The organism is Flavobacterium sp. GL_143, from assembly GCF_057834355.1.
In genome coordinates this window covers 3,575,633-4,037,005 of sequence record NZ_CM174401.1, presented here as the reverse complement: position 1 = coordinate 4,037,005, position 461,373 = coordinate 3,575,633, and the positions used below count along the sequence as shown (strand labels likewise).

Genomic DNA, 461,373 nt, shown 5'->3' with positions numbered 1-461,373 from the left:
TAGCGGAACAATTATATTTTGAGCTATAGCGGTTGGAACTATTATATCTTCGACTATTATAGTTGCATTTTCTGTAGTGCTGCAATCTTTTTCATCTGTTACAGTTACAATATAAGTACCAGGTAACAATCCTGTGGCTGTGGCTGTAGTTTGCTCAGGAATGGTGTTCCAACTATATTTATAGACTCCAGTTCCACCTGTTACACCAACTGTTGCTTCTCCATTAGCATGTATACTACAATCTGCATTTATTTGAGTATCGATTGTAGCGACAAGTTCATCAGGTTCTGTTATTGTAAAATTTTGGGTTGCCGTTTCGTTATTACTATCGGTTACTGTTACGACATAATTCCCTGGGCTAAGATTTGTTGCGCTTGTACCATTTCCGCCTGACGGTGACCATGAATAAGTATAAGTAGGTGTACCGCCTAAAGTAGTAACCGAAGCTGAACGATCGTTTTTTCCGTTACATGAAACATTATCTTCTGATGCTTTAGCTAATTTAAGTATATCGGGTGTGGTAAATGGAGAATGGAATATTGTTGAATAAGAGGAACCTCCATCTTCTGTAACGAAATAAAAGTCATAAGATGTATTAAGCGTGAGTCCTGTAATTGGATATGATTTTTGTGTATTGGCTGTAAGAGCCGAACTACCACTTGCTGCAACATTTACACCTCCATAATTTGCCCCGCTTTTTATTTCAGCTATTGTTGGTCGTGGTGATCTAGTAGGAACAACTACATAATATCCTGTTACATCGGTTTGTGATAACGTTTTAAAAACTGCCGATGTATATTTTATATCTGTTATTGTTCCACTTGCATTAGCGATATCTTTAATTATTTCTTCTAATTCTACAACTTTACCCGCAGCATAATACCACTTAAATTCATCACTCTCTCCTACCGCAAGATCATTTAATCTAACAAAAAAACCATAAGAACCATCAGTGGCTCCACTACTAACAACACTTGTATTTGGGTTTTGATTAATTACATAGTTCCATTGGCAACATATCTGAATAATAGTATTGGCACGATCAGAATTTGAAAAAATTATGACTCCTTCTTCTCCCGAAAAAAGTTTAAGCGCTTTAGCACGATCACTACTTGTAGTTAAAGGAACAAAAGCATCACCAACTATATTTCCTCTTGTTTTTAGCGGGTTGTCATTAGTCCCGATAAAATCATCTTTTGTACCCGACCAATATCTTACATTACTTACTGGAGCTGTACCTATATTTTTAATTTTTATATTAATTATGATAAAACTTGAGTTTTGTTCTAATGTATATGTGTTTTCGACCTCTAATAAAGATCCATTAATTGTAATATTTCCTTTGGAAACAATAGTGCCATAACCTTTTGGCGACGTAGTAGTTATAAACTTCGAATAATCAATTGTTTGGCTTGTTAAGGTTCCATTAATCGACGAAAATCCATTTGTATTCCATTCACTAGAACCATCCCCATCAATATAATAGGCATTATCAAAAGGATAATCCTGATAAGTAAGCTTTGCCCATAATGATGATGTAGAATTAAAATAAAAAGGCTGCTGTAAATTTCCCGCAGGATTTACAGAGTTTTCTGCTCCTGTACCAAAACGAAGTATATCATTGTCTAATACCTTTTGTGCGGAAACTTTGTTTAGTAAAATAAATAACATGCATATGACTATATATGACTGTTTTGACATTACTTTATCAAAGTATTTTTTTTTCATAATTAATTTGATTTATTGCCTGAAACGGCTCTCTGAAGTGTGCGCAAAACTAATCTAGAAAGGATTCTTATTATAAAATATGGGGTGGACAAATGGGGGACAAATGCTGTATTCGTCTTTAAAAACCTTATAAATAGTCATTTATAGCATATCTATTTTATACTAAATATTACTTCTCATGGATTCATATTTTTGTATTTTAGCAAATCAATGATTCCTTACGCATGGCTTATATTATAAAAAGAACAGGAATTCTATTCACTGTTTTTATTTTTACTTTTTTATCTAAATCATATTCACAAACGCTAACAATTCCGTTACAAGATTCACGTGAAAATATTGAGCGCATCATTCTTCAGGAGAAAGATTTTCAAAAAGACTCTGTACAATTAAAAAAGTTTTTGGCTCCTTTACTCCAATCTTCGAGTAAGAAATATAATATCCTTTACTATGCCTTGCTGGCAAATGGCTATTCTAGTTTTTTTGATAAAACAAATTCTCTAAGCGATACTTATTACTTACTTTCTATCCAAAAAGCAAAAGACATAAATGATCCTTCGCTAGTAATCTGGACAGAAATGAATTATTCTAAATACCTGTATTATTACAGAGAAATAGACAAGCTTATCCCAACTTTATTAAAAACGATTGATGCTACAGAAAGCATAAATCCCAACAAAATGATTCTTCCAGGAGAAACTTTTAAAATTTTTGGTTGGATAATGACTACCATTGATGATGAAGACTTGGCTGTGAAATTTTTAAAGAAGTCCTTACATTATACTAAGACTAATTCTCCAGAATATGCAAGTGTTTTAAATGCCATAGGAGTATATTATTTTAAAGAAAAAAACTTTCCTGCAGCAATGTATTATTTTGATAAAACCATTGCTGTCTCTTTACCTATTAGTGATAATATACGCTATGCAAAAGCACTTGGTGACAAAGCGCTCATTTATGAAAAAAAGGGAGATTATAAAACTGCTCTTGAGCTTTTGCAAAAAGATATCGATTATTCAGAAAAATATAAAGACGAGAAAAACAGCATGTATGCATCTATTTTAATGGCTAAAATTCTTTTAAAAGAACAAGATACATCCAGAGCAAATGTATTATTACAAAAAGCCGAAAAAATTGCTTTGTCTAAACCTTATTACAATAATTCTTTAAAAGATATTATCGAATTAAAACTGAATATATTAAACGGGAAAGATCCTGAAAAAGAATTATCATTAAGACGTGAACTTAAAAAAATAGAAGAATCTTTACTTAAAACAGATGGCGAAACTGCTTTAACAAGGGCAAATTGGTTTGTTCAGAAAGCCAAATATGAAAATAGGGTCAAGAATACACAACTGCAATATGAACACGAAAGTAAGATGAAGAATATCTATATACTGCTTGTTATTTTGGCGATTTTATTATCAATTTTTATCTTCATCTCTTTTAAGAAAAGACTGAAAAATAACAGCTTAGAATATAATAAAAAAATAATAGATCATAAAATAGAAAAAAGAAACTACGAGAAAAAACTTAATGATGCAAACCTTGATCTTGATGCACACATTAAATTTTTGCACAATAAAAATATTCAGATTTCTAAATTAAAACTAGAACTCGAAAATATAAAACAATCTCCGTCTTATCATATAGAAAAAGGAAAACTACAGGAATTATTGGATTCTCATTTAATGACAGATGAAAACTGGAATACTTTTAAACGAGAATTTAAAAAAGAATACAATGGTTTTTATGAAGCTTTGATGAAGGATTTCCCAGAGTTAAAGGATTCTAATCTTAAAATTATAATGCTCCAAAAATTACGATTCAGTAATTCCGAAATTGCAAGTTTGCTCGGTATTACATTAGATGCCGTAAAAAAGAGCAAACAACGCTTGAAGAAAAAACTTGGAGATAAACACAATCTATTATTTGAGATAATCGATATGTCGTAATTGTAATATTATGTATGAGATAATATCGGAATCATCAGTTTTTGGGTATTGAATAAATCTTCTAATTCTGGTGAAACAAACAACGTTAGATCTTCCTCTTTATGAATTGTATAATTATAATCTGCATTTAAGGGACTGAATCCAAATAGTACTGTATCAATCTCCGGCGTTGCTAAAGCAAGAATTACATCTTCTATATTTTGTTCTTCCAGCTGAAAAAGCTGAAGTATAGTCATGGTGTTTTCCTCTTTTTGTACAATGGCAATTGTCTTTAAGGATTCGATATAATATATAGAGTCTTTAAAACCAAAATCGGGATAAGCATAGCAATAAAAAAAAGTCAACCCAAGATTTTTAGTATCGAATGATGAAGTAGATATTGAATTCTTTACACACGTCTCTAATAATTTTCGCTGATTAGAATCGTCCAGATTTAGCTTTTTAACTTGCTGACTACTTTCACTAAACACTATAGGCGCACTCGCTTGAAATTCTTGTACTGCTGAAAAATTAAACTTGGGATAGAAGTCCAAAACAGAATCATTGGCAAATAGAAACATTCCGCTTACTTTTTCCTTGTAATCTTGCAAAATTCTTTCCATCAAATAACGTGACAACCCTTGTTTTTGATAATCAGGACGAGTCATTACCGTTCCTAATTGAGCCAAAACAATAGACTCGTTTTTAACAATAGTTTCAAATGTACTTACTGTAGTGTGTGAAACTATCTGGTCATCAATAAACAAAGAATAAATGATACAGTTATCATCCCAATATCCGGATTTATAATAATTTTCAAAGTCAAATCCCCAAACTTCATTTGTAAGTTGATTAAACTTTTTACGCAGATTATCGTCAGATTCGTATTGAATATATAATGTAAATACTTGTTTGTTAAGGGTAATTTTTTCTGTCTGCATTTCTCTTTTTTTCAAAATTACAGAATTATTACATTTCTGGCTCATTAAAACTTTCTATTATCTAAAAAAATAGCAGAAATATAATGCACAATATATAGTAAATAAAACTCGCTGGGTGTAATTATTTCTTCTATTCTGCTCAGGCATAAAAGTTTTATTTAACACATAGAAACATAGATTTTATGTGTAAAAAGAGTACCAAAAGAAATACATTTCTTTCACATAGCTAGTCCCGAAGCTTCGGGATGTATTTTAAATAAGTGAAACGCCTTTTTTGAGCGTACTAAAATCTATGTTTCTATGTGTTAAAACTATAGCCAAATGATTAAATAAACACTTTATATAAAGACATTTAATAACCTATTTATCAAATAATACCTTAATAGTATCTCCTTCATTAATAACCTTATCTAACCATATTTTTTTCTTATCCGAGATTGTAATTTTTAATTTCTTTTTTTCTCTTTTCACAACAATATCAAAGTCTTGCCCAAATGCATGAATATTTCTCAATCCCATTTCTGGCCATGATATTGGAAGACGAGGTGTAAAATCAAAGCCTTTTAAACTCGTTGGGCGAATACCAAACAATCCTTCGGTAAAAACTCTACAATATAAACCACTTTCTGCCGAAAGATGACGCTGATTTCCTTCGGGATAAGCTTCTACAGGATAAGGAACATGGTCTCCTAGTAAACGACGCGTGGAATAATAATGCAAAAAATCTATTGCTTTTTCGGTTTCACCAGCAGCCAAAACGCCTCTTAAAGCATATAAAGTCGACCTGTCCCAGAAAGTTTTATCTCCCGAAAGGCTTGCTAACCCGTCTTGAGTCCATAGTTTAGGTGAAAATAATGCTGCAATAGTTCCTTCTTTTCGATTATAAATACCCATCGTTAATGGAGTACATATCCATGCACGCAAAACATCATTTTCTTTATAGTATTTATAGGTCTGATACCCATCGATAGTAGAACCAAAATATTTTTCGATTGCTGATTTTAAGTTTTTTGCCTGAGTTTTATAAGTTGTAAGTTGTGCTTCCTTTTTCCCTAAAGTAGCCCCTAAATATATTGCTGAATTTAGCGCGTCATAATATAATGATGATGTATTAAGATTTGCTTTTCCAGCAGGGAAACGCCCTTCTAATTCATCTGAATCTGAGGTAACAACACCTTCCGTATTTAGTTTTAAATTGCAATATTCAAGACACCATTCTATCAATGGCCATAATTGTTTGGCTTCGTCAATACTACCTTTTGCAAGAGCATAACGTGCAGCTCCATAAGCAATCATAGCAGCATCTCCCCGATCCCCTGCTCCATCCCAAATATCTGTCCCCTCGGCAACAATCGAACTTGGAATTGGTTTGTATTCTTTATTAATAAATCGGGCAAAATGAAGATAGGCGTTCAGAGATGCTTTATCGCCATAATCATATCCCAAAAAAGGAAAAAATGGTCCTATATACTCTGCTTCATCATTTGCCCAAATTGCAGCATAATACGCTTCTCCGCCCGGTCCATGCATTGGCCCGCCTTTGGTTTCAAATATACTTTCGGCTGCCCTCAATTTTGCAAAAGCAAATTCAGTATTCAATATAGTATCAGGTGTTTCTAAAACCAATTTATTCGATAATTCTTTAACCAATTCCAGACGCTTCATTTTCTCATTTTCAGCATTCAGTTCTGGTAACGGTTCATTAGATTTTCCAGCAAAATAAAGAACTGAAAAGCTAATTATATCATTTGGTTTTAGATTAAAATAACCATCATTTAAAACTTTAGATTGAATAGTATAACTTCCTTCAGTTCCATTTATTGGGTCTGTATTATAAATGGTATTCGATTTTGGAATTTCTACAGTATATCCTTTTCCAGAAATATTTTTGATAGTATATATTTCACAATAACTTGCCTCTGTCGTTGTTGGAAAATATTGTCGGGTTAACTCTAGTGTTTTACCAACTTTACTTTTTACTAATAATGTTCCGTTGAGGGTAATTGAAACTACTTTTTCGTTCTCGATAGCCTTATTGTTAACCGTTACTAGTTTTAGATGATCTTGTGCAAACCTGCGGGTAAGACTCGCGTGCGTATTGTTTGGGATTGTCCTTAACATAGGCCACACCAAACTTCGGGTTACATGAAAAGAACTATCCGCAGCAACTCCATATCTAATTACAGAGGAAATTTTCTTTCCGCTCATCTCAATATGGTCGTCATGAGGTATATTATTGATGTTCCATGAGATAGCTCCATCGGTGGTAATTTGCCAACGGTTATTTTGTTGTGCAAATGATTTCCCTGATATAAAGCAAAGTATAATGATTATGAGTTGTTTTTTTGTAAATGCAGTATTCATCAATTGAATTTAAGTTTTAGAATTGTCTTATTTGTTTTTTGATAGAAAATTATGCTTTGCTTAATCGATACATCAAAACACCGTGAGGTGCTATAGTTTCTTTTAATATTTTGGAAGTTGTTCCTGTATTTTTTTTACTCCAAACATCAAATAAGTTGTATACATTCTTATTATCCAAAGTATATTTATAAATAGCATCTACAATGTTTTCTTTACTCCAATCGAAACTTACAGACTTAGATTCGGTTTTACGATTTATAAAGCAAATAGCCCAATCTCCGTTTTTAAGAGGTTTGCACCAAACTTGCAATCCGTCTTTATCTAGATATCTAAATCCTTGTATTCCTAATTCATCCTGATCAATATTCAGTACCTCTTTGTTAGTAAGAATCTCCAGAGTTTGTTTAGACATCTTTCGGATATCGTTACCCGCAATTAATGGTGCAGCCATCATACTCCAAAGAGAAAAATGAGCTTTATCTTCATCATAAGTCATTCCATTACCTACTTCGAGCATATCGGGATCATTCCAATGTCCAGGACCTGAATATTTACGAAGATTAGACTGCAAATCTGCAATATGCATCACACTTAGAGAATTCCACGTTCCTTCATCATGCACCGAATCAAATATTTGATATATATCTTCGGTAGTACGCCATAACTGACCAACTCCTTCGCCCCATTCCCACGGTTTGTTTACTCCCCACTCACAGATACTAAATACAATAGGCCTTCCTGTTTTATTCAAGGCATTACTCATAGTAGTATAAGCTTCCTTGGCATTTATACCCGTAGCAAAACACCAATCGTATTTTAAAAAATCAATTTCCCACGCAGCATAATTTCTAGCATCCTGATATTCATAACCGCGTGTTCCAGGATATTTCTGGCAGGTTAGTGTTCCTGCGCAATTATACAATCCAAATTTCAATCCTTTAGAATGAACGTAATCGGCAACGACTTTTATACCATTAGGAAACTTTTTAGGATCAGGCACAAGATTACCTTGATTATCTCTTTCTATTGCCATCCATCCATCATCAAGAACTAAATAAATATAACCTGCATCCTTCATTCCTGAGGAAACCATAATATCCGCAGTTTCCATTACCATTTTTTCGTTAATATCAGTATGAAAAGTATTCCAGCTATTCCATCCCATTGGTGGTGTCAACACCAAATGATCTGTTTTTTGTGCATTTAATTGTGTACAAAAAATTATAATAGCCATTAAAAACAAATTCTTTACTTTTAGATATCTCCTCATTTTTTAAGTTTACTTTTTTAAGCAAACCTACATGCAATCTAAATTTAAGGCATATAGTATATTAGCTTTAAATTATACTATTTTATCTGATTTTTAATTTTTTGGAATGAAGTAGAAACTACTATGAGTTAAATAAATAATAATTCCATACTATAAATACTATTTGCAATAAAAAATCTATTTTAGCCAAGAAGAATTCAGATAATACTCAATCTAAAAACAGAATACAATTTATGATAAAATACTTGACTCTCTTATCTTTAATGTTGTCTGGATTTCTTTTTAGTCAAACTAAGATTGATGAAAATATTACAATTAACTTTCCAGATAAACCAGAAACTATTGAAGATATTGTTAAGAAAGACACTCTAAATTCATCCTTTAATACTACATCAAAAGCATATTATTTAAATTCTAAAGACGAATCTTATTTCGTAATTCGAGTTGCAGTTCTTATAGGTAATAATTTACAGGCAGAACTTCCGCAAACTACTACCGAATTAAAAAAAGACTATAAGCAGTTTATTGGTGATCACGTTAAATCAATGTCGAAAAAAGGTTTATTTTTCAAAGATTCCACACAAATAAAATTAAATAATTTTATAGCATACAAGATAAATTTCAAAGGAAAGACTTCAGAACAAGAAATTGGAGAAAGCATTATTTTATATTTAAATGGCATTACATATATATTTATTTATTCAAAAGTTGGTTCTTACAATCAAGTTAATAAAGAAACTTTTTTCAAATCATTAAAAATTAATAATCCTGAAAATCTAAAACAAATCACTGAGCCCTACAATTATTGGAATGCTTTAATTAAAATCTTATCGGGAGCAATTTTAATTTTTTTGATATTTAAATTAAAAAAAAAGTTTAAAAAATAGCTAACTATATTCTAAACACACATCACAAAACCAAATCAAGTATATATTTCGTCAAATTTATATTCTAGAAAAACAGTATCTTTATATAGTTATCAATCAATATCTTAAGATTAAAACACTTAAATCATATGATACGACAAAAGATAAAAACTATTGGTTTTAATCAAACCCTGATTGCTGTATTATTCTTAATACTATTTCATACAGCGGTTTTTGCAATACCCAAAGATACCCTTGCTTATAATGGTTTTGGTTACCTCACACTTTATAAACCTAGCAAAACAATCAATAATGTAGTTATTTGTATCTCTGGCGATGGGGGTTGGAATAGCGGAATTGAAGGTATTGCGCTTCATCTAAAAGATGAGAATACATTACTTATTGGTGTCGATATTCGTCAGGTCTTTAAGGCTATGAAAAAAAGCAAATCTGCATGCCTCTACCCTGCTGCCGACTTTGAGCGAATGAGCCAATTTGTCCAAAAAAAATTAAAATACCCAACCTATACAGTCCCAATCCTTTTAGGATATTCCTCTGGAGCAACATTAGTTTATGGACTTGTTGCTCAGGCGCCACAAAATACCTTTCGAGCAGGAATTGCCATGGGATTCTGCCCAGATATAAACATAGATAAACCATTATGTACTGGTTCTGGAAAATTTACTTCAACCAAACTAAAAAATACTAAAGGCTACGATTTAGGAACTGTCGAAAATCTTAAAACTCCCTTTATATCCTTACAGGGTCAAAACGATCAGATATGCAATTATGAAAAGACAGTTACTTTTCTTAAAAATGTATCCAATGCAACTGTAATATCTCTTCCTAAAGTCGGACATGGTTATGGTCAGGAAAAAAACTGGGTTCCGCAACTTATGCAAGCTTATAAAAGTACCCTAGATGTAAAGGAAGAAAATAGCCCCGAATTGGCCGCAAAGAACCTTAATCTACCATTACATATTACAAATACTGCCAAAGACAAAACAAGTCCTTATATGGTCGTATTTATATCAGGAGATGGTGGGTGGACAGATTTTGACCAACAAATGGCGAGTGCATTTGCTGTAAAAGGCGCACCAGTAGTTGGCCTTGATGCATTAAAATACTTTTGGCAGAAAAAAAGCCCTGAAGAAACTACATCTGATATCCTCAGAATAATCGAAGCTTATGGTGAAGAATGGAAAAAGGAGAAGATTATTCTAGTTGGTTATTCCTTTGGAGCAGATATTATTCCGTTTGTGTATAATAGAATTCCCGAAAAATTCAAAAAAAGTATAACAGGGTTAGGTTTATTATCTCCATCTAAAGAAACAGATTTTGAAGTTCATGTTACTGAACTATTAGACATCAATGCTTCATCTGGATTTTCTGTATCTAACGAAATAAATAAAATCAACGATATACGTCCAATCTGTTTTTTTGGAAAAGATGAAGAGGATCTTCCTGTCAAAGAATTTTCAAAAGATAAAGCCAAAATCATATATCTCGATGGAGGACATCATTATACCGATGCATTTATTACAATAGCAAAAGAGATGATGCCTTAAAACTTAATAATCTGAATTATAAAACTTTAAATAAATTGTTTTTTTAATGAAAATTCAAGTTTTATAAGTTCAAATTTATCTCTATCGAGTGGTTTGTTAAGAAAACGAATTACCGATGGAATGTTTTCTACACGCTTAAGATCATCAGGATGTGTAGAAGAAGTAATCATTATGATAAAACAATTTCTTCTTATTATTTCAGAGAATTTTATGTATTCCTCCAGAAATTCAAAACCATTCATTCCAGGCATATTGATATCAAGAAAGATGAGTTGAGGGAGTAAATCGGGCGTACTTTCTAATGAAAGAAGGTATTCGAGAGCATCTGGTGCTGAATCTAATAAAACAATTTCTTCGGCAAAACAATACTTCTCTGCCATACGATTGGCAATATAGCGATCTGTTGCGTTATCATCTACAACGAGAATTTTTTTAAACGGTGGTGTTGTTGTCTGTTCCATAGATTAAGTTAATTTACTTGTTTGGAATTTTAATAGCAAAGGTGGTTCCTTGGCCAATTTCAGATTGAACTTTTATATTTCCATTGAGTTTATTTATTGCTTCTTTTACAATGTAAAGTCCAAGACCTGAACCAACTGATTCTTGAGATACGCGATAAAACATATCGAATATTTTTGAGTGTAATTCTTTATTAATACCAATACCATTATCCTGCACAATGATATTAGTCTCGATATTAGAAGTTACTATTTTAATATTTATAAATGGGTTTGAAATTTGTGCGTTTTGATACCGAATTGAATTCGAAATAAGATTATTTAAAATTGTAACCAAACGATTTTTATCAGAGTATACAGGAGTATCACCAATTATATCTACTTTAAAACCAACCCTTCTATTGGTATCTCCCATGAATTTTAAATTTTGGGTTACATCATCAAGAAGTTCATTAAAGTTTATTTTTTCCTTATGAACTTCCATACGTGAATTACGAGAATAAACAAGGATATCGGAAATAAAGCTATCGAGTTTTTTAGCATTTTCTTTTAACATCTGGAGATGCCCCAGCATTAATTCTTCGGCGGTATCATCCTGTGCAATTTCAATAAGACCTAACATTGAATTTAAAGGAGCACGCAAATCATGCGAAGTGCTATATACAAAACGATCCAGTTCATAATTTGCGGTTTTTAATTCTTGATTTTCAATTTCACGCTTTCTAAATGTTTGATTGATATGTGCTTCACTATATTTTTTAAATTGGTAAGCCCATAATCCGCAAAGGCCAAAAATAGTTGTTGCCAGTATTATATGAATAATAAAGGTTTGCAGCGACATATAATCTAACTGAGTAAAAAAAACATTGCTAACCCCTTTATATTGCAAATAACCAAACAGTGCATGATGAAATATTACAACTAATGTAAGCGGTATTTGTAGTTTCCAGTTTTGATAAGTAATAAGTATTGCACTTGCTACAAATGCTGTAAAATGCATTTCGAACATACCATGCATTTGATAAATGTATTGACACATAAAAATACCTAATATCGTACTGAGTACGTACTGATAAAAGTCTGATTCTGGCAAAGCAAATTTTGAAGAATAATAAGCAACAAGTAGTAAACTGCCTACTCCTATTGCTATTTGCCATGTATCATAATAAAAGGCCAGTAATAAACCGACAATGAAAAAAATTAAAAGAAAATAATTAATCAAATTATCAGATTTTCTTTTAATTGCCAAAAGGAATTCTTGAATATGTATCGACTGCTCTATATCTTCTATTTTTTGCTTCATACTATTTTTGCGATTTGGTAATTCACATTTGAACGTTTTTAAGGCAAAGGTAAATAGGTTTAAAAAGTGTATGAAAAGGAGGTTAATCCTTTAAAATTAATATCCCTTTCTGGTATGACAACTTTATGTAGGTTAGAGAAAGTGATATGTTGTAATGTTGATAAAAAGATTCAACTTAAGAACGGAATAAAACAACTTTTTTACTTCAAGCTTTTGCAAGTGAGTTTGCTGAGAATGAGTTTATAAAGTAAAAAACCATATAAACTTTAGCTAATTTATGAAAAAAATAGCAAAGTAAGATTTTGTTTGTTATAATATACTTGAAAATTATGACGATTATATTCTTTAAAAATACTCTTTTCTCCTAAATAATTTAAAACTGGCATTAATCAACAGAAGACTTTCGTTTTTGTATTGATTTTTACTTTCAAAAATAGTAGGCAAAAAACTAAATTTATATCTTAAAAAAACTCCAAATTTCTCGGAAGTTTTTTTACTTAATAACCAGTAAGATAATTTTAGAACCATTTTATATGTAGCAGATAGTTAGTTTATAAAATACAACTGATAGTTTCTAAATAGCAACTACAAATAGCGTAAATACAACTATAAGTGTTTGAGTTTTTTATATTCTGGAAATGTATCTAAATACCTTTGCTGAATCAATAATAAATAAAAAAAGTACTATGTTAAATACTAAACTTATTGGCAATAAAATTGCCGAAGCAAGAAAGAAAATAAATATTTCTCAAGCCCAGCTTGCTCAGCAGCTATTTATTAGTTCTCAGGCAGTAGGAAAATGGGAACGCGGAGAATCAATGCCAGACATCACTACTTTTAATCGTCTAGCGGAAATTCTAAATGTTGATCTTAATTATTTTTCAGAAAACTTTCAATCTAAGGTTAATGAGATAACATTGGATGAACCGTTGAATAAACAATCTGAAAAAGAGGAGAAAAAACTAAGTTGGGATATGTCATACGGAAATTGGGTAGACGCTGACTTTTCTGGATTGAAAGATCTTCATGAAAAATTTAGTTCGTCAAATATGCTACGTTGTTTCTTTGTTGGTTCAGAAATGTCAGAACTACTTTTAAAAAACAATAATGTAGATAGCTGTGATTTTTCCAATTCCAACATAAGTAACAGTAACATTCAGAATTCTAACTTAGCCAATAATATATTTAAAAGCTGTTCTCTAAAAGAAACTAAATTTTTAAAAAACTATATTAAAGGTTGTGATTTTTCTGGGGCTAATCTTATCGGAGTGGATCTTATAAAAAGCAATCATATTGATAGCTGTAACTTTTCAAATACCGACATAAGTAACAGCCACATTCAGAAATCTAGCTTAGCCAACAATATATTTAAGAACAGTTCTCTAAAAAAAGCTGAATTTTTAGAAAGCCATATTAAAGGCTGCGATTTCTCCGATACAAATTTTACCCAAGCTAAGTTTAAATCAGGCGCATTCATTAATAATACGGTTATAAATGCAGTGTGGAATCATACTTCTTTTATTGGAATGCAAATCGACGATATCCTTTTTGATGGAACTCAGGAAGATTGCTATTTTGAAAACTGCTCTTTTAACAGAGTCATATTTCAAAATTCAACGCTTATTAACACGTTCTTTAAAAACAACAACTTAAAACGAATTCAATTCATAGATTGTCAAGCAGATAGAATGACTTACGAATTCCTAAAAAGCGGAAAAGCTGATTTAACTGGTATCAACTTACAATCTTAGACATCAGGTTAACCAGACAACAAAATATAATCATTACAAACGGCATCTTGCATATTTGCAATATTTAAGAAAATCCAAAAAATAATCTTTAATAATAAAACAATGATAGCACTTTTAGTAACCTTTTATTTAGCTGTTTTCAAATCAATTAATTTTTTATTTTTAAAATAATACTAACTATGGGTCGTCCTAAAATAGGTTGGCAGTTTTACAATAAATGCTTAATTAGCTTGGAGTAGAAATCATTCTAAGAACTGTTTTAAAAGTTTGGTTGTTTCTTTCTTTTCTTGAGTTCTACCAAAGACCTAAAAACCTATTTAAAAAGGTTTGTGGATTATCATGATCTTGAAATATCGCACACAAAACAAACCAATATAGTATAGCTATGACCACTACAAATAGAATAATTAGTAGCAAAGAAAGCAGCCATTTATTCTTTACTTTTCTAATTAAAAAATAAATTATCAAAAAAGAAAAAGTAGGAATAAATGCTCCAGCAAGCCCAATGTAAATTGCAATATCTATCAATACTCTCATAGACATAGAAGACATATGAGACAAAAGATGATCTGATACATACCAATAGGTTATCCCAATTGTTGAAATAATCAAGATTAAAATGCTATAGAGAATGAGTTTGTAAGTAGTTTTCATAATTATTTATTTTCTATGCAAAATTTTTACCCGAGCTAAATAAACTTCTTGATTTTTCTTCTACGTTATAACAAAATACAATCAAATTATGAATTTGATTCAATATCTAAAATACCTTTCAAAGGTTTTATTATTTCACCATATTCAACTAATAAATATATTGTCGTTGCAATTAAAAAAGCGGCTAATATAGATATTGATTTAATAGCCATTAACTTTTTTTTACTAGAGTTAAAATTCTTCTCTAAAAAATAATTTACAGTCAAAAACAATATAGCTGCGATTAAACCAATAGGTATAAATGCAACTATACCATACAAATAGTTGTCATTAAAGATTCCGAAAAATAAAATAGAAATAAGAGGAAATATACTGGGTACAAAAAATAGATATAATAAAAACTTCATTTTATCTCTAACAGATTTACCCTTTTTTAGGCTATAATCAATTCCTAAATACAGCATAACTAAGCCTAACGGAATAAGGATATCAAAACGACAATTAAATGGAAATGGAGAGTTAACTAATGAACAAATAAATACAAAACTTACTGGTAGTACAATAAAAACGTATAAAGTTGCAATACTATATAACGCAACTCTAGAAAACTCCTTCATAATTTACTTTTTTGAATAACCTATTTTTACACCTTAACTGAATGAGCTTTTCAATCCTATTTCAACCTCTCTCAATACTTAATATGGGAGAGATTATAACGATGACTTTACAAACGTATTTATCTCTAATGCAACTTTCGTGAAAACTAAACTTATATCCAATTTAGTCCGAATTCTAAAACATAATGAATTAATGTAATTATTCCGCTTAAAATAATAATGGCTAAAATCCTTGCAATATTTTGATTTAGTTTAGTTTCTATTTTTCTTTTAATATAGTATAAGTCGATTAATACAAATGGAATAAAGGAAACCAATCCAATAAACCCACCTATCCAAATTATTATGTATCCATATAGTGCATTAAACATGGAAAAAAAACTTGTCGCTTCAATAGGCTCTCCTAGTTCTATTCTCATCCATACCATTCCTGAGAATATACTTAAAAGAAAACATATTATATATTTAATAATTGTTATTGTAACTTTCATTCTCAATAATTATGGTTTAATATAACGAATCATTATTATTTTTTAAACAAACACATTGTTTTTAATATAAAAAAGTCCTTCTAGATATAATGAAGTCTTTGTACTTGGACAAAATAAACTTCTTAATTTTCTTTTACTTTAGTAACCTTATTAAAGGTATTCCAATCTTAATTTTATTTCGACAAAAGATTATTAATACTGAGAGAGCTTCCCTCCTCTTTTTTATCGAACTAATTGTATATATGCGCTATAGATATCGTCCTTAAGAGAAGTTCGCATATAATATACGTTTTCTTCTTTATCTTTTAAATTATATTGAATTAAACCCGCATCACAATAATAATAAAACAAGTTGTCATCATCAGGAAATTCTATATTAGAAACAGGTATACTTGTTAATTTTATTTCGAGTAATAATTTACCATCCGTTAAGTCTAGTTTAAAAAGTTTTCCTTTACGAGTATATCCCCAAAGTTCATTATTTTGCTCAGTTATGTATTCAATATTATCGCCTTTAAAATCAGTTTTCCATATCTGAGTTCCAGTTTTTGAATCAACAGCGTATACAGACGAAACTGTGGAACCTTGTGCGGCAAAATATACTTTTTTGTCTTGGCAAAATATACGTTCCTTTATATTATATTGATTTTCCTCTAATTTAAATTGCCATAAAACATCTAGTTTATTCGGAGTTAAGGCAAAAAGCACGTCTTTTTCATTTGCAATAAATACATTTTCGTCGTCTGTTACAGGTTTTCCGGTCATAGCTTCCTCAAAACTTTTTTGGTTAAGAACTTTTCCTGTATTTGAATCAAAACTATAGACATTCGATGCACTTTGAGTGAAAATTTTATTATCAAAAAAGAGTACTGGAATATCGTTATTTGGAGAATCTAACTTGTAGCTCCATGATAAACTACCATCTTTTATATTAAGAGCATATAGGTTACTGCTTTGATCTTGATTTTGACCAGTTATATACAGTTTTCCACCATTTATAATCGGAGTTTGATCTTTTAGAATAATTTTATCTGTAATGTTACCTAACCTTGATTTCCAAAAAGGATCACCAGTTTCGTTATCTATTGCAAAAATTTCACCGTTTATAAATGGAACGTATATGACTCCATCATGTATTGTTACTTTATTTGCACACATTTCAGTATTAGCATCTGTAGGTTTTACAGTCCAATTAACATCTTCGGAGTCAAAATCATATGAAAAAATAGTACCGTCGTAATCATAAAGTAAGATTGCTTCTTCATCTAATGTTACTTTTTGAAGCGGACTTATTACCTTATTAGTGACTGCTTCGTTAGGAGGCAACTTATCATTAGAATAATTCGTTTTATCAGGTTTTGAAGTAGTTGTAATTTGCCCAAACATATTTATGACAGTAAATACAAATAAAATAGTTATTAGTTTTTGTTTCATTTTTGTTTCAGATTGTAATGTTTTATTTGGTTTTTGCATTTTATTCTTAAATATATTTAGTGCAAACAAATATAAACGAAAAAAGCTTCAGATTTCTCTGAAGCTTTGTCTTTGTAACCCTAACGAAACAATTCTCTAACCTATTTGTGGATGATATAAAGATATTGAAATGGTTAAGTGATTAATTCAAAATTTTTGTTCCCAAAAAATGATGAGTTAATACTGTTTGCAAAATATTTTTATTGAATTATTAAGTTTTAGAAAAAGAAGTAACCAACAGATAATTGAAATACTCCATTTTTATTTTTGATGGAAGAACCTTCTACATTATTAATATCGGTTAATCCCAAATTATATCTTGCGCCAAAATTAAGTCCGTTGTCAAGTTTATAGCCTAAACCAAAATTAACACCAAAATCAAAAGTATTAAACGAATCTTTTACATCTGTTTTTTCATTTTTGGCACCAACTAAAAACCCTATTTGCGGTCCGGCTTCAACACTTAATCCTTTTGTTACATAATATTTTCCCATTAAAGGAATGTTCAGATAACTTAAGGCAACTGTGTTATCATTAAAACTATATCCCTGACCAGAATACATTAATTCAGGTTGAAAAGAGAATTTTTCGGAAATTGGAATTTCTGATACAACACCAAAATTAAATGATGTTACAAGATCGATATCTTTGGTATTATCTCCACTGATATTTGCAAAGTTTAAACCTCCTTTAACACCAAATTTGATTTTTTGAGCATTAACATTTGTAAATCCTAAAACTGTAACAACAGCTAGTAATAAAATTTTTTTCATAAAAATTGATTTGAATTATTTGACTGCAAAATTCAGTTAAGAAAAATCAGAAAAGGTATCAAAAGCTTAAAAATGGATAAATTGGCACTTATTTTGGGGGTATTTTAACATTATATGTTGTTGTGACCAGTTATTTTTTTTAAGCTTTATAAAAAGTCGTTTTGAAGTAAAGCCGGATTCTAATTTCTCCGATGGCACGAGTTTCCCCTTCGTGAATGCAAAGTTGTTTCACGGGTAATCCACAATAAAAAAAACTCCAGATTTCTCTGAAGTTTTGTTTTAGTAACAGGAAGTACTAAAATCGATATCCTGCACTTAGTCCAAATTTTGCAACAATAGTATGGTCTGTTTTATTTGCATTGAATAATAGGCCACCAAAACCAACATTCGCTTCAAAAAGAAATCCGGTTTTACTGACCCATTTCCAGCCTCCGCCGGCACCAAGAGCAAAATCAATAACATCGGGATTTTCGGTATATATTGAATGATCTTCTGAAGCGTATATTTTTTTGCCGTCTATTGAAGTCAGCATTCCAAATCCTTCAACAAACCAGCCTGATGCATATTTTTTACCAAAATATCTTCTGTAATACGGAGATATTGAATAGTTTAAATCTTCTTCATTCTTTGTATTGTCAAACACATAATAAAAAGAAAGTCCTAATGACGAATTATGATTTAAATGTCTTTCGTAACCAACCTGAAAAGATTGCCATAAAGGAGCAATTGCATTTAATTTAATTTCATTATTTTTCTGATATGAATCAGTTTCATTTTGAGCATTAGCAGAATAAAAGACAAACAAAATGATTAGTAGTAAAAAGTTCTTTTTCATAAAAAGTGATTTGAATTATTTAAATCCAAAATTCACATAAGAAAAGTTAGAAAAGGTTTCAAAAACTTAAAAATGAATAAATTGGTACTTATTTACTGGTATTTTTATATTCATTTGGTGTCTGACCAGTAACTTTTTTAAAGGCCTTATAAAAAGTCGTTTTTGAAGTAAACCCAGATTCTAATCCCATCGCTAGCAAATTGTAGTTTTCATATTCAGAATTTGAAATCATTTCCTTGACAGCTTCAACTCGATATTGATTAATGTAATTAGCAAAATTATCCTCTGTTATCGTGTTTATAATTTGTGAAACATATCCTGCGCTTATACCTAGCTTTTCAGCGACTTTTTCTCTGTTTAATGTACTGTCGGTATAAATGTGCTGCTCTTTACAAAGAAGTTCAAGTTTTTGAAAATAAAGATTCTCTGCCGTAATAGATTCTCTGCATTCTTCCGGGGTATTATTTTCTTCTGTTGGGCTTTTTTCTATAATTTGGATACTGGGAGACGAAACAGCTAAATTGGTATTTAAAAAATTATAGATGGCATCTTTGTTTTTGGCAAGCCTATATTTGTAAATGCCTATATAAGCTGTCCAGTGCATTATTAATGTTGCCAATATAGCCACCCCACTCATGGTAGAAGAAATATCTAATTGAAAAAACAGGCCAATCAAATAGGTAGTTAGCCAGATAAATAAGATCAAATACATGATAGTCAATAAGGTAATGACCCATTTTTTCTCTTGAGGATCTTTTAAATGCCTTATCATAAAATAAGAGTAAAGAGGTAGAAACAGGATGATGATAACGGCCAATAAAATCTGAATCAGCTGAAGTATAGTGATTAGGAACATGTAGGACTCAGGAATTTTATAAATTCCTGCTACATGATCAAGTTGAATTGTTATATTAAGAGTGCTGGCAAAGACAAATGGAATATAACACAAATAAATTTTTTGTTTATTATAAACCGCATCATCAATGCGGTTTATAATAAACAAAAATGTGAAAACAGGTAATAGAAATACCCAATCGATAGCATCTATAAAAAGCATTAAAGGATAGGATGTGAATACACCTTCAATTTCAAAAACATAATTTAATAAAACAATGGAAAGTGCAAATAGTAAGAAGGCCAGGTATTTATTTGAATTACTATTGAATATAGAAGACTTTAAAATAATTAAGCCTAAGACTACTCCCTGGAAAATCGCAATATTTAAAAGTGTTGTATAAATCAATTTTTTAATATAAAAGTTGTTTTTATGAGACGAATTTATATTAATACTGATGAATTTTCTTAGGGGATTAAGAAATGATTAACTAAAAGGCACTCTCCGAAGAGTTCTCATGCAAGCCTATGCAAATGTTTCCCGACTTCATGCCTGCAATCAGAATCAGACAATATTTTATAAATCTAAATAAACAAAAAAAGCTCCAGATTTCTCTGAAGCTTTGTTTAGTAACGGCAAGTATTGAAATATCTAACCAACTTATGAATTATTTTATAAGATTATTTATGAATAATTTATATTTCTTTCGTCAGCCTGTCTAATTCCCTTAATAAAGTGGGAAATCTAAATTCTCGAGCCATACTTTCAACTTTTGTAAATCCATCGTTTAAATCAATACCGATTGAAGTAATAAAAAGTTTTTTTTCATAAAAAGTAATTTGAATTATTTCAACCCAAAATTCACATAAGAAAAGGTTTCAAAAACTTAAAAATGGATAAAGTTGGTACTTATTTACTGGTATTTTTATATTCATTTGGTGTCTGACCTGTAACTTTTTTAAAGGCCTTATAAAAAGTCGTTTTTGAAGTAAACCCAGATTCTAATCCCATCGCTAGCAAATTGTAGTTTTCATATTCGGAATTTGAAATCATTTCCTTGACAGCTTCAACCCGATATTGATTAATGTAATTAGCAAAATTATCCTCTGTTATCGTGTTTACAATTTGTGAAACATATCCTGCGCTTATGCCCAGTTTTTCAGCGACTTTTTCTCTGTTTAATGTACTGTCGGTATAAATGTGCTGCTCTTTACAAAGAAGTTCTAGTCTTTGAAAGTAAAGGTTATCTGCCGTGATAGATTCCCTATATTCATCTGATATACTATTTTCTACAATTTGCATATTGCTATACGAAATAGCTAAATCTTCATTTAGAAAATTGTAAACCGCATCTTTGTTTTTGGCTAGTTTGTATTTATAGATACCTATATAAGCTGTCCAGTGAATTATGAATGTTGCAGATAAAGCCAGGATGCTCATAGTAGCAGAAATATCAAATTGAATAAATAAGCTGGTTAGATAGATAATAAGAAAAGCGAATAACAATGAAGTAACAATTGTTAATAAGATGATTATCCATTTTTTTTCCTCTGAATCTTTTAAATGCCTTATCATAAAATAAGAGTAAAGCGATAGAAATGGGATGAATGTAACGGCTAAAAAAAGATGAATCAGACCAAGTATATTGATTATATTGATGCCTGACTCAGGAATGGCATAAATTCCTGCAACATGATCGAGATCTTGTGCAATAGTAAGCACAGCGGAATAGGCAAATGGAATAAAACACAAATAAGCTTTTTGTTTACTTTTTACAGTATCATCAATCCGGTTTATAATAAACAGAAATATGAAAGAAGGGATTAGAAATACCCACTCGATGTGATCGATAAAGCGTAGAAAAGGATAGGGAGTAAATGCATCTTCAATCTCAAAAACATGATTCAATAAAATAATTGAGAGTGTAAATAGTAAGTATGCCAGATATTTATTTGAATTACTATTGAATATAGAAGACTTTAAAATAATTAAGCCTAAGACTATTCCCTGGAAAATCGCAATATTTAAAAGTGTTGTATAAATCAATTTTTTAATATAAAAGTTGTTTTTATGAGACGAATTTATATTAATACTGATGAATTTTCTTAAGGGATTAAGAAATGATTAACTAAAATGGCACTCCCTGAAGAATTCTCATGCAAGCCTGTGCTAATGATTCCTGACTTCATGCCTGTAATCTGAATCAGACAATATTTTGTAAATCTAAATAAATCAACAAAGCTCCAGATTTCTCTGAAGATTTGTCATAGTAACGGTAAGTATTGAAATATCTATTGATTTTTTTTGAGGATTATTATAGTATTTTAGCATGCGCATCCTATATGATTTATAATGAAAATTATATATTTGAAATAAAAAGGGTGCAATCATTATCACACATATAAATAAGTTGACAGTAATTTAAAACAGATATTATGACAAAACAGACATTTATAATCTTTCTTGGACTTTTGATGCTAAATTCCTGTAAACAAGACAATGTTGACTATGTTTTTGTGGAGGGTGGAACTTTTGAACAAGGTAAAAACCAATTCATCATTAGCCCAAAAGGAGATACAATAAATGGTTTTACAAGTCCACACCGAATGGTAGAGCTTGATGACTTTTACATAAGTAAATATGAAATAACTGTTAAACAGTTTAGAGAATTTTGTGAAAAAACTGGCAGAAAAATGCCTGAAGCACCTATTGAAAATGCACACGGAATAAAAGTATATTATAAATGGATAGATGAAAACCCAATGCTTGCAACTTGGGATGAAGCAAATGACTTTGCCAAATGGGCAGGAGGAAGATTACCAACTGAAGCAGAGTGGGAATATGCCGCTAAAGGTGGAAAGAAAACTAAAAACTACAAATATAGTGGTAGTAATAATCCAATCGAGATTGGATGGGTAAAAGAAAACTCAGACAGCATCTTTCATAAAGTTGGTCTACTTAAACCTAATGAACTAGGAATTTATGATATGACTGGAAATGTTGGTGAATGGGTTTTTGATTGGTATAATCCTGAAAAAGATAGTTTAGTAAGTACCAAAAATCCACAAGGACCGGCCGAAGGAGCTTATAAAATTTCGAAAGGAGTTAGTTGGTTTTACGAAACCCAAAGCACTGATGGAAAGCCATTAGAATATGGAATTCATATGCCGGAAGTTAGGTACCAATCTCCAAAAGGCACACGAAATGACGGATTTGGATTTAGAATTGCAAAAAATAAATAAAACTACCGCTAACAGTTACTACAACCGATTTGGACAATAGTCTTAATTGGGAAGCAGGTTTTATATTTGGGATGATTTCTTTGAAGAATAAAAAGAAGGCACTTTATTATGAAATATAAAACTATTGAAAAAATTAAATTCACTAATTACAAAATTATAGCTTAATTTTTTTCTTCTTTTGTTGATGTATCCACATTCATTTTATGTATCAAAAACATCAGGTAAAATAAAAATCCCTTTGATAATTTATAATGGAAAAATTATATATTTGAAAATAAATAGTATATAATACTTATCCTTTATATCTACCCAAATCCGGGTCGCTTTTTGTGGTTTTGTCACGCATATAAACAAGTTGGCTGCAATTTTCGGGAACCATAATAATACAAAATAAACCAAAAAAAATAAACCAAAAAAAAAAGATAATACAACATGAAAAAAAAAATACTCTTACTTCTTACATTATCCATTACAAATTTTAATTATGCTCAAAACATATTACTAGACAGTTTAGTTCGAAAGAATGGTTTCCCTTTCCAAATTGATAAAAATATTTCATTTCAGGGAAAAGGATGGGATGTTTTGCTAGATGAAATAAAACAATCTAATTCGGTTTTGTTGGGAGAAAGTCATTTTACAAACGAAATTCCTTATTTCACAAATGCTATTATCAATGAGGTTAAGTTTGATAACTATTTTCTTGAGGTTGATCCATATTCAGTAGATATAATCGAAACAAATATTAAATCTCTATCTGCCGAACAGCTTAATTCTTTTGTTAAAGAATATAGTACAAACTTTTCTTTTTTGGAGTTAGAACCCGAATTTAATTTGCTTAAGGATTTAGTTAAACGTAATACCAAAATACATGGTGTTGAACAAATTAGCATTTTTGCAGATCAAATGATAATTTCAAATTTAAAAGAAACTTCGAAAAATAAAAAAGTGATTGAGATATATGAGCAAATGCTTCATAATTCCAAACTACTTGCGTCTAAAGAAGGTCATGAAAAATTCTACCTATTATCCGAAGATTGCCTTCAAAAAATAGATTCGTTGTTGAAGTTAAAACTTTCTGACAATGAGCGAAAACAAATTGAAGCATTAAAGTTAAGTAGAGAGATTTATATTAATAGAAATCATCCCTTAAGGATTCAACTGATGAAAAGCATCTTGCTAAACCAAATGTCCGATTGGAAAAACAAAAAAAATCTTTTCAAGTTTGGTGCAGTTCATCTACCAAAAGGGGAAACCATATTAACAAAAACTGACATATATGATATAGGCAGCTTAATTTCTAATATTGAAGAAGCAAGTTGGAAAAAATCGTTACATATAATGCTTGTTGGAAAAGGAGAAGACGAAGAGGATAATACTAGTTTTAAATCTTTTCTAAATGTGTTAAAAGATGATCAATGGTACTGTTTTGATTTAAGACCTTTAAAGAAATCTATTTTACAAAACAAACTAAAAGTAGATGATATATACTTATCGAGAGTTATAAAGGGGTATGATTATCTTATTTATATTCCTAAAGTAACTAAAAGTAAAGAAATCTCGATAAAATAATAGGAAGATATTTTAATAAAAAAAATATGCAAGAAGAAATAACGAAACATTCAGAAAAAATTTATAAAACTGTGAAAAATTCAAAACATACATTGGGAGAGAAAGTGAAGGAAATCATTATAGAAATTTTTATAATCGTTTTTGCTGTAACACTTTCAATATCTTTACACAGTTGGAGCGAACACAGGCATCAACAAGAAGAAGTGACAGTGTTTCTTGAAAATTTAAAGAATGATTTGCAAAATGATGTAAAAAACATCGACATTGAAAAGGAAGCATACAAAAAGTCAAACATAAGCTATGAGAAAATTTTAGCACTAACACCTCACCAACTTGACAGTATTTATAAGTCTAAAAATAAAGTTGATTTTCCAATTTATTCGCATGGACCAAAAATGAATATTGGTAATTATGAAGGTTTTAAGTCTAGTGGTAAAATTGGCTATATTGAAGACGAAAAATTAAAACAGAAAATCTTAAATTATTATCAAATATATGTACCGGCAATTAACGAAGTCGATAAATATTATAATGATTTTCTGTTTAAGTGTTTTGATAAAATGATAGAAAATGCGGATAAATCAGAACAAGAGTTATATTCAGACCCAAAATTTAAAAAGACAATTGAATTTCTTGTAAAACTAGGTAAGAATAATATAAGGGTTTACGACAAAAATACAAAACCACTAACAATTGAACTTATTAAAGAAATTGAAAAAGAGTTGAATAAATAAAAAATGGCATACAACCGCCGTTTGACAATGTGACGGGTTTAGCCTTAATTTGAAGTTGGGGTTAATTGGAATGATTAGCAAATATAATGAATGAGTTTAATTTAATTTCAAGCCCGCTGTACTAGAGGGACGTTATAGGCAATCTTAAATAAACGAAAATTACTTGATATTTGTTACTTATTGGAATGGATGAGAAGTCGGGAGACTTCTCATCGCAATCGTGGCAATAGGAACACTTCGGAGAGCAAGTGGCATTACTGTAAAGTAAAAATAGAATTAAAGGTAAATCCTGTAAGATAAATTTAAGGACGAAACAATTTCAAATTATTTAAATTTAATAAATCTAAAACCTGAGGTGAAACTTTCAAATCGGATCGAAACTTTAAAACACCTTTTATGAAATGTCTTTGTAATTCTTTTGCATTGTGTATTGAAAATGGAGTATTGAATATAATGGCTTTATAAATTATTGTGTTTGTAGCATTATCGAAATAATATACACAAATATCAAGACTTACATCTTCACCCTCTGATAAAACTACATCATAATTTTTCGGATCGGGATTTGGAGATAAAGACTTAAAAGTTAGAGATTCAATAACTATTTCATTATCATAATGGTGCAAACCATTATAATCAACTATTACTTTGGTAATTTTATTTTTTCGGATAGTAATTGTATGCTTTACTATGGCATATATCAAAAAAGATAGCAGTAAAACAGATAGCACTACAGAATAAAATTTAAATATAACAGATAGTTTTTCAGATTCAATGATAACTACCTCTGAAATAATTATTCCTAAAATTGTACTCACAAAAATAAATGCTCCTAAAACCTTTACTATAAAAGTAATTTTATTTGATTTTAATGATTCAATTTCCGAAAATTCATTATTCTGAAAATCCATTTTTTGTTAGAAGTTAGAAATTAAACATTATAGCTTTTGGAGTAAATTTAAGAAAGATAAATTTATTATTCTATTCATACTTACTCAAATCTAGATTAAGAATATTGCCTACTCTGCTAAACTCTTCATTAATCTTTGCATTCAAGATTAGTTGTTCGTTTTTTATTGGATGATTAAAGATTAACTGATGTGCGTGAAGCATCATTCCTTTCAGCTCATAATTCTCCAACCATAATTTATTTTGCTTGTTACAACCATGTGGACGGCTTCCTAAAATGGGATGAAAAATATGTTTGAAATGTTTTCGTAATTGATGCATACGTCCGGTTTCAGGAATCGCTTCTACCAAACAATATCGTGAGGTTGGCTTATTATTAAACTCTAACTCAACTTCGGCATTTTGCAAACGGTGAAAGTATGTTATTGCATTTTGTTTAATGTCATCGTCATTTATTAAATCATAATCAATCGTTAGTTCTTCGGGTGACCAACCACGTAAAATTGCTAAATATTTTTTTTCAACTTCGCGTGTAGCAAAACGATCATTCATAATTTTCAAAACCTCCTTATCCAATGCAAATAACAAGACCCCAGATGTTTTTCGGTCTAACCGGTGAATAGGATAAACGTGTTGCCCTCCTATTTGATTTCTCAACTCCTGAATGGCATAAACTTTTGCATCGCGGGCATAAAATGATTTGTGAACCAGCAATCCACTTGGTTTATTAATTGCAATAATATATTCGTCTTGGTAAAGAATTTCTAACATTTGGCAAAAGTAAAAGAGATTTCGATTAAAATCACTTTTATGACTTATTTGTTTATATCCTTTTCTTTTTTATTCTAAATCGAAAAACATAATAAAAGATTCCATTTCAAGAAGTGCCTATTGAAATTGCGTCTCTAACTCTCCGAAGTGTGCATGTCTCCTGACTTCACACGTACAATCTTTATCAAGTAAATAAAAAAAGATAATAACAGCGGTTTAACAATATTAGAGTTTTGGCTTAATTTAAAGTTAATCGTGCCTTTTAAGATTTGTGTTTAACGAAAAAAAAAACTTAATTTAGTCCCAAGCCTGCTGCAGTCCTAGAATATTAGGTATTAACACAACATCGCTAGATCAAAACAAAACTCGACAAAAAACAGAAATGAATACAATCGAAAAAATGATTATCGACAATATGATGAAAGGTATTGTCGAAGTAACAAAAAATGACTTAAAAAATCATATCGGAGAAACCGCATATTCTGAATGTGAAATTCAGGAAGGCTATCACGATTATCTCAAAATTCAATTCAAAGGACAGAAGATAGGACTGTTTATATACGATTTCGATTGGGACAAAACTCCTTACTTTAAACTCGAAATTTCAGAACCCATCGATAATCTGTCGAAAGAGAATCTTATTGACAATGTAATTCCTATTCTGAAACAACAAATTTCTGATTTCTTTTTTGACAAAGCCAATCAGCCAATGTTTAGGTATTGTATTAAGGTAATTTTGGAATTTGAATATAAAAGCGGTTCATACAAGGAAACATTTTTCATTGAAGATGAAGAACGAAAATTAGAGCTTCAGAAACGGATGAACAATTATATCACAAAAGTTATTTACAATCTCGATAGAAAAGTTAAGGATGCAAGAGAAATAACTGTGTTTTCGGGCAACCTAGTAAATTTTAATTTGATGGGTTTTTCACCAATGAAGCTTATTGAAATAATAGAACACTGTTTAAATCACACTTTCAAAGACATTAAAAACAGAAAATCAAGCGAAGATTTCGAACGAAGTATTTTGCATATGCTCAACAACTGGGTAAAAGACGAATTTAAACCATTGCATTTCGATATTTCTGGAAATTTCTCTGAAAAAAATGCAATCAAAAATGATTTTAAGAAAGAAAATGTAAACGCCGAACAACTTTCACTTTGGGTTTACACTTCCTTTTTGAGGATTAAATTTAAAGATTATGCTCAAGACGCGCTGAAAAATTTAGAAATAGCAAGCAAGGATTTCGGTTCTGAAACTGCAAAAAAATATCTTAATTTCGGCACAGGACTATTTGCCCAAGAAGATATTCATTATATAGACAAAAATATAGAATGTAAAGCCAATGATGTTTTTTCTACAATTTCCGTTACTATCAAAAACGAAACTTCGGAATGCTACCAAAAGGCTTTAGATTTTATAATCAATCTACTTCAAAAAGGGTTTCCCAACAGTTACTCTATTAAATTTTCTTCAAAATCCGAAAAACAATTTTTACCAATTAAAGGAATTGCAAAATCTTCTACCAACAGATTTTTTACCAATTGTTTGCAATATCCCGAACTACACGATAAAATCGAGCAATATGCATTGGTTGCTATGAAAGAATTTGAATGGTATAATGACGTAGAAGAAGGCGAAAAAAGCTGTTTACCTGGAAGTTATGCCGTATTTGGGTTGGGATTGACTTCTGAAAAATATTTTCCATTAGTTCGTAAATATTTTAAAATATTGGACGATGAACATCAAATGGTTCATAAATACTTTATTAATAACCTAATTGACAAATATGAAGTTACTAAAAAATCAATCGTTCTGATTTGTGAAGGTATCCTCTCTGCACAGTTTGAAATGACTTATAAAAACCTTGCAACATTGATGAATAAAGAACCAAATTTAGAACTTTTAATTAACGAGTTGGAAAAACTCGAAAGTTATGAGGTTGAAGAGATTATTTATTCTATTTGGGGAAGAGATTATACAAAAACAATCCTAAAACTTGATTCACAATTAAAAGAATTGTTGCTTGAACAACTCAAGAAATAGCTACTACAGCAAACATCGGTTTGGTAATATGGTGTCTGAAGTACTTCTATGAAGTATTTGTACAAGGCTCAAAAGCAGGAATTCTATTAAACTTCAAGATACTTTACTGCATAAAAAAAGCTCCAGATTTCTCTGAAGCTTTGTCTTAGTAGCGGGAAGGATTCAAATATCTAACTAAATTCTAAAAGATTATTATAGTATTGTCAAATGCGTATCTTAATGATTTATAAAGAATAAATTATAATACTTATCATATATATACCCCAATTTGGTAGTTTTGTATTGTTTTGTCACACATATAAATAAGTTGTACTCTAATGTATAAAAATCTAAACCTAAGCGTAAATGACAGAAAAAGAACAACAAGCAATAGATAATATTAAAAAAAATAAATGGTGGATTTTAAATAGACAAGATCGTTTTGAATATAACGGGACAATTGTTGAAGATGGTCAAAATCCTAATGAAATAGTATTTCTAAGTCTATCCTCTAAAAAAGAAATTGATGATAATTGGTTGGAGAAAATTGGGCAAATTACGAGTTTAGAATCTTTGCACATTGATTCAACTTCAATTACAGACAACGGAATCTCTCATTTAAGCAGTTTGAAAAATTTGAAAAATTTAAACCTTCGAGGGACTAGAATAACGGATGATTCAATTATGGCTATATCTTCTTTAGAGAATATTAATTATTTATGGCTTAACGACACCTTAATAAAAGGTCAAACTTTAAATTATTTAAAGAATTTACCACTTTTGACTAATTTGTTTTTAGGAGGAACAGAAGTTAATGATGAAACTCTTATGAATATTAAAGATCTTAAAAACCTCGAATATTTACAACTCTTTGACACAAGTGTAACCGAAAAGTCATTTACATTATTTAAAAATTTACCAAATTTAAAATCATTAGATATAACCAGGACGAAAATTTCTGAAGAAAGCGCCGAAAATTTAAAAGTCCAATTACCGAATCTCTTTATCCACATTCAAGATTGGTAAAAAACAAAAGCATACAATAGCGTAATTGTCTTAATGAAATATTGGTTTTGTATTTAGGATGATTTGACAAATCCGAAGAGTGGACTTAATTTAGTCCTAAACTTCATGTAGTACCAGAACGTTGGCGATAAATTTAAAAGATACCAAACAATGAACATAGCAGTTTTACTATTTGACGACTTTGAAACCTTAGATGTTTATGGGCCTGTAGAAGTTTTTGGACGACTTGAAGACTTATATACTATTAAGTTTTATTCGTTAAATGGTGGGCAAATAAAAAATAAACATGGAGTTTCTGCCTTGACTGCGAAATTGGAAGATGTTAACGAGGACTTGGAAATTTTTATAGTTCCTGGTGGCTTGGGTACAAGAAAAGAAGTTGAAAATAAATTACTCATAGATAAAATAAAAGAAATATCAACATTCAGCAAATTCGTGTTGACGGTTTGTACAGGAAGTGCACTACTAGCAAGGACTGGACTTTTAGACAATAAAACAGCAACTTCAAATAAACGAGCATTTGCTTGGGTAATTACAAATGGGACAAATGTAAATTGGAACAAAAAAGCACGTTGGACAATTGACGACAAATATTATACATCATCGGGTGTAAGTGCTGGAATAGACATGGTTTTGGGTTTCATAAGTGACCAACACGGAATTGAATTTGCAAGACGAATTGCATTTGAAATAGAATATAATTGGACAGAAGATAAAGACAACGACACTTTTAAAGTAGAATAAAAACCATCCTGTTGGCGTGAGCGTCCCGCTCGTAAACGCGACGAGATATTGACAAAAAGGGTTAAAACAAAAAAGCTCCAGATTTCTCTGAAGATTTGTCTTAGTAACGGGAACAGGACTCGAACCTGTGTCCACCGTGGCGGATATGAGCCCAACGGAGTTAGAATTTAGAAATTAGATTTTTAATAAACTCCCTTCCAATTCCGGATTTTAGATATTTTTCTCTTTTCATAGCTTCGGATTTAGAACTAAAAAATTCAACATGAATTACTTCCCAAGGTCTGAATTTTAAAGTATATCCTTTTGTTTCAAGAAAATTGTGGGATTTAAATCTTTCAATTAAATTAGAATTATAACCAGTATAATTTTTATTAAACTTTTCTGAATATAAAATATAAACAACAAATTCATCCATGATAAAAAGCATAAAAAAAGCTCCAGATTTCTCTGAAGCTTTGTCTTAGTAGCGGGAACAGGACTCGAACCTGTGTCCGCCGCGGCGGATATGAGCCCAACGGAGTTATAATTTAGAAATTAGATTTTTAATAAACTCCCTTCCAATTCCGAATTTTAGATATTTTTCTCTTTTCATAGCTTCGGATTTAGAACTAAAAAATTCAACATGAATTACTTCCCAAGGTCTGAATTTTATAGTATATCCTTTTGTTTCAAGAAAATTGTGGGATTTAAATCTTTCAATTAAATTAGAAGTATAACCAGTATAATTTTTATTAAACTTTTCTGAATATAAAATATAAACAACAAATTCCTCCATGATAAAAAGCATAAAAAAAGCTTCAGATAAATCTGAAGCTTTGTCTTAGTAGCGGGAACAGGACTCGAACCTGTGTCCGCCGCGGCGGATATGAGCCCAACGGAGTTATAATTTAGAAATTAGATTTTTAATAAACTCCCTTCCAATTCCGGATTTTAGATATTTTTCTCTTTTCATAGCTTCGGATTTAGAACTAAAAAATTCAACATGAATTACTTCCCAAGGTCTGAATTTTATAGTATATCCTTTTGTTTCAATAAAATTGTGGGATTTAAATCTTTCAATTAAATTAGAAGTATAACCAGTATAATTTTTATTAAACTTTTCTGAATATAAAATATAAACAACAAATTCCTCCATGATAAAAAGCATAAAAAAAGCTTCAGATAAATCTGAAGCTTTGTCTTAGTAGCGGGAACAGGACTCGAACCTGTGACCTTCGGGTTATGAGCCCGACGAGCTGCCTACTGCTCTATCCCGCGTTGTTTCGGGTGCAAAGATACGTAGTCTTTACGGTTATACAATGAAAAAAATGAATTATACCCGATAACGCTGATTTGCAACCTTATGCACAAACGTTTATCTCATCCTAGAATAAGTTTACTTATTAAACTTCAAGATACTTTACTGCATAAAAAAAGTTTCAAATAAATCTGAAGCTTTTTTTAGTACGGGAAGCATTCAAATATCTAACCAGATTATCTTAGATTATTCCAGTATTTTAGCATGTACATCTTAATTATATTTTGCTTTTGTTTGCATAACCACACATATAAGTGCCAAAAAGTATCTATCAAATTAAAAGTCTGTTTGAAAATTTGTAGTGAATATATATTTGAAAATAAATAATGTGTGAAATTTATCACACATATCTACCTAAATTTGGATAGCTCTGTGTAGTTTTGTCACACACATAAGTAAGTTAGTACTAATTTTATAAAAATGAAAAGACATATTATTGTAATAATTTCTCTGATTTTGTTTTCTTGTAATGGTCAGCAATTGAAAAATCAAAACGCAATTGTAAACCAAGAAAATTTAAAAAACGAGAAAATGAAAAATTATGCTTATTTAAAAGATATGTATGCTGATTCATATTTCCCAAAATTTCTTGTTGACAAAGTGAAAACAATTCTTATTGAACTATGCATTGATATTGAAAAAACATCGCCGAAAAATCTTGACAAACTTTATAAGTTAACACATACAGCGACTATAAAAATAAATGATTTACAAAACGAATTCTTTGAGCAAAACAGCGAAATTGAAACTGGTGCTAGAGAATCGATTGGGGCAGACTTTGACTTTATAGCTAAAGCATATGGATTCAATGCTGATGTAGAAGAACTGATTGCTCCCAGAGAATGGTAAAAAACGCTAACAGCTACAACTACGGATTTAGGCAATTGGCTTACTGGAAAGTTGATTTTGTATTTTGGAATGATTTGGCAAAGCAAAAAATAGGGCTAAATTTACTCCCAAACCCTCTGTGTAGTAACAGAATGTTAGCTAAAATTTAAAAATAAGCTTTGTGGAACAATTTGATATTATATACGATTTTGGAATTTTGGAAGTAATAAAAAAATCATGGTTTGTGGTTATACCTGCATTTATTTATTGGATAGTAATTAATGCAATCCGAGATAATGGAAATGAAGAAGGAAGTTTTATTCAGAATCTATTCCTACAAAACGAAAGCTTCGATAACACAAAAGCGCTAATAATAAAATATGCTTCAATAATCATTTTTGCTTTTCTGCTCGTTATGCAAACAATTAAAATATACCAAACTTACAGCAATTTGAATTATGAATTAAAATCAGTCGAAGGTTATGTAAAAAACTTTCACGGAATGCCATCTTCAGGACACGATACAGAAAGATTTAATGTTAAAAACGTAGAATTTGAATTTTCAGATTATGACTTAAGTGACTTTGGCTATAATAATGCAAAATCAAGAGGTGGAAAGATAGATGAAAATATCTACATCAGAGTGCATTATTATCAATCAAAAGATCGAAATGTTATAATTAAGTTGGAAAAGAAAAAGTAAAATTTCAGCTAACTGGCGTTTGGCAAGATTTCGAATTATGTGGTAAATTCACGTTTATATTTCGCAAGAAATTTTATCTTTATCAGAAAATAACAAGAGTTGCTTTCTATGAATTTCTTCGCTATCGCTCGGGTGGTAAATCCGAGAATAGGACTTAATTTACTATCAAATCCTCAGTAGTACTGAGACATCATGTGTCATGCTTTCACGACCACTTGCCTGACAAAAATAATTATTAAAAAATGAATGAATACTTAACAAAATATAGTGACATATTCTCAAATTTCATAAAACAAAACCCAGAATATTTTTATCTGTCTATTTCTGCTATTTCACTTTTATTTTTTATAGGGAGTATTAGAAAATGGGATTGGATTATAAATAAAAATGGAAATTATTATGAAAGAGGAATGTTCTTTTGGATAAATATTTTTGGTGAAAAATTAGTGAGACTTTATATTACAATACTATCAGCAACTGTAACTATAATATGTTTGATTATATTTTTTTATTATAAATCATTTTGAATACCCGATAGCACGGATTTGCAATTCGTGCCTCAAACGTTTGTCTCGTCCTAAAATAAGTTTACATATTTATTTTACCCTACTCCCCGAAGAGTTCTCATGGAAAGCTGTGTGAATGTCTCCTGACTTCGTACCTACAATCTAAAGTAATTAAACAAGAGTTGCTTTCTACGCATTTCTTGCGTAATTATCTTTGCGTTCCTTCCACTTCGCTCAGGATGACAGACGAAAAAATTACTGCATAAAAAAAAGCTCCAGATTTCTCTGAAGCTTTTTGTCTTAGTAGCTGGAAGCATTCAATTATCTAACCATATTATCTTGGATTATTACAGTATTTTAGCATGCGTATCTTAATTTTTTTTAGCTTGTTGTTTGTTTTACCACTCATATAAATGCCAAAAAGCATCACTCAAATTAAAAAGCCTTTTGAAAATTGTAGTGAAAAAAAAATATATATTTGAAAATAAATATAGTGTGAAATTTATCACACATATCTACCAAATTTGGAGGCTTTGTGTGGTTTTGTCACACATATATATAAGTTGGTGGCAATTTTGCGAAACATCTCACCTACATTAATTAACAAGAAATAAAAAATGAAATTAACAATTACAATCGGACTTCTTTTAATTGCACATCTTACATTTGGACAAGACAGAATTCAAAAAATTGACAGTTTACTCAATTCTCTTTATTCAAAAGAGAAAATCAATGGAAATTTTCTAATTGTAGAAAAAGGAAAAGTTATTTATAGCCGTAGTTTTGGACTTGCAAACGAAACAACAAAAGATAAATTGAACGAAAATTCGATTTTTGAATTGGCATCTTGTTCAAAGCAGTTCACAGCTATGGGGATAATGATACTTAAAGAAAAAGGGAAGTTGAATTTGGACGATGACGTCAGGAAATACTTACCCGAACTTTCTTTTTATAAAGGTATAACTATAAGAAACTTATTAAATCATACTGGAGGTTTACCAGACTATATGCAGCTTATGGATAGTTTATTTGACAAATCTAAAATTGCCACTAACAAAGACATAATAAATATATTTAGTAAACATCAACCAAAAATATTATTTGAGCCAAATACTAAATGGGAATATAGCAACACGGGCTATGCACTATTGGCATCAATAATTGAGAAAGCATCGGGTTTGACATACGCTGACTATCTAAAAACAGCTATTTTCCAACCGTTGAAAATGAAAAACACCTTTGTTAACAATCGTAGATTATCGCCAAAGAAAATTGACAATTATGCTTTTGGTTATGTTTACTCAGATAGTTTGAAAAAATATGTTTTACCAGACGAATTGAAAGAAACTAAAATTGTTATTTGGCTTGATGGTGTTGTTGGAGATGGATCAGTTAATTCAACTGTAAAGGATTTATTGATTTGGGATAGAGCATTATATACCAATAAATTACTCACAAAAGATGGAATGAAAGCAGTTTTTGAATTAGCAACTTTGAAAGACGGAGCTAAAAGGAATTATGGTTTTGGTTGGGGAATTGAAGAAAATGCTGATTTTGGAAAAATTGCAAACCATGATGGGGGTTGGCCAGGTTATGTAACTTTTATCGATAGACATATTACAAATGATAAAACAATAATAATACTTCAAAATCACAACAACGTTTCAATTCCTTCTAAAGCAATTAGAAATATTCTATATAATAAACCATTGCCTGTGCAAAAAATCAGAAAAGAAATTAGTATTACTACTGAAGAACTTCAAAAGTTTGTTGGGACTTATGAAGTTGAAAAAGATTTTGAAATCAAAATTTCATTAGATAAAGACCAACTATTTTCACAATTGACAGGACAAAAGGTATTCCCGATATTTGTAGAAAGTGAAATGTTATTTTTCTACAAAGTAGTAGATGCACAAATTCAGTTTGAAAAGAGCGAAAAAGGAGAAATTTCAAATTTGTTTTTATTACAGAATGGAAAGAAGATAGAAGCAAAACGGACGAAATAAATACCAAACCCAATGTAGTACCAAGACGTTAGCGAAAAGATAATAAAAAACAGAAAACTAAATGAAATTTAACATTGAAACTATTTTTATTATTTTATTATTCTTTGGTTGTTATAAATTCATTTTGAAAGGTCATCTGAATTTTATAATAAGCGAAGGTATAAAGTTAAAAGATATAACAAATTTTAAAGGAAAATACGTTTGTACAGGAGGTTACAAAATGAAAAATGATACAGTTATTTCAAAGTTTGAAATAGAGTCAAAATATTCTTTAGTAGCAATTAAGTTCAAAAATGTTTCTAACGATTTTAAGTTGAATTATCATTCAAATTCTGGTTGTTCTACTTCTGGCTATTTTTCTGTTTTTAGCGCTTCAGAAGTGTATGAAATGTGTTTATCTCCATCAGTTTTCAAAAATGATTGTAGAATCAATGTTATTGATTTTATATCTGATTATGAAATTAATTGTCAAATTAACAATGATACAATCAAAAGTTTTAGTTTGAGTTTTAATGAATTTGTAATAAAAATTAATAATCAAGTTGATAAAATTCTAAAATCAGATAGAATTGCATATTATGGATTGAAAAAATTAAGTGCAAATTTTTTGTTTTATAAAATTGAAGATGAAATTTATCTATTCATAATGACTCCTCTTAAAGGTAAAGATATCCTTGAGAATGATAGCTTATATAATTATTTATTTCCTGTCTCGTAACGAAACCCTGCTCCCTGAAGAGTTCTTATGGAAAGCTGTGTGAATGTCTCCTGTCTTCTTAACCACAATCTAAAGCAATCAAACAAGAGTTGCTTTCTACGAATTTCTTGCGTAATTATCTTTGCGTTCCTTCGACTTCGCTCAAAATGACAGACGAAAAAATTACTGCATAAAAAAAAGCTCCAGATTTCTCTGAAGCTTTTTTGTCTTAATAGCGGGAAGCATTCAATTATCTAACCACATTATCTCGGATTATTATAATATTTTAAAATTCGCATCTTAATTTTTCTCTTCTTTTTGTTTTCATAGCTACTCGTATAAATACCAAAAAGCATCAATCAATTTAAAATGCCTTTGATAATTTACAGTGAATAAAAATATATATTTGAAAGTCGAAAATAGATAATGTGTGAATTTATCACGCATATAGAACAAAATTTGGATTGCTTTGTGTGGTTTTGTTACACATATAAATAAGTTGGCAGATATTTTGATAGAAAAAGGATTGAGATTAACATTAAATTTTAAGGAATGAAAAGTGAAGATGAGTTAAACGAGTATCAGCAAGGCTTTCTAGATACGTTAAAACAATTATCAGAAGAGGAAAATAGATTAAAATCAACATCAACGTATAAAATTTTAGACGAATTGTCAGATGTGTATGCTGAACTTGGTGTTGGAAAGGGTACTATTAAGAGTTTAGAAATTACTTCTAAAAGTAACTTAGCTACTGAGCAATTTAAAGATTTAGTTGATATATATTTTCACATACACAAAATGCTAATCAAAACTCGGAAAGATAAAGCATTTGTTGATGCAATTGAATTTATTGGTGCCAATTTTAATGAACAAGCTTTAGATTATATAGAAAGTTATGCTTTCAGGGATTGTGAAGAACAGATGTTTGCATTAAAATTTCTTTTATTTCAAGCGTTTATAGAGGACAGAAAACAATTAATTTTTCAAAAGATAAGAAATGCTTTCAATAATTTCGATGAAAACACTAAAGAGTTTGTAAAAGAATATTCAGCTTTGTTGTTTCCAAATGAGAGATTAGAATTTGGTAGAAATCAAACAATTTCACCTAAATATAATTTTACAGAAGAAGTTCTAATAAAAAAATGGTGGGAATTTTGGAAATAAAAAACGTCTGCCAACACTTGCTATAAGAGAACTGGGCATTTGACTTGATTTGAAAATGGTCTTGTACTTGGAATGTTTAGGCAAATCCGAAAATAAGGCTTCATTTAATCCCCTGCTGGCACGAGCGTCCCGTTCGTGAACAAAACATGGACAAACATATCAAAACGAAAAAAACTCCAGATTTCTCTGAAGCTTTTTGTCTTAGTAGCGGGAACAGGACTCGAACCTGTGACCTTCGGGTTATGAGCCCGACGAGCTGCCTACTGCTCTATCCCGCGTTGTTTCGGGTGCAAAGATACGTAGTCTTTACGGTTATACAATGGAAAAAATGAATTATTTTTAAATAAAATTAAGTACTAAACTAAGTACACTACTTAATTTACTGTAAGTCAATAAACTTAGGGGTTTAATCTCAAAAAAAAGAAGTTCAGTTTATAAAACTAAAGCCTGATTCTATGTAGAATCAGGCTTTTTAATTGTGAGGAATAGTCAAATGCTATTTTTTTATAAAACGTTTTACTGTTTTTGTACCATCTTTATCTAAAACAATCAGATATATTCCTGCTTTTAAACTTGAAACATCAAGACTGTTATTAATAATCTTTTGTCCAGAGATTGCAGCTCCAGTTTGAGAATCTACAATACTAACATTAATACCAGTAACATCTGTTGTAAAGAAAAGCGTATTCTCTACTGGACTAGGATATACTATTAAAGAATCTGTTTCTTCTATTTCCGAATTTAAAGAAGCTACTTTTGCAGTTGATCCAGATTTAGTGATTTTAACCCAATTGATATTTACCCCACTATTCTGAATGTAGATTCCAAAATTATAAGTTCCTGCATTCACATTTACCGTTTGAGATACAGTTTGCCAATTTTGCCAACCTCCCGTATTTGGAATGTTAACAGCACCTAACTGAATTGTACCTGCATTTAAATCCGAAGATATTCTGGCACCATTTACAGCACTTGCAATTCTATATTCAATTACATATGAACCTGATGTTGGAAAATTAATGTTAGAATATGCCATCCAATCTCCTGTATCGGCATAACCTACATTTAATCCTCCCCCTGTATCTGTTGTGGCTTCTGTTTGAACTCCACTCATTGAAGAGTAATTTTCTGCTTGAATTAAAACAGTACCTACTGGTGGTTGCCCGGCATTTACTACTTGATCAATAGCGGTTAACAATGATTTAGAACCAACTGCATCTTGAGATAATTCCCAAATCATAACTCCACCTGCATTTTGAATCGCAAATGTCGTTTTTTGCTTAATTGTTGGAATTCCATTATAGTAAATTGTGCTGGCAACTTGATCCGTATTTTCTGCACCAGGATACGTATTTACAATATTAGCGTATGAAATTCCCTGATTTGCAGAACTTCCAAAACCGTATCCGTAAAACGGAAGTCCTATTATAGCTTTGCTTGCTGGTAATCCTCTGCCTGTCCAATAATTAAACTGGTTTACAGCCATACTATATGGAGAATGTTGACCCGGACTTCCCGGAGCCCAAGGACCAGTAGCGTCATAAGCCATAATATTAATCCAGTCAAAAGCGGCAAATGTAGATGATGGTACATTTGCTCCTCCATATCCTTCAGAAAGTGCTGCAGTGATTAGCTTACCATTTGCATGTAATTTGGCTGCAAGAGCAATTACAAATCCTCCGTAATCACTATTAATCGCTGGGCCTTCCAAATCCATGTCGACACCATCAAAATTATGGGCAACTACATAATCATATATTTTTTGAATAAATGCAGTCCTGTTGGCACTCTTAATCAGATTAAAATAATTGTCGCGAATTGCACCACCTTCAGATACGGAACCTCCACCAAGGGATACAAAAACTTTCACATTTTGGGCATGTGCTGCTTGTATAATTGTATTACTTCCTGAATTAAAAGATAAATATCCATTGGCATCTGGATTCTCGAATGCAATGTTAATGTGGGTTAATTTACTGTATTGAACGCTACTTGAAAATGCATTAAGGTCAATCCAGTTAGGGATGTAAGCTATTACTTTTTTCTGGGCAATTGACAAATTGAAAACTCCCAACATCAAAATGATTATATATCTTGATCGCATTGTTTTGTAATTGTTTTTCATAGGGCTTGTTTTTAAAATTAGTAGGATTTGAAATAAATTATTGAGTTATATCATTAGATTATGAAATTTTAAGATTTTAAATAAAAAGTTAACCATTTAAGTAATGTAAGCTAATATAAGCGTGGTCAATCCGTATAAAACTTAAATGAACTTACATCACTTATATGATTAAAATAATGTCATTAAATTATAACCCGTTGGGTGCAATTACTGCGTCTATTCGCTTCGCTCGGGTCGTAAAAAAATTATTTAACACATAGAAACATAGATTTTATGTGTAAAAAAGAGTACAAAAAGAAATATATTTCTTTCACATAGCTAGCTATGTGCATTTAAAACAAGTGAAACGCCTTTTTTGTGCGTACAAGACCTATATTTCTATGTGTTAAAATTAATTGCACCCAACGGATTAAATTATATTCTAAAACTATTTTCTTATAAAACGTTTGACAATTTTTTTACCGTCTTTCTCAAAGATAATCAAATAAATTCCTGATTTTAAATGCGAAACATTTATACTATTATCTGTTGCTTTTTGTCCAGAAACCACAGTACCTGTTTGAGAATCAATAATACTAACATCTCCTCCTGTTAGATCTGTTGTATAAAAAAGTGTATTTTCTACTGGGCTTGGATAAATAATTAACGAACTTGTTTCTTCTATTTTTGTGTCTATTGAAGCTACTCTTGCTGTTGCTCCTGTTTTAGTTATTTTAATCCAATTAATGTTTACGCCTGAATTCTGAATGTAGATTCCAAAATTGTAAGTACCAGCATTTACATTTACTGTTTGAGATACGGTTTGCCAATTCTGCCAGCCTCCAGTATTTGGAATGTTAACACTTCCTAAGGGAATCGTTCCTGCATTTAAATCCGAAGATATTTTTGCACCATTTACAGCGCTTGCAACTCTGTATTCTATTAAATATGCTCCAGTCGTTGGAAAATTAATATTGTTATAAGCCATCCAATCTCCTGTATCAGTATATCCTACATTCGAACCTCCATCGGTATCTGTGGTTGTTTCTACTTGAATTCCGCTCATGGATGAATAATTTTCGGCTTGAATTAAAGTCGAAGATGGCGTTGTAGGTGTTGATCCTCCATATCCTCCAAAAACAGCAATTACTTTAGTAGGTTGTGTAGTATGAAGTGACGGAGATTGATCAGCAACATCATCATAAGCAAATCCGTAAGCCAGATTATCAACACTTATACCTGGCAAATGCCAAAATTTAGAATAATGATTGGTTGGGTTAACTTGGTAGAATTTTGATGCATCATACCAATTTTGTTGTCCAGGATTTGGAGTAGTCACATTTACTACATGTCTGTTAATTGCTGCTGTTAATTGTGCCTGAATTACAAGATCCAAATCACCATCTACCAGTCTTCTGTCTAAGACTCCTTTACCTTCAAGTGCTTCTTGAGTTGATGGTCGATATTGTACTCTTCCTGTACGTCCTACAAATCCTCCAGATTGCCCAACCATTTCTAGTTGTTCGCCTATTACTCTGCCTTTAAAAACACCTGCATCTCCTGCATAAAATATTAAATCTTCTGTTTTATATTTATTCCAGATGGCATCAATATAGGGTTTTAAATAATTGGCTTGAGCGCCAACGGTAGTTCCTCCTGTTCCATCTGCGAAGGCTGGAGTTTTAGATGGCGCTGTAATTTCACCCGTTGCATCATTAACACAACCCTGAAATTGTGATGGCACATTGGCTTTAAATGCTGCAACTATGTCGGCATGTTTTTTTAACTCCCCTACTCTTTTTTGATATCCATTGGCTCCAAACAATTCCAATCCCATTGGGTATTTATACGAATCTACTCTGGATGGATTACCAAAAAAACCATATTGATTATTAGTAAGTTCTATAATTTCATATAAAATACCTTGATTAGGATCTGTTACGTTTAACGGATTTGGCGATGTATATCCAGACGGTGCTCCATTGGCTCCAAAAAAGTAAAAATACAACTGCTGTCCTTTGGCTATAAAAACTCTACAACCTGCAATTTGTGGCAACGTAAATGTTTTATTCGGAATTTCGCTCAATTTGGTAAAACAATTGGCATATTTCGAGTTTTGTCCCGGTCCTGTATTTCCGCCAATAGTAGGTCCTTTAATGGTATTGTACGAAGAGCTCATTGGTAATACCTGACTTGTTTTTGCATTTACCCAAACGTGGTTGCCTGTTGTATAATCAATACCTACAATTGCGACATACAATTCATTGTCATTAAATGTAGATGTGTTGTTTATTGTAAACGGTATCGGTCCTTGTCCGTACATAAAATTCGATAGCAGCATAAATAATACTACTGCGATAAAAGGGATTTTTTTTAATTTAAAGTTCCTCATGTTTAAAGTTTTTTTGGGGTTAGTAATAGTATATATTCAAAAGTTAGTAGGCGTGAATGCAATATCATTAAGTTAAGAAAACAACTGTAATGTTTTGCCGAATAAATCTCTCGCAAAGACGTAAAGTCGCAAAGTTTAGGCTTGATTTTTTTTGCGACTTGACGTCTTTTCGAGAAAAATTATAGTTCAAAAGCTTAACTTAATGACATTGAATTAAATGTTGGTTGTAATTATTTAAGCTTATTACAACCAACAAGTTTTAATTATTCTTTAATGATTTTTTTGTTCCAAGATTTTTGATCTGATGTAAAGTTTAGAATATAAATCCCTTTAGAAAGTCTGCTTATATCAATAACGCTTTCATTTGCTTTAGCATCAACCTTATTCTGTAACACAGGATTACCAGATAAATCATAAACGGTAATCATTTTATTATCTAATTTTCCAGATGATGAAACTTGGATATAACTACTAGCAGGATTTGGATATATATTTAAACCTGTAGTTTCTTCTTCGGGAATTTCATTTGTTACTGTAGCCGACATTCTTGCTGTCGAAGCTGATCCATAAGCTTCTATCTCAAACAAAGAATATCCATATGGAGTCAACACTTTGGATGTACATAAAATTCGGATGTATCTTCCTGTTCCGCTTACTACCAAATCATCTGTACCACCATCACTAGCAGTTTGTGTGTTTACAGTTTCATTTTCGGTAAAAACATTATCCGCAGAAATTTGTACTTTATATTGTGTTGCGTAGGCAGCTTCCCATTTAAGAACAACACGATTAATATTGTAATTGCTTTGTAGGTCAACATAAACCCATTCGCTTGTATTTGCAAAACTACTTGACCATCTTGTACCCGCATCTCCATCTGTTGCTTTCGCAGAAGAAAAAGTTGTATTTTCTTCGCTTGAAGCTAAAGTTGGTTTAGCCAAAGCCAAATTAACATCGTTATCTGGAACGTCTGTTGTAACCAAATTTACACTTCGGATATTATCAAAATAATAGGTGTTTCCTGAACTCGTACCTGGCTCGAATAAAAACACAAAGCGATTTACCTCATTATCTAATGTAGAGGCGTCTGGCGCACTAGCATACGTAAATACCAATGTATGCCAAGTATTGGTTTGTTTTACAACCGCCTGATATACACTATGTCTTCCTACAGGAAAATTAGACGGAATTGATGCACTACTTTCTGCTTGCCAAGAAATAACAGATCCTACTGGTGCAGAAGTGTAAACATCTATTGCAAACTTTTTAGTTCCTTTTTTAAAATCTCCAATATTGTTTAAAGTTGTAGTAAACGAAAAGTTATCATATAATTCAGTTGCTTTTCTAATATATTTACCAACTGATGATGACGTATTTATTCCGCTTGCACTAGGATTTACCGTATTTGGAGTATAGGTTCCGATGGCATCTCTAAAAGTAATATTATGTATTGTTTGATAATCTTCGTAAACTACTCCGGGTGTAAAAGTATCTGGCAATTTAGTAGAACCAATTCTTATATTATCAAAATAATACGTGTTGCTTGTATAAGAACCTGAATTAACCAAGATTACCATTTGGTTTATAGCCAAGTTTGAAGTTCCTTCATCGGGGCTTGAATTATAATAAAAGGTAAGTGTTTCCCATTGATTTTGTTTAGTAGTCATTGCCACATAACTACTGTTTCTTCCTGTTGGAAAATTTGCAGGAAGCGATGTTAAACTATTTTCCAGATTCAAACTAACAACTGTTCCAGCTGGTGCTGATGTGTAAACATCAATCATTATTTTATTCGTCTGATTTTTTAACAAACCAGCATCTTCGATACTATTTTGTGTATTAAAAAACAACACATCATATTGTTCGGTTACATTACGAACATACTTTGCCACATTTGCAGAAGCATTAACCGAATTTGTACCAGGATTAGCAACTACCGAATATGTTCCTGTTGTAGTCCCTTTTATAATCTTATTGATACCGTCATAATTTTGTAAAATATCGGTCGCAATAATTGGCTTTTCGGGTGCTGCTTTTGTGAGTAAATTATCAAAATAATATGTCGCTCCAGAATTAGAGTTGGACTCAAATAAGAATACTACATTATTAATAGACAAAGCACTTGTATTGGCATCTATTACTTTTTCAAATTCAAATTCTATCGTTTCCCATTTATTTTGTACTGTTGTGGTAGCTTTATAACCGCTATGTCTTCCTGAAGGATAATTAATAGCTGTTGTTACCAAACTATTTTCTAATTGCATTGATATTTTTGTCCCCACTGGAGCTGAGGTATAAATATCAAATGAAAGTCTTTTTCTGCCATACACATAATCATTGGCATTGGTAATTGTTATGTTTTTTATATTTAATACATCATATATCTCTGAAGCATTACGGACATATTTTCCAACAAGTGCAGATGTGTTCACCCCTGTAGCCGACGGATTTGTAACTGCCTCGGTTAAAACTCCTGTTTTATTTAGATAAACTATATTTCTGTTAGCCTGAAAATCTTCATGTATCTTCTCAACAGGCAAAGGCGGTTCTGTAGTTACAGTTATTTTATATGTTTTATTATCGCATCCATTTACTGTTGCCAATACCGAAACATCTCCTCCTGTTGCTCCCCAATTTACATTAATTGCATTGGTTCCTTGTCCTGAAGTAATTGTTGCTCCAGATGGAACTGTCCAAGTATAATTTGCTCCCGCAATAGCATTTACAGAATATGTTTTATTGGTTGCATTGGCATATACTTTTGCAGCTCCAATTACGCCATTGGCAAAACTACCATCATAAACTCGTACATAATCTACTAATAGTTTTGCAGGAAAATCAGCTGGATTAGGTGCTACTCCTGCCCCATTTACACTTGTATAAGGTGTTCCTAAACTCCCGACTGCTAAATTTAAAATGATATAAAATTTATTGTCATTAAATGGCCATCCACCATTTACAGTAGTATTAGGACTTGCTGTATGAAATAAATTTCCATCTATAAACCATTTTATACTATTTGGTCCCCACTCTACAGCATAAACGTGAAAGTCAGTAGATAAATCCGTTGGAGATGTATAACTTCTACCTGTATAATGATATCCGCCTGCATCATAATGTAGTGTTCCATCTACAGATTTTGGACTTTTATGTTTGGCTTCCATAATGTCTATTTCGCCTGTAAAAGGCCATGTTCCAGTTGCTCCCTCTGGCAACATCCAGAAAGCTGGCCATGCACCCACTCCCGAAGATAGTTTCATACGCGCTTCAATTCTTCCATATTTTAAAGAATATTTCCCTTCTGTAGTGAGCTTTGCAGAAGTATATGGCTGATCAGGAAATTGTGAGTTTGGCTCATATTTAGCTTCGATATTTAAGTAACTATTTGTACCCTCTTTAACTATCGTTGCCTGGTTTGGATTATACCTTTGTGCTTCGGCATTACCAAAACCACAAAGTGATGGACAACCGTTACCTGTAATACTTTGCCATTTACTACCATCGATTGTAGTACCATTAAACTCATCTGCCCAAACGAGTGTATTACATTGAGAATGTAATTTAATAAAAGGTGACATTACTAAGAATGCCATCAGAATAAGCTTTTTTAAAAATTGTAGGTTGTTCTTCGGTCGTAGGCCGAAAAAAAAGTTTTTTTGTTTCATAGTTTTTTGTTTTTTGGGGTTGAAAATTGTTAAACTCAAAAAGAACTATCTGTAAAAAATAGATTCTTTTTTTATCAATAACTCACAATATTAACAAACAAACTACTATAAACTCACATTTGTAAGTACGGTTTGACTACGGTGCTAAAAAAACAAACACTACAAAAACTTATCAATGCAGTAAAATAAATGAGGTTTTCTTGGGGATTAAATCATTCATTGACCGTAATTAATTTTAATTCAACTTAACTCATTGCGAAAGGAACGCGGATTATGCGGATTCGCTAAAGCGAAAACACAGATTAAACGGATTTTATATCTATTATTTTTAAAAATCCGTTTTTAATCCGCGACTTTACTTTTGTAAATCCGTATCATCCGCGTCCCTTTACAGACAATTTAAGTCAGTAACTCTTTGCGAAAAGGAACACGGATAAAACAGATTCGCTTAAGCGAAAACACGGATTAAACGGATTTTCTATCTATTATTTTTAAAAATCCGTTTTTAATCCGCGACTTTACTTTTGTAAATCCGTATCATCCGCGTCCCTTTATAGACAATTTAAGTCAGTAACTCTTTGCGAAAAGGAACGCGGATAAAACAGATTCGCTTAAGCGAAACACGGATTAAACGAATTTTCTATCTATTATTTTTAAAAATCCGTTTTTAATCCGCGTCTTTACTTTTGTAAATCCGTATCATCCGCGTCCCTATCCGTGTTCATTTATAGACAATTTAAGATTGCGGTTAAGCTTTAAAAGTTGAGTATAAACTCCGTAATATTTGCTTCAGATGAAAGTTGGAGTTTCTTACGAATACGATATCTGGTATCTTCTACCCCTCTAACCGAGATGCCTAAAAGAGGTGCTATTTCTTTGGTATTGAAATTCATACGCAAATAAGCACATAATCGCATATCACGGGGTGTTAATTCGGGATAACTTGCTTTTAAGCGTTGGATAAAATTATCGTGGAGCTGATTAAAAATTTCTTCAAACTCGTTCCAATGTTTATCTCCTTGCAATTCATGATCAATTATTCGGTTGATTTTGGTTAAGAAACCCAAATTTATAGCGGAATCATTCTTTTTATCAATTTGATTAATAAGTTCCTTTATGGATAATAAAATTTCATTAAGATGTATCAAATTGACTGTATTTGAAGCTACTTTGGCATTCTTGAGATTAATTGTAGCTTCTAAGTTTTCACGAATCACATTCATGTTTTCTTGTTCTAATAACAGTTTTTGCTCATTAAATGCTGCTTGGTTTAGCAATAGTTCTTTTTCCTGATCTAGAATTAATTGTTGACGCTTACGTTCTGCTAATTTTTTTTGATATTTAATAATAACATAGATTAGAGTTCCAAAAAGGAATAAATACAAGATATAAGCCCAACTCGTTCTGTACCAAGGCGGCAGAACTTCAAATTTAAAAACAGCTTCTTCACTCACTACATCATATATATTCTTGGCTCTTACATGAAAAGTGTATTCGTTTTCGGGTAGATTCGTGTATTCTTTTTCTGTTTGTGGTCCCCAATCAGACCATTTTGGTTCAAAACCTTCTAGCCAATATTCATATTTTGTACCATCGGCATCGTCATACCAAAGTGCAGCAAACGAAAAATGAAGTGCATTTTTAGAGTAAGGCAAGACTGGATAAAATTTATCATTTGTAGTTATTTCCTTTGCCGAAAGAACATCGTATCTGCTTGAATATAATAGACTGTCTTTTGGAAAAATACTTTTCACTTCGGATATAACTGCTTTGTATTTTAAACCATAGCTTTTATTTTTAATACTATTATAATGAATCAATCCGTCTTGAGTACCAAAAAACACATCTCCTTCTTGAGTAGTTTGTATGTTTTCGAAACCAGGAATATATAAATACCTCAATTTTCTAAAAGGTAATTCATCTATAGAAAAACTTCCATCCTTTTTTTTATCGATTCTTCCTGTATTATCACCTGAAACATACCAAATAGCACTTTTATTGTCGGATTTGAGTAATCTGATGTGATTATTCATACCCAAATACTTTTTAAAAATAGCATCCGGAACCATTCGTTTTGTAGAGGGATCTTGCTTGTAAACCCCTTTTGTAGTACCAAAAAGGATTTGATTATTTAACTTGACGGTATTCAAAAATATACTCGACGGAAAACCGTCTTTCTTGTCATAAAAATGCATGCTTGCAATACTATCAAACGTATTATTCAATCTTATTTTAAAGATTCCCTTGTATCCATGTGCTATCCAAATATTATCTTCTTTATCAATTGTAATTACTCTGCTACTTTCTTTAAAGCCTTTAATTTTAAACTGATATACCCAAGATTGATTTACCTTTTTTAATAAATATAATCCCGAATATCCTCCAACTAGTAACAAATCGGGATGATTAGGGATAACTACACCTTGCCATGCTCCATCTGTTTTTGCAACTAATTTTGCTGCACTTCCGTTTATCTCGAATATTCCGTTTTTTTCGAAAGCCAAAAGTACATTATCAAAAACACCAATGTTCCATACCGTTTCAGACATTCCTGCCACACGCTGAAAATGTATATTTCCGTGTTGTCCAAGTCTGTATTTCTCCCAATCCAACCAAAACAATCCATTATCCGTTCCTATATATAACTTGTTTTGATAAATCTGACTGCAATATATTTTGGTTTCGAAGTTTGTGGTATCCAGAATTCTTGATAATGGCGAAGAAATTTGAATAAGCGCAATCCCATCTTTAAGTGTTACCCATAAATTACCTGCTGCATCTAGTTTAAGATTGGTAACATACTCATTTTGCAAACCCATTTGCTTATTGATATGCTGAATTAAGTGTCCGTTTTTATCAATAATAATGAGTCCATTTTCTCGTGTTCCTATAGCATAATATCCATATGGAAGGAGAACGCCTACAGAAACCTGATTTTGTTTTAAAAGATAATCTGCTTCGGTTTTTAAAGGTTTTAATTGATTGTTTTTATAAATAAAAAAGCCGTCTTTTTGAGTTAATACTGTTAGGTTATTTTCGGTTCCGAATAGCTTCAGGATTTTCATTCCTGCAAATTTCGAACCTCCATCAATAGAAATCAATTGATCATCTTTTACTTTAAGTAATCCTTTCTTATTATCTAATACATAAAGATTAGTATTAATTTTAAAAAACTCATCAAAACTCGTAATGGCTTTTATAACTTTAATTTTATTATTCTTATAAATAAAAAGAGCTTCATATGAGAAAAAAATCACTTCATCATTATGAACAATAGTATGCCATACATCACTAAAATTTCTGGATGAAACTGGAAGTAATTTAACTAAAGATGTATAATCATATTGACCATTTGGCTGTTTGGTTACAAACCCAAAATCGCCTTGAGCACCTATAAAAATTTTATCGTTTTTATCTATCGCGAGGGAGCGAACCATACTCTTGTTTTCTGGCTGCATAATTATCCCCCATCTTACTCCATCAAATTGTAATAAACCAAAATGATTGGCAAAATACATCATTCCTTGAGAGTCTTGTAAAACATCCCAATTCTCAGAAGCTGCTTTATAGGTTTTAGGGCTATAATTTGTTATAAAAGGAACACCTATTTTCTTAATTTGAGCGTTAAGTACGAAGGTTACAAATAAAATAGAGGTACATAAAAATCTAATTCTAAATTTGATCATTTTGTTTTTTTATACAGTAGGTTATTTTTGGTGCTTTTACAGCGACAATCCTAAAAAAACTTCTGGGGCAAGAAATTCTTTTAAACAAAAAAAACGTTTTTAGTATTATTCAAAAAGCACTAAAAATTAGTATTTCGAATTAATTAAAAACGAATATATAAAATCAAATATATAAAAAAATATTTTGTAGTAAGGATGTAATAGATTGCTAATTTGAATTTTAGCAGCTGCTTCCTGTAGTAATGGTAGCAGTAATACTTCAAGTAAAAAAAAGATTCCACAATACTCAAAATTAATCTGTTCATTGTAATTAGCTTTGACACATAGGTAGACTCAACATTAAAAAGGTGTAAGTATTCTTTCACGCAGATTCCAAAAGATTTAAGCTGATATATGCAGATTCATTTGCTAAAAAATCTGCTTTAATCTGTACTATCTGCGTGAAAAAAATCTTTTGCTAATTTTAAATTCTTAATCGAAACTTTATAGGTTTAAAATTAGTAATGATTTGCTTTTCTTGCATTATGAAACAAGAAAAACAAATCATTAATTAAGTACTATAAAAACATGCTTAATAAAAAACCTGAAGCGATAGTTACAGCAATGGTAACAAGTCCGGGAAGCATAAAACTGTGATTAACAACATATTTCCCTATACGAGTTGTGCCTGTACGATCAAAATCCATGGCTGCGACTAATGTAGGATAACCCGGTAATATAAAATCGGCATTTACAGCTGGAAACATCGCTATAAGATGTGGCTGACCAATTCCTAAAGACAATCCTATTGGCATCATAATTTTTGTTGTAGCAGCCTGGCTAAAAGTCAATGCTCCCATAATTATCAAGGCAAAGGTAAAAGTAAAAGGATACTCTGATGTTATATCTCTAAAAGTGCTTTCTATTAAAGCATTATTTGCTCCCATAAAAGTGGCACTCATCCATACTACACCTAAAACTGAAACAATTGCAGTAGCCATTGATGTAAACAAACTCATTTTTGCTACCAACACTGGAGGTGTTTTGGTAATTATCATTATCAATGCCGAAGCCGATAATGTTATCATGATTATTAATCCTGTAAGGTTAATTGCTCCATCTGCTCCTACTGCAAATCCTGCAGTTCCTTCTCCAACATTTGGAATAAATTGCGGAAATGCTCCAAAAAATATGATCAGTAATATCGCACTACCAAAAATAAATACTGCTGTTTTTGCACCCGGCTTTAACTCTCTATTTGTTTCGGATGTTTTGTTTATACTCTCAGCAAATTCAGGATCTTTCATTTTTTCGATAAACTCTGGATCATCGTTAAGTTCTTTGCCTTTTTTCCATACCGAAATAACACCCGCTATAATACCTATCATACAAGCAGGAATACATACTTTCATTATATCTACAACTGCTGTAGAATAAGCTAGTATTGCTGCCAATGAAGCCGTTGCTGCACTCATTGGGCTACCCGTAAGTGCCATGTGTGATGCGATAACAGATATACTTAACGGTCGTTCTGGTCGTATTCTTTTCTTGGCTGATACTTCGGCTATAATAGGAAGTAGTGAATATACTATATGTGCTGTTCCTGCAAATAAGCATAAAAAGTAAACTGTAAATGGCGCTATAAAAGTTATATACTTCGGATTACGTCTAATAATCATCTCGGCAATACTCACCAAATAATCCAAACCTCCAGCTGCCTGTAATGTAGCAGCTGTGGTTACAATGGCTAAAATGATAAGAAGTACCGCTATAGGCGGATCGGCTGGACGCATATGGAAAAACAGAACAAAAATAAGTAGTCCTATCATTCCCATAACTCCCAAGCCTATCCCTTTAAGCCGTGACCCGATAAGGATCATGGCCATAAGTATAGCGAACTGTACTAATATCATGAAGTGATGAATTTAGGATTAATAAGGTTTTCAATCGAGTAAATCTCCTCCCATTTGTCTTGGGTAATGAGCTTTCTTTCGTTTACTACAATGTCGTGTATCGATTTACCTGTTTTAAGTGCTTCTTTGGCAATACTTGAAGAAGCTTCATATCCTAAAATTGGGTTAAGTTGTGTAACAATACCAATACTATTCATCACTAAATCTTTTGCATGTTCTGCATTGGCAGTTATACCTACAATACATTTATCTTTTAAGGTATTACAGGCTTTAGTAAGATATTCTAATGATGTAAACAAGGCAAACCCAATTACTGGTTCCATTACATTTAATTGTAATTGTCCTGCTTCTGCTGCCATTGTAACCGTTAAATCGGCACCAATAACATAAAAACAAGTTTGGTTTACTACTTCGGGTATAACTGGATTTACTTTTCCTGGCATAATCGAAGATCCTGGCTGAAGCGCTGGCAAGTTAATCTCATTAAACCCACAACGAGGTCCGCTACTTAATAAGCGAAGGTCATTACAAACTTTACTCAATTTTATGGCGCTTCTTTTTAAAGTTCCACTTACTTCTACAAAAGCACTTGGGTCGTAAGTCGCTTCAAATAAATCACCTGCAAGAGTAACTGGAACTCCACTTACTTCGGCAAGGTATTTTACACAAAGTTCTGGATACCCTTCTGGAGCATTTACTTTACTACCAATGGCAGTTGCTCCCATATTTACCTCTGTAATCAATCTTTCTGATTGGCGTAAACGAATTACATCTTCGCCTATTGTTGTTGCAAAAGCATTAAACTCTTGTCCTAATGTCATTGGTACAGCATCTTGTAATTGCGTACGTCCCATTTTAATAACATTAGCAAACTCTTTTCCTTTCTGAAAAAAAGCTTCTTGCAGTTGCGCTAAAGCTTCTGTAAAATACTCTATTTTAAGATAAATTGCTATTCTAAAAGCCGATGGATAGGCATCATTTGTACTTTGCGAAAGGTTTACGTCATTATTAGGATGAAGGTATTGATACTCTCCTTTTTTATGTCCCATATATTCCAATCCCAAGTTGGCAATTACCTCATTAGCATTCATATTGGTAGATGTACCTGCTCCTCCTTGAATAAGATCACTTATAAACTGGTCTGCAAATTCTCCTGCAATTAATCTATCACAAGCATAAATAATAGCTTCAGCCTTTTTTGCATCTAATACACCAAGATCTCTATTGGCCATTGCTGCAGCTTTTTTTACATGACCAAAAGCCTTAATAAATAAAGGTTCTGATCCTATAGGAATTCCTGTTATATCAAAATTTTCTTTGGCACGTACTGTCTGTACTCCATAATAACAATTGTCTGGTATTTGTTTTTCTCCAAGAAAATCATGTTCTGTACGAAAGTTGCTCATAATGTAATGTGTTAAATTATTAAAAAAGGAAGTTAAAAACGGAAGAAATAATCTTGCAGTTCTTTTTTGTTTTTTGATTTTGTAAGTCCAAGCATCAATAATATCCTTGCTTTTTGCGGACTAAGATTATCTGATACTACTGTACCAAGTTCATTGTCATTTGTTTCTCCATCAAGCACTACTCTGCCTTCTAGACAACGGCTTGAGCGACAAACTGCTATATTTGCTTTAGTAGCTTTTTTTATAGCTTCGGTAAAAGCTTTAGAGAAATTTCCGTTTCCAACACCAGCTATTACAATACCTTTTACTTTTTGTTTTACTAAGTAATCTATATATTCTGGAGATGCATCGGCATACATATATACAATTTCTACTTTAGGTAATTTTGTGTTTTTATTTACTTCAAAAGGTCCTTCTTTTGCTGTTTCTCTTACCGATGATTTGTAATATTCTACACGGCCATCATATACTTCTCCAAGCGGACCAGAATCTGGTGATCTAAAAGCATTTACTTTTGTTGTACTAGTTTTAGTAACTTCTCTGGAATCGTAGATTGATTCATTAAAAGATACTAATACGCCACGCCCTTTACTTTTAGGATCTGCAGCGACAGTAATTGCATCAAAAAGATTTTTAGGTCCATCTGCACTTATAGCTGTTGCCGGACGCATAGATCCTGTAATTACAACAGGTAATTCATGCGGTAAAACTAAATCAAGAAAATAGGCTGTTTCTTCCTGAGTATCTGTACCATGCGTTATAACAACACCATCTGCCTCGTTTTTACTAAATATTTCATTAATACGTACAGCAAGTTTTTTCCATATTTCAATACTCATATCCTGACTACCTACAGATGATATTTGTTCTCCGCTAATATCTGCAATAGCGTTTATGCTCGGAATACTTCCTATAAGATCAGCTACAGGAATTTTACCCGCAGTATATCCTGCTCTATCCGAAGATTTTCCTTCGCCTGCTATAGTTCCACCCGTGGCAAGAATTATGATTCTGGGCTTTTGTTGTCCAAAGGCCAAAGATGTTGCAATACACAACAAAAATACAAGTACTAATTTTTTCATTTTTTAAAATATTTATTTGGTTAATCCTGATATTAGAAATTAAATAGCATCCCAAAATTGATGCGAACGGCGTTAGCTCCTTGTGTACTTCCATCGGCATATTGCAATTGTTTGTACCCTATTTGTGGTTCAAGTGCAATTGTTAGAAAATCAAAGAAGTCATACGATGCGTTAAGCGTAAACTGATAATTTGTCATTCGGTCCCAACCTGCTAGTGTGCCTGCTCCATCATAAAAATGATTGTAAGAAGCCATAACCATCGAGTGAAACTTTTTATTAAAGAAACGTTCGTACGAAATAAAACCAGCATGTACAGGTAATAGATCTAGTTTTCCTGAAAAATCTGATCTGGCAAAACCATCAAGACCTGATCCTCCTACAGCTAGAAAATAATCACTAATTCCCTTACCGATAGTCCATTGTGCTTGCAGATTATTTACTAAACCTGATTTTTTTCTAAAAAATATACTTGTCATGGCAGTGACACCACCACCACTTTGAGAATCAAATTCAAACTCTGTTTTTCCTGCTGCAATATCCTCAGAGTCATAAGCAATACTGCGATAAAGACCTGATAATTTCATGAAACCTCCATTATCAAAAGCGTATCGTATACCAGCCACAGCATCGGGAGCTCTAGAGGGAGCATAATCTACACCATGAGTTGGATTTAACGTATAATCATACAAACGGCGCGGCTCCATATACTCTGCCGAAAGCATAAAAGAAGTATGTCCGTTTTCTTTAAAAAGACCTGTGTAACGTACTTGAATCCTACGAGAAAGTACCATACCAGTAGGCCCATCCCAATCTAATAATGGCGAAGGCCATAAGGATGAATCTCCAAAATTTGACCACGTTTGTCCTACCGTCCAATGATCATACTGAACATAAGCATGACGCAGCCTAAACTGAGACGTATTATTAGCACCTTCAAAATCAGCTTCTAACATTGATTTTAATTCTTTACCATTATTTAATTGTATCGTGCTAACAAAACGCAATTGCGACTGTCTCATATCCATACTAAAAGAAGGTATATCTAAACCCGAAACATCATTATTATGAATAAGAAACGAACTATTACCGCTAAGACTTCCCTTAATATCATAAATACCATTTAATTTAAGCCTTCCTATAAGTCTGGCTGTAACTTTGGGTTTTCCGTTCAAAGTATCTTTAGACTCTACAGCCATTAATTGGGCATTTAATGAGTTGGATAACAATACACAGGAACAAAAAATAACCAATAGCAAAAGTTTGTTTTGTTTCATAAATTATATAAATAAGGGGGTATAATAACGAAGTTTAATTACTTTCTTTTTGGGAATAGTTTATATAATTACACCATTACAGATGTATTAACAACGGTATGGAATAAATTAGAATTTCTATCTAGATAAACTATTAGAAAATTGCATTGTGGTATTGTAGACGGGCCTAAAAAATTTAATCCATTCTAATCGGATTAGGCTTATTGCTATAACAAAGCTTGTATTAAAACACAAAAACATCAGTCGGTTAAAAGGTATCTTTTTCATACAATTCCTAAGATTAGATTTAGTATACAAAATCGTTGATACAAACAAATATAAAAATAAATACTGCAAAATCTTACAAAAAATAATTTGTTTGTTCTTAAATATTTGCCTATTACATAATAACAGGGGTACTTATTTTTTAATACCTCATTATTAATAGAATATTTGGGCTAAATATTAAAGAATAAACAATGTTTAATTTTTAGGCATTTTTTTTTCAGAAAAATAGGATATTGATTATTTACACCCATTCCATTTTACGTTTTTAATTAAAAGATTCAATCTAAAATTAAATGAATTATAGTAAATTAGGATTCCCTTAATATTAAGTCTTAAAAAATCTTGCAAATAATGAAATCTACTACTTTAAAAAACAAGATGATTATCGCAGCTACTGGCCTTTTCTTATGCTTTTTTCTTGTGATACATCTGCTTGGTAACTTACAACTTTTTTTACCCGAAGATCAGGCAAGAGAACAATTCAATTGGTACTCTAAATTATTGTCAGGCAATATGTTTATAAAAATTATTTCCTGGATTTTGTATTTATCCTTAATCGGACATGCAATTTATGCAATAATTGTTACTATAAAAAATAATACTGCAAGTAAACAAAACTACCATTATGACAAAAGAAATTTTGCCAGTGCATGGAATAGTCGGAACATGGGCATATTAGGTACCATCCTACTCCTATTTCTTATCATACACTTTAAGGATTTTTGGTATGTATATAAATTTACTAACCTGCCTGTAGATGCTGCAGGAAATAAGGATTTATATGAGATTGTTGTACAATCGTATTCGCAACTATGGTATGTAATAATTTATGAGGTATCATTTATAGCATTAGGTTTCCATCTATTACATGGTTTTTTTAGTGCCTCGAGAACAATGGGACTTTATCATCCTAAATATGTAAAAGTTATAAAAGTATTTGGATGGGGATATACCCTAATTATCACAGGAGGTTTCATGGCAATTCCTCTTTATATTTATTTAAAATAGTATGAAAATGAGAGATTCAAAAATACCAGATGGACCACTTGCTGATAAATGGAATAATTATAAAGCCAAAGCAAAACTTGTAAATCCTGCTAACAGAAAGAAACTTACTGTTATAGTGGTAGGAACAGGACTTGCAGGATCTTCTTGTGCGGCATCACTTGCTGAACAAGGGTATAACATTAAATCATTTTGTTTTCAGGATTCGCCCAGAAGAGCACATTCAGTCGCTGCACAAGGTGGTGTAAATGCTGTTAAGAATTATAAAAATGATGGTGACAGCGTGTATAGAATGTTTTACGATACTATAAAAGGTGGAGATTTTAGATCTCGGGAAGCCAATGTGTATAGATTAGCCGAATGTTCAGCTAGTTTAATCGACCAATCGGTTGCTCAAGGTGTGCCTTTTGCAAGAGAATATGGAGGTTACCTAAACAATAGATCCTTTGGAGGTGTACAAGTTTCCAGAACCTTTTATGCCCGAGGACAAACAGGTCAGCAACTTTTGCTTGGAGCGTATCAATCGCTTCTTCGCCAAGTAAACACTGGTAAAGTTACCATGCATACGCGTCACGAAATGCTCGAATTGGTTTTGATAGATGGCAAAGCCAAAGGAATTATAGCCCGTAATCTAGAAACTGGAGCCATAGAGCGTCATGCTGCCGATGCTGTAGTACTTGCAACAGGTGGTTACGGTAAGGTATATTATCTATCTACGCTTGCTATGGGTTGCAATAGTTCGGCAATATGGCGAGCACACAAAAAAGGGGCTTATATGGCTGGCGTAAGTTGGATTCAGTTCCACCCTACTTGTCTTCCTCAACATGGAGAAAATCAATCGAAGCTTACTCTAATGTCTGAATCATTGCGAAATGACGGTCGTATCTGGGTTCCTAAAAAAGCGGGAGACGATAGAATTCCTAATGCTATCCCCGAAGAAGAAAGAGATTATTATCTGGAACGTCGATATCCAGCCTTTGGTAATCTTGCTCCTAGAGATATTTCTTCTCGAGCTGCCAAAGAACGAATTGACTCTGGTCATGGTGCCGGACCAATGAAGAATGCTGTTTATTTGGATTTTTCGGATGCAATCGCTGTACAAGGCAAGAAAAACATCGAAGCCAAATACAGCAACCTTTTTGCTATGTATGAAAAAATTAACGGAATCGATGCTTATAAGGAACCAATGCTTATCTCGCCAGCTGCGCATTTTACGATGGGCGGCCTTTGGGTAGATTATGAACTTATGACTACAATTCCTGGATTGTTTGCCCTTGGTGAAGCTAATTTTGCAGATCATGGCGCAAATAGACTTGGTGCAAATTCTCTGCTTCAGGCTTGTGTCGATGGCTATTTTATAGCGCCCTACACTATTCCTAATTATTTGTCTGGCGAACTAAACGCTTCCCGAATTAGTACCGACCATCCCGCTTTTGCGGAAGCAGAAAAAACGGTTAGAGATCAATTAAACCAATTCTTACAAAGCAAAGGGAATTTATCAACAGATTATTTCCATAAAACCATAGGACGATTATTGTATGAAAAATGTGGGTTATCCAGAAGTAAACAGAATCTTGAAGAAGCAATTGTAGCCATAAAATCTTTGAAAGCTTCTTTTGAAAAAGACTTACTAATAACTGGTGATGATACATTAAATAGTGAATTAGAAAAAGCCGGACGTGTAGCCGATTATATTGAATTAGCTGAGCTTATGTGTTACGATGCATTGCAAAGAGAGGAATCTTGCGGAGCGCATTTTAGAGAAGAATACCAAAGTAACGAAGGAGAAGCAGTACGAAATGATGCCGATTTTTGTTATGTGTCGGCTTGGGAATGGAAAGGAGAATCAAATCCTCCTGAACTACACAAAGAGCCTTTGGTATTTGAATCAGTAGAACTTGCAGTACGTAGCTACAAATAATTAAAACTAAAAGAGATGAAATTATATCTAAAAATATGGCGCCAATTAAATGCCAATTCTAAAGGAGAAATGGTAGATTATGAAATAGATGGCGTAACCGAACATATGTCTTTCTTAGAAATGCTCGATCTTTTAAACGAATCACTTATCCAACTACGGGAACGCGTTATAGAATTTGACCATGATTGTAGAGAAGGTATTTGCGGACAATGCGGTGTTATGATTAATGGTAGAGCGCATGGCCCATTAAAACATACTACAACTTGCCAACTCCATATGCGAAGTTTTAAGGATGGCGACACTATATATATTGAACCATTTAGAGCAACGGCTTTTCCTGTAGTTCGGGATTTAAAAATTGACCGAACCGCATTTGATTCTATTATTACTGCTGGTGGTTATATTGGAGCTTCAACTGGTCAGGCGCCCGAGGCAAATAGTATTCCTATATCCTACGAAACCGTCGAAGCTTCCTTTGATGCGGCGGCTTGTATAGGTTGTGGTGCTTGTGTTGCGACTTGCAAGAATTCTAGCGCAGCATTATTTGTTGGTGCCAAAATAACACACTTAGCATTACTCCCACAAGGAAAAATAGAAGCATCAAAAAGGGTTTTAACAATGGTAAACCAAATGGATTCTGAAGGTTTTGGAGCTTGTTCTAATACCGAAGCATGCGAAGTAGAATGTCCGCAAGGTATATCGGTACTTTCTATTGCAAAGATGAACTACGAGTATAATAAAGCATTGGTTATGAAGAAATAATCTTTCATGTTGTTTGTTTTTTCTTCACTTCAAAAAATATAGTTGTCCAATACAACCTTTGTCAAAGTTTTAAAACTTTGACAAAGGTCTATACCAAGAATCTTAAATTCTATCCTATTTCAATCATAGCCCGCGGTTTCAACCGTGCGGTACAGATTGCGATTGTCCTTTGCGTTCCAACGGTTGAAACCGTTGGCTATGGTTATAAGATGTTGTTTGTGGATGCGATCCGTTATCCAGCTATTTTTACACAACTCACTTAAATGAACTTACATTACTTATATGGTTTAAAGATATAAGCATGATTCCTTTTGACCCAAACAAAACTTAAAGGAATTAATTTCACAAACCAATTTAATCATTAAGATTCGTGTTAATTAGTGCAATTCGTGTTTACATTTTTGCATTTATGTCAAAAAACTGGCAATAGTTTTTGACCCAAACAAAACTTAAAGTTTAGATTTTGTAAGCATATTTTTCTAAATTTGACGTCTTAAATACATGATTTATATTATGCGTCATAACAGAAAATTTATTTGTCTTTTATCCTTACTAACGATACTGCTCTTCTCACCGTTTGCTTACTCACAAGCCACAACAACCGCTACTCCAGATACTGCTAAAACACAAGGCAGTGGGAAATTATTTGAAGATTCGACCAAGACCGATAGTGACTATCTTATGGCTATCGAAAAAGCTGGTGAGGTTTTGCAATCTGCTTATAATGACGCCGTTTTTGAAGGAAGTACATTTCATTTGTTTGCTGAAATAGATAGAACCCAAAATAAACTAGATCTTATTCTGGCTAATTTAAAAGGGGCTAATCCAAATGTGCGAAATCAGCAAATGTATCGTATTGTATTAGAAGAAATTCGTCAGGAATTAGACGAACAAAATACTGCCATTAATTTACGCAACAAAAACCTTGATAAAATCAAAGGTCGATTTGCTGACTTACGCAAAGACAAAGCACTAATTACACTATTAAAAGATACCATCCTTCGCAAGCAATTTAAGAGCGAATTTTTAAATCTTAAAAAGACTTATTTAAGTACAGATAGCCTTATGAACCACAATCTAGAGGTTCTTAATACCAAAAACAGACTAACGGTACAAAGAAAAATAGCAGTTTCGAGTGCATTATTAACTGTAGAAAAAAAGCTTGAAAAATCTGGAATAAGTATTCTTGGCAGAGAATATCCTTTTATATGGAATACTAGCGATACAATTGCCAAAAAAGACATATCGCAAAATATTAAAGCAAAAGTAGCTATAGAGAATAGCGTGGTATCATACTATTTAAATTATAGTATCGGCGGATTAATCACTCTTACATTTTTTATGGGATTATTAGCTTGGTACATTTCTCGTAATCTTAAATACCTGAAAAACAATAATCATTTTGAGAACCTTACATTACTAAACTTTAAATACTTAAATAGTGGTATTATTATTCCTGTAATTGTAATTGGGCTTAATATTGCCATCGTAAGTAATTTATATGCTCCCGCCCTATTTATAGAATCATTACAGCTAATTCTGCTTGTGGTGCTTACTTTTCTTTTTAAAAATCATTGGTCTAAGGAGTCAATGCGAAACTTGTTTCTATTAGTAGGATTATTTTCTGCACTTTGTTTCCTGGATTTATTTATCGGGGTTGGCTTGTTCCAACGTTGCGCTTTTATCCTAATTAATGTCTTCGGAATACGTTATGGATTAGTTCAGCTTAAGAGTATTAAGGATCAATTATACATAAAGGGATTCTTTAAATGGGCAAGTATAATATTCATAAGTTTAAATGGTTTGGCTATTGTTTTTAATATTTACGGTAGAGTTTCTCTTTCAAATATGTTAAGCCTTACTGCCTTTATTGCAATTACTCAAATTATTGCACTTAGCGTACTATTAAAAATAATTCTTGAAATTATCCTTTTACAAATATATACGACAAGAATCAAACGCGGAATCGAAACCATTTTTGATCATGAGAGTTTATCAGATAATCTAAAAAGACCTTTTATAATAATAATCAGTTATATGTGGTTGGTGGTGATTGCATCAAATTTAAACATTTGGGAATCGCTACGTGCATCATTTACATCACTATTAACCCACCCAAATACTATTGGTAGTATCACATTTACCTTGGGTAATATTGTTTTGTTTTTTATTATAATCTGGATGGCTCACCTTCTGCAAAAATATGTTGCTTACTTTTTTGGTGAAGTCGATGATGAGAATGAAGAAAATGTAAACAAACGCCAACATTCTAAATTATTAATAACACGTCTTGTGGTATTAATTGGAGGTTATTTATTGGCTGTAGCCGCATCAGGAATGCCTCTGGACAAACTAAGCATTTTATTGGGTGCCTTAGGAGTTGGTGTTGGACTTGGTTTGCAAAACATTGTAAGCAACTTTGTGTCGGGTATTATTTTGATTTTTGACAAACCAATACAAATTGGCGATGTAATCGAAATTAGTTCTCAATCGGGTCGCGTAAAAGCAATGGGACTTCGTACAACTAAAATTAATGCTCCAAACGGTGCCGAAATAATAATTCCAAATGGTAACTTATTATCTCAAAATATTACCAACTGGACTTATACTGATAACTTTAAACTAGTCGAAATTTCCTTTGATGTTGAAGGCGACATTGTTCCAGATGATATTAATTTAATTGTACTTGAAGCACTTGAATCTCAAACATTGATAAACAATTCCAGAACTCCACAAATTTATTATACCGCCATATCTGATGGTAATTATAAATTACTAGTGAAATTCTGGTGCAGTATTTATCGCACCGAAGAAACTATTAGTAGTGCACGCCAAGTATTGTTTAGTAATTTTAAAGCAAAAGGTTTAAAATTTTCAACATAAAAAACACTTAAAAAATGGGTTTTAAAATCATAGCTATGCTTTTTCTTTCCATTTTAACATTTGAGATTTGCGGTATGCAAGGGGAGAAATTCCTTTTATTTCTTTAAATTTTCTATTGAAATTAGAAATATTATTAAACCCACATAATTCTGAAACTTCCAGTACAGATAACTCTTGTGATCTGGATAATAACTTCCCTGCCCGCTCAATCCGGATTTCTATCAGGAACTGAAAAAATGTCTTGTTGGTCCGGACTTTAAAGTATTTGCAAAAAGCATTTTTAGTCATATTTGATAATGCAGCGATTTCCTCCAGAGTAATATTCTTCTGAAAATTAGTCATAACGTACTCAAAAACCGTTTGCATTCGCTTTCCTTCATTATCTGTGATTTTCTTATCATATATATAACTAGAAAGTGGTGTTTTATTCTCTTGAGATAACTTCTTGGTTATTTCCAGAAAAAGAATAAAACGATCAAATTCATTTACCTTTTTTATTTTTTTAAATGCCTTAACAACTTTATTTGAAGGATTGTTAACCACAAAACCATTCTTACTGTTTTCCCAAAATGGCTGAATGTCTTTTAGAGCAGGAAGCATAAAAAAATCTTTTCCAAAAGAGTTAGTCGTAAAAAACAATGTTAGCATTACCGAAAGCTCGTTGGTATTATTTTCACTTCTAAATACATGTGGTAAATTACTACCAATAACCACAACATCTCCTTTTTGATATGGAGAAATTGTGTCGCCTACAAAAATGGTTCCTTCGCCATTCTCGATATAGCTTATTTGTATTTCTTCGTGTTGGTGCAATTTATCATAAAAAACAAATTCTACGTCTTCTTGATAAATGAGCGAATCTTCTTTAGTTTTTGGAATCTTAAATGGAAATACTTTCATAACGGATTAATTATATTCTATAAATATAAAAAAATGTATACATATTAAGTAATAATTTTAAAAATTAGTATAAAATCGGATAATATAGTATCTTTTTGTGATAACTTACCTAATTACATATTTGCAGGTTATAAATATTTTTGAAAAAATTAAAATCGTAATTATGAGTATTCAATGGAAAGGCGTTATGCCAGCAGTTACAACAAAGTTTACTGCCGATGACAAGTTAGACTTCGACATGTTTGGAGTAAATGTAAGAGCTCAGCTCGAGGCAGGTGTTTCTGGGATTATCCTGGGAGGTACACTTGGAGAAGCAAGCACTTTATTAGAGGATGAAAAAAAAGAATTAATCAAAGAGACTATTAATATAGTTAACGGACAAGTACCGGTGATTATGAATATAGCCGAGCAAACTACTCGGGCTGCGATTCAAGCTGCTAATAAAGCAGAAGAAAATGGTGCAAAAGGATTAATGTTATTACCTCCTATGCGTTACAATGCAGCAAGTCATGAAACAGTTACTTATTTCTCTGAAGTAGCAAAAAGTACTTCACTTCCTATCATGATTTACAACAATCCTATTGATTACAAAATTGATGTATCATTGGATATGTTTGAAGAAATTTTGAAATTTGATAATATTCAGGCAGTAAAAGAATCTACAAGAGATATATCTAATGTTACTCGAATTATAAACCGTTTTAAAGGTCGTTTAAAAGTATTATCTGGTGTTGATACATTAGCATTAGAAAGTATTTTTATGGGTTCTGACGGATGGGTTTCTGGTTTAGTAGATGCGTTTCCTGCTGAGACTGTCGCTATTTTTAAATTAGCAAAAGCTGGTAGAGCCGAAGAAGCATTGGCTATTTACAGATGGTTCTTGCCTTTGTTAGAACTAGACATTAACCCACTATTGGTACAAAATATAAAACTGGCAGAAGTTGCTACTGGTCTGGGAACAGAATTTGTTCGTGCACCAAGATTACCACTTCATGGAGCAGAAAGAGAAAGAGTTTTGGCAATCATTGCAGAAGCATTGCGTACAAGACCAACTCTTCCAGATTATAAATCCATAGTACTATAAAGCATACATTACCCGTTGAGGTAGATTATATTTTAACACGTAAAAACTTATTCAGTAAAATTGATTTGTAATTATATTATGTAAATGCAAATAAGTAAAACTTGTAGTACAATACGTCAAAATTAATTTTTACAAAATCCTCCCCAACGGAGTTAACAATAATATTCTTTTTTAAGTTTAGTTAGATTTGTTTTTAGTTTGGTTTGTTTTTGAGCTGGTTATTAGAGTAGATAGCCAGCTCATAAAACATAATATTTTTTAAGCAAGTCTGGATTTAATTATAATCTTAATACATAAAAAATGATTACAGGAAAAAATTATATAGGAAGCAAGCTTAAAGCTGATGGAACAAAAACCTATAAAACAATAAACCCACAGTTAAACATAGAAAATCCCTGGACATTTACAGAAGCTACTCCAGAGGAAATTGATGAAGCTGTAGCATTAGCAAATGATGCTTTTAAAGTTTATAGAAATTGTCCAGCTCAAAAAAAGGCAGATTTTCTTAATGCAATTGCTGAAGAAATCCTTGCCCTTGGCGATGAATTATTAGAGGTGTATTGTACAGAATCTGGTTTCCCAAAAGGCAGAGCCGAAGGAGAACGAGGTCGTACAATTTTTCAGTTACGCTCATTTGCAAATATGCTTGCTGAAGGAAGCTGGGTTGAAGCAACAATAGATACTGCAATTCCTGATAGACAGCCTTTACCAAAAGATGATTTACGTAAAATGTTAGTTCCATTAGGACCAGTGGTTGTTTTTGGATCTAGTAACTTTCCGTTTGCATTTTCTACAGCAGGTGGCGATACAGCATCGGCATTGGCAGCAGGTTGTCCAGTAATTGTAAAGAGCCACTCTATGCATATAGGAACTGGCGAAATGGTAGCCTCGGCAGTTATAAAAGCAGCCAAAAAACACAATATGCCCGAAGGTATTTTCTCAAACCTAATTGGTAGTGGTGTAACACTTGGAGCAACTTTAGTAAAACATCCACTTGTAAAAGCGGTAGGATTTACAGGAAGTATTAATGGCGGTAGAGCTTTATTTAATTTAGCATCGCAACGTCCGGAACCTATCCCTGTATTTGCAGAAATGGGAAGTATTAATCCTGTGGTTATTTTGCCAGAGGCTTTAGAAAAAAATAGTAATAAATGGGCAACTGCCTATGCAAATTCTATTACCTTAGGAACAGGTCAGTTTTGTACTAATCCAGGATTGTTATTAGGAATAAAAGGAGAGAAATTAAATCAATTTATGGAGCAATTAGCCGAAGAAATTGAAAAAATTGCACCTTCATGTATGTTGCATCCATCTATTAAAGACGACTTTAATAATGGTAGAGAAAAAATAAAATCTCAAAATGGAGTAAGTACTATTGCGGAATATAAAGGTGAAATATCTCCTAACTATGCACCACAAACTATACTTACAGTAAATGGTAAAACATTTCTGGAGAATGCTACATTAAGTCATGAAGTATTTGGTCCATTTTCTATTGTGGTACAATGCGAAAATGATGAGGAATTAGAAAGAATTATTAATAAATTAGACGGACAGTTAACAGGTACTATACTTGCAGAACCAAAAGAGATAGCTAATTCTAATACTATTATTGATGCCTTACAAAGCAGAGTTGGAAGATTAATTTTTAATGGCGTACCTACAGGAGTCGAAGTTTGTGCTTCGATGATTCATGGTGGTCCCTATCCTGCTTCATCGGATTCTAGATTTACAGCCGTAGGAATCCATGCCGTTAAACGTTGGGTGCGACCATTTAGTTATCAAAATTGGCCAGACGAATTACTACCGAGCGCATTACAGAACCTAAATCCCTTAAAAATTACAAGAACCGTAAATGATATAATAACCAAGAAATCTATTTAGTTTATGCCAAGAAAAACTTTTTTTTGTGTCGATGCACATACTTGCGGTAACCCAGTGAGAGTGGTTGCCGGAGGCGGTCCAAATTTGGTTGGGAATAATATGAGCGAGAAACGCCAACATTTCCTGAAGGAATATGATTGGATTCGCAAAGGGCTAATGTTTGAACCACGAGGTCATGATATGATGAGCGGTAGCATACTTTACCCGCCAAGTAATCCTGAGAACGATTTTGGTATTTTATTTATCGAAACATCAGGTTGTTTGCCTATGTGTGGCCACGGAACTATCGGTACAATAACAATTGCTATCGAAGAAGGTTTGATTACGCCTAAAATTCCAGGGAAAATAAAAATGGAGGCTCCGGCAGGTTTGGTTCAGATTGAATACCAACAAACGGGTAAAAAAGTAGATTGGGTACGATTAACTAATGTAAAATCATACCTCGCTGCCGAAGGACTTACTGTAGATTGTCCTGAACTTGGCGAAATAGTTTTTGATGTTGCTTATGGCGGAAACTATTATGCAATCGTAGATCCTCAAGCCAATTTTTCGGGAGTGCAAGATTTTACGGCAGGAAAAATTGTTCAATACAGTCAGGAAGTTCGCAAGCGCATCAACGAGAAATATCCTAACCTTTTTATTCACCCAGAAAATAGTACTATTCGCGATGTAAGTCATATGCTCTGGACAGGTGATCCTATCGATCCAACATCTTCAGGAAGAAATGCTGTTTTTTATGGAAATAAAGCCATTGATCGTTCTCCGTGCGGAACAGGAACTTCGGCTAGACTTGCTCAGCTTCATGGAAAAGGCAAATTAAAGAAAGGCGAAGATTTTATTCACGAAAGTTTTATTGGCAGCAAATTTATAGGAAGAGTTGAAGAAGAAACTACCATTGGAGATATTAAAGCCATCGTGCCAAGTATACAAGGATGGGCAAAAGTGTATGGATATAACAATATAATCATTGATGAAGATGATGATCCGTATGCATTTGGTTTTCAGGTAATTTAACAAAAATATAATCCAAAATAAATCGTTGGTTTAGAGAGCATAATTCTTACCGATGATTTTTTAAATTTATAAGTATAATGAAAAAAGTAAGTATTATTGGTGGGGGAATAATCGGACTATGTTCAGCGTATTATTTAGCAAAAGATGGATATCAAGTTGTTGTTTTCGATAAGTCGGATATGACAGATGGATGTTCCTACGGGAATGCGGGAATGATTGTTCCCTCGCATATTATTCCGCTGGCACAACCAGGAATGATTACACAAGGAATAAAATGGATGTTTGATAGTCAAAGTCCGTTTTATGTAAAGCCTAGATTAAGCATGGATTTAGCAAATTGGGGATTACAATTCTACAAACATGCCAATAAGCAACATGTAGAAAAAGCAATGCCAGCACTTTGTAATTTATCTCTTTTTAGTAAAGAATTATACCAGGATTTTATAAAAGAAAGCAATTCTTTCTTTTATGAAAAAAAGGGTCTTTTGATGCTTTATAAAACAGAGAAAACTGCTGAAGAAATTAATCACGAAGGAAAGCTAGCTGAATGTTTTGGTCTGGAAGTAGATTACCTTTCTAAAGACGGAGTAACAAAACTAGAAACAGGTACTAGTACTGATGTAATAGGTGGCGTACATTATAAAAGTGATGCGCATATCTATCCTCAAAAATTCATGCAATTTATAAAAGATGAATTAAGCCGACTGAATGTAAAAATCCATAACCGAACTACAGTAGAAGATTTTGTAATAAAAAACAATACTATAACCGAAATACTTACTGATATGGGACCTTTTATGACCGACGAAGTTGTTTTGGCGTGTGGATCATGGAGCCCAAAAATTGCAAAAAAGCTAAATCGTTCCATTTCAATATTACCAGGAAAAGGATATAGTTTTACTCTAAAAGATGTAAATATAAAACCTTCTATACCTGCCATTTTATGCGAAGGAAAAGTTGCTGTTACGCCTATGAACAATGATATTCGTTTTGGAGGTACAATGGAAATTACACATACAAACGATACCAAAATTAACAAAAACAGAGTTCAGGGAATTGTTAATAGCATTAATGAATTTTACCCTGATTTAAAAATTGAAATGCCAAAAGAAGAAGAAACATGGTACGGATTTAGACCTTGTACTCCATCAGGAATGCCGATAATTGCTAGAGATAAAAGAATAAAAAACTTAACTTTGGCAACTGGACATGCCATGATGGGATTAAGCTTGGCACCAGCAACAGGTAAAATTGTTTCGGAAATTATTTCTGGAAAAAATACCTCTGTTAATACACAAATGTTTCAATTATAAAATTATGAGATACGAATCGATACCTTCTTCTTTATTTATCGAAAACAGAAAACGTTTTTCGACAAAAATGAATCCAAATAGCATTGCTATTTTAGTTTCTAATGATGTAATGCCTAATAATGCCGATGATGTTATGGGGTTTGCACAAAATAATGATTTGTTTTACTTAACAGGAATCGATCAGGATGAAACTATTTTGGTTCTTTTTCCAGATGCTTATAAAGAAGAAAATCGAGCTATTTTATTTGTAAAAGAAGTAAGTGAGCATACTAAACTTTGGGATGGTGATTTCTTAACCAAAGAAGAAGCAACAGCTATATCGGGTATAAAAAACGTAAAGTGGATTCATGAATTTGAAAAATCTTTGCAGCTTTTTGCTTTTGAAGCTGATGCCTTTTATTTAGGGCACAACGAGCATATAAAAAGAGTAACATCAGAAATGACTACTCGCCAAGACCGAATGATACAATGGTGTAAAGAGAAATACCCGTTGCATCAATACGATAGAGTTGCTAAGATAACTCGTGAATTACGACCAATAAAATCAGACGAAGAAGTTGCGCTAATAAAGAAAGCTGTAGCTATTAGTGTAAAAGGTTTTAAAGGACTTCTTAGCGCTGTTAAACCAAACATAAATGAGTTTGAACTAGAAGCTGAACTTATTTATGAAGTGATAAAAAATGGAGCTACACGTCATGCTTTCAAACCTATTATTGCGTCTGGAAAAAATGCCTGTGCTTTACATTACAATTCTAATGATGCTATATGCAAAGAGAATGATATGATTCTGGTAGATTTTGGTGTTTGTTATGCCAATTATAATTCAGACACAACAAGATGTGTTCCTGCAAACGGAGTATTTTCACCTCGTCAGCGAGAAGTATATTCATCAGTTTTACATTGTTTAAAAGAAGGTTCTAAGTTATTAAAACCTGGTATTAAACATAGCGATTACGAGAAGCAAATGGCTGGTTTAATTGAAAAAGAATTAATTAAACTAGGATTAATTACCAACGAAGATATTGCCAATCAAAATCCAGATGCTCCTGCTTATAAAAAGTATTTTATGCACGGAACAGCACATCATTTAGGACTAGATGTTCATGATGTAGGATTGTATTCTCGTACTTTAGAAAAAGGAATGGTGCTTACCTGCGAGCCAGGAATTTATATATTAGAAGAAGGAATCGGTTGCCGATTAGAAAATGATTACCTACTTACAGCAGATGGAAACATCAATCTCTCGGAAGCATTACCAATAGAGATTGAAGATATAGAAACACTTATTAAAAATAAATAGTCTTATACCCTCCTTTAAGACTATTAGTTTAAACAGTTACAAGAGCAATTTTGTAGCTGTTTTTTTTTGTCCTGCACGGTTTTTTTTGGATCTTGTGTAAGGGTGTAAGGAACTTTAGTTTTACACAAAATACTCCCAAACTTGTCAGAAATGACAATTTTATGTAAAAACCTGCTTTAAATTTGAGCTTTTATCATAGCCCACGGTTTCAACCGTGGGATACAAATCACGATAATGCATTGCGTTCCAACGGTTGAAACCGTGGGCTATGTTTGTGTTTGAAATCATATCAAACCGTGTGATTTACCCGCTATTTATACCTCATCATTCTGGTAAATATTGTACAATAATTTTTCTGATAAAAAACACCAAAACCCCTTTAGGTAAATAAATACTTTCAAATCTATAAAAACCGCAATATCTCAGATAAAATATACTCAAAACTAGATAACATAATCTGATTTTATGATAATATATTGGCATAAAAAAAGCTATAAATGCAAAATATTTGCACTTATTAATAATAAAACCAGTATATGAAATTCAAAATTAACTTCAGGAAAATTGCAATACTCTTTTTTGTATTTGCAACACAACTAATTCTTGCGCAAGAAAGATTAGTTACAGGAATTGTTACAGATGATGCAGGAATACCCTTACCAGGTGTTAGTGTATTAATTAAAGGATCTAAAACAGGCACACAAACAGATTTTGATGGAGCATATTCTATCAGCGCCTCGCCTACTCAGGTTCTTTTATTTAGCTATATTGGGATGAAAACCCAAGAATTACCTGCAACTACAACCAAAGTAAACCTTAAAATGACAGGCGGTTCAACTGTTCTTAACGAAATTGTTGTTACTGCATTAGGTGTAAAAAGAGAGAAAAAATCTCTTGGTTATGCTACACAGGAAGTAAAAGGTGAAGATTTAAATAAAATAAATAACGGTAACGTAGCAAACTCTATTTCAGGTAAAGTTGCCGGTGTTGACATTAGAAGAAATAATAACATTGGTGGATCTACAAATGTTATTATTCGTGGATCTTCTTCTTTAACTAATGATAATCAAGCATTATGGGTTGTAGATGGAGTTCCTTTGAACAATGACAACACAAATACTGATCAACAACAAAGTGGAGGAAATAAAGGAGGTTATGATTACGGAAATGCTGCCTCAGACATTAACCCGGATGATATCGAATCTATTAACGTTTTAAAAGGAGCTGCTGCATCTGCACTTTATGGTTCAAGAGCTGCTAATGGAGTTATTCTTGTAACACTAAAAAAAGGAAGTAAATCTAAAGGAGGGTTAGGTATTTCTTTTAATTCTGGTGTAACTATTGGATCTGTAGATAAAAAGACATTGCCACAATACCAAAATCAATATGGTAGTGGTTATGGTGATTTTTATGGTACTGTAGATCTAGGAAGTGGTACACATCCTTATGCAGCGACAGACGATGCTTCTTGGGGACCTAAATTCGACCCTAGTTTATTGGTTTACAACTGGAACTCTTTCTACCCGGAATTACCTACTTATGGTATTGCAACTCCATGGGCTCCTGTAAAAAAGAATCCTAACGATTTTTACCAAAATAGTCTTACTTACACAAATAACATTGCTGTTGCAGCAGGTAATGATAGCGGTGATTTTAGATTTGGTTACACAAATTACAACCAAGTACAAGGTGTTTTACCAAACAGTAACAACAGAAAAGATAACTTCAATTTCTCAGGAAGTTATAAAATTAGTGATAAAACCAAAGTATCTGCTTCTGCAAATTACCTAAAATCATATGCTAAAGGAATGAATGAAACCGGATATGGTGATGGTGGAAATAACTACTTAAGCAGTGTAAGACAATGGTATAATATGAGTGCTGATTTTCAGGATTTAGAAGATGCTTATAACATAACTGGAAGAAACACAACTTGGAGTGTTGGTGGGCCAACAGACTTAAAAATTCAATTTCATGATAACCCATATTTTCAACGTTATAACAATTACAACTCTTTAAACAGAGATCGTTTCTTTGGTAATTTTGCTTTAAGTACTGATGTAACAAGCTGGTTAAATGTTGTTGGAAAAGGATCTGTAGATTTTTACCAACAATTACAAGAAGAGCGCATTGCAGTAGGTTCAAAAAGAACTCCAAATACATTAGGACAATACTCAAGATTTGACAAAACATTCCGTGAGATCAATTTAGATTTAATCTTAAATTTTAAAACGAATATCACAGAAAAAATCAAATTTTACGGATTAGTTGGAGCAAACTCAAGACGTTCTTCAAATGGTAATACTTATGTAGAAACTAATGGTGGTTTAATTGTACCTGGTAAATACATGTTGAGTAATACAGTAAATCCAATTAATTATCCAAATGAGTTCTTAGAAACTATAGGTACAAATAGTGTCTATGCTAATGCCACTTTCAACTTTGATGAAACATACTTCATAGAAGGTTCATACAGGGTAGATCAATCATCTACATTACCTAAAGAAAACAACACGTATACTTATCCTTCTCTTACAGGAACTTACATCTTTAGCAATCACCTTAAAACTGATTGGTTATCATTTGGTAAACTACGTTTAAATTACGCAGAAACTGGAAATGATGCTGAATTTGCAGTAATTCAATCTACATACCCTAAGAATAGTAATTTTGGACCAAATGGAATACGTTTTTCTACCGAAAACAACAAAGCTAATGCTGACCTAAAAAGTGAACTTACTAAAGGTACTGAAGCTGGTATTGAGCTTAAATTCTTAAAAAACAGAATAGGTTTAGATTTTTCTTATTACAGAACTAACACGACTAATCAGATTTTATCAATCGAGACACCAGTACAAACTGGTTATTCCAGAGCTTGGATAAATGGAGGTGATGTACAAAATAAAGGTTTTGAACTTTCATTGAATGTTATACCATTTAAAACCCAAAATTTCTCTTGGGAGGCAAGAATCAACTGGTCATCTAATAGAAATGAAGTAATTAGTCTTGATGGTGCCGATAGAATGTCTATTGGATCATTTCAAGGTGTAGGATATATTGCAGAAGTAGGAAAACCAATTGGACAACTTATCGGAACTGGATTTAAATATTTAGATGGACAAAGAGTTGTGAAACCAAACGGAAGATATGAAACTGTAGCTGGTGCAACAATTGGTGATGTAAATCCTGAATGGACTGGAGGATTTAATAACGTTATTACTTATAAAAACCTTTCATTCAACTTCTTGATAGATGTGAAAAAAGGTGGTGATGTATATTCTTTAGACCAACAATATGGTAATACAACAGGTATATACCAAAGTACAGTAGGAAATAACCATTTAGGAAATCCTGTAAGAAATTCTATTGCAGATGGTGGAGGAATTATTCTTGGTGGTGTAAAAGCTGATGGTTCACCTAATACTACAGTTATCTTAGCTGATTATGATACTTACAACACAATGCCACAGGAAGCATACGTTTATGATGCTTCTTATGTAAAATTACGTGAAGTTGGTTTAAGCTATAGATTTCCATCAAAATACCTAAAGAATACATTTATTAACAGTCTTGTTTTTGCTGTAAATGGTAGCAACCTATGGATCATAAGTAAAAATCTTCCTTATGCTGATCCAGAAGCTGGAATGTCATCTGGAAACTTACAAGGTTTTCAAACTGGTGTATTGCCAACATCAAAAGAGTATAACTTTAATATGAAAGTTCAATTCTAAAAAATATAAAAATGAAAAAATTAAATATAATATTCTTTGCAAGTGCACTATTGCTTTCGGCAATTTCTTGTGACGATATCGATAGCCTAAACGAGAATACTAAAGCATATACTACTGCATTACCTAGTACTTTAATGACTAGCTCTCAAGTAAATTATTCTTATTTCCTGACTAATGCATCTGTAAATGATAACAACTTTAGAGGTTATGCTCAACATTGGACTACATCTACCTATACTGATGAGGTAAATTACAATCAAACCAAAAGAAATTTAGGTAACTCTCATAATGTAGTACTTTATAGAGATGTTTTACAAGATTTTGTAATGGCCAAAAACAAAACAAACGATGAAGTAGCTTTAGGGCCAATAGAAGTTGCTGTTAAAAAGAATAAAATAGCTGTTTTAGAGATTCAAATTATAATGACTTACCAAACATTGGTAGATCTTTTTGGAGACATCGTTTACACACAAGCTTTAAATATAGAAAGTTATCCAAATCCTAGATATGATGATGCTAAAACTGTTTATTTAGATTTAGCTGCCAGACTAGATATCGCAATTGCTAATCTAGATGATGCTTACGGTAGTTTTGGAAACGCAGATCTTATTTATAAAGGAAATGTTGGTAAATGGAAAAAATTAGCCAATAGCGTTAAATTAAAAATGGGAATGCACCTTGCAGATGTTGATCCTGCTAAAGCTAAGACTATGGTCGAAAGTGCATTTACATCAGGCGTGATAATGGATAATGCTGAAAATGCTTTATTCCAATACTATTCAACTACAATAGATGAAAATCCATTGTATAATAGTTTGGTAAATGAAAGCCAAATTATGCCTACTGAATTTTTTGTAAATGAGTTAAATGGAAAATCCGATCCTAGAAGAGATATCTTTTTTGACCCAGCTTCAAAAATTGCAGGCGAATACAAAGGAGCGCCTTATGCACAACAAGTTTCTTATAAAAACTTCTCTAATGTAGGTTTAAAATTAAAAGAAAAAACAAATCCTGGTGTAATTTTCGACCATACAGAAACAAGTTTCTTACTTGCCGATGCAGCTAGCAGAGGATTTAATGTAGGTGGTACTGCTGCTGATTATTACGAAGAAGGAATTCGTTCTAGTATGAAATACTGGGGAGTTTCTACTGCAGATGCTGATACTTATTTAGCAAGAACCGATGTTGCTTTTGCAACAGCTTTCGGAACTGATAAACAAAAAATTGCTTACCAACTTTGGATTGCTTACTACAACCGTGGTTTTGAAGCATGGACAGAATACAGAAGATTAGACTTCCCTATTCTTATCGCTCCAATAACTGCTGTTAGCGATGCTGAAGGAAAAGTTCCTGTAAGAAACATATATTCCCTTTTTGATTCAACATTAAACAGAGATAACTATAATGCAGCTGCAACTGCGATTGGTGGCGACAAAATGACCACAAAATTATTCTGGGATAAATTTTAATTTTGAGTTAGTAACATATTAAGTAATTCCATGAATTGAAACAGGCACCTAACAGTGCCTGTTTTTTTTATGTCAAATTTTATGGGTTTATTATTAAGCTTAGATACAAACATTTCAAAACATAGAAACATAGATTTTACAAACTCTAAAAAAGACGTTTCACTAATTTAAAATCTACATAGGAGACAGCTATGTCAAAGAAATATTTATCATTTTATATTCTTTTTTAGGTATAAAATCTATGTTTCTATATGTTAGATACCATCGCATAGGATTACACTCAATGCTAAATATTATTCAAAACAAATAATCGCAATATGAGAAATATCCATCATTTTATAAGAATAAAAATACATAATGTAATTTCTAGGTTAATTTATAGATAATTTGATATCATAAACGAATAAAATAGTACAACTACATAATTCAATATAAAAATATCTTTGGTTTCATACTAACAAATTCCTAAGATTATGAAAACAAAATTATTTTTATTTATGGCGTTCATTTTCGTTTTAAAGATAAGTGCTCAAGGATTACCTTGTCGGACTAGCGAAGAAAACGAAAAAATCTACAAACAAAATCCCCATGCATTAAAAGAAAAACTAGACTTTGATGCATTCAGCAAAAAATTCAGTGCTGAAAGAAAATCTAAAACATCCAAAAAAGTAGAAACGTCCTATGTTATACCAGTAGTGTTTCATATTTACGGTGATGTTCAAAGCGGGAAAACCGTTACTTACCAAAAAATCGTAAACCACCTAAAAGAACTAAATGATGATTTTAATGGTCGTAATGCAGATTACGCAACTGTAGATCCTTTTTTTCAGGCAAGAAGAGGTACATTAAAAATTGAATTTAAACTTGCTAAAATCGACCCAAATGGAGGTTGCTCTTCTGGAGTTGTATTTCACCCTGCAAAAAATGGTTATGGTAATGGTGGCGGATACGATGACCAAATCGCTGCTGATGCATGGGATAATAAAAAGTATATGAATGTTTATATTCAGAACGATTTATATGCCGATGGAACACTTAACAACTCAGGAGTTGCCTGGTACCCAAGTACAGGTATGACTGCTAGTAATACAGCGAGAGTTGTATTTAACGGTGCTTATTTGTTTGACAACTCTTATAGTAAAGAATTTTCGGCTACATTAACACATGAGTTTGGTCATTTCCTAAATTTAATACACACTTTTGAAGGTGGTTGCACAGGTACTGATGAAGTAGACGACACTCCTCTTGAAGATGGTAAACATACGTTGTCATGTACACAAGGAACAAATTGTAATGGCGACAGAGTAAACAATGAAAACTACATGGGTTACAATGGCGCTCAAGGTTGTTACAAAATGTATACTCAAGGACAAATAGACAGAATGCTTGCTGCCTTAGAACATCCTGCAAGAAAAACACTTTGGCAAGAAAGTAACTTAATTGCTACGGGAGTAAATACAACAGGAGGATTATTAGCTTCAAGCACAAATTTCTTTAAAGAAGCAGTTGTTAATGATGGCTCGTTTGATACTGCTGCAACAATTACCCTTACAGGAACAGAGACATTTGCTCTAGCTTCTGGAACACTAACTTCTGGAACACATTTTACCCATACTTTTCCAGCAGGAATTACTCCAGTAATCACAGTTAATTCTAATTCTCAATTAACAGTTACTTTAACGGGAAAAGCAACAAGCCATTTAAAATCTAATAGTGCCAAAGGAACAATTACATTGTTACCAGCAGCTTTCTCAGGCGGAGCTTCGACTATGACTTGTACAGCTTTATACTATGATCTTAAATTTGCAGATCCATACGGAATTTACTTTGTAGATATGCCAGATGCAACTGCAAATGCGGCGCTTACATGGAAAGCATTTGATATCGAAAAAGGAGATGATCCATCTTTTGGAGCTTGGAGATATGCAGCCAATGCATTAAAAATTGAAACCTATGCTAAAAAACTAGTATGTGAAACAGGAACCAGAAACATTTCATTACTTCCTGCAAATACACAAATAAGTGCTGCTAGTAATTTTAAAGCTCCGGGAGCATATCCTGATCAATTAGATTTACGCACTACAACATACAAAAACTGGGATGGTAAAACAGGATATGTAGGTTTTGACTTTCTGCTTGAGGGCGCAACTTGTTACGGATGGTTCAAAGTTACTGTAGATGCAGACGGAAACGGATATACAATATCTGAATATGCATATAACACACAACCAGGTTCGCCTATAACTACAGGAGTAACTGCAAAAGTTGGGGTAACATTATCACCAAGCACATTATACGAATCTGATAATAATGATGGTGCAGTTCCTATAAATGCAGTAATTACATTATCTACTAATAATGGAACTTTTACCAAAAGTTCAGGAGCATTAACAGTAGGTACCGATTATACAATTACAGGCGTTCCTGCAGGATTAACTGCAACTTTAACATTAGAAAATAACTCTAAAGCTGTACTTGCTTTAACAGGAAAAGCAACTTCTCACTTACCTAACAATAATTCTTCAGTAGTAGTTACATTTAAGGATGCAGCAATAACTGGCGGAATTACAACACTAGATAATGCATCTAAAACAATAAAAGTAGAATTTGAAGCTCCTTTTGGAATCTATTATGTAGACAATCCTGACTATGTAGCTTCACCAGCAGCAAACTGGCAATGGTTTAGCTTAATTATCGGTGATAATACCGAATATGGGGCATGGCAATTTGCAGCAAATGCATTAAAAATCGAAACTTATGGTAAAAGATTAGTTTGCGAACCAGGAACAAGAAATATCACTAAAGTTCCTGCAGGTGGCACTATAGGAGCATCAAGTAATTTTACAGCTCCGGGAGCATATCCTAATCAATTAGATTTACGTACGGCAGCATACAAAGCTTGGGATAACGAAACTGGTTATGTAGGTTTTGAGTACACTAATAGAGGAAGAATATGTTACGGATGGATGAAAGTAAAAGTAACTGCAAGCGGAGATGGATATACCGTTACTAATTTTGCTTACAATACCAGACCAAACGAATCTATAACAACCCCAATTATCAATGCGCCTAGCAATTTGGCAGGAACAGTAAATGTAACAGCACTTTCGGTTGCATTAACATGGGTAGATAACTCAGATAATGAAACAGGATTCACATTAGAAAGAGCTGAAGGAACTGGTGCATATAGCGTTATTAAAACTTTTGCTCCAAACATAACTTCTTATACAGATACAGGATTAACAAAAGGAAACGCTTATTCTTATAGAATAAAAGCAAATATGAATGCTACAAATTCCGATTACTCGAATGTTGCAACAGTAACAATCGAAGATTCTAATCCAAACCCAACATTGGCTAAACCAATAATTAATGAAGGAGATACAGGAATTTATGCTACAGGTTTTTATGTAACATGGGGATTAATCAATGGTGCAATTAGTTATGACATTCAGGTATATAATGAAACTGACGGATGGGTTGACCAAGGAACATCAACTGCTCATTTCTTATATATTAATAAAAAAGGAACACAAACAAGTTATAGAGTAAGAATGAGAGCTGTAAATGCAACAGGTACAAGTGACTGGAGTACTCCTAGAGACTTTACACTTCCTGGAGCTTTAGTAGCGCCATCTAATCTGGTTGCAACAGCAAATGCAACTACTCTTGAAGTTGATTTAACATGGGATGATAATGCAGATATCGAAACTGGATACTCTATAGAAAGAGCTTTAGGAAACGGAGCATATAGCGTAATTGCAACTCTTAGTGCCGACGAAACTTCATATACAGATACAGGATTAACTGCAGGAAGTACTTACTCTTATAAAGTAAGAGCTAGCGAGAATACTACTTACTCAACTTATTCAAATATTGCAACAGTAACTATGGATGATGCAAACCCAGCGCTACCAATTCCTGTATTTTACGATCCATCTAATGGAACTTACCCTTACGGATTTTACGCTACATGGGCATTAATTAATGGTGCTACTAGTTATGAAATTCAATTATATAATGCAGTAACTGGATGGGCAGATTTTGCAACATCTACTACTTATAATCAATATATTGAGAAACAAGGAGAAGAGAGAAATTACAAAATAAGAATAAGAGCTGTATACGCAAATGGAGCAAGTGACTGGAGCGCTCCTATGGACGTTACCCTTCCTCCTACGCTTGGAATTAATGAATTTGAAAACGATAAATCATTTACAATTTCTCCTAATCCAGCTTCAGATGTTGTAAACTTCTCACTTAAGAATATAGAATCAACTAATCTGGTAATTACAATTTACAACAACAATGGAGCGCTTATAGATACAGTTCGTAATACAACTACTTATCATGTGAACCATTTACCAACAGGTATATATTATGTAGTAATTACAGATGGTACACTTAAGCAAAGTAAAAAACTGGTAATAAAATAAACGATTCCTAATTTTTATAATAATACTCATAAACCTAAACCGCCTAAAAGAATATCTTTTGGCGGTTTTTCTTTTTATAACTTTGCGTGATTAATTTGAGAAATGATTATGAGAAAACAATATAACTTACGCCCAAGCAAAGATGGTTTAAGAGCTTGGGATGTACATCGATTAATAGAACTATCTAAAAACTTCCCTGTTAAACGTGTTTTATTGAGCGAAATTAGTGAAGTAAATGAAACATACTGGTTTCAAGATCCAAGCCAATTACCTACTTGTACAGCTATTCTGGAGCATATAAAACTCATGGAAGAAGCTAGTTTAGACTACCCAATTATTTTATGTGCCAATGGACGCTTGATGGATGGAATGCATCGCGTAATGAAAGCACTACAACAAGGTCATACCGACATTAAAGTAGTACAGTTTGAAACCACACCCGAACCCGACTTTATAGGTATTCCGGCAGACGAATTGCCATATTAAAAATTTAAAACCTTTGTTCTTTTACTTATTTAATCATTAACAATAAAAGCTAAAAAAGGAGCTATTTCCTGCTATACACTCTATCTTTTATGGCTCCCGAAGCCTCGGGACCGCCACAAAAGGATGCCGTTCCTATCAGGGCTAAAAGAATAAAAAACATCAAAATAATTTATTGGTCTCAGATATAGTTTAAAACTATCCACTTTAGTGCATTTCGCTTTAGCTTCTAAAAAATATTTTAGCCACAAATTGCACAAATTTTCACAAATTAATTAGCGCTAATTTGTGTAATTTGCGGTTAATAAATAAGTATTGTAGCCTAGCAGACTTTCAAATCTATGAACTTTTAGTCCATAGTGGTTTAATTAAATAAAAAACAGACAACAACTCTTTTTTATAGATAATTTCGTAAACAAACTAAAAAAATATTCTAATATGAAATACATATTGACCTTATTAATCACGCTGCTTTCATATAATATGCATTCACAAAATATTATTGGCGAATATTGGCGTATTAGCGAAATTATTGGACAAGACACAAATTACACTCAAGAATATGTTTTACAAAAAATGGATAAAGATGATAAACCTTATTCAATGTATGGAAATAGAATATTCTTTGATAAGAACAACACATTTAAATGTAGTTATTCTGCTACGTGCGGAAATGATTGTTTTCCATCGTCAGTAGGTGCATACAAACTCATAGACAACAAACATATCGAGATAGATATAAATGAATTTTCGCAAACAGGAGATTGTGAGCAAAAAAAGATTGCACTAAATCTTAAACTAAGATATTATATATCGCAGAAGACAGATAAAATAATTAAACTCATTAAGAGCGATGGAAACATTTTTCAGGATAATCTAAACGAAAAATACTCTTTAATGGTTGATAATTATAGAGAAGAAGTGAAAAACGGAAGCTTCGATTTGCTTAATTTTAAAACAAACCAAAAAGACAATTTCCTACGAGTAAATGCATATATAAAGAATAAAACTAAAATTAAAAACTATAAAATTCTCTATACCCAAAAATTAGATGGCACTTTTCTAATAAATTTAGTTCAAAATGAAGACGCAGAGAATGATTATTTTTATATCATAAATGCTTTTGTAGACAATTTCGAATACAACGTTGGATATTATAAACTCAAAAAGAAGTAAAAACTACTTCTTTTTGAGTTTAAAATCCTAACAGGTTTCAAAAACCTGTTAGGTATTAAATTGTGCTAAACAATCTCTAAAAGATCAAGAAAAGACCTTACAGGATAACATATTTAACTTTTAAATCTGCATCATCTGCGAAACTTTAAACTTTAAACTTTAAACTTTAAACTTTAAACAAGTTTAATATCCAAAAGGATTATCTACACTATCCATTGGCTCAGTAAACCACTTAGGACCATTTGCAGTCATATAAAAATGATCTTCATGGCGAATACCAAATTTCCCAGGAATACAAATCATTGGCTCATTACTTACAACCATTCCTTCTTCAAGTTCTATTTCGCTTCCTCTTACCAAATAAGGATATTCGTGAATGTCCAAACCAGTCCCATGTCCTACTCGATGAGGTAATCCCGGTAAATTATAATCAGAACTTAATCCCGCTTCCGCTAAAATTTTTCTGGCAGCATCATCTACAGAACCGCAAGTAGCACCTATTTTGGCAGCTACAAAAGCAGCATGTTGAGTTGCCTTTTCCAGATTCCAAATAGTTTTATATTCCTCAGATGCTGTTCCATAAGCATAAGATCTTGTAATATCCGAAATGTATCCTTCTAATTTACAACCTGTATCGATAATAACTGCTCCATTATCTTTTAAATCCTGAGGAACAGATACGCCGTGAGGATATTGTGTATCATCAGCAAACAAAACAATACAAAAATACGATCCCGAAGGTATACCCGCTTTTATATGCGCTGCATTAATAAAACTAGTAACCTCATTAGCGCTAATTCCTGGGCGTAATATCTTGGCAGCTGCACGTTGCACAACCATTGTAATATCTTTGGCTCTTTGGATAATAGCAATTTCATTTGCCGATTTTTGCATTCTGCAACCCGAAGTAATTGGCAAAGCATTTATAATCGTATAAGATTGATTCGTTTTAGTAACACCATCAACCAAGAAATATGGAGCCGACTCATCTAAAGCAATAGTTTCGCCAACTATGTTTTTATTCTTTAATAATTCGCCCATTAAAGCATACGGAGATTCATGCTCTTCCCAACAGTTGATTTTTCCGTTTATTTCCATATACTTTTTAAAAGTACCTTCTTCAAACTTAGGAACAATATAATCTAGTGTTCCATCATCGTATAGTAAAGCACCAACCATTCTTTCAGATGGATTCCATTTTGTACCAGTAAAATAATAAAGGTTCGTTCCAGCGTTAACATAAGTCGCCTTTACCTTTACCTCTTTCATAATAGCAACTGCTTTTTTAATCCTGCCTAAATATTCCTCTGACTGAATTGGCTTTACATCCAAAGTCATATTTTCAATTTTTTCTAACTCAATAGCTGCGTTCGAGCCTCCTATTCCAATTGCCATTTATTATATTTTTAAGTTATTTTATTTATCTAAAACCGTTAAGGTATATTATTTATATGTATCGCAAAAATTAACCACAAGGTTGACACAAAGTTCGTAAAGTTTTTAAAATCTTTCTAATCATCAAGGAAATTTAACCGCAAAGTCTTAAATCCTTTTAATCTGTGGCAAAAAAAATTAACCGCAAAGCTCGCAAAGTTTATCCTCAATATTGTCTTTCTGAGGAACGAAGAATCTCCACAAAAAACTCCACAATCTTTGCGGAGCTACTCACGGAGACCCTTCCTGCGTCAGGGTGACAAGATTGTGGCAATTCGTAGCAGAAAAAAATAACCGCAAAGTTTTTAAAATCCTTTTAATCTCTTTAATCTGTGGCGAAAATTAGCCGCAATCTTTATCGAGCTACTCACGGAGACCCTTCCTGCGTCAGGGTGACAAGATTGCGCTTATTTGCACACATTCTCAGAACCTTAGTGTCTTAGCGCCTCAGAACCTTTACCCCTCTGAACCTTTGCCCCTCTGAACCTACCTCAAAATAAATCCATTTTTCATAGGATCTTTTGGATCTATAACAAAAGTATTAATACCAGTTACAAAAGCAGTTCCTTGTACTTGCGGAATCACTGCCTGAAACGGACCAAAATCTTTTTCCTCAACAAGCGAACCTTTAAAAGTGCTTCCTGTTATACTTTCTATCGTAATAGATTCATTCGGTTTTATGGCATTTCTAGCATTCTCGATAGCAATTCTGCCCGAAACACCCGATCCTGTTGGAGAACGATCTACTTCGCCATCGGCAAAAACACAAACATTCCTGCTATGATTAGCAATATCCTGTGGTTCATCTATAAAAATTGTTCCATAAAGAAAACTCAAATCATCTTCAAAAGGATGCAAAACTTCTTTATCCTGATTCATTACCGCATGTTTTATATCCATTCCGCTCTGAATAATGGTACGATAATCTTCTTCGGTTAAACCAAAATTCAAATGCGTATTTTTTCTCAAATCTACATAAGCATAAAATGCACCTCCATAAGCCAAATCATAAACAACATTTCCTATCCCGGCAACATCAACAATACGATCCAATCCCACAACAAAACTAGGCACACAATGAAAACGTACTCCAGTAACTTCTCCGTTTTTAATCGTAACATAAGAGCGTATTCTACCACAAGGAGCGTCTATTTTTAATTCATTTTCGCCTTCTATTACTGTAATCCAGTTCATTTTTGCGGCAAGCGTACTTATCGCAATAATAGCATGACCACACATACTACTGTATCCCTCGTTATGCATAAACAAAATTCCAAAATCGGCATCGTCATCATTTGGCGGAAGCAAAATACAACCATACATATCAGCATGACCACGAGGTTCAAACATTAATGAAGTTCTTAAATAATCGTAATTTTCTTTAATATCTCTACGATATTCCAATACACTATTTCCTTTAAGCTCAGGAAAACCCGAAACGATAACACGCAATGGTTCCCCGCCAGTATGCATATCAATCGTTTTTATTTGTAACGCATTCGATGCAATTTTATATTCTGTATTACTACAAATATTACTATATGTTTTAGACATTTATCTCTGATTTTAAATTAAACTCTTTATAAAAATAAGCTGCAGCAACAAGGTCTTCTAAAGCATGACCAACCGACTTAAAGAAAGTGATTTCAGTATCAGATATTCTACCTTGTTTTTTATTGCTACATAATTCAAATAAATCTGCTTTAATAGATTCTCTTGTAATAATTCCATTGGTTAACGGAATTAAAATATCGCCGCTTTCCTTTAACCCACCCTGATAAGTATCAAGAAACACACTCGATTTTAAGATTGCTTCATCATCGGCTTCGCGCATATCCTTTTTATATGCACCAACCAGATCCAGATGTTGCCCTGCTTTAAGCCATTTACCAAACACAAGCGGAATAGGCGATAATGTTGCCGAAGAAATTATATCAACTTGCGATATCACTTCTTCGATTGTAGAAACTGCTGTACAAGTAAACGGAAAACCTTTTAAAGCGTCACAAACCATTTGTGCTTTTTCTATTGTTCTTCCCCACACATATACTTGTGTTATAGGGCGAACACTGGCATGAGCCTGAATTAAATTAATTGCCAAAGCACCAGTTCCTATCATAAGCATAGACGAGGCATCCTTGCGAGAAAGATAACTACTTGCCAATGCCGATGTTGCTGCTGTTCTTTTACCTGTTAAAGATTTTGCATCCAGAATTGCTTTGATATTCCCTTTATGTCCATCTAGATAAATGTATGTTCCTTGTATAGAAGGCAAATCATACTTACCGTTATTAGGGCTTACGGTAACAATTTTTACTCCTAAATCTTTCCCTGGCTGAAATGCGGGCATTAATAATAATGTAGAATCTTTGTTTTCCTCAGGGTTAGAAAAATCATGATGGTGCCGAAGAGGTACTTCAATTTTTTCTGTCGAAAATCCATCACGAAGTCCTTCGATTAATTTTTTAAAATCACAATTTTCTTCAATAAAATTGTCTGAAATAAGTTGAATAGGTTCCATATTTAAAGTTGAAATTTCATTAAAAATAGCAGATTATTTTTTCCAAATCCAATTTTGCAAAGAACTAGTTAACATAAGGCAACTTAAGGTTAATATAGTATAAATTGATTAGTTTTGAAGACTATATTTTTATAAAAAAATCAATTTAAAAATAATGAAAAAGTTAAAACACATTTTATTACTTCTGGTTGTTTCCCTTACTTCATATTTGAGTTTTGCTCAAACAGAAACTGCCGTTAAAACCGATTTAGAGAATAAATTATCCCAATTATTTCCTGGTGTTGAAATTACCAAAATGAAAGATTTAGAAGGTTTTAAAGAATCGTATCAATTGGTACTTAATGAACCATTAGATCATAAGAATCCTAAAAAAGGAACCTTTAAACATTATATCTATTTATCGCATATAGATTTTAATAGTCCTATGGTAATCGAAACCGAAGGATATGCAGCTCGATACACAAAAACCGAATTAAGTTCTTTATTAAATGCCAATCAGGTTATTGTTGAATATCGTTTTTATGGCAAATCCAGACCAAACCCAATTCCTTGGGAATACCTGACAAATGATCAAGCCATTGCCGATTATCATAATATCGTTACTAAACTAAAACAATTGTACACAGGAAAATGGATTTCGACAGGAATTAGCAAAGGCGGAGAAACTACCTTAATTTATAAGTCTAAATACTCAAAAGATGTTGATGTTGCAGTTCCTTATGTAGCACCATTAATTAATACACAAGAAGACCCAAGAATACAACAACATCTTGCAACTGTAGGTACAGCAGAATGTCGCGAGAAAATAGTTGAATTTCAGCGTGCATTACTTCAAAACAGAACTGCACTTCTTAACGAAATAAAACTATATGCAGCAGAAAATAAAATGACTTTTACAGAAGTTTCTATGGATGAAGCATTAGAATATGCTGCTCTCGAATTTCCTTTTTCTTTCTGGCAATGGGGAGGAAAATGCGAAGACATTCCGAGTAAAACTGCATCTTCAAAAGAATTATTTGATTACATGAATAAAATCGTTGGAATTAGTTTTTACTGCGATAAAACCTTCGATGAGTTATTACCTTCTTATTACCAACACATGAGCGAATTGGGTTATTATGGTTTTGATTTTACTCCAGTAAAAGATTTACTGACTGCTGTAAAAAGCACTTCGAATTCTCGATTTGCACCTAAAGATGTCCAAATAACCTACAACCCAAAATACATCAAAAAAGTTAGAGAATACGTAGAAAATAAAGGTTCAAAAATACTTTATATCTATGGAGGTTACGATACATGGGGAGCTTGCTCGCCTACTCCAAACCCTAGCCTTGATGCGTTAAAAATGGTTAATCCGGGAGGAAGTCATGCAACAAGAATTAAAAATTTCCCAGAACAAGATCAGGAAAAAATAATGAAGACTTTAGAAAAGTGGTTAGCTAAATAGATCTATAAAAAAAGAGAAAAGCAAAATGATTTAACCGCAAAGAACACCAAGATTTACGCAAAGTTCGCAAAGCTTAATGATTAAGCTTTGCGAACTTTGCGATTTTTCCTTGCGCTCTTTGCGGTTAAATTTTATTCTTAATGTAATCTAGATTCATTTATGTACTACATTTTCTTCTGTAAATCCTTAATATCTAAAATACAAAACCAAGATTAAGACGAATATTTTGAGGTGTTCCAGTAAACAAAGATGTTGTTCCGTATGCGCCTGGAAAATATAGTTTATCGGTAATATTATTGGCAGTTACACCAACAATATAATTTTTGTATCTGTAATTTGCCGACATATCGATATAAGAAAAAGCAGGTAATAAAATAGAATCAGCGCGGTAACTACCTCCTAAAGTATTTCCTTGAAATCTAATTCCTGCACCTAATTTTAAATTCTTTAATATTGTTTCGGTAAAATTGTATTCCAACCAAACATTACCAACATATTTAGGAGCATTCAAAGGTCTGTCGCCTACATTTCCTATCGATGTTTTTCCTAGATATTTAACCTCATTATAAGAATAACTTCCCATCACTGACCAGTTTTGAGAAATAATACCTTGTACCGAAACTTCAATTCCTTTACTGTTTAAACCCGGAATTGCCATTCTTCTTTTCTTGTTTGGATCACTCGGATCAGCAACGAGTAAGTTTACATAATCTATATCATATAAAGCCAGCGTAGTACTTAGTCTATTCGAAAAAAAGTCACCTTTATAACCTATCTCATATTGTTTTCCTTTTTTTGGCGGAAATGGCCCACCAGCACCAACATTATTATTGGTTTGTGGTTCAAATGATTCTGTATAAGATGCATAAAGAGATATGTTCTTTTTAAGTTCATAAACCACACCTACTCGTGGAATCCATGCATTAGCATCCGAAGTAATTTCTACTCCCGTAGCATCAAGTTCATCTACAGGCTTTTGTTTATAACGATACTCATTATAGCGCATTGCCAAGTTTAATTTCCATTTTTCTCCTATCGAAATTTGATCCTGAATGAACCCTGCATAGTTATTCGTAACCTTAGTATTATTATCCATTCCCTCATCTCCTAGCGGTACATTTGGATCATTGATAACAATTGCATCTTGTGAATAATCTGGATTATCAATACTTAACGACGGATATACTTTGCTTATATATAGATTTTTTAAAACACGATCCTGAATAATATCTGCGCCAACTATCAGTTCATGCGATATAAATTTAGAAGTCTTAAAGCTATATTTCAAAAATGCCGTATTAGCAATCCATTGCGTATTAAATTTCCATGTAGTTCCTTCTCTCGGAATACTATCTTGTGTAGCATTTAATGGTCCAAATCCATAAACATCAAGCATATCCAAATTTCTTTTTACATATCGACTCATTAATGTAAAACTAAGCTTATCGCTAAATTTATGTTTAAAAGTTAGCGAAGCCGATGAGTTTTTATCTTTCCCAAACGAAGGATTTCCTTGCGTAGTAAAATTTGGATCAACATTATCAAAATCATAGCTTCCATCGTCTTTTTTCTTAATATATGTCCCTCTGTCATATTGAAAACGCGAATTCATAGTTAGGTACGTATAATCAAGATTTAAAGATGTTTTATCCGAGAAATCATATTGCAAAGTTGGCGTAATAAGCAAGTTTTTCATGTATTGAAAATTTCTATAACTATCGCTATTCTCTCCTCCTACAACCAATCTGTATTTTAGTTTTTTATCTTTAGTTAATGGTCCCGTAGCATCGGCAAATCCTGTAAATAAATTCCAACTTCCGGTAGTAAAATTAACCTCATATCTTGCTTTATCCAGAGGTTGTTTGGTCGTTAAACTAATAACTCCTCCTGGATTTCCTACAGAATACATTACAGAGGCAGGTCCACGTATTATTTCGACTTGATCGAGATTATATAATAACACTTTCTGGCTATAATGATATAGAGTACCTCGCATCCCATTGGTCAATAAATAAGAATCTCCATAATTATTAAAACCTCTCATAGAAAATGAGCTATAAGGCGTTGTATTAGCAACTCCTACCATATTTTTGGCAACCTCATTAAGATTTAAACTTCCTTGATCTTGCCAAATACCTTTGGAGATTACCTGTATAGATTGTGGTATATCTATAAGCTTTGTCGCAGTACGTGTTGCAATAGATGAGATTGTATCGTTGTACCGCTTTTCTTTTTTTCCGTAAATAGTAATATTATCTAGTTCTTCAGTTTTGGCGTTGTCTTTTGTAGTTTTGTGCTGTGCAAAAGCAACCTGCCCCAATATTAAAAGGGCAAAAAGTATATTTTTCATTTAGTTTTATACAAATTTTAAATAATAACAAGTATTCCATTGGCAAAAAGCCATGAAAATTCATTTCAATACCGATTGAAAATTGAAATTAGATTTTATATAAAATAAGCAGGAGGTCGAAATGTTACTATAGAAACCGAGATAGGTTTCTTTGCAAAATGAAAAAAAGAAGTTAAATGATTCTCTTTATATTTTTTATCAGAGATATCATCGCTACTAAAATTTTGAATGTAAACAAGTTCTTGCTTTTCTTTTAGATGGTTTTGCATCTCTTTTTCATTAGCATCAAGCTTTAATAAGTTTTTTTTAAGCTCACACTTTCCATTACAAGAATTGAATTCTACTTTTCTTTGTACACAAATAGTTTTGGCAATTTTATCTTGGTTAATTTTAAACATCGCATAAACCAATACATTCCCAAAAGATGGAAACATTAGTATAGATGAAAGTAATATGATAAAAAACTGCTTCAGACTTGTTTATTTTCAGCAAAAGTAACGTATCTATCCAAAAATAATCATGCTTTTTTAATAAAACTCGATTAAAAACCTTTAAATTTATGTTCTAAAATCTTATTTTATGAAAAACTACGTACTACTTTTCGTTACTGTTTTAACACTCTCTTTTAACTCATGTACAACGATGAAAGACACTACAAAAACTGCAGATCTTTACAATACCTCTTGGGAACTAGAATATATTTCTGGTCCTCGTATCGCTTTTGATGGTTTATATCCTGATAAAAAACCTTTTCTTAAATTTGATGAAACTACAAAACAAGCATCTGGAAATGCAGGATGTAATGGATTTAGTGCTCCATTTACATTAAAAGGAAAAACACTAACATTTGGGGAACAAGGTCCAACAACTATGATGTTTTGTGAAGGTGGTGGAGAACAAACATTCTTGCAAATGATTAAAAAAATCAATGCCTACTCTATTGATAAAGATGGTAAACTTAATTTATTACTAAATGACGTCCCAATGATGAGATTTAAAAAAGTAACTAAATAATCTTAGCATATAAAAACAAAATCCCTCAATATAGAGGGATTTTTTGTTTTTAAGATTCTAAGTTACTGAGGTTCTGAGCTACAAAGGTTCAAAGGAAAAAAATTTTGCGGTCAAATCTTTTGCCACTCCCGAAGCTTCGGGATAAGAGGATTAAATAGATTCCGAACTTTGCGAACATAGCGTAACCCTTTGCGAACTTTGCGGTTAAACCCCTACTACATTATATTGAGAGTATATACTATCCTGAAATTTCGGGACTGAAACTAAAAACTGAAACTGAATACTATTTTTCCATTATTCTCTGGCGATGTTTAATACCCCAATCTGCGATTACTTTGGTAACATCTTTAAGCGTTGCACCATATTCTGTAATTTCATATTCTACCATTATAGGCTGAGTGCTTAAAACTGTTCTGGTTATAAGAAGATTTGCTTCTAACTCTTTCAAATCTCTACTAAGCATCTTACCCGAAATACCTTTAATCTCTTTTAATAAGTCTGAATAACGCATTTTTTTATAGCATAAACAGGCAATAATCGATATTTTCCACTTACCGTTTAATATATCCACCACATCCTGAATGGCCATTACTGTACTATAGCACTGTTTTAATCGAATATCATTTTCTGTTTCCATACCATGTTACTTGGTTACTCATTTGTCACTATTACTTTTCGTTACAAAGTTACAAAAAGTAACAAGCTTTTATCTAGATTTGTATTTCCTAATTAAAATAATTAAAAGATGAATTTAATAGACACCTTAAAGTGGCGATATGCTACTAAAAAAATGAACGGTAATAAAGTACCGCAAGAAAAATTGGATTATATACTGGAAGCTACCAGACTTGCTCCATCTTCTTCGGGATTACAACCATATAAAATTTTTGTAATTAGCAATCCAGATTTATTAGAAAAAATAAAAGCTATTAGTTGGAACCAAAGTCAGATTACAGATTGTTCGCATTTATTAGTTTTCGCAGCTTGGGATGGTTATTCACTTGATAGAATTACTGCTGTATTTAACAAAACTCTTGCCGAGAGAGGTTTGCCAGCTGATACAATGGATGATTACAAGAAAACACTTTGGGGTCTTTACGAACCTCTTTCTACAGAGTGGCACGCAAATCACGCGGCTCGTCAGGCTTATATCTCTATGGGAGTTGCAATTGTAGCAGCTGCTGAGCAAAAAGTAGATGCTACACCAATGGAAGGCTTTATTCCTGCAGAAATGGATAAACTTTTAGGTTTAGAAGAGCTAGGTTTAAAAAGTGCGTTATTGTTGCCTCTTGGTTACAGAGATGAAGCTAATGACTGGCTAGTTAACATGAAAAAAGTTAGAACTCCAAAAGAAGATTTTATTACAGAGATTAAATAAGTTTTAAAAGAAGGTACAAAGGTTCAGAGTTACAAAGGTTCAGAGAGTTGTATTAGGTATTAAAGTGTGAAAAAGATTTAACTACAAAGTTTTGAATCTATTTAATCCTTTAAATCTGTGGCAAAATAAAAATTAAGAGCAAAGTTCTCAGTCTTTGAACCTTTAGTACTCAGAACCTTTGAACCTTTAAAAAAAAATCCTTATTTTTTTATCTCTTGAAATATAAACTCAGCATCGGTATAACTTATTGGAATGTCTGGAGCAAAGCAAGGCAGACCAAGATATGTGGTTACAACACCTTTTCCTAAAATTAATTTATTGTCTTTTTTTAATAACGAAATCGGAACTCTTTTTAGGTCACCTCCATAAGTTCTACAATAAAATTCCCCAAGATATACATCCTTTTTGATGTTACCTTTTATACTTCCAGAATCTTTCGTTGTTTCTCCGTACTTTATTTCGTATTGACCATAAAATCGGTCTTTATTTATCACAATTGATAAAACAGCAGTATCTTTATTTGTACTTATTGCCCGATAAACAACTTGCTTTTCTATAACTTTCTTTTCTTTTTGGTTACAACCAATTAACAATAAAACTATCCCAAATAAAGCAATTGATTGGGCTACTACGTACCTTTTTATCTTTTTCAAATACATATTTTGATTATTTCGTTCCCTCAAAAATAAGAAATAGTTAATTAGTTCAGTTATTTATTTTTAAAGTTATAAACATTCTGAAAATCAAAAATCTATACCAAACGCGAAGCTTTTTTAAACTCGAATCAAGGAATTTTTTATTGAGAGTAAAGACTATATCAAAGTCAAAAAAGATTCAGAATGATATGAAGTAAAAATCTTTGCAGATCCTAAACCTTTTCTAAATAAAGAACCCAACTACATTTTGTAATCGAGTAAACTTTAAAACCAAAAAATAAAAAACAACCAAATAAAAACATTAATAATGATTACCACCAATCATTATAACATATATTCTTTTGCAGGGACTAAATCGGCATTACGATTTAAAAAATTTGCTAATAGTTTAAAAGAGATTCCTTTTAAGTATTCCTCGAATGAAACATCAAATATTGATTTTTCTTTTAAAGAGAAAATCAATATTAAACTATTGCTATCTATATAATCCTTATGGGGTTTATTACTATTATTGAGTTTCTTATTAAGGAATTCTGCATGAGGCATTTCGTTAATAAATTTCTGCATCATAACGGCATCGATAAATAAACTAAAAGCAAATGTCTTTTGATTTACTGCGGGTTCATAAGCATTTTCGACTTGATTATTTAAGATGGTCAAATCTAAATTTATTGCATCGTTTATTTCATCATCTAAATCGCCAAATTCAGTTAGATTATAATCGAATATATAAAACTCTTCCTCTGATGTCAGTTTACTCATCCTTATAGGGCTAGTTAACGTATAATCACTAAAAAGTACCGAAATACCTGGCGCTACTTCTATAAAATAAGTATGTCCGGTTCCAATTGCTTCTGGAATAACAATGATTTTATCATCAATAAGTTCAGCATTAATTCCATCAGCAAACGACCGTTGCCATTGCGGTTTTAATGAGTAAAAATGTGTGGTATTTTTCATATTTTATATTTTAAGAAATATTCCTGAATATTTCAAAATGGAAATAAATAGTTTGAACATATCTGGATAAATTATTGGGATAAAATTAATATAAGTACATTTAAATATAACTCCTTTTAAATCAAAAAAACATCAAAAAAAGCCACAATTTCAACAAATAGCAACTAATTTTTTAATGATATTAAAAATTACTTATAATATCACAATTCACACAACATATAAAAAGAATAACTGAATTAAAGCAACGTGACCATAACTGTTATATTAAAATAAATCTACGTGAGATTACAATACACTCATAAAAATAAGATCTATTTTATTGTGCCTTAATTCATAAGCAATATCGTTAATTAATTTAAAATTTTCGACTTTATAGGCAATAGATTTACTAGTATTTATTTCGCATCAAAAAAAATAATAGGATTAATCTAAATATTTTTTTTATAAAATACAGTCATCGTTTAAAATCTCTTTATTATCTAATATACTCTGTAACAATAGAGTAAAAAACACAAGAAACCGAATGTTATTATTTGATTTAAATTGTGAATATCTATTTTACAAATTGTCGATTTTTTTTTCTTTAAAATCTATCTTTGACACCCTTAAAAAAAAAGAAATGAGCACAATTTGGTACGAATGCAAAGTAAAATATAGAAAGACTGATGATACTGGAACACAAAAGGTTACTACAGAACCTTACTTGGTAGATGCGTTATCATATACAGAAGCAGAAACTAGAATTAATGAAGAAATGTCAGCCTATATTAGTGAAGAATTTAAAATCACAAATATAAAAATGGCTAATTATGCCGAAATTCACCCTTTTGAAAATGCAGATCGTTGGTTTAAATCAAAAGTATCTTTAATGGCGTATGATGAAGAAAGCGGAAAAGAGCGAAGATCAAATATGTATATTTTGGTACAAGCAAATGATGTAAAAGAAGCTTACGATAACACAATTGGTATTATGAAAAATACCATGGGAGATTATACAATCCCTGCTATTGCAGAATCGCCTATTATGGATGTTTTCCCATACTTTAGTGGCGAAGAAGGAGAAATGGAACAACTAGAAAGATTTAATGCACTTAAAGCATCAAAACCTGAATTAGTTGCCGCTGGTGAAACTGGTGATGACTTTGTAGGAGCTGAAAGTGAATAATTCGTTTTAGCATTTATAGTATATAAAGAGGGCTTTTTTAGTCCTCTTTTTTGTTTATTAAAGAATAAAAAAGCCAATTCGATTTTAATTAGATAAATGCTATAATACCTATATAATTTCAAAACGATTATCAGTAATTATTTTGAATCTCACTTTTTTTATTATCTTTATTTCTAGCTTAATTTATTAATATATTCTTATACCCTGATAAAATTTACAATGAAATTATCTTTAAACCCAAATTACATTAAATCATCAAATTTTATTTTTATCTCTGTAGGTCTTGGGCTTATTAATTTTTTACTTTCACCACATATACTTTCTTCAAAATCGGCAATGATTGTAAGTATAATTACTCTTTCCTTACTCTTTATAGCAGGATTACTAGTTAGATTTCAAATCTCTTGGGTTAAATATCTTTTATTAGCTTTAATCCTGATTGGTTTTAATAGTCTCCCGTCTCTTATAAAAGAAGAATTAACTACTCATCCCATAAATGCTATCTTCACTATACTACAAGCCATAACTCTAATTTATGCCACCATTTTGTTGTTCTTTAAATGGTTTTTATATAAACGAAACAAGTAGGAACTGAGATCTATTTGAGTTCCTACTTGTTTCTACTTTGTTTACGGATTTAGATTGTGGGTGCGAAGTCAGGAGATTTACGTAAAGCGCACACTACTAATTTATTAGAATTCTTCGAAGTTGGATTAAATTTTATTTATTCTGTTTTTTTTCCAATTTATCCAAACGTTTATTTTGTTCTATGATAATTTTATTTTGTTCAATAACATAAATGGTTAGTTCTTCAATTTTTCGCAAGAGTTTAGCATTCATTTCTCCTAAATTCAAGCCGTTTTTCAGGACTTCTTCTTCACTTGGAATATCTTTTAAATGTCCTTTCTCAGCAATATGCTTTTCAACTTCTTTTAATGTAGGTAAATCATATTCTTTTTTAAAAACATAATCTGGCCAAGTTGTAGTTTCAACTTTAATTTCTCTAGCTCCTATTGAGCCATTTACGGCTAATTTATGAGTTCCTGTTGTTATAGTTCCGATTCCAACATTACCATTACCAAGAATTCTCATTTTCTCTGTTTGCCCAGTCAAATATGATTCTTGAGTAAAAAATTGCATTCCATATATATTTAATCCCGCACTTTGAATAATTGTTCCTATTGCTGTACCAGAAGTTGTGAGATTCCCTTCTTTAATCGATTGCCCAATCATTATAGATGAGCTATTATCCAAATTATATGTATTTCTAACTAATATACTACCTCCATTAACTTCTAATTTTGCTAAAGGATTTATTGTTCCAATCCCTACATTTCCATCGCTAAGTACTGTTAATTTTGCATTTTCATGATTTCCTTTACTAATTACCCAAGAATTAGTAAGTAAATTTCCAAAAAACCAATTATTTTCACCATTCAGTAATTTTGTCTGAATTCCAGATATAAATCCACCAGCGTCTGTACTTCTTTGTAGTATTAAATTTGGAGAATAGTTTCTTATCGTTACATCTCCACTAGAAGGATATTCATTAGACTGCCCATTAACTAAATTTATAAAAAAGAATAATGCAGTTAGTTTAATAAATAGCATTTTTCTTATTTTGTCTTTTCTCATTTTGTCTTTTCTTATTTTGTCTTTTCTAATTTCAACAATCTACTTTTAATTAATTCTAACTCTTTATCACTCTTTTTTAATCTAACTATTTCTTCTTTCTGAAGATTTAATTCTTTATTCTGTTCAATCATATAGAGTGTCATTTCTTCCATTTTCTTAAGTAAACTCATATTCATTTCAGCAAGCATAAGCCCGTTTTCTTCAATCTTTTTTGCAGAAGGTATTTCTGGTAAATGGCTATTTTGTTTTATGAATTCTTCAACTTCTTGTAATGTCTTTAGCTTGTAATCATTAGCAAAAACATAATCAGGTACAGGAAAGTCTAAATCAATTCTAACTTCCTTAGCATGGATTTTACCATTTACAGCAAGTTTTTCGTCTGGAGTTGTTGTACCAATCCCTACATTACCATCACTCCCTCTTAAATAAAGAATATTATCTCTATAACCAAATCCTGTATGTGCACCAAATTTAACGTAGCCTGTAGTGCTGTCAAATCCCATATTCATAGATGCGACGCCACCACTATTTATAATTGAGTTGTAAATACCATCATTAGTGATATCTAACTTTTTTACAAATATACTTTCTACAGCTATTCTACCTTGCACATCAAGTTTATAATTAGGGGCTGTCGTTCCAATCCCTACATTCCCACTCATATCAATTCTCATGCGTTCTTGACCTAAAGTTCCAAATGTAATATTTCTATTCAAATCTGGCTGAGTAGAATAACCTGAAAGATCAATGTAAGACTTCACGTTCGAATTTGTTCCGCCACCAGCTGATAATCTTAAGAATCCATCATCAGACAGATTTCCACTATCACTATATCCTCTAATTTCACCATTTAATAATGTTCCGGATGATATTAAAGGTCTAATCGAAGTATTTGTTAATCCTCCGTTAATGGTTAATGATCCTAAAACAGATAATTTACTTAATGGTGCATCTGTGCCAATACCCACATTACCATCGCTACCTCTCATATAAAGAATATTATCTCTTTGGCCATTTCCTGTATGCGCTCCAAATTTTATGTAGCCTGTAGTTCCATCATAGCCCATATTCATTCTGGAGACATTTCCACTATTAAAAAGAGTATTATGAACACGATCATTCGTAATCAAAAGTGATCCTGTTTTTAATGGCAAGGTATCGTTCTGAGCTGTACAAACTGCTCCTATTAGGATTACTCCTAAAAAAAAAATATTTTTCATGATTTGGTAGAGTTTAATTATTATTTTCTAGATGAATCTTTCTCTAGTTTATCTAAACGTCTATTTTGTTCGTCTATGAGTTTATTCTGTTCCTTTACGTGAAGCTTTAATTCTTCTGCATTTTTACCTTGCTCGATAAGATAAAGAGTAAGTTCTTCTATTTTTTGCAAAAGTTTAGCATTCATTTCTCCTAAATTTATACCATTTTTTAGGACTTCTTCTTCACTTGGAATATTTTGTAGATGGCCTTTTTCAGTAATATGTTTCTCCACTTCTTTCAATGTTGGCAAATCATATTCTTTTTTAAATACATAATCTGGCCAAGTTGTAGTTTCAACTTTAATTTCTCTAGCTCCTATTGAACCATTTACAGCGAGTTTATGAGCTCCAGTTGTTATGGTTCCGATTCCAACATTACCATGCATAAATGAGAACTGACTAGCGTCTAGTTGCATCTTAGAATAAGCATTTCCAGTTCTATCATAGGACTGCAATCCTACTATTTTAAGAGATTTTTCTAGATAAACTTCTAGCCCTTCTGCTCCATCATTAGAAACCACAAACTTTTGAGAGGGCTTAGCTGTACCAATACCAACATTACCATCACTACCTCTTAAATAAAGAATATTATCTCTATAACCATCTCCTGTATGTGCGCCAAATTTAGAATAGCCGGTAGCGCCATCAAAACCCATATCAATAGATGCAACCCCACTGCTATTTATAGTTGAGTTAAAGCCGCCATCATTAGTAATATCTAACTTTTTTACAAATATACTTCCAACTGCGATTCTGCCCTCCACATCTAGTTTATAATCAGGGTTGATTTTTCCGATACCAACATTACCATGCATAAATGAAAACTGACTAGCGTCTAGCTCCATCTTAGTATATGCATTAATCCTCCTATCATAAGATTGTAACCCCACAACTTTAAGTGGTTTATCTAAATAAACTTCAAATCCTTCTGCACCATCATTAGAGACTACAAACTTTTGAAAGGGAGTTATTGTGCCAATACCCACATTACCATCGCTACCTCTCATATAAAGAATATTATCTCTTTGACCATCCCCTGTATGCGCACCAAATTTAATGTAGCCTGTAGTACCATCAAACCCCATATTCATTTTGGCGACATTTCCACTGTCAAAAAGAGAATTATGAATCCCATCATTTGTAATTCTAAGTGATCCTGTTTTTAATGGCGAAGTATCGTTCTGAGCTGTACAAACTGCTCCTATTAGGATTACTCCTAAAAGAAAATTATTTTTCATGATTTGGTAGAGTTTAATTATTTATTTTTTTTTTATGAAATTAAAATTTATTTTCTATGTGTATCTTTCTCTAATTTCTCTAAACGCTTATTTTGTTCTATTCTAGCTTTATTTAGTTCTATTATAATTTTATTTTGTTCATCTATTAGCTTATTTTGACCAGTAACATATGTATTTAATTCTTCAGTCTTTTTCCCTTGCTGAATAGCGTAAAGAGTAAGTTCTTCTATTTTCTGCAAGAGTTTCACATTCATCTCCCCTAGATTGATACCGTTTTTTAAAACCTCTTCTTCATTGGGAATATTTTCTAAATGTCCTTTTTCAGTAATATGTTTTTCAACTTCTTCGAGAGTTGGTAAAGTATATTCTTTTTTAAAAAACATAATCTGGCCACGGCCATCCTGTCAAATCAACTTTTACTTCTTTTGAATGGATAGTTCCGTTTACGTCTAATTTATTTGCAGGATTAGATATTCCAATACCTATATTACCTTGATAAAAAACTAGTGATTTATAATCAACACCATTAAATCTTTGAATAAATTCTTGATTTATTCCACTATAATTCCAAATAGTTTGTAGTTTAAGATTATAATCAGCATTACTAGTTGACCATTTTTGAGTATCATAACTACCTACAAGAGGTAAAGGAGAATAAATATCCAATAAAGCTGATGGATCTGATAATCCAATTCCGATATTTCCTCCTGTCGCCCCATTAATTACCAACGCATTAGTGTTAATATGCCCCCCGTCACCACTGTAAATTTGAAAATGAAGACTTTTGTCATATACATTATTCCCATTATTAATTTGAAATGCATAAGCTCTGTTATCAAATATTTCTCCAGTTGCAGCTTCTCTATTAAAACCTATACATCCAAAATAAGAATTTGCGCCAGAGCCAGGATGAATACTAACGCCTGTTGTACCTGATCTAATGGTTAATTTTGAATTAGGAGTTGTTGTGCCAATCCCTACATTACCACCATCAGCAGGAAAAATACTTTGGGCAAAAGTAATCTGCGTCGCAAATATCGCAACTAATAAAATATTCTTTTTCATATTGTAAATTTTATATTCGGGTTTGGTTTAGGCTCCCTGATTTTTTTGCATGATAACTTCTACACTCAATTGATCTACATTGGTTTTGTAGTTTCTCTTTTTAGTAAAATTTAAGTGTTTTATATTGCCTAGTGAAGGATTATTTTCAATTTTGTTTAATAATGCCAAACATCCGTTAAAAGATCCCTCTAATGAGAAAATATAACTTGTTGTTACAAATCCTTTTTCGGTAATACTATGAGGCTCTTTAAAATCGATAATTTTAAGATGATAGTTAGTACTATAAGTATTTAATTGTTTCAGCAAATCATTCTGAAAAGATTCGGAAGGATTGATATTATATTGAGATAAAAACGAGTCTAACTGTTTTTCTTTTTGTACTAGCTGAGTAATTAATTTTGGCATTTCATTGGTATTAGCCAACTGCTTTTCTTTAGCGCTATACTCTTTATAATATCCAATTGTATTCGAAATTGCAAAAGAATAACATATACAAAGTGTTAAGAAAAAAGCACCCAAAAGCAATTTATTTCTTCTATTTAATCTCATCTTACTTAAGTGTTAGTTTAATAGAAAATTCAGTTTCGTTTAATTCATTCTTCCCAAAATGTGTAATAACAGCATTATCAATCCATTTTAGTTTTTCTATAGTTTCAACCCAATTTGTAAAAGCACTATTATCTAGTGTAGTACCCGAAATAGTAATTACTTTTTCCTCTGTTACAATAGACTCTTCTGGTTTTATTTTCTTTACTAAAGGGTCGTATATTAATTCGTTTAATAATATTGACTGTGGTATTCTCTTTGTAATTTCATTAATCACAAGTGAACTTTGTGAAGATCCTCTGTCAGTAATACTTTTTACTTTCAGTTCTTTCGCTTGGATTCTTTGTTTTATTGCACTTACGTTTCCAAGTGATGATTCGTTTATTAATAAAGTTTCTGAAGTATTTTGAGCTAATTTATAATAGTGTGAAAAACAAAAGAAATTGATAACCAAAATTCCCAATACAACGCCAACCATTATTTTTAAACTTTTAGAAAAAAATATTTTTTGATTATAATTATCATAAAGCACTTCACTATATACAATATTGCTACCTGTGTTTTGAGTATTATTTGTTATAAGTCGTAATAAACCTGAGAAAGGCAACAAATGAGTATTGTGTATGCTAAGTTCATTAATAGTATAAATTGCTTCTAAACCTTCAATATTAGGTGTAACAATCTGACTCCCTTCTTCGTTTGATACTATTTGATTGTTCGTAAAAAACTTTCTTTCATCAGTATAATTTAATATTTCGGCTATAGAACAAATACCAAGGCTTATTCCTGCAACTAATATTTTTTGCTCTTCATAATGGGAAAGCAAATCATCCAGATAACTTTTTCTCGTTATGGCAATCACAGATTTAGTCTTTAAACGCCAAATTTCAAAATAAAATTCATCCCAATTTGTGTTTGGAAAAGCCTTAAGTAATAATTTTTCATCAGATACTTCAATTCCTGTTACTTCTTTTTGAATAACCTGATTGGTATTTACAATTAAAAAAAAAGGAAGTTTTTTATCCCATTTATCAGCTATTTTACCTGTATAATTTACTTTGTCTTTTTTCTCTATTACTAATCCTTCTTTTTTCTTTTCGACCAATAGCAAAGCAATCTTTTCTTCATTATTTAAAGTGAAGTGCTCAATACCTATATATTGGTTCCCAAGTAAAAAAGTAGTTAATGATGGAATAGTCATTAGTAAATAACTGTAGGTTTAATTAATACCGATAATTTTTTCTTAGAATCTTCGCGTTTTCGAGAACTGAATAACCATTTAATAATTGGAATTCTTGACAATATAGGCACTCCTGTTCCTGAATCATTTTTAACAGACTCCTCTAAACCTCCCAAGACAATTATATCCTGATCTTTAACTCGAATGATAGAAGTAAACTCTCTTGAATTAATTCCTGGAGGAGCGTTTTTATCTACTTTTTGTCCATTAAAACTTGATTGGATTACTTTTATATCCATTGTAATTTGTCCATCGCCTGAAACTAATGGCATAATAGTAACAGATAATTCTGCATCGATAGGTTGGTAATTCTTAACTTCAGAAGTTTGGGGGATTTGTGATCCATAAAAATTCTGGTTAGTCACAACATAATAAGTTGTTTCTCCTATAGATAAATAAGCTTTATGTCCATTTAAAGTAGATAATCTAGGTGAAGAACGGATTTTTAGATTCCCATTAGTTTCCATAGCTTTAAGACTTAAATAAAAATTAGGAACTACTTTCCCAATATTTAATGAGCCAAATCCGTTAAAACCATCTATAATACTATTGATTGTTTGTGCACCTAAATTGATATCTGCACTAGGAAATAAAGTTCCTGTAGTTGTAACAGGTTTATTTCCTATCCCTGCATTTATTCCTGTCTCAACAGTAGCGCTTTTATTAACTTCCAAAAGCATTACTTCTATTAATATAACCGGAACTGCTTTATCAATATACTTTATGAAGGTCTCAAAACGTTCAATATTAGCTGCCGGGCCATTTACCAAAAAGCTATTCAATTCTTTATCAATTTTAATATCCAGCTCTCTTTTTATTTCATCTGGAATGATGCTTAAAATAGATTCGGATGGATTGCTTGAACTTCCAGACGATGAAGAACCGCCTGAAGAAGCATTACCTCCAGAATTATAATTATTATTCTGGTTTGAATAATTTGAATTTGATCTGTCAGACGAATTGTAGTTTGAATTACTACCTGAGTTATAATTTGAATAATTAGTATTGTTATTTAGTCTTCCAGCGCTTCTTCCCTCTTTTGCAGGATCACTTAATATATCTATTGATCGGTACATTAATGGAATAACTTTTATGTTTCTAACAACAAGCTGATCTTTTGTTCCAAAATAATAAATAGAGCCATTTTTCATGTAGCTATATTGTCCTGCTGAAACAGGAACATTCCCACCATTATTAGAGCTATTAAACTGTGATTGTGACGCAGCACCTACATTACTATCTGGCTTAATTTCAAAAAGTTTATTTAGTAATGCATCAAAAGATATATTTTTTGCTTTAACAGTCGCATTACCCGCACCTTCCAAAGGACTAGATATAAACATGTCGATATCTAATTCATGCCCTATATCATAAATTATACTCGATATTGGAGTATTCTCAAAATCAACATCTAATAATTTTTTATCGGCATCAATTATGGTAAAGAAAAAATTTGATTTTCGGGAACGTAATGGTTTGTTTTGACGCATAGCATTGGCATCACCACCAATTTCTTTAGAATAAGTCCCTTCTAATTGATCAAAAATATAAAAATTATCTCTCGATTTTGAAACAGTTAAATTATTGGCAAAAGCCAATTTATTTAATGCAGCATCAAAAGGCATACTCTTAATATATACTGTTAGTAATTGGTTTTCCAGGCCTGGAGCAAAAACCAAATTTTTCCCACTAACATCCATTATTTTTTTGAAAACACCATATAATTGATCTCCTTTTAAATTTAGAGAAAGTAAATTATCAGGAGCATCGTAAACTACATCAATAAGTTTCTCAGCTACTTTTTCGACCGGTTTTTCGTAGGATTTAATTGAAAGGATATTTCCTGTAAAATCAACTGTTAAATTATACTCTTTGCATAAAAAAAGAATAAGATCCCCAACAGTAACATTGTTAAAATTATTTACAATATTTATCTGGCTTAAATTAGGTGCAATGCTAATATTAATTTTATGAACCTCGGACACAGCCATCAAGAAACTAGAAAGTGATGATTCTTTAATATTAATATTAACTTTTTCTGTTAACCCTGGTGCATCAGCACTAATTGCTTCAATATTATTTTTAAGTTGCAGAATCCGATTTTCTTGAGAAAATGAAATTTGAAAAATTAATAGTAAAAGGAAAGTAGTTATTTTTTTCATGAATATAAGTCAGATATATGGCTTTTAAATTATTTACAAGAGTAGCGAAAAAACTTCATCAACAGAAGTTGTTCCGTCTTTAATTAGAGATAATGCATTTTTCTTTAATGTGAAAATTTCATTTTCTTCTAAATAGGTATTAATATCTAATTGGTTATTTTTAATTAAGGCTGAAAGTTCTCCTCCAATAGGCAGAATTTCATAAATCGCTTTCCTTCCTGAATACCCTGTATGGTAACAATTTTCACACCCTACAGCCATATAATGTTTCTCTAGAGTTTCTGGTATTGAAAACCCCGTAGGAAAAAGATCTGATGATACATTTTCTTCTACTTTACAATGCACACAAAGCTTTCTTACCAAACGCTGAGCCACACTTACATTAAGCGTACTCGCAATAAGGAATGAAGGTATTCCCATATCGATAAGTCGGGAAACAGTAGCCCAAGCCGAGTTGGTGTGAATTGTAGACAATACAAGATGTCCTGTTAAAGCTGCACGTATAGCCATGTTGGCTGTATTTACATCTCGAATCTCCCCAACCATGATAACATCTGGATCTTGTCGCAAAAATGTTCTTAGTGTAGTTGCAAAATCAAGTCCAATGTTTTCTTTTAACTGTACCTGATTAATTCCTTCCAGCGTATACTCAATAGGATCTTCAACAGTTAATATATTAGTATTTGGCAAATTTAGTTTTTTTAAAGTTGCATATAGAGTAGTTGTTTTTCCAGATCCTGTTGGACCTGAAATGAGAACAATTCCATTAGGTCTTTTGATATTTTCGAGATAAGTCACTAGTTCTTTCTCTGTAAAACCAAGTGCATTTATATCTATATGACTGGTATCTTTGCTTAAAATACGTAGTACTACTTTTTCACCGTGCAATGTAGGAAGAACAGATACACGAACATCAAAATCCTCGTAATCTGTAACCATTGTAATACGACCGTCTTGTGGTAATCTTTTTTCCGAAATATCTAGTTGTGCCCTGATTTTTATCTTATTTATGATAACAGGATATTCGTCAGTAGCAATATGAAATTGTTCTTTCAATTTACCATCTAAACGAAAACGAACTCGTGCATTTTTTTCATAAGGTTCAAAGTGTATATCACTGCTCCCTATTTCTTTAGCATTCAAAACTATTTTTTCTAAAAAATCTGTAGAATAATGAATATTAGAAACATTATCAGAAGATACTTTTCTATAATTAGTACTTAAGTAACGATTAATATTTTCGGTACTCTCCTCCTCTACTTTAATTGGAAAACTTAATAAAACAGATAACTCATTATGCAAACTTAATATATCATGACTATCTGTTTTTAACACAATTAAATTCTCAAATTTACCAACTGGAATAATCCTGTAATGATAGGCTTGTTCGGACTTGACAAGTTGTTGAAACTCTATGGGGATATCAAAATTAATCATTGGTTAATAGGCATATAAAAAATTGCTCTCATAAAAAAAAGTGGCACTGTAAACAACTCCAAAAAATAAAGACATATATCCCGCAAGTGGAACTGTTTTATTTTCATCATTTTTTGATAAAACAAAATGCAATACCAATGAAAACAATAATGAAAACAGAAAAAGAACAAAAAAGGAGATTATAGAAAAGGAAAAAGAAATAAAGAGGAAGAATAGTACATCGCCCAATCCAAATGAGTTTTTAAAATCAAGGTTTCTTAATTTGGCATAACTATAACAAACCAATAATAAAAAAGATACTAATACTAAATTAATTGCAATATTAAATAAGACAGACTCTAGAGGTAAAAAAGTAATCTGGATTACAAAAGCCAGAATACCAATTAATGGATATAAAAACCAATATACCAAGCGATCCTTATAATCCTGATATAAAATTATAAAAAACAAAACAACTAATAATAGTTTTAATAGCCACATTAGTCATTTATAATTTGTTTTGGAACGCCATTCTGATCAATTTCCCAAACATTAAAAACACCATTACCATTAAAATCAGTAATAGCGGTAGCTTTTACTTTAAACTCATTATTAGTCGATTGCACAATTTCATAAACATAATTTGCACTACCATTCTCCTTTGTAGTTTTGGGGGCTTCAAAGTCAATCTCAGCAAAATCAGGACTGTATTTAGAATACATAAAAAAGTATTGCTTCTCGGCATTATAAATCGCTTTTAGTTGCACTTGTGCCTCTACACTTTTAGCTTTTGTAATTAACGGCATCAAATTCGGTAATGCAATTAGAAGTAAAATACCAATTATTGCCAATACAATTAACATCTCTTGTAGGTTGAAAGATGAAACTTTCTTAAAGTAATATTTTTTCAAAATTCTGATTATTTTAATGTTGGCAAATATATGTTTTTTATTGAAGAAACGTTCCTCTTCACAATAAGAAATATTCTATTAATATTTCATTAAAATAATGAGAAATATTGTGCTATTATTGCCACAATTAAAACTTCAACTTTGAAAAAAATAACAAACTAAAAATCAATAAATTACAATAAAACCATAAAATCTTATTCTTAAAATTACAATTCAATACCTAATGATTACAAAAAAAATTAAATTTATTATAACAATTTCACTAATAACACTAAATTTATATAGTCAAAAATCTGCAGAATATGATTATGGAATTCCTCTACCTCCAGAATCATATCAATTCAAAAAAAGATTATTAAATAATGTTTCTCTTTATACTGGACAGCCTTCAATAGATATTCCTCTTTATACTATTAATTTAGATGGAATGGAAGTACCTATTTCTATTTCATATAATACTGGGGGTATAAAAGTAGAGGAAGAAGCTACATCTGTAGGTTTGGGATGGAATTTGAATATTGGTGGGCAAATTACAAGAAATAATCATGGTGCCCCTGATGAGAGATTTTTTGTAAGTCAGGATTACAATAATAAGGACACATTTGGAATTGGTAGATTAAAAACTTCTATAGACCCTACTGAAAGCACAGAATATGATTGTAGAAAAGGTGGTGAATATGGGAGCCGATCTGGATTTTATGGAAAAGCTTTTTTAGCAGGAAATGATATTAGAAACACTTATGGTAATGAAGATACACGCCCAGATGAATTTTATTATAGTTTCTTTGGTCATAGCGGTAAATTTATGTTTAGTCAAGAATTAAAAAAGTTTATTACTTTTCCATTAGATGATATCAATATTAATTATGAATTAGTATCACGAACCAACTCGAGTTACTTTGACAACTTTTCAATTAAATTACCTAATGGTTATAGTTTGGTTTTAGGCAAAGATGGAACATCATCTATAAGCCAGTATGGAAGCACAGATTTTGATCAGTCTTGGCAATTAAAAAAAATAACTTCTACTAAAAACAAAGAAATCACATATAATTACATTACTGCTAATTATATGTTGTATACAAACTTATCGAATGCTGTAAGCCAAACAATTACACGATCTTTACGAGAAAAAGTTGGTAGCAGTTATGAATCGACTATCACAGGTACAAAAGAAAAACTAGTTTCTGAGATTATTTTTCCAACAGGTAAGATAAATTTTATTTATGGTAACAGATTAGATTTACAAGCAGGAGCCAAAAAACTACAAGAAATTAAAATTTATGATAACTCTGGTAACCTGATAAAGAGAATTGAATTAGTGCAGACTTATTTTGAGGCAAATGAAAATATTTTTGGTAAAGATGCAGTTGACAAACGAGTAAGACTCGATGCCCTTAAATTTTATAATGCAAAAAATGCTGTTGTAGAAAAATATAATTTTGATTATTATTTATTTAATAAAATTCCATCTAAATCATCAAAAGCTCAAGATCATTGGGGGTATTTTAATGGTAAAACCTCAAACGTTTCTCTTTTTCCAGAAAATTTATTACCAGAATACCATGTAGAAAGCAGCAATGGTTTTAACAGAGATTTAGATACTTTATATACTAAAACATTTTCACTAAAGAGCATAAAATTTCCAGAAGGAGGAATTAAAAAGTACAACTATGAAAACCACGTAGCTTTAACTGGGGCGACAACCACAACTTATTTTGACGCTATTTCTGATGAGAGATATAAAATAATACAACCGTATTTTATGGTCTCAGGAAGTTTGGTTGATTTTTACCCTCCTTACAGTGACAAAACCATGTTTAGTAAAATATATTACGGAGAACCTTTTGAGACAAGCATATACAGTACTTCTCTAAAATCTAGCGAAACAAGTATATCTATAAAATCTGACTTTCCTTTTAAAGTCCCTAATTACTCAAGTATAGGCTCTCTATATAATAAGGTTGAATTTGACCTAGAAAAAAAACAAAAAGATGGTACTTTTAAATCGTTTCGATACCTTGGAACTATTTCTAAGGATGATAACCCAACAGGAATAATAAACAAGTATTTTGAAGTAGGCGGTAAAGATACTTATAGAATGAAAATTATAATTACTCAAAATTATTTTATAGAAAATCCTCCTTATGTATTTCATACTTCTACTTTTATTGTTAAATACAGGGATAAAGTAAAAGACGATGTGAATGTAGGCGGATTGCGAATAAAAAACATCAACACCTATGTGAATGATAATTTGAATGATGCAAAATATACTACCAATTTCAAATACCTAGATGATAATAATATTAGCTCAGGAAGAATGATGAATGTACCTTCATATGTTGAAAGTATTTCTCTAGGTAGGCCAGATCGAAATACAGATTATCCGGGATTAAATCTTGAACTTGGAATAAGATTATCTTCTTCTTCTGTTTTGTCACTATATAAAACAAGTGGCTCAAACGTTGGTTATACTAAAGTTAGTCAAATTGATTATGACAATACAACAAAAAAAGAGATTAAAGATGATAATTATTTTAGTTTTCAAGAACCTTTGTTTTCAGAAATACCATTGTTTGATGATTCAAGGGAAATGGAGCCTAAAGACTGGCATAGAGGTAAATTACTTAAAAAATTATCCTATAACGATAAAACTATCGTAAAAGAAGAGTTGTTCAACTATTATGGGGAGCAGATAGAAAAAAACATGGGGTATGTAGATGAAATTAATTACGAATTATTAGACCAAAATGAGATGTGTACCGGAAATTCTTACATTTCTAAACATATTTTTCCTTCAGGTGTAAGCTTTCCAAGTATTTTACATGATATTCCGCAATATCCTCTAGTCGCTTTTGCTTATGATGGGGTGTATGCTGCCAACAAATATTCCATTGAAAATTATAAAGGCCGTTTGAAAATACCTTATTTTAAAATCTATACAGGGTTTGATAAATTAAAGAATAAAACAACTATTAATTATTTTGAAGGCAATAGCGTATCGCAAACAGAAAATTATTTCTACAATACAAGTCCGACTAGTTTGCAACTAACTTCGCAAACCACAACTAACTCTAATAAAGAAGTATTAGAAACCAAATATTTTTATCCACAAGATCCTGAAATGGCTACTGAGCCTTTTGTAAATGAATTAATTGCTAAAAACAGAATCGGAAATCCTTTAGTGACACAAAGTCTTAAAAATGGTTTAAAATTATCGGAGCAAAAAAACGAATATACACAAGATGCTACTACGGCTAACTTACTGTTACCAAAGTTTATTTATTCAAACAAAGGAACAGTTGCTTTAAATTCTGCAACCGACAAAAAAGTTACTTTCGATAAATATGATGATAAAGGAAATGTACAGCAATATACTCCTGACGGAAACATACCTGTTTGTATTATTTGGGGGTATAACAAATCTCAGCCCATTGCCAAGATTGAGAACATTACTTACGCAAACATTCCTGCAGGTTTAATTACTACTGCTCAAGATGCTTCCAATACAGCTGCTAACGAAAATATTTTAATCAAGGCTCTAGACAATTTGCGTACTGCCTTACCAACTACAATGGTAACAACCTACACTTATATTCCGCTAGTTGGAGTTAGTACTATAACAGATCCTAAAGGATATAAAATCACATATACTTATGATAGTGCCAACAGATTACAATTTGTAAAAGATGCACAAGGTAATTTACTCTCAGAAAACCAATATCGTTATAAAAACCAATAATCATGATGAAAACTTTATCCCAATATACTGCCGTTTTATTGTTTTTTATAACAGCTACTCTACATGCCCAAATACCTGCAACAATAAATAAATCCAATTATACAGTAACAGCCGCAACAGGTCCTGTAACTCTTATCGCTACACAAAGTATTATTCTTAGCCCCAATACACACATACAGGCTGGGAGTACTTTTGTGGCCAAAGTAAGTTCTGATGCTTATATATCACTTACACCAAGTAAAGAAAATTACATCTTTACCCGTACTTTTCAGACGCCAATGACTGATCCAGCAGCAATTGTAAACAATAGCGATGTAATTGAGAACATCACTTATTTTGATGGATTAGGAAGGCCTATGCAAAGTATTGCCATAAAAGCATCACCTACCAAACAAGATCTTGTAGTTCCGATACTATACGATGGTTTTGGAAGACAAGACAAAGAATATCTGCCATATATGGAAAAGGATGGTCTTACTGCAGCTTTTAGAGATAATACTACTGCTGTTAGCAGAGCCAATACACATTATGGTACTTTTTATTCATCTGACTTTACTGGTGTTACTCCTAACCCATTCTCTCAAAAAGCCTTTGAAGACTCTCCGCTTAATCGGGTGTTGCAACAAGCGGCTCCTGGTAAGGATTGGGCTATCGGCTCTGGTCATGAGATAAAAATGGATTACCAGACTAATCTTGATACTGATACTGTTAAGTTTTATCCTGTAAGTACTGCACTTAATACTGATGGAGTTTATTTTCCTACTGTTACTGTCTCTGCTTATGCTGCTGGACAATTATACAAAACTGTAACTAAAGACGAAAACTGGATAGTTGGTAACAACAATACTACGGAGGAGTTTAAAGATAAAGAAGGTCGTGTGGTGCTAAAGAGAACCTATAATAATGGAACTCATGATACGTACTACATATATGATAATTACGGTAACCTTACCTTGGTGTTACCTCCTAAAGCTGAAGGAATAATTACAGAGCCTACTTTGAGTAATTTATGTTACCAATACCATTATGATGAGCGCAATCGCTTAATCGAGAAAAAACTTCCTGGTAAAGATTGGGAATATATTGTATATGATAAACTCGATAGACCCGTTCTTACTCAAGATGCTAATTTAAAGGTAAGCAACAAATGGATTTTCACCAAATACGATGCTTTTAGCAGACCTGTTTATACTGGAGAATATACAAATGCTACTGAAAATAATAGAGCTGCTGTTCAGCGTTTAACCAATGGTACTGTTTTGTTCGAGACCAAACAAACCACTCCTATAAATATTGCAGGAACTAGTGTAAACTATACCAATGTTGCTTTCCCAAATATAGGGATTGATTTATTGACGATTAATTATTATGACGATTACAATTTTGATCTTGATGGTAGTAGTGCTGCTATATCAACTAATACAAAAGGCCTTGCAACAGGAAGTAAAATACGTGTACTAGGAACAACCAATTGGACTACTGATGTAAATTACTATGATGACAAAGGAAGGCTTATTTATAACTACAATAAAAATAACTTTTTAGCAACGGTAAGCACCTCGGCTAGTCTGCTTGATTTTGGAGGCAAAGTTTTAGAAACTACTACAACTCATAAAAAAGGAGCTGTAGCAGAAATTAAGGTTGTAGATTCTTTTACCTATGATCATATGGGCAGGTTGCTTAACCAAAAACAAACCATTAACAACCAGACTCCTGAACTCATTGCAACCAATAGTTATGATAATTTAGGCCAATTAGACAAGAAAAGTGTAGGTGGAAAAACAACTCAATCTCAATTACAAACCATATCTTATGGTTATAATGTTCGTGGCTGGCTTAAAAACATCAATAATGTAAATGCGCTAGGAAGTAATTTATTTGCTTTTCAGATTAATTACAATGATAGTGCAACAGGAAAATTATACAACGGAAACATTAGCCAAACTTTATGGAAAACGGCTAATACTGATTCTAGTTTAAAAAGTTATGCTTATACCTACGATGCATTGAACAGGTTAACACTAGCTAATGACATTTCAACTTTAAATCCTGGTAGATACAACGAAGGCTTAGGCTATGATAAGAACGGAAATATCATGAGTTTAACAAGATTAGGACATACAGATGTAAATGCTACTAATTTTGCTAAAATGGATGACTTGGCTTATACTTATACAGGAAATAGACTCGATAAAGTAGAAGATTCTTCTGGTAGTACCGAAGGTTTTAAAAATGGAGCTAGCCTTCCTGTAGAATATGAATATGACCCGAACGGAAACATGAAAACCGATGCCAACAAGGGTATCTTAGCTATTGCATATAATCATTTAAACTTACCTACAAAGATTACTTTTGCAGCGGGTACTATTAATTATGACTATGATGCCACTGGGGTGAAACAACGCAAAATTGTAAATAAAGGTGCTCCTACTCCTCCTAGTATTACTGATTATGCTGGTGGTTTTATTTATGAGAACAATATCCTGCAGTTTTTCTCTCAACCTGAAGGCTATGTAAATAATAATTTGGGGACTTATGAATATATTTACCAATACAAAGATCATTTAGGCAATGTGCGATTGAGTTATGATAAAAACCTAAGCATTGTAGAAGAGAACAACTACTATCCTTTTGGGCTCAAACATAAAGGTTATAATGGGGCAACTGTTCTTTTAGGGAATGCCTCTGCTCAAAAGTATAAGTATAATGGAAAAGAGCTACAAGACGATGACATTGGAGGAATTAAATTAGATTTGTATGACTATGGTGCAAGAAATTATGACCCTTCATTAGGACGTTGGATGAACATTGACCCGTTAGCAGAGAAAATGAGAAGATATAGTCCATATAATTATGCTTTTAATAATCCAATCTTTTTTATTGATCCCGATGGAATGGCACCTGATGATTGGAGAAATAAAGCAGGTCAGTTGGTTTATGACCAAAAAGCTAATGAAGGCAAAGGTGCATATACAGAACATGCAACTACTGATGATAAAAATTTAGGGGAGGCTCTTCAGCAAACAGCTACAGGTAGAGAGCAATTTGATAAGCTTGTACAATCAGATATTCCAACATATGTATCAATAGATAAAGATAACGCCCCAGAAAATGAAAAAGGAGGCTTGATTTTAGGAGAAACAGCACCATCATCTAATGGTTATGTAAAAGTTACCGAAAGAGATTCGGCAGGAGATGTGTCTGGAGTTAAAGTAAAAGGCTTTGAAATGACCATATATGAAAAAAATGTAACCGCTACTGTTGAAAAACACAAAACTGAAAGTATGAATGGTTATGGGAAATCGTTACCTGATGGAATTAATTTTTCTCAATTAATTGGTGTTACTTTTGGTCATGAGATTGCCCATGCAAGTCTAGCTGATATTATTAACAGGATTAATAATCCAAATAATGAGGAAGGTCCTGCGACTAAAGTTTCAAATAAAATTATTGACGAATTACAAAAATAAAATTATATGATGTTTTCACGTATTGCTTTTGGAATTATGTTCATTACGATGCAATTATTAAATGCGCAGGTAGCTAATAAAGACAATGATTGTGCTGAAAAACTTTCAAGAAGTTATTTTTTTAAAATGGGAATTGCAGACAGTATTCAATCAGAAAAAATGCCTCTACTTTTTACAGAGATATTAAGTAGTAAGGAAATTGAAACCGAACTTACGGGAGTTTTTATCGTATCAAATTTGAATGCTCACAGAAGGAAGTTTATTCTCTTAAAAAATAGAGAGCAACTAAAATTATTGACTTTTAGCAATGTATATAAATCTTTACAAGAATTGATTTCATTTCTCAATGATATAAAAGCTAACGAAAGAGATTTATTTAAATATATAGATTTCATTCAAGAGTATATTGAATCTTCCAAAGAAAAAATAAAAGTTCTAAATAAATTAGATGATAGCAGTTGGATCAAATGTGAATAATGAAGGTGATGAGAAGTGTATCAGATATACTGGTGGTTAATTATTCTATCTAAACATTTACAGATAATCTGAGATTTGTGGTAATATTGCATGAAATTAAAAAAGACATCTATCCGAAGTCTTCCCTAGAAAATAAAATTTCGTGTATATGCTGTGCAAACGTATCCCGACTTTGCGCCCGCAATGATAAAACACAATCTAAATCAAAAAAAGCAACTCGTAACTGAGTTGCTTTTTTTATTAAACATACATGATATCAAACTATTTCCCCTCTAATTTCATTACTTTCTTAAGTAATATTTTATTATCATCAGAAAGCTTTTTATTACTAGTTTCTAGGTTGTTTACTTTATTATTTACATCTATCATATAAAGTGTTAACTCTTCTATCTTCTGTAATAATTTAGCGTTCATTTCACCAAGATTAATTCCGTTTTTAAGAGCTTCATCCTCGGTTGGAATATTTTTTAAATGTCCTTTTTCTGCAATATGTTTTTCTACTTCAGCTAGAGTTGGTAAACTATATTCTTTTTTAAATACATAATCTGGCCAAGTTGTAGTTTCAACTTTTATTTCCCTTGCTCCTATTGAGCCATCTACTGCTAATTTATGTGTTCCGGTTGTTGCTGTTCCTATACCAACATTTCCGTTATAGGCTAAATTAGTTCCGTTAAATTCCCAATTATTAATAGCCGAAGAAAACAAACCGGCATAAGGAGTTGTGGCTTCAGGATGAATAAAAAATAATTCAGAAATACCTAAATTTCCATTTACACCTTCAGCTGTATAAAATGTAAATTTTACTTTTGTGTAAGTTCCTGGAGTGACAATACGTGTTGAAAAACTGAATCCAACATAATCAGTTGAAGAATAATCTACAAAAGTCACCCAACCATTGGAATCAAAGCCTTCAATTTTAAATCGCGTTGCTGGCCAATAACGTGTTGTCCAGCCTATCCATGCTCCAGCCTGAGTATGAAATTCTGGTAATCCTTCGATAAGAATCACACTTGGATTTGCAACTGATATAGGTATAGAAGTGTAGTGAGGCATCATTCTGCCATCAAACAAAGTTGGAATATCAAAAGCAGGACCTTGTTGTGTTACTGTATAACGAGTTCCTGCATTAAACAAGATGTTATGCTCCCAACCAACTGGAGTAGTATTGGTTGAGAAAATTTGACTTGATGCCGTATTATAGATTAAGATTGTGAATATAAGTAGTATTCTATTCATGTTTTTTTTATTTATTTGGTTAAACTTATTGCAAAAGCGTTATTGATTTTTTTTTATTTTTTCAACTTCAAACTGTAATTCGATAAGTCTATTAGATATATCTTTAAAAAAAGTATTTTGTATTTCCAGTTCTATAATTTTATTACTTTGGGATTTTAATTCTTTTTCCTGTTGGATTGTATATAATGTCAACTCTTCTATCTTCTGTAATAATTTAGCGTTCATTTCACCAAGATTAATTCCGTTTTTAAGGGCTTCTTCCTCAGTTGGAATATCTTTTAAATGCCCTTTCTCATTAATATGTTTTTCTACTTCAGCTAAAGTAGGTAAAGTATATTCTTTTTTAAATACATAATCTGGCCAAGTTATAGTTTCAACTTTAATTTCCCTCGCTCCTATTGAGCCATCTACTGCTAATTTATGTGTGCCGGTTGTTAATGTTCCTATACCTAAATTTCCTGATGGCGATAAAGATAATGCTGTTATTGTATTAACTTTTGAACCATCCCAATAGGAAGTTTGAATTTTTAATCCCGACCCAACTTGATTAAAACTTCCTCCATTGTTGTCTATTATCGTTTTATAATAATTATCATTCCATACTTGGTTAAAAATCAAGCTTGCTCCATCTCCAGACCAAGTTGACCCTGTAATATTTACTATAGACTGCCCTCCATTATTTTCAGTGGTTCTCTGAATGTCTAATAATCCTCTTGGAGAATTAGTTCCGATACCAATATTTCCATTTCCTAAGATTCGCATACGCTCGATACCAAAAGTCGAAAAGCCTAAAAATCCACCAGTACCACTTAGACCTCTATAAAATGAAACAAAACCATTATCCTCGTTTGAATCATATTTAAGTCCCAGTCGAAAAACCTCAATGGAAGTCTGATTTGATGTTAATGTTTTAGCATATAAAGAGAATGGAGTTTCACTCGCATTTGCCAAAATAGTACCATAACTATTATCGCCATTATTCACATGAAGTTTAGCTAAAGGATTTGTCGTTCCTATTCCTACATTATTGCCAGAATCATGCAACTGAGAATACATCGAAAGAGAAATTAGTAATAAAGAAAGAGAGTAATAAATTCGCATTTTTAAATATTTAAGTTAGTAATTATTAACGCAAACAAATGTAATCTATAACATTAAAACAATTAGTAAAATCAGCGTTTTTTGGAATATGAAAAATTACATAAAATCTCACAAAATTGTACCCATATTTTGTTAGATTTGTTAAAAAATTGTTATCCGGATTTAATACGAAAAATCTCGAATACATTTCATCCAAATTTTAAATTATGATTAAGAAAATAGTTGTATTACTAATTGTAGTATGTACTGCATGCCAGACCACTAAAATAAAAAATGAGACTTATAAAATTGCAATATCTTCCCCTGAATTAGGTAGTATCGGTCAAGCAGAAATAAAAAACGGTGTAGAAAATAATTTCTCAATAAGAACATTACCTAAACTCGAAAATAAAATTCGCGTTTCAATTGGTATAGTTCCTTTTAATCGAAAATTAAATCAAGTATATGCCTCAAAAGCCAAATACAACCAGAATCAAACAAAAGTAGCCTATATTGATAGTTTACCTAAAAAGCCAGAATTGGTTACTATTAAAATCTTTGATATAAACGGTTTTGTTAATGAATTAAATGCCAATTATAATACTGACGTTTTTAGATTACTCAAAGATACCAAAGACTCGCAAGTTATTACAAGTTTAGCTGTAAGTTTATCTACAGATGAAATTACGAAAATAAGACAAGCTGATGCCTATTATTTAATTAATCCTCAAGATAAAAAATATCTCATAGTATTATATAAATCAGGTAAAAAAACCGAAACAATAGACATCAATCCAGAAACTATCGTAGGATATCAGGCAAGTAAATTTTGTTGGTCATCTAATGCTAAAGGTCAATGGTATATAGCCGATATAGTAATTAACGATACTAATTGCAAAGGAAATACCAAATCTATAATACCTGATGGGGAAAGAAAAAACAAAAGTCTTTTTGACATGTAGTTTTATACAATAATCCACTTTCCAATCTTTATAAATCTTAATTAAATCAGTTTTGGTTTTTAGCGTAAATTCTAATAAATCAAAATACATTACAATAAAAATGAATAAATCTCTTATATATAAATTTGCTCTTACTATTATTTTTTTGTCATTTTTTTCTTGTGAAGAAATATTATTTGTTGATGATATTTCAGATAAAGAAGTTAACCTGATTGCCCCGTCCAATGATGCCGTTTTGTTTTCGACTGGCGTGTCTTTTTCTTGGGATAAAGTTGAAAATGCTGAAAAATACCGTTTGCAAATTGCAAAACCAAACTTTACATCACCAATACAAATTGTTGTGGATACTTTAGTTAGTAAAAATTCATTTACCCGACAATTAAACATTGGTAAATATCAATGGCGTATTAAAGCAGTTAATAGTGGTTATGAAACACAATATCAAACCAAATCTTTTGAGATTTTAAATAATGATGATTTCGAAAATAATACTATTGTATTAATATCACCAATTAACAATTTAATTACCAAAACTGTTGCTCAAAAACTTTCCTGGCAAGCAATAATTGGAGCAACCGACTATCAAGTACAAATAACAGATAATAACAATCAAGTAGTTAAAGAAGGAAATACACCATCATTAAACTTTGATTTTACATTTACCGATGGCGACTACAACTGGAAAGTAAGGGCTAGTAATGGATCAAAACAAACCTTATACACATCTAGAGCTATTTTAGTTGATACCAAAGCACCAAATACTCCTGTACTAACAAGTCCTGCAAATGCAAGTACTACAACAAATACAGAAATAAACTTCCAGTTTAGCAGAACTCCGATTGCTGGAAGTATCGAAAAAGATAGTATTTATGTTTTTAAAGATAATGCCTTAAGTAATCTTCAGTTTAAAGACCTGGCAAAAAGTCCTTATACTAAAACCTTAACTGCTGGAACTTATTACTGGTATACAAAAGCATTTGATCAAGCAGGAAATACAAGTGCAAGAAGCACTGTTTTTAGCTTTATCTTAAATTAAAACATTAAATAAGCATCTTCAATAATATAAATATAAATCACTTCTAAGAATTTTAATAGCTCTTAAAACTGCTATTAACCTGAAATTATAAAACCTATGAAAAAACTATTATTAGTCGTAATTATATTAACCACAACATCTATTTTTTCTCAAACTGATTTAAATCAAAATGGATTAAAAACAAGTGTTATAAATTTACTATCGGCAGCAGATACACAGGCAAAAAGATACGAGATAGCAACAATCGGATATAATTCACATCATTGGCAAAATGGCGGGTTAGTTATGATAGAACTTTATCAACAATATTATGAAACAGGCTATGAAAAATACATTATTGAAGTTGGTTATGGACAAGGTACAGATAATATTAGCCTACCTGTAATTAAATTAGTAGAATCAAATGGTAATGGACATTCTGCCAAAATAGTGTTAGGAATTGCTAGCGATATCGCTACATCATGGGGAAACTTTCCAAATAAAGTCTTACCTGTTTTCTTGGATTTAAAATATTACTCTAAATACAAAATAAAAATTACCTATCTGCAGGATAAAGTTGATGAAGTAACAGAACTTAACCAAATTAAAATTAACCAAAATCCTATTGGTATCAATATTCCTGATTTTAATGCCAGCACAGTATTAAACAATAACATTATTACAAGCGGGGTGTTAAGAGTAAGTGGTGATGCAAATCATTATATCCAAAATGGAAATCTAGGGATAGGTACAATATCTCCAGATGAAAAACTTACCGTTAAAGGAAAAATTCATGCTCAAGAAGTAAAAGTTGATATGCTAGGAGCACTTGTACCCGATTATGTGTTTGCCAATGACTACAAACTAAAATCATTACACGAAGTCGAAGAATTTATAAAACAAAATAGTCACTTACCCGAGATTCCTTCTGCTAAGGAAATTGAAAAAAACGGACTCATGCTTGCAGAAATGAATATGAGTTTATTAAAAAAAATGGAGGAAATGACATTATATATGATTGAGATGAAAAAAGAAAATGAAATTCTTAAAAAAAATCAATCAAAATTAGAAAAAAGAATAGAAAACATTGAAAACAAGTAAAACTATGAAAAAACACCTTTTTATTATGCTATTATTAATTTTTGCTCACTCAAAAATTATAGCAAAATCATCTTCTACTATTAATAACAGTAATCTTGCATTTGTAAATGAATATGAAACAACCGTAACTTTTCCTGCAGGATATGCAATAGGTGATTATGTCGAATTTGTAGGAGTAAACCCTTTCTCAGCCAATGCATCTGGTTTTTATCAAATTTCTATAACTTACACAAGAGGTAATATCGCTGCTGCTGCTACTCATTTAGCTGCAATAACCCATTCCAATCCGTCACTATGGCGAGAAACTGGGCGTATTAATAACAACCCGTATACGGGTGTTGGTGTTAATTTCACCATCGATTGTAATACTGAATATGGTAATTCTCGTTTTAGAATTAGGGCAATCAATACTTTGGGAGTGCTAGATAGTAATCTTGTTGTAGATATAAAAGTAACCTCTATAAATTTTAATGGTTCATATCGTCCATTAAACGCTACTGGAAATGATTTAACTGTAACTAAATTTTTACCTATGACCTCTGATTGGGATTTGTATGTAGGTGATTCTTTTACACAAGATGGAGCTAATCTGGCAATTAAAGCCATGCAAAATGGCAACGTAGGTATTGGAACTAAATCTCCAGATGAAAAACTTACTGTAAACGGAAAAATTCACGCTAAAGAAGTTAGAATTGATTTAGGGATACCTGTTCCCGATTATGTGTTTGCTAATGACTACAAGCTAAAATCTTTACAAGAAGTTGAGGAATTCATAAAACAAAATAGTCATTTACCCGAAATCCCTTCCGCGAAAGAAATAGAAAAAAATGGGCTTATGCTTGCAGAAATGAATATGAGCCTGTTAAAAAAAATGGAGGAAATGACATTATATATGATTGAGCAGAATAAAGAACTTAATATACTAAAAGAAAAAATAAAGACAATAGAAACTAACTCTAAAAAATAATATGAAAAAAGCGCAGCTTCTATTAATCACTTTATTTTCTATATATTCATATTCCCAACAAATTGGCGATGGGTATGCTCCTATCATAACCGATTTTAATTCTCCTCTACAATCAGGTGTGTATAATGGTAATGATCCTATTGGTTCAATATCTAATACAGGTCTTGGATGGCAACATTTATTTGTAGTCAGACACCCTAATCCAACTAATAACTATCAATTGCAAATTGCATCTTCAATAGGTATAAATGATAATATATTTTTTAGAAAAATTTCTGAAGCAGGATTGCAACCTACAAACTCACCATGGATAGAACTTGCTACACGAGGTACAAATAATTTTATAGGTAATCAAAGTATTGAAGGAAATGTAGGTATTGGTACAGCAGCTCCTGCATCAAAATTGACAATTAGATCAGGAACAACTGGCGTTAGTATTCATCCAGGATTAAATCCTTATTTTGGAACTCTAGCATTTAACAGAGAATCTTTTACAGGAGATATATTTGACCCAAATGGTCAGGCTTTTCAAATAAATAATGGAGGTGGAGATAAAAATCTGCACTTTCAGATATACAATGGTGATGGAACATTAGTAACTAATGATGCTCTAGTTATTAATGGTACTGATGGCAATATAGGTATAGGTACTTCTAAAACAACATCTAAGCTTACTGTTGCAGGCGATATAAATTCTCGTGAAGTAAGAGTAACGGTTAATGCTGGAGCTGATTTTGTTTTTGAAGATAATTATAACTTAACTCCATTAGATTCTTTAGAAAATTATATTAAAGAGAATAAACACTTACCCGAAATAGCTTCTGCCAAAGAAATGCAAATAAACGGTATTAATTTATCTGAAATGAATATCAAATTATTACAGAAAATTGAAGAAATGACTTTGTATATGATTGAGCAAAATAAAAAATTAGAAGTTCAAAACATGCAAATTCAATTACAAAACCAAAGAATTCTATCACTAGAAAAAAAAAATAAGACAAAACGATCAAACTCAATTTAAGACTATGAAAAAACTATTATTAGCAATAATTATATTAACCACGACAACCATCTTTTCTCAAACTGATTTAAATCAAAATGGATTAAAAACAAGTGTTATAAATTTACTATCTGCTGCAGACACACAAGCTAAAAGATATGAGATAGCAACAGTCGGATATAATTCTTTTCATTGGCAAATGGGTGGGATTATTATGGTAGAACTTTATCAAACATCTTATGGGACTGGCTATGAAAAATATATTATTGAAAATGGTTTTGGTCAAGGTGTCAATTATGGTTCTCCTGCTCTAAAATTAATCGAGTCTCATGGAGTATATCATTCTGGAAAAATTGTTTTAGGTACGCCTACCGATTTAACAACAAGTCTTGGTGATTATATAAATAAACAATTGCCAATATTATTTGATGTTAGAGATTATACTACTTATAGAATTAAAATTACCTATTTGCAAGAAAAGGTAGAGCAGTTAAATAGCTTTAACCAAATTAAAATTAACCAAAACCCTATTGGAATCAATATTCCTGATTTCGAGGTAAGTAACGAATTAAACAATGAACTCTTTACAAATGGTACTTTAAGAGTTAGTGGTAATGGCAATCATTATATACAAAATGGCAACGTAGGTATTGGAACTAAATCTCCAGATGAAAAACTTACTGTAAACGGAAAAATTCACGCTAAAGAAGTTAGAATTGATTTAGGGATACCTGTTCCCGATTATGTTTTTGCCAATGACTACAAACTAAAATCTTTACAAGAAATCGAAGAATTCATAAAACAAAATAGTCATTTACCAGAAATTCCATCTGCTAAGGAAATAGAAAAAAATGGACTTATGCTCGCCGAAATGAATATGAGTCTATTGAAAAAGATTGAGGAAATGACATTATATATGATTGAGTTGAAAAAGGAAAACGAAGAAATAAAAAAAGATATTTTAGAGCTTAAATTAAAAAAATAATATTATGAAAAAACTATACCTTCAAATACTTATAATATTTATTTCTTTATTTAGTCATGCTCAAGTGTCAAGTAATTTTAAAGTTGGCGGAGACATTGATAAATTTTATCCCGTAACATTTTATGATGGAGGCTGGGCTTATAATGCACCAACAAATTTAATATTGGGAAGAAGTTTTTCTCATGCTGACTCTTCTTGGAGAGGTTCACTTATGGCAACTTTTAACTTTCATGTAACAGAATGGGGTAATAAATCCGAATTTATTGATGCCGATATTAAGCCTTCAACTTCAACCTTCGGTTCACATACTAACTTTATCGCTGGCTGGAAAGACGCATCAATTTCAAATAGCGAACGTAGAATTATCATTTGGCTTCGTGGTGGCGGAACTACATATTATTATCAATCTAACTATCCAGTAGACCCAACAGTTTATGATGGTGTTCAAAATACATTACCTTATAATGAAGTTAATGGTCCTGTACATAGTTTCAAAACAACAATTGATGAGGAAGCAATAACAACAGGAACATATCAAAATAAGAATGCATACTTCGCAGCTAATGTTGGAATTGGAACGGTGTCACCAGATGAAAAACTAACCGTAAAAGGGAAAATTCATGCACAAGAAGTAAAAGTTGATATGCTAGGAGCACTAGTTCCTGATTATGTTTTTGCTAATGATTACAAATTAAAACCATTACAAGAAATAGAAGAATTTATAAAAGAAAATAGTCATTTACCAGAAATTCCATCTGCCAAAGAAATAGAAAAAAATGGACTTATGCTTGCCGAAATGAATATGAGTTTGTTAAAGAAAATTGAGGAGTTGACACTCTACTCTATCACTCAAGAAAAGAAAATTAATTTGCAAGCTAAAGAAATTGAAAATTTAAAAAATTTAGTTTTACGTGTTTCTAAAATAGAAAATGAATTGGCTTCTCAAAAAACTAAGTGATGAAAAACAAAAAAAACATATATATACTTTTACCTGTAGTACTGCTAATATGGGGCGTTGTGATATTTCAGTTTTTTTCCTTTACTACAACCGATGATTTGGTAATAGATAAGCCTACTGAATTTATAATTAAACCTCTAAAAATTGTAAAGAAAGATACCTTTGGCATAAATGTTAACTACAGAGATCCCTTTTTGGGCAAGGCTTATGCTAACCAATCGGTTTCTAAAGTTAAAATTAATAATTCTGCTAAAAAACAACAAAAACCAGAAGAAGTAATAGTTTGGCCTACTATTAAATACAAAGGATTAATTTCTGACTCTAAAGAAAAAAAGAAGGTTTATATTTTAATTATTGGTGGTCAAAATTACTATATGAACATTGGTGATACTGCTAATGAGGTTTTTCTTAAAAGCGGTGATAAAGAATCTGTCTATGTAAAGTACAAAGGGAATTTAAACCTTATAATGATTGCTGAGTGAATCTAAAATTTAAACTCAAATCTGGTGCATTACAATTTACTGTTTTTATTGCAGTATTAATTGCTTTATTATTAAGCGCCTTACTATTGTATGCTTATACTTTTATTTACATGAAAGAGCAATCAAAAGGCGCTATCGAAAATATTCAGTTATCTAATACGGGTATTAATTATTTATTAGAACATCCTGAAATAAATAATGACACAATAGTAATTGATGTTATTAAAAAAGAAAAACAGATAATAAAAGTAAATTTATCTCAATGGGGTATATTCGAAAAAGCTACTGCTGTAACTCAATTCCGAAAAAAGAAGTTTACCAAAACCGCAATTATTGGTTCTACAATTAATGCAAAGGAATCCCCTACCCTAATTTTACAAGAAACACAAACACCACTTGCAGTAGTAGGAAACACTATGCTTCGAGGTAACATATATTTACCTAAACAAGGGGTGAAATCTGGCTATATTGCGGGAAACAGCTACTATGGTTCTCAACTTACTTACGGCACAGTAAAAAATAGTTCTTCACAATTACCATCAGTAAAAAAAAGCAGTATAGATGCTATTAGTTTTTACTTAAATGGATATAAACCAACAGCTATCGAAGATTATATCAATTTAGGGGTCAATCAAAATAATACAAATTCCTTTAAAATACATACAAAAAGTAACTACTCGAAAGGCCCTATTTTTCTAGATAATGTAAAACTAACAGGAAATATTATTATAAAATCGGATACGTTAATAAAAGTATCTAAAGCAACACTACTAAAAGATATAATTGTAATTGCTCCTATCATTGAAATTGAAGATGGAACAATAGGAAGCTTTCAAGCAATAGCATCTAAAAGAATATCTGTTGGCAAAAATTGCAATTTAAGCTACCCATCAGCATTAATTTTATATCAGGATACTAAAAAAAATCCTATAGAAGTATCAACTAATACGTTTGACAATAAAATTTTTATCAGTTCTGGAACAAATTTCAAAGGAAGTATATGTTATTATAAAACAGATGATTTAGCTAACTTTCTAACTCAAATAGTAGTAGAAGAAAATACAAAAATTAAAGGACAAGTATATTGTAATGGTAACTTTGAATTAAAAGGGAAGATTTCAGGATCAGTTTATACCAAACAATTTATTGCTAATCAATCAGGTTCTATTTTTGTAAACCACATCTATAACGGAACCATCGAAAATGAAAATATTCCTAATATAATTGGAGGAATATTATTAGAACAAGAACCAAAAACTGTTATGAAATGGTTGTATTAAAAAAAATAAAATCAGCTACTTTAATCGAAGCTCTTGTTGCTACAGTGCTTATTGTTATCATATTTATTATAGCAAGCTTGGTGTTGAACAATTTAGTCTTGAATACTTTTTCTAAAAATACACATCCTATAGATAATAGATTAAACGAATTAGAATATGAAATTCAAAATCATGCAATAAAACTTCCGTACCAAGAAAGTTATGGAGTTTGGGATATTGCAATTCATGTAGAAAATGTGCAATCAAGTAAACTTTTACTTTTTGTTGCCATAAATAGTACTAACAAGAAACAAGTTTCTAAACAAAGTATATATGATGACACAAAATAAGCTAAAATCATTTACGCTCGCAGAGCTATTGATTGTCATGATTATTACTGCAATAGTTGTAGGTATGGCTTTTACCGTACTTAGATTGGTTCAAAAACAAATTCATACCATCCAATCTAACTTTGAAAAATCTAGTAATCTTGCTTTATTTGAGCAGAAACTATGGCAAGATTTTAATGAATTAAATACAATTCAGTTTAATGAAAAAGACCTTTTTTTGCTTATGGAATCTGAAACTGATACCGTAATATATTCCTTTAAAGATAATTATACCTTACGAAATGGTGATACGATTAAACTAAAATTATTACCTAATAAAATCTTTTTGAATGGAAAAGAAACAAAAAACGGCCCTATAGATGCAATAAAGATTGTTGCGAATACAGAGTTAGTTGATTATGAGATTTTTGTTTCCAAAAAAAATGATGTAACCTTTTTTATAAACCAAGAAGATGGCCTTTAAGTTAGAAAATACTCCGAATAAAGTTATTCATCAAAATAAAAAACAAACCAGTTTAGAAGATTTACTAAAAAAAGAGATTTCTTTTTTTGGAGCTAGTTTTAACAACAAGAAAAAACAAGCCTTTTATCAAGAACTTGCTGTATTGCTTAAAGCTGGAATAACTTTTAAAGAAGGGCTTTCATTAATTGTAGAATCATTAAAGAAAAAAGCCGATAAAGATTTAATCCAAAATGTACTAAATGACGTTGTTAATGGTAAATCCTTTTCAGAAGCCTTATTAGATTCTAAATCTTTTTCGGAATATGAATATTATTCGATACAAATTGGAGAAGAAACAGGTACAACAGCACAAGTTTGCAAAGAATTAGGCGTGTTTTATGAGCGTAAAAATGAGCAAAAAAGAATTATAATTGCAGCACTTACCTACCCGTCAATAGTATTGTCTACAGCAGTACTTGTAGTTGTGTTTATGCTAAGTTATGTAGTACCAATGTTTCAGGATATCTTTAAACAAAACAACATGGAACTTCCTGTTCTTACTCAGATGATCGTGAAGCTGTCAGGGTTTACCAAAGCTTTTGGTGGCTATGCTTTTTTATTAATTATAGCGTTCATTTTTACAGGAAGAATATTTAAGGACAATCCAAAATACAAAAGAACACTTCATTTTGCTTTGGTAAAAATTCCGATAGTAGGGCCATTTATTACCAAAGTTTATTTGGCTCAATTTACTCAGGCAGTGGCATTGTTAACAACAGCCAAAGTTCCTTTGCTAAATAGCATACAAATGGTAAAAAAAATGATCCGTTTTGTGCCATTACAAGATGCATTAGAAAAAGTAGAAAACAACATATTAAAAGGAAATAGTTTAAGCTCAAGCTTAAAAGAAAACAAATTATTTGATAACAGAATAATCTCCCTTGTAAAAGTTGCAGAAGAAACCAACCAAACGGAGTATGTTTTTAAGCAATTAAGCGAGCAATACAATCAGGAAGTTGTGCAACAATCAAAAATTATGACAACTGTTTTAGAGCCTTTTATCATTCTTTTTGTTGGTGTTCTAGTAGCTGTATTACTGATTGCCATGTACTTACCAATGTTTCAATTGAGCAGTGCAATTGGGTAAAACATATAACAAGAAAAGAAGTAATAAAAAAACCATTACTATTAAAAAAAAGCTATATTGTATTGTCAAATTTTGCTGATTAAATTTTAAATAATAAAGTTATATTAATCATAGATATAACCTTAAATTACTTTTATGAAAAAAAAAATACCCTTTAAAATTATTCTTTGTTTTAGTTTCTGGATTTTAATTTCCAGTACTGTATCATCTCAAGTAACCAAAGACATCCCTAACTACTTTCCAGTAAGCCCCAATGCGGCATCTTTTGCTAAGCAAGGGTTATTTCCCGTTGATTACTCTACTGGAAAGATAAATATAGGTATTCCGCTTTATACAATTAAAACAAACGGGATAACAGTACCTATAGATGTAAGTTATAATAGTGCAGGAATACAACTAGATGAACTAGCCTCTTGGGTAGGGCTTGGGTGGAATTTAAACGCTGGTGGTGCCGTTATAAGAAACGTTAAGGGAATTCCTGATAATAGTAATCCTGTCCCAAATATTGCAAATTTAGCATTTACTGATGCTAATTATAGAATTTTGTATAATCAATTCGACCCTTATAATTTTGGTACTATAGACACTGCATATGATGAATTTATCGTGAATGCTCCTGGTTTGTCTGGTACTTTTTATTTTGTAGATAATAAAGCTGTTTTTAGAGATTTACAAAATACTGTAGTTAAAACTTCTCTTAATAATAATCAATTGTTAACTAATACGCCCACATTAGAAATAACCAAAGACGACGGAACCGTCTATCGTTTCGGGCAAGGTCTTGATGATTATAACGCAACTGAAATTACTAACAATACCGATACAACCTATAAACCTGATTATGTCTCTACTTGGTATCTTACTGAGATTATACCTGCAAATAGTAAGAGCCCTAAAGACATTATATCGTTCAAATATAAGCCTGTAACCTATACAAGTGATTACCAAATTATTATTGGAGAGACATTGGTCGATAATAATATTAGTAACAATAATCCTCCTAAATTAAAATCTATTTACCCTGGAAGAACAAGCTCTAACAGACAATTCCTAACAGCTATAAATTTTAATAATGGAACAATTGAATTCACTTCTTCTCAAAACAGACAAGATTTAGCCGATGATTATAAACTAGATAAAATAAGCGTCTACAATGTATTAGGTATCTCAAAGAAATTAATACAAGATTATAGTTTTGTCTATGATTATTATAATAGATCTGGTGGTTCTACTACATCTTCTACTGCTTCTAATCCAGGAAATCCTAATGATTATTATGCAAGTAGAAATGCTAACAGCAGAAACAAATCATTAAAACTGACACAGATAAAAAATGAAGTTCTCAATGTCAAACACACCTTTGAGTATGAAACTACTCAATTACCACAAAGAGGAACAACACAAAAAGATTATTGGGGATATATCAATACAAACACAGGTAATTTGTCACCTCAGACACTATTGAATAGAAAATCAGAAATGGCTCCCCAAAACGTTACTCTTTCAGTAGGAAACGGTAATAGGTCTTCTAATGAAAACAAGATGAAATCTGGTGTTTTGCAAAAAATAACATATCCTGAAGGAGGCTACTCCATTTTTGAATATGAAGCGAATAGATATACAGAAAGTGTAACTATACCAACAATTACCAACCAAAATGCATATGCTACTGCCTTTGGATATAATAGTCCTAATTGTACAGTTCATTATGCTACCTCTACTTTTACACCTGTAAATTATGTTTCTGGTAGTGGTAAAATAACTATTTCTTTTATGGAAGCTACAGATGAGAATGGAGGTACTACAAATGTAACTTATGATTCTGAAACTTTTCAAAGACCATTACCTTTTACGAAAGGAGGAACTTTTTTTTATACAAGAGATTTTGGAAATTCAACCCATACTTTATCTGCTCAAGAATTTAGAACTGGTAATTTTGGTCCTTATCGATGTCCGATAACAAGTATCACGGCTTCTTGGCAAGAAGTCTCTCAGACTACAACTGCTCCTACAGTAAAATTAATTGGGGGATTACGTATAATGTCTATTAAAAATTATGATGGTGTAAATAGTACCCCTATAAGTACCAGGCAATATAGTTATGAAAAGGAGAATGTATTAGTTAGAGAAGGAAACGGAAGTTATGTTAGAGGTGTTTTTGCCGAAGATAGAAAGTCTGATGTGCTTCCAATATTTTCTACAACAGCTGTCTTCGACAATAACACAGGTGGATCGCCTGCTATTACTTACGGAAAGATTACTGAAACTGATATTGCTAATGATGGTAAAAAAAATGGTAAAACCGAATACTTTTATGAAAACATTCCTTTAAGCAGAATTTTTGATATAAAAGCGGGGAACTTACCTACAGTTTTTAAAAGTCCTTCTTTTAACATCAATTTATCTTATAACATATATCAACCTATGGAGTATCTTACCAATTTTGCTTTTTTTAATAATGAACTTTGGAATCATGGCTCTTTACTTGAAAAAAAAACTTATAAAACTGGCGATTTACCAAACACTTTTAAAATTATAAATAGTGTCGTAAATACGTATTCTATTTTAAAACAATCTACGCTTCCATATAATATTATTTTTAATAACTATCCATATCAGGTCAATCCTGGAGATGATTTAAGCTCATTTTATTTGCCTTATAAGCAACAAGGAGATTTTCATACTGGTCAGTTTTATTATGCTGTGGGGCAAACTTCATTAGGAAAAAAAGTGATGACTACTACTACAGAAACAGATTATGACAATAATGAAAAAGAGACTAATAAAAAAACAACTACTTATGGTTACGAAAACCCTCTACATTATCAAGTAACCAAAACAGAAACTACTAACAGTAAAAATGACGCTTTAAGAACACAGTTAAGTTATCCTCAGGATTTATTGACTACTGGACAAACTGTAGAAATGCAAAAATTAGTCACTCAAAATAAAATTGACAAACCTATTAAAACAGAAACCTTTGTCAATAACATACAAACATCTGAATCTATTACGAAATTTGAAGAAAGTAGTGCAACTGGAAACTTGTTATTGCCCAAAGAAATTCATTCTACTAAAGGTACTGTAGACACATTTCCTTTTAACGATGCCAATCGTAAAATCAACTTTAACCTATATGATACTGATATTGTTAATGGGGTAACCGTTGGAAATGGCAACGTATTGCAATATGCTATAGAAAACGGTACGCCAGTTTGTATCATTTGGGGGTATAATAAATCTCAGCCTATTGCCAAGATTGAGAACATTACTTACGCAAACATACCTACTGGTTTAATTACTGCTGCTCAAGATGCTTCGAATACAGGTACAGAAAGTGCTTTATTGGATGCTCTAGATAATTTACGCATTGCATTACCTGCTACTATGGTAACAACCTATACGTATATTCCGCTAGTTGGTGTAAGCACCATAACTGATCCTAAAGGATATAAAATGATTTATACTTACGATACTGCAAACAGATTACAGTTTGTAAAAGATGCACAAGGTAATTTACTCTCAGAAAACCAATATCGTTATAAAAACCAATAATCATGATAAAAACTTTATCCCAATATACTGCCGTTTTATTGTTTTTTATAACGGCTACTCTACATGCCCAAATACCTGCAACAATAAATAAATCCAATTATATGGTTACAGCTGCAACGGGTCCTGTAACTCTTATCGCTACACAAAGTATTATTCTTAGCCCTAATACACACATACAGGCTGGTAGTACGTTTGTGGCTAAAGTAAGTTCTGATGCTTATATATCACTTACACCAAGCAAAGAAAATTACATCTTTACCCGTACTTTTCAGGTACCAATGACTGATCCAACAGCAATTGTAAACAATAGCGATGTAATAGAGAACATCACTTATTTTGATGGATTAGGAAGGCCTATGCAAAGTATTGCTATAAAAGCATCTCCTACTAAACAAGATCTTGTAGTTCCGATACTATACGATGGTTTTGGAAGACAAGACAAAGAATATCTGCCTTATATGGAAAAGGATGGTCTTACTGCAGCTTTTAGAGATAATACTACTGCTATTAGCAGAGCCAATACGCATTATGGTACTTTTTATTCATCTGACTTTACTGGTGTTACTCCTAACCCATTTTCTCAAAAAGCCTTTGAAGATTCTCCGCTTAATCGGGTATTGCAACAAGCGGCTCCTGGTAAGGATTGGGCTATAGGCTCAGGTCATGAGATAAAACTAGATTACGTAGCTAATACGGATGCCGATGCGGTTAAGCTTTATGCAGTAAGTACTTCACTAGATGCAAATGGAGTTTATATTCCTACAGTTAATGTTAGTGTTGCTCCTTATGCAGCTAATCAGTTATACAAAACAATCACCAAAAATGAAAACTGGGTCACTGCCAATGGAACGGACAATACCACCGAAGAATTTAAAGATAAAGATGGTCGTGTTGTACTTAAAAGAACTTACAATAACGGAGCTCATGATACCTACTATGTATATGATAATTACGGTAACCTTACTTTGGTATTACCTCCTAAGGCTGAAGGAGTAATTACAGAGCCTACTTTGGGTAGTTTGTGTTACCAATACCGTTACGATGATCGCAATCGTCTAATCGAGAAAAAACTTCCGGGTAAGGAATGGGAATATATAGTATATGACAAACTCGATAGACCCATTCTTGCTCAGGATGCTAATTTAAAGGCAAGCAACAAATGGATGTTTACTAAATATGATGCTTTTAGCAGACCTGTTTATTCTGGGGAATATACAAATGCGATACAAAATACTAGAGCTGCTGTTCAGGCTCTTGCCAATGGTACTATTTTATTCGAGAGTAAACAAGCCGCTGCAATAAACATTGCAGGAACGAGTATAAACTATACCAATGTAGCTTTCCCGAATACTGGAATTGATTTATTGACTATTAGTTATTATGACGATTACAATTTTGACCTTGATGGTAGTTCTGCAACTACATCAACTAATGTGAAAGGTCTTGCTACAGGAAGTAAAATACGTGTACTAGGAACTACCAGCTGGACTACCAATGTAAATTACTATGATGCCAAAGGAAGACCAATTTATAGCTATAGCAAAAATAACTATTTAGGAACAGTAAGTACTTCGGCTAGTTTGCTTGATTTTGGAGGAAAACCTCTAGAAACAGTCACAACTCATAAAAAAGGAACTGCAGCAGAAATAAAGGTTGTAGATGCTTTTACTTATGATCATATGGGCAGATTGCTTAACCAAAAACAAACCATTAACAACCAAACTCCTGAACTTATTGCAACCAATAGTTATGATGATTTAGGCCAATTGGACAAGAAAAGTGTGGGTGGGAAAACAACTCAATCTCGATTACAAACTATATCTTATGGTTATAACGTTCGTGGATGGCTTAAAAACATCAATAATATTAATGCTATCGGAAGCAGTTTATTTGCTTTTCAGATTAATTATAGTGATAGCGCTACAGGAAAGCTATACAACGGAAACATTAGCCAGACTTTATGGAAAACAGCTAATACTGATTCTAGTTTAAAAAGTTATGTCTATACCTACGATGCTTTAAACAGGCTGACACTTGCCAATGATGTCTCGGTTATAAATCCTGGCAGATACAACGAAGGATTAGATTATGATAAGAACGGAAATATCATGAACTTAACGAGATTAGGACATAGGGATGTAAACGCTACTTCTTTTGGTAATATGGATATCCTGGCATATACTTATGATAGCGGAAATAAACTTATTAAGGTAGAAGATTCTTCTGGTAGTACCGAAGGATTTAAAAATGGAGTAGACATTCCTGAAGAATATGGTTATGATTTTAACGGAAACATGATAAATGATGCCAACAAAGGTATCTCGGCTATTGCTTATAATTATTTAAACTTACCTACAAAAATTACTTTCCCATCGGGAACTATCGATTATGTGTATGATGCCACTGGGGTGAAACAACGCAAAGTAGTAAGTACGGGTATTACTACCGATTATGCAGGTAGTTTTATTTATGAGAACAATATCCTGCAGTTTTTCTCTCAACCTGAGGGATATGTGAGTAATAATTCGGGAACTTTTGAGTATATTTACCAGTACAAAGACCATTTAGGGAATGTACGATTGAGTTATGATAAAAACCTGAGTATTGTAGAAGAAAACAACTACTACCCTTTTGGTCTCAAACAAAAAGGATATAATGGGGCGACTGTTGCTTTAGGGAATACTGTGGCACAAAAACTTAAGTATAATGGTAAAGAATTACAAGACGATAACATAAATGGCTTCCAGCTAAACTTTTATGACTATCATGCTAGAAATTATGACCCTGCGCTTGGTAGATGGATGAACATTGACCCATTGGCAGAAACATCAAGACGTTTTTCTCCCTTTACATATGCGCTTAATAATCCAGTCTTTTTTATTGACCCTGATGGAATGGAAGCGACAAATTCATATGAGCATAATAGCGGAAATGTAAATGGTAGGCACCAAACTTGGTCAGATAGACATCAAGGTACCTTTGCAAATGAAAATTACAAAGAAGCTAGTATGTTTGAAAACCCTGAGCTTCCTGAATCTAAAACCAGCCAGAAATCAATTGCTACTGCTTCAGATATAGAAGAAGTGGAAGATGATGAACAAGAAAAAGTAGAAAAAAACATATATGATTTATTTGAGCTAGTTTTAAATTCGAAAGTAGGGACTACAATCAATATTAATAACGCAATAAAAAATTCGGGCTTAGACCCTAATATCAAAGATGCTATAAATTCAATAAAATTAGTTTCCAAAAATAAGATATATGTAGATTGGAATAATGAAAAAAAAATAAACAATATTAGTTTCATAAACGTTAAAGATGGTCCAATAAACATTGTAAAAGTCTCTTTGCGAACTGGTCGAAAATTAGCAAATGGTGGTGATGGGTATTATAACGGTTATAAAATATCTGGTGGTTACTTACAAGTCGATACAGGTACGACATTTACCAAAGGAAATATCTACAATATTTCATTGTTAACTAAGGAAGGCTTTTTATGGGGTATTACTAGCGAAACCAAAACTAAAACAACTTTAACTAAAGATGGCTATGGATTATAAAATATTTAAAAAATTTATTTTTCAAATTATATTATATTTTTTAATAATTATATTTTTTAATTATCTTATTGATATGTTTTACATTAGAATGTTTACAAAAATTCATATTAAAAATCTAATACAAGTTAAAATATGCATATATTATTTGCTTACATTAATATATGTTTTTTATTTAATTAAAAATATTGTATTTTTTAATAAAAATGTAGAATACAAAATTAATTTTATTCTGTTTTTTTTAATCCAAATAATTATTCATTATTATTTTTTTAATTAAACCCTGATAGTGTGAAAATTCTTTTCATGCTCGTAACAAATGTTTTGACCACCCGATAGCATGGAAATTCTTTCCGTTCCCACAATAAATTATAATCAGAATCACATTAAAGCAACTCGTAATTGAGTTGCTTTTTTTAATATAAATTACACCTCATAGATGAACAATTTCTACTAAAAAACTAATCAAATTCCTCTAACTTTGTGCCTACAAATCAACTAAAATGATAATGTACCTGATTAGGTATTTATACAAAAATGGAAACAACTATTATTAAAAAAAACAAGAATTATTTTAGAAGAATTAGTATACTATTAATAATAGGCTTCACAGCGTTCATGCTCATAAAATTTTTGCAGCATCCCTCTGAGCACACTTATTTTTTACGTCCTACAACGAATTCAGTGATCGCATTTTCATCATTTGGTCTTTTAGTTTGCATTTTAGTCTTATATATAATTTTAAAGAATCTCTTCTTACGAAAAGATGCTTATCTTAAAATTGACGAAAAAGGTATATTTAATGGCTTCTTTTTATATCATACAAAATTTATCAAATGGGAGGAAATTAGCACGATAGAAACAATCAAATATAATCATAATCGTTATATAGCTATTTTTTTAAATAAAATATCAAACAATGAAAAAGGACTTAGTTCACTTATTTTTAAAATAAACAAACTACATATGGGAACACCTTATATAATATGTTCAGGTGATTTAGATTGCTCTTTTAAGGAATTAGAAGCATTAATTATGAAACATTATGACACGTATAAAGACAACACTTCAACTTAGTCACTTACACAAAACATCAGTATAAATAAGATTCTTTATAGATAAAAGAAACGACCTAATAATTGTTTTTCTTTTATCTACAAACTTCAACATCCTCATTCCATAAACAAACAATCAATTCTATCATGTGTGCTTAAAAGAAATTTAACTGCTCACACCCCACTTCTTGCTTTATAATACTCCCTACTTCCTATTTCTTAACCATTTATCTACAGGTTCAAGAACCGTGTTCACGATAGTAACTAAGAATGTACAAATTAATGCTTCGGCAAAATAACCTGAAGCCGCAATACAGCCAATAGCTGCACTACACCATATTGTAGCTGCCGAATTTAATCCATGTACATTTGGTCCTTCTCTAAAGATTACTCCTGCTCCCAGAAAACCAACTCCCATAACGACTTGGGCAGTAATACGAGTTACATCAATATTTGGTGCAGTTGCGGCAACTTTTATAGACAATAATACAAAAGCTGCTGCTCCTGTTGCGACCAGCATATTGGTTTTTAAGCCAGTTTCTTTATGATGCCATTGTCTCTCGAAACCTATAATTAACCCTGCAAAAAGGGCTATCACTAGTCGGGTTAAAAATTCTGTTGTAGTCAAAATAATTACTTTTTATGATTAAATTTTATACTTACATAATACTAAATTATAACTTCAAATAATAGTATTTAAATAGCATAAATTTAAGTAAATTAAACTTTTATATTATTCAAAATGTAATGCTTCGATTGGATCCAGTTTTGATGCTTTTAATGCTGGATAATATCCAAAGAAAATACCTGTAATAGCACAAACTAAAAACGAAAGTATAACCGAAGATTCAGAAATTAAAGTAGGCCAATGCAGGAAATATTGAATCAGTTCTGATGTAACTATTCCTAAAACAATTCCTATCAATCCTCCTGTTAAACTAATTAATATTGCCTCTACCAAAAATTGCAATAAGATATCTCTTCCGTTTGCCCCGATAGACATTCGTAATCCTATTTCTTTGGTTCGCTCTGTAACCGAAACATACATAATATTCATGATTCCGATTCCTCCAATTAAAAGAGAAATCCCTGAAATTGCAGTTAGCAATACCGTTAGTAATTGACTTGTAGAACTAAAAGTATTGATTAATTCAGCCTGTGTTCGTACCGAAAAATCGTCCTCATCTTTTGCTTTTAATCGATGTGTCGTACGCATTATCTGCTCTATTTCGTCTGTAGCAAATTGTGTTTGACTTTCATCGGCTGTAGATGCGTAAATGTTTTGCAAATAAATAGAGTTTGTTATTCTTTTTTGCACTGTCGTAAAAGGAGAAATGATAATATCATCCTGATCTTGTCCAAATGCATTTTCTCCCTTAGACTCTAATACGCCAATAATCTTGAATGGAATTTTGTTAAACCTGATTACCTGCCCTATTGGGTTTGCTCCATAAAGAAAAATATTATCCACAACTGTTTGCCCAATAAGACAAACTTTATTAGCAGTATGAATATCTGATTCTCTAAAAACAATACCTTCTTTTAGAGGCCAATCTCTAATTTTTAGATAATCGATACTAACTCCTTGCATTGTTGTTGGCCAGTTAAGAGAACCATTAATAGCTTGTCCTTTACTAGATACTGCTGGAGAAATTGCATTTAAATATTTTGATTCTTTTTTTAATGCATCAACGTCGCTAAGAGTTAGCGTTTGTACACTAGATATATCCAAACGTGCTCCTGCCGTAACATTACTGTTTGGTCGAATCGTAATCATATTTGATCCCATACTCGATAATTGATCCTGAATACTTTTTTTAGAACCTTGCCCAATTGCGACCATTGCAATTACAGAAGCTACCCCAATAATAATTCCTAACATAGTTAATAATGCTCGAAGCTTATTGCGTCGTAAAGCTTTTAGGGCTATTAGAAAAAGATTAGCTATTTTCATATTTATAATCTTCATCTACACGAAAATCTGCTAACATTTGTTTTGCCGATTTTATGTTTTGGTTATTAAAATCTTTAATTATTCTTCCGTCCCGAAGTGTAACTGTTCTGTTGCTAAAAGCAGCGATATCTGGCTCGTGAGTGACAAAAATTATTGTTTTACCCTGAGTATTTAGTTCCTGAATTAAAGCCATAATTTCATAGGAAGTTCTAGTGTCAAGGTTTCCAGTGGCTTCGTCAGCAAGAATCATAACTGGATCATTTACTAATGCTCTCGCAATTGCTACACGCTGTTGTTGTCCTCCCGAAAGTTGATTGGGAAAATGGTCTAATCTATCGGCTAATTTCACAGCTTCTAGTGCATGAATGGCTTTTTCTCTTCTTTCTTTTGTAGATACGCTAGGATTGTATAATAAAGGAAGTTCTACGTTTTCTATAGCCGAAGTACGTGCCAAAAGATTATAGGATTGAAAAATAAAACCAATCTTGGTATTCCGCAATGCTGCCAACTCATTCTTAGATAATGATTTCACGTTTACTTGATCTAATAAATAATTTCCATCGGTAGGTTTATCCAAACAGCCTAAAATATTAAGCAACGTAGTTTTTCCAGAACCACTACTTCCCATAATAGTTAGGAACTCGCCCTCCATGACATCAAAAGAAATTCCTTTTAAGGCTCGTACTGTTTCAGATCCCATTGTAAACTCTCTTGTCAGGTCTTGTATTTCCAGAATCTTTTTCCCCATCATACTTTATTTTATCTTCTCGAATACTATTGTTTTTTCCCTGATCCGCCACCGCCGCGTTTTGGTATAAACGGACTTGAATCAGCTCCTTTAGAATTCTTGGATTGTTTTAAGGAATTTACTCCTGTAATTATCTCATCCTCTGCTGTTATTCCTTTAACTATTTGCACATTAACATCATCGTCTAAACCTATTCTTATATGCTTTGGTATTAGCGAATCTCCTACTTTTTTCCATACAATAGCTTTCTTATGATCTACACTATCTTTTTGAGATTTACTATCCGATAAAGCATTGTTTGATTTATTCTTATAATTGTCTCGACTACTTTTATTTTTACCATTATTTCCTAAAAATACTTTCCTAATTTTAAATTGCTTTCCTAATGTCGAATCAGGTTGAAAAGCAATTGCTTTCGCTGAAATTAGCAAGACATTTTTAACCTCTTTGGTGTAAATTATAATATTAGCTGTCATTCCTGGTTTTAGCTTTAAATTATCATTGGATGCATTAATAATAGTTGTATATGTAACCACATTAGATGAAATAGTAGGTTGCAAACGCACTTCGATTACTGTTCCTTTAAAAACATCATCAGGAAACGCGTCGACAGTAAAACTCGCACTCTCTCCTACTTTTACATTCCCAACATCAGCCTCATCTACAGATGCCTGAACTTGCATTTTTGTGAGATCTTTGGCGATACTAAACAATGTTGGTGTATTTAAACTTGCAGCTACAGTTTGTCCTTCACTAACTTTTCTGGATAAAACGGTACCATCAATTGGTGAAAATATATTGGTAAACGAAAGATTTTTTTGCACTGACTTTAATTGTGCGGCAACGCTATTTACATTATCTCTTGCTACTTCGTATTGATTTTTTGCAGTTTCAAAATCGGCTTTACTAATTCCTCCGGCTTTATATAATTCTGTTTGTCTAGTATAATTAGATAATTGGTAGCTTAGATTGCTCTTTGCTAATTGCAAATTAGCAGCAGTTTGCTCAACTTGTGCCAGAAATAATGATTGATCTATTTGCGCAAGTAATTGCCCTTTTTTTACAACCGTATTAAAATCTACAAATACCTTTTGTATTGTGCCTGATACCTGCGTTCCTACAGCAACAGTATCTACTGGCTGAATTTTTCCTGTTGCGGTTACACTAGTTGCTACATCACCATAATGAGGTTTTTCTGTTATCAGTTCTACCGTATTATTATCTTTATGAAAGATAAAGTACCCGATGCAACCTATAAGTAATAATCCGATAATAACGATGATTATTAATTTACTTTTTTTCATTTTGCTCCTTTTATAGTTTGATTGGATCTCCTTTATAGAAATCATATATTTTTAGACTTACTACTGCATTAAATTTTGATTGTATAAAATTTTGAAATGCCTGAACATATAAATTCTTCTCCAAAAGATAATCGACAGTACTAATTCCCCCTAACCTTAATTGTTCATTTGCAATACGATAGTTTTCGGTATTAGCATCCAGTTGTTCTTGTGCAGCAGCAAACTGAGATTGTGCATTGAGTACATTTATATAGGCTTGTTCTACTTTTTGCGAAAGCAACGTTTCTGTATTAGTAAGATTGAGCTTAGATTGATCTAGTGCAATCTTAGATTTTTCGACACTCGTTTTTGCTATTCGATTATTAAACACAGGAATAGACAACGAAAGTCCTGCCCGTTGATAAAAATTATTATCTAATTGACTTGCAAATGCGGTACTTTGGTTATCCGAATATCCAGAAGCTAATGTTCCGCTTGCGCTAAGAGTTGGCTTAAAACTAGCTTTAGATTTTAATAACTCTAAGTCGGCTGCTTCTTTATCTAATTGACTACTTTTTATTTCAGGTCTTTGTTCTAATGCAATTTTCTGAGCATCTTCTAAATTTATCACGGGCAAAGTCGTAACCAAAGTTTCTGGTTTCTGAATATTTAAATTATATCCTGACGGAAGTTGCAATAGCTGTTTTAATGTCAATACATTTTGACGTTCATTATTTTGTGAAGCAACTAAATTATAATTGTCTGTAGCTAATTGAGCCTTTAATAAAACAAAATCTTTCTTGGCAATACTTCCTGCATTGTATTTTAATTCACCTAATTTAAGTTGAGCTTTCGAAGTTTCTACAATTTCGCTTAAATAAACACTATTCTCTTTCGCCAAAAGAATTGTTAAATAAGCTTGCGTGATAAGTACAGTAACATCATTCTCGGCAGCATCGGAATTAAATTGTGCCGATTTTATAAATAATTCTTTCTGTTTAACATCATTATTTAAATATCCTCCATTGTATAAAACCATCGAAGAACCAAGAGAATAATTACCTGCAAAACTAGATTGAGTTTGAAAACCTCCTACTACTAAATCTGCATTTTTTGCATTAGTATACGTTTGCGATGCACTACCCAAAAGATTTGGGAGCTTCGCCGCTTTTGATAACAATAAATCTTGTTCTGTAGATTTTGTTGTTAAACGTAACGTATTAATTTGAATGTTTTTTTGCTTAGAATAAGCAATACATTGTTCAAGATTCCATACTACAGGCAATTGATTAGCTTCAATCGTTTGTGCATAAATAGACACGGAATGAATAATCAAAATCGCCATTAAAGTATTTATCATAAATGACCTCATACTTGTAATTAATTTAAATTAAGAAATATAAATTGTAACCTGAGTCCTAGATAATAAAAATTTGCTTTGAGCGTAATATGGATTTGACTAAAAAAGGGAGATTTGGTACATTATTCATAGTAACTTTGTTCAAAACGAATAATCATATCAAATATAACGATTATTTTAACACTTTTATCGAAGCAAAATCATTTTAATCATAAATAAAATATAAATTAATTCAGCAGAAAATTCCATAAAACTATTTTAAACCATATAAGTTATTTATGAAAATATAAGTTTCTAAACACTTCTCTTAAATGAACTTACATACTTATATGCTTACCACTTTAAAACTAACAAAAAACAAACTTTCGATTTAATTTATATTATCAAACTAAATAACTTAGAACAATTATTCTACTGAAAACCAATGATTAATAGGTTTCATTTCAAAAACTTTTCTATGTTCTATTTTATAATTTGAAACCAAATAGTAAAACTAACGATACTTCCTATGCTTTTTTATCATGACTTTATAAAACTTATGTTTAACAATTTCCGCAGATATAATATAAGTTGCAATCAATAAGAACATCCATATATAGATCATAAATGGCAATTTGACAAAATCAAACCATGTCGATAATGGTGTAAATGGCAATACAAGTACAAACAAGACTATTATTGCAGTTGCTATAGATAAATACTTTCCCGGTAAGCTCTTAAAGAATGGTAATCTGGTTCGTACCACAAGCACTATTAATGTTGCCGAAATTACTGACTCTATAAACCAGGCCGTTTGAAACTCTTTTTCCTTAGCATGAAAAACAAACAATAGAATCCCAAACATCAAGAAGTCAAATACGGAGCTTAACAACCCAAAAACAATCATGAATTTCCTGATAAAAGAAATATCCCAACGCTGCGGCTCTTGTATATTAAGATCATCAACACGGTCGGTTGCAATTGCCATTTCGGGAAAATCGGTTAACAAATTTGTCAATAAAATTTGTTTGGGTAATAATGGCAAAAACGGAAGAAATAATGAGGCACCAGCCATACTGAACATATTTCCAAAATTGGCGCTTGTTGCCATAAAAATATATTTCATTGTATTGGTAAACGTTTTTCGTCCTTCGACTATACCATTTGTTAAAACTCCCAAATCCTGACTCAATAATACAATGTCTGCAGCTTCCTTAGCAACATCTACAGCCGTATCTACAGATATACCCACATCTGCAGTATGCAAAGCTGGAGCATCGTTAATACCATCGCCCATAAATCCTACTACATTTCCACCACTTTTTAATATAGAAATAATACGTTCTTTTTGATTGGGTTCTACTTCTGCAAAAATATCCGTGTGTAATGCCTGATGCATCAATGCTGCTTTGGTCATTTTTTGTAATTCGGCACCAGTAAGTATTTTTGGGTCTTTAATACCTACTTGTAAGGCTAAACTTTTTGCTACAAGCGCATTATCTCCAGTAATAATTTTAAGCTTTACTCCCAGCGTATTTAATTTACCTATTATTTCCTCTACATTAGCTTTTGGAGGATCAAACAAGGTAATGAATCCCAAGAAAACCATTTCTTTTTCATCATCACGTGTAAAATCTCCTGTACCTGTAACTGATTTATAAGCTACGCCCAAAGTTCTAAAACCTGCCTCGCTTAATTCTTGATATTGCATTAATATAAATGCTTTAGAATCTGATATATCCGAGAGTTTTCCATCAGAAACTTCGGCATGCGTACATATCGATACTATAGAGTTTAAAGCACCTTTGGTAATAGCCAAATTTCCTTTATCTCCTTTTACCACAATTGTTAAACGCTTGCGAATAAAATCATACGGAATCTCTGATTGTGCCGTAAATGTATTCGTTGTTTCTTTATAAGATAAACATATTGCTTCGTCTATAGGATTACGAAATCCTTGTTGCATAGAAGCATTTAGCCAAGCGTATTGCAATACTTTATCATTGTGTTTTCCTTCGATATCCAGCGTATCTTTTAAGTTTACTTTGCCTTGAGTTATTGTACCTGTTTTATCGGAACAAAGAATATTCATGCTTCCGATATTTTCTATAGACGAAAGGCGTTTTACAATAACCTGTAATTTTGCCATTCTTTTTGCTCCTGTCGAAAGATTCACACTTATAATTGCAGGAAGCAACTGAGGCGTTAATCCTACTGCAAGTGCTAAGGAGAATAAGAATGAATCAAGAATAGGTTTATGCAAAAACACATTTACACCAAAAATGATGATTACAAGTATAAGCGTAACTTCCATTAACAAATATCCAAATTTGCGTATTCCGAGTTCAAAATCGGTTTCAGGAGGTCTTAACTGAAGATTAGTAGATATTTTTCCGAACTCCGTTTGCTTGGCTGTTGCCATAACAAGTGCAGTTGCTTTTCCGCTTATAACACTTGCTCCCATAAACAACGTATTACTTCTTTTAGAAAGCACTGTATTTGCAGGCAGTGGTTCACCATTACTTTTTTCTACAGGAAAAGTTTCTCCTGTAAAAGCAGCTTCGTCAACAAATAGTTCTTTGGAATCCAGAATAAGACAATCCCCAGGAATAATATCTCCCGCTGATAAAGTTACCACGTCTCCCGGAACAACTTCTTCTACAGCAACTTCTTTTGATGTTCCGTTTCGTACAACTCTACATTTTAGCCGAACCATTTTTAATAATTCTTTTACAGCGTTGGCCGCTCCTTTTTCCTGCCAAAAACCAAGAAGACTACTTAATAATATAATACAGAGAATAATCAAGGTGTCTGATATATCTCCTAAACCTGCAGATAATATGGCAGCAACAATAAGTAATAAGGTTATTGGACTTTTAAACTGTGAAAGAAACAGTATAAACATCGAAGTATTAGAATTGTTTTTTAATGTATTAGGTCCAAATTGCTTGAGCCTTCGTGCAACCTCTGAATCATTTAACCCATCCGGGCTTGCTTCTAACTTACGATAAGCATCATCAATACTTAAACTCCAAAAACTATTTTCAACATCAGCCTTGCTTTCCATAAATCACATATTAATGGTTTACATAAAGGTAATCAATAACTTATAAAAATTTTAAATTAATTTGTTACCTTTTTAAGATACTAAGATTCTAAGGCACTAAGGTTCTGAGGTACAAAGAAGCAAAGACATAACTACATTATAACCCAATCTTATACCCTTATAAAGATTAGAGAGAAACTTTGTGACCTTTGCGTAAATCTTTGCGCACTTTGCTGTAAAAAATCTTTGTGGCAAAAAATCTTTGCGGTTAAGTAAACTATAAATTTAAATTATCAACCAAGATTTGATATTTTCTTCCAATAGGTAAAACCTCACCATTACTCATAGTTAAAGTTCTGGAAGTTAGTGCTTGTATAGCTTTTGTATTTACAATAAATGACCTATGAATTTGTATAAAATTTACGCTATCAATATCTGTAGCAATACTAGAAAGTGAACCATATATTATAATAGGTATATCTAGCTTGTTACTAAATAGTTTCATGTAGTTACCTAAACTTTCAATATAAATGATATCCTTTAACAAAATATCTGTCATCTGACCGTTTACACGATAAGAAAGTACATCCTTAACACTAGTATCATTCTTATTTTTTTTACCCAAAAAATACGCTTTTGCTTTGGTAATTGCTTTTGCAAATTTTTCTATAGAGATAGGCTTGAGTAAATAATCTATAGCATCATTTTCATAAGCCGAAAGGGCAAAGTCAGAATAAGCTGTTGTTACAATTGTAAGCGGACGATTGGGCTGAAGTTCCATTAACTCTACTCCTGATATAACTGGCATATTAATATCCAGAAAAATAATATCGTACGTGTTTTCGTTGAGCATTTTTAGAGCTTCCATACCACTAAATGCACTACCAGAATGCTCTAAATCCTCATATTTTGCAATATGCGAAGCTAGCGCTTTGTGAGCAGGAGTCTCATCATCTATTATAAGGCAGCGGTAGGTAAATCCCATATATTTAATTTTATACTGAATAAATCATCCTCTTTATTACATTTAAGCTCATGTTTTAATCCATAAACTTCAAGACGTCTTTTAAGATTTTCAATCCCTATTCCGGTACTTGAAAGTCTGGAACCATCTACCAAAAAATTATTCTTTATCGAAAAGGATAAATTTCGTCCCTTTACAATTACATCCAGAATAATGTAAGGCGATGCCGTTTCTCCCGAAAATTTAACTGCATTTTCTACCAATGGCAAAAAGAACAATGGCGATATTTCGATTCCTTCAAAATGGCCTTCATAATTTTGAGAAATCAAAAGACGTTCATTCCTAAAAGTATAATACTCTACATATTTTTTAATAAACTCTACTTCTTCTACAAGCAATACAAAATCTTTTTTGGTTGCTTCTATCTGATACCGAAGCATATCTGATAAATTTAAAATTCTATCCGGAAGTCTTTCTGGGGCAACCAATGCTTCTCCATAAAGATTATTCATTGCGTTAAGCAGAAAATGAGGATTTAATTGCTGTTTAAGAAAGGAAAGTTCCGATTCATAATTAATAATATCCTTACTCGTTTGCGAGATTTTATCAACAATCCATAAATGCAGAAAATAGATTCCTGTACCATTACAAACTAATGAAAATACAGATAATGTTTTAAGTCTTCCTAAATCAGCATATAAAAAATACCACGACATCAGGAAGTAAAAACAAATCCAATAGATAATAAAAAGGACAGTAAAGGTTTTATACTTCTTTTCGAAAAATAACATTTTAATTAAAAAAATATTACTGATTAATACCCCAAAATACATTGGTAAATAGCCTAAACATATTTTCTTAAAAAGGTAAAACCAGTCTACTTCAATACTAAACTCATCATATACACAAGCCAAAATAATCCCTACAACAAGAATATTTATTATGATGTTTCGTAGAAAAAAGTTTTGATAAATTTTAAAAAATTTCATGTGTGCAAAATTAGCTTAATATTTAATTTATAACCTTTTATAATGCTAAAATTATACAAACGCCATTGGTATAAATCATACGCCATTAGTATAATTGTTCTATTATAATAAGTAGCTACAAACTACATTTGCTTCCGATTTTTACTAGCTACATCAAGGCAATTACGTTTTTTATACCAAACTCATGAAAACAATTATTTATTTTATTCTACTAGCTTTAACTTCTTTACATGTTATAGGTCAGGAAGATAATAAAACAATGAAAGGCTTTGTTAGAGCCGTAAAGGAAAATTTTCCTATTACCAGAACTTTCGATTTGCAATATGACCAATTCGGATCTACGAACTATGATGCTAAACTCTTTGGGCAAGACCTGGAAAAAGGAAGATTTGACAGCCATAATAGATTAAAACTAGCTGTAAATTTGCCCTTATATAAATCGCAAACACAACGATTTATTATAACAAGTACATTTAACTATAAATATGAATCTTACGGATTTGGCGATGTTTATAATTTTGACTCTAATATAACCCATACTCGACCTACACAAGATTTTCACTATCTCGCTGGAGCATTAAGCGCAACCTATGTTTCATCACTTTTTAAGAAACCCATCATTTACAACACAACCGTAATTGTCGATGGAAATCAAGAAAACGTACAACGAATTAAGGGTTTTGTTACTGCAAGTTTAGTCATCAAAAAAACACCTAATACGACTATTACGATTGGGCTTTTAGCAATTGCAGATCCATCATCAATAGTTCCTATTGCTCCTTTATTTAGCTATAATCACCACTTCTTAGATTCTAAATGGGAGATTAATGTAATTCTGCCTAAGAGTATTCTTTTCAGAAGAAGTTTGCTAGAAAACGGACGTATTTCATTTGGGACAGAGTTTGATTCGGAAAATTTCTATCTGAATCTAAAAACCCCGCAGTTAAACGGAATCTATGAAGTAAACTCTCTCGAATTAAAATCTGGCGTAACCTACGAATATCATATTGACAGAAAAATTATAGGCACATTTAAAGCCGGAATAAACAATGTTTTAAGCACTCGTGTTACCGAAAGAGGCGAACGAACCGACAAATATATTTATGACAACAAACAAGATCCTCAAGGCTATTTTAGATTTGGTATATCTTACAATCCATTTTAAAAAAGAGAAATCATGATTGAAATTTTTAAAACAAACGTTCAAAACGAAACTGAAACAACTGTAATTATAAAAAGTATTCAAGACTATTTTCAGGACCATAAAATTAATTTTGACTTAGAAGATTGTGATAAAATACTACGAATTGAAGCCAATGAAATAGAATCAAATAAAATTATAGAACTACTTAATATCCTTAGCTTTGATTGTGTTAAATTAGATTGATTTTTTTTTAAGGTTCTGAGATGCTAAGGTTCTAAGGCACTGAGAACAGATACTTTTTGCCACAGATTAAAAAGATTCTATCCCAAAGCTTTGTAAACTTCGCGTATCCCGACGCTTCGGGATTGCGTTCTCTGCGGTTAAAACATATAAAACTTTGCGACCTTTACAGTTAAATTCACCCAAAACTTTGCGAACTTTGCGTATCCCGACGCTTCGGGGTTGCGTTCTCTGCGGTTAAACACACATAGAACTTTACGGTTAAATACACCCAAAACTTTACGTACTTTGCGGTAAAACATCTTCTAAATACGATAAAAATGAAACTACGATTATTATTTTTTTTGTGTGCTGCTACTTTTAATAGCTTTTCTCAGAATAACGTATTGGTTTTTCAATCTGATTTTGGGTTAAAAGATGGTGCCGTATCTGCTATGAAAGGAGTTGCAATGGGCGTTTCTACCGATTTGAAAATATTCGATTTAACACACGAAATCCCAGCTTACAATATATGGGAAGCTGCCTATCGCCTATCCCAAACAGCACAATATTATCCCACAGGAACAGTCTTTGTTTCGGTTTGTGATCCCGGAGTGGGAACAGCAAGACATTCGGTTGTATTGCTTACTAAATCTGGTCATTATTTTGTAACTCCAGATAACGGAACTTTAACTCTGATAGCGGAACAATTAGGAATTCAGGAAATTCGCGAGATTGACGAAGTCAAAAATCGTCGTCAGGACTCAAATGAATCATATACTTTTCATGGTCGTGATGTGTATGCATATACTGGCTCACGCTTGGCATCCAAAACAATTACTTTTGACCAAGTCGGACCAAAATCACTTAATGAAGTAGTAAAAATAGAATACCAAAAACCTGTTTTCGAGAAAGGAATCATCAAAGGAGGAATTCCGATTTTGGATATTCAATATGGAAATGTCTGGACAAACATCGACAAAAAAACTTTTGCCAATTTAGATTTGAAAGCGGGAGATATGGTGAAAATTCAAATCTTCGATGGAACTAAAAAAGTATATGACGGCAAACTAAAACTAGTACATACTTTTGGAGAGGTAAAAATCGGAACCGATGTTTGCTACTTTAATAGTCTTTTAAACTTTTCATTGGCAGTAAACCAAGGTAGTTTCTCCGAAAAACATAAGGTTTATAGCGGAGCATATTGGAATATAATAATTAGTAAATAGCTTAATTATTAAATAAAAAAAGGTGTTCATCATTACAATGAACACCTTTTTTAGTTTTTAGAATTCTCTAATTTTTAAGAGAAGCCATATCTATTACAAAACGATATTTTATATCGCCTTTTAATAATCTTTCGTAAGCATCGTTAACACCATTCACGCCAATAATTTCTATATCTGCGGTGATGTTATGTTTCGCGCAAAAATCAAGCATTTCCTGAGTTTCGGCAATTCCGCCAATAAGAGAACCAGAAAAACTTCTTCTGCCTAAAATAAGACTAAATGATGTTACAGGAAGTGGATCCATCGGTGCACCTACTAATGTAAGCGTTCCATCTACTCTAAGTAAATTTAAATACGCATCGATATCATGTTGAGCCGATACACAATCTAAAATAAAATGAAGGCTTTTAGCATGTTTAGCCATTTGTTCGGCATCGCTAGATAATACTACTTCGTCTGCTCCCAAACGTTTAGCATCTTCAGTTTTAGATAACGAAGTAGTAAAAACTACAACATGAGCGCCCATTGCTTTTGCAATTTTAATACCCATGTGTCCTAAACCACCAATACCTACAATACCAACTTTTTGTCCAGGACCAACTTTCCAGTGTTTTAAAGGAGAATAAGTTGTAATACCAGCACAAAGTAAAGGTGCAACACCGGCAAGATCTAATTTATCAGATATATGAAGAACAAAATTTTCATCTACAACAACACTCTCAGAGTATCCACCAAACGTTTGTCCACCAAGATGTTTATCCGGAGAATCAAATGTAAGTGTACTTCCTGAATCGCAAAACTGCTCTAAATCTTCTTTGCAATGTTCACACTCTCTACAAGAATCGACCATGCATCCTACTCCAGCTAAATCTCCTACTTTAAAGTTTTTTACATGATCTCCTACTTTGGTTACTCTACCTACAATTTCATGTCCCGGAACTATTGGGTATGTCGTACCGTGCCACTCGTTTCTAGCTGAGTGAAGATCAGAATGACAAATTCCGCAATACAAAATATCAATTTCTACATCATGAGCCGTTACCGCTCTACGTTTAATGTCTAATGTTTTTAATGGTGCTTCAGCAGCTTCAGTACCAAATGCTTTTATGTTTTTTGTTTCCATAGTTTTATAGTTATATTTAATTCTTGTTTACAAACAAATTCAAACTCAGTTTTTAAATAGATTCATTGCTAAAATTATTTAGAAAAACTGTTGTATTCTTCATCAGTAACCTGTTCCATCCAAGTCCCGATGCCTTTATCAATCTCGGTAATAATTGCTATATGCGAGAATCGACTATTTGGTGTTGCGCCATACCAATGTTCTACCCCTGGCAAAATGGTAAGAACTTCTCCTTTATGAACCAATCGTATTGGTGTACCTCTTTCCTGAAAATATCCAACACCTTCAGTCGCAACAAGTAATTGCAAAGCCGAGTTAGTATGCCAATTATTTCTAGAACCTGCCTCAAAAGCAACTTCTTTTATAGTAGTATTACGTGGCTGAATATCGCTAGTACGTTTTTTATAAGAAACTGCGCCTGTAGTATATTTATTAGGAACTATTCCTTCTTCGATAACTGTTGTATAATGTGTTGACATAAATTAGTTATTTGTTGTAGTTTAATTTATTATTTAATGCTAACCCAATGAAAACGCAACCAATTTAAAAACAGTAAATTACAAAAATATTCTCTTATAATAATGTAGAGAACAAAAAATTAAGAATTACTTTTTTTAAGCTTGTTTTTAAATTAATATTGGATGAAACAACACACCTACCTTAAAATTATTTAAAGCTATTGTATTGTTCGTCAGTTACTCTTTCCTGCCAATCTACAATACCATTTTGAGTATTAGTACTTATTGCTATATGAGTAAATTCACTCTCTGGAGATGCACCGTGCCAATGTTTAATATCTGGTAAAATAGAAACAACATCACCTACATTAAGTAACTGAATTGCTTTTCCTTCTTCCTGATAGTACCCTACTCCATGAGTAACTATAAGAACTTGACCTCCGGGATGAGTATGCCAATTGTTTCTTGCACCGGGTTCAAAAACTACATTTCCCATAACAACATTTAGTGCGCGATTATCAGGAACAAGAGTTTTTACCCATGCATTACCAGTAAAATAATCTGCTGGTGCAGGATCTCCTTTAGGGAAAATTGTATTATTGATTTGTTCTTTCATAATTATTCTGTTTTAGACATCAGATAGAAACTAAATTTTGAAGTAGTGGTCAATAATAACTTCGACCATATTATTTAGCTAAACAATCTAATATTGGTTAATACTAATTATTTCAATGCAAATTTACTTTGGCAAAGACATACAGATATAACGATTATCAAACAAAAAATTAAGAATTTCAAACAATCTACACTCTTAAAGTTTTAGGTATTGTTCCTGTAAGTCTTTTAAAGTAATTATTAAAGTAGCTAGGATACTCAAATCCTAACGAATATCCGATATCAGCAATACTCCAATCTGTATGTTGCAAAAGTGCTTTTGCTTCGCTAATTATTCTTTCGGTAATATGTGCTGTGGTCGATTTTCCTGTAATTTCTCTCACCGAACGATTCAGGTGGTTTACATGTACAGCAAGATTTTGAGCATAATCCTGTGGTGTTTTTAACTTAAGCGGTTGGTTCTTGGTTTCTATAGGAAATTGTCTTTCTAAAAGTTCAAGAAAAAGAGTTGTTATTCTCGAAGATGCATTTTTATGCTTAAAGAAATTTTCCGAAGGTTGCATCTTAAGCGCCTCATGTATAATAAGGTTGATATAATTACGAATTAAATCATCTTTAAATATATAGTCAGTATTTTGTTCCGAGAGCATTTTCTTAAACATAGTAGCAATAAAACTCTCCTGTTCAGCAGTTAAAGAAAAAATAGGTGTCCCTCCTATTTTAAATAATGGAGATTCGTTAAGACTCTGAGAACGATCTTGTTTCTTTATAAAATCTTCAGTAAAAACGCAGGCATATCCATTGTAAGATGGTGATATAATTTCCCAAGAATAAGGAATATGAGGATTACCAAAAAACAATATAGTACCATCAGTCTCAATACCTCTGTCGGCATAATGAATAAAACTCTTGCTAGTATTAATGCATATCTTATAAAAATCTCTACGATTATAAGTAGGAATAGCATTAACACCACTTTTTACTTCATACACCTTAAAGCCTTTTAACTTTAAGTCATTAGTAGTAAAATCCGAAGCCTGAGAAACAATTTGATTATCCATGATGCAAAGTTAAGAAAATCAAATATAACTCAAACTAAAATTATTGCAATCAGTTTGTTATTATTCACCACAAAATTAAAGCATTAAAAATAGAAAATCCGTTTAATCCGTGTTTTCGCCTTAGCGAATCCGTATCATCCGCGTATCCTTTTCGCAAAGAGTTAGCCACAGATTTATAAAACAAAAAATCCGTTTAATCCGTGTTTTCGCTTTAGCGAATCCGTATCATCCGCGTACCATTTTCGCAAAAAGTTAGCCACAGATTTAAAGGATTAAAATGATTCTAATACGTACTTGGGATTTAAAAACTTTGCGAACATTGCGTATCCTTTTGCGCCCTTTGCGGTTAAATACCACACAACAAAAAACTAATAAAAATTGGCTATTAATGTAAGTTGTTTAAGGTCTAGTAATTGTATTTTCCGACCTTCCATCCAGATAAGATTATCTTCTTTAAATTCATGAAGTACTCTTGCCAGTGTTTCATTTGCAGTACCTGCCATGTTTGCCAAATCGGCTCTGGAAAGCATTATAAAAACCTTTTTTTCGATATCACTTATTTTATACTTATCATGTAATATTAGTAAACTAAGAGCGACTCTTTCCCTTACAGTTCGTTGAGATAATACAGCCATGAGGTTTGCCATAACACTAAATTCATGGCTTAAACTTTTTAATAATAATCTGGAAAAAACTACCGAAGTGTTCAGAATATGAATAAAATCGTCTTTAGAAATAAATGAAATGATGGCATTTTCTATAGCAACAGTAGTATCTCCATACGATTCCTCACTTAAAATGGCCGAATAGCCAAAAAATTCTCCAGGATTGTAGATGTAAATTATCTGTTCCCTGCCGTCGTTATCAACTTTGTATTTCTTTATTTTACCAACCTTAACATAAAAAATACCCGTTGGTAAAGTTCCTTCGGTAAATATAGCTTCATGTTTGCGATATTTTTTATTATGCATAACCTCTTCGAGCATATCCTTATCATCTTCAGGAAGCTCATTTAAAAGATATTGGTTGTTAAAAATAAATTTTGATATCATAATAAACTCAAAGTTAAGCTATTTTCCTTCCTACTTTGTAAATATTGATTTAAATCAAATTTAAGCATCATTTTAGTCGTTATAATCTATTTTAAAGCTACTTACCTTTGTTTTATTCAAAAATTAAGTCACATTATACATTTTATAATAAAATGATATAATATAAAAACAAAAATTATGTTTATTCCTAGAAGTCTTTATTACACTAAAGACCATTTGTGGTTACGAAAAATTGGATCATGCGATTTCTATATTGGTATTACAGATTATGCTCAAAAAGAAATTGGAAAAATTGATTCAGTTGAACTAAAACTAGAAAGCAATACTATTAAAAAAGACGAAACATGGGGAACTATTTATGGTACAAATAAAACTTTTACCCTTATCTCCCCTTTAGATTGTGAAATCACAGTAACTAATTGTATCTTAGAAAAAAATGCATCGCATATTAATACCGATTCTTATTATAATTGGCTCTTAAGAGTAGTTATCACAATAGATAACAGTACTTTTTTGACCAATGAAGAGTACATACAGCTAACAAAATGATTTTTAAAAACCTAAGACAAAATATTGATATCGAAGACAGTACATTTAATCAATTGTACCCAACTCGTATTCAAAGACTTTCTGAACGACATTGGACACCTGTAGAAATAGCCAAAGTTGCAGCCGATTACCTAGTCGACAAACCTTATAAAAAGGTATTAGACATTGGTGCCGGAGCAGGAAAATTTTGCTTAGTGGGAGCTGCATCTACAAGAGGCTTTTTTTATGGAGTAGAACAAAGAGAATCACTCATAAAAGTATCTAAGAAAATAGCCGAAAAACACGATATAAAAAATGTAGAATTTATTCATTCAAATATCGATCAAATCTCATTTTCAGATTACGATGCGTTTTATTTCTATAACTCCTTTTACGAGAATATAGATATTACCTGTCCGATAGATAAAATCATACTTCCAGAAAAAGAATTGTTTCACACCTATTCTAATTATGTGAGAGAACAACTCGGCAAAACTCCCAAAGGCACAAGGCTCGTAACCTATTGGAGTACTTGGGAAGAAATTCCAGAAAGTTTTGACCTCGAAGAATCTGCCTGCGATGGAATATTGAACTTCTGGAAGAAAAAATCCTGATTCTTTATTGCAATTTATACAAAAAAACCTGCCCGAAAATGATTTTCCGGGCAGGTTTTCTGCTTTAATAATAAAAGCAATAACTATACTGCTTTATTTAAAACTGCAACAACTTCTTTCCAATTGTTAACCCTTAAATGATGAGTTTGGTTTATATTATGAAACGCCGTAAACATAATAGGTTTTCCCATACAATAATCCAGATTCTTAGCATGATCATCAATCATATAATCTGTATTAATAATTCTTTTGCTTCCGCATAAAATAATATTTTCCCATTTTATAAAAGGAAAATGCTCCTCAAGCCAGAATACTTTTTCAGAAAGAGACATCGGAAACTCCATGGCTGCAGAAACTATAAAAAGCTCATAGTTTTCTTGTAATTCAAGTAAACTCTCCACAGCATTAGGCATTACAGGTAATGTTCTAAAAAAATTCTCCGAATTTAAAATCCTACGCAAAATAGCTCTCTCCTTAAAAGCTTCCTCTTCAGTTAGCCCCTGAATACTATCTTTTGTAATCGCAGTTCCAAATTCATTATTATAATACGTGATTAAATGCGCCTCAATATCCGCAAGTACGCCATCCATATCGATAGCAATTGTTTTCTTATTCATGATAAATTATTTTGCGACAAATTTATGCAAAAATTGCAATATATTGCAATTTTAACTTATTTTTGCAATATAAATCCGCAACACATGAAAAAGGAAGAACGTCAGAACGTAATTTTAGAATACCTTTCCAAAGAGCACAGAGTAACGCTAATAGAGCTTAGCGAATACTTAAACGTATCCGAAGATACCGTAAGACGCGATGTAAAAGAACTTTCTGATCAGGGATTACTCAAAGCAGTACGAGGCGGTGCAGTAGCTCCATCGCCAATACCGCTACATTATAGAAATAGAGAAAAACATGACCTCGAAAACAAAAAAATTATTGCCGAAAAAGCAATATCATTCCTAAAAGATGGTCAGGTAGTATTTATCGATGGCGGAACAACCTCAGTAGCATTAGTGGCAAGTTTTCCTTACGATTTAAAAATAACAATCATTACAAATAGCTTTCCAGTTGCGGCATTAGTAGAAGATTTGCCTAATATCGAACTAATTTTTGCAGGCGGAAAAATGTGCAAAACATCATTTGCAACCTCCAGTATCGAAACAATAGATTTCTTCAGAAACTTTAGAGCCGATGTCTGTATCTTGGGAGTTTGCAGCATACATCATGAACGCGGAATTACAGGCATTATGTACGATGATTCGCAAATTAAAAAGAACATGATACAAAATTCAAATTTTGTTATCGCATTAAGTTCTATCGAAAAAGTAGGAACTGCCGAAGCTTATTTTGTTTGCCCAATCAAAGACATTAATGTTCTCGTAACAAATAATGATCCCGAAGACAAACTATTAAAACCTTATAAAGACGCAGGCGTAACAATAGTCTAATACTATTTATAAGGAGCTAATCCAGCCATACACTGTATCTTTGCTTGCCTAAAGAAGGCAAACAAAGGATGCCGTTACTGTCTGGGCTAGGACTCCCGTTTTCCTAACAAATATAAGTTTAGACAAATCTTTACTACCTAAAAATCCTTTCAAAATCAAGATTCTGAAAGGATTTTACCCTTGTAAAAGTTTAAAACTTTGACTAAGGTTGTAATGGAGAATTTAATAGTGAATCAAATTGCAGAATCAGTTTCAAAATACAACATAACATACAAAATAAAGTCTCCCAGAACTCAACCTAAAATATCGTTTAATGAAAAGTAAACTTCTCTTGTTGCTTTAAAATTCCAATACTAATTTTTCCATTTTTTTTTAAATATGGACTTAGAATAATATATTTCTCTCCGGGATAAATTATACTATAACTAAATGTGGTGTCTATTAATTTTATTTCTAAGTGATGTATTCCTTCTTCATTTATAAAAACTTTAATCGTTTCATGTGTAGGAACAACATTGGTAGATTTTAAATATATTTCCTTAACTTTCTTCCTGTCTAAATTTATTTCAACTTTCAAGTCATCGAGCTGGCTATTTTTTGGCTGTTCAATCGAGATTATAAACTCTTTATTAGTACAACTTATCAAAAAAAACATCATTATAATTACTATTGTAAACTTTCGCATTATTGATTAATTTTTTAGAAGTTTTTAAAAATAAATTTAACCTTATAAAAGTACTAATTTACTCAACAACAACTTTCATTTTAAAAAACTTCATTTCCATTAAATACACAAAAAAACCTCTTGAAATTTTACTTTCAAGAGGTTTTGTAATCTAAAACAAAATTGCTTTTCTATTTCCAACCACCACCTAAGTCTTTATAAATATAAACTGCAGCATTAAGTTGTTCTTTTTTAGTATCTATTAATTCCAGTTTAGCTTCCAGAGCATCACGCTGCGTCATTAAAACTTCAAAATAATCAATTCTGGCAGATTTAAATAAATCATTAGAAATATCAATCGATTTGTTTAACGCATCTACTTGTTGCGATTTTAAATCATAACCTTTTTGAAGGTTATCTATTTTAGAAAGCTGATTAGAAACTTCTAAATAAGCGTTCAGAACCGTACGATCATAATTATACAAAGCCTGAAGTTGTCTTGCATTTGCACTTGCAAACTCCGCTTTAATCGCATTACGATTAATTAATGGCGCAGCTAAATCTCCTGCTAAAGAATAAAGCAATGACTCTGGCATAGTAAACAAATATGATGGTTTAAATGCTTGTACACCTATTGCAGCCGAAATATCTAGTGACGGATAAAATTCGGCACGAGCTACTTTAACATCCAGTTTTGCAGCCACTAACTCTAACTCTGCTTGTTTAACATCTGGACGATTCGCTAACAACTGCGACGGAATCCCAGAACTAACCGATGAAGGCAACAAAGCCAAGAAGTTACTATTATCTCTTTTAATCTCTTGAGGATAACGTGCTAACAAAAAGTTGATTTTATTCTCTGCTTCTTTTATCTTCTGAAGAATCTCGAATTCCATACTTTTTGAGGTTAAAACTTCAGCCTGAAATTTCTGAACACCCAATTCTGTTGCTCTTGCTGCTTCCTTCTGAACTTTTACAATTTCCAAAGCATTCGTTTGCAATTTTATCGTCTGCTTTACGATTTCTAGTTGGCTATCAAGAGCTAATAATTCATAATAAGAATCAGCAACTTCTGCAATAAGATTTGTAATTACAAAGTTTTTCCCTTCTACAGTCGCTAAATATCTGCTTACTGCTGCTTTTTTAGAATTGCGCAATTTTTTCCAGATATCTACTTCCCAATTTGCATAAGCTGAAATAGTAAAATCACCCAGTGGATCTGGCGTTTCTCTACCAGGAGTTATTTCAGTAGAAGCATCACCAGCACCCTGGCTAGTATATCTTCCTACTTTCTCTACTCCTGCACCAGCACGTACGCCAACAGTTGGCAACAATAATCCTTTTTTAACACGAATATCATTTTTGGCAATTTCTATTTCTTGCAAAGTGATATTTAACTCCTGATTGTTTTTTAGAGCAACATCTATTAAATCTACAAGGTTCTGATCTTTAAAGTAATTATTCCACTTAATAGCCGACATATTTGTCGTGTCTTTCTTGTCTCCAAAAGACTCAGGAACTGGAGTCTTTGGAGTTTCTGCTACTGTTTCTGGAGTCTTGCAACTTACTACAGCAAGACAAAGCCCTAAAGCAATAGCATATTGATGTAATTTGAATTTATACATGATTGTTATCAATTTCTTCTGTTAATGGGTTTTCTTCTTCATGTTTTACCAGCTTGTGTTTTTCGGCAATTCTACCAAATATGTAATACAATCCCGGAATAACAAATACACCACAAATTGTACCTATAAGCATACCTCCGGCAGCGGCAGTACCAATGGTTCTGTTACCAATTTTACCTGGTCCCGTAGCAAAAGCAAGTGGCAATAATCCGGCAATAAAAGCAAATGAGGTCATCAAGATAGGACGGAACCTCGCTTTCGCTCCCTCCATTGCGGCTTCAAGTACAGATTTACCTGCTGCATGCCTTTGTATAGCAAACTCTACAATCAATACGGCATTTTTACCCAATAAACCAATAAGCATTACCATGGCAACCTGAGCATAAATGTTGTTTTCTAATCCTGTTATTTTTAACAGAAGGAAAGCTCCAAAAATACCTGCCGGCAATGAAAGAATTACAGATAATGGCAAAATAAAACTCTCATATTGGGCAGCTAAAACCAAGTACACAAATCCCAAACAAATCAAGAATACCCAAATTGCCTGATTACCCTGTGCAACTTCATCGGCAGAAATACCCGCCCAATCAATATCATATCCTCTAGGTAGCTTTTTGGCAGCAACGTCCTGAATTACTTTAATAGCTGTACCAGAACTGTATCCCGGAGCTGCACCACCACTAATTTCTGTAGAATTGTACATATTATGTCTTGTAATTTCTGAAAGACCATATACTTTTTCTAATTTCATAAATGCCGAAAATGGCACCATTTCGTCATGGTTGTTTTTTACATAAAGCTTTAAGATATCATCAGGTTGTGCACGATATTCTGGAGCAGCCTGTACGATTACCTTATAGTTAATTCCGTATTTAATGAAACTAATTTCATAGTTACTTCCCACAAGAGTCGATAACGTATTCATCGCATTTTCGATAGAAACTCCTTTTTGTTGAGCTAGATCATTATCGACCTTCATCATATACTGAGGGAAACTCGCACTAAAGAAACTAAACACGTTAGATAACTCAGGTTGTTTGTTTAATTCTTCAACAAACTCTTTATTAACAGCTTCCATTTTTTTAAAATCTCCCGAGCCTGTTTTATCAAGCAAACGAAGTTCAAATCCTCCTGCTGCTCCATATCCTGGTACCGCTGGTGGTTGAAAAAACTCAATATTTGCACCTGGAATATCTTTCGATTTTTCTTCCAGTTCTGCCATAATCTCCACTACAGATTGTTTACGATCGTTCCAATCTTCTAAGTTAATCAAACAAGTTCCTGCATTAGATCCTGTACCTTCCGTCAGAATTTCATAACCTGCAAGGGCAGATACTGATTTTACCCCCTCTACATCTTCAGATATTTTTTGCAGTTTTAATGCAATATCATTTGTTCTTTCTAATGATGAACCTGGAGGTGTTTGTATAATAGCATAAAACATACCCTGATCCTCATTTGGTATAAATCCAGAAGGAACTGTGCTACTAATAAGCCATGTTCCTGCACAAAATCCTAGAAGTGCGATAATAGTAACAGCTCTTCTATTTACAATTTTGGCTAATACATTTTGATATTTGCCTTGAGCAAGATTAAACTTGTTATTAAAACCATCTATAAATCTGTTTACAGGCGTTTTCTTTTTAGGTTTACCATGATTATTTTTTAACATCATTGCACAAAGTGCAGGAGTTAAAGTCAAGGCAACAATACCCGAAAGTATAATTGCTGTAGCCATCGTGATGGAGAATTGTCTGTAAAAAACTCCTACAGGACCAGACATAAATGCTACAGGAATAAATACCGCAGCCATCAGGAAAGTAATTGCAACAATAGCACCCGCAATCTCATGCATTGCTTTTTTAGTTGCTTTAAAGGCTGAGAGATGTTCTTCTTCCATCTTGGCATGGACGGCTTCGATTACCACAATCGCATCATCGACGACGACTCCAATCGCCAGAACCAACGCAAATAATGTGATTAAGTTCAATGAAATATCAAAGAATGTCATGAAAATAAAAGTTCCAATTAAGGAAACTGGTACTGCAATCGCAGGAATAACCGTAGAACGCCAATCGCCCAAGAAAAGAAATACAACAAGTCCTACCAGAATAAAGGCTTCGATTAAAGTATGAATTACTTTTTCGATAGAAGCATCTAAGAATTTAGAAACGTCATAAGAGATTTCATAATTCATTCCTTTTGGAAACTTTTGCTTAATTTTTTCAAGTTTAGCTTTTACATCTTCAATAACCTGATTTGCATTACTTCCAAAAGATTGTTTTAATACAATCGCAGCAGATGGTTTTCCATTTAAATTAGAATAAATATCATACATCGAACTACCAAATTCAACTTTGGCAATATCTTTTAAACGCAAAAGCTCTCCGTTACTATTAGATCTAACTACTATATTCTCATATTGCTCTTTTGTTGTAAAACGACCAGAATATTTTAATACATACTCAAATGCCTGAGAACGTTTACCTGAACTTTCTCCTGTTTTACCAGGCGAAGCTTCTAAACTCTGACTTGATAATGCCTCCATTACTTCATCGGCAGAAATTTTGTAAGCCAACATACGATCAGGTTTTAACCAAATACGCATTGCATATTCACGAGTACCTAAGATATCTCCTGATCCTACTCCATTTACCCTTTTTAATTCTGATAGTACATTGATATCTGCGTAATTGTACAAGAACTTCATGTCGGTATTTTTATCCGTACTATAAAGATTCACATACATTAACATACTAGGAACTTCACGCGTAATCTTTACACCTTCACGAACTACCAATGGAGGTAATTTATTGGTAACCGAAGCTACTCTATTTTGAACATTAATGGCTGCCTGATTAGGATCTGTTCCTAAATTAAAAACCACTTGAATACTTGCTTCACCGTCATTTCCTGCATCAGAAGTCATGTATTTCATTCCCGGAACTCCGTTTAAAGCTCTTTCTAAAGGAATAACAACCGATTTAATCATCAATTCCCCATTAGATCCAGGATAATCTGCTGTAACATTTACCATCGGTGGAGAGATGGAAGGGAATTGAGTAATAGGTAAATTCATCACCGACAATATCCCTAAAAAGACAATTATTAGCGATATTACTATCGACAGTACAGGTCTTTGTATAAATTTATTAAACATTTATTTGTATTTTTTTAATGATTAAACCACATTATGAAATGTAGGCTTGTGAAATGTGAGTTGTGAAATGTAAACTGAACACTGTCACCGTAAACTGTTACTGAACACTGAACACTTCCCCCTACTCCGCTTTTAATCGTAAATTATTAATCACTTTTTGAGGAGCGATATAGCTAAATTTAATCTTATCATTATCTTTTACTTTCTGAACTCCTTCTAGTAAAATTTTATCATTTTCAGTAAGTCCGCTGCTTATTACATATAGATCTGGGATTTCGCCAGTAATACTGATTTCTCTAGAACTCACTTTATTATTTTTATCTACAATAAAAACATATTTTTTATCCTGAATTTCGTAAGTCGCTTTTTGTGGAATCACAATAGCATTTTTAAGCGGTACAAGCATTTGTACTTGTCCTGTTTCTCCGTTTCTAAGTAATTTAGCCGAATTAGGGAATCTTGCTCTAAAGGCGATATTTCCTGTTTCATTATTAAATTCACTTTCGATAACTTCTACGTTTCCTTTATCTTTAAAAAGTTGACCATTTGCTAAAACCAAATTCACTTTAGTTTCTGCACGATCTTTTACATCCGTTTGATATTGAAGATATTCTGGCTCAGAAACGTTGAAATAAGCAAACATCTGACTGTTGTCTGAAAGACTTGTCAATAATTCGCCTTCGTCTATAAGACTTCCAAGTTTTAACGGAATACGATCGATTGTTCCGTCAAACGGAGCTCTGATTTCGGTAAATGACAAATGTAGTTTTGCCAATGCAACCTCTGCTTTTGCAGCCTGAAGTTTTGATAATGCTACCGCTTGTTCGTTTTTAGAAACGATATTTTTGTCTGCCAACATTTTAGTATTCTGCAATTCGATTTCAGCAGCTTTTTGTTCTGCCTGAGCTTTAAGTAACTCAGCTTCATACATTTTTGGCTGAATTTTAAACAACAATTGTCCAGCCTTTACAAACTGTCCTTCATCAACATAAATATTTTGTAAAAACCCTTTTTCCTGGGCGCGGAGTTCGATGTTACGTACAGATTTGATCTGCGAAACATACTCTTTAGTAAACGAAGTGTCTATTTTTACAGGGTTTGTTACTGTAAATTTTTCAGCTTCTTCTTTTTCTTCTTTTTTAGTTGTACAACTAGTTAGGCACACAAGGACTATTAAGCCTGTGAACAAGATAATTCTCTTCATGGTATAAATTGGAAATTAAGCGATTGAATGCTTGGAATGCAATGATTCCTTTGGATGTTAAAAAGACATCAGTAGCCATAGTTATGCACGAACAGTCATACAAGAAGAAGTACTAAATATACAACAACAAGATATGCATCATAATCACACTTTAGGTAACCGATGTATCTTGTTTATCAGATTCTTAATACTCGTTGAGTAATATAAATAGGATTGGATTGGCCACAAAATGGCGTGAAGATTTTAAAACTATTTTGATGATGGTCTAAAATAGATTGACAAGAGAGTGTCAAATACCAATTATCTAATAAGCTATAATTTCCTGTAAAAAGTTTATCAGAAATTCCATCTTTGATATCTCCTCCAAGGTGTTCCTCGTCGATATCAAAATCGGCATCTTCAATTAAAGAACTACCTGAATCCTGATTAGTAAATTTTACTCGGTGTTTTTTCTCTAAACTATGAGAAGAAGAATTTTGATGTGTACCGGCATTAAGATATTGACCTCCGCCTAGCAGAAGCAAACTTAAATACACAAATATCACAACGATTTTTTTCATTTGGGGTCAAAAGTAAACAAAGTATTGAAACAAAAAAAGAATTTTCACTAGGCTTTAACAAGTAAAAGCCAACGAAAACGTTTTCTTCTGGTTATTAAATTGTTATGAGCAATAAGTCTTGTAACAATTTCTTAAATTAATGGCATAAGTCTCATTTTTTTTAGAAATATCTTATCCAATTAGAAATTATATAATTTCAAAAGTCTCCAAAGAAGAAATCTATGCTTAAATTCATTTTACAATAGAATTTGATAAAACAATTATCACAATTAATTTAACTTAAGTTATTATTTAGAATTAAAACAATTAATAAATTAGCAAGTAATAAAAAGCCAACCAACTGAATATAAACATGTAAAGAGAATAAAATCCGTTTTAGTAATATAAACTAGTTATAGATGAAACTATATAAAGGCAATTCAAAATCGAATATTGGTCAATTACTTATCAAAGTAGAAAAATTCAGAAAAAAATGTAGTTGGAACTACAAATATGCTTTAGGCAAGTGGGATTTTATGAAAGAGGAAAAGACCAGATATGAAAAGATTATTGAATTCATCAAAGCGTCTCCTATTAAAAAACCAAAAATACTAGACTTAGGCTGCGGATATGGAGCCCTAAATTTTTATTTAAAAGAAACTGATTATTCTACTATAACAGGTGTAGACTTATCTTCTGTAGCAATTAGTAAAGCTAAAAAACAAAATTTCATAAACTCTACTTTTATAACTGCTGATATTAATAAATTTAATACCAATGAGCATTATGATATTGTCATTTTTAATGAAGTTCTTAGCTATTTGGAAAATCAAGAAAATATAATTTCAAAATTTGTTAAGAATACCGATACCGATTATTTGATAATTTCTCTGTTTAAAAATTCAGATACTATTATAGAAGTAGTACCTAGCAAATATACATTATTAAAAAAAGTACTAGTAAAACAATCTAATGAAATCTTCTGGCATATTTATCTTTATAAAATTAAACCTAGAGTATTGAGTCTAATTCTATTCTTTTATGCAGATGTCACTGACTTAGCTCTGTTCTTTTAAATTTACTTAGATATTTTAAAAGTAGAAATTAAATTTTCTTCGTGTCTATTTTGCTTAATATGACAAGAATCATATTTTGTAAAAAAGTCAGGCCATAACTTTGTGTTTTCTATAAGTAAATGAAAACCCTTGCCTATATATTTTTAATAACTATGATTTTAAGACCTGTCTTTCCTGTCTTAGATTACATTATTAATTATGATTATATAGCGACTGAACTTTGCGAAAACAAAAATCAACCAGAATTAGATTGTAAAGGGAAATGTCATTTAAAAAAGGAATTAGGAAAAGCAACCGAAGATGATTCATCGTCTTCATCAGAGAAAAAGAGTTTTCCTACTGGATTAGATCTATTATTCCTTGAAAAAATCAACTCATTTAATTTTAAACTCATTTTCAAATCCATTTTGAAGAAAGATATTTTGCCTATTAATCTATATTCTCATTTCAATATTGATTTAATATTTCATCCACCTACTCTTCAGTATTAATTTTCGGAATTTTTATTAATTGTCTTATCGGTAATACAAACCGACAAGCTGCTTATTATCCATTTTTAAATTTAATACTTATGAAAAATTTTAAATATTTATCTATTCTTTTTGTTGCAGTTACTCTTTTTTCTTGTTCTTCTGATAGTGATTCTACACCCGAAAAATCTATTGATGAAATATCAGGACTTACAAAAATTCAAGAATTATCTAATGATAATCATATCATCGAACTTTATTCTGAAACTGGAAAACTAACCCAAGGTTACAACAAGATTTCATTAAGAATAAAAGACAAAAACACCAATACATACATTACCAACGCTTCCTTAAATTGGATGCCAATAATGAATATGGCAACCATGCAACATTCTTGTCCTAAGTCTCTAATCGAAAAGGTTTCTGATAAACAAACACTATACGATGGTACTATTATTTTTCAGATGGCTCAAAATGACAAGGATTTTTGGGAATTAAAAGTTAACTATACTATTAATGCTGTAGATTATACTGTAACAGCACCTATAAGCGTGTTTGCAGCTGAAAAACGTACTGTAAACTCTTTTACAGGAACTGATGGTGTTAGATATATTTTGGCTTACATAGCTCCTAAAAGCCCAAAAATTGGATTGAATAATATGACGGTAGGGTTATATAAAATGCAAGACATGATGACGTTTTCTGTGGTTGATAATTTTAAAGTAAAAATTGACCCAAGAATGCCAAGTATGGGCAATCATAGTTCTCCAAACAATACCGATTTAACACAATCGATAGCGCAAGGATTTTATAACGGAAATCTTTCCCTGACTATGACTGGTTATTGGAAAATTAACCTCCAACTCTTAAATGCTTCTGGCGAAATATTGAAAGGAGAAGAGTTTACTCCCGAAAATACCTCAAGCAGTCTCTTCTTTGAGATTGAATTTTAATCATTTTATTAGTAACAAAATAAGGACTAAGTGGCAACGCTTAGTCCATCCCTATTTGTGATATTATGAAAATTATAGCAACAATTCTGTTAGCAGCATTTTCAACTATTTGCTTTGCACAGAAAAAAGAAAAAGATAGTATTTCGCCCATTGATCTTAATGAAATTATTGTTATTGGAAAAAAAACGCCAGTATCTCAAAAACAACCTAAATCTCTTGCGACTGTCGAAGAATATTTACAACAATCATCTAAAGTAAATATGGTACGAAGAGGCGGATATGCACTCGAACCTATTATCAATAGTATGGCTACCGAACGAACTGTTATCACAATTGATGGTATGCGTATTTTTGGAGCTTGTACCGATAAAATGGATCCTGTAACTTCTTATGTCGAAATATCAAACTTGTCTGAGGCTAATATTGCTTCAGGTCAGCAAGGAAGTTGTCATGGCCCTACAATTGGCGGAGGAATTGATTTAAAACGAACCAATCTTACTCAAAGAGAATTAGGATGGAATGGGAATTTAAGAACGGGATATGAAACCAATAATCAGCATAAGATCATAGGAACATCTATAGGTTACAACAATAGTTCTTTTTATATCAATACTGATTTTATGTATCGTGATGCAGAAAATTACAAAGCGGGAAACGATGAAGAAATAAACTTTTCGCAGTTTACAAAATACAACCTATCGGCAACAGCGGGTTATTATTTAAACAAAAAGAGTTTAATAGAAGGTTCAATAATTTATGATAAAGCTACAGATGTAGGTTATCCTGCGCTACCAATGGACGTTTCTTTGGCGAAAGCCACAATAACTTCGTTGCGTTATAGCTATACTCCTGCTTCTGAATATTTTACCAATTGGGAAACCAAAGTATACTTTAACACCATTACTCACAGAATGGATGATACAAAAAGACCAAGCGTCCCTATTCATATGGATATGCCGGGTTGGTCAGACACCTACGGATACTACTCTAAACTAAAGGGGAAATTTAAAAACCATCATTTCATGGCAAACCTGAATAGTTTTTATAACAAATCGGTTGCCGAGATGACAATGTATCCAAACAATCCCAAAGAAAATGCAATGTTTATGTACACTTGGCCCGATGTGCGAACATTTTATAACGGACTATATCTAGAAGATGCAATACAAATTTCTGCAAATGCCGATATTAAACTTTCTGCAAACATCGGCATGCATTCTAATAAAGTGGCTGATGAATTTGGTTTACAAAGTCTACAGATTTTTTATCCTGATATGGATGCATCCAAAAATAGAATTCTGAAAAGCCTTTCTGGGAATTACCTCGTGCATCACGATAAATTAGAATATGGTTTTGGTTTAGCCTACGGCGAAAGAGCACCTTCAGTTTCAGAAGGATATGGATACTATTTGTACAACAGTAATGATTTTTATGATTATGTAGGAAATCCAAATCTGAGAAACGAAAAATCATTTGAAGCTAATCTCTCATTTGGATTTAAAACCGAAAAATTTACTTCAAGATTAACTTCTTCCTTTTTCCATATTCAGGATTATATCGTCGGGAAAATTGATACTAACATACAACCTATGACTATTGGAGCCTCGGGAGTAAAAGTATATAATGCATTAAATTATGCTTCAATTTTTAATACCGATTTAAACCTGGAATATAAAATAACCGAAAACTGGAATTTCAAAACCATGTTCGTTTATAGCTACGGAAAAGATGATGATAACAATAATCTGCCATTTATAAGTCCGTTGCGTTATTCGGGAAACATACAATATAAAAAGGAAAACTTTAATTTAGGATTTGGTGCATCTGGAAATCTGGCACAAACAAAATTCGCTTCGGTATATGGAGAAACCAAAACACCTGATTATGTAATCTTTAATTTCAATTCTGGATATACATTTCCATGGAACGATAACAAGTTAAATGTTCAGGCTGGAGTCGAAAATATTCTTGATAAATATTACACCACATTCTCTGATTGGAATAAAATTCCGAGACAAGGACGAAACTTTTTTATTAATGTTTCTTATGTTTTGTTTTAAGTAATGAAAATTAGGATTCTGATTATTTCTTAATTCAGAAATGATTAATTTTGATATCAACAGTAAATAAAAATCTTGTTTACTAATAATTACTTCTGTCATTAATCGTAAGAAAGAACTAAAATTATGTGGCACAAAACCAAATTAACCAAAATTCTGAAAATTAAATATCCTATTCTTCAAGGTCCATTGGGTGCAGGTTTTTCTACTGTAGATTTACTTACTTCAGTTTCAGATGCGGGAGGTTTGGGTAGTTTTGGAGCTTATACGCTTACACCACAAGAAATTCTGGAAGCTGGCAATAAAATAAATGCAGCAACAGACAAACCATATAATATTAATTTGTGGGTATCGGATGTCGATGAACGATTGAAAAATTATTCACCCGAAAGTTTAGCAAGAATAACAAACTTATTTAAGCCTTATTTCGATCAATTAAACATTCCGATTCCTGATCTAAATATTGACATTCCATCAAAATTTGAACAGCAAGTTGAAGTTCTTTTTCAGATAAAACCTGCCGTTTTCAGCTTTGCATTTGGAGTTCCATCAGAAGATATATTAAACGAATGCCGCCGTTTAGGGATTAAAACTGTTGGTAGTGCCACTACGCTTGATGAAGCTTTATTTCTCGAAAGTCATAGAGTTGATGCCATTGTTGCAGCAGGTTTTGAAGCTGGCGGTCATCGCTCTTCTTTCCTAAAACCCGCAGAAGATTCTTTAACAGGTACATTTGCCTTAGTACAACAGCTGAAAGCCAAGATAAAAACACCCATTGTAGCCGCCGGAGGTATTGTAGATGGTAAAGGTGTTGCTGCAGCACTTACTTTAGGTGCTGATGCAGTACAATTAGGTACCGCTTTTTTAGCTTGTGATGAATCGGGTGCCACACCCGAACATAAAAAAGCATTATTCTCTGAAGCTTCACAATATACCATACTTTCAAAATCGCTTACTGGAAGAATGGGAAGAATGATGACCAATCGCATTGCCGAAGAAATAAAGTTTGAAACCGAAGTATTACCATTTCCGCTTCAGACAAGATTAATAGCTGCTCTTAAAACTGCTGCATTCGCTCAAGGAAAAACGGAACTGATCAATTTCTGGTCTGGGCAAAATGCAATTAATCTAAAGCATACTAATGCCAAAGAATTAATGCTCTCCTTAATTAATAAAACTAATAAAATATTGAAATAAATCCATATTTAAATTCTAACCAAACAAAAATATGAATGCAAATAGTGCAGGGCAAAATAATGAAACAATCAAAAAAGTATTACCACTTATTTTGGCGACTTCTATTTTTATGCAAATGCTTGATTCTACCATCCTTAATACGTCGATAACTTCTATTGCCAAAGATTTAAACGAATCACCGCTGGACATGCAAAATGCTATTATCAGCTATGTTCTGACCTTAGCGCTCTTTATGCCTGTTAGCGGATTTTTATCTGATAAATTCGGCACCAAGAAAGTATTTATGTTTGCGTTATTGTTATTTAGTGTTGGGTCATTATTCTGTTCGCTTTCCCAAAATTTAACTCATTTGGTTTTTTCCCGTGTGATTCAGGGTATTGGAGGAAGTTTAATGACACCAGTAGGAAAGCTTGCACTTATTAAAACATTCCCTAAAAAAGAATTATTAAAGGCAATGAATTTTGCTATTATTCCTGCCTTAATTGGTCCGGTATTGGGTCCATTGGTTGGTGGGTATATGGTCGATTATTTATCATGGCACTGGATTTTCCTGATCAATATTCCGTTTGGAATTATTGGTATTCTTTTAAGTTTAAAATACATGCCTGATTACAAATCACCTATAATCGATTTTGATTTAAAAGGCTTCCTTATCTTTGCAGCAGCTTCACTCCTCTTGTCTATTTCTTTAGAATTATTTGGCAACACAGTTCAGTTAACGCCTGTTTTACTGATCTTAATGGCAGGTTTTTTAATGTTGTATTGGTACTATCGCCATGCCGTGACAGACAACAATCCTCTTTTTCCTTTAAATTTATTTCAGGTAAGAACCTTTCGTGTGGGCATAATAGGTAATCTCGCTACTCGTTTGGGGTTTAGTTCAATCCCTTTATTATTACCCATGATGATTCAGATTGCTTACGGTCAATCGGCAGTAACCTCGGGGTGGATTGTCGCTCCTATGGCTCTCACTGCTATGTTTGGAAAATCGGCAGTAATTAAAATTTTAAATACTTACGGATATAGAAAAACTTTAATGGTAAATACTTTTATTATCGGTGTACTAATTTGTGCTTTGGCAATTCCATCCATTCATACTTCCATTTACTGGTACGTTCCCATTATTTCGGTATTAGGATTCTTTAACTCCATACAGTTTACTTCTATGAATTCTATTTCTATTGCCGATTTAAGAAACTATCATACAAGTAGTGGTAACTCATTAGTTTCTGTAAATCAGCAGTTGGCTATTGGTTTTGGTATTGCTTTCGGACTATTGGTTCTCAAAATTTTTCAGGGTGATGTAAAACTCATTCACAACGAAATTCACAATGCTTTTCGATATACATTTTTAGTTGTAGGCTTTTTGACAATTCTATCTGGTTTAGTTTTCAGAAGACTGCATGATAAAGATGGTGACAATTTAAAGTCAGGAATTTAACTGCATTTTTTTGCATCACCATAGCGACAAATTACTTGATATAATTTTATAAAAAAGCCTGTAAACATAATAATTTACAGGCTTTTTTTATATCTCTTTTTTCTTTTCTTCTATATATTTATCGTCGAATAAATGATTGGGCTTCATTCTTTTTGTGCAAAAGCATTGAGCAAAATCATCACTAAAATATGGAATTTGACCTTAATCATTTACCGCCAAATTATTCCCGTAAATTTTATCAATTTCTATCTCAACGCGTTTATGAGTTGCATTTTTACATGATTTGTCAGATGGTCTTAACGGCTTTTCTTTATATATTTTTTCTAAGTTTAAAAAGATAAAAAAAAATACATGAATAAATAGTGACAGAATAAATTTCATATGTTCAAGGTTGTTCTCTTATAGACAGCATTAATAATATAAAGGTTACATGTTTTAATCATTCTTTATTAAATAGCCCAAAAAGCTTTCAAATTTAGAACCATCCGAACAATGTAAAAAAGCCTTATTGGTGATTTTTAAGCCACTCTAAACGTCTCTGATCTGCAAGATGTTTCACAGAAAAATTTTCGAATTTTGCTTCAAATCCGTTTCCATCAGGACAAGCTGCCATAAGTCCTACCATAACAGGGATATTATCCTGTAATGGAGCATTACGGGTCAGAATATAGTTTTTATCATCCAAAGAATAATAAATTTCTACAGCGTCTAATCTGCGTACAGCCTTAATCCATACAAAAAGAGGTACTTTGTCCAGTACATTCACACTCCAGTCACTCTTTTCATGTGTTACAACCGTACTGATATTAAATTTACCGTCTACAAATTCAACACCGGTTTTAATGTAATTTTTTTCATCTACACGAATCATAAGCCCCATCTGGTCGAAACGGGTTTTATAATTTCCTATTAGTTTTACTTTTGTTTCAAATTCACCTCCGTACATACTGTAATAAAATGGACCATCGTCAACAGTAAATCCATAATGCGAGATTCTCCAATAATCACTTTTTGGTGTAACCTGCATAATTAAGCTATTGTCTTTTATCTGCCATTTTTCAGGTTCATTAAACCAATGCATTTTTTCAAGACTCTGTGCATTTATTTCAGTTAAGCTCAGTAAGAGCCCAATAGCTAATATAGTTTTTTTCATAAGTTTGTTATAGATTTGAAATGTTACCTTGTGCGTTCCAAAATTATAAATTAATATTCTACATCAAATGGCTATAAATAACCATCAGGATACTGAAAATATTCGTGAGTTACTTGATATAAAACTATTTTCTCAGCCTTTTTCAGGTTTTTCTCAGCCTAATATGCAACTCGACGATGGTAAAATGATCGCTAAACTTTACGCCAAACTAGAAAACACCATTAGTGTACTTAGCGATTTAAAAGAAAGAAAAAGTTATATTTATTCTGGCGGAATCGCTCAGCAGCTGGGATTTGAACCTAAACAAACAGCCATAAACTCTATTTGGGAAGATGAATTATTGAGCCGGGTTCATCCGGAGGATCTTCAGAAGAAATACCGCCTCGAGTTTCAATTTTTTAAGCTACTGAAATCTATTAGTTTAAATGAGCGCCTTAATTATAATGTAATTACCAAACTGAGAATTAAAAACAACGAAGGTAAATATCTTTTGATAAAACATCGCTTACTATACCTTAGCAGCACAGATGAAGGAAATGTTTCACTAGTACTTTGCTTATACAACATGGTATATGATTATCCTGGATTTGATGTTCCTGATGGAGTGATTATTAATACCGCTACAGGGGTAATTTTAGATAGCGAACAAGGACGTTTTGATGATTTGCTATCGATAAGAGAAGGAGAAATTATTCAGCTTATTAATTTGGGAATGCGAAGCAAAGAAATCGCAGATAAACTGTCCCTGAGCATACATACTGTAAATAGGCATCGCCAAAATATTTTTGAAAAACTCAATGTCAATAATGCCATGGAAGCCTGCAGAATTGCAAATGCCACGGGATTAATACCACGTTAGAATTTCCAAAAAAAAGAAGGGATAGTTTTTCAATTCAACTATCCCCTACTTCAATAAAACCAACGAATTAAATAATTATCATTTATTTTTTAAATTAATTCCAACCACCACCAAGAGCGCGATACAAGTTTACAACGGCGTGCAGTTTCTGGCTTTGATCATCAATACCTCTTAATTGTGCATTTAGTAAGTTTTGTTCGGCAGTTAACACATCGGTATAATTAGTCGTCGAATTGTTTAATAATTCTTTATTAAAATCTACCGCTTTAAATAATGCTTCTAACTGTTTTTTCCTTTTTTCTTCTTTTAAATCAGCATTATCATATTTAGACAATGCATTAGAAACTTCCTCACTCGCTTTTAACATTGAAAGTTCAAAATTATAAAGCGCTTCTTTTTGCAAAGACAATGCTGTTGCCAATCTCGCTTTATTGATTCCTTTATTAAAAATTGGTTGTGCAAGCCCTCCGGCAATATTGCCAAAAAGTCCACCGTTTGTAAACCAGTCTTTTAATCCGAAGCTTGAAAAACCAGCTGCTCCACTAATAGTCAAACTAGGATAAAAATAAGCTCTCGCTACATTACTTTCTTCAAATGCAGCTCTAAAATTATATTCCGCTTGTTGTACATCTGGTCTGTTTGCCAAAAGCTGCATCGGAACTCCAATTTTTAAATCATAAACAAGCTTTTGTTGTTCCAGAGAACCACGTACAATCTTAGTTGGAGATTTTGCTAAAAGCACACATAAAGCATGTTCGGTTTCGGTTATCTTTTGTTCTATATCCGGAATCGCTAATTCAGCTTCATAAAAATTGGCTTCACTCTGCACAACAGCTACTCCATTAATAATAGAATTTTCGAAAAGAACCTTAATTGTTTCGGCATCTGTTTCTCTATTTTTGGCTGTCTTTTTAAGTACTTTTAATTGTTCGTCGAGTATAAGCAACTCATAATATGAATTGGCAATATTGGCTATTAGTTGAGTCTGAATAGCACGTTTGGCAGCATCTGTAGCCAATAAATTAGCAATAGCACCTTTTTTGGCACTTTTTAATTTTCCCCAAACATCTACTTCCCATCCTGCGGTAATACCCAAATCATATTGTGTTGATTGGTCAAAAAGTCCAAACCCTTGCGGGAAAGCCAATCTGGATTCTTTTACCGAGACATTCCCATCTACCGAAGGCAAGAAAGCAGCTTTTTTCAGTTTAAGATTTGCTGTAGATTGGTTAATGCGTTCAACCGCAATCTTTAAATCCAGATTTGCTGCCAGTCCATCGGAAATAAGCTGTTGCAAAGCTACATCAGTAAATAGTTCCGACCATTTCATCATTGCCATATTTGTAGTATCCTTATTTTCAAGCTCACGATATTCTACTGTCGTTGCGGGTTTTATATATGGTTTCGTGATTTTACACGAACTCCATATACTGGTAACAATCAGTATAATGACTATTAATTTATAATTGTATTTCTTCATTATTATATGTTTTTATTTTTTTTATTTGGGTGAAATTAACCGCAAGGTTCACAAAAAGCTGTTTAAGCAGTATCATGCTGGCTGTTGTATTTCAAACATAGCCCAAGGTTTCAACCTTGGGAAACTTGTGATGATTTGCATTGAGACAATACATTGCGCTCCAATGGTTGAAACCATTGGCTATGTTTTTTCAAAGCTTTGCGAACTTTGCGTTTTTATAAACCCCATCCATGTAAAAAACTTTGCGCCTTTTGCGGTAAAATAATCGCAAAACTATTCCCTCTGAACCTTTGCACCTCAGAACCTTTGTTCCTTTTTAATCTAATCTAACATTCTCGGCTCATGTGCCGGTTCTTTTATTCCTCCAACTTTTTCCTGCATAGCCTGAAAAATGATAAACAAAACCGGAATCACAAAAACCCCGAATAATGTACCAATCAACATTCCACCAACGGCAGCTGTACCAATAGACCTGTTACTTAATGCGCCTGCGCCAGTAGCAATCATCAACGGAATCAATCCGAAGATAAAAGCAAACGAGGTCATTAAAATAGGTCGTAATCTGGCTCTTGCTCCAAATATTGCTGACTGCACAAGACTTCTTCCGCTTAAGCGATGTAATAGTGCAAACTCTACAATAAGAATGGCATTTTTGGCTAAAAGCCCAATCAACATTATCAAACTTATCTGAAGGAAAATATTATTATCTACTCCAAAAAGATTCGCAAATATAAATGCTCCCGCAAGTCCTATTGGTAAGGATAACAACACCGAAAATGGTAAAATATAACTCTTGTATTGCGCACTTAGCAAGAAGTAAATAAAGATTAAACAAAGTCCGAAAATCAATGTTGTCTGACTTCCGCTGGAAAGTTCTTCTTTGGTTAAACCAGAAAACTCATAAGTATACCCTCTTTCTAGTGTTTGTGCTGCCACTTCCTCGATTGCTTTTATCGCATCTCCAGAACTATATCCTGTATTTGGCGCACCAGTAACAGTAGTAGATGTAAACAGGTTAAAACGATTTAAAAATTCTGGTCCATACGTTTTCTTTAATGTTACAAACTCCGAAATTGGTGCCATTGCCCCTTTATCTGTTCGAACAAAAACTTTATTAATATCACTTTCTTTCGCTCTGTAATCAGGATGTGACTGTAGCATTACTCGGTATTGTTTTCCGAATTTATTAATATCAGAAGCGTAGATTCCACCAAAATAACCCTGAAGCGTATTAAGAACCGTGTTTACAGATACACCCGCGTCTTTACACTTTGCCACATTTACATTAACTTCCATTTCTGGGAAACCAATATTAAACGGACTTGTAGCATACATTATCTCTGGTCGCTGATTAACTGCTGCCATAAACTTTCCGATATTCTTATCAAAATTCTGATAACTTCCTCCCGTTTTATCTTGCAGTTGTACTTCAAATCCGTTGCTGTTTCCGAATCCTTGCAAAGTTGGCGCAGCAAAGAAAATGATACTTGCTCCTTTTATATGTGAAGTTTTTTCAAACAACTGACTCACAATTGAATTAACATCCTGAGTTTTACCTTTCCTTTCATTCCAAGGTTTCAGTCTTATGAATAATGCTCCGTAAGAACCTCCTGATCCGTGAATTAAATCCATTCCCGAAAGGGTTGATGAAAGTTCTATTTCGGGGATACTTCTCGCGATACTATCTATTTCTTTTGTAATTTCTTCAGTGCGTTCTAGTGTCGAAGATGGTGGTAAAACCACATTCCCAAAAATAGCTCCTCCATCATCATTAGGTACAAAACCTGTTGGTGTTGTTTTTATTAAAGCATAAAATACTATTCCGAATACTGCAATTGCGACTAAGGAAATCCATTTTCTACGAATCAGGAATCGAACTGCGTTAATATATTTATTTGTAACCGTTTCAAAAGCTACATTAAAACTCGCATAGAATCTTGGTAAGAAACCTTTAGGATGATTCGATTTTTCTGGGTCGTGTGGTTTTAATAAAATAGCACAAAGTGCAGGACTTAAAGTCAATGCATTAATTGCCGAAATTAATATGGCTACTGCCAATGTTAAACCAAATTGCTTGTAAAATACACCCGCCGAACCTGTAATAAATGTAACAGGAATAAATACCGCCGACATAATTAAGGTAATAGATATTATCGCTCCGCTAATCTCGCTCATAGCATGAATAGTTGCTTTCTTAGCCGATTTTGCACCTTGATCTAGTTTGGCATGAACTGCCTCGACGACTACAATCGCATCATCTACCACAATACCAATGGCAAGAACCAAAGCAAAAAGTGTCAATAAATTAATCGTAAATCCGAATAATTTCAAGAAAAAGAAAGTACCAATAATCGATACAGGAACTGCAATCGCCGGAATTAATGTTGACCTGAAATCTTGTAAAAAGATAAACACAACTATAAAAACTAGAATAAATGCTTCGATAATCGTATAGATTACCTTTTCGATAGATGCGTCTAGAAAATCATTGGCATTTAAGAAGGTATGATACTCTAATCCCGGAGGGAAATCCTTAGATGCTTTTTTTAATATGTCTTCACAAGCAATAATCAATTCTCGAGCATTAGAACCCGAAATCTGACTTATCGCTCCTCCCGAAGAAACTTTTCCTTGGGTGATTAATGAAGTAGTATAATCTAAAGCACCAAACTCGATATCGGCAACATCTTTTAAGCGTAATAAACTTCCTTGTTTACCGCTTCTCAAAACAATGTTTTCAAACTCTGCAGGGTTTTCAAGTCTTCCTGTAAACTTTAAAGCATATTGTACCGATTCTTTACTATTTTCTCCAATTTTTCCTGGGGCGGCTTCAATATTTTGTTCTTGTAATGCTTTAATAATATCGTCTGGAACTAATCCTTGATTTGCCATTGCATCGGGTTTTAACCAAATACGCATTGAATATTCCTGACTGCTATAAATTTCGGTTCCTCCTACTCCTTCAACACGTTTCATCTCGGGCATGATATTTATCCTCAAATAATTATCAAGAAACTTTTCGTCGTACTTTCCGTCTTTGCTATATAACAAGAAACTAAAAGCGGTACTACTTAATTGTTTGCTAGTTGTAATACCCGATTTAATAACCTCATTTGGTAACAAACTTGTTGCTTTAGTAACTCTGTTCTGAACGTTTACCGCTGCCATATCAGGATTTGTTCCCTGTTTAAAGAATATGGTTATCGACGCTGTACCATTACTACTTGCGGTAGATGTCATGTAGGTCATATTCTCGACTCCGTTTATTTGTTCTTCTAGCGGAACAATCACACTTTTCATAACCACGTCGGCACTTGCTCCTTGGTAAGAAGCGGTCACAACAACTGTAGGTGGCGCAATTTCGGGATATTGTGATATGGGCAGGGAAGCTAATCCCAGTAATCCTAAAATCACTATTATAATCGATATTACGGTGGATAATACCGGATTTTCTATAAATTTTCTAAACATGTCTTTTTATTTTTTTAATGAAGGAACTATCGATGCGATTTTCATTCCATCCCTTAAATTCCCTATTCCATCTGTAATTATAGTATCTCCAGATTTTACACCTTCGGTTACTACATATTCTTTTTCTGTTGAGGTGTTTCTTATTTTTATTTCGGTATTATGCACTACATTTTTTGCATCTACAGTAAATACAAAAAAGCGTCCCTGCAACTCAAATACTGCTTTTTTAGGAACTAAAATAGCAGCTTCAAATTTTGTTGGAATGACAATTGTGGCACTTGCTCCACTCCATAATTTACCTTCTGGATTTGGGAAAACTGCTTTAAAATTTGCCGAACCTGTACTTGCATTTAATACTCCGCTTAAAGTCTGAATTTTCCCTTTTGATGGATAAGTTCCCCCATCGGCAGTTACTAACGAAACCTCGGGCATATTCCTGAATTTATCTTTTAATTGATTCCCTGAATACTGACTCAAAAAAGAGTTTAATTGTTGCTGACTTAAAGAAAAATAAGCAAAGATATTTTTGGTATTAGCTACTGTAGTTAAAGGATCTGGTGCTGAACTGCTTACTAAACTTCCTATTTTAAATGGTAAGCTTCCTACAACTCCATTTATCGGGCTCACAATATTGGTAAAAGCTAGTTTGGATTTAGATGCAGATAAATCGGCATTTGCCTGACTTAATTCGGCTCTTTTTACTCGTTCAATATTTTTAGCAGATGTCAATTCATAGTTATTTATAATTTTCTTTTCTGCCAATGCTGCTGTTCTTTTAGTCTGGATAACGGCAGTTTCCAGACTGGCTTCGGCTGCAAGAACTGCTGCTTTCTTATTATTTACTTCCTGCAAATAACTATTGGCATCTATTTTAAATAAAGGTTGTCCTTTGGCTACAGCCGAACCTTCTTCTACATAAACCTGCTCTATATATCCATCTACTTTAGAGCGTATTTCGACCGTTTGTTCTCCTTCTAAAGTCGTTGGAAATTCGACTGAAACATCTGCTTTTTGCGCCTTTAGCGTAAGCGTAGGATATGCTGTTGGACTTTCTGTTTGTTCTGCGTTTTTGGAATTACATGAAACTATCAAAAGTGTTCCTATAATCAGTATTGCTATTCTTCTTTTCATTATTTCGTTTATTTTCTTTTGTAAATCATTAAAGGAGAACCTGCTTCTCCCCACATTAGGGTTTGTACATATTTAATTAATTGGCTTGTGGCCAATACAAGAACTTCTTCGGGTATGGACGAATTGGCTTTTAGCACTACTTTTTGATTGATAAAAGCCGAAAATTCTATTTTTCTTATTCTTTCCATCCATAAAATTCCTTCGTGATTTCCAGTTGTCGAATACACCACTATCGATGCATGCGGAGCTAGTAATGAACTGATTAATACATACGCCCAAAGCGGAACTATAGCATCATTAGAACAAGTAATTACTACATCTTTTCCTTTATATTGGTTCCAATCGATATTGGTCATTTCTAATCGGAATGTCTTTTCTTGTAACATAAAATCTTCTATAAGAAATGGTACAATATCAAATATTATAAAATCATTTTCGATGGGTTTATACGACCGTAAATCGAGAGTTTGTATGCCAGAAGCATCTATTTTATTTATTATTTCCATGTTTTGGATTATTAAAAAATTGGGTTATTTATTAAATTTTAATTTTTGAGTTTTGCTAATTTTTGGACATAGGTATCCCCCGCCCAACTTGAATACTATTTTCTAGTATGTTGAGCACGTTGTAAAAAACACTTTAATTTTAGATAATTATTTTAACACATAGAAACATAGTTAACAAAGCGTAAAAAAGACGTTTCACTCAAAATAAATCACATAGCGCTATGCGAAAAAATTATGATTTTCTTGAAAACATCTCAAGATTTAATTCAAATCTATGTTTCTATGTGTTAAATGTTATTTTACTCTCAAAAGATTACATTAATCATTAACTAAAGGTTTTTGAGATTTCTAAAATCTATAATGGAGAGTATGTACTATTTGTAGATTTTCATCAACACATTCCAGTACGGAACGATATATACAGGTAAATTAATCCTATCATATGAACTAATGGGTGGTGATTGTAATTCTAGTACCATAATCTATAGTTTGCATTAATAATTTCTGTAACTCTCAATATTGATTGCTCTTAGGATAATAATATCTGGCAATGAGCTTTGATAAGTTATGCAAAATTAATATTTTTGCATAATAAAACAACTAAATACTTGTTTTATTAATTTATGACTACAAATAAGATTTTAATGTTGCTCAAAATGCGAGGTCCACTTACGGCTCTTGAGATTGCGCATGAGCTTAAGATAACAAAGGAAGGCGTTAGACAACAACTACTTAAACTTGTTGAAGAAGATTTTATTCATCCTCAGGAAGAGTCTAAAGGTGTTGGTAGACCTCAAAAAACTTTTAGCCTTACGGCGAATGGAAATTCGAAGTTTCCCGACACTCATGCCGAATTAACCCTAAAGCTAATTAATATTATTAACGCTATGGGCGGAGATACTATGCAAGCGGTTATTGATGTATATGAAGAAAGTGGGAAAAAGAAGTATCATGAAGAAATTGATACTATTAATGATTTGGAACAAAAAATAGAAAAACTTGTCGAAATAAGAACCAGAGAAGGTTATATGGCAGAATACGCTAAGAATGACGATGGGTATCTTTTTGTCGAAAATCACTGTCCTATTTGTGCTGCTGCAACAATTTGTCAAGGTTTTTGTTCTTCCGAATTAAATACATTTAGATCTGTATTAGGAAAAGAAGTTAACATTAATCGTGTGAGTCATATCATTGCAGGCGAGAGAAGATGTGCTTATCAGATTAGTATTTAGTTTTTAGTCGCGGTTTTCAGTGGCAGTTTACAGTATCAGTTTACAGTAAAGCTTTGCGAAAAAACCTTTGCGCTCTTTGCGGTTAATTTCTCTGCTACTGAAAACTGAAACTGAAAACTAAAAAAGCCCTTTCTAAACTTTAGAAAGGGCTTTTGATTGATTGACAATTAATTAAATTTAGTCCATTGAAACAACAATAAATTCACTTCTTCTGTTCAATTGATGTTCAGCTTCGGTGCAAGGAACTCCATCGGAACAGTGGTTTACTAACTGACTCTCGCCATATCCTTTGGCGGTTAATCGATTAGATTTAATTCCGTTTTTTATCAACCATTGTTGGGTTGATTTGGCTCTTCTGTCTGATAATGCCAGATTGTATTTGGCTGTTTGACGACTATCGGTATGGGAGCGGATATCGATTTTCATCTTTGGGTATTGCTGCATTACTGCCAGGATTTTCTCTAGTTCGAAGGCGGCATCTTTGCGGATGATGGATTTATCTAAATCAAAATAGATGATAGGTATGTTTAGCGTTTTGGCCAAATCGGTTCCTACTGTGATTGGCTTGATGCGTTTTTCTAATTTTATATTTAGGTCTGTTTCTCCTGATTGCTCTTTTATGATTACTGGAGTTTCTATGGTTTCATAATCTTCTTTGGCTACTCTTACATGATAGGTTTTGTTACAATCTACCTTAAAGCTATATGTTCCGTTTGCTGCTGTTGTAACCTCGCCTATTGTTTTAAATTGCTCGTCGAGCAGGGTTACTTTGGCGTTCTCTAGTATGGCGTTGGTTTCTTTGTCGGTTACTATTCCTTTTAGGGTTTGTTCGCAGTTTAGTTTTCTGGTTTGGGTTAGTTTGTAAATATCATCGTTGCCGTTTCCTCCTTCTCTGTTGGAGGTGAAGTATCCTTTTTGGGTTTCGCTATCGATGATAAATGCAAAGTCGTCTTGTTTGCTATTTATTGGTGCGCCTACGTTTTGTACTGTTGTAAAGGTGTTATCGTTGTTGTTCTTATCGTTGTTGTTGTTATCATTGATTTTGGTAACGTATACATCGAGTCCGCCTAGTCCTGGTCGTCCGTCGCTGGCAAAATATAGCTGGTTGTCGTTTGCTATAAACGGGAAGGTTTCTCTGCCTTCGGTATTGATTGTTTTTCCTAGGTTTTCTGGTTTTCCAAAGCTTTTGTCGCTGTTTATTGTTACGCTATACAAATCGGATTGGCCCAGGGTTCCTGGCATATCGGAGGCGAAGTATAGTTTTTTTTCGTCATTACTTAGTGCGGGATGTGCGGTGCTGTACTGGTCGCTATTAAATGGTAGCTCGCTTACGTTGGTCCATTTACCATCGATTTGTTCTGCTTTATAGAGTTTTAACAGGGTGATTTTTTGGTTGTCTTTGCCTCTTTTTCCTTCCAGATAGTTGTTTCTTGTAAAGTACATTGTTTTTCCGTCTTTGGTGAAAACGGGGGTGGATTCATTGAATTTGGAATTGATGTTCTTTTGGAATCGTTCTGGTGTTCCTAGTGTTCCATCGGCTTTTATTTCGGCGGTGTATAGGTTGGTAAAGGATTTATTGGTCCATTTGAATGTTTTTTTGGCTATGCCTCCGGTATCTCTGGCGGATGCAAATACGAGTTTGTTGTCGTAATAGGCGCTTCCGTAATCGGTTTGGGTGGAGTTGATTTTTGCGTCGGCTATTTCGTATCGTCCTGAGTTGGCTTTTATTTGCTCGAGGTAGTTTTTATTGTTTTCGAATAGTTCTCCTCTTTTATCGGCTGTCTTTTTTTTGTTGAAGCTCTCGAGGGTTTTATCTGCTTTGGCATAATCTCCTGTGGCTTTTAGGGTTTGTGCGTAGCGGTAGTAGTACTCGGGTTCTTGTTCTGGATTCATTTCAAAAAGGGACTGATACCATTTGGCTGCTTTGGTTAGTTCGCCATTAAAGTAGTAGGCGTTACCTAGTCTTTGGAACATTTCCTGGTCTTTGTATCCTTTTTCGGCTACTCTTTCGTAGGTGGCAATGGCATCGATATAGGCGTATTGGTTATAGTCTTTATCGGCTTTGTGCTGGCTTGCGCTTTGTGCTCTTCCGTTTAGTGTTATCAGTACTAAAAGGAGGGTGAAGGTGATGGCTATATAGTTTTTTTTCATCTTTGATGGATTTAGAAGAATCTTGGTGAGGTTATTCGGCTGTAATTATTAAAGAATTCGAATCGCAGGAATATCTCGTGGGAACCTGAGTTGTAGTTGTTCAGGCGGGTGGTTTCGCGGTCGTAGGCGTAGCCTAGGTATAATCCGTCGCTTACCTGGAATCCTACCATGGCGCTTAGGGCTGCACTCCATCTGTAGGCGACTCCGGCTACAAATTTGTCATTGAACATGAAGTTGGCTGACAGGTCGACTTGTAGTGGGGAACCTTCGACCATTTTGGTGAGTACGGCTGGTTTGAATTTGATATAGGGGTCTAGATCGAATACGTATCCGGCTATTAGGTAGTAGTTGATTTTGTCTTTGAAGATGGCGATGTCGTTATCGTTGTATCTGTTGGTTTCGATAAAATTGGGTACGGATAATCCGATGTAGGCTTTATCGGAATGCCAGTATACTCCTGCTCCTATGTTGGGGGTGAATTTGCTGTTTAGGTCTTGAAATTGTGGGTCGCCTTGTTGTTCTGGGTTTAGCTTTCCTATGTCTAAATTGAACAAATTTGCGGTGGCTTTGATCCCGAAGGATAGCTTGAAGGTTTCGGATGTGGGTATGGTATAGGATAAATCGGCCGAGAATGTGTTTTCGTTTGTTGGTCCTATTTTATCGTTTACCAGGGATACTCCAAGTCCCAGGTTGCTATTGTTTAACGGGGTGTTTAGGGAGAAGCTGCTGGTTTCAGGTGCTCCATCGAGTCCTACCCATTGGGTACGGTATAGTCCAAAAATGCTCATGGCTCCTCTGGAACCGGCATAGGCTGGGTTTATATTGATGGTATTGTACATGTATTGTGTAAACTGGGCATCTTGTTGTGCATGGCTTACTGCGGAAAAAAACATAAAAACGATTACTAATTTTCTCATTTATTTTTCTTTTAAGAATGGCTTAGCTTTTTAGGGCTAAGCCGTTTCTATTTGTTTTTTACTTTTATTTATTGATGTATAAATATCCTGCTTCCTGGTGGGCATTGGACTCGCTGTCTTTGTATTTTAGTACGTAGTAGTATGTTCCTACTGGCAGTCCATCGGATTGTTTTACGGTGGTGCGTCCTTCGGACATTCCTCTAAAGGCACGCTCTTCGTTGTTGTAGTGTTCGCGTTCGAATACTAAAACTCCCCATCGGTTATATATCTCTACGGTGTTCTCTGGATAACATTCTAGCCCTTGGATGTAGAATCTTTCGTTCATTGAATCTCCGTTTGGTGAGATGGCATTGAAGACTTTTATTACGCAGCCTTCTATTGGGGATACTGTTGGGTTGTCGTCTACATTACTGGTGTAATCGGATTTGTCTTCTACTGTGATTCCGTTGGCACTGGTTCCAAATGCGGTGGCCTGGTTGCTTATTTTTCCGGCATTGATGTCGGATTGTTTGATTACATATACGCCTATAAAGGTGTGTTCATCGGTTTCATTTACGCCTAATGTGATTGGACCTCCTGTCATAACTAGTCCTGGAAGTGGGTCGCTAACTGTTACGTTTGTCAGCGGGGTGTTTCCAGTATTGGTTATCTTGAAGGTATAGGTGATGGTTTCTCCTGCATTGGCATAACCGCTTTTGTTTTCGTCATTGAATATTGCTGTTTTTATCACGGCTATCGATGGTACGGCTACAAAAATGGTTACTTTGGCGCTTACGCAATTTGTTTTGTTTATCACATCACAAATTTGGTAGTTTAGTGTATAGGTACCTCCTGGCGTATTTGGCGCTACATCTATTGTTCCGTCTTCGTTTAATGTGATTCCTGATAATACGGTTAGGCTTTTTATAGTTACAACGGCTGGGTTGTTTATTCTGCTTCCGTTTAATTTATCATTGTCTAATACATTGATTGCTTCTAGTGTTCCGTTTATTCCGTCTGCAAAGAGTACGTTATCATCTGTTGCATCTATAATCGCTGCTCCTACTACAACTACTGAAGTTACTTCATCACAGTTTGTCGGATTGGTCACTTCGCATATTTTGTAGGTTACATCGTAGTTTCCTGCCGGTGTATTTGGAGATACGGTTACAGTTCCGTCAGGATTTAGTGTGAGTCCTGTTGGTACTGTTACTGGCGTTAGTTTTACTTCGCCTGGATTGGTTCCGATAACTACATCTACTCCGTTTAATTTATCGTTTGATGTTAATGGTGGTGTTTTGCCTCCTGTGTTTCCATTAATTGGAGAGGTCGTTTCGGTAATTGCTTCGATTAATGGTTGACTTACTACAACTACTGAAGTTACTTCATCACAATTTGTAGGATTGGTTACTTCGCATATTTTGTAGGTTACATCGTAGTTTCCTGCTGGTGTATTTGGAGATACGGTTACAGTTCCGTCTGGATTTAGTGTGAGTCCTGTTGGTACTGTTACTGGCGTTAGTTTTACTTCGCCTGGGTTGGTTCCGATAACTACATCTACTCCATTTAATTTATCGTTAGCTGTTAATGGTGGCGTTTTTCCGCCTGTGTTTCCATTAATTGGAGAAGTCGTTTCTGTAATAGCTTCAATTAATGGTTGGCTTACTACAACTACTGAGGTTACTTCATCACAATTTGTAGGATTGGTTACTTCGCATATTTTGTACGTTACATCGTAGTTTCCTGCTGGTGTATTTGGAGATACGGTTACCGTTCCATCTGGATTTAATGTTAATCCTGTTGGTACTGTTACTGGCGTTAGTTTTACTTCGCCTGGGTTGGTTCCGATAACTACATCTACTCCATTTAATTTATCGTTTGATGTCAATGATGGCGTTTTTCCGCCTGTGTTTCCATTGATTGGAGAAGTCGTTTCTGTGATGGCTTCGATTATTGGTTGACTTACTACAACTACTGAAGTTACTTCATCACAATTTGTCGGATTGGTTCCTTCGCATATTTTGTACGTTACATCGTAGTTTCCTGCTGGCGTATTTGGAGATACGGTTACAGTTCCGTCAGGATTTAATGTGAGTCCTGTTGGTACAGTTACTGGCGTTAATTTTACTTCGCCTGGGTTGGTTCCGATAACTACATCTACTCCATTTAATTTATCATTAGCTGTTAATGGTGGAGTTTTTCCGCCTGTATTTCCATTAATTGGAGAAGTCGTTTCGGCAATAGCTTCGATTAATGGTGGACTTACCACAACTACTGAAGTTACTTCATCACAATTTGTCGGATTGGTTACTTCGCATATTTTGTACGTTACATCATAGTTTCCTGCTGGTGTATTTGGAGATACGGTTACAGTTCCATCTGGATTTAGTGTGAGTCCTGTTGGTACTGTTACTGGCGTTAGTTTTACTTCGCCTGGGTTGGTTCCGATAACTACATCTACTCCGTTTAATTTATCATTAGATGTTAATGGTGGTGTTTTTCCGCCTGTATTTCCATTTATTGGAGAAGTCGTTTCTGTGATAGCTTCGATTAATGGTTGACTTACTACAACTACTGAAGTTACTTCATCACAATTTGTCGGATTGGTTACTTCGCATATTTTGTACGTTACATCATAATTTCCTGCTGGTGTATTTGGAGATATGGTTACAGTTCCGTCAGGATTTAATGTGAGCCCTGTTGGTACAGTTACTGGCGTTAGTTTTACTTCGCCTGGGTTGGTTCCGATTACTACATCTACTCCATTTAATTTATCGTTTGATGTTAATGGTGGCATTTTTCCGCCTGTGTTTCCATTGATTGGAGAAGTCGTTTCTGTGATAGCTTCGATTAATGGCTGACTTACTACAACTACTGAAGTTACTTCATCACAATTTGTCGGATTGGTCACTTCGCATATTTTGTAGGTTACATCATAGTTTCCTGCTGGTGTATTTGGAGATACGGTTACAGTTCCATCTGGATTTAATGTTAATCCTGTTGGTACTGTTACTGGCGTTAGTTTTACTTCACCTGGGTTGGTTCCAATTACTACATCTACTCCATTTAATTTATCATTAGCTGTTAATAGTGGTGTTTTTCCGCCTGTATTTCCATTTATTGGAGAAGTCGTTTCGGTGATAGCTTCGATTAATGGTTGACTTACTACAACTACTGAAGTTACTTCATCACAATTTGTCGGATTAGTTACTTCGCATATTTTGTAGGTTACATCATAGTTTCCTGCCGGTGTATTTGGAGATACGGTTACAGTTCCATCTGGATTTAATGTTAATCCTGTTGGTACTGTTACTGGCGTTAATATGACTTCACCTGGATTGGTTCCGATAACTACATCTACTCCATTTAATTTATCATTAGATGTTAATGGTGGTGTTTTTCCGCCTGTGTTTCCATTAATTGGAGAAGTCGTTTCAGTGATAGCACAAATAACATAATCAATAGTAATATTACTAGATGGAAGAGAAATACATCCTGCATCACTTGTTACGGTGAAACTATAACTACTTCCTTGTACTAAACCTGTTACAGTTGTAGTTGTAGTATTTCCAGAAATATTTCCAGGATTTATAGTCCAATTACCTGATGGTAAGCCATTCAAAACTATACTACCTGTTGAAATTGAACAAGTTGGTTTTGTTAAAGTTCCTAATCTTGGCTGTGCTGGAGTGGTGTTTACATTTACCACTACAGCAGTTCTTGCACTTTCGCAGCCATCAATTGTTTGACTTGCATAATACGTTCCTGATGCTAAAACATCTGTTACTGAATATAATGTTCCGTTTGTGCTTGCCGAATACCATTGAATAGCCGTTCCTGTAGCTTGTAAATCGCCTACTTTTTTAGCTTCTGCTGAACAAAATGTTTGCGTTGTTGCTGTTGGTTCTGCTGGTGTAGGACTTATTTTTACCACTACGGCAGTTCTTGCACTTTCACATCCGTCAATGGTTTGGCTTGCATAATACGTTCCTGATGCTAAAACATCTGTTACTGAATATAACGTTCCGTTTGTTGCTGCGGAATACCATTCGATAGCTGTTCCTGTAGCTTGTAAATCGCCTACTTTTTTAGCTTCTGCTGAACAGAATGTTTGCGTTGTAGCGGTTGGTTCTGCTGGTGTAGGAGTTATTTTTACTACTACAGCAGTTCTGGCACTTTCGCATCCGTCAATTGTCTGGCTTGCATAATAAGTTCCTGATGCTAAAACATCTGTTACTGAATATAAAGTTCCGTTTGTTGCTGCGGAATACCATTGAATAGCGGTTCCTGTAGCTTGTAAATCGCCTACTTTTTTAGCTTCTGCAGAACAAAATGTTTGCGTTGTAGCTGCTGGTTCTGCTGGTGTAGGAGTAATTTTTACTACTACGGCAGTTCTGGCACTTTCGCATCCGTCAATGGTTTGGCTTGCATAATAAGTTCCTGATGCTAAAACATCTGTTACTGAATATAATGTTCCGTTTGTTGCTGCAGAATACCATTGAATAGCGGTTCCTGTAGCTTGTAAATCGCCTACTTTTTTAGCTTCGGCTGAACAGAATGTCTGCGTTTTTGCGGTTGGTTCTGCTGGTGTAGGAGTTATTTTTACTACTACAGCAGTTCTTGCACTTTCACATTCGTCAATTGTTTGGCTTGCATAATACGTTCCTGATGCTAAAACATCTGTTACTGAATATAAAGTTCCGTTTGTTGCTGCAGAATACCATTGGATGGCTGTTCCTGTAGCTTGTAAATCGCCTACTTTTTTAGCTTCTGCTGAACAAAATGTTTGCGTTGTTGCTGTTGGTTCTGCTGGTGTAGGAGTTATTTTTACTACTACAGCAGTTCTTGCACTTTCACATCCGTCAATGGTCTGACTTGCATAATACGTTCCTGATGCTAAAACATCTGTTACTGAATATAATGTTCCGTTTGTTGCTGCAGAATACCATTGAATCGCTGTTCCTGTAGCTTGTAAATCGCCTACTTTTTTAGCTTCTGCTGAACAGAATGTTTGCGTTGTAGCGGTTGGTTCTGCTGGTGTAGGAGTTATTTTTACCACTACGGCAGTTCTTGCACTTTCGCAGCCATCAATTGTTTGACTTGCATAATACGTTCCTGATGCTAAAACATCTGTTACTGAATATAATGTTCCGTTTCTACTTGCCGAATACCATTGAATCGCTGTTCCTGTAGCTTGTAAATCGCCTACTTTTTTAGCTTCTGCTGAACAAAATGTTTGCGTTGTAGCTACTGGTTCTGCTGGTGTAGGAGTAATTTTTACGACTACAGCAGTTCTTGCACTTTCACATCCGTCAATTGTTTGGCTTGCATAATACGTTCCTGATGCTAAAACATCTGTTACTGAATATAATGTTCCGTTTGTTGCTGCGGAATACCATTGGATAGCTGTTCCTGTAGCTTGTAAATCGGCTACTTTTTTAGCTTCGGCTGAACAAAATGTTTGCGTTGTAGCGGCTGGTTCTGCTGGTGCTGTTTTTGGAGCAGCAATTCCACTACCCGAATTGGTACATCCATTTACAGTAGTAGTAACTGTATAGGTTCCTGCTGTACTTACTATAATACTAGATGTTGTTTCGCCATTACTCCACAATAAAGTACCAACAGCTGTAGTCGATAATTTTGATGTACCATCACAATTATCTTCAACTATTACAACTGGTGCTACTGGAGCAGAATTAATCGTTACAGCCACCGCTGTTCTCGTACTTTCATTTCCGTTTATAGTCTGACTTGCATAATAGGTTCTCGTTCCTAATACATGAGTTGCATCATATAGAATCCCACCTGTTAAACTATCGTACCATTTTATTTCATTACCTGTAGCAGGCAAATCAGTTATTATTTTTAAGTCAGCAGAACAAAATGTTTGTGCAATAGCTGTTGGTGGTTTCGTTTTTACAGTAACAGTAATTGTAGCTTCATTAGATGTAAAACCATCATTATCATTTACAACATAATTCAAACTAGCTACTCCACTAAAAGTTGTCAAAGGTGTAAATGTTACAATTCCTGAAGCATCAACTGTATATGTTCCTTCATCTGCTACTGTAAACGTGGCCTGAATACCTGGCGTAAGAGGATCCAGATCTACTGTTGCAACATTTATAGTTCCATCAGGATCAGTATCATTTGTTGTTACGGCAATAGTAACTGCTGTGCCACCAATAGTATTTCCTGAATCATTATTAGCTACTGGTGGTTTTACTGGCTCACTAGAGCTTTCGTTATTTAAAGGATCTGGATCTTCTTCATTTCCTGTAATTTTAGCAATATTATTATAATCTCCCTTGGCTTTAAGAATTCCCTTTACGGTAAGAGTAGCATTTCCTCTATTGGCAAGTACGCCAATATTCCAAATTCCAGTAACTAGATCATAAGTTCCTGCCGATGGAGTTGCGCTTACAAAAGTATATCCCGAAGGCAATAAATCGTTTACCTTAACTCCTGTTGCACCATATGGTCCCGCATTACTAGCTGTAATAAGAAAAGTAGCTTCATCGCCTACTTTTTTAGGAGTACCTACTACTTCTTTTTTTACCGATAAATCGGCACCATAACTAGCCGTAATTACATCCACAAATACACCTGAATCATATTGAGAATCTCCAACATCTGCAATTGCTATTTTAAAATTATAGGTTGCTCCTGGAGTTAGTTGTGTAAGATCATAAGATATTCTTTTTGTCAATCCATTGTATTCTACAAATACAGGCCTAGGTCCAATTCCATTATTAAGAGCGCCAGTATTACTATGTCCATTATTTATGTAATAATCAGTCTGAAATCTATCGGTTATAGGTGTGCCTGTATTATCCTTAGAAGCTCCAAGTACTCCTCCATTTACCGAATTAACAGAAATTTCTCTGTTGCTCGATGGCAGTTTTGCGATATTTTGTGTCCCTGTAACTCCAGGTCCTGAAATAAAAAATCCAAAAACATCATTATATCTACTTCCAACATAATCAGGATATTCTTCTGATCCGAACTGAAAAAAGATACGAATAGCAGTCATTTTAGGATCTAGAGTTACCTTGAAGGTATATACAACTGCATCATTATTTGCTGAGCCATCAAGAGTTGCTAAATCCGGATCAATCGCTGAATTTCCATTTGGATTGGAACCTGCAGCTAAAGATTTATTCCTGTTGCTTAAATCTGAAGTAGCATCTCCTGTAGAAAACAGAATACCTCTGTCTATCTCTAAACCCGCATTTGTTCCACCCGAAAAAACGGCAATTTGTTTAGCTCTAACCCCTTTAACTAATGTAGGAACGCTCAAAACAACACCGCTACCATTTAATGTACTTAATATTGTCGTATCATTAGGGCCTGCACTATGTGTGGTCTGGACTTGTGAGTAGCCTGTGTTTCCAAATATAAACAGAAACAAGAAACAGACTAGAAATCGATTCAGAGCCCCCTCTTTATTTGGCATTAATAATTTAAAATAAGTAAAGTTCCTCATATAATAATTGTTATTAAAATTCTAAAAAATAGTATTCAGGGATATTTATTAATCTCTAAATATTGTAACTATTGAAATCAAACTATTTGGTATTCTATTCTGGTGGTTCCTTTAATCGAAATTTGCAGTTTTCAATCAATGTTTTTAACTGATAAACAACTACTTCCATATTAGAGTAATCCAGATGCGAATTTCTTTCTAATCATTAAGAAGCCATGTAGAGAATACAGAATTATACTGTAGAATTAATTCTACATATAAAGGCTCCTGCTTTTTCGTAATATTGAAGGGTAAATTTTCAAGGTATTTAAATGCCTTTCTCTAAGAAATATCCCAATAATCATTAAACATTTTAATAATTTAATAGCATTATTTCTGACATTGTTTTTTGTCAATTTTCTTTATTCTCAAATAGATAATAAAGACTATACTCTTATTTGGTATTCTGCAGACAATAATATACTTCCTCAAAACAGTGTAAAATCCATAATAAAAGATAATAATGGTTTTATATGGATGGCTACCGAAAATGGATTGGTAAGATATGATGGAAATCAATTTAAGACATTTAATACCGAAAATGTAGCAGGAATGACTACTAACAGGATGAGTCTTTTTCGAGGAAATGCACTTAAAGACAATATCTACTTACTCAATGATCTTGCCGATTATATCCGGATAAAAAACAATACTGCTTCTATAATTCCTAAAAATAAAATTCCTAAGCAATTTAAAATCAGTAATGCCCTTTATAAAAAAAGACGATTCTATAACAACAAAATTCATAGAACTGATAACAAATATTTTACACTCTCAAAAAAGTATATTGGTCTGTATCAAGATGAAAACAAACTATTGTGGCAGGTTAAATATGCTTATGATGAGTATCAAAACTTTTTCATACTAAACAATGTTATTTACAACTATGATGGAGAAAAATTCATAAAATTCGAGAATGGAAAAATTGATCCTATAAAGATAGATGGGCTAAAAACAAATAATTTTTCTATTATCATAAACAATGTTTCTCAACAAACCTTTTTTATCGTTGAAGGCAATTTTTACATCCTTGAAAAAAAACATAAAAAACTTGTACTTCGTTTGTTGTTAAAGAATTATGACCTTTCAAAAAGAAATATAGTATCTGCATATTATGACCTAGATGATCGAATTTTATATATCGGAAGTAGTACTGATGGATTGCTTGTAGTTAAGGAAAAACTTTTTTTGGCCATTCCTGGAAAAAATAAGGATGGAGTATATTACGCGCAGGTTCCATATCAGGAGAATCAATTCTTGGCCACATCGGGAGAAATTTTCACAACAGATGGGCAATCATTAAGTAATCCTTTATTTAAAGTTCTAAATGATAATTATAGCCTGATGTTTGATAAAATGGGAAATATCTGGACTAAGGCAAATAATATTGTGTACTGTTTTCATAAAAAAAGCAATTTTATTACCTATAACAAATGGAGTTTTGAGGATAGAGTTACACAAATTTTCCAGATGAATAGCGGGGAAATAATAGTAGGAATGAGCGTTGGAGGTTCTCCAAATGGAAAATTATACACATTAGGAGGTACAAAAGATAAACCTCATTTTAATTTTTATATGAATGTTCCTTTTAATGTAACCTATATGCTTCAGATAAAAGATAATATTATCTGGACAGGGTCACATTTGGGATTTCATCAAATTCATTTTAAAGAGAAAAAAATTGAAAATGTAAAGGAGACAGAAAACAATTATGTGAGAAGTGTATATATTGGTAAACCCGATGAAATATGGATAACAACTTATGGAAATGGTTTTTATCTATACAATCAATTTACTAAAAAAACTACCTCTTTTCCTGTAGATAAAAACAAGTATCTACTCACTTCTCATTGCATTATAGAAGATAAAAACGGATATTTTTGGATTACTACTAATAAAGGATTATTTCAGGTTTCTAAAAAAAACCTACTGGATTATTCCAACAAAAAAATAAAAAATATTTATTATCAATATTATGATAAGTCCGATGGTTTTGCAACCAATGAATTTAATGGCGGATGCCAGCCATGCGGATTATTATTAAAGAATAATTACGTGACATTCCCATCAATGAAAGGAAATGTGGTATTTGATTCTAAAAAAGTAAAAAGACTTTTACCTAAAGGAGATATTTATTTTGAGCAGGCAGAAGTCAACAATTCAAATGTTTCTATTAAAAATGACACTCTTAACTTAAATCATGATTTTGAACGACTTAGGCTTTTTATAAATAGTCCTTATTATGGAAATTCAAATAATTTAAATATAGAAACCAAAGTCGAAGGTCCGATATCTCAAAAATGGGAATCAATAATCGATAATAATATTTACTTTACGACTTTACCACACGGAACTTATCATCTTACAGCCAGAAAAATGACTGGACATGATTCTGAATACCGATACAAAACACTAACTATAATAATCGCTCCGGCATTTTATCAAACCATTTGGTTTAACGTATTGATTTTTATTTTAGCCTTTACTACTCTATATTATGTTGTAAAATTAAGACTGAAATATGTTCGATTGAAAAACATTCATTTAGAAAAAAAAATAGCCGAACAAACTTTTCAACTCCGTAATACAATTACAACATTAAAAGATACAACCGAAAATTTACGTGAACAAATCACAAATCACAAAAAACTTATAGGAACAATTACACACGATATAAAAAGTCCATTGCGTTTTTTGGCAATGACTGCAAAACACATTTATCAAAACCCAAATGATTCAGAAGCTGTTCAGGATGGTATAAAATCATTACATACTTCATCTTTCCAACTCTATAATTTTGTAAATAATATATTAGAATATACCAAAGTATCTAAACACGAAAATTTATCCAGTACGTATTGTTTATATGATCTGATCGAAGAAAAAATAAAAATTTTCCTGACCATTGCCTCTTCCAAAAAAATCGTAATTGAAAACCTCATTGATACAAACCAAACTATCAGCAATAATCGATTATTATTTTCAATCGTTGTACATAATCTTCTGGACAATGCAATAAAAAATACTCCATCAGGAAAAATTACTTTAGTCTCAGGAATAATGGATAACAAGCTATTCTTTGCTATTAAAGATACTGGAAGCGGAATGTCTGGCGATATTGTAAACCTTTACAATAAACAGGATATAAAATTAACGCAAACCCAAGAAAAACCTGGAATGGGGCTACAAATTGTGACCGAACTTTTGGAGATTATGAAAGCTAAAATGAAGATTGAGAGTACTATAAATATCGGTACAAAAATTACAATTCTGTTTTTGAATACCAAATAAATCTAGTTTTTATAGATTTTTAGAATTTCGACTAGTCTAACAACATTGTTGATCCCTAGTTTTTCAAAGATTCTATTTTTAAATGTACTTACAGTTGTCATCTGGATATTCAACTTATTCGAAATTTCGAGGTTTCCTTCTCCATTAACAAGAAGTTCGGCAACTTCAATCTCTCTATCCGAAAGGATTTCTAATGGATTTATTGGTGTTTTATTTAGGGCGTTTTGAAGAATTTTCTCTTTTACAACATCACTAATATATTTTCCGGTTTCTATAACAGAGCGAACAGCTTTAATAATTTCCTCGTCACTGCTGTCTTTATTTAAAAAACCATTGGCACCAGCATGAATATAACGCAAAGCATATTGCGTTTCATCATAAGCAGAAAACATCAAGATCAATAAATTAGGGTGATTTTGCTTAATTTTTTCAACCATTTTGGTACTATTCCCTCCAGGAAGGTTAATATCTAAAAAAATCAAGTCTTGTTTCTGGCGTAGTTTGCTTATAACTTCTTCAAAACTATCTGCATGAGTAATGTTAATACTTCGGAAAGCTTCTTTTAATAACAAAGAAATTCCGTGCCGTACTACACTATGGTCATCTGCTAATAATATATTGAAGTCTTTTTTCATAGAAAATTTTACAGCTCAAAATTACAATTATTTGCCTGAACTAAAAACATTTATGATAAATCAATGCTGTTAAATCATAATTTTAACACCTATAAAAGTTATTTTTATAATAAGATAAGACCAAATACTCTATTCCAACTGATCCAGAAGGTATAAGTAAGGCGGAAAAGAATGATGAATCATTAAATCCTTACTATTATTTGGGAATTTTTCATAATACACCGCATCATCTTGTTTAGGATAAAGTACAATAGTAGTACTTGTACGCACATAATTATTACTGTTATAAAAAGGTGGTGGTACAAACTCAGGCAAAAACTCTTTTACCCTCTTAGCCATTTCTTTACCTAACAACTTTTGATACGTTTTTACCGTTTTGCGTGATGGACTCGTTGCTTTATCATAAACCATGTTTAAAAGCATTCTTTTAAAGAAGTTTTGCTTCTTAATGGTTTCTTCTACCAAGGCAATTGGACTTACTATAGGTAAATCTTCAGGCATTTCTACAGAAAATGGTGTTTGAGGAACCCAATCTGCAGCACTTACAACATTATATGCCCAACCGTTTTGAGTTTTACGCTCATAATCATAAGCAAAATATAAATTTCCGGGTTTAGGAGCTGCACTACAATAGGTTTTAAAACGAATATCGGCTGGTATAACACCTTTGCTTTGCAAATTATAAAAATGTGCTGTAAGCAAATAGCTAATTCCTCCGCCTTGGCTATGTCCCATGATTATGAAATTCTTAATCCCTTGTTTGTAACAAGAATCTATTTTTGGGAGCATTTCTTTAGAAAGAAAAGCTGTACTTAAAAGATATCCTGTATGAACAGCAGCATCTTTATTAGTAGATAATTCATATTTAAAAGTATCTGTATTAGAAATTTTTAATTCTCCCTTTGCTGGAGTCATTGCTGCATAAAGATTTGCAAGCCAACTTTCTCCTTTTTCGGTAGTTCCCCTTGTACATAATACAGCAGTTTTACCATCTTTAAGCCATAACTCCCACTGATTATCCAGCCCTATTGATTTGCTTTGATACACCAATTTAGAATGTTCTGGCAGCGGAATATCCTTTGCTTTCTCTGGAGATTCTGTCGATCGAGTGGCGATATAAACTAACTCACGATATTCTGCCTTATCAAATCCAGGTTTTAAATCTTGCGCAATGCTATGTGTAAAAGAAAACAAAAAGCAGAAAACAACTAAAAGTGATTTTAAAAATTTCATAAAGACCAAGGTGTTAATTTATTAGTAATAACGATTATGATTAGAAATTGAAAAATAGCGTAATTACCTATGTTTATCTAAACTAAGACTTTGTATAAAACATTCGATATAATTATGACTACTTATTTATTTGAGAACTAATCTTACAATAAATATAAACATTATTTTGGTAGTACTTTCTAATTTTTATTTCCATAAGTATCAAAAACACACTTGTTGCATACGGAGTAAAGAGGATAATTACAGATCAAATCCATCTTTTAGACGATAATCTTTTGCTCTTTAAATCTATATTTGTTTTTATATTAATGATACAAAAACTTGTACAATCGGTATGAGAATAAAAGCATTCCTATGACAACAAAAAACCACCAGTATTTTTTCATCGAAGTATAACTCTCATTCTTTGAGTTCTTAATTGCAAATCCCATAACAATACTGATTAAAGGAATTATTAGCCTAACTATTTCTTCTATACCCATTTTTAATTTTAATTAATTGACTTAAATAAACATACTATTGCCCCTATTACAAAACCTATAATAATTACCCAACTATTAAAATTTTGAAGGTTTGTTTGTGGTCTTGAATACAAATCAGGATTTTTATTTCCGTCTCTGCCTTCTAATGACCATTTGTTTAACTTATAATAGGCAATAGCACCAATTATAAATAAAAAGCAATACACTAAAAATCTATAATTCATAAATCATAATACTGTCTTTCTTTATTGAAGTTTGCGAATATATGTATTTTAATTTTATCGAATAAAGATAGCAGGAATGTTGCAAAAAAAGTAAAAATAAAGCTAGAACAAACAATTATATTAACATTTCATCCATCTAAATAATATGTTTTTTTTACTTTTGATACATACAAAAAAATAATATGTCAAATTTATATCAAACTCCTAGAATAATTATTCGTGAGTTCTTGCCAGAAGAGCAACAAACGTTTTTAGATCTGTTTAAAGACGACGAAGTGACCCAATATTTACCTCAAGTTTCTCCTGAGAGATATGAGGAAATGTTTAGTGAACTTCTTGAAAATTATGAGAAAGGAAACCTAAGCCGATGGGCAATTTTTGATACTACAAATAATAATTTTATAGGTATGTGTGTTGCGCGTGTTTTTGTACACAACACCAATCAAATAGAAATAGGATATGTACTTAGTAAAGAATACTGGGGAAAAGGAATTGCTACAGAAGTATGTAAAGGTTTAACCCAATATTGCTTTACAAATACTGATATAAATGAGGTAGTTGCTATAACAGATCTTAACAATAGCGGATCCCAAAATGTATTACAGAAAGTAGGATTTGAGCGATTAGATAACATAATAAGAGATGACGAAGAAATAGCTTATTTTGTAACAAAAAGACCTTTGGTTTAATTAAAAACACTACTTGCAAGCTAGTAAATAGAGATTTTGCGTAAAATACTAGTAGAACATTTTAAGCTTTTCAGTAGCATTTTTTGGTGTATCGCCAGCATAATATCCCTATTGATGTGAATCGTAGGGCTATTTTTATCACTTATTGGTATTTGAGAAACTGTAAAGTAAAAATACTTTTCTAAATTAGTTTTTAGATAAGCAAACAATTTAGGTTGCTCATTATCAAATTCAAGAATAAAAGACCGCTCATTAATTGCCAGAATATCCAAAACTTTGGTATTAACCAATACGCATAGTAAATATTCTTTGGCCTCAGCATAATCTGTAAAATCATTTTCGCAATCGATGGTATCAAATGAGAAATGATATAGTTGTCTTTTGTGTATGGAGTCCTTTATTTTTGCCATGAGCGATTTTATCAAATTGTTCATTTGAAAGCAATAAAATGCGATTCTTTTTAATATTAATAAAATGATATAAACAAAACATAAAAAACCAAAATGAATAGTCGTTTATATTAAATTTATTCTCGAATTTAACTATGCTTAAAATTAAATCTACTTTTTTAAAGCCTAGTACTTTTTGCATCAATAAATGTTTCATTTTAAAATTTGGAACACGTTTACTCAATATGAAACTCTTCTTCAGGAATCATTAATTTACCCCAATCGTTTAACATCCACAGAATATCCACCAACTTCTCCCCTAGTTCGGTGAGCGAATACTCTACTCTTGGCGGAAGCTCGTTAAATGAAACTTTGGTTAAGATACCATCCTGTTCCATTTCTTTTAACTGTTGGTTCAAAACTCTTCTATCGACCTTGGCAATTCCACGCAAAAATTCACTTGGGCGCTTTTTACCTTCATTAATTTGCCAAACAATCGGAATTTTCCATTTACCACTGATAGAATTAACTGCTACTTCCAATGGACAAATTTTGTTTTCTATGCTTCTTTCCTTTGTTTTCATAATAGTGACTTTTTTACCCCTATGTGACAATAATATGCGTTATTGCACATATGAACTTTCTTTTAAACCTTTGTAAAATTAATAAACATTTTAGCAAAGCAAATGAGAAACCGTGCAAATGCATGTTTATTTAAACAATAGATAAAATCAGTATGACAGATATAAAACGAAAAGGCTCACGCTCAACAAAAGACATACCCAAAGATATTTTGGAGAAATTAAATAAAGGAGAAATCGAAACCGCTAATTTAGTCGAATGGCTCGCAATTGATCAAAAACTACTCCTTAAGAACTTTCTTGAGCAGAATAATCGTTTAAGGTATTTAGAGCCAGTCAATACTACAATTGATGCGTTAAAGAAACAAACTGTCAATACTATTAATGAAGCCATTGGAACAAGTCTTTTTAAATTAGCAAAATCAGAAGATGATACTGAACTGTTTTCAATACTATCGAAGCATAAATCAGATTTAATTAGATGTTGGGCAACTTATACAATTGGAAAAAATACCGAGCTATCAATTGAAGAAATGTTAGAACAGATTCAGTTTTTTTCTGCCGATAAACATTTTGGCGTTAGAGAGATTTGCTGGTTAGCCGTAAGACAAACTATTGCCCAGAATCTAACCGAAAGTTTGGGAATCCTAGCTAAATGGACAAAACACGCAGACGAAAACGTAAGACGATTTGCCAGTGAAGCCACAAGGCCAAGAGGAGTTTGGTGCGAACACATCGAAGAATTAAAGCAAAACCCCGATTTGGGATTAATCATTTTGGAATCTCTAAAATCGGATAAATCAAAATACGTACAAGATAGTGTTGGCAACTGGCTAAATGATGCTAGCAAAACCAAACCAGAATTTGTAATTGCTATTTGCGAAAATTGGAAAAACATAAGTCCCACAAAAGAAACTGTTTATATAATAAAAAAGGCACTTCGTACAATCGAAAAGTGATCTATGCCAGAAAAAGTATTCAGTCTCAGTCTCAGTTTCGGTTTTCAGTCTCTGTTTTCAGTCACAATTTCTTAGTCTCTTAGTACCTCAGAACCTTTGTCCCTTTGCCCCTTTGAACCTCAGAACCTTTGCCACTTTGAACCTTTAAAAAAAACACTTATATTAGCATTAAACAAACTAAGTAATTTATAAATAATGCTAGATGTTATCAAGAAACTAAAATTTAAGGATAAAGGAACAGTTATTAATGCTCCAAAAGTAATAAAAGATGAGTTTATTCAGCTTGGTATGAAAACTACTTTTGATAAAAAAATAAAAAGTACAAACACGCTAATTTTCATCAATAATAATGAAGAGTTTTTAAATTACCTTAAAAATGATTTAGAAAACATAGAATCTGATAGTGTCTTATGGTTTGCTTATCCCAAAGGAACCTCTAAGATTAAAACTGACATAAATAGAGATACGATTCATGTTACTGGTAAAGAATTTGGATTAAAAACAGTAACGGCTATTTCTATAAACGATACTTGGAGCGCATTACGTTTTAGACCCGTCGATAAAGTTGGTACCTAATATTTCTTATTTTCTAAATTTAATACCTCAACAATGTCACATCCCTATATATCACATCTTTCGAAAGATTCTGCATTCCAAAAAATTCTTGAAAATGCAGAACATCGTGAACTTAAAACAAACACTAATCTAGCTCAGTTTTTATATACATCAATTATTAATCAGCAATTATCTGCCAAAGTTGGTGATGTTTTTTTAAAACGTTTTCTGGATATATACGACGGACTAGAGCCTAATTCTTCTCAAATTCTTGAAACTCCAGATGAAATATTGCAAGCAATAGGTTTATCAAAACCCAAAGTTAGCTATATAAAAAATGTAGCGCAATTTGATGCCGATTTTGGATTAGAATACAACAAATTTATCGAAATGACCGATCAGGAAATTATCGATTTAGTAACTTCTATTAAAGGTATAGGCAAATGGTCAGCCCAAAACTTACTTATGTTTGCCTTAGGACGCGAAGATGTTTTTTCGGCCGATGATTTAATTATTCGTAATAAAATGGCAATCTTGTTTGATCTCGATAAAACCGATAAGAAAAAATTTAATGAAGACATTATTCGTCTCTCGAAACCATGGAGTCCGTACAGAACATTTGCATGCCTACATTTATGGCGATGGAAAGATTTTTGAGGAACATTTTAAGGAAAAGAGGTTCATAGATGCAAAGGGACAAAGGTTCTAATCACAATCTTGTCACCCTGAGGAACGAAGGGTCTTATTAAGTAGCTCGACAAAGATTATGGAGTTTCTTGATGAGATTGCTTCGGCAGTTCGCTATCGCTCGTGTCTTCATACCTCAGAATGACAATATTGGAGAGATACTTTGCGTATCCCGTCCCGACGCTTCGGGATCGGGATTACATCCTTAATCGTTATTTTTTGCCACAGATTAAAAGGATTAAACGGATTTTTTTAAACTTTGCTCCCGACGCTTCGGGCAATGTCATTAAGTTAAGATAAAAATATTTTTGATTTTTGATTAACGATTTTTGATTTCAGATGTGTGAAACAGCGTAAAATATAAAATCTCTTAACTTAATGTCATTGAGCTTCGGGACTAGAGAAAATCCGTGTTTAATCCGTGTTTTCGCTTTAGCGAATCAGTGTCATCCGCGTTCCCTTTTAGACAATCTTTGTCGAAAATACATGGCTTAAAAAGCTTAACTTAATGACATCGCGCTTCGGGATTGTGCCCTTTGCGGTTAATTCCAGTAAATTAAAACCTTTACAATTATTCTTTAACCCTACTTATCAAGTTGAAAATAAGGCGCTAAAATATCCTCAAAATTATACAATCCGATACCTTTATTTTCTATGTTTTCGGCAACAAAAATAACTCCAGTTCCAAATGCTTCCCTCGAAATCGATTCGTGAATAAGTCGAACTGTTTGGTAAGGAAACCCGAATATTACTTCATGTTTTCCAACGATACCTCCTGCCCTAACTGAATTTATACTTTCTTTCTCGACATCTAGAGCTTCTGCAATTTTTATAGCAGTACCTGATGTTCCTTCTTTTAACTTAAAATGTTCTTCATTGACCTCAATATCAACCCAAGGTGCAATTTTCTTCAAAAATTTAGCTGCAAATAACAAATAGTTAACTCCAAGAGTAATATTAGGAGACCAAAACACCGTTGTTTTAATCGCTAATTCTTTTAAAAATTTTAATTCTTTATCTTTATAATGAGATATCGCCGATATAATTTTAATGCCTCTTTGGGCAGCAGCTTCACCATAAGTATGAATTCCTAAACTTGAAGAAAAATCAATTATAATATCGACAGGATGTTTGTCTAAAAGCTCTTTAATTGTTGTTTTAGAACTAGAATATATTAATCCTGGTTCATCTGAAGGAACACCAAAAAACTCTGGTACTGATCGATGTTCTAAAACTGTACTTTGTCTTAATACCCATTCTAAACAAAAATTTTTATTTTCAAGTAATACTGAAGCAACTGACTTTCCTGTTTTTCCAAATCCTATTAATCCTATTTTCATATTTTATAATTTAAATGGTTTCCAACTTATTTCAAGTTTAAAATTTTAATTTTACAAGTAAACAAATTGATTATTAATACTATTTAAGTAAAAATAGGTTAAAAAAAATTAATCGAAATTATACGATAACAGCAATATATTACAATATACCAATATGATAATTCATACAAACTGCTAACATACTGCTGTCATAAGATCATCTTAACTTTGTTAATAGAAATCATAAATTATGGAAACTAAAGATGGAAAACTAGCAATCTATGCTATTACAAGAGCTGAATGGCGAAATTGGCTGAAAGAAAATAGTCAAGTCGAAAAATCTGTTTGGTTAATTTTATACCACAAAAAAAGCACTACACAAAGTGTTAATCTTAATGATGCAACCGAAGAAGCATTATGTTATGGTTGGATAGATAGTTTATGCAAAAAACGGGATTCCGAAAGTTTTTACTTGACATTCTCCCCTCGAAACCCCAAAAAAAGCAAATGGAGTAAACCCAATAGAGAACGAGCAGAACGACTGATAGAACAGGGCTTAATGACCGAACACGGACAAAAGCTAATTGATATTGCAAAAGATAATGGTAAATGGGATGAAGCCTTATAACATTACAACTTTAGCAAAAAAAACCTGCTCAATTAAATGAACAGGTTTAAATCTATTTTAAAAAAGTAAATACTTTATTTATTGTATTTCAAAAATTACTGGAGCGGTTCTAGATACTTGATAGTTTCCTCCTCCAACAAGTCTAGTTTTAATTTCCGAAATCGTAGCTTGATCTCCTCTACCTGCTTTAGATAATGCAGCTTTACATTGCGCATTTAACTTATCACCAGAAACTACAACTGTAGCTTGTCCCGGAATTTTAAAATTAAATCCAACAACATCTAATCCTACTTCAAAATCAAAGTCTACCAATTTAGCTCCAATTGTAACTACTTCCAGATTCGATTTAGGCCCTTTTACAATACCCATTTCTCCTCTAATAGTTCCAACTGGGGCAGGAATACCTTTAATTCTAAAAGTTCTCTTATCAGAAACTGTAGAACCGTTTGGTAATGTACCTGTAACAGTAATTGTAGTTTCTGTGCCTGTACCCGGACTCATATTATATTTTCCTGGTCTACCAGCAGAAGATAATCCTGGAGCACTTGCTACAACTTTATTATCAGCAACTCCTGCAAATGATACAGATATTGGATTAACAACACCTCTGTAAACTACATTCATTTTATCTGCAGATATTGTAGCTGAATTTGGCTTAGGTACTACAACATATTTTCCTTCAAATTTAAGTGGAATAGTTTTTCCATCTTCTAAGAAAGTAAATTGCCCGTTAATACTTTGTTCTCCTACTCCACCAGCAGTCATAGAAATAACAGCTTGTCCGTTTACAATTTTTCCTGGACCAGAGAATGAAGTTGGTATTGTATTTTCGTCATAACGACCTAAAACAACTTTACCTGTAACCGTTTCTCCCTGAAAGTAAGCATTTTTATCAAGAACTACAATTGCTTTATAATTGTTATAAGAGTTAGTCGTCATTGCTGCCTCTCCTAAAGCTGCACTGTAAACATCTGATTCTGTTTTTTGAACATCACTTTGCCAAGCAGATAATTTTGCAACCGATGCAACTGCAGGGAAATTTTTAAAATGGTACGATAAAAATTTATCTTTTAAACCTTCTTTATTTTTAACGTCTGATGTATCAAATTTGCTATCAATCTCAGCTACAATTGCTTTATATTTTTTGTCACTTAGTACCGCTTTCATATCAGCTTTGTACTTATTAATTTTTGCAACAATCTCGTTTCCTTTTGCAGTATAACCTTCTCCAACAAACCAATTATCAGTATTATCACCTTTCTCCATATCCTCATAAGGCAATTTTCCTGTTGCTGCGTCTTTATCAAATCCTTTTACAACATCTGTCTTTAATGTATTTATGTAATTGTAAAAATCTTTAGATATAGCTTCCACTTTATGAGCTGTTTGAGCCGCCAGAGCAAATTCTCCTTTTGCCTCTTCTGCTTTAGTATCTAATGAAGCTAACTTTTGTGCATTGCTCGTATTTGAAGATGCATTGGCACTTTCAAATTTCTCATTCATTAAGCCAAAAGCAGACAATACTTCTTTTGACATATTCATTGCTAACATTGCGATAAAAACCAGATACATTAGGTTTATCATCTTCTGTCTAGGGGTTAATTTTCCTCCTGCCATATTTTCTAAATAATTAGTTCGTATTAATAATAATTGTTTTTTAACTAATTATCCTTTGTTTCCCATAGCCGAAAGCATACCGCCATATACATTGTTTAAAGAAGCAATATTTGCAGTCATAGATTGCATTTGCTCTTTTAGTTTAGTTGCGTTTTCAGCGATTTCTTTATTAGCTTCTGCATTTCTTGAAGCACTTTGTAATTGAACTTTATATAGACTGTTTAATGATTCCATTTGAGAAGCCGCAATAGATAACTCATCGCTGTATTTTTTAGTAGAAGCAATTGAATCAACAGTTGGAGCAATTCCTTTAGCAGCAGATTCAAAATTCTTAATACTGTTTCCTAAGCTTGACATTAACTCACCGTCAATTTTAGCTTCTTTAAGCATAATATCTAATTTTTGAGACAATAGCCCTTGTGCTTCAGTTGGAGTCTCCACTTTAGCCATTTTTGTTTCCTTTCTAGCTTTACCATCTCCTAATTCTGGATATACAATAGTCCAATCCAATTCCTTTTCTACAGGTTCAAAAGCAGAAAGAGCAAAGATTAATGCTTCAGTTACTAATCCGATTGAAAGCATCAAGGTTCCTGTTAACGGTCCGATTTCAAAATGAGTAATTTTGAATAAAGCTCCAATAATTACTACTGCTGCTCCCATACCATAAGCGAAATTCATTGCTTTTTTACTTAATAATGCCATAATTTTTTTTGTTTTAAATTTTATTTTAAGTTTTAAATAAGAACTTGTTTTTATTTTTAATTTGCTCTAAATAATTAATCATCTTAATTCTCTGTCGCTTAAGTTTCCATATAAAATGATCTGATTTTTTATCTAATAAAAACATGCAAATGTCTTTATAAATCACTATCCCCTATAAACAACAAAAGCCTTTAAATAAACAGATTAAGACATTTCTTTGTTGCTTTGTTATTTTAACAGAAATAATCTGTCAAACAAACTCCTTAAATGTTTTAAAAAAGAAAATATTGGAAAAAAACTAAAAGATTTTGTGAATTAACAGCTTTGAAGTACTGTTTATGGATATACAAAAACATATTATAAATAAACTTTAACGTTGATAATATGCTTTTTCCTAGAACTGAATTTTGTTAGATAAAATAATTTAAGATAAACAATTGTTAAAAATATAACAATTATTCTTTCTTAAAGTACTGAAATTCAGAAAAATACCATACTTTTATATTATATAAACGCCTAAAATTGAACCACTTACTATCAAGTACAGGTAGTTTTATAAATACCACAATTAATTTTACACATAAAGGATAACAATAGAATATTTAAAGAAAAGTATAATCAATGCTTTTTCTTTTGATACGACTATATCTAGAAACACATAAACATTAAGGAATGAAAATTTAATTTATTCTAAAGATTAGATTTAAAAGCAATACAGCAAAGCCATTCCGTTTTCACTATTACAATTATTACACATAAATAGTACACTAGTCTGCTCCTGACATGCTATAAACAATTTTGTGTTTATTATCCTATCTGGGTAATAAACATTCTAATTGTAAACTTCAAGCATTAATTATTATAGTGTCTATTTTATTTATACCCCCAGATTTATATAACTTAAAACAAAAGAAAATGAAACTAGAACTTTTTAAACTAAACCTACTAGAAAATGATGTTTTTCAGTTAATTGAAAAATATATTTCAGAAAATCAATTTATGACTCCCCCTATTATCTACTTGGAAGGCGGACATTACGACCCTCGTTATGAGATTAGCGATTTCTCATTAAACTCACTAACTCATGTGCTTAATATTTCGAATAATCTAATTGTAAAACACAAAGGAAATGTAAAAATTGTTATCGGAATCTTGATAGACAATCTGGGACTTGCTTGCAGTGAAATTAGCTGTGAGATTACCGAAAAAGATTCCTTCAATAAAAACATTGACACATTACCTATAGAAATTGAGAAGGTTCTGGATAACTATTTAATTGTAAAGAGAGAGAAGATCATTATATCAAATGAAAGAAATTGTAAAAATAAAACTATTTCTTTTTTGAAAAAAAATACAAAAACAAATCATGATTCTGTTAGTATAGAAAACAAAAATAATATTTTATCGATAGTATATCATGCACGGGATAACCAACTTATTCAATTGGCAGAAATAAAAAATGATGTTGTATGGATTGCCAAATGTCCATCGATTATGGCTCAACATTACACTAATATCACCGATAAAATTTTAAAAAGATTTAGTGACGCAACAGATATAACTATCATTGACTTTTCGGAAAGTGAAGATATGAATAAGGTTACCAGAGGTGTAGAAGTTGCATTTGATATGTATATCCCTACTGTTCTTAATACCGAAAGAGTAAATATACACAATGTTTTTATGACCGATTATGGAGATAATCAATACACGATAGCAAATACGTTCTCCAAATCTCAGCTCTTAAACACTTAGATTATGGAGGCAACAAAATCACAATTAATCTATATGGATTATAACGCTACTACTCCTTGTGACAGAGATGTGGTCGAGGAAATGTTTCCGTATTTTACAGAGATGTATGGCAATGCCGCAAGTGTACATTATGATTTGGGATGGTATAGTAAAACAGCTGTTGACAATGCCAGAAAGCAAATTGCAAAATTGATAAACGCAGATCCTCTGGAAATTATATTTACCTCGGGTGCAACTGAGGGAAACAATCTTGCAATAAGAGGTGTTTATGAAGCTTGCAAAGCAAAAGGAAATCACTTTATAACTTGTAAAACGGAACATAAAGCAACCTTAGATACATTAGAATATTTACAAAGTATAGGCGCAAAAGTGACCTTTCTTGATGTAAATGATAGCGGCATGATAGATTTAGAGGAGCTAGAAAATAAAATAACCAATGAAACTGTTTTAGTTAGTTTAATGTATGCCAATAACGAAACTGGTGTAATTCATCCGTTTAAGGAAATTGGAGAGCTATGCTACAAGAACAAAATATTGTTTATGTGTGATGCTACTCAAGCCGTTGGAAAAGTACCAATAGATGTTAAGACTACTCCAATAGATATTTTAACTTTCTCTTCTCATAAAATGTATGGTCCTAAAGGTGTTGGCGCTGTTTATATAAAAGATGGTATTAAAACAGGTATAATACCTCAAATAACAGGCGGTGGTCATGAAAGCGGAATGCGGAGCGGGACACTAAATGTTCCGGCAATTGTAGGCTTTGGCAAAGCTGCAGAGAATGCAATGAAAGAATTTGAGTTGCATACAAATGCAAAAATAATAACACTCCGGAATCGATTAGAAGATTTTTTAATGGGCTTAGAAGAAGTTAAACTAAATGGAGGAAACGTAAAGAGACTTCCTCATGTTACAAATGTTTCTTTTTTTAATATTGATGGAAAACGTTTATTAAAATCATTAAATAAATTCCTGGCAGTAAGTTCAGGATCGGCATGTTCATCGGCATCGTTAGACACAAGTCATGTCTTAAAAGCTATGGGAATAGATAATGAAACGGCTCAATCGACAATACGATTTTCAATAGGAAAATACACAACCAAAGACGATATTGATTTTGCAATTAATAAAGTAGAAGAAGTTCTAACCACATTACGCCCTGTAAAATTGAAATAAACAAGCTGGCAACGTTGGATTAACTAATAATAAGTATTCTAAAAAAAATAAGGAAGCCGAAGCTTCCTTAATCTTGAAAAGAACTTATTTAAAAAATTACTTGTCTCATGGAGTAAGACAAATGAAAAATCTAAAGCAAATATCTCCTTATTCTAGAAGTAACTCTGCCTCAAAACGTTTTTAAAAACATATAATAAGACAAAAAAACAACTTTAAAATTTATGATTCTAGTTTATAATGTATATCCGACTGCTCTCTTAAAGTTGCAGCACTTTTCTCTGGAGTAATATCTCTTTGAGACTCACCTAACATTTCGTAACCTACCATAAATTTCTTAACCGATGCTGATCGCAATAAAGGTGGATAAAAATGCATATGGAAATGCCATTCCGGGTGTGCATTACCATCTGTTGGAGCCTGATGGATTCCAGATGAATATGGAAAAGATGTCTTAAAAAGATTATCGTATTTTGTTGTCAACTGTTTTAAAATTTTAGCGAAAGCAGTTGCTTCTTCTTCGGTAAAATCAGTAATTCTTCCAAAATGTCTTTTGCTTATAATCATCGTTTCATAAGGCCATATTGCCCAAAACGGAACCAAAGCTACAAAGTAATCATTTTCTATAACGATACGTTCATCCTTTTTTAATTCGGCTTGAAGGTAGTCTTGTAAAAGAGTAGCCTTATATTTATCAAAATAATTTTTTAAACTATTTTGTGTTTTTTCAACCTGAGTTGGCAACGACGATTGTGCCCAAATTTGTCCATGAGGATGCGGATTGCTACATCCCATAACGCTTCCTTTATTTTCAAAAATCTGAACGTGATTTATATATTTAATTGCACCTAAATCTGTATATTCTTTTTGCCATGTTTTTACAATATTTTCAATATCCTTTACTTCCATTTCTGGTAATGTAAGGTCATGTCTTGGCGAAAAACAAACTACTCTTGAGATTCCTCTTTCTGGTTTAGCCAGAAAAAAAGTGTATTTAATGTCTTCTTCATAAATGATTTCATCCTGTTTCATGGCAGCAAAATCATTTTCGAAAACAAAGCTTCCTTCGTATTTAGGATTATTCATTCCGTTTGCCCTTACATTATCTGGACACAAATAGCAAGTTGGGTCATATTTAGGTAAAGGTTCAGTAATAACTAACTCATTTTGTCCTTGCCACGGGCGTTTTGCTCTATGAGGTGAAACTAAAACCCATTCGTTAAGTAATGGATTATAACGTCTGTGTGGGTCTTCGCTAATATTAAAATTTCTCATTTAATTTTATAAGTTGTAAAGTGATGTTCCATTTGCTATTTTTACGTCGTAAAATTTTAATTCAATCCCAAATATATCTAAATAAAGGGACGAAAACTTATTTTTTACTTCATTTTCTTCTCCTTTTTTAATTAAATTAATGGTGCAGCCTCCAAAACCGCCTCCCATCAATCGAGAACCTATTATAGAATCATCATCTTTTGCAGTAGCAACAAGCATATCTAGTTCTGGACAACTCACTTCATATTCATTAGACAAACCATCATGAGTGTCAAAAAGCAATTGTCCCAAAAGCTCAATATTACCTTTATCAAGAGCGTTACAAGCCTGTGCAACACGATTAATTTCTTTTACAACATAGTGCACTCTTTTAAAAACTGTTGCATTCATTTTATCCTGAATGCTTAATAACTGATCTTCTCTACAATCTCTAAAACTTTTTATTTCAGGAAAATGATTTTTAATTATCGATAAACCTTCCCCACATTCTTTGCGACGCGTATTATATTCAGATGTAAATAATGAATGTTTTACATTACTATCAAACAAAACCAAAACATAATCACTAAAATTAGCATCGTGATATTCAAATTCCAACGTTTTGCAATCTAATTTGATTACTTTATTTTCTTGCCCATGTACGCTGGAAAACTGATCCATTATACCGCAATTAATCCCCACCCAATGTTCGGCCTTTTGTCCTAATAAGGCAATATCTACTTTATTAATAGTAAGATTAAAAAGTGCAGCAATTCCAAAAATCATCCCACACTCTAATGCTGCCGAAGATGATAAACCTGAACCAACGGGAATATTACTGCTAAAAACGCAATTAAATCCTTCAAAAGAAAAACCATTATCCTGAAGTTGTTTTATAACTCCAAGAATATAATTTGTCCATACAACATTACTTAACTGAATCTCTTTTGTTAAATCAACTTCAAATTCGTCATTTAAATCTATTGCATAAATTTTTGACTTTTTTGAATTACTCTTCTCAAAAGCAAAACAAATAATTTTATCTATAGCTGCTGGCAAAACATAACCATCATTATAATCTATATGTTCACCTATAATATTAATTCTTCCTGGAGAGAGGACTACTTTTTGTGGTTGGTTACCAAATTTTTCTTTAAAAAAATGGGTCGTATTTTGGATTAAAATATCATTCATTATTATTTACTAATTAATATGGTTGATGGGTTAATTTATTTAAACTTTTAAAATTCAATTAAAAGAAACTCATAAGATAAAGAAAAACTAATTTCATTAAATTATTTACAATTAATAGAAAACCAAAAATAAATACTTACACAAAACAATCCTACTAGTCCCTACTGGTTTTGAGAATATAAAAATGAAATCCTCAAAAATTGCAACTTTATCAAAATAATATTCTATAATATTTTTTTAGAATATATCTTCTTCAACTCCCATAAACACAGCTATATTTTATAAAAAGCATCAAAAATAAAAACATAAAAAAAACCATTTCTTTAAAATGGCTTTAAGTTAATTTTACTTTTTATAACAACAAACTGGTATAGTTTTATACTGATGTTTTTTAATTAAAGATCAAAATACCAATCTGGTCGTAGTTTTTCATCTCGCCAAAATAACGCTCCTTGTCCCCATACATCGCCATTTGTATTTTGTAATTGCCAAACTATAGTATCATGAATGGTAAAACTATTCTCGTACTTATCAACTCGTTCTCCTTTGTAATTATATACAATACCCTCTTGTTCGACTTTATCAAATAATAATTTGCGTTCATATCTATTCTCAATTGCAGCACTAAAACTGGATGGTATCGCTAGAATTTCCTCATTAGAGTATTTAAAACAAGACAAAGCATAGTCATTAGCATAAATAAAATAAGAATTAGTATTGGCATTTTGAGCCAATATACTATAAGGCGCATTTTCATGTAACCATTGGTAACGGTCGGAAATATTGGGCGGAGATGGAAGTTTTTTTCCATTTAGAGCCAAGAAACAATCATCAATTTGTTTCAGCAGAATGTGTTCATTTTTTAAAGACATAGCAAATTATTTTTGGGGTTTCTATGCGTTGAATGGTGTCTTAAAATACAATCAAATTATGAAGTAATTTTAGTATTCCCAGAAATTAAACTCTGTAATATCTCTTTATGAATTATAGAATTAACAAATGAAGAAATGTAATTTGATTTATTACTAAAAAGAAGTTTTTGGAAGACTAAAGGTACAAATATACTTTGAAAAAAGATTACATAAATGCAGAAAATTAAATCACAAATACCTGAATTACAGATTATTACAATAAAACTAAAATGATTCAATTATATGCAATTTTTCTATTTTAAAAATACGATATCACAAAATATATCACTTAGAACAATTGAATTTTCAAATCCAAAATCAATACTACTAGTATTCATTTCTTTATTTAATATCTTTATAATTCTTTTGCTAGTTATAGCTGTGTATTCATTTCAATTAAGATTCATATGATTTTATTCTGGAAATACCTTAAACCGTATAGTTGGCATATTGTACTTGTTTTATTTTTTGCTGGGATATCGCAAATACTCTCACTTTATGATCCAATTATTTTTGGAAAAATCATCGATGATTATGCCTTAAACAATAAACAAGGCAGCAGTAGCAAAGAAGAAGGTGTTATAAAACTATTAATAATAGCTGTTATCGTAGCCCTTGCGGCACGTTTGTTCCTTTCTCTCAAGGATTATGTATTACGAATGATTGTGCAAAAATTTGGGATGCAAATTTTTAATGATGGTTTGAGGCAAACACTAAGATTACCTTTTCAGGAATTTGAAGATCAAAGCAGCGGAGAAATTTTATCGGTATTACAAAAAGTACGTACTGATACCGAGAAGTTTATTTCGTCTTTTATAAATATCTTATTTACTTCGGTAGTAGGCATCGGTTTTTTAATGTGGTATGCTATTACGAAACATTGGGCACTTATTCCTGTATTTTTTATTGGTGTAGTTGTCCTTGGCGGATTGACAAGCATTTTAAGCCGTTCGATAAAAACATTACAACGTTCGCTTATTCGACAAAACCGACAAATGAGCGGTACTATAACCGAAAGTTTACGAAACATAGAACTTGTAAAAAGTCTAGGTCTTACTTATCCTGAAATTAGACGTTTAAAAGTTCATACTCAGGAAATATATGATCTAGAAATGGAAAAGGTCAAGAAAATGCGAACTCTGACTTTTCTTCAGGGCAGTATTCTGATATTTCTAAAACAGTCTATTCTATTTATACTGCTATGGCTTATTTTTAAAAACGTTTTATCTCCTGGCGAACTTATTTCTATGCAGTTTATATCCTCTGGAATTATAAGTCCGTTACAAGATCTTGGCAGCATTATAATATCCTACCGCGAGGCCGAAACTGCTTTGTTTCTTTTTAATGAGCTAATGCAAAAGCAACCCGAATATAGTCCTGAAGATCCTGTAGAAGTTGGCGCAATTAGCCAATTACATTTTAATGATGTCGTTTTCAGACATAAAAATGCCAGTTATAACGCTATTCAGAATATTACCTTTAAGGCAAAACTAGGCGATAATATTGCATTTGTAGGACCGTCTGGCTCAGGAAAATCAACTCTTGTAAAACTATTGGTAGGTTTATACCGTCCTGTAGAAGGGGATATTCTTTATGATGATATATCTATTAAAGATTTGCGATACAATCGTGTTCGCAGGCAAATGGGTTTTGTAACCCAAGATACTCAGCTATTCTCTGGATCCATTCGTGAGAACCTGCTTTTTGTTAAACCCGATGCTACAGACGAAGAAATGCTTTCGGCAATAGAAAAAGCTTCTGCAACTCCCATTATAGTTAATTCTGGGAAAGGTCTTGATACCGTTCTTGGCGAAGGAGGAAAAAAACTTTCGGGTGGCGAGAAACAACGACTCTCTATAGCCAGAGCTTTATTACGTAAACCAAAGATATTAATATTTGATGAAGCAACTTCGGCGTTAGATTCTCTTACTGAATCTCAAATTACGCAAACGGTTAGAGAAATATCTGCAGACAAACAGCAAATTACCATTCTCATTGCACACCGATTATCGACCATAATGCATGCCGATACTATATTTGTACTCGAACGTGGAAAAATTATTGAACAAGGAAATCATAATGAACTTGTAGAAAGAAAAGGATTGTATTATGCTATGTGGAGACAGCAAATAGGTGAACGTAAAGACGATTTAGCTCCATCAAAAAAACAGAATAAAACCAATTGAAAAAATATTTTAACCATATAAGTAATCTAAGAAAACATAAGCGTAAAACTTAAATGAACTTACATTACTTATATAGTTAACTTTTGAGTACAATCTTATTTCCTGGCTTTATATTCATCAAAACTATAAGGCCCAGCTCCAAAAAAAGAAATCATTAATGCTGCCCCAATAATAGAAAGGTTTCTCATAAAAGTCATAAGAACCAATTGATGACGAACTGGATCTTCAATATTCCAGAAATCATGCATTACAAATGTTACTGGTAACAGAATAAGAATTATCAACCATGAACCCCATTTGGCCATGAACCCCGTTAAAATACTTAATCCTCCCAATAATTCAAAAATCCCCACCAAAGGAACCAAAATATAAGAACATGGTATTCCTTTTGCCGTAGCTTCATAAACAAAATAATCTGAAAAATTTGCGATAGAAGAATACATAAAAATTGTACTAAATAAGATTCTGCCGATTAAAGGGATATAATTCATAATAAAAAGTATTAATTAGGTTAATAATAGTTTTATTTTGGAATAAATCTTTGAATAAATTAAAGAACACTTAAATTTAGTGAATTAAAATCAAAGGACAAGGGCTTACTGAAATTCTTACAAGTCTAAGAGGAATACTTTCCTTAAAATTAAACTATTATATAAAAAATAAGGGCCGTCTCATATTGAGACGACCCCTATTAAAAAAAACTAAATGTAATTGTTTTTGAGTTATCAAATTTAGTATTAACTAATTTCAATTACTCGTGGAGATTTACTTTCCTTTGCTTCTTCTTTTTTAGGAATAACAAGGTGTAAAAGTCCGTTATCGTAATGTGCTTTTATTTTTTCTTCGTCAACTATATTGTTTGGTAATTCAAAACTTCTTTGAAATGATTGATAACTAAATTCTTTTCGAGTATAATTATCTTCAACTGTTTCTTTCTCGTTCTGTTTAACAGAAGATATCGTCAATAAATTATCGTTAAGAGTAACATTAAAATCCTTTTTATCCATTCCTGGTGCAGCAACTTCTACTTCAAAATTTTCATCTGTTTCTTTAACATTTATTGATGGTATTGTTGTACTTGTAGATGAAAAATTGCTGTTTTCCCAGTTAAAAAGTTCACGTCCGAAAAAATCATCTAATAGTGATGGAAATGATTGTGTATTGTTTCCGTTATTTCTGATACTTAACATGATGATTTACTTTTAATAGTTATACAAATAATTTAATAATTATTAAAAATGTTGATCAACATCATGCATATAACAAAATAAATACCAAACCATAAAACCTGTCATTTTTTCATAAATAAATGAAATATTGACATAAAAAATCCTAACATAAACTATTAACACTAACAAAATGACAGTATCTATCTATTTACCCCAATCATACCGACCTAAAGCTCTTAAAATAATCCCTTTCTAAAATTTAGAACCAGTCTAACCGACTAACAAAGATCTTTGCCAATTTTTAATACTAATTTTATCCTTTAATTATAAAATTATTACCATGAGTGCTATTGAAAATGAAACCTTGCTGAGTAAGGAACTCTCTGTAATAGACAAAAAATTAAATAAGCTTAATGATGAAAAAATAAAGCTTCTTTTTAATGCATTAGGTCTTACCTCACGCGAAGATATCCCGAAAAATTACCTTGACTGGGAAACAATTCTAATCATTGTTCCAAACCGACAAGTATCGCACGAACTAAAATCTTATAAATATTCAATATCCAGAATTACCTTTGCTACAAATATTTACGCCAAAGAAATACATATTTATGACTTAAATGATTGGAAAAAAGCATTTGGTAATAAAACACATTTGCAAATAAAAAATGCATTAAAAGATAGTTTTGGCGGAGTTCAAAAAACTCAGGAAGAATATATCAAAACCATTCCTAAAAGCAACTAAATATCATGGAAGCAGAACATCATTATATAAACAGAAGTGGATGGTTACGAGCAGCAGTTCTTGGTGCTAATGACGGTATTTTATCGACTACAAGTTTAGCTATTGGTATTGCTGCTGCCAGTACTACTCGTGAACCTATTATTCTGGCTACCATAGCTGGTTTGGTAGCTGGTGCATTATCTATGGCTGCTGGCGAATATGTTTCGGTAAGTTCCCAATCTGATATCGAAACTGCAGATTTAGAAAGAGAAAGCATAGCACTAAAAACTATGCCTGAGATAGAATTAGAAGAACTAGCTGAAATCTATGAAAATAGAGGATTAACTCCCGAACTTGCCAAAGAAGTTGCCATACAATTAACCGCTCACGACGCTCTCGAAACTCATGCCAGAGACGAATTGGGCATTAATGAAATTACTCAGGCAAAACCATTGCAAGCAGCTTTTGCATCGGCAGCATCATTTATTGCAGGTGGGATTTTACCTCTCTTTGTTTCAATTTTTGCCCCTCTTAAAGAAATCGTCTTATATCAATATGCTTTTGCCATAATCTTCCTAGCACTTTCTGGAGCATTAGCCGCCAAAGCTGGTGGTTCTGATACTACTACAGCAATATTACGAATTACTATTTGGGGAACTTTTGCAATGGGAATATCAGCTTTAGTTGGTTATCTTTTTGGTGTAAACATTTAATTCTTAATTCCTTTTTTAAGATTTTTAAGCAACGGATTATCCGAAAGTTTAATTTGTTCCACCGCTATTTTTGCAATTTCGGTTGCTCCCAATAAAGAAAGATGGGTGTCATCGTCTTTTCCTTCTGGATAATAAGCAATCTCGCCTGCCTTGTAATGCAAATGCAATTTTTTAGATTTTTCAGGGCCATAAGATTGCTCTAATATTTCGGTGTAATATTCCAAGTCGATAAATGGCACATTCAATTCCTTAGCAACCAATCTGGCTTCCAACGGGTAATCTCCATGTGAACTTATTAAAACTCCTTGCTCATTAAATTTTCTTCTGGCAATAGACGAAAACAGAATCGGAATCGCTCCTTTAGCTCTACTTTCGGTTACAAAACGGATCAAGTTATAACGATATGTTGTATGCGGATTTGTATATCGGAGTGAATCGGCTATTTTTTCATCGTTATGTCCAAACTGAATAAAAACATAATCTCCTTTCTTAAGTGATTTATATACCGAATCCCATAGCTTCTCGGCAATAAAACTTTTTGTACTTCGTCCGTTTACAGCCTTATTCGTTACAACTATACTTTCTCCGAAAAATGGCTGTAATACCTGACACCAACCATGCTCAGGATTCTTATCTGGATTCTTTTTATTCGCCATTGTAGAATCTCCAATGCAATATAAAGTTGTTTTTTGTGCGGAGACATTAAGCGCAATTAGTAATATGATTAATAAATAATATTTCATTTTTTAGATCTCTTTTTTTTTAAACTCTTTTTTTAGACTTCTTAGAATATTAGATTCTAGACTTCTTTGATTTTTAAAATTTATATGCTTTTGTATTTTAGTAATAAGATATGATTGCATTATGGTAAGCCTATATTACGTAGACGCACTGCGGTGCGTCTCAACAGGAAACCTTTGCACCTTTGCGCCTTTGAACCTCTGCACCTTTGTTCCTTATGGTAAACCTATATTGCGTAGACGCACTGCGGTACGTCTCTACAGAGCACCTTTGCGCCTTTGTTCCTCTGAACCTTTGCATTTCTGAACCTTAGAGCCTTCCTAAAGATACCGCCGTAGGAACTGTTGCTTTCTCACCAATATAAACCTCATTTATCGTAACATTTTCAGCATTACTATTAGAAATGGCATTCTTAGCCGATTTAATTTCGATGTTATCTAATGAGATATTCTTCACTTTTTTCTCTGGGAAGCCCTGAATTACAATTCCTATTCCCGTTACTTTATTACACGAAATATTAGAGAATGAAATATTTGATATTTCCGACGGAAAACCGCTTCCTTCGCCATGATAATTGGCTGTAATATACAAGCAATCTTCTACTTCGCCTAATTGGATATTTCGAACAAAAACATCTTTTATATAACCTCCTCTATCGGCATTTGTTTTTAAATAAATCCCTCTTTTTAAGTAACCAACCGTTTTGCAATTTTCGACAAACACATTTTTAATTCCTGCCGACATTTCGCTTCCTAAAACCACACCGTGAAGTCCTTTAAAATTGCAATTTCTAATTACGATATTCTCACTTGGCGTGTCTGAGTTGGCTCTTCCCTCATAGTCTCTTCCTGCTTTAATAGCAATATTATCATCGCCATTATTAAATGTAATTCGTTCTATTAAAACATCTTTGGCATACTCTGGATCGATTCCGTCGTTGTTATGATTTAAAGATTTATAGGTTACATCTCTAACGGTTATACTTTCTGATTTTAATAAATGTAAACACCAAAAAGGGGAGTTTTCGATTCTGATTTTCTCTACCAAAATGTTTTTACAATTGAAAAACTGAATCATCTGCGGTCTTAAAAAATATCCATTTCCGAATTTTCTATCTTTTAACGGAATATTATTATAATTCATTTCGCGGCTTAATTTTTTACCCGCGTTTTCTTTTGCTTTAAAACCACGCCACGTATTTCCTCCTTCTCCATCAATAGTTCCTTCGCCTGTAATAGCAATATCTGTACATCCGTACGCATATATAAGCGGACTATAATTGTTAAGCATTGTTCCTTCCCAGCTTGTAAGTACCAACGGTAAATAATGATTTGGATTGTCACTAAATTTAATTTTAGCATCTTTTTCTATCACTAATCTTACATTGCTAACAAAATGTATTGGTCCGTTGAGTTTATAAATTCCTTTCGGAACTACAATTGTCCCTCCTTTATTTTTCTTGCACAATGCCATCGCTTTATCAAAAGCGGGTTTGCTATCGCTCACAGAATCTCCTTTCGCGCCAAGCGTAACAATATTTATTTGATACGAAGGAATTACCGGTAACTTGATTCTGCTAACGATCGAATCGACTTTGCTTGTTGGAAAATCAGCTGTTTGTGCAAAACAATTCAATGATAATATTATAAAGAAAAGAAAGCTGTATTTCATGTTTTAGACTTCTTAGATTGTTAGAATTTTAGACTACTTAGATTTTTAGACTACTTAGAATGTTAGATTTCTTAGACTTGATGACTACTGGCATTATATCTAAGACGCACTGCGGTGCGTCTCTACGGAGAACCTTTGTAGCTTTGTTTCTCTGTTCCTTTGCTTCCCCAATCTTGTCACCCTGAGGAACGAAGGGTCTCCACAAGAAACTAACACAAACTTGTCCTAAATTGTCGAGCTACTCACGGAGATTGCTTCGCCAGTTCGCTATCGCTCGTGTCTTCCTGCGTCAGAAAGACAAGTTTGGGATTATATTATGGGTAAACCTATATTGCGTAGACGCACTGCGGTGCGTCTCTACAGAAAACCTTTGTGCCTTTGTTTCTCAGAACCTTTGAACCTTAAAAAAAACCTTTGAACCTTAAAAAAAACATTCTCAACCGTATATTTCTTAGCCTCTTTTTTACTTAACTGATGTGACCATGTAACTCTTTCTTTTGGTTTGTATCCTTCGCCACTACAATTATATTCAGCATAAAAAGCAGTTTTTTCGGCTTCGGGTTTAGACCAATTTTCCCAACCTTGTGGTACAATATGATTTCCCATTTTGCACTCTATAAAAACGGTTTTGGCATAAATACGCCATGGTCTTCCTAGGTAAACTTGTGTTGCATTTTTATCTGCTGTTAGGTTACAGTTTTTAAATACAAATCCAAAGGCTGTTCCTTCGGGTGTTGATGCCGCTGTTATGTATGAATTCTTAAGGCTATGAATTTGGCAATTCTCGAATAATACTGTGGCTTTCCCGAAAATAAAATCGGTTGTTCCTTCGATATAACAATCTTTAAAGTATTGTCTTGAGTTGTTTCCGGATGCATATAATGTATCTTGATTTCCTAATATATTACAATTAAAAACATAGGCTCTGTCCCCCATAATCGATAAAGCAACTGCTTGACCAATGTCTCCAGATGAATTTTGAATCGTTAAATTTGATGCCGAAAAATCATTTCCTTCAACCAACATTGTGTAGGTATAAAAAGTGCTGTTTCTGCCTAAATTCATTTTGCCAAAATAATCATCGTAGGTAATAATTGTCTTTTCTTTACTCTCTCCAATTAAAGAAACATTATTATTAAATTCTGGAATTCTTACTTTTTCATAATACGTTCCGTTTTTAATATGAATCGTTACTTTCTCATACGGAAAAGCTTTGGCTGCATTTATCGCATCCTGAATTAACTTGAAATCACCAGATCCATCTTGGGCTACTGTAATTACGTTTTCGGACTCAGCTTTTTTTTTCGCTTTTTTCAAAAGCGTATTTTTTCTCCCAACTTGGGTATTTTTTTAAAGGTTCTTTAGGCTCATCGGTGTACCAAGCGTATCCGTTTTTGCGTTCAGCTCCTATTTCGTCCAGAGATTTCTTTTTTACTCCATCTCTATCACAAAAAAATGGTTCGTTGTTGTCTAGCTCCATAAACCTTGCCCAAATTGGTGAAGCATTTGTAGCTGGAACCATTTTTTTATCGATAATTTTTCCTGCATCATTTAGAATTCGTTTTTCTTCGAGATTCGTGATTTTAGTTTTTTCAAACCATGCACAAGCACTTTTTACTGCTGTAATTACTTCTGGTGACGGTTTATCGATAGACATTAGTAACAATACTATTTTAGCCGATTCTTTCCCGCTTAATGATGGTAATTCGTAAGCTCTTGCTTTGGCTGGAGCCAAAGTATTTTCGTCATGTTGTGCGCACCAAGCCGTTAAAACTCCGTTTTGCTTGTATTGTGTTTTTATGATACAGGTTATTCCTTTATCAAAAGCTGCTTTAGCTTTAGTAACATAATCTTGTGAGAGAAGAATACCGTTATAATCGGAGGTTTCTGCGATTTGTTTTAATATTGATAGGATATGAAACATCGAATCGTCATTGTAGGTGATATGGGTATAATATCCTTTTTTTAAGGGATAAAATTGTGGCCATCCTCCATTATCGTATTGTGCTTCTAGCAAATAATCCAATCCTAAAAGAAACGCTTTTTTATATCTTTCGTCTGTTTTTTGCTTGTACATTTTTGCCAGAAAAAGCATTTCCTGACACGTTGCACCATTATCGGTTGTAATATCGTGTAGGTCACTTTTTAATGCAATTAAACTTTGCTTTTCAGTATCAGAAAGTGGTTTCTGCATTTCGATATTCTTTGGCCATCCGCCAATGTTACGCTGATATAACAACACGTTCTCGGCTATGGCTTGAGCTTCGGGCGTTGCAAACCAAGCTGCATCGCTTTTGCGAATAATGTCACTCCAGTTTTTATAGTTATTTTGAGCTTGCAACATTACGCTGCATCCCAATACTATTACTAGATTTAATACTATGAATTTAATATGTTTCATTTCAAATTATCTGTTTAATTCTAATGCTGCCAAGATAAATGGACCTGTTGCTTTAGGATCGTTGTCTTTTTTTCTTTCGTTTATATAATATTCATACGAACCGTCTCTGTATGGTTTCCCTCCTAATCCTGCAACTGCGCAAGCATTAGTAATTGTAATTTCACCATCGGCATCGACTTTTATCAATTCTTTGGTTAATCCATTAAAAGATTTATTTGCGATGTCTTTATATTTTTTTGGCAAATATCCTTTGTTTGCTCCTTTTGCGAAAGCATAAATAAACATTGATGATCCTGATGATTCTAAATAGTTTCCTTTTTTATCGCCCTTATCGGTTACTTGATACCAAAGTCCTGTTTTCTTATCTTGAAATTTCACCAAAGTTTCTGCAAGTTGGTTTAAATACTCAACTAGTTCTTTTTCTTTCGGGTGGTCTTTAGGAAAATAATCTAATACATCGACTAATGCCATTGCGTACCAACCTAATGAACGTGACCAAAAATTTGGTGATGTTCCTGTTTCTGGATTTGCCCAAGGCATTTTTTTACTTTCATCCCAAGCATGAAAAAGCAATCCTGTTTTTTTATCCAAATCATTTTTCTGAATTAATTCAAACTGTTTGGCGATATCATTAAGTTCTGCTCCTTTTTCAAACTGGGTTGTATATTGTGCATAAAATGGTTCTCCCATATACAATCCATCTAGCCACATTTGGTCTGGATATATTTTTTTGTGCCAGAATCCGCCACTTGTAGTTCTTGGTTGCTCTTTTATTTGTTTTCTTAAAAGCTCTAATGCTTTTAAATATTTTTGATCTTTTGTTGTGTCGTATAAATTAAATAATAAACGACCAGCCGTAACCATGTCTATATTATAGGTTTCAAATTTATAGCTTTTAATGCTACCATCTTCTTGCACTAAATCGTCTACATACTTTTTTATGTAATTGTAATATTTAACATCGCCTGTCTTTTTATACAATTCTTCAAATGATGTTAGTACCAATCCGTGTACATAATCCCATTTTGGTTCTTTTAAATCATCAATCATATAAGCTTCGGGATGACGCTTCATGATAGACAAAGCCATTCTTTCTGACCATTTTAGGTCTTTAGAAATCGCTACAGAAGTTTTTGCAGGTTCTTGAGAAATAGTTTTACAACTCATTAATGTCATTACACAAACCAATGCTATTGACCCAAAATAATTTCGTTTTATAATATTCTTCATTTTAAAATATGCTTTATATTTTTATTTATCCAACTCTATCGCACTCAACATAAATGCTGTTAAAGCTATCGAACTATTGTCTTTCTTTTTTCCGTTAACGTAATATTCATTTGTCCCGTCTCTAAACGGATTCCCTCCTAATCCTACATTTGGTGAAACATTTATTATGTTTAATTCTGCATTATCTCCAAATCTAACAAACTCTTTTATAAATCCTTCAAATGATTTTTCGGCAATCGTTTTATATTCCGAAGTTAAGTATCCATTATTTGCTCCTTTTGCAAAAGCATAAATAAACATTGCCGATCCCGATGGTTCTAGATAATTATCTTTAAGTGTTGGTTTATCTGTTACCTGAAACCATAATCCCGACTTATCTCTATAAATAAGTAACGCTTTCGCTAATTGATTTAAATACCCAACTAATACTTTCGTTTTCGGGTGATTTTTTGGATAATAATCCAATGCATCTACCAGAGCCATCATGTACCAACCCATGCCACGTGACCAAATTGTTGGCGATGTTCCTGTATCTGGATTTGCCCACGCAATTTGTTTGCTTTCATCCCAAGCATGATATAACAATCCTGTTTTTGTATCTACAAAATGATTCTGTACCAACTCAAATTGTTTGGCAATATCATCTAAACTTTTGCCTTTTTCAAACTCAACTGTATATCGTGCATAAAAAGGTTCTGCCATATACAATCCATCTAACCACATTTGATTGGGATAGATTTGCTTGTGCCAAAATCCCCCGCTTGCATTCCTGGGTTGGCTCTCGATTTGATTTCTCAAAATAACCAAGGCTTTACGATAGCGTTCTTCTTTGGTTAAATCATACAAATCAAAAAGGATTTTCCCCGGATTGATATAATCGATATTATATTCTCTTGCATCGTAACTTGCAATGTTTCCTGAACTATCTATCAATTCATTTGTGTATTCTTTTACATAATCCAGATACTTTGGATTTTTGGTCTTTTGATATAACTTTTCAAAAGAAAGCAATGCAAATCCTATTTTGTAATCCCATTTTTGCTTTTCGGCTCCATCAATTTGCCATGCTTTTGGGTATTTGTTTATAATCGAAAGCGCGGTTTTTTCAGACCATTCGCCTTGAGCATTCCCTTTACAGCAAAATAACACCAATACGATAATTACCAGTTTATGAAGATGCAATTTGTTAGAATTAGTCTGAATCATTAATAATTAAATTTTTAATACTTTAATGTATCGTATTTTTTCTTGCACGCAGATTTTAAAAAGATTTAAGCTGATCTACGCAGATAATTATCCATTATTGATTTTTAAAACTAAATCTGCTACAATCTGTAGAATCTGCGTGAAACAAAATTCTTTTAATCTGTGGCTATTATTTCAATACAAAAATTACATTTTACCTTTTTTATTCAATACTTCTAATCTTTTGTCTAGGTATTTTATAAATTCTTCTTTGTTTTTAATACCGTCCTTTTCTTGTTCCCAAGCGCCTAAGAAATAGAACGAAGTTGGTTTTGTGGTTGGTTTAAAAACCAATAAATAATCTAAATCTGTATCGGCTACATTTTCGATTGTACTGGTTTCATAAAAAATTGCCATTCCTAATTTATCCGGAACTAATGATTGTGTTCCGTATGTTGCAAGGTATGCCCACTTCTTGTTTTTACTTTCTTTTTTAAGCAATTCAGCATTTTTCTGTTTTACAATTCCTGTACAAATTCCTTGAATTTCTTTAGAAGCCTTAATTGTATGCTGCGTATATAATTGGTCTGGCTTAATGGTTAACTCTGATGTGAAATCAATTTTATCTGAAGCTGTTTTCCAACCAAAATAATTCACTTTTACCTTAGATTCATTTACCTTATTCTCTACATAAGCCAATGTTGAATCGACTTCATAAAAATGTAATTTCTTATTATCTAAATAACGATCTATAGAACCAATTCCAATTCCTTTTCCAGCTTTTAAAATATCTGCTCCCCAATCGCTCATTTCATGATATGAGTCAAAATTGTCCTGCCCTACTTGAGGCAGAATCATCTCTGAAGTTTTTTTTCCGAAAATATCAATGGCATTTCTCCAGTCTAAATACAAACGATATCCTATTCTGTTGCTTTCCCAACCTGGGCCTTCGTAACGAATATCAAATGAATGGTCGGTATGTTCTGGTGCTAATTTTAGCTTGTCTACATTTTTAAATACAGTTCCTCCTATATACTTACGTCCTTCCCATTTTCCATCTGTTTTTACCGATAATTCGGCGTAGGTTTTGGCTGTTTTTATATCGTATTTATTTTGTGCTTTACAACTCGTAAATCCTAAAATCAATGCTGCCGATACTGTTATTATTGTTTTCATTTTATTCTAATTTATTTAAATATTGTAGCTAAAAATTGTGTTGTGTATTGTACTGTTTTGTCAAACCATGGATTAAAGAACCAAAACGAATGTGGTGAATTTTCGATTGTTTTTACGGCATTATAAATATTGTTTTGGTTCAAAATGTCTATCATATCGTCTCTTCCTGCATGAAACCTGTCCAAGCTGCTATTTATAAACAATGTTGGGGGGGTGTTTTTATTGGTATGCGTTAATGCCGAAGCTTTTTTCCAATTCTCAGGATTTTCCTGATAAGAACCATTTAACCATAAAGCTGCCATTTCTCCTTCTTCGGATTCTGGATGTTTGAAAGCTAAAATTCCGTCTATATCGATAATTGCGTTTACTGTTGCCGATGATTTACTTTTATACAAAGTATCTTCATAAGCTGCATCCTTATTTGTTGTACCAATCAAAGCAGCCATTTGACCTCCCGAAGAACATCCTAAAATAGCTATTTTGTCCGGATCCACGCGGAATCTTTTAGCATTATCTTTTATAAACTTAATTGCGTTTTTCACATCATAAATTGCCTGAGGATATTTCGCTTCAAGCGATAATCTGTATTCTATTGCAAAACAAGAATACCCTTTCTGAGCGATTTCTTGTCCTAAAACCTGCATCTGATTTTTATTCCCAGATTTCCAACCTCCACCATGTATCATGATTACAGCTGGATTTAATTTTTGTTTTTTATTGATAAAAGCATCCAAATGCAATGGTCTGCTTTTCTCTTGATTGTAAACTATATCATAAACAACATTGACATCTTTATTCTTTTGTGCCTGTGCAATTGTTATAAACGGATATCGCTTAATTAATTTAGTATAGGTACTTTTTACAGTATACGATGTATCAATGCTATACTGACTTTGAACAGCAATAGCTTTGAAAAAAAGCAAACAAAAAAGTAATATTCTTATCATCTATAAAAAATAATTTTTAGTTAAGAAAGGAGTTCGACATAATCAAACTCCTTTTTAACTAACTCAAAAAACTAATAATTTAAAAAAATTATGGAATTACTAATTACTAACTCTTCTTAATATGCGGGATTTTGAGGAAAATCTTTATTTCTGTTCAAATCTAGTGCTGCTTGTGGTATTGGTCTTAAAACTTTAAGATTTCCATTTTGTCCATTAAAGGCATTTGCACTTGTAACTTTAGGATTAAATAAAACGGTTCTTTGTACTAGTGTTCCTGTACGTTTTAAGTCGAACCAACGGTGATATTCGCCTAATAATTCTCTTCCTCTTTCATCTAATATTGTATTAATATCTATTGTTGTAAGTACTGGTATTACTCCTGCTACTCCTCCTCCAGCTCTTTTTCTTACTTCGTTTAAACGTGCTAAAGCTGTTGGCGAATCTCCAGCTTTAAAATATGCTTCGGCTGCAATTAAATACGTTTCTCCTAGTCTTGCTATGATAAAATCACGTGTACTACTTCTGTTTGTTGCCACTGTATATGGTGTGGTATTAAAGTTTACACTTGTTGCGCCACTATATGGTGCTTTTGGATCATCGAATTTACGAACAGGAATAAGGTTGTAATCTCCTCCTGCTGCAGCTGCTGATGAATAAGATCCCCAAATATGGTATCCTGTAGGCGTTGTTGCCGGAGCAACTACTTTACCTAAGTCTTTATGTGCTGCTATATAGGCATCTCTATCGGCTTGGGTGAACCATTTTGGCTCGTAAAAATGAGCAATTTTTAATGCTGTTTTATCTGCAACATCATAATAATCGTAATATCTGCTATAGATTTCGGTCATGAATGTTCCTTCCCAACGTTTGTCTCCTTTTTCAAATAATGATAAAGCATAAACTGTAGGGCAAAGTGTGTAACTTCTGTTAGGATAAGGATTCCCAGCTGCTGCTGCACCTAAATACGAACTAAACCAATAGTTTTGTGAACTTCCTAATGATGTTGTTCCTGTAGCATTTGAAGCGATTGAGAATTGAACTGAAAAGATTGTTTCGGCGTTCATTTCGTTTCCTGGTTTTACTACATTATCAAATGAAACGGCTAATGCCTGACCATTAATTACCTTATCTGCCAAGGCTGCTGCAGTTGTAAAATCTGTTGCTGTACCAAAAGTTTCATATCCTCTTGTAAGGTAAACTTTGGCCAATAAATTCTGAACGGCTCTTTTATTTACTCTTCCTGTGTAAGCTCCATCTGCTACTAGCGGAAGTGCTTCGTTAAGGTCTTTTATGATTTGAGTATATACTTGTTCTGCTGTATTTCTGTCAAATGAGGTGACTGCTGTATTGATATTATCTAATACTACTGGAACTCCTCCATAAGTTTGTACTAACAAGAAATAAGCATTTGCTCTTAAAAATTTAAGTTCTCCTATTCTTGTATCTACTGTGCTTGCTTTTTCGGTAATTCCTGAATAATACAATCCTTTATTGGCTTGTTGTATAGATGAATAACAGGTTCTATACAATTGATCTACTCCTTGCGATGATGATGAAAGTGTTAGGTATTTAGCTAATCCTTCTGGTTCTTGATTTCTTCCTTCTGAGTACATATCGGTTCCAGCTTCAAACAACCAAGGGTCTCCACCGTAAACATCTTTTAGTGCTGCATAATTTGTGTTTACCAATGATTCAAAACCGGGAGCAGTAATAAAGTATTGCTCTGCCGAACCATAGGAACGATTATCTTCCTCGATATAATCCGAGCATGAATTTAGTGTCGTTACCAGTATTCCTATAATTACTATTATTCTTTTCATTTTTCTTTAATTTAAAATTTTAAACTTAATCCCATTTGTACTGTCATTGTCGACACACGGTTAACTGCAAGTGCCGCAGTTGCCCATTCTGGGTCGTATCCTTCATAATTTGTAAATACAAACGGATTCAGGACATTTACATAAAGGCGTAAACTTTTAAGTTTTAATTTATCTAGTAATTCATCGTTAAAACTATACCCTAAAGCAATGTTTTGAATTTTAACAAATGATGCATCTTTGTAAAAAGCTACATTATTAGTATCATAATAAACTCCTGCTCCACGTGGTAATGGGTTGGTGTTTGAGTATTGTGCAGGTAAACCTGCTCCATTTGCAGGAACATACCAATCGCCTAAATCTAATTTCTGGCGACCTCTATCGGTAACATCGGCAAAGTTGTCGTGGAATCCGCTAAATACTGTCATTCCTTGATTTGTTATCAAAGACATCGATAAATCAAATTGTTTTACTTTTAATGTTGTAGAGAAACTTCCTGACCATTTTGGATCATAATTTCCTAAAATCGCTCTATCATTATTAGCATCAATTTTACCATCATTATTTAAATCTTTTACTTTTGCTTCTCCAGGTTTTTGACCATAAGAAAGTGCCTGAGCAGCTTCGCTTTCTTGCCAAACTCCATCAAAAACATAGTTATAATACGAATGGATATTTTCTCCTATAAATAAGTTGTTTCCAACATCGTCTACTTTGTCTTGTCCGTAAATAGACTCCAATTTATTCACGTTTTTAGTAAAGGTAAAACTGGTTTCCCAAGACACATTTTTAGTTTGGATATTCTTAGTTACCAAGGCAACCTCGATTCCTCTATTGCTTACAGAACCTACGTTTGAAGTAATTGTAGGAACTCCAATCTCTAATGGTAATGCTTGCTGGAACAATAAATCTTTTGATAAACGATCGTAAACATCTACGCTACCTGAGATTCTGTTTCGTACAAATCCAAAATCTAAACCTAAGTTTACCTCTTTTGTTTTCTCCCAAGTAAGGTCTGTATTTCCTAAGCTTGAAGATGTATATCCATTTGCAACTGTACCATTAAAGTCATAATATGTTGGTACTTTTAAAACACTTAAACTTGAGTATGGACTTACGTTGTCATTTCCTGTATAACCGATACTTCCTCTTAATTTAAAGTTTGAAACAAATTTTAAATTTTTCATGAATGATTCTTCATGAACATTCCAACCCAAAGCTACAGATGGGAAAGCTGTCCATTTATTTTCTTCAGACAAAACCGATGATCCATCATATCGTACTGAAGCTGTCAATAAATAACGCCCTTTGTAAGCGTAGTTTAAACGAGCTGCATAAGATTCTAATGTGTTTTTAGAATACGGAATAAATACGCCCGAAGGAATTAAAGCAATATTACCTGATGGTGTTAATGAATACGTTGCTTGTGCTCCTGAAGGAAGATTGTAAAAACTCGTTTCGAAAGGATTTTCTCTTGAAGAAGAAAAATAAGTTTCGGTTGTATTTGAATAAAAACTCTGAAGTCCTAAAAAGCTAAATACGTGAGCGTCTTTTATCGTGTAATTGATATTGAACTGATTGTCCCAAGTATAATTGAAGTTGTCTACATTGGTTACATCACCAGATGTTAAACTCTTGTTTTTAAGTCCAAAATCGGTCTGTGCTCCTAATGATCTACCTTCTCTGGCATCCATTTTTCCTGCTGAAAAAGTTGACTTGAATGATAACCAGCTTGTCGCTTTGTACTCTGCAAATACGCTACCTATTGTAGTAAATCTTCTTATTTCGTCGCTAGAATTAGCAATTTCTAAAAGCGGATTGTATGATCCTGTTTTATTAATTCCAAGGGTTCCATTTGGGTATTTTAAAGTACCCGGTTGTTGTGCATAGGTACCAACTATTTCGTTACCCGATGCATCTATCGCCCATGGAGATGTATAAGGGTTTTGTCTGAAGGCTTCTTGCATTGCAGTTCCACTACCAAGTTGCTCGTCCGTTTTAGACATCGTTAAGTTTACTCCAAATGAAATTTTATCATTTATCTTATGATTTAAACCTGCTTTAAAAGTATATTTATCGATTCCTTCATTATCGATAACTCCAGTTTCTTTCTGTGCTCCCAAACCTATGTTATAAGACAATCCGTTATCGGCACGACCCGAAACTGTAAAATAATTATTTTGTGTCATTCCGCCTTTAAGCACAGTATCTTGCCAATTGTAGCTTTGGTTGTTTGCTACTCTTTGAAATAAAACTGCATTGGTTCCGCCTTGTCCTACAGCAGCATTTAATTCTGTTGGATCTATATCCATATAAGTAGGATTGGTTGCTGAAATTGTAGTTGCCAAAAATGCCGATTGATGATAATACCACCATTTTTCTGGGCTCATTAATTTAGGTAATCTCACCGCTTGTTTGTTACCGTATGAAGTATCAAAAGTTACGGTTACACCAGCTTTGGCATTTGTTCCGTTTTTTGTAGTCACAATAATAACTCCACTTCCTCCTCTTGAACCATAAATTGCAGCCGATGATGCGTCTTTAAGTACGTCCATTCTGGCAATGTCCTGCGGGTTTAAGAAATCGATATTATCTGTAGGTACTCCATCTACAACAAACAGCGGTTTTGATCCGTCTTTATTAATAGAGTTTGCTCCTCTTATAATAACATTAAATCCATCGCCTATTCGTCCTGAGTTTGAGGTTACCTGAACCCCTGCAATACTTCCCTGAATTGCTTCCATAGGATTGGTAACATTTCTTTCGGTTATTTTGGCAGATGATAAAGTATTGACTGCTCCCGTAAGATCTGCTTTCTTAACAGTTCCATATCCTACAACAACTACCTCTTTTAGAGAATTTGTGTCTTCGATAAGGCTTATATTAATTTTTGATTTTCCTGCAACACTCACTTCTTGAGTCTGGAAACCTAAATAGCTTAATACTAAGATTGCTTTACTGTTTGTTACATTTATTTTAAAACTTCCTTCAAAATCTGTCGAAGTTCCGTTTTTAGTTCCTTTTTCTAGAATATTCACTCCTGGCAGAGATAATCCAGCGGCATCGGTAATTTTTCCTTCTATTACAGTAGATTGAGCATTTATGGTATTGCTCAACAGAAAATTCAGGAAAAATAAAAATACAAGATTGTATTTTATTTTTTTCTTTAATAATGGTTTAATGTTCATAGTTTGGTTTTAATGGTTTGGTTAATTGATAGTATTTTAATTCATAATTGATTCTATTTTTTTATCATTATATAGATAGGTAGTAATAAAATTTATGCTTTTTAATATTCTTTAGTAAATAAACCTAATCTGCTTTTTTTGCGATTAATCCCTCTTTTTCCATGGATTGGATTCAGAAATATTATGAACTTGTTTCTCTGTATGAAAAACCAACAGTATAATCACATTAAAAACTGCAACTATTTGTGACGTTATAAACTTATTTACAATCATCTATACCGATTATTAATGCCTTTTCTGAATAAAAAACAACAATTATGTAATCGATTACACGAAAGTATAAAATTAGTTTGAACGAGCCAAATTAAATTAAATAAAAATTACGTATTTGTTTTATATACAGGATTAAAATTATAATAAGTGTAAAAAAACTGATAATTTGTTATTATAATAATTTAAATAAGATTTAAATGTTACATTAAAGTAATCGATTGCTTTAAGTATTCAGTTTCAGCTTGCAGTACTAGTTTAAAGTACCAGTTGTGGCAATTGAGAGATGTGAAATATAAATTGTATAATATTTTAATCATAGCTCACGGTTACAACCGTGTGATACAGGTTGTGATAATGCATTGCGCTCCAACGGTTGAAACCGTTGGTAATGTCTATAAGATGATATGCAGTGATAACCTTTGGTTACGGTGATTGAAAATATGAAATGTAAAAATTGGAATGGAGTTACTTGCGGAGATCCCTCCTGCGTCGGGAAGACAAGTTTGTGGAGAAAGATTATGGAGAAAGATTATGGAGAAAGATTATGGAGAAAGATTATGGAGAAAGATTATGGAGAAAGATTATGGAGAAAGATTATGGAGAAAGATTATGGAGAAAGATTATGGAGAAAGTTTGTAGAGAAAGTTTGTAGAGAAAGATTACCTGTAAGGAGCTACATACTGAGACTGGTACTATAAACTGGTACTGTAAACTGAAACTAAACACTGTGCCTAAAAAATGAACAAAAAAAAGAGATATGCAAAAATTGCATACCTCTTTTTAAACTAATTTATAAGATAACGCTATTTAAACCAACGTGGATCTCCTACATTATTCTCTTTTAATGTCTGATTTCCAACTGTAAAATCACCATTTAAAGCATTTGTGAATTTAGGATCTAATGTTGTGTAATTTCCAGAATTATCAAATTTTATAGGAGTTGCAGCTGTAGTAAAAAGTGCAGCCGAATTATAATAATTATTATTTACAAATGTTGGAGCTGCTGTAACAGCTTGATTTGCAAAGATTGCAGCTGTTTGCGCAAACAATGTATTACGAATTGTCGTTGCATTAGATACAAAACGTATGTACAAAATTCTATTTGAAGCAGTCATTCCATTATTAAATATCGTACAACCATCAATTAATATATTAGTGATTAAACCTGTCCCTGTTAAATCTTTGGCATTATCTATACGGATAAAATCACGTCCTAATGCACAATTATTAAACGTACTGTTTTTTAATGTAAGCTGTCCTAAATGAGCAATCCTAAAGTCAATAAAATCACCATTATTAGTCAATACATTTGTTACAACAGTGTTCTCTACTATAGCTGAACCAACTCTTGTATTAGCTTGACTTGAAGATATTAATGATTTTCCGAAATCATGAATATTACATCCACTTATTAAAAGCGGACCATAGGTTACATTTGCTTCATTGTATTTAACAGCATCAGTAAGAGTTTTATCTCCGTTTAAATCTAAATCTATCAAATTAAGAATTGTAGATCCATTATTGAGGGAGAAGTTTACATGTAATAATGGTTTCTTATAACTATATAATCCTCTAATAGTGATTGATTTATTCAAACTGATTGTGCCTTTAAAAACTGTATAATCACCAGGCATCAATACTAATACGGCTCCTGGCGCAGCATCGGCAATTTTAGCACTTAAATCATCTTCTGGTTTAACCAAAATCCCTGTTCCTATATCAATTCCTGTTGTAAAATCTAAAAAACCTCTTTTTTTAGTACCATTAAATAAGTCTGCTCTATAAGGTGTTTCTCCTTTTAATCCTGTTATTATCGCAATTCCGTTTGCTTTTTCTTCTGCAGTTACAACATGTTTAATGGTGCCAGGATTAACAACTATTTCTGTTACATTACTATTAGCAACCCATCTCAAGGTAACTTTATTCGACTCTATGTCGCCATCTTGGCTAGCTAAGAAAATTTGCTCTGATGATGTGGTTGCCTTAGTAACAGACCATTTAGAATCTTCTAATCCTGTTGAACTCACTGCTTTTATTCGAATTGAATACGTTGTTTCTCCTTCTAATTGTATACGAACCGGCAATTCTTGTGGATTAACGTTAACTGTTTTATAAATAGTCTTAAAGTCTACATCATCTGCGCTAAACTCTACAACATAATGATCTGCATCTTCATTAACAGTCCAATTTAAATCAACTGCTGTTTGATTCCTAACTACCGCAGTAAGACCTATAGGCGAAAACTCTCTGGTTGCTCCTATTCCGTCTAGCAAACCTTCATTATAACTTTCGCAGCTAGAAAAAGCAAACATGAACAATAATGTGGCTATTAATCCTTTTAGTATATATTTTATTTTCATAAACTTAATAATTTATAATTAGTTTTAAGTTAGATATTAATAGCCATAATCATTAAACAATTTCCCATTGCTTCCTTCAATAAGCTTTTGCCATATTGGCCAAAACTGTCTTGTATCTGGATCAACTCCAATCTTGTAAATCGAATTTATCTTACTATCCGTAAGTGTATTCCAAGGAAAAGAGCTATAATCTGCACCAGGGTTTACATTTTCGCCGCGATTTAATCCATAAATATCAAGCGTAACATCATCATCTTCATATTTAAAATACAAAGTAGTTGGTACATCGACATAATCTCCTGTGCGTTTCTGCAAATCAAACATTTTTTGTTTGGCTTCGTCTAATTTTACTTTAAGTAAATTCCAACGAATAAGTGCTTGCTTACGTTCCATTTCTCCCGTAAACTCATATTTATTTTCATCTACAATAGCATTGAACATTGCTGTTTTACTACTTAAACCATTTACATAATTATCTACTTTTTGACTCTGATCTCCAGCAGCAAAAGCTCTTCTGCGTATTTCTTTTAAGTAAGGCGCAGCAGCTGCAGGGCCTTCTAATTCATTAGCAGCTTCCGCAGCAATTAAAAGCACTTCGGCATAACGCATATAAATTTTATTTACACCATCATCATTTGTAGAAGTCACAAAACGAGTCATCCATTCGTAACGGTATTTACCAAAATACCATTTGTTTAATGCTCCTAATTCTTGCTTGGCGATTCCATTTACAGGTTTACCGTATAAGTAAGGTACACAGGTAACATCTCTACGACTATCTGCTTTATCGTAATCATAAAAAATAGTAGGTAGTGGTCCTGCCGAACCTCCGCGGTTAGGTCCATTTGCATGAAATTGATCTACATCTGTATGCTTTACAGCAAAACTGTATAACATTCTTCCTCTACCATCTGCAAAAGGAATTTCCCAAAGAGATTCCCCTCCTGCCGTAATATTTTCTTGGTTGTATTTTCTCCAGAATGTTTCAAACGAAGGTTCCAAATTAGCTTTTCCACTCTGAATAACCGAACGAGATTCATCTAATGCCAATTTATACATTTTATCTACCGAAAGTTCTGCATCATTACTTCTGTGAACACCGTCTGGATATTGCTGAAATCCACTAGCAACCAATGCTAAACGAGCACGTAATCCTTTAACAAAAGCTTTATTAATGCGTTCTACACTTGCAGTAGCAGCACTTTCATTAGGCCATGGAACTAGTGTAGCGGCTTCTCCTAAATCCTGAATAATTTGCTTATAAATTACATCACGACTTGATTTTGGTAAATAAATGGTTTCTGTATTAACTGGCTCAAAACGAGCGGGTACATCACCATGTGCTTTAACCAAATCTGCGTAAAATACAGCGCGTAATGTTAAAGCCTCTCCTAATAAATATCCAAATTCAGTTCCCGGTTTTGGGTTACCATATTTACGAATACCGTTGATGCAAATATTAGCACGTTCGATTCCCGTATACATGGATGTCCAAGGGTTACCTCCACCACCTTCTGTTACCTCCAGATTCATCTGGCTATTGGTTGGCTTTGCATCGTAAATACTTAAACCTGCTTTATCATCAGAAGTAGATTCTGAAGCATTATACCACTCAGTATCTGTATTAAATCCGTAAAAAGGAAGAAAACGCCCTCTGTGTCCATTAGTTTCAGCAAATGCTATTTTAATTCCATCAACTGCACCTTTGGTTAATCCCTCATTAGAAAAAATTTCTTGTTCTTCTAATGTTGATTTTCCGGGAGCATCCAAATAATCCTCTGAAAACTCTTGGCAAGCACTAAAAAGACTTGCTAAAATTAGTCCTGCTATTATTATTTTATGTTTCATCTTTTGATACGTGTTAAATTAAAAAGCTAGATTTAAACCAAAAACCATTTGCCTGCTACGCGGATATGCAGAATAATCTACTCCCGGAGTTAGCGGTGTTTTTCTTCTTGTAGAAACCTCAGGATCTGGTCCTGAATAATTAGTAAGAAGGAAAACATTAGTAGCTGTTAGGTAAAATCTTAATTTAGAAACTCCCAATGCCGAAATAAGAGAATTTGGAGATGTATATCCTAATGTAAGCGTATTAAGTCTTAAAAAAGAACCATCTTCGACTGCCCAATCATTAAAAACAAAACGATTCATATATGGTGACCACATTGTTGTATTAGCATTAAGAGCTGCTAATTGAGTCGGATCTGTTACTAATTGTCCAGAAGCTGGGTCAAGATTTGTCCATCTGTTACCATCGGCCATATCTGTACTTAAATTTCTATATTGCCCATTTGGCGTAGAAGTCGTAAATTCAACTTTATTGGCATTATAAACATCATTGCCAATGCTATAGTTAAAAGAAGCTGAAAGATCAAATCCATAAGCGTTACCGTTAATTACAAAACCTCCACTATATTTTGGGTTAGAATTACCAATTATTGTGCGATCATCTACCGTTACCACTCCATCACCGTTTAAATCTTTTAACTTCATACTTCCTGGTTGCACAGCACCAACAATACCTGAGCTGTTTGCAATTCCTGGTTTTAAAGTATATTTCGTTCCATCATAATCAAAATCAGATACTTCATAACGACCATCATTCTTAAAGCCATACATCATACCTATTGGCTGACCTACTTTTACCTGATAATCTCCATCTATTGCCGAATTCCAAGTACTTGAAGGATTAAAACTATCCATAACTCCAAGAGAGTTAATGCGGTTTTTATTTATACCTACGTTAAAAGAAAAATTCAAACCATAATTCTGTTTTTGTAATGCCACTACATTTAGAGTAGCTTCAAAACCAGTATTTTGAGTTTCTCCCATGTTTCGATATTGGCTCGAATAACCTGATCCTGCTATAAGGAAATTTATCAAAAGATCTTTAGTTACATTTTTATACATTTCTACAGAACCATTTACACGGCTTTTAAAAAAATCAAAATCTATTCCTAAGTTCTGCGTTACTGTAGTCTCCCATTTTAAGTCTGGATTAAACAAGATCGTTGGTGCAGCCCAATAATTTTCAGTACCATCTATCCAAGAAGATGGCGTTGATTCTAACGTTTTTACTGTTTGTCCGGTCGGGATATTATTATTCCCAGCCTCACCATAACTCAATCTTACTTTAAGTGAGTTTATCCAGGAAACCTCTTTTAAGAAACTTTCTTCAGATATTTTCCAAGCTGCTGCTGCTGCAGGGAAAAATCCCCATTTATTACCGTCGGCAAACTTACTTGATCCGTCGGCACGATATGTTGCCGTAAAAAGATAACGATCTTTATAATCGTAATTTAAACGTCCAAAAAACGAAAGTAATTTATCATCTGCAAAATAATAATTATCTACAGAGATAGGTTTACCTTGTGAAGTCAATTTTTTAGCTTGTTCAAAATCAAAAAACGTCGGAAAACCTTGTAAAGTAGTATTTACATCATTTCTTTGATAATTAATAGACTCTTCTCCTACAAGGATTTTTAAATTATGATTATCACCCAATGCTTTTTTAAAGTCATAATTAAGGGTATTTGCGTTTCTAAAACGAACTTCTGTACGATCACTCATTATAAGTGCAGGCATTCCTTGTAGTGTAGCAGCAGGTTTATTGGCCACATAATAAGTAGAACGTCCGTAAAAACGAGAATCTAAATAACTATAATTATCAAGTCCTAAATCTGTTTTAAAAACCAGTTTATCAGTAATTTTCCATGAAAAACTACCCAACATATTAAAGTTTTTTCTAAGCTGCTGGCGGTCATTATCGGCTACAGCCACAAAAGGATTTACAAGATAACCCGATACTGCCTCATCTGTATCATCTGTTGTTAAACCTGGCATTGGTAATGGCGAATATCCCACAGCGTGTTTTAAACGAGAATCATTTGATGAAACCTCATTTTGCTCATTAGCTCCTCCTCCATTTATTTCTGAATTAGAGTAACGCATTGTAAAGGTAAGATCAACTTTTTCACTCGCTTTACTTTTTAGCGCAAGCGATAAGTTATCTCTTTTAAAATCTGAACCTTGCATAATAGCAGTTTCATCATAATGCGCATAATTAAAATTGAAATTAATTTTATCCGAACCACCACGTATAGCTAAATCACGGCTTTGTACTTCTCCAGTACGACCATAAATTTGCTTTTGCCAGTTATCTCCTTTTAAACCTTTATAAATATCATAATCTTGCCATGATCCAAAATATTTTTCATACGAATCTGCATTTCCTTTTTCGAGCAAAGCATATTCATATTGCCACTTTACAAAATCATCTGGTGCAAGAACATCAATTTCATTAGCCATCTTTTTCATTCCGTAGAACATATTAAAGTTCACTGCAATTTTACCATCTTTACCACTTTTGGTAGTAATAATAATAACTCCATTTGCACCTCTGGAACCATAAATTGCTGTAGATGCAGCATCTTTTAAGGTGGTAATAGTATCAATATCAGATGGAGAAATATCGTTCATACTATTTACAGGAAATCCATCTACTATTATTAATGGAGAGCTATCTTGCGTTAAAGATCCTCCACCACGAATTCTAATTTTAACTTCTGAATCTGGCGAACCTTCTGAAGATATTACCTGAACCCCAGCTATACGCCCTGTTAGAGCTTCGGCTACGTTTGCAATAGGTGTCTTTCTTACATCGTTACCCGATAAAGTAGAAACAGCGCCAGTTAAATCCCCTTTTTTTACTGACCCATATCCAATAACTACAACTTCATTTAATGTATTGGCATCTTCATTTAATACAATATCAATTTTGTTTTTTCCAGTTAAAGCAACTTCTTTAGTTTTAAATCCTATAAACGAAAAAGTTAATATCGCTTTCGGATTGGTAAGTTTGATTTTATAATGTCCGTCAAAGTCGGTCGAAACACCATTCTTTGATCCTTTTTCTAATACATTTACACCCGGTAAAGTTAAACCTGCGGCATCTTTAACGGTACCTTCTATTGTTACATCCTGAGCAAAAATTTGATTGCTCATGAAAAATATCAGAAAAAAGGCCCAGACAAAATAACTTCTTGTCCCTTTTTTTAATAAATGGTTATTATTCATAAATTTGGTTTTAATAGTTAAGGTTTGTTTGTTTTGGTAGTTTATTTTATGCTTTTCATTTTAACACCATTGATATAAGTATTATTAAACTTTATGTTCTTTACATGTTTAAGTGAATATGGTTTTTCTACTTTATCGATTCTAACATTGGTAAACGTGATATTTTCTATAGGCGATTGCTCATATCCATCGGCTAGAATACCAAACTTTCCTCCATTTTTTACTTTAATATTTTCTAGATTAATGTTTCGTATTGCTGGAATAAAATCACCTACTTGGCTACCATAGATATCATAAAACATGGTAACTCTCAAAACACTTTCGGCAACGGTTCCAACTTCAATATTCCTTACATAAACATTCTCTGTAAGTCCACCTCTTTTTGAGTTGGTTTTGATTCTAATAGCTCTATCTAGATTAGGGCTGTCCATGATGCAATTTTCTACAAAAACATTGCTTACACCAGCAGATATCTCACTTCCCATTACAACACCGCCATGACCATCTATCATTTTGCAGTTTTGAACAATGATATTTTTACTCGGAATCCCAACTCTTCTTCCATCCCCATCTCTACCAGATTTTATAGCAATACAATCATCTCCAGTATTAAAGGTGCAGTTTCTGATAATTACATTTTGAGAATATTCCGGATCGCAACCATCATTATTAGGACCATGACTTATTATAGTAACACCATCGACAATTACATCTCTGGATTTCATAGGATGAATAACCCATGAAGGCACATCGATAATTTTTACATCTTTTACCAAAACAGTATTACACTCGAAGAACTCTAAGAAGTTTGGACGTATATAATGACCTTCTCCAAAAACTCTTTCGGCTACCGGAGTTCCTATTTCTCCCATTTCTACCAAAGCTGGACGATTAAGTGCATCATTCTGGCTTGGCATTCCTTTTTCCCAACCATACCCCTTACCAGCCCAAGTCCACCAGTTTTTAGTGCTAGATTGTCCGTTAAGCGTTCCTTTTCCGGTTACTGCAACATTTGTTTTTTTGTAAGCATATATAAAAGGAGAATAATTCATCATTTCAGTCCCTTCAAAAGAGGTATGAACTATAGGATAATCTTTAGGATTTGTACTAAATAAAATCTCTGCATTATCATCCAGAAACAAATTCACATTATTGTCTAAATGTATTGCTCCTGTAAAATATTTTCCGTTTGGCACTACTACTTTACCACCACCACTTGCAACACAAGCTTCGATAGCTTTTTTAAACGCTAACGTATTATCTGTAACACCATCAGATATTGCTCCATACTCATTTATGTTAAAATTTTTATCTGGAAATTTTGTAGTAGGAATTTTTTTAATTATTTCTTCCATTTCCTTCCATGGATTTTTTTGAGCTTGCAATTTAGAAGAAGTAATACACGATAAAAATAAAGCTGTAATTACTATATAAATATATTTAGTATTCGCAAGTATTGGTTTATTTATAAGCATTGTGGTATAGTTTTTAGAATTCGTTTTCAACAATTAAATATTTTAATGTAATCGATTACACGAAAATATATAATTACTTTGAATGCGCCAAATATATTTAGATAAAAATTAGATATTTAATTTTTAATCACAAATAAAATTATATTTAGTTCAAAAAAACTAATAAATTATTACTATAATGCACTTTTAAAAGCCTTACTAAAGAAATAAAGTAATCGATAACAACTACCAGCCATTAATGTTAAAAAAATTCTTATTTTTGTAACTTACTAATAAAAAGACTACTGCTGCATGAGCGAAAAAATAACTATTTATGATATTGCCGAAAGATTAAATATCACTGCTGCTACTGTATCTAGAGCATTAAATAATAATCCTAAGATCAAAGAAAGTACGCGCAAGTTAGTTATAGAAACAGCTGCTGCGATGAACTACAAACAAAACAGACTTGCTCTTGCTCTACAGAGTGGAAGAAGCAATAATGTAGGTGTTATTGTTCCTCGTATAGATAGTAACTTTTTTGCCTCGGTAATTAGAGGTATTGAAGAAGAATTACACCCTCATGGTTTTCATGTTATTATTTGTCAAACTCATGAAAATCCAAAAAGAGAAAATGAAAACTTACATACCTTACTTGATGCTCAGGTAGATGGGATTTTAATGTCGGTTACCGATGTTACAAATGAAAACGATACAGCATTTATGAATATCGTTAACAATAACGTTCCGCTAATATTTTTTGATAGAAAAAAAGACATCAACGGAGTAAGTTCTGTAACAATCGATGACTTTAAGGGTGGATACGAAACTACCAAACATCTTATTAATCAAGGATGTAAATCTATTGCACATTTTTCTGGAGATCAATCGCTAGAAATTTTCAAGAACAGGTTCCTTGGTTACAAACAGGCTTTATTAGATTCTGGATTAACATTTGACGAAAAATATGTTATCCAATCCAAGAGTAGTGTTGATGCAGGAAAAGAAGCATTAGATATTTTAATGCAATACGATACGCCACCAGATGCTATATTTTCTTCGAGTGATTTTGCAGCTTTGGGAGCAATTCAGGAATTGAGAGCCAGAGATATTAATATTCCATCCGATTTTTGTGTTGCTGGTTTTAGTAACGAACCTTTTACTAAATTCATGGAATTATCTATAACTTCTGTAGATCAGTCTCCATTGGAAATGGGTAAAATGTCCGCTCGTGTTTTCTTAGAACAAATGGAGAAAACAGATAAAATCATGATCGAAAAAAAGGTAGTCCTGAAGCCTGAATTACATATCCGTAAATCATCTGCAAGAACTACCTCTTAGTTTTTTATTTTAACCATATAAGTTATGTAAGATCATTTAAGCGAAATGTTTATAAAACTTATATTTCCTTACATAACTTATATGGTTGGTAATTTTATCTTAAAGCGAAACCCCACGTTTCCAAGGAATAAAATCATTTTGGTTTAAAATCGCAGCTTTGGTTTTGATCTTACCACTTGCTACATTTATTATAAATTCTAACATTTCATCCCCCATTTCTTCAATAGATTTTTCTCCTGTAATGATTCCGCCTGTATCAATGTCGATAATATCCGACATTTTTGCAGCCAACTCAGAGTTGGATGAAATTTTTACAACTGGTGCAATTGGGTTTCCTGTTGGAGTTCCTAAACCTGTTGTAAACAAAACCATATTTGCTCCAGAACCAACCATTGCCGTAGTACATTCTACATCATTTCCTGGAGTACAAAGCAAGTTTAAACCTGGTTTTGTAATATATTCTCCGTAATCTGAAACACCAACAATTGGAGAAGTTCCCCCTTTTTTGGCAGCTCCAGCCGATTTCATTGCATCGGTAATTAAACCATCTTTTATATTTCCTGGTGAAGGGTTCATGTCAAATCCAGAACCTGCATCGACAACCGTTTTTTCATACCATTTCATCAATTCCAAGAAACGTTTTCCGCTCTCGTCTTCTACACAACGGTTTACCAACTCCTGCTCTACTCCACATAATTCTGGAAACTCCGAAAGAATTGTAGTTCCTCCTAAAGCAGCCAATAAATCGGATGTTATTCCTAATGTTGGGTTAGCCGAAATTCCTGAGAATCCATCAGATCCACCACATTCTAATCCAATTTTTAATTTAGATAATGGAGCTGGCGTTCTTTGTATTTCATTCGCTTTTTTAATAGCTTCAAATGTATCTTTTACAACGCTACTAAGCATTGCTTCGATAGTTCCTATTTGTTGCTGATCGTAAATTAAAACAGGCTTTTTACTATTAGGATTTATCTCATCCAGAGCATCTTTAAAAATCTGAATTTGAAGATTCTGACATCCTAAACTCAATACTGTAGCTCCAGCCACGTTAGGATTGTTTACATAACCAGCCAACAATTTGGCTAAACTATGCGAATCCTGACGAATACCTCCACATCCACCTTGATGCGTTATGAATTTTACTTCGATATTATTGAATAAATTAGAATCATTAGAAGCCGCTTCATTACTCGCTCCGCCACTTTCTGATTTTACCAAAGAACGAAGCAATAACTGGTAATCATTCTCTTTAGGTTTCATTAATTCCTTCTCGAAAATATCTTTTAAGATTTCAATATTTCTGTTTTCACAAAAAACCAATGGAAAAAACAACCAAACATTTTCAGTTCCTACTTGCCCATCTTCTCTATGATATCCATCAAAAGTTCTGTCTTTCCATTTTTCTATATTTGGAACAGTCCAACCAATCGATTCTGTTTTTTCGAATACTTTAGTGCTTTCATGTTTTACATTACTTATCGTAAGTACATCTCCTTTTACAATCGTTTGACTTGCTCTTCCGACCAAAACACCATACATAATAATTTTTTCGCCTGTCGCAAAATCAGACAAAGCAATTTTATGTTTCATTTTCACATCAGTCTTAATAGTGATGTCTTCACCTTCAAAATTGATGACCTCGCCAGCTGAAAGATTTACCAAAGCTACCGCTACATTATCGGTAGGATGAACTTTTATTAATTTTTTTTGAGTTGCCATGATTAAATGTTCTGTGTTGTTGTATTTAATTGTTTTTGGAAATTAGCAAAACCATTCTCAATTCCGTTTGCATCAATTTCCTTTAATGCTATTCTAATTGCTTTTGTCAAGCCCGGAATCAGCGTTAAATCTTCATCCCAGAAACTTTTATTTTGCAAAGTAAGTCGTGCTATTTTCTCATAATCATCGGATTTCCAAAGTCCATCAAAGAAAGTAACAATATCCTCACTATCATTAATTGGTAAAGCTTGATTTTGCCAAGTGCCTTTATAAAAACGAATCAAACAAGCAAATGCAAACGTTAAATGAATTGGAAGCTTGTTGTGAATTGCAGCATATTCGACTAAACTTGGCAAAACACGAACTTTAAATTTCGAAATAGAGTTCAATGCAATACTGGATAATAAATGCTTTATAAATGGATTTCTAAAACGATCCAAGACTTCTTCAGAGAAGCTTATCAGTTCAGCTGCATCCATATTTAATGTTTCGTTTATTTCTTCAAAAACGGCTTTATTTACAAACTCTCCTGTAAATGGATTATCAACTGTTTCCTTTACCGTTTCATTTCCATAAAGAAGAGAAAACGGAACCATTGCTGTATGTGCACCATTTAAGATTCTAACTTTACGAGTTCTATACGGTTGCATATCGGCAACAATTTTCACATCCAGATTGGTTTTCTCAAACGGAAGTTTAGCCTTCAATTTATCATCTCCTTCTATAACCCACAAAAAGAATGTTTCGGCACTTACAATCAAATTATCTGAGTAATCCAACTGTTTGTTGTATTCTTCAATTTGATCTTTTGGATAACCCGGAACAATACGGTCTACCAATGTATTATGAAAAGTACAATGATTTAAAAGCCATAATGTAAAATCTACTTCAAGGCTCCAATCTGCACAATATTTTAATATAATCTCTTTTAAAGTATCTGAGTTATAATTGATTAATTCACAAGGAATGATCGTTAATCCTTTAGACTTATCTCCATTAAAATGTTTGAATCTTTCGTGCAAAAGCACCGTTAATTTAGCAGGAAATGAAACTGGCGGTTGCATTGTAGGCTTATCACTAGCAATATATTCTATACCTGCTTCGGTAGTATTAGAAATGATAAAAGCCAATTCTTCTTCTTTGGCTAAAGCCAAAAACTCATTAAAAGATGCATAAGGATCAACTGCTTTTACAATATTTGTAATCAATTCTTTTTCCTGAATTTCTTCTCCTTTTTTTATCCCTTTCATGAATAATGTGTACAAACCATCCTGGTCGTTAATCATATTAACCAAGCCTTTATCAATAGGTTGTACAACAGCAATTCCTGCATTAAAATTGGCATCTTGATTCAGTTTCTGAAAAGCAAATTCTACAAATGCTCTCAAAAAATTTCCTTCTCCAAATTGAACAATTTTTATTGGAAGTTTATCGGATAATCCTATATTTTCTCTATTTAGTTTTTTCATTATTAATAACTTAAAGTGTTGTATATAATTGAATTAAATACTTTGTACTTTCAGTTGTAAAAGATGCATTACGCCTGTTACAAACAAAACTTGTTGTGAGGACTGGCAGGTTTTATTCTGCAAGAATAATGCTCTATTACAACTTAAAAATCAAAAAAACATTTAAAAACAATCTTTAGGAATGGCTATTCCGTATTTTATTTTCTAATTTTTTTAATAATCTCAAGAACTTCGCTGACTTTGTTTTTTAGTCCTTCAAAATCATTGTTGTCTATTATTTCTTTTGAGATTAATTGCGAACCAATTCCTACGCAAGTTGCACCAGCATTAAGCCAGGATGACAAACTTTCTTCGGTTGGAAAAACTCCGCCCGTAGGCATAATACTTGTCCAGGGAGATGGTCCTTTTATTCCTTTTATAAATTCTGGTCCATAAGTATCTGCTGGAAATAATTTTACAATTTCGCAGCCTAATTCTTCGGCTTTGGCAATCTCGGTAAGTGTGCCACAACCTGGTGACCATAATACTTTACGACGATTACAAGCTATTGCAATATCTTCTCTAAGTACTGGCGTCACAATAAAATTTGCTCCCAATTGCATGTATAATGAAGCTGCTGCAGCATCGGTAACGGATCCTACACCCAGAATCATTCCGGGTAATTCTGCCAAAGCATATTTATTTAAAGCGCCAAACACTTCAAAAGCAAAATCACCACGACTCGTAAATTCCATTAATCTAGAACCTCCATCGTAACACGCTTTTAATACTTTCTTACTTATCTCTATATCCGAATGAAAAAATAACGGAATCATACCGTTTTCTTTCATTGTCGTAGCTACTTCTATTCTTGAATATTTTGCCATTTTTATATTATTTATCTTGATACTAATCCTGCCGAATTACCATCTAGCATATTTTCAACTTCTTTTAACGTTACCAAATTATAATCGCCTGCAATGGTATGTTTTAAGCAACAAGCTGCAACTGCAAAATCTAATGCTCTTTGGTTATTATTCGGGTATTCCAGTAATCCGTAAATTAATCCTCCCATAAAAGCATCGCCACTTCCTACACGATCCACGACTGGTGTTACCTCTTGCACGGCAGCCTGATAAATTGCTTTTCCGTCAAATAATACACCTCCAATTCTCTGGTGAGATGCGCTTACAGAATAGCGTAAAGTTGTTGCGACAGTTTTTAAATTCGGAATCAGTTCAAATAACTTACTATACAAAACAGGAAGTGATTTCTCATCCTGATAATTAGGGTTTACTTTAGGGATTCCAAGCATGAAATATGCCGTATCAATATCTCCTAAAATAACATTGCTATATTGTAACATCTCTGGCATAACATCGCTTGGAGCTTTGCCATATTGCCATAATTTTGATCTATAATTTAAATCGCATGAAATCGGAATTCCCATTTTATGAGCCACTTTAATAGCTTCAAGACAAGCTTCGGCAGCACTTTGAGAAATCGCTGGAGTAATTCCGCTCCAATGAAACCAATTTGCCCCTTCCAATACTTTTTCCCAATCGATTAATCCTTTTTCAATAGTTGCCATCGAGCTATGCGCACGGTCATAAACGACATTACTTCCGCGTGTTCCTGCACCTGTTTCCAGAAAATAAATCCCTAAACGCTCTCCCCCATAAATTACATTTTGGGAAGCCACATTCATTTTTCGCATTTCTTTTACTGCCGAAGCACCGATTTCGTTTTCGGGTAATCTTGTAACAAACTCAGCATTTAAACCATAATTAGCCAAAGACACGCAAACATTAAATTCGCCTCCGCCATAATTAGATCCAAATGTTTTAGCTTGAGAAAAACGGAGGTGTCTCTCTGTCGAAAGACGCAACATAATTTCACCGAATGCAACTACTTTATTCATATTGTTTTTATTTACCATTAAGATAATTTAACCGCAAAGGGCACAAAGATTTACGCAAAGTCCGCAAAGTTTTAAACCATTAAGGCATAAAGGAAAATTAGGATTTACACAAAATCACTATAATTTTTGTCTTTTCGACGAAGGAAAAATCTCCGCAAGAAACTAACTCATAGTTTTTCTTAAATTGTCGAGCTAATCATGGAGATTTCTCCTTCGTCGAAAAGACAATATTGGGAAAACTTTGCGGACTTTGCGTAAACCTTTGCTTCCTTTGCGGTTAATTCCCTTTTAAAATTTAAAATATTCTTTTGCGTTATTGTAAGAGATATCCTGAACCATTTTTCCTATCCATTCCATATCGTTAGGAAGTTCGCCGCGTTTTATTTCGTCACCTAAAAGATTACAAAGAATGCGTCGGAAATACTCATGCCTTGGGAAAGACAAAAAGCTTCTGGAATCGGTTAACATTCCCACGAAACAACTAATTAATCCCATGTTTGAAAGTGCGTTTAATTGTTTGGTCATTCCGTCTTTTTGATCCAAAAACCACCATCCTGATCCAAACTGAACTTTACCTTTTATACTACCGTCATTAAAATTTCCTATCATCGTTGCCATAACTTCATTATCGGCTGGATTCAGGTTGTAAATGATTGTTTTTGTCAATTTATCTTTACTATCTAATGCATTTAAAAATGAAGATAGTTTTTGTGCTTGCGGATAATCCCCAATAGAATCCCAACCAGTATCTGGTCCTAAAATCCTGTGCATTCTCGCATTATTATTTCGCAATGCGCCTAAGTGAAATTGCTGTACCCAACCAAATTCATGATAGGTTTTGGATAAAAATAACAACACAGCACTTTGGAATTTTAAAGCTTCATCGGGTGTAATTGTTTGGTTTTCTCTTTTCTTTTTGAAAATTGAATTAATTTCACTTTCAATGAAGTTTTCAAAGTAAATCTGGTCTAAACCATGATCACTAAGTTTGCAACCATTTTTAGAAAAATATTCAATTCTGTTTTTTAAAGCACTACATAAATCAGCATAAGAACTAATTGTAATTCCTGCAACTTCTCCCAGAGTATCAATGTATTGATTGTAACCATCATTAGAAATTAAGATGGCTTTATCAGGTCTAAAAGCCGTGCTCATCTTAGTCCCAATTGGGTTCTTGGCTAGTTTTATATGGTATTCTAAATTATCAATTGGATCTTCGGTCGTACAAACCACTTCGGCATTTACTTTTTTAAGCAAATTTTGTGTGCTGTACGCTTCCGAATTTATTTTTTCCGAAGTTTCGATATAGATTCGCTCAGCCGATTTTTCATTCAATAAGTCATAAATATCAAAATAACGAGCTAGTTCTAAGTGTGTCCAATGATACAAAGGGTTACGCATCGTATACGGAACTGTTTTTGCCCAGTTTATGAACTTATCTTTATCAGAACCATTTCCAGTTATAAATTGCTCATTAATACCCAATGTACGCATAGCACGCCATTTGTAGTGATCGCCATTTATCCAAACCTGAGTAGTGTTCTCAAAGATTTTATCTTCAGCAATAAACTGCGGATTCAGGTGATTATGGTAATCTATTATCGGTTGATTCTTGGAGTAATTATGATATAATTCTTCCGCGAATTTATTTTCGAGTAAAAAATTATCGTTTATGAATGTCTGATTTGCGCTCATATTTTTTATAGAATTGAGTGGTTATTCGTTTGATGGTTTACCGATTGTGGCAAGAATTCCACCATCAACATATATAATTTGACCGTTTACAAATCGGCTAGCTTCGGATGCTAAGAAAACTGCTGTTCCTGCTAAATCTTCTGGATCTCCCCATCGTCCCGCAGGAGTACGACTTATAATAAATTCGTTAAACGGATTTCCGTCTACGCGAATAGGTTCTGTTTGCGAAGTAGCAAAATAACCCGGTCCGATTCCGTTAACCTGAATATTGTGTTTTGCCCATTCGGTTGCTAAGTTTTTGGTAAGCATTTTCAAACCTCCTTTTGCAGCAGCATAAGCAGAAACACTATTTCGACCTAACTCACTCATCATCGAGCAGATATTGATAATTTTACCTTCGTTGCGCTCAATCATTTTACGTCCCACTAATTGCGACATGATAAAGGCTCCAACTAAATCCACATCTATAACACGACGAAAATCTTCGATTGGCATACTTACCGCGGGTTCTCTCTTGATTATTCCTGCATTGTTTACCAAAATATGAATTGGTCCCTGATTCTTCTCGATCGCTTCTACTTGTTCGGCAGCAATTTTTTCGTCGGTAACATCAAAAATATATCCTGATGCTTTGTACCCTTTATTTTTGTAATATTCAAGCGCCTCTTCTAATTTGCTTGGCGTTGTACTACTAATTACTAACTCTGCTCCTGCTTGTGCTAAACCTTCGGCCATAGCCATACCAAGACCATGCGTACCTCCTGTAATTAAAGCTCTTTTATTACTTAAATCAAATAATTTCATGATTCTTTATTTTAGTTCGTTTGGTGCAACGATGTCCATATCTCCGTAATCTAAATTTTCTCCCGCCATTCCCCATATAAAAGAATAATTAGACGTTCCAGCTCCGGAGTGAATAGACCATTCTGGAGATAAAACGGCCTGATGATTTTGCATGAAAATATGACGTGTATTTTGTGTTTCTCCAAGGAAATGACAAATTGTTTGTGGCGCTTCAAGATCAAAATAGAAATATGCTTCCATTCTTCTATCATGTGTATGTGCAGGCATGGTATTCCAAACATTGCCTGGTAATAACTCTGTTAATCCCATTTGCAACTGGCAAGTTTGAACAATACTATTCACAATCAACTTATTCAAAACCCTGCGATTTGCAGTTTTTTCTTCTCCTAACTGAATTACTTCGGCATTTTCTTTACCTACTTTTTTATTTGGAAATTTGGCATGAGCCAGAGCTGAGTTGATATAAAACAAAGCTTGCTCTCCATTGGCACTTGCAAACAAAACTTCTTTGCAACCCTGACCTACATATAAAGCTTCTTTTTTATCTAATTCAAAAACTTCTCCATCGACAGTTACAGTTCCTTTTCCGCCAACATTTATAATTCCTAATTCTCTTCTGTCAAGAAAATTTTCTGATTTTAAATATGGAATCGTTTCTAATTTCAACACTTTTCCAACTGGCATAATTCCTCCTACAATGTATCTATCGTACATAGAATACGTAAGCTGAATTTGGTTTTCGATAAATAGATTCTCAATTAAAAACTGAGTTCTTAATTCGTCAGTACCATACTTTTTAAAATCTGTTGGATTTGTTGCGTATCTAAATTCAAAGTTTGTCATAATTTCTATTTAAAAATGTAATCGATTACAAAACTACACAATATATTCTAATTAGTTATAATCAAATCTCAATTTATTATTTATAAATCAGTGATAGGTGCATATTTTGGTACTAATAATTTCATTACCGACCAACCTGTTAAGTAACAAACAGCACATATTGAAAAAATGATAAAATAGCCAGCTTCAATTCCGTGAAAGCCCATAAAAGACATATTGGTTTCTTTGCTATAATCAAACAACAAACCTGATCCTTTATTAATTAATGTTGATCCAACTCCTCCTGCCAATCCGCCAATACCTGTAATGGTTGCGATTGCTTTTTTAGGAAACATATCTCCTACTGTTGTAAATATATTAGCCGACCAAGATTGGTGAGCAGCACCCGAAATACCTATTATAATTACTGGCAACCAATAGCTTATATACCCTAATGGTTGTGCGATTAATGCTAATAAGGGAAAGAATGCAAAAATTAGCATAGCTCTCATTCTACCTTCGTATGGATTCATGCCTTTCTTCTCTACAAAATAAGTTGGCAACCAACCGCCTATAATAGAAAGTAATGTAATCATGTATAAAACAAATAATGGTAAAGCTGCTTGGGTAGAATCCATTCCGTAAACCGAACTTAAATAAGCTGGTGTCCAGAATAAGAAAAACCACCAAACACCATCGGTCATGAACTTACCAAAAGCAAAAGCCCATGTTTGTTTGTATCTAAAACAATCTGCAAAAGTTACTTTGGTAGTGTTTTCGGGAACGTAACCTACAAGTTTACTATCGGCGATATCATCTTGCTGAATATATTCTAATTCAGCAGCAGATACCTTCGGATGTTTTTCTGGTTTATCATACATAAAAACCCAAAATCCCATCCAAACAAAACCTAGTGCACCTATAATAATAAATGCCATTTCCCAACCAAAAGATTTAGCTATAAACGGAATTGATATTGGTGCTGCCAATGCGCCAACGGTAGCACCAGCATTAAATATACTTGTAGAAAAAGCTCTGTCTTTTTTAGGAAAATATTCGGCTGTGGTTTTAATCGCTGCAGGGAAATTTCCCGCCTCTCCTATTGCCAGAATAAAACGGGCAAAAATAAACAGAGTAACACTCACATTTATTACCATTCCTGTATCGTTTATAGAACTAATTATTTCTTTAGAACCTTCAAATCCTACAAACCAATTACCAGTTATTATTCCTGAAGTTGCAATACCGCAAAACGCATGCAAACAAGCTCCTAAAGACCAAATTCCGATTGCCCAAAGAAATCCTTTTTTGGTATCCAACCAATCCACAAATCTTCCTGCAAACAATAAAGAAACAGCATAAAATATTGAAAATAAGGCAGTAATATTTCCATAATCATTGTTTGTCCAATGAAACTCAGGAGCGATATAATCACTCCATGTTAAAGAGAGCACTTGTCTGTCTAAATAATTGATGGTTGTGGCAAAAAATAACAATGCACATATACTCCAGCGATACTTTCCAGTGGATTTAGTGGTTTGGTTCATGGTTTTGGTTTATTATGGATAGTTAAAAAATTATTCTCTTTATTTATGCTTGTCAATTTCAAAATTAAGGCAGAAATAAATTTTAATGTAATCGATTGCACAAATATAGTTTTTAATACTAACTTAGCAAATAATTTAAATAATTTTTTAAAAAATCTATTTAAATAAACATATCACATAAAAAAACCAATACATAAGTAAGCATTAACCAATATATTTGTTAAATGGTCTTTTACCAAAAAAGATAGAATTAAAGGCCGAAAACTCAACCAAAAGCTACTAAATAAAAGCAAAATCAATAAAGAAAATATTGCATTGAAACGGCATAGTTTCGATAAAAAAATACAAAATGAAAAAAAATAAGAATCTAAAAAATTGCCTAACAGTTATAATTCTAATTGTAACCTTAAAGATAGGCGCTCCGATATATGCTCAGGATAAAGTTATTCCGCTTTGGACAACTGCAATTCCAGACGCTATAAAGGCACCAAATTATCAAGAAAAAGAAGTTGTAAAAGAGGGAATAGTAACGGGTGTTAGTTTTGTTACAATACCTACATTGGCTATATATTTACCTCACGAAATCAAACCAAATGGAACATCGGTACTAATTCTTCCGGGTGGTGGATATTCGCATTTATCAATAGATAAAGAAGGTGCAAAAGTTGCAAAATGGCTTAACTCTCTCGGGATTACTGCTTTTGTATTAAAATACAGATTACCAAGCGATTTAATTATGAAAGACAAAACAATTGGGCCGTTGCAAGATGCGCAAGAAGCAATGCGCTTTATTAGAAAAAATGCCAATCAATGGAATTTTGATTCTGATAAAATTGGTGTAATGGGGTTTTCTGCAGGTGGACATTTGGCTTCGACTCTATCAACTCATTATAATGATATTGTCTATAAAACGGATAATACGGTTAGTGCACGCCCTAGTTTTTCTATTTTAATTTATCCTGTAATTTGCATGACCGATGTAGTCGCTCACAAAGGATCTCAGACTAATTTATTGGGCGTAAATCCTTCTCAGGAATTAATCGATAAATTCTCCAACGATAAAAGAGTAACTCCCGAAACACCTCATGCTTTTCTTGTTCACGCAACCGATGATACCGTTGTTCCATCTGAAAATAGCATTAATTATTATCTGGCTCTTAAAAACAATAAAGTTTCTGCCGAATTACATTTATACGAAAAAGGCGGACACGGTTTTGGTTTAGGCGTAAAAGATACAAGCCTCTTCTGGACAAAAGATTGCGCGGAATGGTTAAAGGTTAATGGGTATTTATGAAGTTATAGAAATAAGAAGTCACTATACAAAAACTAGTTTTTCAGTTTTATCTATGAAAATTAAAAAAAAGAAAAATACCTTTATTGACTTATAAGTTATGTCCAATAAGCGAGAAAAAAATACACAAAACAAGAATTAATTAAATATAAAAAATTAAACAATGATTATAGATTCATTAAATAACGCTGCAAAATATTATAGTTTACATCCTAACTTTAAAAAGGCTTTTAATTATGTAAACGAAAATGATATAAGTAAGCTTCCGGAAGGATCATTTGAAATAGCTAAAGGGGTAAAAGTAATAGTTATTCATGGCGAAGGACTTTTAAAAGAGGAAAGTATCAAAGGATTTGAATGTCACGACAAAAATATCGACATACAAATTTCTATAAATGGTCCTGAAACTTTTGCATGGAAACCAAGAGAAAAATGCATTAGTCCGAATGGAGATTATAGCGATGAAAAAGATGTACGTTTTTTTCATGACGCTCCAGATATGTTTTTTCAATTGCAAGAAAAACAGTTCGCTATCTTATTCCCAGAAGATGTTCATGCAGCAATGATTGGTGAAGGGATGCTAAAAAAAATCGTGATTAAGGTTGAAAAATAAAACATTCAGACTGAACACAATATAAAGCAAAGAGAATTTGATTTGAAAAGAAACATGATAATCGACTATATCTCTTGATACAGAATAAAAAATAGTACCTAATTTATATGGATTCAATATTTAATCTTAAAGGAAAAATTGCTTTAATAACGGGGGGTGCAGGCGTGCTGGGCAGTAACTTTGCTACTGTTTTGGCTAAGCAAGGCGTTATCACAGGAATCGTATCACAATCTATTGAAAAAGCGAATAAAATAGTAGATAGAATACAAAATAATGGCGGACAAGCTTTTGCTATACAAGCAAACGTATTAAAAAAGGAAGAACTCGAGAAAGCAAAAGATTACATCATAGCTCAATACGGACGTTTGGATATTCTTATAAATGCTGCTGGCGGAAACATGCCCGGAGCAACCATAAGTCCAGACCAGGCAATATATGATATGAAAGTTGATGATTTGCAAAAGGTAATAGATCTGAATATAATTGGGACAATGCTACCCTCTCAGGTTTTTTCTGAACTTTTTGCCAAGCAAAAACAAGGAATCATAATTAATATTTCATCGGCATCTGCACAAAGACCATTAACAAGAGTTGTTGGATACTCGGCATCAAAAGCTGCAATTGATAATTTTACCCAATGGATGGCAGTAGAACTGGCTACTAAATATGGTGAAGGTATTCGTGTAAATGCAATATCTCCTGGCTTTTTTATTGGTGAACAAAACAAAGCTTTATTACTTAACCCTGATGGTGAATTAACACCAAGAGGCGAAAAGATTATTGAAAATACTCCTATGAGAAGATTTGGGACACCAGAAGATATAAATGGAGCTCTTTTATTTTTATGCAGTGACATGTCTAAGTTTGTAACGGGAACAATCCTTAAAGTAGATGGTGGTTTTGCAGCCACGAGTATTTAAAAAGGAGTTATCTCAATAAAAACTGATGACTTGATATCATCAATTCTAAAAAAATATTCTCTGAAGAAACTAACATTAAGTTGCACTTAAAACATTGATATAAAAAAAGAAAAATGAATAATATGATTTCTCTTGGATATTCTCTTACTTTGTGTAAACTATTATAAATCATTAAACTATGAAAAAATTTAATTTACTAGCAATTATCTTATTGACCGCTTTTTCTGTTAATGCACAAGATGTTAAATTCGCACCGTTGGATACAAGTCCGTTGGACATTTCCTATTACCCTAATAAAGCCGTTAAATCTAAAAAAACGGATAGCCCAACTGCTGTTATTAAGGTTATTTATTCTAGACCTTCGGCAAAAGGGAGAGCTATTTTTGGACAATTAATTCCGTTTGGTGAAGTTTGGCGTGTTGGAGCTAATGAAAACACAGAAATCAAATTCTACAAACCAGTTACAATTGGTGGTAAAAACATTCCAGCAGGAACTTATAGTTTGTTTGCCATTCCTGAAAAAGATAAATGGACAATTATTATCAATAAAGAAATAGATCTTTGGGGAGCTTATGCATACGACGAAAGCAAAGATATTGCCAGAGTAACAGTTCCTGTTAAGGCGGTATCAACTCCTATCGAAGCTTTATCAATTGCTTTTACTAATAATGGTTCAGTAGCAAATCTGGTAATTGGTTGGGATAAAACAACTGTTGAAGTTCCTATTACAATTAAATAAATGAAAATGTGAAATGTGAAATGTGAAATGTGGTTTGTGAAATGTGGTTTGTGAAATGTAAAAAGTTTATTGTGTAATTTTGGTATACCAATTTTATTTTTTTACTCCTCTCTTTTTACAAACCACATTTTACTTCTCACAATTTACTTTTACTTTTCTTGCTTTTTACTAATCCAAAATAAGAATTAAAGTCTGGTTAGTTTTTATAGTAATAGGTTTCAATAATTTAATTTTTATCTCAGAACCCTCTTGAGTAAACTCAAACGGTAGTTTTTTTGATTCTAACATTACTGAAACTCTTTCTGCTTTTTGTAAATCTAATTTTTCAAGACTTACTAATTCTAACTTTAGAGAGCCATATTTTAGTTCAAATTTGTGTATTTGCTTACCTGCTTCAACAATTTGATTATATGTACCCCATCCTTCTGCAGTTGTAAATGGTACTTTAAAATTTTCTTTATCCCATTTGGGTGCAAACCGAATATAACCTTTAGGTCCATGATATTCAAAACCACATGCGGTTATAAATGTTCCATAACTAGCCATCGCTCGTGAATAATGATCACTACATTCAATTTCGTTAAATGGATTTCGCTTGGCTGCATGATAACGATCGTGAATCGCTTTGGTTAATTCTAATCCTTCATCTACCATTCCTTCGGCAATCATGTGCGCAGCTACCTGATGCTCAAAGCCACTCATACATTCATGAAAATAACCTAATTGCCATGTTACATCTTCTCCATAAGGTTTAGGTTCATTATAAGGATTTGTATTCAAGATCATACCTCCTTCTCCTGGTAACGCAAGAGGTCGACCTCCAGTATGTTCTTTAATGTATGGACCTACATCACTTTTAAAATTATATTTCCATAAAGCCTGTAATGCCGATACCGTTTTCTCTTTATCTAAAACTCTGTCTAAACCAACCTGAAAAGCCCATGCTTGACCATATACCTGATCAATATGACATGTATTATAGGATCCTAAATTCTTTCTACCCAATTTTGCATCAGGGCGATGAATAAAATACTCTCCATTGAAAAGCTTTTCTTCCATGTTTTTTTTCCCAATCTCAACGTATTCTTTACATTTAGCCGCAAAAACAGTATCGTTCATTTCTTCTGCCATCATTTGGCCAGCTTTTATTGCGGCAATACATAAACCTACAATCCACGCAATTTCTCCTTCCCAAACAGCATCCAATGTGTTTTCCATTGGAGTATCTTCCATACCGTCTTTATTCTTATCCTGATCCATAATAAACTGGGTCGCCTTTTTTACATTTGTCCAGTTTTTTCTCAGGAAAGTATCATCTGTACTCATTTGATGTTCGCGATAAATACGCAATACTGTCCCTGCTTGTCCATCTATTGCTGGTCTCTTATCATATTCACCCCTAAACCATATTCCTCCATTTTCCATTAGCGATATTCCTAAATCTACCCTTTCTCTATTGTCTTTTTCAAGAGCGGGAAAAATTCTTCCTACAGCTTGTGCATATTGCCAAACATGTGTACAATTACCTTCACAGGCTCCAACTCCTTCCCATGCCCATGAACGTCCTGTAGCAAAACGATGAGATGTAGTCGTTGCCATAGTAGAAATGTTCATAAATGTTCGTTCCAAAAACCACCATGGTAACGTTGAGTCATACCAAGTTTTTTTCCATAATTCTGTATTAGAAGACAGAAAAGAGAATTTATCAGCAATGTAATTACTAACCGCTAATGCATCCGAAAATTTACTTGCATAATAATTCCCACTCTTTGCATCTGGTACATTAATTCGTTCTCCTACATTAGGAAAATACCAACTAATGAGATAATCAATTTTTACAGTTTTCCCTGCTTTAATTTTTTGAGAAGTGCCGATTCCTCCTATCAATTTATTTCCTGCATCTGTTAATGCTTCTACCTTATTAGATTTTGAAAAAAGAGCATCTTCTTGCATAAATTCATCAAGTGAGGGATTTGCAAATCCTTTTGTTCCAATTAGCGACAAACACATGGAACCTGAATCTCCTGCCCCTGAAAATTTATTTTCATCTGTGGCAATAAACTTAGAAAATACCGACAGCAAATTTTCCTTTTCTATAATCTTATTTATACGCTCTCCGTCACCCGATTTAGTCGAAAACTTATTCACTGCATTTTCCAACCAACCTATTAATTCAATACTTATTGTTTCCTTACTATTATTAGTAACTTGAAAAGAAAGTACCGTAGCTGGTAAATTGGAATTATCCTCATCCAAAGGAATAAAAGGAGAAAATGCTTGTAGAGTAATAGCTACTGGTAACTCTTTATCTGTGTATTTAATAGTAGCTTGTGGGTAGGTAGCTTCAAATGCAATCTCTTCCCAATCTTCACTTTTTAATTGTTTAATAATTGTTTTTCTTTCGGATTTAATTTTAATTGCAAATCCTTGATCCAATGGACGGATGTCCTTAGATGGTTCTACATAACAAGCACCGTCTCTTGAGCGCAACCTGTTTCCTCCATCCAGCACTCCCGTATTCCATGGTACTAATTTGGGTTCAATCCCTTCTTGGTTTTTATTAAAAATATCCCACAACCATAACCTGCCATCACCTCCTAAATAAACTGTACCACAATTAATGCCTCCTACTGGCATTCCTATAAATGATAATTCATTTTTACTTTTTAAATAAGTAGTTACGGTACTCCTTTCGTACAATGATTTGACCCATTCCGAATTGATTGCTTGATTTAATGATGCTTTCTCTCCATTTAAAACTTCAGGAATAAGAGGATTTGCCATTGTTGGTATGCGATAGACCAATAATCCCGCAACAAACACACTAGTATTTCTAATAAAATCACGACGTTTTACTTTTTTGTATGACATAAAATTTTCACTTTAGTTTTTACTGTTTTTTTTAAGCAATGTTTTGCTCATATCTACCTATTTCAAATGAACCGTACTCTATTTCTAACTTACATTAAGAAGATTTAAAGCTATTATTGTTCACTGATTGTTTAAAAAAATATTTCTTTACAAAAAAGCACTGTCGGAGTATATTCGACAGTGCTTTAACCAAACCAATATAATTAACGCTGCAATCAATTTAATACAGAATTAATGTTTTAATACCCTTTTGCAGCCTGAGCAGCACTTAAATTTGGGTTTTTATCTACTGCCATTTGCGGATAAGGCAACTTGGTGTATTTAGGTTGCCAAGCACGCTCTTGAACAATATTATTTGTTATGTCGTAGATACTTTTCATTACTTGATCTGCAATTTTCCAACGGCGAATATCATAAAATCGCTGTCCTTCTCCTGCCAACTCGATACGTCTTTCGTTTCTTATCAACTCGCGCATTTTATCTTTTGTATTATATATCGTTTTATCTACCGCTGGCATACCTACACGGTCACGAATATCATTTATGGCATCGTAAACAGAACTATCAGGACCGCTCAATTCATTTTTAGCTTCGGCATAAGTAAGTAAAACCTCAGCATAACGCATAATTGGAAAATCTTGTGCGGCATCACATTCCGTAACTAAATAGGCTGGATCAGTTAGTTTTCTAAAGTTATACCCCGTTACATTGCCATCCCAATTGTATGTATATCCTACCGAAGCATTTCCCCAAGGAGAGGTAGGAAATAATATACTGGCATATAATCGTGTATCTCTATTTTTAAATTCTGCAAAATAATCATCATTAGGTTTGCCTTTATTATAATTTGAAGCACGATCCTGAGGTGAAGGCGCTACAAATGTATGTCCTGTTTTGTCCCAATAAGAATTTACTAACTCGATAGTAGGCGTAACTGAACTATAACCTCCTAAATCAAAAGGACATAAAATAGTATTTATACAACTTGCCCACTCATAAGACGAATTTTCAATTGCTTGCGATGCTATTATAGTTTCCGAATTATTATCATTTATAGCCCAAAAAAGTTGTTCATAATTAGCAAATCCTTTATAAAATTTCTGTTGATCTGTAGCAGTCGAAAAATCGACGAACATAGAAAAATCATCTTTTGTTTTGGCAGCATCACCTCCTCTAAATAATTCATAAATCCCTAAATTTTTAACCATTTGAGCACTTGCAGCTGCATCAGCCCATTTACTATATTCTAATTCCACTTTGGCTTTTATAGCCCATGTAGCCCCTTTTGTTATTCTTCCTTTTTCATTATTTATCCCTCCCGAATAATTCACTGGCAAATCTGGTTCGGCAGCTAATAATTCATTTAATATAAAAATAACTATGTCATTTTCGGGTGTTGGTGCAACAGCGGTTTCCAATGGGTCAACATAACCCGTTGTAAGTAATGGTACATCTCCAAAATAACGTATTAAATCAAAATAAGCCATCGCTCGCAATACTTTTGCTTCTGCAATAAAACGTTTCTTTAAGGTTTCATTCATTGCGGTTTTGCCTACATTATCCAAATAATAATTAAACCCACGTATACTTTTATATTTATTCGAATACGTATTACTACTTAATGAAGCAGCAGTTATGTTTCCTTCGCTAATTGCTGTAGCATCCATCTCCCAAGGATATTGAGAATATGCATTATCGGCTGCGCCATCCTCATATACATTATTATATGCGCTAGCCAAATACCCGTAGCAACCATTTAGCGCCAGACGGGCATCATTCTCGGAAGTCCAAAACGTATTACTGGAATTTTTATCTTGTGGTACACGTTCCAGCGGTGGTTCTGTGCATCCCGAAACGGTAGCTATAATAAGTGTTATCACTATTTTACTAAATATATTTTTCATCTATATCTTGTTTTTTTATGTCTTGAAATAATAACGCGATTTAACATCGGTCAAAATCTGAATTATTTCTAAAGACTTTTTATTTTAATAATTAAAAAGAAGCGTTTATACCAAAAGAATATGTTTTCAATTGTGGATAAGATGCTCGTTGTGAAGCTGTCTCTGGATCAAAATCTTTCATTCGCTTATCTCCTCTAATAGTAAATAGGTTATTCCCTGATAGGTAAAATCTAAGCCCCTGCATACCAACTTTTTCAAGTACCTCTTTAGGTAAATTATACCCAAAAGACATTGATTTAACTCTTAAATAAGATGTATCAAATAACCAAAAAGATGATTTTTGGAGATTTTGGGTATTGTCAGGTGAAAGTAACATTCTTGGGTAAGCAGCATTAGGGTTTGGATTTTCTGTAGTCCAGCGATCCAAAGTATATTCTTTTACACCTCCCAAATTAAAAAATGCTTGCGAAGCTTCATATTCCAGATAAGCTTTCGATCCTTTTGCGCCTTGAAAAATAATTGCAAAATCAAAGTTTTTATAATTTAGCGTCGAGTTAAAGCCATACGTAAAGTTTGGTGCTTCGTTACCCATAATAACTCGATCATCTCCATCAATCTTACCATCGCCATTCTGGTCTTTATATTTAATATCTCCTGCTTTAGTATTGGTAGTTTGGGTAGCATGTGCTGCAACTTCAGCTGCATTTGCAAATAAACCATCGGCTTCTAACATATAAAATGAGCTTACAGGCGACCCTACTCTATTGATGTAATACCCATTAGGTGGTGTTTCGGGTACATCTCCCAAATCAGTGACTTTATTCCAAATACGACTCATATTTCCTCCTATTGCATACGATAATGCACCAACACGGTTGTTATATGAAAGTCCCAATTCTATCCCTTTATTGGTAACTTTTCCTAAATTAATTGGAGGAATTTCTTTTAATAATCCATCAGAAATAACGCTTAATCCTGATTCGGTAGGAATATAAGGATTGGGTAATAAAATACCATTTGTCAATTTATTATATGCATCTAGTTGGATATTCAATTTGTTATTCCATAAGCCGATGTCCAAACCTATATTGCTCATGGTTACTTTTTCCCACCCCAATGAAGGATTATAAATTTGTCCTGGAGTAACACCATCTTGCTTTACTCCATCTAAAATAATTGATGTACCTGAATTTATGGCATCATAATAATCATAATTACCAACATTGCTCACACTACCCAGTTTACCCCAAGAGGTACGTAGTTTTAATTCTGAAACCCAATCTACCGATTTCATAAATTCCTCTTGCGAAATACGCCAAGCTCCCGACACAGAAGGAAACACTCCAAATCGATTTTCTGCAGGAAATTTTGAAGACCCATCATATCTAAGACTTGATTCTAGCAAATATTTATTTTGATACGAATAATTAAAACGTCCAAAAAAGGATTGAAAAGCATTTTGGGTAGGAAGTCCTTTAGCCGATGTATTAAGAGGATCAGACGAACCTGCATCTATTGAGCCTATATTATTCGTTACATATCCTTTTCTTGTTATTTCTAAATTTCTCGAAGAATTATCTTCATAAGACATTCCTCCTAAAATTTTGAAGCTATGCTCTCCAAATTTTTTATCATAACTTACTGTTAGGTCTGTTAAAAATACACCAACTGTATCCCACTTTTCGGTATAAGAATTTTGTATGACTGCGGTTCCGGGTATTTCTACTTTTGTATCAAAATTTAAAAGTCCAGGCAATCTATTTACAAAAGAACTATTAAAATCATTGAATAAACTATAAGACACTGATCCTGTAAAATCTAACCCTTTAATTGGAGTATAAATTCCTTTTAAAACACTCGAAAATCTATCGGTATGATAACCTGATCTGCCTCCTTCTTTAAAAATTCTGTACGGATAATTAAAACTAGTTCTCCCGCCTGAAAACGTTCCCCAAGTACCATCTGATTGTGTAGCCACCGTTAATGGTATTAATCTGTCTATTGCTGTAAAAGTAACATTCCCGTTTTCATTATCATATCTATCACGACTATAGGATGTATTGGAGCTTATTGTGAATTTATCGCTTACTTTAGACTCTATATTAGATCGGAATGAATACCTATTAATCTTTCTTCCGGGAAAAAGTGAGTTTTGCTCAAAAAATGATCCGCTTATGTAGTAACGCGTAGCACCACCACCAGAAACATTAATTTCGTGTTCCATAATTGGTGCAGACTTTTTAAGAAATAAACTATACCAGTCGGTATTTCCATAGTGATCCGGATCTGAATTATTTCTTATTTTTTCAATCTCTACAGGTGTATAAAAAGCAGATTTTCCTGCATTTAAGCGAGCTTCATTATACAATTGAGCATATTGTAAAGCATCAACTCTTTTGGGTAGTTGCACCGCAGATTGTACTCCAAAATAACTATTGTAGTTAAACTGAGTTTTCCCTGCTTTTCCCTTTTTGGTTGTTACCAAGATAACACCATAAGCTGCACGTGATCCATAAATAGCAGATGAGGAGGCATCTTTTAATACCGAAATACTTTCGACATCATTAGAATTAATTCTATTAAAAAATCCAGCAGATGAAATCACTCCATCTATTACATATAATGGCTCCGAAGCTCCTAAATTACCTTTGCCTCGTAAACTAATTTTCCCCATATCATCGCCTATATCACCTGAACGAGAAGTAATTGTAAGCCCCGGAACCGTTCCTTGTAATGCATTTGTAAGTGAGGTTACTGGACGATTCGTAATGTTTTTTGTATTTACCACACTAACTGCTCCCGATAAATTAACTTTCTTTTGTTTGCCATAACCAACTACAACAACTTCATCCAGCTTCTGCCCCACTTGTATCATGATTATAGTAATAGAGCCTTTGGTAATCGCAACTTCTTGCTCCTCCATACCAATATAGCTAATGACTAATTGTGTAACGTTTTCGGGTAAATTAATAACAAAACTGCCATCTGTATCAGACTGCGTTCTAATTTTTGTGCCTTTACCAATTATATTTGCTCCTGGTATAGGCATTCCGTTTTCATCGAGTATTTTCCCTTTAATTTCTTTTTCTGCTACTAACAAAAATGTTTTGGAATAATGAACCTTTTTTGGTATCTCTACAGCCGAAACTTGTAATGCTATCGTAAACAATGAAATTGTTGTAAATTGGATAGTTCTTCTCGATAATTTACTGAGCCATATATTTCTTGGCTTGTTTTTTATTAATAATTTTGCACTCATTTGGTTTCTGGTTTTATTTAGTTGATTGTGTTTGTTTTAATTCAATAATTCACATATCTATTTCCCTTTTTTAAGAAATTAGTTTTTCTAACTACGCAAACGTTTTAGTATTACATATTTTACGAATTTCTCACTTTTCACATGAATAAACCTTCACTTTTTTAATTGAAATAGAAACTATCTTACTCAAAAACGGGCTTTAAAATGTGGTTTACAGAATTATCTATATATTGGCTTCTAAAAAACCAACGAATAGTTTTTAATCCTACTAAAAACTAAGATTGATGGAATGCGAATATGACGGGTTTTTATTGAGAGTAAATACTACATTATTTGCTAAATTCTAAAATGAGAAACTTTTTTAGCACATAGATTTAGTAGTTTTTTATTTGAGGATAAATACAATAATTATTTACCTCAACCAAAAAAACTGCGTGCTCTTTTAAACACGCAGTTTTTATATATTTTTTATTGAGAGTAAATACTACATTATTTGCTAAATTCTAAAATGAGAAACTTTTTTAGCACATAGATTTAGTAGTTTTTTATTTGAGGATAAATACAATAATTATTTACCTCAACCAATAACTGAGTACTTTTTTAAGCACGCAGATTAGGCAAATTTTTTATTGAGAGTAAAGACTAATCATTTTTTCTTTAAGACTAACATAAATAATCCAAATAGGGAAAATAGTAATCCGCAACAAAGGTTTATTTTCATTTTATAATCGGGAAAACTACCAGATACAAATGCATAACCTATTAACAAAACTCCAATAATTAGAAAGAAAACTCCAATTACAAAACGTAAATCATATAATTTATTCATAATAGTTTTTATTAAAAGAAGATAATATTAAATATGAGTGTTACTAACAAAACAACTATTCCCATCCAAAGCGGGTTTTTATACCAAATTTTGCTTTTATCTGTTTGTTTTGGGGTAAGGCTATACACTAATCCTACCAATTCTTCTTCAGGTTTAGGTTTAGTAAATAAGCTGACTACAATAGTAACGAAAACACACATCAAAAATGAAATCCATGCAATATTAAAGGCTTGGCTTGTACCTGAAAAATACTCATGAGTATTGGCAATCCAACCTCCTTTTCCTTCTGCTACTGTAAGACCATGCGTAATTGTGGCGGTAGCTGTACCTGCAAGTAATCCCCAGAATGCTCCATGTCCTGTGGTTTTTTTCCAAAACATTCCTAAAAAAAATGTAGCAAAAAGCGGTGCATTTACAAAGCTAAATACGAGTTGTAATAAATCCATTATGTTATTAAATCCTCTGGCAACATAAGCTGTCATAATCGAAATTAATATCCCTATAACGGTAGCTATCTTGCCTACATAATAATAATGTTTTTCGGAGCCGTTTTTCTTAATATGTGACTGATAAATATCAAAAGTCCATACGGTATTAAATGCGGTTACATTTCCTGCCATTCCGCTCATAAAAGAAGCAATAAGTGCTGTTATCCCAACTCCTAAAATTCCGTTTGGATATAATTTTTGCAATAAAATAGGCAATACCATATTATAGTTTGTATCTCCATTACTATTTACAGGAAGTTCATATCCAGTAAATTTATTTTGCAAAGCAAGTATTATAATCCCTGGCAGAATAACAATTATTGGCATTAGTATTTTAGGAATCGCTGCAATAATTGGTGTGCGTTGTGCATCACTTAGATTCTTACTGATCATGGCTCGCTGTACAACTAGGAAATCGGTACACCAATAGCCGAATGCCAAAACAAATCCAAGTCCGAAAACCATACTAAAGGCATCCACTCCCATTGGATTATGAGTAGGATCACCAAGTCCTTTCCAAACATGAAGTTTATAGTCTGCTACATTTGCTACAATTCCTTCCCATCCTCCTATTTTGTATAAACCAATAAAAACGAGAGGTGCAATTCCTAATACAATAAGAAAAAACTGCAACACTTCATTATAAACTGCACTGGTTAAACCTCCCATAAATATATATACAAATACTACTGCAGCTGCTATCCAGATTGAAAGGTCAAAATTCCAGCCTAGAATAACTTCCATAAGCATCGCCAATGCGTATAATGATACCCCAGACGAAAAAACTGTCATTGCTGCAAAACTAAATGCATTAAAGGTTCTTGTTTTTTCATCGAAGCGAAGTTTGAGATATTCGGGTACGCTTCTGGCTTTGCTACCATAATAAAAAGGCATCATAAAAACACCTAAAAAAATCATAGCCATAGCTGCTCCTAACCAATAATAATGAGCTGTATACAAGCCATATTTTGCTCCATTTGCAGCCATTCCTAATACTTCTTGTGCACCAAGATTGGCAGAAATAAAAGCAAGACTGGTAATCCATAACGGGATATTACGATTACTCATTAAAAAATCATTCGCAGATTTTACTTGTCGCTTTAATAAAAAACCAATCCCAATTACAAAAACAAAATAAATAGCAATAATGAGATAATCAATAAATTCCAATTTCATAATAAATGTGCTTATAATAATTTTTAATTTTAAAGTTTTTAAACCATTAAGACAGTCTTTAAACCATTAAGACATTAAGTTTCATTAAGAATAAAAGCTTAATTTTTCTTTATCCCTTAATGGTAAAATAATATTTAATCTTAGAGTCTTTAAACACTTTCATTAAGGATAAAGCTTAATTTTCTTCATCTCTTAATGGTAAAACATTATTTAATCTTAAAGTCTTCAAACACTTTCATTAAGGATAAAGCTTAATTTTCTTCATCTCTTAATGGTAAAACATTATTTAATCTTAAAGTCTTTAAACACTTTCATTAAGGATAAAGCTTAATTTTTCTTTATCTCTTAATGGTAAAACATTATTTAATCTTAGAGTCTTTAAATCATTAAGACATTAACTTTCATTAAGGATAAAGCTTAATTTTTCTTTATCTCTTAATGGCAAAATATTATTTAATCTTAAAGTCTTTAAACCATTAAGACATTAAGTTTCATTAAGAATAAAAGCTTAATTTTCTTCATCTCTTAATCGCAAAATAATATTTAATCTTAGAGTCTTTAAATCATTAAGACATTAACTTTCATTAAGGATAAAGCTTAATTTTTCTTTATCTCTTAATGGCAAAATATTATTTAATCTTAAAGTCTTTAAACCATTAAGACATTAACCTTCATTAAGGATAAAAGCTTAATTTTCTTTATCTCTTAATGGTAAAACATTATTTAATCTTAGAGTCTTTAAACCATTAAGACATTAACCTTCATTAAGGATAAAAGCTTAATTTTCTTTATCTCTTAATGGTAAAACATTATTTAATCTAAATCACTTATTAAATGAGCTAAATAATCACTCATCTCATCATATACTTTAAGTACTAACATCTCTTTTGGAAAAAGCTTTGCTCCTAATCCTACTGATGAAACTCCTGCTTTATACCATTTTTCAATATCATATCTATTGGCTTCAACTCCTCCAGTTGCCATAAACAACATGTTGGGAAATACTGTTTTTAAAGCTTCAATATAGGAAGGTCCTCCCAATTGTTTTGCAGGAAATATTTTTACTAACGACAATCCCCAATTTTCAGCTAAACAAACCTCTGAAGGTGTTGCACAACCCGGAATCCATAATACTTTATCTTTTTTGCAAACGAGGTAGATTTCTTCTAAAATAACGGGAGATATCAAAAAATCGGCACCAGCTTCTATAAATAATTTAGCTTGAATCTTATTTTTAATAGTACCTACACCTATTTTCATTTGAGGTAATCTGGTATCTCTATACTGTTTCAATTCCTTAAAAACTGCATAAGAATTCTCATTGCGATTAGTAAACTCAAATGTTTTTATACCATTTTCATAACAAATACGCATTACATTTTTACAAACTTCGACATCAACATGTGAAAATAAAGGAATGATTTTTTCTTGTAAAAGACATTCTTGAATTTGAAAAGCGTTACTAGTTGTCATATTATGATTTTATTCAAAAATTAACGAATAATTCTTCCGCTTCCTTTTTGCTTGATAATTAAGTCTACTTCTTCTTTCGAGGCAATATTCACATCTCCCAATATGCAATGTTTCATTACTCCACAAGCCGTTGCATATTCTATAACCTCTTGTAGTGGCTGCTTCTCATTCAATCCAAATATTAATCCTGCCATAAAAGCATCACCTGTGCCTATGCGTTCGGCTATATCGTTTATATTGTATACTGCCGAAGTAACAATTTTACCATCATTCCATAAATATCCCACATATTCATTTGATGAAGCACTTTTTTGATACCGCATTGTCATAGCTATATATTTTACATTAGGTAATTTTTCTTTTAATAAGGAACAAGTACTTTCAACTAAATTATTTTCATCGGGAACAATATCAAAATACAACTTTGCAGCATCTACATCTGCCAAGATAACATCGCAATATTCCAGAAGTTTAGGCATTATCTCGCTACTGTGTTTTCCGTATTGCCATAATGTGGAACGAAAATTAAAATCGGCAGAAATCATTATTCCGTTTTCTTTGGCAACTGCCAAAGCACTTAAGCAAACTTTTACCAAATTTTCATTTAATGCTGGTGTAATCCCGCTCCAATGAAACCAACTGGCTGTTGCGAAAATTCCCTTCCAATTTATCTCACCGTCTTCCAGCATACTAAAAGCCGAATAGTCTCGATCATAAGTTACTCTTCCTGGGCGGGCTCCTACACCACTTTCATAATAATAAACTCCTACACGACTCTTTTCTTTTTCTATCACAGTAGTAGGAACTCCATAACGATGCAATTGTGTAATGCCTAACTGAGCAATTGTGTTGGATGGCAAAGAAGTAATATAACGTACATTTTTCCCAAATAAAGACAATGAAACGGCAATATTTGCCTCGGAACCTGCCCAATGCATTTCGAGATTTTCTGCTTGCATTATTTTTTTATTTCCGGGGGGAGTTAATCTTAATAAATACTCTCCAAATAAAACTATTTCCTTCATACTAATTTTTTTTATAAGTAAGTCGAAAGTTTTAAAGTCAAAAGGACTAATAGCAATTAAAACCACTAAACATCAACTAGTTACTTGTTTTTTTTCGATTTTAAAATACGACATTATACAATAGTTGCTACTTATCTATTTTTTTTGGATTTTAAATTGATTCATTTCCATTCCTTTAATTCCAACATCTACTAAAAATAATGCACCACTATTAGGAAATTGTTTTAATTGTTCTTCGCTTAATCCCACACTTGCTGTAGTAATTAATAATTGTTTCATGTCCTTTCCTCCAAATGCGCAAGAGGTAACATGGGGAGCATCAAGTTCCACTTTCCCGACTAATTCACCTGAAAATGGATTGTATCTATTTACACATCCTCCTCCCCACATAGCTACCCATAACATTCCGTCATCATCTATAGTCATTCCGTCTGGCATACTACCATTTTGAGAAACCTCAACCACTATATTTTCATTAGAAATAGTGCCATTAATTACATCAAAATCATAGCTTTTTATATTATAATCCAATGTGTCGATGTAATACATTATTTTATTATCCTTACTCCAGCAAATACCATTGGATACTTTTCGATTGGCAATCTTTTTTTTAAGATGCTTCCCATCATAAAAATATAAAGCTCCTGCTGCTCCCTTTGCTTGTTTATTCATTGTTCCAATCCAGAGTCTGCCAGCAGCATCACATTTTCCGTCATTGGATCGATTGGTAGGTATATCTGATTCCAATTTTATTAGTTCATTCAATTCTTCTGAATCAAAATCAAATATTGCGATAGAACTTTCTAGCCCTACAATAAGCCAACCATCTTCTGCAGGCACAACTGTTCCTACTTTTTCTCTAAGATGCCGTTCTTCAACAGTTTTATAAATAGGATCAAGAATACCAACTTTCTGACCTTCGATATCTACATACAAAAACTTATCCCACAAGGAACTCCAAATCGCTCCTTCACCAAGTAGTAATCTTACATTATTCAATGCTGTTGCTTTCCATGTTTTCATCTAATTGTCTTGCATTAATGCGCTTCTTCCTCCATCTATTAAATAGGTCACTCCACTGGCAAAAGAGGCATACTCGCTTGCTAGAAATACACACCAAGCACCAATTTCTTCTGGACTGCCTAATTTTTTTACAGGATGCAAATCAATGGTTCTTTGTCTCTCTTTATTAGCATCTGCAAAAGAGTCAAACCATTTTTGATTGCCGGGTGTATCAATAAATCCCGGGGCGATACCCACTGTTCTAATTCTTGGTCCCCACTCTATTGCTAAACTGCGTACTAAAGCTGTAAGTGCTGTTTTGGCAATATTATACGGGAAACACCCAGGAATACTGGAAAATGCATGATTAGATGTCATAATGATAATAACTCCATTATTTTTTTCTAACCAAGGCTTGCATAATTTTGCCAATCGCCAATGGGATGCAAGATTTAATTCATGATTTTTTATCCAGGATTCTTCAGTACAATTTTCGGCTCCTTCAAATATATTTATACCTGCATTAGTAATTAAAACATCTATTCGACCAAACTTAGTAATAGTCTGTTTCACTAAATTTTCCAAATTAGTAACAACAGTTACATCAGCTTGTGTGTATAAAGCTGTTTGCTTATGATTGTTTACCGAATCAATAAACTTTTTGGCTCCATCCGAAGTAGCTTCATGTGTACCGCAACCAGAAACATGTGCTCCTGCCTGGGCAAAGACTGTTGCTATAGCAGCGCCTATCCCAGATGTTACTCCGGTAATTAGCGCTACTTTGTCTTTTAAATCTATTTGTAATGACATATTAAAAAGTTTTTAATTACTACACATAAAATCCGGGTCTAGGCACTAGTATTCCTGGATGTTTTTCCATCTCTTCTTCTACTAAATCTACTCCAAGTCCTGGTCTGTCACTTAATTGTAAATGGCCATTATGAATCATATCTTTTATAGGATGTGTAATCACGGTATCTCTCCAAGGTACATCATTAAACATAAACTCCTGACGGAAAAAATTAGGAACCGAAGCACATACATGAGCAGATGCCAATGTAGATAATGGTCCGTTAGGATTATGTGGTGCCAATAAAACATTGTACGCCTCCATCATGGTAGCCATTCTTTTCATCTCTGATGGTCCGCCACAACGAGTAATATCTGGCATCATGATATCGCAAATATTTTTTTCTAATACTGGACGAATTCCATATCTAGTATAATGTCTTTCTCCCACACATATAGATACATTGGATGGAATACGTTCTCTCATTGCTCTTAGTGTATCTGCACTTTCTGGACCTGCTGGTTCTTCATACCACGTTATATCCAACTCTGATAAACGCTGCGCCATTTTTACAGCAACACTATAATTGAGCATGGCGTGAGTCTCAATCATAATGTCAAAATCAGGACCTACAGCATCCCGAACCGCCTTACTAACATTAAATGCTAAGTCTTGTTGGGCTCTTGTAAGTGTAAGATTTGAAGATAAATCTTCTCCATACAAATAATTAGTATGCGCAAATGGATCAAACTTTAAACCTGTGAATCCTGCTTCTTTGACTTTTTTAGCCTGAGTTGCATAATCCTCTGCATTATGCCCGCCTCCTGTAAACCAATAATTTGCATACAGTAAGATATCTTTTCTAAAAGCGCCTCCTAATAATTCATAACATGGAGTTCCTAATACCTTTCCTTTTAAATCAAGTAATGCCATATCTATCCCGCTTATAGCGCATAAACTAGCGCCATAAGGACCAATCCAGTTAAGATCACGGTATAATTTTGTCCATATAAAATCGGTTTTCATAGGATCTAGCCCAATGATTCTTTCGCCTATATGCTTAGCAGCATTATAAACAATAGGACTTCCTGGCCAGTTTGTTGCTTCTCCTACTCCCGTATGTCCCGTATCTGTATAAATTTTTAATAGTGTCCAGTTATACTTAACCCCTTCTACCATCCATACTTTTACATCTATTATTTTCATTTTATTTTTGTTTTTAACCTCTTATTCCTATTTAATATTTTTATACATTAAAATAACAAGGTGATTTTAACTCTATTTTTATTTAATTTCAAGTGTCATTTTCCCTTTTAAGGTTTTACCCTTTGTCTTAATACGACCATCTGTAAAAGGTGTTCCATAAAAAGGTTCTGACCCTGTATTACTATAATCTGAAATTAGCCATTGTATGTGTTCATCTTGTAACCAGCTTCTGGAAGCTTGTGTCCCATCAGACAAGACTTTTATACTATTGCCTGTTTTATCTTGTAATACTGCCGATTTAATATGCCTTTTTGTCGAACGAAAATCATTGCTTCCTAAGTCATTAGCATCATCTTTCCAATCTCCATTAGGTACAACTCCTACTTCTTCTACTCCGTTAACATGCTTTGCATTTAGCATTGTAGTACCTTCGTTTCTGGAAATATCATTTTCTGGATAAATAGTAAATTCTCCTTTTCGCTTCCAGCTTAACTGCTCAAATTGTTTTGGCAATTGTACCAACATTCCGTATTGATAAGGACTCACATCAATATCACCATACTCGACTTCATAAGTAGTTTCTAATTTTCCATTATCTGTAAATAAATAAGATTGTTTTCCCTTAACATCGGTATAGGTTGTTTTCATATCTATTAAAATTCTATTCTTATTTTGCTTAACAGTAATAGCTTTTGCAAACAAAGTATATGATGGGTAATTTTTTATTGGATAAATATTGTTCTGATATGTTTCTCCTGCAACATTGGGTTTTCCTCCATCTTCACTATTCATAGGTATCAAACAAAAAACGGGACCCTGCGTCATTATCGTCTGGTTGTTCTTTTTTACATTGGTAATAACTCCTGTTATTTTATTAATAAGGTAACTTATTTCGCCTTGTTTTACTGTTATAGCCGATTCGTTTTCTGAGAAAGAAAGCGGTACTTTTTTATCTTCTAATTCTATCGAAGGCTTATTATCATATTTCTCCTCATTTACAATAAATCCACTTGAATCTGTAAACGAAATATAAAATTCTTGCTCTTTTTTATCCACAGGAATTCTCAAAATCCCTTCACTACGAGCTGCAATTGTCGAAGAAATTGGTTTAATTGTACCGTTTGTTTTTACTTCTATTTTTAACTCTTTAAATGATGTAAAATCATAGCGATTCTCTATTTTTAATTCTACATATCCTTTTGGAAGTGTTTCCCAATTTACATTGGTAATTCGTACAGGAGAATAGGCTTTCTTTACGCCATAATATTCTGGTTTTGTTCTACGCCAAGCGTCCAGAGGTCCCCAAGGTCCATATCCTACTATTCTGCCATCGGGCATATGAAAAATATCATCGATACCGCTCCATATTGCTCCACCTAAATTCCCTTTATGTTTATAGATTGAATCATAAAATTGCACAAGAGGCTCGCTATAAGCACTTCTTACTCCGGGATCTGTTAGTAATTCTCTGCGATTATAAGTAGATAAATGGGCATATTCTCCAAACAAAGTAGGGCGAGAAATGGTATCGGTTACTTTAGGACCATTAATACCCGGGTAATGAATATTGGCTATATCTGCTTTACTACCTGCATTATTAAAAGTTCCCCAACATTGATCATGAAAACTAGTTGGCCTTGAATTATCCATTTGTTTTACAACTGCATTAACTTTTACCCAAAGCGGACTCCATCTGGATTCGTTACCTAATGACCAAATAATAACAGAGGGATGATTGCGTCCTGCCAGTATATTATCCATATTGGCACGAACCATATAAGGAAGAAATTTTTCATCGGTATAACTCCATAATTTCCATATTGGCGAAGCATGATGTTCTATCCAGTTCAAAGAAGATTCACTTTCGACAAATAATCCTAACTCATCTGCAGCATTCAAAAATTCTTCTGATGGCGGATAATGCGACGTACGGATATAATTACAATTGGCTTGCTTAAACAATTCAGCATCTTTTCTTTCTAATGTGGTCGAGATACTTCGTCCTGTTAATGGATGAATCGAATGACGGTTTACACCACGTAACTTTATTGGCTTACCATTTACAAAGAATTCATTTCCTTTAATAACAATTTGACGAAAGCCTACATTTTGCTCATTAGTTTGTTGTTTAATACCATTTACAAGTACAACTGTTTTTAATTTATACAAATAAGGATGTTCTGAATCCCAATGACGTGGCGTTTTAATCGCCAAGACCGTTTTTATATTGTTGTCACTATTTGGGTTAATTTTATTTGAAAATGTCGAAGTCTTATTAGAAACAACTTTTCCAACTGCGTCTAATAATGTAAACTCAAGCTTAGCATTTGCTGGAACAGTTAAATTACTTGTAACTGTATTTTCTATAATTAATGATGCGTCTTTATAGGATGCATCAAAAGTTGTATTAATGGTAACTGCCGAAATATGAAGTGGTGTTACTGCAAACAGGGTTACTTTTCTTAGTAATCCACCTACAGTATGACAAGCATATTGAGAGGTACAAGCCATACGATCACTAATGGTCATAGCCTGAACTTCGACTACCAGAATATCATCTTTATAACTTAGTTCATTAGTAATATCTACTTCAAAAGGAACAAAACTTCCTTCATGTTCTCCTACTGTTTTCCCATTTATTTTTACCAAAGCATGAGAACTTACTGCATCAAAGCGAATCTTAATTTGCTTGCCTTTCCAATCTGCTGGTATATTTAATCGTTTAGTGTACAAAGCTGTTTGTCCTTCGCTTACACTATATCCTTGCATTTCCCATTCTCCGGGAACTTGAATTCCTTTTGTTTTTTGAGGTTGCTCTTTTATATCAAATCCCCAATTCCCATTTAAAGAAACATTGGCGACAGAAACCCCGTCAACAGCCGAAGCAAAGGGAGTTAATACTGGAACATCAAAATTTAAAATACTCTTTGTTTGTGCATTAGCCTGACTGATAAAAACAAAACAGCTTAGAAATGCTACAACTATACTTTTTTTCATTTTAAAAGAATTTAATATTATTACAAAACACTAATCAAGGCAAGAGAATAATCTCTAAAAATAGTATCCTGACTTACTGCTTTTCACTTTTACATAATACCATAGGTATCAAAAGCTTCTTTTGTACTCATGCCTTCTTGTATTTTTTTCTGCACAATTTTTTCACCTCTTGCTTTAACGATAGAAAGACGAAATACTTCTTCCTCTACTTCTCTTGGTACTACACAAACTCCATCTATATCGCCAAGAATAATATCGCCTGAATTTATGCGGACTCCTTTTAATTCTATTGGCACCCTAAAATCAATTACTTTACCACGAGGAGCTTGATCCTGAGCATAACGCCCATAAGAAAATGACGGAAAATTTAATTCTAATATTCCTTTGGTATCTCGCGAATACCCATCGACAACTGCTCCTGCAGCTCCTAATATTTGTGCCCGAGTTGCCATTAATTCTCCCCATAAAGCATAAGATGGAGACGAACCTGTACATACATATACTTCATTTTTTTTTAGATCATCCAAAGCTTCTAGCATCAATCCAAAAGGTTTATTCAAAATAGGATTATTACTACTGGAATCAGAAACTACATCGGCTTCCAGTACTGTCATGGCACGGCCTATAACGAACATATCGTCACGCAGAGGCTGTATTTGTGGGGGAAGAAATTGATTAAATAAACCCATTTTATCCATAATATCACCTACTACAGCGGTGTAAAGTTCCTTACGGACAATATCAAAAAGTTCATCGTCATTCTTCCAAAATATAGTTTCCATATCTGTTAATTTTAATTTATTTCTTGAATCAATTTATTATCGAAATGATTAATACATTCCTATTTCGGCAAGGGCTGCGAAATCCAAACCATCCCAAGCTGAGCTTGCAACGATTTTAAATTTACCATACCCATAAAAAGGAACTCATGCATCTTCGGCATTTCCTGTAGCAACATCAACTGTAGCTGGTAATATTACCAAATAATGATCTCCAGTAAATTCTGAAGGATGTGCCGTTTTGTAATCATTAATTTCTTGTTGCACGACATCAGCTCCTCGACTATAAGGATATGACGCTTTTCCTTTACTTCCTTTTATAACAATAAGATTGATGCTTTTTTCATCTGTAACAATCAATATAAATTCAATCTATTACACTTCACTTATTATTTAATTAATTACCGACTTAAATGCAATTCAAAACTACATCAATAACCTTTTTAACTATTTACACTAACTTAATTAATACTTAAACAATTTTAATCATTTTAACTTATTATAGAATTATTATATCTAATATTGTTTAAGTTAAGCTTTATCAATTATTTAATAATTCCTTATGAAAGCAGTATTAATTGAATTACCTAATCAACATTCCTCATTAATTAGCATCAAAAAAGTTAAAGAACATGATTTTAATGCTACCCTACATTATCATGATTTTTGCGAATTAAGTTTTGTTAAAAGAAGTAGTGGAAAAAGAATTATTGGAGATAGTATAACAAACTTTAATGATGGCGATTTGGTTCTAATGAGTCCGAATTTACCTCATATGTGGTATGGAGATGTAGAGATGCATAATAATAGGGTAAACAAATCTGTTGAGGCTATTGTTACTTATTTTCCAATTAATTTTTTCGAAAAAATATGCTCCGATGATGAAGATTTATCAAAAAAAAGAGCCTTGTTTGAAAAAGCTAAAAGAGGCATCTGTTTTACTGGTAGAACAAGAAAAAAGATTACGAAACATTTAGAAAAAATGCTACATATTGAGGGGCTTCCTCAAATAATTGAATTCCTAAAAATCATAAACATAATGCTTAACACAGATGAGTATGAACTCCTTGCCGGATTAGGCTATAACCATACTTATAATGAAAAAGATACAGAAAGAATGAATCAGGTTTATAAATATATCATGATGAATTTTACAAAACCTATTTCTCTGGAAACTATTGCTTCTGTGGCTCATATGACTCCTCCGGCATTTTGCAATTTTTTTAAAAAAAGGGCACAAAAGTCTTTTACGAGATTTTTAAATGAATTGAGAACAGGACATGCCTGCAAACTTTTACAAAACGAAAAATTATCAATATCAGACGTCTGTTATGAAAGTGGATACCAAAATTTTGTCAACTTTAATAAGTATTTTAAACAAATAATAGGTAAAACACCAAGTACCTATCGAAAAGAGTTTGTTACTATACGTAATTTCTAAGGAACTTGATTTTATACGCCAAAGGATTCCTAATTTATTAATTTTAACACATAGAAACATAGGTCTTGTACGCACAAAAAAGGCGTTTCACTTGTTTTTAAATACATATAGCTAGCTATGCGAAAGGAATGTATTTCTTTTTGTTCTCTTTTTTACACATAAAAGCTATGTTTCTATCTGTTAAATATTTTTTTCACGACCTGAACGAAGCGAATAGACGCAGTAATTGCATCCAACGGGTTAATTTTAATCGTAACCCACTGTTTCAACCGTGCGATAGAGATTGTAATAATGCATGTGCTCCAATGGTTAAAGCTACTTGGCAATGTTTATAATATGCTATTTTTACAAACTGAATACACTACTTTTTTTGGAATTCGGATTAAATGGAAATTTTTTAATTGAGAGTAAATACTCAACTATTTACTGGTACTAAAAACTGAAACTGAATGCTGAGACAAAAAACTAAAGCCTCCTCACTTCCTTAGGATTTAATCCTGTTTGTTTTTTCAGGAATTTATTAAAATGACTTACATCCGAAAATCCAAATTCATTACTTATTTCTTTCATTAAAGCATTACTGTGTTTAAGTCGATTTTCTATCAATTTATATTTATAATCATCGATATATTTCTTTATAGAACCACCTGTTTGTCGCTTAAACAAGCTACTTAAATGATTGGGTGCCATATTAAAAAAACCTGATAAAACTGTAAGATTTAAATTAATAGGCACACGAATTTCTTTATGGATGTAATTCATAATTCCGACCAATAAGCCTTCATTCAAAACCATGTTGGCTCCTAATGATTCAAAAGCATTTTTCTTAATTACAGCAAATACACTTCGTATTAAATAAAGAAGCACCTCATTAGATCCGTTCTGACTACCTCCATCCCACTCGCTCACAATCAATCGCATAAGGTGATTTATTTTATCTAACTCTTGAGGAGAATCAACCAGTTTACCATCTGATGTATTGCTTATTCCAAGCAACTGATCCAGAACTTTATTCCATTCGTTTTTGGCAGTATCAGATGAAGTTCCGTCGAGATAGCGATTATTAAATTTTAATACACTAAACTCTGTTTCTTTATCGATTATAAAAAGATGATAATCTGATGGGCATAATAAGAATACACAAGGTCCTTTATACGTGACTTCTCCTCCATTTAATTGGTGTAAACCACTACCAGAATGAATAAAAACCAACTCAAAATGATTGTGATTATGCACAGGAAACGGCCAGGTTTCGGTCGTAAAATGCCGAATAAATAAAGGAGTATGTTGGATAAAACGTTCCAAATGATTGTTGTTTTTTTTACAAAAATAGAGTTTAAAAGTACAATTTTTACTTTTAAGAGTACAATAGCTTTGCAAAAAAAGTTTATGACAAAAACCAGTTTCAAACCAGCGGTGATTCCGCTTATGGCAGTTTCAGCCGGAGTAATCGTTGCTAATATATATTACAACCAACCCATATTACAAACAATAGCTTTGTCCCTTAAAGTTACCGAAACCCAAATTGGCAAAATTTCCATGCTTTCGCAATTAGGATATGGACTTGGAATGTTCTTTTTACTTCCGCTTGGCGATAAAGTCAACCGTAAGAATCTTATACTTTTATTGTGTGGATTATTGGTACTTACTTTGTTTTTTATAACATCGACATCTTCATTAACTGCCTTATATATACTCAGTTTTTTTGTTGGTCTATTCTCTACTCCTGCTCAAATTATATTACCTATGGCAGCAACTTTAGGTAAAGAAAACAGAGGTAAAAATGTGGGCGTAGTTTTCAGCGGAATATTGGTAGGGATATTAGGAGCGCGGGTTATTAGTGGTTTCATAACCGAATTACTAGGTTGGCGCTATGTTTTTGGAATTTCGGGATTAATGGTTCTTTTGGTTACGCTTATGCTAAAGTTATACTTGCCCGAAGTACCTTCAAAATTCAAAGGCAGTTATTTCCACCTTATAAAATCAACATTGGCACTCATACCCAAATACCCTGTTTTACGCCAAACAGCACTTTTAGGATCATTTACATTTGGAGTATTTTGTTCCTTCTGGACAACGCTTACATTTCATCTTAGCAGCGCGCCTTTAAACTACCATTCGGGCATAATAGGATTGTTTGGATTAATCGCCATTGGTGGTGCATTGGTCGCACCGTATTTTGGCAAAATAGCCGATAAGGGCAATGTAAGACGCTCTTTATTAACTACAGTTTCTATGATTATAGGCAGCATTATCCTTATAAAAATCTTCCCATATTCTATTCCTGTGTTAATTCTTAGTGTTTTCTTCTTAGATATTGGTGTACAAGCAACCCAAATTACCAATTTTACACGTATATATAGTTTACACGAAGAAGCACATAGCAGACTGAATACCATATACATGACTACTTATTTTATTGGTGCCGCAGTAGGTACTTACTTCGGACTTTTAAGTTGGAAGTTAGGAAAATGGGATATGGCTACCTCGCAAATGCTTTTATGGAGTATTATTGCATTAATAATAGTAATTTTTTCAAACAAACGTAAAGCATGAAGAACATAGCAATAATTAGTGACATACATGGTAATTTACCAGCGCTAAAAGTCGTTCTCGAAGACATAAAACAAAGAAACATTGATCAAATATATTGCTTAGGCGATTTGGTCGATTTTGCTCCTTGGCATAATGAAGTAATCGAGCTAATTAATGCATTAGAAATTCCTTGCTTAATGGGAAATCATGATGAACGCATCGCATTTGATCATGAAGTAACTCCATTACCAAAACATAATCCTGAGGAAAGAGCCGCACGCCTTAACGGAATAAATTATACCAAACAAACTATTAAACCAGAGAACAAGGCGTTCTTAAAAATGCTTCCTGAAAGACTCTTACTTAATTTTACCATTTCTGGAAAAGAAACTAAAGTACTATTGGTTCACGGTAGCACCCGAAGCAATGATGAATACATTTATGAAAATCATAATCTTGAAGATGTTCAATCGATGCTTGCTCTGGAAAAAGCCGATATCATCATTATGGGACATACTCACAAACCGTATGTTAGGTATATAGAAGCAACCACTGAATCTCCTGCTGGAACATTAATAAATTCTGGTTCCGTAGGTCGATCCAGAGAAGATAATCCATTAGCAACATACCTTATATTACATATTTCTGACGAAAATATAACTCCCGAAATTGTTAAGCTACAATACCCAATAAACGAAGTTATAAACGCCATCGAAGAAAGCGAAATTCCTGATTTTTATGCCAAATTTTTAAAGAAAGACCTAATCGTTTAATTTGATAAAATAAAAAATCTATAAAATATTATATCCCGTTGAGGCTTACTCTGTCTTTTTTAAAAGTAAATTTTCTATGTTTCTATCTGTTAAGGAATTACCTCCAGTGGATTATATATTTAGCCTAAAAATAGCAAGTTTGTTCCAAATAAATAATTATATTGCGATACAAATCAATACAATATGATGGGTTTAAAAAATAGTAGCAAGAAAACAAAAGCCGCTTTTATACTGGCAATTGTAATGTTAATTATAATACTAAGTACTTTTAATACACTACGAAACGCTGAAACCACCAATGAGAATATCAATGCAATTTATAAAGATCGTTTAATCGTTTCGACCTATATTTTTCATTATGCCAATGAGTTAAACCTTGTTAAGGCAAACGCAGTTAAAAACAGTAATGAAGCTGATAAAAACGATGCTGTTATTACGTCTATTCAAAATATCAAGGCAATAAACTTATTGTATCATAAAACGGTTTTAACACCCAAAGAAAAAGAAGACTTTAATACTTTTGTTGCTATTTGTAACAAAATAAACAAACAAGCTCAAGACAAACAATGGCAAGAAGTCGAAAAATCGGCAGATGAAGCTTTAGTTACTTTAGAATCACTTTCTAAGATTCAGATTGATGAAGCTAAATTACAATTAGAAAATGCCAATAAAGCATACAACCAATATAATGTATTGGCACAACTAGAAATTGCTTTGTTAATAGTTCTTGGCGTTGCAATTATCTATTTATTGCTAACAAAAAGACACAAGCGAACTATAAAAATTCCCGAAGGCCCTAGCCTGAATTAATTTAAAAATCATATTTCTTAAATCATAAAGCCTGTTGAAGCAAATACTGCATCAACAGGCTTTTTCTATGTTTTCTTTATTTCTACTTCACTCCTTCTAAATATTAAAACATAAAAAATGCATTTCATGATTTTAATCATGAAATAAGATTAACCTCAATAATATCTTTACAACGCTAAAACCATAATTAAATAATTATAATTCAAAAAGTTATAAAACATTTGTAGTAAAAATTATGGAATAGGTTCCTCCTAGGCCGAATACAAAATTAGAAATTGCAATAATATGCAATAGCCTTCATAAAAAGCAAGGCAATTATATATAGAACACGTTTTCGGTTTGGGAGTTTTTTTCAATTTAAAATTCTGTTTTCTAAAAAGTAACTAATCTAATTTGGGTATTCTTAACATGAAATATAAGAGTATCGATAAAAATAAATTCATGGATAAATTATTCTTAATTTCTGAAATAAACCGATTAAAACAAGAAAAAAACGCGATTATCCTCGCTCATTATTATCAAGAAAAAGACATACAAGATATTGCCGATTTTGTAGGCGACAGTCTTGAATTATCAAAAAAAGCAGCCACTACAAATGCAGATACAATTGTTTTTGCAGGAGTCTATTTTATGGCTGAAACTGCAAAAATTATCAATCCAAATAAAAAAGTGCTTTTACCTGACCTCAATGCAGGTTGTTCTCTTGCCGATGGATGCGACCCGGTTAACTTTAAAAAACTAAAAGAACTTTTTCCTAAACATGTTGTGGTAACCTACATCAATTCTTCAGCAGAGATAAAAGCGTTAAGTGATTGGGTATGTACCTCATCTAATGCAAAGAAAATAATTGAAGCGATTCCTAAAGAACAAGAAATAATTTTTGCCCCAGACAAAAACCTAGGAATGTATCTAAAAAAGGAAACAAAACGTGATTTACTTCTTTGGGACGGTTCCTGCATTGTACATGAAGCTTTTTCATTAGATAAACTAATCGAAATTTACAATACAAACCCAAACGCTAAGATTGTTGCACATCCCGAATCTGAAAGACATATCTTGGAAACAGCCCACTATATTGGGTCAACATCTGGAATGCTCAATTTTATCAAAAATGATTCGGCCACAACATTTATCGTAGCAACCGAAGCAGGTATTCTGCATCAACTCGCAAAAGATGCTCCAAACAAAACGATTATTCCAGCTCCTTCTCACGAAGATAATACCTGTGCTTGTAGCGAATGTGCCTTTATGAAAATAAATACATTAGAGAAGCTTTATTTATGTTTAAAGAATGAAAGCCCAGAAATTAGCATTAATGAAGAATTACGATTACAAGCTATAAAACCAATAAATAGAATGCTCAATTTCTCTTAATCACCAAAGCTTATCATCATGAAAAATACGGACATACTTATAATTGGTTCTGGAGTGGCAGGTTTATTTTTTGCAATAAAAATGGCAAAAAAACGTCCTGAATTATCGATTACAATCATGACCAAAGAAAAATCTAAAAACTCCAATACGCAATTAGCACAAGGAGGAATTGCGGTTGTTACCGATAGTATCGAAGATAGTTTTGAACAACACATTCAGGACACTTTAAAATCTGGAGGAGGTTCATGTGATGAAGAAATTGTAAAAATGGTAATACATCAGGCACCAGAAAGATTAGACGAACTTATCGATATTGGTGTTTCTTTTGATAAAAATAAATCTGGAATCTGGAATTTAGGTTTAGAAGGCGGACATTCTCAACATCGCATTTTACATCATAAAGATATATCTGGGGCAGAAATCGAAAAAAAACTAATTGATACCATAAATCAATTATCTAATATTACCGTATTAGAAAATCATTTGGTTATAGATATAAATACTAAAAACAATAAAGGAAATCCTTATGCTACAGGAGCTTTTTATTGTGACAAAGTCAATGACAGAATAAAATACATACAAGCTAAAACCATTGTTTTAAGCACTGGAGGATGTGGACAAATTTTTAAAAACACTACAAATCCCGAAATTGCAACAGGTGATGGAATTGCAATTGCATCACGAGCCGGAGCCTTAATAAAGGATATGCAATACATACAGTTTCACCCAACAGCATTATACGAAGAAGATAAAAACCCGTTTTTTTTAATTTCTGAAGCTGTAAGAGGTTTTGGAGCGCATATCGTTAATGAAGATCAAAAGCGTTTTATATTTAAATATGATATTCGCGGAGAATTAGCTACAAGAGATATCGTTTCTCAAGCCATAAGCAAAGAGATAGAAACCTCTGGAAAACCGTATGTTTATTTAGATTGCAGACATTTGGAATTAGAAGAATTCTATGCTCATTTTCCTTCCATCACAGATTACTGCAAGAAAATCGGATTAAATCCTAAAATAGATTTAATTCCTATTGTACCCGTTGCGCATTATCAATGTGGAGGAATAAATGTCGATAAAAACTCAGAAACAAATATAAAAAACTTGTACGCCATAGGCGAATGCTCCAGAACTGGATTACATGGAAAAAACAGATTAGCTTCAAATTCATTATTAGAAGCTTTAGTTTTTGCACACCAAGCTTCAAAACATATCGATAGTATTATTGATGAAATAGCATTTTCTCCAAAAAAATCTATGCTAGGCTTTAATGAACCTTTGGTTAAAACCAATTCTAATAATTTTATAAAGCTTAAAAAAGAACTTCAAACAATTATGACTCAATTTTACGCTAACAAAGATGCTGATTTTGAAAAAATAATAGACGAAATAGAATCGATGAAAATGAAAACTGTAGCATTGTTGTTTAAAAAACAAAAGCTAACAACACAACTCGTAGAATTCACAAATATGCTTACAGTGGCAAAAATTGTTATCGAGGATCATAAAGAACAAATTATTGAAAATATCTCGAGTTATTAAAAACTCTCAAAAGACTGTATCGAATAAATTTATCACAAAAGCTCAAATTTTTTATAAACATTAATTATCCACACTGTTTGTTATTTCGACGAAGGAGACCCGAGCGATAGCGAATAGACGAAGTAAATCTCCACAAGAAACTCCGTAACGAGAGTTCTAGTTTTGTAGAGTTACTCATGAAGATTTCTCCTTCGTCGAAATGACAATATTGAGGAAAAACTTTGCGTTTTTACATCTTTACTAAATTAATGCTCCACTTCATCAACACCATTAAACATATTTATCAGTTTGGTAATAGGATCATCAGAATGCATCATTTCAGTAGAATCTAAAGTGATTTTTGTAATCTCCGAAGCTCTTTTGCACATTTGCTTTTCGTAAGCGGCAATCGCTGTCTGAACGTTTGGGAAGTTATTACCAGACAGAACTTCAGCTAATTCAAAAGCATCTTGCATTGCCATATTTACACCTTCTCCTGCATAAGGCGGCATACGATGTGCAGCATCACCTAACATAGTAAGATTTGGCAAAGCATCCCATTGCTGATCTAGCGGGAAATGATATTGTGGTCTGGGAATAATCGACATTTCATCACTTTCAAATAATTCCTGCCAAACTGGATCCCAAGAACCAAATTCGCTTATAAACCATTCAAAAACTTGCTCTTTATTAGAGAAATCAATATTACTATCAAGAACCCAAAATTCATCGACTTTACAACCTGTATAAAAAGATAGTGTTCCATCCCCTTTCATGCTTAAAATCAATGTTTTTTCGTCGCCAAAAGCAAATATTTTTCCACCATTTACAAGCTTAAACAATTTTGGAGCATTTTTTTCAGAATCATAAATGTTTCCTTCCACAATTGTAACACCCGAGTATATTGGTTTTATCGAGTTAATGTGAGGTCTTATTTTTGAGTTCGCTCCATCGGCTGCGATTACAATATCAGCTTCTGCTTTTGAGCCATTTTTGAATGTTAATTCCCAACCCTCATTTTTTGGAGACATCGAAAGAAACTGACTGTCCCAAACCACAGTATCGGGTTGTAAAGAATCTAAAAGTATATTTCGTAATGGGCCACGATCTATTTCTGGACGATTCTCTTCATAATCATCCGCAGAATGTGTGTCCATGGCAACATTCAGGTTTTTATCTAGAATACGCAATTTACCTGCTTCAGAACGATGATTGGCATAAAATGCATCTATTAATCCTGCTCTGCGAAGTGCTTCTAATCCTGATTCTTCATGAAGGTCAAGAGTCGCTCCCTGAACTCTAACATCCGAATTAAAATCTCTCTCATATACTTTTACTTCTGCGCCTTTAAATTGCAAAAGTCTTGCTAATGTTAAACCTCCTGGTCCTCCACCTACAATTGCTATTTTTTTATTTTTAATCAACATAACTCAATTCTTTAATTTTATAAGACAAAATTATTTCTTCTTGAGTGTCGATAATTGTATAAATCGGTCGTTTATATTCTTGTTCAGTTCCTTAGGAGTTACGCCCGAGAATTTCTTGATGTTTTTTATAAAATGAGCCTGATCCGTAAAGTTTTGTTCAGGAAAAAGTTTGCCTTCTTTTATTTGTTGAAATGTAGCTCTAAACCGAAGAATGGTACAATATGCCTTTAATGATATTCCAAACCGTTGATTAAAGTATCGATTGATTTGTCGGCTGTTCCAATGAATTGTTTCGGCAATTTCAGCAATCGTAATTTCACCATTTGAATTATATATTAAATCAAATAATTTTCTCTTACGTTCGTCAATTTCATAATTCAGAATACTCAAAAACTTAGAAGAAAGTAAATCACAAAATCCTTCAAAATTTTCGAAATCCAGAATTGAAATCCCAAAATAATCCGAAGGTAAATTATAAGCAGTATCAACTAAAACAGGGAATTTATCTTTAAAAAGATATTCGATAGCCAATAGTTTAAAACTAACTGCAAACATTGCTGTCTTTGGCGCAAGCACAGCTCGAGAAGGTTCGGAATCGACTCCCAAAAGTGTAATATCATCTTTATCTTCAAAAGAAAATATAAGATCTATTCTCCCATCTGGCAGAATCACAATTTGTTTTTCCTGATCAGAAACATTCGAAAGCATCCAAAAACTTTCGACATAGTTAGACAACGGGAAACCAGGTTTCATTTCCCGATAGTCTATATCTAGTATTTCTTGATTAGTTTTATTCAATTTTATTCACCATTAAGGGATTAAGAAAGATTAAGCTTTATCATTTTTTTTTGCCACAGATTAAAAGTTTTTTACCATTATAGAGATTAAGTTTTATCTTTTTCTGCCACAGATTAAAAGGATTAAAAAAATTTCTTTACCATTAAGAAATTAAGAAAAATTAAGCTTTGTCTTTTTTTGCCACTGATTAAAAGGATTAGAAAGATTTTTTTACCATTAAGAAATAAAGAAAAATTAAGCTTTATCCTTAATGAAACTTAATGTCTTAATGGTAAAACTTTTTTAGTCAAACCATCTAAACTTTGTGACCTTTGCGTAAACCCTTGCGTACTTAGCGGTTAAATCTTAATCCCTTAATGGTTAAATCTTATCTCACAGACTTAAACACTTTCTGTTTCAATTACAACCTTCACTCCTGCATCTACAGCTTTACCTTTTGACTTCACCAATTGGTTTACTCTCCAAATAAAGAATATCGAACAAAGTGTTACTGCCGAAATTACATATCCCAGAATATCGTAATTTTCTAGCGGTGATGTCTTGGTCTCTTGGTGTACAATAAATCCAGCACAAACAGCTGCAATACCTCCTGCAATTTGTTGCATTGATGAAGTAATAGACATATAGGCTCCACGATCTTTCATATCTGGAATTCCGGTATTAAGTGTTGTCGATGGAATCATACGACTCATGATACCCATAAACAAAATCATATTGATTACTACTACTTCCCATAAAGGAATTGGTCCCAGATTGGTATAAATTAATATCATAATAATCGATAGTATTGACCCTGCGGTAAACAACCAAAACTTACTAACTCTGTCACTTAATTTCCCAACAAGTGGCATGATAAAAAGTACTGAAAGACCTGTAAAGAAAAAGACCATTGGTAACTCTAATTGGCTAATATGAATGTTGTTTACTAAGAAAGAACTTCCAAAAGGCTGCAACATAAATCCGCCTATAGATAAGAATGCAATTGCCGCAAAACCAACCTGATAGTTCTTATTACTTAAAGTATGCCATAAATGTAAAAAAGGGCTTTTATCCGACTGTAATTTAAGGTGTTCGGTAACTGGTTTCATCTTGATTACAATTGTAACAAGTATAAGAATTCCTAGTCCTGCAATCATCAAAAAAGCCGAATGCCAACCCCAATGATTTGCAAAATAAATACCTACCGGAATCCCTAAAATTTGGCTTGAAGCAAAAGCCATTTGGATAAATCCCATCACACGACCACGCTGATGAATCACAAATAAATCGGTTACGATTGCCAAAGAAACCGAACCAATAACACCTCCAAAAAGACCTGTTACAATACGTGCAGAAAGTAACAAAGCATAGTTAGTTGCCAAGGCACAACAAACGGTACCAATAATAAATCCTGTGTAAAAGAAAACAAGCAGTTTTTTTCGGTCAAACTTGTCGGCAAAACCAGCTGCAAGCAATCCTGAAGTACCTGCACTAAATGCATAAGCTGAAACTGTAAATCCAAAATTTGCGGTAGTCATATCTAGATTTTTCATTAGTATATCCCCAAGTGGAGAAAGTACCATAAAATCGAGTATAACCGTAAATTGTAAAAGTGCCAATAAGGCGATAATATATTTTTGATAAGAAGAAAAGGGTGGGATTTCTAATTTTGTTTTTTCCATTATAATATTTGTATTTTTTTGATTAATTTAATTCTTGGCATTCATGTCCAAGATTATTAATAATATTAATTATTGTTTTAACTGTAAGTGTTTCCGAAACAATGCGCAGCACATAATCAACATCATCGGTATCAACACTCCATTGCAGAATATCTGCGTGATTGTTTAGTGTTTTAGTCACCTTACAATCGGTACATAGTTGTTCTATGTTAGTTTTAAAAATATAGATTTTATCTAAATCTGTTTCCATAGTATAATTTTATGGTTTTAATGCTCTTATAGCAGCCCCAAAGGCTTCTTTCATCATGTCCTGAGTAAGCTTAAATGGCTTCCCTCCCATGCTTTTTCCTTCATTATGAAAATTCAACAAAGTATATAAAGGACCGTAAGCAATACTCCAAAAAACTTCAAATTGCATTGGCACTAGTTCCTTATTATGCAATGAATTTTCAATAAATTGTTTCATGATTATTCTAAAATCAGAGAATTTGGTTGTAGAGTTTAATATATCCTCAGCATGTGGGGATTGTTTAATTACTTCAAAGAATGCAACCTTCTTTGGATACTTAAATGTAAATGCAGCTCGGTTTTGCCATTGTATCCATAAACCTTCTTCAAATGGCATATCTGGCGAAAAATTCTCTATCGTGGATGAAAAGAATTCTATAGCTATTTCTGCCCCGATTTTTTTAATCAAATCATCTTTGTCTTTGTAATAAATATAGAGAGTCGCCACAGAAATATTACAAGCCTTCGCTAGCTTATTCATACTGAAGCCCTGAAAGCCATCCTGAACAATTAACTCAATCGCATTTGTAACAACTAACTTCTCTTTATCTATATCTCTTACTCTCATAATTTGGAAATTTTTAGCAAATATAAAACATTAAATGAATGAGCGTTCTTTTATTAATGTTTTTTTTCAGTTGAAAAGTAAAATTAATACAAGTCTTTTACTAAAGATGTGCAATTAACAGCAAAGAACACAAGGATTTACAATCAGTGTCAAAAAAAGTTAACCATTAAGACATTAAGTTTCATTAAGTGTTAAGCTTAATTTTTCTTAATATCTTAATGGTAAAAAAAATAGTCGCTCAAAGCCTTCAAAAAAACTGGACCATAAGCAAAACTTAAAACTGGATTATCGTCATCATCCACTACTACTTACCTTTGCATTATGAAAGATATGATAATTTCCAATTTAAAACAGGTTCACGAGCGCATCGAAAATGCTTGTAAACTATCTGGTAGAAATGTATCAGATGTTCAGTTATTATTAGCAACCAAAACCGTTCCTGCCGATAAAATACGCATAGCTATTGAAGCTGGTGAAACTCTTATTGGTGAGAACAAAATGCAAGAACTACGAGATAAAGATTCAGGATTACAAGGATTAGATATCAAACGCCATTTTATTGGGCATTTACAAACCAACAAAATAAAAGATGTTCTAAAATATGTAACTTGTATCCAGTCTTTAGACAGACTTAGCTTGGCTGAAGAACTTCACAAGCAATTACAAAACCAAGGAAGAAATTTAGATGTTTTTATACAAGTAAACACCTCATACGAAGAAAGTAAATTTGGGCTTCCGCCAAAAGACGTTGTTTCTTTTATCAGAGAAATAAAGAAATACGACACCCTGAATATTAAAGGTTTAATGACTATTGGTTTATTAGATGTAGAAAAAGAGAAAATGCAGCCATCGCTTAGTTTACTCAGACAAATAAGAGATGAAATTTATGCAGAAGAACTTGAAGGCATTACCGAATTAAAACTTTCTATGGGAATGTCTCAAGATCTGGAATTGGCTATAGCCGAAGGTTCTAATATAGTTAGAGTTGGAACATCTATCTTCGGAAATCGATTTTTAGGAAAAGAAATCTGGAATGAGAATATTGCAGAATAAGACTTAATTTTGCATCAAATAAATAATTGAGATGAATCTATACGAACTTACCGTAAATGATACCGAGAAAATTGCCTTGAATGATTTGCTTTTTAGCGAAGAAAACAAAGCCGCTTTAGAACAAATAATAAAAGAACATCGCTATCTTGATGAATTAAAAAAATATAATCTTAAAGTAGATAATAAAATATTCCTGCACGGGCATACTGGTTGCGGAAAAACAACTACTGCCAAAGCAATTGCAACGGCTTTAAATAAAAATATTGTCATCATAAATCTGAGCACATTAATCAATGCGCGAATTGGAGAAACCTCCAAAAATATAAAAGCAATATTTGATAAAGCCATCCGTGAAAAGGCAGTTTTATTCCTAGATGAATTTGACCAAATAGGAAAAAGTCGTGAAAGCGATGATAAAGATGTGGGCGAAATGCGTCGTTTAGTAAACACAATTATTCAGTTAATTGATTATTTCCCAGATGATAGCTTGCTTATTTGCGCAACAAACCATTATAATATCATAGATACCGCTTTATTGAGAAGGTTTCAGATACGACTGAAATTTGAAATGCCAGACGAGAACGAATTGGATATATACTACGATAAACTATTAGCTTCTTTCCCATTGCATCTACAGGAAATTGTGCGTAAGTATAAAATTTCTTATGCCGAAGCAAAAGATTATATCAACACTACAATGAAAAAACAAATCATTGAAGAATTAGAACTTCAAAAATAAAATTCTAAAAAATAATCAAACACAAATTCTACTAATTTATACTAATTAGCTTGTGTAAATTCTCATTACTTATATCCTGCAAAGTCTTTTTCCAGACCTTGTGGATATAAAATATCTCAACAAAATTAACCCAACAAATCCATGTTGTTATCCTAACAGGTTTTAAAAACCTGTTAGGTATTTCTATTTTAGCTATCAATCTCTACAAGCATTTAAAATAATTTTAACAATACGAATCAAACCTACAAGGTTCTAAAAACCTTGTAAAACTACAAACAAAAGCCTATAATATCTCATTATCACACTGACTTACAATCAGTTTCTCTTACTCTTTCCTCTCTTAAATATTTGCTAAATATTTTATCTGATATTGGTATATCGGAAAAAGTCGATACATTTGCATCATGGAACATATCGAAATTTTTAAAGCATTATCTAATAAGTCCAGACTACAAATGTTGGAATGGCTAAAAGACCCCAAACTAAACTTTCCTGGTCAAGAACCTTATGGTTTTGAGCATGGTGTATGTGTGGGACAAATACAAGCCAAAGCAGGACTTACGCAATCGACTGTTTCCGAATATTTATCTATTCTTCAGCGCGCAGGATTTATAGAATCTACACGTGTTGGACAATGGACATACTACAAACGCAATGAAAAAACATTTGTAGAACTAAGTAAAATAATTGAATTTAATTTATAAAAAACATTGATATGAGTACAAATAGTCTATTTACGCCTTTTAAATTAAAGACGCTAGATCTTAAAAATAGAATAGTAATGGCGCCTATGACGCGTTCATTTTCTCCTAACGGAATCCCTACAGATGATGTAGCAAACTATTACCAAAAAAGAGCCGAAGGTGAAGTAGGTTTAATTTTATCTGAAGGAACTGTTATAAACAGACCTTCATCGTCTAATGATGCAAATGTTCCTCACTTTCATGGTGATGAAGCACTTGCAGGATGGAAAAAAGTAATTGATGGTGTTCATACAGTTGGCGGAAAAATGGGACCACAAATTTGGCACATGGGCATTATGGATAACCACCATTCAGGTTGGCTTCCTCCAGTTCCTTTTGAAGGGCCATCTGGATTAAACCGTCCAGGTTTTAGCAATGGTAACACCATGACTACAAAAGATATCGAAGATACAATTCTTGCATTTGGTCAGGCTGCCGCAGATGCAAAGAGATTAGGTTTTGACTGTGTCGAAATTCACGGTGCTCATGATTACCTTATCGATCAATTTTTCTGGGATGCAACAAACCACAGAACCGATGCTTACGGTGGAAAAACTCTTGCAGAACGTACTCGTTTTGCTGTAGAAGTAATTAAAGAAGTTAGAAAACAAGTAGGTGAAGATTTTGCAATTATCATCAGACTTTCACAATTTAAACCTGCTGATTACACTTATAAATTGGCTAAAAACGCACTAGAAATGGAAGCTTGGCTTGCTCCTCTAGTTGATGCTGGTGTAGATATTTTACACTGTTCACAACGTCGTTTTTGGGAACCAGAATTTGAAGGTAGCGATCTAAACTTTGCTGGATGGGCAAAAAAAATAACAGGTATCCCAACAATTACTGTAGGTTCTGTAGGTCTTTCTAGTGATTTCTTTGGTGCATTTGCTGGCGAAAGCTCTCAACCAACATCTTTGGATGAATTAACAAGACGTATGGACAGAGGAGATTTTGACTTAGTAGCAGTTGGAAGACCACTACTTTCTGACCCAAATTGGGTTGCTAAAATTAAAGCAGGAAAAACCGAAGAACTAAAAGGCTTTAGCAAAGAAGCTCTAGGTCAATTGGTTATTGAATAATTTTTTTAAGGCTCTGAGAAACAAAGGTTCTAAGGCACTGAGAAACTGAGAATAAAACATTTATTTAACCATAGATTAAAGGATTTTTCACCATTAAGTTATTAAGAAAAATTAAGCTAAAACCTTAATGAAACTTAATGCCTTAATGGTTAAACTTTTTTGACACTGATTAAATGGAATTTCTGTATTGTCTATATTATAGAAAGCTGATGACACGGATTTTACCATTAAGTAATAAAGAAAAATTAAGCTTAATCCTTAATAAAACTTAATGCCTTAATAGTTAAACTTTTTTAACACTGATTGTAAAGATTAAATGTATTTTCTGTATTGTCTATATATGGAACGCGGATAACACGGATTTGCCAAAGCAAAGACGCGGATAAAAACAGATTTTACCATTAAGGAATAAAGAAAAATTAAGCTCAATCCTTAATGAAACTTAATGCCTTAATGGTTAAACTTTTTTGACTCTGATTGTAAAACTTTGCGCTCTTTGCGTAAACCCTTGCGCTCTTTGCGGTTAATTTTCAGTCACAGATTAAAGTTTTTTTTACCATTAAGAAATAAAGAAAAAATAAGCTTAATCCTTAATGAAACTTAATACCTTAATGGTTAAACTTTTTTGACACTGATTGTAAAACTTTGCGCTCTTTGCGGTTAATCTTAAAAACAAAATATTAAAATAAAATACAATGGAAATAATAGGAACACCTAAAATGAAAGTAGAAGTTTGGAGCGACATCATGTGTCCGTTTTGCTACATTGGAAAACGAAATTATGAAACGGCTCTTAGCAAATTTACAGATAATAAAGACATCGAAATTGTTTGGAAAAGTTTTCAGCTTGACCCAAACATTCCAGAGCATTTTGATAAAAAGGAAAATGTTTACGAATATCTTGCTAACAGAAAAGGAATTAGTTACGAGGATTCAGTAAGAATGCACCAAGGAGTTGTTCAAACTGCAAAAAACGCAGGATTAGAATATAACTTTGATAATGCTGTTGTTGCAAACTCTTTCAACGCACACCGAATGATTCAACTAGCAAAAACAAAAGGACTTGGTGATCAAGCCGAAGAACGTTTGTTTTATGCTTATTTCACAGAAGGAAAAAACTTTGGAGATCCAAAAGTTTTAGAAGAATTAGGAAAAGATATTGGTTTAACTACCGAAGATGTAAAACTATCTTTAACAGATAATCAATATGCCGATAAAGTAAAAGGTGATGTTCAGGAAGCACAAGAACTTGGAATAAATGGAGTTCCATTCTTTATCTTTAATCGCAAATATGCTATTAATGGCGCACAAGCTCCTGAAACATTTTTACAAACATTAGAAAAATCATTCACAGAATGGAGAAAAGATAATCCTGCTACAAAGTTGGATATAATCGACGGTCAATCTTGTACTCCCGATGGAAATTGTATGTAAAAACCAATTTAGCTAAAAATTATATTATAAGTCTTCAGTTTTTAAATTAAAGCTGGAGACTTATTATTTTATAGAGAAGGCAATACTTTTAAATCTAATTCATTAAATTTATTCTTCTAAAGTAAAACTTCAACTTTGATCTTTTCATTTAAATAAAATTCTAAATATGAATAATAGTGATAAAATAAGAAAAGTTGCCATTGTAGGATACAACAGAATTCCTTTTGCAAGAGCAAATACTGCTTACGCAAAAGTAGGAAATCAAGATATGATGATTGCTGCTCTTAACGGATTAATAGAAAAACACAAGCTACAAGGAAAACTACTTGGTGAAGTTGCTGGTGGTGCAGTTATCAAACATACATATGACAGTAATCTTATGAGAGAATGTGTAATGAAAACGGCTCTTGACCCTGCTACTCCCGCTTGCGATTTGCAACAAGCATGCGATACAGGAATAGAAAGTGCCATTTATATAGCTAATAAAATAGCACTCGGACAAATTGAATCTGGAATAGCTGGTGGAGTTGACTCTATAAGTGATATACCCATGGCGGTAAGCGAAAATTTGAGAAAGATATTGCTTGATGCGCGAAAAGAAAAATCATTGGGAGGCAAAATAAAACAGTTTTTTAAACTTCGTCCAAAAGATTTTACTCCTTTAGTTCCTAGAAACGAAGAATCTCAAACGGGACTTTCTATGGGCGGACATACTGAAATTACAGCCAAATACTACAAAATTTCAAGAGAAAATCAAGACAATCTAGCGCTAAAAAGTCATTTGAATATGGCAAAGGCTTATGACGAAGGTTTTTTTGATGATATGATTACTCCTTTTCAAGGACTTGATAAAGACAATAATTTAAGAAGAGATAGTACTATAGAAAAACTAACAAAGCTTCCTCCTGCATTTGATAAAGTAAATGGAACACTTACAGCCGGTAACTCTACTCCTCTTACCGATGGAGCGTCTTGTATACTTTTGGCAAGTGAAGAATGGGCGAAAGAACAAGGACTTCCTATCCTCGCCTATATTACTTTTGCAGAAGTTGCAGCCATCGAATATGTAAAAAACCAACAGAATCTTTTATTAGCTCCTTTATTTGCTGCAAGCAGAATGCTCGATAAAGCTGGACTAACGTTACAAGATTTTGATTATTATGAAATTCACGAAGCATTTGCAGCACAAGTTTTAGCATCATTAAAAATTTGGGAAAGTCCTGAACTCAGCAAAGAAATAGGATTAAAGAAATCTCTTGGTGCAATCGACAGAAATAAACTTAATGTAAAAGGAAGTAGTCTTGCTGCAGCACATCCTTTTGCCGCTACTGGCGGAAGAATAATTGGTGTAATGGCAAAACTACTTAACGAAAAAGGCTCCGGAAGGGGCTTTATATCTATTTGTGCAGCTGGCGGACAAGGAATAACAATGATTATTGAAAAATAAAACAAATGAAAAACACACAACAAATTGCTCAAATATTCTTAAGACTGGCTTTAGGAATTGGTTTTATATTACCTGTAATGGATCGTTTAGGAATGCTTGGCGCTCCGGGAGAACCAAATGTTGGTTGGGGAAATTGGGCTAATTTTGTAGATTATACCAACTCCTTAATGCCTTATCTCAATCATGATATTGCCAACGTAATGGGAATCATTGCAACGCTGGCAGAGGTTTTATTTGGTGTGCTACTAATTATTGGTTTTAAGACCAAATTATCTGCTTATGGTAGCTTTGCATTAACGTTATCATTTGCTTTAAGCATGCTTATTTTTGCAGGATACAGAGCACCATTTAATTATTCGGTATTTACAGCAAGTGCAGCTTCTTTGCTATTAGCTTCAATTCCTGTTTATAATTGGAGCATTGACAAATTACTATCTAAAATGAAATTAATCGTTTTATAAATTAACTGCACTTTGTCATTGGAATCTCTTTTTGTTTGTTTTTAAAAAGATGATGCGAATTAAAAACAAGTACCGAGATAAAAATGATTCCGTATGATAAAATTTGCAACGGTCCGCTTTGTTCGTGATAAACAAAAGTTGCCAAACCAAAAGCAATCATAGGATTAATATTTAGTAACATTCCTACTGTAGATGAGTTAAGACCTGTAAGTGCAAATAAGTTTAGTAATAATGGAAAAATAGTGAAGCCCAAAGCAATTATTTCGATACATAGATAAAAGTTAAACTCCTTTGGAATTGGTCCGCTGTATGCAGGAAAAAATGGCAATAAAAACAATGCCGATAAAGTGATATGAAAAGTAAGTACGATAAATTTATCAAATCCAACATTTACACGTTGACTAACTAAATAACTCGCATAAGTCAGACCTATTACGATACTAAAAACCATATCCATAATATTAGCATACGATAAAAGCAAACAACCAGTAACGCTTAACCCTACTGATACCCATTGCGTTTTAGAAAGTTTTTCATGCAAAATAAAATAAGCCAACAATGTAGTTAAGATTGGGCAAACTAAGTAAGCAAGTGATGTTGCCTTAACGCTCACATGATTCATTACATAAATAAATGTAAACCAGTTGGCTGTTAAAAATATACTTCCACCAATATTTAATAAAATGGTTTTACGCTTTTTTGAGAGTGGTAATGCTTTAAAAGTTTCGATTGCATCTTTTACTCTTTTTCGTTTAAAAACAAAAGTTATCAGCAACAATAATATACTACAACTAAAAACGCGGTAGAACAAAATGTCTAAAGAAGCATAAGAATGTATTGGTTTTAATACCAGACTAAAAAAACCCCAGATTGTATATGCCGTAATGGCTGCCAAGTAATATTTTGTGCTTTTCATGGGGACTTTTATTTACATTTTGTAATACAGCAAATTTCTAGAAAATAAAATAGCAATACAGATACAGTTTTATTAAATTGCAGCGCAACAGTTATCATTTTTAAAATGAAAAATACCAACTATTTATATTTACAATTTGCCGATCGTATTGAGAAACAGATAAAAGCAGGTCTTTTTAATGTTGGCGATAAACTTCCATCAATACGAGAGGTATGTGCCGAAACTGGATACAGCATGAGCACAGTAAGCAAGGCATATTACGAAATGGAAAGCCGTTCTCTTATAGAATCCAGACCACAATCTGGCTATTATGTAAGCAACATTTCGGCAAGAGCAATTGCTGAACCTACACCAAGTAGCCCGATAATAAGTTGTGCCAATATCGAACGGGAAGATTTAATAGACCTTGTTTATGGCAGTATGATGGACAAAAATGTAACTATGCTTTCTTTAGGATTTCCATCTAATGAGCTTCTTCCTATTACTAAATTAAACAAAGGAATGATTCAAGCCATGCGACAATCACCTAATAGTGGCACTTGCTATGATGAATTACAGGGAAATCTTAATCTAAGGAAAGAAATTGCCAGATGGTCATTTACCTGGGGAGGCACATTAACCGAAGATGATGTAATTACAACATCTGGTTGCATAGGAGCTATATCGCATTGTTTAATGACATTGACTAAACCTGGTGACACTATTATTACAGAAAGTCCTGTTTATTTTGGAATCTTACAACTGGCAAAATCATTGGGTTTATATATAATGGAATTGCCCACTAACATGACGACAGGAATAGAACTTGACGCTCTGAAAAAAGCACTTGCAACCAAAAAAATTACCCTTTGTTTATTAATGAGCAACTTTAGTAATCCATCAGGAAGCATGATGCCTGTGGAGCATAAAAAAGAAGTGGTTCGATTAATGGAGCACTATAATGTACCGCTTATTGAGGATGATATTTATGGTGATATGTATTTTGGAACTAGCAGACCAACCAATTGTAAAACTTATGACGAAAGCGGAATCGTACTTTGTTGCAACTCTGTATCTAAATCTCTTGCTCCTGGTTATCGTGTAGGATGGGTTTCGCCTGGAAAGTTTAAAAAAGAAATATTACGTACCAAGCTTTATCATACCGTATCTGCTACCACTATTACACACGAAGTAGTTGCTGATTTCCTCAAAAATGGAAGGTACGAAAATCATCTTCGAAAAATACGTCAAATTTTGCATCACAATAGTATCAATTATATCAATACTATTCTGGAATCTTTCCCTGCAGGAACCAAAGTGAGTCAGCCACAAGGAGGATTTTTTCTTTGGTTAGAATTAGATAAAAAAATCGATACTGCCGTGTTTTATCAAATAGCCATGAAACATAATATTAGCATTGCACCGGGAAGAATTTTTACTTTTCAGGATCAATTTTGTAACTGCATGCGATTAAGTTTTGGGTTACCGTGGAGTAATGAACTACGACAATCTATACAAACATTGGGTATGTTGGTTAGTAAAATGTAGATTAAAATATTAACCGTAAAGTTTGCAAAGAAATTCCTCAATATTGTCTTTTCGAGGAACGAGAAATCTCCACGAGTAGCTCAACAATTTAAAAAAAAACTGTGAGTTAGTTTCTTGCAAAGATTTCTCGTTCCTCGAAAAGACAAGTTTGGGGTTGTTTTGTGTAAAACTAAAGTTCTTTACGCCCTTGGTTTAGAATCTACAGCTAAAACATTAACCGTTAAAACATTAAGTATCATTAAAAATTAAACTTAACTTTTCTTTATTTCTTAATGGTGAAAAAAAACTGTAGCAAAAATTTAACCGCAAAGGTCACGAAAGTTTACGCAAAGGTCGCAAAGTTTAAATCTGTAGTAAAAAATCTAACCATTAAGTTCGCAAAGATTCTAAAAATCCGTTTTTATCCGCGTCTTTGCTTTGGCAAATCTGTGTCATCCGTGTTCCATTATAGACGATGCAGGAAATCTATTTAATCTTTATAATCTGTGGCAAAAACTCTAACCGCAAAGGTCACAAAGGTTTACGCAAAGGTCGCAAAGTTTAAATCTGTAGTAAAAAATCTAACCATTAAGTTCGCAAAGATTCTAAAAATCCGTTTTTATCCGCGTCTTTGCTTTGGCAAATCTGTGTCATCCGTGTTCCATTATAGACGATGCAGGAAATCTATTTAATCTTTATAATCTGTGGCAAAAACTCTAACCGCAAAGGTTTTAAAAATCCGTTTTTATCCACTTCTTTGCTTTAACAAATCAGTATCATCCGTGTTCCTTTGTAGACAATACTTGCTAGTAAACAGCACCTAAAATAATATTTCTAAAACTTTTATTAAAAAAATTAATTCCCCACATACCGATTGGTATTTATTTATTATTTTTGCTTTATAATTTATTCGAAAATCAATCAGCCTCATGAATACTTCGGAATTTATACTAGACAAAGTTGCTCCTATTTTTAACAAACAGGGATATATTGGTACGAGTTTATCGGATATTACTAATGCAACTGGACTGACAAAAGGAGCAATTTATTGTAATTTTGCAAATAAAGAAGATTTGGCTCTAAAGGCATTCCAACTTAATGTAAGTGTAGCTATAATACCATTATTTAAACTAATTGCTACCACAGAAGGCAGTATTAATAAATTGTACACAATAACCAATTATCATCGTAGTTATTATGATCTGGTAAAAGACAGAGGTGGCTGCCCTATGCTAAGAGTTGGAATTGATACAAAATTTGTTAATCCGTTATTATTTAAAGCAGCAGAGAAACTATCTCAAAAATTTATTTATGGATTAACTGATATTCTAAACGAAGGAATTGAGTTGAATGAAATTACCCCGACTATTGATGTAAAAAAATATGCTCAAATAATTTTATCTCTAATCGAGGGAAGTTCGCTTTTATCGTTTACCCATAATGACGAAACCTACATAAACAATGCAATGGATTGTATTGATAACATAATAATAGAAACTATTAAAAAGTAAAAAATTTTAACTCCCTATATACCAATTGGTATGCAGTGTAATTTTAAAAGAAAATGGAAAAAGTATTAAAGACAAAAAGAAAAATCAGATTTCAGGATTGTGACCCATTCAATCATTTAAACAACTCAAAATATCTAGAATATTTTATTAATGCCCGCGAAGACCAAATCGCTGAGCATTATGGATTAGATATCTTTAAACTCATGAAAACATCAGCTTTAAGTTGGGTGGTTGCATCAAACCAAATAAGCTACATGAGACCAGCATTTACAATGGAAACTGTTGTTATAGATTCGCAATTAATTCAATATACTGATAACGTATTATTGGTAGAAATGAAAATGTGGAACGAAGACGAAACGGAACTAAAAGCTGTTCTTTGGATTAAATTTATTCATTACAGTTTTCAAACAAAAAAAGTAGCAAATCATGCTGATGATTTAATGCGTTTATTCCAAGCAGTTATAGTTCCTGTAGAACAAACTATTTTTGAAAATCGTTATATGGAAATAATAAAGAAGCTGAAAGAAACGGCGTAAACACAATATCATAAATTAATTTGAACCATTAAGAAATTAAGAAATTAAGAAAAGTTAAGTCTTTATTCTAATCTCTTAATGGTTTATTTTTTTGTTTCTATTCTCCTCAAACTTGTCCCCGTACACCCTTCTCTCGAAGTTTCGGGAAGACAAACAGAATTGTGTAAATTTAGTCTCACGCAGATTTTACAGATTCAGCAGATTTTTTCTCCGATTATTGTCCTTTACAAAATCTAAAGACAATAATTCACATGCCATGTCTGTAGAGACGCACCGCAGTGCGTCTCCCATAATAGTGTGCCGCGTTGCGTTATTTTTTCATGCAGATTTTTTCTCTGATTTCATTTTAGGATTCTGTTTGCAGAATATATTGCGGAGACGCACTGCGGTGCGTCTCTACATTACGTGTCTACGATGGTTTTAAATCTTCGTACAATATATTGCAGCCCTTCGACTCCGCTTTGGGTGACAAAATTGTGTTAGTTTCTTGCGGAGACCCTTCGTGCCTCAGGGTGACAAGATTGTCGAATTTCTTGCGTTGACCCTTCGACTCCGCTCTGGGTGACAAAATTGAGGTGAACAAAGATTTTCCGTAGAGACGCACCGCAGTGCGTCTACGTAATATAGGTTTACTCACAATACAACCACAAACTTCTCACTCTTCGACTCCGCATTGGGTGACAAGATTGTGTTTAATCTGTTTGTAATTATACACAACTTTATAAATTAATAATCAACAACTAATAATTAATAATTACCTTAAGATTGGTGCAGCAAGACAACTTTCGGGAATATCAAATGCATTTACCAAAGCAACAGCATCAGGTCTTATATCCCAACAAAGCTGATTGACCATTTTACGGATTGCTTTTGTTTTTACCGCTTCCATATATCCATCTTCGAGATACCAACCTTTATTTTTTTCGATTTGAGCGAGTGCATACAAATGGCATAATTTCGATAGAATCTCTTTAACGTTTGTATCTTTAACTGTTTCGATAGCAATTTGAAACTGCTCCAAAACGATTCGTTCCAAATATGCCTGAGCAACATCTATCATTTGGTGTTGCACCACATTAAACGCATCATAAGGCTCGAGTCCGCTATCGATAAGTTTTTTTATTCGCTTTGCAGCAGATGCTAAAGTCGTTTTTTCTCTATGCTGAAAAGCTAATAAATGAAATTCATTGTCAAGCAAATGGGCATCTTCTGTTTTTCTGGTGGCAATTGGATTTTTTTCAGAAATAGCCGTTTTCGCATTTTCAAAAACATAATTTACGATTCCCAGTGCTCCCATTTCGCCAAATGATTTTCTGAATTCAGATAAGCGATTTTTTGCAACCAATTGCATTAAAACTGTATTATCACCTTCAAAAGTGGTGTAAATTTCAGTATCATTTTTTAAGGCATCAATTCTGTTTTCAGATAAATATCCTTTTCCTCCACAGGCTTCACGGCATTCTTGCAAAATATCTCTTGTGCTCCAAGTTGAGTATGATTTCATTCCGGCTGCAAGTGCTTCAATTTCCTGCATTTCGGATTCTTTCTTATTCAGAAAACGATTTGTAAGGTATTGTAAAGCAAAATGTACTGCATAGGTTTTTGCCAGTTGCGGAATCAAGCGGCGTTGATGCATACGATAATTTAAAATCGGAACTTCCGAACCTCCTTCTGGTCCAAATTGTCGGCGTTGATCACTATATCTAATTGTTATTGCCAGTCCAGATTTGGCTGCAGCCAATGCCGAACGCGGAATTCCAATACGTCCGCCAACTAATGTTCCAAGCATGGTAAAAAAACGACGGTTATCACTCGGAATCGGACTTTCGAATTCTCCCTTTTCATTTACCGAGGCAAATCTATCCAGCATATTCTCTTTTGGGATAACCACATTATCAAAACTTATTGTTCCGTTGTCCACCCCATTCAATCCCATTTTATGTCCGCAATCTCCAATTGTAACACCTTTTATATTTGTACCGTTTGTGTCTCTTAAAGGCACTACAAATGCGTTTACACCATAATCAATATCATTGATAATTAGTTTTGCAAATACAGTCGCCATTTGTCCGTGTACAGCTGCATTACCAATATATTCTTTTTGTGCGTTTTTGTTCGGCGTATGAATTGTAAATGTTTGATTGTCGTGATTGTAAGTTGCTGTAGTTTCTAGCCCTTTTACATTCGAACCATGATGTGTTTCGGTCATGGCAAAACAACCAGGTAATTTAAGCGAACCTATATCTTTTAAATATTTACTATAATGTTTTTCTGTTCCCAATGATTGTACGCTCATTCCCCAAAGTCCAAATTGTACACCAAATTTTATTACCAAGCTTAAATCGTGATAACTCAGGGTTTCCATAATAGCAAAATAATCGGCTATATTTTCTCCTCCGCCATATTGCTTTGGATACGCCATATTACCAAAATTTTCTTTGGCAAGGATTTTACACCAATCATATACTTTTGCACGATACACATTAATATCTGTAGAAGTTTCATAAGCAAATTCAGGTTTACTAATAACCGATTTTACTTTTTTTATAATTGCCGCTTGTTCTCCATCCAGAATCTCTGTTAGTTTGGTTGAGTCAAAACTGCTTTCTGTTTTATAATTTGAAGTCAGAGAAGTTGCCGTTTTTTTGAAAGTACCAATCGCTTCCTGTCCAAAAACTCCAAGGTCATTTTCTAGTTTTGTAAAAACAGGCTCAAGCTCTTTAAGATTTTTATCATCTCCCGAAAGGGCAACAACAATATCGTATATGGATTTAACGGACTGTTTATCCTGAATACTTTTCTCTATTTCTAGTTTCCAACTAGTAAGTTGTTCTCTTGATGGTGGTACCGAAATATCTATTTTATAAAGCAATTCTTCTTGCTCTTCTTTGGTAAGCCAGTTTTGTGAGCGAATAAATTCTTGCAACGTAACGAACTCTTTTTGGGTTAAAAGATCATCCGACCAAACAAGGTAAAAAAGAGGTATAAAGGATTTGAGTCTTGAGTTTTCCATAGCAATCTTAATTTTTAACTTTTGTTAAATTAAAGAATTTTGTTAACTAAAGTGCGTTAAGGATGTCATAATTAATTTTATTTAGTGATTTATATGAAATGTTAAAGAAATAATTCTGTGTGAGAAATAGTTTATTTTGTATCTTCGTTAATCAGGTGATGCTCAGTACTATTTTAAACTTCAACAAAGATTTTATGAAAAAAAGTATTCTATTACTTATTACATTCTTTTTCGTATCTACCTCTTATTCTCAAGTTTTAATTTCTATGGTGTTTGGTGACAAACTAAACTCTCCTTTTCTTGAGTTTGGTCTGGAAGGTGGTGTTAATTTATCAACCATTTCTAATCAGGAAACCACTGGTTCTAACATTGGGTTTAACCTTGGTTTTTATTTTGATATTCATTTGAAAAAAAGTCTAAACTGGATGGTAAATACTGGAGTTATTGTAAAATCCCCAATGGGAGCTCATGGTATACCAGTGTATTCTTTAGAAAACGAAACCTTAGATAATACTTTTGAAGGTGGATATGTAGATAGAGAAATTCGTTATTTTAATGTCCCGATTTTAATTAAATATAAATTTGACAATAATATTTATGTCAAAGCTGGCCCTCAATTTGGGCTATTAAGTAAAGCTTTTGATAGATTTAGAAACAAAATTGACGGTGATAACGTAATCTACAAAAACAATATTAGGGATGAAGTACGGGTTATAGATGCTGGTGTCGCCCTTGGTTTGGGATATCGTATAACTGCAGGAAATGGTATAAATGTTGGGATGCAATATTATTATGGTTTGGTTCCTGTGATGAAAGGAGATGGACCTAACCAATACAATCGTTCTCTTTATTTAACAGCTGCATTTCCAATAGGAAAAGGTAAAGCTGCCAAAAGAGCCGCTGAGAAAAAAGCACTCGAAGAAAAAAATGGCATTCAATCTAAATGATTTTGGTGAAATACAAAATGTAATTAATTGTGTAAACTAAATTGTTCTTTATATTTTATAATATGAATATAATCAAACACTAATTGCACCAATTATCACGAACTGATTCGTGAAAATTGGCGCAATTTGCGGCGAAAAACAATTTGATATTAGCTTTAGAATTTATCCATTTACTTTAGCGTTCATCATTTTGCTAACAATATTAATCACTGCTTTTCTAGGTAACAATCTTGGCAAAAATGATTGTAAATAGTTTGTAGTACCTACTATTTTAAAACTTTTGTTTTTTAATAATGCCGAGATTCCTTGTTTGGCTACTGTTTCTGGAGTATCTACAGCCATTCCTTTAGTATTTGCTTTTGCGACTGATTGAAATCCTGTAGTAGTATTCCCTGGGCAAAGTGCTGTAATCGTAACTCCTCTTTTAGAATATTCGCCATATAATGCCTCTGAGAAATCCAATACAAATGATTTACTTGCACAATATGTTGCAACATAAGGACATGGTTGTAATGCTCCAGTCGAAGCCACATTTATGATTCCGCAATCCCCTTTTTTCAGCATATCTGGCAATACGAGATGGCATAATTTTACAAGAGCATTAATATTAATTTCAATCATTTCATCATAATCTTCCATACTTTCGTCAAGAAAATTTACCCATTTACCAAATCCTGCATTATTTACCAATAAATCTACCGACAATCCAGCTTGTTTTATTTGATTATACAATTTCTGTGGAGTGTCTTTTTGTAAAAGATCACCAGTAAATACAGTCACATGTACGTCATGTTCTTTTGAAATTTTATGAGCTAGAATTTGTAGTTTATCTTCTGATCTGGCTGTTATGATAAGATTTGCTCCTTGCTTTGCTAATTCATAAGCAAATGCTTCGCCAATACCAGATGAAGCTCCGGTAATAAGTGCGGTTTTGTTTTTCAGTGTTTTCATTTCTTTAATTATTATCTGATGCAAAATTCAGTAATAACCAAAGCAATCTACTTAACGTATGTTAGGAAATTATCTGTTTCCTAATTCGGCTTAAACTCTCTGGTTTAATTCCTATAAACGACGCTATATATTGTAGTGGAACATTTTGGATCATAGCTGGATTATCTTTTACTATTTTTAGATAACGCTGTTCTGCTGATAAAGCAACAATGTCATTGGTTCTTTGTTCATTATAAATTAAAGATTTTTCATAAATGATTCTAGCAAAATCTGCCCACTTTTGGCTTTTATTACATAATGCATCAAAATCCTTTTTTGTAATTCGCAGTACTTCGCACGCAGTTATACATTCGATATTATCTACAGCAGGAGTTCCTGTTGCAAAACTATTAAAAGAAGTAATAAATCCCGAAGGACAATTAATATGTGTTGTAACTCGATTACCATTCTGGTTATAAAAAACTCTAATAAAACCCGAGTTAATAAAGTATAAATACCGAGCTATCTTACTCTCATTTTCTAAAATTTCTCCTTTACTAAAACTTACTGGCTCAAAGAAATTTTCGACCAATATAACATCTGAATTATCGATAGCAATAATCTCTGCTACAAGCTCAAGTAGTTTTGTGTACATGAATTACATTGGTTTAATAAGTTCCTGCAAAGCTACAAACTCTTTCTGAGTTAAAAGATTATTAAAGGTTCAAAGGTTTTTTTTAAGGTGCAAACGGACAAAGGTTATTTTACTCTAAAAAAATAGAATATATTAGTATCTCTAAATAATTAAACCCTGAAATTATGAAAACAGATTTTTATACTAAATTCATATTAACTGTAATTGCAGTATGTCTGACTATTTTAACATTACAAAATGTAGACATTATACCTAAAGCATATGCTGTTGAGAAAAATGATAATCTAAATGTACTAGCTACAAAAAATTATGGTTTAGTTCCTGTAAATGCAAATGGTACTATTGATGTAAATATTAAATCCTGCGCTCCAAATTTAAACGTTAATGTAAACAATAAGGTCGATGTAAATATTGATAAAGTTGGTGGCGGTTATGTTTCTAGTGGCGGTCCGATTCCTGTGAAGATAAAGTAGGTTTTTTTTAAGGTTCAAAGCGGCAAAGGTTCTGAGGTACTAAGGTTTCTCTCTTAAGGCACAAAGGTTCTGAGGTTCTGAGGTACTAAGGTTTCCAAAGCGAGCGCGAGCGCAAGGGAAATAGCAAGCCAATAACATGTGTTATAAACATTGCCAACGGTTTCAACTGTTGGAGCACAATATATTATCTCAATCTATATCACACGGTTGAAACCATGGGCTATAAGTTTCTGAGCAATTCTAAATTGTCAACTATCAATTATCATTTGTTAATTATCAATTAAAAACCGTTAGTTATCAATTAAAAAGTTTCTCCTGCATTAAGATAAAATCCTTTTGAGCTTCGTCCCCAAGCATAATCAACAATAAGGTTTGTGCGGGTTGCTTTATCTATTAAAATACGTAAACCAACTCCTATTGCTGGCTGTACGTATTGAAAAAGTTTTTCCTTGGTATCTGAATTACTCGCTGTTGTAAAATTTGTAAACACAGTACCACTAAACATTTGGTTGCAAGTTATAGGAAATCTAAACTCTGTAGATAAATATACTAAATTGGATCCCCTAAATAATCCTTGTGTATACCCTTCTCCGCTCCTACTACGCTGATCCCATCCTATTGCGGGTAAATTTAGGTAAGGAACTTTTCCACTGGTTACAAACTGCCCATATGCCCAAAATGCCAAGATATAACGTTCGTTTGTTTTACTTAGCGGAATAAATTGTCTGTATTCCGTATATAATACATTACTATTTCGCTGATTATTGAATAGATCCGGATTTATTCGATAATTAAAATTTGCAAATATTCCATGCGTTGCATTTACCTGATTATCTCTGGAATCATACACGAGATTTAGACTAAAACCATTTACAAAATATTCTAAATCATTAAATCCATTTTCCTGACTATAATTGTAATGATAGGTATATTGCCCGTTGGCAACATCCAGGTTGTAATCTTTTATCGAAGCATACCAATCGATATCGATTCCTGCTCCTACATAAAAATTCTTTTTTACTTCCCATGACATCGCCTGATGGAATTTAAAATAATTATAATCCATAGGCTGAGCCAACGCATCAATATCAAAATCTGCATTTTGATTATTACCCGGAATAATCGATGTTCCTAACCCGTAATTTGGCTGAGAAAAAACATATAATCTATAATCTCCGTTTAGGTATATTTTATTGCCTTTTAATAAAACACTATTCTTTGCATTAATAAGTAATTGCTTTTTTGTAGTGTACGTTACTCCCAAATTTATAATCGAATACTTATCCTCAATTTCTTTCCCCTTAAATGTATATTGGGCAACTCCCCCAAACATAAATCCTGTAGCTGGTTGCGAACCAATTACAGGAATGACGAGAAAAAAACTGTTTTTAGCAGGTTTTTGATCCTTTAGGGTATCTTTCTTTTTGAATAAGTCAAAAAATGTTTTAGGTTCGCAAATTGCTTTTTCATTTTGTGCAATCGTACTATTTTGCATGAATATAACCAACAATATTATTGTCGCTTTAGTGAAGTATTTTTTCTTTCTAAAGAGTATATTCATCTACAAATATCATTTTGTTCCTAAAAATAATTATTCGACTGTTGCTACTACATCTGTTGCTGGTACAATTGGAACTATTTTTTTAATTGCTGGTATCTCCCATTTGCCTTTTAACATTTGTTCATTTGGAGAATATACGCGCAATACGATATTAAAATCTCCTGATGATACAGGCAACCAATTACTTTCTCTAATTTTCCCTGGATATGATCTCTGAAAATAGATATCTATTGAACCATCTGCGTTTCTAATTAACTTATCACGATTACCTATCGTAAAACGATTCATCGGATTCCCAGCCGCGAATAATCCTTTAGAGTCATAAGCTGTCAATGACCAGAAAGCATTTGCCAATGGTACCTGTTCTTTATTAAAGTGAATTACATATTTATTAGCCCCATTAAGTTTTTCGCCATCTTCATCATTTACACAAAATGAGTAAATTAAATCTTGCGGAAGATTAATTTCTAATCCTGAATATGCAACCTCAGCTCTGCGTTTATAATCGGTTCCAAATACTCCTATTTTTGTATCTATCGGACTCCATCCGTTTTCAAGCTTTGGTGGCGATTTAATGTCTTTATCTAACTCTCCTAATATTTTCTCCGGAAGTCCTCTTAAAGCTGCTTGTACTGAACTATTAAAGGAACTTAAATTGAATTTTGTTCCTGGTTTAATTCCTATCGTTGCAAGTAATTTTATTGTTTCGGCATCTGCCTCTTTTGGCGGATTATTTGCCATTAACTGATTTACATAATTAAAAAACTCTCCGATAGGTATTTTCGAAACAATTTCTGTTGGCGTACCTTTTGGCACCGATGAATCGATTTTTCCTATTGGTGCAATATAATCTGCACCCCAACTGCTTAAAGGTACAAGTTTGTATAAGCGTTGTAATTTGTAAACCTTTAGTCCATCGACATAACTATTCATCTGGATTCTGCTAATAATACGAACTATATTGGTTGGTGATTTAATCTCCTCCATTCCTATAGGAACAGGCTCATTAGATTTTGGTCCTGTTATTAAAAAATTTGCCGCAGTTGTTCCTGTTGTTCTTTTGCCCAAAGAGGAGAATACATTTGTATAAGCATCCTCCATAGAAAGTTGGTAATATCTACCATATGTATCTGGAACAGAAAGCACCACAGGCCCTTTACCCAAATCTAGCCAAGCCGATGAATAATAGGTGTCGGCATTAGGATATAAACCATTTTTAAGGGTTGCATCAGGAAACGCCGATTTATGACTAAACTGGTTCATGGGTGCTAATACATTATTTGGCACCTCAGTATTAGTTAATTGTCTTCGGGTAATATCCATTATTACTAATGGTAATCCATATAAATAGGCTGCTTCTGCTGCTGCTATGATGGTATTATCATCGGCAACAGCAACTGTTTCTTTTGCCTTATCCTCTTTTTTTTCCTCTTTTTTGCATGCTATAAATAAGCAAATTATAAAAAGTGTAATAGTAAAGTTTTTCATAAGTTTTGGAATTTAATACAAAGCAAAATTATATACTTTGTAATTAATAAATATTCTCGAAACATCAATTATTAAAAAAATTATGTGACTAACTTAATTAAATTAAAAAATTTCTTACAAGTTACGTTTTATAATTAAACTCTCAAACCTTAAAATTAATTTTACTTTTTAACCTATCCTATTTAAACCTGCGAATTCTGTTGCATTTTACAATATGCAACAGAATTACTTAATTTAAGGCACAAAAAAATCCCGATTACAAAAAGTAATCGGGATCATGCAAACTAACTAACCAACCATTGAAGCCCTAATTATTAAGCTCCAAAAGCATCTTTAGTGAACTATTTTAATTTAAATTTCACTTTCGTTTTAATGTCTGTAGAAGAAGCTCCAATTAATGCCTCAAAATCACCAGGTTCTGCAACCCAGTCATGTTTAACAGGGTCGAAAAAGCTTAAAGCAGCTTTATCTACTGTAATCGAAACTGTTTTTTCTTCTCCAGCTTTTAAGCTTACTTTTTCAAATCCTTTCAATTCTTTGATAGGACGTGGTAAAGAAGATTTTAAATCACTTATGTATAACTGAACTGTTTCTGAACCGTCTTTGGTTCCTGTATTTTTCACTTTTACAGTAAATGTAATTTTATCTGCAGCCGTTATTTCTTTCGCGCTAGCGGTAACATTTCCGTATTGAAAAGTAGTGTAGCTTAATCCGTGTCCGAAGCTGAACAATGGTTTTACTTTTTGCTTATCTGCCCAACGGTATCCTACAAATATACTTTCGTTATAAGTAACCTCTGGACCTCCAGGAAATTCTCCTAAAGCGTGTGCTCCATTATCTTTTAATTTTACTGGGAAAGTAAATGGTAATTTTCCTGATGGATTAGTATCTCCAACTAAAACTGATGCCAAAGCATTACCAGTTTCAGATCCTAAAAACCATCCTTGTACAATTCCTGGTACTTCGTTTACCCACGGCATTGCTACTGCATTTCCAGAAATATTTACAAATACAAGGTTTTTATTTGCTTTAAGCAATTCGGTTACAATTTTATCCTGATTGTACGGAAGGTCTAATGACAAACGATCTACACCTTCAGCATCTTGATGATTACTTTTGTTTAATCCACCAATAAACAATACAACGTCGGCCTTTTTAGCAACATCTATAGCTTCTGCTAATAATTGTTCTGCCGAACGTTTTTCTGATAAATCTTGCCCAGATGCAACTCCGTTATAACTACTTTCTGCATCTCCTACATATCCACGAGCATAGATAATTTCAGCTTGAGATCCGATTCTTTTCTTTAAACCATCTAATGGCGAAATTTCATATTTTGCTTTCAAAGATGAACTACCACCTCCTACTGTCATCATCTTGATTGCATTTTCTCCAATAACTGCAATTTTCTTAGTTTTGTTAAGATTAATTGGCAATATATTATTTTTGTTTTGCAATAAAACAATTCCTTCTTCGGCAATTTTACGACCTGCAAGACCATGCTCTTCAGTTCCAAACGAACCATAAGGTTTGTTTCTGTCCATTGTTGTAAGGAATGCCAATCGAAGTATGTTACGTATTTTTTGATCTAATTCTTTCGTTCCTACTTTTCCTGATTTTATTAAATTCAGGTATGGTTTTGCCAAATAATAGTTATCATATGCATTACTTGTTCCTGCAGATAAACCATTTGTCCATGTTCCGAATTCCATGTCCAGACCATTTGTAATTGCTTGTTCGGTATTGCTAACGCCTCCCCAATCGGCAACAACAGCTCCTTTAAACCCCCATTCTCCTCTAAGAATATCGTTTAACAAAAACTCATTGTGACAGTTAGGTTGTCCTTTGTATTTATTGTAAGAACCCATAATTGTCCAGGCATCTCCTTCTTGAACTGCTGCTTTAAATGCTGGTAAATAGATTTCGTACAAAGCACGATCATCTACATTTACATTTACTGTATGACGATTTGTTTCCTGATTATTTAATGCAAAATGTTTTACACAAGCTGCAACTCCGTTTTCCTGAACACCTTTAATGTAAGGCACAACCATTTTTGAAGCCAAAAACGGATCTTCGCCCATGTATTCAAAATTACGTCCGTTAAGTGGTGATCTGTAAATATTTACTCCAGGTCCTAATAAAACATTTTTATTACGGTAACGAGCTTCCTCACCTATAGATTTTCCGTATAATGCAGACATTTCTTTGTTCCAGGTTGCTGCAAGAGCAGTAAGCGCAGGAAATGCAATACAAGAATCATTTGTCCATCCTGCCTGATCCCATTCATCCCATAAAACTTCTGGGCGAATACCATGAGGACCATCGGTCATCCAGAAATCAGGAATTCCTAAACGTGGTACTCCAGGTGAACTAAATTTTGATTGCGCATGAACCATTGCTATTTTTTCTTCTAATGTCATTCTTGCAAGTGCATCCTCTACACGTTCCTGAATTGGCTTTTTATCATCTAGATAAACTGGCACTTTATTTTGTGCATTCATTCCGAATGAACCCAATAAAAGCAAAACAACAACTGCTTTAATGTTTCTAAACATAACTACTTATTTATTTTAATATAAAGACTAAACTTAAATTCTAGCTAATCTTAAACTAAGATTCCTATAATTAATATTGTAAAACTAAAACGTTATAGTTTACATAAGAAGTCTTATTATAGAAAAGTAGTGAATTAAAAACATAAACAACTAACCAACAAATAGTTAATTAATTTTATAGCACAAAAAAAGTAGTAGATTTAAAATAAATTATTGCGTTTTGGCTACAATTAAGCCAATTTTCATAACCATTTCTTCAAAATCATTACGAGAAACTGCAGCCTTATTTCTCGCCCTTGTACGATAATTGTAAATAGTGCTTAATGAGTAACGAAGAAAAGCTGCGATTTTTACACTATCACTAATACCAAGACGTATTAATGCAAAAATTCGTAGTTCGGTATTTAATAGTTCGCCCTGCTTAAGCACGATTTGTTCTTCTTTGATGAGCAAAGAATTAAAGTCTTTTACAAAAGTTGGATATAGATTTAAAAAGATGGTATCAAAGTTCTTGTACAACTCTTCGAGTTCATTATCGACCAAAGTGGTTGATTTTAAAATTTTATATAACTCATCAAACTGTTTGGCGGTAGCCTTCTTGTTTAGGGTAATACGGTAATTTTCTAGTTTATTGATGTAAGTAGAACAAAGACTGAAAAAATGTGCGATGTACTCTTCTTTAATATGATTAGATTCTGATAATTGAGCGTTCCTTTCTTGCAACTGATTATTTGTGTTACTAATATCTGCATTTAATTTTACCAGTTCTTCGCTAGTTTTCGAAAGTTCTTCTTTTATTCTCGAAACTCTTTTCATCTGTTTGTAAACATAGATTACAGCCACAACAAGAAAAACAGAAAGTATGCTTATAAATAAAAGGTACAACTGCAATTGGCTTTTGCTTTTGGCTTCTTTCTCTAAATAGGCAGTATTGATAATCGAATATACTTCAGACATTTGTAGCGTACGGAATTGCACATTACAAAAAATAGCATCTTCGATAGCCGATCTTGTTAATTTATAAGCCGTATCTACATCTCCTAATTCATAATAAACCAATGCCAATTCCTGGATAGAAGCATTGTCTTTTATAGAGTTTTTTAAATCCGCAGTAGCAGAGATAGCGTAATATATTTTCTTTAATTCCAGATTCTCTTTCTTTTTATTGATGCTTCCCAAAAGATAAGCAATCATAGCATATTGCGGATTGTCATCATTTGTTTCTTTCAATAATTTTATCAAATCTTTCTCTGTACTATCAATTTTTCCTTCAGAAATATTCTTTTCGGCTAGATTGATCTTGTATTTCAGCGATTGCGGATTTAGTATTGCCAATAATGAATCACGATACTTTATAACCTGTTCTACATACATCGGATTATAACTATTGGTAGAATAATGCGAGAAAAACTCACGATATCCTTCATAGTAATCCGGAAGTAATTGTGGTGATAGTTGCTTTTTGTTTATACCTTTTAAAATTTCTTCAGACTCGCGGTATCTCCCCGACGAAGAATATAGATTTGCTAATTGTAATTGAGCCGTTTCCTCTAAATCTTTTTTATGAAGTTCATTGGCTATCTTCAGATTCTTTTTTACATAAAAAATAGCCGAATCTGAATCAAATTTTTGGTATTCTTTGTATAAACTCTTGTTGTAATTATACTCCTGATAATCGGTTAAGTCAGTCGATTTTATCTTTTTGAAATTAGCAATTCGCTCTTCCTTTTGCTCAACATATTTCTGCTTGTTCTTTAATGCTAAATCTAATTTTACAAATACCGAATCGGCTCTGTTTTCAGCATAAGCAGTAAAGCATACAATAACCAGAAAAAGAAACAAAAGAGTATTTTTCAAAACCGTTTTTAGATATAAATAATTATGATAGCCAAAGATAGTAAAGTGCAATTAATTTTAAAGGTTCTTTCTTTATAAGGCTCATTCTTTATAAGGTTCTAAGAAACTAAGGTTCTAAGGCACTAAGAAACTTTGCGTAATCCTTTGCGAACTCTGCGGTTAAAATTTTGCCACAGATTAAAAGGATTTTTTTACTTTGCGCTTTGCGACCTTTGCGTAATCCTTTGTGAACTCTGCGGTTAAATTCCTTAATGATAAATCGTTCTAAATGAAAAAAGCATCCAATCAATGGATGCTTTTATTTATCTTGTAAAAGATTCAGTTCTTATTTAAAATTGAAGCTAAATACAGCTCCTAAACCAAACTGATACGAAGCTACATAATCGGTTACAGCTACTGGGCCATAATAATATGTCCAATAATAGCTATTTCCTACCGCAGTGCTCACAGATTGCAAATAGGCATTTAGGTTTATTGATAGTAATGAACTTGTTCTTAGTTTTACACCAGCTTTAACATCCCATGCAAAATTAGTATCGCTACCATTTTTTGGTATTTGGACAATTGCAACTCCAAGACCACCTCCTAAATAAGGGGAAACATTAGATGAACCAGTGTCGAAATAATAAGTTCCTTCACCAAGAATAAAATTAAAAGTTGATTTATCATCACCAGCATTAATTTGATTTCCTAATATATATATAGGTAAATCAACCTGCTGTCTTAAATATTTTAATTCGACAGAAGCGTTCTTTGTAATAAAATACTCAAAACCAGCTCCATACTCAAATCCATCACCTACTTCACCAGAGGAATTATAATACGATACTTTATCAGAAAAAGTATATCCTCCGTATAGGTTAAGGGAAAAAGAATTTGCGTCTTGGGCTTTCACTCCCATCGACACTAAAAAAACAACAAATAATAGACTGAAATGTTTCATAATTTTTGATTTTGATTATTAAAATGTAATTCCGTTTGGGGCAATAAAATAATTACAATCCTAAAATTAATCTTACTTTTTTAATCAGCCTATTTTTCTCAAATAAGTATGTTTCATTTTCTAAAATGGAACATAATTTGCCTAAAATCTCCAAAAAAACTAAAAATTTTCGTTTTAAACAGTTAGTATTTTCTATCTAAAAAAATAAAAATTTAATTCTTTAATTTATCCCAAAAAGTCTTATTAATTTATAACTTCGGTTTTTTTGACCAAAAATCTGGCGTGTCAAGTCAATATTTACGGAAGAAAAAGAGAAATCTAGTTTTTTAGATTATCTAAACAGAATCACATAAAGTAAACAATAGCAAAACGGCTGTTTTAATAAAAGACAGTACAAATTATTTAAAAATTAAAAAAACGCAATGCAGAAATTTAATGCTCTAAAATTTACCTTCATTTTAGTATCAACATTGGTAATAATTCAAAATGGAAATGCACAATCTAATAAAGGATTAATATCTCCATCTAATGCTACAATAAATAATACGGCTAATAAACAAAAATTAGAAAATCAGAATCAAGAAAATGCGAAAAAATGGCTGATTAAAACTATTGAAACCAATTTTAATAAAGACACTTATGAAATGAGTGATATGACAACCAAAACCTATGCTCAATATAAAAGTGATGCCATAAATATTGAGTATGATAATGGACTTACGGAAGAGTCTTTTAAGAAAAAATGGAAAAATAAATTTGATACCAAATACGTTGGCATGAATGGTTTTCTTGTTCCAACACAAGATTATGGGAAAATAAAAGTATCTAGCTGCAAATTATTATATGTAATAAAAGACAAAGGCTTTGTTTTTGAAACCATAATTAAAGATCTTACTTTTAAAACAAGTTATAAAAGAGATATAAAAGTGATTCCATCTGGCAAATCATTTTTAATAGCCGATGTTAAGGAATATTAATAAAAAATGAAACATATTTTCTTTATTAAAAACCAAGCAAATTTATAAATTCAGATTTCATTCAAAATTGAATTAGTAAATTGCAGTATGAAAATTTTAATAATAGAAGACGAATTAGAAATAGCTGCAAGTATAAAAAGCTATTTTAAGCCCAATGGTATTCATTGTGAGACATCTGGAACATACAAAGATGCTCTTGATAAAATCAATGCTTATGATTACGATTGTGTATTATTGGACTTAATGCTTCCTGATGGAGATGGTTTTGATATCTTAAAAGAATTAAAAAAAAGAAATAAAACCGAAGGAGTAATTATTATTTCTGCCAAAGAAACACTGGATACCCGAATTGAAGGTTTTAACCTTGGTGCCGATGATTATTTGACTAAACCTTTTCATTTATCTGAATTACTAGTACGAATTCAAGCGCTTATTAGACGTAAAAACTTTAAAGGAAATAATAATGTTATCTTTAATGAAATTGTCATTGATATTCTTTCTAAAACTGTCACAGTAAACAATACCAGACTAGATATCACAAAAAAAGAAATAGACTTATTACTATTTTTAATTGGTAATGAAACCAAGGTACTATCCAAAGGTGCTATAGCCGAACATCTTTCGGGAGATATGGCGGATATGCTCGACAATCATGATTTTGTTTACGCGCATATAAAAAACTTAAAAAAGAAACTAAACAATGCAGGAAGTGGCGATTATATAAAAACGGTGTATGGTTTAGGATATAAATGGGATAATGAATAAGAAACTTTTAAATAAAACAACGACCAGTTTTTTGATATTCTCAGTTTTTATACTGTTAATATCAGTTCCTGTTTTTTACTACATTACCGAGCGATTATATCTGGAAGAAACAGATGAAACGCTCACTTTGCATAAGGATGAATTCTTAAAAAATGAGTTATCAAAATTTGATAACAAAGACATCGCTTTATGGAATAAATACAATCGAAACGTTCAAATTATCCCATCTCATATTGCTGTTAAAGACACCATTTTTAATAAAGTTTATTTTGATGAACTAGAAAACGAAAATGAACCTTACAGAGAACTTAATGCTCCAATTATAATAAAAGGACAACCATACACTTACATAGGAAGAATTAACCTGATAGAGACTGAAGATTTAGTAACAAGTATTGCTATGTTATTCCTCGTTGTAATTATCATTTTACTTTTAGGGATATTAATCATTACCAAAATTTCGTCTAGAAAACTTTGGAAACCATTTTACGATACGCTAGACCAAATTCAGGGATTTGAAATAGACAAAAACAAGACCCCTCGTTTTATGGATACTGATGTAGAAGAATTTGACCGTCTTAATAAAAGTCTTAATCGTCTTATCGAAAAAAATACTGATATTTATAACAATCAGAGAGAATTTGTCGAGAATGCTGCACATGAGTTACAAACCCCATTGGCACTTTTTCAGACAAAAATTGATACCCTTTTTCAGCTTGATATAACCCAAGAACAATCGGAGGTTTTAAGTTCTCTAAACAAAGATGTTTCCAGACTTAATAGACTTAATAAAAATCTTTTGTTATTATCTAAAATTGAAAACGAAAATTATCTCGACAAGCAACCTATTGTTATAAATGAGTATTTAAAAAAACATCTCGATTTCTTTACAGAACAAGCAAAGGCCAAAAACCTCAACATAGTAATCGAATATACTGAAAAACTAAAAATAGAAGGAAATCCATCGCTAACAGAAGTACTTATTAATAATTTGTTTCTTAATGCTATTAGACACAATATTAAAAATGGAAAAATTAGCATTATAATTACTGGCGATTCTATTACGTTTTTAAATACTGGTCAGGAAACACCATTGGTTGTAGATAAATTATTCAATCGTTTTTCTAAATCAAATCCTTCATCACAAGGCAACGGATTAGGAATGGCGATTATAAAGAAAATAACTGAAATAAGTCATTGGAAAATAGACTACGCATTCGAAAATAATTTGCATCGTTTTACCGTTAAATTCTAAAAATTCAAACTTCCTACAGATTCCAAGAGTAATTTTGGCATAGATATTCATCAATCAAAAAATAAAAAAATATGAAAACCTTAGTACTAACGCTATTTGCAATACTAACTTCCGCTTTTGCAATAGCACAGGATTTAAACCCAAAAGATGTTCCTGGAATTGTAAAATCGACTGTTTTAATAAAATTTCCAGATGCAACAAATATAAAATGGGAAAAAGATAAAGATAACTACGAAGCTTCATTTATCTATGAGAAACAACAACAATCTGTATTAATAGATCGCTCAGGAAATCTCATCGAGACAGAAATCCAGATAACAAAAGACGACTTACCAGATAGCGTTTTACCATACGTTAAAGTTAATTACCGTCGCAAAAAAATTAAAGAAGTCTCTAAAATTACAGATGCTAACGGTAAAGTATTTTATGAGGTAGAAATCTATAAAAAGGATTTAATTTTTGATCACAAAGGAAATTTCGTAAAAGAAATCGCTGAATAACCTCAACATCTTTCGTCTAAAGAGCTTATCAGAATCACCTGATACTGATGCACTTTTAACTGAAATACATTTTTTAAAACAAATTTTATAAATGCTATATAGAGTAATCGTCTATAACTAGCAAAGGAATCTATTTGTCTTTTTTTAGGCAAAACAAATCATTGAATACAATATAAATAATGAAAGCAAAAATAATTTTATTGCTTAGTTTGGCTCTATTAATAGTTTCAAAAGCAACAGCACAAAATAAATCGGTCACAATATCTGGAATAATAAAGGATAAGAGTTTAAAAACTTCAATTCCTTATGTAAATATTGTTTTAAAATCATCCAAGAATCAGGCATTTATTGCAGGAACAGTTAGTAACGAAGAAGGTCGTTTTACGTTATCGAATATTAACTCCGGAAATTACATCTTAGAAATTAGTTTCTTAGGATATAAAACAAAAAATCAATCCTTATATGTAGGTACATTATCAGAATTTCTTGATTTATCCAATATAGAGCTTGAAGAAGATATAAACACATTAAATGAAGTGGTTGTAAAAGCATCTAAAACCGATGAAGTATCTGCTAAAATGGATAAAAAAGTTTTTTCGGTAGCCGATAATATTACCCAAAGTGGTGGTTCGGTTTTACAATCTATGCAAAGTCTTCCCGGCGTTACTGTACAAGACGGAAAAGTACAATTGAGAGGCAATGATAAAGTAATGGTTCTTATAGATGGGAAACAAACTGCGTTGACTGGTTTTGGTAATCAATCGGGATTGGATAATATTCCTGCATCGGCAATAGAAAAAATAGAAATTATAAATAACCCTTCGGCTAAATTTGATGCCAATGGTAATGCGGGAATTATCAATATTATTTACAAAAAGAATAAACAAGAAGGTTTTAACGGAAAAATAGGTATTGCATCTGGATATGGTTCTTTATGGGAACGTAAAGCTAATTTGCCAACCATACGCCCGCAATACCAGGTTACGCCAAAAATTAATCCTTCGCTTTCGCTAAATTATCGCAAGAATAAAATAAACGCCTACTTACAAGCCGATTATTTATATACCGAAACGCTCAACAAAAATGAGTTTGTTACCCGAACTTATGATGATGGTACTGTTATAAACCAGCAAACAAAGAGAAATCGCGATACCCATTTTACAACTATCAAAACAGGACTTGATTGGAATTATAATGAGCAAAATACATTTGCATTCTCGGGTATGTTTGGGAGCGAAAAGATTATCGATAATGGCGATGAACCCTTTTTTAATCAAGACTATTCGCAACGTTTACGATTATGGCAATTTCTAGAAGATGAACTAAAAACTACAGCAATGGTATCGGCATCTTACCAACATAAATTTAAAGAAGCCGGTCATAAATTAAACGCAGGAATTAATTACACCTATCACAGAGAAGACGAGAAGTATTTCTTTGATAATATTATGCCCACCTTTACAGGAAAAGATTCCTTTAAACTACTTTCTGATGAAAAAGTAATAGATATAAATGTCGATTATGTTCAGCCTTTAAAATACGGTCGTTTTGAAACTGGATTAAAATTCCGAAACAGAGAAATCCCTACCAATATGCAATTTTTCCCTGGTATAAATTCTCCTTTGGATCCAAATGCTGGTGGTTGGGCAACCTACAAAGAAATTATCCCGGCATTGTACGGAAACTATATATTCGAAAATAATAAAATCGAAGCCGAGGCTGGTTTACGCGTCGAATATGTTAAGTTACAATATGACGTAAATCCCAACCATCCTACATACAAAAGTGATGGTTACAATTATACGCAGCCCTTCCCTAGCCTTCGATTTGGCTATAAAATAAATGACAAGAATAAAATAACTGCTTTTTATAATCGTAGAGTCGATAGACCGAGTGAAGTAGATATTCGAATTTTCCCTAAATACGATGATGCCGAAATTATAAAAGTGGGGAATCCTGCCTTAAAACCGCAGTTTACAAGCGCATTTGAGCTTGGTTACAAAACAACCATAAATAAAGGTTATTTATTTGCATCACTTTATCATCGATTTGTAAACGGTACGATAAGCCGCATTGCAACCACAGCTCCAGATAGTAATCTTATATATAATGTTTTCCAGAACGCAGGCAGAAGTTCCTCTACAGGTATAGAAGTAGTATACGCTAAAGAAATTAACTCCTGGTATTCTTTTAATTTAAACGGAAACGGATATCAAAATGACATAGAAGCATTTACTGTTACCAATTTATATCCTGTGCCAACAACCTATTTTGGAAAAAGACAACAGATTTTTTCTGGAAATGTAAAATGGAATAATACTTTTCAGTTAAATAAATCTACCAGTGGTCAATTATCTGCCGTATATTTGGCCCCTGATATAATTCCGCAAGGAAAAATAAATTCTCGTTTCTCGATAGATTTAGGAGTTAAAAAAACTGTTCAGAAAGGAAAAGGCGAAATTTTTCTTAATGCAACAGACATTTTAAATACCCTTGTAATCAAGAAAGAGATTCAAGGCAATGGCTTTAGCTATAACAGTCGTGATTACTATGAAACACAAGTTGTACGATTTGGTTACAGTTATAAATTTTAAAATTATAATTCAGAATTTGATTAGAAACTTTAAGCCATTTTATTCATAAAAACACTAGATTGCACACTGTATTTTTACAAAAAAATAAAATAAATAATGACATATATTCACTTTATAGTTAACCCAATTTCGGGCAATGGTAAACACAATATTACAGGAGATTTTTTAAAAGATTCTTTCCCAAGTTCTGAATTTAAAATCGAAATTGATTATACAAACCACAAAAAACATGCTATCGAATTAACGAAAGCCGCTGTAGCTAATAATCCAGACTATATCGTAGCTTGTGGTGGTGATGGTACTATAAATGAAGTTGCTTCTTGCCTTATTGGTACTTCTATAAAATTAGGAATTATCCCTGTGGGTTCAGGAAATGGTTTGGCATCCAATCTAAATATTCCAAGAAAATTTGAAAAAGCAATCGAAATCATCCGTAAAGGAACCATTTCAACTATAGATGTTGGTAAAATAAACAATCAGTATTTTTTTAGTAATACAGGAATCGGAATCGATGCAATGATTATAAAAAAATATGAGAACTCAGGCAAACGTACTCTTATCGCTTATGTAAAAGCAGCATTATCATCTAGTCTTGAATTTAAAACTCAAGAAACAAAACTATCTTTTGATAATAAAGAGGTAATTGCAAATCCGTTTTTATTATTCATTTCAAACTCTAACGAAATGGGTTATAATATGAGCTTAACGCCAAAGGCAAGTCTTAACGACGGCTGGCTGGATATGATAGTCGTACCTAAATTATCATTTCTTGAAAAAATGACACTTGGTTACCATGTATTACGTAATACTGTCGAAAAATTTAAAAAAGCCCAACATACATTAATACAAGATTTAACGATAGAAGTTCCAACAGCAACATCTCTAGATGCGCAAATAGATGGAGAATCTTATAATCTTAAAACCAATAGCATAAAGGTATCTATCATTAAAAATGGACTTACCGTTATTACCGACTAAAGAAAATCAGAGTATTTTTTTACTATTCTTACTATAAGCCTCAATAAAATGAGGCTTTTATTTTTTATGCTTTATATAACATAGGTTTTTTGATTATATTTGAAAGCTAAATCGATTTATTAACAACTATTATTTCATTGCAATTATGGATCTGAAACTTTTCATTCCTCAAAGTAAGTTATTGCAAAACTATATCGATTATTTTTACATCCTAAAAAAAGCTCCAGATACAGAAAACGTACGCTATTATACTTTTCCTTACGTAAACTCCATTGTTTCAATCAATCAATTTCCAGAGTTTATATTTGAGAAGAACAAACTAACCGTTGGCAAAAACGCCAATAATCCGTTGCTGGCCACGCTTATATGTGGTTACACCAAACCTATCGAAATTAGTATTCCGGGTTATATCCATGAAATCACTATTAGTTTTAAACCTTTAGGAATAAATGCATTCTTAGAAAAAAACCTCAACTTTTATACCGGAAAATCCTTCTCGTACTTTAATCCATTTAGTGATTTTAGCGCCTCGATGACGGATATTATGGATACAGTTCTGGCAGAAGATAAAATAAAAAAATTAGAACAATATTTCATTAGTAAATTCAAAGGATTTAGTCACCCTTTTTTAGGGTCAATCCTTAAAGATATGCAAAATAGCGAAGGTAATTATACGATTAAAGACCTTGCCGATAAATATAAAATAAGCCGTAAGACGTTATGTAAACATTTTGAAATACATATAGGCAAAACACCATCTGAACTACGTAAAATCATTAGGTTTCGGCAAGCAATGCACCAACAAATGAATATGCGTACAAAGAATAATTTTTCGGATATTACTTATCAACTTGATTTTTTTGATCAATCGCATCTTATCAAAGATTTTAAATCAATAACAGGCTTTACACCTAAGTCATTTTTCAACAGAATAACGGCTCATGAAGACGGAAATATTAATTGGTTGTATATATAATTACTTAGGGTTACATTTTTACAATTTTAGAAGAATACAACTAGATATTTTTGTTAGATAATTCCCATATTTCATAATCACAATCAGTATGCTTGTATCACTAATTACAATCTTATTTAGGATGATCTTAAATCTGATTTAGGAAAAAACGGAAACAAATTTAACCTCATAATAGACCAGAAAACCAGTAGATTGAGAAAAATGCAAAAATAGAGCCGCGCTATTTTTGCATTAATTTTTTAAGAGAAGCAATAAACTCCTAAAATTAGGGCAAAAAGCTAACCATATAAGTTATCTAAGTCCATTTAAATAAAGCTTTTACAAAGCTTATATTTCCTTAAATTACTTACATGGTTTTAAACAAATCTATATGTTCTAAAACCCCATTGCAAACCCAAACCCTATTTGTTTGCCATTATAAAAAGGAGTAATTACCGAAGTAACCCTTTTTTCTCGTTCTCCAAAAATTTTCTTAGTTACATAAGGACTTACCCAATATGCAATTTTTGTACTCAGGATACCAATTCCAGCTCCTGCAGCAACATCAGTAAGCCAGTGTCTGTCGTTTACCATTCTAAAAATTCCAGTTCCAGTTGCCACAGCATAACCTGCAATACCGTACCATATCGATTTATCTTTATATTCCTGATACAAGAACTCTGCTCCTGCAAAAGCGGTTGCTGTATGCCCTGAAGGAAATGAATTATTAGAGCTTCCGTCTGGCCTTTCAACCTTAGTAATAGATTTTAAGGCTAATACTGTAGCTGTCATAATAACATAAGACGTCCCTAAGATTATAGTTCTGTCTTTTAAATTATTTTTTCCCTCAACACCAAATGCATTCAAAGCATAAACAGAAACTGCCGGAGCATACTGCGAAAAGTCATCAATTGTAATTCTGGTATCAATATCCTCTTTTACTTCATCATGAATTTGAGAATTAAAACCTTTTAAATAGTCACTTTCCAGACCTATAAATCCATAACCTATTAAAACACCTGGAATAATGAGTTGTTTGTAATTAAATTTTATATTCTGAACCGTATCATTTTTCACAGTTACGGTATCTTTTACAGTATTTTGAGCTTTAAGAGTTATAACGCTCAACAATGAAAATAGAATGATTTTTAGCATTTTTTTAAAGATTTAGAAATTAATAATACACGAGTTAAAACAAGCGTAATTTTTTATCATGATAAATGTTTAAGATGTTTGGGATTTTTATATATCAATGCCAATAAAGTTGGCAATACAATAAGAAGTAAAGGCAGTGCCACGATAAAACCTCCAATAACGGCAATGGCAAGAGGTTGATGCAACTCTGAGCCTGTTCCCACTCCTATTGCTAATGGTAATAAAGCAATAATAGCACCGATGGCTGTCATTAATTTTGGACGCAATCTTGTAGAGATAGAATAAACAAGGGAGTTATTAATATCTTTTGTAATCTTATAAGTTTCCTTGAATTGCAAAAAAGTAAAAATGGCATTTTCACTAATGATTCCCACAATCATTATTATCCCTGTATAACTCCCCACATTTAATGGAACGTGTGATAAGAAGAGTAATAAATAACTTCCTGTAATGCCCAAAACTGAAATTAATAGTATAACCAGTGAAGCTCTAAAATCTCTAAAAAGGAATAAAATAACTCCAAAAACCAGAAACGAAGAGGTGATCAAAATCAGTAATAATTCTTTAAACGATTGTTGTTGGTCTTTATAAGCACCGCCATATTCTATATAATATCCTTGCGGAAGTTTAACTTCATTTGTTACTGTACTTTGTATCTCTTTCATTACCGTTCCTAAATCTTTATTATCAAGTCTTCCGGTAACTACACTCATCATTTGGAGGTTTTCTCTTTCTATCTCCGAGCTTCCTTTCTCTACAGTAATTGTTACCAGATCTGTAATAGGTACAAACTGACCGTTTGGTAAAAATAATTGTGTTTTCTTTATCTCATCAAGACTTCTTCTCTCGGAGTTTTTATAAATTAATCGTATTGGAGTTACTTGTTCATTTTCTAGCAGAGCACCAATAACATTTCCTTCTAAAGCTGTTTGCATCTGGAATTGTAAATCGGCTGGCGTAATCCCAAATTGAGCCAACTTTGTATAATTGGGTACAATATTTATGCTTGGTCCAGCAAGAATTTTTCCGTCAAAAACATCGGCTGTACCTTTTGTTCTTTCCACAATAGTCGCCACCTGATGCGCTAATTTCTGTAATGCTTTTTGGTTGTTACCAAATATTTTAACTTCGATAGGAGAAACTGAACTCATTAAATCTCCTAGCATATCTCCTATTACTTGTCCAAAATCGATGCGCAAGGCAGGTTGTGTACTCTCAACCTTTGCTCTTATTTCGTCTATAACTTCATTACTGGTTTTGTTTCTGTCTTTTTTTAACTGAATTAAGTAATCTCCATTATTAGGTTCTGTAATAAAAAATCCCATTTGCGTTCCTGTACGTCGGCTGTAAGCTTCAACATTGGGATTTCTTATTATTATTTTTTCTACTTCAGTAAGCATTCTATCTGTTTCTTCCAGCGATGTTCCCGGAGGAGATTGGTAATCCATGACGATACTTCCTTCATCCATTTCGGGTAAAAAACCAGTTTCCAGATTGGGCAGAATCAATACTCCAGATAAAATAAGTACAAGACAAAAGACAATACTTATAATTGGTTTGGCAATAAAGAAAGAAACCCAGTTTTGTGTTTTAACTTCATGCGTGGCTTCGGTAGATTCAATACCTATAGATTCTTTCTTGGAAAGCAGCAAATAAATAACCGGCAACAATAACCACGTAACAAGAAATGAACATACAAGGGTTATAATCATAGTATCGGTTAATACCTTAAAATAAGATCCTGCTACCCCACTCATTAATACAAATGGAAAGAAAATTACAATGGTACTAATCGATGAACCCAACATTGCAGGGAATAGATAATTTACAGCCTTTTGCAATAGCGTAATTGTAGGTTCTCCGGGATGTTCTTCGTGTGTACGGTGTATTTGCTCTACAACTACAATAGCATCGTCTATAATTAATCCCAAAGCCGCTGCAATAGCACCAAGAGTCATGATATTAAATGTTTGCCCTGTTATGTGTAGTACTATCAAAGTAAGTCCAAGCGTTACCGGAATTGTGATTAAAATAGTAGCACTGGCTTTTACCGATTTCAAGAATAAAATAGCAACTATTATCGCAAGGAACAACCCTATTAATAAACTATCGGTTACACTCTTTACAGCGTCATTAACAAAAATCGCTTGCTCATAAAAAGGTTTTATGATAACATCCTTTGGTAATATCTTTTTTAATTCCGTTAGCTTTTCGTTCATCGCATCCGAAACTGTAATAAGATTAGCATCTGGCTGTTTTATAACCGCTACAAGAATACTTTCTTTACCATTGGCATTAACCTTTATATACTCTTTGGCTTCTCTTATTTCGACCGTACAAATATCTTTGAGCGTTACGATGCCCTTACTGTTATTACGAACAACAAGATTTTCTAGTTCGTCTTTTTTATCCAGCTGTGCATCGGTAATCGTAAGATATAAATAATGATAATCAGACAAATAACCGTTTGATTTTATAAAATTTGTTTCGCTCATTACCTGCGTTACCATAGCAGGCGTAATACCATAAGCGCTCATTTTATCAAAATTAAGAGATAGCCAATATTCCTTTTCCTTCCCTCCCACAATCCTTACTTCACTAATTCCTTCTATTTGAGAAAGAAAAGGTTTAATGGTATAATTGGCTATTTTTTTTAAATCTACAGGGGAGCGATCCTTACTTTCTATGGCATACCCAATTACAGGAAGTATCGAAGGATTCATTTTTTCGACAGTAACTTGTAAATCTGGTGGCAGATCATTTCGTATTTGATTAATCTGTGCTTCGATTCTCGTTTTACTCAAATCAATATCGGCATTACCATTCATAAAAGCCGATATCTCACAACTTCCTCTACTAGTAGTACTTCTTATCGTTTTTAAATCCTGAACTTTTTTTACAGCATTTTCAAGTGGTTTAGTAACCGTAATCATCATTTTATCTACCGGTTGTTGCCCCGCATCGGCAATGATTTTAATTTTGGGAAAGGTAATTTCTGGAAATAACCCTGTTTGGATTTTAGAATACGAAAATAGCCCTCCCAAAATAATCAGGAAGATAATAGTACTTAGTCCGTTTTTATGTCTGGCAAAAAAAGGCAGCATAATAGTTATTTGTTTAAAATTTTTACCTTTATCGTATCCGCAACACCATAATTACCCGTTAGTAAAATCCTATCATTAGATCCAAGAGTTGGTGATAAAATCTCAATTTTATTGGCAGTTTCAATTCCTTTCTTAATCGGAACTTTTACAGCAGTCGTATTGTTTATCATTTTCATAATCCAAAAATCAGTTTCGGTTTCATCACTTAAAACTGCCGATTTGGGCAAGCTTATCGTTTTCTTATCAACCGACTTATCAATTCTTATTTTCACTATCAGATTCTCAGGAATGTTCTGTTGGTTTACACATTTCAGGATTACGTTTTGTGTTTGAGAAGTAGGATCCACCGTTGGCATAAATTTGTCAACTCTAGTTGGAATAATCGTCCCATCGGGCAAAAAAGCATTTAGAACCTTATTGATTGTAACATATTTTTTAAGCTCATACGGAAGGCTCAATACAATAGAAAAACTCTTTGTATCGTTAATTATCGCCAATGGATCTCCGTCCTGAACATAATCCCCTTTCTGAACATTTACCGCATTTACAAATCCATCTGAAGTTGCTCTTAGAATTATTGCGTTTCCAAAATTCAAACTTGGATCAATTTTATTTATGGTATTTCCCAGAACTTTTGCTTCGCGGGTTTTAAGCGAAAATAAAACCTGTCCGCTTTTTACATAATCGTTAGAAACAACATTTACAAGCTCTATATATCCCGTAGCATTCGATTTTATAGTGTTTTTTATCAAATAAGTAGCGGTTGCATTCAAATCGATAAAGCTTTCAATAGCAGTTGTATCAATACGGGTTACCGTTACTGGAACACTTGTTTCGACAGCCTTTTCGACTTCGACCTTTTTGTTACAAGAGACAAAAATAACCGAGAGCAATACGAGAGATATAAATGGGTTTCGCATATTTCTATTCATTAGATTTCCAGTAATTAATTTCATTGATAATTTGCAACTTGCTTACATTATTCTGCGCTATCCCATCCTGAATACCGATAAGATTGCTCAATGCAATGATATATTCCGTTATTTGAGCATCGCCAGTGAGTAATAATTTCTTATTGGCTTCTATCAAAGCTTCGGCAACCAAGAGTTGAGAATGTAAAGCATTGGCAGTTTCAATAGTCTGATTAAGCTTTTGGTTAAGCATAAAAAGCTGTTGTGTATATTGTCTTTCAAAATTGGTTTTATATCCTTCGATAGTTTCCAGAGCGGCTTCATTTTTTTGATGTTGCAAATTTCTTTGGTTACCGTCATAAATAGGAATCGTTAATCCCAAACCAACACCTACACCAAAATTTTTATATGCCTGATAAGCAAAACTCGAGTTATAACCCGCGTCTCCAAGCAAGGACAATGATGGCTTGTAATTATTATCAATCAATGTATTTGCATTCTGAACTTTTAAACTATCTGTTTTAAATTGCTGAAAGAAAATATCTCCTTTACTTTCTAATGAATGTATTGTAATATCCGGAAACTTAAGATTTACCAAACTTGTATCTGTTTCTCCCGAAAGATAATTAAGCAAAGCCAGGTCATTTTGATATTGCTGTTTAAGCTGTAAAGTGGTTAATTCTTGTTGCTTTACAGTGGCATTAAAAATCAAATAATCAGTTTGTTTGTAAATAGAATGTTGTGTTAGCTTTTTTAAGATAGCTTCTTCCTCTTTTAAAAGCGATGTTAGTTTTTGATAATACTTCATTTGCACCGCAGTTCCAGATGCAGTGATATACTGTGCAGTAATCGCTTTGTTAAAATCCTTAATGGCAATCTTTCTATTCAATACCAAAGCATCTTTAATTAACCTGAATGATTCTCCTTGCGAACTAATCCTGTTCTTCCCGATTATTTTTTGGTTAAAACCTACAAGTGCCGAAACAGTCTGCCCGTTACTTAAAGCAGTATCATATCCATATCCATTAATAACTGGTGCATAACTGGCGTTAAGATTTCCTGATAATTGTGGTTTATAAGTAGCTCTGTTTACTAAACTATCAATTGTAGCCGATTTTATCTGGTTTTGATAATCATTGAGCAATGGTGAATTCTTTTGTGCTTTTTCGATAAAATAGTGCAAGTCTTTTTCTTGCGAAAAGGATTTCACACAAACTAAAAAAAGGATACAAAAAATCTTGAATTTCATTTGCTAGGTATTTCAGAAAAAACGTTAGCTCTTTTTATATTTGATTTACTACCAAAACTCTAAAAGAATTTGGCATTATTGCAGGACGAGGATTTGGATTTTCTTTTGTTGCCTCGGGAGCTTTTCCATAATCGACTGTAGTCATATACAACTGTCCTGTAGTTTTATTCAAGGCAATTGTTCTGGCTCCTTTTTGAGTTTTAACCGTTTCTAAAACTGTAAAATTATCTTTATTCTCTTCTTTAATAACCGTTAGCGTTCCTTCTCCGTTAGAACTAAAAATAAGCTTCTTCTTGGTGTCAAAAGCAACACCATCAGAACCATCACCAATAGGAAGCTTTTTTATAATTTTTCCTGTAATTGCATCAGTAACAATTAATAATTTATTGGCACAAACAGAAAATAATCGATTATTAGCGATATCAAACGCAAGACCTGTAGGTTCTTCGCCCGGAGCGATACTCCATGTATTTACAACTTTAAGAGTTTTGGTATCGATAACTTGTATCTTGCTTTTATCCTCGATATTTACATAAACCAAACCTTTGTTATTTGTAACCGAAAATTCAGGATTTCCGTCAAGCGGAATAGTCTTAATTATTTTATTTGTGGTAGCATCAAGAACTGTAGCGTCATTACTTTTGGCATTGTAAACAAAAACTTTATTAGAGAATTGATCGTATAAAATAGCATCTGGTTTAATGCCTTCAATTTTTATTTTTTCAATAAGTTCGAATGTTGTAAGGTTAACTATCGTAACGGCATTATCTTTACCATCTGTAATAAAAGCTTTATTTAAATCATTGGCAATCGCAATTCCGTGAACACCTTTGGTATCTAGAATTGTAGCAATTGTTTTATCCGATTTTAAATCTATAACATTTACAACACTCCCATGAGAAACAAACAAATGTTGTGCAACCTCATCAACAGCAAGATAATCCCAACCTCCATCGCCAGCAACGGGAATTGTCTTTGATAATTCAAATTTTTGAGCACATACTTTAGAAATACTAAATGCCAGAATCAATAGAAGAAAGGTGTTTTTCATTTTTAAAATAAATTAGATGAATAAAAAATAACCATTTAATCAATTTAGATACGCTACATAACTACCAGACTATCTTAACATTACTTAAATGTACTACAAATTTCGTATCCAATTCTGAATAAATTCTGCATTTTGAATAAACTCTCCTATCTTTTTAATTAATATCTTCGCTAAGCGCATATCATCTGCCAACTATTACATGAAATCTATTTAAATGAAAGAAGATAGCTCCATAAGACAACGAACTATAACAGCAATAAATCGATCTGTAATGAATCCAGAGGAATGGCTTTATTCTAAGGTTTCAACTGATTTAAAAAATGATACTTTTTTATTTGAGGATAATGAATTACCTATTTTTGAAATTGAAACCTCAAAAGCAAAAACAATTATTACAACTCGTCGCATTTTAGAAAAAGAGGGAGGAATTTTGCACGCAGTTAATTTTGATGAAGTAGATAAAGTATTCTTTGGAGATTTTAAAGGACAAATAAATAAGTCTGAATTATCAATATTCCGAATTGTAGATATTTACGGTGAAGAACAAAATTTTCAGATGGAGACAGGAAAAGCTGCAATTGGATTGATTAAAAGTATTCAGACTGTTATAAAACTAAATACAAATATAAATAGTAAAATCCGATATGAATTCTAAACTTATTCTTCTAGCATTAACACTAATAATAATTGCAAGTATATTTTATTCTTGTAAACCCAAAAAAGAAAATGAAGTCCAGGAAATTGATCCTAGTAAAATACAACTAGGCCCAATAGTTCATAATGAATTAACTGAAGAACAGATTGAAAAAATAACAAAGATACAATCTTCCCTTGCTGATGTGTTGCCTATAAGTTTAGAAGAAACCATAACAAATTTTAAACGGGATAGAAATCCAGATAACGAAATTAATATTTGGTTAGAAATGCTTAGCGCTTATGAAAAATTTATTTCAAAAGAAGGAAATGAAATTACACTAAATAAAAAAACAGAAGTTTTTCAACTAATTTTAATGCGTTCAATGATGGATGAGCAAGAAGCTATAGCCAAAGTTGATTGTAAAATTTTAACTAAAAATGAAATAAAAGAGATTTTTAGTTATTATCAAACAAAGCCAAAACCTTTATCAATTGAAAAACGCTAATATTCTTTAAAAATAATAAAACCTAATAGCATACAAATTGAAATTAATACCCTTTTTAAACCCCGAAACAAACAAAACAGCTTATAAATGTGATTGTTGTGATGTAATTTATAACGACTTTCCGCTTTGTTTTGGTTCCGATTATCCTGAATATTATTTCTCTGTTCCACCAGAAGAAAGAGAAGAAAGAATTCAACTCGAAGAAAGTTTATGTGTTATCGATGATAAATACTTTTTTCATCGTGGCAGATTAACAATTCCGATTATTGACCATCATGAAGATTTTGCTTTTGATATCTGGACATCTATAAGCGCAGAGAATTTTGAAATCAGAATAAATTTGTGGGAAGACGAAAACCGAACCAAACAAGAGCCTTATTTTGGTTGGTTACAAACCATGGTACCTAATTACGGAGAAACATTAAGCTTAAAAACAATCGCTATAGAGCAAGAACTTGGATTTATTCCTGAGATTAAATGTATCGAAGAAAATCATCCGCTAACAATCGACCAAGAAAACGGAATAACATTTGAAAAAGCAAAAGAAATGGTTGAAAATATATTGAGACAATCACATAATCAATAAATTAAGAATGAAAAAAAGTATATTATTTCTAATGTTTTTACTCTTAGCATCGTGTAATGAATCTGAACCAAAAAGACAACGGATTAAATCCGGATTCATTAATAAGCCAGGAATATATTCTGTTTTTCAAAAAGATCTTAAAACTAAAAAAATAGTTTTAAAGCAGTTTAAAGATGAATCTATAATATTTGCAATAACTGATATTCATAATAAAATATTATTTCAACAAGATTTAAATGAAACCTTTAGTGCTTATCATTATTGGTGTTTATATGTTGATGAGCATGCTAATGTATGGTATTATAATTCTGATTATGATTCTCCAAAAGCTATTATATTAAATCCTGAGACAGAATTATATGAGGTTCAGGATTTTTGCAAAACAAAGTTATTATTACCTACAGAGTTTAGAAAGGAATTAAAACTGAAAAATGCATTCACAAATTGTAAGTCATTCAATTAATCAAAAAGAAATTTTAAAGTGATTTAATAAAACAATCATCTAAACTAGCCCCATGAAAATAAGTCATGCATTTTATATCGCAATTATTCTATTCTCATGTCTGTTTACTTCTTGTACAGAGAAAAATTCCGATGACCCAAATGAAGTATATGAATTATGGTCTTTTCGCAAACCCGAAAAGGATATAAAAATTACTAACGGACAATATTGGCAATCTGCACATTTTACACGAGAATATAAAATGTATCTGGAACTATATGCATCTCCCGAATGGCTAGATGAATTCATCAAAATAAATAATTTAAAAATTCACACCTCTGAAATTTATTTACCAGATGATGCTCCTTCTTGGTTTAAACCAAAAATAGGTTTGATCGCTTTTTCATCTCCTAACAACCTAACATCAATCTATTTTATAGATTTTAAAAAAGGATATTTACTTTTTCATGAAATGCAATTATAAAATAGATTCTTTTTTCAATGTAAACCAGTAGTTTGTCATTAACATCTAAATATTTTCATACTCCCCACGCTAAAGAAAAACAAAAGCATATCTTTGAAAAATATGAAAAACAAAAGAACCTATCCTAAAAACATGCGACTTGTCGTGATACTACTTGCTGTAGTGTTTGCGCTTACTCCATGTTCGGTAAAAAGTTCTTTATTTGCTGCTTTTGATATAGAGTACTTCCAAACGCTTAATAAGAACCAAACTACCCAAACAGCAGTTTCTTATTGCGAAGTAGAGGAATCAAACGTTAATCAGTCAGAAAATAGCGTTGAGAGACTCCAGAAACAAATTCCTGTTTTACCCGTTTCTGTTTCTCGAAATCAAATCATATTAGCAACAGCATTACATAAAAAAGATATTTATGTAAATGTAGCCGCTGTAAACACTCCCCCTTTGTATATTTTATATAAACGATTAAAATCCGATTTGGCATAATCCAGAACAGTCGCATTTTATATACAATCGTTTTTTTAAATTAAAATATACACTTATGAAAAATATTCATTCGAATCAGTCATACAACTTGGCTGGTCTTTTTACGCTTTCTATTAGGCTTGTTATTGGCTGGACATACTTTTCGGCTTTCTGGCGAAGGCTTGTTCTCGAAAACAAATTAATTCAGGATGAAGCAGGATATATTGGCGAAAAATTCAATCATTTCCTTCCCAATGCTTTAGGAATAAAACCTATAATCGAATACTTAGTTACAAATCCCGAAGCACTTTGGTGGTCTATGGTTAGTTTTACCATTATCGAAGCCATTGTAGGATTATTGATAATGCTAGGCTTCTTTACCCGATTAATGAGTATCGGAGTCTTTAGTTTAGCCATGGGAATTTTATTAGGTTCTGGTTGGATAGGCACCACTTGTCTAGACGAATGGCAAATCGGAGTATTAGGAATTGCTTGTGGTTTTACGCTATTTTTAAGCGGAAGTGGTTCTTATTCCTTAGACAATTATTTCATGAACAAAAACTACGCATTTACCAAAACAAAATGGTTTTCATGGCTTGGTTCAGGTAGTCTTTCTATTGCTAATCTTAAACCAGTAGTTCTTGTTATTTCCTTACTTATATTCTCACTTACTTTGTATACAAACCAATATTTTCATGGTGGAGTATTTGGTAAATTGCATAACAAATCGGTAAAGCCAAAAGTAGAAATTAGCGATGCAACTATAAAAAATGAAGCCTTACAATTCCAGATATACCGTACAGAAGGTGTTGATGTTTATGGTTCGTTCTTAATTGGGATTCAGTTAAAGAATGAACAAGGAGAAATAATCTTTGATTTAAAAGGTGCTGATTTGGCTAAATTCCCTAAAAAAGATATAGCAAATATATATGTTACAAAAGTAAAACCAGGCAAACACAGTTTAATAATTCCGCTTGGCTCAAAAGCAATCCTGAATATTGATTTAACGAATTATCATTTGCAAAAAAACACCAATTATACATTAACACTTACCGATATTAGCGGAACAGAATGGACAAGTAAAGTGGCAAAATAATCTATAAATAATTTTAAGTTTGGCGAGATAGAAGCATATTTTTATTTGTATTTTCGTTAAATAGAAAATACATTGTTTCTATTTCGCCAAGCTTTTTTTAATTATTCAAAATCTTATAATGACCGTTACAGAACTAAATACGAATGAAACTATAGAAATTAAAACGGCTACAAATATTAGAAGACGATTTCTTGCTGCTTTTATTGACTATGGAATTATTAATACAAAATGCTATTTAATAATTACAGTATTTGGAACTCCAGACGAAAACGGAAATTTTCATTTATCAGGTTGGTCAGCTTTAATCCCCTTTTTAGTTTGGGCATTTTGGACCATTGGATTAGAGCAATACTTTGGAGCTACATTAGGAAATTCTATCGTAAACTTAAAACCAATCTCATTATATAATTCTAGATTAAGATTAACTTTTAGTCAATCTTTAAAAAGACACCTACTTGACCCAATTGATATGTTTTTCTTTGGTTTAATTGCTTATTTAATCATCAAAAACACAGAAAAAAATCAAAGATTAGGAGATTTATGGGCAAATACTACAGTCATAAAAATAAATAATTAAACTCAACAATGGTAAAATTCGGCTACACAATATTATATGTTAACGATGTAAGTAAATCAATTTCGTTTTATGAAAATGCATTTGGTTTTACGAGAAAATTTGTGACTCCCGAAAATGATTACGGAGAACTTAGCACAGGAGAAACTACAATTTCATTTGCATCAAAAGAATTGGCTAATTCTAATTTAAAAGACGGTTTTATCGAAAGCGATTTAACCAATAAACCTTTTGCTACCGAATTGGGTTTTATAACCGATAATGTAAATGAAGTCCTTGCAAAAGCAAAAGAAGCTGGTGCAACCATTTTGCAAGAAGCAAAGCAGAAGCCTTGGGGACAAACAGTTGCTTATATAAGAGATATCGATGGATTCTTAATTGAGATTTGTACTCCAATGGGATAAATATTACTAACAAAGAAATCTAATTTATCAAAAATCAACACAAAGGCATGAGTAACAGCACAAAATAAAGGATATTATTCATTTCATAAATTATATTCTATTTTGACCATAGCCAACGGTTTCAACCGTGTGATGCCAATTGCGATAATACATTGCGCTCCAACGGTTGAAACCGTAGGCTATGTTTGCAATGTGTTATCAATTATTCACAAAATAGCCACAATCTTGTCACCCTGACGAAGGAAGGGTCTCATCAAGTAGCTCGACAAAGATTATGGAGTTTCTTACGGAGATTTACTACGTCTGTTCGCTACCGCTCGGGTCTCTTTCATCGGAATGAAAAGATTATCTAAAATCAAGCTATTTCAAAATATAAATTTAGAATAACAATAAATTTAATTAGTAATTATAGTACAAAATAGAATATATTAGCTTCGCTTAAAAAAGTAAATAAAAGCTAAAACAAAACAATGGAAGAATTAAGACCTAACGGACAAAGAGCAAAAAATGCTATACTATTAATATGGATTGTACTTGCAATTGAATTTGTAGCTTTAATTTCTAAATGTTTTCAATATAATTTACTGCAAACTGCTGTAAATGGAGGTTTTATAACTACAGATGAAGCAATTGCAAATGACACTACCGAACAAACTATTGCAATCCTTTATTTGATTGTTTATATTATTTCTGCAGTAACTTTTATCCAATGGTTTAGACGTGCTTATTACAATCTTCACTTAAAAACTGAATTTTTATCCCATTCTGAAGGTTGGGCTGCAGGAAGTTGGTTTGTTCCAATTATTTCTCTTTACAGACCTGTACAAATAATGAGAGAACTATATGAAGAAACAGAATCTTACTTAACAGAAAAAGGGCTGAATATTGATGATAAACTCAAAACTAATATGCTAACTCCATGGTGGACACTTTGGATAATTAGTAACATATTAGGACGAATAATTTCTAAATACCCAACTAATAGTATAGATGACTTAATTAATAGCACAATTGCAAGTATAGTTTTAAATATTATTGGAATACCTCTTGCACTAATTGCTATAAAAATAATTAAAGATTATTCAAGTGTAGAACCATTACTTATTGAAACTGAGATTAATGAAAAACAACTTAAAACTACAGAACCTTTAGTCGAATCAAATCTTGAATTATCTTGAATTATTATACCTATTGGTCTGTATTAGATTTACCGGCAAACTCAATTAAAACATTTGATGTATTTCTATATATAGCAATCATCACAATAATAGCTTGGTTTCTAATAAAAAAACTAAAAAAGAAAAATGAAGACTATGAAAAATCCATTCTATTATGGTCAGTCGGCATTTTGTTTTTCTTATCAAGTTTTATGCTCATCTATTTAAAATTCTATACAATCGATAATAGTGATGAGAGAATTCGTGAAAGTTTAGCTTCTGAACAAGTTGGAAAAGTCGAAGGTGTGATTTCTAACTTTAATCGAATAATCGAGCAAAAAAGACTTGCTTCCATTACTCATGAATCGTTTAAAGTTGACTCAGTAAAATTTAGTTATGCTGATTATTTATTGGGGCGTTTTAATACCTATAGCAATACCAATGGCAACATTATAAAAGATGGATTAAAAGTTCGAATAACATATCGAAAAATCGATAATGAATTACTTAAAATTGAAATTGCTAAGTAAGTTTATATCTATATTCCATTCATCTACTCCACCTCAACCATCAATGAGAGAAACCTAAAGAAACACTTACCAAAATTATAAAGATTACGATTAAAGTGATTACTACATACAGATAGTCTTTCTCTAATAAAAAAGAAAATAACGATAATAATACACGCAATACAGGAGTAAGAAAAAGCAATATTACACCAAAAAATATTATCGATTCTCCATTACCCTGAATAACTCCGTTGTAGATTGCAGAGATTACCTCGAAGATGTTTCTGTCGTTTTCTTTAAATACCGAATAATCTTCGATATCATTACCGTGATGCATCAAATAAACAACTCCACCAATAAAAGCAACCGATAACGAAATCCATACTCCGTAACGCAATAAATTACCTATAATGGTCTGAAAATCTTTTTCTCCAAATTTTTCGTGTGTCATAATCTTAGATTTTTCCGTTAAGTCCATTATAAATCATATTTACTGCAAGTACAAAAATCAGACAGGCAAAAAAGATACGAAGCTTTTTAGGATTTGTTTTCACTAATACTTTGGCTCCAGCCATAGCTCCAAATAGTACACCAATAACAACTGGCATACAGATTCCTGGTTCTATATATCCTTTTTGGATATAAATTACAGAACTCGCCATTGCTGTAACTCCCATCATAAAATTACTAGTTGTGGTAGAAACCTTAAACGGGATTCGCATGATATTATCCATTGCAATTACCTTAAAAGCACCAGAACCAATTCCTAACAATCCCGACATCATACCTGCAATTCCCATCATACTAAATCCGCCAACAACATTTTTTGTTCCGTAGCTAATAACCTCTCCATCATGCGAAGGATAAGTTCCTTGTAAACGTAACTTTTTAGCCAATGGACTTGACTCTAAAACAATATGTTCTTCTTTTTTTCGTAGTGAATTAATAGCCGAAAAGATTAATGTAAGTCCGAATAAAACAGCGATAAAAGATGTTGGTGCAATTGTAGAAAGTAGTGCACCACCTACAGCTCCAATAGTAGTTGCAATCTCGAGGAAAATCCCCAAACGCATATTGGTAATTCCTTCTCTTACATAGGCTGCGGCTGAACCCGAGGAAGTTGCAATTACCGATACAAGTGCCGCACCAATTGCGTAATGTATATCGACTCCCAGAATGACTGTTAATAATGGTATAATGATTATTCCACCTCCTAAACCTGATAATGAACCTATGAAACCTGCTAAAAAAGCACCAAAAAGCATAATCAGGGTAAATGTAAGTACTGTCATCCGAATGTATTTATATCGCCGCTAATTTACGAATTGATATTTATTATTTCAGATTTCTGTTTCATAACAAAATATTAAAAAACCTTATCCCTTCCGTTTTAATAGTAGATTCCCGTAATTAAGTGTTATTTTTGATATTCGTTTTTAAATCGATTTATGATGAACGTTGTCTAAAATGGGACGCGGATGACGCGGATTCGCCAAGGCGAAAACACGGAAAAAAACGGATTTTAAAACTGATAGAAAGAAAAAGAATCCGTCTTTATCAGCGTCTTTACGTTAGTAAATCCGCGTCATCCGCGTCCCATCTTACACAATCTTTGCAATTAGAATAAATACAAGAAACAACTATTATATGAATGTTTTACTCATTGAGGATGATAAACGCATAAGCGAATTTATTGTAAAAGGTTTGGAAGAAAACAATTTTACAGTGCATCTTGCCGAAACAGGAGAGATTGCCCGTGACTTGATACAAGACAATACTTGGGATATTATCCTGATGGACATTATGCTTCCAGGCATCGATGGTATTCAACTAACTAAATTGATGCGTTTTAAAAAAATTCATACACCCATATTAATGCTCAGTGCACTTAGTAATACCGATGATAAAGTAAATGCATTAGATTCTGGTGCCGATGATTACCTCGTGAAACCTTTTCATTTTCAGGAATTAATCTCGAGAGTTAATGCGCTAACGCGAAGAACCAAATTTAACTATGATAAAGTCGAAACACTATATACCTGCGGGAGTTTAACCATAAACCCCGAAGAACATAAAGTTACCGAGAACAACATACCTATAGATTTATCCCCAAGAGAATACAAACTGTTATTATTTTTATTAGAAAACAGAAATAAAGTAATGTCCAGAACCCAAATATTAAATGCTGTCTGGGGAATTAATTATGATAATAACACCAACGTAGTCGATGTTTATATTTCTTATTTAAGAAACAAAATCGAACAAAACCATAAATTTATCCATACCATAAAAGGGACAGGATATATGATTAAAGAATAGTCATGAAAATACGCAACCGATTTACATTAATATCATCATTTACGTTTAGCATTGTATTTATAATTGCTTCGATTATAACGTACTTTTCTTTTTACAGCTATTCAGAAAAAATAATGTATAATGAACTTCAAAAAACGTGCTTGCTTACAGGGATTTTCTACTTAGAAAAAGATGAGTTACCCGAAAATCAACATTTAATCATCGGACAGCAATTCAGAGAAAATTCACTCGAAATAGTTACTCGTGTTTATAACAAAGAAAATCAAATTGTATACGGCGATAAAGGAAATGATAAGAATATAAATAAAGAGCGACTTGATTATATCCGAAAAAATAGAAAATTGAGTTTTAAATCAAACCATCATTTTTATTTCGGAAGTTATTACCATGACAATCAAGGTGATTTTGTTGTTTTTGTAAAGAAAAATGATGTCGAATTCAAGACCATTACAAACCGATTGCTTATCATCATGATTTTGGTTTTAATTATCGGACTTGTAATAATATATCTGGTTAGCCGTAAACTATCAAATCTTGCTTACAGTCCTATAAAAAACATTGTAAATCAGGTAAACGAAATCGAAGCTTCATCACTAGACAGACAAATTATTTCTCCTGATACTAAAGACGAAATACAAGAACTTATAGAAACCTATAACAACTTGTTCAAGCGATTATCGGATACTTTTGTAATCCAGAAAAACTTCATCAATTATGTTTCTCATGAATTTAAAACACCATTAACTGCTATATCTGGAAACCTGGAAGTATTTGCTCAAAAAGAAAGAACTAGTGCCGAATATAAAGAAATGTCCGAAAAAGTATTAGAGAATGTTTATCAAATAGAAGATACGCTCAATACACTTATGATGCTTTCGGGATTAAGAGATAATACAGAGCTTAATGAAATTTTCAGAGTCGATGAACTTGTATGGGATATTAACGACCAATTGCCAGATGTTTATCAATTAAAAGATGCTCAAATACAAATTGCAATAGAGATTGTTAATGACAAACTACTTTCGATAAGAGGAAATAGTAACGAAATTAAGATTGCCTTGTACAATATTATCGAGAATGCTGTAAAATATTCAAATGGGAATCCTATAAAAATAAGTCTATTACAACAAGATAATCAACTAAAAATCGTAATCGAAGACCACGGAACTGGCATTAGCGAAGAAGACCTAAAATTCATCAAACAAACCTTTTACAGAGGCAAAAATGTAAATGATATAAAAGGTAGCGGCGTAGGACTTTCTTTGGCTAATATTATCTTTAAGCAGAATAATATTCATTTTACGATTACTTCAAAAAAAGGCGAAGGCACAACGGTAACATTACTATTCCCGCCACTCTAATCGTTTTCTAATGTTGCTCTAATCCTCTTTTAACATACATCAAATTATCATTTAATATGGCGCAAGTAGCTTTGCATCATCTTAAAATAACTTAATTTGAAACGTATAATTTTAACCCTACTCGTTATTGTATCATACAAAGGTGTGGCACAAACTGCTGCAATAAACGATACAATTGTTCTTTCCCGAACGCAGGCCGAGGCTTTGTTTCTGGACAAGAATATTTCTCTTATTTCCGAAAAGCTGAATATTGACGTTGCCGATGCTCAAGTTATTCAGGCAAAATTGTGGCCTAACCCTACTCTTACTATTGGCGAGATAAATCTTTGGAACAATGCTACGGCGCAACAATTACCACCTTTATGGGGCAATTTTGGAACTACATCGCAAGTAACTGCCGAACTAGAACAACTTATCCAAACGGCAGGAAAGCGAAAAAAGCTAATTGCCATGGAAAAAGTGAGCGTAGATATCGCCAAAGAATACTTTAAAACTTTTTTACGCAATCTAAAAATTGAGTTTAGAGGTAATCTTACCGAATTACAATTTGTACAAGTCCAAGAAGCCGTTTACCAAAAACAACTTTCTTCGATGCAAACTTTGCTTAAAGCATATAGTAACCAAGTTGCTCAGGGAAATATTGGCAAGGGCGAATACATAAGATTAAAAGCTACTGAACTACAATTCTTAAAAGAAATCAGTGATCTTAAAAAAGAAAAGAACTCATTGCAAAAAGAACTTAAAGTCCTGATGAATCTTCCTGCAACAAGTTATATCAAACTTACCGAAGATGGTTTTCTTCCTGATAATAAAAACATCGACAATATAAACTTAGGTAATCTTATGGCTTCGGCTGTAGAAAACCGACCAGACATGAAAGTACTTAAACTAGGAAATGAATATAATACTAATAAGTACAAATACGAAAAAGCAATGCGAACACCAGATGTTACCCTTGGCGTGAGCTATGACCGTGGCGCCAGTTTAATGAATGATTTTGTTGGTGTTGGATTCTCTCTGGATCTTCCTTTTTTTAATAGAAACCAAGGAAATATAAAGGCTGCAAAAATAGCTATCGACCAAGGTAAATTACTTGCCGAAGAGAAAACAATAAGTGTACAATCGGAAGTATTACAAGCTTATGAAGATTTAATAGTTACCAAAAAACTATATGATAGTGTAGATGCAGCTTATGAAGGAGATTTAGAAAAACTTTTAGAAAGCTATCGCAAAAACTTCATGCAACGTAATACAAGTATGCTTGAGTACCTTGATTTTGTAGATGCTTATTTAGAAAACAAATCGATACTACTTAATTCTAAAAAAGACCTTAATAAAAACCTTGAAGAACTACGCTATATAGCGGGTCAGGAAATTAATTAAATCCCAAATTATTTAAAAATAATAACAATGAAAAAACTTATTTTACTCCCTATACTTGGATTAATGCTCGTTTACGGATGTGGCAAAAAAGAAGAAATTAAAGATACAAAAGAGGAAAAGTTTTGTATTGACAAAGACCTAAAAGAAAAAATCACTATCGAGCCTGTACAAAAACGAGCTGTTAGTGAATCCATAAATCTTACTGGAAACATAACCTATAACAACGATCATGTAGTGCAGTTTAATAGCCTTGTAGAAGGAATTATAACAAAAACTACATTTTCGTTGGGGGATTATGTGAAAAAAGGACAAGTACTTGCCGAGATAAAAAGTACAGAACTTAACGGTATGCAATCCGAGAGCAAATCCTTGCAATCACAAATAGCTGTTGCTCACCGCCAGTTACAAGCTACAAAATCAATGTTTGATGACGGTATTGCATCACAAAAGGATTTAATGCAAGCACAGAGTGAATTAGATGTTTTAAAATCATCACTTGAAAACGTAAGAGCAAATCTTGCCATGTTTAGCGCTAGTAGCGAAAGAGCAGTTTTTCAGATAAAAGCACCTACAGAAGGATATGTAGTCGCTAAAAACATTAGTCCTGGAATGCAAATAACTGAAGGTAGCGAACCGCTTTTTACTATTTCTGACTTAAAAGAAATTTGGGTATTGGTAAACGTTTATACCAGTAACTTAAAAAATGTAACCGAAAATATGCTTGTAGATGTAACTACACCTGCATATCCTGGCGAAATTTTTAAAGGAAAAATTACCATGCTTGCTAAAGTTTTTGATGCCGATGAACATGTGCTAAAAGCAAGAATTGTTATGGAAAACAAAAACTTAAAATTGAAACCCGGAATGACTGCAGATATAATTATCGATAAAAGTTTAGGTGGCGAAATGCTAGCAGCAGTTCCTGCAAAAGCAGCCATTTTTGATAATAATCGCGATTATATCTTAATCTATAAAGATGACTGTACAATCGAAACCAGAGAAATTAATCCTACTATAAAAAACAACAACTGGATTTATTTTGATAAAGGAGTTAAAGAAGGTGAAATGGTTATTACTAAAAACCACCTGTTAATTCACGAAAGATTAAAAAACTAAGTATCCCGCATAAAAACGGATAAACACAATACAAGATATGAAAAAATTTGTACAAGGCTTAGTTGCTTTCTCGCTAAAAAACTCCCTTATAGTTTTTTTCCTGACAGCTGTACTACTAGTCGCTGGTATAGTAAGCTATATCCATACCCCCATAGAAGCTTTTCCTGATGTAACCAATACTCGGGCAAGAATAATTACACAATGGCCAGGAAGAAGTGCCGAAGAAGTTGAAAAATTCATCACTCTTCCTATTTCCAAACAAATGAATACGATACCTAAAAAAGCCGAAGTACGCTCTATTTCGCTTTTTGGATTATCAGTAGTTACCGTATTATTTGATGATGATGTCGAGGATTTTTACGCCCAACAATATGCATCAAATCGCCTTAACGGATTAGATTTACCAGAAGGAGCCGATGTAGAAATTGAACCACCATCCGGTGCAACAGGCGAAATATTTAGATATATTATAAAAAGTGATTTACCTATTAAGGAAATAAAAGCCATTCAGGATTGGGTAATCGAAAGAGAATTGATATCTGTACCAGGAGTTGCCGATGTGGTAAGTTTTGGTGGAGAAGAAAAGATTTTTGAAATAAAAATTAACCCAACACAGCTAGAAAATTACAACCTATCAGCGTTAGATGTTTATGAAGCTGTTTCTAAAAGTAACGTAAACGTAGGAGGAGATGTTATACAACGTGGTGATCAGGCTTATGTAGTACGAGGAGTTGGACTTATTAATAAAGTAGAAGATATTGGGAATATCCTTATCGAGACCAAAGGATCGTCGCCAATATTAGTAAAACACGTAGCGGAAGTTACAATATCTGCCAAACCTAGACTTGGCCAAGTAGGTTTAGATGGAGATGATGATGTTGTGGAAGGTATTGTAATTATGCTTCGTGGAGAAAATCCAGGCGAAGTCATAAAAAGACTTAAAGATCGTTTAACCGAACTTAATGAAAGAGTACTTCCTGATAATGTAAAAATTATTCCGTTTATAGACCGTACCAAATTGGTAGATACAACAGTAAAAACAGTTACAAAAAACCTTGTAGAAGGGATTTTATTGGTGTCTCTAATTGTATTTATTTTCCTTTACAATTGGCGTACCTCATTAATTGTGGCATCAGTGATTCCGCTTTCGTTCTTGTTTGCCATTATAATGCTACGAATTCAGGGATTACCTGCCAACTTAATATCTATGGGAGCTCTGGATTTTGGACTTCTTCTAGAAGGAACGTTAGTTATTGTCGAGCAAGTATTTGTCTCGCTCGAAAAGAAAGCGCATAAAGTGGGCATGGAACGCTTTAATAATATGAGTAAAATGGGGCTTATCAAGAAAAGTGTAGGTAGTGTAGCTACTTATATATTCTTTGCTTTAATTATTTTAATTGTTGCGCTTCTGCCTATTTTCTCATTCACTAAAGTGGAAGGAAAAATGTTCTCTCCCCTAGCCTTTACTTTAAGTTATGCGCTATTAGGGTCATTAATTTTGTCACTTACTTATGTACCAGCAATGTGTAAAGTAATGTTGACCAAGAACATCGTTGAGAAAGAGAATATGATTTCGCGTTTCTTTAGAGAAAACCTATTTAAATTATTTAAATGGAGCACACGCAATCGTAAAGCAACATTATACGGTTTCTTAATTTTACTTGCTGTATGTTGTGCGAAATTTGCATTTTATGGTTCAGAATTTATTCCTAAGCTAAACGAAGGAGCAATATACGTAAGAGCAACTTTGCCAAATAGTATCAATCTAGATGAATCTGTGAGGCTTACCAAAGAGATGAAAGCTAAAATAAGGAAATTTGAAGAAGTAAAATTTGTACTGACCCAAACAGGACGACCAAATGATGGTACCGACCCAACGGGATTCTTTAATATCGAATTACATATTGAGTTATTGCATCAGGATGAATGGAAACGTAAAATTAGTAAAGAAGAGTTAATCGCCGAGATTAAGAAAGAACTAGATGTATATCCCGGAATAGGTTTTGGTTTTAGCCAGCCGATTCAGGATAATGTCGAAGAATATGTTGCAGGTGTAAAAAGTCCGCTTGTTATAAAGATTTTCGGAAATGATCTATTTCAACTGGAAGAAATGGCTGCAAAAGTTGCCAAATCTATCAAAGACGTAAAAGGAATTGAAGACATCAATGTGTATAAAAACATTGGATTACCAGAATTAAGAATTCAACTTGATGATGAAAAAATGGCGCGTTATGCTATTACAACTGCCGATGCACAAGCTGTAATCCGGATGACAATTGGTGGACAAGCTGCAACCAAGTTTTATGATGATGAAAAGATATTTGATATTACATTACGATTCGAAAAAGAATACCGTGACTCGAAAGAGAAAATTGAAGATATCCTTATTCCAACCATGAATGGTAAAAAAGTTCCTTTAAAAGAAATCGCAACTGTCGAGTATAAAACTGGTCCAACATTTATTTATCGTGAAGGAAACAGTCGTTATATTGCTATAGGATTTAGTATCGAAGGACGAGATTTAGGAAGCACAATTGATGAAGCACAGAAAAAAGTTGCTGCAGAAGTAAAACTACCTAAAGAAAATATAATGAAATGGGCAGGAGAATTTGAAAGTAAAGAAAGAGCTTCAAAACAATTGGCTATGATTGTTCCAGTTGTATTAGTATTGATTTTATGTCTGTTGTATTTCAATTTCGGTAATTTCAAAGATACTATGGTTGCCATTAGTGCAATGCCATATGCCTTTATTGGTGGTTTCCTATCATTATGGATTACAGGAACCGTATTTGGAATATCCGCAGGAATAGGTTTTATTATACTCTTTGGGGTCAGCGCAATTGATAGTATTGTCCTCATCGGAATAATAAAAGAAAATATGAAAGCCAAGATGCACTTAAAAGATGCTATCTCAAATGGTATTTACGCCCGAATTCGTCCAATTGTAATGATTGCACTTATGGGAGCTTTGGGATTATTACCTGCAGCATTATCTACAGGAATGGGATCGGAAGTACAAAAACCATTGGCAATTATGATTGTAGGAGGATTAATAACCTGTATGATATTATCTTTAACCGTATTACCACAAGTATTCTATCTGGTATATCGCAAAAAAGATCCTAGTAACACAGAATCTTAATCAGAATAAATTTAAAAACACCTTTAGACGTAATGTTTAAAGGTGTTTTTTTATGTCTTATTTTGAATTCCCTAGATTGTCTAAAAATGGGACACGGATTAAACAGATTCGCTTAGGCGAAAACGCGGATAAAAACGGATTTTTTAGTTTTATTATTTTTAAAAATCAGTCCCGACGCTTCGGGATCAGCGTCTTTCCTTTAGGAAATCCGTTTAATGCGTGTCCCATTTATCGCTACAATCGCGTTCCTTTTACCTCTATAATATAGACGCACAGCGGTGCGCCTCTACAGAAAACCTTTGAACCTCTGTCCCTTTGAACCTTTGAACCTTAAACACTTAAAATCTCTTCCTAAACTCGGATGGAGAAATTCCGGTACTACGCATGATGAATTTATTAAAATGACTACTGTCTATAAATCCCAAATCATTACTAATCTCGGAGAAAGTCAAATTACTTTTGCTTAATTTTTCTGTAACAACCTTCAGTTTCGTTTGTTCGATATAATCTCTTAAAGTAATATTTAAATGATTTTTAAAATATTCGCCAATGTAATTTATAGAAACATTAAAATGATTTGCCATTTCTTTTTTCTTTAGCAAATGCGGATTAGCAATATTCGAACGAATATAACTTAAGATAGTATCAATCTTTAAAACCTCGGTGGTTTGGATATCTAAATTACTTTCGTTTATACTCGCATTCCTTCTTATTATCTGAATAAGTGACATCATCAAACTCTTGATTATGACTTCATTCTGCCCTTTTGGTTTGGCAACTTCATCTAATATTTTCAAAATAACCAATTCGCAAAATGCTTTATCATCCTCAAGGAAAATCAAATTTCCATTCAATTGATTATGATAATAGAACAACTTCTCTATTTCTTCAATTTCTTTTTTATTCGAAAAAAAATTAGGCAAGAAACGCAAACAATGAAACTTTGTCGGTTCTAGTGTTTTAAAAGAATGATAGTCCTTTGGCGTAAGCAAATAAATATCATGCTCTTTATAATTATGATGAATCGAATTTAAGATATGGTTTCCTGTACCATATTCTATATATAAAAGCTCGAAGAAATTATGTCGATGCACCTCTTTCTTCCAGGTTAATTCTTCGACAGAGTAAATTTCGAAATCTTTGTATATAAAAAAAGTGTCTTTCATAATCCTTAAATTATACAAATATAACCTATATTTTTACATCAATTAATGAATGCGAACCTATTTACTTTGCATCACTAATTTAAAACCCAAAATACTAAAAGATGAAATCAGATACAATAAAAATAGGAATTCTTGGCATTGGTGGAATCGGCGGATTTGTTGGCGCTCCATTGGCAAAAAAATATAAAGACACAAATACTAAAATTATATTCATTTGCAGAGGCGAAACCAAAAATGCCATACAAAATGAAGGTTTAACATTTGAATCTAAAGGCACTAAAGAAACTATATTCCCCGATTTAGTATCCGATAATCCAGCAGAAATCGGAATCTTAGATGTATTGATAATCACCAGCAAATCATATTCTGTAAACGAAATATTGGCAACTTACAAAGATTGTATAAGTAATGATACAATTATAATCACTTTGCAAAATGTTGTAAATGCAAGAGAAATTATTCGTGAAACTTTACCTGAACTTGGAGAAATAATGGAAGGTTGTATTTATGTTGCTTCCAATGTAAAAAGTCCAGGTCATGTTCAGCACGTTGGTGGTCCAGGAAAGATTTTCGTAGGAGGAGATAATGAAAACAAATGGCTTATTGATTTACTAACTGCTGGAGGTTTAGACATTACTTATGTTGATAACATCAATCAGATACTTTGGAAAAAATACCTGTTTGTAGCGCCTGTAGCCGGAATAACTTCTGCTTACAATGTTACTTTTGGTCAACTTCTGGAAGATAAAAACCTAATGCATATCCTCGAGAATATGATGGTAGAAATTCAGTCGCTTGCCAACAAAAACAATATCAGCCTGACGAAAGAAGATATCGAAACCTCAAAAGACTTATTAACTAAATTTCCGTTTGAGTCTAAATCATCGTTGCAATTAGATTTTGAAAACAACAATCAAACCGAGAAACAATTCTTAGTAGATTACGTTATCGAAAACTGCAAGAAACACGGAATCCCTACACCCTTTTACGAAAGTGTAAACGAAAAGATTATTTCTTAAAACAGAGTTATTTTGCAAAGTTTCACAAAGACTCACAAATAAAAAAGCACAAAGATTCGCAAAAATTTTTATCCACAAACTTGTCATCCTGAGCGGAGTCGAAGGATATCCACAAACTTGTCTTCCTGACAGAGAAAGAATCTCCACGAGTAGCTCGCCAAAGATTGTGTATAATGAGACGCGGATAAAAACAGATTTTTATGCTTCGCGAACTTTACGTAACCTCCTTGCGCCCTTTGCGATTAAAAAACTTTGCGAATCTTTGTGCTTTTTTCTTTGTGAACCTTTGCGAAATTTCACGAAATAATTCCCCATTTTCCTCACATTTTCCTCAAAACAAAACCTCAATTAAAAATTCCTTATCAAGCAATAAGAAAAAACTATGAAAGATTTATTTTGTAATCCCGAAAATTGCCATACATTTGCCTAACGGTGTTAAACAATTTAATACTCTATAAAAATGGCAAGCAAAGATCGAATTTTAAGACAAAAAGAAGAAACCAGAAAGAACATTCTGGATGCTGCCTGTACTATTGTAAAAGATGAGGGATGGCAAGGTCTTAGTATGCGAAAAATCGCTGATAAGATTGAATATACTGCCCCAATCATTTATGAATACTTTTCTAATAAAGAAGCAATATTACAAGAACTAACAGGTAGAGGTTTTGTAAAGTTAACTATTGAACTAGAAAAAGCCAAAAACAAATACGATAATCCTGAAGAACAGCTTGAAGCAATGTGGATGGCGTATTGGGATTTTGCATTTACCGATACCGAAATGTATCAGTTAATGTTTGGTGTACAAATGACTTGCTGTAATGAGCGATGTTCGGCTTCTGAAGCACCTTACAAACTATTTGTTGCTGTTATTGCCGAAGTAATGAAAGATAGCAAACCAACTGAAGAAGTAATAAAACAAAAGTATTTTACTTTCTTTTCTGTTATTCACGGTTTAATTTCAATCAATATCATTAACAAAAGTGAAGTTTTAGAAACAATCAATACACAAATTTTAAAAGATGCCATAGGCGGTATCATAAAATCAATACGTTAAAAAAAATTTAATGCTCACTTAACGCTGATAAATAATTTAATGTAGTAATTTTGAACCAAACTTAATTACTTCATTATCATTCAAAGTTGAATCAAAGAAAAAATCAAAAGTTTTTTTTACAATTCCACTTAACAACGTTAGAAAATTTAATACAGTAATTTAATACCACAATTTCAATCTATTATCTATCTGAACGGAATCGAAGGAGAAATTGAAGTTTTTTGCCACTTCACTTAACAGTGATAAATAATTTAATACCAATTATAGCATATTATAACTGGAAGGAATACTTATATGGATTTTTACACCATTTTACTTAACAACGTTAGAAAATTTAATACAATTAAATGTGAATCAAAATAATATAAAACCCAATCAGAATTCAAATTACCAAAATGTCCAACAAATTAAAATTAAAACTAAAATGAAAAAAGTAATCTTAACCAGTATCCTAATTGCCTTAGTTGTAATAGGATGTGCAGATAAGGCTCAAGCACCAGCTCCTGCAGCCCCATTATTACCAGTGCTTGCAATTAAAAATACCGAAGCAACCACAGATTCTGAATATCCTGCTTCGATACAAGGAACAATTGATGTTGAAATCCGACCACAAGTAAGTGGTAATCTAGACCGAGTTTTTGTAGATGAAGGTGCTTATGTTTCTAAAGGACAATCTTTATTTAAAATAAACGAACGTCCTTTCCGTGAGCAACTTAACAATGCACAGGCAAACCTTCACGGAGCCGAAGCGGCATTAATCAATTCACAATTAGAAGTTGATAAACTAACACCACTTGTACAAAACAAAGTAGTATCTGATTATCAATTAAAAACTGCAAAAGCATCACACAGAATTGCAGCTTCTAATATTGAACAAGCAAAAGCAATGGTAGAATCGGCAAGAATTAATTTAAGCTATACCACAATCACTGCGCCTGTAAGTGGTTACATAGGTAGATTGCCTAAAAAACAAGGAAGTTTAGTTTCTGCAACAGATGTAGAACCATTAACCAAACTTTCAGATGTACACCAAGTATATGCTTATTTCTCATTAGGAGAAACAGATTTCATCAACTTTAAATCTCAATATTCTGGAAATACAATTGGTGATAAGATTAAAAACTTACCTCCTGTTTCTTTAATATTAGCCGATGGAAATGCTTACACCCAATTAGGAAAAATCGATATGGTCGATGGACAATTCGATAAAAACACAGGTGCAATCACACTTAGAGCAACTTTCCCTAATGCAAACGGAACATTACGTTCAGGAAATACAGGAAAAATCCGTTTAGGGATTCAGCATGACGATGCAATCTTAGTTCCACAATCTGCTACTATAGAAATGCAGGATAAAGTTTTTGTTTATACACTAAACAAAGGAAACAAGGTTAACAAAATGCCTATCACGATTATTGGTAAAACAGGAACTGATTATCTTATTAAAGATGGTGTAAAATCTGGTGACCAAATCGTATTAAGTGGTATCGACAAACTACAGGAAGGACAAGTAATCCAGCCTGAGAAATCAACACCAACAAAAGTTGCCCAAATAATTAACAAAAAATAATTAAACGAAAATGTTCAAAATATTCATACAAAGACCTGTACTGGCAACTGTTATCTCCATTTTATTGGTGATATTGGGTGTACTTGGGCTTACAAAATTACCCCTACAACAGTTTCCCGATATTGCGCCACCATCGGTTTTGGTAACGGCAGTATATCCAGGAGCGAGTGCAGAAACCGTTTTGCGTTCCGTAGCGCCATCACTAGAAGAGTCTATAAATGGTGTTGAGAACATGACTTACATGAGCTCAACAGCCAGTAATGACGGTACGCTAGCCATTACAGTTTTCTTTAAGTTGGGTACAGATGCAGATCAGGCAGCCGTAAACGTACAAAACAGAGTTGCACAAGCAACAAGCCAGTTACCTACAGAGGTTGTTCAGCAAGGTGTAACAACCGCCAAGCAACAAAATAGTTTCATTATGGGTATCGGTTTATATACTGAAGACGAAGCTAAATATGACCAAACATTTGTTGCCAATTATGCCCAAATTAATATTATCCCAGAAATCAAACGTATTCCAGGAGTAGGTTCAGCAAGTATTTTTGGTGGTGTAAGAGATTATTCTATGCGTGTATGGTTAAACCCAACACAAATGGCAACTTATCAGGTTACCCCAAATGAGGTAATGAAAGCTATTCAAGACAAAAGTTTAGAGGCAGCGCCAGGAAAATTTGGAGAACGAAGTAAAGAAGTTTTCGAATACGTAATTAAATACAAAGGAAAACTTACCAAACCCGAAGAATATGAAAACATTGCAGTACGTGCTAATGCCGATGGATCTATACTTCGCTTAAAAGATGTAGCAAGAATAGAACTTGGAGCATACTCATACAACAGTTTAACTCGTTTAAATGGTAAAAAGGGAGTTGTAATTGGTATTATACAATTAGCAGGTTCAAACTCTAATGAAATTCAGGTAGCTATTAACAAGCTAATGGAAAAATCAGCTAAAAACTTTCCTGCAGGAATAAAACAAAATGTTTTTTATAGCACAAAAGTTTCATTAGATCAATCTATAGATCAGGTAAAACATACTTTGGTAGAAGCATTTATACTAGTATTTATTGTGGTATTTATCTTCTTGCAAGATTTTAGATCAACATTAATTCCAGCAATTGCAGTTCCAGTAGCTATTTTGGGTACGTTCTTTTTCATGCAGCTATTCGGCTTTTCGATAAACCTGTTAACACTGTTTGCATTAATCCTTGCGATTGGTATTGTTGTCGATGACGCGATTGTCGTCGTCGAGGCGGTGCATGCCAAAATGGAACACAAACATTTATCTCCAAAAGTAGCTACAAACGAAGCAATGCACGAAATAACTGGAGCAATTATCTCTATTACTTTAGTGATGGCAGCCGTATTCTTACCAGTAGGATTCATGGAAGGTTCAACAGGAGTTTTCTATCGTCAGTTTGCCTTTACAATGGCAATTGCAATTGTAATCTCGGCAGTAAACGCATTAACTTTAAGCCCTGCCCTGGCAGCCTTATTCTTAAAAGACAATCACGCTGCGAACGGAAATAATCCAGAAACCAAAAAAAGTTTTAAAGAAAAATTCTTTACAGGATTCAACAAGAGTTTCAATTCCTTAACCAACCGTTACGTAGGTAGCTTAAGATTCTTAATCCGTAACAAATGGGTTAGTTTAGGAGGTTTAGCAGTAATAACAGCAGCGACTATCTTAATGGTAAAAACTACTCCTGCAGGATTTATCCCTACAGAAGATCAAGGATTTATTGCCATTGCGGTAAACACACCATCTGGAACATCATTAGACGGAACTCAGAAAGTAATGACCGATGCAGAGAATACTTTAAGAGGATTAGACGCATCTCGATTTGTAACAGCAATTTCAGGTTTTAACCTGTTAACGAACTCAACAAGTCCATCATCGGCAGTTATTTTCGTATTGCTTAAACCAAATGAAGAACGTGGAGCAATCAAGAATATTGATGAAATCATGGCAGATGTACAAGGTAAATTAGGTGCTATTTCAGCAGGTAGTTTCTTCGTATTCAGCTTCCCTACTGTTCCTGGTTTCAGTAACGTAGAGGCATTAGATATGGTGTTGCAAGATAAAACAGGTGGTAAACTAGATAAATTTAGCGGAATCTCACAAACCTTTATTGGCGAGTTGATGAAACGTCCGGAAATTGCAGTAGCCTTTACAACCTTTAAAGCCGATTATCCACAATTACAATTGGATATTAATGATGAAAAAGCAGACCAATTGGGAGTAAATGTAAAAGACATTCTACAAACCATGCAAGCTTATTTTGGTAGCGCACAAGCATCCGATTTTAACCGATTTGGAAAATATTACAGAGTCGTTGTACAAGCAGATATTGCCGACAGAGCCGAGCCATCATCTATCAATAATGTATTTGTAAAAAATAAAAATAGCGGAATGGTTCCAATAAATACCTTAGTAAAACTAACCCGTATTTATGGTTCCGAAACAGCATCGAGATACAATTTATTTAACTCGATTTCGATTAATGCAATCCCAAAACCAGGATTTAGTTCTGGAGATGCGATTAAAGCAATCGAAGAAGTTGCAGCCCAACAATTGCCAGCAGGATATAGTTATGAGTTCTCAGGACAAACCCGCGAAGAAATTTCTTCAGGAGGACAATCCACAACGATTTTCCTATTATGTCTTGTGTTCATTTACTTCCTACTTGCAGCACAATATGAAAGTTACATTTTGCCATTGGCAGTAATATTATCAATCCCAGTTGGAATATTTGGAGTATTTGTAGCAATCGGATTAACAGGAATCGAAAATAACATTTATGTACAAGTTGCACTGGTCATGCTTATAGGATTACTAGCCAAAAATGCGATTCTTATTGTCGAGTTTGCCTCACAGCGACGAAAATCAGGGAAATCATTAGTAGCAGCATCTATAGAAGCTGCCAAACTAAGATTACGACCAATTATCATGACATCACTAGCATTTGTTGTAGGGTTAATCCCGATGATGAGCGCCACAGGACCATCTGCCAAAGGTAACCACTCTATTAGTATTGGTGCAGCCGGCGGAATGATTTCAGGAGTAATTCTTGGGGTATTAATCATCCCGGTTTTGTTTATCGTATTCCAACATTTACAAGAAAAGGTTTCTGGAAAATCATTAGCCGTAATTCATAACGAAGAAAAATAAAAAATGGAAAATTATATAACATCAGTTCTGATAACAGTATTTGTTGTCTTCGCATTAATATCCTGGAAAGTTTCAAAAGTACTTGAAGCACCAGAAGATAAATGTCAAAAAAATTAATGATACCATATAAAATGAAAAATTATATAACCAAAACTGTTGTGGCGGTCCTTTTAATCACAACATTCATATCCTGTAAAGTCTCGAAGGATATCGAAGTTCCAAAAGATGCATTTCCTGATAATTTCAGGAATGCATCCGCTTCAAGCGATACCACAAGTATTGCCAATTTGGAATGGAAAAGTTTCTTTACAGAGAAAGACATCGTAAAACTGATAGACAGTGCTATTACAAAAAATAATGATTTGCAAATAGCAACCAAAAATATTGAAATAGCACAATATCAATTAACGCAGGCAAAATGGGGAAATATTCCGGAGCTAAATCTACTTGTAAATGCAAGTACCAATCGTCCATCCGAAAATAGTTTTACAGGTCATAACCTAAGTCAGGCTTTGCAAACAAACCATATCGAAGATTATTCGGCAGGAATCGGGCTATCATGGGAAGCAGATATTTGGGGTAAAATCCGCAGTCAGAAAAAAAGTGCTTATGCAGGATATCTTCAATCCGAAGAAGTAAAAAAAGCATTGCAAACAACAATAGTTTCTAATGTTTCCAAAGGATATTACAACCTTTTAATGCTAGATTCACAATTAGAAATTGCTAGAAAAAACCTGAAATTAAATGACAGTACTACCTTCATCATCAAGTTAAAATACGATGCTGGGCAAGTAACATCATTAGCCATTCAGCAATCGGAAGCACAAAAACTAATTGCGGCACAATTGATTCCTTTATTGGAACAAAATATAGCAATTCAGGAAAATGCATTAAGTGTATTAACAGGTTCATTCCCTAGTTCTAAAGAGCGAACAATCACGCTAAATTCAATTCCGTTAAAAGAGAATCTTACAGCAGGAATTCCGTCATCATTAGTAAGACAAAGACCCGATGTAAAAAGTGCCGAATTAGCCTTAGTAAAAGCAAATGCAAGCGTAGGAATTACAAAAGCAAACCTATACCCATCACTTAAAATCACAGCAAACGGAGGTTTAAATTCATTCGAAACAAGCAATTGGTTTAATATTCCAGCTTCATTATTTGGAACAGCAATTGGCGGATTAACACAACCATTGTTAAACAATAAAAAGATCAGAACACAATACAATATTGCCAAAGCCGAAAGAGAAAAAGCAGTATTAAATTTCAGACAATCAGTATTGGTTGCCGTTAGCGAAGTATCAGACGCATTAGTAAAAATAGAAAAACTAGAAAGACAACAATTCTTTCTTAAAGAACGCGTAAAAACGTTGCAACAAGCGATAACCAACTCGAATATGTTGTTTAAAAACGGAATGGCAGACTACCTCGAAGTAATTACAGCACAAGCTAATATATTACAAAGCGAGTTAGAACTAGCCAACATCAAACGCGAACAATTAACTGCCAATACCGAATTATATCGCGCACTTGGCGGAGGATGGAAATAATAAGGTTTTATTATTAATTTGAGGCGGGAACGCTGTAAGACTTAGGTTTTGCAGCGTTTTTTTATTATCCCAAATTAGTAGAATAAGGAGCTATTTCCTGCTGTACACTATATCTTTTATGGCGAACACCGCCACAAAAGGATGCCGTTTCCATCAGGGCTAAAAATAAAATTTCATAGAAAGACAATTACATTTATTACGAAAACAATTACATTTACTGGACTTATTAACCCACATTTAAGACAATTTAAAAAACTAATTACCCTAACTAAAACAAAATGAAACATTTATTAAGTATCATTCTTATTCTTACATTATCCTTTCAGGGAATATCCCAGAAGAAAAAAACTAAAAAGAAATCTAAACCCAAAACAGCAGTAGTAACATCAGACATAGCAGTCGAAGATATGTACGTTACAGAAGAAATAGTAGTTGATACATTACGTATATCACAAGGAAAACGATATGTATTATTAGTTGATGTAGATAAATACTCAGGTCAAAGTGAAGTTACTTATACTTTCGCGGAAAGAACTGAAAAAACAGAATTGATAGAAAATTTTGGAAAAGAAAATCTGGAAGTAATAACTATTAATAAATATACTTATGTAGTTTTCGAAAACAAGCAAACACTGGATATTAGCGGTGAAGGTCAATCCTATCAAGCATTTGCCTATTGGAGCGGAAAGATAAAAGACGATGTACAGGTAAAAGAAGGTACAAAAATGGCTACCGAATTTGTCGCAGAACAAATGGGGGTAAAAAAGGAATCTTCCTATGTCATTAATACTAAAAAATATAAAAAAGAAGTCGCTTCATTACAGAAAAAAAATAAAATTACATCAAAATCCAGAGAAGTAATGAATGCTTTATTAAGTAGTTATGCTTTACCAATAACTGAAGTTCAATTAGAAGATATTCCGGTATATCAACAATCAAACGCAAAAATAAAAACTATAGAATCTTATTTGTTTAAAAAAGGCGAAACCAAAACACTCTTAAAAAGCATTTATTTAGATGAAAAAGGACTCCCTACAGCAATATCATATTATGACAGAGATGGAGGTGCTAAAAGCAAAAAAGACTATGTTTATAAAGACGGAATGCTTGTACAAATAAAAAAAGGGGATGAAGTAACATTATCTATCAATTACGATGATAATAAAATGATTTTTACTGGAAATGTTGGGGATGCAAATGAAACAAGAATCGTTTGGCTTGAAAATGGAAAGCTATTGGTAAAATCATATACCTTAATGATAGATGACAAATACTCATACATGAACACTCTTGTAGAAGAAAAAATTGAAGACAATTGTGTTTCGTATTCTATCAACAACGTTCGCTGGTCAATAAATTGCAGTAGTCAAGCTAATGTTTTTCCATTTATTCATAAATATACTTCATTTCAAAATGGTGATGTACTTCAATTCACAAAATCTAAAATAGAGAAAAAAGGAGAAAAAACATTCGAAAAATATTACTCTAGTGCAGAACGAGAAGAACAAAATGATATTTTTAAATTATGGGGAACTTTTCAGTTAAATGACCAAAATTTGGTAAGTACTTACAGTTTTTCAAAAGACAATAAAAAGGAAGTTATCAAAATAGACTATACATACTACGAATAAGTTGGTATACTATTTTCAGAAAACACTTTTAAAACGCTGCAAGACTTAGGTTTTACAGCGTTTTTTTATGAAGCCAATCCTGTTGCGCATTGTAAGTATCGGAATTCCCATAAAAAATGTCGTTCCCATCCTACGATGTATAAGAACAAAAAGTGAACACGAATTTCACGAATTGACACAAATTTTAATGGTTAACTTAGTTTGTGAAATTAATTCCACAAACTAATTCTTGTCAATTCGTGAAATTCGTGTTTAAAATTCATTTGTAATATTTGTGCCCATACGGTAGGTTCTCATCAGGGCTAAAAAGCAAAATATATAGAAAACAAAAACATATTAAATCACATATAAAATATACTTTTGTAGTTATCAATACGATCTGTTTTAATAAACCATAACCAATATGAAACTCATTTACAACTTGCTTTTTTGCTTAATTTTTATAAACTGTATTTCCCAAAATAAAAAGATTTCTAATTGCGGAACCGAAGATATAGCAATACAAACAATTTCGAAATTAAAAGAAGTTCAATTACAACAAAAATATATAGATTCCATTTCAAACCATACAAAAGGAGTCTCCTACATGACTGATGAAAAGATCATTAAAAACAAAGCTTATTTTGAAGTCGCTACTGGTTATAATGGTGAATTGCGTTGGGAAACCTATTATCTTTTTTATGTAAATAAGAAAAACTGCGATGATATCTATGTAAATGAAGTCGTTTCTGGTGATATTATTTCAATCGCACAATGGAGAAAACTGAAAGCAAAAAAAGCGAAATACTAATTTGCTGTTCAAAGTCTCCTTACTTCTCACAGCATGAAACCTTTGTCAAAGTTTTTTTAACTTTGACAAAGATCACGCAAGATTGAGATAACCTAAATATTCATAACACTTTCCCAGTAATTAAATACTTTTGATAGGATAATAGAAACTCATGACAATCAATAAAAATAAATACAGCAACGATTTAAAATTGAAATTCCTAAGCTATGCTCCTATTACAGATGCTTCTTGGAAATTAGTTGAAGATATTATTGAATTCCAACTCCTAAAAAAAGGAGAAATCCTTTTGAGAAATGGACAGATTGCCCGAGAAATCCATTTTATATGCAAAGGAGCATTAAGAGCCTATATTACTGATAAAGAAGGAAACATCTATAACAAGAATATATTCCTTGAAGGTTATTTTGCAGGTTCAAAAGTTTCGCTATTACAGCAAACGCCTTCCGATTTTACAATCGAAGCATTAGAAGATTGTATTCTTATCGCCATAAACTATAAGAAGTACAGAGAGTTAATTAATCAAAATGATGATTTAAAAAACTATTATATCGCTTATCTCGAAAAAAATTGGGTAATCGAAAAAGAACAAAGAGAGATCGCATTGGTTATGGAAAATGCAACCGAAAGATACCTTGACCTTCTTGCCAAACATCCTGATATTTCGCATCGAATTCCCCTACTCCATATCGCATCACATTTAGGAATCACGCCAACACAGTTAAGCCGAATAAGAAAAAGTTTAGATAAAAATTCCTAAATCAACATATGTAAAGGTTTGGACAAAATACTACTACTATCTTTGCCTCATATTCTGTTATAAATACAATCGAAAATGAAAACAAATACAACCCTAATCCAGGACAATATTAGTAATCTTACCAGTTTATGGAAAACGGTAGGATCGCCTTTTCAATCGAACCATAAAAATGAAACTTTCGAATATTGCAAAATAGAAAATTCAGGTTGGCCAAATAAGTTATGGTTCAATCAGGATATTAATCCGAATATTGCCGAAAAAGCAATTGAAACACTACAATCCAATGCTAATTTGGTAATTCCGTATTGGAATATTTACGGAACAAATTCTAATGAAATCTTGGAAGCTAAAGGTTTGATAAAGAAAACCGAACAAGTAGCAATGGCATTAAAACTAGACAAACCATTTGAACTACAAAACATACTAGAATTTAAACGTATTTGGAATAGTGAAGATGCTAAAATCTGGTCTGATTTATATCCAAATGCATTTGGTTATGTGATTAGCAAAGAGATACTAATTCATAATTATAACGAAGTACAATTTCATTTAGTCACTTACCAAAACCAGCCAATAGGCACTTTTATGTTATTCCAAACCGAAAATAACGTCGGAATCCATGGTGTGGGCGTTATCCCAGAAATGAGAAGAAAAGGTTTCGCCGAAGAAATCATGAAATATGCACTTAATCTCTCAATAAATTTAAAAGCCGAATATGCATTACTACAAGCATCCGTAATGGGAAAAGGCATCTACACTAAACTTGGCTTTGAAGACTTGTTTATTATAAAAAATTACATTTTAAAAAGTGAGTGATAAAGTTTGAGCCATTAAGTGATTAAGGAAATTAACCGTAAAGAACACAATCCCGACGCTTCGGGATACGCAAAGACCGCTAAGTTTTTGACAATCTAATTCTCATAATATTGTCTTTCTGAGGAACAGCAGCATCTCCACCAGAAACTCCATAATCTATGTCGAGCTACTAGCGGAGACCCTTCCTACGTCAGGGTGACAAAAATGAGAGTAAATGTCTGTGAAAAGATAAAAAAATCCTTCTAATCCTTTTAATCTGTGGCATTAAACTTAACTTTCCTTAATCTCTTAATGGTAGAAAAAATCCGTTTAATCCGCGTTCCATTCATCGTAATCCTCCTAATCAGTAACACAAAAAACTTAACTTTCCTTAATCTCTTAATGGTTAAATAACCTTAATAGTATAAAAAAAGCGATTGTCGCATACGCCCCTAAATTAGTCGTAAATGCGTATTTAATCAAAAAAAGAACAACTGTAAGTTTGTATAAGTAATTAATAACCACTTAAAAAACTAACAAAATGAAATCAACAAAAATTATTTTCTGGGTAACAACCATTATCATTTTCCTATTTGAAGGAGTTATGCCAGCCTTTACTTCACAAACTGAAGTAGCAAAAGAAGGAATCAGACATTTAGGTTATCCCGAATACTTCGGAAATGCATTGGTTGTATTTAAAATCGTTGGCGTATTATTATTAGTAATCCCTACAATCCCTAATCGTGTTAAAGAATGGGCTTATGCAGGTTTTGCATTCGACTTCATATTTGCTTCAATTAGTCATTGTGCTGTCGATGGAATTGGCTTTCTAACATTCTTCCCATTAATTTTTCTAGCGATATTAGTAATCTCATACACCAGCTATCACAAATTATTGAGCTATAAAGCATCCAATTAAATTCATAAATCTATTTGTCTATAGAGGAACGCGGATTAAACAGATTCGCTATCGCGAAAACACAGATTAAACGGATTTTCCATTTATTATTTTTAAAAATCCGTTTTTAATCTGCATTTTTACTTTTGTAAATCCGCATCATCCGCGTTCCTTTCGCAAAGAATTAGATAGAATTAAAACCAGACTAATATTTTAATAAATAGTTCAAAAATAAACTAACAATCAATACGTTATAGTTTAAAATCAGAAAACCCATGATAGAAGTTTTCAAAACAAATGTTCAAGAAGTAGAGCAATCCCAAATGATTGTTGCAAAACTTCTTGAGCATTTCCCTAATGGCAATATAAACTTTGACTTAGAAGATTGTGATAAAATTTTGCGTATTCATGATCTGAAGATTTCAAATAAAAAAATAATCGAACTACTTAATTCGTATGGGTATCATTGCGAGGTACTTCCGTGATAAAACAAACTCACAAATAACTGATTTTTAATACCTTAAAAACATTAAAAAGTGTAATTTTATTCTATTGTTAAACTTAAAATTATAGAAAGATGGAAATCCCAACAACACATCAAGCTGTAATGCCTTATTTAATGCTAAAGGGAGCTTTAAAATTTATAGACTTTACAAAAAATGTTTTTGATGCACAACTAATAACAAGTATGCATAAACTACATGAAGATGGAGAAACAATAAGACACTCAGAAATAACAATTGACGGAAGCACAATAATGTTTACCGATGCAACAGAGCAATGGAAACCTCAACCAGCGAACTTATTTGTTTATGTAGACAATGCCGATGAAACCTATAAAAAAGCTCTAGCTAATGGCGCCACAACACTTATGGAATTAAGTAATCAGGATTATGGCAGAACCTGTGGTGTAACCGACCCTTTTGGTAATGTATGGTGGATAACATCATCTGTAAATAGATAATAAACACAACCTTTAATTAATCAATAAAATGAAAACATTACTCCAAAAAAAAATCACTGAAACATTTGAGCAGCTCTACAAAATACTTTCTTCACTTTCAGAAACGGAGCTAAACACCGTTCCTTATGAAGGAAGCTGGACAGCAGGGCAAGTACTACAACACCTCATCCTGGCGAGTTCTGGTTATCCTGAAATGTGCAGTGGTCCAACAGAAAAAACAACTCGTGAACCCGACGAAAAAGTAAAAGATATAGCAGCTCTTTTTCTAAACTTCACCATAAAAATGCAAGCTCCAGAATTCATAATACCATTGGATAAAAAATACAATAAAAATTCGCTAACTTTATCTCTGCAAAAAATAGAAGAAGAATTATTGCATGTATCCGAAACTTATGATTTAACTTTAACATGTCTCAATTCAGAAATTCCAACATTTGGAAAATTCACAATTTATGAATGGATTAATTTTTCTCTTATTCATATACAAAGACATATAAAACAATTAAATAATATTTGTCAGGAAGTAACAAGACAGTAAGTTTACCAATTAATTTTAAGCACTAAACATAAACAATCATCTACATGAAATCAAAAGTTGGAACAGTTTTATTATCAGGTTTAGTTGCTGGCACATTGGATATTATAACCCCTATTCTTATTTATGCCGTTATTTTACAAAAAACTACTGCTCTTAAAATTTTACAATCTATAGCTAGTGGTGTTTTTAAACAAGATGCCTACTCGGGCGACACAAAAATGGCATTTTACGGACTCGCATTTCATTTTATAATTGCGACCATATTTGCTTTATTCTATTTTAAAATTTATCCACACATTTCGTTTTTAAAAAATAATACTATAATCTCAGGAGTACTATATGGAATTTTTGTTTGGATTATAATGAACCTAGTTGTTCTGCCAATTGTTTTTCCAATACTACCTGCCAAAAGTTTAGATTTTCCGCTACTATTATCAATCCTAATATTGATTTTTTGCATCGGGATTCCTATTGCATACATTACAAAAAAATACTACACATACACATCAAATAGGTGATTAAAATAAAGTCCCAATGAGATAAAACCTATGCATTAAAAAAATTGATTTAACTAAAAATTGATTTAACTAAAAATTATTATCATGGCAACAAAAGATTTAAACATTGTATTGGTTCATGGAGCATGGGGCGATGGCTCACATTGGCAACATATTATTCCTGCTTTGCATAAAGAAGGATACAAAGTGCGAAGCGTACAAAATCCTTTAACATCACTAGATGATGATATCCAAAAAACAAAGGATTTAATAGATGCACAGGATGGCAAAGTATTATTAGTAGGACATTCTTATGGAGGTTCTGTAATAAGCGGCGCAGGACATCATGACAAAGTAGTAGGTTTGGTTTATATTGCGGCATTTGCACCAGATAAAGGCGAAAGTTTGGGTGGTATATTCGGACGCAGAGAACAACCAGCGGGCGGAGCAAGTATATATCCTGATAGCAAAGGTTTTTTATGGATTAAATATGATGAATACCATAAAAGTTTCTGTCAGGATTTAAATGAAAAAGATACCCTGACTATGGCTTTGGCACAAAAACCTATTCATGGTAGTTGTTTTGGAGCAGAATCTGGAGAACCAGCCTGGAAAACTAAACCAAGTTGGTATCAGGTATCCAATAACGATCATATGATTCCTCCTGCAACTCAAATAGAAATGGCAAACAGAATGAATCCTAAAAAAATAATTCATTTAGACGCAAGTCATGCTTCATTGGCTTCACATCCAAAAGGAGTATTAGAACTAATTCTGGAAGCTGCAAAAGCTGTTGAATAAATAACAGTTCTTTATTTTACTTAAGTAAATAATTAACCTGTTAGAATAGAGTTTCTGTTAACACATAGTAACATAGCTTAAATAACATGACAAAGATGTCTTCTAGGATTCATCTTAAGTTATAAATTTATGTCACTATGTGTTGATTTTTTTATACACCCAACAAGTTAAAATAAAATAATCATGGCAAATCAATTAACAGTTAACAATAGTATCGAGATAAATGCTCCTGCCCATAAAGTATGGGACGCATTGACAAATCCTGAAAAAACAAAAGTTTATATGTTTGGTTGCGAAGCTTTGTCTGATTGGGAAGTAGGAAGTGAACTTCTTTGGCAAGCCAATTACGAAGGTCAGGACTTAGTTTTTGTAAAAGGGCATATTGTGAGCATCGAGCCTAATAAAAAACTTATTTATTCTACTTTTGACCCAAATTCTACTATTCCCGATATTCCAGAAAATTATCTAAATGTAACCTATGAATTGGCGGACAATAGCGGGAAAACAATCTTGAATGTTTCTCAAGGCGATTACTCAACTGTGGCAGATGGACAAAGAAGATATTGCAAGGCTTTAAATAATGGAGAAGGTTGGAATCCGATTTTGGTCGAAATAAAAAAACTAGTAGAAGCAAATTAAATGAGTCCGATATTTTTCGAAAACCAATCTGAATTTAGAAAATGGTTAACCCAAAATCACCTACTCGAAACTGAATTATTAGTTGGTTTTTATAAAGTAAACAGCAATAAACCTAGCATGACATGGTCACAATCTGTAGATGAAGCACTTTGCTTTGGCTGGATTGATGGCGTTCGCAGATCTGTTGATGCCGATAGTTATTCCATACGTTTTACACCCAGAAAAGCTACAAGTATTTGGAGTGCTATAAATATTAAAAAGGTCGAAGATTTAACCGAACAAGGATTAATGCAACCCGCAGGAATTGCTAGTTTTAAATTACGAAAAGAAGATAAATCCAGAATTTATACGCACGAAATCGAAGAAGTTCACTTTTCTGATGAATTTGAGGAAATTTTTAAAACCAATGAAAAAGCTTGGGATTTCTTTCAAACACTTGCACCTTCTTATAAAAAAGTTTCAAAAAATTGGGTCATGAGCGCAAAACAGGAAACTACAAGAATAAAACGCTTAAACGAACTTATTGCAGATAGCGCAGAATCCAGAAATAAATGGAAATATTAATTACTAAAACAAAAACACTTATCAAATTGTATAACTCAAAACCATTTAAGTCATTTAAGAAAATATAAGCTTTAACTACTTCTCTTAAATGAACTTACATAACTTACATGGTTTCTTTTATTAAAAGTTCATGGTTTTAATAAATTACTATTTAGCCATATAACACAAACCATTTATTCTTACTTTTGGTTAGAACAAAAATTACAAGAAGCTAAATGATTGATATAAAAACTTTTGACAAGACAATTGGTTTAGAAAAACCGAGACGAATTTTAAAATATGTTTTAATCTTTTGTACTTCGGGTTCAGTAACTATTTCTGTAGATGAAAATGAATTTGAGCTAACAGGAAATACTGTTCTTACCATTACTTCAGGTCAGATTCATTATTTTAAAAACATTCATAATGCCAAAGGAATTGTTCTTGAATTTACTTATGATTATTTCTGTAAAAATGATAATGACATCGAATTAATTTTTCATAATGGTTTGTTTTGCCATTTTGCAATGAACGAAGTTATTCCTGTAGATAATAGTGAAGCCGTATTACAAGAATTGCAATTAATCGAAAAAGAATTAGCCGAAACCCCTTATCAATATCTAATTTCTACACACAGCCGAATTGAGTTAATTTTGATTGAAATAAATCGTTCTAAAATAAATCGTGGTGACGAAATTTATAAACCCGATGCTTTATTTCTTGCCTTTCTGGAAACGATACTTAAAAACTTCGAGAAAAACTTATCAGTAAACGAAATTGCCACCTTACTTGGTACTACAGAATCTAAACTAAACGAACTCTCGAAACTTCATACTAACAAAACGGCACAGAATGTAATTTTTGGGCTAATCATATCCGAAGCAAAACGACTTTTTACCTACGAGAAATTATCGGTAAAAGAAGTTGCCTATATGTTAGGCTTCAACGATCCTTTTTACTTCTCTAATTTTTTCAAAAAACACACCAAAATTGCTCCTAAATCATATAAAGAAAAAGTCATGATCTAATAGTACATGCTTTTTCTAATATTCTCTATTCTTTAGCGAATAACCATATTGCACCTTTGTCCTGATAATAATTACTAATAAAAAAGTAAATGAAAAAACATCAGGACACAGCAACTTTGCTATTACGTATTGCGCTAGCAATTGGCTTTTTATCGGCAGTTTCCAGCCGTTTAGGTTTATGGGGAGAATACTCTTCGGGATGGCAAAACTTTATTGCCTATGCTGAGAAAGTAAATTCCTTTGCTCCCAAAAACAGTATTTCACTTATTGCAATACTAAGTACACTTTTAGAAACCCTGTTTGCATTAATGCTTTTGATTGGCTACAAAACCCGATTAGCAGCAACAGGAGCAGCAATCCTTACATTATTATTTGCTCTCGCAATGACTTATTCTTTTGGTATTAAAGATCCATTAGATTATTCGGTCTTGGTATTTTCTGCAGCCGCATTTCTTTTGGCTACAATGCCACAATACCGTTGGAGTATTGACGAAATACTTCTTAAAAACAAAAACTAACTCTAATTTAAACTATACGCAAAATGAAAAAGCAAATCACAAAAAGTAACGAAACCAATTGGAAACCGCTAGTAGAAGAAGGAATAAAAACAGACGGAGTTTATGTAAAAGTTCTACGTTTTGACGAAGCTACACAAAGACCTCCTACTTTTTTATTAAAATTTGATGCAGGTGCCTCCTACCCTAATCATAGTCATCCTGCTGGCGAAGAAATATATGTTTTGGAAGGGGATATACGCTTTGGCGCAGACCAATTAAATAGTGGCGATTATTTGTATATGCCACCAGGAAGTACACATTCGGCATTTTCTAAAAACGGATGCACCATGTTATTTGTCGTACCAGAAGAAGTTGTAATCTTAAAATAAACAGTATATATTTTTTAAAACTAACCTTCAATATACATATTTTGAAGGTTTTCTTTTTTATTTAAACTCTTAACGTATTGATAAATAACATTTGATAAGTTACAGTTTTGATTACCTTTAAAAAAACTAACTCAAATGGAAACACAATCCTACAACAATCACATTCGGTATTATAAACCTCATCATTTTGTTTATTATCCCGTATTATTAATATTACTTGTTTTTAGTATCTATTTTTCCTTTACAACCGATGACACAATTATCTGGATTTTTATAAGTCTGATATTAGTTGTTTTATTAGGATTAGGATTTATGCTCCGTCAGCATTATGCATTAACGTTACAAAACCGAATCGTAAAACTAGAACTTCGATATCGGTATTTGTCACTTACAGGAAAAAGATTGGAACTTATCGAAGACCAATTAACCGATGAACAAATATTTGCATTACGATTTAGTCCAGATAATGAACTCAATCTACTAATCGAAAAAGCGCTGGATGAAAATCTCTCTGGAAATTCTATCAAAAAATCTATTACCAATTGGAAAGGCGATTACGAGAGAGTGTAAATTTTCTCGCAAAGACGCCAAGTCGCCAACTTAAAACTATTTAAACCATGTAAGTGATGAAAGTAAATATAAGTGTGATTAGTCAACTTAAAACTTAACTGAACTTACATCACTTACATGGTTAACTTTTTGTAACAATTTTAAATTTGTGTAAGCGTCTAATTAAACTTTTATAAGCATTGGTATTTAAAGAATATTTTTATTCTTCAATCTATCTAGTAATTCTCTTTTATAAGTAATTCCTATAGGCAATCGTTCCTTTTTAATTACAACAAAATCTTTATCTGTAGCTTCTATTTTATCCAGAGCAACTATATAAGATTTATGAATGCGCATAAAACCCAATTCAGGAAGGCCTTTTTCGAATTCGCTGGTTGTAATAGATGCCAGATAAGTTCTTTTTGTAGTGTGTAATTTTACGTAATTACCAAAACTTTGTGCAAATAATAAACTCTCTAATTCGAGTTCGATAAAATGCCCATCTACTTTTACAGAAACTGTATTAGCAATAATTTCAGCAGGTTTATTCTGAACATTTTCGATAGAAAAGAAACGGTCAATTGCTTTTAAAAATCTGGGGAAATATATAGGTTTTAGCAAATAATCGATAACTCCATAATCATAACTTTCCAAAGCAAATTCTGAGTAAGCAGTTGTCAGGATTGTTTTTGGTGGCGTTGGGATAATCTTTAATAATTCTATACCGGTTATTTCAGGCATATTAATGTCAAGAAACATTAAATCGACTTTATTCTCCCTAAGATAATTCATGGCTTCAATGCCATTATAACATTGAAACACTAAATCTAATTGTGGATTTTGCTTAATATAATTCACCAAAACATAATGCGCAGCAGGCTCATCATCGACAATAATACATTTTTTTGGCTCTTTCATTTTATACAAACTTCTTGAGTTGCAATTTTAAATCTACGATATACGTATTATTATCATCCTGAATATCTAATTTATATTCTTTACCATAAATTAAATTCAAACGTTCGATAGTGTTCTTCAACCCTATTTTAGTCGAAATAACATTTGTTTTTTTAGTTGGAATCGAGTTTATCACATGAAGATGCAACAACCCATTTTCGACCGTGATAAAAATACGAACAAAACAGTTCTCTATTGCACAAGCTCCGTGTTTAAAAGCATTTTCGATAAAAGCAATCAATAACATTGGCGAAACTTTATAAGCATTCTCATTATCAATCTTGCAGTCATAAGTAATATCACAGCGATACCCTACTCGTTCTTTTTCTAATTGTATGTAACTATTAATAAACGAAAGTTCCTCCTCCAGCGATACACATTGTTTGTTATTACTCTCAAGCTGATAACGCATTAATTGCGACACTTTCATGATTAAATCGGGTGTACGATCAGGAAATTCAAGACTAATTCCGTAAAGCGTATTAAACGTATTGAATAAAAAATGAGGATTTAATTGTCCTTTAAGAGCATTTAGCTGCATCTGATTAAACAACAATGTTTCATCGGTTTGCTTTTTATGAATCCTGTAAAATTTAAAAACAATTATCGGACTCAGAATACATACCAATGTTCCTAATACACTTGCCAGCTGATAGGCGTAACTTCGTTGATGTGAGTTTTGGTACAAACGACATTTATTGAACATATCCAATGTCGTTATTTCATATAAAACTATCGAAAACAGCAATACTCCAAGGAGTGTGAGGAATATGTATGTTAATGGTCTTTGATCCTTAAATAAAATAGGAAGAATAAAAAAACGGTTAAACTGGGCATGCATGTATAAAACCAAGTAAAAAAAAACGCCCATAGAAATAGATGCCAAAGAACTAAATAACATCCAATCATTTTTTAACGTGTAGATTGTAAACGAAAAGGCTATAACAGCAATTTCTTGCCACCATTTGTTATCCAATATCTTGTTAAACTTCTTATTCATTTTTAATACTTAAATAGTTTACAAATTAACCACATTTTTTTAGTTTTTAAGATCAATAAATGACCAATTCAATTCGTCATTTATTATCGCATTACATCATTTAAGAACTGTTATTTCGGCACAAGTAAAATATTTTTGTTTCATAATTTCTTATTTAGAGTTTTATGTATTTCAAAAAAATTGCCTTATTATTTTTATTGTTTTCCGTTTCGGCAAGCTTTGCCCAAACACTATCATTAAAAGATGCTATTAAAACAGGTCTTGAAAATTATGGTAGTGTCAAAGCAAAAAGCAATTATGCTAATGCCTCCAAAGAAACGCTAAAGCAAGCAAATCGGGATTATTTACCCAATTTAAACCTATCTGCACAACAAGATTATGGAACCATAAATGGGCAGAATGGTGCCTTATATGGTTTTAATGGTTTAGGAACTGCCTCTTCTGGTCCTGCATTGCCAGAGCAAAACTGGAACGCTTCGTTTGGAGCATTATATCTGGTTAACATGAATTGGGATTTTTTTACTTTCGGAAAAATCAAACAAAAAATTAATCTTGCCAAAGTCGAAGTTCAAAGTCGTGAGAATGATTTGCAACAAGAAAAATTTCAGCAAGAAATTAAAATCTCTGCGGCATATCTTAATTTACTGGCAAGCCAACGTTTATTAATTTCTCAGCAAAAGAACTTAACACGTGCCATAGTTTTTAAGAACACTGCCGTGGCAAGAGTGAAAAACGGATTACTTGCCGGAGTAGATTCTACATTGGCTACAGCCGAAGTTTCTCGTACTAAAATCGCATTAAATCAGGCTAAGGATTTTGTAAAAGAACAAAACAGCAAACTCGTTATTTTAATGGGTGTTCCTACTCAGGATTTTATTCCAGATACTTTGTTTGTGAGTCAGATTCCGAAAGAAATGATACAACCTACAGAATCTAATGATAGTTTGCATCCAGTACTTCAATACTACAAAAGCAAAATTGATTACAGCAATCAACAAGTTAAATTATACAAGAGAAGTTATTACCCAACGATGAGTATGTTTGGCGTTTTGCAAACCAGAGCATCAGGATTTAACTCCGATTATGTTACAGATCAAACTTCTTTTAACCGAAATTATATTGATGGTATTAGTCCCGACAGAACCAATTATCTGGTAGGAGTTGGAATTACCTGGAATCTTACTACGCCTTTTAGAACAAGCAAACAAGTAAGTGCTCAAAAATTTATTTCGCAAGGATTACAAGATGAATACAACCAGATTGATACCGAGCTTAAAGCACAATTAAATCTTGCCGACGCAAAAATTAAAATCACGATGGATAATTATGTCGAAGCCCCTATTCAGGTTAAGGCAGCAGCTCAGGCGTACTTACAGAAATCCACTTTATACAAAAACGGATTAACGACATTAACCGATATTACCCAAACACTATATACGCTAAATCGTGCCGAAATAGACCGTGATATTGTCAATAATAATGTTTGGCAATCTTTCTTACTCAAGGCTGCTGCCACAGGTAATTTTGACTTATTTATAAATGAATTTTAATTATAGATCCTAATGAATTTAATACGTTTTGCACTTCGCAAACCCATTTCCATACTGGTTATGGTTGCAGGTTTATTCTTCTTCGGAATTGGTGCTATTAAGGATATCAAGGTAGATATTCTTCCGAAAATGAATTTACCGGTTATTTATATCGCACATCCTTTTGGTGGTTATACACCTGACCAGATGGAAGCTTATTTTGCCAAAAATTATGTCAATATTCTACCTTTTGCCAATGGAGTAAAATCGGTAGAAACTAAGAATATTCAAGGGTTAATGATTATGAAATTAACCTATTACGAAAACACAAATATGGCACAGGCTGCTGCCGAATTGAGTTCATTATCTAATAGAATTCAAGCGGCATTTCCTCCGGGAACGCAACCACCATTTATCATCCGTTTTGATGCTTCGTCTTTGCCTATTGGGCAATTGGTATTAAGCAGTAAAATACGATCAAACAATGAGCTGCAGGATTTAGCCAATGTCTATGTTCGTGCCTCCTTTACCTCTATTCCCGGTTTATTATCTCCGGCACCCTTTGGCGGAAGCCCAAGAACAATCGAGGTAAATGTAGATCCCGATTTGTTGCGTTCGCATAATATGACACCCGACCAGATTGTTGAAGCTATACGTGTAAACAACCAAACAGCTCCTTCAGGAAACGTTCGTATGGGCGATAAAAATTATATTACGCCAACCAATAACACGATTAAAGAAGTTAAAGATTTTGAGAACATTCCGTTGTTTAAGGGAAGCGTTCAGAACTTAAAATTAGGCGATGTTGCAACTGTAAAAGATGGTGCCGATATTACGGCTGGTTATGCCTTGGTAAACGGAAAACGTTCGGTTTATATAAGTATTGCCAAAGCGGGAGATGCTTCGACTTGGGATGTGGTTCAGAAATTAAAATCAGAATTACCTAAAATACAAAGTACATTACCCGAAGATGTAAAATTATCTTATGAGTTTGACCAATCCGTTTATGTAATCAATTCGGTTAAAAGTTTAATTACCGAAGGAATCATCGGAGCTGTATTAACCGGATTAATGGTTTTACTTTTCCTTGGTGACAAACGTGCTGCTTTAATCGTAATCTTGACAATTCCTATTTCGATTATCTCGGGAGTTTTATTCCTGAAGTTATTCGGACAAACCATCAACTTAATGTCTTTAAGCGGATTGGCTCTTGCCATAGGAATTCTGGTAGATGAGAGTACCGTTACGATCGAAAATATTCACCAGCATCTCGATATGGGAAAACCCAAGGCACTCGCCATTTGGGATGCCTGTCAGGAAATTGCATTGCCTAAACTATTGATTCTTCTTTGTATTCTTGCTGTATTTGCACCCGCATTTACCATGGTCGGAATTCCGGGAGCCTTATTTTTACCACTTGCATTAGCAATTGGATTCTCGATGGTTATTTCGTTTTTGCTATCACAAACTTTTGTGCCAGTTATGGCAAACTGGTTAATGAAAGCCCATCCTATTCATGCACACGCGCCTGGTATTACCGATGATGAAGCTGAATTTAATGATTGCGGATTAACGCCTGAGTCAGAGAAAGATTTGATTACTCAGAAAAAACAAATGGTCGAAAGAGACGATTTTAATAATGATGGAAAAATAAGTCATTTTGAGAAATTCAGAATCCGATTTATGAAAACATTAAACCGTTTGTTTCCTCATAAAAAAGGAGTAACACTCGCCTATCTTTTCGGAATTACCTTCTTGGCAATTGTACTAATTACCTTTATCGGAAAAGATGTTTTCCCAAAAGTAAACTCAAGTCAGTTCCAACTAAGAATGCGTGCTCCCGACGGAACTCGTTTAGAACGTACCGAAGAAAAAGCAATTTTAGTACTGAAAGAATTAAACAAAATGGTTGGTAAGGAACATATCGGAATTTCATCTGTATATGTTGGGCAACACCCATCGTTGTTTTCTATAAACCCAATTTATTTATTCATGGCAGGTTCACATGAAGCGGTTTTTCAGGTAAGTTTAAAAGACTATCATGCCGACATGGATGAATTTAAAGATGAATTTAGAAACAGACTTAAAAAGATTCTTCCAGATGTAAAAGTCTCTTTTGAACCTATCGAACTTACTGATAAAGTATTGAGCCAAGGTTCTCCAACTCCTATTGAAGTACGAATTGCCGGAAAAGACAAAAAACGAAATGAGCTTTATGCTAACCAAATAGTCGAGAAACTAAAGAAAATATCCTATTTCCGAGATGTGCAAATTGGGCAACCAATACATTATCCAGCAATGAATATAGATATTGACAGAACTCGTGCTGCCGAATTAGGCGTTGATATGAATGATATCTCACGTTCTCTGGTTGCTTCGACCTCATCGTCAAGATATACGGAGAAAAATACATGGGTCGACGAAAAAGCTGGATTATCCTATAGCGTTCAGGTACAAGTGCCGCTAAACAACATGAAAAGCAAAACCGATATTGGCGAAATTCCAGTATTAAAAAATTCGCTTCGTCCTGTTTTAAGCGATGTTGCCAAAATTACACCGGGATTTGTGAGTGGAGAAAATGACAACTTAGGTGCTATGCCTTACATTACAGTTACAGCCAACATTAGCCAAACCGATTTGGGTACGGCAGTAAAAGATGTAGATGCAACTATAAATTCATTAGGAGAGTTACCACGCGGATTATTCATTAGCCCAATTGGTATGAGTAAGGTATTGGTAGAAACACTAAGCAGTTTACAAGTAGGTTTATTGGTTGCAATTTTCGTGATATTTTTAATGTTGGCGGCAAATTTCCAATCGTTCAAAGTGTCATTAGTAATCCTAACAACAGTTCCTGCAGTAGTTTTAGGAGCTTTATTAATGCTTACAATTACAGGATCTACATTAAACTTACAATCGTATATGGGAATCATTATGTCGGTTGGGGTTTCTATCGCCAATGCCGTTTTATTGGTTACAAATGCCGAGCAATTACGTAAACACAATGGCAATGCATTAGAGTCGGCTCGTGAGGCTGCAGCATTGCGTCTTCGTCCTATTATCATGACCTCTGTGGCGATGATTGCAGGAATGTTACCTATGGCAATAGGTCATGGCGAAGGTGGCGATCAGGTATCACCATTAGGGCGTGCGGTTATCGGCGGATTATTCTTTTCGACCTTTACAGTACTGCTTATTTTGCCATTAATTTTTGCGTGGGCACAAGAAAAAGCAACCACACAATCTGTTTCTTTAGATCCAGAAGACGAAGAAAGTATTCATTATATATCCTCATTAAATCCAAAAAATGCAAAATAAAATATTACAATCGACCATGCTATTTTTAGTAGCAATAAGTTTATTAAGCAGCTGTAATTCGGGCAAGAAAGAAGAAGCTGTTGCCGAAATCGAACCCAAAACAGAAACGTTTCTTTTGCAAAAAGAGAAGTTAACAACCGAGCTAAGAATGCCAGCAGAATTATCTGGTTTCCAACAAGTAGATTTATATGCAAAAGTGAGCAGCTTTGTAAAATTACTTAAAGTAGATATTGGCTCGAAAGTAACCAAAGGACAACTTTTGATAGTTTTAGAAGCACCCGAAATTAGTTCGCAACTTGCAGCTGCCGAATCGAGATTAAAATCGATGGAAGCGATTTACAATACAAGCAAAAGCACCTATAACCGTCTTTATGAAACTAGTAAAGTCGAAGGAACAATCTCTAAAAATGACTTAGAAATGGCAAACGGAAAAAAGAATTCTGATTATGCACAATACCAAGCAGCGGTGGCTTCGCATAAAGAAGTGGCAATTATGAGAGGTTATCTGGAAATTCGTGCGCCTTTTAACGGAATTGTAACCGCAAGAAATGTCAATTTAGGTGCTTATGTTGGTCCATCTGGCAAAGGATCGGATTTGCCGTTATTAACAATCCAGGAACAAACAAAATTGCGTCTTGCCGTTTCTATCCCAGAACTTTATACAGGATATTTAAAACAAGGTGACGAAATGAGTTTTAATGTAAAATCATCGCCAGATACTTTTAAAGCGAAAATACAACGTATGTCGGGAGCGTTAGATTTAAAACTACGCTCAGAACGCGTAGAAATGGACGTGAACAATACAAGCGGAGATTTATTACCAGGAATGGTTGCCGAAGTTTTGCTTCCGCTAAATGCAAAAGACAGCACGTTTGTAGCACCTAAAACTGCCGTTGTAAGTTCTGCCGAAGGTGTTTATGTTATAAAAATAGTAAACCATAAAGCAGCAAGAATCAACGTGAAAAAAGGAAGAGAAATCGATGATAAAATCGAAATCTTTGGTGACTTAAATGCCAATGATAAACTGATAAAACTTGCCAGCGAAGAAATTAAAGAAGGCGATGTTATAAACGAATAACCAACGTTTAGCTTTCTTTTTTATTAGATTATCCAAAGAACTGTACGCAATTATTAATTCCCGCATTTAAGAATCTGAAAGGATTTAAAAATGCACATTAAAAATTGCCCTAAAGGACGATGCTTTTAAAGTATCGTCCTTTTTTTATGCTCGAAAGTTTCTCAGAAATTCACGAAATAGCGCAGAAATTCACAAAGTTTTTATTCTCATTTTTGTCATCCCCTATTGTCATCCCTAGCGTAGTCGAAGGCTTATGAAACCGAAATAATAAAAGAATCTCGCAAAGAAGCGGAGCCGCAAAGTTTCTATTCTCATTTTTTGTCATTTCGACGAAGGAGACCCGAGCTATAGCAAAGACACACAGTTTTCTCCAATCTTGTCATTTCGAGGAACGAGAAATCTTCGCGAGTAACTCTACAAAGATTGACGATTTTCTATGCGGAGCTACTCACGAAGATTTACTTCGTCTATTCGCTATCGCTCGGGGCTCCTACGAAATGACACACTTTGTGGTTATGCTTTTTTTTTAAATTTTCTAGAGCTATTCCTGCTATCATTCCAATCTTTTTTATTGTGAAAAACAATAAAAAAGGATTTTCCTCCCGAGACTTCGGAACTATCAGGGCTAGGAATATAGTGTTAAAAAAAAATGCAAATCCGCCTTATCAGGTATTGGATATGTGCAGAAGTAAATAATTATAAATATCTATTTAATATTTCCTTATTTATTAGTATACTAGTTAAAAAACAAATATTATATCAAATACGATTTTCCGTAAAATAATTTATATTATAAAAATAATATTTGCAAATCATAAAATACTCTGTTTTAAATTACATAATTTTAGCAAATGAAACATTTCAAGAAATCTAAAAAAAATATCGTTAAAAAAGAGACATGGTTAGTATTTTAAAAAATAACGAGAATTTAACTACGTACAATTTTTATTCTTCTTTTTTAAAAGAAGTAGCTATTTATATCAAAGAGAATAAGAAAATTGATTTCAAGTTAGTAGAAAATGGTGATGACTTAGTATTTGATTCAAATTATCGAATAGATCCAATTACAATTCCTTTGTTATTAAGTTTAATCGAACAATTAAGTAAATTTTATAAAAAACCAATCAATTTATCTTTATATAACAATCATGCAACAAAACAAGTTTTAAATTTTTTGTATAAAAGCGATTTTTTTTATATAGCAGGAAATAATTCAAGCCCCTATTTTCCTTACGGAAAGCACATATTAAAATTTGAAGAAGAATATCTCGGCGATTTTATTAAAAAACAATTAAGACCTGAACATCGTGTAAGGTGTTATTCTTTAATTGATAACAATTTAGGCGAAAAACTTCATAATTGTACAAATGACGATGAGCGAAGAGATTTTTTAATATCAGAATATGTATATATCGTACGAGATCATTTTCAAGATCTATTATTTGATAATAAAAATACATCCATAAAAGCAGATTATTATATTGAGATTTTATCTGAATTGATTACGAATGGTGTATTGCATTCAAAATCAAATACATTTGCTTTAATGTTTGTAAATAAGTTTTCAACAAAGTTTTCAATCTCAGATAATGGTATTGGCTTCGAAGAGTCATTAAAAAACAAAAACGAAACCCTCCTTTACATACCTTTAGAATTAAAGAATAAACTTGATGAAGTAAAAATTTTAAAAGTGAATGATAAAGTTTTGAATAATTTAAATTATATAATTGAAACATTATTTTTTTCATCTTTAAAAGATAGAAGAGGATTATTTGATTTGATGGTTTCTGTAGTTTTAAATTCTAATGGGTATTTTAGACTTCATTCTGATAATTCGCAAATAATTATTTCTAATCGAATGCAAAATGAATTACTTGAATTAAGTAAATTAAGAAATGATTTGTTTGACATACATAAAACTATTCTAATCAATAAAATAGTCGATGGTAGATTTAATGCTAAGATGATTTTAATAAAAAATGACATTTTAGATTGCTTTGTGGAACTATATTATAATCTGTGTAATAAGTATAATAACGATTTCAAATATTCTTCTATTAGGTTTTACAATGTAAAATTTAAGGGAGTTCATATTGAGGTAGAAATTCCAACAATATAGGTATGGTAATATCATATATAGAAAATCCCAAGTATATTTATTTTAACTTACATGCAGAAGAAATAATATCTTCAAATTATTTAAACGATAATAATGAAGGTATTTATATAGCTAGTTTACAGTTTGAAACGATTAATAGACTTTTTAATTTCATTAAAGAAAAATCTTTTGAAGATCAAAAACATATTCTTCTTGATTTTGATAATTTGGAGCATGTTCAAGTAAATATTCTTGATAAAATTACTGAAATTAGAGATTTAGGTTATAAATTAATATTCATTAATATTTCAGAAAAGATTGTTAAACCTTTATCGTTGAAATCAATTGAAAATACTAAAAATGTACTTAACGAAATTGATGGTTATAATACTTTTTATTTTTTTTCTGATAAGAAATCTGAATTTTATACAATTGAATTAAAGAATGGCAAGATTTTCTATGATTATTTTAAAAATAGATTGTCAAAAGATTATATTATTAAATATCAAAAGCCTCATGCTTCATCTTTTGTTTATCTCCATTCATTTGTTGATCTAAAAAGGTTTATAAGTATTGAAACTCCATTTATTTACTATGCCTTATATAGACTTGCTATAAAAATAAAAACTAAATGGCAAACTGAATTAATAAATAACCCCATTTTAGTATGTCAAAGTCTGACCAGTACTTTTATTGTTTCAGTATTATCTAAACTATTAAAACTTGATATTTTAGTTTTTGATAAAATAGGCCCAATAACAAAATTATACAACAAACTTGAAAAACATAATTTCGAAAATAGAAAATATATTGTTGTGTCTGATTTAGTTTGTTTAGGAACTGAAGTTAAAATAACAAAAAATTTAATTGAATTTTCAGGTGGTCAATATCTTGGGAATGTTTCTCTAGTAAAAGTTGAAACCTTAACTAGAGAAGATTTAGACTTAGAGAATATTGATCGAACAATATCTGTTTTTTCTATAACAAATAAAAATAATGCTGACTTAAATTATTACATATATACTAATTTGAAACCATTAAATGAATAGTATAATTCTACATATATCAGATTTACATGTCTCTTTAGATAAAAAAATTGGAGGTGAAATAAATATTTATGATTCATATTTAAGTACTTCAGAAATCAAAGAGTCTTCCATTTTATTCATTGATAAATTCATTAATGCTATTAATAGAGATTATTCTGCTTTTAATTTATATCTATTAATTACAGGAGATACAACTAATGCCGGTGAAATAAAAGAGTTTGAATTTGCCTTGGAATTTCTTCTTAGAATAATATCCAAATTGAAAATTAAAAAAGAAAATATTCTTCTAACTCCAGGAGATCATGATTTAAACAGAAGATCAATAGAAAATTTACTTGAAACAAATGAAAAAAGTACTTCTCAAGAAATTAATGAAGTAAAATATAAAAATTTTGCAGATTTCTACAATAAATTATTAGATAAGAAATTTGATCCTAATAAGATAATTTTCGATACATTATTAATTGAAAAATCGATATTAATTTTAGGTGTCAATTCTTGTACAAAAATAGATTTAGTACAAAAACTAGGAAATGTACCAATTTTAGAATTTGAAAAAGAATTAGAATCAATTGATAATTTTAATGATTACAAAACGATAACATGTCTTCATCATAATTTCACTTCAGCTTATGAAAATAAAAATGATGGTCAATGGGATTCTAATAATAGACAGTCTTTTTTGGATAAATTACTCAGTTTAGGTATTGAATTTATATTTACTGGAAACGAACATACAAATAGTTGTAAAAGTTTATTTCTTGGACTCATTACAACAAGTGATTCAGGTTGTTTAACATCTAAAAAGTGGGATTCTACTTTTAAAGTATATGATGTTTTAATTAATGATGATATTATTTTAAAAAATAAAATTTATTCACTTCAAAAAACAGGAGGAAACGATTCTGCTTATGAATGGGATATAAGAACTAATAAAGTTTTTTCTCAACCAGATGAATTTGTAATTTATAAAAAAAATCCACCTGTAATTGAAGATGATATAATCGAAATTCCAAATATTGATTCTTTTCAGCTTGTTGAAGAAATAATACACGAAATAATAGAAGATATCGAATTGGAGTCAGAAGATTTAAATATTTATCATAATCCTGAATTTACTGATGTTTTATATGATAGAGTGAAAAAGTTGAAAATATTTCATTCTGGCCATTTTCATTGGAGTGAAACTTCTAGAGCGCATAATTGGATTGATGTATCAAAACTAATAGAAGATAAAGAAAATTTAAACTTTGTTAAAAATGCAATAATTGATGTTATAGAGAAAAAAATCTCAACAGATAATATTGACCTTGTAATAGGTTTAGGATATGAAGGAAATATAATTTCTTCTAAAACAGCAATAAAATATAATAAACCATATGCTTTTTTACCATATTCCTATAGACATGATGAACATCATGTTTTTGAAAATGCATTAAATTTTGATAATAATACAGAAGCTTTCAAAACTGTTCTAATAATTACTGATGTCGTCAATGATGGAAGAACAATCAGAAAATTAATAAAGAAAAGACAGAATGCTTTTTTTGAAAAAGTTGAAAAAGTATATGTTATTTCTCTTTTTTACACAGGACAATCTGTATTAAATAATAACATATTAAATTTTAATTTTGTAAAAACTATACCAGGATATGATGTTGAAAATGATGAAGAAGTCAATAATATTGAATTTTATACAGTTAAAAGTTTAAAAGTTGAAAAATGTCCATATGGAAAAGATTTCAGAGAAAGTTGTTTAATTGTTAAAGATAATTTAAGTTGTATCAATTTGTTTTATGATGAAACCAAATATAAAGATAGGGCAAAACAAAAAGTTTAAAAATATAATTGTTTGAGATTTACAACACTTTAAAAGATGAATGATTTAAATAAAATATTAAATTACTTCTGCAAGTATAACTTATCTAAAAAAAATGTTCCCCCTGCTAGCGAGAGCGTATCGCTCGTGAACACAAAGAATGACAACTAAATACATGGAAATAAGAATCTAACAGTAGTTTTCCGAAAAGATATTTATAGTGATTTTGGTATTGTTGATTTAGATTGCGTTCACGAGCGAGACGCTCGCGGCAGCAATAGAAATTAAATCTACATAAAAAAACCTCGACTTTTAAAATCGAGGTTTAATAAAAATATAATCAGATAAACTTATTCTACATCCAAATAAGGATTTAGAATTTCGGCTAATTCATTGAGCCAATAAAAGCTGTTTTCTAGGTTTATTATTTCGTTTTGGAGGGTTTGTTCTCTCATGGCTCCTAAAGCAAGAAGATAATTTGCTTGCCTTATTACCTTAGCCATCCCTTTTGGGTCTATTGTATTGTTAAAGAAATTCATGAGCCTTGTTTTGGCTTCTTCTGAAAGGTTGTTTGTACTCATAATGTCGTAATTTAAGAATATAAAAACCCTTGCATTTTAGTGTTTCTAACGCCTACGACAGCGTTTACGGTCGTTTCCGATACCGCACACATAATACAAGGGCAATTTATTTAGTTCTTAAGGTCGTAGTTTAAGAACGGCAAATATAGGAAAAACCCGCGTAATCGATGGGCTTTTCCTATCCTATTTTATACTGAAGAAATAACCTCGTAAAGACGCAATTCTGTTCCGACACTTCGGAATCTGGAGCAAAGAAAATAACTTTAAAACTTTGTTTCTTAGTGACTTTGCAGCATGATTTTAAAAAATAATCATCTAAAAATTTGCGAAACCGAATAGTTGCACGTACATTTGCAACTGATTGGTTTCTTATTTTAAACTTTAAGTAATATGAGACGAGATATATTTCAGGCAGTAGCCGACCCAACAAGGCGATCTATAATTGCCTTACTTGCCATACAAGCAATGACACCCAACGCCATTGCGGAGAACTTTGACACTAGCCGACAATCTGTTTCTAAACACCTTCGGATACTTACCGAATGCGAACTTGTAAAACAGGAACAACAAGGCAGAGAAATTTATTATTCACTCGAAATTGAAAAAATGAAAGAGATTGATAAATGGTTAACCCAATTTAGAGAAATCTGGGAAACTAAATTTAATCAACTCGACGAAGTATTATTAACACTTAAAAATCAGAAAAAATGAAAAATTTACAATTTGATTTTACCGTTGACAAATCCATAAAAACGGTATTCATAAACCGAGAATTTAATGCTGAACTTCCGCTAGTTTGGGACGCTTTTACCAAACCAGAACTTCTGGATCAATGGGTTGCTCCTAAACCATGGTCAGCTAAAACAAAACACATGAATTTTGAAGTTGGCGGACGAAGATTTTATGCTATGGTAAGTCCCGAAGGATTGGAACGCTGGTCTGTTCAGGAATATACTTCGATTACTCCAAAGACCAATTTTAAAATGTACAATACTTTTGCCGACGAAAATGAAAATAAAGAAATACCCGGTTCAGATTGGGATTACAATTTTAGCGAACAAAACGGCATAACAAAAGTGAGCATTACTATTGTAAATGAATCTCTGGAACGTTTGGAGAGAATGATTGAAATGGGCTTTAAAGAAGGCTTTACAATGTCTATTGATAACTTAGAAAAATTATTAGGGACTTTATCTCAAAAATGATTAAAGTAATAAATTGTAAACTGAGCTGTAGGAAATCTACTTACTTCATACAGCTTAGTTCATAAAATTTTCTTACCCTGCTACACTGAAAAATTAAGCAGAACGATTAAACTTCTCTTCCTATTAAATTTTGCCCAAAAGTTCTCAATAACATTTTCTTATTTTCGTCTATATTAATCTTGTCCAAAGTTTTAAAGGCCTTAAAAGTATATCTTTCAATTTCCTCTTGTGTTACTCTTGATGCTCCGGATGTCCGAAACAATTCCGTTACACTTTTTATCTTTTTTACATTATCATCAAGACGAACAGTATACAATTCTAATAAGTGTTCTTTTTCGGTTGTATTTAAAAGTTCAAGAGCCTTTAAATATAAAAAGGTTTTTTTATTCGAAATTATATCACCTCCTAATCGTCTTCCAAAAATAAGAGTGTCGCCAAAAATGTCGAGATAATCATCTTGCAACTGAAATGCCATTCCTAAATTAAGCCCAAAATCATAAACTAAATCGCAATTTTCCTGAGATGTTTGAGCAATAGTAGCACCTATTTTCATAGATGTTGCAATGAGTAATGCTGTTTTATATTCAATCATTTTTAGGTATTCTGAAACTGTAACATCTTGCCTACTTTCAAAATCAACATCCCAACGTTGCCCTTCACAAACTCCTAGAGCCATCTTGTTAATTGCTTTAATCAAATTCATGGCAAGGGTTGGTTCATATCCCTCTAGATAATGATACGTTAAAATAAGCATAGCATCTCCTGAAAGAATAGCTGTGTTATTATCCCATTTTGTATGTACAGTTGGTTTTCCTCTCCTAATAGGGTCTTCATCTATAATATCATCATGAACTAATGATGAATTATGAAAAACCTCTAATGCTAAAGCAGCTGGTAATGCTGATTTGAAACCTCCTTCAAAAATTTCTGTAGTTACCAAAGTAAGAACAGGTCGCAGTCGTTTTCCTCCCAAAAACAGTATATAAGTTATTGGGTCATATAGATTTTTTGGTTCTTTATTTATATTTTGATTCTCTAAATAACTAATAAAAAAATCTGTGTATTGGGCTATTGAATACATAACATTAAGATTATAAGTTTATAAAGAGTTAAAATACAGCTTTATATACTTATTTATGTCTTAATTTATTTATTTTACAAATCCATTATCTTGTTCTCGTAATTTTTTCAAAATCCTGAAAATTACCCTAAAAAATATTAAATTAACCCGTTGGGTGTAATTCGTAAAAATTTCATTTAACACATAGAAACATAGATTTTATGTGTAAAAAAGAACACAAAAAGAAATACATTTCTTTCACATAGCTAGTCCCGAAGCTTCGGGATGCATTTAAAACAAGTGAAACGCCTTTTTTGTGTGTATAAGACCTATGTTTCTATGTGTTAAAATTAATTACACCCAACGGGTTAAATTATTTTATCCTTCCAAAAAAGGTGATAGAATTACTAATCTTCCCTCCTAGCCCCGATGGAAACGGCATCCTTTTTATGGCTCCTTTAGCCATGAAAAGATATAGTGTACAGCGGGACTCAAGTTGATATTAACTAACTCTTGTTCTGCTCCTGGAAAATAGAATCTTCTATTTATTTAATATTGTTTTACAGGAAAGATTATTGCTTGCTGTATTAATAAAACTTAAAATTTTCTTATTGATTTTGAATATATGTAGTCAACTACGTATATTTGCATATAAATTATTTTTTGACAGCATAAATCAATTAAAATGAAGAATAAATCAAACGCAACTTTGACCAATATAATTAAGACTGAACAAATCGATAACCAAGATCAAATAGATCTTGCGTTCTTTATACGAAGACAAGTTTTTGTAGAGGAGCAGCATGTATCGGTAGAACGCGAATCGATGGATGATAACGAATCTGTTCATTACTTAGCTACTTATAATGAGTTGCCTGCTGGTGCAGCGAGATATAGAAAAACAGAAAAAGGAACTAAAATAGAACGTATTGCCGTACTGAAAAACTATAGAGGAAAAGGTATTGGCGAAGCATTATTGCTTAAAATTCTGGATGATGTAAAATTGGAAGAAAAGATATACTTGCATGCTCAGGTTGTTGCGAAACAATTTTATATAAAAAATGGTTTTAAAGAAACTGATAATTATTTTGTAGATGCTGGAATCGAACATCTCGAAATGGATTTTATTAAATAAACCTGATTTTCAGCTAAATATAAAGCCTTCTAAAACATCCGTTTTAGACTGCACCCAAAAGTTTGGACAAATTTATAATTAAGTTTGATAATAATGAGCTCGATATTTTATCGGGCTCATTTTGTTTAAATTTGATTTAATTCTTTCGTTATTGTAATATATTATATACTTATTAATTTCTTTTTTTAATTGTTCTATTGATTTGAATTTTTGGGTATAAAACATTTCAGATTTTAATATTCCAAAGAAGTTTTCAATAATTGCATTATCTAGGCAGTTTCCTTTTCTTGACATGCTTTGTTTGATTCCTTTTTGTTTTAATAAAAGTTGGTAATGATTCATTTGATATTGCCAGCCTTGGTCTGAATGAAGTATTAAATTTGTATTATCTGGTATTTTTCTAAAGGCCTTTTTCAGCATCATAACCACTTGATTAAACACTGGTCTCTCTGTGAGTTCATAGCTGATTATTTCCTGATTAAATAAGTCAATTATTGGTGATAAATATAATTTGTTTCCAGCTACATTGAACTCTGTTATATCAGTTGCCCATTTTTGATTTGGAGCTTTTGCTTTAAAATTTCGTTCTAGTATATTTGGAGCTATTTTACCATTTTCACCTTTATAAGACTTATACTTTTTTACTCTAATAACACTTTTTAACCCTAATAGATTCATCAATCTAAGAACTGTTTTATGATTGATAACCAGTCCTCTGTTTTGTAATTCATCGGTTATTCTTCTGTAACCATAACGCCCTTTATGTCTGTGATAAATGACTTTAATCAACTCTTTAATTTCTTTATATTTATCAGGTGACTTACTTTGTTTTTGATGATAATAAAAACTGCTGCGTGCCATATTTGCAAGGTTCAAAAGTAATTCCAAACCAAATTTATGCCTTAATTCGTTTATGGCTTTGGATTTTTCCTGGCTTGAATTAAGGCTTGCAGCTTTTTTAGCAATTCATTCTCACAGCGAAGTCTTTCGTTTTCTTTTAGCAGTTCTTGCTCTCTTGTCAGGGGTTTCTCTGATTTACTTTTTTTGCCTTTATTATTACTCATCGATACGGGTCTGCCTCTTTGTTTTGGTTGTAATCCTACTAGTCCAAAGTTAGCAAAATCTTTTTTCCATTTTAAAACTATGGAAATATCGGGAATATTAAATCTTATACCAGTCTGCATTAAGGTAAGGGATTCCTTTTCTATGATATTGAGCACTTTTAGCTTAAATTCGGCTGAATAGCTTTGATTCATTCGTGACAATAAACCAATTTTACCATATGCCTTATAAAAACTGACCCACTTACGAATATTCCATCTTGCAGTCTTTTTTAATTTTGAAACATATCCATCTGAATAATGCTTCTTTAAAACCAATTCTACACATTCTAACTTAAATGCATAGTCATACCTTGCTTTTCTTTCCATAAAAAATGCCCCAAATAGTGTCTAACTTTTTGGGGCATGTTCATTTTTGAAGGCTTTTTTTAATTAAAATAGAAGTAAATTTGGGAGCGAATAATTTCGTCGAAAATAAACCAGAAAAAATATATGTTATTTCTAATTTTAAGTATTGTATGTAGTGTAAGTGTTGGTGTTTTATTTAAGATAGCACGAAAATACGATACTAATAATACCCAAATCGTAGCTTACAATTACATCTTTGCACTGGCACTTTGTTATATATCATTTAGCCCAGATATTACTGCAATTACAGCTGCTGCACCATGGAATCTTTACATTGTGATTGGGGTTTTATTACCTTCTATATTTCTCTTTTTGGCTCTGTCTATAAAACATATGGGGATTGTAAAAACCGATGCTGCACAACGCCTTTCGCTATTTATACCTATTCTTGCTGCTTGGTTATTATTTAAAGAAGAATTTAATATTCTTAAAATAACTGCGCTTTTAATTGGTTTTCCTGCCCTATTGCTTATCCTGAATAAACCCGCAGACAAGACCACTAATAAATGGTTTTATCCTGCAATTGTATTATTAGGTTTTGGAGTAATTGATATTCTTTTTAAGCAAATAGCAACTCACACAGATCTTCCCTACACTACTTCGTTGTTTGCAATTTTTGCAATCTCAATGACGATAATGATTGTAGTAGTTCTTTATCAAACTCTTATTAAAAAAGTAAAACTAACTCCGAGAAATATCTTATTTGGTGGATTAATTGGTATCCTTAATTTTGGTAATATTCTTTTTTACTTAAAAGCGCATAAGGAATTTGCCGAAAATCCGTCGACTGTTTTTGCGGGAATGAATATGGGTGTAATCATTATAGGAAGTCTTACTGGTATTTTAGTCTTTAAAGAAAAACAAACTAAGCTGAATTATCTCGGGCTTTTCCTTGCGTTAATAGCCATTGTTTTAATTGTGATTTCTCAAAATAGTAAATAAGCTAAATAATGGAAAGTTATTCTTTTGATCCCATATCGTCACCAAATGCCTCTGTTTTAATTCTGGGAACTATGCCTGGAACAAAATCTTTGGAGTTAGGACAATATTACGGGCATAAACAAAATAACTTCTGGAAAATATTATTCACCGTTTTCAATGAAGATTTTACTGATGCTTATGAAGCTAAAAAAGAAATCTTAATAAAAAACAACATCGCATTATGGGATGTTTTAAAATACTGTGACAGAGTTGGAAGTCTTGATAGCGCCATTAAGAATGAAATAACAAATGATTTTGATACTTTCTTAAAACAACATCCAAATATTAAAACTATCTTGTTTAATGGACAAAAAGCGGCTGCATTTTTTAAAAAGTATATTAAAGTAAATAACGATTATAAACTTATTACGCTTCCGTCAACCAGTCCTGCAAATGCTGGAAAGTCATTCGATTCTAAACTAAATGAATGGAAAATTATTTTGGTATTACAGCAAAAAATTTAAAAACCAAATCTTGAATTCTACAATAAATATTTTCGTTTATTTGTATCACCTTTTCATTTTTCACATTTCACTTTTACCTTTTTCCACCACTAATTAACATGACTGACTATTTCCTTGATATTGAATATAAAGACATCACTTATAACATAGATGATGCAAATTTCAAGGATTTTGAATCTTGTACTTTTACCAATTGCAATTTTTCTGCCTGTACTTTTCTAGCCGTTACTTTTATCGATTGTGTTTTTAATAATTGCATCTTTAGCGAAGCCAAAATAAACTATGTCGCTTTTAGAACCGCTACTTTTAATGATTGTGAAATCAAGGATGTGAATTTTGCCATGTGTGACAAACTCATCTTTGAAGTAAATTTTAATAATTGTATTCTCGATTTTTCTAAGTTTTATACTTTAAAGATTAAAGGAACTTCGTTTACAGATTGCAGTTTGGTTGCTGTAGATTTTATGGCGAGCGATATTACAAATGTAATTTTTGATAATTGCGACTTATATCGTGCCGAATTTGATAAAGCTATTGCAAATAAAACTGACTTTAAAACGAGTTATAATTATACCATCGACCCATCTAGAGTAAAACTCAAAAAAGCTATTTTTACCTTAAAAGAAGTAAAAGGATTGCTTTTTAAACATGATATTATAGTAAGCTAAAAGGATTTCAAGAAAATGTGTGTGTTTTATAGTTACTAACTTAAACTGTCTAGAAAGGAACGCGGATTTAACGGATTCGCTATGGCGAAAACGCGGATAAAAACGGATTTTTTTAACAATGGTGATATCGATTCTGAAGCTTCAGGACGGAAAGGGAGAAATCTGTTTTTATCTGCGTCTTTACTTTTAGTAAATCAGTATTATCCGCGTTCCTTTCGCAAAGAGTTAGATAGAAATAAAAGAATTCAGTCCTATCTCGACATTTCGGGATTGCGACCTCTGCGTAAACCATTGCGCCCTTTGCGGTTAATTTCTTAAGTCTAAAATATTCACGACTTCATCTATTAATTTTAAAAATCAATTTTAATCCGTGTACATTGACAAAAAATTAAAAACTATATATTTACTTCTTCAATATTAACAAACCATATTAGATTATGAATAACCAAGAATATACCATCCGAAATGCTAAAGCAAATGAATTTGAAGAAATCGGAAAATTGATGGTTCTGGTTTATTCGCAATTAGAAGGTTTTCCTAAAGAATCTGAGCAACCCACTTATTATAAGATGCTTGCCAATATTGGCGACTTAACTACTAATCCCGAAACAGAACTTTTGGTTGCTGTTTCTTCTGATAACAAAATAGTTGGTGGCGTAGTTTATTTTGGCGATATGCAATATTATGGTTCTGGCGGAATTGCTACCAAAGAAAAAAACACCTCTGGTTTCCGATTATTAGCAGTAGATCCTATGACAAGAGATCAAGGAATTGGTAAACTATTAATAAATGATTGCATCCTGAAAGCTAAAAACAAGAAACAACATCAGCTAATTATCCATTCGACCAAAGCAATGCAAACTGCTTGGAAAATGTATGAACGATTGGGTTTTAAAAGATCTGAAGATTTGGATTTTATGCAAGGTGAACTTCCTGTTTTTGGTTTTAGATTATTGTTCTAAACAAAAAATAGATATGTTCCTTTAAATAAGACACTTTAAAACTTCTACTCTCTTAAATCACTTATATAATTTAAGAAAAACGAAACATATAAGTCATGTAAGTACATTTAAGCGTAATCTAATAAAACTTATAATTCCTTAAATGGCTTATATGGTTTAAGAAAAAATAAACATATAAATGATGTAAATACATTTAAGCTTACTCCAATAAAACTTATTTTTCCTTTATAGTGTAATAATCTTCTACTTTCTTAAATCACTTATATGGTTTAAGAAAAGTCAATATATAAGTTATGTAAGTACATTTAAGCGTAGTGTATCAAAACTTATATTTCTTCTTTGGCGAAAGCCAATAAATCTTTAGTTTATCGGATTTATTATTCTTTTTTTACTTTTTACAACACCTATTTACATCATTATTGCTTAATCGATGCGAATTATATAATCTTTATTTAAAGTTATATAATGAAAATTGTATGTGAAATACTGACCTTTATCATTACAACAACAAACATAACAATTTACAAATCAATATTTTAAAACACCTTGATTTGTAAAATCATAGTGTTTTTCAAGAAAATATAAATTACCTTTAGTTAAGTATTTTTTTACAGACTAAGAATTTTTCCATTTTTTTAATACGCATTACGATTATAAAATGATTTTTCAACAACTAAAAATATACTATGCAACTTTTCTACTTAAAAGACACTTTTACAGATATTGGTGATGTAACACTTTTTACCAAAAAGTTTTTCAAGGAGGTTTTTATTCCTCCATACGAAACCAAAGAATTCTTTAGGCAATGTTATCTTATTGGCTATAAATCTCTTCCGTTGGTAGCGATAACAGGCTTTATAATGGGATTAGTGCTTACATTGCAAACAAGACCTACTTTAGCCACTTTTGGCGCAGAATCCTGGTTACCAGGTATGGTTGCATTGTCATTAATTCGAGAAATTGCTCCAGTAATTACGGCATTAATTTGCGCAGGAAAAATTTCATCCGGAATTGGTGCCGAACTAGGTTCGATGAAAGTCACCGAGCAAATAGATGCTATGGAAGTAGCAGCCATAAATCCGTTTAAATACTTGGTTGTAACCCGCATTTTAGCCACAACTTTAATGGTTCCTATATTGGTAATTTTTGCCGATGCAATAGGAATTTTAGGCGGCTATGCAGGAATTACAATTCACAGCGATGTAAATGCTTATCGCTATATGTCGCAAGTTTTTGAATCCCTAGACTTTATAGACATTTTTCCCGCCACTATAAAAACTTTTTTCTTTGGTTTTTTTATAGGAATGATTGGCTGTTACAAAGGTTTTAATGCCGCAAATGGTACCGAAAGTGTTGGTAAAGCTGCAAACTCAGCAGTAGTTACAGCATCACTTACCATTTTTATCATAGATATGCTCGCAGTACAAATCACTGATTTATTCTTTTAATATGAAATCTGAACAAGAAAATATAGTACAAACAGTTGCTCCCAATAAAAAAACTCCTGTAATCGAGATTAAAGATTTGCATAAATCTTTTGGCGATAATGATGTTTTAAAAGGAGTAAATCTTACTGTAAATAAAGGCGAAGACTTAGTGATATTAGGAAGGTCTGGCGAAGGAAAATCTATAACTATAAAATGTATTGTAGGATTGGTAATTCCTGAGAAAGGAAATATAAGTGTTTTAGGCGAAGAAATAATTGGATTAGGAAAAAGTGAACTCAATAAGATAAGAGTCAAAATTGGATTTCTTTTTCAAAGTGGGGCTTTATATGATTCGATGTCGGTAAGAGAGAATTTAGAATTTACATTAAAAAGACATAACAAGGAATTATCCCCTCAGGAAATAGAAACTGAAGTTATGGATGTTCTCGAAAGTGTTGGTCTAGCCGATGCTGTAGATAAAATGCCTTCGGAATTATCCGGCGGTATGCGAAAACGAATTGGTCTTGCCCGTACATTAATACTAAAACCTGAAATTATTTTGTATGACGAACCTACCACGGGATTGGATACAATTACATCTAAAGAAATAAGTGAATTAATATTAGAAATTAAGAAAAAACGTAAAACTACCTCGATAATTATTACCCATGATATGTCTTGTGCAAAACTAACTGCAGATAGAGTTATGATTTTAAAAGATGGTGTAATACATGCTGAAGGGAAATACGAAGAATTAGAAAAAAGTGAAGATGAATGGGTAAGATCATTCTTTATATAAACATTTAATAAAACGAAATTATGAATAAGGAATCTGGATATAAATGGAAACTAGGAATGTTTGTAACAATAGGCTTAATCCTTTTTATGGTAACTATTTACTTTATCGGAAAACAACAAAATCTATTTGGTTCAACATTTCATATAACATCAACTTTTAAAACCGTAAGTGGTTTACAAGTCGGAAACAATGTACGTTTCTCAGGAATTAACATTGGTACTGTCGAAGAAATACAATTGATAAACGATTCTTCGGTAGTTGTAAAACTAGTTATAAAAGAAGAGGTCAAGCAATTTATAAAGACTGATGCCAGAGCTAGCATTGGCTCTGAAGGATTGATGGGTGACAAAGTTCTTACCATATCTCCGGGAAACAAATCTAATAGAATCATTGCTAATAATGGCAAAATTGCTTCTATAGATGCCATCGAAATGGATGATATCATGAAAAGTGTAAAGAAAAGTGTGGACAACGCAGGTGTAATATCCGAAGAACTTGCCATTTTCACCCATAATATGAATAATGGGAACGGTGCATTATCTAGATTAATGACTGATCCTAAACTTGCAAATACACTGACCAAAACAATTACCAATCTAGAAAATGGTACACAAGGGTTTAGTCAGAACATGGAAGCAGCCAAAAGTAATTTCTTGTTTAGAGGATATTACAAAAAACAGGAAAAAGAGAAAGAAAAGGAACAAGAAGAAGCTGATAAAAAAGCAAAGGAAGAACATGAAAAACTAGAGAAGGAGAAAAAAGAGAAAGAAAAAGAAAAGGAGAACGAGAAAAAAGAAGAAGCTACAAAAGAAAACACAAAAAAATAATATATAAAAATACTTCTACTTTAACTTCTAATATAATTACTTGTTCTAAAAACAGTAATCAAATGATTATCGAAAAGATACAATTATGAAACTACGTTCAACCGAAACTTTTTGGCCTATAAAAAATGCTATGGACACAAGTTATCCATCGTTGGATGCAGACATTACTACGGCTGTTTTAATTATAGGCGGAGGAATTACCGGAGCTTTAATAGCTTATAAACTAATCTCCGAAGGTAAGAAAGTAGTTCTTGTAGACAAACGAGATATCTGTAACGGTAGTACGGCCGCAAGCACAGCGCTATTACAATATGAAATTGATATTTCTTTGCATGAATTAATAGAAAAAAGAGGCTTCGAATGTGCCGTTTCGAGTTATAAGAATTGCGAAAAAGCAATCTTTGATCTCAAGAAAATTATAGATACAATAAAAAGTGATTGTCAATTTGAGTTTAAAAAGAGTATCTATTTTTGTTCATTAAAAAAAGATATTCCGTTTTTACAAAGAGAGTTTAAAGCACGAAAAGAGAATGGTTTTAAAGTAAAGTGGCTAGAAGAAATTGATTTAAAGAAGCAAGGTTTAAATGCTTTTGCTGCCATAGAATCAGAATCTGGAGCAATAATGGATCCGTATAAACTGGCACATGACCTTCTGAAATATTGTAAACAAAAAGGAATGCTAATCTATGACCGCACTAATATTACTGAATTTAAACATCTAAAAGGAAAAATAGTTGCTTTAACTGAAAATGATTTTACAATTACAACCGAAGACATTATACATTGTACTGGTTATGAAAGTACTGAAACCCTTACTGAAAAGGTTGTAGATTTAAAAAGTACTTATGCATTAACATCAGAAAGCTTTATAGAAATTCCTAATCCTTTTAAAAATGCTATTTATTGGAACACATCTGAACCTTATTTATATTTTCGAGGAACTGCCGATAATAGAATTATTATGGGCGGTGGCGATGAAGAATTTCATAATGCCGAAAAACGAGATAAATTATTACACCAAAAAGAAACCTATCTTTTAAAACAATTCGAGAAATGTTTTCCTGATATAAATTTAAAACCTGATTATTCCTGGGCTGGGACATTTGGAGAAACTCAGGACGCTCTACCCTATTTTGGCAGACCTAATCCCAAAAAAAAGGAACATTATGTTTTAGGATTTGGTGGTAACGGCATTACTTTTAGTGTCATGGCAATGAATTCTATTATGGCATCTCTAAACGATTCTCAACATCCTGATTTAAACTTTTATAAGTTTAATAGATAATTAAATTCCTAAAACAATGTTATGGAAACTACTAATATCATAGGGCTTGTAGCAGGAATATGCGTAACTATTGCTGTTATTCCGCAAATTATAAAAGTGTGGAAATCTAAAAAAGTAAAAAATGTTTCTTTAACGATGTTTAGTACGTTAACATTAGGTATTTTTTTATGGGTCGTTTATGGTTTTCTTAAAAAAGATTATCCGATAATGATAACAAATAGTATTTCTTTATTTCTTAATTTATTGATGATCTACTTTATTAGTAAATACGAAAAAGAATAAACAAAAAAAAACAGCTTTATAAAAGCTGCTTCTTTTCTTAATAAACCAATAAATATATTAGGCTGTTTTAGCTATCGAGTTCTGGTTGTATTTATATTCTTTAGGACTACAGTTGTACTTTTGTTTGAATATTTTAGAGAAATAACTTCTGCTTGTAAAACCTATAGAATATACAATCTCAGAGATATTTAAGTCTGATGTTCTAATTAAATTCTCTGCTTTTTCTATTCTCATAAAAGTTATAAAATCATTCACAGTTCGATTATGCACGAGCTTAAATCCTTCTTGCAATTTATTTGGTGATAATCCTGTTTTTTGAGTTAAAAACTTAATAGTAAATTCCTCTGCAGGAAAATTTATAATGAAATTTGAAATCCTTTTGATTTCATCAATTTGTTTTAATGTAAGACAAGTTATAGCTTGAGATATCTTAGTAAAACTATCAGTATGCTGCTCGATTTCCATTGCCAAAATAATTTGCAAAATTCCTTTTTTTAGCAAACTCCGAACAATTCCTGTTTGGGTTATAGCATTAAACTCTTCAATTTTTTCGGCAATCTTAAAATTTTGGAATCTAATATCTAAGTAATTTTCTTTCTTATTTAAAAATGTATTTTTTAGCTTATTTATTAAATCATCATTATGTCCATTAGTAGATACACTAATACCAACTCCTATTATAGAAAATTTAATCGGAATATTTTTTTCAAAGTATAAAATACTATTAATACTAGAAGAACTTTTTAGTACTCCTGAATTATATTTCTTAAGACTCTTTTTATCTCCATTCTCTCCAAAACTATGCTTAAGAGCACCTTCAGAACAATAAGCAAATAAAATTGGGGATGTCTTAAAAGATTCCATACTCAACATTACATCATCAGAAAAAACAAGATCAAATTGCATGTACGCCATCCCTTCCTGAAATGTTATTCCTTCGATATTACCTTTTACAAAATCTGATTCTAGTGCTAAATTGTATTCTTCATTATTCAAGGTCAAAGTACCTTTAAGACTTTCTTTTAATTCATTAAAAACATCTTGTGCTTTTCCGGCTTTTAGATATATATTTTTCATTTTTAATAATTTTTTAAAATAATTCTTAATTCTTTTGAATGTTCTAAAAAAACAGATGCTCTAAATCTGTTTTAATTCTTTCTTGATACTTTCAAATTTCGCATTATAAACAAGAATATTGTTATAGAATTTTGATATTAAGTTTCATAATTAACTATATATCAACACAAAGCACAAAAAAAAGTCTTATCATTATAATGACAAGACTTTTTAAACAAAATAATTTTATTGATCCCCCAATCAATAAAAAAACAGTTATGGATTATTTATACTTTCTTTATCTGAACAATTAATCTCCGGAATATCCTTAAAAAATTCAGAGGCATCTAAATCACTAGTGGGACCATAGCCCAGTAAAAATGTTCCTTTTACTGAGTCGGCAGTTTCAATTATGTACAAAATAGACATATCATCGGGATTACTCATACCTTCATATCGATGTTGTGCTACAATAAATATCTCCTCTGGTTTATAGGAGTATTTTGTTTCTGTATCAATTAAATACCCATTTTCGAAAAGATAGTTAGATGTATATCCTTTTTCTTGATACTCTTTAATATAATCCGTTTCGTGTTTTCCATATTCTATTTTCATAATTAATAAATTTTTTAAAGAGATAAATACAATATTTTACCTTCTTTTAATTTATACTTTTCTTCTTCCTGTAACCAATGAAATTACAAACAATACAATGAAGATAAAGAATAGCACTTTGGCTATACTTGCGGCTCCAGCAGCAATACCACCAAAACCAAAAATTCCGGCAATAATTGCAAGAATTATAAAAATGACTGTCCAACGTAGCATAATGATATATTTTTAGTTAGTAAATAAGATCATGATGATCTTCTAGTTATTACAAATTTCTCTTTTCTTAAAGAATTGAATTAACTCAAACACAAAAATTATTACCTCAATTAAACATTAACCTTATAAATACTTAAAAAAATAAATTATGTTTTTTTTAAATCTAGTATTTTAAACAATTTATAATTATCTAAAAACAAGTCAATTACGTTATTTATAATTCATTTTTACTAGCTATTTATCCTTACATTTGATAAAAGCAATTTTATCTATTTTGCGATTTTAAACTTTAAATTTCAACCAAATCTTCCATTTTTACGAATAAACATAAATGAGTCAATCAAATAATCGATTGAGTTAATCTATGTAATTCTACAATACTAATTTTATAAATTCAAGATTTGTTACAAAACGGTTACTAGATATAAAACTAGAATAGAATAACTTATAAGCCCCATAATACATCTAGTACATGTTGTCGATAATAAAGTTATAGTAGAATAATAAACATAAAATGATTTATTACAAGAACTAAAAATTAACGCCCATGAAAACGAGAGACACTAAATCGAAAATAATATTCCTTTCTACATTTCCGCCAACACAATGTGGTATTGCTACCTATACAGAAGACAGTATTAATGCGATAAATAAAGTATATGGAAAAAGTATTTCCTGTGAAATATGTGAATTGACCGATAAAATAAATCCAAATACTAAATCGGGATATGTTTTAAATACTAAAAATAGAGATGAATATAAGAAGGTAGCGCTTGAAATAAACAAAGACGATGCTGTAAAATTAATCCATATTCAGCATGAATTTGGATTGTTTGGCGGAGAATATGGTAATTTCCTAATCGACTTCTTAAATGCAAGTAAAAAAGCTATAACTTTTACTTTTCATAGCGTTATTCCAAATCCAAACGAAGAATTAAGAAGCTTTGTTAAATTATTAGCATCATATTCTGATTCGTTTTTTGTAATGACAAATCAATCTAGAAAAATTCTCGTTGAAGATTATGGAATAAATAAAGAAAATATTGTTTGTGTTCATCATGGTACACATATCGTAGAATATGAAAATACATCAAAAGCAAAGCAAAAATTTAATTTTGAAGATAGAATAATACTTTCCACTTTTGGATTATTAGGTGAAGGTAAAAATATTGAGACAGGATTAAAAGCACTTCCGAAAATTGTAGAACAATTCCCTACTGTATTGTATCTGATTCTTGGGAAAACTCATCCCAATAATATTATTAATAATGTAGATGAATACCGCAATCATTTAGAATCTATTGTAGATGATTTGAACTTAAAAAACAACGTTCTTTTTGTTAATCAATATTTAGAAGTTAAGGAACTTTTAAATTATTTAAAAGCAACCGATATCTATCTTTTTACATCAAAAGACCCGAATCAGGCTGTAAGTGGTACTTTTTCATATGCTATGAGCTGTTCATGTCCTATTGTAGCAACTAAAATACCTCATACTATAGAGGTACTTACTCCTGATACTGGTATTTTGGTAGATATTCAAAACTCGGAACAATTTGCAAATGCGACTATAAAACTTCTTTCTGATTCAGGATTGCGAGAATCTATGGCTTTAAATGCATTCGAAAAAACCAGAAAAACGTCCTGGGAGAATGTAGCAATCAAGCATATGATTACCTACCAGAAGATTATAAAAGAGCCTATAGAAGTCAAATTTACGTATCCAGCAATAAAAATGGATCATCAAAAAAATATGACTACATCGCTAGGAATGATACAATTTAGTAAAATCTCTGAGCCTGATATTACTTCTGGTTATACACTCGATGATAATGCGAGAGCATTAATTTCTATGTGTTTACATTACCAACTTAAAGAAGATATCAATGATATTTATTATATCAACACCTATCTTAATTTTATTGAAAGATGCCAACAACCTGAAGGTAATTTTATAAATTATGTAGATGAATTTAATAATATAGATCCTAAAAATGATACTGTAAATCTAGAAGATTCAAATGCAAGAGCAATTTGGGCTTTAGGAATGCTAATTTCATTAAAATCGACACTTATACCTCCTTCAACGCTAAACAAAGCATCTAAATGTATTTTAAAAGCATTAGATTGGACAGAAACAGTTGCTTCGCCTAGATCAATTGGTTTTATAACCAAAGGATTGTTTCTATACAACTCCGTTGAACCTACACCACGTATTATCGAAATAATAGATAAACTAGCTGATAGACTTTCTAAAAATTATAATGATCATGCAACCAAAAATTGGAACTGGTTTGAAAATTATCTTACTTATGCCAATAGTATATTGTCTGAATCGATGCTATATGCTTACTTAGCAACGGATAGGTTACTATATAAGAAGATTGCAATTGAATCTTTTGATTTTTTATTACCCAAAATGTTTATAAATGGAGAATTCAAAGTCATTTCTAATAATGGATGGCATCATAAAGGATCGATACCCTACCAATATGGTGAGCAACCTATAGATGTTTCGTATACTATACAGACATTAGACCTATTCTATAAAATTTTTAAGGATCCATTTTACAAAAAATCCATGAAAATAGCCTTTAATTGGTTCTTGGGTCAGAATCATTTAAACCAAATTATGTATGATCCAATTACTGGCGGTTGTTATGATGGTTTAGAAAAAGAAAATGTAAATCTAAATCAAGGTGCTGAGTCTACGATATGTTATTTAACTGCACGTTTACTCATGGAGAATAATATTGTTGCTAATAGTAAGATTATAAAGTTGGAGAGCTCAAAAGAAAACTTAGCATATAAATCAATTTAGATCACATTATCACTCGAAGTAGTTAAAAATAAAATTTAACGCAAAGAGCGCAAAGGATTACGCAAAGGTTCGCAAAGTTTAATAAATAGCTTTGTGAACCTTTGCGTTTTTTTGCCTAATCCCAAAAAGTTAAGTCCAAAAAAAAATCCTCATCAAATAAATGATGAGGATTCTAAAGAAAGGCGACGACATACTCTCCCACATAACTGCAGTACCATCTGCGCAGGCGGGCTTAACTACTCTGTTCGGGATGGGAAGAGGTGAGCCCCGCCGCAATAACCACCTTAAGGTCGTTGTTACTTGAGGTAACTTTTTTAATTAATAATTAACAATTGATAATTCATAATTAAAAACAATATCTTAACACACTGAGATAAAGAAAAAAGTATTTTTTAGAAAGTTTCTCCCAGCCCCTTTGTTCCCCCTTCGGGGGTTAGGGGGCTGGAAAAGCGTACATAAGCTTACGGATTATTAGTACTACTCGACTATGACATTACTGCCTTTACATCTATAGCCTATCAACGTGGTCATCTCCCACGATCCTTAAAAGAAATCTCATCTTGTGGTGGGTTTCGCGCTTATATGCTTTCAGCGCTTATCCCTTCCAAACGTAGCTACTCTGCGGTGCTCCTGGCGGAACAACAGATACACTAGAGGTTTGTCCAATTCGGTCCTCTCGTACTAGAATCAGATCCACTCAAATTTCTTGCGCCCACAGTAGATAGAGACCGAACTGTCTCACGACGTTCTGAACCCAGCTCGCGTGCCACTTTAATGGGCGAACAGCCCAACCCTTGGGACCTTCTCCAGCCCCAGGATGTGACGAGCCGACATCGAGGTGCCAAACCCCCCCGTCGATATGAGCTCTTGGGGGAGATCAGCCTGTTATCCCCGGCGTACCTTTTATCCTTTGAGCGATGGCCCTTCCATGCGGAACCACCGGATCACTATGCTCTACTTTCGTACCTGATCGACCTGTATGTCTCTCAGTCAAGCTCCCTTATGCCATTGCACTCTACGCACGGTTACCAAGCGTACTGAGGGAACCTTTAGAAGCCTCCGTTACTCTTTTGGAGGCGACCACCCCAGTCAAACTACCCACCAAGCAATGTCCCCCGCTTGAGCGGGGTTAGGCCTCAGATAAACAAAGGGTTGTATTTCAACAATGACTCCACAACGCCTAGCGACGCCACTTCACAGTCTCCAACCTATCCTACACATCATTTATCCAAGGTCAATACTAAGCTATAGTAAAGGTGCACAGGGTCTTTTCGTCCCACTGCGGGTAAGCGGCATCTTCACCGCTACTACAATTTCACCGAGCTCATGGCTGAGACAGTGTCCAGATCGTTACACCATTCGTGCAGGTCGGAACTTACCCGACAAGGAATTTCGCTACCTTAGGACCGTTATAGTTACGGCCGCCGTTTACTGGGGCTTCAATTCAATGCTTCTCCGAAGATAACATCTCCTCTTAACCTTCCAGCACCGGGCAGGTGTCAGGCCCTATACTTCATCTTACGATTTTGCAGAGCCCTGTGTTTTTGATAAACAGTCGCCTGGACCTCTTCACTGCGGCCAGCATTGCTGCTGGCGACCTTTCTCCCGAAGTTACAGGTCTATTTTGCCTAATTCCTTAGCCATGAATCTCTCGAGCACCTTAGGATTCTCTCCTCGACTACCTGTGTCGGTTTGCGGTACGGGTACTTATTACCTGAAGTTTAGAGGTTTTTCTTGGAAGCCCTTAGGCGCACTATCTCTTTGACCGAAGTCTCCGAGTACTATCGTATTTCCCCAAGCCGCGTGGATTTGCCTGCGCAGCTTATAGGTAGGTACTTCAACGAACTATTCCGTCAGTTCGCGGCGCTTTCATCACTCCGTCACCCCATCACAGTAATAAGTAGTACGGGAATATTAACCCGTGGTCCATCGACTGTCCCTTTCGGGTTCGCCTTAGGTCCCGACTAACCCACAGCTGATTAGCATAGCTGTGGAAACCTTAGTCTTTCGGTGTGCGGGTTTCTCGCCCGCATTATCGTTACTTATGCCTACATTTTCTTTTCTAACCAGTCCAGCATGCCTTACGACACACCTTCAACCCTGTTAGAATGCTCCCCTACCACTTTGACCTAAGTCAAAATCCATAGCTTCGGTAATATGTTTATGCCCGATTATTATCCATGCTCGTCCGCTCGACTAGTGAGCTGTTACGCACTCTTTAAATGAATGGCTGCTTCCAAGCCAACATCCTAGCTGTCTGGGCAGACAAACCTCGTTCTTTCAACTTAACATATATTTGGGGACCTTAGCTGATGGTCTGGGTTCTTTCCCTCTCGGACTTGGACCTTAGCACCCAAGCCCTCACTGTTGTGAAACATTATATAGCATTCGGAGTTTGTCAGGAATTGGTAGGCGGTGAAGCCCCCGCATCCAATCAGTAGCTCTACCTCTATATAACTTTATGCACAACGCTGCACCTAAATGCATTTCGGGGAGTACGAGCTATTTCCGAGTTTGATTGGCCTTTCACCCCTACCCACAGGTCATCCGAAGACTTTTCAACGTCAACCGGTTCGGTCCTCCACTGTGTGTTACCACAGCTTCAACCTGCCCATGGGTAGATCACACGGTTTCGCGTCTAACACTACTGACTAAAGCGCCCTATTCAGACTCGCTTTCGCTACGGATCCGTGGCTTAACCACTTATCCTTGCCAGCAACGTTAACTCGTAGGCTCATTATGCAAAAGGCACGCCGTCACCCCACGAAAGGGCTCCGACCGCTTGTAAGCGTATGGTTTCAGGATCTATTTCACTCCGTTATTCACGGTTCTTTTCACCTTTCCCTCACGGTACTGGTTCACTATCGGTCTCTCAGGAGTATTTAGCCTTAGCGGATGGTCCCGCCAAATTCAGACAGGGTTTCACGTGCCCCGCCCTACTCAGGATACCACTATCCTTTACACTCATTACCTATACGGGACTATCACCCTCTATGGTTCTACTTTCCAGTAGATTCTAATTCTTTGTGCAAGAAATGTCGTGGTCCTACAACCCCAACATTGCCGTAACAACATTGGTTTGGGCTAATCCGCGTTCGCTCGCCACTACTTACGGAATCACTTTTGTTTTCTTCTCCTCCGCCTACTTAGATGTTTCAGTTCAGCGGGTTTGCCCACCTATCGGTGTACTATGTCTTCAACATAGTGGGTTGCCCCATTCAGGTATTTACGGATCATATCGTGTGTGCCGATCCCCGTAACTTTTCGCAGCTTATCACGCCTTTCATCGCCTCTGAGAGCCAAGGCATCCCCCATACGCCCTTATTTTGCTTATTGTACCAGTCTTGATAAATCAAGACCGTTTTCTTTATATCCAGTATTACTACTGTCAATAAAAAATGCTTTCTACTTTTTATTATTTTCTTATCTCAATATGTCAATGAACTTTTATTTGGTTGCTCGAATCTGGTTGTTAGTTGTTAGGTAAACCCATCAACTTTAAACCATCAACTGACAACTAAATCAGTGGAGAATAACGGAGTCGAACCGTTGACCTCCTGCGTGCAAGGCAGGCGCTCTAGCCAGCTGAGCTAATCCCCCATTTTAATTAAAAATTAAAAATCGTGAATTAAAAATTATGAACTTTATCATTCTTAATCTTTCAACTTCTAAAATTTCCTTTTTTTTAAGTTTACAGTCTTTTTTAATTTTTAATTCTCAATTTTTAATTGAAATTCTTTAAAAAAGTAGTCCCGGGCAGACTCGAACTGCCGACCCCTACATTATCAGTGTAGTACTCTAACCAGCTGAGCTACGAGACTCTGTTTACTTAATTGTATTATTTGAACTAACAGCAGAGTAATATAATCTTCAATTTAACCTATAGGTCAATTCGTCTTCTTTCCCTAACGTGCACAAGTGCTAACATATAGGGCTCTAGAAAGGAGGTGTTCCAGCCGCACCTTCCGGTACGGCTACCTTGTTACGACTTAGCCCTAGTTACCAGTTTTACCCTAGGCAGCTCCTTGCGGTCACCGACTTCAGGCACCCCCAGCTTCCATGGCTTGACGGGCGGTGTGTACAAGGCCCGGGAACGTATTCACCGGATCATGGCTGATATCCGATTACTAGCGATTCCAGCTTCACGGAGTCGAGTTGCAGACTCCGATCCGAACTGTGACCGGTTTTATAGATTCGCTCCTGGTCGCCCAGTGGCTGCTCTCTGTACCGGCCATTGTAGCACGTGTGTAGCCCAAGGCGTAAGGGCCGTGATGATTTGACGTCATCCCCACCTTCCTCACAGTTTGCACTGGCAGTCTTGTTAGAGTTCCCGACATGACTCGCTGGCAACTAACAACAGGGGTTGCGCTCGTTATAGGACTTAACCTGACACCTCACGGCACGAGCTGACGACAACCATGCAGCACCTTGTAAATTGTCTTGCGAAAGTTCTGTTTCCAAAACGGTCAATCTACATTTAAGCCTTGGTAAGGTTCCTCGCGTATCATCGAATTAAACCACATGCTCCACCGCTTGTGCGGGCCCCCGTCAATTCCTTTGAGTTTCATTCTTGCGAACGTACTCCCCAGGTGGGATACTTATCACTTTCGCTTAGCCACTGAAATTGCTCCCAACAGCTAGTATCCATCGTTTACGGCGTGGACTACCAGGGTATCTAATCCTGTTCGCTACCCACGCTTTCGTCCATCAGCGTCAATCAATTAGTAGTAACCTGCCTTCGCAATTGGTATTCCATGTAATCTCTAAGCATTTCACCGCTACACTACATATTCTAGTTACTTCCTAATAATTCAAGTTTAACAGTATCAATGGCCGTTCCACCGTTGAGCGATGGGCTTTCACCACTGACTTATTAAACCGCCTACGGACCCTTTAAACCCAATGATTCCGGATAACGCTTGGATCCTCCGTATTACCGCGGCTGCTGGCACGGAGTTAGCCGATCCTTATTCTTACAGTACCGTCAAGGTTCTACACGTAGAACTGTTTCTTCCTGTACAAAAGCAGTTTACAATCCATAGGACCGTCATCCTGCACGCGGCATGGCTGGATCAGGCTTGCGCCCATTGTCCAATATTCCTCACTGCTGCCTCCCGTAGGAGTCTGGTCCGTGTCTCAGTACCAGTGTGGGGGATCTCCCTCTCAGGACCCCTACCCATCGTAGCCTTGGTAAGCCGTTACCTTACCAACTAGCTAATGGGACGCATGCTCATCTTTTACCGTTGTGACTTTAATAATTGCTCGATGCCGAGCTATTATACTATGAGGTATTAATCCAAATTTCTCTGGGCTATCCCTCTGTAAAAGGTAGATTGCATACGCGTTACGCACCCGTGCGCCGGTCTCTGCTCCCGAAGAAGCATACCCCTCGACTTGCATGTGTTAAGCCTGCCGCTAGCGTTCATCCTGAGCCAGGATCAAACTCTTCATCGTATATTTTAATATTATATTCGACTAATGATTCTATCGGTTTTATTCAAATCTCTCGATTCTATTACTCTTATTTTGTTGTTCTAAGATCTCTCTTAAAACGGCTGTCAATTCAATATGTCTAGGAACGTATTCTTCTTTTTAATGTCGCTTGTTTCTCAAAGCGGGTGCAAAAGTAGAAAAGTCTTTTCTAACTGGCAAGAAATTTGTGAAGTTTTTTTGGAAAATTTTCGTTTCCGTTTTCTTCTTTCTTATCAATCTTTCAAGGAACTTTGCTTGTTTTGCGGGGTGCAAATGTAACATCCGTTTTCCATTCTCACAAGCTTTTCTAAATCTTTTTTTTAGAATTTTATTTCTAATTTGATTCGTCTTGCTTGCCAGTATTTAAAGGAACGTTTGTCGTTGTTGCGGGTGCAAAACTACCACCTTTATTCAGTTAAACAATACTTTTTAGAGAGTATTTTTTGTTTATTTTTTAACACTCTGATAACAGTGTGTTTACAGGTGTTGTTTTTTCTTTCTATCTGGCTTTTTAAGACTCTCCCTCTAGGTTTTCCTTGTTTTTGCTGGATTTCGCGCAAAGACGCTAAGGCACAAAGTCTCTTTTATTGTCGTTTATTCTGAAGTTGTATTGGATTTTGCCTCCCCTAGCCCTGATAATAGCGAAAATCCTTGGCCTTTTTTCTTTAAAAAGGACAAGATTGTAGCGGATAGCAGGAAATAGCTCCTGAAAAACTACTCCTATATATAAAGGAAAAGAGCTCTCCTTATATATAGGTACATAAAATGAAGAAGCCTTCTCCAAATAATAGAATTGGCCTTTTGTCTATGATTTTTAGACTGCTAATTTAAATCTTCAATTTTTTCTGAAATATGCTTCAATCTATTATGGATCCTGCCATATCCCCATCAATAACAAGATTTAAAAGAAAAATAGGTTACGCCATCCACAGCCAAATAATCCTAATTTTTGATAAATATCTCTATCAGAAATTCTAACCTAATTTTTATAATAACTTCTTCAAGCTTTCATAAACTCTCATCTCAACATCAGCATGTTCTTTTGTATTACATTCCTCTATTAAATTCTTTAAATCATCAGCTTTTAAAGTTGATTTGTTATCCAGAACAAGTAATAATTCTTGTGATGCATTATTTATTTTTTTTGGCCAAAGGTAAAATTGGCTGAATTAACGGAGCATTTGCGCTCAATACATTTAATTCTTTATTGGCATTAATCCATTTATTAAAAAATGTTGTGACTTTTGCTTTATTTTCAGGTGTTTTATTTGCTAAATAATAGCTAACGGCGTCATCAAATAATAATGAATCTTTTGAATCAGGAATGCAAGCATCTGCAAAAAGTGTAAAAGGAGAATACATTTTATATTCAGTTCCGTCTTCGTTACGAGTGTACTCTTTTACAAACTCGCAAACAGTCGAAAATTCTTCTATTGATTTAATATTTTGATTATTTGTAATATTTCTTAGAATAACATCTTTGTTGCGAATGTGTATTAACCCTAATTCTTCTAATCTAAAAGAAACCATTTCAAGACGTTTACGCATACTGGCAAGATTAGTAATATCTTCTGCTGACCAAAGTCGTTCAGCAATTGCAGCGGTTCTTGACCAAACTCTGGAATCTATGAATTGTTGCTGTTGTAAGCTCAGTCCACATTGTAGCTTCACCACCCAATATTCTTGCTTTTTCTTCGGTAGTCAAGTTAACTTCATTTGGAACAGAAATCTCAGATGTTTGCGGATATACCGATATCAAAAACCTTTCAAGATATTTTAGTCGATATGAAGGCGTTAATCCTTTAGAATTTAGAAAATTAAAACATTCCAAATACTAAAATTTTGATATTATCTAGTAATGGGTACTTTCGTAGTTATCGTGCATCGGAGATCAAGCCATGAATAAAGTTTTGTTTTAAGAACGTGGTTTAGGCAAGTTTCTGTCGTACATAATAATAGTTCCTGCCACAGCCACGTTTAAACTTTTCTCTGATTTAAATTTGACTAAATGATGGCATTTATCCATTACTTTATGAGATAAGCCATGATCTTCTGCACCTAATAAATAAACACAACGTCTTGGATGTTCAAAAGCCTCTAAATCGACAGCTTTTTCATCTAATTCAACGCCAACCAATCGCGCTCCTTTAGGTAAGTTTTCAAAAAAAGCTTCAAAAGTATCGTAATGAAAATAAGGAATCGCTTTTACTGCATCGTGAGTATCACAAGCTTGTTTGGCATATCGATTACCTATGGTAAATATAAAAGTAGCGCCTAAGTTTTGAGCCGATCGCCACAAAACACCCAAGTTTTCAGGCGTTTTACCATTTTGTATTCCTATCCCGAAATACTCATTTATAAAGTTATCATTCATAAAGGCAAAAGTACAAACTGTAAGTACATAAGTCAATTTTTTATTATACTGAAACAAACTACTTATGACTTACTAAAAACAAAGAAATAGCTTAAATCTAACTTAGATGCTCAATTATTTAAATAAAGAAATTTATTATATTAGCCTAAAACAAATACCAATTTACGACTCAAAGCTAATTAATTTGACCTTATTGAAGCGTTTCTTTGGCTAGTATAAATAAGTTAGCAGTCAGAACATTAATGAATTAAATTATGACAAAATGGTAAATAGAAGTTTTACACCTTTCCCGATTTTAACAACTGAAAGACTAACCCTTAGACAATTATCGGCGGAAGACGGGTCAGCTATTTTTACATTGCGTTCTGACACCGAAATAAACAAATATCTTGGCAGACAAGCAAGTCGAACAATTGAAGATGCAATAACTTTTATCAACAATATTAATGATAACATTAAAAGAAATGACTCGATTTATTGGGCAATAACTTTAACAAACAGCAAGATTTTTGTTGGAACAATTTGTCTTTTTGACTTTTCAAATGAAAAAAATAAATGCGAAATCGGTTATGAACTTTTGACAAATTTTCAAGGTCAAGGAATAATGCAAGAAGCAACTACAAAAGTTATTGACTATGCCTTTCAGACAATACAACTTAAAAAGATAGAAGCTTTTACTCATAATGACAATCTGAGTTCGATCAAACTTTTGACAAAATTAGACTTTAAAAAATCAAAAGAAGCTGACAACGAAAACCCTGAGTGCGCTATTTTCACCTTAACAAATTCACTTTAAAGCTTTTAAATTAAATTTTAACAAAGAATACTCTGCAAGTCAAATCAGCAACTTTGCTTACTTGCAAAACTTTCGATACAATTAAAAAATGAAAATGAGCGTTTAAGGAAGAGACTTCGGAAACGATACTGATTATGTAATCGTATTATCTCCGAACATTGTTTTTAAACTTTTTTAGATGCTTTTAGATTATTTAAAACCCCTACTCTATTTTTAGTTCTAAAGCTTTTCAGACAAAGTAATAAAACTTCCTTAAAAATGGGCATTAACAAATAAGTTATAGCTTTAATTGTTATTATTTTTTACATTTGCTTAATCTTATTGATTCTAAATAAATCACACTATTAAGTCGTGAATTTTATACGAATCAACACAATTTAAAAAGTAATAAATATCTATAATATGAAAAAAAACATTCTTCTTTCTTTCGCATTAGTCGCAACTTTATTTGTTAGTGCTCAGCAAAAAAATACTTTATTAGAAGCCTCTTTTTGGAAAACAGCACCAAGTGTTGATGTTGTTAAAGCTGAAATTGCAAAAGGAAACAGTCCGTCTGAATCGAATGCAAATGCTTTTGATGTACCAGTTATCGCCATTAATAATGATGCTCCTTTTGCAAGTATAAAATTCTTATTAGAACAACCAGGAAATCCAGTAAATAAATCTACTCACGATAACCGTATTTACTTACACTGGGCGGCTTATAGAGGAAATACAGAACTGGTAGAATATCTTATTGCCAAAGGTTCAGATATTAACTTTGAAGACAGCCATGGTACTACTCCACTTGTTTTTGGTGCTACTAGCGGTTTACTTAATTCAGGTATTTGTGACGCTTTTTTTAAAGCAGGAATAGATCCGAAGAAAAAATATGCTAATGGAGCGAACCTATTGCTTTTGGCAGTTCCGTTTGATAAAGACCTTACGATTACTGATTATCTTACCAAAAAAGGATTGTCTCTAAAAGATGTTGACAACAACGGAAACACAGCATTTGATTATGCTGCAAGAACAGGAAATGTAGCTCTTTTGAAAAAGTTATTAGAGAGAAAAGTAAAATATACTGATAATGCACTTCTTATTGCAACTCAAGGTACACGTAGAGAAACTACTCCGATTGAAACGTATAAATTTTTAGTGGAAGAATTAAAAATAAAATCAACCGCTACAAATAAATCTGGAGAAAACGTATTGCATCTTTTAGCAGGAAAACCAAACCAAGCCGAAATAATTACTTATTTCCTTGCTAAAGGTGTTGATATTAATGCAATTAATAAAGATGGAAACACTCCTTTTATGATTGCAGCCGGAGCTAGAGAAAATGGAGTATTAGAGCAATTATTACCAGCAGTAAAAAATATCAATTTACAGAATGCTAAAGGAGAATCTGCCTTGACTATAGCTGTAAAATCAGGAACTCCAGAGGCAGTTGCAACACTTTTGGCAAAAGGTGCTGATGTTAAAGTTACTGATAAAGAAGGTAATAATTTAGGTGTTTATTTAGTACAATCTTACCGACCTGATGCTAAACAAGATCCATTTACTGCCAAAATAAAATTGCTACAGGAAAAAGGATTGGACCTTACATCTCCACAAAAAGACGGGAATACATTGTATCATCTTGCAGTTGCTAAAAACGATTTATCTTTACTGAAAAAATTAGCTGATTTAAACATCGATGTAAATGCTAAAAACAAAGACGGTTTGACTGCTTTACACAAAGCTGCAATGGTTGCCAAAAATGATACTATCCTGAAATACCTTCTTTCTATTGGTGCTAAAAAAGATATTATTACCGAATTTGACGAAAGTGCTTATGCTTTAGCCAAAGAAAATGAGTCTTTAACAAAACAAAACATGTCAATTGATTTTTTAAAATAATATTTCAAAAAGTCAATTCCAATTCAATATAAAATATAAAACCGGAATGAAATCAATATTTAAAATAACTCTTACAAGTGCATTAATCTGTCTTATATCTTTTCAAGCTTCAGCACAGGCAAGCAAATACAAATGTATGCTTCAAATGTCTAACTATATGGGTGAAGGTGCTTACATCGTAGTTTCACTTATCAACCCTAAGGGAGAATACGAAAAAACGCTTTATGTAATGGGAGACGATAAAAAATGGTACAACTCATTAAAAGAATGGAATAAATTTCAAACTAAAAAGCCAGTAGATATCAGTGCAAAAACTGGAGCATCTGTTACTGGTGGAGATCGTAGTATGACAACAATTGAAATTGAAGATTCTAAAATAAATAAAGGATATAAATTAAGATTTGAATCTGCTGTTGAAGATCAAAAGTACCATGTAAGCGATGTTGAAATTCCACTTACAACTGAAGGTCTTGCTGCTAAAACAGAAGGTAAAGGTTATATTAGATACGTGAGATTAAATAAAATTTAATCGTATTTCCGTCAAACAAATAAAACTTGCCACAGATTAAAAAGATTCAAAATGATTTCTATTTCAATGAAAGAAAATCTGTAAAATCTTTTTAATCTGTGGCAAAAATTTCTCAATTACATTTGATTACCTTTTAGATTACACTCAATGACTCTTTCTTTCTGGCGTTACACACACTTGGCTTTGGCTTTGTTTTCTTCATTATTTTTATTTTTGGCATCTGTAACGGGTATCATACTGGCAGTAGACGCAGTTCAGGAAAAAACACAACCGTATAAGGTTGAAAATTTTGATCAGATAACTTTAGATCAAACCTTGCCAGTTTTAAAAAAGATATATCCTGAAATAACAGAATTAAGTGTTGATTACAACCAGTTTGTAACACTTCAGGCAATCGATCAGGATGGCAATGATATCAATGCTTATATTGATCCCAGAACAGGGAAAAATTTAGGAACACCAGTTAAAAAAAGTGAATTTATCCAATGGACAACTGCCTTACATCGTTCTTTATTCTTGCATGAAACAGGACGCTTTTTTGTTGGCGTTATTTCTTTTTTATTGATTTTAATTGCTTGTTCGGGTTTTGCACTTGTATTAAACAGACAAAGAGGAATCCGTAACTTTTTCTCTAAAGTAATCAAAGAATATTTTGCTCAATATTATCATGTTGTATTAGGTAGATTAGCTTTAATTCCGATTCTCATTATTGCTATTACCGGAACCTATTTATCACTGGAAAGATTTAATTTTTTCATGGACAAAGAGAAAAATAAAAAGGAAAAAACAGAAATTATAAAACCTTCTAAAGGTAAAACAGGATCAGTATTTACTACTACCCTACTATCTGATGTAAAAAAAATCGAATTTCCTTTTACATCTGATCCTGAAGAATATTATATCATCGGATTAAAAGACAGAGAAATTGAAGTAAATCAGGTTACAGGAGCTGTAATAACTGAAAAACGTTCCCCGATGACAGTTCAATTATCTGATTTAAGCCTTGACCTTCATACCGGAAGAATAAACGCTATTTGGGCTATAATATTAGCTATTGCCTGCATCAACATTCTCTTTTTTATATACTCAGGTTTTGCCATTACATTAAAGAGAAGATTAAGCCGAATTAAAAATAAATTCAAAGCCAACGAAAGTAAAATCATTCTACTCGCAGGTTCAGAAAATGGAAGTTCATTACGTTTTGCCAATGCTATTCAAAAACAATTAATCGCTCATGGCGAAAAAGTTTTCCTTACGGAACTTAATAATTACAATCTATATCCGAAAGCAGAACACATTATCGTTTTCTCATCTACTCATGGTTTAGGCGATGCACCTTCTAACGGAAATAAATTTGTATCGCTATTAAAGAAATACAATCAAGAACAAAAAATTAATTTTTCGGTGGTTGGTTTTGGTTCAAAAGCTTATCCTGATTTTTGTGGTTTTGCTATTGAAATTGATCAACTTTTAGCCACTCAAAATTGGACGGAACGCTTTTTAGAAATTCAAACCGTAAACGATAAATCTGCTCTCGAATTTATAGAATGGATAAAATTATGGAGTGCCAAAAGCGGAATTCCGTTATCGACAACGCCTTCTTTATACAATCATGTTCCTAAAGGCTTACAAAAATTAATGGTTTTAGATAAAACATTAGTTTCTGAAACGGAACAAACTTTTATATTGACTTTAAGAGCTAATATGAGAGCCAAATTTACTTCGGGTGATTTACTGGCTATTTATCCTGCAAATGATACCAGAGAGCGTTTATACTCGATTGGGAATCATTCTGGTAACATACAATTGGTTGTAAAACTTCATCCTCACGGTTTAGGTTCTGAGTTTTTGAACACCCTAAAACCTGGAAATACTATTAAAGCTAGAATCTTAAATAACAAAGCTTTTCATTTTCCTAAATCCGTGTCTAAAGTTGCTTTAATATCTAACGGAACCGGTATTGCTCCTTTCCTTGGAATGATTGAACAGAATAAGAAAAAAGTTGAAACGCATTTATACTCTGGCTTCCGAATGGAAACGGAAACTGTTTTAGGTTATAAAAAATTTACCGCAGAAATGATTAAAAAGCATCAACTTCAAAGCTTTCATTTGGCTTTATCTCGTGCAGAAAATCATCATTATGTAATGGATTTGATTAAACGAGATGTTGACTTTTTTATAGATTTATTACATCAAGGCGGCGTTATCATGATTTGTGGTTCGCTTGCAATGCAAAAAGATGTAGAAGCTATTTTGGATGATTTATGTCTTTCCAGAGAAATGAAATCTATTTCATATTATAAAGATAATGGTCAGTTGTTGACAGATTGCTATTAGGATAATTGTTAATTGTTAAATGATAATTGATAATTGATAATTGATAATTGATAATTGATAATTGTTGGATTGTGTAAGTCCCTTCGGGACGACATATTTATAGAGATTTATTCGACAAAAACCAAACCCCATCGGGGTGGCATATATTGGCTATCAGAAAAATATCGCTCCGCTGGAGCTTATTAATAAAAACTCATTATTTTTTATTATTCAAAAAAAATCATGCATACATCAATCCTACATAAGTTTTTAGTTCTTTTTATAATTGCGTTTAGTTTTTCGGGCAACGCACAAGTTCTCCGAAAAAGAACTACGCTGCTTATGGGAGGGCGTTTTGACATTACCATTGTTGCAAATGATACCGTAGCTGCAGAACAAAATATTGATGCTGTAATTGCCGAAATTACCCGAATTGAAAATTTGATTTCTGATTGGAAACCCGACTCACAAGTATCTGAAGTAAACCAAAATGCCGGAATCCGACCTGTTAAAGTAGATCGTGAGGTTTTTGAATTAACCCAAAGAGCCATAAAATTATCTGAAATAACAAATGGTGGCTTTGACGTTAGTTTTGCTGCAATGGACAGAATATGGAAATTTGACGGTTCAATGACCGAAATGCCTTCGGCGGAAGCCATAAAAAAATCAGTAGAAAAGGTGGGGTATAAAAACATTATTTTAGACAGCGTACAATCTACCATATTCCTAAAACTTAAAGGAATGAAAATAGGATTTGGAGCGCTGGGCGAAGGATATGCCACCGATAAATGCCGAACTATGATGCTGTCTAAAGGAATCAAAGCCGGAATTATAAATGGCTCTGGAGATATGAGTACCTGGGGAAAACAACCTAACGGTGAACCATGGAAAATTGGTATTACAAACCCATTTAATACCGAAAAACTCTTAGCTGTTGTCCCTTTAGAACAAGAGGCTGTAACCACTTCTGGAAGCTATGAAAAGTTTGTAATTTTTAATGGCAAAAGATATTCGCATATAATAAATCCAGCAACTGGATACCCTGCAACTGGATTATGCAGTGTGACCGTTTTTGGTCCTGATGCTGAAACAGCAAACGGACTTAGTACTTCTTTAATGGTTTTAGGTCAAAAAGAAGGTTTACTTTTACTTCAAAAGTATCCTGATTATAGTTGTTTGATGATAACCGATAATGAAAAAGTAATCAAATCGAAAAACTTCAAAATCAAGAAATTCAAGACTAAATTCTAACTTTTAAATCTTAGGATTCTCTCACAACTATTTACAATCTTAACTTCTTGGTACAATGAAAAGCCGCACTCCTCTCAATATCCTGGAAAAATGGATTAAAGCATGGTCTTTATCAAGAGAATTATCTTTACCTGTAAAATACAAATCGGGGTGGATGGTAGATGTGGGATATGAAAACCAAAAACAACGTTATGTTTTTCCTGAACTTAACAATGATTTTATTCAATTATTTGAGACTATTGATGAACCTTGGGTATATCTAAAAGTTTGTGCTTCGCCCGATGAACTAAAAGGCAAATTATCTGAAAAATGGGTAATTCAGCCTCAAGGTTATATGATGTCTTGTTTTAAACAAATGAGTTTTGCCAGTGATAATTTACCTGATAAATACAAGTTCGAATATGAGAGCTACAACTCCACTTTTATTGTTAGAATTGTTACTAAAGATGGCGAACTAGCATCGATAGGACGCGTTGTTCTTGTTGATGATTTAGCCGTTTATGATAGAATCTCAACCGAAGCAAATCATCGCCGAAACGGTCTTGCTACTTTCTTAATGAAAGAACTCGAAAAAATTGCCTTAGCCAATAACGTTTACAACAATTTTCTGGTTGCTACAGAAGATGGGAAATCCTTATACCAGACTCTGGGATGGGAAATCTATAGCCTTTATACATCGGCTGTTATTGTTGATTAAAACAAAATAATCCCATTCAAAACTCACTATTATTTATTTTTTAATGAAACAATGTTGCATTTGCGAATAAGATTTTTATATTTGCAACAGTATTGCGTTAAGAATAGAAAAACAGAAGGAAATAACAACTTTCTTCATCGTTTTATATCATAATACTTTATGGTTTTTATTCTTAAATAAACATGCTTTATTAAAACTTGATTCGTCTGAATGAAAAAGAAATTTAAATTTATTAATCTTCTTATGCCGCTAATAGTAGTATTCGCTATACTATTTCCGGTAATCCATTCTTATGAACATATCCAAAGTCATGATGCTACCCATAAAAGTACACAGCATTTAAGTACTGCTAAAACGGAATTTATAACACACAATCATTCTTCTGAGGAATGTGCTATATGTCATTTTAAATTTACTCCTGTAAGTACGTTTACTTACATGTCTTTTGAGTTTTATAAAAGATGTAACATAACCTCATATGTTTCTTTTTATTACAAATCTTATTCCTATTTCTTTAAGGGATCCTTATTTGCTCTTCGAGCGCCTCCTACAATTTAAAGTAAAATCAATTACTTGGCAATAATCCATTTTTAATAGTTTTCTTTTAGATGTTACTACAAAAGCTAATCGTATTAGTTATGTAAATTCATTTAAAAGAAGTGTTTATAAACTTATATTTCCTTAAATGACTTATATGGTTTAAAACCACTTTTCTATAACAATTTCTATAAAAACTAACCATATAAGCTATGTAAGTTAATATAAACGAAGTGTTTATAAAACTTATATTTTCTTAAATGACTTATATGTTTAATAAAGTTCTATAGATCTGTCTTTGGGTTTCGTTTATTCAAAAAGCTAAGATTTTACTACTGCTTAATTGCTTATTCCATTTTAAAAACAATCCTTATTTCATAGAATAATTATCTATGAATATATCCTTCTGTGCTCCTTTTTAAGTTGACATTACGTATAGCTATGTCATTTAAAAAAGCGCATTCCCCTACTCTGTAACCAAAAATTAATACATATGAACAAAATGAAAATCTCAAAACTTGTACTGGCATCTTTTGCTTTAGTCAGCATCTTAACAGCGTGTGATAGCAGCGATGATGCTAAAATTGATACCGAATACCCTGTTATCGATATATCGGCAGCAAATGCATTTCCGATACAATGTAGCGAAGCAATCCGTGGGCAAAAATTTACTTTCAGAGCTAAGTTTACCGACAACTCGGCATTAGGATCGTATAGCTTGGATATCCACCATAATTTCGACCATCATAACCATAGTACCGAAGTAAATGATTGTACTCCTGAAGCTATAAAAAAACCTGTAAAACCATTGCTTTATATCAATTCTGTCACTATTCCCGAAAATTTAAAAAGCTACGAGGCAACTCAGGAAATCAACATTCCGACAGATATTGATCCCGGAGATTACCATTTCCTTATTCGCCTAACCGATAAAGAAGGTTGGCAAACAATTAAAGGCTTAAGCATCAAAATTAAATAAGTGACTTTGAAGAACGAATATAAATCAAATCGATTACGGATTATTTATCTGTTGCTCTTTTGCGCTGTTATTTTCACGAAAGTATCAGCACAAACCGTCAATATATCAGGTAGCGTATTTTCTAATAGTCATAAACCGTTAGAAGCTGCAACCGTAACGATTTACCCCTCATCTATTACCACTTTTACAAATAAAGAAGGCGTTTATTACTTTAATCAAATTCCGAAAGACTCAAAGAAACTTATTGTTAGTTATTCGGGTTATATCAAATCTGAAATTGAACTTTCATTAGATAAAAACTCAAATGTACAACCAGATATTATCTTACATCAGGAAGTTAAAGAACTACAAGAAGTAGTAATAAAAGATAATTATGCAACGCGTCTTAACAAGAAAGAATCGCTTAGCATAGATGTAGTAAATAGTAGTTTTATTCAGCGCAATCTTGGCGGCAGTTTGATGCAATCGCTCCAAAGATTACCTGGTGTAAAGACTATTTCTATTGGTTCTGGAGGTTCAAAACCACTTATCCGGGGATTAAGTTTTAATCAGGTTATTGTTGTCGAGAATGGTATTAAACACGAGGGGCAACAATGGGGTGCAGATCACGGACTCGAAATTGACCAATATGCTGTAAATCGTGTAGAAATCATTAAAGGCCCATCTTCATTTATTTATGGTTCTGATGCTATTGGCGGCGCCATTAATATAAAACCGTTACCTGTCCCTGCCAAACATACTTTGGGCGGAAGCCTTGATATTACGGGCAAAAGCAATAACGAACAATATGGCGGTTCTTTTAACCTGTTTGGGCGTAATGAAAAATGGTTCTTTGATACCCGAATCACTACAATGGATTATGGCGATTATCGTGTTCCTACCGATGTTGTTCAGGTTTATAATTATGCTGTCCCTTTATATAAAAATCATTTACGCAATACCGCTGGACGCGAACTAGATATGCATGTAAGTACAGGATATATAGGTGAGAAATTTAAATCGGTTATGTACCTAAGTAATGTATATAGTAAAACTGGCTTTTTTGCCAATGCTCATGGTCTTGAACCTCGAAATGTAGATACAGAACTTCATGACAAATCTAGTCGTGATATACAAATGCCATATCAGGAAGTTAACCATACCAAGATAAGTAACACTACTTCTTTTAGATTGGGCGAACATCAACTGGAAACTCAAATAGGCTTTCAAAAGAATTTTCGTCGAGAATGGAGTCATTATGTTAATCATGGTTATATGCCGCCTATATATCCCGATGATATGTATGCTCCAAAAGATCTAGAGCGACAATATGATAAAGAAGTTTTCTCCGCTTCGGCAAAAGATGAATTCTCATTGGGCAATCATCAGTTTACTGTTGGAATAAATACAGAATTGCAACAAAATAAAATTGGTGGCTGGAGTTTCCTAATTCCTGCTTTTACGCAAGTGAACGCTGGAGCATTTGCTTATGATAAAATTCAGCTCAATGAAAAATGGCTGCTGCACGCTGCGCTACGATTGGATTATGGAAAAATTAAAATGAAACAATACACAGATTGGTTTGAAAGTGAAGTAACTACTAATGGGCAAACAAATTTTGAATACTTAGAACGTTCGGAAGAGCTTACGCGAACATTTAAAAGTTTTACCTGGTCGGCAGGAGTTAATTACAATCTGGAAAAATTCTCTTTGAAAGCAAATGCAGGAACTAGTTTCAGAATGCCGATTGCTAAAGAATTGGCTTCAAACGGTGTAAATTATCATTATTTCCGATTCGAAAAAGGAGATCCAAATTTATCTGCCGAACAATCCTATCAGTTAGATCTTGGGTTAGAATGGCAGGATCATAAGTGGTCTGTACAACTAAGTCCGTTTTTTAATTATTTCCCCAATTACATCTACCTAAACCCTACTTCGCAACATGATATTTATTATGGAGCAGGCAATCAGGTTTTTGAATATGAGCAGAGCAAAGTCATGCGCTATGGAGGTGAATTGCAAACGCGCTATCAATTCTTAAAAAGTTTAAGTGGTGAAATTCTTGTAGAATATCTTTATTCCGAACAATTATCGGGCAGTAAAAAAGGCTATACCCTACCCTTTTCTCCTCCTGCATCGGTTTTGTTTGGGCTTACCTACAGTCCGGAAATAAAAAATCTAAGAGAAACTTATTTCTCCTTAGATTATCGTTTTACTGCCGAACAAAACCAAATTGTTCCTCCAGAAAAGAAAACTGCCAGCAGCAATGTTTTCAACCTTGCCTTGGGAACAAAAATAAGAACTGGACAACAGGATTTAGCCATTTCACTGCAAGTACAAAACTTATTTAATGCTAAATATTTAAATCATACAAGTTTTTATCGATTAATAGAACTCCCTGAAGCAAGCAGAAACATTATTCTATCAGTCAAAATTCCCTTTTTAATACATAATCAAAAATAATATGAACCCTTTTAAACAAACAAAAACCTCTATGAAAAAAGCAAAATTATTCCCCTTGTTTTTACTATTTATTGGCGCATTTACAGCGTGTAATAATGACGATGATACTACCCCAGAAGTTGCAAAACCTACAATGACAAATGTTGAAATTGGTTCTGCCAATAATAAGCAAGGGGTCATTGGTCGCGATTTTCACTTTAACGTCGATGTCACAGCTGGAGATAAAATTGCAGCCGTGCAGCTTAAAATACTTCCTAAAAAAGGAGAAAAATATGCAAGCGATTGGAAATTAGAACTAAGTTGGGCTGAATATGTTGGTGCAAAAAATACTACGGTACATAAACACTTTAATATTCCTAATGAAGCTCCTGAAGGTAAATATGACTTTTTCTTTACAGTATTGGACAGCAATGGTTCTAAACTGGAAATTAAAGAAGATTTTACCATTGTCGATGCTGCAAATTTACCTACTGATCCATTAATTGGTCGAGATATGATTTCTCGCAACGAAACTTTAATTTATCATATGGGAACTTGGGTTGAACCTGAGCTAATCTTTAAAAAGGATGACATATTAACGGCTCATGCTCAGATAAGTCAGATTAAAGGTGATGGAATATTATACTCTGTACTAATTAAAAAAAGCGCCAACTATCATCCTGAAAGCATTGACAATCTAGATTTTAAAAAAGTAATCGTGATTTCTAAAGTCGAGCATAAAGGTCTTGCCGCAGCATCAAAGATTTCGACTTTGCAAAAGATAAATGATGTTTGGGGCGGCGAAAAAATTGTTATCGGTGCTGCAACTGATGCTAACCTACCTAATGCAAACCCAATAACTGGCGAAAAAGCATGGGAATCTGGTGTATATAACTGGGTGGTTTTGTATAAAAATACAACCTACAATCTCAATGTATATAAGTCAATGCCTATTACTGTTAATTACTAATCTAAATATTATCTTAAACCCCCATTTACAATGAAAAACACTAATTTTAAACTGATTTTCTTATTTGCTTTATCCACTTTTGCAATCTCTTGTAGCAATGACGATGATGATAATACTACTGAAACTCCAAAGGAAACTTTGGCTGAATATAAGTATTTAAGAGTATTACTTTCTGATGAAAAAACAACAGAAATTACTCTTGTAAATCCAGTTGATGGTACTTCGAGTTTCTTTAATGCAAAATTTGCAAAATCAACTATTTACACAACAGAATCAGGTAGATATGCAGGAATTATTCATAGAGCAGATAATACTGTAGAAACTTTTGACAGCGGATTTGAAGGTCATGGCGATCATGTTGATGTAGACGGAATTCCTAAGTTTGGAGCATTAACAGGTCAATCGCCTATGCCAACTCATTTTAAAAGTAAAATAGGAGAATTATTAACTTTTAATGATGGTGATGGAACATTGTCTGTAGCCAAAGAAGCTGATGTTAATACAGCTGGAGCAAAATTTAAAGTAATTAATGCAGGTTTATTGGCTCATCACGGTGCTATGGCAACTTTTACTAATGGAACTTATGCTATTACCCAAAAAGATAATTCGGTTGCAGGAACGCTCCCTGAAAAAGTAAAAATTATAGATAATACAGGTAAAACTCTTTTTGAATCTACAATTTCTACAAAAGGAATCCACGGAAATGGATCTGACGGAACTTATGCTGTTTTTGGTTCAGCAAGTGGTGTTCTTGTGGTTGAAAGTTCAGGAAAACAAAAACTTATTGCACTTCCTGAAGGTTTTGGAACAGCATGGTTTGGAAGTATTTTGGAAACAAAAGCTCAAGGGAAATTTATTGGTTTTACTGCTGAGAAAGGTGCTTACTTAATTGATGTTATCAACGGAACAATTAAGCCAATTATACAAAGTGCTACTATTGCACAATGTAAAGTAAGCTACAACATGAGTAAACTAGGAATTTTATTAAATAGTGGTGAATTTAAATTATTCAATTTAACTACGCTGCAAGTTGAAAAAGAAGGAAAAGTAATTGCTGAAATTGCAAAAGATGCGACTATGAAACCTCAAATCCAACTAACAGAAAATTTTGCTTATATAACTTCTCCAACTACAGGAGAATTATTGCAACTGAGTTTATCTAATATGACAATTGTAAAGAAAATAAAAGTATCTAATACTCCATACAGAATTACGATTCTTGGTTTTGAAAACAGCAAAAGTCATTAAGCTTAATTTTCTAATCTTATTCTAAAATCTTATTTAAACATATAGAAACATAGTCAAAGTGTGCAGAAAAGAACAAGAAAGAGAAATATATTTCTTTCACATAGCTATGTGCATTTAAAATAAGTGAAACGCCTATTTTAAGAATACAAAATCTATGTTTCTATGTGTTTAAATTAATTTATCAAACATTTTAAATAGTATTAATTAATAACAGCAGATGCTAAAACATTTTAGCATCTGCTGTTTTATTTCAATATCTTATATTTATAAGTTTTTCAAATCATCTACAGTATAAAACTTAAGTTTATTAACCTTTGCATACTCGCATATTTCTTGTAAAGCTGCAAGCGGTGTTTCTATTTTTTCATCGGCAATATCTACTGTTTTATGCCCATAAAAAACAACTATTTTATTATGCTTCTTTGCATAATCCATAAGAGTTTTATAATACGCAACGTCAAACTGCTTGTAATCATCATCTATACCCAAACCATAAATAACTCTGTTTCCCTCATAATAACAATATTGTGATTCGGGATAAAGTTTACCATAAGTTGTACCTCTTATAATGTCAAAATATTTTAATAATTCTTTGTCCAAATCTGCATTGCGTGCTCCATCAGGATAGGCAAATGAGCGCAAATTAAACCCGTCTTTATCCATAGCAACTTTTAGCGGTAGTATCTCCTCTTTTATGTACTTATCGATTCCATATTTAGCCGAATATTTAAGTGCATTTTCATGATTATATCCATGTGCTGCGATATCGTGTCCCATATCTTGCAAATAGTGTAGCTTTTTCTTTTGCGTAGCGTTCAAAGAATCATATTTACATATAAAAAAAGTCGCTTTCCAGTCTAAATGGCGCAGTCGCTTTTCGGCATTATACCAATCATCAATATAATTATCATCGAAGCTTAATATGATACCTGGCTGAGATTCTTTTTTTACTGGAAGAAGCGATTTAGATTTCTTCTCTTCAGAATAAGTACTTGCTGTATAAAGTAAAATACCAATGGTAAAGAAACCAATAAGTGCGTATATAATTCGCTTCATAATGTAGATTTTGTAATCAAATTTAAGTATTATCCTCTAAAAAAAATCTACTTACTGTTATTAATTAATTTATTAATAAAGCCTCCCGATTTCATTGGTTTATTAAACTGCTGTGACAAAGTTTAACCCACTTCTTTGCCTAGGGAACACGGATAAAACAGATTCGCTAAAGCGAAAACGCAGATAAAAAACGGATTTTTAAAAACAAAAGAAAGAAATCCGTTTTGATCCGCGTCTTTACTTTTGTAAATCCGTATCATCTGTGTCCCATTATAGACAATATTGGCTATAAACATTCCACTCCGCTACGGTTGAAAAACATTTTAATACTTTAGATCTTTCTGTTTAAATTTGCTGTTCAACTACAACTCATGGATTCTTTTACTCAAATTGTGTTAGGAATTGCAACTGCCGAATTATGTGCGGGTGAAAAATTGCAACGAAAAACGATTTTATATGGTGCAATTCTAGGAACTATACCAGACTTAGATGTTCTGTTTGGGCAGTTTTTAAATCCTGTAGATGGTGTAGCTATTCATCGGGGATTAAGTCATTCCTTATTATTTTTTGGCTTATTATCGCCCATTTTAGGTTGGTTTATTTCTAAGATCGAACAAGAGAAAATTAATTTTCGTAGTGCTACTATTTTAGTATTTTGGTGTTTATTTACCCATGTATTACTGGATATGTTTACATCTTGGGGAACACAAATTTTCTGGCCTCTACCCGACCGAATTGCCTTAAAAACTATATTTGTAATTGATCCTTTATATACGCTTCCGTTGCTTATTTGTTTAATTATAGGATTGCGCAAACCTACTTTCGCTTTGCGAAAAAAATATGTTTTACGCGGAATATATATTAGTTCGTTTTATCTCTTGGTAACCTGTAGTTTAAAATTATATGCTTTACAACAATTTAAAAATGCATTGCAAGAACAGCATATATCTTATAGTGATCTTATTGTAAAACCTACTGCCTTTAATTGCATTTTATGGAATGCTAATGTGGCTACAAAAGAGGCATATCTATTAGGCGATTATTCCTTATTTGATAGCCAGCCGATAACTTTTGAACGTTATGAAAAAAATAATACCTTATCGCAGCAGCTTACTGGCAATCCCGATTTTGAAACCTTAAAAAAAGTGAGCGAAGGATGGTTTATTGTAACCAAAAAAGATAACGAGTATTACTTTAATGATTTGCGCTTTGGCTTGCTTACTAAAGATCCCAAACAGCCTCAATTTGCCTTTAGCTATGTTTTTAAGGATGAAAACGAAAAACTAAAGGCTCAAGAAGTTCCTAAGCAAAAACGTGATGGAAAAGCCTTAATGCAAGGAATCTTAAATAGGATAAAAGGAAATTAAAAAAGGAACTATTCCATTTTGAGAAACATAATATCATTTTGATAGTATTCATTTTATAAAAAAGCATTAAAAAAACACATAAAACACTAACATACAATAGTTTAATTCATTACAAAATTTACAGGTATTATGTTTGCTTCAATAATGAAAATCTAAATCATTATGAACAACTATCCTGAACAAAAAAAACTACTGCATCGTAATAAATTAAAGAGACTGGCTCGAATAAGAATGAAAATGACCACAACCCATTTGCTATTCATCACTTATGCTGTTGTGTTAGTTTTTATTGCAATTTTCAAGTTAACAGGTCAATAGCATAAATAAATTATTAAAGTACAAAAGGTATTGCATTACATCATATAATTATTATTTGTATTTTAGTAATCAAAAACTACTATATGACCAAAAACCTCCTTTACTCCGTTTTGTTCAGTTGCTTTTTTTCTGTTTGCACTTTTGCTCAAGGACAATCCCTAAACTGGATAAATTCTCATGCATTACCAATTACCGACAATGAGAATGACAATAAGGCATATTACTCGCAGTTAACCAATCTGCTTAAGGATAACAAAATTTGTGGTCTGGGAGAAGCTTCTCACGGAACTCATGAATTTTATACCGAGAAGAATCGTATTATCAAATATCTGATCACAAATGCCCAATATAAATCGATTGGTTTTGAGTTTGGATATTCGGCGATAGAACCAATTAATGTTTATTTATTAACTGGAAAAGGAGATTTAAAACAACTCATGAAACCATTGCGATTGTTTAATACAAAAGAAATATATGATTTGTTTGAATGGGTAAAGACATATAATACCTCCAAAACTCCTAAGGATAAAGTTAATCTTTTTGGTTTTGACACTAATTATATCAAGTCTGATATTGATGCATCTGCCAACTTTTGTTCTGCTTATTTAACAAAAAATGCGTCTCTTTATACTAATGGATCAGCTGCAATACCAGTTTTAAAAAAGATAACAACTCCAGATTTTCCTCTATATGAATTATCTGATGATGAAACGGGAATTATTTCTCGCTTAAATACCGAAGTAAAACTTAAAGGCACATCGACAATTAAAGGTTTTAACGAATTTAAAAAATACATATCCCTTTTATACCAAGGCACATTATTATCTAATCCTTTGGCCAGAGATCAATTTATGGCCGAAAATCTTATCGATTTCCAACAAGAAACTAAAGCCAAAACCATTATTTGGGGACACAATATCCATTTTGCAAAAGATACCAATATGCCTAAAGCAAAAGGAATGGGATATCATGTAAAAGAGAAATATGGTAATGAATATTACGCAATAGGTTTTGATACTTTTAAAGGAAAAGTGACTGTTCTAGACGGCAATGATTATGTAGAACACAGTTTTGAAGCGCAACCAAAATCTTATTCGGCGTTGTTTGCAGAAGCTAAGTTCCCTACTTTCTTTGTAGCCTTTGATACTGCCGAAGAAAGTCCTTTTTATAATGCAAATGGCAACATAACCAATATATACTCTAACTGGACTAATGTAATAGCATTACCTATGAAGCCCGGTATTGATTTTGATGCATTAATTTTTATACGAGAAACAACTCCTTCGATTATATTAAAGTAATTAATTTAACCATATAAGTGATGTAAGTAAATATAAGCTGGTCTTTTCGGCAAAACTTAAATGAACTTACATCACTTATATGGTTGGGGAAATAGTTATTTTCTTTTTATTGAAGATTATTTTAAATCATCAAATTCCAGATACAATTGTTTTAAGAGAGTAATAGAATAATTCGTTCCATTTGCATCAACCTGAATATCATTTCCAGCTACTCCAACTGGACTATTTTCAGATTTATTCACATTGATTAAACTATATTTTTCATTTTTTATAAGTGTAGTCAAATCTGTTTTTACTTCTAAAATCTGCTCGAAATCGGGTTTATTTGTAAGCTCATGAACCATAAATTGTTCTTTTGCATTACCAAAAATTATAAAATTAGTTGTAGCCGACTTTACTTCATCTAGATTAAACTTTTTATAAAAAATCACTTGTTTGATAGTTATCACAACATCCGAAACTATTTTCTTCCCACCTCTTTCAAAATGACCTCTGTAAAGATTTGCTTTAAATGATTTAGGATTGTTAATCATATCTGGCAAAACAAATTCTTCGGGCTCAATCATATAAGTGTTATAATCCGGGTTCTTTTCCTGATCCTCTACAAATAGTTGCTTTGTTTTACTATCCAATTCTAGTTCCAAAATAATTTGATAATTATGTGGAGAATGAAACATTGGTAAGTGCGAAGCATAAATTTTTTCTTTACCAAAAATCAGCATTCCATGTGTCGACGGTTTATCTGTACTACTATTATGATGTTGCGCATTTGACAATGTAATGAAAAAGAAAAAAAGCAATGAAATTGAATAAGATCTCATAATCTAAATTTAAAATATTTTTTGGCGAAGATAAAAAACACTCTAAAAAGTAATTGTTAACTAGTTGGTAAAAGATGAAATTAACTCATGAAATACAATTCATGAAATTTTATTTAACACATAGTCCCGACGCTTCGGACAGTGTCATTAAGTTAAGAAAAGCCTTTTGATACTGTACTGAATAAATCTCTCGCAAAGTCGCCAAGCCGCCAAATTCAATCCTAAAATCTTTGCGCTTTTGCGTCTTTGCGAGAAAACAAATAAACATAATTAACTAAAAAAGAGCTTAACTTAATGGCATTGCGCTTCGGGATAGATTTTAAAATGTAAAAAGAATGTAAAAAGAGATTCATTTCTTTCACATAGCTAAGCTTTGTGTATTTTAAATAAGTGAAACGCCTTTTTTTTTTAGAGTATAAAATCTATGTTCCTATGTGGTAAAATTAATTGCGCTCAGACAGGTTAAACTATAAAAAACAAAACATCATAAAAAAACGAGTTAAAATATTTTTATAAATATTTTAACTCGTTTGAGTTTATAAAATCACAATCGTTTTATCTATTTAACTTCAGATAAACCACGTGTTAACCAACCTCTTTTATTTGCTGTAATAATTGCATAAGGAGTAATCCAGAATAAACCAAAGGTGTAAAACACACTATAAGAATATGCCCAGAATGACTCTGATACATTATGTCTTTTGGCATAAAATAAAGCCGAAAAACTAGACACAATCAATATACTTAAAAGCGTAGATCCTAAAAACAATAATGGATGTACTACTATAAAAAACAGCATAAATAACATGAATGGATATGCCATAACAATTTTAAGCGATTGATCTATAAATAATAATCTTGTACCAAATTTAGATCCTTTTCTAAAATCTTTAAAAACATATTGTGCCATCATTAAGTTTTCACGCACATTACTTCTTCCCCATCTGATGAACATTTTATATAAACCAGTATAATTTTCGGGTACGTTTGTTAATACGTATGAATTTCTTTGAAACAATACTTCATGTCCTTGTTTTAAGATCATGTTTGTCATTGCACGGTCTTCGCCAATGTCTGATGGTTGTCCCATAAAAGTTTGATCAATCCATTCCGGAAGACATGCAAATACGGCATCACTACGATAAGCTGCTAAAGCTCCAGGAGTACAAAGTACAGATCCTAATACACTTTCGGCAGAACGCATGAATTCAAAACTCATTACGAAACTTACATTTAACATTTTAGGAAGTATTGCTTTTTTATTATTTAAAACAAGTACATTTCCTGCAACGGCTCCACAATTTTTATTTGTAATAAACGGACTTACTAAGTTTCTTACTGTATCTTTTTTTACTACTGAATCACTATCTACAGTCACAAAAATTTCTCCGTTACCAAGATTAAATCCACGGTGTAATGCATGACGTTTTCCTTGGTTTTTAGGCTGCTGATAGATAGATAAACGATCTCCTAATTTTACTTTTGCTTGTTGCATCCAGTACCAAGTATCATCTTTACTACCATCATCAATAGCAAGTATTTGCATTTTTTGCTCAGGATAATCGCTATCTGCTAAACTTACTAAAGTATCCCAAACCAGTTTACCTTCGTTGTAAGCAGGAACAATTATGGTACAAGTTGGCAATAACTCATCTGTAACAGATTCTATTGGTTTATATTTAAAATAAAGGAATAAATTAAATAGAAAAACACCCGTTTTAAAAAGAAAAAAGACTGTCGTTATAACCAAAAATGGATATCCCCACGTAGAATTTATTCTGTCTATATGAAATTGGTCAAAGTCTGATTGAAATTTATATACTAAGAAAGCTCCAGCAATCATTAATAAAAAAGTACTGATAAGTACCATAATCCCTAACGGACTTGATGTTTCTTTTATCGCTTTTGCGAATGATTTATCGTTAATACGAAAAAAAGAACCTGTTAATGAATCTCCGCTATTACCTGTATTGCTGCTTGTAGAGAATAATTGTTTTGAAATTGTTTCAGTTTTCATGCTTGTATTACTATCGTTTTCTATATTAAGGCTTTTATCTAAATGCCATCCTTTTTCGTTTCTTGTTCTCGTTTGTAAAGAATAGACAAATCCCAATTTAGCAAGCCCCGTGCCATTGTCCTTTTAAATAGAAATTGAGGCGATTACGATAGTTTTTGTATACTAGCTGTGTATAATTAGTATACAACTTGTGTAAAAATTATACACATTGTATCCATTTTTATAAAAATAGAAGTCCGTTTTCACGAAAGAATCAGGAATAAACCCTCTTGTATTTTGCAAAGATGATTATACGATTTTCATCTCATAATTGCTTGATAAAAGTACTGGGAGATATCCCAAAAAACTTTTTAAATTTTGCCCCAAAATAGGACGTATTTCCAAAATGCAATCTATCCGAAATTTGTAATATCGTTAGTTGTCTACCTTCAAGGAGTTCTTTTGCTCTATGCAATTTATTATTCATAAAGAACAAATTTGGCGTAGTTCCTGTTATTTCTTTAAAAAGAACTTTAAATTTTGATAGGGACATATTTGCATTAAAAGCCAGCTTTTTAATCGTGGGAAAATTACTTTCTACGTTATCCATTAAATACATTTGGCTAGAAATGATAGCATTAAAATCATTTCTATTAACTTCTTCGAGGATGATTCTTTTTTTTGATAATTTATTTAAATAGTTTGAAAGTAATAACTGAACACTTCCTTTTAGATTTAAATCAAATATTGCTCCTCCAACTTTTATTTTGCGTAGATCGTTCAGAATATGATAACTCTCGTTGCTCATTCGGTCAAATTTTACAATTTCCCTATCTTCGTGATTCCTCTTTTTTTTAATACTATCAAAAGGAATATTATTCTTTTGAGCAAAAACTTGTAAGATGTTTTTTTTTATAAAAACACAAAGCATATAAATTTTACTTCCTGCTTTAGCATAAAAATCTGACTGTAAGGCACCATCCATGATTAGTAAATTATATTTCCAAAGCCCTAAGTCATATACAATATCATCTTTTAAAATAGAAACTTCTCCTTCTGTCAAATTATAATACATCGCAACGAAATCATCTTTTACATTCTTTTGGGTTACCTGAAAATCAATATTATGAACTACATCTACATAAAACGCAACAATACCTTCATTACATTCTAGAAAATAACAAGTTCCGGAATAATGACACTCCTTAGGAATAACTATAAAATTCCCTTCTATTTTAGCTCCAAATTGCGCTGCAAAATGAGCAACCCAATCTAGATCTGCGCTACAAAAATGTTCAAATGTTTTCATAAAAACACCCGTTTTATAATTTCATTCATCTGAACAATTTAACCTCAACTATTTAATTTAAATAACAAATCAAAAAGAAACAATCGTACCAAAAGTGAATACTTAACTAAAACATCTAATATAAATAATTGATTTTTCTTATATAATTTTCTATGAAGAATACTCTGAATATTTATAATACAGAAATAAAATCTTCTTAACAACAACTCTTTTTTATAAATTTAATGTAGCCTGAAGGAGATTTTCCTGTATGTTTTATAAATGCCCTAAAACAAGTTGTTCTGGATTTAAATCCCGAATTCCAAGCCATTCCTTCAATAGTCAAATTATGATCAAAGTTGTCTATAAAATAACTTACTCTTTTACTATTAATATAATCCTGAAAACGAAGATTGTATTGTGTATTAATCAAAATAGAAAGTTGATGTACAGGAATACTCGTTTTTTTAGATAAATCACGAATAACAAGATTTCTATTCAAAAAAATCTTTTCTTTTATTACAACTTCGTTCAAAGCCAAAAGATATTCTTGCCTTTTCTGCTCGTCAAATAAACTTAATGTTTGCAAAGTATTTTTTATAGATGTTTTTATAATCTTATTTTTATACTTCGCAAAAAGGAATAATCTATCAATAACTTTCGCACTATAAATCTGGAGTTTACGCATTATTTTTAATCAACATTAAGAACTTTCTATTATTTATAATAAGGCATATATAATGACAAACCTTAAAGAAATAACCATACACAACTGTATCACAAACAAATACAGTTGCGCTTTTAGGCTTAGAAAATAAAATTATATTAGGAAGTAAAGGTCTAGAGTATTCTTTTATACATTGTTCACTAAAAAGCAATAATGTCTTGCGTTAAGCCATTTTTGATTTAAAACATAGGCAAAACTCAAAAAATAAAGGCATAAAAAAGCTGTAATATTGCTTTACATTAGGAACTAGAAATACTAATCCTGAGCAATATAATGCAAGGCAAATTTGACGAAAATTGAAAAACAAATCCGTTGGGGGTAATTAGTTTTAACACATAGAAACATAGATTTTGGTACACTCAAAAAAGGCGTTTCACTTGTTTAAAATACACAAAGTTAGCTCTGTGAAAGAAATGTATTTCTTTTTGTACTCTTTTTTACACATAAAATCTATGTTTCTATGCGTTAAATGAAACTTTTATGACCTGAGCAAAGCTAATAAACGAAGTAATTATACCCAATGGGATAAACAGAAGAAAATATAAAGAAAACTAGTTAGCGGTTGTTAACGTTTTAATAAGCTCATCTAATTTACTACCGTGAATATTTTTGGCAAGAATAATTCCGTTTTTATCAATTAAAAAATTAAGCGGAATTGCTTGAATTTTATAGTTTAACACAACAGGAGAATCCCAAAGTTTTAAATCACTTACTTGTATCCATGGTTGTTTTATTTTTGCCATTGCGCCTAACCAAGCCTGCTTTTTAGAGTCTAAAGAAACCCCATAAATCAAAAACTTATTAGGATATTTTTGGTACAATTTTATTAATTCAGGTTGTTCCTTAACACAAGGTCCACACCATGATGCCCAAAAATCAACAAATACCAAAGAACCTCTTAAAGAGGAAAGAGTAACTACATTGCCTTTTGTATCCGGAAGATCTATATCTGGAATTATGTCTCCTACATCAAGACCTTCGGTTTGTGCATTGATACTCGTAAATGAGCAAATTAAAAATGTAAGCGTAAAAAATAAATTCTTCATAGGTTATAATATTTTCAGGGCATTGAAACAAAACAGTCTATCTAAAAAGAAATAGCACGATTAATAATAGTAGGATCGTTTTTATTTCTTGTGGCGAATTTATAAATATTTTTTTCCTTAACCTACATTAAAAAGTTCCTTCGATTATTAATTACTGTGATTAATAATCGAAGGAACTCAATACTTTTTAAAACTAAATTCATGACTACATTATAAAACGAAATTATCATCTCAAATCTTAAAACAGCTTTTTTTGTTATTATAAAACTGACGTATTTAACATATAATTACGAACCAAAACCTTCTAATTTATTTTAGAAACACATTTTACCTTCATTTTGTAATCTATTATTACATTAAATAATAACGTAATACATTCTTTTACGGCTATTTAAATTGCAAAAAAAATCCATACATCTTTTATAACGTATGGATAGATTCTTTAAAAATTAGAAATCAATTATGGAGTCTCCGTTTTTGGAGCAACTGTATGGATTTCTTTCCAAACAATTCCGAGTTTCTCACTATTGTTTTTCCTTATTTTATTAGCGAGAGGAATATTATCTGATAATTTTAGTCCGTATGACGGAATCATCTCTTTTATTTTCTCTTGCCATTTTGGTGTCTTAAGTTCATTTTTAAAACATTTTTCTATTACCTTGAGCATAATCGAAACCGAGGTTGATGCTCCTGGCGATGCACCGAGTAAAGCAGCAACACTTCCGTCTGACGCTGTTACGACTTCGGTACCAAATTGTAAAATCCCCCTTTGTGTTGTATTGTCAATTTTTATAACCTGAACCCTTTGCCCAGCAATTTTTAAATCCCAATCTTCCATCTTGGCTTTAGGAAAATATTCTTGCAATGCCGCCAATCTTTGCTCGGGTGTAAGTACAACTTGTTCTACCAAATACTTTGTAAGCGGAACATTGTCAAGACCAGCTTCTAACATAGGTCTTATATTATAGAAATTAAACGATGCAGGCAAATCTGCCCAAGTTCCGTTTTTAAGAAATTTGGATGAAAATCCTGCAAAAGGCCCAAATAAAAGTTCTTTTTTACCATCGATAACTCGCGTATCAAGATGCGGAACCGACATTGGTGGTGAACCTACCGAAGCTTTTCCATATACTTTGGCTTGATGCTGCGCTATTATTTTAGGATTATTACACACCAACCACTCCCCGCTTACAGGAAAACCTCCATAACCTTTTGCTTCAGGAATATGTGTTTTTTCTAGTAATGGGAGCGTTGCTCCTCCTGCTCCTATAAAAACAAACTTCGCATTAATGGTTTTGGTTATATTATTTTTTAAGTCTTTAATATACACTTTCCAAGTACCATCTTCATTCCTTTTAAAATTGGTTACTTCATGATTTACTTCCAACTTCATTTTTCCAGATTTTACAAGATTAGAAGTCAACTCATTAGTAAGTGCTCCATAATTAACATCGGTTCCAATATCAATTTTTGTAGCAGCAACTTTTTGCGAAGGATCTCTTCCGTTCATTACAAGCGGAATCCAATTATTGATTTGTTTTTGATCATCAGAAAATTCCATACCAGTAAAAAGGGGTTCTTTCTGCAATGCCAGGAATCTTTTCTTAAGGTATTTTACATTGTCTTCTCCTATCACAAAACTCATATGTGGCGTTGGATTAATGAAGGTTTTTGGTGGACCAATTTTATTATTTCCTACCAAATACGACCAAAACTCTTTTGAGATTTCAAAGGATTCATTTATCTCAACCGCTTTATGAGTATCAATACTACCATCTTTTAGTTCGGGTGTATAGTTGAGTTCGCATAGTGCAGAATGTCCTGTTCCGGCATTATTCCATGCCGATGAACTTTCCAGACCTACAGCATCAAGCCTTTCGTAGGCAACCATGGTCATGTCTGGATCAAGCTCATTTAGCATATTTGCCAAAGTCACACTCATGATGCCACCACCAACCAAAACTACATCTACTGTTTCGCCTTCGCTACTTTTCTTATCAGCGCATGATCCTAATATTAGAATGCATAACAAACAGATGAAATTCTTTTTCATTTGCTACTGATTTCAATTAGAATATTTATAATTTTTGAAAAAGAGAATAAAAATAAAAACAGAATAAATCCTGAAAAAAAAGTAGATGCTGGCAAAATCCATCCCCCAATTCCTCTTGGAGTCGCAATAAGATACACTGTCCCTATTAGTGTTACTAAACCAACAACATAAGCCAAAAACTGGAATATAGATGCTAGCGTTTTAAGTGTTTTTTGCTGTTTTAAAATGGTAATAGAAGTAGCTGTAGTCATAATTATTACATTTATAAGTTATTAATAATAAGATACTTAATTCCTATTAAAGATAAAAAAAATATCATTACCTCTAAAAATTAATAATGCTAGTCGCCTAATTACTAACTATTAGCCAAACCCTAATGTGCATATTCGACTTCTATAAAATTGAAGTTTTCTATTTTGTATTCACAAATTATCAGTGAAATTTTGCTACTCTGGTGCTTTACGAAAATATATTTTTGAAAAAAAAACAATCTAATATTGAAAATCAAATCCTTATCATTGTTTAAGAAATATGCTAAGTTTGTATTACAAGATTAAATATAAAAAGTAGTGCAATTAATGTAAAATACTTAATTAAACATTAGCAATAAAATTATAAAAATGAAACAAGCCATTATCAATACAACTATACATACTGGTGACGAAATAATAAATAACGGTATCATTATTATCGAAAACGGAACCATTCTTTCCGTTCAAAATGATATTCCAAATGATATTGAAACGATTGATTTACAAGGAAACCATATTGCGGCAGGATTTATCGATATTCAGATAAATGGTGGCGAAAAACATTATTTTAGTCAGACCCCAACCGAAGAAACAATTCAGGATATATATGATTCAAGTCTTAAATACGGAACAACTCATGTGCTTCCGTGTTTAATATCATCATCTAACGAAACGATTCTTAAAGGAATTGAAGCTGTGCGTAGTTACAGAAAAAAGCATAACAATGGCGTAATCGGAATGCATCTGGAAGGTCCTTTTTTAAATCCTTTAAAACGTGGAGCACATAGTATTGACCAAGTGCGTAAACCAACAAATTCTGAACTTGAAGAAATTATACGACATGGAAAAGATGTTATAAAAGTAATCACGATTGCTCCAGAATGTTTTACCGATGAACAACTGAATATGTTATTAGAAAGCGGAATTACAATTTCGATAGGACATTCGACCATTACCCACAAAGAAGCACAGGTTTACTTTTCGAAAGGGATAAAACTCGTTACCCATTTATTTAATGCCATGACACAATTTGGTCATCGCGAACCTGGTTTAGTTGGAGCAACTCTCGAAAATGAAAATGTTTATGCACCCGTGATTCTGGATGGCGCACATTGTGATTATGCTGCAGCAAAATTGGCTTATAAACTAAAACAACATAAATTCTTCTTAATTAGTGACGCTACATTTTTAGGGCGAAAAGTTTCTGATTTTAAATGGGATAATTTTGATGCACATCTGGAAAATGGCTTTTATAGAAACAACGATGGCAATCTTGCCGGAGCAGCAATATCAATGCAAGATGCAGTACAAAATGCCTATAATCATTTAGAAGTTTCTGCAGATGAAGCTATAAAAATGGCAACTTCACACGTGGCAAATGCCATTGGTTTGGGAGATCAATTTGGGAAAATAAAAAATGGCTTCCCTGCAAGCTTTGTTCAATTCAATGCAGATTTATCGGTAATAGAAACATTGAATTTCGATACTGTTACTGTGTAATTTGTATTGAAAAATTTAACTGCAAAGAGCGCAATCCCGACCCTTCGGGATACGCAAAGAACGCAAAGCTTTAAAATCTGTGGCTGAAAAATTAAACGCAAAGTCCGCAAAGCTTTACCTCCATATTGTCACCCTGAGGAACGAAGGGTCTCCACAAGAAACTCCATAAGCTTTGTCGAGTCACTAACGGAGACCCTTCCTACGTCAGGGTGACAAGTTTGGGGTTACGTTGTGTATTGAGTATAAAGGCTACACATATAGTTTTTATGCTCTATAAAAAATTAATACAACTCAAGACTAACTTCTTTTTCTAATATTGTTTGTAACTGAGGTGCAAAACCCAGTCCCCACTTATCGAGTGCCACAATTAATGGTAAAAGAGATTCTCCTGTTTCGGTAAGATAATATTCTACTCGTAGTGGAACTTCTGTGTAAACTGTTTTACTCAAAAGTCCATGAAATTCTAGCTCTTTTAACTGGTTTTGTAATACGCGTTTACTAATACCACTGATTTCTTTTACCAAATCTTTAGGGCGCTTTATCCCTTTAGAAATTTCATCTAGTAAACAAAACTTCCACTTAGAACCTACCACTTCCATTGCTACAGTAAGACCACAATTATAATCTATTGGAATTTTTCGTTGATACATATCTTTAGTTTCATTTGTTAATTTACAAAAGTAAAGATAAAATAGAGTTCTTACTTCAGTTTTTAATGGTGATTAATTTATCACTACATGATTAATTAGCCCCTTATTGATTAATCCCTCTATGTATTTGACCTTTGCAGTAGCAAATTTTAAAATTCATAACATGAAAACTTTAGTAATTATTATACATCCCGATTTAAAGAATTCGATTATAAACAAACGATGGATTGAGGAACTAAAAAAACATCCCGAAAAGTATCTCTTACATGATTTACATAGCGAATATCCAGATGAGAAAATTGATGTTGAAAGAGAAAAACAGCTCTTAGAAACCCATGATTCAATTATATTTCAATTCCCTTTTTACTGGTTTAATTCACCGCCTTTATTCAAGAAATGGCTGGATGAAGTATTAACACACGGATGGGCATATGGATCAAAAAGCGGATATAAACTAAGTAATAAAAAAATTGCTTTAAGCATCGCCGCAGGAATTAATGAAGAAGACTATAGTTTAACGGGGAGATACAAATACACATTAGAGCAACTAACTGCTCCGTTTGAAGTTACTTTTAATTACATAAAAGCCGATTATAAACCGCTATTCGCTTTTTATGGCGCAGAAAATAATGCTACTCCAGAAAGGATAGAAAAAAGCGCGCATGATTATATTTCATTTATAGAGCAATTATAAAATGATGATTTAACCTGTTGTTAGACGCACTACGGTACGTCTCTACATTATATTGTAATCGCACAAAAGTACATGCGTAAACAAAATGAAATAACCTCTTGTTAGACGCACTGCGGTGCATCTCTACATTATATTGTAATCGCACAAAAGTACATGCGTAAACAAAATGAAATAACCTCTTGTTAGACGCACTGCGGTGCGTCTCTACATTATATTGTAATAGCACAAAGTATATGCGTAAAAAATAATCCTAAAATAGATTACAATCTACTCTCTTTTAATTGTAATGCTCTTTGCAAAAAGCTCTGATTAGCAATTTTGCTTTCGGCTTCATTAATAGCCTTCAATAAATTATTCTCATTATCGGTAATTTCATTAAGAACTTCAGAGATAATATCCCAAACAGGTTTCATTTTTAAAATAAGATCTTGTCCTTTTGGCGTAAGCACAATTAAACGTTTACGCTCATCTTCTTTATCTTTTTTGGAACGAATAAGTTTCTGTTTTTCTAATTCTTTTAGCAAGCTAATTGTAGATGGATGCGTGTAACCAATCTCATTGGCAATTTCTACAATACTCAATACACCTTTATTGTAAAGCGTGTAAATTACTGGAAACCACTTAGGTTCAAACTCTATATCAAATGATTTGTAGAGTAAAGCGCCGTCTTTACGCAATTGTTCGCTAAGGCGTTGTAGCCTTGTAGATAGTGCTAAAATCCCCGATTCGTCTATAATATTCATCATATCTAGTTTAATTTTAAATGACAAAACACATTATCGGCTCCCATTACAGGAAAAGTCTCTGGAAGTGTTTCTTTCTCAATTCTTATAAAATTATTTCTCTCATAAAAACGTAAAGCAGCTTCTAATATCGAAACTGTTCCCAAATATAAATCAAGTATGTCATTTTCTTTGCTAAAAGCAATTAAAGTATCCAAAAGCTGTTGGGCAATGAATAACTCTTTGCCTCTGAACTCTTTTTTTACAAACATCTTTCTTATTGCGCCTTCCCTATCATCATATCTTACCAAGGCAATAGTACCAACCAATTCTCCATCTACAAATGCTCCCCAAAAACAACCTCCTTTTTCATGATAAAAACTATTTATTTCAAGAAGATCAGGCTGGTCTTGTAAAGTTATAGGAACATTAAATTCTTTTTGCTGAATGTTTAATATTAAATCAACTACTGCTTCTGAATAGTCATTATTGATAGGAACAATTATTGTTTTCATTGCCAAAATATTTTACAACTCAAAACTACGTAGTTAAATACATAAAACAAAATTATTCTAAAAAAATATACTATTTGTAAAAATATAAACAATGATTTACCATCATAAAAAAGAAACAACAAGAAATCATAGTACCAATTATAAACTTCAATCAATAGCTGTCATCTTTTATAGAAAATAGTTTACTCAAACTTTTTTCAAACAAAACAGATAATCTAAACCCTATTCAAAAATAACATAAAACACTACAAATAAGACACTTATGTGTAAAATAAATTCTTTAAACAACGACAATTCAATATTTTAATATTATATTTAACAAATCTTTAGCAGGTAGAGCAGCGTACAAATTACTAAAAATAGTAATTTTGTAAAGTAATTTCTACAAAAATATAAATGCATAATCTAAAAAGCGAGATTTTAAAAATCAAGAATAAGACAAGATTTGTCCTATTCTTCTATTTTATATTTTTCCTTTTTTTTGGACAAAATTTGTTAGCAGATAATAACAAAGCAATACCATTATTAAAGAGTAGTCACAAAAAGGAAGTGTCTATTCAAAAAACCTTATCAGGAATAAATAATGATATTGATTCAATAATTTCAAATGAAGATTTAGATATAGAAAACCCATATTTCATTCCTTATGAAATTCTGGTTTACTTACAAATTAACTCATTTGATAATAGATTCTCACTTCTAAAAGAGAGTCCAAATAGTACGCAGTATAATTTACCGTTATTCTTACAATACCACGCAATAAAAATACCATAAACCTTCGGGTTAACTATTTTTAATACACAGAAACATAACTTCCAAAAGTGTAGAAAAGGTATTCCTATCAAAAAAACGCATAACTCTATGTGCTAACTTTTTGATGTTTTAAAATTGCCTCAAACTTAATTTCGGAATCTATCTTCTTGTGTATCAAGTGCCATTTTTACGAATTACACACAACAAATTACTTTACTGTTTTCCCCACTTTCGATGTACTCAAATTCGAAAGTAATTCACCGTATTCTTTAAACAATTTAAAAACAAAAAATATGCACTTAACTCCAAGAGAGACCGAGAAATTATTGGTCTTTTTAGCGTCCGAGGTCGCTTTAAAAAGAAAAGCAAGAGGATTAAAACTTAATTATCCCGAAACTATTGCAATCATAACAGCTTTTGTTATGGAAGGTGCCAGAGATGGCAATACTGTTGCCGAACTTATGCAAAGTGGTGCCAAAGTACTAACACGAGACGATGTAATGCCAGGTGTCCCAGAGATGATTCATGACATACAAGTAGAAGCAACTTTCCCAGACGGAACTAAACTGGTAACTGTTCACAACCCAATTCGTTAATCTAAAAAAACAAAAAATGATACCAGGAGAAATATTTATAAAAGAAGGCGATATCATCTTAAATGAAGGTCGTGAAACAACTAGTATAAAAGTGATTAATACGGGAGACAGACCAATACAAATAGGTTCGCATTTTCACTTTTTTGAAGTAAACAGAGCCATGGAATTTGATAGAGAAAAAGCATTTTGTATGCGTTTAAACATTCCATCTGGCACTGCGGTTCGTTTTGAACCAGGCGAAGAAAAAGAAGTTAGCCTTGTGAAAATAGGTGGAAATCGCAGAATTATGGGACTAAATAATCTTGTAAACGGTGATGCCAATTCATCTCATAATAAAGACATGGCATTAAAATTAGCTGAGCAATTAAATTTTAAAAATACATCAAATGAGTCTTAAAATAAGTAGAGATAAATATGCTAATCTAGCAGGACCAACAACTGGAGACAAAATTAGATTAGGAGATACCGATTTAATAATAGAAATCGAAAAAGATTATGCGGTATATGGTGACGAAGTAATTTTTGGTGGAGGAAAAACAGTACGTGATGGTATGGGACAATCCACAACTTCTATCCGTGAGCAAGGTTCGTTAGACCTTTGTATTACAGGAGTTATTATTATTGATCACTGGGGAATTGTAAAAGCCGATGTAGGTGTTCGCGATGGTAAAATCGTAGGTATTGGTAAAGCTGGAAATCCAGATATTATGGATGGTGTAGATTCTAATCTTATCATTAGTGCCTCTACCGAAGTTCATGGTGGTAGCGGTTATATCCTTACTGCTGGCGGAATCGATACACACATTCATTTTATTTGTCCGCAACAAATAGAAACTGCTTTGTATAGTGGTATTACAACAATGATTGGTGGTGGAACTGGACCAAATGACGGAACTAATGCTACAACTATAACTCCTGGAAAATGGAATCTTGAAAAAATGCTTCAGGCTGCAGAAGAATATCCTATGAATTTAGGTTTCTTCGGAAAAGGAAACTGTTCTACATCTAAACCGTTAGTAGAACAAATTGAAGCTGGTGCATTAGGATTAAAAATTCATGAAGACTGGGGAGCAACTCCTGCTGTTATTGATGCTTCTCTTACAGTAGCTGATGAATATGATGTGCAAGTTGCAATACATACAGATACCTTAAACGAAGCTGGTTTTCTAGAAGATACTATGACTGCGATTAATGGTCGTGTTATACATACTTTTCATACTGAAGGTGCTGGAGGCGGACACGCACCAGATATTATTAAAGCTGCAATGTATAAAAATGTTTTGCCAGCATCAACAAATCCTACAAGACCATTTACAGTAAATACTATAGATGAGCACATGGATATGTTAATGGTTTGTCATCACTTAAGTAAAAACATTCCTGAAGATGTTGCTTTTGCAGATTCTAGAATTCGTCCAGAAACTATTGCTGCCGAAGATATTTTACAAGATATGGGAGTATTTAGTATCATGAGTTCTGACTCGCAAGCTATGGGTCGTGTAGGTGAAGTTGTTACCAGAACTTGGCAAACGGCTAGCAAAATGCGTTCTCAAAGAGGATATTTAGAGCCAGATACTGAAAATGATAATTTCCGTGTAAAAAGATACATCTCTAAATACACTATTAATCCAGCAATTGCTCACGGTATTTCTGATTATGTTGGATCTATCGAAATAGGTAAAATAGCCGATTTTGTACTTTGGAAACCAGCATTATTTGGTGTAAAACCAGAAATAATTTATAAAGGTGGTTTTATCGCTGCTGCAAAAATGGGAGATCCAAATGCTTCTATCCCTACTCCACAACCTATTGTTTACAGAACTATGTTTGGTGCTCACGGAAAAGCTAAATACGGTACTTGTGCCACTTTTGTATCTCAAATTTCTATCGAAAAAGGAATTGTTGAAGAATATGGTTTACAAAAAATGGTTTTACCAGTAAGAAACTGCCGTAACATCTCTAAAGCAAACATGATTCATAATGATGGAACTCCTGATATTGAAGTAAATCCTGAGAATTACAAAGTATTGGTAGATGGTGTACATATTACGTGTGAACCTGCTACTAAATTGCCTTTGGCTCAATTGTATTTCATGTTTTAAGAGCTTAGCTAAAACTAAATTAAAAAAAGTTATCACATGCTTATTAAAGAAATATTAGGTAATACTGCCCAGCAACCTTTAGGTAAACTAAAGGTTGACTTACTGGAAATAGAATGGTATGAATCTACCAAGCGCATTCAGCGAAAAACTAGCAATGGCGGTACCGAATTGTCTATAAAGTTCTTAAAAGAAGGACAACGATTACGTGATGGCGATATCCTTTATCAAGATAATGATACAGCTATTGTTGTGTACATAAAACCTTGTGAAGCTCTTGTAATAAAGCCTACTACGATGTTGCAAATGGGAACTGTTTGTTATGAAATTGGCAATAAACATATGCCACTTTTTATACAAGACGATAAAGTATTAATGCCTTTTGAAATGCCAATGTTTAGATGGTTAGAAGCCGCAGGTTACCAGCCTACAAAGGAAGAACATCAATTACTGAATTTATTAAAATCAAACGTAGAGCCTCACGGTCATGCGGGAAGTACTTCTTTATTCAGCAAAATTATTAATATCGCCTCAAAAAATGACCAATAAATTTTTAGGCAGTTTACTGCATATAGCCGACCCCACATTGCCCATAGGAGGATTTTCCCATTCTAATGGATTGGAAACTTATGTGCAAAACAATATCGTAAAAGATACCCCATCGGCAGAAATTTTCATTGAAAATATGCTTAAATACAACATCAAATTCAATGATGCTTCTTTTATGCGAATGGCTTATGAAAAAACGCTTAACAATGATTTGCAAGCCCTGATTCTTTTGGATCAGGAATGTACTGCATTAAAATCTCCCAGAGAAATGCGAGACGCCAGCCAAAAATTAGGGCTGCGATTCATTAAAATTTTCAGACGGCATAAAGAATTTGATCTGGCTTTGCAATACGAGCAAAGCATTTATAAAGGTGATACAACGGGACATTATGCTATTGCTTTTGGGATGTATGCCTGCTTAATGGAAATCCCTCTGGAAGAATCTTTGTTTGCCTTTTTTTACAACAGTTGCATCGGAATGATTACCAATAGTGTAAAATTAGTACCTCTGAGTCAGCTAGACGGACAAGATATGATGTTTCGCTTTCAGCCCAAAATAGCGCAATTGGTAGCAGAAACCCTTTGTTTAGATAAAAACTTAATCGGAATGTGCAGCATTGCTTTTGATATAAGAGCCATGCAACATGAGAGATTATATTCAAGACTATATATGTCTTAAAACAATAATATTTAGAATAAAAATGGAAGATAGAAAATATGTAAAAATAGGTGTCGCTGGTCCTGTAGGATCTGGAAAGACAGCACTTTTGGAAAGACTTTCCAGAAAAATAATGGACGATTATAATATCGGGGTAATTACCAATGATATCTATACTAAAGAAGATGCCGAATTTATGGCTAAAAACAGTCTTTTGCCAAAAGAAAAAATCATCGGAGTAGAAACTGGTGGATGCCCACACACGGCCATTCGCGAAGACGCAAGTATGAACTTAGAGGCTGTAGATGAACTGGCAAAACGCTTTCCTAATATCGAAATTATTTTAATCGAAAGCGGTGGTGATAACCTTTCGGCAACCTTTAGCCCAGATTTAGCCGATGTAACCATTTTTGTTATTGATGTATCTGGAGGTGAAAAAATTCCAAGAAAAGGTGGTCCTGGAATTACACGTTCTGATCTATTACTAATTAATAAAATTGACCTTGCTCCTATGGTTGGTGCAAGCTTAGAAGTAATGGAAAATGATGCTCGCAGAATGCGTCAGGGAAAACCATTTGTTTTTAGTAATCTTAAAACAGATGAAGGTCTTGACAGTATTATAGGATGGATTAAAAAATATGCCCTTTTAGAAGATGTCGAAGAACCAAAGTTATACCGCTAATGGATTCTAAATTAAGCATCGTAACAGGCTGTAGAGATGGAAACTCTTATATGAAAGATGTGTATGTAACACCTCCTTTTCGCGTTGTTCCTGTGGGGCAATTAAAAAAGGATGGTGGCGCATACTTAATGATAACCAGTTCGTCACCAGGGATTTTAAATGGTGATAATTATTATATTGATGTTCTGGTAGAAGAAAATGCTCGTTTGCAGCTATTATCACAATCCTACCAGCGTTTATTTAATATGGATGGTCATGCAACACAAAATCTTGTTGCAAAAATGGAAGCAAGCACTTCTTTCTTTTATGTACCACATCCGATTGTACCACATGAAAATTCAACATTTATAAGTACAAACACAATTTATATCGAAGATGATTGTGATCTAATGATGGGTGAAATAATTACTTGCGGAAGAAAACACCATGGAGAAGTTTTTAAATATTCTCATTTTCAGAATAAAACTGAAGTCTTCCATAAGCAAAAATTAATTTTTAAAGACAATATTTTATTACGCCCCCAAATAATCCCATTAGATTCTATAGGCTGTTTAGAAACATTTACTCATCAAGGCACTTTAGTTTATCTGAATACTAAAAACATTAAAACTGATGATTTTATAGAAGAGATTTACGAAATGATGGCAACTGAAAAGGAGTTGGAATTCGGAATTTCATCTTTACAAAATGATGGTTTTGTTCTAAGATTATTAGGCCACGGAGGAGAACAAATGTTTAATTGCTTCCAGAAAATACAGGAAAAAGTATGGGCTTTTAAAACCGAAAATATTTTATCATGACAGAGACATTATGGGCATTATCGCTCACCGCCATATCCATTAGTTCCATACATACCATGTCGGGACCAGATCATTATTTACCTTTTATTGTATTATCACGTTCAAGAAAATGGTCTGCTTTTAAAACCTATATGCTCACAATAGTTTGTGGTTTTGGTCATGTTTTAAGTTCTGTAGTTCTTGGTCTGATTGCTGTGTTTTTAGGCTGGCAAATGAATAAAATAAGCTGGTTTCAGGATATACGCGGAAACATTTCTGGCTGGGCTTTATTGATTTTTGGACTCATTTATTTAATCTATGGAGTTTGGCAAGCTTATAAAAACAAACCTCATAAACATTTTGATGTTCTAGGTGAAGATGTTTATGTTTTTGAACACAAACATGGCGAAATTGTAATGCCTGATAAAAGAGTAAAAGTAACACCTTTGGTTCTATTTGCAATTTTTGTTATGGGTCCAAGCGAACCCTTGATTCCTCTACTCTTTTTCTCAGGAACACATCGTTCTGTAACCGAAATCGTGGTACTTATTAGTGTCTTTACAATTTCTACCGTTCTAACCATGTTACTTATGGTAATCTTAGGTCGTTATGGATACAGCCTTATCAAGACTGAAAAACTAGAGCGCTACTCTAACGCAATAGGTGGTTTTGTAATTACAACTTGCGCATTCGGGATGGTATTCTTAGGATGGTAAACTGTTATAATTTCTTTATAAATAATTACAATTATAGCAAACAAAAAATCTACAAATTAGATAAAAAAAGAAAAAGATGAACAAAATAATAGAACAAAAATTTCCCCTTGCAAGTGAAGTTTTAAAAGGTGTTGGACAAATAATGCTGCAAGAAAATATCTATACTGGATTGCTTTTTACCATTGGACTTTTTGCAGGATCTGCATCAATGGGTATTGCAGTACTTCTTGCATCTTTAACGGGTACACTTACCGCTAAGGCTTTAAAATATGACAAAGAAGAAATTAAAATGGGATTATACGGATTCAGTCCGTCATTAGTAGGTGTTGCATTGGTTTTTTTATTCAAAAATGAAGTCATTATTTGGCTACTAGTTATTCTGGGATCTATTGCTGCTGCAATGCTTCAGCATTTCTTCATTAAAAGAAAAATTCCTGTTTTTACTTTCCCATTCATTTTTGTTACCTGGATTATAGTATCATTACTTCACCACTTTTCAAATATTCCTCCATCACCAGAATACCTAACCGTTCCTGATTTAACAGATATTGACGCTTTTTCTTCTGAGGTTAATGGTTTTGGAGAAGTAATTTTTCAGGCAAGTATTTGGGCAGGGCTTCTTTTCTTTATCGGAGTTTATATTAATTCGCCTATTGCTGCTTTATATGGTTTAATGGCTTCTGCAATAAGTTCGGCACTTTCTTTTCATGGACACGAGCCTATTAATGAAATTCATATGGGATTATTTAGTTTTAATGCAGTACTGTGTGCCATTGTTTTTGCTGGAAATAAAAAAATAGACGGTGCTCTGGTTTTAATTTCAGTAGTAATCTGTGTCATAATCAATATCGGATTAGTAAATGCTAAAATTGAAATTCTTCAAAATGCTGGTGGTGCATTTACGCTACCATTTGTTTTGGCAACTTGCTTGGTTTTACCTCTTAAAAATTATATTTCAAGGAATGATTTTTTCGCCAAACTAGAGGATTAATTCTTGAGTTATATCATTAAACTAAAAAGTTAACCATATAAGAATATAACTTTCATGTAAACGAAACTTAAGTTTTCTTAAATGACTTATATGGTTAAAAAAATCATCGAAAAACGCTTAAAAATATTGTAGTGTTTTTCCTGTAAAACATTCAAGAAAAGATTACAAATCATTTAACTTTTATTACAAAATTTTAAGTTAGTTTTTTTGTAATTTCGCGCCCTCATATTTTGAATCTTTCCATGAAAAACAAACTAATAAATATCCCTCCATTACCAGCAATTATCTTAGCAATTTTAAGTGTACAATGTGGAGCGGCCATTGCAAAAAGTCTATTCCCTGTTCTTGGTGCAGCTGGAACTGCATCGTTACGTATAGGAATTTCTGCAATAATATTATTATTAGTTTATAGACCAAACTTACGTATGATTACTCCTCCTCAGTGGAAACTTGTAATTCCTTATGGTTTGTCTTTGGGAGCAATGAACTTAATTTTCTATCTGGCTATAGAACGAATTCCGGTTGGTCTTGGTGTTACATTAGAGTTTGTAGGACCTTTATTAGTAGCCGTTTTTGGTTCTAAGCGTTTAGTCGATTACTTATGGGTATTACTTGCTGCAATAGGAATTGCTCTTATTGCGCCGTGGTCTAGCAATGGTATCGATCTTGTTGGTGTTTTATTTGCATTATTAGCAGGTGTTTTCTGGGCAACATATATCATATTAGGAGGAAAAGTTTCCAGAGTTATGAAAGATGGTGATGCAGTATCTACAGGAATGTTATTTGCCTCTATACTTATTGTCCCTTTTGGAATTATGGAAAACGGATTAAGCAACCTTACACCTAGTTTATTAGGAATGGGTATTGCACTTGCACTTTTATCTAGCGCAATTCCGTTTACATTAGAAATGAAAGCACTAGGACAACTACCTCCGCGTACCTTTAGTATTTTAATGAGTTTAGAACCAGCTGCAGCCTCGATTTGTGCCTTTTTCTTTTTGCAAGAACACCTTACTATTAGCCAAATACTAGCTGTTGCCTTGGTAGTTATAGCTTCTGCTGGCGCAACAATGACTGCGAAGAAATAGAAATTTTAGTCCCGAGGCTTCGGGGTAGATTTTAGATTTTAGATTTTAGATTTTAGATTTTAGATTTTAGATTTTAGATTTTAGATTTTAGATTTTAGATTTTAGATTTTAGATTTTAGATTTTAGATTTTAGATTTTAGATTTTAGATTTTAGATTTTAGATTTTAGATTTTAGATTTTAGATTTTAGATTTTAGATTTTAGATTTTAGATTTTAGATTTTAGATTTTAGATTTTAGATTACTTTGCGTCCTTCGCAAGCTCAGGGATACAATATTGCGATTGCAATATTTCATACGCAAACTTTGTGACCTCTGTCCCTTTGCCTCTTAGAACCTCAGTACCTTCCTAAAACCTTAGCACCTTACAAATAAACAAAGGTCCAAAAGTTACTCAGTTTATACATAAACCAAACAACCTTTGAACCTTTGCTTCTTAATTCCTCTGTACCTTTCTTAGTACCTCAGCACCTTTCTTAAAATCTCAGAACCTTTCTTAAAATCTCAGAACCTTAAAATATTCCGATATAATATTGATCTGCACCTGCTGTTATTCTTGCACCCAAAGTACCATTAGCATCTGTAGAATTTACATCAAACATATAGATGTTACCCGGAGTTCCTACTGGAGTTAATGCAATATAAAATTTACCATTTTTAACAACTGAAAATTGGTATTGAGTTAACCATAATCCAGCAGGTACATTTAAGTCTACAATCTTATTGTTTTTAAGGTCAATTCTAGCCAATCCCCAAGGAGCAGAATAGCTTGGATCACCATTTTTATCAACACCAATCTGAATTTTTGTGTCACCTTTCTTTTCGTAAGGCATATATCCAATTCCGTTACCAGCATAGAACCAACCATTACTAGAAGCATCTCTACCTAACAATCCGCTTACGCTATATTTATAGGTTTCATCATATTTACCATTTATAATTTTCACGATATTTAAATCCTTACCGTTACTTACCATTTGCATGATTTCACCAGCTTCATTAAAGTGTTGTGTTGGTGTACGGTAACCATTTGTAGCTCCTTTAACTTGCGAAGTACTAATTACAGTAGCATTAGCTAAACTTGGATAGTCTAATACAAGAGTAAATGTTTTATCAGTTGCATCATTAGCACCAGTTGATGCATTAAATTTACTTACAGATGTACCGTAATACAATTTATTACCAGAAATAACCGGGCAATCAATACGATCAATGTAATACCCCTCACTTGCCAAAGTTCCAGGAAGAACTACATCAATATCTTTCTTAAAGTTACTACCAAAATTCATGGCTTCTAAATCAAGAAGACCGATACTTGCAGTTATCTTATGTTTTAAAAACTCTGTATTATTAGCTCCTCCAAATACTTTAACAGAAGCAATACTATGAACAGATCCAACTTTATCAGTCATTTTTGTAAAACGTACTGCCTTAACCCCTAATGGAATAGAAGCATCAAAAGTTACTATTTTATTATAATTATCTCCACCATGGTACGTTAACTTATCAATAGTACCAATTGTATAATTAAGACTGTAAACAAGCGAACCATCCGATGATGTAAATACTCTTGCTGTACGAGATGAAGTCATTGAATATCCTTTTTTAGAATATGAAATTTCACCTTGAGAAAGATCTGTAACCCCCTGAAGATAAGTACCAGAAATACTACCAGAACCACTAGCAAAAGCCAATTGAAAATCAGTTTTTACCTCTGGCGATGTAGGAGTGTCTCCATTATTATCATTACTACTACATGAGCCTAGTAGTGCTATTGCACAAGCACCTGATAGTAATGTACTTTTTAAATTTCTAAATTTAATTTTCATTGCGATTATTTATTTTGAAGTTAATGAATACGTTAATTTGGCAAAAAATGCCCTGCCTGGTTTTTGCAAACCAAAATTGTCAAATATCTGTTGATCAAATATGTTTTTCGCATCTACACTAATCGTAAATCTATTAGAAGGAAAAGTATAAGCGATTCCTAAACTATTAGAAAATTGTGTTGGAATATAGTCTAAGTTCTTTCCTCCCACATTTGCCCAATTCCTAAGAAATTCATCTACATAGCTGATGTTATAATAAATAGAAGCCTTTGAATTTTTCGCAAATAAATCATCCTGATAATAAACTGCGTTAATATTAAATTTAAACGAAGGCTCGTTTCTTATTTGCATACGATAAAATAAATATGGAGCACCATTGGCATCAAATTGAGTATTAAATAAAGACTCAAACTTAGATACATTAAAAGAGAGATTAAACTTCTTAGCATAATCATAAATAATCTCAGCATCTATACCACGAGACATTACATTCTCTAAGTTTTCAAATTGCGAGTAAGTAAAACTTCCTGCCCTTATAGATTCCCTAATCATTCCTTTAGTGTCTCTATAAAAAAGAGAGGTATTTAATCTAATAGAATGATCGCCAAACTTTAATCCAGACCAATTTACCCCAACGTTTACATTGTAACTCGTTTCAGGTTTAAGCTCTCCTGCCGGCGCAAGTAAATTATCATTAACATTACCAAACAATTCATTAGGACTAGGTAATCGCATCGCTTTCTCTGCAGATCCTAACAAATACAAATTAGGATTTAATTCATAAGATAAAGTAATACCATATCCGCTAAAATCAGACTTTTTGGTAAATACTCTCATTTCGTAATTAGGAACTCCAGTAACAATATCTTTCCTGTAAGGTTCATTTGAAGTTGCCTTTTGAAAATAATGCTTGTAAAAAATATTAGTTCTTAATTTTTGAGAAAAAGCCAGATTCTCATACGTAAACGAAACGATATTTTTTTGTAAATCCCTGGTATTCTCTAGTAATTGCAGACCTAAAGGTTGCAATTCATCCGATATACCACGTATAAAATTATTATACATATAATTAGCATAAATCGTGTTATTACTATTTATTGTATATCCTAAGTTCGTACGAACAAACAAAGTCTTATCAGTATTAATACCTAGAGTTTTAGCACTTGCTACCTCTGCCCCACTACTATATTTTACATAAGTTCCGTCAGGATACATTATTGGTTTTCCTGTCCAATCATACATAACACCTACAGTATCTATAGCCTGTCTTTTTAAATAAGAATAACTTGCATCAACTTTAAACGATAACCCTTTTGTAAATAAATCACTCTTACTATAAGTTAATGTTGCAATGCTAGAATTACGTCTGGTATGGCGGTCACCATATACATTATCCATTGTAATACCATGCTGAACCTCTTTATAATCCTTAGATAAAATACCACCAATCATAAACCTATCTGCCCATTTAACATCTGTAAAACCAGCTTCTAGCTTAACACCAGATGATTTATAAGCATCATGAAAACGTTTTGCACGTTGATCAGTCTTCGTTTGTCCTGTGTAATCCTTAAAAGCGATACTTTTTCCCCAAACTTCATAATTATTATCGCTATAATTGTAAAATGCAGAAGCATCAACTGTTAACCCATTTTCTTTTCGGTAATTACCCGCTATATTCCATTGATGAGTATTAAAAGAACCCAATGAATAAGATGTTACAAGCGTGTTTCTGGTTTTCTTTTTAAGAATAATATTAATCGCTCCACCCAATGCATCTTCAGAAAGATTGGCAGGAACTACCCCTTTATAAACCTCGATACGGTCAATTAATGCTGGAGGAATGCTATTTAAAGAATATGAAGAACCAAAGTTAGAAGCAGGAACACCATCAATAAAAACCTTTACAGCATTACCCGATAAACCATTAATATTATAATCAATCTTAGAACCCAATCCACCATCTTGCCTAATACGAACCCCTGCCGAACGATCCAGCAACTCATTAGTTTGTATAGACTGCAAAGCCATCTTTTGAGTATCAATAACATTTACAGCAAAACCCTTAGTTTCAACCTCTTTTTTCTCAGTCTTTACATTAATAACAACCTCTTTTAAACCTAAACTTTCTGAAGGTTCAACAACAAGAATAATCCTTTCGTTGCTGCCTTTAAATTCTACATTAATGCTCTTTCTCGTAATCTCGATAGAACTTACCTCAATCTCATACTGCCCAAAAGCAAGACCTCTAAATTCAAATTTACCTTCATCATCTGTAATTACCTGATTCTTTGTGTTTTTAACAGCAACAGCTGCATAACTAATTGGTGTACCATTTTCTAGTTTTAAAACTCCCGAAAGAGTTCCGTTTTGAGCAAATACCCCAGAAGGCAGAAAAAACATACCAACAAATAACAAACTATATTTTAGAGATTGTAATAAAGAGTTTTTCTCTTTTAAAGGCTGAGTATTTGTATTGGTTACAAAAAAAAGTTTTTCTTTTAACCCAAATACCTCATCGCATACATTTGTAATACAAGCAGTTATTATATTCTTGATTGCTATAAAACAATCGATGTAGTTTTTGAAACGCATTAAAAAGTAAAATTGGCATTGTTAATTTGCCTGCAAAATTACCTCTAGTCTCTCGGGTCAAGGGTGTCAATAAGGGATTATAACATACACAAAAAGGATTGTTTTTATTTAGACTCAATACAGATATTAAATATAAACGTATCTTTGTAACCAACATAGTAAGAATTAGAATGCAACTTAAAACCACGATAAAAGACATAGATTACAAGCTCTGTGACCAGACTTTTTTTGAAGAAAAAGATCACGCTTACGAAATTATTGAAGATATTATTACATTCAGTGATTCCAAATATGGCACCATAAAAGATAGCCAAACTTTAGCAGGATCGTTTTTTATAAACTTTATCGAGGTGGATTTATTACAGCCTATAAAAATTGAATATTTTACAGACGAACCAGTCATGCAAATGTTCTTTTTTATGAAAGGATGTACCAACATGATGCACCACCAAATACATTACTTACCCGCAGGTACAAAACTGGCTAAACTTCCCGCTACACCTACAGCAATAGAATACCTCTCGATATTAATACCGCAAGATACCTACAACACACTAGTAGATTCTTTAGATTTAGATTTTGAATTCATCTCAACTTATTCTAATGAGAATCCAGCAAAACAAATAAAATATAGCGAGATCATGACGCCAGAGATTTTGGCTGTAGTAAGAGACATAAGCTCTTGCGAAAGAACTGGTCATTTTCGTAGAATGTACATGGAAACAAAAGTTTCTGAATTATTATTGTTACAAGTAGAGCAATTAACCCAAGCGCAAAAGGTCTTACATACAATCCCAAAAATTGATGTCGAAAGAATGCACCATGCCAGAGAAATAGTTACTCAAAACATTATGGCGCCTTGCTCATTAATAGATCTTGCCCGAAAAGTAGGAACTAATGAATTTAAGCTGAAAAAATACTTTAAAGAAATATTTGGCACAACCGTTTTTGGTTATCTAAACGAACTAAAAATGACTGAAGCCAAACAAAAATTACTAAAAAGCGAACTAAACATATACCAAATAGCAGAATCGTTAGGTTATAAATCTCCTAATCATTTTAGTACAGCATTCCGTAAATATTTTGGGTATCCACCTAGTCAAATCAAGAATCAAAATAATTGCATAGGTTCAGGACTTATGAAAATAAAAGAAGTGGTAATAAGTATGTTCTGCCCTTTTGTAACAGAATTATCGGCACTAGACCTATTAATTATCTAGATTTATCATTACCCAGATTATTTTTATTAGGAGCTAATTCCAGCTATCCACTCTATCTTTTCTTTGTTAAAGAAACAAAGAAAAGGATGCCGTTACTATCTGGGCTAGAACTAAAATATTCAACACAACATTTTCAATTGAAATAAAAAAATGCGCAAAGTCAAAGACTATGCGCATTTTTAAAACCTACTTACGTAGCACGAGTGGATTTCTGTTTATTTAATAATCTTTTTAACTACTACTCCATTATCCGTGTAAATACGCAACAAGTAAACACCTTTACTTAAAAAAGAAACATCAAGAGGCATTTCCTCTGGTACAACTCTTTTTACTAAAGAACCATTTATAGCGTAAAATTCAACTGCTAATATCGTATTTCCATCAGCAGTAATCGTAAGGATATCTTCCGTAATTGGCACAGGATATAGTCTAACATCGCTTGCTACCAACTGTTTATTTAATTCCTCGATAACAACTTTATTCTCAGATAAATTCACATCCGAGGATTTCATTACATTCTCATCCTTTGCATCTACAGTACTATCTTCATCATTCTTTTTAGTTTCAGAACTTATAGTATCATTATCATAAACAGCAGTAATAACAACATTTGTTGCTTTAGCAGGAATTACTCCAGAATAAGTAACACCAAATTCTTGACTACTTACATTATCTATTTTAATATCCCAATATCTAAAAGTATGACTTGCTTTAGGTTTAGCCTCCAAAGAATAAGAAAGACTTTGTAAATATTTCCCTTTAAAATTATTCAACAATTTAATAGTATTTAACAACACATCCCCTTTAGAAAAATCATTATTTACATTCAATGCCATCTCATTACCGCTCAAACCAAAAGAAGATTTTACGTGTTTAGTAGCATAGGGTTGTCTTTTAATCCAATAATCTTTCATCGATTGGATATTTTTTTTCCAAGTTGCTAAAGTTGGAACCGAAGAATGAACATCATGTGTATAACCTATTTCATTTTCAATCTTTTTTGCAAGACTATCAGTAATAGGTGTTGTTCTGGTAGGATCAAATGTTTGATAAGCATGAACAATATACTGACCAGCAAATTTTTGCTTAAACGTTGCATTTTTACAAAGACTATAAAAAACATATCCCATCGAGCTTGTAGAACTCTTTTGTGTACGGTTTATGTTATTATCCGCAGATGAATAAACTATTAAAGCCAAATCGGCATCATGCAATATATAACGCCATTTTGTTTTATTAGTATAAGGTCTCCACGCTTTAATGTTATTATTAGGCTGATCACGATTGTTAATATAAGTTTGTACTAAAAAATAATTTAGTACTTCTGGCTCATCAATATACTTCTCTACATATTTAAGATAATTAGCTTCAGTTTTAAGGTCATTTGCTTTAAGATAACTTACCATTTCATTCCATTGGTTCATATTCCCTTGAGAAGCACGAATAGTGGAATAATCGTTATGTTTACCTAACAAATCGTATTCATTAGTCTCCAAACCATAATTAGATTCCAGATAATCCTTTTGAGTTCTTTCTCTAATATTCATCAAACCATTATAATTACCATTAATATATACAACAGCAGGTTCGTAAGCTCTACGGTCTATATCCATTTGGTCTTTAATCAAAACATGAACCAATGCATCCTGCAGCATCGTTTTTTTACCATCCTGCCCAGAAGTTCTTAATGTAACCGACTTTCTTTTTTGACCTTTCTTTTCATTAAAAAAGTCATATTTCATTCGGTTATTTCCCTGAAATCTTTTGTCTGCTATAATATTAAATTGTTTGTGCTCTTTTGCACGCTGACTAGCTGCAAATATCTCAACATTCATTTGATAGTTAAAATTAGACGTCCCATTTTGAGTTGGAAAAAACTCAACATTAGAAGGTCTTTTCATAACCGCATTCCTGTAGTTTTTCCATATACCCAAAGTTCCATCATTTCGATATTTTTCATTCATAGAAACCGAAAAAACAGGTAAATCAATATTTCGTTTATTTTGCAAATAAGATTGAGTAACAACAGTACTTGGTAAATAACCAGGTGCATAAACTTTTGCTCTAATAACAGCATTAGTAACAGAGATTGCGCCATTATAAAGCAACGCTTTACCCGTAAGCATTTTAGATGCATCAGTTACCTGAGTTGTTGCATCAAAAGGTTCGTCACCATTTAATGTATAATAAATTAAAGCTCCAGGAGTTTTACTGGTTAACGTGATTTGTTTCGTCCCACTAATAAATCCTCCCGCTTCACTAAACAAAGGTTGTTCAGCCTGTTTACTTGCAGGAAAACCTTTTGTATTAGTTGTTTTAGGAGTAGGATAACTCATCAAACTCCATTCACTGCCACCATCTGTAGTTCTGGCATATGATATATTACCATTATTTAAAGGAGGGTACGTTATTTTATCTACAAGATTTTTGCTGGCATCAAACATATAGATAGTTCCACCTTTTGGCTCCAACCTAAAACTTGCATTTGTGCTTGTATTAGTTTCATCAAAATAAACTAGCAAATATCCAGCTTTAGAAATACTAGCCTTAGAGCTTGTAATTTGCCATTTAGTAGGCAAATTGATATCATCAGAAAAATAATAATTTCGAAAGCTAACTGTAGTATTCGCAGGATTATATAATTCTATCCAATCCGAAAAGTTATATTGTGTAGGGTCGTAACTCATGGTATTACTCGCCATGACCTCATTAATTTTAATCTGTGCAGTTGTAGAAATTGATACCAAAACTATCAATAAAAAGAAACGCTTAAAAATTTGGTGTAAAGGTACATTCATAATGGTTTATATTTAAGTTAAAATTTTAACTCCAAAAATGCCTTTATTTTTTTTACTTACTTACTTATAAAAGTTTTATGATTAACAATTTAGGACAATTGTTTAATCATTAAAATATAGATTCTTTAAACTTTTTCTTCATTTACTCTCAATATTATTTAAATACTACATTATGAGCTATTTCTTTAAAACCAATTAGCTCATTATCAAAATCAGAATAAGCAACTCCTTCTAAAGCCAAAGCCTTATTTTCATTTCTTAATATAAGTAGATAAACTAAAACTTTTTTCCCCTTTAGAAAACCATAAACTTCAATTTCGTATGCATCATACCCATTCACGCGTTCCGTTTTAATATTCTTTTCTTCAAGAACTATAAAGCTATTTTGTATCAAACCATTAAATATACTTTCCGACAATTCTTTTTTAGTCAAACCCGAATCACCAGGGAGAGGTGTAATTAAGAACATAGGCTCATTTTCATAAGACTTCTTAACTACTCCACCAGTAGAATAGGTAAACATATTCCCTGATGCTTGCGCAAATTTAAATTTTGATTTATTATTATTTACTTTAAAAAAAGCTAAATTCAAGTAGTCTACCTTAAGCTCTTTGTTATATTTTATAGAAAAAATAGCTTTTTTTATTTGATCAGCTGTTGTTTTATCATTTGCAGGAAATATTGCCATAACCATATCACAAAATGTAGAATCTCCAAAAACTACAGTCATAGCTTCCTGATTATCCTGACCTTGCATATGAATATATTTAGCCTGATAGCCATCGAGTTTAAATTCTTTATACTCAAAAACTTTAACTCCTCTATCTTCAAATCCTTTTTTAGAAAAATCTCTGGAATTACTATCGAAGTTTCCTCCAACCAAATCTGATATCTGAATTATTGCATTAGTACCTTTTTCAAGTCCGATGATACTTTTGCATAGTTTAAAATCTTGAGGAGCTTCTATAGAAACTTTAGTTGCAGGAATGTTTATCCTTTTTTTCTCTTCTTCTTTACAGCTAATTAAAGTAAAAGTAAAAAGGATTAGTATGTAAATTTTGTTCATGGGTATTTATAAAATTCAAATAATTTTGTTCATAAACTAAGTAGCATTTGCCTCTCTGTACCTTTGAACCTCAGTACCTTTTTTAAACCCTTTTCTTCGAGAATAAATTCTCAACCACCCAAGCTGGACCAATCATTAAAAACTGAAGATCTTTTAAGAAAGAAGGCTTTTTACCCTCTATATTGTGTCCATAAAACTGCCCAATCCACGCAATAACGAAAACACCAATAGAAAATATCCATAACGGAAAAACTTGTCCGATATAATAATTTACAACCAGACAAATAGCCGAGAAAATTGCAATCTTAAAAGCCATTGCAACCGACAGTCGAATATAGAAAACGAGTACAAAAAGTAACACAACCACAGCCCAATTTTCGATTATTGGGGCATTCAACTTTAGAGTGCGAGCAATTAAACCACTCGGAATGCTCATTAATAAACCTACAATCGAAAAGAAAATTGCAGGAACACATACATAATGTATCGCTTTATTCTTTGGGTTTTGGTGACTTACTGCATATTCATCAAACCATTGTTCTAACGTTCTCATATTTCAGGATTTAGGTATACGTAAATCTAATAAAATTTATGAAAGATACAAAAAAGGTTTTTTAAAGAAGGTACTAAGGTTCTAAGAGGCAAAGGTTTTTTTGAGAAAGGTTTTGAGGTGCTAAGGCTTTTAGTTTGCGGATAAAATGATTATGATACTATCACCCTATAAAAGTTCTTAAACTTATACAAGATAACTACCGCATTTCTTTATTCTTTAAAAAAGTGTTTATACCTTAAACAATCCTTTTTTAAATAAATATTTTTATCAGAAAGAAAACTTGTAAAACAATACTTGTTGCATAAAAAGTCAAATTTCGCAACACCTATTAACTCTTTCTTGTTGTAAAAAATCAAAATATCTTGATAACAGTTTAAACATCTATAGTCAGGGAAATATTTTCCAGGATTTTTATCTGTCAGAAAATATTTTATATTGGCCTCAAAATCGTTACTTATTTCTCTTTTTAAAAATCCATACTGAGCTAATTTTGTATAATTGAATTTATTTTTTTCCTGCACAAAATCAGAATAATAAATATCAAACCTATCTGTATTATCTGGTGGACCAGCCAATTTATAAAAGCTACTGTGATAATACTCTACCTCATCAAATATTAATACATTATTTTTATCTTTTTGACAACTCAAAAAAAATACACCTGCTAACATTAATAGAATCTTTTTTGTCATGATTGATTTCATATTTATCATTCCTTTTTTTTCACAATTATTTACTCATTCTTAAATATTAGTACCAAATTGAATATAAACAAATACCCAAAATAAAAGCGGAATTAAGCTAAAAATAATCCAGATGAATTTATATTTCGTTTTCAAATTAATATCTCTTTTTAAAAATAAAATCAAAACAATAAAGGATAAAACTAAAGAAAGCAATTCAAAGGAAAAACATAAAATCCCTCCCGTTTGATAAATCCATCTGAACTCATCAATAAACCTAAATTGCTGTGTGAATTTGAGAATAGCAAATCCCGATAAAAACGATGTTATTATAAAAACAGAAATAGGTTTGAAATTATTCATCAGATATATTATTAATCTTTTTAAATTTAATACTTAAACGAAATATACATAAAAGTTAGAACCAATAAATTAAGAATAAATCTATTTGATATTATAAAGGCATCCTTTAATTTTAAATCAATGCTGAAAAATACAATTATACCTAAAGTTGTTTGAATGAGACAAAAAAGTTTCTGAAGCTCTAAGTTTCAAAAATTAATTTGTTTGCGGATAAAATAAACGATAGCAAACTAGTAAAATAATATTCACGAGTAGATTGACAAACAAATTCTCCAATCTTGTCTTTCTGAACAGAGTGAAGAATCTCCATAAGCAGTTCCTCAAACTATGTCGAGTTACTTATGTATCACAATCATTTTACTCGCAAACTAAGCAACCTTTGAACCTCAGTACCTTTGAACCTTTAAAAAAAAACCTCTGTACCTTTCCTAAAAACACTATTCCATAATTCATCAATCTTAATGAGGGCTTTATCAAGCGAGATAACTTCCCATTTTCCATTTGTTTCTATACCAAGACCAATGTTTTTTAATTTCAACAAAGCATCATTTACATCAAAATCTAAATCTGTATTTAACTTTGTCATAAACCAAGATTCAATTTGATAATCGAGTTCATCTGCAGTTAAAGAATACTTACTTCTTTCTAAAAATGCATAAGCCAAGATAGTTTCCTTAAGTACTTCCTCCTCTGATGAGTTTAATAAAGAGTAAAAAGCACCGCTATTATTTCCTAGATTCTTAAAGTAAAGACTATCAGAAAGCATCTTAGAATATTTTATCTTCTTATTCACAAAATTGCTATACTGTCTAAATAAATATGCAGATAAAATTCCTAATGCAATTAAACCCTGATTTAGCGAAGCTTTACTATTTAATAAATCAAGAGTTTCTCCCGATTTGTATGCAGCATACATACGAATCAATGCCGGAATTACGGTAGTGCTTAATAACGAAACACCACCAAAAATACCAGGAACCCACAACAATAGTTTGTCTGTAGTAGACATCTTGGGGATTGCATTTGGGAATATCGTTTCGAGGTCATTTTTAGGAACGCGCTTAAAGATTTTTAAAACTACAGAACCAGGCTCAATAGGCATTTTTCCTAATTTTACTTTTTTCTCTCTAAGATAATCGGCATCATTATAATTAAGATAAATCATGACACGATCATAATATTCTATCTCAATTTCTTTCTTCCAGAAAATAAATTTAGTTACCTTTTCTTTTGCCTTATGATTGCCTCTAACATATAATTCGTAATCTTTAAAAGCATTAAAATCTATTGCTAAATTTAGACCTATTAAATCTGAATCTTTAAAAGCCCTATCTAACGTTTCCTTGTCAATACGACTATAATTACCATGTTCCAAAACTGTAACAAGAGTTTCTTTAAAAACAGAAAAGTCACTCTTGCCTATAAAACTTTCACGTTCTTTCTGGCTTAAATCAGGATCGAAAAGTGCATAATTTTGTTTTAAATTTCGGTTAAGATTAAAAGCTTCATAATGATAATAATGCTCTATAATATCGAATAATTTTATAAAATCATCGACCTTTTTTTGGTCTTCACTAAAAGTTGCAATTTGTTGTTCGAGTAAGAACTCCTTGTTAAAGGGAATATAATGTTCTCGGTTCATATAAAATTTGGGGGCTTATTTTAAAAGTTCAAAGGTACAAAGGATTTTAGTTTCTGAGGTACAAAGGTCCTAAGAAACAGAGGGACAAAGACTGCCTAGTTTGCGGATAAAGTATAATGCTAGAGAACTTTCTCTACACAAACTAAATAGCCTTTGAGCCCTTCTAAATTTAAAAAAAACTCTAAGAGTAACTTGAGAAGCTACTTATACAGATTCTAAGACTATTTCTTTTAGAAACAAATATAATAACTAAAAAAAAACTTTTTTATTCATAAACGAAGCTTCCTTTGTCCCTTTGCAACTTAGCACCTTAGTACCTTTCCTAAAAAACCTTTGTTCCTTTGTTTCTCTGCTCCTTTGACCCTTTCTAAATTAAAAAAAACACCTAATGTAGCATGAGCCATTTCTATTAGCCTACCTTACACAAAAAAATGGCAATAGAACATAAAGTTCGGCTCGTAGAAGCATTGTTTGACCGCCTTGAAATTGAAATTACTGCTTTTCAATCTGAAACACATATATTTTGTAACGCTGGTTGTGGAAAATGTTGTTCTAAACCTAATATAGAAGCTTCACCTCTAGAATTTTTGCCCTGGGCATTTCATTTGTTTTTGAATGGTATGGCTGAAGAAACTTTAGCAGAATTAAATAATACATCCAACAAAAATTGCCATTTATACCGCCCTCTCTCTGTTCTGGAACATCATAAAGGAAAATGTAGCAATTATCGTTATAGAGGACTTATATGTCGTCTATTTGGTTATGCCGCAAATACCGATAAATACGGAAAACTGCGATTGGCAACCTGCAAAATCATAAAAGAAGAACAACAAGATAACTTTAATACAGCCGAAGAATTGATTAATAAAGGACAGTACGTGCCTATTTTTACTGATTATTATATGCAATTAGCACAAATAGACCTCAAAATGGGAATTACATTGCTCCCAATAAATGAAGCCTTAAAAATGGCCATCGAAGAAGTATTGCATTATTATGCCTACAGACCATTTCCTGGTGGATTAGAGAATATTGCTTAGTTTTTTTAGGTACAGAGGTTCTGAGGTACTAAGGTTCAAAGATTACTTAGTTTGTGATTATCAAAAGATATTTCAATATATCCGTCTGGTCAGGATTAAAATCTAGTATTTTTTATCTCTTTCTAACGTACAATTATCTTGCTTTTTGAAAAATTCTATATACTTCTAACCAATAGAAAATAAGCAATGAAAAGACCATCAAGCCTATATTTAACTGAATTGATAAAATACGATCTAAAAAAATCAAGTTATCTTTAATTGATTTTTCATTCGGATTAGCAATAAAACCTTTCTTCTTCTCTTTATTAACCCAAGCGTAATAATAAACATTTGATCCATTAAGAGAATCCCTAACAAATTCAACAGGAATATCATTCTCAAAAAGAGCGCTTCCGTCAGGATTGTTTAAATCAAAAGTAGTTTTATAATTATCAAATTTCTTAGAAAAACCATAAGTAAGATATGTCCGCGTTTTACGTCTTAGCTTTTTGGAATAAATAGAGTCTATCAAAACATATTCTTTAGTATATTTTTTAGAATCAGAATACATTTCTTTATTCTTAAAATAAAATGACAAATTCTTTCCTGTTAATGCTATTGCTATTATAAATGTAAAAGTCGAAAAAAGTAATAAAATAAGTTTGATTCTGTCCATAAATAATCAATCTAGAAGATAAAATTTTGAGGTTTATTAATTTCGAACTGCAAGGTAAAATTTTATCTTTCGCTTTAACTTTTTTAAAAATCTTTTTCGGGAACAAATGAAGAGAATTCTATTTTCTACAACAGCATTAACCCTCTAAACCATTCCTTTTGTAAACCAAACACTTACCCTAATTTTATTTATTATTTTTTCGTAAATTTGGAATAATCCCTTTATCGGAAGTTAATACTTCCTAAGAATCCTAGATTTTTAAAGTTGATTTCTTCAAAAATAAATAGCGTTCCTATTTTATTCTAATTAAAACATAAAACTATGCGAGTACCTGTCATCCGAAAAAATATACGATTTATCCCAGATTCCAAAAGAGTTGTTGCCCGATATTTTATGAATGGTGATGAACGGACAATCCAAATGGTTGCGCGCATAATGACACTCGATGAAAAACAAGTCGTAGAAACCTTAGAACATACACTTCGTGAATTTGCAAGACGTCACCGAAATATTTCAAGCATCTTTCTTAAACATTCCGGAAAAATAAGAGGTATAATCGAAGGGATGAAAATAGACTATGAAGCCATGTCTCTCGACCGAAAAATGCTTATAGGTTCTTACTGCACGATGGAATATGCTATTGAATCGGCTGCTATTTTCAATCCATCTATTGTCGAAGATTTAGATCAATCGGATCTTCAAATAGGCGAAAAACGAGTTATTATTTCATTCCGTGCCACAGGCGAAGGACATATTTCGTCAATTGTTTTTAGGAGAGGAATTCTCGATAAAGACAACAACCTCCAAGTAATGAAAATTGGGCATAATATCGATAAAGCCGAGATTGAGCACAAAAGCCTATACAACAAAGAACGATTCCTCTTAAAATTGTCCGAAATGCATACGCATGACAAATACATAGCGCAAATCATGCAGGATTTGCCTAATGAATTTGAATATGCTGTATTAAAAAGTATGGTAAATATCGCATTAAGCGATCCATCAATTCGTCAGGAAAGGAGAACAGCGCTCGAAGAAATAATTTGGCTAGCCGATTCTTTTTATGATTTGCAATTCAAACACGACTCCGATATTACCGAGCGGGTTATATTCCCAATATCTGACTCTGAAAGCAAAGGAATCGAAGATGCTCGTTTTGTTCGTTTTGTCGATGATGATGGCTCCAATCGGGTTATGGCAACATATACAGCTTATAATGGGCATACCATACTCCCAAAACTTATTTCTACCGAAGACTTTTATACCTTCAGGGTAATGCCACTGCATGGCGCAGGTGCGCAAAATAAAAACCTGGCGTTATTTCCCCGAAAAATAAAAGGCAAATATGCCATGCTTTCCCGTATCGATGGCGTAAACAATTACATCATGTATTCCGACAGAGCCACACAATGGGACAATCCTATCCTACTCCAAGAACCACGTTATACTTGGGAATTTACACAAATAGGAAACTGCGGATCTCCACTCTGGACTCAAGAAGGCTGGCTCGTTATAACCCACGGCGTAGGCGCTATGCGACGTTATTGCATAGGCGCATCACTATTTGACCTTGATGACCCTTCCAAAGAAATCGGAAGACTTAAAGAACCACTACTTTCGCCACTCGAAGACGAGCGAGAAGGTTATGTACCCAATGTTGTGTATTCCTGTGGTGCAATCATCCACAACAACAGCTTAATATTGCCCTATGCCGTATCCGATTATTCATCGACATACGCCATAGTCGATATGGTAGAATTAATAACTGCATTAAAAGACAGTAAATAATAATCTGAATTTGGAACAGCACGATTATCCTCAGTCTTGTCTCCCTGAGGAAAGAAGGGTCTCCACTAGTCGCTCGACAAACATTATGGAGTTTCTTGTGGAGATTGCTTCGCCAGTTCGCTATCGATCGTGTCTTCCTTCGTCAGAAAGACAAGATTGAGATAAAACAAGATTGTCAATACTTCAACTACACAAAATAACCACAAACTTGTCACCCTGAGGTACGAAGGGTCTCCGTGAGTAACTCGCCAAAGATTGGGGGAAAATAAGTTCGTGAATTTTACTTCAAGAAATAATCTGCATCGATTAATTTATTTCCAGTATCATCATAAAGAGCATAATTAAAACCGCCCTGAATACAATATGAACCATATTCTCCCGCTTTATTCAAAGCGATAAAACCTACCTGAATATCTTTTAAATCTTTGTTTCTATTCTTCGTTAGTTTTACGATTCTTGCTACGGCTTCTTCGCAGGCTTTTTGAGGTGATTTTCCTTGACGCATTAATTCAACAACAAGGTGACAACCCGAAATCCTTATTACTTCTTCGCCGTGACCTGTGGCTGTAGCAGCTCCAATTTCGTTATCAACATATAAACCCGCTCCTATAATTGGCGAATCTCCTAAGCGTCCATGCATTTTAAAAGCCATTCCGCTTGTAGTACACGCACCCGAAAGATTTCCGTTGGCATCCAGAGCAATCATCCCGATTGTATCGTGATTTTCAATATTGGCAATTGGTTTGTATTTACTGTCTTTCAGCCATTCTTTCCATTCTTTTTCGGACTCTTCTGTTAGCAGATTTTCTTTTTTGAAACCTTGTGCTAATGCAAATTGCAAAGCTCCATCCCCAACCAACATTACGTGTGGTGTTTTTTCCATCACAGCTCTTGCAACAGATATAGGATGTTTTATAAACTCTAAACAACCAACTGAACCTATGTTGGCATTTTCATCCATAATACAAGCGTCGAGTGTTACACGACCATCTCTATCAGGGCGTCCACCATAACCTACGCTTCGCTCTTTTGGATCGCCTTCGGGAATTTTAACTCCGGCTTCTACAGCATCCAAAGCAGTTCCTTTATTTTTTAGAACTTCCCAAGCAGCTTCGTTTGCAGGAATTCCAAACTTCCAAGTAGAAAGTACAATTGGTTTCTTTACTTTCTTAGATATCAATATCTTTTCTTCTTCTTGGTCTGTATTAAAAGATTGCAATGCTACAGCAACTGAAGCTATTGCTGCTGTTTTTATAAAATTTCTGCGGTTTGAGTTTGTCATATTAAATATTTTTAAACCATATAAGTTATATAAGATCATTTAAGTGGGCTGTTTATAGCAACTCAAAATTAAATCATATAAGTAATTTTTAGAACATTTACAGTTATTTATAGCTACTAAAAAATTAAAAACAAGTTATCAAAAATTCTTTTACATGAACTTATATAACTTATATGGTTTAACTTATTAAGCTTTATAAAGCAAACTTGTCGCTCCTAATAAAGCTGCAATTTCATTATCTGTAGAAATAGAAACATCGACTTTACTTCCTGCTTCTTTTATTTTTTTAATGAAAGTAGGCAAGAAAAACTCACTTGCATTTGCAATTTTTCCTCCAATAATAAAACTATCAGCTGAGAAAGTTGCTAACCACGGAAGCACAATTACAGCTAAATCTTCTCCCATTTCTTCGAATACTTTTATTGCCATTTCATCTTCGGCTTTAGCCAAATTAAAAAGCTCTAATCCGTTGTTGAGTTTTTTTCCGCTTAAAGCGAAATAACCAGCTATAAGTCCTCGTGCCGAAACATAATCTTCTGCTATTCCATCTTTATATGGTTGGTCATATATTTCGCCATCTTTAGGAACTAAATCCCCTGTACAAATCGATTCTCCTTTGTCTATAAAACAAGCTCCAAGTCCTGTACCAAGCGTGATTGCCATAACTTTTTTAGAAAGATTATCTGAATCTTTAAAGACTTCGCCTTTACCAAAACATACCGCATCATTTTCAAAAAGAATCGGAAAATCTGCCGAAAGATTTAATTTATCCTGAAATAAATCACGAACGTTTAATCCGTAAAAATGCTCATATTTAGATTGTCCTTTTATCCAACAAACTCCATTAATATAATCAAACGGACCTGGCATACAAACTGCTAATCCTGTCGGTTTTTCTACTTTAGAATTTTCTATAGAAGTTCTAATTGCTTTTTCCCAAATAGTCATCACTTCTTCTACCGGCAAATTAGAGTCAAATGATTCTTTATGCAGCGAAAAATTAATCACTTTCATGCTTACTATATCTATAATTGCTGCGGTAATATGTGTGCCCCCAATGTCTAATCCAACGGCATATTCTTTATTCATTCTTGTTTTTTTTTGGAATTGAACCATTAAGAGATTAAGATTTTTTACCATTAAGAAATTAAAGTTATTAAGTCTGACTGCTTAATTTTTCTTAATTCCTTAATGGTGCAATGTTTTATTATTTGCTTCGAATTACCCGATTTTTTTTAAACCTTAATTTTTTATTAATCTCTTAATGGTAAATATATTTTTAGTTTTTTAAATGTTTTTGTCTTTTAAAATTTGAGGATAATGGATGCTTGTGTGTACTATCATTTCTCCAAATAGTGTATTTGCCCAAGCAAACCATTTTCGGGTAAACTTAGTAACATCGTCTTTATGAAATGACTCGTGCATGAATCCGGTATCAGCATTTGTTTTTATCAAATTACTAATACACGCTTTTATCTCTTTTTCGTCGACACTGGTAATGGCTCTCAAAACAATACTCATAGGCCAGATGGTATCTGTTCCTGTATGTGGTCCTCCAACCCCTTCGCCTGCTTTTCCTTTATAGAAAAACGGATTGTTTTCTGAAAGTACCACTTTGCGCGTATTCAAATATAACGGACTATCTGGCTCAATAGCTCCTAAATATGGTAATGATAATAATGAAGGTACATTGGCATCATCCATCATGTGGAAACTACCGTAACCATTAACCTCAAAAGCAATAATTTTTCCGAATTTTGGATGTTCGATGATTCCGTTTTCTTCTAATCCTTTCTGAACTTGTCCTTGTAATTCTTTGGCTTTAGCCACTAAATCATTGTCTTTTAATGCTGGTAAAGAGAAAATTTCCTGAAGATATCCAAGTACTTCAATCGCAAACATATTACTCGGAATTAAATATCCAAACAATGTACTATCATCACTTGGTCTGAAAGTTGAAACGATTAATCCGCATGGTTTTACAGGATATCCGTAACCACTTAATGGTACACCATCGGTAGCCCAAGCTGTTACTCTCTGAAAATTATATGGCCCTTTATCTGTCCAACGTTGTTGTTCTTTAAAAGTTTGCAATACCAAAAGCATGGCTTCTTTCCACTTACTGTCAAACAAACTAATATCTCCAGTTTCTTTCCAATATCCGTGCGCCAATCGTATTGGATAACACAAACTGTCAATCTCCCATTTGCGTTCATGGATTCCAGGTTGCATTTTGGTCATATCATTTTTCCACTCACTTACCTGATTAAAATCTTTGTAAAAAGCATTCGCATAAGGATCAAGCAAAATACATTTAGTTTGGCGGTTGATTACTCCTTTTACTAATTCTGCCAGTTTTTTATCTTCTTTTACAAACGGAATATACGGCCATATTTGCGCTGTACTATCACGCAACCACATAGCATCAATATCTCCTGTGATAACATACGTATCTGGTTTTCCGTCGATGATTTCAAAATCGACAGTTGTGTCTAATGTATTAGGAAAACAGTTCTCAAACAACCAAGCTAATTCTGGGTTTGCAATTTGTTTTTTGATTCTTACAATTGCTGCTTCAACTGCTTTACTTGTAA

374 protein-coding genes, 4 tRNA genes and 3 rRNA genes (2 of these 381 only partly in view) are annotated in these 461,373 nt (G+C 32.7%); 193 read left to right on the top strand and 188 right to left on the bottom strand.

Annotated features, from left to right (window positions below; all coding sequences use genetic code 11):
* A protein-coding gene (locus AC3IPI_RS17220; protein ID WP_489154410.1) for a T9SS type B sorting domain-containing protein crosses the window boundary here: on the bottom strand, positions 1–1,728 show its start. It extends 3,120 nt beyond the left edge of the window; the window shows 1,728 of its 4,848 coding nt (coding positions 1–1,728); its start codon is at positions 1,726–1,728; the stop codon falls past the left edge of the window.
* 224 nt (positions 1,729–1,952) lie between these two features.
* Here AC3IPI_RS17220 and AC3IPI_RS17215 point away from each other — a divergent pair, with 224 nt between their 5' ends.
* Positions 1,953–3,683: a tetratricopeptide repeat protein gene (locus AC3IPI_RS17215; RefSeq protein ID WP_489154407.1), complete on the top strand. Its 1,731-nt coding sequence runs from the start codon at positions 1,953–1,955 to the stop codon at positions 3,681–3,683.
* 8 nt (positions 3,684–3,691) lie between these two features.
* On the opposite strand, the gene AC3IPI_RS17210 is transcribed toward AC3IPI_RS17215, so the two are convergent.
* From AC3IPI_RS17210 to AC3IPI_RS17200, 3 genes are all read right to left on the bottom strand, one after another.
* A complete protein-coding gene (locus tag AC3IPI_RS17210) occupies positions 3,692–4,603 on the bottom strand; it encodes a GNAT family N-acetyltransferase (RefSeq protein WP_489154405.1) in 912 nt (303 codons plus the stop codon).
* A gap of 360 nt (positions 4,604–4,963) precedes the next feature.
* Complete coding sequence (locus tag AC3IPI_RS17205; protein ID WP_489154403.1) at positions 4,964–6,967, bottom strand: glucosidase family protein; 2,004 nt, start codon at positions 6,965–6,967, stop codon at positions 4,964–4,966.
* 49 nt (positions 6,968–7,016) lie between these two features.
* Positions 7,017–8,201 (bottom strand): glycoside hydrolase family 27 protein, encoded by a 1,185-nt coding sequence (locus tag AC3IPI_RS17200; RefSeq protein ID WP_489154401.1) that lies wholly within the window; start codon positions 8,199–8,201, stop codon positions 7,017–7,019.
* Between the two features lie 269 nt (positions 8,202–8,470).
* Between AC3IPI_RS17200 and AC3IPI_RS17195 the strand changes: the two genes are divergently transcribed.
* Together AC3IPI_RS17195 and AC3IPI_RS17190 are read left to right on the top strand one after the other, a co-directional pair.
* Positions 8,471–9,124: a hypothetical protein gene (locus tag AC3IPI_RS17195; protein ID WP_489154399.1), complete on the top strand. Its 654-nt coding sequence runs from the start codon at positions 8,471–8,473 to the stop codon at positions 9,122–9,124.
* A 128-nt stretch (positions 9,125–9,252) separates the two neighbouring features.
* The gene (locus AC3IPI_RS17190; protein ID WP_489154397.1) at positions 9,253–10,671 is read left to right on the top strand and encodes an AcvB/VirJ family lysyl-phosphatidylglycerol hydrolase; all 1,419 of its coding nucleotides are present in this window, start codon (positions 9,253–9,255) and stop codon (positions 10,669–10,671) included.
* Positions 10,672–10,697: 26 nt separating this feature from the next.
* Here the strand turns inward: AC3IPI_RS17190 and AC3IPI_RS17185 are convergent, their stop codons facing one another.
* Together AC3IPI_RS17185 and AC3IPI_RS17180 are read right to left on the bottom strand one after the other, a co-directional pair.
* Positions 10,698–11,132, bottom strand: coding sequence for a response regulator (locus AC3IPI_RS17185; protein ID WP_039114323.1), 435 nt, complete (start codon positions 11,130–11,132; stop codon positions 10,698–10,700).
* A 13-nt stretch (positions 11,133–11,145) separates the two neighbouring features.
* Positions 11,146–12,432: a sensor histidine kinase gene (locus AC3IPI_RS17180; protein ID WP_489154394.1), complete on the bottom strand. Its 1,287-nt coding sequence runs from the start codon at positions 12,430–12,432 to the stop codon at positions 11,146–11,148.
* 686 nt (positions 12,433–13,118) lie between these two features.
* On the opposite strand from AC3IPI_RS17180, the gene AC3IPI_RS17175 reads away from it, so the two are divergent.
* The gene (locus AC3IPI_RS17175; protein ID WP_489154392.1) at positions 13,119–14,183 is read left to right on the top strand and encodes a pentapeptide repeat-containing protein; all 1,065 of its coding nucleotides are present in this window, start codon (positions 13,119–13,121) and stop codon (positions 14,181–14,183) included.
* Between the two features lie 294 nt (positions 14,184–14,477).
* Here AC3IPI_RS17175 and AC3IPI_RS17170 read toward each other — a convergent pair whose 3' ends face one another.
* From AC3IPI_RS17170 to AC3IPI_RS17135, 8 genes are all read right to left on the bottom strand, one after another.
* Entirely contained in the window at positions 14,478–14,837 is a 360-nt protein-coding gene (locus AC3IPI_RS17170) for a hypothetical protein (RefSeq protein WP_489154390.1), read from the bottom strand.
* 86 nt (positions 14,838–14,923) lie between these two features.
* Positions 14,924–15,454, bottom strand: coding sequence for a hypothetical protein (locus AC3IPI_RS17165; protein ID WP_489154388.1), 531 nt, complete (start codon positions 15,452–15,454; stop codon positions 14,924–14,926).
* A 152-nt stretch (positions 15,455–15,606) separates the two neighbouring features.
* A complete protein-coding gene (locus AC3IPI_RS17160) occupies positions 15,607–15,873 on the bottom strand; it encodes a hypothetical protein (RefSeq protein ID WP_131474487.1) in 267 nt (88 codons plus the stop codon).
* A gap of 294 nt (positions 15,874–16,167) precedes the next feature.
* Positions 16,168–17,379, bottom strand: coding sequence for an outer membrane protein assembly factor BamB family protein (locus tag AC3IPI_RS17155; RefSeq protein WP_489154386.1), 1,212 nt, complete (start codon positions 17,377–17,379; stop codon positions 16,168–16,170).
* Positions 17,380–17,636: 257 nt separating this feature from the next.
* Positions 17,637–18,191 carry a porin family protein gene (locus AC3IPI_RS17150; RefSeq protein WP_489154384.1) on the bottom strand — a complete coding sequence of 185 codons (555 nt, stop codon included), beginning with the start codon at positions 18,189–18,191 and terminating at the stop codon, positions 17,637–17,639.
* Between the two features lie 295 nt (positions 18,192–18,486).
* Positions 18,487–19,026 (bottom strand): DUF3575 domain-containing protein, encoded by a 540-nt coding sequence (locus tag AC3IPI_RS17145; protein WP_489154382.1) that lies wholly within the window; start codon positions 19,024–19,026, stop codon positions 18,487–18,489.
* 88 nt (positions 19,027–19,114) lie between these two features.
* Entirely contained in the window at positions 19,115–20,269 is a 1,155-nt protein-coding gene (locus AC3IPI_RS17140; protein ID WP_489154380.1) for a helix-turn-helix domain-containing protein, read from the bottom strand.
* Between the two features lie 501 nt (positions 20,270–20,770).
* A complete protein-coding gene (locus AC3IPI_RS17135; protein WP_489154378.1) occupies positions 20,771–21,907 on the bottom strand; it encodes a helix-turn-helix domain-containing protein in 1,137 nt (378 codons plus the stop codon).
* A 389-nt stretch (positions 21,908–22,296) separates the two neighbouring features.
* Here AC3IPI_RS17135 and AC3IPI_RS17130 point away from each other — a divergent pair, with 389 nt between their 5' ends.
* From AC3IPI_RS17130 to AC3IPI_RS17120, 3 genes are all read left to right on the top strand, one after another.
* Positions 22,297–23,103, top strand: coding sequence for an SUMF1/EgtB/PvdO family nonheme iron enzyme (locus AC3IPI_RS17130; RefSeq protein ID WP_052250207.1), 807 nt, complete (start codon positions 22,297–22,299; stop codon positions 23,101–23,103).
* 432 nt (positions 23,104–23,535) lie between these two features.
* Positions 23,536–24,672 carry a hypothetical protein gene (locus tag AC3IPI_RS17125; RefSeq protein WP_489154375.1) on the top strand — a complete coding sequence of 379 codons (1,137 nt, stop codon included), beginning with the start codon at positions 23,536–23,538 and terminating at the stop codon, positions 24,670–24,672.
* A 26-nt stretch (positions 24,673–24,698) separates the two neighbouring features.
* Positions 24,699–25,406 (top strand): DUF6090 family protein, encoded by a 708-nt coding sequence (locus AC3IPI_RS17120; RefSeq protein ID WP_409416476.1) that lies wholly within the window; start codon positions 24,699–24,701, stop codon positions 25,404–25,406.
* Between the two features lie 302 nt (positions 25,407–25,708).
* Here AC3IPI_RS17120 and AC3IPI_RS17115 read toward each other — a convergent pair whose 3' ends face one another.
* Together AC3IPI_RS17115 and AC3IPI_RS17110 are read right to left on the bottom strand one after the other, a co-directional pair.
* A complete protein-coding gene (locus AC3IPI_RS17115; protein WP_489154373.1) occupies positions 25,709–26,317 on the bottom strand; it encodes a hypothetical protein in 609 nt (202 codons plus the stop codon).
* 70 nt (positions 26,318–26,387) lie between these two features.
* Positions 26,388–27,086 (bottom strand): pseudouridine synthase, encoded by a 699-nt coding sequence (locus AC3IPI_RS17110; RefSeq protein ID WP_039120602.1) that lies wholly within the window; start codon positions 27,084–27,086, stop codon positions 26,388–26,390.
* Between the two features lie 382 nt (positions 27,087–27,468).
* Between AC3IPI_RS17110 and AC3IPI_RS17105 the strand changes: the two genes are divergently transcribed.
* The 3 genes from AC3IPI_RS17105 (at position 27,469) to AC3IPI_RS17095 (ending at position 30,885) form a co-directional block, all read left to right on the top strand.
* Entirely contained in the window at positions 27,469–29,136 is a 1,668-nt protein-coding gene (locus AC3IPI_RS17105; protein ID WP_489154370.1) for a DUF6138 family protein, read from the top strand.
* Between the two features lie 345 nt (positions 29,137–29,481).
* A complete protein-coding gene (locus tag AC3IPI_RS17100) occupies positions 29,482–30,141 on the top strand; it encodes a leucine-rich repeat domain-containing protein (protein WP_489154368.1) in 660 nt (219 codons plus the stop codon).
* Between the two features lie 150 nt (positions 30,142–30,291).
* The gene (locus AC3IPI_RS17095) at positions 30,292–30,885 is read left to right on the top strand and encodes a DJ-1/PfpI family protein (protein WP_409416469.1); all 594 of its coding nucleotides are present in this window, start codon (positions 30,292–30,294) and stop codon (positions 30,883–30,885) included.
* A gap of 160 nt (positions 30,886–31,045) precedes the next feature.
* On the opposite strand, the gene AC3IPI_RS17090 is transcribed toward AC3IPI_RS17095, so the two are convergent.
* The 4 genes from AC3IPI_RS17090 to AC3IPI_RS17075 form a co-directional block, all read right to left on the bottom strand.
* A complete protein-coding gene (locus tag AC3IPI_RS17090) occupies positions 31,046–31,300 on the bottom strand; it encodes a GIY-YIG nuclease family protein (RefSeq protein WP_489154366.1) in 255 nt (84 codons plus the stop codon).
* Positions 31,301–31,405: 105 nt separating this feature from the next.
* Entirely contained in the window at positions 31,406–31,660 is a 255-nt protein-coding gene (locus AC3IPI_RS17085) for a GIY-YIG nuclease family protein (RefSeq protein WP_489154364.1), read from the bottom strand.
* Positions 31,661–31,765: 105 nt separating this feature from the next.
* Positions 31,766–32,020 carry a GIY-YIG nuclease family protein gene (locus AC3IPI_RS17080; protein ID WP_489154362.1) on the bottom strand — a complete coding sequence of 85 codons (255 nt, stop codon included), beginning with the start codon at positions 32,018–32,020 and terminating at the stop codon, positions 31,766–31,768.
* Between the two features lie 49 nt (positions 32,021–32,069).
* Positions 32,070–32,142 (bottom strand) — tRNA-Met (locus AC3IPI_RS17075).
* Positions 32,143–32,602: 460 nt separating this feature from the next.
* Here AC3IPI_RS17075 and AC3IPI_RS17070 point away from each other — a divergent pair.
* The 6 genes from AC3IPI_RS17070 to AC3IPI_RS17045 all read left to right on the top strand — a co-directional run bounded on the left by AC3IPI_RS17070 (position 32,603) and on the right by AC3IPI_RS17045 (position 38,086).
* Positions 32,603–33,031 (top strand): DUF5713 family protein, encoded by a 429-nt coding sequence (locus AC3IPI_RS17070; protein WP_489154360.1) that lies wholly within the window; start codon positions 32,603–32,605, stop codon positions 33,029–33,031.
* A 160-nt stretch (positions 33,032–33,191) separates the two neighbouring features.
* Positions 33,192–33,713, top strand: coding sequence for a hypothetical protein (locus AC3IPI_RS17065; protein WP_489154358.1), 522 nt, complete (start codon positions 33,192–33,194; stop codon positions 33,711–33,713).
* 242 nt (positions 33,714–33,955) lie between these two features.
* Positions 33,956–34,240: an immunity 17 family protein gene (locus tag AC3IPI_RS17060; protein ID WP_489154356.1), complete on the top strand. Its 285-nt coding sequence runs from the start codon at positions 33,956–33,958 to the stop codon at positions 34,238–34,240.
* A 596-nt stretch (positions 34,241–34,836) separates the two neighbouring features.
* Positions 34,837–36,225 carry a serine hydrolase gene (locus AC3IPI_RS17055; protein WP_489154354.1) on the top strand — a complete coding sequence of 463 codons (1,389 nt, stop codon included), beginning with the start codon at positions 34,837–34,839 and terminating at the stop codon, positions 36,223–36,225.
* Positions 36,226–36,286: 61 nt separating this feature from the next.
* Complete coding sequence (locus AC3IPI_RS17050; protein ID WP_489154352.1) at positions 36,287–36,943, top strand: hypothetical protein; 657 nt, start codon at positions 36,287–36,289, stop codon at positions 36,941–36,943.
* A 531-nt stretch (positions 36,944–37,474) separates the two neighbouring features.
* Positions 37,475–38,086 carry a hypothetical protein gene (locus AC3IPI_RS17045; protein ID WP_489154350.1) on the top strand — a complete coding sequence of 204 codons (612 nt, stop codon included), beginning with the start codon at positions 37,475–37,477 and terminating at the stop codon, positions 38,084–38,086.
* A gap of 205 nt (positions 38,087–38,291) precedes the next feature.
* On the opposite strand, the gene AC3IPI_RS17040 is transcribed toward AC3IPI_RS17045, so the two are convergent.
* From AC3IPI_RS17040 to AC3IPI_RS17000, 9 genes are all read right to left on the bottom strand, one after another.
* A tRNA-Met gene (locus AC3IPI_RS17040) sits at positions 38,292–38,364 on the bottom strand.
* Positions 38,365–38,582: 218 nt separating this feature from the next.
* Positions 38,583–40,211, bottom strand: coding sequence for a glycosyl hydrolase family 18 protein (locus AC3IPI_RS17035; protein WP_489154348.1), 1,629 nt, complete (start codon positions 40,209–40,211; stop codon positions 38,583–38,585).
* A 427-nt stretch (positions 40,212–40,638) separates the two neighbouring features.
* Entirely contained in the window at positions 40,639–42,582 is a 1,944-nt protein-coding gene (locus AC3IPI_RS17030; RefSeq protein WP_489154346.1) for a beta-1,3-glucanase family protein, read from the bottom strand.
* Positions 42,583–42,845: 263 nt separating this feature from the next.
* Entirely contained in the window at positions 42,846–46,175 is a 3,330-nt protein-coding gene (locus AC3IPI_RS17025; protein WP_489154344.1) for a family 16 glycosylhydrolase, read from the bottom strand.
* Positions 46,176–47,002: 827 nt separating this feature from the next.
* A complete protein-coding gene (locus tag AC3IPI_RS17020; protein ID WP_489154342.1) occupies positions 47,003–49,933 on the bottom strand; it encodes a triple tyrosine motif-containing protein in 2,931 nt (976 codons plus the stop codon).
* Between the two features lie 557 nt (positions 49,934–50,490).
* Positions 50,491–51,825, bottom strand: coding sequence for an anaerobic C4-dicarboxylate transporter family protein (locus tag AC3IPI_RS17015; protein ID WP_039114358.1), 1,335 nt, complete (start codon positions 51,823–51,825; stop codon positions 50,491–50,493).
* Positions 51,822–53,231, bottom strand: coding sequence for an aspartate ammonia-lyase (gene aspA, locus AC3IPI_RS17010; protein WP_086896214.1), 1,410 nt, complete (start codon positions 53,229–53,231; stop codon positions 51,822–51,824). The genes AC3IPI_RS17015 and aspA overlap by 4 nt, the downstream gene beginning before the upstream one ends.
* 32 nt (positions 53,232–53,263) lie before the next feature.
* A complete protein-coding gene (locus tag AC3IPI_RS17005; RefSeq protein WP_039114361.1) occupies positions 53,264–54,313 on the bottom strand; it encodes an asparaginase in 1,050 nt (349 codons plus the stop codon).
* Positions 54,314–54,345: 32 nt separating this feature from the next.
* Positions 54,346–55,587: a DcaP family trimeric outer membrane transporter gene (locus AC3IPI_RS17000; RefSeq protein ID WP_489154339.1), complete on the bottom strand. Its 1,242-nt coding sequence runs from the start codon at positions 55,585–55,587 to the stop codon at positions 54,346–54,348.
* Positions 55,588–56,205: 618 nt separating this feature from the next.
* On the opposite strand from AC3IPI_RS17000, the gene AC3IPI_RS16995 reads away from it, so the two are divergent.
* The 4 genes from AC3IPI_RS16995 (at position 56,206) to AC3IPI_RS16980 (ending at position 62,425) form a co-directional block, all read left to right on the top strand.
* The gene (locus tag AC3IPI_RS16995) at positions 56,206–56,862 is read left to right on the top strand and encodes a succinate dehydrogenase cytochrome b subunit (RefSeq protein ID WP_489154337.1); all 657 of its coding nucleotides are present in this window, start codon (positions 56,206–56,208) and stop codon (positions 56,860–56,862) included.
* Between the two features lie 7 nt (positions 56,863–56,869).
* Positions 56,870–58,780: a fumarate reductase/succinate dehydrogenase flavoprotein subunit gene (locus AC3IPI_RS16990; RefSeq protein WP_489154335.1), complete on the top strand. Its 1,911-nt coding sequence runs from the start codon at positions 56,870–56,872 to the stop codon at positions 58,778–58,780.
* Between the two features lie 15 nt (positions 58,781–58,795).
* Positions 58,796–59,542: a succinate dehydrogenase/fumarate reductase iron-sulfur subunit gene (locus tag AC3IPI_RS16985; RefSeq protein WP_039114368.1), complete on the top strand. Its 747-nt coding sequence runs from the start codon at positions 58,796–58,798 to the stop codon at positions 59,540–59,542.
* Positions 59,543–60,043: 501 nt separating this feature from the next.
* Complete coding sequence (locus tag AC3IPI_RS16980; RefSeq protein ID WP_489154333.1) at positions 60,044–62,425, top strand: mechanosensitive ion channel family protein; 2,382 nt, start codon at positions 60,044–60,046, stop codon at positions 62,423–62,425.
* A gap of 33 nt (positions 62,426–62,458) precedes the next feature.
* Here AC3IPI_RS16980 and AC3IPI_RS16975 read toward each other — a convergent pair whose 3' ends face one another.
* On the bottom strand, positions 62,459–63,325 hold the full coding sequence (locus AC3IPI_RS16975; protein WP_489154331.1) for an AraC family transcriptional regulator: 867 nt from the start codon (positions 63,323–63,325) through the stop codon (positions 62,459–62,461).
* 163 nt (positions 63,326–63,488) lie between these two features.
* On the opposite strand from AC3IPI_RS16975, the gene AC3IPI_RS16970 reads away from it, so the two are divergent.
* From AC3IPI_RS16970 to AC3IPI_RS16925, 10 genes are all read left to right on the top strand, one after another.
* Positions 63,489–64,409: a dihydrodipicolinate synthase family protein gene (locus AC3IPI_RS16970; RefSeq protein ID WP_039114372.1), complete on the top strand. Its 921-nt coding sequence runs from the start codon at positions 63,489–63,491 to the stop codon at positions 64,407–64,409.
* Positions 64,410–64,709: 300 nt separating this feature from the next.
* Entirely contained in the window at positions 64,710–66,293 is a 1,584-nt protein-coding gene (locus tag AC3IPI_RS16965) for an aldehyde dehydrogenase (NADP(+)) (RefSeq protein WP_039114375.1), read from the top strand.
* A gap of 3 nt (positions 66,294–66,296) precedes the next feature.
* Positions 66,297–67,307, top strand: a complete 1,011-nt coding sequence (locus AC3IPI_RS16960) for a 4-hydroxyproline epimerase (protein ID WP_489154328.1) — start codon at positions 66,297–66,299, stop codon at positions 67,305–67,307.
* A 77-nt stretch (positions 67,308–67,384) separates the two neighbouring features.
* Positions 67,385–68,620, top strand: coding sequence for an NAD(P)/FAD-dependent oxidoreductase (locus tag AC3IPI_RS16955; RefSeq protein WP_489154326.1), 1,236 nt, complete (start codon positions 67,385–67,387; stop codon positions 68,618–68,620).
* Positions 68,621–68,624: 4 nt separating this feature from the next.
* The gene (locus AC3IPI_RS16950; protein ID WP_489154324.1) at positions 68,625–69,920 is read left to right on the top strand and encodes an aminopeptidase P family protein; all 1,296 of its coding nucleotides are present in this window, start codon (positions 68,625–68,627) and stop codon (positions 69,918–69,920) included.
* A gap of 536 nt (positions 69,921–70,456) precedes the next feature.
* Positions 70,457–73,651 carry a SusC/RagA family TonB-linked outer membrane protein gene (locus AC3IPI_RS16945; RefSeq protein ID WP_489154322.1) on the top strand — a complete coding sequence of 1,065 codons (3,195 nt, stop codon included), beginning with the start codon at positions 70,457–70,459 and terminating at the stop codon, positions 73,649–73,651.
* An 11-nt stretch (positions 73,652–73,662) separates the two neighbouring features.
* Positions 73,663–75,120 (top strand): SusD/RagB family nutrient-binding outer membrane lipoprotein, encoded by a 1,458-nt coding sequence (locus tag AC3IPI_RS16940; protein ID WP_489154320.1) that lies wholly within the window; start codon positions 73,663–73,665, stop codon positions 75,118–75,120.
* Positions 75,121–75,593: 473 nt separating this feature from the next.
* The gene (locus tag AC3IPI_RS16935; protein WP_489154318.1) at positions 75,594–79,556 is read left to right on the top strand and encodes a M43 family zinc metalloprotease; all 3,963 of its coding nucleotides are present in this window, start codon (positions 75,594–75,596) and stop codon (positions 79,554–79,556) included.
* Positions 79,557–79,664: 108 nt separating this feature from the next.
* Positions 79,665–80,042, top strand: a complete 378-nt coding sequence (locus AC3IPI_RS16930; protein WP_409416448.1) for a hypothetical protein — start codon at positions 79,665–79,667, stop codon at positions 80,040–80,042.
* Positions 80,043–80,477: 435 nt separating this feature from the next.
* Complete coding sequence (locus tag AC3IPI_RS16925; RefSeq protein WP_131450952.1) at positions 80,478–81,215, top strand: hypothetical protein; 738 nt, start codon at positions 80,478–80,480, stop codon at positions 81,213–81,215.
* A 183-nt stretch (positions 81,216–81,398) separates the two neighbouring features.
* Here AC3IPI_RS16925 and AC3IPI_RS16920 read toward each other — a convergent pair whose 3' ends face one another.
* The 3 genes from AC3IPI_RS16920 to lhpI form a co-directional block, all read right to left on the bottom strand.
* Positions 81,399–82,610, bottom strand: a complete 1,212-nt coding sequence (locus tag AC3IPI_RS16920; protein WP_489154315.1) for a M24 family metallopeptidase — start codon at positions 82,608–82,610, stop codon at positions 81,399–81,401.
* 525 nt (positions 82,611–83,135) lie between these two features.
* A complete protein-coding gene (locus AC3IPI_RS16915) occupies positions 83,136–84,203 on the bottom strand; it encodes a proline racemase family protein (protein ID WP_489154313.1) in 1,068 nt (355 codons plus the stop codon).
* Positions 84,196–85,170, bottom strand: a complete 975-nt coding sequence (gene lhpI, locus AC3IPI_RS16910; RefSeq protein WP_489154311.1) for a bifunctional Delta(1)-pyrroline-2-carboxylate/Delta(1)-piperideine-2-carboxylate reductase — start codon at positions 85,168–85,170, stop codon at positions 84,196–84,198. The genes AC3IPI_RS16915 and lhpI overlap by 8 nt, the downstream gene beginning before the upstream one ends.
* A gap of 154 nt (positions 85,171–85,324) precedes the next feature.
* Between lhpI and AC3IPI_RS16905 the strand changes: the two genes are divergently transcribed.
* Positions 85,325–86,617 carry a S28 family serine protease gene (locus AC3IPI_RS16905; protein ID WP_489154309.1) on the top strand — a complete coding sequence of 431 codons (1,293 nt, stop codon included), beginning with the start codon at positions 85,325–85,327 and terminating at the stop codon, positions 86,615–86,617.
* A 193-nt stretch (positions 86,618–86,810) separates the two neighbouring features.
* On the opposite strand, the gene AC3IPI_RS16900 is transcribed toward AC3IPI_RS16905, so the two are convergent.
* Both AC3IPI_RS16900 and AC3IPI_RS16895 read right to left on the bottom strand, forming a co-directional pair.
* The gene (locus AC3IPI_RS16900; protein WP_489154307.1) at positions 86,811–88,967 is read right to left on the bottom strand and encodes a TonB-dependent siderophore receptor; all 2,157 of its coding nucleotides are present in this window, start codon (positions 88,965–88,967) and stop codon (positions 86,811–86,813) included.
* Positions 88,968–89,062: 95 nt separating this feature from the next.
* Positions 89,063–89,401: a hypothetical protein gene (locus AC3IPI_RS16895; RefSeq protein WP_240474742.1), complete on the bottom strand. Its 339-nt coding sequence runs from the start codon at positions 89,399–89,401 to the stop codon at positions 89,063–89,065.
* A 145-nt stretch (positions 89,402–89,546) separates the two neighbouring features.
* Between AC3IPI_RS16895 and AC3IPI_RS16890 the strand changes: the two genes are divergently transcribed.
* Positions 89,547–89,981, top strand: coding sequence for an META domain-containing protein (locus tag AC3IPI_RS16890; protein ID WP_039114398.1), 435 nt, complete (start codon positions 89,547–89,549; stop codon positions 89,979–89,981).
* A 283-nt stretch (positions 89,982–90,264) separates the two neighbouring features.
* Here AC3IPI_RS16890 and AC3IPI_RS16885 read toward each other — a convergent pair whose 3' ends face one another.
* Positions 90,265–90,618, bottom strand: coding sequence for a winged helix-turn-helix transcriptional regulator (locus AC3IPI_RS16885; protein WP_489154304.1), 354 nt, complete (start codon positions 90,616–90,618; stop codon positions 90,265–90,267).
* Between the two features lie 108 nt (positions 90,619–90,726).
* Between AC3IPI_RS16885 and AC3IPI_RS16880 the strand changes: the two genes are divergently transcribed.
* Positions 90,727–91,359: an NAD(P)H-dependent oxidoreductase gene (locus tag AC3IPI_RS16880; RefSeq protein WP_489154302.1), complete on the top strand. Its 633-nt coding sequence runs from the start codon at positions 90,727–90,729 to the stop codon at positions 91,357–91,359.
* A gap of 200 nt (positions 91,360–91,559) precedes the next feature.
* Here the strand turns inward: AC3IPI_RS16880 and AC3IPI_RS16875 are convergent, their stop codons facing one another.
* Positions 91,560–92,012, bottom strand: coding sequence for a hypothetical protein (locus tag AC3IPI_RS16875; RefSeq protein ID WP_489154300.1), 453 nt, complete (start codon positions 92,010–92,012; stop codon positions 91,560–91,562).
* A 327-nt stretch (positions 92,013–92,339) separates the two neighbouring features.
* A complete protein-coding gene (locus tag AC3IPI_RS16870) occupies positions 92,340–92,975 on the bottom strand; it encodes a hypothetical protein (protein WP_489154298.1) in 636 nt (211 codons plus the stop codon).
* Between the two features lie 619 nt (positions 92,976–93,594).
* On the opposite strand from AC3IPI_RS16870, the gene AC3IPI_RS16865 reads away from it, so the two are divergent.
* Together AC3IPI_RS16865 and AC3IPI_RS16860 are read left to right on the top strand one after the other, a co-directional pair.
* Positions 93,595–94,140: a DUF4494 domain-containing protein gene (locus AC3IPI_RS16865; protein ID WP_039114516.1), complete on the top strand. Its 546-nt coding sequence runs from the start codon at positions 93,595–93,597 to the stop codon at positions 94,138–94,140.
* Positions 94,141–94,359: 219 nt separating this feature from the next.
* Positions 94,360–94,728 carry a hypothetical protein gene (locus AC3IPI_RS16860; RefSeq protein ID WP_489154296.1) on the top strand — a complete coding sequence of 123 codons (369 nt, stop codon included), beginning with the start codon at positions 94,360–94,362 and terminating at the stop codon, positions 94,726–94,728.
* 132 nt (positions 94,729–94,860) lie between these two features.
* Here the strand turns inward: AC3IPI_RS16860 and AC3IPI_RS16855 are convergent, their stop codons facing one another.
* Genes AC3IPI_RS16855 through AC3IPI_RS16805 form a run of 11 tightly spaced genes read right to left on the bottom strand, consistent with a single transcriptional unit; the run spans position 94,861 to position 105,612 of the window.
* Entirely contained in the window at positions 94,861–95,775 is a 915-nt protein-coding gene (locus AC3IPI_RS16855) for a hypothetical protein (RefSeq protein ID WP_489154294.1), read from the bottom strand.
* Between the two features lie 11 nt (positions 95,776–95,786).
* Positions 95,787–96,995 carry a hypothetical protein gene (locus tag AC3IPI_RS16850; protein ID WP_489154292.1) on the bottom strand — a complete coding sequence of 403 codons (1,209 nt, stop codon included), beginning with the start codon at positions 96,993–96,995 and terminating at the stop codon, positions 95,787–95,789.
* Between the two features lie 20 nt (positions 96,996–97,015).
* A complete protein-coding gene (locus AC3IPI_RS16845; protein ID WP_489154290.1) occupies positions 97,016–98,272 on the bottom strand; it encodes a hypothetical protein in 1,257 nt (418 codons plus the stop codon).
* A gap of 47 nt (positions 98,273–98,319) precedes the next feature.
* On the bottom strand, positions 98,320–98,655 hold the full coding sequence (locus tag AC3IPI_RS16840) for a hypothetical protein (protein WP_489154288.1): 336 nt from the start codon (positions 98,653–98,655) through the stop codon (positions 98,320–98,322).
* Entirely contained in the window at positions 98,645–99,337 is a 693-nt protein-coding gene (locus AC3IPI_RS16835; protein ID WP_489154286.1) for a hypothetical protein, read from the bottom strand. Before AC3IPI_RS16835 ends, AC3IPI_RS16840 begins: the two co-directional genes overlap by 11 nt.
* Before the next feature lie 27 nt (positions 99,338–99,364).
* A complete protein-coding gene (locus AC3IPI_RS16830; protein ID WP_489154284.1) occupies positions 99,365–99,886 on the bottom strand; it encodes a hypothetical protein in 522 nt (173 codons plus the stop codon).
* Position 99,887: 1 nt separating this feature from the next.
* Entirely contained in the window at positions 99,888–101,084 is a 1,197-nt protein-coding gene (locus tag AC3IPI_RS16825; protein WP_489154282.1) for a PilN domain-containing protein, read from the bottom strand.
* Positions 101,084–103,285: a type II secretion system protein GspD gene (locus tag AC3IPI_RS16820; protein WP_489154280.1), complete on the bottom strand. Its 2,202-nt coding sequence runs from the start codon at positions 103,283–103,285 to the stop codon at positions 101,084–101,086. Before AC3IPI_RS16820 ends, AC3IPI_RS16825 begins: the two co-directional genes overlap by 1 nt.
* 33 nt (positions 103,286–103,318) lie before the next feature.
* Positions 103,319–104,722 (bottom strand): GspE/PulE family protein, encoded by a 1,404-nt coding sequence (locus AC3IPI_RS16815; RefSeq protein WP_489154278.1) that lies wholly within the window; start codon positions 104,720–104,722, stop codon positions 103,319–103,321.
* A gap of 3 nt (positions 104,723–104,725) precedes the next feature.
* Entirely contained in the window at positions 104,726–105,202 is a 477-nt protein-coding gene (locus AC3IPI_RS16810; RefSeq protein WP_489154276.1) for a hypothetical protein, read from the bottom strand.
* A complete protein-coding gene (locus tag AC3IPI_RS16805) occupies positions 105,202–105,612 on the bottom strand; it encodes a prepilin-type N-terminal cleavage/methylation domain-containing protein (protein ID WP_489154274.1) in 411 nt (136 codons plus the stop codon). The genes AC3IPI_RS16810 and AC3IPI_RS16805 overlap by 1 nt, the downstream gene beginning before the upstream one ends.
* Before the next feature lie 223 nt (positions 105,613–105,835).
* Here AC3IPI_RS16805 and AC3IPI_RS16800 point away from each other — a divergent pair, with 223 nt between their 5' ends.
* From AC3IPI_RS16800 to AC3IPI_RS16790, 3 genes are read left to right on the top strand one after another with little or no spacing between them, the layout of a single operon-like run.
* Positions 105,836–109,357, top strand: coding sequence for an RHS repeat domain-containing protein (locus AC3IPI_RS16800; RefSeq protein WP_489154272.1), 3,522 nt, complete (start codon positions 105,836–105,838; stop codon positions 109,355–109,357).
* Between the two features lie 2 nt (positions 109,358–109,359).
* A complete protein-coding gene (locus tag AC3IPI_RS16795; RefSeq protein WP_489154270.1) occupies positions 109,360–112,827 on the top strand; it encodes a DUF6443 domain-containing protein in 3,468 nt (1,155 codons plus the stop codon).
* A gap of 6 nt (positions 112,828–112,833) precedes the next feature.
* Positions 112,834–113,304: a hypothetical protein gene (locus tag AC3IPI_RS16790; protein WP_489154268.1), complete on the top strand. Its 471-nt coding sequence runs from the start codon at positions 112,834–112,836 to the stop codon at positions 113,302–113,304.
* A 261-nt stretch (positions 113,305–113,565) separates the two neighbouring features.
* Here AC3IPI_RS16790 and AC3IPI_RS16785 read toward each other — a convergent pair whose 3' ends face one another.
* Positions 113,566–114,540, bottom strand: coding sequence for a hypothetical protein (locus AC3IPI_RS16785; protein WP_489154266.1), 975 nt, complete (start codon positions 114,538–114,540; stop codon positions 113,566–113,568).
* A 39-nt stretch (positions 114,541–114,579) separates the two neighbouring features.
* Positions 114,580–115,641 carry a hypothetical protein gene (locus AC3IPI_RS16780; protein WP_489154264.1) on the bottom strand — a complete coding sequence of 354 codons (1,062 nt, stop codon included), beginning with the start codon at positions 115,639–115,641 and terminating at the stop codon, positions 114,580–114,582.
* A 206-nt stretch (positions 115,642–115,847) separates the two neighbouring features.
* Between AC3IPI_RS16780 and AC3IPI_RS16775 the strand changes: the two genes are divergently transcribed.
* From AC3IPI_RS16775 to AC3IPI_RS16705, 15 genes are all read left to right on the top strand, one after another.
* Entirely contained in the window at positions 115,848–116,582 is a 735-nt protein-coding gene (locus AC3IPI_RS16775) for a hypothetical protein (protein WP_489154262.1), read from the top strand.
* A 100-nt stretch (positions 116,583–116,682) separates the two neighbouring features.
* Positions 116,683–117,618 (top strand): hypothetical protein, encoded by a 936-nt coding sequence (locus AC3IPI_RS16770; protein WP_489154260.1) that lies wholly within the window; start codon positions 116,683–116,685, stop codon positions 117,616–117,618.
* A gap of 96 nt (positions 117,619–117,714) precedes the next feature.
* Positions 117,715–118,698, top strand: a complete 984-nt coding sequence (locus tag AC3IPI_RS16765) for a hypothetical protein (protein WP_489154258.1) — start codon at positions 117,715–117,717, stop codon at positions 118,696–118,698.
* A 4-nt stretch (positions 118,699–118,702) separates the two neighbouring features.
* Complete coding sequence (locus tag AC3IPI_RS16760; protein ID WP_489154256.1) at positions 118,703–119,665, top strand: hypothetical protein; 963 nt, start codon at positions 118,703–118,705, stop codon at positions 119,663–119,665.
* A gap of 1 nt (position 119,666) precedes the next feature.
* Positions 119,667–120,686, top strand: coding sequence for a hypothetical protein (locus AC3IPI_RS16755; protein ID WP_489154254.1), 1,020 nt, complete (start codon positions 119,667–119,669; stop codon positions 120,684–120,686).
* 4 nt (positions 120,687–120,690) lie between these two features.
* On the top strand, positions 120,691–121,650 hold the full coding sequence (locus AC3IPI_RS16750; RefSeq protein ID WP_489154252.1) for a hypothetical protein: 960 nt from the start codon (positions 120,691–120,693) through the stop codon (positions 121,648–121,650).
* A 4-nt stretch (positions 121,651–121,654) separates the two neighbouring features.
* Positions 121,655–122,608 (top strand): hypothetical protein, encoded by a 954-nt coding sequence (locus AC3IPI_RS16745; RefSeq protein ID WP_489154250.1) that lies wholly within the window; start codon positions 121,655–121,657, stop codon positions 122,606–122,608.
* A complete protein-coding gene (locus AC3IPI_RS16740; protein WP_489154248.1) occupies positions 122,608–123,090 on the top strand; it encodes a hypothetical protein in 483 nt (160 codons plus the stop codon). The genes AC3IPI_RS16745 and AC3IPI_RS16740 overlap by 1 nt, the downstream gene beginning before the upstream one ends.
* The gene (locus tag AC3IPI_RS16735; RefSeq protein ID WP_489154247.1) at positions 123,087–124,370 is read left to right on the top strand and encodes a hypothetical protein; all 1,284 of its coding nucleotides are present in this window, start codon (positions 123,087–123,089) and stop codon (positions 124,368–124,370) included. Before AC3IPI_RS16740 ends, AC3IPI_RS16735 begins: the two co-directional genes overlap by 4 nt.
* Positions 124,358–124,699: a hypothetical protein gene (locus AC3IPI_RS16730; RefSeq protein WP_489154246.1), complete on the top strand. Its 342-nt coding sequence runs from the start codon at positions 124,358–124,360 to the stop codon at positions 124,697–124,699. Before AC3IPI_RS16735 ends, AC3IPI_RS16730 begins: the two co-directional genes overlap by 13 nt.
* Complete coding sequence (locus AC3IPI_RS16725) at positions 124,683–125,162, top strand: PulJ/GspJ family protein (protein WP_489154244.1); 480 nt, start codon at positions 124,683–124,685, stop codon at positions 125,160–125,162. The genes AC3IPI_RS16730 and AC3IPI_RS16725 overlap by 17 nt, the downstream gene beginning before the upstream one ends.
* The gene (locus AC3IPI_RS16720; protein WP_489154242.1) at positions 125,152–126,288 is read left to right on the top strand and encodes a type II secretion system F family protein; all 1,137 of its coding nucleotides are present in this window, start codon (positions 125,152–125,154) and stop codon (positions 126,286–126,288) included. Before AC3IPI_RS16725 ends, AC3IPI_RS16720 begins: the two co-directional genes overlap by 11 nt.
* 135 nt (positions 126,289–126,423) lie before the next feature.
* Complete coding sequence (locus AC3IPI_RS16715; RefSeq protein WP_489154240.1) at positions 126,424–129,843, top strand: RHS repeat domain-containing protein; 3,420 nt, start codon at positions 126,424–126,426, stop codon at positions 129,841–129,843.
* 2 nt (positions 129,844–129,845) lie between these two features.
* Positions 129,846–133,403 carry a DUF6443 domain-containing protein gene (locus AC3IPI_RS16710; protein WP_489154238.1) on the top strand — a complete coding sequence of 1,186 codons (3,558 nt, stop codon included), beginning with the start codon at positions 129,846–129,848 and terminating at the stop codon, positions 133,401–133,403.
* A 534-nt stretch (positions 133,404–133,937) separates the two neighbouring features.
* A complete protein-coding gene (locus AC3IPI_RS16705; RefSeq protein ID WP_489154236.1) occupies positions 133,938–134,477 on the top strand; it encodes an STM3941 family protein in 540 nt (179 codons plus the stop codon).
* Between the two features lie 183 nt (positions 134,478–134,660).
* Here AC3IPI_RS16705 and AC3IPI_RS16700 read toward each other — a convergent pair whose 3' ends face one another.
* The 8 genes from AC3IPI_RS16700 to AC3IPI_RS16665 all read right to left on the bottom strand — a co-directional run bounded on the left by AC3IPI_RS16700 (position 134,661) and on the right by AC3IPI_RS16665 (position 144,778).
* Positions 134,661–135,083, bottom strand: a complete 423-nt coding sequence (locus tag AC3IPI_RS16700; protein WP_039114409.1) for an MgtC/SapB family protein — start codon at positions 135,081–135,083, stop codon at positions 134,661–134,663.
* A gap of 105 nt (positions 135,084–135,188) precedes the next feature.
* The gene (locus AC3IPI_RS16695; protein ID WP_489154234.1) at positions 135,189–136,409 is read right to left on the bottom strand and encodes an ABC transporter permease; all 1,221 of its coding nucleotides are present in this window, start codon (positions 136,407–136,409) and stop codon (positions 135,189–135,191) included.
* Positions 136,396–137,157 (bottom strand): ABC transporter ATP-binding protein, encoded by a 762-nt coding sequence (locus AC3IPI_RS16690; protein WP_489159241.1) that lies wholly within the window; start codon positions 137,155–137,157, stop codon positions 136,396–136,398. The genes AC3IPI_RS16695 and AC3IPI_RS16690 overlap by 14 nt, the downstream gene beginning before the upstream one ends.
* Positions 137,158–137,183: 26 nt before the next feature.
* Entirely contained in the window at positions 137,184–138,461 is a 1,278-nt protein-coding gene (locus AC3IPI_RS16685; RefSeq protein ID WP_489154232.1) for an efflux RND transporter periplasmic adaptor subunit, read from the bottom strand.
* A gap of 10 nt (positions 138,462–138,471) precedes the next feature.
* Positions 138,472–139,800, bottom strand: coding sequence for a TolC family protein (locus tag AC3IPI_RS16680; protein WP_489154230.1), 1,329 nt, complete (start codon positions 139,798–139,800; stop codon positions 138,472–138,474).
* 493 nt (positions 139,801–140,293) lie between these two features.
* Positions 140,294–142,846, bottom strand: coding sequence for a magnesium-translocating P-type ATPase (gene mgtA / locus AC3IPI_RS16675; RefSeq protein WP_489154228.1), 2,553 nt, complete (start codon positions 142,844–142,846; stop codon positions 140,294–140,296).
* A gap of 256 nt (positions 142,847–143,102) precedes the next feature.
* Positions 143,103–143,810, bottom strand: coding sequence for a LytR/AlgR family response regulator transcription factor (locus AC3IPI_RS16670; RefSeq protein ID WP_489154226.1), 708 nt, complete (start codon positions 143,808–143,810; stop codon positions 143,103–143,105).
* Positions 143,783–144,778, bottom strand: coding sequence for a sensor histidine kinase (locus AC3IPI_RS16665; RefSeq protein WP_489154224.1), 996 nt, complete (start codon positions 144,776–144,778; stop codon positions 143,783–143,785). The genes AC3IPI_RS16670 and AC3IPI_RS16665 overlap by 28 nt, the downstream gene beginning before the upstream one ends.
* A gap of 184 nt (positions 144,779–144,962) precedes the next feature.
* Between AC3IPI_RS16665 and AC3IPI_RS16660 the strand changes: the two genes are divergently transcribed.
* The 3 genes from AC3IPI_RS16660 to AC3IPI_RS16650 all read left to right on the top strand — a co-directional run bounded on the left by AC3IPI_RS16660 (position 144,963) and on the right by AC3IPI_RS16650 (position 147,370).
* Positions 144,963–145,943 carry a hypothetical protein gene (locus AC3IPI_RS16660; protein WP_489154222.1) on the top strand — a complete coding sequence of 327 codons (981 nt, stop codon included), beginning with the start codon at positions 144,963–144,965 and terminating at the stop codon, positions 145,941–145,943.
* A 12-nt stretch (positions 145,944–145,955) separates the two neighbouring features.
* Positions 145,956–146,165, top strand: coding sequence for a hypothetical protein (locus AC3IPI_RS16655; RefSeq protein WP_039118520.1), 210 nt, complete (start codon positions 145,956–145,958; stop codon positions 146,163–146,165).
* A 317-nt stretch (positions 146,166–146,482) separates the two neighbouring features.
* On the top strand, positions 146,483–147,370 hold the full coding sequence (locus AC3IPI_RS16650) for an SAM hydrolase/SAM-dependent halogenase family protein (RefSeq protein WP_489154220.1): 888 nt from the start codon (positions 146,483–146,485) through the stop codon (positions 147,368–147,370).
* A gap of 67 nt (positions 147,371–147,437) precedes the next feature.
* Here the strand turns inward: AC3IPI_RS16650 and AC3IPI_RS16645 are convergent, their stop codons facing one another.
* The 5 genes from AC3IPI_RS16645 to AC3IPI_RS16625 form a co-directional block, all read right to left on the bottom strand.
* Positions 147,438–148,493 carry an NAD(P)-dependent alcohol dehydrogenase gene (locus AC3IPI_RS16645; protein WP_323490280.1) on the bottom strand — a complete coding sequence of 352 codons (1,056 nt, stop codon included), beginning with the start codon at positions 148,491–148,493 and terminating at the stop codon, positions 147,438–147,440.
* A gap of 74 nt (positions 148,494–148,567) precedes the next feature.
* A complete protein-coding gene (locus AC3IPI_RS16640) occupies positions 148,568–148,972 on the bottom strand; it encodes a cupin domain-containing protein (protein WP_039118517.1) in 405 nt (134 codons plus the stop codon).
* Between the two features lie 187 nt (positions 148,973–149,159).
* Positions 149,160–149,567, bottom strand: a complete 408-nt coding sequence (locus tag AC3IPI_RS16635; RefSeq protein ID WP_489154217.1) for a (R)-mandelonitrile lyase — start codon at positions 149,565–149,567, stop codon at positions 149,160–149,162.
* Positions 149,568–149,754: 187 nt separating this feature from the next.
* Positions 149,755–150,627, bottom strand: a complete 873-nt coding sequence (locus AC3IPI_RS16630; RefSeq protein ID WP_039118516.1) for a helix-turn-helix domain-containing protein — start codon at positions 150,625–150,627, stop codon at positions 149,755–149,757.
* Positions 150,628–150,995: 368 nt separating this feature from the next.
* Positions 150,996–151,679, bottom strand: a complete 684-nt coding sequence (locus AC3IPI_RS16625; protein WP_039114420.1) for a Crp/Fnr family transcriptional regulator — start codon at positions 151,677–151,679, stop codon at positions 150,996–150,998.
* A gap of 177 nt (positions 151,680–151,856) precedes the next feature.
* Between AC3IPI_RS16625 and AC3IPI_RS16620 the strand changes: the two genes are divergently transcribed.
* Entirely contained in the window at positions 151,857–152,228 is a 372-nt protein-coding gene (locus tag AC3IPI_RS16620) for a glycine cleavage system protein H (protein ID WP_039120345.1), read from the top strand.
* Entirely contained in the window at positions 152,225–152,821 is a 597-nt protein-coding gene (locus AC3IPI_RS16615; protein WP_039114423.1) for a methyltransferase domain-containing protein, read from the top strand. The genes AC3IPI_RS16620 and AC3IPI_RS16615 overlap by 4 nt, the downstream gene beginning before the upstream one ends.
* Before the next feature lie 83 nt (positions 152,822–152,904).
* On the opposite strand, the gene AC3IPI_RS16610 is transcribed toward AC3IPI_RS16615, so the two are convergent.
* Positions 152,905–153,438, bottom strand: coding sequence for a 5' nucleotidase, NT5C type (locus AC3IPI_RS16610; RefSeq protein ID WP_489154213.1), 534 nt, complete (start codon positions 153,436–153,438; stop codon positions 152,905–152,907).
* A gap of 84 nt (positions 153,439–153,522) precedes the next feature.
* Here AC3IPI_RS16610 and AC3IPI_RS16605 point away from each other — a divergent pair, with 84 nt between their 5' ends.
* A complete protein-coding gene (locus AC3IPI_RS16605; RefSeq protein WP_039114520.1) occupies positions 153,523–154,272 on the top strand; it encodes a DeoR/GlpR family DNA-binding transcription regulator in 750 nt (249 codons plus the stop codon).
* Between the two features lie 310 nt (positions 154,273–154,582).
* On the opposite strand, the gene AC3IPI_RS16600 is transcribed toward AC3IPI_RS16605, so the two are convergent.
* The 5 genes from AC3IPI_RS16600 to AC3IPI_RS16580 form a co-directional block, all read right to left on the bottom strand.
* Positions 154,583–154,957, bottom strand: a complete 375-nt coding sequence (locus AC3IPI_RS16600; protein WP_131450984.1) for a hypothetical protein — start codon at positions 154,955–154,957, stop codon at positions 154,583–154,585.
* Positions 154,958–155,127: 170 nt separating this feature from the next.
* Positions 155,128–156,561: a TolC family protein gene (locus tag AC3IPI_RS16595; RefSeq protein WP_489154210.1), complete on the bottom strand. Its 1,434-nt coding sequence runs from the start codon at positions 156,559–156,561 to the stop codon at positions 155,128–155,130.
* Positions 156,554–159,721, bottom strand: coding sequence for an efflux RND transporter permease subunit (locus tag AC3IPI_RS16590; RefSeq protein ID WP_039120341.1), 3,168 nt, complete (start codon positions 159,719–159,721; stop codon positions 156,554–156,556). The genes AC3IPI_RS16595 and AC3IPI_RS16590 overlap by 8 nt, the downstream gene beginning before the upstream one ends.
* 121 nt (positions 159,722–159,842) lie before the next feature.
* Positions 159,843–160,925, bottom strand: coding sequence for an efflux RND transporter periplasmic adaptor subunit (locus tag AC3IPI_RS16585; RefSeq protein WP_489154207.1), 1,083 nt, complete (start codon positions 160,923–160,925; stop codon positions 159,843–159,845).
* A gap of 176 nt (positions 160,926–161,101) precedes the next feature.
* A complete protein-coding gene (locus AC3IPI_RS16580; protein WP_086894477.1) occupies positions 161,102–161,485 on the bottom strand; it encodes a hypothetical protein in 384 nt (127 codons plus the stop codon).
* Between the two features lie 398 nt (positions 161,486–161,883).
* On the opposite strand from AC3IPI_RS16580, the gene AC3IPI_RS16575 reads away from it, so the two are divergent.
* The 6 genes from AC3IPI_RS16575 to AC3IPI_RS16550 all read left to right on the top strand — a co-directional run bounded on the left by AC3IPI_RS16575 (position 161,884) and on the right by AC3IPI_RS16550 (position 168,661).
* The gene (locus AC3IPI_RS16575) at positions 161,884–162,540 is read left to right on the top strand and encodes a class I SAM-dependent methyltransferase (protein WP_489154205.1); all 657 of its coding nucleotides are present in this window, start codon (positions 161,884–161,886) and stop codon (positions 162,538–162,540) included.
* 152 nt (positions 162,541–162,692) lie between these two features.
* Complete coding sequence (locus AC3IPI_RS16570) at positions 162,693–163,031, top strand: hypothetical protein (protein WP_489154203.1); 339 nt, start codon at positions 162,693–162,695, stop codon at positions 163,029–163,031.
* 80 nt (positions 163,032–163,111) lie between these two features.
* Positions 163,112–163,963: a hypothetical protein gene (locus tag AC3IPI_RS16565; protein WP_489154201.1), complete on the top strand. Its 852-nt coding sequence runs from the start codon at positions 163,112–163,114 to the stop codon at positions 163,961–163,963.
* Positions 163,964–164,028: 65 nt separating this feature from the next.
* Positions 164,029–166,023, top strand: coding sequence for a TonB-copper family protein (locus tag AC3IPI_RS16560; RefSeq protein WP_489154199.1), 1,995 nt, complete (start codon positions 164,029–164,031; stop codon positions 166,021–166,023).
* A 126-nt stretch (positions 166,024–166,149) separates the two neighbouring features.
* Positions 166,150–167,220, top strand: a complete 1,071-nt coding sequence (locus AC3IPI_RS16555; protein WP_489154197.1) for an NAD(P)H-dependent flavin oxidoreductase — start codon at positions 166,150–166,152, stop codon at positions 167,218–167,220.
* 31 nt (positions 167,221–167,251) lie between these two features.
* Positions 167,252–168,661, top strand: a complete 1,410-nt coding sequence (locus tag AC3IPI_RS16550; RefSeq protein ID WP_039116749.1) for an MFS transporter — start codon at positions 167,252–167,254, stop codon at positions 168,659–168,661.
* 505 nt (positions 168,662–169,166) lie between these two features.
* Here AC3IPI_RS16550 and AC3IPI_RS16545 read toward each other — a convergent pair.
* Positions 169,167–169,814 carry a DUF1349 domain-containing protein gene (locus AC3IPI_RS16545; RefSeq protein WP_489154194.1) on the bottom strand — a complete coding sequence of 216 codons (648 nt, stop codon included), beginning with the start codon at positions 169,812–169,814 and terminating at the stop codon, positions 169,167–169,169.
* Between the two features lie 67 nt (positions 169,815–169,881).
* Between AC3IPI_RS16545 and AC3IPI_RS16540 the strand changes: the two genes are divergently transcribed.
* A complete protein-coding gene (locus tag AC3IPI_RS16540) occupies positions 169,882–170,673 on the top strand; it encodes a response regulator transcription factor (RefSeq protein WP_086894484.1) in 792 nt (263 codons plus the stop codon).
* A 94-nt stretch (positions 170,674–170,767) separates the two neighbouring features.
* Here the strand turns inward: AC3IPI_RS16540 and AC3IPI_RS16535 are convergent, their stop codons facing one another.
* From AC3IPI_RS16535 to AC3IPI_RS16520, 4 genes are all read right to left on the bottom strand, one after another.
* On the bottom strand, positions 170,768–172,153 hold the full coding sequence (locus tag AC3IPI_RS16535; protein WP_489154192.1) for an efflux transporter outer membrane subunit: 1,386 nt from the start codon (positions 172,151–172,153) through the stop codon (positions 170,768–170,770).
* Between the two features lie 321 nt (positions 172,154–172,474).
* Entirely contained in the window at positions 172,475–175,624 is a 3,150-nt protein-coding gene (locus AC3IPI_RS16530) for an efflux RND transporter permease subunit (RefSeq protein WP_489154190.1), read from the bottom strand.
* 6 nt (positions 175,625–175,630) lie between these two features.
* Positions 175,631–176,755 (bottom strand): efflux RND transporter periplasmic adaptor subunit, encoded by a 1,125-nt coding sequence (locus AC3IPI_RS16525; RefSeq protein ID WP_489154188.1) that lies wholly within the window; start codon positions 176,753–176,755, stop codon positions 175,631–175,633.
* Between the two features lie 8 nt (positions 176,756–176,763).
* Positions 176,764–177,261 carry a DUF2480 family protein gene (locus AC3IPI_RS16520; protein ID WP_489154186.1) on the bottom strand — a complete coding sequence of 166 codons (498 nt, stop codon included), beginning with the start codon at positions 177,259–177,261 and terminating at the stop codon, positions 176,764–176,766.
* A 656-nt stretch (positions 177,262–177,917) separates the two neighbouring features.
* On the opposite strand from AC3IPI_RS16520, the gene AC3IPI_RS16515 reads away from it, so the two are divergent.
* Entirely contained in the window at positions 177,918–178,493 is a 576-nt protein-coding gene (locus tag AC3IPI_RS16515; protein ID WP_489154184.1) for a helix-turn-helix transcriptional regulator, read from the top strand.
* Between the two features lie 177 nt (positions 178,494–178,670).
* Here the strand turns inward: AC3IPI_RS16515 and AC3IPI_RS16510 are convergent, their stop codons facing one another.
* The 3 genes from AC3IPI_RS16510 to AC3IPI_RS16500 form a co-directional block, all read right to left on the bottom strand.
* A complete protein-coding gene (locus tag AC3IPI_RS16510; RefSeq protein ID WP_489154182.1) occupies positions 178,671–180,644 on the bottom strand; it encodes an OmpA family protein in 1,974 nt (657 codons plus the stop codon).
* Positions 180,645–180,655: 11 nt separating this feature from the next.
* A complete protein-coding gene (locus tag AC3IPI_RS16505) occupies positions 180,656–181,561 on the bottom strand; it encodes a PorP/SprF family type IX secretion system membrane protein (RefSeq protein WP_409416421.1) in 906 nt (301 codons plus the stop codon).
* A gap of 64 nt (positions 181,562–181,625) precedes the next feature.
* Positions 181,626–188,996, bottom strand: coding sequence for an Ig-like domain-containing protein (locus AC3IPI_RS16500; RefSeq protein WP_489154179.1), 7,371 nt, complete (start codon positions 188,994–188,996; stop codon positions 181,626–181,628).
* Between the two features lie 411 nt (positions 188,997–189,407).
* Between AC3IPI_RS16500 and AC3IPI_RS16495 the strand changes: the two genes are divergently transcribed.
* Positions 189,408–192,356, top strand: a complete 2,949-nt coding sequence (locus AC3IPI_RS16495) for a ligand-binding sensor domain-containing protein (RefSeq protein WP_489154177.1) — start codon at positions 189,408–189,410, stop codon at positions 192,354–192,356.
* 2 nt (positions 192,357–192,358) lie between these two features.
* On the opposite strand, the gene AC3IPI_RS16490 is transcribed toward AC3IPI_RS16495, so the two are convergent.
* From AC3IPI_RS16490 to AC3IPI_RS16475, 4 genes are all read right to left on the bottom strand, one after another.
* On the bottom strand, positions 192,359–192,991 hold the full coding sequence (locus tag AC3IPI_RS16490) for a response regulator (protein WP_086895904.1): 633 nt from the start codon (positions 192,989–192,991) through the stop codon (positions 192,359–192,361).
* Positions 192,992–193,120: 129 nt separating this feature from the next.
* A complete protein-coding gene (locus tag AC3IPI_RS16485; protein ID WP_489154175.1) occupies positions 193,121–194,224 on the bottom strand; it encodes a lipase family protein in 1,104 nt (367 codons plus the stop codon).
* Positions 194,225–194,529: 305 nt separating this feature from the next.
* Positions 194,530–194,706: a hypothetical protein gene (locus AC3IPI_RS16480; RefSeq protein WP_165572124.1), complete on the bottom strand. Its 177-nt coding sequence runs from the start codon at positions 194,704–194,706 to the stop codon at positions 194,530–194,532.
* Positions 194,707–194,714: 8 nt separating this feature from the next.
* Positions 194,715–194,930 carry a hypothetical protein gene (locus tag AC3IPI_RS16475; RefSeq protein WP_039119549.1) on the bottom strand — a complete coding sequence of 72 codons (216 nt, stop codon included), beginning with the start codon at positions 194,928–194,930 and terminating at the stop codon, positions 194,715–194,717.
* 182 nt (positions 194,931–195,112) lie between these two features.
* Between AC3IPI_RS16475 and AC3IPI_RS16470 the strand changes: the two genes are divergently transcribed.
* Positions 195,113–195,619, top strand: coding sequence for a GNAT family N-acetyltransferase (locus tag AC3IPI_RS16470; protein WP_489154172.1), 507 nt, complete (start codon positions 195,113–195,115; stop codon positions 195,617–195,619).
* A gap of 20 nt (positions 195,620–195,639) precedes the next feature.
* On the opposite strand, the gene AC3IPI_RS16465 is transcribed toward AC3IPI_RS16470, so the two are convergent.
* Entirely contained in the window at positions 195,640–196,029 is a 390-nt protein-coding gene (locus AC3IPI_RS16465) for a hypothetical protein (RefSeq protein WP_039115592.1), read from the bottom strand.
* 215 nt (positions 196,030–196,244) lie between these two features.
* The gene (locus AC3IPI_RS16460) at positions 196,245–196,592 is read right to left on the bottom strand and encodes a winged helix-turn-helix transcriptional regulator (RefSeq protein WP_489154170.1); all 348 of its coding nucleotides are present in this window, start codon (positions 196,590–196,592) and stop codon (positions 196,245–196,247) included.
* 152 nt (positions 196,593–196,744) lie between these two features.
* On the opposite strand from AC3IPI_RS16460, the gene AC3IPI_RS16455 reads away from it, so the two are divergent.
* The 3 genes from AC3IPI_RS16455 to AC3IPI_RS16445 all read left to right on the top strand — a co-directional run bounded on the left by AC3IPI_RS16455 (position 196,745) and on the right by AC3IPI_RS16445 (position 198,760).
* On the top strand, positions 196,745–197,548 hold the full coding sequence (locus AC3IPI_RS16455; protein WP_489154168.1) for a DNA alkylation repair protein: 804 nt from the start codon (positions 196,745–196,747) through the stop codon (positions 197,546–197,548).
* Between the two features lie 195 nt (positions 197,549–197,743).
* On the top strand, positions 197,744–198,124 hold the full coding sequence (locus AC3IPI_RS16450) for a hypothetical protein (protein WP_489154166.1): 381 nt from the start codon (positions 197,744–197,746) through the stop codon (positions 198,122–198,124).
* Between the two features lie 33 nt (positions 198,125–198,157).
* Positions 198,158–198,760: a DNA-3-methyladenine glycosylase family protein gene (locus AC3IPI_RS16445; RefSeq protein ID WP_489154164.1), complete on the top strand. Its 603-nt coding sequence runs from the start codon at positions 198,158–198,160 to the stop codon at positions 198,758–198,760.
* Positions 198,761–199,374: 614 nt separating this feature from the next.
* On the opposite strand, the gene AC3IPI_RS16440 is transcribed toward AC3IPI_RS16445, so the two are convergent.
* Entirely contained in the window at positions 199,375–200,130 is a 756-nt protein-coding gene (locus tag AC3IPI_RS16440) for a 4-hydroxy-tetrahydrodipicolinate reductase (RefSeq protein WP_039115599.1), read from the bottom strand.
* A gap of 229 nt (positions 200,131–200,359) precedes the next feature.
* Between AC3IPI_RS16440 and AC3IPI_RS16435 the strand changes: the two genes are divergently transcribed.
* On the top strand, positions 200,360–200,737 hold the full coding sequence (locus tag AC3IPI_RS16435; RefSeq protein WP_323491213.1) for a YdeI/OmpD-associated family protein: 378 nt from the start codon (positions 200,360–200,362) through the stop codon (positions 200,735–200,737).
* 78 nt (positions 200,738–200,815) lie between these two features.
* Here the strand turns inward: AC3IPI_RS16435 and porM are convergent, their stop codons facing one another.
* Positions 200,816–202,354, bottom strand: coding sequence for a type IX secretion system motor protein PorM/GldM (gene porM / locus AC3IPI_RS16430; protein ID WP_489154161.1), 1,539 nt, complete (start codon positions 202,352–202,354; stop codon positions 200,816–200,818).
* Between the two features lie 48 nt (positions 202,355–202,402).
* Positions 202,403–203,056 (bottom strand): type IX secretion system motor protein PorL/GldL, encoded by a 654-nt coding sequence (gene porL, locus AC3IPI_RS16425; RefSeq protein WP_039115604.1) that lies wholly within the window; start codon positions 203,054–203,056, stop codon positions 202,403–202,405.
* Between the two features lie 915 nt (positions 203,057–203,971).
* Between porL and AC3IPI_RS16420 the strand changes: the two genes are divergently transcribed.
* Positions 203,972–204,811, top strand: a complete 840-nt coding sequence (locus AC3IPI_RS16420; protein WP_489154158.1) for a hypothetical protein — start codon at positions 203,972–203,974, stop codon at positions 204,809–204,811.
* 3 nt (positions 204,812–204,814) lie between these two features.
* Entirely contained in the window at positions 204,815–205,987 is a 1,173-nt protein-coding gene (locus tag AC3IPI_RS16415; RefSeq protein ID WP_489154156.1) for a cysteine desulfurase family protein, read from the top strand.
* A gap of 219 nt (positions 205,988–206,206) precedes the next feature.
* Here the strand turns inward: AC3IPI_RS16415 and AC3IPI_RS16410 are convergent, their stop codons facing one another.
* From AC3IPI_RS16410 to AC3IPI_RS16400, 3 genes are all read right to left on the bottom strand, one after another.
* Entirely contained in the window at positions 206,207–207,259 is a 1,053-nt protein-coding gene (locus AC3IPI_RS16410) for a UDP-glucose--hexose-1-phosphate uridylyltransferase (protein WP_489154154.1), read from the bottom strand.
* Positions 207,260–207,265: 6 nt separating this feature from the next.
* Positions 207,266–208,432 carry a galactokinase gene (gene galK, locus AC3IPI_RS16405; protein ID WP_489154152.1) on the bottom strand — a complete coding sequence of 389 codons (1,167 nt, stop codon included), beginning with the start codon at positions 208,430–208,432 and terminating at the stop codon, positions 207,266–207,268.
* Positions 208,433–208,827: 395 nt separating this feature from the next.
* Positions 208,828–209,304: an MEKHLA domain-containing protein gene (locus tag AC3IPI_RS16400; RefSeq protein ID WP_489154151.1), complete on the bottom strand. Its 477-nt coding sequence runs from the start codon at positions 209,302–209,304 to the stop codon at positions 208,828–208,830.
* A gap of 446 nt (positions 209,305–209,750) precedes the next feature.
* Between AC3IPI_RS16400 and AC3IPI_RS16395 the strand changes: the two genes are divergently transcribed.
* Complete coding sequence (locus tag AC3IPI_RS16395) at positions 209,751–211,529, top strand: ABC transporter ATP-binding protein (protein WP_489154149.1); 1,779 nt, start codon at positions 209,751–209,753, stop codon at positions 211,527–211,529.
* Between the two features lie 95 nt (positions 211,530–211,624).
* On the opposite strand, the gene AC3IPI_RS16390 is transcribed toward AC3IPI_RS16395, so the two are convergent.
* Together AC3IPI_RS16390 and AC3IPI_RS16385 are read right to left on the bottom strand one after the other, a co-directional pair.
* Complete coding sequence (locus AC3IPI_RS16390) at positions 211,625–212,020, bottom strand: DoxX family protein (protein WP_489154147.1); 396 nt, start codon at positions 212,018–212,020, stop codon at positions 211,625–211,627.
* Between the two features lie 246 nt (positions 212,021–212,266).
* On the bottom strand, positions 212,267–212,719 hold the full coding sequence (locus AC3IPI_RS16385) for an Hsp20/alpha crystallin family protein (RefSeq protein ID WP_086895306.1): 453 nt from the start codon (positions 212,717–212,719) through the stop codon (positions 212,267–212,269).
* 319 nt (positions 212,720–213,038) lie between these two features.
* On the opposite strand from AC3IPI_RS16385, the gene AC3IPI_RS16380 reads away from it, so the two are divergent.
* Positions 213,039–213,443 carry a hypothetical protein gene (locus AC3IPI_RS16380; protein ID WP_489154144.1) on the top strand — a complete coding sequence of 135 codons (405 nt, stop codon included), beginning with the start codon at positions 213,039–213,041 and terminating at the stop codon, positions 213,441–213,443.
* A gap of 5 nt (positions 213,444–213,448) precedes the next feature.
* The gene (locus AC3IPI_RS16375; protein WP_489154142.1) at positions 213,449–214,135 is read left to right on the top strand and encodes a VIT1/CCC1 transporter family protein; all 687 of its coding nucleotides are present in this window, start codon (positions 213,449–213,451) and stop codon (positions 214,133–214,135) included.
* On the opposite strand, the gene AC3IPI_RS16370 is transcribed toward AC3IPI_RS16375, so the two are convergent.
* The 10 genes from AC3IPI_RS16370 to AC3IPI_RS16325 form a co-directional block, all read right to left on the bottom strand.
* Positions 214,132–214,878 carry a rhamnogalacturonan acetylesterase gene (locus AC3IPI_RS16370; protein WP_489154140.1) on the bottom strand — a complete coding sequence of 249 codons (747 nt, stop codon included), beginning with the start codon at positions 214,876–214,878 and terminating at the stop codon, positions 214,132–214,134. The genes AC3IPI_RS16375 and AC3IPI_RS16370 overlap by 4 nt on opposite strands.
* A gap of 307 nt (positions 214,879–215,185) precedes the next feature.
* Entirely contained in the window at positions 215,186–216,547 is a 1,362-nt protein-coding gene (locus AC3IPI_RS16365) for a glycoside hydrolase family 28 protein (protein ID WP_489154138.1), read from the bottom strand.
* A 357-nt stretch (positions 216,548–216,904) separates the two neighbouring features.
* Entirely contained in the window at positions 216,905–217,864 is a 960-nt protein-coding gene (locus AC3IPI_RS16360) for a pectinesterase family protein (RefSeq protein WP_489154136.1), read from the bottom strand.
* Positions 217,839–218,948 (bottom strand): pectate lyase, encoded by a 1,110-nt coding sequence (pelA, locus tag AC3IPI_RS16355; protein WP_489154134.1) that lies wholly within the window; start codon positions 218,946–218,948, stop codon positions 217,839–217,841. The genes AC3IPI_RS16360 and pelA overlap by 26 nt, the downstream gene beginning before the upstream one ends.
* 6 nt (positions 218,949–218,954) lie before the next feature.
* The gene (locus tag AC3IPI_RS16350) at positions 218,955–220,178 is read right to left on the bottom strand and encodes a glycoside hydrolase family 88/105 protein (RefSeq protein WP_489154132.1); all 1,224 of its coding nucleotides are present in this window, start codon (positions 220,176–220,178) and stop codon (positions 218,955–218,957) included.
* Between the two features lie 21 nt (positions 220,179–220,199).
* Entirely contained in the window at positions 220,200–221,384 is a 1,185-nt protein-coding gene (locus AC3IPI_RS16345) for a glycoside hydrolase family 88/105 protein (protein ID WP_489154130.1), read from the bottom strand.
* Between the two features lie 186 nt (positions 221,385–221,570).
* Positions 221,571–222,539 carry a DUF4861 family protein gene (locus tag AC3IPI_RS16340; RefSeq protein WP_489154128.1) on the bottom strand — a complete coding sequence of 323 codons (969 nt, stop codon included), beginning with the start codon at positions 222,537–222,539 and terminating at the stop codon, positions 221,571–221,573.
* Positions 222,540–222,550: 11 nt separating this feature from the next.
* Positions 222,551–223,486: an alpha/beta hydrolase fold domain-containing protein gene (locus tag AC3IPI_RS16335; RefSeq protein WP_489154126.1), complete on the bottom strand. Its 936-nt coding sequence runs from the start codon at positions 223,484–223,486 to the stop codon at positions 222,551–222,553.
* A gap of 116 nt (positions 223,487–223,602) precedes the next feature.
* A complete protein-coding gene (locus AC3IPI_RS16330; protein WP_039115632.1) occupies positions 223,603–225,306 on the bottom strand; it encodes a RagB/SusD family nutrient uptake outer membrane protein in 1,704 nt (567 codons plus the stop codon).
* 11 nt (positions 225,307–225,317) lie between these two features.
* The gene (locus tag AC3IPI_RS16325; RefSeq protein ID WP_489154123.1) at positions 225,318–228,491 is read right to left on the bottom strand and encodes a SusC/RagA family TonB-linked outer membrane protein; all 3,174 of its coding nucleotides are present in this window, start codon (positions 228,489–228,491) and stop codon (positions 225,318–225,320) included.
* 732 nt (positions 228,492–229,223) lie between these two features.
* On the opposite strand from AC3IPI_RS16325, the gene AC3IPI_RS16320 reads away from it, so the two are divergent.
* Positions 229,224–229,403 carry a hypothetical protein gene (locus tag AC3IPI_RS16320; protein ID WP_489154121.1) on the top strand — a complete coding sequence of 60 codons (180 nt, stop codon included), beginning with the start codon at positions 229,224–229,226 and terminating at the stop codon, positions 229,401–229,403.
* A gap of 164 nt (positions 229,404–229,567) precedes the next feature.
* On the opposite strand, the gene AC3IPI_RS16315 is transcribed toward AC3IPI_RS16320, so the two are convergent.
* Genes AC3IPI_RS16315 through AC3IPI_RS16300 form a run of 4 tightly spaced genes read right to left on the bottom strand, consistent with a single transcriptional unit; the run spans position 229,568 to position 237,675 of the window.
* The gene (locus AC3IPI_RS16315) at positions 229,568–231,124 is read right to left on the bottom strand and encodes a DUF5123 domain-containing protein (protein WP_489154119.1); all 1,557 of its coding nucleotides are present in this window, start codon (positions 231,122–231,124) and stop codon (positions 229,568–229,570) included.
* Between the two features lie 36 nt (positions 231,125–231,160).
* Positions 231,161–232,972, bottom strand: coding sequence for a RagB/SusD family nutrient uptake outer membrane protein (locus AC3IPI_RS16310; RefSeq protein ID WP_489154117.1), 1,812 nt, complete (start codon positions 232,970–232,972; stop codon positions 231,161–231,163).
* A gap of 18 nt (positions 232,973–232,990) precedes the next feature.
* Entirely contained in the window at positions 232,991–236,200 is a 3,210-nt protein-coding gene (locus AC3IPI_RS16305; protein ID WP_489154115.1) for a SusC/RagA family TonB-linked outer membrane protein, read from the bottom strand.
* A 41-nt stretch (positions 236,201–236,241) separates the two neighbouring features.
* The gene (locus tag AC3IPI_RS16300; protein ID WP_489154113.1) at positions 236,242–237,675 is read right to left on the bottom strand and encodes a glycoside hydrolase family 28 protein; all 1,434 of its coding nucleotides are present in this window, start codon (positions 237,673–237,675) and stop codon (positions 236,242–236,244) included.
* Positions 237,676–237,966: 291 nt separating this feature from the next.
* Here AC3IPI_RS16300 and AC3IPI_RS16295 point away from each other — a divergent pair, with 291 nt between their 5' ends.
* The gene (locus AC3IPI_RS16295; RefSeq protein ID WP_489154111.1) at positions 237,967–238,995 is read left to right on the top strand and encodes a LacI family DNA-binding transcriptional regulator; all 1,029 of its coding nucleotides are present in this window, start codon (positions 237,967–237,969) and stop codon (positions 238,993–238,995) included.
* Positions 238,996–239,094: 99 nt separating this feature from the next.
* Here the strand turns inward: AC3IPI_RS16295 and AC3IPI_RS16290 are convergent, their stop codons facing one another.
* The 8 genes from AC3IPI_RS16290 to AC3IPI_RS16255 form a co-directional block, all read right to left on the bottom strand.
* Complete coding sequence (locus AC3IPI_RS16290) at positions 239,095–240,717, bottom strand: UxaA family hydrolase (protein WP_489154109.1); 1,623 nt, start codon at positions 240,715–240,717, stop codon at positions 239,095–239,097.
* Between the two features lie 2 nt (positions 240,718–240,719).
* Entirely contained in the window at positions 240,720–242,186 is a 1,467-nt protein-coding gene (locus tag AC3IPI_RS16285) for a tagaturonate reductase (RefSeq protein ID WP_489154107.1), read from the bottom strand.
* Positions 242,187–242,383: 197 nt separating this feature from the next.
* Complete coding sequence (locus AC3IPI_RS16280) at positions 242,384–243,052, bottom strand: bifunctional 4-hydroxy-2-oxoglutarate aldolase/2-dehydro-3-deoxy-phosphogluconate aldolase (RefSeq protein ID WP_489154105.1); 669 nt, start codon at positions 243,050–243,052, stop codon at positions 242,384–242,386.
* A gap of 11 nt (positions 243,053–243,063) precedes the next feature.
* Entirely contained in the window at positions 243,064–244,086 is a 1,023-nt protein-coding gene (locus tag AC3IPI_RS16275; protein WP_039119504.1) for a sugar kinase, read from the bottom strand.
* 288 nt (positions 244,087–244,374) lie between these two features.
* Positions 244,375–245,781 carry a glucuronate isomerase gene (gene uxaC / locus AC3IPI_RS16270; RefSeq protein ID WP_489154103.1) on the bottom strand — a complete coding sequence of 469 codons (1,407 nt, stop codon included), beginning with the start codon at positions 245,779–245,781 and terminating at the stop codon, positions 244,375–244,377.
* A 21-nt stretch (positions 245,782–245,802) separates the two neighbouring features.
* The gene (locus tag AC3IPI_RS16265) at positions 245,803–246,585 is read right to left on the bottom strand and encodes a gluconate 5-dehydrogenase (RefSeq protein ID WP_489154101.1); all 783 of its coding nucleotides are present in this window, start codon (positions 246,583–246,585) and stop codon (positions 245,803–245,805) included.
* A 6-nt stretch (positions 246,586–246,591) separates the two neighbouring features.
* Entirely contained in the window at positions 246,592–247,428 is an 837-nt protein-coding gene (gene kduI, locus AC3IPI_RS16260; protein WP_489154099.1) for a 5-dehydro-4-deoxy-D-glucuronate isomerase, read from the bottom strand.
* 80 nt (positions 247,429–247,508) lie between these two features.
* Positions 247,509–248,954: an MFS transporter gene (locus AC3IPI_RS16255; protein WP_039115654.1), complete on the bottom strand. Its 1,446-nt coding sequence runs from the start codon at positions 248,952–248,954 to the stop codon at positions 247,509–247,511.
* Positions 248,955–249,303: 349 nt separating this feature from the next.
* Between AC3IPI_RS16255 and AC3IPI_RS16250 the strand changes: the two genes are divergently transcribed.
* The 4 genes from AC3IPI_RS16250 to AC3IPI_RS16235 all read left to right on the top strand — a co-directional run bounded on the left by AC3IPI_RS16250 (position 249,304) and on the right by AC3IPI_RS16235 (position 252,517).
* The gene (locus AC3IPI_RS16250; protein WP_489154096.1) at positions 249,304–250,248 is read left to right on the top strand and encodes an alpha/beta hydrolase; all 945 of its coding nucleotides are present in this window, start codon (positions 249,304–249,306) and stop codon (positions 250,246–250,248) included.
* A 160-nt stretch (positions 250,249–250,408) separates the two neighbouring features.
* Positions 250,409–250,858: a NanQ anomerase/TabA/YiaL family protein gene (locus AC3IPI_RS16245; RefSeq protein WP_489154094.1), complete on the top strand. Its 450-nt coding sequence runs from the start codon at positions 250,409–250,411 to the stop codon at positions 250,856–250,858.
* 107 nt (positions 250,859–250,965) lie between these two features.
* Positions 250,966–251,778 carry an SDR family oxidoreductase gene (locus tag AC3IPI_RS16240; RefSeq protein ID WP_489154092.1) on the top strand — a complete coding sequence of 271 codons (813 nt, stop codon included), beginning with the start codon at positions 250,966–250,968 and terminating at the stop codon, positions 251,776–251,778.
* Positions 251,779–251,956: 178 nt separating this feature from the next.
* A complete protein-coding gene (locus tag AC3IPI_RS16235; RefSeq protein WP_489154090.1) occupies positions 251,957–252,517 on the top strand; it encodes a DUF2911 domain-containing protein in 561 nt (186 codons plus the stop codon).
* 168 nt (positions 252,518–252,685) lie between these two features.
* On the opposite strand, the gene AC3IPI_RS16230 is transcribed toward AC3IPI_RS16235, so the two are convergent.
* From AC3IPI_RS16230 to AC3IPI_RS16170, 13 genes are all read right to left on the bottom strand, one after another.
* Positions 252,686–255,388 (bottom strand): GH116 family glycosyl-hydrolase, encoded by a 2,703-nt coding sequence (locus AC3IPI_RS16230; protein WP_489154088.1) that lies wholly within the window; start codon positions 255,386–255,388, stop codon positions 252,686–252,688.
* Between the two features lie 239 nt (positions 255,389–255,627).
* Complete coding sequence (locus AC3IPI_RS16225) at positions 255,628–257,292, bottom strand: RagB/SusD family nutrient uptake outer membrane protein (protein ID WP_489154086.1); 1,665 nt, start codon at positions 257,290–257,292, stop codon at positions 255,628–255,630.
* Positions 257,293–257,383: 91 nt separating this feature from the next.
* Entirely contained in the window at positions 257,384–260,551 is a 3,168-nt protein-coding gene (locus AC3IPI_RS16220) for a SusC/RagA family TonB-linked outer membrane protein (RefSeq protein WP_489154084.1), read from the bottom strand.
* A gap of 646 nt (positions 260,552–261,197) precedes the next feature.
* A complete protein-coding gene (locus tag AC3IPI_RS16215; protein ID WP_489154082.1) occupies positions 261,198–261,380 on the bottom strand; it encodes a hypothetical protein in 183 nt (60 codons plus the stop codon).
* An 11-nt stretch (positions 261,381–261,391) separates the two neighbouring features.
* Entirely contained in the window at positions 261,392–263,044 is a 1,653-nt protein-coding gene (locus AC3IPI_RS16210) for a sodium:solute symporter family protein (protein ID WP_489154080.1), read from the bottom strand.
* An 813-nt stretch (positions 263,045–263,857) separates the two neighbouring features.
* The gene (locus AC3IPI_RS16205) at positions 263,858–264,517 is read right to left on the bottom strand and encodes a beta/alpha barrel domain-containing protein (RefSeq protein ID WP_489154078.1); all 660 of its coding nucleotides are present in this window, start codon (positions 264,515–264,517) and stop codon (positions 263,858–263,860) included.
* 20 nt (positions 264,518–264,537) lie between these two features.
* Entirely contained in the window at positions 264,538–265,542 is a 1,005-nt protein-coding gene (locus tag AC3IPI_RS16200; RefSeq protein WP_489154076.1) for a PfkB family carbohydrate kinase, read from the bottom strand.
* Between the two features lie 135 nt (positions 265,543–265,677).
* Positions 265,678–266,565 carry an SMP-30/gluconolactonase/LRE family protein gene (locus tag AC3IPI_RS16195; protein ID WP_489154074.1) on the bottom strand — a complete coding sequence of 296 codons (888 nt, stop codon included), beginning with the start codon at positions 266,563–266,565 and terminating at the stop codon, positions 265,678–265,680.
* Entirely contained in the window at positions 266,566–267,354 is a 789-nt protein-coding gene (locus AC3IPI_RS16190) for an SDR family NAD(P)-dependent oxidoreductase (RefSeq protein ID WP_489154072.1), read from the bottom strand.
* 19 nt (positions 267,355–267,373) lie between these two features.
* A complete protein-coding gene (locus AC3IPI_RS16185; RefSeq protein WP_039115675.1) occupies positions 267,374–268,540 on the bottom strand; it encodes a mandelate racemase/muconate lactonizing enzyme family protein in 1,167 nt (388 codons plus the stop codon).
* A gap of 78 nt (positions 268,541–268,618) precedes the next feature.
* Positions 268,619–271,537 carry a glycoside hydrolase family 2 TIM barrel-domain containing protein gene (locus tag AC3IPI_RS16180; RefSeq protein ID WP_489154069.1) on the bottom strand — a complete coding sequence of 973 codons (2,919 nt, stop codon included), beginning with the start codon at positions 271,535–271,537 and terminating at the stop codon, positions 268,619–268,621.
* 89 nt (positions 271,538–271,626) lie between these two features.
* On the bottom strand, positions 271,627–272,319 hold the full coding sequence (locus AC3IPI_RS16175; RefSeq protein WP_489154067.1) for an RraA family protein: 693 nt from the start codon (positions 272,317–272,319) through the stop codon (positions 271,627–271,629).
* A 144-nt stretch (positions 272,320–272,463) separates the two neighbouring features.
* Positions 272,464–272,676, bottom strand: a complete 213-nt coding sequence (locus AC3IPI_RS16170) for a hypothetical protein (protein WP_489154065.1) — start codon at positions 272,674–272,676, stop codon at positions 272,464–272,466.
* 202 nt (positions 272,677–272,878) lie between these two features.
* Here AC3IPI_RS16170 and AC3IPI_RS16165 point away from each other — a divergent pair, with 202 nt between their 5' ends.
* Positions 272,879–273,757, top strand: a complete 879-nt coding sequence (locus AC3IPI_RS16165) for an AraC family transcriptional regulator (RefSeq protein ID WP_489154063.1) — start codon at positions 272,879–272,881, stop codon at positions 273,755–273,757.
* A 465-nt stretch (positions 273,758–274,222) separates the two neighbouring features.
* Here AC3IPI_RS16165 and AC3IPI_RS16160 read toward each other — a convergent pair whose 3' ends face one another.
* Positions 274,223–275,062, bottom strand: a complete 840-nt coding sequence (locus tag AC3IPI_RS16160) for an AraC family transcriptional regulator (protein WP_489154061.1) — start codon at positions 275,060–275,062, stop codon at positions 274,223–274,225.
* Between the two features lie 84 nt (positions 275,063–275,146).
* On the opposite strand from AC3IPI_RS16160, the gene AC3IPI_RS16155 reads away from it, so the two are divergent.
* From AC3IPI_RS16155 to nadB, 5 genes are all read left to right on the top strand, one after another.
* Positions 275,147–276,313, top strand: coding sequence for an MFS transporter (locus AC3IPI_RS16155; protein ID WP_489154058.1), 1,167 nt, complete (start codon positions 275,147–275,149; stop codon positions 276,311–276,313).
* Entirely contained in the window at positions 276,310–277,065 is a 756-nt protein-coding gene (locus AC3IPI_RS16150; RefSeq protein WP_489154056.1) for a metallophosphoesterase family protein, read from the top strand. Before AC3IPI_RS16155 ends, AC3IPI_RS16150 begins: the two co-directional genes overlap by 4 nt.
* Positions 277,066–277,248: 183 nt before the next feature.
* Positions 277,249–277,875, top strand: a complete 627-nt coding sequence (locus tag AC3IPI_RS16145) for an MCP four helix bundle domain-containing protein (protein WP_489154054.1) — start codon at positions 277,249–277,251, stop codon at positions 277,873–277,875.
* A 408-nt stretch (positions 277,876–278,283) separates the two neighbouring features.
* Positions 278,284–279,249: a quinolinate synthase NadA gene (nadA, locus tag AC3IPI_RS16140; RefSeq protein ID WP_489154052.1), complete on the top strand. Its 966-nt coding sequence runs from the start codon at positions 278,284–278,286 to the stop codon at positions 279,247–279,249.
* An 18-nt stretch (positions 279,250–279,267) separates the two neighbouring features.
* The gene (gene nadB / locus AC3IPI_RS16135) at positions 279,268–280,791 is read left to right on the top strand and encodes an L-aspartate oxidase (RefSeq protein WP_489154050.1); all 1,524 of its coding nucleotides are present in this window, start codon (positions 279,268–279,270) and stop codon (positions 280,789–280,791) included.
* A 245-nt stretch (positions 280,792–281,036) separates the two neighbouring features.
* Here the strand turns inward: nadB and AC3IPI_RS16130 are convergent, their stop codons facing one another.
* The 5 genes from AC3IPI_RS16130 to AC3IPI_RS16110 form a co-directional block, all read right to left on the bottom strand.
* On the bottom strand, positions 281,037–282,197 hold the full coding sequence (locus tag AC3IPI_RS16130) for an FAD-dependent oxidoreductase (protein ID WP_489154048.1): 1,161 nt from the start codon (positions 282,195–282,197) through the stop codon (positions 281,037–281,039).
* A gap of 30 nt (positions 282,198–282,227) precedes the next feature.
* Entirely contained in the window at positions 282,228–282,995 is a 768-nt protein-coding gene (locus tag AC3IPI_RS16125; RefSeq protein ID WP_489154046.1) for a DUF6597 domain-containing transcriptional factor, read from the bottom strand.
* Positions 282,996–283,375: 380 nt separating this feature from the next.
* On the bottom strand, positions 283,376–284,656 hold the full coding sequence (locus tag AC3IPI_RS16120) for an MFS transporter (protein WP_489154044.1): 1,281 nt from the start codon (positions 284,654–284,656) through the stop codon (positions 283,376–283,378).
* Positions 284,657–284,678: 22 nt separating this feature from the next.
* Positions 284,679–284,906, bottom strand: a complete 228-nt coding sequence (locus AC3IPI_RS16115; protein WP_489154042.1) for a hypothetical protein — start codon at positions 284,904–284,906, stop codon at positions 284,679–284,681.
* A gap of 9 nt (positions 284,907–284,915) precedes the next feature.
* Complete coding sequence (locus AC3IPI_RS16110; RefSeq protein WP_086896326.1) at positions 284,916–285,512, bottom strand: TetR/AcrR family transcriptional regulator; 597 nt, start codon at positions 285,510–285,512, stop codon at positions 284,916–284,918.
* A 321-nt stretch (positions 285,513–285,833) separates the two neighbouring features.
* On the opposite strand from AC3IPI_RS16110, the gene AC3IPI_RS16105 reads away from it, so the two are divergent.
* The 7 genes from AC3IPI_RS16105 to AC3IPI_RS16075 all read left to right on the top strand — a co-directional run bounded on the left by AC3IPI_RS16105 (position 285,834) and on the right by AC3IPI_RS16075 (position 292,467).
* On the top strand, positions 285,834–286,565 hold the full coding sequence (locus AC3IPI_RS16105; protein ID WP_489154040.1) for a YggS family pyridoxal phosphate-dependent enzyme: 732 nt from the start codon (positions 285,834–285,836) through the stop codon (positions 286,563–286,565).
* 31 nt (positions 286,566–286,596) lie between these two features.
* Positions 286,597–287,304 (top strand): AAA family ATPase, encoded by a 708-nt coding sequence (locus tag AC3IPI_RS16100; RefSeq protein ID WP_489154038.1) that lies wholly within the window; start codon positions 286,597–286,599, stop codon positions 287,302–287,304.
* Positions 287,305–287,708: 404 nt separating this feature from the next.
* Positions 287,709–288,008, top strand: a complete 300-nt coding sequence (locus AC3IPI_RS16095; RefSeq protein WP_489154036.1) for an ArsR/SmtB family transcription factor — start codon at positions 287,709–287,711, stop codon at positions 288,006–288,008.
* An 11-nt stretch (positions 288,009–288,019) separates the two neighbouring features.
* On the top strand, positions 288,020–289,126 hold the full coding sequence (locus tag AC3IPI_RS16090) for an NADH:flavin oxidoreductase (protein ID WP_489154034.1): 1,107 nt from the start codon (positions 288,020–288,022) through the stop codon (positions 289,124–289,126).
* Between the two features lie 695 nt (positions 289,127–289,821).
* Positions 289,822–290,559 carry a DsbA family oxidoreductase gene (locus AC3IPI_RS16085; protein WP_489154032.1) on the top strand — a complete coding sequence of 246 codons (738 nt, stop codon included), beginning with the start codon at positions 289,822–289,824 and terminating at the stop codon, positions 290,557–290,559.
* 166 nt (positions 290,560–290,725) lie between these two features.
* Positions 290,726–292,006, top strand: a complete 1,281-nt coding sequence (locus AC3IPI_RS16080) for an acetyl-CoA C-acetyltransferase (protein ID WP_489154030.1) — start codon at positions 290,726–290,728, stop codon at positions 292,004–292,006.
* 5 nt (positions 292,007–292,011) lie between these two features.
* Complete coding sequence (locus AC3IPI_RS16075) at positions 292,012–292,467, top strand: DoxX family protein (protein ID WP_039115708.1); 456 nt, start codon at positions 292,012–292,014, stop codon at positions 292,465–292,467.
* A gap of 1 nt (position 292,468) precedes the next feature.
* Here the strand turns inward: AC3IPI_RS16075 and AC3IPI_RS16070 are convergent, their stop codons facing one another.
* On the bottom strand, positions 292,469–293,383 hold the full coding sequence (locus AC3IPI_RS16070; RefSeq protein WP_489154027.1) for an EamA family transporter: 915 nt from the start codon (positions 293,381–293,383) through the stop codon (positions 292,469–292,471).
* Positions 293,384–293,488: 105 nt separating this feature from the next.
* On the opposite strand from AC3IPI_RS16070, the gene AC3IPI_RS16065 reads away from it, so the two are divergent.
* From AC3IPI_RS16065 to AC3IPI_RS16055, 3 genes are all read left to right on the top strand, one after another.
* On the top strand, positions 293,489–294,910 hold the full coding sequence (locus AC3IPI_RS16065; RefSeq protein WP_489154025.1) for an aminotransferase-like domain-containing protein: 1,422 nt from the start codon (positions 293,489–293,491) through the stop codon (positions 294,908–294,910).
* Positions 294,911–295,818: 908 nt separating this feature from the next.
* Complete coding sequence (locus tag AC3IPI_RS16060; RefSeq protein WP_039119474.1) at positions 295,819–296,400, top strand: TetR/AcrR family transcriptional regulator; 582 nt, start codon at positions 295,819–295,821, stop codon at positions 296,398–296,400.
* Positions 296,401–296,453: 53 nt separating this feature from the next.
* On the top strand, positions 296,454–296,939 hold the full coding sequence (locus tag AC3IPI_RS16055) for an acyl-CoA thioesterase (protein WP_489154023.1): 486 nt from the start codon (positions 296,454–296,456) through the stop codon (positions 296,937–296,939).
* Positions 296,940–297,693: 754 nt separating this feature from the next.
* Here the strand turns inward: AC3IPI_RS16055 and AC3IPI_RS16050 are convergent.
* Complete coding sequence (locus AC3IPI_RS16050) at positions 297,694–299,952, bottom strand: acyl-CoA dehydrogenase family protein (protein ID WP_489154021.1); 2,259 nt, start codon at positions 299,950–299,952, stop codon at positions 297,694–297,696.
* A 194-nt stretch (positions 299,953–300,146) separates the two neighbouring features.
* Here AC3IPI_RS16050 and AC3IPI_RS16045 point away from each other — a divergent pair, with 194 nt between their 5' ends.
* Positions 300,147–300,899, top strand: a complete 753-nt coding sequence (locus tag AC3IPI_RS16045) for a porin family protein (RefSeq protein ID WP_489154019.1) — start codon at positions 300,147–300,149, stop codon at positions 300,897–300,899.
* Between the two features lie 162 nt (positions 300,900–301,061).
* Here the strand turns inward: AC3IPI_RS16045 and AC3IPI_RS16040 are convergent, their stop codons facing one another.
* Both AC3IPI_RS16040 and AC3IPI_RS16035 read right to left on the bottom strand, forming a co-directional pair.
* Positions 301,062–301,850: an SDR family NAD(P)-dependent oxidoreductase gene (locus tag AC3IPI_RS16040; protein WP_489154017.1), complete on the bottom strand. Its 789-nt coding sequence runs from the start codon at positions 301,848–301,850 to the stop codon at positions 301,062–301,064.
* Between the two features lie 61 nt (positions 301,851–301,911).
* Complete coding sequence (locus AC3IPI_RS16035) at positions 301,912–302,484, bottom strand: Crp/Fnr family transcriptional regulator (protein WP_489154015.1); 573 nt, start codon at positions 302,482–302,484, stop codon at positions 301,912–301,914.
* A 164-nt stretch (positions 302,485–302,648) separates the two neighbouring features.
* Here AC3IPI_RS16035 and AC3IPI_RS16030 point away from each other — a divergent pair, with 164 nt between their 5' ends.
* Positions 302,649–302,957: a hypothetical protein gene (locus AC3IPI_RS16030; protein WP_039119470.1), complete on the top strand. Its 309-nt coding sequence runs from the start codon at positions 302,649–302,651 to the stop codon at positions 302,955–302,957.
* A gap of 301 nt (positions 302,958–303,258) precedes the next feature.
* Here the strand turns inward: AC3IPI_RS16030 and AC3IPI_RS16025 are convergent, their stop codons facing one another.
* The 5 genes from AC3IPI_RS16025 to AC3IPI_RS16005 all read right to left on the bottom strand — a co-directional run bounded on the left by AC3IPI_RS16025 (position 303,259) and on the right by AC3IPI_RS16005 (position 311,364).
* Complete coding sequence (locus AC3IPI_RS16025) at positions 303,259–304,518, bottom strand: BamA/TamA family outer membrane protein (RefSeq protein ID WP_489154013.1); 1,260 nt, start codon at positions 304,516–304,518, stop codon at positions 303,259–303,261.
* 30 nt (positions 304,519–304,548) lie between these two features.
* The gene (locus tag AC3IPI_RS16020; protein ID WP_489154011.1) at positions 304,549–306,006 is read right to left on the bottom strand and encodes a DUF1254 domain-containing protein; all 1,458 of its coding nucleotides are present in this window, start codon (positions 306,004–306,006) and stop codon (positions 304,549–304,551) included.
* A gap of 341 nt (positions 306,007–306,347) precedes the next feature.
* Complete coding sequence (locus tag AC3IPI_RS16015; protein WP_489154009.1) at positions 306,348–308,564, bottom strand: glycoside hydrolase family 3 C-terminal domain-containing protein; 2,217 nt, start codon at positions 308,562–308,564, stop codon at positions 306,348–306,350.
* A 210-nt stretch (positions 308,565–308,774) separates the two neighbouring features.
* On the bottom strand, positions 308,775–310,421 hold the full coding sequence (gene susR / locus AC3IPI_RS16010; protein ID WP_489154007.1) for a SusR family glycan utilization regulator: 1,647 nt from the start codon (positions 310,419–310,421) through the stop codon (positions 308,775–308,777).
* A 325-nt stretch (positions 310,422–310,746) separates the two neighbouring features.
* Positions 310,747–311,364, bottom strand: coding sequence for an outer membrane beta-barrel protein (locus AC3IPI_RS16005; protein ID WP_489154005.1), 618 nt, complete (start codon positions 311,362–311,364; stop codon positions 310,747–310,749).
* Positions 311,365–311,786: 422 nt separating this feature from the next.
* On the opposite strand from AC3IPI_RS16005, the gene AC3IPI_RS16000 reads away from it, so the two are divergent.
* The 7 genes from AC3IPI_RS16000 to AC3IPI_RS15970 all read left to right on the top strand — a co-directional run bounded on the left by AC3IPI_RS16000 (position 311,787) and on the right by AC3IPI_RS15970 (position 319,409).
* Positions 311,787–312,341: a hypothetical protein gene (locus tag AC3IPI_RS16000; protein WP_489154004.1), complete on the top strand. Its 555-nt coding sequence runs from the start codon at positions 311,787–311,789 to the stop codon at positions 312,339–312,341.
* A gap of 87 nt (positions 312,342–312,428) precedes the next feature.
* A complete protein-coding gene (locus AC3IPI_RS15995; RefSeq protein WP_039115732.1) occupies positions 312,429–313,106 on the top strand; it encodes a response regulator transcription factor in 678 nt (225 codons plus the stop codon).
* Positions 313,099–314,361 carry a sensor histidine kinase gene (locus AC3IPI_RS15990; protein WP_489154002.1) on the top strand — a complete coding sequence of 421 codons (1,263 nt, stop codon included), beginning with the start codon at positions 313,099–313,101 and terminating at the stop codon, positions 314,359–314,361. Before AC3IPI_RS15995 ends, AC3IPI_RS15990 begins: the two co-directional genes overlap by 8 nt.
* Positions 314,362–314,432: 71 nt before the next feature.
* A complete protein-coding gene (locus AC3IPI_RS15985; protein WP_489154000.1) occupies positions 314,433–314,861 on the top strand; it encodes a PepSY-like domain-containing protein in 429 nt (142 codons plus the stop codon).
* A gap of 179 nt (positions 314,862–315,040) precedes the next feature.
* Positions 315,041–317,455: a TonB-dependent receptor gene (locus AC3IPI_RS15980; RefSeq protein WP_489153998.1), complete on the top strand. Its 2,415-nt coding sequence runs from the start codon at positions 315,041–315,043 to the stop codon at positions 317,453–317,455.
* Between the two features lie 96 nt (positions 317,456–317,551).
* Positions 317,552–318,433 (top strand): diacylglycerol/lipid kinase family protein, encoded by an 882-nt coding sequence (locus AC3IPI_RS15975; protein ID WP_489153996.1) that lies wholly within the window; start codon positions 317,552–317,554, stop codon positions 318,431–318,433.
* A 145-nt stretch (positions 318,434–318,578) separates the two neighbouring features.
* Positions 318,579–319,409, top strand: coding sequence for a helix-turn-helix domain-containing protein (locus AC3IPI_RS15970; protein WP_489153994.1), 831 nt, complete (start codon positions 318,579–318,581; stop codon positions 319,407–319,409).
* Between the two features lie 375 nt (positions 319,410–319,784).
* Here the strand turns inward: AC3IPI_RS15970 and AC3IPI_RS15965 are convergent, their stop codons facing one another.
* From AC3IPI_RS15965 to AC3IPI_RS15945, 5 genes are read right to left on the bottom strand one after another with little or no spacing between them, the layout of a single operon-like run.
* On the bottom strand, positions 319,785–320,543 hold the full coding sequence (locus AC3IPI_RS15965) for a phosphatase PAP2 family protein (protein WP_489153992.1): 759 nt from the start codon (positions 320,541–320,543) through the stop codon (positions 319,785–319,787).
* A gap of 56 nt (positions 320,544–320,599) precedes the next feature.
* Positions 320,600–323,647 carry an efflux RND transporter permease subunit gene (locus tag AC3IPI_RS15960; protein WP_489153990.1) on the bottom strand — a complete coding sequence of 1,016 codons (3,048 nt, stop codon included), beginning with the start codon at positions 323,645–323,647 and terminating at the stop codon, positions 320,600–320,602.
* 5 nt (positions 323,648–323,652) lie between these two features.
* A complete protein-coding gene (locus tag AC3IPI_RS15955) occupies positions 323,653–324,603 on the bottom strand; it encodes an efflux RND transporter periplasmic adaptor subunit (protein WP_489153988.1) in 951 nt (316 codons plus the stop codon).
* The gene (locus AC3IPI_RS15950) at positions 324,572–325,807 is read right to left on the bottom strand and encodes a TolC family protein (protein ID WP_489153986.1); all 1,236 of its coding nucleotides are present in this window, start codon (positions 325,805–325,807) and stop codon (positions 324,572–324,574) included. The genes AC3IPI_RS15955 and AC3IPI_RS15950 overlap by 32 nt, the downstream gene beginning before the upstream one ends.
* A 34-nt stretch (positions 325,808–325,841) precedes the next feature.
* Positions 325,842–326,858, bottom strand: a complete 1,017-nt coding sequence (locus tag AC3IPI_RS15945; protein WP_489153984.1) for a YncE family protein — start codon at positions 326,856–326,858, stop codon at positions 325,842–325,844.
* 214 nt (positions 326,859–327,072) lie between these two features.
* On the opposite strand from AC3IPI_RS15945, the gene AC3IPI_RS15940 reads away from it, so the two are divergent.
* From AC3IPI_RS15940 to AC3IPI_RS15890, 11 genes are all read left to right on the top strand, one after another.
* A complete protein-coding gene (locus AC3IPI_RS15940) occupies positions 327,073–327,513 on the top strand; it encodes a hypothetical protein (protein WP_489153982.1) in 441 nt (146 codons plus the stop codon).
* On the top strand, positions 327,503–328,000 hold the full coding sequence (locus tag AC3IPI_RS15935) for a hypothetical protein (protein WP_039115743.1): 498 nt from the start codon (positions 327,503–327,505) through the stop codon (positions 327,998–328,000). The genes AC3IPI_RS15940 and AC3IPI_RS15935 overlap by 11 nt, the downstream gene beginning before the upstream one ends.
* Before the next feature lie 37 nt (positions 328,001–328,037).
* Positions 328,038–328,586 (top strand): DUF2199 domain-containing protein, encoded by a 549-nt coding sequence (locus AC3IPI_RS15930; RefSeq protein ID WP_489153979.1) that lies wholly within the window; start codon positions 328,038–328,040, stop codon positions 328,584–328,586.
* Positions 328,587–328,593: 7 nt separating this feature from the next.
* The gene (locus tag AC3IPI_RS15925) at positions 328,594–329,049 is read left to right on the top strand and encodes a hypothetical protein (RefSeq protein ID WP_489153977.1); all 456 of its coding nucleotides are present in this window, start codon (positions 328,594–328,596) and stop codon (positions 329,047–329,049) included.
* A 52-nt stretch (positions 329,050–329,101) separates the two neighbouring features.
* Positions 329,102–329,512: a hypothetical protein gene (locus tag AC3IPI_RS15920; RefSeq protein ID WP_489153975.1), complete on the top strand. Its 411-nt coding sequence runs from the start codon at positions 329,102–329,104 to the stop codon at positions 329,510–329,512.
* A 102-nt stretch (positions 329,513–329,614) separates the two neighbouring features.
* The gene (locus tag AC3IPI_RS15915; RefSeq protein ID WP_489153973.1) at positions 329,615–329,995 is read left to right on the top strand and encodes a hypothetical protein; all 381 of its coding nucleotides are present in this window, start codon (positions 329,615–329,617) and stop codon (positions 329,993–329,995) included.
* Between the two features lie 55 nt (positions 329,996–330,050).
* The gene (locus AC3IPI_RS15910; RefSeq protein WP_489153971.1) at positions 330,051–331,070 is read left to right on the top strand and encodes a TQO small subunit DoxD; all 1,020 of its coding nucleotides are present in this window, start codon (positions 330,051–330,053) and stop codon (positions 331,068–331,070) included.
* Between the two features lie 118 nt (positions 331,071–331,188).
* Positions 331,189–331,647 carry an RDD family protein gene (locus tag AC3IPI_RS15905; RefSeq protein WP_409416358.1) on the top strand — a complete coding sequence of 153 codons (459 nt, stop codon included), beginning with the start codon at positions 331,189–331,191 and terminating at the stop codon, positions 331,645–331,647.
* 8 nt (positions 331,648–331,655) lie between these two features.
* Positions 331,656–332,048 (top strand): VOC family protein, encoded by a 393-nt coding sequence (locus AC3IPI_RS15900; RefSeq protein ID WP_489153969.1) that lies wholly within the window; start codon positions 331,656–331,658, stop codon positions 332,046–332,048.
* Positions 332,049–332,518: 470 nt separating this feature from the next.
* On the top strand, positions 332,519–333,226 hold the full coding sequence (locus tag AC3IPI_RS15895; RefSeq protein WP_489153966.1) for a DUF4328 domain-containing protein: 708 nt from the start codon (positions 332,519–332,521) through the stop codon (positions 333,224–333,226).
* 191 nt (positions 333,227–333,417) lie between these two features.
* Positions 333,418–333,735, top strand: a complete 318-nt coding sequence (locus AC3IPI_RS15890; RefSeq protein WP_489153964.1) for a hypothetical protein — start codon at positions 333,418–333,420, stop codon at positions 333,733–333,735.
* A gap of 40 nt (positions 333,736–333,775) precedes the next feature.
* Here the strand turns inward: AC3IPI_RS15890 and AC3IPI_RS15885 are convergent, their stop codons facing one another.
* Both AC3IPI_RS15885 and AC3IPI_RS15880 read right to left on the bottom strand, forming a co-directional pair.
* Positions 333,776–334,165, bottom strand: coding sequence for a DUF1634 domain-containing protein (locus AC3IPI_RS15885; RefSeq protein ID WP_039115856.1), 390 nt, complete (start codon positions 334,163–334,165; stop codon positions 333,776–333,778).
* Between the two features lie 4 nt (positions 334,166–334,169).
* A complete protein-coding gene (locus AC3IPI_RS15880; RefSeq protein WP_039119452.1) occupies positions 334,170–335,006 on the bottom strand; it encodes a sulfite exporter TauE/SafE family protein in 837 nt (278 codons plus the stop codon).
* Between the two features lie 355 nt (positions 335,007–335,361).
* On the opposite strand from AC3IPI_RS15880, the gene AC3IPI_RS15875 reads away from it, so the two are divergent.
* The 5 genes from AC3IPI_RS15875 to AC3IPI_RS15855 all read left to right on the top strand — a co-directional run bounded on the left by AC3IPI_RS15875 (position 335,362) and on the right by AC3IPI_RS15855 (position 343,035).
* Positions 335,362–336,033 carry a response regulator transcription factor gene (locus AC3IPI_RS15875; RefSeq protein ID WP_039115752.1) on the top strand — a complete coding sequence of 224 codons (672 nt, stop codon included), beginning with the start codon at positions 335,362–335,364 and terminating at the stop codon, positions 336,031–336,033.
* A gap of 2 nt (positions 336,034–336,035) precedes the next feature.
* Positions 336,036–337,394 (top strand): sensor histidine kinase, encoded by a 1,359-nt coding sequence (locus tag AC3IPI_RS15870; protein ID WP_489153961.1) that lies wholly within the window; start codon positions 336,036–336,038, stop codon positions 337,392–337,394.
* 96 nt (positions 337,395–337,490) lie between these two features.
* On the top strand, positions 337,491–338,777 hold the full coding sequence (locus AC3IPI_RS15865) for a TolC family protein (RefSeq protein ID WP_489153959.1): 1,287 nt from the start codon (positions 337,491–337,493) through the stop codon (positions 338,775–338,777).
* A 27-nt stretch (positions 338,778–338,804) separates the two neighbouring features.
* Entirely contained in the window at positions 338,805–339,893 is a 1,089-nt protein-coding gene (locus tag AC3IPI_RS15860; RefSeq protein ID WP_086895963.1) for an efflux RND transporter periplasmic adaptor subunit, read from the top strand.
* 37 nt (positions 339,894–339,930) lie between these two features.
* Positions 339,931–343,035, top strand: coding sequence for an efflux RND transporter permease subunit (locus tag AC3IPI_RS15855; protein ID WP_489153957.1), 3,105 nt, complete (start codon positions 339,931–339,933; stop codon positions 343,033–343,035).
* 338 nt (positions 343,036–343,373) lie between these two features.
* Here AC3IPI_RS15855 and AC3IPI_RS15850 read toward each other — a convergent pair whose 3' ends face one another.
* A complete protein-coding gene (locus AC3IPI_RS15850) occupies positions 343,374–344,201 on the bottom strand; it encodes a helix-turn-helix domain-containing protein (RefSeq protein WP_489153955.1) in 828 nt (275 codons plus the stop codon).
* A gap of 101 nt (positions 344,202–344,302) precedes the next feature.
* Here AC3IPI_RS15850 and AC3IPI_RS15845 point away from each other — a divergent pair, with 101 nt between their 5' ends.
* The 21 genes from AC3IPI_RS15845 (at position 344,303) to AC3IPI_RS15745 (ending at position 363,903) form a co-directional block, all read left to right on the top strand.
* On the top strand, positions 344,303–345,220 hold the full coding sequence (locus AC3IPI_RS15845; RefSeq protein ID WP_489153953.1) for a ketopantoate reductase family protein: 918 nt from the start codon (positions 344,303–344,305) through the stop codon (positions 345,218–345,220).
* Between the two features lie 460 nt (positions 345,221–345,680).
* A complete protein-coding gene (locus AC3IPI_RS15840; RefSeq protein WP_039115765.1) occupies positions 345,681–346,274 on the top strand; it encodes a TetR/AcrR family transcriptional regulator in 594 nt (197 codons plus the stop codon).
* A 424-nt stretch (positions 346,275–346,698) separates the two neighbouring features.
* Positions 346,699–347,844: an efflux RND transporter periplasmic adaptor subunit gene (locus AC3IPI_RS15835; protein WP_489153951.1), complete on the top strand. Its 1,146-nt coding sequence runs from the start codon at positions 346,699–346,701 to the stop codon at positions 347,842–347,844.
* A 10-nt stretch (positions 347,845–347,854) separates the two neighbouring features.
* Positions 347,855–351,016: an efflux RND transporter permease subunit gene (locus AC3IPI_RS15830; RefSeq protein WP_489153949.1), complete on the top strand. Its 3,162-nt coding sequence runs from the start codon at positions 347,855–347,857 to the stop codon at positions 351,014–351,016.
* Between the two features lie 131 nt (positions 351,017–351,147).
* Complete coding sequence (locus AC3IPI_RS15825) at positions 351,148–352,566, top strand: TolC family protein (RefSeq protein WP_086895969.1); 1,419 nt, start codon at positions 351,148–351,150, stop codon at positions 352,564–352,566.
* A 278-nt stretch (positions 352,567–352,844) separates the two neighbouring features.
* Positions 352,845–354,197, top strand: a complete 1,353-nt coding sequence (locus AC3IPI_RS15820; protein WP_489153947.1) for a hypothetical protein — start codon at positions 352,845–352,847, stop codon at positions 354,195–354,197.
* Positions 354,198–354,600: 403 nt separating this feature from the next.
* On the top strand, positions 354,601–354,987 hold the full coding sequence (locus AC3IPI_RS15815) for a hypothetical protein (RefSeq protein ID WP_489153946.1): 387 nt from the start codon (positions 354,601–354,603) through the stop codon (positions 354,985–354,987).
* A 151-nt stretch (positions 354,988–355,138) separates the two neighbouring features.
* The gene (locus AC3IPI_RS15810) at positions 355,139–355,744 is read left to right on the top strand and encodes a Crp/Fnr family transcriptional regulator (protein WP_489153945.1); all 606 of its coding nucleotides are present in this window, start codon (positions 355,139–355,141) and stop codon (positions 355,742–355,744) included.
* Between the two features lie 75 nt (positions 355,745–355,819).
* Entirely contained in the window at positions 355,820–356,560 is a 741-nt protein-coding gene (locus AC3IPI_RS15805) for a GNAT family N-acetyltransferase (RefSeq protein ID WP_489153944.1), read from the top strand.
* 520 nt (positions 356,561–357,080) lie between these two features.
* On the top strand, positions 357,081–357,458 hold the full coding sequence (locus AC3IPI_RS15800; protein WP_489153942.1) for a DoxX family protein: 378 nt from the start codon (positions 357,081–357,083) through the stop codon (positions 357,456–357,458).
* A gap of 254 nt (positions 357,459–357,712) precedes the next feature.
* Complete coding sequence (locus tag AC3IPI_RS15795; protein WP_039115779.1) at positions 357,713–357,922, top strand: hypothetical protein; 210 nt, start codon at positions 357,713–357,715, stop codon at positions 357,920–357,922.
* Between the two features lie 92 nt (positions 357,923–358,014).
* Entirely contained in the window at positions 358,015–358,401 is a 387-nt protein-coding gene (locus AC3IPI_RS15790; protein WP_039115780.1) for a VOC family protein, read from the top strand.
* Positions 358,402–358,429: 28 nt separating this feature from the next.
* Positions 358,430–358,939: a DinB family protein gene (locus AC3IPI_RS15785; RefSeq protein WP_489153939.1), complete on the top strand. Its 510-nt coding sequence runs from the start codon at positions 358,430–358,432 to the stop codon at positions 358,937–358,939.
* A gap of 44 nt (positions 358,940–358,983) precedes the next feature.
* Entirely contained in the window at positions 358,984–359,457 is a 474-nt protein-coding gene (locus AC3IPI_RS15780) for a DUF1440 domain-containing protein (RefSeq protein WP_489153937.1), read from the top strand.
* Between the two features lie 84 nt (positions 359,458–359,541).
* Positions 359,542–360,237 carry an alpha/beta hydrolase gene (locus tag AC3IPI_RS15775; RefSeq protein ID WP_039115785.1) on the top strand — a complete coding sequence of 232 codons (696 nt, stop codon included), beginning with the start codon at positions 359,542–359,544 and terminating at the stop codon, positions 360,235–360,237.
* 183 nt (positions 360,238–360,420) lie between these two features.
* Positions 360,421–360,876: an SRPBCC domain-containing protein gene (locus AC3IPI_RS15770; protein ID WP_489153935.1), complete on the top strand. Its 456-nt coding sequence runs from the start codon at positions 360,421–360,423 to the stop codon at positions 360,874–360,876.
* Positions 360,877–361,440 (top strand): YdeI/OmpD-associated family protein, encoded by a 564-nt coding sequence (locus tag AC3IPI_RS15765; protein WP_489153933.1) that lies wholly within the window; start codon positions 360,877–360,879, stop codon positions 361,438–361,440. It abuts the gene before it with no gap.
* A 215-nt stretch (positions 361,441–361,655) separates the two neighbouring features.
* Complete coding sequence (locus AC3IPI_RS15760; RefSeq protein WP_489153931.1) at positions 361,656–362,447, top strand: helix-turn-helix domain-containing protein; 792 nt, start codon at positions 361,656–361,658, stop codon at positions 362,445–362,447.
* A gap of 89 nt (positions 362,448–362,536) precedes the next feature.
* On the top strand, positions 362,537–362,965 hold the full coding sequence (locus AC3IPI_RS15755; RefSeq protein WP_489153929.1) for a DoxX family protein: 429 nt from the start codon (positions 362,537–362,539) through the stop codon (positions 362,963–362,965).
* A gap of 23 nt (positions 362,966–362,988) precedes the next feature.
* Entirely contained in the window at positions 362,989–363,333 is a 345-nt protein-coding gene (locus AC3IPI_RS15750; protein ID WP_489153927.1) for a cupin domain-containing protein, read from the top strand.
* A gap of 135 nt (positions 363,334–363,468) precedes the next feature.
* Complete coding sequence (locus AC3IPI_RS15745) at positions 363,469–363,903, top strand: DUF6526 family protein (protein WP_489153925.1); 435 nt, start codon at positions 363,469–363,471, stop codon at positions 363,901–363,903.
* Between the two features lie 186 nt (positions 363,904–364,089).
* On the opposite strand, the gene AC3IPI_RS15740 is transcribed toward AC3IPI_RS15745, so the two are convergent.
* Positions 364,090–364,800, bottom strand: coding sequence for a LytR/AlgR family response regulator transcription factor (locus AC3IPI_RS15740; protein ID WP_039115798.1), 711 nt, complete (start codon positions 364,798–364,800; stop codon positions 364,090–364,092).
* A gap of 1 nt (position 364,801) precedes the next feature.
* On the bottom strand, positions 364,802–365,839 hold the full coding sequence (locus tag AC3IPI_RS15735; protein ID WP_039115800.1) for a sensor histidine kinase: 1,038 nt from the start codon (positions 365,837–365,839) through the stop codon (positions 364,802–364,804).
* 164 nt (positions 365,840–366,003) lie between these two features.
* Here AC3IPI_RS15735 and AC3IPI_RS15730 point away from each other — a divergent pair, with 164 nt between their 5' ends.
* The 6 genes from AC3IPI_RS15730 (at position 366,004) to AC3IPI_RS15705 (ending at position 376,751) form a co-directional block, all read left to right on the top strand.
* Positions 366,004–367,389 (top strand): TolC family protein, encoded by a 1,386-nt coding sequence (locus AC3IPI_RS15730; RefSeq protein WP_489153922.1) that lies wholly within the window; start codon positions 366,004–366,006, stop codon positions 367,387–367,389.
* Positions 367,390–367,401: 12 nt separating this feature from the next.
* Complete coding sequence (locus AC3IPI_RS15725; RefSeq protein ID WP_489153920.1) at positions 367,402–370,686, top strand: efflux RND transporter permease subunit; 3,285 nt, start codon at positions 367,402–367,404, stop codon at positions 370,684–370,686.
* On the top strand, positions 370,676–371,764 hold the full coding sequence (locus AC3IPI_RS15720; protein ID WP_489153918.1) for an efflux RND transporter periplasmic adaptor subunit: 1,089 nt from the start codon (positions 370,676–370,678) through the stop codon (positions 371,762–371,764). The genes AC3IPI_RS15725 and AC3IPI_RS15720 overlap by 11 nt, the downstream gene beginning before the upstream one ends.
* An 898-nt stretch (positions 371,765–372,662) precedes the next feature.
* Positions 372,663–373,883 carry a hypothetical protein gene (locus AC3IPI_RS15715; RefSeq protein WP_489153916.1) on the top strand — a complete coding sequence of 407 codons (1,221 nt, stop codon included), beginning with the start codon at positions 372,663–372,665 and terminating at the stop codon, positions 373,881–373,883.
* Positions 373,884–373,885: 2 nt separating this feature from the next.
* The gene (locus AC3IPI_RS15710) at positions 373,886–374,911 is read left to right on the top strand and encodes a hypothetical protein (protein ID WP_489153914.1); all 1,026 of its coding nucleotides are present in this window, start codon (positions 373,886–373,888) and stop codon (positions 374,909–374,911) included.
* Positions 374,904–376,751, top strand: a complete 1,848-nt coding sequence (locus AC3IPI_RS15705) for a metallophosphoesterase (RefSeq protein WP_489153912.1) — start codon at positions 374,904–374,906, stop codon at positions 376,749–376,751. The genes AC3IPI_RS15710 and AC3IPI_RS15705 overlap by 8 nt, the downstream gene beginning before the upstream one ends.
* A gap of 329 nt (positions 376,752–377,080) precedes the next feature.
* Here the strand turns inward: AC3IPI_RS15705 and AC3IPI_RS15700 are convergent, their stop codons facing one another.
* On the bottom strand, positions 377,081–377,311 hold the full coding sequence (locus AC3IPI_RS15700; protein ID WP_489153910.1) for a hypothetical protein: 231 nt from the start codon (positions 377,309–377,311) through the stop codon (positions 377,081–377,083).
* A gap of 390 nt (positions 377,312–377,701) precedes the next feature.
* Here AC3IPI_RS15700 and AC3IPI_RS15695 point away from each other — a divergent pair, with 390 nt between their 5' ends.
* Both AC3IPI_RS15695 and AC3IPI_RS15690 read left to right on the top strand, forming a co-directional pair.
* Positions 377,702–378,022, top strand: coding sequence for an ArsR/SmtB family transcription factor (locus tag AC3IPI_RS15695; protein WP_086895834.1), 321 nt, complete (start codon positions 377,702–377,704; stop codon positions 378,020–378,022).
* On the top strand, positions 378,019–378,516 hold the full coding sequence (locus AC3IPI_RS15690; RefSeq protein WP_039119269.1) for an SRPBCC family protein: 498 nt from the start codon (positions 378,019–378,021) through the stop codon (positions 378,514–378,516). The genes AC3IPI_RS15695 and AC3IPI_RS15690 overlap by 4 nt, the downstream gene beginning before the upstream one ends.
* 106 nt (positions 378,517–378,622) lie before the next feature.
* On the opposite strand, the gene AC3IPI_RS15685 is transcribed toward AC3IPI_RS15690, so the two are convergent.
* A complete protein-coding gene (locus AC3IPI_RS15685) occupies positions 378,623–379,597 on the bottom strand; it encodes a polyprenyl synthetase family protein (RefSeq protein ID WP_489153907.1) in 975 nt (324 codons plus the stop codon).
* A 664-nt stretch (positions 379,598–380,261) separates the two neighbouring features.
* Here AC3IPI_RS15685 and AC3IPI_RS15680 point away from each other — a divergent pair.
* Positions 380,262–380,711, top strand: coding sequence for a GNAT family N-acetyltransferase (locus AC3IPI_RS15680; RefSeq protein ID WP_489153905.1), 450 nt, complete (start codon positions 380,262–380,264; stop codon positions 380,709–380,711).
* A gap of 78 nt (positions 380,712–380,789) precedes the next feature.
* Here AC3IPI_RS15680 and AC3IPI_RS15675 read toward each other — a convergent pair whose 3' ends face one another.
* Together AC3IPI_RS15675 and AC3IPI_RS15670 are read right to left on the bottom strand one after the other, a co-directional pair.
* Positions 380,790–381,626 (bottom strand): IS3 family transposase, encoded by an 837-nt coding sequence (locus AC3IPI_RS15675; RefSeq protein WP_489159212.1) that lies wholly within the window; start codon positions 381,624–381,626, stop codon positions 380,790–380,792.
* Positions 381,623–382,141, bottom strand: a complete 519-nt coding sequence (locus AC3IPI_RS15670) for a transposase (RefSeq protein WP_489153903.1) — start codon at positions 382,139–382,141, stop codon at positions 381,623–381,625. Before AC3IPI_RS15670 ends, AC3IPI_RS15675 begins: the two co-directional genes overlap by 4 nt.
* A gap of 123 nt (positions 382,142–382,264) precedes the next feature.
* Here AC3IPI_RS15670 and AC3IPI_RS15665 point away from each other — a divergent pair, with 123 nt between their 5' ends.
* The 9 genes from AC3IPI_RS15665 to AC3IPI_RS15625 all read left to right on the top strand — a co-directional run bounded on the left by AC3IPI_RS15665 (position 382,265) and on the right by AC3IPI_RS15625 (position 389,875).
* Positions 382,265–383,122 (top strand): EamA/RhaT family transporter, encoded by an 858-nt coding sequence (locus AC3IPI_RS15665; protein ID WP_489153901.1) that lies wholly within the window; start codon positions 382,265–382,267, stop codon positions 383,120–383,122.
* Between the two features lie 8 nt (positions 383,123–383,130).
* Positions 383,131–383,625: a DNA-deoxyinosine glycosylase gene (locus tag AC3IPI_RS15660; RefSeq protein WP_489153899.1), complete on the top strand. Its 495-nt coding sequence runs from the start codon at positions 383,131–383,133 to the stop codon at positions 383,623–383,625.
* A gap of 98 nt (positions 383,626–383,723) precedes the next feature.
* Positions 383,724–384,293 (top strand): pentapeptide repeat-containing protein, encoded by a 570-nt coding sequence (locus AC3IPI_RS15655; protein WP_489153897.1) that lies wholly within the window; start codon positions 383,724–383,726, stop codon positions 384,291–384,293.
* Between the two features lie 437 nt (positions 384,294–384,730).
* Positions 384,731–385,255, top strand: coding sequence for a GNAT family N-acetyltransferase (locus AC3IPI_RS15650; RefSeq protein WP_489153895.1), 525 nt, complete (start codon positions 384,731–384,733; stop codon positions 385,253–385,255).
* A gap of 686 nt (positions 385,256–385,941) precedes the next feature.
* Positions 385,942–386,703 (top strand): MlaE family ABC transporter permease, encoded by a 762-nt coding sequence (locus AC3IPI_RS15645; RefSeq protein ID WP_039119277.1) that lies wholly within the window; start codon positions 385,942–385,944, stop codon positions 386,701–386,703.
* A 1-nt stretch (position 386,704) separates the two neighbouring features.
* On the top strand, positions 386,705–387,481 hold the full coding sequence (locus AC3IPI_RS15640; RefSeq protein WP_039115823.1) for an ABC transporter ATP-binding protein: 777 nt from the start codon (positions 386,705–386,707) through the stop codon (positions 387,479–387,481).
* A 20-nt stretch (positions 387,482–387,501) separates the two neighbouring features.
* Positions 387,502–388,308, top strand: coding sequence for an MlaD family protein (locus AC3IPI_RS15635; RefSeq protein ID WP_323491324.1), 807 nt, complete (start codon positions 387,502–387,504; stop codon positions 388,306–388,308).
* Positions 388,309–388,393: 85 nt separating this feature from the next.
* The gene (locus AC3IPI_RS15630) at positions 388,394–389,593 is read left to right on the top strand and encodes an NAD(P)/FAD-dependent oxidoreductase (RefSeq protein WP_489153892.1); all 1,200 of its coding nucleotides are present in this window, start codon (positions 388,394–388,396) and stop codon (positions 389,591–389,593) included.
* Positions 389,594–389,614: 21 nt separating this feature from the next.
* Complete coding sequence (locus tag AC3IPI_RS15625) at positions 389,615–389,875, top strand: SemiSWEET family sugar transporter (protein WP_039115827.1); 261 nt, start codon at positions 389,615–389,617, stop codon at positions 389,873–389,875.
* A 57-nt stretch (positions 389,876–389,932) separates the two neighbouring features.
* On the opposite strand, the gene AC3IPI_RS15620 is transcribed toward AC3IPI_RS15625, so the two are convergent.
* The 3 genes from AC3IPI_RS15620 to AC3IPI_RS15610 all read right to left on the bottom strand — a co-directional run bounded on the left by AC3IPI_RS15620 (position 389,933) and on the right by AC3IPI_RS15610 (position 391,759).
* Positions 389,933–390,952, bottom strand: a complete 1,020-nt coding sequence (locus AC3IPI_RS15620) for a helix-turn-helix domain-containing protein (RefSeq protein WP_039115829.1) — start codon at positions 390,950–390,952, stop codon at positions 389,933–389,935.
* A 255-nt stretch (positions 390,953–391,207) separates the two neighbouring features.
* Complete coding sequence (locus AC3IPI_RS15615) at positions 391,208–391,546, bottom strand: hypothetical protein (protein ID WP_489153889.1); 339 nt, start codon at positions 391,544–391,546, stop codon at positions 391,208–391,210.
* Positions 391,547–391,597: 51 nt separating this feature from the next.
* On the bottom strand, positions 391,598–391,759 hold the full coding sequence (locus tag AC3IPI_RS15610; protein ID WP_039115832.1) for a DUF1328 family protein: 162 nt from the start codon (positions 391,757–391,759) through the stop codon (positions 391,598–391,600).
* A 547-nt stretch (positions 391,760–392,306) separates the two neighbouring features.
* Here AC3IPI_RS15610 and AC3IPI_RS15605 point away from each other — a divergent pair.
* Positions 392,307–394,580 (top strand): glycosyltransferase, encoded by a 2,274-nt coding sequence (locus tag AC3IPI_RS15605; RefSeq protein ID WP_489153887.1) that lies wholly within the window; start codon positions 392,307–392,309, stop codon positions 394,578–394,580.
* A 177-nt stretch (positions 394,581–394,757) separates the two neighbouring features.
* Here the strand turns inward: AC3IPI_RS15605 and rrf are convergent.
* From rrf to AC3IPI_RS15570, 7 genes are all read right to left on the bottom strand, one after another.
* Positions 394,758–394,867: ribosomal RNA gene (gene rrf / locus AC3IPI_RS15600) — 5S ribosomal RNA — on the bottom strand.
* A gap of 164 nt (positions 394,868–395,031) precedes the next feature.
* Positions 395,032–397,916 (bottom strand): 23S ribosomal RNA (locus tag AC3IPI_RS15595).
* 190 nt (positions 397,917–398,106) lie between these two features.
* A tRNA-Ala gene (locus AC3IPI_RS15590) sits at positions 398,107–398,180 on the bottom strand.
* Between the two features lie 147 nt (positions 398,181–398,327).
* Positions 398,328–398,401, bottom strand: a tRNA-Ile gene (locus AC3IPI_RS15585).
* A gap of 119 nt (positions 398,402–398,520) precedes the next feature.
* A 16S ribosomal RNA gene (locus AC3IPI_RS15580) occupies positions 398,521–400,034 on the bottom strand.
* Together the 16S, 23S and 5S rRNA genes with 2 tRNA genes alongside form the textbook arrangement of a ribosomal RNA operon.
* Positions 400,035–401,183: 1,149 nt before the next feature.
* Positions 401,184–401,723 carry a hypothetical protein gene (locus AC3IPI_RS15575; protein WP_489153885.1) on the bottom strand — a complete coding sequence of 180 codons (540 nt, stop codon included), beginning with the start codon at positions 401,721–401,723 and terminating at the stop codon, positions 401,184–401,186.
* Between the two features lie 244 nt (positions 401,724–401,967).
* A complete protein-coding gene (locus AC3IPI_RS15570) occupies positions 401,968–402,426 on the bottom strand; it encodes an RNA methyltransferase (RefSeq protein WP_489159240.1) in 459 nt (152 codons plus the stop codon).
* A gap of 262 nt (positions 402,427–402,688) precedes the next feature.
* Here AC3IPI_RS15570 and AC3IPI_RS15565 point away from each other — a divergent pair, with 262 nt between their 5' ends.
* The 10 genes from AC3IPI_RS15565 to AC3IPI_RS15520 all read left to right on the top strand — a co-directional run bounded on the left by AC3IPI_RS15565 (position 402,689) and on the right by AC3IPI_RS15520 (position 416,051).
* A complete protein-coding gene (locus tag AC3IPI_RS15565; protein WP_489153883.1) occupies positions 402,689–403,222 on the top strand; it encodes a GNAT family N-acetyltransferase in 534 nt (177 codons plus the stop codon).
* Positions 403,223–403,624: 402 nt separating this feature from the next.
* Positions 403,625–405,103: an ankyrin repeat domain-containing protein gene (locus AC3IPI_RS15560; protein WP_489153881.1), complete on the top strand. Its 1,479-nt coding sequence runs from the start codon at positions 403,625–403,627 to the stop codon at positions 405,101–405,103.
* Positions 405,104–405,149: 46 nt separating this feature from the next.
* On the top strand, positions 405,150–405,632 hold the full coding sequence (locus tag AC3IPI_RS15555; protein ID WP_489153879.1) for a DUF2271 domain-containing protein: 483 nt from the start codon (positions 405,150–405,152) through the stop codon (positions 405,630–405,632).
* Between the two features lie 147 nt (positions 405,633–405,779).
* Positions 405,780–407,969 carry a PepSY domain-containing protein gene (locus AC3IPI_RS15550; RefSeq protein WP_489153877.1) on the top strand — a complete coding sequence of 730 codons (2,190 nt, stop codon included), beginning with the start codon at positions 405,780–405,782 and terminating at the stop codon, positions 407,967–407,969.
* Positions 407,970–408,191: 222 nt separating this feature from the next.
* Positions 408,192–409,199 (top strand): FAD:protein FMN transferase, encoded by a 1,008-nt coding sequence (locus AC3IPI_RS15545; protein ID WP_489153875.1) that lies wholly within the window; start codon positions 408,192–408,194, stop codon positions 409,197–409,199.
* A gap of 55 nt (positions 409,200–409,254) precedes the next feature.
* A complete protein-coding gene (locus tag AC3IPI_RS15540; RefSeq protein WP_489153873.1) occupies positions 409,255–409,896 on the top strand; it encodes a GNAT family N-acetyltransferase in 642 nt (213 codons plus the stop codon).
* A 1,030-nt stretch (positions 409,897–410,926) separates the two neighbouring features.
* The gene (locus AC3IPI_RS15535; RefSeq protein ID WP_323490966.1) at positions 410,927–411,412 is read left to right on the top strand and encodes a DUF4625 domain-containing protein; all 486 of its coding nucleotides are present in this window, start codon (positions 410,927–410,929) and stop codon (positions 411,410–411,412) included.
* A gap of 6 nt (positions 411,413–411,418) precedes the next feature.
* Positions 411,419–413,854, top strand: coding sequence for a TonB-dependent receptor (locus AC3IPI_RS15530; protein WP_489153870.1), 2,436 nt, complete (start codon positions 411,419–411,421; stop codon positions 413,852–413,854).
* A gap of 31 nt (positions 413,855–413,885) precedes the next feature.
* Complete coding sequence (locus tag AC3IPI_RS15525; RefSeq protein ID WP_489153868.1) at positions 413,886–414,803, top strand: DUF4625 domain-containing protein; 918 nt, start codon at positions 413,886–413,888, stop codon at positions 414,801–414,803.
* A 30-nt stretch (positions 414,804–414,833) separates the two neighbouring features.
* Positions 414,834–416,051, top strand: coding sequence for a hypothetical protein (locus AC3IPI_RS15520; protein WP_489153866.1), 1,218 nt, complete (start codon positions 414,834–414,836; stop codon positions 416,049–416,051).
* 264 nt (positions 416,052–416,315) lie between these two features.
* On the opposite strand, the gene AC3IPI_RS15515 is transcribed toward AC3IPI_RS15520, so the two are convergent.
* Positions 416,316–417,107, bottom strand: coding sequence for a polysaccharide deacetylase family protein (locus tag AC3IPI_RS15515; RefSeq protein WP_489153864.1), 792 nt, complete (start codon positions 417,105–417,107; stop codon positions 416,316–416,318).
* A gap of 371 nt (positions 417,108–417,478) precedes the next feature.
* Here AC3IPI_RS15515 and AC3IPI_RS15510 point away from each other — a divergent pair, with 371 nt between their 5' ends.
* Together AC3IPI_RS15510 and AC3IPI_RS15505 are read left to right on the top strand one after the other, a co-directional pair.
* The gene (locus tag AC3IPI_RS15510) at positions 417,479–418,474 is read left to right on the top strand and encodes a metal-dependent hydrolase (RefSeq protein ID WP_489153862.1); all 996 of its coding nucleotides are present in this window, start codon (positions 417,479–417,481) and stop codon (positions 418,472–418,474) included.
* Positions 418,475–418,875: 401 nt separating this feature from the next.
* The gene (locus tag AC3IPI_RS15505) at positions 418,876–420,093 is read left to right on the top strand and encodes an erythromycin esterase family protein (protein WP_489153860.1); all 1,218 of its coding nucleotides are present in this window, start codon (positions 418,876–418,878) and stop codon (positions 420,091–420,093) included.
* A gap of 116 nt (positions 420,094–420,209) precedes the next feature.
* Here AC3IPI_RS15505 and AC3IPI_RS15500 read toward each other — a convergent pair whose 3' ends face one another.
* The 7 genes from AC3IPI_RS15500 to AC3IPI_RS15470 all read right to left on the bottom strand — a co-directional run bounded on the left by AC3IPI_RS15500 (position 420,210) and on the right by AC3IPI_RS15470 (position 428,275).
* A complete protein-coding gene (locus AC3IPI_RS15500; RefSeq protein WP_489153858.1) occupies positions 420,210–420,914 on the bottom strand; it encodes a hypothetical protein in 705 nt (234 codons plus the stop codon).
* Between the two features lie 559 nt (positions 420,915–421,473).
* Positions 421,474–422,931: a glycosyltransferase family 2 protein gene (locus AC3IPI_RS15495; RefSeq protein ID WP_039114121.1), complete on the bottom strand. Its 1,458-nt coding sequence runs from the start codon at positions 422,929–422,931 to the stop codon at positions 421,474–421,476.
* A 304-nt stretch (positions 422,932–423,235) separates the two neighbouring features.
* Positions 423,236–424,219, bottom strand: a complete 984-nt coding sequence (locus tag AC3IPI_RS15490; RefSeq protein WP_489153856.1) for a helix-turn-helix transcriptional regulator — start codon at positions 424,217–424,219, stop codon at positions 423,236–423,238.
* A gap of 196 nt (positions 424,220–424,415) precedes the next feature.
* A complete protein-coding gene (locus tag AC3IPI_RS15485; RefSeq protein ID WP_489153854.1) occupies positions 424,416–424,886 on the bottom strand; it encodes a helix-turn-helix domain-containing protein in 471 nt (156 codons plus the stop codon).
* A gap of 590 nt (positions 424,887–425,476) precedes the next feature.
* A complete protein-coding gene (locus tag AC3IPI_RS15480; protein ID WP_039114098.1) occupies positions 425,477–425,971 on the bottom strand; it encodes a TlpA family protein disulfide reductase in 495 nt (164 codons plus the stop codon).
* Positions 425,972–426,431: 460 nt separating this feature from the next.
* The gene (gene mqo, locus AC3IPI_RS15475; protein WP_039114096.1) at positions 426,432–428,024 is read right to left on the bottom strand and encodes a malate dehydrogenase (quinone); all 1,593 of its coding nucleotides are present in this window, start codon (positions 428,022–428,024) and stop codon (positions 426,432–426,434) included.
* Positions 428,021–428,275 carry a hypothetical protein gene (locus tag AC3IPI_RS15470; protein ID WP_039114095.1) on the bottom strand — a complete coding sequence of 85 codons (255 nt, stop codon included), beginning with the start codon at positions 428,273–428,275 and terminating at the stop codon, positions 428,021–428,023. Before AC3IPI_RS15470 ends, mqo begins: the two co-directional genes overlap by 4 nt.
* 369 nt (positions 428,276–428,644) lie before the next feature.
* On the opposite strand from AC3IPI_RS15470, the gene nagA reads away from it, so the two are divergent.
* Entirely contained in the window at positions 428,645–429,775 is a 1,131-nt protein-coding gene (gene nagA / locus AC3IPI_RS15465; protein ID WP_489153851.1) for an N-acetylglucosamine-6-phosphate deacetylase, read from the top strand.
* A gap of 281 nt (positions 429,776–430,056) precedes the next feature.
* On the opposite strand, the gene AC3IPI_RS15460 is transcribed toward nagA, so the two are convergent.
* On the bottom strand, positions 430,057–430,425 hold the full coding sequence (locus AC3IPI_RS15460) for a winged helix-turn-helix transcriptional regulator (RefSeq protein ID WP_489153849.1): 369 nt from the start codon (positions 430,423–430,425) through the stop codon (positions 430,057–430,059).
* A gap of 163 nt (positions 430,426–430,588) precedes the next feature.
* On the opposite strand from AC3IPI_RS15460, the gene AC3IPI_RS15455 reads away from it, so the two are divergent.
* Positions 430,589–431,119 carry an NAD(P)H-dependent oxidoreductase gene (locus AC3IPI_RS15455; protein ID WP_489153847.1) on the top strand — a complete coding sequence of 177 codons (531 nt, stop codon included), beginning with the start codon at positions 430,589–430,591 and terminating at the stop codon, positions 431,117–431,119.
* 260 nt (positions 431,120–431,379) lie between these two features.
* Here the strand turns inward: AC3IPI_RS15455 and AC3IPI_RS15450 are convergent, their stop codons facing one another.
* Positions 431,380–431,862 carry a MarR family winged helix-turn-helix transcriptional regulator gene (locus tag AC3IPI_RS15450; RefSeq protein ID WP_489159239.1) on the bottom strand — a complete coding sequence of 161 codons (483 nt, stop codon included), beginning with the start codon at positions 431,860–431,862 and terminating at the stop codon, positions 431,380–431,382.
* Between the two features lie 5 nt (positions 431,863–431,867).
* Positions 431,868–432,356: a GNAT family N-acetyltransferase gene (locus tag AC3IPI_RS15445; protein WP_489153845.1), complete on the bottom strand. Its 489-nt coding sequence runs from the start codon at positions 432,354–432,356 to the stop codon at positions 431,868–431,870.
* Between the two features lie 396 nt (positions 432,357–432,752).
* Between AC3IPI_RS15445 and AC3IPI_RS15440 the strand changes: the two genes are divergently transcribed.
* The 11 genes from AC3IPI_RS15440 to AC3IPI_RS15390 all read left to right on the top strand — a co-directional run bounded on the left by AC3IPI_RS15440 (position 432,753) and on the right by AC3IPI_RS15390 (position 441,267).
* The gene (locus tag AC3IPI_RS15440; RefSeq protein WP_489153843.1) at positions 432,753–433,130 is read left to right on the top strand and encodes a hypothetical protein; all 378 of its coding nucleotides are present in this window, start codon (positions 432,753–432,755) and stop codon (positions 433,128–433,130) included.
* 272 nt (positions 433,131–433,402) lie between these two features.
* Positions 433,403–433,705: an urease subunit gamma gene (gene ureA, locus AC3IPI_RS15435; protein WP_039114087.1), complete on the top strand. Its 303-nt coding sequence runs from the start codon at positions 433,403–433,405 to the stop codon at positions 433,703–433,705.
* A 16-nt stretch (positions 433,706–433,721) separates the two neighbouring features.
* Positions 433,722–434,102: an urease subunit beta gene (ureB, locus tag AC3IPI_RS15430; RefSeq protein ID WP_039114086.1), complete on the top strand. Its 381-nt coding sequence runs from the start codon at positions 433,722–433,724 to the stop codon at positions 434,100–434,102.
* Complete coding sequence (gene ureC / locus AC3IPI_RS15425) at positions 434,092–435,807, top strand: urease subunit alpha (RefSeq protein ID WP_039114084.1); 1,716 nt, start codon at positions 434,092–434,094, stop codon at positions 435,805–435,807. The genes ureB and ureC overlap by 11 nt, the downstream gene beginning before the upstream one ends.
* Positions 435,808–435,843: 36 nt before the next feature.
* Positions 435,844–436,353, top strand: coding sequence for an urease accessory protein UreE (gene ureE / locus AC3IPI_RS15420; protein ID WP_039114083.1), 510 nt, complete (start codon positions 435,844–435,846; stop codon positions 436,351–436,353).
* On the top strand, positions 436,343–437,032 hold the full coding sequence (locus AC3IPI_RS15415; protein ID WP_489153839.1) for an urease accessory protein UreF: 690 nt from the start codon (positions 436,343–436,345) through the stop codon (positions 437,030–437,032). The genes ureE and AC3IPI_RS15415 overlap by 11 nt, the downstream gene beginning before the upstream one ends.
* A 22-nt stretch (positions 437,033–437,054) precedes the next feature.
* On the top strand, positions 437,055–437,693 hold the full coding sequence (ureG, locus tag AC3IPI_RS15410) for an urease accessory protein UreG (RefSeq protein ID WP_039114119.1): 639 nt from the start codon (positions 437,055–437,057) through the stop codon (positions 437,691–437,693).
* Positions 437,693–438,493, top strand: coding sequence for an urease accessory protein UreD (locus AC3IPI_RS15405; RefSeq protein ID WP_489153837.1), 801 nt, complete (start codon positions 437,693–437,695; stop codon positions 438,491–438,493). The genes ureG and AC3IPI_RS15405 overlap by 1 nt, the downstream gene beginning before the upstream one ends.
* Positions 438,490–439,188: an urease accessory protein UreH domain-containing protein gene (locus AC3IPI_RS15400; RefSeq protein WP_039120287.1), complete on the top strand. Its 699-nt coding sequence runs from the start codon at positions 438,490–438,492 to the stop codon at positions 439,186–439,188. Before AC3IPI_RS15405 ends, AC3IPI_RS15400 begins: the two co-directional genes overlap by 4 nt.
* Positions 439,189–439,264: 76 nt before the next feature.
* The gene (locus AC3IPI_RS15395; protein ID WP_489153834.1) at positions 439,265–440,179 is read left to right on the top strand and encodes an urea transporter; all 915 of its coding nucleotides are present in this window, start codon (positions 439,265–439,267) and stop codon (positions 440,177–440,179) included.
* 242 nt (positions 440,180–440,421) lie between these two features.
* Entirely contained in the window at positions 440,422–441,267 is an 846-nt protein-coding gene (locus AC3IPI_RS15390) for an EamA family transporter (RefSeq protein WP_489153832.1), read from the top strand.
* Positions 441,268–441,777: 510 nt separating this feature from the next.
* Here the strand turns inward: AC3IPI_RS15390 and AC3IPI_RS15385 are convergent.
* The gene (locus AC3IPI_RS15385; protein ID WP_489153830.1) at positions 441,778–443,094 is read right to left on the bottom strand and encodes a hypothetical protein; all 1,317 of its coding nucleotides are present in this window, start codon (positions 443,092–443,094) and stop codon (positions 441,778–441,780) included.
* Positions 443,095–443,103: 9 nt separating this feature from the next.
* Positions 443,104–445,689 (bottom strand): TonB-dependent receptor, encoded by a 2,586-nt coding sequence (locus tag AC3IPI_RS15380; protein ID WP_489153828.1) that lies wholly within the window; start codon positions 445,687–445,689, stop codon positions 443,104–443,106.
* A gap of 170 nt (positions 445,690–445,859) precedes the next feature.
* Here AC3IPI_RS15380 and AC3IPI_RS15375 point away from each other — a divergent pair, with 170 nt between their 5' ends.
* Positions 445,860–446,909 (top strand): helix-turn-helix domain-containing protein, encoded by a 1,050-nt coding sequence (locus AC3IPI_RS15375; RefSeq protein ID WP_489153826.1) that lies wholly within the window; start codon positions 445,860–445,862, stop codon positions 446,907–446,909.
* Positions 446,910–447,124: 215 nt separating this feature from the next.
* Here AC3IPI_RS15375 and AC3IPI_RS15370 read toward each other — a convergent pair whose 3' ends face one another.
* The 5 genes from AC3IPI_RS15370 to AC3IPI_RS15350 form a co-directional block, all read right to left on the bottom strand.
* A complete protein-coding gene (locus tag AC3IPI_RS15370; RefSeq protein WP_489153824.1) occupies positions 447,125–449,707 on the bottom strand; it encodes a CotH kinase family protein in 2,583 nt (860 codons plus the stop codon).
* 154 nt (positions 449,708–449,861) lie between these two features.
* Positions 449,862–450,773, bottom strand: a complete 912-nt coding sequence (locus tag AC3IPI_RS15365) for a hypothetical protein (RefSeq protein ID WP_489153822.1) — start codon at positions 450,771–450,773, stop codon at positions 449,862–449,864.
* An 82-nt stretch (positions 450,774–450,855) separates the two neighbouring features.
* Positions 450,856–451,326: an Mpo1 family 2-hydroxy fatty acid dioxygenase gene (locus AC3IPI_RS15360; protein WP_489153820.1), complete on the bottom strand. Its 471-nt coding sequence runs from the start codon at positions 451,324–451,326 to the stop codon at positions 450,856–450,858.
* A gap of 209 nt (positions 451,327–451,535) precedes the next feature.
* Positions 451,536–452,018 carry a hypothetical protein gene (locus AC3IPI_RS15355; RefSeq protein WP_489153818.1) on the bottom strand — a complete coding sequence of 161 codons (483 nt, stop codon included), beginning with the start codon at positions 452,016–452,018 and terminating at the stop codon, positions 451,536–451,538.
* 757 nt (positions 452,019–452,775) lie between these two features.
* Positions 452,776–454,014: a TMEM143 family protein gene (locus tag AC3IPI_RS15350; protein ID WP_489153816.1), complete on the bottom strand. Its 1,239-nt coding sequence runs from the start codon at positions 454,012–454,014 to the stop codon at positions 452,776–452,778.
* Between the two features lie 431 nt (positions 454,015–454,445).
* Between AC3IPI_RS15350 and AC3IPI_RS15345 the strand changes: the two genes are divergently transcribed.
* Positions 454,446–455,054 carry a YkgJ family cysteine cluster protein gene (locus AC3IPI_RS15345; RefSeq protein ID WP_086894208.1) on the top strand — a complete coding sequence of 203 codons (609 nt, stop codon included), beginning with the start codon at positions 454,446–454,448 and terminating at the stop codon, positions 455,052–455,054.
* A 133-nt stretch (positions 455,055–455,187) separates the two neighbouring features.
* Here the strand turns inward: AC3IPI_RS15345 and AC3IPI_RS15340 are convergent, their stop codons facing one another.
* Positions 455,188–455,709, bottom strand: a complete 522-nt coding sequence (locus AC3IPI_RS15340) for a hypothetical protein (protein WP_489153813.1) — start codon at positions 455,707–455,709, stop codon at positions 455,188–455,190.
* Positions 455,710–456,030: 321 nt separating this feature from the next.
* Here AC3IPI_RS15340 and AC3IPI_RS15335 point away from each other — a divergent pair, with 321 nt between their 5' ends.
* The gene (locus tag AC3IPI_RS15335; RefSeq protein WP_489153811.1) at positions 456,031–457,497 is read left to right on the top strand and encodes a glycoside hydrolase family 130 protein; all 1,467 of its coding nucleotides are present in this window, start codon (positions 456,031–456,033) and stop codon (positions 457,495–457,497) included.
* Positions 457,498–457,777: 280 nt separating this feature from the next.
* Here AC3IPI_RS15335 and AC3IPI_RS15330 read toward each other — a convergent pair whose 3' ends face one another.
* The 3 genes from AC3IPI_RS15330 to AC3IPI_RS15320 all read right to left on the bottom strand — a co-directional run.
* On the bottom strand, positions 457,778–458,779 hold the full coding sequence (locus tag AC3IPI_RS15330; protein WP_489153809.1) for an isoaspartyl peptidase/L-asparaginase family protein: 1,002 nt from the start codon (positions 458,777–458,779) through the stop codon (positions 457,778–457,780).
* A 186-nt stretch (positions 458,780–458,965) separates the two neighbouring features.
* Positions 458,966–459,868, bottom strand: coding sequence for an ROK family protein (locus AC3IPI_RS15325; protein WP_489153807.1), 903 nt, complete (start codon positions 459,866–459,868; stop codon positions 458,966–458,968).
* A 198-nt stretch (positions 459,869–460,066) separates the two neighbouring features.
* Positions 460,067–461,373, bottom strand: the 3' portion of a protein-coding gene (locus tag AC3IPI_RS15320; RefSeq protein WP_039114115.1) for a glycoside hydrolase family 125 protein. 154 nt of this gene lie beyond the right edge of the window; only the last 1,307 of its 1,461 coding nucleotides appear in the window; its start codon lies off the right edge, out of view; its stop codon occupies positions 460,067–460,069.

What these genes read in the sequence shown, in the direction of transcription:
- AC3IPI_RS17215 (WP_489154407.1), top strand. Translation starts at nt 1,953, where the DNA reads ATGGCTTATATTATAAAAAGAACAGGAATTCTATTCACTGTTTTTATT.
- AC3IPI_RS17210 (WP_489154405.1), bottom strand. Translation starts at nt 4,603, where the DNA reads ATGCAGACAGAAAAAATTACCCTTAACAAACAAGTATTTACATTATAT.
- AC3IPI_RS17205 (WP_489154403.1), bottom strand. Translation starts at nt 6,967, where the DNA reads ATGAATACTGCATTTACAAAAAAACAACTCATAATCATTATACTTTGC.
- AC3IPI_RS17200 (WP_489154401.1), bottom strand. Translation starts at nt 8,201, where the DNA reads ATGGCTATTATAATTTTTTGTACACAATTAAATGCACAAAAAACAGAT.
- AC3IPI_RS17195 (WP_489154399.1), top strand. Translation starts at nt 8,471, where the DNA reads ATGATAAAATACTTGACTCTCTTATCTTTAATGTTGTCTGGATTTCTT.
- AC3IPI_RS17190 (WP_489154397.1), top strand. Translation starts at nt 9,253, where the DNA reads ATGATACGACAAAAGATAAAAACTATTGGTTTTAATCAAACCCTGATT.
- AC3IPI_RS17185 (WP_039114323.1), bottom strand. Translation starts at nt 11,132, where the DNA reads ATGGAACAGACAACAACACCACCGTTTAAAAAAATTCTCGTTGTAGAT.
- AC3IPI_RS17180 (WP_489154394.1), bottom strand. Translation starts at nt 12,432, where the DNA reads ATGAAGCAAAAAATAGAAGATATAGAGCAGTCGATACATATTCAAGAA.
- AC3IPI_RS17175 (WP_489154392.1), top strand. Translation starts at nt 13,119, where the DNA reads ATGTTAAATACTAAACTTATTGGCAATAAAATTGCCGAAGCAAGAAAG.
- AC3IPI_RS17170 (WP_489154390.1), bottom strand. Translation starts at nt 14,837, where the DNA reads ATGAAAACTACTTACAAACTCATTCTCTATAGCATTTTAATCTTGATT.
- AC3IPI_RS17165 (WP_489154388.1), bottom strand. Translation starts at nt 15,454, where the DNA reads ATGAAGGAGTTTTCTAGAGTTGCGTTATATAGTATTGCAACTTTATAC.
- AC3IPI_RS17160 (WP_131474487.1), bottom strand. Translation starts at nt 15,873, where the DNA reads ATGAGAATAGAACTAGGAGAGCCTATTGAAGCGACAAGTTTTTTTTCC.
- AC3IPI_RS17155 (WP_489154386.1), bottom strand. Translation starts at nt 17,379, where the DNA reads ATGAAACAAAAACTAATAACTATTTTATTTGTATTTACTGTCATAAAT.
- AC3IPI_RS17150 (WP_489154384.1), bottom strand. Translation starts at nt 18,191, where the DNA reads ATGAAAAAAATTTTATTACTAGCTGTTGTTACAGTTTTAGGATTTACA.
- AC3IPI_RS17145 (WP_489154382.1), bottom strand. Translation starts at nt 19,026, where the DNA reads ATGAAAAAGAACTTTTTACTACTAATCATTTTGTTTGTCTTTTATTCT.
- AC3IPI_RS17130 (WP_052250207.1), top strand. Translation starts at nt 22,297, where the DNA reads ATGACAAAACAGACATTTATAATCTTTCTTGGACTTTTGATGCTAAAT.
- AC3IPI_RS17125 (WP_489154375.1), top strand. Translation starts at nt 23,536, where the DNA reads ATGAAAAAAAAAATACTCTTACTTCTTACATTATCCATTACAAATTTT.
- AC3IPI_RS17120 (WP_409416476.1), top strand. Translation starts at nt 24,699, where the DNA reads ATGCAAGAAGAAATAACGAAACATTCAGAAAAAATTTATAAAACTGTG.
- AC3IPI_RS17115 (WP_489154373.1), bottom strand. Translation starts at nt 26,317, where the DNA reads ATGGATTTTCAGAATAATGAATTTTCGGAAATTGAATCATTAAAATCA.
- AC3IPI_RS17110 (WP_039120602.1), bottom strand. Translation starts at nt 27,086, where the DNA reads ATGTTAGAAATTCTTTACCAAGACGAATATATTATTGCAATTAATAAA.
- AC3IPI_RS17105 (WP_489154370.1), top strand. Translation starts at nt 27,469, where the DNA reads ATGAATACAATCGAAAAAATGATTATCGACAATATGATGAAAGGTATT.
- AC3IPI_RS17100 (WP_489154368.1), top strand. Translation starts at nt 29,482, where the DNA reads ATGACAGAAAAAGAACAACAAGCAATAGATAATATTAAAAAAAATAAA.
- AC3IPI_RS17095 (WP_409416469.1), top strand. Translation starts at nt 30,292, where the DNA reads ATGAACATAGCAGTTTTACTATTTGACGACTTTGAAACCTTAGATGTT.
- AC3IPI_RS17090 (WP_489154366.1), bottom strand. Translation starts at nt 31,300, where the DNA reads ATGGATGAATTTGTTGTTTATATTTTATATTCAGAAAAGTTTAATAAA.
- AC3IPI_RS17085 (WP_489154364.1), bottom strand. Translation starts at nt 31,660, where the DNA reads ATGGAGGAATTTGTTGTTTATATTTTATATTCAGAAAAGTTTAATAAA.
- AC3IPI_RS17080 (WP_489154362.1), bottom strand. Translation starts at nt 32,020, where the DNA reads ATGGAGGAATTTGTTGTTTATATTTTATATTCAGAAAAGTTTAATAAA.
- AC3IPI_RS17070 (WP_489154360.1), top strand. Translation starts at nt 32,603, where the DNA reads ATGAAAAGACATATTATTGTAATAATTTCTCTGATTTTGTTTTCTTGT.
- AC3IPI_RS17060 (WP_489154356.1), top strand. Translation starts at nt 33,956, where the DNA reads ATGAATGAATACTTAACAAAATATAGTGACATATTCTCAAATTTCATA.
- AC3IPI_RS17055 (WP_489154354.1), top strand. Translation starts at nt 34,837, where the DNA reads ATGAAATTAACAATTACAATCGGACTTCTTTTAATTGCACATCTTACA.
- AC3IPI_RS17050 (WP_489154352.1), top strand. Translation starts at nt 36,287, where the DNA reads ATGAAATTTAACATTGAAACTATTTTTATTATTTTATTATTCTTTGGT.
- AC3IPI_RS17045 (WP_489154350.1), top strand. Translation starts at nt 37,475, where the DNA reads ATGAAAAGTGAAGATGAGTTAAACGAGTATCAGCAAGGCTTTCTAGAT.
- AC3IPI_RS17035 (WP_489154348.1), bottom strand. Translation starts at nt 40,211, where the DNA reads ATGAAAAACAATTACAAAACAATGCGATCAAGATATATAATCATTTTG.
- AC3IPI_RS17030 (WP_489154346.1), bottom strand. Translation starts at nt 42,582, where the DNA reads ATGAGGAACTTTAAATTAAAAAAAATCCCTTTTATCGCAGTAGTATTA.
- AC3IPI_RS17025 (WP_489154344.1), bottom strand. Translation starts at nt 46,175, where the DNA reads ATGGCATTCTTAGTAATGTCACCTTTTATTAAATTACATTCTCAATGT.
- AC3IPI_RS17020 (WP_489154342.1), bottom strand. Translation starts at nt 49,933, where the DNA reads ATGATCAAATTTAGAATTAGATTTTTATGTACCTCTATTTTATTTGTA.
- AC3IPI_RS17015 (WP_039114358.1), bottom strand. Translation starts at nt 51,825, where the DNA reads ATGATATTAGTACAGTTCGCTATACTTATGGCCATGATCCTTATCGGG.
- aspA (WP_086896214.1), bottom strand. Translation starts at nt 53,231, where the DNA reads ATGAGCAACTTTCGTACAGAACATGATTTTCTTGGAGAAAAACAAATA.
- AC3IPI_RS17005 (WP_039114361.1), bottom strand. Translation starts at nt 54,313, where the DNA reads ATGAAAAAATTAGTACTTGTATTTTTGTTGTGTATTGCAACATCTTTG.
- AC3IPI_RS17000 (WP_489154339.1), bottom strand. Translation starts at nt 55,587, where the DNA reads ATGAAACAAAACAAACTTTTGCTATTGGTTATTTTTTGTTCCTGTGTA.
- AC3IPI_RS16995 (WP_489154337.1), top strand. Translation starts at nt 56,206, where the DNA reads ATGAAATCTACTACTTTAAAAAACAAGATGATTATCGCAGCTACTGGC.
- AC3IPI_RS16990 (WP_489154335.1), top strand. Translation starts at nt 56,870, where the DNA reads ATGAGAGATTCAAAAATACCAGATGGACCACTTGCTGATAAATGGAAT.
- AC3IPI_RS16985 (WP_039114368.1), top strand. Translation starts at nt 58,796, where the DNA reads ATGAAATTATATCTAAAAATATGGCGCCAATTAAATGCCAATTCTAAA.
- AC3IPI_RS16980 (WP_489154333.1), top strand. Translation starts at nt 60,044, where the DNA reads ATGATTTATATTATGCGTCATAACAGAAAATTTATTTGTCTTTTATCC.
- AC3IPI_RS16975 (WP_489154331.1), bottom strand. Translation starts at nt 63,325, where the DNA reads ATGAAAGTATTTCCATTTAAGATTCCAAAAACTAAAGAAGATTCGCTC.
- AC3IPI_RS16970 (WP_039114372.1), top strand. Translation starts at nt 63,489, where the DNA reads ATGAGTATTCAATGGAAAGGCGTTATGCCAGCAGTTACAACAAAGTTT.
- AC3IPI_RS16965 (WP_039114375.1), top strand. Translation starts at nt 64,710, where the DNA reads ATGATTACAGGAAAAAATTATATAGGAAGCAAGCTTAAAGCTGATGGA.
- AC3IPI_RS16960 (WP_489154328.1), top strand. Translation starts at nt 66,297, where the DNA reads ATGCCAAGAAAAACTTTTTTTTGTGTCGATGCACATACTTGCGGTAAC.
- AC3IPI_RS16955 (WP_489154326.1), top strand. Translation starts at nt 67,385, where the DNA reads ATGAAAAAAGTAAGTATTATTGGTGGGGGAATAATCGGACTATGTTCA.
- AC3IPI_RS16950 (WP_489154324.1), top strand. Translation starts at nt 68,625, where the DNA reads ATGAGATACGAATCGATACCTTCTTCTTTATTTATCGAAAACAGAAAA.
- AC3IPI_RS16945 (WP_489154322.1), top strand. Translation starts at nt 70,457, where the DNA reads ATGAAATTCAAAATTAACTTCAGGAAAATTGCAATACTCTTTTTTGTA.
- AC3IPI_RS16940 (WP_489154320.1), top strand. Translation starts at nt 73,663, where the DNA reads ATGAAAAAATTAAATATAATATTCTTTGCAAGTGCACTATTGCTTTCG.
- AC3IPI_RS16935 (WP_489154318.1), top strand. Translation starts at nt 75,594, where the DNA reads ATGAAAACAAAATTATTTTTATTTATGGCGTTCATTTTCGTTTTAAAG.
- AC3IPI_RS16930 (WP_409416448.1), top strand. Translation starts at nt 79,665, where the DNA reads ATGAGAAAACAATATAACTTACGCCCAAGCAAAGATGGTTTAAGAGCT.
- AC3IPI_RS16925 (WP_131450952.1), top strand. Translation starts at nt 80,478, where the DNA reads ATGAAATACATATTGACCTTATTAATCACGCTGCTTTCATATAATATG.
- AC3IPI_RS16920 (WP_489154315.1), bottom strand. Translation starts at nt 82,610, where the DNA reads ATGGCAATTGGAATAGGAGGCTCGAACGCAGCTATTGAGTTAGAAAAA.
- AC3IPI_RS16915 (WP_489154313.1), bottom strand. Translation starts at nt 84,203, where the DNA reads ATGTCTAAAACATATAGTAATATTTGTAGTAATACAGAATATAAAATT.
- lhpI (WP_489154311.1), bottom strand. Translation starts at nt 85,170, where the DNA reads ATGGAACCTATTCAACTTATTTCAGACAATTTTATTGAAGAAAATTGT.
- AC3IPI_RS16905 (WP_489154309.1), top strand. Translation starts at nt 85,325, where the DNA reads ATGAAAAAGTTAAAACACATTTTATTACTTCTGGTTGTTTCCCTTACT.
- AC3IPI_RS16900 (WP_489154307.1), bottom strand. Translation starts at nt 88,967, where the DNA reads ATGAAAAATATACTTTTTGCCCTTTTAATATTGGGGCAGGTTGCTTTT.
- AC3IPI_RS16895 (WP_240474742.1), bottom strand. Translation starts at nt 89,401, where the DNA reads ATGTTTCCATCTTTTGGGAATGTATTGGTTTATGCGATGTTTAAAATT.
- AC3IPI_RS16890 (WP_039114398.1), top strand. Translation starts at nt 89,547, where the DNA reads ATGAAAAACTACGTACTACTTTTCGTTACTGTTTTAACACTCTCTTTT.
- AC3IPI_RS16885 (WP_489154304.1), bottom strand. Translation starts at nt 90,618, where the DNA reads ATGGAAACAGAAAATGATATTCGATTAAAACAGTGCTATAGTACAGTA.
- AC3IPI_RS16880 (WP_489154302.1), top strand. Translation starts at nt 90,727, where the DNA reads ATGAATTTAATAGACACCTTAAAGTGGCGATATGCTACTAAAAAAATG.
- AC3IPI_RS16870 (WP_489154298.1), bottom strand. Translation starts at nt 92,975, where the DNA reads ATGAAAAATACCACACATTTTTACTCATTAAAACCGCAATGGCAACGG.
- AC3IPI_RS16865 (WP_039114516.1), top strand. Translation starts at nt 93,595, where the DNA reads ATGAGCACAATTTGGTACGAATGCAAAGTAAAATATAGAAAGACTGAT.
- AC3IPI_RS16860 (WP_489154296.1), top strand. Translation starts at nt 94,360, where the DNA reads ATGAAATTATCTTTAAACCCAAATTACATTAAATCATCAAATTTTATT.
- AC3IPI_RS16855 (WP_489154294.1), bottom strand. Translation starts at nt 95,775, where the DNA reads ATGAGAAAAGACAAAATAAGAAAAATGCTATTTATTAAACTAACTGCA.
- AC3IPI_RS16850 (WP_489154292.1), bottom strand. Translation starts at nt 96,995, where the DNA reads ATGAAAAATATTTTTTTTTTAGGAGTAATCCTAATAGGAGCAGTTTGT.
- AC3IPI_RS16845 (WP_489154290.1), bottom strand. Translation starts at nt 98,272, where the DNA reads ATGAAAAATAATTTTCTTTTAGGAGTAATCCTAATAGGAGCAGTTTGT.
- AC3IPI_RS16840 (WP_489154288.1), bottom strand. Translation starts at nt 98,655, where the DNA reads ATGTTTTTTAAAAAAGAATATACTTTACCAACTCTCGAAGAAGTTGAA.
- AC3IPI_RS16835 (WP_489154286.1), bottom strand. Translation starts at nt 99,337, where the DNA reads ATGAAAAAGAATATTTTATTAGTTGCGATATTTGCGACGCAGATTACT.
- AC3IPI_RS16830 (WP_489154284.1), bottom strand. Translation starts at nt 99,886, where the DNA reads ATGAGATTAAATAGAAGAAATAAATTGCTTTTGGGTGCTTTTTTCTTA.
- AC3IPI_RS16825 (WP_489154282.1), bottom strand. Translation starts at nt 101,084, where the DNA reads ATGACTATTCCATCATTAACTACTTTTTTACTTGGGAACCAATATATA.
- AC3IPI_RS16820 (WP_489154280.1), bottom strand. Translation starts at nt 103,285, where the DNA reads ATGAAAAAAATAACTACTTTCCTTTTACTATTAATTTTTCAAATTTCA.
- AC3IPI_RS16815 (WP_489154278.1), bottom strand. Translation starts at nt 104,722, where the DNA reads ATGATTAATTTTGATATCCCCATAGAGTTTCAACAACTTGTCAAGTCC.
- AC3IPI_RS16810 (WP_489154276.1), bottom strand. Translation starts at nt 105,202, where the DNA reads ATGTGGCTATTAAAACTATTATTAGTTGTTTTGTTTTTTATAATTTTA.
- AC3IPI_RS16800 (WP_489154272.1), top strand. Translation starts at nt 105,836, where the DNA reads ATGATTACAAAAAAAATTAAATTTATTATAACAATTTCACTAATAACA.
- AC3IPI_RS16795 (WP_489154270.1), top strand. Translation starts at nt 109,360, where the DNA reads ATGATGAAAACTTTATCCCAATATACTGCCGTTTTATTGTTTTTTATA.
- AC3IPI_RS16790 (WP_489154268.1), top strand. Translation starts at nt 112,834, where the DNA reads ATGATGTTTTCACGTATTGCTTTTGGAATTATGTTCATTACGATGCAA.
- AC3IPI_RS16785 (WP_489154266.1), bottom strand. Translation starts at nt 114,540, where the DNA reads ATGAATAGAATACTACTTATATTCACAATCTTAATCTATAATACGGCA.
- AC3IPI_RS16780 (WP_489154264.1), bottom strand. Translation starts at nt 115,641, where the DNA reads ATGCGAATTTATTACTCTCTTTCTTTATTACTAATTTCTCTTTCGATG.
- AC3IPI_RS16775 (WP_489154262.1), top strand. Translation starts at nt 115,848, where the DNA reads ATGATTAAGAAAATAGTTGTATTACTAATTGTAGTATGTACTGCATGC.
- AC3IPI_RS16770 (WP_489154260.1), top strand. Translation starts at nt 116,683, where the DNA reads ATGAATAAATCTCTTATATATAAATTTGCTCTTACTATTATTTTTTTG.
- AC3IPI_RS16765 (WP_489154258.1), top strand. Translation starts at nt 117,715, where the DNA reads ATGAAAAAACTATTATTAGTCGTAATTATATTAACCACAACATCTATT.
- AC3IPI_RS16760 (WP_489154256.1), top strand. Translation starts at nt 118,703, where the DNA reads ATGAAAAAACACCTTTTTATTATGCTATTATTAATTTTTGCTCACTCA.
- AC3IPI_RS16755 (WP_489154254.1), top strand. Translation starts at nt 119,667, where the DNA reads ATGAAAAAAGCGCAGCTTCTATTAATCACTTTATTTTCTATATATTCA.
- AC3IPI_RS16750 (WP_489154252.1), top strand. Translation starts at nt 120,691, where the DNA reads ATGAAAAAACTATTATTAGCAATAATTATATTAACCACGACAACCATC.
- AC3IPI_RS16745 (WP_489154250.1), top strand. Translation starts at nt 121,655, where the DNA reads ATGAAAAAACTATACCTTCAAATACTTATAATATTTATTTCTTTATTT.
- AC3IPI_RS16740 (WP_489154248.1), top strand. Translation starts at nt 122,608, where the DNA reads ATGAAAAACAAAAAAAACATATATATACTTTTACCTGTAGTACTGCTA.
- AC3IPI_RS16730 (WP_489154246.1), top strand. Translation starts at nt 124,358, where the DNA reads ATGGTTGTATTAAAAAAAATAAAATCAGCTACTTTAATCGAAGCTCTT.
- AC3IPI_RS16725 (WP_489154244.1), top strand. Translation starts at nt 124,683, where the DNA reads ATGATGACACAAAATAAGCTAAAATCATTTACGCTCGCAGAGCTATTG.
- AC3IPI_RS16720 (WP_489154242.1), top strand. Translation starts at nt 125,152, where the DNA reads ATGGCCTTTAAGTTAGAAAATACTCCGAATAAAGTTATTCATCAAAAT.
- AC3IPI_RS16715 (WP_489154240.1), top strand. Translation starts at nt 126,424, where the DNA reads ATGAAAAAAAAAATACCCTTTAAAATTATTCTTTGTTTTAGTTTCTGG.
- AC3IPI_RS16710 (WP_489154238.1), top strand. Translation starts at nt 129,846, where the DNA reads ATGATAAAAACTTTATCCCAATATACTGCCGTTTTATTGTTTTTTATA.
- AC3IPI_RS16705 (WP_489154236.1), top strand. Translation starts at nt 133,938, where the DNA reads ATGGAAACAACTATTATTAAAAAAAACAAGAATTATTTTAGAAGAATT.
- AC3IPI_RS16695 (WP_489154234.1), bottom strand. Translation starts at nt 136,409, where the DNA reads ATGAAAATAGCTAATCTTTTTCTAATAGCCCTAAAAGCTTTACGACGC.
- AC3IPI_RS16690 (WP_489159241.1), bottom strand. Translation starts at nt 137,157, where the DNA reads ATGGGGAAAAAGATTCTGGAAATACAAGACCTGACAAGAGAGTTTACA.
- AC3IPI_RS16685 (WP_489154232.1), bottom strand. Translation starts at nt 138,461, where the DNA reads ATGAAAAAAAGTAAATTAATAATCATCGTTATTATCGGATTATTACTT.
- AC3IPI_RS16680 (WP_489154230.1), bottom strand. Translation starts at nt 139,800, where the DNA reads ATGATAAATACTTTAATGGCGATTTTGATTATTCATTCCGTGTCTATT.
- mgtA (WP_489154228.1), bottom strand. Translation starts at nt 142,846, where the DNA reads ATGGAAAGCAAGGCTGATGTTGAAAATAGTTTTTGGAGTTTAAGTATT.
- AC3IPI_RS16670 (WP_489154226.1), bottom strand. Translation starts at nt 143,810, where the DNA reads ATGGGATTTACCTACCGCTGCCTTATAATAGATGATGAGACTCCTGCT.
- AC3IPI_RS16665 (WP_489154224.1), bottom strand. Translation starts at nt 144,778, where the DNA reads ATGAAATTTTTTAAAATTTATCAAAACTTTTTTCTACGAAACATCATA.
- AC3IPI_RS16660 (WP_489154222.1), top strand. Translation starts at nt 144,963, where the DNA reads ATGAAAACAATTATTTATTTTATTCTACTAGCTTTAACTTCTTTACAT.
- AC3IPI_RS16655 (WP_039118520.1), top strand. Translation starts at nt 145,956, where the DNA reads ATGATTGAAATTTTTAAAACAAACGTTCAAAACGAAACTGAAACAACT.
- AC3IPI_RS16650 (WP_489154220.1), top strand. Translation starts at nt 146,483, where the DNA reads ATGAAACTACGATTATTATTTTTTTTGTGTGCTGCTACTTTTAATAGC.
- AC3IPI_RS16645 (WP_323490280.1), bottom strand. Translation starts at nt 148,493, where the DNA reads ATGGAAACAAAAAACATAAAAGCATTTGGTACTGAAGCTGCTGAAGCA.
- AC3IPI_RS16640 (WP_039118517.1), bottom strand. Translation starts at nt 148,972, where the DNA reads ATGTCAACACATTATACAACAGTTATCGAAGAAGGAATAGTTCCTAAT.
- AC3IPI_RS16635 (WP_489154217.1), bottom strand. Translation starts at nt 149,567, where the DNA reads ATGAAAGAACAAATCAATAATACAATTTTCCCTAAAGGAGATCCTGCA.
- AC3IPI_RS16630 (WP_039118516.1), bottom strand. Translation starts at nt 150,627, where the DNA reads ATGGATAATCAAATTGTTTCTCAGGCTTCGGATTTTACTACTAATGAC.
- AC3IPI_RS16625 (WP_039114420.1), bottom strand. Translation starts at nt 151,679, where the DNA reads ATGATATCAAAATTTATTTTTAACAACCAATATCTTTTAAATGAGCTT.
- AC3IPI_RS16620 (WP_039120345.1), top strand. Translation starts at nt 151,857, where the DNA reads ATGTTTATTCCTAGAAGTCTTTATTACACTAAAGACCATTTGTGGTTA.
- AC3IPI_RS16615 (WP_039114423.1), top strand. Translation starts at nt 152,225, where the DNA reads ATGATTTTTAAAAACCTAAGACAAAATATTGATATCGAAGACAGTACA.
- AC3IPI_RS16610 (WP_489154213.1), bottom strand. Translation starts at nt 153,438, where the DNA reads ATGAATAAGAAAACAATTGCTATCGATATGGATGGCGTACTTGCGGAT.
- AC3IPI_RS16605 (WP_039114520.1), top strand. Translation starts at nt 153,523, where the DNA reads ATGAAAAAGGAAGAACGTCAGAACGTAATTTTAGAATACCTTTCCAAA.
- AC3IPI_RS16600 (WP_131450984.1), bottom strand. Translation starts at nt 154,957, where the DNA reads ATGCGAAAGTTTACAATAGTAATTATAATGATGTTTTTTTTGATAAGT.
- AC3IPI_RS16595 (WP_489154210.1), bottom strand. Translation starts at nt 156,561, where the DNA reads ATGTATAAATTCAAATTACATCAATATGCTATTGCTTTAGGGCTTTGT.
- AC3IPI_RS16590 (WP_039120341.1), bottom strand. Translation starts at nt 159,721, where the DNA reads ATGTTTAATAAATTTATACAAAGACCTGTACTGTCGATAGTAATATCG.
- AC3IPI_RS16585 (WP_489154207.1), bottom strand. Translation starts at nt 160,925, where the DNA reads ATGAAGAGAATTATCTTGTTCACAGGCTTAATAGTCCTTGTGTGCCTA.
- AC3IPI_RS16580 (WP_086894477.1), bottom strand. Translation starts at nt 161,485, where the DNA reads ATGAAAAAAATCGTTGTGATATTTGTGTATTTAAGTTTGCTTCTGCTA.
- AC3IPI_RS16575 (WP_489154205.1), top strand. Translation starts at nt 161,884, where the DNA reads ATGAAACTATATAAAGGCAATTCAAAATCGAATATTGGTCAATTACTT.
- AC3IPI_RS16570 (WP_489154203.1), top strand. Translation starts at nt 162,693, where the DNA reads ATGATTTTAAGACCTGTCTTTCCTGTCTTAGATTACATTATTAATTAT.
- AC3IPI_RS16565 (WP_489154201.1), top strand. Translation starts at nt 163,112, where the DNA reads ATGAAAAATTTTAAATATTTATCTATTCTTTTTGTTGCAGTTACTCTT.
- AC3IPI_RS16560 (WP_489154199.1), top strand. Translation starts at nt 164,029, where the DNA reads ATGAAAATTATAGCAACAATTCTGTTAGCAGCATTTTCAACTATTTGC.
- AC3IPI_RS16555 (WP_489154197.1), top strand. Translation starts at nt 166,150, where the DNA reads ATGTGGCACAAAACCAAATTAACCAAAATTCTGAAAATTAAATATCCT.
- AC3IPI_RS16550 (WP_039116749.1), top strand. Translation starts at nt 167,252, where the DNA reads ATGAATGCAAATAGTGCAGGGCAAAATAATGAAACAATCAAAAAAGTA.
- AC3IPI_RS16545 (WP_489154194.1), bottom strand. Translation starts at nt 169,814, where the DNA reads ATGAAAAAAACTATATTAGCTATTGGGCTCTTACTGAGCTTAACTGAA.
- AC3IPI_RS16540 (WP_086894484.1), top strand. Translation starts at nt 169,882, where the DNA reads ATGGCTATAAATAACCATCAGGATACTGAAAATATTCGTGAGTTACTT.
- AC3IPI_RS16535 (WP_489154192.1), bottom strand. Translation starts at nt 172,153, where the DNA reads ATGAAGAAATACAATTATAAATTAATAGTCATTATACTGATTGTTACC.
- AC3IPI_RS16530 (WP_489154190.1), bottom strand. Translation starts at nt 175,624, where the DNA reads ATGTTTAGAAAATTTATAGAAAATCCGGTATTATCCACCGTAATATCG.
- AC3IPI_RS16525 (WP_489154188.1), bottom strand. Translation starts at nt 176,755, where the DNA reads ATGAAAAGAAGAATAGCAATACTGATTATAGGAACACTTTTGATAGTT.
- AC3IPI_RS16520 (WP_489154186.1), bottom strand. Translation starts at nt 177,261, where the DNA reads ATGGAAATAATAAATAAAATAGATGCTTCTGGCATACAAACTCTCGAT.
- AC3IPI_RS16515 (WP_489154184.1), top strand. Translation starts at nt 177,918, where the DNA reads ATGCGAGGTCCACTTACGGCTCTTGAGATTGCGCATGAGCTTAAGATA.
- AC3IPI_RS16510 (WP_489154182.1), bottom strand. Translation starts at nt 180,644, where the DNA reads ATGAAAAAAAACTATATAGCCATCACCTTCACCCTCCTTTTAGTACTG.
- AC3IPI_RS16505 (WP_409416421.1), bottom strand. Translation starts at nt 181,561, where the DNA reads ATGAGAAAATTAGTAATCGTTTTTATGTTTTTTTCCGCAGTAAGCCAT.
- AC3IPI_RS16500 (WP_489154179.1), bottom strand. Translation starts at nt 188,996, where the DNA reads ATGCCAAATAAAGAGGGGGCTCTGAATCGATTTCTAGTCTGTTTCTTG.
- AC3IPI_RS16490 (WP_086895904.1), bottom strand. Translation starts at nt 192,991, where the DNA reads ATGAAAAAAGACTTCAATATATTATTAGCAGATGACCATAGTGTAGTA.
- AC3IPI_RS16485 (WP_489154175.1), bottom strand. Translation starts at nt 194,224, where the DNA reads ATGAAATTTTTAAAATCACTTTTAGTTGTTTTCTGCTTTTTGTTTTCT.
- AC3IPI_RS16480 (WP_165572124.1), bottom strand. Translation starts at nt 194,706, where the DNA reads ATGGGTATAGAAGAAATAGTTAGGCTAATAATTCCTTTAATCAGTATT.
- AC3IPI_RS16475 (WP_039119549.1), bottom strand. Translation starts at nt 194,930, where the DNA reads ATGAATTATAGATTTTTAGTGTATTGCTTTTTATTTATAATTGGTGCT.
- AC3IPI_RS16470 (WP_489154172.1), top strand. Translation starts at nt 195,113, where the DNA reads ATGTCAAATTTATATCAAACTCCTAGAATAATTATTCGTGAGTTCTTG.
- AC3IPI_RS16465 (WP_039115592.1), bottom strand. Translation starts at nt 196,029, where the DNA reads ATGGCAAAAATAAAGGACTCCATACACAAAAGACAACTATATCATTTC.
- AC3IPI_RS16460 (WP_489154170.1), bottom strand. Translation starts at nt 196,592, where the DNA reads ATGAAAACAAAGGAAAGAAGCATAGAAAACAAAATTTGTCCATTGGAA.
- AC3IPI_RS16455 (WP_489154168.1), top strand. Translation starts at nt 196,745, where the DNA reads ATGACAGATATAAAACGAAAAGGCTCACGCTCAACAAAAGACATACCC.
- AC3IPI_RS16450 (WP_489154166.1), top strand. Translation starts at nt 197,744, where the DNA reads ATGCTAGATGTTATCAAGAAACTAAAATTTAAGGATAAAGGAACAGTT.
- AC3IPI_RS16445 (WP_489154164.1), top strand. Translation starts at nt 198,158, where the DNA reads ATGTCACATCCCTATATATCACATCTTTCGAAAGATTCTGCATTCCAA.
- AC3IPI_RS16440 (WP_039115599.1), bottom strand. Translation starts at nt 200,130, where the DNA reads ATGAAAATAGGATTAATAGGATTTGGAAAAACAGGAAAGTCAGTTGCT.
- AC3IPI_RS16435 (WP_323491213.1), top strand. Translation starts at nt 200,360, where the DNA reads ATGGAAACTAAAGATGGAAAACTAGCAATCTATGCTATTACAAGAGCT.
- porM (WP_489154161.1), bottom strand. Translation starts at nt 202,354, where the DNA reads ATGGCAGGAGGAAAATTAACCCCTAGACAGAAGATGATAAACCTAATG.
- porL (WP_039115604.1), bottom strand. Translation starts at nt 203,056, where the DNA reads ATGGCATTATTAAGTAAAAAAGCAATGAATTTCGCTTATGGTATGGGA.
- AC3IPI_RS16420 (WP_489154158.1), top strand. Translation starts at nt 203,972, where the DNA reads ATGAAACTAGAACTTTTTAAACTAAACCTACTAGAAAATGATGTTTTT.
- AC3IPI_RS16415 (WP_489154156.1), top strand. Translation starts at nt 204,815, where the DNA reads ATGGAGGCAACAAAATCACAATTAATCTATATGGATTATAACGCTACT.
- AC3IPI_RS16410 (WP_489154154.1), bottom strand. Translation starts at nt 207,259, where the DNA reads ATGAGAAATTTTAATATTAGCGAAGACCCACACAGACGTTATAATCCA.
- galK (WP_489154152.1), bottom strand. Translation starts at nt 208,432, where the DNA reads ATGAATGATATTTTAATCCAAAATACGACCCATTTTTTTAAAGAAAAA.
- AC3IPI_RS16400 (WP_489154151.1), bottom strand. Translation starts at nt 209,304, where the DNA reads ATGTCTTTAAAAAATGAACACATTCTGCTGAAACAAATTGATGATTGT.
- AC3IPI_RS16395 (WP_489154149.1), top strand. Translation starts at nt 209,751, where the DNA reads ATGATTTTATTCTGGAAATACCTTAAACCGTATAGTTGGCATATTGTA.
- AC3IPI_RS16390 (WP_489154147.1), bottom strand. Translation starts at nt 212,020, where the DNA reads ATGAATTATATCCCTTTAATCGGCAGAATCTTATTTAGTACAATTTTT.
- AC3IPI_RS16385 (WP_086895306.1), bottom strand. Translation starts at nt 212,719, where the DNA reads ATGTTAAGTATCAGAAATAACGGAAACAATACACAATCATTTCCATCA.
- AC3IPI_RS16380 (WP_489154144.1), top strand. Translation starts at nt 213,039, where the DNA reads ATGAGTGCTATTGAAAATGAAACCTTGCTGAGTAAGGAACTCTCTGTA.
- AC3IPI_RS16375 (WP_489154142.1), top strand. Translation starts at nt 213,449, where the DNA reads ATGGAAGCAGAACATCATTATATAAACAGAAGTGGATGGTTACGAGCA.
- AC3IPI_RS16370 (WP_489154140.1), bottom strand. Translation starts at nt 214,878, where the DNA reads ATGAAATATTATTTATTAATCATATTACTAATTGCGCTTAATGTCTCC.
- AC3IPI_RS16365 (WP_489154138.1), bottom strand. Translation starts at nt 216,547, where the DNA reads ATGAAATACAGCTTTCTTTTCTTTATAATATTATCATTGAATTGTTTT.
- pelA (WP_489154134.1), bottom strand. Translation starts at nt 218,948, where the DNA reads ATGAAACATATTAAATTCATAGTATTAAATCTAGTAATAGTATTGGGA.
- AC3IPI_RS16350 (WP_489154132.1), bottom strand. Translation starts at nt 220,178, where the DNA reads ATGAAGAATATTATAAAACGAAATTATTTTGGGTCAATAGCATTGGTT.
- AC3IPI_RS16345 (WP_489154130.1), bottom strand. Translation starts at nt 221,384, where the DNA reads ATGATTCAGACTAATTCTAACAAATTGCATCTTCATAAACTGGTAATT.
- AC3IPI_RS16340 (WP_489154128.1), bottom strand. Translation starts at nt 222,539, where the DNA reads ATGAAAACAATAATAACAGTATCGGCAGCATTGATTTTAGGATTTACG.
- AC3IPI_RS16335 (WP_489154126.1), bottom strand. Translation starts at nt 223,486, where the DNA reads ATGATAAGAATATTACTTTTTTGTTTGCTTTTTTTCAAAGCTATTGCT.
- AC3IPI_RS16330 (WP_039115632.1), bottom strand. Translation starts at nt 225,306, where the DNA reads ATGAAAAGAATAATAGTAATTATAGGAATACTGGTAACGACACTAAAT.
- AC3IPI_RS16325 (WP_489154123.1), bottom strand. Translation starts at nt 228,491, where the DNA reads ATGAACATTAAACCATTATTAAAGAAAAAAATAAAATACAATCTTGTA.
- AC3IPI_RS16320 (WP_489154121.1), top strand. Translation starts at nt 229,224, where the DNA reads ATGGAGTTACTTGCGGAGATCCCTCCTGCGTCGGGAAGACAAGTTTGT.
- AC3IPI_RS16315 (WP_489154119.1), bottom strand. Translation starts at nt 231,124, where the DNA reads ATGAAAATAAAATATATACTAAAAGGATTAATAGCCACATTATTGTTC.
- AC3IPI_RS16310 (WP_489154117.1), bottom strand. Translation starts at nt 232,972, where the DNA reads ATGAAACATAAAATAATAATAGCAGGACTAATTTTAGCAAGTCTTTTT.
- AC3IPI_RS16305 (WP_489154115.1), bottom strand. Translation starts at nt 236,200, where the DNA reads ATGAATAATAACCATTTATTAAAAAAAGGGACAAGAAGTTATTTTGTC.
- AC3IPI_RS16300 (WP_489154113.1), bottom strand. Translation starts at nt 237,675, where the DNA reads ATGCTTATAAATAAACCAATACTTGCGAATACTAAATATATTTATATA.
- AC3IPI_RS16295 (WP_489154111.1), top strand. Translation starts at nt 237,967, where the DNA reads ATGAGCGAAAAAATAACTATTTATGATATTGCCGAAAGATTAAATATC.
- AC3IPI_RS16290 (WP_489154109.1), bottom strand. Translation starts at nt 240,717, where the DNA reads ATGGCAACTCAAAAAAAATTAATAAAAGTTCATCCTACCGATAATGTA.
- AC3IPI_RS16285 (WP_489154107.1), bottom strand. Translation starts at nt 242,186, where the DNA reads ATGAAAAAACTAAATAGAGAAAATATAGGATTATCCGATAAACTTCCA.
- AC3IPI_RS16280 (WP_489154105.1), bottom strand. Translation starts at nt 243,052, where the DNA reads ATGGCAAAATATTCAAGAATAGAAGTAGCTACGACAATGAAAGAAAAC.
- AC3IPI_RS16275 (WP_039119504.1), bottom strand. Translation starts at nt 244,086, where the DNA reads ATGAATAAAGTAGTTGCATTCGGTGAAATTATGTTGCGTCTTTCGACA.
- uxaC (WP_489154103.1), bottom strand. Translation starts at nt 245,781, where the DNA reads ATGAGCGCAAATCAGACATTCATAAACGATAATTTTTTACTCGAAAAT.
- AC3IPI_RS16265 (WP_489154101.1), bottom strand. Translation starts at nt 246,585, where the DNA reads ATGAAATTATTTGATTTAAGTAATAAAAGAGCTTTAATTACAGGAGGT.
- kduI (WP_489154099.1), bottom strand. Translation starts at nt 247,428, where the DNA reads ATGACAAACTTTGAATTTAGATACGCAACAAATCCAACAGATTTTAAA.
- AC3IPI_RS16255 (WP_039115654.1), bottom strand. Translation starts at nt 248,954, where the DNA reads ATGAACCAAACCACTAAATCCACTGGAAAGTATCGCTGGAGTATATGT.
- AC3IPI_RS16250 (WP_489154096.1), top strand. Translation starts at nt 249,304, where the DNA reads ATGAAAAAAAATAAGAATCTAAAAAATTGCCTAACAGTTATAATTCTA.
- AC3IPI_RS16245 (WP_489154094.1), top strand. Translation starts at nt 250,409, where the DNA reads ATGATTATAGATTCATTAAATAACGCTGCAAAATATTATAGTTTACAT.
- AC3IPI_RS16240 (WP_489154092.1), top strand. Translation starts at nt 250,966, where the DNA reads ATGGATTCAATATTTAATCTTAAAGGAAAAATTGCTTTAATAACGGGG.
- AC3IPI_RS16235 (WP_489154090.1), top strand. Translation starts at nt 251,957, where the DNA reads ATGAAAAAATTTAATTTACTAGCAATTATCTTATTGACCGCTTTTTCT.
- AC3IPI_RS16230 (WP_489154088.1), bottom strand. Translation starts at nt 255,388, where the DNA reads ATGTCATACAAAAAAGTAAAACGTCGTGATTTTATTAGAAATACTAGT.
- AC3IPI_RS16225 (WP_489154086.1), bottom strand. Translation starts at nt 257,292, where the DNA reads ATGAAAAATATATTTAGTAAAATAGTGATAACACTTATTATAGCTACC.
- AC3IPI_RS16220 (WP_489154084.1), bottom strand. Translation starts at nt 260,551, where the DNA reads ATGAGTGCAAAATTATTAATAAAAAACAAGCCAAGAAATATATGGCTC.
- AC3IPI_RS16215 (WP_489154082.1), bottom strand. Translation starts at nt 261,380, where the DNA reads ATGAATAAATTATATGATTTACGTTTTGTAATTGGAGTTTTCTTTCTA.
- AC3IPI_RS16210 (WP_489154080.1), bottom strand. Translation starts at nt 263,044, where the DNA reads ATGAAATTGGAATTTATTGATTATCTCATTATTGCTATTTATTTTGTT.
- AC3IPI_RS16205 (WP_489154078.1), bottom strand. Translation starts at nt 264,517, where the DNA reads ATGACAACTAGTAACGCTTTTCAAATTCAAGAATGTCTTTTACAAGAA.
- AC3IPI_RS16200 (WP_489154076.1), bottom strand. Translation starts at nt 265,542, where the DNA reads ATGAAGGAAATAGTTTTATTTGGAGAGTATTTATTAAGATTAACTCCC.
- AC3IPI_RS16195 (WP_489154074.1), bottom strand. Translation starts at nt 266,565, where the DNA reads ATGAAAACATGGAAAGCAACAGCATTGAATAATGTAAGATTACTACTT.
- AC3IPI_RS16190 (WP_489154072.1), bottom strand. Translation starts at nt 267,354, where the DNA reads ATGTCATTACAAATAGATTTAAAAGACAAAGTAGCGCTAATTACCGGA.
- AC3IPI_RS16185 (WP_039115675.1), bottom strand. Translation starts at nt 268,540, where the DNA reads ATGAAAATAATAGATGTAAAAGTATGGATGGTAGAAGGGGTTAAGTAT.
- AC3IPI_RS16180 (WP_489154069.1), bottom strand. Translation starts at nt 271,537, where the DNA reads ATGAAAAAAAGTATAGTTGTAGCATTTCTAAGCTGTTTTGTTTTTATC.
- AC3IPI_RS16175 (WP_489154067.1), bottom strand. Translation starts at nt 272,319, where the DNA reads ATGGAAACTATATTTTGGAAGAATGACGATGAACTTTTTGATATTGTC.
- AC3IPI_RS16165 (WP_489154063.1), top strand. Translation starts at nt 272,879, where the DNA reads ATGAAAGCAGTATTAATTGAATTACCTAATCAACATTCCTCATTAATT.
- AC3IPI_RS16155 (WP_489154058.1), top strand. Translation starts at nt 275,147, where the DNA reads ATGACAAAAACCAGTTTCAAACCAGCGGTGATTCCGCTTATGGCAGTT.
- AC3IPI_RS16150 (WP_489154056.1), top strand. Translation starts at nt 276,310, where the DNA reads ATGAAGAACATAGCAATAATTAGTGACATACATGGTAATTTACCAGCG.
- AC3IPI_RS16145 (WP_489154054.1), top strand. Translation starts at nt 277,249, where the DNA reads ATGATGGGTTTAAAAAATAGTAGCAAGAAAACAAAAGCCGCTTTTATA.
- nadA (WP_489154052.1), top strand. Translation starts at nt 278,284, where the DNA reads ATGAAATATAAGAGTATCGATAAAAATAAATTCATGGATAAATTATTC.
- nadB (WP_489154050.1), top strand. Translation starts at nt 279,268, where the DNA reads ATGAAAAATACGGACATACTTATAATTGGTTCTGGAGTGGCAGGTTTA.
- AC3IPI_RS16130 (WP_489154048.1), bottom strand. Translation starts at nt 282,197, where the DNA reads ATGTTGATTAAAAATAAAAAAATAGCAATTGTAGGTGGAGGACCAGGA.
- AC3IPI_RS16120 (WP_489154044.1), bottom strand. Translation starts at nt 284,656, where the DNA reads ATGGAAAAAACAAAATTAGAAATCCCACCCTTTTCTTCTTATCAAAAA.
- AC3IPI_RS16115 (WP_489154042.1), bottom strand. Translation starts at nt 284,906, where the DNA reads ATGGAAACAGATTTAGATAAAATCTATATTTTTAAAACTAACATAGAA.
- AC3IPI_RS16110 (WP_086896326.1), bottom strand. Translation starts at nt 285,512, where the DNA reads ATGAGAGTAAGAGATATAGATAAAGAGAAGTTAGTTGTTACAAATGCG.
- AC3IPI_RS16105 (WP_489154040.1), top strand. Translation starts at nt 285,834, where the DNA reads ATGAAAGATATGATAATTTCCAATTTAAAACAGGTTCACGAGCGCATC.
- AC3IPI_RS16100 (WP_489154038.1), top strand. Translation starts at nt 286,597, where the DNA reads ATGAATCTATACGAACTTACCGTAAATGATACCGAGAAAATTGCCTTG.
- AC3IPI_RS16095 (WP_489154036.1), top strand. Translation starts at nt 287,709, where the DNA reads ATGGAACATATCGAAATTTTTAAAGCATTATCTAATAAGTCCAGACTA.
- AC3IPI_RS16090 (WP_489154034.1), top strand. Translation starts at nt 288,020, where the DNA reads ATGAGTACAAATAGTCTATTTACGCCTTTTAAATTAAAGACGCTAGAT.
- AC3IPI_RS16085 (WP_489154032.1), top strand. Translation starts at nt 289,822, where the DNA reads ATGGAAATAATAGGAACACCTAAAATGAAAGTAGAAGTTTGGAGCGAC.
- AC3IPI_RS16080 (WP_489154030.1), top strand. Translation starts at nt 290,726, where the DNA reads ATGAATAATAGTGATAAAATAAGAAAAGTTGCCATTGTAGGATACAAC.
- AC3IPI_RS16075 (WP_039115708.1), top strand. Translation starts at nt 292,012, where the DNA reads ATGAAAAACACACAACAAATTGCTCAAATATTCTTAAGACTGGCTTTA.
- AC3IPI_RS16070 (WP_489154027.1), bottom strand. Translation starts at nt 293,383, where the DNA reads ATGAAAAGCACAAAATATTACTTGGCAGCCATTACGGCATATACAATC.
- AC3IPI_RS16065 (WP_489154025.1), top strand. Translation starts at nt 293,489, where the DNA reads ATGAAAAATACCAACTATTTATATTTACAATTTGCCGATCGTATTGAG.
- AC3IPI_RS16060 (WP_039119474.1), top strand. Translation starts at nt 295,819, where the DNA reads ATGAATACTTCGGAATTTATACTAGACAAAGTTGCTCCTATTTTTAAC.
- AC3IPI_RS16055 (WP_489154023.1), top strand. Translation starts at nt 296,454, where the DNA reads ATGGAAAAAGTATTAAAGACAAAAAGAAAAATCAGATTTCAGGATTGT.
- AC3IPI_RS16050 (WP_489154021.1), bottom strand. Translation starts at nt 299,952, where the DNA reads ATGGAAAACTCAAGACTCAAATCCTTTATACCTCTTTTTTACCTTGTT.
- AC3IPI_RS16045 (WP_489154019.1), top strand. Translation starts at nt 300,147, where the DNA reads ATGAAAAAAAGTATTCTATTACTTATTACATTCTTTTTCGTATCTACC.
- AC3IPI_RS16040 (WP_489154017.1), bottom strand. Translation starts at nt 301,850, where the DNA reads ATGAAAACACTGAAAAACAAAACCGCACTTATTACCGGAGCTTCATCT.
- AC3IPI_RS16035 (WP_489154015.1), bottom strand. Translation starts at nt 302,484, where the DNA reads ATGTACACAAAACTACTTGAGCTTGTAGCAGAGATTATTGCTATCGAT.
- AC3IPI_RS16030 (WP_039119470.1), top strand. Translation starts at nt 302,649, where the DNA reads ATGAAAACAGATTTTTATACTAAATTCATATTAACTGTAATTGCAGTA.
- AC3IPI_RS16025 (WP_489154013.1), bottom strand. Translation starts at nt 304,518, where the DNA reads ATGAATATACTCTTTAGAAAGAAAAAATACTTCACTAAAGCGACAATA.
- AC3IPI_RS16020 (WP_489154011.1), bottom strand. Translation starts at nt 306,006, where the DNA reads ATGAAAAACTTTACTATTACACTTTTTATAATTTGCTTATTTATAGCA.
- AC3IPI_RS16015 (WP_489154009.1), bottom strand. Translation starts at nt 308,564, where the DNA reads ATGTTTAGAAACATTAAAGCAGTTGTTGTTTTGCTTTTATTGGGTTCA.
- AC3IPI_RS16005 (WP_489154005.1), bottom strand. Translation starts at nt 311,364, where the DNA reads ATGAAACATTTCAGTCTATTATTTGTTGTTTTTTTAGTGTCGATGGGA.
- AC3IPI_RS16000 (WP_489154004.1), top strand. Translation starts at nt 311,787, where the DNA reads ATGCAGAAATTTAATGCTCTAAAATTTACCTTCATTTTAGTATCAACA.
- AC3IPI_RS15995 (WP_039115732.1), top strand. Translation starts at nt 312,429, where the DNA reads ATGAAAATTTTAATAATAGAAGACGAATTAGAAATAGCTGCAAGTATA.
- AC3IPI_RS15990 (WP_489154002.1), top strand. Translation starts at nt 313,099, where the DNA reads ATGAATAAGAAACTTTTAAATAAAACAACGACCAGTTTTTTGATATTC.
- AC3IPI_RS15985 (WP_489154000.1), top strand. Translation starts at nt 314,433, where the DNA reads ATGAAAACCTTAGTACTAACGCTATTTGCAATACTAACTTCCGCTTTT.
- AC3IPI_RS15980 (WP_489153998.1), top strand. Translation starts at nt 315,041, where the DNA reads ATGAAAGCAAAAATAATTTTATTGCTTAGTTTGGCTCTATTAATAGTT.
- AC3IPI_RS15975 (WP_489153996.1), top strand. Translation starts at nt 317,552, where the DNA reads ATGACATATATTCACTTTATAGTTAACCCAATTTCGGGCAATGGTAAA.
- AC3IPI_RS15970 (WP_489153994.1), top strand. Translation starts at nt 318,579, where the DNA reads ATGGATCTGAAACTTTTCATTCCTCAAAGTAAGTTATTGCAAAACTAT.
- AC3IPI_RS15965 (WP_489153992.1), bottom strand. Translation starts at nt 320,543, where the DNA reads ATGCTAAAAATCATTCTATTTTCATTGTTGAGCGTTATAACTCTTAAA.
- AC3IPI_RS15960 (WP_489153990.1), bottom strand. Translation starts at nt 323,647, where the DNA reads ATGCTGCCTTTTTTTGCCAGACATAAAAACGGACTAAGTACTATTATC.
- AC3IPI_RS15955 (WP_489153988.1), bottom strand. Translation starts at nt 324,603, where the DNA reads ATGAAATTAATTACTGGAAATCTAATGAATAGAAATATGCGAAACCCA.
- AC3IPI_RS15950 (WP_489153986.1), bottom strand. Translation starts at nt 325,807, where the DNA reads ATGAAATTCAAGATTTTTTGTATCCTTTTTTTAGTTTGTGTGAAATCC.
- AC3IPI_RS15945 (WP_489153984.1), bottom strand. Translation starts at nt 326,858, where the DNA reads ATGAAAAACACCTTTCTTCTATTGATTCTGGCATTTAGTATTTCTAAA.
- AC3IPI_RS15940 (WP_489153982.1), top strand. Translation starts at nt 327,073, where the DNA reads ATGAAAGAAGATAGCTCCATAAGACAACGAACTATAACAGCAATAAAT.
- AC3IPI_RS15935 (WP_039115743.1), top strand. Translation starts at nt 327,503, where the DNA reads ATGAATTCTAAACTTATTCTTCTAGCATTAACACTAATAATAATTGCA.
- AC3IPI_RS15925 (WP_489153977.1), top strand. Translation starts at nt 328,594, where the DNA reads ATGAAAAAAAGTATATTATTTCTAATGTTTTTACTCTTAGCATCGTGT.
- AC3IPI_RS15920 (WP_489153975.1), top strand. Translation starts at nt 329,102, where the DNA reads ATGAAAATAAGTCATGCATTTTATATCGCAATTATTCTATTCTCATGT.
- AC3IPI_RS15915 (WP_489153973.1), top strand. Translation starts at nt 329,615, where the DNA reads ATGAAAAACAAAAGAACCTATCCTAAAAACATGCGACTTGTCGTGATA.
- AC3IPI_RS15910 (WP_489153971.1), top strand. Translation starts at nt 330,051, where the DNA reads ATGAAAAATATTCATTCGAATCAGTCATACAACTTGGCTGGTCTTTTT.
- AC3IPI_RS15905 (WP_409416358.1), top strand. Translation starts at nt 331,189, where the DNA reads ATGACCGTTACAGAACTAAATACGAATGAAACTATAGAAATTAAAACG.
- AC3IPI_RS15900 (WP_489153969.1), top strand. Translation starts at nt 331,656, where the DNA reads ATGGTAAAATTCGGCTACACAATATTATATGTTAACGATGTAAGTAAA.
- AC3IPI_RS15895 (WP_489153966.1), top strand. Translation starts at nt 332,519, where the DNA reads ATGGAAGAATTAAGACCTAACGGACAAAGAGCAAAAAATGCTATACTA.
- AC3IPI_RS15890 (WP_489153964.1), top strand. Translation starts at nt 333,418, where the DNA reads ATGCTCATCTATTTAAAATTCTATACAATCGATAATAGTGATGAGAGA.
- AC3IPI_RS15885 (WP_039115856.1), bottom strand. Translation starts at nt 334,165, where the DNA reads ATGACACACGAAAAATTTGGAGAAAAAGATTTTCAGACCATTATAGGT.
- AC3IPI_RS15880 (WP_039119452.1), bottom strand. Translation starts at nt 335,006, where the DNA reads ATGACAGTACTTACATTTACCCTGATTATGCTTTTTGGTGCTTTTTTA.
- AC3IPI_RS15875 (WP_039115752.1), top strand. Translation starts at nt 335,362, where the DNA reads ATGAATGTTTTACTCATTGAGGATGATAAACGCATAAGCGAATTTATT.
- AC3IPI_RS15870 (WP_489153961.1), top strand. Translation starts at nt 336,036, where the DNA reads ATGAAAATACGCAACCGATTTACATTAATATCATCATTTACGTTTAGC.
- AC3IPI_RS15860 (WP_086895963.1), top strand. Translation starts at nt 338,805, where the DNA reads ATGAAAAAACTTATTTTACTCCCTATACTTGGATTAATGCTCGTTTAC.
- AC3IPI_RS15855 (WP_489153957.1), top strand. Translation starts at nt 339,931, where the DNA reads ATGAAAAAATTTGTACAAGGCTTAGTTGCTTTCTCGCTAAAAAACTCC.
- AC3IPI_RS15850 (WP_489153955.1), bottom strand. Translation starts at nt 344,201, where the DNA reads ATGAAAGACACTTTTTTTATATACAAAGATTTCGAAATTTACTCTGTC.
- AC3IPI_RS15845 (WP_489153953.1), top strand. Translation starts at nt 344,303, where the DNA reads ATGAAATCAGATACAATAAAAATAGGAATTCTTGGCATTGGTGGAATC.
- AC3IPI_RS15840 (WP_039115765.1), top strand. Translation starts at nt 345,681, where the DNA reads ATGGCAAGCAAAGATCGAATTTTAAGACAAAAAGAAGAAACCAGAAAG.
- AC3IPI_RS15835 (WP_489153951.1), top strand. Translation starts at nt 346,699, where the DNA reads ATGAAAAAAGTAATCTTAACCAGTATCCTAATTGCCTTAGTTGTAATA.
- AC3IPI_RS15830 (WP_489153949.1), top strand. Translation starts at nt 347,855, where the DNA reads ATGTTCAAAATATTCATACAAAGACCTGTACTGGCAACTGTTATCTCC.
- AC3IPI_RS15825 (WP_086895969.1), top strand. Translation starts at nt 351,148, where the DNA reads ATGAAAAATTATATAACCAAAACTGTTGTGGCGGTCCTTTTAATCACA.
- AC3IPI_RS15820 (WP_489153947.1), top strand. Translation starts at nt 352,845, where the DNA reads ATGAAACATTTATTAAGTATCATTCTTATTCTTACATTATCCTTTCAG.
- AC3IPI_RS15815 (WP_489153946.1), top strand. Translation starts at nt 354,601, where the DNA reads ATGAAACTCATTTACAACTTGCTTTTTTGCTTAATTTTTATAAACTGT.
- AC3IPI_RS15810 (WP_489153945.1), top strand. Translation starts at nt 355,139, where the DNA reads ATGACAATCAATAAAAATAAATACAGCAACGATTTAAAATTGAAATTC.
- AC3IPI_RS15805 (WP_489153944.1), top strand. Translation starts at nt 355,820, where the DNA reads ATGAAAACAAATACAACCCTAATCCAGGACAATATTAGTAATCTTACC.
- AC3IPI_RS15800 (WP_489153942.1), top strand. Translation starts at nt 357,081, where the DNA reads ATGAAATCAACAAAAATTATTTTCTGGGTAACAACCATTATCATTTTC.
- AC3IPI_RS15795 (WP_039115779.1), top strand. Translation starts at nt 357,713, where the DNA reads ATGATAGAAGTTTTCAAAACAAATGTTCAAGAAGTAGAGCAATCCCAA.
- AC3IPI_RS15790 (WP_039115780.1), top strand. Translation starts at nt 358,015, where the DNA reads ATGGAAATCCCAACAACACATCAAGCTGTAATGCCTTATTTAATGCTA.
- AC3IPI_RS15785 (WP_489153939.1), top strand. Translation starts at nt 358,430, where the DNA reads ATGAAAACATTACTCCAAAAAAAAATCACTGAAACATTTGAGCAGCTC.
- AC3IPI_RS15780 (WP_489153937.1), top strand. Translation starts at nt 358,984, where the DNA reads ATGAAATCAAAAGTTGGAACAGTTTTATTATCAGGTTTAGTTGCTGGC.
- AC3IPI_RS15775 (WP_039115785.1), top strand. Translation starts at nt 359,542, where the DNA reads ATGGCAACAAAAGATTTAAACATTGTATTGGTTCATGGAGCATGGGGC.
- AC3IPI_RS15770 (WP_489153935.1), top strand. Translation starts at nt 360,421, where the DNA reads ATGGCAAATCAATTAACAGTTAACAATAGTATCGAGATAAATGCTCCT.
- AC3IPI_RS15765 (WP_489153933.1), top strand. Translation starts at nt 360,877, where the DNA reads ATGAGTCCGATATTTTTCGAAAACCAATCTGAATTTAGAAAATGGTTA.
- AC3IPI_RS15760 (WP_489153931.1), top strand. Translation starts at nt 361,656, where the DNA reads ATGATTGATATAAAAACTTTTGACAAGACAATTGGTTTAGAAAAACCG.
- AC3IPI_RS15755 (WP_489153929.1), top strand. Translation starts at nt 362,537, where the DNA reads ATGAAAAAACATCAGGACACAGCAACTTTGCTATTACGTATTGCGCTA.
- AC3IPI_RS15750 (WP_489153927.1), top strand. Translation starts at nt 362,989, where the DNA reads ATGAAAAAGCAAATCACAAAAAGTAACGAAACCAATTGGAAACCGCTA.
- AC3IPI_RS15745 (WP_489153925.1), top strand. Translation starts at nt 363,469, where the DNA reads ATGGAAACACAATCCTACAACAATCACATTCGGTATTATAAACCTCAT.
- AC3IPI_RS15740 (WP_039115798.1), bottom strand. Translation starts at nt 364,800, where the DNA reads ATGAAAGAGCCAAAAAAATGTATTATTGTCGATGATGAGCCTGCTGCG.
- AC3IPI_RS15735 (WP_039115800.1), bottom strand. Translation starts at nt 365,839, where the DNA reads ATGAATAAGAAGTTTAACAAGATATTGGATAACAAATGGTGGCAAGAA.
- AC3IPI_RS15730 (WP_489153922.1), top strand. Translation starts at nt 366,004, where the DNA reads ATGTATTTCAAAAAAATTGCCTTATTATTTTTATTGTTTTCCGTTTCG.
- AC3IPI_RS15725 (WP_489153920.1), top strand. Translation starts at nt 367,402, where the DNA reads ATGAATTTAATACGTTTTGCACTTCGCAAACCCATTTCCATACTGGTT.
- AC3IPI_RS15720 (WP_489153918.1), top strand. Translation starts at nt 370,676, where the DNA reads ATGCAAAATAAAATATTACAATCGACCATGCTATTTTTAGTAGCAATA.
- AC3IPI_RS15715 (WP_489153916.1), top strand. Translation starts at nt 372,663, where the DNA reads ATGGTTAGTATTTTAAAAAATAACGAGAATTTAACTACGTACAATTTT.
- AC3IPI_RS15710 (WP_489153914.1), top strand. Translation starts at nt 373,886, where the DNA reads ATGGTAATATCATATATAGAAAATCCCAAGTATATTTATTTTAACTTA.
- AC3IPI_RS15705 (WP_489153912.1), top strand. Translation starts at nt 374,904, where the DNA reads ATGAATAGTATAATTCTACATATATCAGATTTACATGTCTCTTTAGAT.
- AC3IPI_RS15700 (WP_489153910.1), bottom strand. Translation starts at nt 377,311, where the DNA reads ATGAGTACAAACAACCTTTCAGAAGAAGCCAAAACAAGGCTCATGAAT.
- AC3IPI_RS15695 (WP_086895834.1), top strand. Translation starts at nt 377,702, where the DNA reads ATGAGACGAGATATATTTCAGGCAGTAGCCGACCCAACAAGGCGATCT.
- AC3IPI_RS15690 (WP_039119269.1), top strand. Translation starts at nt 378,019, where the DNA reads ATGAAAAATTTACAATTTGATTTTACCGTTGACAAATCCATAAAAACG.
- AC3IPI_RS15685 (WP_489153907.1), bottom strand. Translation starts at nt 379,597, where the DNA reads ATGTATTCAATAGCCCAATACACAGATTTTTTTATTAGTTATTTAGAG.
- AC3IPI_RS15680 (WP_489153905.1), top strand. Translation starts at nt 380,262, where the DNA reads ATGAAGAATAAATCAAACGCAACTTTGACCAATATAATTAAGACTGAA.
- AC3IPI_RS15670 (WP_489153903.1), bottom strand. Translation starts at nt 382,141, where the DNA reads ATGGAAAGAAAAGCAAGGTATGACTATGCATTTAAGTTAGAATGTGTA.
- AC3IPI_RS15665 (WP_489153901.1), top strand. Translation starts at nt 382,265, where the DNA reads ATGTTATTTCTAATTTTAAGTATTGTATGTAGTGTAAGTGTTGGTGTT.
- AC3IPI_RS15660 (WP_489153899.1), top strand. Translation starts at nt 383,131, where the DNA reads ATGGAAAGTTATTCTTTTGATCCCATATCGTCACCAAATGCCTCTGTT.
- AC3IPI_RS15655 (WP_489153897.1), top strand. Translation starts at nt 383,724, where the DNA reads ATGACTGACTATTTCCTTGATATTGAATATAAAGACATCACTTATAAC.
- AC3IPI_RS15650 (WP_489153895.1), top strand. Translation starts at nt 384,731, where the DNA reads ATGAATAACCAAGAATATACCATCCGAAATGCTAAAGCAAATGAATTT.
- AC3IPI_RS15645 (WP_039119277.1), top strand. Translation starts at nt 385,942, where the DNA reads ATGCAACTTTTCTACTTAAAAGACACTTTTACAGATATTGGTGATGTA.
- AC3IPI_RS15640 (WP_039115823.1), top strand. Translation starts at nt 386,705, where the DNA reads ATGAAATCTGAACAAGAAAATATAGTACAAACAGTTGCTCCCAATAAA.
- AC3IPI_RS15635 (WP_323491324.1), top strand. Translation starts at nt 387,502, where the DNA reads ATGAATAAGGAATCTGGATATAAATGGAAACTAGGAATGTTTGTAACA.
- AC3IPI_RS15630 (WP_489153892.1), top strand. Translation starts at nt 388,394, where the DNA reads ATGAAACTACGTTCAACCGAAACTTTTTGGCCTATAAAAAATGCTATG.
- AC3IPI_RS15625 (WP_039115827.1), top strand. Translation starts at nt 389,615, where the DNA reads ATGGAAACTACTAATATCATAGGGCTTGTAGCAGGAATATGCGTAACT.
- AC3IPI_RS15620 (WP_039115829.1), bottom strand. Translation starts at nt 390,952, where the DNA reads ATGAAAAATATATATCTAAAAGCCGGAAAAGCACAAGATGTTTTTAAT.
- AC3IPI_RS15615 (WP_489153889.1), bottom strand. Translation starts at nt 391,546, where the DNA reads ATGAAAATAGAATATGGAAAACACGAAACGGATTATATTAAAGAGTAT.
- AC3IPI_RS15610 (WP_039115832.1), bottom strand. Translation starts at nt 391,759, where the DNA reads ATGCTACGTTGGACAGTCATTTTTATAATTCTTGCAATTATTGCCGGA.
- AC3IPI_RS15605 (WP_489153887.1), top strand. Translation starts at nt 392,307, where the DNA reads ATGAAAACGAGAGACACTAAATCGAAAATAATATTCCTTTCTACATTT.
- AC3IPI_RS15570 (WP_489159240.1), bottom strand. Translation starts at nt 402,426, where the DNA reads ATGAATGATAACTTTATAAATGAGTATTTCGGGATAGGAATACAAAAT.
- AC3IPI_RS15565 (WP_489153883.1), top strand. Translation starts at nt 402,689, where the DNA reads ATGGTAAATAGAAGTTTTACACCTTTCCCGATTTTAACAACTGAAAGA.
- AC3IPI_RS15560 (WP_489153881.1), top strand. Translation starts at nt 403,625, where the DNA reads ATGAAAAAAAACATTCTTCTTTCTTTCGCATTAGTCGCAACTTTATTT.
- AC3IPI_RS15555 (WP_489153879.1), top strand. Translation starts at nt 405,150, where the DNA reads ATGAAATCAATATTTAAAATAACTCTTACAAGTGCATTAATCTGTCTT.
- AC3IPI_RS15550 (WP_489153877.1), top strand. Translation starts at nt 405,780, where the DNA reads ATGACTCTTTCTTTCTGGCGTTACACACACTTGGCTTTGGCTTTGTTT.
- AC3IPI_RS15545 (WP_489153875.1), top strand. Translation starts at nt 408,192, where the DNA reads ATGCATACATCAATCCTACATAAGTTTTTAGTTCTTTTTATAATTGCG.
- AC3IPI_RS15540 (WP_489153873.1), top strand. Translation starts at nt 409,255, where the DNA reads ATGAAAAGCCGCACTCCTCTCAATATCCTGGAAAAATGGATTAAAGCA.
- AC3IPI_RS15535 (WP_323490966.1), top strand. Translation starts at nt 410,927, where the DNA reads ATGAACAAAATGAAAATCTCAAAACTTGTACTGGCATCTTTTGCTTTA.
- AC3IPI_RS15525 (WP_489153868.1), top strand. Translation starts at nt 413,886, where the DNA reads ATGAAAAAAGCAAAATTATTCCCCTTGTTTTTACTATTTATTGGCGCA.
- AC3IPI_RS15520 (WP_489153866.1), top strand. Translation starts at nt 414,834, where the DNA reads ATGAAAAACACTAATTTTAAACTGATTTTCTTATTTGCTTTATCCACT.
- AC3IPI_RS15515 (WP_489153864.1), bottom strand. Translation starts at nt 417,107, where the DNA reads ATGAAGCGAATTATATACGCACTTATTGGTTTCTTTACCATTGGTATT.
- AC3IPI_RS15510 (WP_489153862.1), top strand. Translation starts at nt 417,479, where the DNA reads ATGGATTCTTTTACTCAAATTGTGTTAGGAATTGCAACTGCCGAATTA.
- AC3IPI_RS15505 (WP_489153860.1), top strand. Translation starts at nt 418,876, where the DNA reads ATGACCAAAAACCTCCTTTACTCCGTTTTGTTCAGTTGCTTTTTTTCT.
- AC3IPI_RS15500 (WP_489153858.1), bottom strand. Translation starts at nt 420,914, where the DNA reads ATGAGATCTTATTCAATTTCATTGCTTTTTTTCTTTTTCATTACATTG.
- AC3IPI_RS15495 (WP_039114121.1), bottom strand. Translation starts at nt 422,931, where the DNA reads ATGAAAACTGAAACAATTTCAAAACAATTATTCTCTACAAGCAGCAAT.
- AC3IPI_RS15490 (WP_489153856.1), bottom strand. Translation starts at nt 424,219, where the DNA reads ATGAAAACATTTGAACATTTTTGTAGCGCAGATCTAGATTGGGTTGCT.
- AC3IPI_RS15485 (WP_489153854.1), bottom strand. Translation starts at nt 424,886, where the DNA reads ATGCGTAAACTCCAGATTTATAGTGCGAAAGTTATTGATAGATTATTC.
- AC3IPI_RS15480 (WP_039114098.1), bottom strand. Translation starts at nt 425,971, where the DNA reads ATGAAGAATTTATTTTTTACGCTTACATTTTTAATTTGCTCATTTACG.
- mqo (WP_039114096.1), bottom strand. Translation starts at nt 428,024, where the DNA reads ATGAAAAAGAATTTCATCTGTTTGTTATGCATTCTAATATTAGGATCA.
- AC3IPI_RS15470 (WP_039114095.1), bottom strand. Translation starts at nt 428,275, where the DNA reads ATGACTACAGCTACTTCTATTACCATTTTAAAACAGCAAAAAACACTT.
- nagA (WP_489153851.1), top strand. Translation starts at nt 428,645, where the DNA reads ATGAAACAAGCCATTATCAATACAACTATACATACTGGTGACGAAATA.
- AC3IPI_RS15460 (WP_489153849.1), bottom strand. Translation starts at nt 430,425, where the DNA reads ATGTATCAACGAAAAATTCCAATAGATTATAATTGTGGTCTTACTGTA.
- AC3IPI_RS15455 (WP_489153847.1), top strand. Translation starts at nt 430,589, where the DNA reads ATGAAAACTTTAGTAATTATTATACATCCCGATTTAAAGAATTCGATT.
- AC3IPI_RS15450 (WP_489159239.1), bottom strand. Translation starts at nt 431,862, where the DNA reads ATGAATATTATAGACGAATCGGGGATTTTAGCACTATCTACAAGGCTA.
- AC3IPI_RS15445 (WP_489153845.1), bottom strand. Translation starts at nt 432,356, where the DNA reads ATGAAAACAATAATTGTTCCTATCAATAATGACTATTCAGAAGCAGTA.
- AC3IPI_RS15440 (WP_489153843.1), top strand. Translation starts at nt 432,753, where the DNA reads ATGCATAATCTAAAAAGCGAGATTTTAAAAATCAAGAATAAGACAAGA.
- ureA (WP_039114087.1), top strand. Translation starts at nt 433,403, where the DNA reads ATGCACTTAACTCCAAGAGAGACCGAGAAATTATTGGTCTTTTTAGCG.
- ureB (WP_039114086.1), top strand. Translation starts at nt 433,722, where the DNA reads ATGATACCAGGAGAAATATTTATAAAAGAAGGCGATATCATCTTAAAT.
- ureC (WP_039114084.1), top strand. Translation starts at nt 434,092, where the DNA reads ATGAGTCTTAAAATAAGTAGAGATAAATATGCTAATCTAGCAGGACCA.
- ureE (WP_039114083.1), top strand. Translation starts at nt 435,844, where the DNA reads ATGCTTATTAAAGAAATATTAGGTAATACTGCCCAGCAACCTTTAGGT.
- AC3IPI_RS15415 (WP_489153839.1), top strand. Translation starts at nt 436,343, where the DNA reads ATGACCAATAAATTTTTAGGCAGTTTACTGCATATAGCCGACCCCACA.
- ureG (WP_039114119.1), top strand. Translation starts at nt 437,055, where the DNA reads ATGGAAGATAGAAAATATGTAAAAATAGGTGTCGCTGGTCCTGTAGGA.
- AC3IPI_RS15405 (WP_489153837.1), top strand. Translation starts at nt 437,693, where the DNA reads ATGGATTCTAAATTAAGCATCGTAACAGGCTGTAGAGATGGAAACTCT.
- AC3IPI_RS15400 (WP_039120287.1), top strand. Translation starts at nt 438,490, where the DNA reads ATGACAGAGACATTATGGGCATTATCGCTCACCGCCATATCCATTAGT.
- AC3IPI_RS15395 (WP_489153834.1), top strand. Translation starts at nt 439,265, where the DNA reads ATGAACAAAATAATAGAACAAAAATTTCCCCTTGCAAGTGAAGTTTTA.
- AC3IPI_RS15390 (WP_489153832.1), top strand. Translation starts at nt 440,422, where the DNA reads ATGAAAAACAAACTAATAAATATCCCTCCATTACCAGCAATTATCTTA.
- AC3IPI_RS15385 (WP_489153830.1), bottom strand. Translation starts at nt 443,094, where the DNA reads ATGAAAATTAAATTTAGAAATTTAAAAAGTACATTACTATCAGGTGCT.
- AC3IPI_RS15380 (WP_489153828.1), bottom strand. Translation starts at nt 445,689, where the DNA reads ATGCGTTTCAAAAACTACATCGATTGTTTTATAGCAATCAAGAATATA.
- AC3IPI_RS15375 (WP_489153826.1), top strand. Translation starts at nt 445,860, where the DNA reads ATGCAACTTAAAACCACGATAAAAGACATAGATTACAAGCTCTGTGAC.
- AC3IPI_RS15370 (WP_489153824.1), bottom strand. Translation starts at nt 449,707, where the DNA reads ATGAATGTACCTTTACACCAAATTTTTAAGCGTTTCTTTTTATTGATA.
- AC3IPI_RS15365 (WP_489153822.1), bottom strand. Translation starts at nt 450,773, where the DNA reads ATGAACAAAATTTACATACTAATCCTTTTTACTTTTACTTTAATTAGC.
- AC3IPI_RS15360 (WP_489153820.1), bottom strand. Translation starts at nt 451,326, where the DNA reads ATGAGAACGTTAGAACAATGGTTTGATGAATATGCAGTAAGTCACCAA.
- AC3IPI_RS15355 (WP_489153818.1), bottom strand. Translation starts at nt 452,018, where the DNA reads ATGACAAAAAAGATTCTATTAATGTTAGCAGGTGTATTTTTTTTGAGT.
- AC3IPI_RS15350 (WP_489153816.1), bottom strand. Translation starts at nt 454,014, where the DNA reads ATGAACCGAGAACATTATATTCCCTTTAACAAGGAGTTCTTACTCGAA.
- AC3IPI_RS15345 (WP_086894208.1), top strand. Translation starts at nt 454,446, where the DNA reads ATGGCAATAGAACATAAAGTTCGGCTCGTAGAAGCATTGTTTGACCGC.
- AC3IPI_RS15340 (WP_489153813.1), bottom strand. Translation starts at nt 455,709, where the DNA reads ATGGACAGAATCAAACTTATTTTATTACTTTTTTCGACTTTTACATTT.
- AC3IPI_RS15335 (WP_489153811.1), top strand. Translation starts at nt 456,031, where the DNA reads ATGCGAGTACCTGTCATCCGAAAAAATATACGATTTATCCCAGATTCC.
- AC3IPI_RS15330 (WP_489153809.1), bottom strand. Translation starts at nt 458,779, where the DNA reads ATGACAAACTCAAACCGCAGAAATTTTATAAAAACAGCAGCAATAGCT.
- AC3IPI_RS15325 (WP_489153807.1), bottom strand. Translation starts at nt 459,868, where the DNA reads ATGAATAAAGAATATGCCGTTGGATTAGACATTGGGGGCACACATATT.